Source organism: Schlesneria sphaerica, from assembly GCF_044336245.1.
Lineage (GTDB): Bacteria > Planctomycetota > Planctomycetia > Planctomycetales > Planctomycetaceae > Schlesneria > Schlesneria sphaerica.
In genome coordinates this window covers 4,348,281-4,809,653 of record NZ_CP172346.1, presented here as the reverse complement: position 1 = coordinate 4,809,653, position 461,373 = coordinate 4,348,281, and the positions used below count along the sequence as shown (strand labels likewise).

The following is a 461,373-nucleotide window of genomic DNA, read 5'->3' as shown; positions in this document are numbered from 1 at the left end:
GATGAGGATCAACGCGCCCAGCCCTATGCAGCAAGGGCCTTCCAGCGCCGTCCACCACACGGGCATCCCTTCGGCCCAGTCGATCCCCATGACGATGCCCCCTTGCACCATCATCAGCCACGCAATCAAGGCGATGATGCGCGAACAGGCCTGAACGTCCGCGGCCAGATACCACAGCAGCAGCCCATAGCCGACATACCATAACGATGTGGATCGAGCGAGGTAGCCCGCAATGGGGTCGCTGGGAAAGTCTCCCATTCCCAGCGACTGATGACTGGCGTTAATCCAGCTTCGCGGCGCGACAACGGCGAGAAACGCGAACAGGTCGAGCACACCGATGGCTCGCAGCGTTGCAACCAGGTATCGACTTCGATTCGCCAAATGCAGAATCCCATTCGAAATTCAGTTTGCTTCCGAGTCACGGGCAACGGATCGACCTGCAGCGCCGCCAGACCTGTTACATCTGATCCGCGACACCGATGCCCAACAGGTCAAGCCCCTGCTTGAGAACCCGGGCCGTCGCGTCGCACAAGAGAAGTCGACTGGTGCGCAGCTCGGCCGGCTCGGCACTCAGCACAGGACACTCGTTATAGAACGACGCGAAGCAGTTCGCCGTGTCGTACAGGTACTGTGTCAGCAGGTTAGGACGGTAGTCGACCGCCACATCGGCCACCGCGTTGGCAAAGCGATTGAGCTGCAGAGCGAGCGCCCGTTCTGCGGCAGTCCCCAGAATGACCGGGTGGCCCCCCTGCCGTAAGGCCGACACATCCACTTCACCTTTCCGCAGAATCCCGCAGACGCGTGCGTAAGCGTACTGGTTATACGTGGCGGTATCCCCCGTGGTGGCCAGCATCTTTTCCCAACTGAAGACGTAGTCACTGTCACGGTTGTGATGCAGGTCGACGTAGATGATCGCTCCCATCCCGACAAGCACCGCGACATTCGCCCGTTCTGCCTCAGACAAGTGTGCACTGTTCTCATCAACGATCTTGCGAGCGTTCTGGATCGCCTCGTCCAGGAGACTTTCCAGTCCAATCGTATCGCCAGAGCGGGTTTTGTACGGACGGCGGTCTTCACCCAGCACCGTACCAAAGCTGACATGCCGGAACTCGGTCTTGTCGTAGCCCATCTTCTTCGCGGTCGCGAACAGCAACTGGAAATGCTCGCTCTGGCGTGAATCCACGACATACAGACAGGCATCGGCGGCCAGGGTATCGACACGGTAGCGGATTGTTGCCAGATCGCTGGTCGCGTAGGTAAACGCACCATCCGCCTTCTGAACAATAAACGGAGCCTCATTGCCGTCGACAAAGACGCACGTTGCCCCCTCACTGACGACGGCAAGATTCGCTCGCTTCAGTTCCTCAACAATCCCCGCCAGCATCGGGTTGTACCAGCTTTCACCCAGGGCCATATCAAAGGTGATACCAAACCGCTGATACATCACTTCCAGGGCGGCCATGCACTTGGGGACGAATTCATCCCAGAGCTGTTTATTCTCGGGATCGCCTGCATGCAGCTTCGCGGTTTCCCGCCGTGCCAGTTCGCCAATCTTCGGATGGGCATCCGCAAGTGACTTCAGTCGCTCATCCGCCGCAACAGCGCTGATCTTCTTTTCTGTCGAAGCGATTTCGGCTTTGAGGTCATTCAGCTCTTGCTCGGATCTCTTGGCGTACCGGGCCGCATCTTTGTCTGCAGGATTGGCCGCAGCAGCCTGACGAGTCGTCGTGACTGCGGCTTCTTTCACGGGCACGTCGGCGACCAGTTTCGGCAGATTCGCCACCATTTCGTGATAGTCGGAGAGCTGATTGACCAGACGGTAGAGCCGGGCCAGTTCCGGCACGGCATCACGCTGGTAGGCGGCATCGTCACGGAAGTTCTTGTATCCGTAAATAATCATCCCGAACTGGGTCCCCCAGTCCCCGACGTGGTTGTCTGAGAGGACGCGGTGCCCCAGGAATCGCAATACTCGGCAGAGAGCATTCCCGATCACCGTGCTTCGCAGGTGGCCGACATGCATCGGCTTCGCGACGTTGGGAGACGAATAATCGACGATCATCGTGCGCGGGCTCGTCGTCGCTGCCACACCCAGCCGATCGTCGCTGGCCAGTCTGGCCGTCTCTTCAGCCAGCCGTTCGGTCTTCAGACGGAAGTTGATGAATCCGGGTCCGGCAATCTCGGGAGGCTCGCAAAGATCCAGTACGTCCAGTTTTTCGACTAAAGCCGCAGCGACATCGCGAGGAGGCCGCTTCAGTTGCTTCGCCAGGGGCATCGCGCAATTTGCCTGAAAGTCCCCAAACTTCACGTCCTGAGAAGGCTTCAGCATCTCGACATACGATTCGGGCGAATCGGTCAATGACGCCAGGGAAGCCCGCAGGCGAGACCGCAACTCTGACAGAAAATCCATGAACAAAACCCATTGAAAGCCGGTGACCACATCCCATTGCCACAGAGCGCGCGTGGCTGAAGCGCCAAATTCTAGCGGCGATGATCGGCCGATACACCTGTCCGCCCTTCCGGAAGAGGGGTCCGTGGACTGGAGCGAGTCCCGTCACAACGGCCGGAACCTTTGTGGCTCCTGCGGGAATTGTCGAAAGGGGACTCTCTCCAGCCAGAACCAGCCACCGAGGCGCGGCTGATCGATTCATCGGTGCCCGATCGCATCAGCACTCTTCGATCGCCGCAGCGATGGGTTCGCTGGCATCGACGGTCGCTTCCGCTGCTGCTCCGAGGCTGATCGTCTCCGCCAACCCGGGGGTGACCTCCAGCGACCGGATTCGCCCCGCCAGCCAGAGACTGATCAACGTCGAGCCGGCAGCAATCCAGCCGACGAGACCAAACCGTTCCAGCAGTCCGTTTTCTGACTCCGAAATAATGATCCCACCGACGTAGGCCCCCATCCCGCTCGCAATGTGCTGCACGGAAGAGTTGGCACTGAGGAAGCCGCCACGGCGATGACGCTCGACACTGCTGGTAATCATGGTCATGGCGGCAATCATCCGCCCCACGTTACTCACCATGAGACTCCCAAACACGACGACCGCCACCGAAACAGCGACATGGGGAAGGTGCGTGATCGCCAGTAACAGCAATGCAGAAATCGGACTGATTGTCCTGAACACCGTCAGTGCTCCCCAGTGATCGGTCAGCTTGCCGATGGCCGACGCGGTGAACAGAGTCAGTCCACCACCTACCACATAGATCAACGGAAGCTGTTGCTCCGTCAGCCCCACGTTGGAAACGAAATAGGTGCTGACGTAGGGGAAGACAGTAAAGCTTCCCATCATCAGGGCCACGGTCAACGCAAAAGCATTCAGATGACTGGCGAACGAGAACGTTTCGGTCAGCGAACGAAGCGGGTGGGCATGCACCTGGTGGACGTGCCCATCCAGTCGCGGCATCGCAAACGGTGCCAGAAACAGAATGGGAACCCCCGCGATGACCAGAGCAATGAACGGAACCTGCCAACCATAGTTCGTGCCGAGAAACAGCCCGAGCGGCACGCCGGCGACGGAGGCCAGCGCAAACCCGGTCATGAGTGAGCCCGTCGCCCGGCCCCGCCGTTCCTCAGGAACGACGTCACCGATAATCGTCATCGCCATCCCTCCCAGCACACCGCCGAAGGCACCGGTGGCAATGCGAGCCGCGACAAGCGTGTGATAAGTCGGCGAAATGGCGCAAAGCAGGGTCCCCAGCAAAAACCCGGAATAAAGCACGAGAAATGAGGTCCGGCGGGGAAAGCGATCCACGATCGAAGAGGCGACGAGGCCCGACAGTCCTGCCGCAAAGGTATATGACGATACGATCAACCCGAATTCGGCCGGACCGATCTGGAGAGTTCGCATCAATTGGGGCCCCAGCGGCATCACGATCATGAAGTCGACGATCGTGGTGAACTGGACCGCCGCCAGGATCAGGAGAATCAACCGCTCTCGGCGCACAGCGGCCCGAGAATCCCCATCCGATATCCCAGCCATTTGCTCTCCCTCTTCCCGCTTCACAAAGATCCATCCTCACAACCACAGCTCAGGTGACGGGACGCCGCTGGAGTGTAGAAGGTTCGGAAGTGTCCAGCATTGCGAAACTCTTTCAACTTCGAAAGAAATAGCGAAGCCAGAAACAGGTGTCGAAAACTCACCCAAAGCTATGGACTACGCGGGTTTGTTACGCCCATCGGGGAGATTACTCAGGAAGGTGACAGTTGCACAGGCGCATTTGGACAAACGAATCCACGACGGCCGTTTTGAGCAGAGTCCTCTCCCGGCCGGACTGCCCGCTCGACCGGACTCCATCGACAGCCGCCACTTCGTTTATCGAGACTCGTCAATGCGATAGAGGTGCGTGGCGGTCCGAATATACAACGAGTCACCTGCGACGGCCGGGGTCGCCATCAGTTCTTCATGATCCATCACATTGACCGCCAGCTTAGAGAACTGACGACCGACTTCGATCACCGTCGTGACTGAGTTTTCGTCGAAGAAGTAGACCCGTCCTCGGGCGTAGAGGGGCGAGGCGGAAAACTTACCGCTGATCCGTTCCTGCCAGACCACCTTTCCGGAGGTCGCTTCCAGGCATGTGGCAACTCCGTCCGAACTGATCAGGTACAGCAGGTCATCTACCAGCAGCGGCGAGGGGCGCGACGGCATAGTCTTGGTGTGCTTCCAGGCGATGTGGGTCTCCGTGATATCCCCTGCCCCTCCCAGCTTCACCGCCCAGAGTTCGGGGTTGATGTAGGCGTTGATCAGGTAGACCATCCCGTGCCCGTAGACAGGTCGAGGAGCGATCGACCAGCCACCGTAGGTCACCTTCCAGAGTTCCTTTCCAGTACCGATGTCATAAGCCATCGTCCCCCGCGCTCCCACGCTGACCAGTTGCCGCTGCCCCTCTGATTCAACGACGATCGGAGTTCCGTAGCACTTGCGCAGGTCAGGTCGAACATCCTGAAAGTCGGCGGAGCGATCCGTCTTCCAGACGGTGCTTCCAGTGAACTTGTCGAGAGCTACGACATACTGCACATCCCGGCCGTCGACATTGAAGATCAGCAGATTATCGACCAGCATGGGCGAGCTGCCCGCTCCTTCGTGGTGATCACAGTTCAAATCCCGCCGCGTCCAGAGGACTTCGCCCGATTCCGTTTGAATGCAAGCAGTACCATAGGTGCCGAAATGCACATAGACTCGCCCCTCCTCAATGACCGACGTCGGCGAGGCGTAGCTGTTCATGGCAGCAATGGGCTGCGGGGTTTCGACATCGAATAAGTGCAAGTCGTGAATGACCCGACCGGACGCACGATCGACACAGACTGCATAGCACTTGTGCCCATCCGCCGTAGCCGTAGTCAACCAGATCTGATCCTTCCAGACGACGGGTGAAGACCAGCCGCGATCATGGATCGGCGTTTTCCAGACAACATTCTGCTGGCCGTCCCAAGTCAGAGCCAATTTCTGTGAGTCGCTGTGACCATCTCCCAACGGCCCGCGAAACTGCGGCCAGTTGTCCGCCCCCTGCGAAATCGATGAAGAAAGCAGGAACACGAACATCGCAAACAATCGACGCATCGTTGGCTTCTCCGGTCTTGGAGTCAAAACTTTCCATTGCGTTGCCGCGGTGGCGGGGCAGGCGGCGCGATATCAAATGTGAAGAGTCGGGGGACCTGTAACAGCAGCGTCGCATTCACACGGTCAATCTCGTCGCAGGGCCGTTTCGCCAACCAAATTAACAGTCCCTGAGCGTTGTGCAACTCGCCGTCTAATTCCTGCCCCCGCGGATCTTTCACAATGATGTAGGGAAACCGGTCCCCGGCCCCTGTCACTGAAAGTACGAAATGTGGTCGTGGAAGAGTTAAATTCAAACTGACTTTGACGGGGGACTGAAGTGGTCGACTGACGGGACCGTTATTCAGTGTCCCACCGGCAGCGAACGATTGCGGCCCGGCCGGGGCTACTAGAAACGTCCCTTCCAATGCTCCCTTCGTCATGTGTTTCAGTTTCCACGGCAGGGTGAAGGGAAAAGGTGCCTCCCCCGGTCCCTGGTAGGAATAAGACCCAGCGCGGCCAGCCCCCATTAGCTTCACGACCAGCGTTGAATCACCGTCTGTTTCCGTCAATTCAATTCTTGAATCAGAACTGGTGCTGCTCTTCCCGTTGAACGAAATCCCAGGAATTTCTACGACGTCTGCGGACGCGAGAGTGGCAGGATTACGGCAGATCAGGGAAAGCCCCAGTCTCCAGGTCTCGTTGAATGGCGAAATCGTGCAGTGTTGCAGTGGTGCGACAACACCGATGTTCGATTCGACGTACGCCTCGGCTTGGCTGACGACCAGCACCGACTCCAGTAAAGGTGCCCCACCTGTATAAGGGATCCAGTCGTTCGATACCCTTCCATCCACGGTCACGGTGTATTCCGGATCCACCTTGAGAGCATCGCCGGGCCACGAATTGGTAAATTCCTGGTCCGGCCATTCCGCTTTCACCCGAAACAATTCAACGGTCATATTGCCGTCTTGTTCTTTCGCTGGCAGTTGGCGGGGACTCCAGCTCTGCAATCGGTCCTTGGGAACAGTATAGAAAATCTGCGAGCTTCCGAGCGTGCTCTTGTTACTGTTTAAAAGATCAACTTTCAGCGTCCCGGAGGATGACGGCATTTCCACGGCAAAACATGGCGGCAGGTCCAATGGTCTAAAGCCGGCAGGCAGGCGTCCGGAAGAACCGTGCATATGAGTTAAGTCACCAGCCGTCCGCCACCCTCGTTCGTCAGTCAGAATCATCCAGAAGGGAGTTGCCTCTGATACCTGGCGTGACCAATCAAAAGTGTGCCAGAAAAGGATCATTGGCAAGGTTGTGCGAGACACAATATTGCGATTCGACACAGCAATTTGTCGATTAACCCGCGTCAGCCACTTATTGGCCCAGATTTCGGCCGACGTCAAGCCCCACGGTGCTTTGTAGTAGGAATGTTCTTTACCGACTGTCGTCTTGTGAATTGTAAACTGACTTCCCTCGGGAAGTCTGATTATGGCGAGCGGCCTTTCCCACATCATCTCTCTTCCGAGCAGCAGCAGACAGCCGCACCCGACGATCAGGAAAATTCGCTTTCGCCAACGGCGCCGAGTTCCTGAAGCGACTCCAGTTCCGTCATCCGTCATTGAGAATCCTTTCTTCTCGCCGTTGCGCCTCGGCCGGCCAGACACAGGGGAGATCCATTCGAATGACCCGAAGAGAGTGATTAACCAGCGTTACTTCGACTGCGGTGAGATTCCGTTTCGATGACTAATGGCCACAACTAATCCCAAGCGTGATCCGCACCTGGTAGAACACCACGGACGGCATATCGCTGAACTCACTCAAATTGACGTCCTTGCCTCTGCGGACGGGGTGGAACAGCCGGGGGGGCCACTTCGAAGGTAAAGTATCGAGCGTCCTGCAGAACGACCGTGGCATCGATCCGATCAATTTCGGGATAGGGGAGCTTCGCCACCCAAATGAGCAGGCCCTGGATGTGATAGAGATCCCCTTCCAACTCTTGACCGTTGCTTGATTTGATCATCACGCAGGGTGACCGTACTCCCATGTCCGTTACTGACATGACCAGATGGGGACACTGCGCTGTCAGATTGAGATTCACGGTCACGGGATTAAGAGAAGACCACGCGGAAACGGTACCGGGTGCCCGTGGGACGAAGGTTGACTGGATCGTGCCGTCGAGTCGGTTTCGTGTCAAAAGCGATAAAGGTACCGTGTTGGGGTATGCAGTAATTGCTTCGCTCTCCGCAGCGTAAACAAAGGAACCATCCCTCCCGGCACCGAGAAATTTCAGACTCGGGGTGCCAGCAGGTGGAGGATCGGTTGATTCTGCAATTGCAGCAATTCCCCCTTCGATTGAAATGTCTGAAAACACCTGAACGTACGCAGAGTCATCTTTTCCGGGATTGCGACAAACCAGCGGAAGACGCAACTTCCAGGCGGACTGATAGGGCGAAACAGTGCACGAGTCCAAGGGGGCCACTCCCCCCAGGACCGATTCAACCGACGCGACAAGCGGCTTTCCCGCGTACCCGGACTCCAGCGTAGAAAGCTTTGTGGTGACGTACGTCCAATCCCTGGACTCAACGCCATTCACCTTGACGACGATTTCAGGAGTCACCGTCAGACTGTCGCCAAACCAGAGATCATTTTCGTCGCCAGACCAGTCGGCTTTCAGTCCTACCAGGGTGACAGTCAGATCCACGTCTTCCGCGACCGCGGGTAATGCCCTCGTCGTTCGAGGCTCGTAGAACTCTGCGGGGACGGAATAGGCGAGTGAAGTACTGCCAAGAGTTCTTCCTGTCGAATTCAATAGCTCCAGTTTCACCTGAGGACCTGTGACAGGAGCTTCCATTGCAAATTGATAAGGCTCCACCCGCTGGTGAGATGACACGGACGCAGTTTCCGGCTGATTGCGTAAATATTCGAAACCAGACAGGTTCACAGACGTCCGCCAGCCATTCTGGTCCGACAAGATCGCCCACGCGGGAGTCGCATCCGAGTCGTCTGCAGCCCAGTCGAATTCATGCCAGACACAGACGGTGGTTGACTGACTGTGAACGGTCACGCCACGTTGATTTACCGGCAAAATTTCTCGACCGATGCGTGCCAACCATCCGTTTAAACGGACCTCTAACGAAGTCAGACCACTTGCAGCAGTCGAGTTGTAAGAGTGCAACGTCCCAACCGTTAGTTTGTGAATGCGGAAAGCCTTCCCATCGGGAAGGTCAACCTTCCCGATGATGGCTTCGCTGGATGGCCACATGCCGAACCACAGCAGAAGCCCGCCCATCGCGACGAGCAAGATCCAGCGTTTCCGGAAGCGGCGTTCCGACGGGGCCTTTTCCGAACCCATATTTTCGTCGTCGCTAGCCATCGAGACTCCTTCCCCGACTTTGTCACGCCGCTGCTAACGTGCAAGAACTGACCCGCATGATCCATCGTGCAGTCGATATCAACGTTACCTTGAATCATGCCACCTGGCAATGACACGCCGTCTTTAGTCTTTTCACACACCATCTCATCGCTGCGAGTGCCACTGGTTCCATTTCCGCCCCGAGTGTCATTTTCTGCAAACAGACTATTCCAATTCTGTCTTATTTCAGATATTTTGTCTCTACCCATTCCGGGCAGATCGTTCTACTCGATTCGCCTCACTCACCTCTCAGGAGCTCTTATCATGTTTCGCTCCGCTGGCATTCGCCCTCCGCAGACCGTGACACAGTATTGCTTTGCAGGCATCGCGATGGGTGCCATCTGGCTGGCCGAAAGTGCGGTTGTCGCCTGGTACTGCCAACCTACTGAAGCACAGATTGCGCAGGGACGGGCACTCTTTGAACACAAATGGACCGAGAACGACCCCCTGTCGGGACAGGGGGACGGATTGGGGCCCGTTTTTAACGCCACGTCGTGCGTCGAATGCCACTTTCAGGGAACGGTCGGAGGAGCGGGTCCTAACAAGCTCAACGTCAAAACCTTCGAAATCCTGCCGACGAAGAAGGAACCACTCCCTCTGTCAGGCGTCGTACATGCCTCAGCCGTTCGCCCCGATCTGCTGGAATCCGCCTCCACAGTGCGTCGCCACAATCCCATCGTCAAAAATGGCATGAAGGTGATCGGCGGCTGTCGGATCGACATTGTTGATTTCGATCCAATTCACTACGACACCAGTAATACGCCCGCGTTATTCGGAGCCGGGCAGATTGACAAGATTCGAGAAGTCGCCATTCGCGGGCAATCGCTGCGTCGATCCGTGACCAGTTTGACTCGGGAATTTGATCTCGACTTCAAATCAACCCCGACGGGTCGTGTGCGGATCCTTCCTGACGGGCGGATCGGAAAGTTCGGCTGGAAAGCCCAGTTTGCCACACTGAAGGAATTCGTCGCGGCCGCCTGTGCGGGAGAACTGGGGCTCTCGAACCATCTCCGGAAGCAACACGTGGCGCAGGAGTATCGCGAAGACACGGATGCCGAACTCGATATGACCCGCCAGCAGTTCGCGGCCCTTGTGGCCTACGTCGAAACAATCCCTGCACCTCGACGGGAACGACCGGGCGATGTGACGCAGACGACGGTTGTTGAAAGGGGTGAAGCCCTGTTTTCGTCAGTGGGTTGCGCCGACTGTCACATCCCCGATCTGGATGGCATCCAGGGGATTTACAGTGACTTCAGCCTGCACAGCCTGACAGACGAAGCGAATGACGGTTACTCCAAAGTCCCCGATGTTCCATTGCCCGACGATCATCCGAAACTCAACGAATGGAAGACGCCGGCCCTGTGGGGTGTCGCCGACTCGGCCCCGTATTTTCACGACGGAGGCTCGCCTGATCTGCCGAGTGCGATTGAGCGGCATGGCGGAGCAGCACGCCATGTTCGCGAGAAATATCGCGCACTGCCTCAACCCGATCAGCAGGCACTTGTCTCATTCCTGAAGACGCTCAGGGCTCCTCTTCCCTGATCCATTCCAGCGATGGCGGCCGCACGTTGTCGATCGGACAACCCTTTCTGCGGGATTGCGGCGTGCGGTCGATATCAGCCTGACGTGAATATCCAGACGTGAATACGAAGCGAAGGAAATGCCGGAGCTCCCGCGGTTCCGTTCGAATCACCTCCCCCGCAAAGTCGGGGCGAGGTGATTTCGTCCTGGAAGAGGCTGTCAGTTGCCGGAAATGAGACGTGATGCTCGGCACCGGCCGGAACGGACTCAGTTCAATTCACTTGCTGGCAGCCTGCCCACGCTGTCTCGCTCAGAGGTTATCTCGCTTGATCAGATCAGGGCCATCCCCCAGCACCTTCTCATAGCTTCCAGTCGATGACTTCTGATACTTGGTGAAACCGAGTTTTTCCAGGTTTCGGTTGCTGATGTCCCCTTTGATGGGGCCGCCCATCGGCCGAGGCACGCTGGCGGCCGAGATGATCCGTTCCACGGGCTGCCCCGTCTCCGGATGCGTAGTCAGCGCGGGCTCACCGATTTTCTGAAGAACTTCGAAGACCTGGCCATGCGAGCCATCGTCATTCACTACAGCATACTCATACAGCGGCATTTCTCTTCCTTGGGTTCATCGTTCGCAAGTCAAAACAGGATCGACCGTATCAAAGGTTGAGCGACGAATCTCGATCAGGGGTCTGACCGGAACGGTCGAGTTCCATCTGGTCTACTCAACCGAAACGCGTCTTCTGCAGTCTGACAGAGGACGCGCTGTGCATGTCGAACGCGTTGCACAGCGGTCCCGCCGGTCAGCAGAGGAATTATTTGGTACCAGGAGCAGCGGGCTTCTTGACGATCGTCGGTGGGATTTTGGCCCCCTCGGGATAAAACTTCATGGAAAGGGAGTTCACGCAGTGACGAGTATTCTTCTTCGTCATCCCTTCACCGAGAAAGACGTGTCCCAGATGTCCGCCGCAGTTTTTGCAGAGGATTTCGGTCCGATCTCCATCGGCATCCAGCACCCGCTTAACGGCTTTGGGAATCTCATCATCGAAACTGGGCCAGCCGCAGTGGCTCTCAAACTTGTCTTTGGAATGATAGAGCGGTGCATTGCAGCGGCGGCAGACGTAGGTGCCGGGATCCTTTTTGTCCGTGTACTCGCCCGTAAAAGCGCGCTCGGTCCCTTTTCTCAGGATGATCCGTTGCTCTTCCCGCGTGAGCAGGTTGTATTCGGTTTGAACTTTTGGTTCTTCAGCGGTTTCGTCGTCCTGGTTTGCGTCCACAGTCTTAACCTTCTTTTCGGGCGTGGCGGAAGAAGTCGCTGAACCGGATTCCGCCCCTTTTTCGGGCGGAGCTCCGTTCACATTGTATCCCACACTCAACAGCCCGATGACGACCGCGACAAGCCCCACGGCCTGCACGAACTTCTGACTTCGCATTGGCATCGAAATGACTCCCTCTCCAGAACATACCACTCGATCCTCCAACTCGACAGGAGAACTCTTTTCAGAATCCCCCTCTCACCACACGACCGATCATCGATCCCGGGCGAGCCACCCTCCAGTTGGCGTCATTCGTTCCGTCTCGTGAATGATCCACCTGCCGCGATCACCTGGAAGTGTGATTCTCTGGTGAACCCTTCCGGCGTTCCGCAGCAGGGGACTGACACTTCTTCATTGCCCTCTATTCACAGCCCTCTTTCACTGACCTCTTTCACTGACCTCTTTCACTGACCTCTTTCACTGACCTCTGACATATCAGGATAATTCTACTCGATCCTTCCCTCATTGAATTGTATTCGAGTCCCTTTTTGTGGAAATGCATGTTCGACAGGTCTTCCCACATTTCCCCTGACGAAGAGGATTCCTCGCGTGCTCGTGTCGATGATGTCCATTCTACCGATTCACGTCACATCCCTTGTAGAAAGGGGTCCTTCTCCACCTCCCGGCAGCCCGCCCGATCACAACAAATCAACTCAACCCATTTACGCACAACAGGTTGCGTGACCGCTACACCAAACCCCGAACACCTGTAACCGTCACATTCCCACAACCGTTTCGGGCATACGCCCTTGCCGATTGTGCGAGGCTCAGGAACACTTCTCCGCCAGCCGCCCCTGACCGCCTCGCTAACGCGAAGTCCCCTGCACGAGACTGATCCATGCCCCGATTTGCGATCCTGATCCACGATCATCCGTTCCTGCACTGGGATTTTCTGCTGGAAGGGGACGAGGAGTGTCGGACGTGGAGGTTGCTGTCACCCCCGGATGGATCCTCTGATGAGATCCCGGCGGAAGCCCTGCCCGCCCATCGGCTGCTCTATCTGGACTACGAAGGTCCGGTGAGTGGTGGACGAGGGACGGTCACCCTCTGGGACCGGGGCGTGTTCACTTGGCAGATCAATGAGCCAGACCACTGTGAAGTATGCCTGTCTGGCCACAGGTGCCGGGGTCTCGTTCGTCTGGAAAAAAAAGAGGGCGACTCGTGGAGCGTGATTTTTGACCAGGAAATTGACGGGCTGCGACACTAACCGCCCGCACGTCGCCGTCTGTCTCATTCCCCTTCCATAAGCGGCAAATGCGAGTGGAAATCGGGGGATCGGGCGATTTCCCGCAGTCATCAGCAAGCGTTGCTGGTTTGGGAATCACCCACCGCATATGTTATGTAGAGAGTCGCCTGTCAGTCGCGGTCGCGGAATCCCACGCACCCGTTCGCCTTTCGTCAACCGGACGGCGGGGCGATCACGGCGTTCACCGGGCGCGTCGTCAGGAAAAATCACAAGCCTCAGCGTGCGATCCGCTCGCCCCGTCCACAACCAGAATCAGCCCTCATGCCGAAGTTGCCGCCTGATATCCGAATGATGATCGATCAACTCTGCCAGAAGGGGGATAAGTTCGCGCAGATCGATCAACTTCATGACGCCCTCGATCAATACGAGGCGGCCTGGGAGCTGCTGCCAAACCCCAAGCAGCAGTGGCCGGCGGCCACGTGGATCCTGATGGCGGCTGGCGACATCTATTTCGCACACCGGCATTTCGGACCGGCGAGAGACGCACTTCAAGAAGCCCTCGACGCACCGGGGGGAGAAGACAACGAATTTCTCTGGCTGCGGCTGGGCCAGAGCCTGTTCGAGCTGGGCGACCTGAACGGTGCCGCGGCGGCTCTGGAGACAGCGTGGCGTCTGAACGGTGAAGAACTGTTCGTCGACGAAGACCCCAAATACCTCACTTTTCTGAAAACGCAACTGGGACATCTCAGAAGTCAGTCGGGGCCAAAATCGAGTCGATTCAACCGGCCATTACAGTAAATTGCCAATTGACGACGTGAAGCAGGCGCGGCTACAAGTCTGTCAGATCTGTTGCTGATTTCATCCTAGTCTGCATGCCTCATGATCGCCCGCGGTGAGGTCTGCCGAGTTCCAGAAGAAACGATTCGTCATGTCCACGGAAGAGAATTCCTCCTCAACGACGCCGACCAATTTTATTCGCGACCTGATCGATGCCGACAACGCGTCAGGACGGTTCGGCGGACGAGTCCATACCCGCTTTCCTCCCGAGCCGAACGGTTATCTGCATATCGGCCACGCCAAATCCATCTGTCTGAATTTCGGGCTGGCCATCAAGTACGGCGGTCAGTGCAACCTTCGTTTCGATGACACTAATCCCACGAAGGAAGATGTCGAGTACGTCGAATCGATTCAGGACGACGTTCGCTGGCTCGGTTTTCAGTGGGACAACCTGTTCTACGCCTCCGATTACTTCGAAACGATCTACCAGTACGCCGAAAAACTGATCGAGAAGGGCCTCGCCTACGTCGACAGTTGCTCGACCGAAGAAATTCGCCAGATGCGCGGCTCGCTGACGCAGCCGGGAACGCCCGGGCCGTACCGTGATCGGACCGTGGAGGAAAACCTGGACCTGTTCCGACGGATGCGAGCGGGCGAATTTCCGGACGGAGCACATGTGCTGCGAGCCAAAATCGACCTGGCGCACACGAACCTCAATATGCGGGACCCCCTGCTCTACCGGATTCGGCACGCCGAACACCATCGGACCGGGAAGGCGTGGTGCATCTATCCGTTGTACGACTTCACCCACGGCTACAGTGATTCGCTGGAGCAGATCACCCACTCGATCTGCACGCTGGAATTCGAGAACCATCGTCCGCTGTACGACTGGCTGATTGATGTGCTGGACCTGTACCACCCACAGCAGATCGAGTTTGCCCGACTCAACCTGACTCACATGATGATGAGTAAGCGGAAGCTGCTGGAACTCGTCGAAACCAATGCGGTTTCCGGCTGGGACGATCCCCGCATGCCGACCATCGCGGGGATTCGCCGACGGGGCTACACCCCCGCCGCCATGCGGGCCTTCTGCGAAGAAATCGGGGTGACCAAGTTCAACGGCCTGACCGAGATCGTCGTCCTCGAAAACGCCGTCCGGGCGGATTTGAACAAGACATCCAACCGCGTCATGGCGGTTATCAATCCGCTGAAAGTCGTCATCGATAACTATCCGGATGACCTAGTTGAAGAAATGGAAGCGATCAACAACCCGGAAGATCCTTCCGCTGGAAGTCGCCTGGTGCCGTTCTCGAAGACGCTCTACATCGAGCGGGACGACTTCATGGAAGACCCGCCGAAGCAGTTTTTCCGGTTGTCACCCGGCCGCGAAGTTCGATTGCGCTGGGGCTATCTTGTCACCTGCACGAGTGTGGTGAAAGATCCCGCCACGGGCGAGGTCACCGAAGTTCACTGCACCTACGACCCAGCCACCCGCGGAGGGAACGCGCCGGACAACCGCAAGGTGAAATCGACCATTCACTGGGTCTCTGCAGCGCACGCGGTGAGCGCCGAAGTCCGGCTTTACGACCACTTGTTCTCGATTGCGAATGTTGCCGACATCCCCGAGGACGAAGACTGGAAGGACTACCTCAACCCCAAATCGCTGGTGGTCGTTCCTGATGCCAAGCTGGAACGTTCCCTCGCAACGGCGAAACCCCTCGACCGGTGCCAGTTCGAGCGGATCGGCTACTTCTGTGTCGACAAGGAATCGACGCCGGACAAACTGATCTTCAACCGCACGGTCACCCTGAAAGACGACTGGGCCAAGATCCAGAAGAAGCAGGGTAAATGAAGTTTCAGCCCCAAGGCTGAACTTCCGATTCGATTTCAACGGGGAGTGGCGGTGGAAGACAATTCTTCCCGCCACTCCCTTTCTTTACGCGTCGATTGCATGGCAATACATCAGGCTCCGCGGCATTCCAGTAACCTGATAAACAAGCCACCATCGACGCGGAGATTCCTGAAGCAGGAACTTCGACGGCAACACCGGCACGGCGTGTCCTGTCGCGGCCCACTCAGCTGAGTCGATTGTCGATTCGATCCCGCCAGTCACTGCTCTCAGCCACGGAAGAACAGGAACGTGACGGCGACAAAAATGGGAATCAGGATCCCGCCTGAATACAGCATGTATCCGAAGAAGCTGGGCATTCTCACGTTATTTTCTTCGGCAATCGCTTTTACCATGAAGTTAGGGCCGTTACCGATATAGGTATTCGCTCCCATAAAGACCGCACCACACGAAATCGCTGCCAGAATCTTTGCCGTCTCAGCCGCTTCCGGCAGATTCAGGAAGTGGTACAGATAACGTCCCTGCTCGGCATCGACGCCATACATCCCGCAGGCGGTCACCGCAAAGGTCAGATAGGTTGGTGCATTGTCCAGGAAGCTCGACAACGCACCTGTCGCCCAGAAGAACTCGGCAGGGGAATCGACGCCTAATGTCTTCCCTTTGACATTTAATATTGCCAATGCAGGAATCATCGTAATGAAGATCCCCGCGAACACGACGGCGACTTCAATGATAGGTCCCAGACCGAACCGATTCTTCTCGCGAGTGGCCGACGAAGTCATCAAATAGCAAAGTAAGGTGGTCAGAGTCATGAGAATCTCTTGCACGCCAAACGGCCAGCCGTCACCGCTTCCCGGCAGGAACTTCTCGAAGAACTCTTTCCCATAGCCCTGACCCGAACAGAAGATGATCGCGACGATTGCCGCGAGCCCCAGGAAGTTATGGGCTCCTTCAATACCGAACGGCTCTTTCTCAACGGGCGTCTCTAAATCTGCCTGCTGTTCCGGTGAAGGGGCTTCGAGTCGAATCGCAATGGAGTCCCATAAAAAGAAGATGACAAGCAGCACCGCATTCACAAAGGCCCACTCCGGTAACAGTCGGAACGTCCAGGTGAAAGGGACGCCTTTGAGGAACCCGAGAAACAGCGGAGGGTCACCCAGAGGAGTCAGCAAGCCGCCGCAGTTGGAGACAACGAAGATGAAGAACACGACAATATGAGTGACGCGGGTCCGTCGCTCATTCGCTCGCAGCAAGGGACGAATCAGCAGCATCGAAGCCCCGGTCGTTCCCACAAAACTGGCGATCACCGCCCCCAGTCCCAGGAACAACGTGTTCACGAAAGGAGCCCCTTTCAGGGATCCCTTCACATAGACGCCGCCGCTGATCACAAACAGCGCCCCCAGCAGAACCAGGAATGAGAGATATTCCTTACCCGAATGCTCCATCGCCTCAAGACCGCTATGACCGAACGTCATCAGGTAGGCGATCACCGGCAATCCCAGGACGGCAACAATGATTCCCTTGTTTCGATTGTGTTCCCACCAATGAGGATTCATGAGCGGGAACAAGGCAATACATAACAGCAATAATGCGAATGGCGCGACCGCTGCCACATTCATCAGTTCGCCCAGCTTTTGAGGTGGGTGATCACCCGCCGGGGTTTCGGCCGCCAGGGCGGAACTGAAGCTCATGGAAAGAACCAGCAACAGAGTGATCAGGAATCTCATGGGCGGTGAATTCATTAAAGTGCACGAAAGAATCAGTCGGTATTCCGGCGAGCGCATCACATTCAATCCGAAGACTTCGCTCGTGTCGAGTCCGGTTAGCCGCGCCTCGAGAGGATATGAAGAGAAGACCTCGCTCGGGGGGCTCCACGGGTCAGCCCGACCCCCGAAGGCCCCCGCATAATTGAAAATCGTCAGGAGCAAGGAACGAGGATTGTTGGTAACTTAGCTGCCCGCCAATAGCGTGGATGGAACTGTCTGCCACGAACTGACCACAGACGAAAGAATTCATTCTTCATGAAAAAGCGATCCTGTCCGACGCCTGAAGCGCGAGTTCGATTTGGCTTGGGCGTCGTTGATATCACCCCTCCGATCGGAATCTATCATCGGATGTTCGGAGCGGCAGCACATGATCGCGCCACCGGAATCCATCGCCCGCTGCAGGCTGACGTCATCGCCATCGGTGGAGTCGATCAGGGTCGTCCCGATTTTATCCGCGTCGTCCTCGATCACTGTGGCTTCGTCGGCAGACAGCACCGGGAGTTCATTCGCCGTGTCAGCGAGGCGGCGAATCTTCCTGCCGAACAGGTCGTCGTGGGTTACTCGCACACCCACTCCGGCGGCTGGTACATGCCCGACCGCTTCGGCCTGGAAGGGGGTGAACTCATTCCCGCCTACCTGAGTAATATCGGCGATCAGTTGGCAGCAGCAACCCGATCAGCAATCGCGGACATGAAAGTCAGTCATCTCTCGTACGCAACCTCACGCTGCACGCTCGCGGCCAATCGGGACTACTGGGACGAAGACTTTGGCCGCTTTGTCTGTGGTTACAATCCCGAGGGAGTCGCTGACGACACGGTGACCGTTGCTCGGATTTCGACTGACGAAGGCTCGCTTCGCGCGGTGCTGGTTCACTATGCCTGTCACCCGACGACGCTCGGCTGGGAAAACAGCCTGATCAGCCCGGACTACGTTGGAGCCTTACGCGAAACCGTCAGCCAGGCGACCGGCGTCCCCTGCGTCTACTGGCAAGGGGCCTTGGGAGACCTTGGGCCGCGTGTCGGTTTCGTTGGTGACGTCTCGGTCGCAGACCGAAACGGCCGATTACTGGGATTTGCCGCATTGTCCGCCCTGGAGTCCCTGGGACCTTGTGAAACGGAGTTCCAGTACGCAGGCCCCGTCATCTCGGGAGCCACTCTCGGGACGTGGAAATATGCCCCCACAGACCCGTCACGCCGCGAGCGCCAGGCCCGTGTGAGCGGTACTCGTCTTGCCATTCCGTTTCCACTGAAACCGCACGACGACCCGGAAACGCTAGAGCGGGAACGGGTGAAAATGGAGGACCTCGCTGCACAGGCCCACCAACGAGGTGACGTGGTCGCCGCACGCGACTGTCGAGCTAAAGCGGAACGTGCCAAGCGAGCTCTTGGACGGTTGGCCAATCTTCCTCCCGGCGATACCTATCCTCTTTCGGTATCAGTCCATGTCGTCGGTGAATCGGTCTGGATCACTTCGGGAGGCGAACCGTATCAGGTGCTGGCGAAAGAATTGAGAACCCGCTTTCCCCACCTGACCGTCCTGTACTCTCCTCTGGCGGATGGGGTGGAAGTGGGATACCTGCTGCCGGAAGGGGAATATGGAAAAGGGCTCTATCAGGAAGAGCCGACAATCCTCCCTCGGGGCAGTCTCGAAGTCCTCCGCGACACACTCATTCAAAAGGTCGAGAAGTTGCTCGAAGAGAGTTCCCCTCAGACCTCCTGTGCAAAGCCCTGACGTCACCGAAATAATCGGCCGTGACAATCGGGTTCGAGTCCCCGGTGCCGTCATGGAGTCACTGGCGCAGTCGCGTCCGTGGCTGCAGACGGCAGGACCGAAGTCGTTCTTCGGAAAGCCGGAGGCCGATTCGCTGAGCTGAACCACGTCAGCGAATGCACGATGACAATCTTACAGACCACGCGGGATGACGAATCCGTATTCCGCCCAGTGTCGCGGAAGTGGGGCCTCCAGACGAATGTCGTCATAGCGAACGGGGTGCTTCAGAACGAGGCGCCACGCGTGCAACCCGATGGGCGAGACCTGGGGGTTGTAGTCTCGACCAGCCTCGTCAGTCAGCACCGCACCGTATTGTTTGTCTCCCACAATGGGCCACCCGCGTGAGCCAAACTGGACGCGGATCTGATGCATCCGGCCCGTGTGCAGTTCGATCTGCACCAGGGCCCGCTTTCCCTTGACGGCGATGACTTCATAGTCCAGCACCGCCTGCTTGCTCCCCTCTGTCCCTCTTGAGACGACCGAGACGTGTGCCGCCGTGGCATCTTTTAATAACCAGTCGGTCAAAGTTCCTTCCGTTGGCAAAGGAACCGACTCGACGACGGCGAGATACGTTTTACGGATGGATCGATTTCGAAACTGCTCCGCCAATCGGTCGGCCGCTTTGGAGTTTTTCGCGAACACAACCACTCCCGAGACAGGCCTGTCCAGCCGGTGCGGAACCCCCAGATACACGTTTCCCGGTTTGTGATGCTGCTCCTTCAGATACTGCTTGACCAGCCCTTCCAGGGATGCCTGGGCATGCGGTACCCCCTGCGTGAGCAATCCTGAGGGTTTATTCAGCGCAATCAGAGGACCATCTTCGCGCAGAATCTCGAGCCTGGGGACACGTGCGCCACTGCCAGAATCAGATGAGGGGAGATCAGAGGACATCAGTGGCACCTTGCAGACGAGTTCAGGGGTAAGACGCTTTTCCCGCTGAGTTCGTCAAAATCGGATGGAGATCACAGGAATCGGTCGTCGCAAATAATCGGCAGAGTGTATGTGACCCGTTGCCGAAGACAACTCCACTTGCCGAAGACAACGCCATGGGGTGACGTCACCAATTCGTATGGTCATCGGGGTCGAATCCTGAGACGATAAATCGAGCAGGACGTTTTCCGCCCTCAACACCGACTCCATCGAGACAATCTCTGTTGCTTTTCAAACGGGATTTACGGAGATTCTCGGAGTCCGGTTTGAATTGACCATTCACCAATTTGCAGCCCACGAGCTTGAAGGAAGGCGTTTGTGAACCTGAAAGAGTACATTCGGAACGTGCCAGATTTTCCTAAGCCCGGAATCATGTTCCGCGACATTACCCCCCTTCTTTCGGCACCGGCTGCGTTTCAGTATGCCATCAAGCAATTTGCTGACAAATTCCGCGAGGCGAAGCCCACCGCAATTCTGGCGGCCGAGTCGCGAGGTTTCATCTTCGCCGCACCGCTCGCCGTAGAACTGGGAGCCGCATTCGTCCCCGTCCGGAAACCGGGCAAACTTCCGTTTAAGACCCGCAAGTTTCAATACGATCTGGAATACGGCAGCGACTCGCTCGAAATGCACGTAGATGCCATCGAACCCGGTAGCCGCGTTCTGCTGGTCGACGATCTGCTTGCCACCGGTGGTACGATCGAAGCCTGTGTCCGTCTGGCCGAAGAAAGCAAAGCCTCTGTGATTGGCTGCGCGTTTCTCATCGAACTGACATTCCTGAATGGTCGCGACAAGCTGAAAAACCAGGATGTCTTCAGTCTGCTGAAGTACGATGGCGAACTCTGATCATCAGGCCCGCGATTACAGGAACGGAGTCGGGTGACAGGATTTTCGAATCGGCAGGCAAGTTGACCCGTTCGCGGAATGAAACCTGAAGACCCTTCTCGATGTTTAATCACCCGACCCGGGCCATGGGGCCAGTCGATTACTCTTCGTCGGAGACGAACATGCCACCCCTCACCACGGCGCGCAACGGATTCTGGCTGACCGCGAAGGTGCCTGGGTGGCTCTCTGCCCTGCGATCGCGCTTCATCACGCTGAGCCTGTTCCTGGGGACGCTGATTCCCGTTAATCACGCCTGGGCACAGGTTCGTGAGAAGGGACTGCGGCCAAACCCTCCCGCCTCCGTCACCTCCCGCTTACCGGCTCCCAAAAAGCCCGCTCCGAAAAACACCATCGTTGAGATGGAGCTATTACAGGACGCAGACGGCGGGGGATTACACGCGCAGAAGTGGCTGAAAGTTCTTGAGCCGCTCGACGTTTCTCTGAGGGTGCATCGCCCGATTGGTGCGGACAAACCGGAAATCAAGGAACGGGAAGTCGGGAACACGCGTTACGTCACGGCCATCGGGACACTCGATCGATCAGGAAACATCTTCTTTCCCGATCGATCATTCTCGCTCAGTGAAACAACCAAACTGGCCGAATGGATTCAGGAACTCCGTACCTACGGCATGAAGGGAACTCCTGTCGGACAACCCCTCTGGGGATTGTCTGAAGAACAGTTCGCCAAGCTGTACGACAAACTCGTCAAGCCAATCGATTTCAATACAGAGGAGATGCTGCTGAAGGATCTGATTTCGAAGCTGCCGCTCCCACCAGACGTTCCCGTACGCTGGAGTTCCGACGCCAAAGAACGGCTCGAACGACGGGGCGCACAAGCCCAGGCGCGGCACGAATTGAACGGTTTCAGCACAGGTCTTGTGCTTGCCGTGGCACTGAACGAAAACGGACTCGGCTATCGCCCCAATCGGACATCCGCGGGATCGATCGAATTACTGATCGAGACACGCGACACCAAATCCGATCAATGGCCGATTGGCTGGCCGGTGAAGCAGCAAATCTTCAAAGCCGTTCCCAAACTCTTCGAGATGGCTCCGATCGAGTTGTCGGATGTGGAGTTGGCAGATGTGATCGGCGCGATCTCTGACCTTTCCGAGACCCCCATCCTGATCGACTACGCCGAGCTGGAATCCAGACAGATCGATCTGGAAAAAATCAAAGTTTCGTTCCCGCGAAAGATGACCAGTTGGGGGCTTGCGCTGCGGCAGGTGGTCGTTCCACAACGTCTGACACGTGAGTTCTGGCAGGACGAAGCGGGCCGCGTGTTTGTCTGGATTACGACCACGCGTGCAGGTCGCGCAAGGGACGAGCGATGAACGGACGACTCGGCTTCAAGAACCTCGGACTGGGTGTCGGACTCAGGACGGTCCATTTCGACCATATCCTGACGGAAGAGCCCCAGGTCGACTGGTTCGAAGTCATTTCTGAAAACTTCATGGACTCGCAGGGGCGACCTCGTTATGTGCTTGAGCAGATTGCCGAACGTTACCCGGTTGTCATGCACGGAGTCTCGCTGTCGATTGGAAGCACGGATCCCCTGAACTTTGATTATCTGGATCGCTTGAAGCGACTGGCTGCGGACGTACAGCCTCACTGGATTTCGGATCACCTCTGCTGGACCGGAGTGGCGGGAATCAACACCCATGACCTTCTGCCCTTGCCCTACACGGAAGCGTCACTTCGGCACGTGGTTGAGCGAATCCGGATCGTGCAGGACGTGCTGGAGCGACCGCTGATTCTCGAGAATCCCAGCAGCTATGTCACGTTTGCCGCGTCGACACTGCGCGAGTCCGAGTTTATCGCTCGCATGGCAGAGGAATCGGGATGTGGCCTGCTGCTCGATGTCAACAATGTTTTCGTCTCATCACAAAATCATGACTTCGATCCGTTCGAATATCTGAATGAGATTCCCTGCGAGCGCGTGGTTCAAATGCATCTGGCGGGGCATACCAACTGCGGTACGCATCTGATCGACACCCACGACGGCCCGGTTATCGACCCCGTGTGGGAACTGTTTCGTCGGGCGTACACCGCCACGGGAGGTGTCGCTACGCTGCTGGAATGGGACGCGCAGATCCCCCCCTTCCCTGTCGTGCATCAGGAAGTTTTGAAAGCAAAGCAGATCTTGTCCTCTTCGCCAGCGAAAGACGGCGGAAAAAATTCATTCGATCATGCGGGTGAGCAGCCGACTTCTGCTCATGAGACGGTGCCCCATCCGGCCCTCGTCGTCGTTGCGGAAACCGACTAAACTCGACGAGGTCCCCCGCGGGAGAGACGGGCGATTGCAGGACCTGCCAGCACGATCCCCCGGTGGGTGCAACCCCTGATTGTGCAGACTGCAGCGGCCAACTGCAGCCCCCTGCACTCATCCCGCGTAGGGCATTTGAACGATTAAGATGCCGTCCTCTTCGACGTTACCCCATTTGATCGAATGTTGGAGTTCGTGAATGAGTTTCCATGGAAGTCCAGGCCCGGTTCAGTTTCCTCAGACTCGCATGCGACGCCCGCGCCGATTTGACTGGTCCCGCCGAATGGTGCGAGAGAACCAGGTCACCGTCGATGACCTGATCTGGCCCGTCTTTGTTCAGTCGGGAAAAAATCAGCGTACGCCCATCGCATCCATGCCGGGTGTCGAACGGCTGTCGATCGACCTTCTCGTCGATGCGGTCTCTCGCGCAGCAGACCTGGGAATTCCCGCCATCGCACTCTTCCCTGCGACCGAGCCCGAACTCAAAAATGAAGAAGCGACCGAAGCGGTCAATCCCGACAATCTCGTCTGCCGCGCAGTCCGCGCCATCAAAGAGCGAAACCTGAATCTGGGCATCATCTGCGACGTGGCGCTCGATCCTTATACGTCACATGGTCAGGACGGTCTGGTGCGAGATGGCTATGTCGTCAACGACGAGACTCTGGAGATGCTTTGCCGGCAGGCGACCGTTCAAGCACAGGCTGGCTGCGATACTATCGCCCCGTCGGACATGATGGATGGCCGCATCGGTGCCGTTCGAAAAGCACTCGACAAGGCTGGCTTTGATCACGTGCAGATCATGGCTTATGCGGCAAAGTATGCCTCAGCATTTTACGGCCCGTTCCGCGACGCCGTCGGCTCAGCGACCAGCCTGGGACAGGGAGACAAGCGAACGTATCAGATGGATCCTGCCAACGGCGATGAAGCACTTCGGGAAGTGGCACTCGACATCTCGGAAGGCGCCGACATGGTGATGGTGAAGCCGGGGATGCCGTATCTGGATATCGTTCAACGGATCAAAGCCAGCTTTGGTGTCCCCACGTTTGCATATCAGGTGAGCGGCGAATATGCGATGATTGCGGCGGCTTCACAGAACGGCTGGCTCGATCGCTCGAAGGCCATGCTGGAAAGCCTGCTGGCGTTCAAACGCGCCGGAGCGGACGGAGTGCTGACGTATTTCGCCGTCGAAGTCGCGGAGGGACTGAGGTCCCCGTCAAGGTCATAATCAGAACCTGTATGACAGGAAGGTAGCGGCGACACATCCGGGGCGGGATCAGGGTTTTCTCGCTTCTCACATCTGGTATGTTCTCGCGATGACAATACACACCGACAGGAGTTTGAACAGCATGATGCGAGTGGCGGTTATTGGGGCCAGGGGGCAATTAGGAAGCGATCTGGTTGCTCGCCTGGGAGCGCAAGCGATCCCGCTGGGGCACGCCGATATCGACATCTCGGATGCGGCGAGCGTCACCAGCGTCCTGGACCGCGAACGTCCCAACGCTGTGATCAACTGCGCGGCTTACAACTTCGTCGACAAGGCAGAAACCGAACGGGAAGCGGCCATGTTGACCAACCGTCGCGGCCCCGGACTGCTCGCCGACTATTGCCGTGAGCACGACCTGAAACTGGTCCATGTCGGAACTGACTATGTCTATGACGGCCGCACGGGGAACCGCCCCTGGAAAGAAGAAGACGAGCCGCTGCCGATCAGCACCTATGCCGCCAGCAAATATGCAGGCGAACAGCTTGTCAGAGCACACTGCCCCCGGCACTTCGTCGTCAGGACCTGCGGTCTTTACGGGCGAAACGCCATGCACGGCAAAGGGAACTTCGTCGAAACGATGCTGCGACTGGGACGGGAACGTCCCGAGTTGAAAGTGGTCGAAGACCAGCGCTGCACCCCGACCGCAACCGCCAATCTCGCTTCCGCCATCCTTGACCTGGTCAAAACAGAAGAGTACGGCCTTTATCACGCGACGAATGCAGGGAGTTGCTCATGGTACGAATTTGCCAAAGAGATCATGCGACAATCGCACCTTCCGACGAACGTCATTCCGATTACCACGGCAGAGTACGGTGCACGGGCACGACGTCCCCACTACAGCGTACTGGATTGCTCAAAACTGGAGCGGGTCCTGGGCTGGAACATGCCTACATGGCAGGAAGCATTAGCCACCTATCTCATCGAGCGTCAACGCCCCATCTGACATAATCAGAACAGTCGCTGCATCAGAAATCTTCCTTCAACTCGAATGCAAAGGCTCCAGTTTCGGCAAATCTTACCTAAGCCAATCAAGCAGCTCGCGCTGTCAGGTCGATAGTCGTGGTCATCCTCCGATCACTCACTCTCTACTGGCCTACCTGACAGGAGCTTTATCTGATGTTCGCCCTGACGGAATCCGATCGCACCAACTTTTCGAACGTCCGCCTGATCGAACAAGCCGTCACCCGCATGAAACAAACTGTCGCACAGCAGTTTGAACGGGAATCCCAGATGCAGCGGCTGTTTACGACCAGCCACGAGCGCTGGATGTCGCAGTACGATCAACTCCGCAGCCGCATCGAGACGCTCGAAGCACGCCTGGCTCCCTGGATGACAGAACGAGTCGAAGGACCGCGGCTGGCCGTGGTCGATCACGAGGAAGTCGGTGAACAACGGGAAGATGCCGCCTGAGAGGCGCGCTGATCAGCAGTGTGGCTGGTCATCCCGTTCCGGGAGGATACACTACACGGTATGTCGTGTGTGACGAGTTTCCCAATCGTGCGGCCCATGCGGGTCGTCGGCTCGTCCACATCAGCATCCTGCCCAGGAGTACCTCCCGATGAGACTGCTCGCCCTGACGTTTTTTGCCGCTGTCGCTGTCGCAATGACTTCGGCCCCGGCCCAGGCCGAAGAAAAGGGTTCTAAAGTGCTCAACCACAAGATGAAGTCGATCGACGGCAAAGAAGTCAACCTTGCTGAAAAGTACAAGGGGAAAGTTCTGCTGGTCGTTAACGTCGCCAGTGCCTGTGGTGCCACTCCTCAGTACAAGCAACTCGAAGCCCTCCAAGACAAATACCACGAAAAGGGTTTGGAAGTTGTCGGCTTCCCCTGCAACCAGTTCGGCGCTCAGGAACCGGGGACGGAAGAAGAGATCGTCAAATTCTGTAAGTCGAAGTATGACGTCTCGTTCGACCTCTTTTCCAAGATTGACGTGAACGGCGAAGACGCCGCACCGCTCTACAAGCAACTGACCGCCAAAGATGGTCCGATCAAGTGGAACTTCGAAAAGTTCGTCATCGGCCGCAATGGTGAGATCGTTGCGCGGTTCCCCACCGCCACCAAGCCAGACGCTCCCGAAGTGGTCAAAACCCTGGAAGCGGAACTCGCGAAAGCCGCCAAGTAGTTCTGAAATAACGCTGGCTTTGGCCCTCCCTCGGTCGGGTAAGTATCCACCCGGCAACTGACCCGAGACCCGCAGGCCGGACTGAAAACTTTCTGCAGAACCCCTGTCACAGTCTGTGTCAGGGGTTCTGTCATTGATGACGTCCTGCAAATAATACCGCAGACTTTCGCTCTTCCCGTCCGCTGAGAGAGAGACGCCGGAGGATCCGCAAAACCCACCTGGGATCCCCTCATCGACGCCCCCCCACGATGAGCATAACCACGATGAGCATAACCACGATGAGCATAACAAAGGTGCAAACACCGGGTTCGGGGAATTCGAGCACTTGGCAGCCGGCGCTTTACACCCGAGAATGGTTTTGTCGGGCGAAGGATTGTCGACCAACGAAGGGACAACGCTTATGGACGCTATTCAGACGGTGCTGCGGCGGCTGGGACTGAATCAAAACCTGTCCGCCATCGGGATCGGCAACTGCAATCGTGCCGGATCTGCAGGCCCTGTCTCGAGCCGCTCTCCCATTGATGGAACAATCCTGGGAACTCTGCAGGCCGCTTCCGCCGATGACGTGACCCCGGTTCTCGAGGCCGCCACGGATGCGTTCCGCCGCTGGCGAGTGATCCCCGCCCCTTCCAGGGGCGAGTTCGTTCGTCGTGTCGGAAATCGATTTCGCGAACTGAAACCCGATGTCGCTGCCGTGATCACCTGGGAAGCAGGAAAGATCACTCAGGAAGCCCTGGGCGAGGTGCAGGAAGTCATTGATATCTGCGATTTTGCCGTAGGACTGAGTCGTCAGCTCTATGGCCTGACAATCGCCAGCGAACGTCCCCTGCACCGACTCGCCGAGCAATGGCATCCCTTGGGGCCTGTCGGTGTGATCACCGCATTCAACTTCCCGATGGCCGTCTGGGCCTGGAACGCGGCACTCGCCTGGGTCTGTGGTGATCCCGTCATCTGGAAACCCTCGGAAAAGACGCCCCTGTGTGCGCTCGCCTGTCAGGCAGTTGTCGCTTCGGTACTTCAGGAAATGTCAGACATCCCCCCTGCGGTCTCTTCCGTCATCGTGGGAATGAGAGACGTCGGCGAGCGACTGGCGGACGCTCCTGAGATCCCACTGGTGTCGGCGACTGGTTCTACGGCGATGGGGCGTGCTGTCGCGCAGCGGGTGGCGGCGAGGCTGGGCCGCTCATTGCTGGAACTGGGGGGGAACAACGGGATGATCGTCACCCCCAGCGCCGATCTGGAGCTGACGCTTCGTGCAATTGTCTTTTCTGCCGTCGGAACCTGTGGACAACGCTGCACGACGCTGCGGAGATTGATTGTCCATGAGGACCTCGCTGACAAAGTCATTGACCGTCTGGTCCCCATTTACGACCGTCTTCCGATTGGAAATCCCGCCCAGCCTGGCACACTCGTCGGCCCCCTGATCGACGAAGCAGCGTGGCACGCGATGGAAGCCGCACTCCAACGAGCTTCCGCCGAACGAGCGACTGTGCATGGGGGACGGCGCCTGAAAGAGAATGTTCCTCAGGGGGGAACTTACGTGCAACCTGCGATTGCCAGCTTCCCTTTCCGGGGTTCCGCGGCGACTTCACTCCCCGGCACGCCGACCGGAAGTATCGTTCACGAAGAAACGTTTGCTCCCATCCTTTACGTGCAACGATATCGGACCTTTGACGAGGCAATCGAGCTTCATAACAGCGTTCCCCAGGGCTTGGCCTCGTCCATCATGACAACGGACATGCGCGAGGCGGAAGCCTTCTGTTCGGCCGCCGGATCTGATTGTGGAATCGTCAACGTCAATGTCGGCCCCAGTGGGGCGGAAATTGGCGGAGCCTTTGGAGGCGAGAAAGCAACGGGTGGCGGGCGCGAGTCCGGATCCGATAGTTGGAAAAACTACATGCGCCGGGCGACCAACACGATTAACTACTCAACACAGCTCCCACTTGCTCAGGGCATTCAGTTCGACGTATGAGACCCACGCGTCACGGAATCAGCCCGCGGGGACTGCGAGAGAACCGAAATGAAAAATGCCCCTGATGGTCTCAAGAGGACCACCAGGGGCATCTCAATTTTATTGGAATCGAGCGACGCTAGTTCCCGGCGAGCGCCGTGACCAGTCGATCAATCTCTTCCTTCGTTCGCGACTCGGTGACTGCGACCAGCAGACAGTTGTCACGATCTGCCTCGGGAATCCAGTCCAGGCCTGAAATCCGACTCAGCGCTGGACCGATATCAATGTTCGCGCTGGCGGCCTTACGAATTGCCACGTCGGCGCTGTGCTTATACTTCAGCACAAATTCCTTGAAGAATGGCCGACCAAACAGCAACTCGCATCCGTCGATCACCTTAAGCCGATCGGCCGCATAGTGAGCTTTGCGACAACTGAGTTCTGCGACTTCCTTCAAACCGTGCGGCCCGAGCAACGAGAGATAGACCGTCGCTCGCAATGCCATGAGTCCCTGGTTCGTGCAGATGTTGCTCATCGCACCGGCGCGGCGGATGTGCTGCTCACGAGCCTGCAGATTCAGGAAGAAGCACCGCTTGCCAGTTCGATCAACGGTCTGTCCGATCAATCGTCCCGGCATCTTCCGGACGAACTGCTGACGACAGGCCAGAATTCCCAGGAAGGGCCCCCCAAACTGCAGCGGGATTCCGAGCGACTGGCCTTCGGCGACCGCGATGTCGGCTCCCACATCTCCGGGACGCTTCAGAATTCCCAAACTGAGAGGGTCGAACGAAACCACGAACAGGGCGCCTGACTGGTGAGCCAGCTTCCCGACAGCTTCCAGATCTTCAAGGCAGCCAAAGAAGTTCGGCTGCTGAATGATGACGCAGGCCGTCTGGTCGTTGATTTCTTTTTCCAACTGATCCAGATCGACAGAGCCGCCCGGTGTCGGAACGACCACCAGTTCGGTCGTCTTGTTGACAAGGTACGTCTTCAGCGTTTCGACGTATTCCGGATTCAAAGATCCGGCGACGACGATTCGCCCGGTTCGATTCGTGCATCGCATCGCCATCAGGGCCGCTTCGGCAACGCCGCTTCCACCGTCGTAGAGACTGGAGTTCGCAACGTCCAAGCCGGTCAACTGAGCGATCATTGACTGGAATTCGAAGAACGCCTGTAGCGTTCCCTGACTCGCTTCCGCCTGGTAGGGCGTGTAAGCCGTATAGAACTCCCCTCGTGACGCGATTTCATCGACGACACTCGGGATGTAGTGATCGTACGCGCCACCACCCATGAAGCAGGCCCGCGCTGAAGCGCCGATATTACGCGATGCCAACCGGGCGAGATGCTGTTCCAGCTCCAGTTCCGTCAGGGCAGGCGGCAGGTTCAGCGGACCGCGAAGCTGCAGCTCTGCGGGAATTTGATCGATCAGAGTCTGCAGGGAATCAACACCGATCCGATCGAGCATCTGCTGTTGCTCGTCGGGTGTACAAAACAGGTAAGACACTTAAAAAACCTTTGGAAATGGTCAATGACCCGATTGCTCGCAGTGTGACTTGTATTGAGACTGATCGAGCAACGACGCCAGCTCTGCGGGATTTGCGACTTTTGCCTTGATCATCCAGCCTTCTTCGAACGGGCTGTTGGTCAGCAGATCCAACTCGGCAGAGAGCGCCTTGCCGTCGGCACCAGTCCGTTCGGTCAGCCGCTCGTTCGTTGCAATCACTTCCCCCGTCACGGGAGAATAAAGGTCACTCACCGCCTTGACGCTTTCGACTTCGCCGAACGGCTGTCCCTGAACCAGCTTCTTGCCGACCGCAGGAAGATCAGCAAAGACCAGGTCGCTCAGAAGCTGGGCAGCAAAGTCGGTGATACCGATCGTAGCGATATCACCTTCGATCGCGACCCATTCGTGAGTCGTGGAATACTTCAATTGTTCGGGACTCATTCAGCAAAGACTCCGTTCGCATCAGCGAAAGTTTTGTTGGTACTGTTTGGTAATGAATTGATCAACGCGATGCCGCCGGGGTCGACGAACACTTCACGCCTATTCTGATTTGCGAGAGCTCAGATCGCAATCCGGACCGCACCCTAGCTACATGGTGTACAGTCCGCCGCAGGAAGATCGTCCGGTGTTTCCAGGTCAGCAATCTTGCCGATGCGGCGGGCGTGTCGCCCCCCTTCAAACTCTGTGCCGAGCCAGATCTCGATCATCCGGGATGTCAGTCGTTCCCCCAACAGATCGGCCGACAGGCACAGGACATTTGCGTCGTTATGACGACGACTCATCTCGGCGGTCAATTCGTCATGACACAAAGCGGCCCGCACGCGGGGAAACTTGTTGGCGACGATGCTCATCCCGATTCCACTGCCGCAGATGAGAATCGCTCGATCAGCTTCGTTGTCGGAAACGGCGCGGGCACCCTGAGCCCCAAAGTCCGGATAATCCACGATATCCGCGTTCACCGGCCCCATATCGATCGTCTCATGGCCCAGCTCGGCGACCTGGGCAAGAATCCTGCCCTTCACCTGAAAGCCACGATGATCACTGGCGACAACAATTTTCATAAAGAGCGACTCGAATCTCTGGACGGTCGGGAATTCAGGATGCTTCACTGCGACCGAATCATAACAAAAATCTCGGCCCGCGAAGAGTTTACGATCTGAGAGGGACGAGCTGCGAAATTAACATTTTCAGATTTTTCTCGATGCTCTCCTTGCATTCCGCGTAGTCACGCGGACCACCACCATAAGGGTCGGCAATGTCGCCCTGCTCTGACGAAAGCAGTCGAACTCGGTCAGCCAGATCCGGATACAGGTTCAAAATGGATTGACGATGGCCGCGAGTCATCGTCAGGACATGATCGGCGTGTAGCAGAAGTCGTTCCGTGAGTGGCTGGCTTTCGTGATTTCGAAGGTCAATTCCGTCTTCCGCCAGCACATTGACCGCCTCGCGACTGGCCGGCGAACCGCTTCCCGCCGACATTCCCGCTGACAGAACATTAAATCCCAGGTCGATCAATTCTTCGTCCTGACACTTTAATTGTTTGGCCAGCAGTCGGCGAAATAAGGCTTCCGCCATAGGGCTTCGACAGGTATTTCCGGTGCAGATGAAGAGGTAAACCTCACTGCAAAGCCGCTTGAGGGTACATTCCGAAACGACCCCCTGCTCTGAGACGTTCCATTCCTTTTCCGACACGTTCACGACGGTGGAAGGGTCGCCGTATCGACAGGGGCCGTCATCAATAATCATCGATACCCGATCGCCATACCGCGCAGCGACTTCTGCTGCGTTTCTTGGCATGGGACCGTGAAGGGCCGAGACTTCCGAGCTGGCAATCAGCGGGGTCGGGCAAAGCCGAAGTGTATCAATTAACAGGGGATGAGCCGAAACTCGAAACCGAATGCCTTTGTCGTCGGCAAGCAGCGCACGCCGCGCATGTTCCGCCAGATCGTTAAACAAGCCGCTCACCAGCGACTGATTCAGCCCGAGTGTCAGCGGCCCCGGCCAGCCCCGCCGCGCGAGCTTATCGGCATTCGCAGGCAACTTGGGGACATAGTCCCACAACTCGAAATGAGACTTGAGCAGCAACGTGCGAGGAGCTGGTGACTCGAGAGAAACAAGTTTTTCGACACCCTCGGGGCTCTGCGGATTCGCGACAATCAGATAAACTGTCTCGGTCGGGAACGCGACAAGATCACCTTCTGCCAGGCGATGACACGCCCGGTGGATGGCGTCACGGGGATCGTCGCTTCGGCGAATTTCGACAATTTGCGACATCAAGGGGTTTCCAGAGTCGATGAGTTTCTTCGTCACGACGTTCGTGATGCAAACCAGGATGCAACCAATGCGGTGCTCATGACGATCACCCCAGACGCCAGCGGGCGGCTTCACTCAGACAGCAGTTTATCCAGTAAACGTCTTGGGATCAACCAACCGAGCCCTTCTGATAGTGACAAGTCGTTCACTCACCGCACCTTACGAATATTGAATTCGACAACTTCCGGACGAAAAAACGGACCTTTGCGACCGGGGTGAGCCTGCCACTTCTCACTCCTCCGGGAACACTAAATCGGATTTCCATGAACAGCGATTCCCCTGCATCGGCTCACCTTGTCGGCATTTGCGGAAGCGGCATGCGCGCATTGGCGGAAGTTCTGATGGATCAGGGTTGGTCGCTGTCCGGGTCTGACTTACAACCTGCCCCCCCCGCGATCCAGAAGTTAATGAACCGAGGCCTGTTGTTTCGCCACGGGCACGCAGCTCAGAATATTCCGCCCCGGACTGCCCAACTTGTCTACAGCCCGGCAATCCGTCCCGATAACGTCGAACGAAAAGAGGCGGAACGGCGAGGAATTCCCCAGCGATCGTACAGTCAGGGGGTGAGCCAACTGGCCCGGACTGGAGCAGCCGTCTGCATCGCCGGAACGCACGGGAAAAGCACATCCACAGCCATGACGGCAAAAATTCTGGAGAGGGCGAACCGCCTCTCGGGTGTTGTCCTCGGCGCGGAAATGTGCGATTCAGGCCGCAGTGGCTGGACCGGCCGGGGAGATTTGTTCGTCGCCGAAAGCTGCGAATTTCAGCAGAGCTTTCTCGACTTTCACCCCAGATACAACGTCATCCTGTCCGTCGAGCCTGACCACTTCGACTGTTACCCGACCCTGCCAGCCCTTGAAACCGCCTTCACCCGGTTTGCCTCGCAAACCTGCAGTGACGGTGTGCTGTTGTTTAATGCGGACTCAGAAACCTCCACCTCTGTCGCCAGGCACGCTTCGACATCCGCCCGGCGGACGTCGTTCGGGACTTCGCTCGCTGCTGACTGGCGGGCGACGGACATCACCCCGACCTCGGTGGGAACAGAATTTCAGCTCTTACATCACGGTCATCCCATCAGTCGGATCAATCTGCCCCTGCACGGCCTTCATAACGTCGGGAATGCGCTGGCTGCCGCCGCGATCACGGCCGAAATCGGCGTTTCCGTGGAAACGATTCAGCAGGGACTGACTGATTTCCCCGGTATACGGCGTCGGCTGGAGCGCGTGGGGGAATGCCGCGGAGCACGGCTGTTTGATGACTACGCCCATCACCCCACGGCGGTCAAAATCACCCTGCAAACCCTGCGCGACATCGCAGGGGGTGCCCGCCTGTGGTGCGTGTTTCAACCACATCAGGTTCTGCGGACAGTCACGTTGATGAACGAGTTTGCCGCAAGTTTCGCCATGGCCGACGAAGTGATCATCGCCCCTGTGTATGCGGCGAGGGAATCCGTGAATCAGGAACCTCACGCCATCGCCGGGCAGCTTGCAGAACGGATCTCAGCCAATGGCGTGAAGGCCAGGTTCTATCCGTCGCTTGACCAGATCGTGAACACATTAGAGGATGCAATGCGCCCCGGAGATTTCATCGTGACCATGGGGGCTGGCGACATCGACCGGATACATTATGAGTTCACTCGACGCGTTCAATGAAATTCTGCAACGGGACGAACCGTTGGCACCCTACACCTGGTTGCGACTTGGGGGTCCCGCCCAATATCTGGTCACACCCCGATCTGTGGAGGAGTTAAAGCAATTCGTGACTGTCTGTCATGAAGAACAGATCCCCATCCACATTCTGGGGGGCGGATCGAATCTGCTCGTCAAAGATGAAGGGGTCAGTGGAGCCGTCATTCGACTGACCTCCCCGGTCTTTGCAGAAGTGCATATCGAAGGAAACAAGGTACGGGCCGGCTCCGGTGCGCTCCTTTCACGCGTGATTTCGGAGACAGTCCGTGCCGGCCTGTCAGGTTTCGAGAATCTGGCGGGGATCCCCGGAACGATCGGCGGCGCCTTGTGCGGAAACTCCGGGGGCCGACAGGGAGAAATCTCGCAACTGGTCACCCGCGTGACGGGCCTGACCTCCCTGGGCGAAGTCGTCGTCCGCAGTCAGGATGAACTCTCGTTCGATTATCGACAAAGCAACCTGAATGAACTTCTGATTCTCGAAGGAGAGTTTGAGCTTCGCTCCGACGATCCTGAAGCCATCTCACAGAAGCTCAAGATGAACTGGATTGCCAAAAAAGCTGTTCAGCCACTCAGCTCGCAGTCTGCGGGCTGCATCTTCAAGAACCCTCGCGGTCAGCGGGCCGGTATGCTGATCGAGCAGGCGGGACTGAAAGGGACGCGGATTGGCGGTGCCGAGATCAGCGAACGTCACGCCAACTTCATCGTGACGTACCCCGGTGCCAAGTCCAGCGACGTGTTACGTTTGATCGACCTGGTCCGATCGAAGATTTCCGAGCAGTTCGGAGTCCATCTAGAGCCGGAAATCAAAATCTGGTAGCGTTCGCGCGCGTCGAGAGCTGGATTCAGACGCGGGATGCCGTTCGCGCCTTTTGCGGCTTCGGTCGTCGGATCTTGTGATATTAACCGTGTGAGCCGCTTTCGGCGGGAGAGCCTTCCTGTCGTCGAACTGGGTGCGCGCTAGTTGATTCATTGGGCCAGTTTGTCTTCCTCAAAGACGAATTCATCGGATAGGTGATGGGACAATCCTTGTCCCGTAGTCTTCCGCGACAAGGATTGTCGCGGATTTGCCGTTCGAGACTGAAAACACAATCGCAAGGATGCGGTCTATGTCTCCCAAAACAACTCCACTGCGTGTCGCTGTCCTCGCTGGCGGGGATTCGGAAGAGCGGGAAATCAGCCTGAAAAGCGGTCAGGCAGTCGCCGACGCCCTGACCGAGACCGGGCATCAGGTGCTGCAGCTTGATCCCGCCATCGTCGATGTGGCAGGGATCGACTGGTCGCAGTTTGATGTCGCCTTCGTGGCTCTGCACGGCTCTTTCGGTGAGGACGGTCAAGTCCAGCATATTCTCGACGAAGCGGGTGTTCGCTATACCGGAAGCGGCGCCGTGGCATCGCGACTGGCATTCAGCAAGTCAGCAGCAAAAGAGCAGTTTGAACTGTTCGGTGTCCCCACCCCCGCTTTTACAACCATTCACTACAACGATGATCTCAACGAGATTCGCAAAAAAGCAGAGGAAATCGGATACCCTCTCGTCGTGAAACCCGACACCCAGGGCTCCAGCCTCGGCGTCAGCATCGTTCGAAATCCGGCTCAACTGACAGGGGCTCTCCGGACGTGTTTTCAATTCGATTCCGTCGGCATTATCGAAGCGATGATCGAAGGGACCGAATGGACCGTGGGACTGATCGACCTGCAAGTCTTGCCCGCCATCAAGATCGAAACCGATCGCCCTTTCTACGACTGGCAGGCGAAGTACGAGGATAATCAGACGCGGTACGTCTTCGACTCGGGAGTTCCCGCAGACGTGGTCGAGTCACTGGAACGAGTGGCCTGGAATGCCTGCTCGGCCATTGGGACGAGTGGTCTGGCGCGAGTCGATCTACGACTCGACGCACAGAATCAGGCGTGGGTTCTGGAAATCAACACGATCCCTGGATTCACGGATCACAGCCTGCTCCCGAAAGCGGCGGCCAGAGTCGGCATCGATTTTCCGGTACTCTGTGACCGAATTGTCCGCTCGTGCCTGCGAAAGTCGATCACCGCTCACAGGCACGAGGTTCAGCTTCGCCCTCATGTTCTGCTGACCCCACGTGAGCGAGCACACCACTAAGCGTTCAGATTAAGCGTTCAGATCACAATTAGCATTCAGATCACAACCGCACCGGAATCAGACCGGTGCGGTTGTGATCATTCTGGTTCAGAGTGAAACGCAGCATCGCAGCCGTCCCGCTGGAAGGACCGGCTGAATGGGGGAATCGCATCCGATGTCCCATCGTGGTCGCCCCTATCGGAGTGGTCGCCCCTCTGCAGTGACAAAAAAACCACCGCCGGTCACGAAAGGTGAAGAGGATCTGTGAGGGCGATCCCCTGTCCACGATGCACTTCGGGCATGAGGCCGCTATGCCGCTCGGGCATGCGAAATGTCATTCGTGAGACGCTCATCAGACCCCTTCTCACTCGTGCGCCCCGAAGCGGCGGTGATCTCGCTCAGAAGCCGTCCCACGAGATAGCCCGACACACCGATGCAGACGAGAGGAGAGATCCAGATCGCTCGATCGCGCGGCGTAAACAGCACACCGAGTTCGTAGTTGGACAAGGTGAGAACCACTGCGGCAATCATCCATGCGGTGGCTCGCCTGTCCTTCCGGACCAGAGCGGCTTCCGCGAGCAATGCGCCGTAAACGGGTCCCACCATCGTGTAGGTATTCCCCTCGGTACGGGAGTTAAACAGCATCAGGTAACAGGCCGTAAACGAAAAGAGATACAAGGCTGCGCGCTGTGGCGACAAATGTCGTGCCGCCTGCCAGCAGGCCAGCAGTGTCGAAGCAGCCGCAACGAGCCGGATTCCTGTTCGAAGTGGGGATGGCAGGTCCACACCCGCAACCTGCAGCATGCCGAAGAACTGGGCCCAGTATCCCGTTTCCCCCACCTTGAACGTCACATCGAGATTCTGCACGCACGCTTGATATTGCGAGATCACATAGTCGGGCCGCTGAGTTGCGAAAGGGACCAGCCCGACGATGATCAGGCCGATCACCAGACGCCACGACGTTTTTGGATAGACCACTGCGGCCAGCATGATCATAACGAGCGCCAAGGGTTTGAAGGCGAAGGCCAGTGACAGCAACGCCGTGGCGCGCCACCACCGCTGTTCGCTCAAGTCCGCAGCGGCGTAGATCATCAACCCGGTAATCAACAGTGTCGACTGGCCATTACGGGCGCAACCCCAGGCGAGCACGACAGAGGCAGCTGTGGCCATCAAAAACCAGCGACCGTCGCCCCCCAGGAGCTTCGTCATCCGACTCAAGCTTCCCGCGAGCACAGCGATCATGCACATCCGCCAGACAAGCTCGCTGGCCGTGTGCGGCAGAAAGGCCCAGGGTGCATACGTCAGCGCCGCCTGAGGCAGGTACAGGAACCCGTGCCCTTGCATGTTGTATAAGGGTTCGCCGGCAAACCAGTGGACGACGGCGGACTGATATGCGGCCGTCACCGACCGTTCCTGACCATTGCGAATCGACAGTCCCACAACGGAGCAGACAATCACGGTCAGCGTCAACCAGAGCCACCAGCCGGCTCGACGATATTGCGGCGACGAAGTCGTTTCGACCGACATGAGCTTCTTCCCTGAATTTCGCGCGGTGACCAGCCAGGCCCTTCTCCAAAGGGCTTCCCAGCGGGATGCAGCCCGGAGAATACGCGGCTTTTCGAAAATCGGTCAATGTCAGTCCCTCATCACGTGATTTCCCGCTCGTTTGTCTCAAATTACCCATCACTTCGCCCCGTTCCGATCGGAGATGAACCGGGTGACAGCGAGGGGTGTCCCTTCCGAACACCTCCACGGCGAGTAGGGTTAACGGCAGTCGGACGAACTGCTAACTTGTGGAAGCGCAAAACGTGATACTTTCCCGGAGCGACCCGAAAGGACTCGATGCCAGCATCTGAAACGCCGCCCATCTACATCCCCGCCCCACCGCGTAAGCGAGGCCTGCAGCGGGTGCTCTCGATCATTGCCATCGTCGTCTGCTGCAGTTTTTTTGCTTGCGCCGGATGTTGTTTTTTGGGTTTGCTGTTCTTCGGCCCCAACGTCGTCGACACCCCTGCTGGTGCCGAGGAAGCCGCCTCGCAGATCGTCGACTGGACGCTACCCGATCAATTCGTCGGGAAAACCGGCAGCACCATCGACAACGCCCTCCTCCGCATGGATGTCGCGAAGTTCGTGCATCAGGAAGGTCGTGGCGTGATGGTGGTCGGTCAGTTGTACTTCAAGCTGATGCCCTATCAGGGACAGTATGAACAGCTTCAAGACGTCCTGGAAAAGATGATCCCTGAACTTCGCAAGCTCGATCTGACAGAACAGACGACTCGGACCGTTGTCATCCGGAACAGCAATGCCACTTTCTACATCGAACGAGGAGAAGACCGGGCCTCGACGACTCGCTACCGCCGCGTGACGGGCCATTTCCGCGGCAAACGAGACCGAGCGGTCGTCATTCTGGAAGTCGAAGAAGCCTTTATGACCGACGAAGAACTCGAAAAGTTCATCGATTCAATCAAGTAGCCCGGAAACCGAGATAGCATCGCCAGCGCCGCTCTCACAGCCTGGGACGCGTGGCGACGCTGCCGCTGAACTGATTGAACATCACGCGGACGTGCCCCGTGATCACTCTGACCGTTGATGAAGAAGCGGGACTGGGTCGCAGGGCTGAGATTTCGTAGCAGCCACCCCAATGCAGACTTCGTTCCTGCATGCGGAGTTTGAGCTGCAAGATATTGGCAATTCAGCTTGCCGTGGCCTCGCCGATTCGGCTGATCTAACGACGAACACTCATCCCGCAAGAGCAGGATGAGTGTTCTGAATCGGGCGTTCGCCAGAGGCCCCGGATAACAAGGACCTGCTGGCAACGCATACCGCATCGAATTGAAAGAGCGATCCCCGGTCCCGACGGGATCCTGGGATCGCCGACGATCAGTATGCGCGGGGTCTGACGCGTCCCTGAACGCGACCGGGCAAGCCCATCAGCCGCAGGAACCCTTCGGCGTCGTTCTGGTTGTACGAACCACCCGCTTCCATGCTGGCAATCTTGTCGTCGTAAAGACTGTTCGGGCTGGTTCGACTCGTGACGGTGATATTTCCTTTGTACAGCCGCAGACCGACTTCACCCGTCACCACGGACTGGGTCTGCTTGTTGAACGCCATCAGGGCATCCATTTTCGCCGTGTACCAGAAACCGTAGTAGACCATCTCGGCCACTTCGGGCGACAGGCGATCACGCAGGTGCAGCAGGTCCCGGTCGAGCGTCAATTGCTCAACGTAGCGATGGGCTTCGTAGAGCAACGTCATTCCGGGGGCTTCGTACACACCGCGGCTCTTCATCCCGACAAACCGGTTCTCGATCATGTCGAGCCGCCCGATTCCGTTGCGGCCACCGATCTTGTTCAGCTCGAGCACCATCGTCAGCGGGCTGACCTTCTTGCCGTTCAAGGTCACGGGGACGCCCTGTTCAAATCCGATCGTCACTTCTTCGCTCTTATCAGGAGCTTCCTGCGGTGACACGGTCATGCCGTAGTCAGGAACATCGACTCCGGTCACCTTCGGATCTTCCAGAACACCCGCTTCATAACTGATGTGCAGGCAGTTTTCGTCCGAGCTGTACGGCTTGGCGACCGAAGCTTTGACCGGAATCCCCTTTTCCTGGCAGAACGCGATCATCTCAGTCCGGCCGGGGAACTTGTTACGATACTTATCAATTCGCCAGGGAGCGATGATTTTCACGCCTGGCTCGAGTGCTTCCGCCGCCAACTGGAAGCGACACTGATCGTTCCCTTTTCCCGTGGCACCGTGAGCGTAAGCTTCGGCCCCGACTTCACGAGCAACCTGCAGGCAGATCTTGGAAATCAGCGGACGGGCGATCGATGTCCCCAGCAAGTACACCCCTTCGTATTTGGCCTGCCACTGCATGACCGGGAAGGCGAAATCGCGGCAGAGTTCTTCCTGAACGTCGACAATTCGAGCGGACTTGGCGCCGCAGGCATACGCTTTTTTCAGCACCGCGTCACGATCTTCACCCGGTTGTCCCAGATCGACATAGACGCAGTGAACGTCATAGCCTTCGTCCTGCAACCAGCCGAGAATCACCGATGTATCCAAACCGCCTGAATAGGCGAGTACGCAACTCGACATAACCAAGGTTCCAAAAAAGTGAATGAGTCAAACTGCGACAAGCGCCGCCCAACCTGGCCAGCCAGCGGCCCGGCTTTCACTGCCACTCCCTCTGTGGGCAATCGGCTCCCATCAGGGGCAATCACGCGGAAGGAAAAGCGATTCAAGCCGCAGCAAGGCCGACACGCTCTCGTCGCCGGCAGGTCCGTGATCGCCTCGCCTGCTTGAATCTGAACGTCGCGAGGACTTGTGCGCTGTCAGCAGTGTAATCGATCACGCTGCACAGTGGCAGCGTAATCGCCGCAGCGCGTCATGACCGCCCCGGGTGACAGTTTGACGTTTTCCCCCTGTCTGTTTATGATTCCCGCTCGTCAAGACTGAGCTGCCTGCAATTGCCCGATTGCTTCACAAGGCGATTTTGATGCCTCTCCCACCGGTAATTCGACTTCGATGTGCTTCTCAGGCGTTCATCGCCGGGATGATTGTCGTATCGATTATTGGAGACCTGTAACAGGCCTTTGGGTGTTCTTGCGAATACAACACTAGTAAAACACTAGCCCTCAGGTCAGACCTGAGGGCTTTTTTCTTGATGTGATACTGAAAGCAGACCTATGTCGAGAATCCAGATCTACGATACGACGTTACGCGACGGCAGCCAGGGCGAAGGTGTCAACTTCTCGCTTCAGGACAAACTGCTGATCACACAAAAACTCGACGAGGTCGGCATCGACTTTATTGAAGGGGGATATCCTCTTTCGAATCCCAAGGATGCGGAATACTTTCACCGCGTGCGGGACCTGACACTGAAGCACGCGAAAATCGTTGCATTCGGAATGACCCGACGGCGAGGTTGCGCAGCGGAAGACGACATCGGCATGATCGCCCTGCGCGACGCCAGATCCCCTGTCGTCACGATTGTCGGCAAGACCTGGGACCTGCATGTCCGCGAGGTGCTCAACATCGACGAGGCGGAAAATCTGGCCATGATCCGCGATTCGATCGCCTTCCTCAAAGCCGAAGGCCGCCAGGTCTTTTATGACGCTGAACACTTTTTCGATGGATTCCGTGCCAACCCTGACTTCGCACTCAGGACCGTTTCGGCCGCACAGGAAGCCGGGGCCGACACGATTGTCCTTTGCGACACGAATGGGGGTCGCCTGCCCGAAGAAATTGCAGCCGCCGTCGATGCCGTCCGGAAAGTTCTCAAGGTCCCCGTCGGGATTCATTGCCACAACGACTGTGAACTGGCCGTCGCCAATTCACTCGCCGCTGTCGATCACGGTGCCGTCCAGGTCCAGGGGACCATCAATGGGATTGGTGAACGTTGCGGCAATGTCGACTTGATCAGCGTCGTCGGCAATCTGGGCCTGAAAAAGGGATACGACGTCCTGCTCGAAGGGGGCATGATCCACCTGACCGAGCTTTCACGGTACGTTTACGAAATTGCGAATATGAACTTCAGGTCGGGGCAGGCGTTTGTCGGCTCAAGCGCCTTCGCACACAAGGGAGGGATGCACGTCCATGCCGTCAATCGACTGGCCTCCAGTTACGAACATATCCCGCCGGAAACCGTCGGCAACCAGCGGCGGGTTCTAGTCAGTGAACTCTCGGGGCGTTCAAACATCATCGCCAAGACGACGAAGTTTGAAATCGAGAATGACAAGGAACTGATGGCGCGGATTCTCGAACGCGTTGTGGACCTCGAGAATGAGGGATACCAGTTCGAAGCGGCCGAAGCCTCATTCGACCTGCTGGTCCGCAAAGAAGCGGGAGTCTACGAACCGAAGTTTCAGCCATTGCAGTATCGTGTCAATGTCGAAACGACGGCAGGCCGGGGAACGATTACCGAGGCCACGATCAAACTGCGAGTCAATTCCCGTACCGAGCACGTGGTCGCAGAAGGGGACGGTCCTGTAAACGCCCTCGACACGGCTCTGCGTAAGGCCCTCTCCGCCGCCTATCCGAACCTCGCCCAGATGCAGCTTGTCGACTACAAGGTCCGCGTCATTAACTCCACCGAAGGAACTGCCGCGAGAGTTCGTGTCGTGATCGAAAGTCGAGACCACACCGATGTCTGGAGCACCGTCGGGGTCAGCGAAAACGTGATCGAAGCGAGCTGGCTGGCTCTGATCGATAGTGTGGAATACAAGCTTTACAAGGATGCAGAAGCGAAAGCCGAGTGAATTTCCAACGTCAACTTCAAGCGAAGCGGGCCTGCCCACACATCCCATTAAGCAGGACCGAATCCCTGATTGGTAATCGGTTGAAGCAGCGGCCTGTTTCGCTCGCCACGGGTCGTTGCCTCAAGCACGAGCTGGACGGGAGATAACCGATTCCCGACGACTGTGATCATCGACATTCCGGAGTTGGTTCGAAGGCAAGCACGCGTCTTCTGCCAATGACTCAGCAAATGATTTATCATCCGTCAGCCAGACAATCCGATTGTCCGTCGATGACCCCGACAGATCTGTGATACGCAGCATCTAACAACAATCTCTCCTCATACTCATACGGCACCGTAAGTATCTATGACGACTGAAATCCCCAAACAATACGAACCTGCTGCCGCAGAAGCCAAATGGACTCCCTTCTGGGAAGAGCGTGGCGATTGTGATGCCAATCCGCCACTGCCGGGTGATCCCACCCCCAAACCGCCCCATGTCATCATGATCCCGCTGCCGAACGTGACCGGCGCACTTCACATGGGTCACGCGTTGAACGGCACGCTGCAGGACCTGCTGACCCGTTGGCGCCGCATGCAGGGCTACGAAGCCCTCTGGATGCCGGGGACCGATCACGCGGGGATCGCCACGCAATCCGTCGTCGAAAAGCGAATGCTGGAAGAAGAGGGCCTGACACGACACGACATCGGCCGCGAGGCCCTCGTGAAGCGTATCTGGAACTGGAAGGATTCCTACGAAAAGCGAATCCTCAGCCAGTTGAAAAGCCTGGGAGCCAGTTGCGACTGGCGGCGCGTTCGGTTCACGCTGGACGAAGTCTGCTCGCGTGCCGTGCGGCAGACCTTCTTCAAAATGTTCAAAGATGGCTTGATCTACCGTGGAAAGCGTCTCGTCAACTGGGACACGTATCTGCAGACTGCCGTCGCGGATGATGAAGTCTACGACGAAGAAATTGACGGGCATTTCTGGACGATGAACTACCCTGTCGTCGACGAAGCCGGTCAGCCAACGGGCGAACGAATCTCGTTCAGTACGACGCGGCCGGAAACCATGCTGGGCGATACGGCGGTTTGCGTGCATCCGACTGACGAGCGATACACGCATCTCATCGGCAAACGGGTGCGCATTCCGCTGAACGGACGCCTGATTCCCATCGTCGCCGACGGGTTGCTGGCCGACAAAACGCTGGGGACCGGTTGCGTCAAAGTGACCCCCGCCCACGACCCCAACGACTATGCCTGCTGGTCGCGTAACAAAGACGCCATGGGCGAGCCAATTAATATCTTGAACCCCGACGGAACCCTCAATGAGCAGGGAGGAATCTGGCAGGGGCAGGACCGACTTGCAGCTCGACAGGCTGTGGTCGCCGAAATGGAAAAGCTCGGCCACTTCGAAAAGGTCGAGGATCGCAAGATTCCGATGAAGCACAGCGATCGCTCGAAGACCCCCATCGAACCGTATCTTTCTGAACAATGGTTCGTGAAGATGGACACCCTGGCGCAGGCTGCCATCGATGTGGTGAATCAGAACCGGGTGACGTTCTACCCTGAACGCTATCGTACGTCGTACCTGGACTGGCTCGCCGAAAAGCGTGACTGGTGCATCAGCCGCCAACTCTGGTGGGGACATCGGATTCCCATCTGGTCGAAAACCTACTCGAAAGACGAGTTCGAAAAGGCTTTCCCGGAAGGTTATCGATTTGATTCGGAACTGGAGCAGGCCCCGTGGTTCCACGGAGCGGTTTCGTTCGATGACGCGAACTACGCCATCCGAGTCTGTTTCGACGAAGGGCACCGCGACATCGAGCAACGTTTCGAACAGGACGGGTTCGCGCAGGAAGAAGACGTCCTCGACACGTGGTTCAGTTCAGCGCTGTGGCCCCACGCAACGCTTGGCTGGCCCGACAGAGAGCACAATCCCCCGCTGATTGGCGAGTCGCCACAGCCTGCCTCAGGCCGGAACGAAGTCCTTCCGTACTTCTACCCCGGCAGCGTACTCGTCACCTCCCGCGACATCATCACGTTGTGGGTGGCGAGGATGGTGCTGACCGGGCTTTACAACATGGGCGACATCCCCTTCAGGCATGTCTGCATCCATCCAAAAATTCAGGATGGTTTCGGGCAGACCATGTCCAAATCCAAGGGGAACGGCGTCGATCCGCTCGAACTCATCGAGAAGTACGGCTGTGACGGAATGCGGTTCACAATCGCCTCGTTCGCGGGCGAGACCCAGGATGTGCGACTGCCGGTGGGATACGAGTGCCCCCACTGCCAGGGAGTAATTCCTCAGGAACAGCACCATCTGAAATTCAAACCGGGTAAGCCCCGCATCAAGTGCGTGAAATGCAAGAAAGAATCACAGTATGCCACACCGAACTACGTTCCCGATGAAGGGGAACCGGTCGCACGCATCGTGATCGAACGGTTTGAATACGGCCGTAACTTCTGCAACAAGCTGTGGAACGCCGCTCGATTCGCCATGCTGAATCTGGAGGGCTACGTCGCTGGCGTGGTTGACCTTTCCACTCCCGACGCAGCGCTCGCGAACGATTCTCCAGAAGCGGAAAATGGCCTGGCGATCGAAGACCGCTGGATCCTGTCCCGACTGGCAACGGTCACAGACGAACTGACATCACTGCTCAGCGTCTACAAGTTCGACGCAGCAACACGCTCTCTGCGAGATTTCGTGTGGAACGAGTTCTGTGACTGGTACCTTGAGATGATCAAGCCACGTCTGAGAGACGAACAGCGCAAGCCGACCGCACAACGTGTCCTCGTGGCCGTCCTCGATACGACACTCCGACTGCTGCATCCGTTTACCCCCTTTATCACAGAAGAACTCTGGCAGCGACTGCGTGAGATCGCCCCGACGCGCGGACTTCCTGTCCCCGCCCCCGCATCCGAAGCGATCATCGTCGCCCCGTGGCCGACCGGTCTGGAAGCTCTCCGCGATCCGATTCTTGAATCCCGCTTCCAACGGCTGCAGGAACTGATTATTGCCGTCCGTAACGTCCGCGGAACGTACAACATCAGCCCGGCGATTGCGGTGTCAATTTCCGTTCGCTGTTCCCAGGAAATTGCTCGCGATCTCGCCCAGGTGAAACCTCAGTTCGAAATGCTGGCCAAGGCGACACTCACCGCGGCGGGCCCCGAGGTGACTCGCCCCAACGCCAGCGCCAGCTTCTCCCTGGGGGATGCAGACGGATACCTGCCCCTGGAAGGACTGGTCGACCTTCAGGCCGAGGTCGCCCGCCTCGGCAAGGAAGCAGACAAGTTGCGGGGCTTTATTTCTGGACACCAGAAGAAATTAAGCAACGCCAGCTTCGTCGACCGAGCTCCCGCAGAGGTCGTGAATGAGGTTCGCGAGACGCTCGCAGGACTGCAGAAACAGCTCCGGAGCCTCGAAGAAGCAATTCAGCAACTCTCTGCTTCGAACTAGAGAGACAAACTGGCGCGGGACCGGGGGGAGGCCCCGGTCCCTGCAGCCGGCGTTAATTTCATCAACACTTGAGGGCTGCGCGCTAAACTTGCAGACTTCCAATTCTGAAATAATCCTGAATTCAGGTTTTCGGCCGCGGAATTGCATCTCTTACCTGCGCGTCAACGTGGGTGAACAACACCACTTAGGAAAACTCTATCAACTTTGCTCGATCCAACTTCCTGCGGTCCGGGACCGTCAGGGAAATGGAAAAATCTCAATATCAGTCCTTGCATGGCAGAGTCCAGACCGTAAGATAGTCAAGTACATTTGGCGACATTTTCCCGCGGCGGGAGGTCGCATTTGGCCGTCATAGGACTTGATAAAGAGTTGCCGAGCCTCCGCAGGAAACTTGTTACTGAGTAAGCTGGTGTGACCGGACTAACGGTGTTCGGGAACACTGGTTTTTTTTTTGCACGCTTGAACCAATTGTCATTGTGTACACGACGGCGAATTCTTGAGTAGGGGCGGATCGGTCGCAGCCGATCATGACAGGGGTTTTCACAAGATGGCAATGTTGATCACAGGATTGGGAACAGCGGTACCCGCAGGTAGTGTCACGCAGACACTGGCATACGATGTCATGCATCAGTTGTGCTGTGACTCCGACGAACACCGCCGCGTCATGCAGATGATTTACCAGGGTGCCGGCGTCAATGAACGAGGCACCGTGCTGCTGCAAGAGCCGAACGGAGTGCCAACGGACTCTGAGGGCTTCTTCTGGCCTCGCAGCAACGAAGAGGACCGCGGCCCGACAACTCAGGCCCGTATGGAGAAGTACGAAGAGCATTCTCTCGAACTGGCCCTGGAATCATGTGAAGCGGCCCTCGCCCACGCAGACCAGGACGTTTCCGAAATCACCCATCTGGTGACGGTTTCCTGCAGTGGCTTCAGCGCTCCCGGATTCGATATCGGCCTGATTCAGAAACTCGGTCTTTCCCCTGACACCGCACGCACGCACGTCGGATTCATGGGCTGCCACGGCTCATTCAACGCACTGCGCGTCGCAAAAGGATTCATCGAAGCAGACCCGAATGCCGTCGTGCTGGTTTGCTCGGTCGAACTTTGCAGCCTGCACCACCACTACGGCTGGTCGACTGAGAAAGTCATCGCAAACGCTTTGTTCGCAGACGGTTCAGCAGCCGTTGTCTGCCGCTCAGCCGCAACCAACAATATCCCCATCCAGTCGAAATTCAAACTCATCCGTAACGGTTCCCACCTGCTCGCAGGAACGACGGGAGCGATGAGCTGGCGGATCGGTGATCACGGCTTTGAAATGACCTTGTCCCAGAAGGTCCCGGCCCTGATCGAAAAGAATCTCGGCCCCTGGATGCAGAGCTTCCTCGCGAAAGAAGGCCTGACCATTCAGGACGTCGCAGGATGGGCCATCCATCCCGGTGGTCCCCGAATTCTCGACGCCTGCCTGGCCGCCCTGTCACTCTCCAGCGAGGACGTTGCTCCCGCACGAGAGATCCTGGCGCAGTACGGCAACATGTCCTCCGCAACGGTCCTCTTCCTGCTCAACCGTCTTCAGGAAGAACCACGACGCGGCCCCGTCGTTGCCCTCGGCTTCGGCCCCGGCCTGACAATCGAAGCCATGATTCTCAATTCGGAAATCTGACGCAGCGAGTCAGCCAGGAGCGAAGCAACCGCTTCTCACGCTAATCACGACAAGCAATCAGCCGGTTGGGCAAGTACCAACCGGCTGATTTCGTTTCTTCAGTGCTGCCTGATCAGGATGCCTGCAGCCAGCGCACCGGCATCCGTTTGCTGAGGCGATCGGTCTGAACGATACCCCCGAGGTCCCCCGTGCGGGGGAAAGCCGGGTCCCAGGTGTCCACCTGCGGGCGGGAGCGTGACTGCAAAAATTCGGCCAAGCAAAACTACTTCGCGGCAATCTTCCAGAGCGTCTGGTCGCTGCGGATGTAGAGTGCACCGTTGCTCACGGCAGGTGTACAAAGAAACCGTTCGCCATTGAGATCACCTGTTGAAACCAGCTCTCCGCGAGACTCATCCAGTTTCACGCAGTGCCCTTCCCCCTTCTCATTGAAGATAAACAGGTGCCCTCCCGCAGCAACAGCGGAACCGCTAAACGGTCCGGGAATACGAAGTTGCCACTTGGTGTCGCCCGTCTTCAGATCAGCCGCCAGCAGTACCCCGGCATTATTGATCGAATACAATCGACCGTTGTAAACGAGGGGACTTCCGGTCCCGGGGCCCAGCTTTGGTGCTCGCCATAACTGTTCAACACTGGCACTGTCCGTTGGCGGCTTGAGTGCCGTGATCCCGTGCGAGACGGCATAGACAATTCCGTCGGCGACCACGGATGAGGGAATTGTCGATGCCCCGTCGGTGTATTTCCAGACGACCTCCCCCGTCATCGGCTTGATCGCGGCGATTCCCTCGGAAGACTGCAGCAGCGCAAGATCCTCGGTCCCCCCAAACCGTTTTGGCCAGAGAACAGCAGAGGACCAGTTCGCCTTCTTCGGACGGACTGAAGTCCAGCGAGAAACCCCGTTGGTCACATCGATTCCGGTCGCCAGCGACTCACTATCGTTTTCGATTTGCGCAATCACGGTGGTACCAACGACGATGGGTGACGAAGCCATCCCCAGACTGTTTGAAGCGTTGGGATGATCGTAGGTCAAACCACGAAACCACTGCAAATTGCCATCCAGATCCAGACAGGCGAGGTCATTGCTGGAGAATAATGCGAAGACGCGCTGACCGTCACTCGCAGGAGTGGATGACGCCACACTCGATGTCGGATAAGTCGTGGTACGCCCCGTCGCTGAAAACTGCCGCTCCCAAAGCAGCTTGCCCTCCTGTGCCGAGAAGCAGAGCACATGCAGACGGTCCTGGCGGAATCCACTCGCACAGGTCAGAAAAACCTTGTCTCCCACGACGATTGGTGACGAAAGTCCCCGGCCGGGAAGTGTCGCCTTCCACGCGATGTTTTCGGTCGCTGAGAAGTTCGTAGGGGGCGCAATATCGTCACCCAGACCATTCGATTCATTCCCGCGAAACTGACGCCAGTCTCCTGCCTGACAAAGTGTCCCCAATCCCAGCCAAACGCACAGAAAAACTCCGTATCGCATCTCGATTTCCCTTTGGAAGAACTTGCGAGGCTGCACCTGGGTGCTTCGTTCAAGGCCCGACCGGGGACCACATCCTGAAAGTTTACGACAGACGGACTCAACCCGGATCGCACACTGCTGCTGTGGACAAAAATCGTCGCTGCAGAAACGGTGACGGCCCCCTGCCAGCGAACTGGAATACCGTCATTACACTATGATCGGTTAACGGGCGAAACTCAATCATCGGGGATCCCTGATGATTCGCTCCTCCACCCCTGTCGCGCTGACATCGCTCGTCAGCGGGAGGCTTCGTCCAGCACATCTTTAGCCACGTAGATGGGAAGATGAGGCTCGAAATGAACTGCGAGAGCGACCGCATCACTCGGGCGACTGTCAATCTCAACCAGTTCCCCGTCCTGCCGGATTCGGATCGAAGCGAAATAGGTGTGCTCTTCGAGTTTGTGGATCAGCACATCCTGCGCTTCACCCCCCAGCGCCTCGATCGTGTTTTTCAACAGATCGTGTGTCAGCGGTCGCTGAGGTTCTTCCCCCTGAACGCATCGATCGATACTCGTCGCCTCGAAGAGTCCGATCAGAATCGGAAACTCCCGGTCCCCTTCGACTTCGCGCAGAAAGATGACCTGCTGGTCATTGATCTCACTGATGATGATGCGGGCCAATTCCATCTGCACAAGCACAAGTAGGACTCCCAATTGAATTGCGACGCGACCCTGCGGCCCGGTCGTCAAAGTTGCTCACCGGTCAGACCCAGACAACTCCGCTCGGAAGAAGGTCAATCAAGTCGACAGTGGTGCCCTAAGTATATTCGTACGACGGCCAAATGAAACTCGTTCTGACTCGTCAGCATCGTACGGCAAGCGGGATGGGAAACGCCAGCATCTCTTCAGTGCCCCTCGCCCCAGGAGAACGATCCGGGCGGACGGATCAAACCGAGCAGGGGCGCATCAATCACGCAAGAACCGGCGAATGGCCTGGTTGACCGCGACCGGGTTTTCCATGGGTGCCATATGTCCGGCATCCGGAATCTGTTCATAGCGCGCATTCGGAAGGGCCTCCGCCACGCTCTTCATCTCGGCGGCGGGAGTAATCAAGTCCTGCTCCCCGACAATGACCAGAGTTGGCAGATGCAAATTGGGAAGCATCCCTGTCATGTCCTCACGAATCGCCATCCCCCGGTGTGCCGCCGCGATCGCCACGGGCGAGGTCGCCATGACGGTACTGCGAACTTCGTCCACCAGAGCCGGTCGCTGCTGAGCCGACTGCGGCGCAAACAACTTTGGCATCATCGCCCAGACCACCGGCTCAGGTCCTTGCTTCGTCACAATATCGGCCATTTTCAAGCGGTTTGCAGCCGCTTCCGGAGCGTCGGCAGCGGCGCGCGTATCACACAGGATAAGCCGACTGAGCCACCGTGGATGCCGCAGCGCAAATTGAAAAGCGATGTATCCCCCCATGGAAAGGCCGCAAAACGTGATTGGCCGGTCGGCGTTCAATCCTTCGAGCAGGTCCGCCAGGTCATCCGCGAACTGAGCCATCGAAACAGAATACAGGTGCCCATCACTTCCCCCGAAACCACGCAGATCCGGAGCGATGACACGATGAGTCTTCGAAAACTCGTCGATCTGAGCCTTCCACATGGTGTGATCCAGAGGAAACCCGTGGACCAGTAGCAGCACCGGCCCCGTCCCTTCGTCCGACACGCGATAGCGGACACCCGCAACGTCGATTGTTCTCAACATGGTTCGAATTCCGACAACAATACCGTGAAGTGATCGACCAGCAGGCACCCCTTGCGGGTCGACTTGCCTCTTCCGCAAAGCACGACCGAACGTGCATAACCCGTTCCGGGAATCGCCCTGATACCGCCCAGGTCTCTGAGACTTATCAAACGACGGGCCGCAGGGCGCAACACGTATCGAGCGAGGCCAGATACCGGTAACGCCCCGTCACCACGACGAAGCGATCTTCGCCCTGCTAAGGCTTTTCACTCAAATCACATTGACACAGAAACTGACCACACCCGGGACAGCCCGAACCATATTTCTTGCGCACAGCGGCATCCAGATCCACCCCGGCGACGTTGGCAATCGTCGCCAGCCACGCCAGAACATCGGCGAATTCCAGAGCCAGTTCCTCGGGGGTCCCCTCACGCAAGGCAGAGGCGAGTTCCCCCACCTCTTCCATCAACCACATAAACGTGCCGTCGACGCCCCGAGCCTCATCCTTCGATCCATACATCTTCTGGATCAGGGACTGAAGGTCCCGTAGCGTCAGTGGAGCTGCCTCTGTCATCCCTTAACCCCGCTTTTCCGTAGCGTGCATCAAGCCGCGCATATAGCCGTAAGCGAACAGTCGCCCCAGCATGGTGTATCCCGGTTCCCCGTCATCTTCTCCGTAACATTGAGGGACATGATCCGGACGAATGGGGCCCGAGAAACCGATCTCCTGATAGGCCCGCATGGCCTCGGCCATATCCGTCGGACCGTTGTCATGAAACGTTTCCGTGAACGATTCCCGGTTTCCTTTCACGTCGCGAAAGTGGACGTATTGAATATGGGAACCGAGTCGGCGAATCGTGGCGGGAATATCGACCCCCATCGCGGCAAAGGTCCCCTGGCAGAAACAGATTGCATTCGAGGGACTCGGCACCAGGTCCACCAGACGTTCGAAATTTTCGACCGAATTCATGATTCGCCCCTTCCCCAGAAGTTCGGGAAGCGGGGGATCATCGGGATGCATACACATCGTCACCCCCGCCGCTTCCGCTGCGGGAACCAGCACGGTCAGGAAGTGCTTCAGGTTCTGCCACAACTGTTCGGTCGTGATCGGTTCGCTCGTGATGGTCGAGGCACTGGCGCTCAGTGACATCGCGCGGTGTACATCCTCAAGGTGAAAGCCGGTCACCTTCGCCCCGCCTCGTTCCGGCGCATCAAGAACCGTGCGGACCCAGTCAGTCCCTGCCATAAAGTTGTAACAGAGCCAGCGGATCCCCACCTTCTGCATATTCGACATCAGTTGTTTCATGGCAGCGACTTCGGTGCCGTCGTCCTGTCCAATCTTCAACTTCTCGATCGGAAGATACCCTTCGATCGCTGCCAGGTTCATACCGAAATATTCGATTCGGTCACGCAGTCGCAGAAGCTCATCCAGATCGGTCCCGGGATACCGAGCCACCACGTCGGTGACGCCGCACTGAGCGGCCAGAGTCAGATTTTCATCCGACATGGGAGTCAAGACTGTTGCCAGTCGCATCATTTCTTCGGGTCCTCAACGATGTTTCTGTGAACTTCCGGCGAAGAGACGGGATCGAACAGCGGGGAACGCCAGAGACCTGTCTTCCGCGCCCAGAACTTGCCGAGGACGCTCAGGGTCGCGAACCCGTATGTCACACTACGGCGGAAGTTGATGCTGGAAGCCTCATCAAAGTAGCGAACAGGGACAGGAATATCTCCCAGCTTGAATCCGAAATGGACCGCCTGAGCCAGAAATTCGCTGTCGAAGACAAAATCGTTCGAGTTGGTCTCGTACGGAATCGTCTCGAGCACTTCGCGACGATAGGCTCGAAATCCGCTGTGGAAATCCCCCAGATTCTGTCCCAGAGCGATGTTCTCAACCAGCGTCAAACACCGGTTGGCAATGTACTTCCACGGAGGCATCCCCCCCGACAAGGCCTCGCGCCGTGTCCGGATTCGCGACCCCATGATGAAGTCACAGATCCCCAACCGGATGAACTCGATCGCTGCAGGAATCACACGACTGTCGTATTGATAGTCAGGGTGAATCATCACGACGTAGTCAGCACCGTTGTCGAGAGCTCGTCGGTAACAAGTCTTCTGGTTGCCACCGTAACCCAGGTTCTTCTCATGGCGGATGACGGTCAGCCCCAGCCGCTCGGCAATCTCGACGGTGTTATCCGAACTGCAATCGTCAACGAGAATGATCTCATCAACAGACCCGGGCGGAATATCAGCAACCGTCCGCTCCAAAGTCCGCGCCGCATTGTAAGCGGGCATCACTGCAATCGTCTTTCCGGGCTTCTGAACAGTGAAAGGCAACGACTTCGACAAAGCTCAACTTCCCGGAAAGAACCGCGTTTAAACCTGATCCAGATATCACCCAAGCAACCACTTGAGCAAGATTATGGCATTATGAGCCCGCCAGACGCCACGGTCGACCGCCAGGAGTCACCGATTTCGGTGTCCAGCAGGCAAGAAATGCAACCCGACATCGAAATGGGTACAGCCCCGCTGTTCCGGCTGTGCTCTTCATCTTTCTCTCAAACTGAACGGCGTCGATGGGATCAGAAATCCGAGGAACGTTTTGAGCATTTCTCTAAGTAAGTGGAAAAGGAACCGAGGTCTTACTACGAACCACAACGTATTCTAAAACACAACACACCGCAGCGAATTGACTCATTTCGAAACCAATGTAAAACAATCATCCAGTAAAATGCGCCTCAAGAGCTGATTGCGACTCCTAGCGCGCAAGCAAAAATGCTCGTGACTCCAGGCCCCTTTCAGAAAGACTCTTTCATGAAGCTCCTGCCTCGATCCAGCTATCTCCTTGCGGCCGTGACGCTCCTCGGACTTTTCGGCGGGCAGTCTGCCTCGGCAGGAATCTTCACGATTGACTTCGACAACCTTCCGACGCTCGGCCCCACCACACAGCAGCAGTCGCTTGCGGACGCCAACGGAGGGAGCAGCACAATCGATGGTGTCACTTTCGCGAGCAACTTCGGCGTGGCGGGAAGCGAGTACCGGGTCGGCGGTGCGGCGCCGAACCCAACCTTCGGAATTCCACACTCCGGAGACTACTTCCTCATCAACGGCAACACCCCCAACAACGACCTCCTCATCAGCACCACCAGCGTCCTGCTTGAGGCCTGGTTTGGCCGCGTTGAGTACTATGGCTACGGAGGGGGTGCCATCTCGGTTACCGTGACCGCATTCGGCGCGGGGGGCGATCTGGGTTCTGAATCGATCAACCTTCCCGATACCAACCCGTACACAGGCAATCTGCCAGCCCCCAACGACGGCATCGGCAACGGGCTTGCCGACCCCATGCTACGACTCGACACGAGCAGCTTCCTCAGCCTGGTCGGCATCACGGGCTATCGCATCAGTCGCGTAGACCCCGAGCCCTTGAATGGAAACTGGGCCGCCGACGACTTCACCTTCTCAACCACGTCAGCCGTCCCCGAACCCAGCACATTGACCGGCTTCGGCATCGGACTCGTCGCGCTGGGGTATTACCGCCGACGCAGCCTTACCCGTTAAACCACGCAGGGCCGGCAATCACCCCGCTCGTCGCACGGCATCTCTGACCAGAGCCGCGCGAGCGGGGCACTTCCGGGGAGAGACACTGAAAAGCGTGGAAACGGGCTCCTGAACGAGCCCCACCGGGAGCAGATGATTGACGTTGCCGCTGCCGGAGTGGGCGTCAGCTTGGCCTGCCCAAGCGAGTCAGCAGCTCTGCGACAACTTCCGACTGCTGTGAAGAAATGTCATTGATGTCCCACAAGTCTTCAGGCTTAACATACAGCGCGACGCGCGAAGAGGCACCTTCCGCGACAGATTCATTACCCTGCTCATCACCCTGCTGACCAACATGCCGCTGAGAAATGCAGAGCCATTCTGGTGTTCTCACCGCGACCAAGTCGGCGCCGTCTCCATATGCCAGATCTTCACGAGGTGGAACCTCATCCAGCACCTCACGCAACCAACTTTGCCCGGCGAGCTGAATCGAGGAAGGATCCTGGGGAACCTGAAACCAGTCGAGCAGTGTCGGCATCAGATCGCAGGTTTGCACCAGCCGATCTGATCGAACGCAGATCAGATCACCGAACCGGGGATCCCGCTGCACACGTAGAACGAGAGGGGTCCGCGCAACCTGATCGCCGAGCACCTCTGCCAGCGACTGCGATGCATTCGCGCGGGATGCGCGAACGGGCTTCCAGATGGCCCCCTTCGCAGCCATGACAATCACAAGCATCGGCTCGCTCGAAGCCTGCTCATCGAGATGCTTCAGCAGCTCACCCAGCCAATGATCCATCAGCGAGACGGATCCCGCGTAGACGGCCGGGTGACACGCGCGCTCGGCATCCGTCAGCTCCGCCGTCTGCTGCCCTCGTTCGTCGAAGTCTTCGAAATACAGGGCATCAAACCCTTCGGGTGGTGCACCGGGCCCGGGCGCGTGCAGCCACAGCAACTCATGAGCGTGCGCATCCTCGCCATCTGCTCTCTCTGTGATTGCCTGCTTCACAACTTCGGCAAACGGTGTCTGGTCGGGCTTCGCATCGAAGCCTTCGCGGCCATCGACGTGCTGCATCCCGTCAAACTGAAAGTGACGCTGCCAATCCTGCACCGCCCCGGCGGCAATTAGACGCGAGCGAATCCCGTTCGCTCGCAGCAGAGCCCCCAGGCAGGGCGAGGGACTGACGTCATTCGCCCGCATCGCGGGTCGACCGGTGGCCCAGGCGAGGCCTGCGAGAGAGCTCACGGTATCGACGAAGTGATTGTCGAAAACAGCCCCTGTCGCGGCGAGTCGATCCCAGTTCGGCGTCTCGATCCACTCGTTACCAAAGCACCCCAACGAGGTGGCGGCCAGTGAGTCAAAGGAAACGATGACAGCCTGCATCGCGACGATACGTCCCTTCGGACGAGAAGGAAATCCAAGGAAAGAGACCACCGTGCGAATCATCAGCGACTGATGAACTCACAACGCTGATCCACTTCCCCCCGATTCCGTTTTATAGGTTCAAGGCGACCGCAGTGCTCGACGCCACTGAGGGCTGACCAGGATCCGTTCAATTTGCATTTCGTGAAGTTGATCGAACCAGGTCCCATCGAATTCGAAAACTTCGTACATTCGTTGTGACTGGTCGAAGCGAGGATCTGTCGTGCCTCCTCCTTCATCCATCCCTGCAAACTGACTGGGTACAATTAAAACCCAGGTTCGGTCTCCGGCTCGCTCCCAGGTAGGTTTCGTCCAACGAAAACCGACGTCCTGCAAATCTGCCTGTAACATGCAACGGCCTCCTTGCCAGTCAACACGGTTCCATCCGCCTCGCGGATTATTCAATGGCCTGTGCAGTTGGTCAAGCGACTGTCGACAAGTTATTATCGAGATTCCTCTGTAGTCCTTCCTCATTCAACCTCGTTACGTTGGGATTAAGTCATGATCCCGCTGCCATTACTCCCTCCGGAATCGTGCGAGGGATGCGGGTTGTGCTGTGAAGGGATTGGATCGCCGGTCGTTCTCTATGCCTCTCGTCCGGGGCTTCCCTCCCCCCATCCATTTCGACCACCCAACCTCCCCGCGCCTCTCATCGACGAAATCAACGAACACTTTGCAGGGCTGACCCGTGGCCAGGAGCCGCAGTCGAGGTGCCTCTGGTTCGACCCCATTCAGCGCGCCTGCTCGCACTATGAATACCGACCTCAAATCTGTCGGGACTATGAACTGGGTGGTCGTGCCTGCCTGCAGCGGCGACGCGATGAACTGATGTCGGCTCAAGGAAAAGACGATTAGGGGCCGTCAATTCTCGGTGGTCGGCGACGCTCTTTGACGAGGGATCGATCCCTTTTCGCTGCGACGCGTCGGCGTTTGGACGCCTTTGTCGGTTTCACCGGCCGACGGGGCTTGGGGGCGATGGCGATGGAAGCCAGCAGTGCGTGCAGCTTCTCCAGACAGTCGGCGACATTCTTCGGCTGATCGCGGTAACGCTCACTGCTGAGAATGAAATCCCCTTCGGTGGTCAGCCTGCTGCGGTAAGCGGCGATAAACCGTTCGCGCACATCAGCGGGCAACGATTCTGAACACTGAAAGCTCCATCGCATGATCACTTTGGAGTTCACTTTGTTGACGTTCTGTCCTCCGGGCCCCGAACTGCGCGCCGTCGACCACGAGAACTCGCGGCACGAAACGCGAATTCGAGGACTTACATCGAGAACATCAGCATCGGAAGGAAACATGGTGATTCGATTATACGCGATACCGCCGACGGAAGCGGAACATTTTTCAGCTTCGACGAGCGCCTGCGCCCGCACTTGGGGCAGACCTGAGCTGTTCACCTGTGGCAGTCCGCCATGCGCCAACGCGACGGAGGGAATGCAATACTCCTGCGCGCGAAGGCACAAGAGACATCGCGAACGGGATTGTCCCCGCCTGCAGGCGGTCGCCTTGTCACTCTCCCATCCGTCGGGACCGGGATGAGACACCCGCACGCGGATTTGGTTCGCGGCTTCAGGTGCTTCTTTGCGCACTCACTTCCGGGCCGAGCCAGAGTTTACGCCGCGATCGTCGAGCGGGTGATTTCGGAATGGACCCCTTCGATCTGATCGGCAGTGATCTGCTGCATCTGGTTGGCATACCCGACCAGCAACGCAAAATCGCAAAGGCGGTTAATCCGTCGGGGAATTCCCCCTGTGAGCTCAAAAATGCATCTCAGTGCCGAATCATCAAAGATCGGTTCTTCCCGTCCGACGGCCTGAAGCCGGCGCAGGATATACTGGGTCGTTTCCTCTTCCGACAGTGCCTGCAGCAGACAATGAAATGCGATCCGTTCCGAAATCTGATTGGACATCTGCAGTGTCCCGATCAGTTCGGGCTGCCCCGACAGGATGAGCGAGAAATTCGATCGACCCGGTTGCTGGAAGTTCATCAACTGATGCAATGTCTGGAACACGCGGCGATCTTCGATCAGATGAGCGTCATCGATCATGATCACGGGAGAGCGTCCCGCTTCCGTCAGTTCCTGCAGTCGACGCCCGAATGAACGCAGCAGGACATCCAGTCCGGGTATACCCATGGATGTGCTGAGTTCGGCACCACCAAGCTCATGAGTGATCATTGCCACCAGTTCATGGGGTGCCAACTGCGGGTACACGACCTGAACCACTGGAACGCCGCTGGGAACCTGCTGGCGAACCAGCTCCAGTACGTGCGTCTTGCCCGTGCCACTCGCACCGACCAGAGCGGCAGCCCCTTTGCCATGCTCGGTCAGATAGTTTAGCTTCACAATCGCTTCTTTATGAAGCCGACCGGCGTAGAAGGACTCGGACCTTCGGTCATGATCGAAGGGAGCGTTTTCGAGGTTCCAGTATCGTTCGTACATTGCGGCGTCCTTGCCTCTCCGTTTGCGGTCGTGTCGTCACCGCTGGACCGAAGCATCGGGCTTATCCGCGATCTGCTCGGGCACAGTTGAGTCGCTGTTGGATTCCATGGGCTCGATTTTACCGGTCAGCCACACTCCCGAAAAGCTCCGTTTTTGAACATTGGAACCGGAGCTCTCGGCCGTCTCTTGACCGCTCTCCCGCTTTGCACCGCCACGACTCGGCTTTTTGGAGCTGGCGAGCTGCACCTCAAAACGTTTGGGATTGTTGAACCCCGGGCTGCCAAAGTTCATGTCGTCCAGATCGGCAATCGAGTCATTACTCTCGACCAGGGCGGCAGCAGACCAGAGATGCGTCGCCCCCCAGGCACCTGCAACAAACACCACCAGGCCAACGATACCCATCGCGACCCGCCACGGACGTTTTCCTTTTTTGCGGTGACTGGATGACCGCACTGCCGGAATGTCCGATTTGGACGACTTGGACACTGGCATGCGGATCGTGGTCTGATCTGATTCGCTCATGGCGGCCCCAGTTTTACACCGACGAGAGTCTCGTCACCTGAACCACCCGTTTCCATTCCGAAGTGGCATGCAAAGGCGCACGGACGAACCGCTCGCGGATCGCTCAAGTCAGGTATCGTCCGCAACCGTCGTCAACTTGAAACAACTTCACCGTCTGGATCCGGTCGTGGTCCCGACTTCACTCCCCGACTTCACTCGCGACGTGCAGAGAAGTGCGGATGGGATCGCACTCGACCTGACTCGGATCGACCTTCATTTCTGGAAAATGATCTTTCAGCCGTTTCGCAAGTGCTTCCATCGAAAAGCGTTCTGTCGCATAGTGTCCGGGCAGAATCATCCCGACTCCCAGATCACGCGCCTCCAGGCACGAATGGAAGCGGGCTTCCCCGGTGAGAAACGCCTGGCATCCGACTCGGTGAGCGTCCCGCAGGAATTCGCCCGCAGCACCACAAGCAATTCCCAGACGGGTGATCTGCATTCCGGGATCGCCCACGAACTGAATCTCTGGCTGCTTCAGTCGCTGGGCGAGAAGACGCGTCAACTGTCCCAGTGTGACGGGTTCTGGGAAGGTTCCATACCGCCCCGCCCCCGTTCCATCAGGAACCGGTTTGAGCGGAAAGACATCCACAGCCGGCTCTTCATACGGATGAGCTTTTCGCAAGGCGGCCAAGACCCTGTCCAATTCATTCGCGCGACAGACAACCTCGACACGGGTTTCTTCGACCTGTTCCAGCTGACCCGATTTCCCTATGGCAGGATTGGTTGAATCCAGCCCAAAAAATGTCCCGGTCCCCTGCAGATTAAAACTGCACTGCTGGTAGTTCCCAATCACACCCGCCCCGGCGTTCCACAGCGCCTGACGGACTGGTTCGACATCCGAAGGGGGCACGAACGTCACGACCTTGACCTGTTCAGGTCCGGTACGGGGACGCAGCGGTGCAATCTGAGTCAGTTCCAGTAACTCGGCGAGCTGCTGATTGATACCGGTCGTCGCATTATCCCAGGCGGTGTGGGGTGAATAGACGGCGATCCCATTCTGCAGCAGCGTCAGCAGCAACCGTCCCTCGGGCCTGGCCATCGTGATTTGCTTCACCGGCTTGAACATGATGGGATGATGCGTCACCACCAGTTGAGCCCCCGCACTGACCGCCTCGTCCGCGACATCATGGGTGAGTGTCAAACAGGTGATCGCACGGCTGACGGGTTGAGACTCATCACCAAGCAGCAGCCCGACATTGTCCCACTCTTCCGCCAATGACAGGGGCGCGATCTGCTTCAACACTTTGCAGACATCGTGAACAGTCGTCATCGAATTCCTCTATCAATCCCTTCAAACAGTCCCGGGGTGTTCCAGGCAGAACAACCCCGCCGTCGCAAACCCTGTCAACGCGAAAGCCAGCCACCGTCGATGGCGACGGTGCTTCCGTGCATGTAGTTCGAGGCGTCGGATGCGAGAAACACGCAGAGCCCTGCCAATTCATCGGGCTGCCCCCACCGCCCTGCCGGAATACGGTCAAGAATTTGCGGGCCGCGAATCGGATCGTCCTGCAGGACGTGAGAGAGTGTCGTCTCAAAGTATCCGGGACAGATGCAATTGACGTTAATCCCCTGCCGTGACCACGAGTTGGCCAGAGACTTGGTCAGCCCGGCCAGAGCATGCTTGGCCGCGGCATAGGCTGGAATGTTCAGACCTCCCTGAAAAGTCATGACAGAGCCGATGTTGATGATCTTTCCCCGGCCCCGGGCCAGCATCGGCTTGGAGGCTTGCTGTGCCAGATCGAATGAGGCATGAAGATGCACTTCCAGAAGCTGGTGCCATTCGGAAAGTGGATACTCTTCGGGGGGGTGTCGGTGTGAGTTTCCAGCGTTATTGACGAGAATATCGAGTCGTCCCGTTTTTTCGATGATTCGGTCAATCAGCCCCACTCGATCGGCAGGCTGCCCAAGATCCGCGGGAACTGACCAGAACTGTCGCCCCGCATCGCGAACCAGCTTTTCTGTCTCGGGCAGTTCACCGGATCGGCTAACGCCGACGATGTCGGCCCCCGCTTCTGCGAGCCCCAGCGCCATCGCCTGTCCCAGCCCCCTGCTGGCTCCCGTGACCAGTGCGACTCGCCCATCCAGTTTGAATAAATCGAGGATCATTGGTGTCTCAGTTCCTGAAAAGTCTGGCTCAATCGCGTTATGTCGTCTGACCGAGAGACTGCGGCTGACTGGTTCCACGCGGGAACTGCCCGCAACAGGTCCGGACTGTAACGATTGCGACGTCGTTATACAGCGCCCGCTGAGACATCAGCCGCTTTGCGGCGAATCGAACTTTCCCAGATCGAAGCAATTATCCCATACACCAGCACAATCCCCGCCTCCATCGCAAAGACAGGGAGGGTGAGATCCTGATTCATCTGCTCCGGTGCCTGATTCATGTGCGTCAGCCCCCATGCAAAACCAAGGATAAATCCTGACACCAGAGTCAGCGGCAGCGCCGTGAGCAAGAAGCCACCTAACCATCGATATTGCGGATGAACCACCCCCTTCTTGCCCAGCCCTTTTCCCCGCACGAGAAAGAGAATTCCAACAACGAATATGGCAACCTGAGCACCCAGAAGCATGTCAGACCTTTCGTTTCGAGCCCGATTTCCTGAGCCGGGATGAGATGAGCCAGCACTCCGCCAGAACTGTACGAGTGTGCGGCGACAGCAGTGCCCCGTCAATTGAGCCACATCCAACCAGGCCTGCCGGCGGGAATCGCGTTCCCGCCATAACCTGGTTGGAGCGACTGAAAGAATCGGTGCGATCGACAGGTTCAGCATGCGACGCCTGTCCGCCGGTCACTTGCGTCCCCACGGCCTTGCAAGTCAGGAACGACGGGTCAGCACTCCGTCGCCGTGCCGATGAATGTGATGCCGTATCTCTCTACCCCGTTCGGCGGTACATTATCATTCGGAAGCAGAAGCATGATCGCTTTTTGGAACTGGGGCCGGAAAAGGAAAACTCGCATGTCAACGACCGAAAACAGCACCGACATCGACGGTGTTTCGCGTCGTGATTTCCTGCGCGCAGGAGGATTGGGTGTGGTCGGGCTCTCAGGCGCTTCACTGGCCGCCTCTTTCACCGCCGCTTCCAACCGCCGGGCCATCCTGATCATGATGACCGGCGGAGTCAGCCAACTCGAGACATTCGATCCCAAGCCCGAAGCCCCTGCGTCCGTCCGGGGACCGTTTAAATCAATCGAAACAGCAGTGCCGGGTCTTCGTTTTAGTGAATCCCTGCCAGGATTGGCCCAGCGTGCCAACCGCCTGACGGTCATTCGATCACTGACTCACGACGCCGCCCCCATTCACGAGACGGGGATGCAGATTCTGCAGACGGGCCGCCTGTCGATGAACGGCCTCGTGTTTCCTCACTGGGGAAGTCTCGTCGCAAGTCGAATTCCAGGTCGTAACGGTGTTTCAACGAACGTCATCCTGCCGGGCCTGATCTCCGAAACGGGTGTGTCGGCTTACCGGGGCCAACAGTCAGGAATCCTGGGGACGGAATGGGAACCGGATCTCGTCACCAGTGACCCGGCCGATGAACCCGAGTCGATCCGCCGGATGTACGGCCATTCCGAGTTCGGCAATCTGCTGCTGAAAGCCCGGCAGCAGATTGAACAGGGAACCCGCTGCGTCACCGTGAATCTGTTTGATTCGCTCAAAGACCGAATCACATGGGACTGCCATGGTGACAAACGCTGCAGCCCGGCGACTTTGTTCGACTATCAGGCCAAACTTTGTCCCGAGTTCGATCAGGCGATGTCAGGCCTGCTGGACGACCTGGCGCAGCGAGGTCTCCTGGATGACACCCTCGTCATCGCCACGGGTGAGTTCGGTCGAACGCCTTACGTGAACGAAAACATGGGTCGCGACCACTGGACCGGTTGCTGGTCGGGAATCGTGGCTGGTGGAAAGGTCTCTGGCGGAAAAGTAATCGGTAGCAGCAATGCATCTGCTGCCGAACCGACCGAACGTCCCGTCGACCCCGGCGAGTTAACGGCTACGTTGCTGCAATGGTGTGGAGTCGACGGAATGTCGCATCACTTCCAGGCGGGTGGCCAGGAACTGCATCTGGTTCCCCACGCCCCCCTGACTGAGCTTTGGAACTAAATTCTCGTTGCCGCTCATGGGGCTTCATTTCTCATCCCGAGAGATCAGCCCTGCCGGCCCGCAGAGTTCCCCCTTCAGCCCTATTCATCAAAGAACGGAAACAACTGCTTCAATTCCGCCGCAGTCGGTTTTCGCCCGTACTCACACAGTTCAAACGTCTCGGCGTACTTGACCGCTTTACCCTTCTCTTCTCCATAAAGCTGAACCAGCACATCACGGTATCGATCGGCCTCTCGAGTCTGGCGATCGTGCCAGCGTTGTTTGAGCCAACCTTTCCGGCCGGCAACGTCATTGGCAGGAGGAACTGACCGAACGAACTCTTCACTGCCGCTGGCTCCTCCTTCGTAGACCTGTGACTCCAGTTCATGCAGCGAGTCAATCTTCAGACTGAAAACATCATCGATGGCCACCGCAACGTCGGGCCGAAACGGGTATGGCTTTTGAAAGCCGTCACTGGAATAAAGGAAAACGGGGTTCTTCGTCAGATGGGGCGTGTCAGGACAGAAAAAGGGAACAGTGACCATGAAGGCGGCATCCTGAACGAGAATTCCGACATAACGATGGTCAGGGTGGTAGTCCCACGGCCGATGCGAAATGACAATATCCGCCTTCCATTCGCGAATGATCCGGGTGATCAGACGGCGGTTCTCAAGAGTCGGCTCGAGTTCCCCATCGTGAATATCCAAAACCTGTGAAGTGACGCCAAGCTTCTTCGCAGCAGCAGCGGACTCGGCAGCACGGCGCAGTGCCAGCGGCCCCCCGGCCATCTGCCAGTGCCCGATGTCTCCGTTGGTGACAGAGCAGAGCTTCACATGATGACCTGACTTAGCCCACTTCGCCGCCGTTCCCCCTGTCTTGAACTCGGCATCGTCAGGGTGCGCACCGAAGACCACGATCCGCAGCTTGCCATCTTCGGGGGGCAAACCACGCTCGCCGCCGAATGATGCCGATACGAAGCAAAGGACAATCCCGAGCAGCATTGCGAGACGACCTGAGCGCGATGGAGGAAACGTGGAATACTGCTTAGCCATCAGAGTTCTCCCAGATGCGAAGTGCGAGTGCAGGGTTTCGTCATTCCCGGTTTCGTCGAGAGACCGCAAAAATCAGCGTGCCAGTCATGCGGTGAAAACGTGAGATTGCGGCTGTCACGCAGCGTCAGGTGACCACGGCGTTATCGTAGACTTGTGATTCCCTGACGGGATCTCGAATTTCGCCCACAAGCCGCTTCTCAACCCGTTCATCACCTTGTTGATCATCGGAAACCTTGAAAAGGCATTTCTAAGTGCCCGACCACGCTTTGACATCGTCCACGAGAGGGACGCCGCGCTGCTCATCCGTCTGGCCCTTGTCCCTTTGCGTCAAGGCGATGATCGCTTCGACGAGCATCGCCAACGCCAGGAAGAGCAGCAGCGTGGAAATACCGAGCAGGATATAAGTCGTCTGTTGAGGAGCCTGGGGACCGCTGAGTTGCCGCACGTATGCGTAGATCATACGTCCCAGCGCCCAGATGCTCATCGTATACATGAACACGGTTGGCAGTCCGACGGCAAACAGTACCCAGATCTCCCGCCGCGTCCGCCACAGCCACACCGTCACGCCGAGCAGTGACAGCGCCGCCAGCAACTGGTTACTGGCTCCAAACAAGGACCAGAAGATGCGCCACAGCGGTGCCGGTTTACCGTCCATTCCGTGGATGGTCTGCATGACGAAAAAGGCGGGGACCCCTGCCGTCAGAAGCGTACCCAACCAGCGGCCCTTTGCATCGTGCCAGCCAGTCAGCTCTTGAATAATGTACCGCCCCAGTCGAGTGCAGACATCGAGCGTGTCATAGACGAAGGTCGTAAACGCCATCAGTGCGAACGAGACGGTTAATTGACTCGAAAGATGGAAACCGGACCAACCCGTACGCCGCACGAATTCAGAAAATTGTTCCAGCAGGGCCCCGATCCCCTGGGCGTAAATCAGGTTTGGCTGCGGATTTTTCAGCAGCGACGCATCGCGTGAAAGAATCATGACACAACTGAGCGACACGATCGCCACCATCGCTTCCAGCAACATCGCACCATAGCCAATCAGTTTGGCATCGGTTTCGTATCTCAATTGTTTCGATGTCGTCCCCGAGGCAATTAGGGAGTGGAAACCAGAACAGGCGCCGCACGCGATCGTGATGAACAGGACGGGAAACAGGGTCTGCCCGTCAGGCGTGGTCCATGAGTTAAACATGGGATATTCGACCTTCGCCCCGCCGAACAGTAGTCCAATCGCTCCCGCCGCCAGCGCGACGTAGAGGAAATAGCCTCCCAGGTGTCCACGCGGTTGCAGCAGCAGCCACATGGGCACCACCGAGGCAATACAGCAGTAGACCAGCAGCAGAATATCCCACGTCTTGTGCGCCATCCGATCGTCGGCAGTGGGGACAAAGATACGCAGGATGTCCGTCATACTGACAGGCAGGTATTGTCCGGCCCAGATTGATACACCGACGAGCGGCAGAAAGATCAGCGTCGCCCAGCCAACCGAAAGCTTGGCATAGCGCATCAAAATCCCCATCACGATGGGAAGTGCCAGATACATTAATGACGACGAGGCGATCCCGGCTCCGGTAACCACATCTCCGTTCTCCAGCGTCTGTTCACCTATGAATGACGCCGCAGTGATGTCGGTGAAGGCGATAATGATGTAAACGAGCGCCAGCCAGACAAAACTGAGGAACAGCAGGAACGCGCGACGACTCATGTGGTCCCGCACTACTTCAGCAATGGATCTCGCCTTGTGGCGAATCGACGCGACCAGCGACGTGATGTCGTGCACACCGCCGATGAAGATCGAACCGACCAGAATCCAGATCAGTGCCGGCAGCCAGCCGAACCAGACTCCTGCCAGAATCGGTCCCACAATCGGCCCCGCGGCAGCGATGGCCGAAAAGTGTTGACTGAGCAGTTCATTCGGAGCCAGCGGCGCGTAGTCCAGATCGTCCTGCAGCTCGTACGCTGGCGTCGTGGCTTTGGGATCCAGTCGCAGCCACCGAACCAGGATGGGGCCGTAGGTCCAGTAAGCGAGTGAAAGAATCGCTGCACAAGCCAACACGATTACGAGCATACTCACGTCGTTGTCTCCACTTGTCACACGCAACCGCGTCTCAATCCCCACGACAGGATTGGCACCGGACTTCCTGTTATCCCTGTCGTGCAGTTTCTACCGAACTCAACCGTTACCGTGTTGCGAAATCTCTGGCCGTCACTCAGCCATCGCCCCATCCCGGCGGCGAATGAAAATCATCACTGCAATGCGCATGTGACAAAAGTCATTTCAAGCCAGTCCGTTCCGCAGTCCCGACGAAAACCGAGCGGTGAATTTCGAACAGTCAAGTAGATTAACACGACACGCGCCCACTCGCATCCGATTTTCACAGTTCGCCTTACGAGAAAATTGCCGCTGCTGTTCCCACCATCTCTACACTTCATTCACCGCCAGTTTCCTCCGGACCTGGTTCATTCGTGGGCCCAATTCATCAACCCCGGCTTACACGACAGCGGACGTTTGGTAGACTATCAGCCACAGTCCTGGTGGATTTGGAGAGCGATGGCATGAGATACGGTTTACTCGTCGGTTTGTTAGCGGTCGTGCTTCCTGCAGCCGGTGTAGCAGGGTCAGAAGAAATCCGTGACGAACGGGCGTTGGGTGAGTTCTTCGAGAAGTCGATTCGCCCACTTTTTGCCAAGCACTGTTACGACTGCCACTCGGTCGACACGGCAGCCGACAATGGCGAGTTGGCGCTGGACGGGCGTGTTGGCCTGACGGCGGGGGGCTCACGAGGTCTGCTTTTCGTTCCGGGCAAACCTGAAGAGAGTCTCCTGGTCACCGCACTCCGCTATTCCGATCCCCAGCTGCGAATGCCGCCCGAAGGAAAAATCTCGAGTGAAGAGATCGATCAGGTCGTCAAGTGGATCCAGATGGGGGCCTATATCCCTGACTACGGTTCTGCGGTCGCCATGAAAGAGAAACAGATTGATTGGGAGTCCGCGCGCAGCTTCTGGGCATTCCAGCCATTGTCGCGGCAGACTGCTCCTGCAATCGATTCGACCACCGACCTGCATCAGCCGATTGATGCATTCATCCGTTCCAGCCTGGCCTCGCAAAATCTGCAACCCAGCCCGGAAGCCGACAAACGGACCTTGATCCGCCGTCTCTGGTTCGATCTGCTCGGACTTCCCCCCACGCCGGAAGACGTTGCCGAGTTCGTTGCTGATGACCGTGTCGACGCGTACGAACGTCTCGTCGACCGCTTGCTGGCGTCGCCTCACTTCGGAGAACGCTGGGCACGTTACTGGCTGGATCTGGCCCGTTACACGGATGTTACCCCCTCGTGGCTGAAGAATGCCGACCAGGCGTGGCTCTATCGCGACTGGGTCGTTCAGGCACTCAACGCGGATCTTCCCTACGATCAGTTCGTCAAGCAGCAACTCGCCGCAGACCTGTATGAAGAAACTCCTCCTGAGGACTATGCTGCACTCGGTCTGCTCGGACTCAGCCCGACCTACTGGAAAGAACTGCAACTCGCCCCGGGAGTCATCGAAGTCATCGTTGCCGACGAATGGGACGAGCGGATTGATGCCGTGACTCGTACATTCCTGGGCCTGACTGTGGCCTGTGCCCGTTGTCACGATCATAAATTCGACCCAATCTCAGCTCGCGACTACTACGCCCTCGCCGGAGTCTTCGCCAGCACGCAACTGACAGATCGCCCCTTGCTCCCTTCACCCTTTGCGGAACAGGTGATCGCCGCCCGTGTCAAAGTGGGTGAACTGGAAGATCGCTTGAAAGCCGTCAAAGATAAGGAATCAGAGGAAGCGAAAAATCTGACCGCCGAAATCGAAGCGATCAGAAAATCAACGCCCCAATTCGACGCCCGCATGGCGCATACGGTTGAAGAGGCCAGCCTGTATGTCATGCCCGACGGACCGGACCGAACGAAGCTGGATGTCCGGAAAGGGCAACCTCGCGACCTGCCCGTATTCCGCCGGGGCAATCCCGGAAATCCCGGCGAGATCGTCCCCCGGCGCTTCCTGGAAGTCCTTTCCCCTTCCACCCCCACCCCATTCGTCAAAGGGAGCGGGCGACGTGAATTCGCCGAAGCATTGTTTCACGAATCACAGGCACTGACGGCTCGCGTCATCACAAACCGTCTCTGGGCACACCACTTCGGACGTGGGATCGTTAAGACCCCCAGCGACTTTGGTACGCAGGGAGAACGCCCTTCACACCCGGAACTTCTGGAATGGTTAGCAACTCATCTCGCCAGCGATGTCACTCCACCTACTTCACGTAACTGGTCGATGAAGCGTCTGCATCGAACGATGATCACCTCCACCACCTATCGCCAGGCCAGCGAAGCTCGGAGTAACCCTCAGGGGGCAGAGGCGATCGCGCTGTCCGTCCAGCTTGACCCCGAGAACCACTTCCTGGCGAGAATGAGCCGTCGAAGGCTGGACATCGAACCGTGGCGAGACGAAATCCTGGCGGTCGCGGATAATCTCGACAATACCCTGGGAGGGCCTGCCGTCGAACTGGACCTGCCAACAAACCGCCGACGGACGCTCTATGGGAAAGTCGGCCGGGATGAACAGCATGATATGCTGCGACTCTACGATTTCCCTCCTCCGACCTCGCACAGTCCCTCGCGCGATGCCACGACGACCCCACTGCAGCAACTCTTCGTCCTGAACAGTGAATTCATCGAGACGCAAGCGGTGAAGCTCAGCGCGAAGCTGCACGAAGGTCACCCCGCAGGGACGACGCGAGACAGGATCATCGCCTGCTACGAACAACTGTTTCAGCGCAAACCGAGCGATGAAGAAATCCGCATCGGCGAGAACTTTCTTCGCCCCGCCGCGAATTCCCCCGTTCCGGAATCAGGTCGTTGGCCAGTCTACATCCAGTCGCTGTTTGGCTTGAACGAGCTGATGTTCATCGACTGACACTCGCGGGTCATTCAAACGGGCACTGCGGTCCTGGGACCTCAGTGCCCGTTTTCCATTATCTCTTTAACACTGATACGTCACCGGGTCGGGGTCGCCGGACTACGAGTTCGACACGAGCCATTCCTGCAGAGCGGCCTGCAATTGCACTAGCGCCTGCTGAGCCGTCGACTTTGCTTCGACCAGCGGCATGTCGGCGGGAGTATTCGCGAACAGATAGAACTTGATCTTGGGTTCTGTCCCGGAAGGTCGCCCCGCCAGCGAGACCTGACAGGGACCGAGCTTCCCTTCGAGAATCAGTAAGTCTCCCGAAGGCTGCGGCAACTCGGAAAGGAGGGTGTTCGCGGGAAGTGATTTGATCACGTGTCGCTTGTAGTCGCGCACCGACTGAAACTCGAGCTGCCCCAGAGTCGCCGGTGTCTGCTCGCGCAGCGCCTGCATCATCCGCGCGATCTGATCACTCCCTTCGGCACCGGGACAGACCTGAACGAACTGAGTTTCATGGAAGTACCCGTGCTTTTGGTACAGTTCGTCGAGTCGCTCAACGAGAGTTTTACCAGCCGCCTCAAGTTCACTGGCCAGTTCCGCGCCGAACAACGCAGCGACACAGGCGTCCTTATCACGACAATACTCGCCGGCCAGATAGCCGACGGATTCCTCGGCCGCAAACACGAACTCAGCCGGCCCGTTTTCATCGATCGTGGCGGCAATGTGCTTGAAGCCCACGAGCAAATCGCGGAAGACGCGGACACCGTAGGATTGTCCAATCGTCGCCAGCATCGGGGTCGTCACCAGCGTCTCAACAAGATAGTGCTTTGGTGACAAAGTGCCGTTCGCGGCTCGCTTGCTCAAGACAAAATCTGCCAGCAAGGCCCCCAGTTGATTTCCCGTCAGACAGACGAACTGATCTCCCGCAGTCCGTACGGCGACAGCCAGGCGGTCCGCGTCAGGATCTGACGCCATCACCAGCGCATGCCCATGCTGTTTTGCATAGTCGATCGCGGGCTGAAGCGCCTGGGAACGCTCTGGGTTCGGTAAATGGTCGGGGACGTTAGGAAAACTGCCGTCCTGTGCCCGCTGCGGTTCGTACAGTTCGATGTTCGTAAAACCGGTCTGAATCAACGACCGATAGATCGATGACTCGCCAACACCGTGCATCGGTGAATACAGAATACGAATCTGCCGCGCCTGCGACAGACTCAGCGCACACACGGCGTTGATGTAGTCCCGATCGACATCGAGACCACTTTGAGGAGAAAGGATAACAATCTTCCCTTCCTTCACAGCCGTATCAAAGTCGATCGAAGGGATCTCTTCTGTCGCATCGACACAATTGATGATCCCCTTATCGTGTGGAGGAAGCACCTGCCCACCTGTGCTCCAGTACGCTTTAAAGCCATTGTCGGCAGGGGGATTGTGGGAAGCCGAAATCATGACTCCCGTATCACATTTCAGATGCCGCACAGCAAACGACAGCTCAGGTGTGGCTCGTGGTTCCGGGAAGAAGTAAACCTGAATGCCATGCGCGGCAAGAATCGAGGCAGTCAGCCGTGCGAACTCGGTCGACCGATGCCGTGTGTCGCGAGCAATCACGGCCCGCAGCGGAACATCGCCGGGGGCGCCCTGCCCTTCAGGTCGAGCGCTCTTCTTGACATAGACGGCCAGTCCGTTCGCAGACTCGGCAATGGTGCGAGCGTTGATCGTAGCCGATCCAAATTCGCTCATGGGACCGCGACGTCCCCCCGTGCCAAACGGAATCCGCTCCCAGAACAGGTTATTGAGAACGTCGAATGCTTCACGCTCGACGAGTTCGAGCAGCTGACTTCGATATTCCGAATAGTAAGATTCCGTCAACCAGCGATCGAGATTTTGCCCGGTTGCAGGGGTGAGTTTTTCACTTTGAACTGCAGCTTTGACCACCTGTCGGGCAGCCTCACATCGGCGATTCACGTCAATTGACATCTGATGCTTCCTGTATTAATGATGTCCGCGCGATGAGGTTCGGTACTGGACCTCAGTTTGATGGCGAAAATCAACGGCGGAATATAGCAAGTCAGGCACGAGAGGAAACCTGCGGTGCAGTTTTCCCGCAGCTGACATGTCGAGAACGAAATACGATCCGTTCGAATTTCGAAGCCTCACCGACCCGGCCATGAAATGCTCTGCAGCAGCCCGCTGAATCAAGCACATTTTGCAGGAACGACGAAAATGTTACATGCAGTGATCATGGCCGGAGGATCCGGCACGCGATTCTGGCCCCAAAGCCGCCGACAGTTACCCAAGCAGTTCCTGCGGATGACGGGAGATCAAACGCTGATCCAGCAGGCCACAGGTCGCTGCCAACCCGTGATCTCACCCGAGCGAACCTGGATCGTCACCGGGGCCGCCCATGCGGTGGAAACCGCCCGGCAATTGCCACAGGTCCCCTCGAATCAGATTCTCGTCGAACCGTGCGGCCGTAACACCGCCCCCTGCATCGGCCTGGCAGCCATCGCAATGCTGGCTGCTGATCCGGATGCCATCATGCTGGTGACTCCCGCCGACCACGTCATCAGCCCCAACGAAAAATTCCAGCAAGCCGTCCAGCAGGCCGTGGAACTGATTGAACAAAATCCCTCCACACTCGTCCTGTTCGGTATCGAGCCTACCTATCCGTCCACGGGATTCGGATACATCCAGCGCGGGGAACGTCTCACCGCGACTTCCCCGGCGTTCCATGTGAAGAGCTTCCACGAGAAGCCCAACCTTCTGACGGCCGCTCAGTTCATGGCGACCAGCGAGTACTACTGGAACTGCGGCATCTTTGTCTGGCGTGCTCAGGCGATTCTGGATGCACTCAAGGAATTTGCCCCGGAAATCGCTGCCTGCCTGGAACGAATCCAGCCCGGAATCGGCAGCGACGAACTGCACCAGCTTCTAGAAACCGAATTCCCCCAGATGCCGTCGATCTCAATCGACTACGCAGTCCTCGAGAAAGCGGCCGGACAGGTCTGCGTACTCGAAGCGCCGTTCCAATGGGATGACGTCGGAAGCTGGCAGGCCTTGCCCCGTCTGCTCGGGGCCGACCAGAACGGAAATACGCTCGACGGAGTCGCCTGTGCCGTCGATACCAAAGGCTGCATCGTGCGCACAGACAATGATCACCTGATCGCGACAATTGGTGTGTCAGATCTGATCATCGTTCACACCCCGACCGCAACGCTTGTCGCAGATAAGCGGGACGAAAACGCCATCAAGATCCTGCTGGCGGAAGTCGAAAAGCGAGGCCTGGAACGCTTCCTCTGATCGACACCGGCTCGATCACAAGCGGATCAATTGCCACGTCGCGTGAACACTGAAACGGCAGTCACGCGACGTGGCACGATCCCCGTGCACGGCGCGCAGACCGTGTTTGATCGAGACGAACTTTGATCGAGACGAACATAGTCACGACATCATTGCCCCGGCTCGCACGGCGAACTGCCGGACCAGCCCCGTAAACTGATCTCCCCGATCAGCGAAATTACGGAACCAGTCATAGCTGGCGCAACCCGGGGAAAGTAGCACGATATCCCCCGGCGCGGACTGCCCCACGGCCCACTCAAAGGCCGCTTCGAGGGAGGACTGCGGTTCTGAAACGATGCACATCGTTGAGGGGACCGCGTTCAACAGGCTATTTAATGGCGCCGCCGTCTGTCCCATCAGAGAGACGGCTTTCGCCCGGGCGGCAATCGCCGCCGACATCCCGCTCAAGTCGACCTGCTTGTCGTATCCTCCCGCCAGCAGCACGATCGGCTCATCAAACGCCCGCAGCGCCACCTCGGTCGACTCGGGCGTTGTGGCAAGCGAGTCATTATAGAATTTGCGGCCTTCCACTTCGGCAATCAGTTGCAGGCGATGCGGCAGTGGTTTGTACGAGGAAATCCCTTCCCGGACACTCGTCTCGTTCGCCCCCATCGTGATCGCGGCAGTGATCGCGGCTAACGCATTCGCCACGTTGTGGTCTCCGGGCAGTGTCAACCACTCCCTCAGGGGCCAGCGCATCACAGAATTGCCCGAACGAACGACTGCCATCGGATGCTCATAATAGATCGCGGGCGAATCCCCCTGTTGCAGGCTGAACTCCCGGCGAATACCCCGCGTGCCCCACTGTTTGACGTCCAGGTCATCCCCATTCACGACTGCGACATCACTCTCACCTTGCCAGCGGAGCATTGTCTGCTTTGCAGAGCGGTAGTGATCGAGTCCGGGATGCCAGTCCAGATGGTTCGGAGCAAAATTTGTAATCACCGCCACATGGGGACTCACCTGCAACCGGTCCAGATCGGTCAGTTGAAAGCTGCTGAGCTCCAGTACAACCAGATCTGTTGGCTGGATCTGGTCGACCAGGGGCAGCAGACTCTTGCCGATATTCCCTCCCAGCCAGACTCGACGGCCGGACCGAGAAGACAGCGACTTTTCCAGAATCGCGTAAATCAGTGCCGTCGTCGTCGACTTTCCATTGCTGCCGGTTACGGCAATGACAGGTGCTCGGTTCCATTTCCAGAACAGATTCATCTCACTTGTCAGCGGAACTCCGGCACCCAGGGCCGCGTTGAGATAGGGACAGTCGCGTTTGACGGCTGGATTCACCACCACCAGATCGGCAGAGGTGAAGTCGTCTTCGCGATGCTGCCCCAGGACCAGTCGCTCGGGAGGGGTGTCCTTCAGTTCGTTTAATGCCTCGGCGAGAGTGTCGGCGGAACGACGATCCGTCACTGTGACTGATGCGCCACGTGAGACAAGAAAGCGAACCGCGCCGATGCCCCCGCCAAACGAGCCGAGACCCATGACGAGAACTCGCCGACCCCGGTAATCGTCAAAGGGGTGATCTGGAATCATGGGGACCGTGCCGACTGGACGTTCAGCAGCGTTGCTGCATCACGAAAATCCTTCAGGACGATGTCAGCCAGATGGGCGTAATCGGGGATTTCCTGCGGAGCGAACAACACACTCCGCATTCCGGCTCGACGCCCCGCTTCGATGTCGAAAAGGTAATCACCCACCATCACGATCTGCGTGACGGGGATCCCCCATTTCCGGGCGATCATGATCGGCCCTGCAGGATCAGGCTTGGGTGGAGCATCCTCACGCGTTACGACCTGTGAGAAGGTGAGATTCCACCGCCCCAGAGTCCGTTCGGCCGCCTCGCGCGAATTTCGCGTCAGCACGGCTGAGGGGATGCCCAGGTCGCGAATCTGGGCCAGGAACTGTGTCACGCCCGAAAAGAGGATCGCCTCATCCGCCCCTCGCAGCTCGTGGGCTCTCATGATGGCCACCATGCGGTCGCGCTGCGGACCTGCCGGAGTCTGTTCCAACCCTTCCAGAATGGGCATCCCCTGCGGCAAACCCATCTCGAGACGCATCGCATCGAAATCGAGTCGCGAATCGACCAGGGTCCCATCCAGATCGAAAATCACACCACGTACTTCAGTCATCGGAACGATCAAGCCCCTTTCGAAAACTCCGTCATCGCCGTAAAGGACCCGATCCGGATCGACTCACGACTGGCAAAGGGCTCACCAAACTTGCGACTGATGGACCAACCCCAGTAACGGGCACGATCTCGGATATCATCCAGCGGCGAAGGAAACTCCTGACTGCGACCAGCAAAGAACTGACTTTCGTAACAACGAACCGAGGCCATTTTCTCGTCGATCGCATCACTGATATCAAAGACAAACGCAGGCTGAGGATGAATTCGCAAGTGAATACTGAAGTAGTAAAGGATCTGCGGTGGGTGAAATGGTTCACCGGGCATGTCCGTGCGCGATAGCTTCGACCAGAACCGGGCTGCTTCGATCAGACTGGTCGCCGCGACGTGATCGGGATGACTGTCTTCCCAGTAAGGGGCGAGCAGGATCCGGGGTCGCACCTGTCGAAAGACACTTGCCAGTTTTCGACGGGCCGCCAACGTCGGTTCCAGCGAGCGGTTCGCCAGCCCCAGATTGTGCCTCCAATCCAGTTGCAGAATTTTTGTCGCCGCAGCAGTCTCTCGAGCACGAATCTCGGGCGAGCCGAAGGGGGTTGGTTCCCCATTGGTCAGATCCAGAACCCCGACACGCAGCCCCTGGCGACGACACTGGATCAAGGTCCCCCCCACGCTGATCTCAGCGTCATCGGGGTGCGGTGCAATCGCCAGAATGTCCAGCGGCGAGTCCAGTTGTTCCATAAGAAGTCGTCTCGACACAAGGAGAGGATTCTGGGATAAGCCGCGCGAGGTTTCTCCCAAACTCACGCTCGCCCAATTTACGTCCAAGCTTAACTCCGCAACCCCGTGGAGCCTAGTCATGCTGCGCCCCCGTCATTCGCTTGTCCTGCTGGTCGCCGGAATCAGCAGCCTGTCCGCCGGCTGTGCCTCAGTCGGAATCAAAAACGGCATCCCTTACTTCGCCAAGCACGAGCAGTGGGAACCGGAGACGGAAGAAGAAGACAAATGGGCATCAGTGGGAAAGATCGGACGGGGCAACCGACCCCTGGAAGACGAGCGAGATCCCGTTAAAGGGATGATCATGTCCAAACAGGCTCAAGACATCGAACGAAACCTGGGGTATAAGTGACCCTCGCCATCCGGGGCAATTCTTGCAATGTTTGAGAGGTCGGCCCACATTCGATTGAGTCGCTCCACGCAGACCAAATCGGCGGGGCGTCACCTCACAGGCGGGCTCACGCCGCACCTCCGCGCGTGCGACAGCCGCCCAAGACTCAAATCCCGAAAAAGCCTGCGACAAAATTCTTACAAAAGAGAAATATTAAACACTCTTGAAGTGTACGTTTGAACGCAACCCGCAACTTGGCGAGAGATTGTTGGGAACGTGTTCGAAAATCAAATCCCCAAATGACCAGTACCCCTGAAGCATTTATCTTAGCTCACCGCCACAGCGGGTTTCTCTAAGCAACGCATTTTCCGCATTCTTCAAGAAATCCAACAGCCCAGCTTACATTTCTGAGGAAATTGAGAAATCGCGTGGTATGAACAATCCTGAATTCGTGAACCCCCGCGCGAAAGCCATTCACTTTGAGGCTGGTAATGTAAAAATGGTAGCTACAATACAAGCGGTTGGCATTTTTCAACGCCCCGGCCAAGCGACTTGGCCAGTTGACGTTCAGTTTTGGAAGTAAAATTCTCCACGGTGTGGAGATTGGAGTGCCATCTTGCATGCCAGACCGGGGACTGGCATGATGTTCAAGTACCGGTTGCGACAGTGAATTACGAGGAGATTCGATCAGACCTGAGATCGACTTCCCTCTTAACCTCATCCAAACTCCCTGGGGACCAGGGAACGAGTCGGTCCGATTTTATCAGGCAGGCGGTTAGAAAAAGAGCAAAGCTTTGTTGCGGCTACGAGAGAACCCTGGTTGTTTTAAACCAACTCAGGCGCGCGTCGGATTCACCCTTATTGAGCTGTTGGTCGTGATTGCGATCATTTCCTTGCTGGTCAGTTTGTTGCTGCCGGCTGTTCAGCAGGCACGCGAAGCCGCAAATCGGATCCGCTGTCAGAATAACCTGAAGCAGCTTGGCCTCGCAATCCACAATTATCACGACACTCACAGCACCTTTCCTATCGGTGGGTTCGTGCAGCCACGGATCATGTCCAGCGGAGCACAATTTCCGCAGGCCGGCCCGTCGTTTTTTGTGGGCCTGCTTCCTCACCTCGATCAACAGGTCTTGTATAGCAAGCTCAACCTCTCCGCACCTGGAAGTGGCGATGTCTCGCTGGGACCAAACGGTCCGGCCGTCCGGGGTGCTTACATCCCAGCGTATCGCTGCCCCAGCTCCACTCTTGCCGAATTCTATCCTGTCGTTGCGATTCCCGTCCTCATGCCCTCGTATGTCGGCATTTCCGGGGCGACTGCGACTTCCCCAGGCAATCCTGATTTCCCGGAAACACGTGTGAAAAATTTCGCCGTGTGCTCTGGTGTGGTCGGCCAGATGTCCTGGGGGGGAGTCCTGCTCGCGAATGAAGTTAGGTCGATGCGCGATGTCCAGGACGGTAGCAGCAGCACCATTGTGATTGCTGAGTCCTCGGCACCCGTGACTGACGCCACCGGCCGAAAGCTCCGCATGGACGGCGGTTATCCAGTCAGTTGGTTGCGCAGCACCGACAGTTTTGGGACAGGCGCAAGCTACCAGAACCCCAACTCAAGGTTAGCTACCCGATGCTACAACCTGACCACGGTTCGTCACCCGGTCGGTATGCGTGAAGCCCCTGTTGAGGGAAGTGCATGCCAGGCGGGCACTCCGAATCGTCCGATCAACTCAGAACATGCTGGTGGCGCCGGAGCGCTTCAGTGTGATGGGTCAGTCAGGTTTCTGAGCAGCAGTATGGATATGTACCTGCTCAAGGCCCTGGCGACGCGGGACGACGGAGCCGCGATCAGTCTCGACTGACCACGGACAAGTCGCTCTCGCGAGTTTTGCTGCGTGTCGAATGGTTTCGAGTCACAAAGTATTGAAGGAGTAAGTACTGTGCGGCATTTTCTACTCAGCTTGGCGATTTGCCTCAGTTCAAGTGTCAGCCTGATGGCGGAGGAATTACGTTACTGTCTTTACTGGCCAGTCTACATCGATGGCGGGACGGCCCTTTATGTATCAGACATGATTGACATTTCGAACGCCTACCCCTGCAGCGACGCCTACTTCTGCTACTACTGGGCTGACTCTGACGATCCAAACGTGCCGGAAAACTGCCCTAACTGCGTCCACACACTGTTCGCCCGAGCAGCAAATGTCAGCTCCAAGGACCAGCCTGCGAAGAATGATCCTTTTGCCGGGCTCCGGAAGCCTTTTTCAAGCAAATCGGAATTTGCCCAACTGGTCCCCACGAAATGGCAGCGAATCGATGCCGATGCCGAAGGAACCTATACATGGAATCCCCGTGATGGTGTGACCTGCCAGAACAGTCGCGTAGTGACTGTGAAAACCGAATTGGGTGAGAAGGTTCAGGTCAAAATCTTTGACCTCAAGTTCAGCCCAGGCCGCGCAGGTGTCATCCAAAGTTCCGCTCCGTCCAAGACAGCCAAACTTGGTTATGAGATCACTGATGCATCGCAATCCAATGTTTCGACTTACGTACCTAAGAAGATGCCGAACGTCGATTCGGCCTACCAGGGCGTGATCAATGTCGATGGCGCTAATTACACTATCATTTCAAAAGCACCACTGTTCCGCGAATAAGACACTCAGTCTTGCTGTTCGGAACAGCGGAAGTCTCAACTGCCGCTGACATCAGAAACTCCCTCACTTCGCCCGTGAGGGAGTTTTCTTTTGGTAAGACATAAAATCAGCAGCGGATCGATGCGGTCGTGCACTCCGAACAGTTCTGACCCCGGTCCACCCTTCCGTGAAGTACTCGATCTGAACCTTGGAATGCGAAGTTGCTTCTGACGCTTCAGACAATGGACCGTTTCGAATAATGCGTGTCCTCGACTCAAGATCGCCGAGCGAGGCCCGTTTTCCCTGAAGCGTACCAGCTGCTGCGGGACGAGTCGCCGTCCACTCCCACAGGCCCGAGTGAACACCGGAAATTCTGGCATTTTCCAGCCGCCCGTCACGGTCCGCAGCCGCCTCCAGGGCCGCAAGTTCCGCAGCAAACGGCACTCGCTTCCCCGTCCGTTCTGCATGTGAAAGAGCCTCGTCATACCTGACTGAAGCCAAGGGCGGCATATCCGATACCTTGGCCCTGTTTGGCGAGAACTGCTCAATCAAATCCACCTGGACTTCGTTCAGGTCAGCGTAAAACGCGGGAACGACCACCATGTCAGGGGCCGTATTCGTATCCGGAGACATCAGCACGGGCGACTCAACCAGCGAGTCTTCCACGTAGAACATCGGGGTAGTCGTGTCCGCCGGAGGAATCACGATCCTCGGCAGCACCACCCGGCCAGAACTGTCTTTCTTCCAGAAGTTATGGTTACGAGCAAACGAGGCCCCTTCTTCGGCTTCAGGAACGCGCCGGAACACTTCGTGGAATCGAGCCGTGCCGTCGCGACCTCCGCTTCCATTCAACACAGCGACGATGAAGTAGTCACCTGGTGGCAATTTGGCGCGAAGCGGAGTGACACCGCGTAAATTGTGGATCTTTTCAGGGTCTGGCTCACCCGTAACGGGGTCAAGTTCGACCGCAGTGATGGAGCAGCCGGGTGGATCTGTCTGAAAGACAACTTGTTGTCGGAACGGGGCAGGCAACGATGCCCACCAGAAGGTGGCAATCACCCCGACTCCCGCAATCATGCCTAGCCACCAGTGGCGTGCGCGGTGATAGTGCTTCGTCAGCCGTTTGGTCATATGGTAATGCCATGGCCGCGTCACCCCCTGAATCACCTCACCATCCAGATATCGTTCGAGATCGTTTTGCAGATCCCGCGCATGAGCATATCGGTCTTCGGGAGACTTCTTCAGACACTTTAGGCAGATATCTGCCAGGTCGGGGGGAATCCTGGGATTGATCGCCCTGGGATGCACAGGCTCTTCATGAAGAACCTGCGAAATCACCATCAACTCTTCGCCACGGAACGGCAACTGTCCCGTCAGCAGTTCGTAAAGAATGACCCCGAGGGAGTAAATGTCACTGCGACGATCCACCGCGTCATGGTCCGCACGCGCCTGCTCGGGCGACATATATTCAATCGTGCCCATGACTTTGCCAGGCGTTGCCAGTGCATCGTCACCGAATTCATGCTTCGCGAGACCAAAATCGGCAATCAGCGGTTCCCCCGCCAGATTCATCAGCACATTCGACGGCTTCAAATCGCGGTGGATCACGCCATTGGTATGAGCGAACTGGACGGCATTCGCGAGCTTCTTCACCAATTGGGCAGCCGAGATGGGGTCAACGACGCGATCGCGACGCCATTCTTTCAGATTACAGCCCTCAATGTAGTGCGTTACAATGGCAAACGCGTCTTCATCAATATCGTAAACTTCGACGATATTGGGATGATGCAGTTTCGCATTGGTCTGGGCCTCATGCATGATGGCAGAGAAGTTTCGCGTTGCCGCAGCGCCTTTGTTGGCCAGCTTGACGGCGACTTCTCGTGTCAACTTGAGATCATAAGCTTTCCAGACCGTTCCAAAGCCCCCCTCTCCGGCTTTCTTGATCAACTGGAAACGCTTCAGTTGTGGCAAGACTTTCGAGTCAGTTTCTGCATCGGGATTCATCTTAGTTTTGGTGAGCCCCGCCCCTCCCTTTCCCTCGACCAGTTCTTCATAGAGTGGCTGCAACACGTCGATCGATTCAGGGAAACGCTCGAAGTAGGCCGAGAAATCGGCCGTTCCGCAATGGCGCGCGTACTGGTACTCGATTTCAACAAGCTTGCGCAGCAGGGGACGTCGCTCTGCCGTCTTGATACGATCGAGGTAGTCTTCGATCTTCGGATTGGCGTTGCTCCAGACTCGCGCATCAAACTCATCGCAGATTTTCGCAACCAGATCGTGGGGTGAATAGATCTGCGTCTCTTTATCGGTTAAGACAGTTTTACTCACGTGGAGCTTGCGCGACATGACTCTTCCAATCGGGGACAGCCCCACCACCAGACTCGGGGCACTTTTCGATCCGGACAGTTTCGGCGTTTAACTGGTTCATTGTGGGGTTCTCGCGGCCTGTTCCGCAAGTCGCCACCACATCAAATCGGTCAAATCAGATACTAGAGAGTGCGTCAAACCGAAAAACAGGCTTGACAAATCAGACGTTTCGTCTGTTAATAGTTATTGCCTTCTCCGCTCCCGCAACAAATGTGCAAAATCACGTCGAATCCCTGGGGCGGCCGAGTCATCTGATCACTCGCATGTACAGAATTCACAACACGATTTACAGCCTCGAGATCCGTTTGATCGACCCGTCAACCGTTCTATTTGAGACGTCCTCTCCATAGCCCACAGCCAATGAGAGTGCCTGACCATGATCCTCAAGAACTGCATCCGCCCCGGGTCGCACTCTCACCCCTTGAGGATGTCCGAAGCAGCATCCGTGCCCCCCTTGAAGCAGCTCCGCGGTGCCACGGCTTGCCCCCTCTCTGGCGCCCTGTGGGGGATCCTTTTCCTCGGCGCTCTGATTCTATCACGTCCGGTCAAGGCCGACGACGCGCAGCACCTGGCAGACCTGATTGATCGCCGCATCGAAGCTCGCTGGGAATCAGATGGGGTGACCCCTGCACCGATTGCGGACGACGCAGAATACCTGCGCCGGGTATATCTGCACATCGGCGGGACGATCCCCACCGTGGCACAGACTCGCCGTTTTCTCGCCAGTGAGTCTCCCCAAAACCGCCGACTCGAGGTCGAAGATCTGCTGGAAGGTCCGCAATATATCACGAACTTCAGCAACTTCTGGACACGGGTCCTGATGCCCGAATCCGGAACGGACATTCAGAACAGGGCTCAGCGGCCCGGTTTTCAGGCCTGGCTCCGTCAGCATCTGGCGCGAAACACCCACTACAACGCAATCGTCTACGAACTCCTGACGACTCCACTCGCGGGAGATCGTTCCATGAATGTCGCGATGCAATCGACCGGGCCACTTACCCCCATTGCCTTTTTTACCACCAAGCAGATCAAACCAGAGAATCTGGCTGCCGCCACTTCGCGGATGTTCATGGGGATTCGGATCGAATGTGCTCAATGTCACAATCATCCCCACGACGACTGGAAACAAGAGCAATTCTGGGGCTATGCCGCGTTCTTTGCCGGGATCGAACGCACCAGCCGGGACGAGAACGCCCTCGGTCAGGTCAAAGAAGTCTTCGATCGGCGCGAATTGACGATTCCCGAACAGGAAACCGTTGTCCAGGCGATGTATCTCGACGGAAGCCAGCCCCAATGGCGATCAAAGGTCAGCTCCCGTCGGACACTCGCCGACTGGCTCACAACCAAACAAAATCCTTACTTCTCAAAAGCCGTGGTGAACCGGCTGTGGGGACACTTCTTCGGCGTCGGAATTGTTGATCCCATCGATGATTTCGGCGGACCGAATCAGCCCAGCCATCCCGAACTGCTCGAAGCGCTCGCCTTGGATTTTGCCGAACATGATTTTGATTTGAAGTACTTTATCCGGGGCCTGACGGCGTCGAAGACCTACCAGCGATCAAGCCGGATGACACATGCATCACAAGGCGAACCACAGCAGTTCGCAAGGATGACGGTTCAGGGACTGACGGGTGAGCAGCTATTTGATTCCATGGCTGTCGCGGTCGGATATCTCGAACCCTTCCAGCCGATACAGCCATTTCAGCTCGATCGCCCCGGACCTCGAACGGAATTTCTGGAACTGTTCGATTCGAACAGTGATTCCCCGACCGAGCGTCAGACATCAATCCTGCAGGCACTGGCAATGATGAACGGTCAGTTTTCGACCTCTGTCACCAGCCTGGAACAAAGTTCGACACTATCCGCCGTTGCGGAATTTCCCTGGATGAAGACAGCGGACCGGATTGATGCCCTGTATCTGGCCACCCTGACTCGCAAACCGCGACCTGAAGAACGAGAGCGATTAACTCAATACGTCGACTCTGGCGGCCCTGCGGAAAATCCCAAGCAGGCTCTGGCCGACGTCTTCTGGGCCCTGCTGAACAGCTCGGAATTTCTCTTCAACCACTAATGACGTCAGTCTTATCGAGCCAACCCGGAATCAGAAGGCGGAAAGGAACGATGGCCTGAAACTGTGCTCTGGTGTCACGCAGTCTCATGTCCTTCGGTCTCTTGCAAGCCGCCACCGCGAAACATCCCAACCTCAGACCGGAGCATGACCATGGCTGCTGAGTCTTCCCTTTCCCGTCGCGACATGATGAAACGGCTGTCCGCCTATGGAGCCTTCGGCGCTTCCATGTCGGGCTGGCTTCCCGCATTCGCGAACAACACCGCCGGTCAAACAACGGAACGTCAGCGATCCGTGATCCTGTTGTGGATGACTGGTGGCCCCCCCCAGACAGACACGTTCGACATGAAACCGGGCCACGCGAACGGAGGACAATTCAAACCGATCGAGACCTCGGTTCCTGGGGTTCAGATCTGCGAGCATCTTCCGCAAGTCGCGCGGCTGATGCAGTACTGTGCCCCCATCCGTTCGATGAGCACCAAGGAAGGAGACCACACGCGGGCCACCTACCTGCTCCGTACCGGCAATCTGCCGCAAGGTCCCATTGATTATCCCACGCTTGGATCGCTCTTCAGCAAGGAACTGGGGCAAGAAGACTCGGATCTCCCGAATTTTGTCGCGGTCGCACCCTACACACAGTTCAGCCCGGCAGCCTACGGGCCAGGGTTTCTCGGTCCCAAGTTCGCCCCCCTCATCGTGGGCGATGCCAACCCGCTCGGGAACGCGAACCAGATGAACTACGACCGGTCACTGGCCGTCAAGAACCTGTCGCTACCCCAGGGAATCGACATCGCACGGGCGGATGCACGGTTATCTCTCCTGGCGGACATGGAAATGGACTTTGCAAGTACCCGGCCGGGACTCACGGCCGAAAGCCACCAATCAGCCTACTCCGCAGCGGTTCGTATGATGCGTTCAGAAGCGGTTAAAGCCTTTAATCTCGATGACGAAAACGCGAAGCTTCGTGACGCCTACGGCCGTAATCAGTTCGGCCAGGCCTGCCTGCTTGCGCGAAGACTCGTGGAACGAGGCGTCCCGTTCGTGGAGGTTTCGCTAAATGGCCTGGGTAATGGCCAGTCATTCGCGTGGGACACTCACTTGCAAAACTTCACATCCGTCAAGGGTCTGCTGGAGGCCCTGGACCCCGCCTGGGCGACGCTGATGACCGACCTGAAGGATCGCGGGCTCCTTGATTCAACCATGATTGTGTGGATGGGAGAATTCGGACGCACCCCCCGCATCAATGAACAGGCGGGTCGCGATCACTTCCCCAATGCCTGGTCGACCGTGCTCTGCGGTGGAGGGATACGGGGTGGACAAGTTGTCGGGAAAACGAGCGAGGATGGAATGAAGGTCGAAGAGCGTCCCGTTTCCGTCCAGGATCTTTTCGCGACTCTGTGCAAAGGGCTGGGGCTGGATTCGATGAAGCAGAACATCTCGAACGTGGGTCGCCCCATTCGACTTGCAGATCCGACTGCCAAACCGATCGAAGAAATCGTCGGCTGAACCACCCTGCAAGACGGCTGAAATGGAATCGCCTTTCGGGTGAAGTTGCAGCGAGACCGCACTTCGAAAACTCATCTGACCGCACCAACCCCAACATCAGAAGTGCCTCGGTGTCATTATGAAACGGCTATTCTGCCTGCTGAATCTCCTGGCGATGCCGCTCTGGGCCAGTGACGCCCCCGATGAAGCCGCCTACACGGTCTACCTGGGTGAGAACGGTGTGCTCGTCCTCAAACTGATCATCGAGGTCGAAGGATCGACACCCCGCGGTGCGTTCGAGCATTACATTGATCATCTGATGAAATCGCTGGACAGCAACGGTGACGGCACGATCACTACGGAGGAAGCGAACGGTAAATACCTGACGGACAACGACGCTCGACAAGCTCAATTGACGCCCTCGAGTGAAACCGTCGCCCGGAATCTCGTTCCTGATACCAGCCCTGCCGACGGCAAGATTTCCCGTCAGGAGTTTCTCGCGTACTATCGACGCATCGGCCTGAATCCCTTCGTCGCCTTTTTCCAGCCGAATGCAGAACCGCAGAATGGGAATCGGCAACCACGTCGAGGGACAAGTACGTCGGAGACCTCACTTTTTCTGCAACTGGACACGAATCGCGATGGCAAGCTCTCGGCCGATGAGTTGACCGGCGCGCTGCAGACACTACGAAAACTCGACCTGGATCATGACGAAACCATCAGCGCTGCGGAACTCAATCCCCTCACCGATACGGTCGTCAACCAGCAGCGACTCCCGCAGACTCAGGATCGAATGGGGTCGACGAGCCCTTTCCTGGGTGCGGGCTTCGATGAATCCCTGCAGAAGCAAGTCCGTCGCCTGATCGAGAAATATGACACGACCGACCCACTCAAGTCGGGATTACCTGGTTCCAGGGTCCGCAATCAGAAACTCAGTCCCCAGGAAATCGGGCTGTCACAAACCGCGTTCACCCGCTACGACGGCGATGGGGACGGCCAGCTTGACTTTGATGAACTCCGTCAGTTTCTGACACACCCGGAACCAACGATCATCATCACATTCAATCTAGGCGAAGATAGCCCCTTAAGCACTCATACAGTGACGGACGAACTTCAGGATAAAGTCAAAATCAGCCCTGACGGCTCTGCCAATATTAACTTGGGAAGCACCCAACTATGCCTGGTCAAGAACAACGTTTCGCGGGTGCCATCGGCGGACCAATTTCTGAAGCCCCAGTTCATGGCAGCGGATGCGGATGCAAACGGGTACCTGGAGAAAAGCGAGGCCGATCGTGCCTTCTTCTTCGGCGCAACATTCCAGGACCTGGATGCGGACAAGAATGAAAAGCTATTCCTTGAAGAAGTCGTCGCCTACTTTCAGCTCCGATTCGGCGTTGCCCGCAGCCGCGTCGTCCTGAATATCAATGAGCAGGGCCGCACCTTGTTCGAGATCCTGGATACAGATCGAGACCGTCGTCTCTCGTTCCGTGAACTGAAGTCGGCGGCAGAGAAACTCGCCCTCTGGGACAAAGACGGAGATGGTCTCTTATCCGACTCAGAAGTCCCGCTGCAGTATCGTCTGATTGTGGCACAAGGGACGCTTCCCGCCCTGGAAGGCAACGTCGATCGCGGTAACCAGACAGGAACGCTGGCAGAACGGGCCACGGGACCGCTCTGGTTTCGTAAAATGGACAAAAACCGCGACGGTGAAGTATCACAACGTGAGTTCCTGGGCGATCTCTCGCTTTTTGAGCAATTCGACCAGAACAAGGACCAGTACATCGACGTAACAGAAGCCCTTTCCGCTCCCGTTGAATCGTTAAAGTGACCGCAATCCAGGTCCCCGCTCATCGTGTCGACGGCCAGAGCAATGTCCTGAGAGGCTTCAGCCGTATTGCGACATCCCTTCTCACATGTCGACCTGCTTCACAGGTGAGTACGGTCCGCCGATCGATCTCGCGCACAGCTCTCTAAATCACGTTGCCGCTTAGGTACCGATGTGACGAGCCCCTCATCGCGGGGCTCGTCCTCCGCAATGTAGAGCTTTTCTCAAATGACAATTCACCCGCGTGGCCGACAGAGCCAATGCGTGTATGGTGCACTAACATCTCTGGGGAAATCGAAGTATAAGATCGAATGTAGCATTACTATGGAAACAGAGAGACGGAAATCAATTGACGACTCTCTCCGCGCCGCGCATGAGGTCGACCGAGGTTTACGATTGACGTTTGAGTACTAATCCGCATTCGCGGATACGACCACCCGCTTACACGACGAATCGCGAAAACTGCGAGTTCGTTATTCTCGCCGGGGAAAACACATGAATTCGCTCAATGACGAGGCGACCCGTTTGGAAGAGGATGATTTTATCCCACGAACGGCAGGTCCACCCCTCTATCGGCGTCAAGATTACGTCGGAGCAACTCGACACGCCCTCATCTTTGCCATCGACGGATTTATTCTTCAACTGATATGCCTGATCTTACTTGACATTGACGCGGCGATTTTCAACTCGTCTAAGACGGCTCCCGCAAACGCATATAACGTGGTGGGACTGAGTGCCTGTCTCGTCGTCTGCTGGTTTTATCTCGCGGTTCTTAAACCCTCGCGATTCCGTTCGCCTGGTTACTGGATCACAGACGCCCGGATCGTGACGATTCATGGCCAGCCCCCCTCTCCCTGGCGGATGACCAAACGGCTAATCTGGTCCGTGCTCAGCATTTGCTGCTACTACCCGGTCAGCATCGTCACCGACCTCCTGTGGACGGCTGTTGAGGACGAACGGCAGATGCTCCGGGATCTGGTATTCGAGACTCGACTCATTCGCAACAAGGCCGTCCCCACGGGAACCGGCAGAATCTCGCGCCGATTCGTGACCGCGATGGGAATCGTGATCTCTTACCCATGCGTCTGCGAAAGAGTAAAAGCTCCGCCCAAAACCTGACCCAGCAAGCGAAATCCTCATTCCTGAAATCTGTAGGCCTGATCAACCGGCAAGTCGTAGCGAAAGGGATTGATCCGGGCAGAGACCTTGCCATTTGCATTGAATGGTCGAGCCTGACATCTTGCGGTGTGGTCCTCGTGACGATGCCTGCCTGATCAGTTTGCCGTGCAAATTGATTGGGAAGTCGGGACAATCACGTTAAAGTCATTTCAGATTCCCGCGTCACGAACGGTCACTGGAAAAGTTTTCCAGGGGATTCCAAAACAGGCGGGATCGTTTCACATCTCACGAAGGGGCAGCATGTTCGATACCTTGAAGCAGGCTGTGTTCGCCAGTATCGGTTTGGCAGATTTGACACGAGAGAAAGTGGAAGGAGTCGTTGCGGAGGTTGCGCGACGGGCAAAACTATCCGAGGCAGACGCTGCGGAATTTCAAGCGGAACTGAACGAACGCGTCGAGAAGGCACGAGCGGAACTCGGTGCGGAGATCGATCGCAGGATCGATCAGGCATTCATTCAGTTAGGACTTCTGAAAGCGAACGTAAAGCACGAAGCGGAAAGTGTCGGCAGTACCGTCCAGAAGCTGACAGATCAAAGCCTCGATGCTGTCCTCTCAAGAGCGGGAGTGGCGCGTCAGGAGGACATCGATTCTCTCACACAGCGGATTGAACTGCTGGAAAAGAAACTGGCCGAAAAGACGTCCTGAGAGTCCGTTCCGCGAACACCTTGCCGAACCTCTTTCGAGAAACAAATTGCACGCGTAGTCTGACTGCCAGACTACGCGTGCTTGCTTCACGGACCGGTGGACCTGTTTTGCGATGAAACGAAGGCCATCCTCGTTCAGCAGAAACTCAATCTTCGAGTTTGACAAAGGCGACTGCATTGTTGTTGTTCATGGGAATAATGAGCTGCTTCTGCTTTGAATCGTAGCCCATCGAAGCTGCACTGGGGATCCCTGCGGCAATCAGCTTGGCAGGCTGGCCGGAACGAATTTCCGAGATGCTTCCGAAGCGGACGCTGCTGACATACTTCGTCCCATCCGGAAGGATAACCAGCCCATCGTTGCCTCCTTCCGCCGAGTGTTCGGTGCGGATCAACCTGGCTGATGCCGGATCAAACGTCAGCACGGCACTGTTTCCCACGTTCACGACAACAACGTAACCGTCCTGATCAATCGCCACGCCGTTGGGACTGACCAGGGGTTCGCCTTCCACAAACGTCGTCACCACACCGTCGCGGGTGATTTTATAGACACGGCTTTCTGGCCGGGTGTTCGAAACGAAGATGGTCCCCTCTTTGGTCACAGCAATCCCGTTAAGAAACGTAGCCCCTTCGACGGGATAGGCACGGCCCGGCTTCCCCGTCGCCAGATCAAACGTGCGCACGACATCAATGTCTGCGGCGTAAAGGACTCCGTTCTGGATGGCACTGCCGAGCGGATGATTGAGCGTCAGTCCGTCGCGAGTGGCACCGATCCACTTGGCCGTGTGGACGGACCCATCCGGGTTCAGCAGCGAGACGTACCCGTCGTTGGGTTCCTGAGCCTGAGGGACACCTGCGTTCATGACCACAATCAGATTTCGACCGGGATCATACGTGCAACTTTCCGCAAAGCGAAAACTTCCGTAGACTTTGACGTTGCTGGTCATCTTTACAAATTGACCAGCTTCATTGACGGAACCCAGGGGCTGGCCCGCCTGAAACTCGTTGGAAGCCCCAGCGGGTGCTTGTGCAAAAGCACCACACGTGGCCAGCATCCATACACACGCAGACAATGCGAAAGTAACCTTCATGCATACGACTCCTCAGTTGATGTCACTCATCAGCAGAAATTCGACCAGCCCATTAGGCCCCGAGGCCCTGGACGAGTAAACTCGACACCGTGACGGACAGCTTACCGCATCACCCCCGCACGTGAAGGAACATTCCGACAAACGTCGGAACGTTCGGCGATGATGAAAATGCCTCCCCTTTTCGCAGCGGAACTCTCGTTGAACCGTTGGGGTTCTTCGGATTCCCGTTGCAGCGATCGATTGAACAGGAAATTGATGAAATGCCAAGTCTACGCTGGTTGAGCATCGCGCTCCTCTCCCTGCTGGTCCTCCAGCCCTCTCTCACATCGGCCGCCGATGCCCGGGCGGAAGGGGTGGTAGTCCCCAAGGAGACGATTCAACTCTTCCCCTGCAAAGAGCTGACGAAGGACTGGTACACGTGGCTGACAGACGACCTTCATGAAGACCCGCGAGGCGTATTCACGCTTCAGCCCGACGGAACCCTTCGGATTTCCGGAGACGGCTACGGCGGCGTGATCACACGAAAAGAATATGCCGACTACCACCTGGTGCTCGAATACCGCTGGGGAACGAAGACTTGGCAGAATCGCGTCAAAGCGGCTCGTGACGGCGGCCTGCTGCTCCACTGCAAAGGACCTGACGGCAACTTTGGCGGCAGTGGGGACAAGCCCGGCCCGTGGATGACGTCCGTCGAATGCCAGATCATCGAAGGGGGCGTCGGCGATATCCTGGTCCTCCAGGGAAAAGACGAAAATGGAAAGCTCATCGAAGCCAGCGCATCGGCCACGGTCTCGTACGATCGCGATGGCGAACCGGTCTGGGATCCAAAGGGAGAGAAGAAGAAATTCACTTCCGGCCGCATCAACTGGTTTGGCCGTGATCCAGACTGGAAAGACGTCGTCGGATTCCGCGGAGCCAAAGACCCGGACAGCCCCGGACAGGAATGGACCACCCTCGAATGCTTTGTCAAAGGGGACAAACTGGTCTACCGCGTCAATGGTGTCATCGTGAACCGGGCCGAAGATGTCTACCCCACCAACGGCAAGCTGCTGCTCCAGACCGAAGGAGCCGAGATGTATGTTCGTCGCCTGGAACTGCGCCCGCTGCCGAAGCAGATTCCCTGAGCTAAACAACCTCAACTGAGAAGCAACTTCTCAAGAGAGATCCCGTTTGCTGCCCAACCTGGCGGTAGACGGGATTTTTTTGTGCAGTGCGTCACACCGGTTCTCGCAAGGTAACGCGGCCTGATTGAGGCCCCGCGCAGATGAACCAGAATTTCACCCGGGTGCAAGCATCCGCTCGAGTCAATCAGAGCGTCGTCGTCTCACACAAGTATAAGAAGAGTGCCCCGCCCCAGGTCTCCGATGAGGTCACGTTGCGATCCCTCCAGCAGTTCGGTCCGATCTCCTGGCCGATACGATTTGCCCCAAGAGAATTCTCACAGCCAGGATGCGCCTTTTCTCTATCGCCCCTCCCCCTTCCTGATTACTCTATCTTGACCCTTGCATTCTAGAAGCTGAAGACAGAAGGATGGAATTCATGCTGACATATCCCTCTCGCTGGGTTGCGCTGATCGCTCTGATCGGAGCACTGGCCGGAACGGCTTCTGCCCAGGAATCCGAACTCGCGAAGTACTACGGATTTCGGCCGCTGGAAGTTTTCAAACTGGCTGAGAGATCGGGAAATCTGCTGACTGGCGATCTCAATCATGACGGTCTGACAGACATGATTCTCGTTGACAACAGCCATAGTCGTCTCGACCTGTTGCTGCAGCGCGGCAAGCAACCTGCAACCAAAGAGACCCGGGCCGGTCGGGATGATGTCAATCTGATCGACAACGACTGGCGGTATGAACACAAGAAGCTTCCCGTTGATCACGATGTCGCGGCTTTGACTTTGGGTGATTTCAACGGGGATGGGCGAGTCGACATCGTCTATTTCGGATTGCCCGATCAACTCGTGATCCGCTATCAGCCTGTCACCGGTGATTGGACCGAGAAAAAGCAGCAGCGAATTCCCGACGTGGCTCCCACGCAATGGTTCTTGACGGCGGGTGACCTGGATGCGAATGGCCTGGATGATCTGGTGATCCTGGGGAAGCATGAAACGATCCTTCTCTACCAGAATGAAAAAGGAACGCTCAGCGCACCCAAGCGGCTGATGAATACGTCCGACAAGCTGGGTCTGGCTCAAATCGCAGACCTGGACGGTGACGGACGCCTCGACTTGTGCTACCTCGCCGGAGATGGCTTAAACCGCGTCCTCGGCGCGCGACTGCAACAGTCGAACGGTCAGCTTGGACCGGAATATGTATTCGATCTCGAACGCCCCCGCGCCGTGTCACTTCGCGATGTCGACGGAAAGCCGGGACACGAGATCCTGACGATCGATTCCCGAACCGGGCGGCTGAAGCTGCTGAATGTCGAACAGAAAAAGCTGTCGGAAAATGAACTGCCCGAACGGTTGATTCAATTCGGTTTCGGCAAGCTTGGTTCCGGCAACAACCGTGACCTGGCGATCGGCGACTTCAACGGGGATGGGCTGAGCGACCTGGTGGTAACCGATCCTGATGCCTCGCGCGTGCTCCTGTTTACGCAGCACAAAGGACAGGGACTGGACATGGGAACCCCCTACTCCAGCTTGACCGGCACTGATCAGATCCGTGCGGCAGATCTGGATGGAGACGGCACCGCCGATCTGGTCGTTCATAGTAACACAGAAAAAACACTGGGCGTCAGCCAGTTTGCCGAAGATCGACTGACGTTTCCTCAGTCCATTCCCACCGAGGCGGATCCCTCCGTTATCGAACTCGTCGACCTGGATGGGGACGGCAAAGTGGAAGTCATCTTCATCGCCAAAACCAAGAAGGACCGAACCACCGAGTACTCACTTCAGGCGATGAAGCGTCTGGGGAAAGACGAATGGCAGGCCGTGAAATTTGGCGACAAGACCTCGTTCCCGCTCGACCTGAAGGGGACGCCCGAGCGACTGTTGCTGGCGGATGTTTTTGGAGACGAACGCCCCGAATTCCTCATCCTGCAAGGTTCCAAGCCGCCTCAGTTGTTCGGCTTCACCACTGAGGGAATTCCGATTGAACTCGTCACGACCGGCAATCTGGGTGCGGGAACCGTCGCAGCAGGGGCTGTCAGCCTTTGCTCGCTGGGCGGGAAAAAGGGCCTGCTGGTCACGCAGGAAAACTTCGCCCGGCATATGGTTCTCAGCCCGCAGAAGCGTTGGGAAGTGGCAGATCAGTTCAACGTGACGGAATCCAATGCCCGGATGGTGGCCGGAGCCATCGTTGACTTGAACGGGGAAGGTGAACCCGAAATCGCACTGGTCGATGGCGGACTGCGCAAGCTGAGAATCCTCAAGAAGGCCGAATCCGGATACGAGCCCTGGAAGGAAATTGATATCGGCGAGTTTCCTTTGAAGTCGTTGAAGGTCGCCGATTTGAATGGCGACAAGCATGACGATCTGGTCCTGTTCGGGACTGACAAATTCGCCGTGCTGTTCGCTGGGGGAACCTCCCCCGCGCTGAAAGAACTGGCCGCATTCGAAAGTCAGCTCGACAAGGTCTTCCCTACCGACGTGGTCGCGGGAGACCTGAATGGTGACGGACACATCGACCTGGCCATGACCGACACCCGCAGTCATTTCATCGAGATCATCCAGTATCGGCCCGAAACAGGTCTCCAGCACGCCCTCTATTTCCGGGTGTACGAACAGAAGTCATTTCGGGGCGATGACGACGCCAAGGACGCAGAACCCCGCGAAGCGATGATTGCCGATGTCACCGGGGATGGCCTTCCCGATCTGATCCTCCTGGCGCACGACAGGTTGCTCGTCTACCCTCAGGATGACGGCAGATCCCAGGTTACCACGCCCGCCAAATAACGCCTTGCGGCAGATCACAGCGTCGACTGCGGCGTCCCGTTTTGGATTGTACGGCCCAGCAAAGCTACGATCGCTACAACAAGAATAATATTCACCATCTAAACCGCATTTTCACACGTCCGGATTGACGTATCGTCGCTTGTGGCGTGGAAAATACAGGAGCGTTATATTCGATCTTTCGCCCGGTCAGTTCATGACGACTTCCTTCACAACGAGGAGCTTTCCAATGAGCGACAGTATTCATGATGAAGATGAAGCCACGGCTGGCGACTCTGTAGTGAAAACACGTGAACTAAAAGACCCAAATATCCTCAAGGTCTACCAGACCGGTGAGTTGACGGTCGTGGGCTTCGGGGGACAAGACGTTCCCGACGAAGTCTGTATCGCCGCCTATCGCGAACAGCTCTTTAAGCTGGTGGAAGAGTCCCAGTGTAAGGTGCTGGCATTTGATCTGACTGGAGTCACGCTCGTCCCCAGCGGAATGCTGGGGGTGTTGATGTCGCTGCGGAACAGAGTCGGTCGGGTCGAACTGTACAACCCATCGGACGACGTCCGCGAGGTCCTGCGTATGACGCGGCTGGAAACGTTGTTTGATATCAAACAGGTTGATCTGTAGTGCGTCCAGATCGGCACCGTTCCACCAATCCGACTTCGCGTTCTTGAGAGCTCATCAAGACTCAAAAACCGTCAACATCATCGAAGCTGAGTACGGGAGCACGGATCGACCAGCTCGGTCAGGATATCACGGGGGGCATCGACCGGCTTGATTACCTCTGCTGAAAACTCAGATTGGCAATCTGATTCCCTTCTTCTGTAACAACTGATTGATCTGCACAATCCGGCAGGGAAGAAGTTAATCAAAAAAATCCGATGCTTCTTTCCAAGCCTTGTCCAACGAAGTCAATCAGAGGAGCCATAAGAACAGCACCGTGTCGGACATCCGGGAAGATTGTGGATAGAATCAGTAATGCACTTTTCGAGCCTTCAGAACTTTCAGAACTACCTGCTGAAAACCAAACTGGTTGACCCGACGCAACTGCAACAGTGTATGGTTCGCTTGCAGTCGCGCGGACAAAGCATTGACGGCCTGATCCGGGAACTGGAAGCCGCCCATGCGCTGACACCTTACCAGGTCGCAAAGCTGCTGAAGCGCGACCTCGAAGGACTCTTACTGGGCAAGTTCAAACTGCTCTATCGCAACGCATCAGGCAGCTTCGCGAGGGTATTTCGCGGATGCAATGTCGAAGACGGACAAATGGTGGGAATCAAGGTCCTCCGGTCCCGCTGGGCCGAAGACCCCAAGAAGGTGACGTTGTTCAAACGGGAAGGGGAACTGGGCAAGCGACTGAAGCATAAGAACATTGTTCCCATCTTCGACGTCGGATCCGATGGAAATCAGCACTTTCTGACGATGGAGTTCGTGGAAGGTGGCAACTTCCGTGAATTGCTCAAAGCTCGCTCGAAATTCTCTCCGGAAGAAGCAACTCGCTACGCACTCGATATCGCTGAAGGACTCGACTACGCGGCGGGATTCGGAATCACACACCGAGATCTGAAGCTGACGAACGTCCTGCTGAGCGCTCAAGGGGTTGCCAAGCTCGTCGACTTCGGACTGGCCGGACAAGATGCCTCCCTCCAGTCTTTCGAGGACGAAGTCGATCGCGCGATCGAGTATGCCACGCTCGAACGTGGAAGCGGAGCACCGGATAACGATCCCCGCAGCGATCTCTATTTCCTGGGTGCGATGTATTACGAATTACTGACGGGGACGGCCCCCTACCCTCCCACCAAGAATAAGGATGAACGTCGCCAGTTCAGCCGCTATCGGGATGTTCAGTCAATTCAGGAAGTGGATCCATCACTCCCTTCCAGCATTGTTCGCATTGTGGACAAACTGATGCAGATCAGTCCTTCACAGCGGTATCAGACCCCCGCCGCCGTTGCTGTCGATCTGCGACTGGCGCTCTCCGAACTCAACCCTGCCGCCTACGAAGCCCCTGCCCCTCCTGCTCCACCCAAACCGGTTGCTCCCGCCGTCCTTTGCGTTGAGGACCGACCGCGGCAGCAGGACTCGCTACGGCAGTACTTTTCCAAACACGGCTACCGCGTGCTGCTTCTGCGTGACTTCGACCGGGCCTTGAACCGCCTCCGCGCCGATCCTCCCAAGGGCCTGGTGTTGATGGGCGAGTCCCTGGGCCCCGATATTGCTGCCTGTTATGACAAGGCAATCGCCACCTGCAAAACGTCTGGGACTGCGATTGCGCTGGTCCTGTCTAAAGGCCAGGTCAGCATGAAAGACAGCCTCGCCGAGACGGAATGCTCACGCGTGCTGTCTGAACAACCCGTCACGCTGCGAAGCATTCGTAAGGCACTGGAAGACGTCTGGAACGTCTCGGCTGATCAGAAAAAAGAATAAGTCTGAGCGACATCGCACAGCCATGCCGTATTGCGACGGGCGTCGCCCGGACATGAACTTGCCTGGACGATCAAACCTCAATAAAAAGCATCGACGGTCCCGGCAAGGACACCGTCGATGCTCTAGCGAAAGCACTCACCGAGATCCCCGTGTCGTGTGCCGAACACCGGGATCTCTTCCATTCCACTACACTGTTTCGATGCGGATCGAGACTTTGACATCTCCCACCGTCACGGGCGAAACCTCGGCGGGAAGGGTTTCCGTCCGATCGAGGCTGTCCGCCAGCGTCTCTCCGCGAATCAGATCACCCCACTCAACCAGAGCCTCGGCGACCTGTTGGTCGTCGCTGGCGTACTGCACGCGGATACGACTTTCGATTTCGAGATTCGCATCTTTGCGCAGTTGCTGTACCTGACGAATGAAGTCGCGAGCCATCCCCTCTCGGATCAGGGCCGGTGTCAATTCGGTCGACAGGGCGAGCTGGATTCCACGGTCATCGGCACACACCCATCCGGTGGCCTGCTCGGTCCCGACCTGAACGTCTTCCGGGTTGAGCGTGATTTCATGCCCATCGAGTGTCAACGTAATTGTCTGCCCCGAGCGAAGCGGAGCCAGAGTCTCGGAATCGACCGTTGGCAGTTTCTCCTTCAGGAAGTTCAGCAACTTGCCGTAGCGTGGCCCCAGCGTCTTCAGGTTGACCTTGTAAACGTACTTAACGATGTCAGCCAGCGATTCACAGATCGAGACCACCTTCACGTTCAGCTCATCACGAATCAGATCCGTCAGTCGCTTGATCGCTTCCTGTTGATCAGGACTACTGGTCGAGACGCGCAGTTCCTGAAGCGGTTGCCGAACTCGCTGATCGGCCTCGTCACGCAGTTTGTGTCCGAGTCGCACCACAGTCTGCGCGGCCGCCATCCGCTTATTCAGCTCCAGATCCAGCTTGGAAGCGTCCTGTTGAGGATACTCGCACAAGTGTACCGAATCAGGGACCGACGAACTCGTTGCACCGTCCCCATTCGAGACACCTGCCAGGTTCTGGTACATCCGTTCGGACAAGAACGGAATCAGCGGGGCCAGCAGCTTGGTCAGTGTCGTCAGCACTTCATACAGCGTCTGGTAGGCGGCGAGTTTGTCGTTGTCTCCTGCGTCTTTCGACCGCCAGAAACGACGTCGGTTCAAGCGGATATACCACGACGAAAGATCGTCGATGAATGCCGCCGCCTGTCGTGCCGCTTCGGGGGTGTTGTAGTCTTCCAGTGCGGCTCGCATCCCGCCAATCAGGGCCTGCAGGTTCGACAAGAGCCAGCGATCGATTTCCGGCCGCTCGCTAACAGGGACAAGAGGGGCCTGTGGATTGAACTCGTCCAGCCGGGCATAGTTCACGAAAAATGCGTAGCTGTTCCACAGTGGGATCAGCACCATTCGCCGCGTCTCATCCGCGGGAGCACTCGTGACGAGATGCGTTTTGACACCGTCAATGGTCACATCCGTAGTCCCCACGGGCGTTTCCAGCGTCACAGGCTGATCGGGATGCCTTGTTCCGAACCGCAGATCGGAAGCGGGATTCTGCGCCAGATACATCCAGCGCATGGTATCAACGCCAATCTGCTCGGCCGCTTCCTCGAACCAGATCGCGGTTCCGTCCGACTTGTGCATCGGTTTGCCCGCTTCGTTCATGACCAGCCGGTGCCCCAGCAGGGTCTTGAACGGCCGCTTCTCTTCCGGATCCTGCGTACGATCCCAGTTCATCATCGTTCCCATGGAAAGGAGCGAATAGAACCAGTTACGGAACTGGCCGGGGAAGCATTCTGTCACAAAGTCAGCGGGGTACCACTTCCGCCAGTACTCGGGATGAGTGTTGAAACCCAACGTACTGAACGACACGATTCCCGCGTCCAGCCAGGGATTCCCCACGTCCGGAATTCGTGACAACGTCGCGCCGGTTTTCTGGCTACGGATTTTGACCAGGTCGATCCACGGCTTGTGCGGGGTGTGCCCCTCGAATTCGTCCCAGCCTTCGACGGCGCGCTCTTTCAGCTCTGCCAGGGATCCAATGACTTCGAAATCAGTTGGATCTTCGGGATTGATCCAGATCGGCAGCGCCAGACCCCAGAACCGCTTCTTGGAAATCATCCAGTCGCGCATGTTCGTGAGCCATTCACGTTCACGCTCGCCCCCCTGGATACTGTCGGGAAGCCAGCGGATCTTGTCCGTGACCTGCATGATCTCGTCACGCCAGTCCATATCAATGAACCACTCATCGACCAGACGAAACACCAGTTCATCACCGGTTCGCCAGCAGAACGGATAAATGTGCGGATACTTTTCGTCCGCAACCAGCAAGTGCCTTTCTTTCAATCGCGTCAGTACCAGATCAATCGTGGCGGGATCGGTCGCTTCGCGTCCGGTGTACTCGCCAAAGCCTTCGATAAAGCGACCGTCTTCGCCCAGGGGCGCAATCCCGACGAGTCCCGTCGCCACGCCGAGCTGATGGTCGACATCACCGCAACCGGGAGCGATATGAACAATGCCTGTTCCCTCACCCGCGACAACGTTTGCATTCCCCTTGAAGTCGCGTCCGCCATCGATGACTCGGTGACAGATGACGCCCGACTTATCGGCCAGCTTAGGATCGAACGGGACACCCCCCGAGGCGGACTGCGCAGGGAGATCATCGAACGGACCGGCATATTGCCAGCCGATCATCTCCGCCCCCTTGATCGTCCCTTCGATCTCGTACCCGCCGATCTCTTTGAAGAACTGACCGATCGTCTTGAGCTTGGGAACTCCCTGCGGCCACGTCCACTCGGGTCGTCCGAAACCTTCCTTGAACTCTTTCGCCAGACGCTGGAAATCGAGGTTATCCTTGGCGAAGTAGTAAATTCCGCCGTCCCGTTTGGATCGCAGCTTCACGTAGTCCAGATCGGGATTCACGGCCGCCGCGACATTGCTGGTCAACGTCCAGGGGGTCGTCGTCCAGATCAGCAGGTATTCCTGGTCTTTTTCGCCCACTGCGGGAGCCGCCCCGTTGCGCAGCACCGGGAACCGGACGAAGCAACTGCGATGGACCGTCAGCTTGCGGCCGTCGGCGACTTCCATCTGGCTGTAGGCACTACCGCCCCGACCAGACCAGGGCATCACATCGTGTCCGCGATAGACCTTACCACGTTCGAAACATTTCTTGAGGAACGTCCAGATCGTCTCATTATTCTCGGTTGAGAACGTGAAGTAGCTCCCCCCCCAGTCGGGATTTCCCAGTTTGGCAACAATCGCCTCGGCGTGATCCTTGATGACGGCAGCCGGCTGTTTTGGCGGAGTGAACTCCACCACCTGGTCCGTACCGATCGCTTCGGCCAGTTTTCGTAACTGGTCAGGATCGTCCCATTCCATCCAGTAACCAAGGCGGATTGATTGCTCGGTCTGGATCGCGGCGTACTTCAGGACCCGCTGCTTACAGGCCTGCACGAACTTATCAATTCCGAACGATTCGATCTGGCTTTTCGCGCCGAGACCCAGCTGCTTCTCCACTTCGACTTCGACCCAGAGTCCCTGACAGTCGAAACCGTTCTGGTAGCGCAGATCACGGCCGTTCATCGCCCAGTAACGCTGAAACGTGTCTTTATATGTTCGTCCCCAGGCGTGGTGCACACCCATGGGGTTATTGGCAGTGATCGGCCCATCCAGAAAGCTCCAGGGAGTTTTGCCGGCGATCTGGCGTCTCAATCTGGCGAAAATCGATCGTTCGTTCCAAAGCTTGAGAACTTCATGCTCACCTCGAACAAACTCCGCGTCGCCTACTTTTTGAAACATGATCTTCAAAATCCTTTGCCGTCACAAAAAACCGATAACCAGGATGATCGGTCTGGAACCAGAGTTGTATCCGCACCACGACCGCTTCACAAAGTCAGCCGAATCCGGACCGATCGCGGAAAATCGGAAAAATGCGGCTCCCTAGCCCATTTCCGCCTCCAACCGTCGCAATGGCCGACAGTTCCCAGCGTGAGAATTTTCTGCGAAGGGCATCTCTTGCCGGGCCAGACTGGGATCGACCTTCTACCTGCATCCCGCCTGTCACATCTTCATGCGACGGAAATCCGACGGGGAAACTCCCTCTTTCCGTTTGAATGCGGCACTGAAGTAATCAACGGTCGAATATCCACAACGTCGGGCGACATCCGCGATCGGAAGTTCGCTCTCGGCGAGCATTCGACGGGCTCGTTCCATCCGGATTCGGGTGATCTCGTGATGGGGACTGCGGCCAATAAATTCACGAAATGCCGTCTCCAGAGCGGTTCGTGACATGGGTACCAGTTTCAGCACATCCTCGACGTTAATACCATCACAGGCATGCTGCTGGATAAAGCGGAAGGCGAGACCCACGAAGGGATCCGCTCCCGCTGCGCTGTTGGTCGAGCGACGGGATTCGATCCCCAGTGGTTCCACCCGAACGGGCTTTGACGATCCGTTTTTCCCGGACATCAACTGGCTCAGAATCTCGGCAGACTCGTAACCGATTTTCTCGGTGTTGGTCGAGACGCTCGTCAACGTGGGATAGCTCAACTCACACAGCAATTCGTCATTGTTCACCCCGATCACGGCAACCTGATTGGGAACGGAAAGCCCTGCTGCATGGCAGCATCGGAGCAGCAGATTTCCGCAGACGTCGTTGGCCGACATGATGGCCACAGGATGGGGAAGACTGGTGATCCAATCCTGAATCCGCTGTAACTCCGCTTCATCCCCGGCTTTCTCGGGATGAGTCAAAAACGTGCCGCAATAGGCGAGGTCTTTCTCGGCAATCAGTTTTTGAAAGCAGGTCTCACGCTGGCAGCTCCAGGCGCGTCGAACTGGTCCGAAAAAGGCGAAGTGGGTATGGCCATTGTTACGAAACTCCTGGACCACCAGTCGAACCACCGACTCATGATTGATCGTGACCCAGGGGACCTGAGGGTCAAAATTGGTGCCGCTGACATTTACGAAGGGGAGTGACGACGCCTTGATTCGCTGATGGATGTCCCCACACTCGATTCGCGCAATCACACCATCGTAGGAGGACAGATCGTCCAGCAGCGGCAGCAGGTCGGACGAACGGCCTTCCCGAAGCGTCATCATCCAGTGTCCGTGCGACTGACTGTATGAGGTCACCCCCCGAATCAGCTTCAATGTAAATGCAGTGGGCGCTTCAATTAAGAGAAGCACTCGACGAAGAACTCTTTGATTGGCCATAACACCAGGTCACGAGGACGGAGAGCCAGCGCACGATCCAAACGTCAAAGCCGATCGTTCCCAACGCCGCAAGCCCCGGAGTCGAATTTGAAAGCAGCCAGAAACGCCCGAGCGATTCACTCCGAACTTTGGTCCGCGGCAAATACTCACGTCCTGAGACTTCAGGACATGAACATCAGAAACAACCCGGCAGCAGCAATACCCGCACCGGAAACCCGTGCCATGTTTGCCACAAGCGTGTTCTGACTTTGCTTAAAAACAACTCCGATTGCCAACCCGACTGCATGAAGTGCGGCCGACCCAGCGACAAAACCGACCATGTAATCCATATCTTGCCCAGTCACAAATTTCCCTTCTCCATGGGCAATCCCGTGAAAAGCACCAAAAAAGGCGAACACGGCAAACAGATACACGTGCGGAGGAACCCGTCTGAATGCGAGTGCCATTCCCATACAAATGAGTGAGACGCAAATCGCCGCCTGCGCGCCCGGTGAAAGATGAAACAACGATCCGAGCAACCCTCCCAGCGAAACACCGCCGAGAAAACTCAACGGTCCCCAGAATAGCGCCCGTCCTCCAACCTGAACGGAGAGGACACCGACTGCCACCATCGCCAGCATGTGGTCAATCCCTGTAAACGGATGGACCGCTCCGGACCAGAAACCATGATCGGGAACCGTTTGTGAGAAGCTTTGAAAATTCGTGTGACTGTGGTGGGGATGAGCCTGAACTGGTGTCGCGTACATCGCCAGCAACAACGCGAGTGCAAAAATTCTCAAACGGCAAAACATGGCGGGCCCCTGGAAAGCGACTATGAACTCATGCAAATTGCGGCCTCAGCTCGATTCCTTGACGCAAACTTGCGTCAAAATGCGGTTATGAGGCGGCATTCCAGCTAGATTGTGCCAAAGATTATTGCCGTTTCAACAGTTGATGCGGCATTGTGAAAAAACACAAATGATTCTGCAAAAAATCACATTCAATGTGTCATACGGCCGCGGTAACGTACTACGCGCCTGGCTAACCCGATGGCAGACGCTTCGGTCGATGTCAATGAAACCAAATCCGTGAGTTGCGACGTGGCTGCCGGTTTTTCACCGATGTAATTTGAGCAATAAATGGATGCCTTATGGCGACACTCGTTAGATAGATCACACCAATCGAATTCACATTCGCATAGCATCAGCAAGGTTGCCATGAGTCCACGCCAGCAGGCCGGAAAATCGATAAAATCAGGATTTACCCTGATTGAGTTGTTAGTCGTCATCGCCATTATCGCCGTGCTGATCGCTCTGCTGCTTCCCGCAGTGCAGCAGGCTCGTGAAGCGGCTCGTCGGGCTCAGTGCAAGAACAATCTGAAGCAGATCGGCCTGGCCCTGCATAACTATGAATCGACATGGAAGGTCTTCCCAACCCATTCGCTGCAGCCGTATGCCGGTCCCCACTGGAAGGACCGCCGCTATAGCTGGTATACCGCGATTCTCCCGCACATCGATCAGGCGAACGTCTACAACTTGTACAATGTCAGCCTCGATTGGCATGACGATGACAATATTCTTGCAGTGGAGTCGAACATTCCCGCGTTTCGCTGCCCCTCTGCGATGACTCGGACCGGGTTTGAATGGACATCGCTGATCTATTACCCGGATGCCAGCCCAACTGCGACCTTCGCCACATCCCCGCGCAATTTTTATTACGGAGGGGTCACCGACTACGCCAACATTGCAGGTGTCAGCTCGGCTCTGAACAACACACTGAATCCCAAGTTTTCCGACAATACCAACCTTGGAGTTCTCCGCAGGGATGTCTCACCACTTTCCTCGGTCACGGATGGGCTCTCCAATACCGTCATGGTCTCGGAATGCGGTAGTCGTCCTCAGCTTTACCAGAAAGGTGTCCTGGTACCAGAGGGGTCGCCAAAAACGTGGGGGACCACCGCCACCAAACCTTTCCCCACGGGGGGAGTTTGGGCCAGCCATAACAAAGGCTTCCTGATCGATGGCGCCCAACCTAACGGTTACACCAATTCGCTCGGTCCTTGCGCAATTAACTGTTCCAATGACAGTGAGATCTACTCATTCCATACCGGGATAGCCAATGCGCTCATGGGAGATGGCTCTGTCCGCAGTCTGGGTGCATCGACCTCGCTACCGATGCTCATTAGTCTGATCACCAGCAACGGTGGAGAAGTCATCTCAGAATTCTAAGGATGACGCTGGGGGGTTCGTTTTCAGGAATTCTGGAAAAATATGTTCGACACGATTCAGGCCGTTATCTACCAGTTCTCGAACTTCTTACTCTGGCCATGCTGCGTTCTGTTAATCCTCGGGGTGATTCACACGCTGTTTCTGTTCGGCGGGTTTGTCGTCGAAGGTCTGCAGCGGCGAGGTGCAGCGAAAGCCCTGTCAGACCCGCTCGAGCCTCCTCCCGTGATGAAACGACGCACCGGGATTGCCCAATACATTCGGCAGCGAAACAGCGACCCTGATTGCTCGGCCTGGCTGGCCCTGGACCGAACCGAATCCGCCTTGGCGGCAACCGTCGACAAGGCTCGCTTCTGGATCCGCGTCGGCCCAGCCCTCGGTCTTGCCGGTACGCTGATCCCGCTCGGTCCGGCACTGATGGCCCTGGCAGAGAATAATCTCAAGGCGCTCTCGGCCGGGTTGATTCTGGCGTTCGGAACAACAGTACTGGGGCTCTTTTCGGGTTCACTCGGTTGGATTATTTCCAGCGCGCAGGAACGCTGGTATCGCCTCGATCTGGCCGAGATCCGCCATGCTTTGGAGCAACACGATGCGTAGAAATTCCCGCTCGGGACTGGGACTGCTGCGAGGTGGCGGCGAAGATGACCCGCTGGCGGGGGTCGCCAATCTGTTCGACACCGGAATCGTATTCGCCCTGGGTTTTCTGGTCGCACTGATCAGCGCTCTCAACCTGCTCGCCATGTTCGATCCCGACAGTAAGGTCACCATCACCACTGAACAGGCGGATGGAAGCCTTGAGGTGGTCGTGAAGGATGGCCAGAAAACGACTGTCAGACGAGTGACGAAACAAGTCGGCTCCGGTGACGGAACCCGCCTCGGTGTTGCCTATCGCCTGGCGGATGGCACAGTGATTTACGTACCCGAGAGTAAAGAGTGAGCGACGCCCCCTCAGACGGAAAGCCTTTTGACCGCTCGTGGACTCAGTTCGCTGCCGGTGGCTTTCTGGTAACGCTGTTCCTGAGTGCCGGAATCTGGTTCGGGCTGGAAGTCCGTTCGCGGCCTGCACCCCGCTCGGTTTCCATCCTCATCATCTGTTCTGACCCGGCAGTGGAAAGCCTCAACCGGGGAATCGACCGTCTGCTCTCCAGCGATCCTGGTCTGGCCCGCGAAGTCAGTTTTCAAGTTCGCTCGCCGGGGAACACTGTCGCCGACGCGGAAGTTCCTCAAACCGATCTGCTGCTGGTGGAATTACTCGAAGCGAAGTGGGTCACGGCCAACGAGCCGATCATTCAGGAATCGCACGCGCGGACGCGGCTGGCTTTTGGTCCCAGCGGTCCAGCCATCAACGAAAGTACGCTGACGCAGTTCGGTCTGAAGCAGGACGATCTCGTCGAACCCTACTGGTCAGAAGGGGGACCATCCGACGTTGAGCAAATGCTGCGGCTGGTTCTCAAGCGGTATGCGGGCTATCTCGATCTGGAAGTGGCTCCTCCGGTGAAACGGCCGGAGCAAGGCTATGTCGCCTGGATCGAGGGGGAACCTCGACTGGTCGAAACATGGTCCGAGTGGCAGGTGCTCACGAAGTTCGACCCCACCCGGCCATCTGTCGCCATTCTCGACTTTGCCACGCGAGCCCGTCGTGAAGTCCTGGCCGTTCCGAAAGCGATCGCCGATGCGTGCCAGCAGCAGGGAATTCAGCCGGTCGTCTGTTTTGGTCAACCTGCCAGCAAGGCCATTCGACAGCTCTTGCTCGACGAAGCGGGCAAACCTCGAATTGATGCCATCATCTCGTTGCATCTGAAGTTCACCGATAAAGAGGCCGAGGCGACCCTGTCGCAACTGGATGTCCCGATCATCAACGCGATCCGCATCTATGGCCGAACGGTCGACGAGTGGCGTGACAGCTCGCAAGGTCTGACCACAGGGGAAGTCGCGTGGCAACTAGCCGTCCCGGAACTGCTCGGTCTGGCGCCACACAATGTCGTCGCCGGACTTGAGCCGACTCGCAGTGGGGTCGAGGCCCAGCCGATTGCCGAACGTGTCACTCGTGTGGCAGCGCGCGCCCGGGCTCTCAGCGAATTGCGTCGGACGCCACCCGCTGAGAGCCGCGTTGCTCTGATGTACTGGAACTACCCGCCGGGCAAGCAGAACGTCGGAGCCAGTTACCTGAATGTTGTCCGTAGCATTCCAGTCATGCTGCAGTCGATGCGGGATGCCGGCTATCAAGTCGAGAACTTTTCCGACGCCGTTGAGATCGAAAAACGGGTCGTTGATCGGGGACGTAATATCGCGCGCTGGGCACCGGGTGAACTTGAACGGCTCATCGACGCAGGTGGTGTGGTGACGATCCCTGTCTCAACCTATCAGACCTGGTTCGACGCGTTGCCACGCCGCTTTCGTGACGACGTGACCAAGCATTGGGGACGCCCCGAAACAGCCGACATCATGACCACCCGGCTCGGTGGTGAACTTCATCTGGTGCTGCCGACGATTGAACTGGGAAACATTGTTCTGCTGGTTCAGCCTGACCGGGGTCGAACACAGGACCTCGCCGCACTCTACCAGACGCAGGACCTGCCACCCCACCACCAGTACATCGCGGCGTACTTGTGGTTGCAGAAGGAATTCAAAGCGCATGCCGTCATTCATACCGGCACTCATGGAACGCACGAGTGGCTGAGCGGTAAGGAATCAGGTCTGGCCGGATTCGACGCGGGAGAAGTCCTCGCGGGGGATTTGCCAATCCTCTATCCCTACATCATGGACGACATCGGGGAAGGAATCGTGGCCAAGCGACGAGGTGCCGCGACCATTATTGATCATCTGACCCCTGCCTTGGGGACAAGTTCCCTTCCCCCGGAACTGCAGTCACTTAAGGAACTCATTCAACGCTGGCGAGATGCGCGCGCAACCGGTGGCGAAACGGTCGCTCAGGCGCAAGCCAGCATCGACGCTGAAGTCGTCCTCCGCGGGCTCGATAAGGATCTTGCCGATCGCGGGTGGAGCGAAGCGGATCGCAGTCATCCCGACGCAGAACGGCGCATCAGCACGCTGGAGGATTATCTGGAACAGATTCAGGCCCAGAGCATTCCTTTCGGCATGCACACGTTCGGGGTTTCTCCCATCGACGAGCGGTTGAATGGATTTGTCGATCTGATCCGTGAAGCACACGACGAGAAAACGGCCTCCACGGGCCGACAAAACCTGACCGACAGCGGCCCTGCCGAGCTGGCCGCCCTGCTCCATGGACTGGGCGGGGGATACATCCGCCCCGGTCCCGGTAACGACCCCGTCCGCAATCCCGCAGCCCTGCCCACCGGACGGGATTTCTACGCATTTGACCCTCGGACCATTCCCGCAGTCACGGCAGAAACGCTGGGAAATCAGCTCGCCGCCAGACTCGTCGATGAATTTCATTCCAGCGAAGGTCAGTGGCCGAAGAAGTTTGCGCTGCAGGTCTGGGGGGTCGAAACCATCCGCCATGCCGGCGTTCAGGAAGCCCAGGCTCTGGCGTTGGTGGGTGTGCGGGCCAAACGGGACAAGCAGGGACGAGTTTCCGGTCTGGAACTGATTCCCCGCGAAGAACTCGGGCGTCCGCGTGTCGATGTCGTCATGCACGGAACCAGCCTCTATCGCGACACGTTTCCCGTGCTGGTGGAACTGTTTGATCAAGCCGTGCAACTGGCGGCAGATTCCCCCGAGACCGACAACCCGATCCGCGCACACATCGAACAACTGACCGCCGAACTCGTAGCAGGTGGGATGAGCGGTGACGAAGCCCGAACCAGAGCCCGCATTCGCTTCTTCGCAGAACCGAGCGGCATGCATGACAGCAAGCTGGCCGCAATGGCATCCGCCAGCGGTTCGTGGGACACGGAAGACCAAGTTGCCGACAACTACATCCGGCGGATGGGGCATGGCTACGGACAAGGGACTTGGGGGCAGAGTATGGAGACCGAGTTTCGTGCCGCACTGGCCGGCACGCAGCGGATCGTCCATACACGTTCAAGCAAACTCTATGCGACACTGGATAACGATGACTATTTCGGCTACGGCGGCAGTATCGCGCTGGGGGTCCGCCGAGTCGATGGCGGCAAGAGTCCCCCGATGCTGGTGACGGATCTGAGGACACCCGGTCGGGAACGACATGAACCGATTGAACGCTTTCTCGGACAGGAATTTCGCTCGCGTTTGCTGAACCCCGAGTACATCAAAGGGATGCAGCAGGAAGGATACGCCGGGGCACGCGAAGTCTGGAAAAGTACGGAATACCTGTGGGGCTGGCAGGTAGTCTACCCCGAGACAGTCGGGCCGCAGAAGTGGCAGGAACTGCACGAAGTCTGGCTGAAAGATCGCTACGATCTCAAACTCGAAGACTTCTTTCACGCTCACAATCCCCATGCCCGCGAGGGGATGGCGGGACGCTTACTGGAAGTTGTTCGCAAGGGATACTGGGATCCCGACCAGAAAACACGTGAGGAACTGGCCGAAATCTATGTCACCAGTGTCGTCGAAAATGGCGTCGCCTGTGACACGCTCACCTGCGACAACCCCGAACTTCAGACGTTCACAAAGGGGATCGCGGAGACTGCCGACGGACTTGATCCGGAACTGATCGCTCAATGGTTGCGTCAGGTCGAAACGGCGACCGGGAAACAACTCGAACAGCGACTGACAGAACGGCAAACCGACAAAGCCGCCTGGCACGACCCGGCCAACCGCGACAAGTCCAATGACGGCAGCTCACCCGAGAACTCACAGGTGAGCGGCTATCTGATGGAAGAGACGCAGTCTGAAATCCAGATCCAGAGTGATCCTTCCCCTGTGCCAGCTACCCCCTGGGCGCTGATTCTCTCGCTCACCCTGTCCCCCGTCATGACAGGGGCCGTCGCGCGGCTGAAGCGGGCCGGCTGAAACTCCCGCATCCCGAAAGTGGATCCGTGAAATGACGGGACTCAGTGCATTGAATGCGTGCAATAAACGGCTGCAGGGGCTCGCGTCCCTGTTGAACGGCACTCGCGGCTTCCTCAATCCTGCCTCGATGCGATAAGTGCCGAAATCGGCGGACGAGACTGCTGCTCACGAATCCTGATTGTCCGTCATTTTCCAAACCACCGGGAAAGCGTCACAATCGGACGCCGGCTCGCAAGCAGACCGTGAATCGAGCCGTCAGGCTCTTTCGCTTCTTCCGCACAAAGGCCCTGTCATGTCTGCAACGCTGAAAGAACGGATTGCTCAAGTCGTCGTGCAAGCGGGCGATGACGACGGTTGTTCGTCCATCCCCTCCGAACTGATCGCTGCCGCGGCGAAGCTCGCGATGCAATTGACGCCAGAAGACCTCAGTCGATTTCCCGAGTGGTGGTATCCCCCTCTCTCTGCCAAATCCGCTGGCGCACTCAAGTGGAAGGAGGGCTGGGAGCGGTTGTGGTTCGAGGCACTCGTCGAGATCCTCTATCAATCCGGTGAATCTGGACTACCAGTGCTATTCGAATTCCTCGATCGCGATCTGAAGACCTACCACGGGATGGTCGTCGTACGCCTGCTGCGGTTTGCCGCGAATGGCACGAGAAAGAAAGAAATTCTCGATCGACTCAAAACCCGGCTTCCCGCACTCAACCACCCGGCCGGCACGGAATCTGTCGATGAAGTCATGCTCTGGGCGTCGTACGGCGATTCACGGCTGACTAAACTTCTCCGTTCGATGTCGAAACTCAGCCTCAAGGGAATTGGCCAGGTCACCGTCGGGTCAGCGATGAAAGAATGGGTCGAATCCCGTTCACCCTGACTTGGAGAGAGCAGCAGACCTTTGACGGATGTACTGTGCTTCACGGCAGAACCAACGCGACAGCGGTACCAAAACGATCCTTTCCTCACCCGCAATCAGAACGTCTGGTCTCCAGGTTTTGTCCACGATCGCAATTTTCCACTTCTGAACGATGGTAACTTTCAGCAATGACCGACATGGCAGAAAAGGGCATTCGTGCTGCCCAGTTGGGGATCCTCATTAATACGCTGCTCGCCATGGCGAAACTGCTGGCGGGCGTGATCGGTAACTCCTACGCCCTGATTGCAGACGCGGTCGAATCGGGCAGTGATGTCTTTTCATCGATCATTGTGATGAGCGGATTAAAGATCGCCCGGCGTGATCCCACGGACGAATTTCCGTTCGGTTTCGGACGTGCGGAAACGCTGGCGACGGCTGTGGTGGCTCTCATGTTGATCGGTACCGCGATTGGGATTGCGATTGAAGCAGTGCGGGAAATCCGTACGCCGCACCACATGCCAGCCCCCTGGACTCTATTCGTCCTGGCCGTCGTGGTGACAGTCAAATGGCTGGTCTCCCGGCGGGTCCACGCGGTGGGTGTCGAAACAGGAAGCGGAGCCATCGAGGCGGATGCCTGGCACCACCTGAGTGACGCCATCACATCCACGGCGGCGTTCTTTGGTATTTCAATCGCCTTATTGGGTGGACCCGGTTGGGAACACGCCGATGACTGGGCGGCCCTGCTCGCCACATCCGTCATTGCGTTCAATGGCGTCCGAATTCTTCGTTCGGCTCTGCGTGACCTGATGGACGCGTCCCCTGGCGACGAGATCGTCCAGTCGGTTCGAACGGTGTCAGAGCGGGTGCCGGAGGTGCTGGCGATCGAGAAACTGCTGGTTCGCCGTTCGGGAATGTTCTATCTGGTCGATATCCACGTGCAGGCAGCCCCCTCCATGCCCCTGAGCAATGCCCATAGCCTGGGAGGACGAGTGAAGGCCGAAATCCTGCAGGCCCTCCCCCAGGTTCGCCATGTGCTGGTGCATATGGAACCCTTCACCAGTCCCGGTTAGCCAAAAACGGGGAACCGGCGCGCGGCGTTTGTCACTGCCGAACGGAACTCGTTCGTACATACTGACCAGGATCGCTTCCTCCTTATTCACATCACGCCCCGGCCACCTTTCTTCCCGGCGGCTCGGCCGTTCCGCCCTCTTGTGCAGGAACCTGGTGACCACTCGCAGGGCGGAAGTGAGAAACGGCATGATTCGGCGGCCGTTCGGGGTGGTGGATAAAGCCAGTTTACTTTTGCTTACAGATTCGTTTGACTTGGTACATCTTTTGTCTTGTTCGTCATCCCATCTATGCTCATCTCCTGAAGGAATGCTGACGATGCGCGGTTCATTTTTACTTACCGTTCTCTCTGCCTGCTTAACGGCAGGACTGGCTGGTTGCGGAAAAATTCCCACCTGGGGAGAACTCACCGGCCAGCAGCAACCCCAGGCCGCCCCTACCACCTCGGTCCAGCCCGCTCCACCCGTGATCCCGGTTCAGCCAGCACCGCAGGAACCAAGCCCTGACGAAATCATCGCGAAGTTCTATGCCCTGCAGCCCACCGAGGTGACGGATGCCGCGATTACTCAGCTCACGTCGCTGAAAGAGGGAACCGACCGCATCACCGAGATCAATGCGGACAACAGCGCGGTCACCAAGAATGCCTTCGGGGCGATTGAGCGCCTGACGAATCTGCGACAATTACGACTCAACCGGACTCAGATCGATGACGAAGTTTGCCAGAAACTGGGGAACCTGTCGTCACTGGAAGTGCTGGCACTGGCGGATACCCGTGTCACCGACGTCGGCGTGGCCGCTCTTTCTGGACTACAGAACCTCAAGCATCTGGAACTGACCCGCTGTGCCCTTTCGATGAACGGGTTTCGGGCGATCGGGAATCTCCCTTCGCTGAAGGCCATCCATATCGACTCAACGAATCTGAACGACGCGGCGCTGGATCTGGTCTGCAACGCGAAAACGCTGACGGAACTGACACTGTCACGCAACGCCATTACCGACTACGGCCTGATGTCGCTCAGTAAGGTTGAACCGCTGGAATACCTGGAGATTGGGCATACGCGGATTACCTGTGAAGCGCTTTCCAAAGTCACCAAAGGGGGCGGGTTGAAGAATCTGCTGTATCTGGGCGTCTATGCCTGCCCGATCACCGAGAAAGGGGCTGTCGCGATCGGCTCCATCAAATCGCTTGAGCGGCTGAATATCGGGGAAATGCCTCACATGAACGACATCGGGTTCGCGACAATCACGCGAGGGATGAAGAACCTGAAATACATCAACCTTTCACGCTGTTCCGGCATCGATGGTTCCGGTTTCAAAGTTCTGCAGGGCTCGAAATCGATGGAGGTCCTGTTGATCGACCAGTGCCCGAAGATTGGCGATCCCGCCATCAAGATTCTGAAGACGATGAAGAATCTCAAGCAAATCAGCGTGGGGGCGACGGCGATCACCCCTCGCGGAATCGAAGAACTGAAATCCGCCCTGCCCGACCTCAGGGTCAATTGATCTCTTTGCAAGCGCCTCTCCTGTCAGAAGCCGCTGCGGCCGCAGATGAGGACCTGGAGACCTGACTTCCGTGTTGCCCCCGCAGCAGGGAAGCTTTCTTTGCAGTTAAGAATCAGCGCAAGCCGTCGCCGTGCGGGTTCGGTGAACTTTCCCTATCGGATTCTGAAAGAAGTACGATAATGGAAAACAACCCTGTGTATTTTTCCTATTCCCGAGGTTGCATCGTCGGTTTCTGGAGCGCTGTCGGTCGAGGAACGCTCCCAGCCCTCCGCAACCCGTTCTCCTTTTAACTGGCTCAGGCACTGCATGTCCCAATTGCCCCGAATGATTCGCGTTCGACAGACGTTTGATGCCCGCCGTGTAGAAGATGTTACGACGGAAGTCACCCGTCAGCTCCTGACGCTCAAACTACATGAGCGAATCCGTCCGGATCAGACGGTGGCCGTCACCGCGGGGAGTCGCGGTATCGCTCACATCGGCACGATGACCCGGGCCGTGATCGACCATTTGAAGAGCATCGGGGCCCGACCCTTCATCGTTCCCGCGATGGGAAGTCACGGCGGGGGGACTGCTGCCGGGCAGGCCCAGTTGCTTGAGCACTACGGCATCACGCCCGAACTGATGGGCTGCGAGATTCGCGCGTCGATGGAAACCATCATCGTCGACAAGACCCCGCAGGGAATTCCTGTCCACTTTGACAAACACGCTTCCCAGGCCGATCACGTCTTGATTGTCGGCCGGGTGAAACCGCACACCGGGTTTGTCGGTGAGGTCGAGTCGGGCCTGCACAAGATGATGCTGATCGGTCTGGGGAAGCACGAAGGGGCCAAGATCTACCATCGAGCGATCGCCGATTACAGCTTCATGGAAATTATCACTGCCGTCGCCGCGTCAGTGATTTCCAAGTGTCGCGTCGTCGGTGGGCTGGCCATCGTCGAAAATGCCTACGACGAAACGGCACTGATCGAAGCCGTTCCACCGTCGAAGTTCCTCGAGCGTGAGAAGGAACTGCTCAAGCTCGCGACTCAGTGGCTTCCGCGACTCCCGTTCCCGACGACTGATCTGCTCATCATCGATCGTATCGGCAAGAATATCAGCGGAACCGGACTGGATACGAACGTCGTCGGACGCAAGTTCAACGACCATGCCGGAACCGACCGTGACACCGTCCGCTGCAAACGGATCTTCGTCCGGGGACTGACCGAAGAGACCCATGGGAACGCAACAGGCATCGGCCTGTCAGAATTCACCAACCAGCGCACGGCGGATGCGATTGACCGAAAGATTACCGCGATCAACTGTGTCACCGGCCTGCATCCGACAGCCGCCATGATTCCGATCGCGTACGAGACCGACCGTGAGGTGGTTGAACAGGCGCTGCACACGTGCGGTCTGGTAGAACCCCCGGATGCAAAGATCGTTCAGATTCAGGATACGCTGCACCTGGCCGAAGTCCTTGTCAGTGAGGCCTACCTCCCCGAGATTTCCCGTCGCCCGGACCTTGAACAGATGAGCGAACCGCAGGAAATGGCATTCGATGCCGCTGGCAACCTACTTCCGGTAAATGAACGTGTCTGAAATTTATCTCGACAACAATGCGACGACACAGCCCTTGCCCGAGGTGGTCGAGACGGTCGCGCGGCACTTGCGCGAAACGTACGGCAACCCCAGCAGTCGACACAGCCTCGGCCGCAAGGCACGTCGTGTCCTGGAAGACAGCCGCGAACAGATTGCTTCGATCCTGGGTGCACGCCCGGATGAACTGCTCTTCACCAGCGGAGGAACCGAAGCCAACAATCTGGCCGTGTTCGGACTGACGTCCCATGGATCAGGAACGATTTTGATCTCGCCGGGCGAACATCCCTCCAATCTCGAAGCCTGTCGGCTGCGGGAACGTCAGGGCTGGCAGATCAGACCGCTTGCGGTCGAACGCTCGGGGCTCTTCTCAACCGCGAGCCTGCAATCGACGATCGCGGATTCAACCCATGTCCGACTGGCTGCCGTCATCCTCGCTCATAACGAGACCGGAGTCATTCAGCAGGTGGAACCACTTCTCCAGGGGGCCGCGCAACAAGGCTTTGCGGTTCACCTGGATGGGGTCCAGGCGGTGGGCAAGCTGCCCGTCAACTTCCGCCAACTCGGCGCAACAACCCTCAGTTTCGGAGCGCACAAGTTTCACGGACCACGAGGAGTCGGGGGACTGCTGATTCGTGAGGGAGTCCGTCTGACCCCCGGATTCGCGATGGGGGGCCGTCAGGAATCCGGACGTCGGGCGGGAACGGAACCTGTCGCGTTAATCGCGGGAATGGCGAAGGCGCTGGAACTGTGGAATCAGGAGTGCCAGGAACGAACAGCGTACGTCCGCAATCTGCGGGACACACTGCAATCCCGTCTGCTGGAACTGGCCGCTCCGGCCGTCGTCAACGGATTGGAGGCAGAACGGTTGCCCAACACGCTGAATATCTCGTTCCCCGGCGTTGACGGCGAAGCATTGCTCGTGGCACTCGACCTGGAGGGAATCGCGTGCTCGCTGGGGAGTGCCTGCGCCAGCGGTTCCATCGAACCGACGCCGGTCCTCGTGGCCATGGGATTGGAACCCGATCTCTACCGATCCGCGGTGCGACTGACACTTAGCCGCCTCAACACGTTCGACGAAATCGAAGCGGCCGCGAATAAGATCGCGGAAGTGGTGAAGTACCTGCGCTGACCGGCCAAAGCGAATCGGCCGGTCCTGATTCAGCGATCTGAAACAGAACCGGCCGCAAGATTGTCTGTGCCTGCCTCGGCGCACCCGGGAGGCCTGACGGAAGCCACGCGATGCACCTGACTGGTTGCAGGATCGCGATACCCTTATGTCGCGTGCGTCGGGATCTTCGCTTTGGCGGCCCAGCGATCAAACATCTGAACGTCACGTTGCAGGTACTCAAGTGTCTGGAACTCGGATGCCAGTTCGCTGACGACCAGCTTGCTGAAGCCATGGGCGTTCAGTCGCGAGATCACTTCAAACGCAAGTTCTTCATTGAAATGAATCGGCTGGTGCTCGTCCTGCCCCGGCGTGTATCCGGGCATGTGAACATGCTGAAGCTTGCTGGCGAAGCGGTTCAGAAAACGATCCACGTGCTCCAGCAAGGTCGAAAAGGGGGCGTCGTGCAAGGTGAACTTCCACAAGTGCTCGACATCCAGCGTCAGCCCGGGACTGCGCTCGGCCCATTGATCGAACTGATTGAGATCCAGCACGTGATTCTCAATCGCCAGGTCCAGATCGGGTGACAGATCGAGCAGCGCCTTGGCGTACCGGTCGAACATCGGCTGGTGGATGATGATCGCCGTCGCATTCAATCGCTGGTAGAGATTCACCGTCGCCTGCAGCGTCTCGGCTGAGAGGGGACCGCTGTTGGGGAAATGCAGTGCGTAGCGAAAGGGGTACTCGCGGGCCACCTGGGAGATCTCATCCGCTTGGGCGAGGACTGCGGAGTCGAGCCAGAATTCAGCCGCTTTGAACCCCGATGCGAGGGTCGTTTCAAAGGCCGATCGGATCGGGATAAACTTCGTCGCCAATGTCGGCATTGGGATTCCAGATAATGGAGGAATAATAGGGGGAATATCGTGCGGCAGGGTGACAAAGCAAGGTAAACAGACTGGCCCATGATGACCGTCATGAAGAGTCTACTTTAACATAATGAGGCCATCAGGCAGAAGGAGCAGGACCGAAGTCTGCCCCCCTGTCTTGTGCCGGGAACCCGAACCTCCACCTTCGTACAGCAGCGGGTGAGATTCGGAAAACCGAGCCCCCATCCGGCCAAATTTTCTTCCGCAATTCGACTAGCGTCCAACTTTGACATCGGCTATTTTGCGACCCCGCGCATGCATTCTGTAGGGGAAGTGTGCGGCCCCAGCAATCAGTAGGACAAGGAGGTCCGCATGAGCTCAGGGAATACGTCGAAAACAGATTCGCGTCGGCCGCAATGCGACGTTCAGATTCGTTGGATGATCCGTCGGGACATGCCCGAAGTTCTGGATATTGAACGACTGAGCTTTGAATTTGCCTGGAGCGAAGAAGATTTCCTGTGTTGTCTTCGCCAACGCAACTGCATCGGGATGGTTGCCGAACGGCAGGAACGCATCGTTGGCTTTATGATCTATGAACTGCTGAAGTCGCAGCTTCACGTCCTCAATTTTGCCGTCGCCCCCTGGGCTCGCCGACAAGGAGTCGGGACGCAGATGGTCGCGAAGCTGGTGACGAAGCTGTCGCAGCAACGTCGGCAGGAAATCACGCTGGAAGTGCGTGAAACAAACCTCCCTGCTCAGTTGTTTTTCAAGAGACAGGGACTGTCGGCAAACTCAGTGCTTCGTGGTCACTACGAAGACACCGATGAGGATGCCTACGTGATGAACTATCAATTGTACCCCTGCGAAGACCAGATCATTCCCTTCACGCTGCGGAAACAGGCCTTCGGGTTTGACTCCGACGCGGAAGCAGCCTGATCACGCGAGAAGGGGATGACCACTGTCATCCCCTCTCTCCACAATCGCCTCAACGCCCCTTCGATCCGCCACGGAAGTGCGGACGAAATTCGGGGCGTTGTGTCGTTTCTACGCCCTCAACTCTACGCCCTGCACCTTCGCCGGCCAGACCCATAGCCGACCAGTGCTACCGTCCGCAGGGGAGCAGGCCCATCGTTTCAGGGAACCCGGCCATCAGGTTGAAGTTCTGGATCGCAACGCCCGAGGCCCCTTTGATGAGGTTGTCGAGACAGGCAACGATGATGACTCGCCCCTTTGTGACGCGGACCGTGATATCGCAGAAATTCGTGTACGCGCTATCTTTCGTGGCAGGAAGATGGTCGACGACACGAATGAAGGGTTTGCCCGCATAGAACTTGCGGTACTCGTTCAACAATTCTTCCTGCGTGACGGGTCGCGTCGGTGTCGCGTAGATCGTCGCCAGGATCCCTCGATCCATCGGGACCAGATGGGGAGTAAACAGTACCTCGACACTCTTGCCCGAAGCGTCCGACAGAACCTGTTCGATTTCTGGCATGTGCCGATGCGTCCCCACGGCGTATGCCGAGAAGCTCTCATTGCACTCGGCAAACAGGGTATTCAGCTTGGGCGTCCGGCCAGCCCCACTGACGCCGCTTTTGGCATCGATGATGATACCGGTCGGCTCGACGAATCCGCCGCAGATGGCCGGAGCCAGCCCGAGAATCGACGTGCTGGTGTAACACCCGGGATTAGCGACCAGGACGGCCGACTTGATCCGGTCTGCAAACAGTTCGGGCAGTCCATAGGGAGTCGTCCCCAGTCGCGTCGGGTCGGTATGCACATGGCCATACCACTTTGCATAGACCGCCGGGTCGGTCAGTCGATAATCGGCACTCAGGTCGATCACCCGACACCCCGCCGCGACGTACTCGGGCACCACCGCCATGCTGGCAACGTGAGGCAGTGCACAGAACACGTACTTGGCCCGCTCGGCCACTTCCGCAGGCTTCAGGTCTTCGCAGCAGATATCCACTCGCCCGGTAAGACTGGGGTGCACCGTGGAGACATGGGGCGAGCCTTCTTGACGGGAGGTCAACGCCGTCAACTTCACTTCGGGGTGATTGACCAAAATCTTAATCAGTTCGAGGGCGGTGTAGCCGGTCGCCCCGAGGATGCCGACATTGATCATCTGAGAACAGTCCTTTTTGGAAATGAATACTGCGAGCGGTCGAGAGGGCTGATTCTGGCGGACACTCTGCCGTGAGGCAAGGTTCGATCCCGGCCACTACGATTCGACCCACCCCCTCACAGCGGTTCTCATTCCTTTTCGACCGTAATAAACAGCGGAGGACTCGAATACGTCGCTTTCATCACGAAGTTCAGCGAGAAGTTGGCCATGATGGCCGTCACCTGACGCTCCACCGGCGGGGCCGTTTTCTCTGCCTTGAGCGTGATGAACCCGTCACAGTCGGCTCCCGTCAGCAACAGCTTGCTCTGGCTGTCGTCCATCACCACCCCTTCCGGCAAACTGTTGGCGTAAACCTGTTCGAGATGCCGGTTCATGAAATCGAGAGTCACATTGGCATTAACGTCCTTGGCTCTGACCAGGGTGACCGCAATTTTCCTGGATGCACCCGGCTTCAGACGAATTTCCGTCTCGCTCAGATTTACCGCCAGCAGATCGGAACTGGCTCCGACCGCAACCGTATGATTTGTAACGGGATAGTGACCACGGCCACCCCCCGGAGAGTAGTACTCCTGATACGGGACCGCCACCGCAGTCAGTTCCAGTGCAGCAGGAGATGCCTCGGGTGCGCCCGCGGGGGCCGCAGACGGCGCGGGGAGAGGATGCGTCGCGGTCCCCCAGATGCGAACATCGCTCGCTGCGAGTTTCAGCTCTGCAGGAGCGTAAAGAACGATGCATCCATCGAGTCCCTTCCCCGCCAGGATCCGTCCGCAGGTAGCGACGACTCCTTCGGGAAGCCCCTCGATATGCAGTTGAATTTCTCCCGTGAATCCGTGCTTACGAACGGCCCTGACGAAGATCGCTCCGTACGTCCCGGGGGTCAACTGCGTCTTGTCCGTATCGATTTCCAGTTCAAAGCTGGGGAGTGTCCGGGTGATCTGCAGGGCGTATTCGTACCCCGCCCCCCCTCGCAGCAGACCGTCGCGAATCTCCACGAAGTACTTCCCTGTGGCGGGTGCTTCCCACCCTTCCAGCCGCGTGTCGGCGAAGACGAGTCTGCCGAATCGACCATCATCGTCTTCCCGCAGCGGTTGCCCCTGCTCGTTCAGGATTCTGATGAATGAATCGAGATTCGACATCTGGCGACGGGAGATCACTTCGAACGAAAACCGTTCTCCCTGCGTGGCCGTGAAGGCGTAACAGTCCAGGTCGGAAGTCGCTTCGATCCGTCCCGCGATGACTTGGGGAACTTCCACAGGAACCGCGGTCGCCGGTGAATCATTGTCCCCTGCCGGTTCCACCAGAATGGGCAAATCGGTCACGACAAATCCCACCGGGTTGGAAACCTGATTCGGCAACTGAACAGGGAGTGAAGCAATCCCCACTGCCGTCGTTGACGGAACTTCGACCCGGCCACGGAAATCATCCGGAAGATTCACGCCGCTTAACTCCACATCGGTCGCGACCCCGGCCTTCACCGCGTTCGGAAATGCGCCTCCTACATGGGCTCGTGAACTGGCTTCGATACAGTACGACCAATCTTCATTCCCCTGATAACGAACATCGCGGATTTCCAGCAGATATTCGCCCGACTGCGAGAACCGGTGCGTCAGAAACGGATCGGCAAAAAAGCCGTTATCCGACATGGCCAGGACCGCTCCCGTGGAATCCCGCAGGAACAGGATGGGGTCGGCGTGGACCTGTAAATCGTGGATCTTGTCCTGGAGCCGTTGGCAACGGACCTGAAAGTGGATGGTCTGCCCCGCCTCGGCCGAGAACTTCCAGAAGTCGGCATCCTCGGCTTTTTCAATCAGTCCGCATAGCGTCGCAGGCAATTTCACTGACTGGGCTTTATCAGCGGTGTTGTTGTCGGGGACTTCCGCGACAACCGGATCTGCGACGACGACCAGTTGCCCCACAGTACTGGCCCCGTTGGGCGTAGCGAGACGGAACTCGCGCACTCCCGGTAGTGCGTCGGCTGCGACAGTGAAGCGGACCTTCAGGCGATTGACCTCTTTCTGCTTCTCACCGGGATTCAGTGGCGGCAGTTCGGGAGCCACGATCTCTGCGGTGACGCCCGTCCCTCCGACGGTGCACTGGAACGCCCCCAGCATGGTATAGCGGGCGTGAACCTCGCATTCCGTCGTTGTCCCCACCTGCACACCCACGGGATGAAGACTCATCACCATCGGATAGCCGGTCTGAGCCACGACGACCGCCCCGGTGCTGAGGCAGAAACCCAGAGCCAGCGTAAAATGGGTCACCCCCTGCCACAGGAATCCGCGTAACCGGGAACTGACCCGAACAGGATTGAAACTGGCGCTGAACCGAAGTCGCATGTTGACCCTTTGCGCTGACATCGACAAACTTTGACGCGTGTGCAGGATATCAATTTTGGGTTACGAAAAACCAGACGACAACAGTGCCGGGGCAATCACCGCCCCTTTCACAGGCTTGAGTTTTCGCAGCGAATCCGTCAAATCTCGGTCATGAAGCCTCTCGACGTCTTGCAGCAGTATTTCGGTTATGACTCGTTCCGCCCCTTGCAGGAAATGGTGATTCACCACGTCCTGAGCCACCAGCATGCCCTGGTGATGATGCCGACCGGGGGTGGCAAATCATTGTGCTATCAGATTCCCGCGCTGATTCCGCCTTCCCCCGAAACGAGTGGTCCGACACGGACACCCCTGACACTCGTCCTGTCACCGCTGATTGCGTTGATGAAGGACCAGGTCGATTCACTGCGGAACCGTGGAATCTCCGCCACCTATATCAACTCGTCGCTCAATCGGCAGGAACGCGAACGGCGCTACAAGGGGGTCGCAAAAGGAGATTACCAACTGCTGTACGTCACGCCCGAGCGATTTCGAAAAGAGGAGTTCCTGCAGGCGCTCCAGCAACGCCGGGTCCATTTGCTGGCCGTGGATGAAGCCCATTGCATCAGTGAATGGGGACACGATTTCCGTCCCGACTACACCCGGTTGGCCGAGTTCCGCGAGCGACTCGGGAATCCGACGACGATCGCCCTGACGGCAACCGCAACTCCGGAAGTGCAGCAGGATATCGTCCGGCAACTCGGCCTTTCGCCCGACGAAATCAAAACCTTCGACGCCGGAATTGAGCGTCCTAACCTGACCCTCGCGGTGAACGAGGTTTGGGGCGAAGACGAAAAAATCGACCGGATCCTGCACATTCGGCAGCAACATTCTCATACCCCCGGCAGCGGGATCATCTATTTCACCCTGATCCGGTCACTGGAACGCTTCAGTGAACGCCTGCAATCGCTCAAGGTCCCGCACGTCTGCTACCACGGCGATCTGGAACGGAACTACCGTCGCAAGATTCAGAACGAGTTCATGGAGGGGCGTTGTCCCCTGGTTCTCGCCACACCCGCCTTCGGCATGGGGATCGACAAAAACGATATTCGGTTTGTCATTCACGCCGAGGTTCCCGGCTCGATGGAGGCCTGGTATCAGGAAATTGGACGGGCTGGACGTGACGGTCTGCCGGCAGACTGCGTCCTGCTTTACGAAGAATCCGATCTGCTGACACAGATGGAGTTTCTTCGATGGAGCAATCCGGACGCCGAGTTCTATCAGCGAGTGTACGATCTGCTGGTCCACAACGAAGAACAAATCTCGGCGTTTGGTCTGGAATGGATGCGGGAAAAGCTGCATGCCCGACAGAAACATGACCACCGGCTGGAAACAGTCCTCGGCATGCTCGAACGGTACGGCGTCATTGAAGGGACCTGGGATCCGATGCAGATCACCGTTCTCGGTCCGCTGGCTCCGGAGTTACGCGACGAACAGCGGCTGGCCGACAAACTCCGTCGCGACCAGCAGAAGCTGCTCGCGCTGGTCCAGTTCATCCGCAGCGAGGGGGACCGGAAGTCGTACCTCAACGACTACTTCGGAATCACCCCTCACGACTGACAGCAGCCGGGTGCAGGCAGCGCAGATAAAGCGTTCGTGCTTCACGCTGAGTTCCTGCTTCACGACTGGACCCCTGCACCAGGATCATTCAGCGGGCAGGAATCGACACGGCGTCGACGAATCGACCTGGATTGAGGAGCCCGTGCGGATCAAGCTGCTGCTTCAATCGCTGCATCAACCCCCAGCTCGGCTCGGGATCCCCGCACATCGGCATCCGATTTTTCCATTCCGGATCGCAGTGCAGGACAACCAGGTTCCCTCGGCCCGAACGGGCGAGCTGTCGCAGTTCGTTCAGAATGGTCATCGTCTTTTCAATCGATACGGCTTCATCGGGAAGCTGACCGACCACGATTCCATTGCCGGCGTGAACTTGAATAGCGACCCCCAGCTGGGTGGCCCGGCTGGCAAATTCCATCGCTTTCGAGGGGAGCAGATTCGCCTGGAAGGTGAGTGGATCGTCAGCACACGTCGGGAATTCCGTCAGTGCTTCCCACAGTCGCGCCGCGTCCGGTTCGTGAATCCGCTCTTCCGACTGGACATCCCCCTCGGCCAGTTCGCGATGAAGGGTCTCAAGCTGCCATTCGACTTCTTTCTTTGACCCTTCAACACCCAGACATAGAGTGACGGGAGCATGCTGGGCAGAAGTACGAGCAGCCGTACTGATCAGCCGTGTGGCGGGAGGATTCAACACATCGACGGCGACCGGACGGGCGTCCGATTTCAGCAGTCGCTGAAGAGCCAGCTCAACCCGCTCAAATGACTTGAAGCCGAAACAGGCCAAGGCGGTCGTCTCGGGCATGGGACGCAGTTTCAGCGTCACCTGGGTCACAATCCCTAACGTGCCGCGCGAACCGACCAGCAACTTGCAGATATCGTAGCCCGCCACGTTTTTGACAACCCGTCCGCCCGCTTTGAAAAGCTGGCCCGCAGCGTCCACGGCCGAAATACCGATGACATAGTCGCGGAATGTCCCATGTCCAAACCGGCGCGAGCCACTGGTATTCGTCGCGATTGCACCACCGAGCGTGGCCCGGGTCGGCTGCGCGATATCGATCGGAAGCCGCTGTCGTTCGGCCGCCAGCCGCGACTGGAGCTCATCAATCCGCATTCCGGCTTCAACCGTGATCGTCATATCACGGGCGGGGTAGTCGATCACGCGAGTCAGTTCGGCGAGCGAGACATTCAGATCCGCTGTCGCTGCCGCTCCGTAGTGCAGTGCCGTCCGCCCCCCCACGGGACAGATTGTTTTTCGAGGTCCCGCCACGTTTTCGGCCATGAATCGAGCGAGTTCCGCCTGTGTCGCAGGCACGAATTCTGCCGGAGTGGATGTCGTTGTCATATCCAGAAAAGCTCGAATAATAAAAGGAATAACAGCCGGAATGGGAACTGCTCAACTCGCAGGACCAGTCAGCCACCCCCCTGCATCAACGATGAAAGTCGCCATCACACGGGTCATTGTCACATTCAAGGGTGTCGGAGTTGAAGCGGAGCATAAAGTCGTACGTCCCGAAAGAAAAGGCGGCTGTGCGCCGGTTCCCCGGGCCGCTCGACTCCCCTGTGAGATTTGCACGGAATTTCATTGCCGTACCTCCCCCACTGACCAGATTGAAACCAGAGAGATTTTCGAGTCGATTGAAACGCGATCGAACACTCCTGAAGAAGGCTGAGAATGCTCGAAATCGATCCCCCAGACCTGGAACATCCTGCCCGGATTCCTGTGGAAACACTGCTACGGGACTGCGATGTCCGCCACGAACGGCGACGGGGCCCGGGAGGACAGCATCGGAACAAGACCGAATCCGCCGTGGTCATTCGACATCGGCCGACGGGAATTGAGGGCCAGGCGGCCGAACGACGAAGCCAGTTCGATAATCACCGCAATGCGGTCAAACGGCTGCGGCTGAATCTCGCTTTAGCCGTCCGAACCCATGCACTGGCGGAAGCTGCGCCGACGGAATTGTGGCGGTCACGGTGCGCCGGCGGACGAATTGGAATCAACGAAGAACACGAAGATTTTCCGCAGGTTCTGGCGGAAGCCCTGGACGTCCTCAACGCACGGAACAGCCATCTCCACGGTTCCGCCGAACAACTGGGGTGTACTCCGTCCCAATTGATTAAGCTGCTGAAGAAGGAGCCCCGCGCGTTCCTGTGGCTGAATGAGTCCCGCCGCAGGCATGGCCTGTCTCAGCTCGACTAGACGACACGGGCCAATCGCCCCCGCAACCCCCGGTCGTCCAGCAACCTGGTGTCCTGCCGAGTCCCCCAAGTTCTCGAGCCCCCCAGCCCGAGCCACCCGAGCCCCATCGTAAGAGGAACTCCGATTGACCCGTTAATCTAATTCTGTTAAGCCAAGTGTCTCGGTGAGGCAAGATGTGATGCGAAAATTTTCGAGTTCTGCGGTGTAACTTCATGATTGTCGAGCAGTACCAGTTGTTAATCGCCGACGACGATGACGCCTTTCGTAGCACTCTTTGCGAAATCTTCGAACCATTCTTTCGCCTGATCGAAGCAGAATCCGGGGAAGAAGCACTCGAACGAGCGGCCCACGAAAAAGTGCATCTGGCCCTCTTTGACATGCACATGCAATGTCTGACCGGACTGGAAGCACTGCGCCGCCTGAAAGAGATTCATACTCTCGCACCTTGTATCCTGATTACCGGCGACTACTCGGCGGAACTTTGTGATCACGCAGCAGAGGCACAGGCGTTCTCTGTCCTGAAAAAGCCGACGACGAAAAAAGAACTGGTCAGGACCGTGGCGACGGCAGTCGCAACCACCTACCACGATAACGAGCTGACCCATCAACTTCTGAGCACATGATGTCAGGCCTCGGTGAAATCCACTGAGAATCCGCCGGGCATCGGGTCCGATCCAGATGTTGAGTGAGCGATCTGGACAAGCTCTAACGACCTGTTGGTCGAATTCCGAAGGCCGCTGGAAATGTTTTAAGGAACTCATTGTTCCCGCATGCGGATCAGCTAGACTATTCGCGTGTCCGATGGATTGAGTTACTCCATATACTTCGGTCGGTTTCACTGGCTTGTTTCATGCGGTGACGTCATGCCCACACTGACACCGTTGCGGTTCGGCTATAACTTTGGCAATCACGAGCTGCCGCCTGAGTTCGCTTATCCACCCCTGATCGAAACCTGGTTAGGGGTCGATTTCGCACCGCCCGCCAGTTTTCTCGCTGTTTCCGCCGGGGAATGGCGTCAACGACTCGGACCGGAATGGCCCGCGGCCTGGCAATCGATCGGCCCTGCCGAGCGTCACGCCCCCGGCCGACCCGAAATCGAGCAGCAACTTCGGAATGTCATGGGCGACCGGGCGATCCGCTTCCATCAGAACGGATTCTGCTTCGGCTGGCTCGGCTACGAAGGGAACCTTTATGCGCGCTACGAAGCGATCCGTGACGGCTTCGTCGCAACACTCGACAGCGTTCAGGATGTCATGCCGAAACTGGGCCAGCCCCACCGCTGGAACGTGACTTACGTCAACCGGATTCCGCAAGGCTCTGTCTGGTCAAGTCCCGCAGACTGGTCATTCTTTCGCCTCTGGCAACCGAATCCCCTGAAGAAGCTGAAAATCGAGCCCGAAGGTTTCGTCGGCCAGTGGCAATTTCCTCTCGACGCGGAACGAGGGACCCTCTGCATCGAACTGACACACGAACCGATCGTCGACTCGGGATCCGAACTCGAATACCTCTGGTTAAGACTGACCGCATCCGGCGTGATCGAGTCACACGAAGCCGCCTTGTTCGATGGACTCGACTACGGCCGGGAAATCTGCGTTCGCGCCTTTAACGAACTCGTCACGACCGACGCGAAACAGTTCTGGGGCGAACGCGAACTTCCGACAAAACGAGACCTTCCTTCGAAGAAGTAACACGGGCAGGGTCTGTCGCGTTAATCCCTTCCTACGGGACCCGTCAGCGTGTCAGGCTGCGTCACGCGGACTTCGACTGCTGGCACCTGATCCATGGCCACCATGAATCCTTCGGGGTTTGCCTCTGGGACAGAACTGTCAGAGAGGCTGTGCCATTTTGGGGTGCGGAACAGCGCACTGCATGACCGAGGACGGTCATACAGTGGCATTCGGACTTGGATCCGTGACGGAACACTAGTCGCGCACGCTCAGACCTTTCAGGCCACAGGCCTTGCGGACGCGTTCGAGAACTTCTTTCCCCTTCGCGCGGGCTTTCTTGGCGCCAGCCCGCAGCACGTCTTCAACATAGTCCGGGTCAGCGACAAGCTCGGCCCGCTTCGTTCGTGCCGCACTGAAGTACTTCATCGATGCATCGAACACGGCTTGCTTCGCTTCACCATACCCCATGCCGCCAGCCCGGTATTTCTGAGCCAGCGCTGCCTGCTCTTCAGCAGTGGCGAAAAGCTGATAGAGCGCAAAGACGGAACAGTGATCGGGGTCTTTGGGAGCTTCGAGCGGAAGTGAGTCCGTTTTGATCGACATGATCTTTTTCCGCAGCGGCTTTTCGGCATCGAAGATCTCGATCGTGTTGCCGTAGCTTTTGGACATTTTTTCGCCGTCCGTTCCCGGCACTTTCGCCCCTTCCTTCAGGACGCGGGCTGTCGGCAGATGAAGCGTCTCGGCTCCATAGATGCTGTTGAATCGCTGAGCGATGTCACGCGTTACTTCGAGATGCTGGACCTGATCCGCCCCCACCGGCACCACGTCGCTGTCATATAGCAGAATGTCGGCGGCCATCAGAACGGGGTAGGTGAAAAGACCCGCGTCAGCCGCAATCCCTTTCGCGGCCTTGTCTTTGAACGAGGTGCATTTCTCCAGCAGGCTGAACTGAGTAATACTCATCAGCAGCCACATCAGTTCCGTCACTTCCGGAACATCGGATTGCCGAAAGAGCGACGCCTGGCTCGGATCGAGCCCCAGCGCCAGCAGGTCCAGGGCCGCATCATTCACGTTCTGCTCAAGCACCTTGGCGTCGCGGACGGTTGTCAACGCATGGAGGTCGGCAATGAAGTAGAACGACTGTTCGTTCCCCTGAAGCGCTATGTATTGCTGGATCGCGCCGAAATAGTTACCCCAATGAAATCGACCGGTCGGCTGGATACCTGACAAAACACGCATGAAACACCAGTTTGTTCGAAACGAAATTAACGACGATTTGATCGCGACACGGCTGCACAACCCCTGTGCCACGGCATGAAGATATCAAATTGCCGACCTGATTAGCCATCATCGTGAACCGGCAGCCACCCCGAATCACCCGATGCAGTCAGGGGAACGGCGCGATTCCCTGCCCGTCAGATTCCCGAACGTGCGTTCATGGTCGCACAGACGAGAACCCGACATCAGTCCGTCGAAGGGCAGCGAAATCGCTTCAGATCTTGAAGGCTCCCCTGCCCGGACGGGCTTCACCTCCCGCGGTCACAGTTGTTTGACATTTGGCAATCACGTAAAGTTCGCGCAAGGCTTCTGCGCCAGCCTGGGATGATGGACCGCCAATGGCGTGTGAGTTAAGGAACGACTGCATGACTGTTTTGTTGCGCCACCAAGCGCTGCTCGCCCTGATGGCGGTCGTGATCTTCTTCACCAATCTCGGCAGTTACGCCCTCTTCAACGAAGACGAGCCCAAGAACGCCAGTTGCGGGGCTGAAATGTTTCGGCGTGGGGATGTCATCGTCCCGACCTTTAACGAAGCATTGCGAACCGACAAGCCAATCCTGATCTACTGGCTGATGCTGACTTCGTACAAGTTCTTCGGGATCTCCGAATTTTCGGCCCGATTCGCATCGGCCCTGTTGTCGGTCGGTACAACACTTCTGACCTACCATCTGGGCCGCAAGCTCTACTCTGCCGAAATCGGAATTCTGGCCAGTTGCATTCTCTGCACCTGCCTGCTGTTCACGGCAGTCGGTCGTGCGGTTACTCCCGACGCGACATTGATTTTCTTTGTGACGCTCACCTTCACCTGCTATGTCTGGGTCGTCGCCCGGCAGCGCGGGGGCAACTTCAGCGGCGACAGTGCTGCGGAAACCGATTCCGAAGAAGACGCCGATGAGGCCCCATCCGAACTGAACCAGACAGCTCTCGCCGAGAGCGACTCGAACGCGGCCTCGACCGTACAGCAACCTGACACACTGCTGCCATCCGACTGGAAGTGGGCCGCCCCTCTGTTCGCAGCCATGGGTTTCGCCGTGCTCGCCAAGGGACCGGTGGGGGTTGTCCTTCCGAGTGGGATCCTGATCCTTTTTCTGCTGATTTCGTGGCGCGAACGGGATATCGAAAGTGAAGTCCTGACCGCTCCGACGGGCCCCTGGTGGAAACGCTGGTGGCGCATCGCCCTTCAGACATTGCGCCCCCGACAAATCCTGCAGACACTTCGTGGAATGCACTTCCTGATCGGGCTCGGCATCGTCATTGCCATCGCCTTACCCTGGTATCTGGTGGTCGGCTATAAAACGAACGGCGAGTGGTTACGGGGCTTCTTCCTCGATCACAACCTGAATCGGGCACTGACCGCGAAGGAAAACCACAATGGCTTTCCGTTCTATCAGTTGTATTACGTCGTCGCGATTCTGGTCTCGTGTTTCCCCTGGTCGGTCTTCCTCCCCGTAGCGGTCTTCCGCATGGGCGAACGGTTCATCGACGGTGCTCGCTGGCGCGACAGTGATCGTCTCGTCGCCTGCTGGGCCGGAACCTGGTTCATTTTCTTCTCACTCGCCAGCACCCGGCTCCCCAACTACCTGCTTCCCATGTATCCCGCCGTGGCTTTGATCCTCGGTCGGTACCTGCATGACTGGCGACGGGACGAGGTGGACGAAGGTGTCTATTCATTCAATCTCTGCTGCCGCGCCCTCGGACTGGTCGGCATTCTGATGGTCATCGGCGTCTACATCGCCGCCTATGTCCTGTTCTCCAGTGAACAGTGGCTGGCCCTGATTGGCCTGGTCCCGATTGCCGGTGCCTATATCGCGATGAAGTTCCTCGACCAGGAACTCCGTACCCGCGTCATCCAGACGCTAGTCGCTATGTCCATTCTGCTGGCGGTTCTCGTGGTCGGGGTCGCCCCGGTCCGCGTTAACAACTATCAGGACACTCCCAAATTCATCGCCGATGCCCGACGTCTCTCGAATGACGGTGAGGTTGAGATTGGCACCTTCCGTTACTTCCAGCCCAGCGTCGTCTACTACGCCGGTTATGCTGGAAAACGAGTCACCGTCTTACACACGCCGCGCGATGCCGCCGACTTTATCGCAGGGGGACCGCACCGATTCATCATTACCCCCGTCAGTAAGCACAATGAACTGCGGGATGAGCTTCCCGGAAATATCGCCGAACTCTCACGACACCGGAACTTTTTGCGGCGAACAGAACTGATTCTGCTCGGTCGACAATAAGCGGGCAGAGCGGGGTCGAAATGGGAACGACGGCAGGGTGCTCTCGCCAGTCGTCTCGGCTGCGCGCCCCGAAACCCGTCATTGGATCGGCCACGTTCAGAGCGGCGCTTCGGTCCACGTCCTGTGAACCAGGTCGAATCACGAGGTTGCGACTGATTCCTCCGCACCTTATCGTGAGTCCGGTCCCGATTTGCACAACCCCTCTCCCTGCTGGCATCGGAGCAACGGCATGTCGTCGCTCAATTTCACCGCCGAGATGGCTTCGTTCCCAACTCGTCCCGAACACTTCGTTGTTTACGCCGTCTGCACCTGCGTGTTTCTGGGCTCGATCTGGCTGCTGAACTCAGGCCAGTCTACAGGATCGCGGCTGGTACTGTGGGGAGTTCTGGTCACCGTCCTGTCATGCGGGTATGGACTGATCGGAATTCCGACGATGGTGCTCGCAATTCCGGGAATGCAGAAACTTGGTGTCCTGCTGGTGCTGGGAGGAATCGCTCATTCCCTGATCAGTTCTGTTCCCGCGAAACCGGTGAAGGAGGTCGACCATGACTGACCGGCAGCGACACATCGTTGTCCTGGTGATCAGCGTCATCGCTTACTTTGTAATCTATCCAGATGACATCACCCGCTTCACCGCGCCGGTCAGCGACGTTTTAACGCTGACGTTCTCAATCTCTCCCTGGATGTATGGACTGGCCGCGGTGGCCGTGATTATCTACGGCGCAATGAAGATCCACGGCCGAGCCTCGCTGGATCGATCGCAACGCCCTTTATCACACTGATTGAACCATGTCCCTGCTACTTGCGGATCTCGTCTGGCGCCCCATTACTGGAACACGCTGGGGGCTGGCCATTTCTGCCGCACACCTGCTCGCCGCCCTGCTCTGTTTCCGGGCCGCCACCGTACAGCCAGCCGTGCAACCGACCGCAGAGACGCCTGAAGGACCGGGCGATCAGAAGTCGACTCGTTCCCTCTACTGGATCGGGCTCGCATTGATCATGGTCCTGTTGAGCCTGAACAAGTTATTCGACCTGCAATCACTGATAACGATTTACGGGCGCGGGCTGGCGAAGGACCAGGGCTGGTACAGCGACCGAAGGACGCTGCAGGTTGCCCTCGTCGCCGGGGCGGCCGCCGTCAGTCTCGTCGGTTTGCTTGTCAGTCTGTATCTGCTCCGCGGGCATTGGCGGGAACGGACTCTGGCCCACTTCTCGCTCGCGTTCCTGCTGACACTCGTCACGATCCGCACGACCTCGTACGGGCCTCTCGATGCTTTTCTGTACGGTCTGCCGACAGTCGGTAACCGAATGAACGCGGGACTTGAGCTTGCCGGAGCCGTGCTGGTCAGCATCGGCGCACTACAAGCGCTTCAAAGCAGGAATAATAGTTCTGCCAGAAATCGCGCAGCGTGACATCGAGCGGGCGATCCTCCAGACCCGTACACCAAACAGCGCGGCTACCGTCATTCCCCAATGACCACAACGTCACAGAGCCTGATTAGAAGCAATGCCAGATCGGACGGAGGAAATGGCTCAGAAACGGGACGAGGAATCGTCACATTTCCTTAGTGTCGGCCGTGGAGAGCGTGCTGGGGCTATAGCACTTCAGCAGCACTTCGATCGCCTGAGAATCGGTAAGAGTTTCACTGGCGAAGATACGTATTCTTCCGTCAGCGTCCTCGGCCAGGACTCGCTCCAGGTAGACTTCTTCATCCCACTCGTCCAGCGAAAAGGGATTCTTGAACGGCATACGGACACACGTCGTCTCTGGAGATATCTGCATCCACTCACCATCAGCGTAACCGCCAACGAATAGTGTTCTCAACTCATCCACGTCGAATCTTCCTACCGCATCTCGCTAAGTGCAGCAGCTACACCGAATTCCGTTTATAGCTGTGTGCTAATCACTTGCTGAGTCATCCTGACAATTCTTCTGACAACGGAATTGTTATATCCGGAAACTCATTTTTAGCGACCATGTTTGTGCAAAAAGTTCGATTGTGGCTGACAAATAAATACAGCCGCTGAACGTCGTGGCAGAGTACATGCGACGAAAACCTGGGCAGCCTGCGCGCAACCCAGGCAGATTCTGCGTCGGAAACCAGACCATCCCCTGAACTTGCGATTCAGACAAGATTGGGGGCTTGTTCCTCCGCGGGGCTTTTCCTGATCAGCCGCTTTAACACGTGCCCCTGCCAGAGCCACAGCCCTGTCACGATCAGCGCCGGCAGAAAGAAATAGCGGACAGCGGGGGCCTGAGCGGGAATTTCTTCAAACGGACTGTAGACATACCCCATAATGGGAAAACTGAAGACGATGTGAGTCCATCGGAGAATTGATCGCTTGGTGCTGGCTTTCATTCGGTTTTCCGCAAGTCTTGAGTTATTTGAACTGAGTCCGCGTCGCCAGACAAATTTGGTCAACGCCTGGATTGCCGGAACTTCTTCTGACAAACTTCGTAAAAAATCAGGGGGCTCGCTCAGACGCGACTTTCGCTGAGCCCGCAAACCGACAGGGTGCCAGAACGAGGCACTTACGCGACATAAAGGAACTGCTTGCTAAGAGACGCGTGCCAGTAACGCAGCAAGCTGCTTCTCAAGCATTTTCGCCCAGCCATACTGCGCCCCTTCGAAAGCCCGATCCGCATACGGACGACTTAAATCGAAGCCGGAATGCTCGAAGTAGACCTGCGTCCCCTCGTTGAGTGACTCCAGTCGGAACGAGACGTGAGTATCCACAATGGGCTCACCAGCATTCCACGAAAATTTCAGCAGGTGCGGTGGCTCGCATTCCGTGACTTCGCACTCCACCACCAGGCCATCAAAGCCAATCTGCGGCTTGGGAGGGACATGGAACTGGAAACGGTGCCCGACACTCGGCTCGAAATTATTCGGATACATCCATTCGGCAAGAGCGGCACGGTCCGTGATCGCCTTCCAGACCCGCTCCCGCGACTGAGGGAAATAAAGTTCCCGTCGAATACTTTCCGTCACTGCTCAGTCCCCTTTCGCAAGATGCTTCTGAAGACGTTCCAGATGGTCGTCCCAGAATCGTTCGTAATAAGCGAGCCACTGCCGTGCTTCCTTCATCGGTTCCGCGTTGATCCGCACGAACTGAAACGAACCCCGTTTCTCACGACCAATCAGCCCGGCACGCTCTAAAACTTTCAAATGCTTCGAGACGGCCGCCAGCGACATCTGATACGGCAGCGCGATTTCGCTCACCGACATCTCCCGCTCGGCAACGTCCTGCAGAATCGACCGGCGCGTCGAGTCAGACAAAGCGTGGAACACACGATCCAGTCGCGAAGCACTGGCCGAAACGCGATCAACCACAGCGAGCCTCCTTACCAACAACACTCAACCACTTGGTTAAATGATATCGCCTATACCGCAAAGAGTCAACCATTTGGTTAAATCGCAGCCAAGTCATCGAACGGCTTCCCACCTCCACCCGGAGCGACACCCCCGGAACAGCGCAACGCCCCCGAACAATGCCGCAGGCCCCGATGTTCCGCGAACACCGGGGCCTGCAACAGAGAACGACTGTCATGGGAAATGGCATTACCAAAGCATCTTGCCGTGAAACAAACGAACCGGAAGACCGCCTTGATCAGTGCCGCACGAGATCGAAGCGATCGAGTTCCATCACTTTCACCCAGGCGGCCACAAAGTCATCGACGAACTTCTTTTCGGCGTCCGCACTGGCATAAACCTCAGCGAGGGCGCGCAACTCGGAGTTTGACCCGAAGACCAGATCGACACGAGTTCCATTCCACTTCAAGGCCCGCGACTTGCGATCGCGACCTTCGTACAGGTCCCCTGAAATCAGTTTCCATTCCGTCCCCATATCCAGCAGATTGACAAAGAAGTCATTCGTCAGAGCTCCAGGCCGCTCGGTCAACACCCCCGCCCGGGACTGGCCGACATTCGTCTCCAGCACGCGCATCCCGGCGACCAGGACTGCCATCTCCGGGGCCGTCAGAGTCAGTAGCTGAGCCTTGTCGACCAGCAACGCCTCGGCAGGAAGCGAATAGGCCCCCTTCAAGTAGTTACGGAAGCCGTCCGCAATCGGCTCCAGTGCCTCGAACGATTCAATATCGGTCTGCTCTTGCAGAGCGTCCATGCGCCCCGGCGTAAACGGAACGACAATCGTATGCCCTCCCTTTTTCGCCCCCTGCTCGATTCCGACTCCTCCCGTCAGCACGATCAGATCCGCCAGCGAGACCTTCTTCCCGTTGGGGGCCTGCTGATTAAAGGCGGACTGAATTTCCTCCAGCTTCTTCAGGACGACAGCCAGTTCGGCGGGTGAGTTCGCTTCCCAGTCCTTCTGGGGTGCCAGTCGAATCCGTGCACCGTTCGCACCGCCCCGCATGTCGGAGCCGCGGAATGTCGCAGCCGAAGCCCAGGCCGTCGACACCAACTGCGAAACCGTCAGCCCTGACGTCTGAATCTGCGCTTTGAGCGACGTGATATCCGCGGCATCGATCAGCGGATGATCGACGGCAGGGATCGGGTCCTGCCAGATCAGGTCTTCCTGAGGCACCTCGGGACCCAGATAGCGAATTTTCGGGCCCATATCGCGGTGTGTCAGCTTGAACCAGGCCCGTGCGAACGCGTCGGTAAACTCTCCGGGATTTGCAAGAAAACGGCGAGCAATCTTCTCATAGGCCGGATCGAATCGCAGCGCCAAGTCGGTCGTCAGCATTGTGGGCGAGATCCGCCGGGACGGATCATGCGCGTGCGGCACCGTCTCGGCACCGGCGTTATTTTTGGGACGCCACTGATGAGCCCCCGCCGGGCTCTTCGTCAGCTCCCACTCGAACTGAAAGAGATTCTCGAGGAAGTTGACGCTCCAGTGGGTCGGCGTGGTTGTCCAGGTCACCTCAAGTCCACTGGTGATCGCATCTTCCCCCTTGCCGGTGCGGAAGCTGTTCCTCCAGCCCAGCCCCTGCTCTTCAAGACCAGCCGCTTCAGGCTCGGGCCCCACGTGAGAAGCGGGTGCAGCCCCGTGCGTTTTCCCAAAACTATGACCGCCCGCTATCAAGGCCACCGTCTCTTCATCGTTCATCGCCATGCGCTTGAACGTCTCGCGGATATCAAACGCGGCCGCCAGGGGATCAGGATTGCCATCGGGGCCTTCGGGATTCACGTAAATCAATCCCATCTGGACGGCGGCGAGTGGATTCTCAAGCTGGCGGTCATGAACCTGACCATCAGCGTTGTCGTCCGATGACACCACGCCCCCCGGCTTCTCAACCCCTTCCGATCCTCGTGCGTACCGGACATCTCCCCCCAGCCACGTCTTTTCTGCGCCCCAGTAGACATCCTGATCGGGTTCCCAGACATCCTTGCGGCCTCCCCCGAATCCGAACGTCGGAAATCCCATCGTCTCCAGCGCCACGTTGCCGGTGAGAATGATCAGGTCGGCCCAGGAGATCTTCCGGCCGTACTTCTGCTTGACGGGCCAGATCAGCCGCCGCGCCTTGTCCAGGCTGACGTTATCGGGCCAGCTGTTGAGCGGGGCGAATCGCTGCTGTCCCCGTCCTGCTCCACCACGCCCGTCACCCGTGCGGTACGTCCCGGCACTGTGCCAGGCCATGCGGATGAACAACGGCCCGTAGTGGCCAAAGTCTGCCGGCCACCAATCCTGTGAATTGGTCATCACCTCGGCCAGATCCCGTTTCACCGCTGCCAGATCGAGACTGTTAAACTCCTCGGCATAGTCGAAGCCCTGTCCCATGGGATCGGACTTTGAGGAGTGCTGGCGCAGCAGGTCCAGCTTCAACTGGTTCGGCCACCAGTCGGAATTCGACGGCGCCGCCGCCACGGTATGCGTACGAACCGCGCCGGAAAACGGACATTTGCCGTTGTCGTCTGTCATCGGAGGCCCCCTCATTCAGAATTGATACGCGTGAGATGATTCAGCTCAGTGCCATCGCAACGTCGACTGGACTCACCGATACACTAGACCCCTCACGAAAACCGCCGTCAACCGCAACGCGCCCCACCCTCTTAGACAGACCCGAGCCGCGGACTATCTGTCTGAGCGAAAGGACTGGACAGAAACATCTTCGCGATTCGCCCTGACGGACAAACGCCGCATTCGAAACCTCGATTCACCCGCCGCCCTACTCACTCCACCGCAGCGATCACCGGCCATGGGCCTACTGCTCACCGGGGCTCTGCAGACGGTGGCGAGAAGATTGAGCCAGTACGAGCCAAGCTCCCCGCATCGGAGCTTAGACCAATGGGCGCTCTGCCGCTGACCGCCTCTTATGCACTGCCCCACTACAGATGCAAAAGCCCGACACCACTCCCGCTAGAGGGAGTTGGCACTGCTGCTGGGAGGAAACACAGATTCCGCCACGATTCGCGAACGAGACCCACGGCAGATCCGATTCGATCGGCACCGCAGAAAAAAAGCCTTGTCCACAAAAACTTGTGAACAAGGCTTTTCAGCGAGGTCGACGGGGCTCGAACCCGCAACCACCGGATCGACAGTCCAGAGATGTAGGCTCGGCAGTGCTACACCACTATGCCTTCAATCTAGTTGCGCCACAGCGGAATCCCTATTTTTTTACGGCGCGATCGCGGAGGGGGTAGCTGACGTTGGCATAGACCAGAAAGATGTCTTGCTTGGTCTTTCGTCGCAGGATATCGTTCACCTACCATGTTCAGCTCAGCACTAAAAATCTTGGTTTTCCTTTGTGGCGTGACGATCGCGCTACCGCAGTGCTGGTGTTGCGCACTCCTCGATCAAACGCTCCCAAGGGAGGCAGAAGGATCAAAATGGGATTGTGCACCTTGCGGTTCACATGGGTGTTGTCCCATGGACATCAACTCGTCGACTCAAGAGTCGGGAGACGCCCCAACGTTTCCGGCGCCGGATCAGCTGTGTCCGTGCGTTGAGCGGATGGTGACGCTAACGGACTATTTCGAGTCCCTCGCCTTTTCTTCGGTCTTTGTCCTGGCGCCGATCTATGTCTGGATCGAACGTCCAGCCCTGGACGGAAATCTGGAGTCGTTGTTTTCGAGCGACCCGTTCATCACTCAACCGAGCCGAAACGTACTTTACTGCCGTTGGCTTTGTTGACAGTCGTTGTTCAAATGCTGGATCCGCATTTCTTTGCGAATCCCCTTCTATTCGAGTCCGCTCCAGTTTCTGCGGTGCGGACGGCTTCAGTCTACGTAAAATTTCTCAATCAATAGAAGTGTTCCGGTTACGCGAGTTCTACAAGCGCGTCCACCGTGAATCATTGAGCAACAAAAGGAAACTGTAAGATGAAATTTGGAATTCTGTTTTCGTGTCTGTTCTGCCTGGTTGTTTGCGGGTCGGCTTGGGCTTTTAACGCTTCTAACCGTTTTGCAGAGGTTTCACCGTCGAATAATTTGGCGAATGGTGAAGTCCTGACCTGTTGCTCAATTGGGGCATGTTCCTCAACCGACGGTTGCTGCGAAGACGACGATTGCTGTGAAACCGGTGGTTGCTGCGAAGACGACGATTGCTGTGAAACCGGTGGTTGTTGCGAGCCAGGCGGTTGCTGTGAAACCAGTACATGCTGCGAGCCAGGCGGCGTGTGCGAACTCTTAGGGTGTTGCTCTGACGGCTGCATGAGTTCAAGGAAGGGACTAGCTGTCGCCGAAGAGTGATCCTCAATTTAAGCCCAGCCACTTTAGGTTGGTAACATTTACGGATCGAGACGGGGCGTCTGAGGAAACTCAGACGCCCTATTTCATGGGGTGGGAGGAAATGAGGACGCGTCAAAAGTTAAAGAAAGGGACTTCGCACTAGTGGCTGCCCCCAAAGGGGGCAGGAGACGAACGAGTCCAGGAAGGACCCGTTCGACTCAAAGCAGGGTCAGCAAAACTCGGAATTGTGATTCGTCTGTTCTCAGATCTGTGAACGCAATTAATCGGTTTCCGAGTTCCGATTTGAACCGTTCCAACCAATCCGGCAGATTGAGATTCAGGCCGACCTGACTGGGCGTTCCCGCCTTGTTCCATGACCTGGCCTTCATGCGGTTGATGGTCTCAGCTGGGTTGAGGTGGTTGATGTAGCGGCTGGTGATTGCCACGTTGCTGTGCCCCAGTTGCTGCTGAATGAGGTGGACGGGCACGCCCTCTGTTACGAGCTCGAAGGCCATCGTGTGACGCAGGCCGTGGAAATGGCATCGCTTATTCACGTTCGCGTGAGCGGCGAGCCTGGGCAGCAGCTCGCGCACGTAACGTGAATCCAGCCGTCCGCCGGTCTCTGTGCAGAACAAGGTTTCGGCCGCATCCAGGCCTGCCGCTTTGCGGGCGGTCATCCAGTTCGAGATGACAGCCCACGATTGCCGATCCATGCCCACGGTCCGGGCCTTGTTGCCTTTGCCATGCAAGACCCGGATGGCGTGGTTCGTTTCGTCCAGGTCTGCCGGCCGGATCGACAGAGCCTCGCCGATCCGCACGCCCGAGCGCCAGCCAACCACGATCAGAGCCCGGTTTCGCGTTCCCGTCAGCCCCTTATTGTTCGCCTCGAGAACGGCCTGCAGCTCGTCAGGCGTCAGGAACTGAGGAGGCAGCTTCTTTCCCCTGTTCCCCCCACCCTTCGAGCTCAACGGTTCATTCACAGCCAGCTCATTCGACCAGCCACGTTCCCTCGATGTCCGCAGGTGATCCAGGCCAGAGTGTCCAGCTCGTACCGGTCGCAGCCTTCGCACGTGACTGCCTTCGTCACGCGCGAGGCCTACAGGTCAGGGCCGCCGCGTAGCTGCTGCAATCACGAAGGTGACTGCGGGACTTCGCCGGGTTGCTCCACTCTTTTGACGTGACCCACGGGTCATGCAAAAGCCCGACAACACTCCCGCTAGAGGGAGAGGGAGCTATTGCGGGGAGGAAACGCCGATTGCCCCACGATCAGCCCCGCCACGGATCGCGGACACGAACGAGACCCACGGCCGATCCGATTCGAGCGGCACCGCATGAAAAAAGCCTTGTCCACAAAAACTTGTGAACAAGGCTTTTAAGCGAGGTCGACGGGGCTCGAACCCGCAACCACCGGATCGACAGTCCGGTACTCTAACCAATTGAGCTACGACCCCTCGCATTTCTGCAGCCCCCACACTGCGGTGCAGATGGGGAGGCCGATTCTATCATCCGTTTTCTGGTCGTCAAGTTGTCGAGGCTTCCAAATTTCTTTGGGACCAGTTCTGCTATGCCAACATTGTGTCGACCATCTGCCCGTCGTCTCTCCAGTTGGAAAGTCCTCGCATGGATACTTTGCTCAATCGTTTCCTCCGCTACGTCCAGATCGACACTCAGTCCGACGAGACCAGTAGCTCTTACCCCAGCACTGCCAAGCAGTTAAATCTCAGCAAGCTGCTTGCCGACGAGTGCCGCAAAATGGGACTGGCGGATGTCACCTGCGACGAATTCGGAATCGTCATGGCGTCTGTCCCCGCCACGGTCCCGCATGACGTTCCCGTCATTGCCTGGGTGGCTCACGTCGACACCTCGCCCGAATTTACGGCAGAAAATGTCAAACCTGTCCTCCACGAGAATTATCAGGGGGGCGATCTGGTCCTTCCCGGTGACCCCACCAAAGTCATCCGGGTGGACGAAAACCCGGATCTCACGAAGTGCCATGGTCACACATTGATCACCACTGATGGAACAACCCTGCTCGGAGCCGACGATAAATCGGGTGTCGCAGTCATTATGTCCGCCGCAGCCGAATTGCTGAAACAGGGATCAAAGCTCCCGCATGGCCTGGTACGACTCTGCTTCACCTGTGACGAAGAGATCGGGCGTGGGACCGACAAGGTCGATCTGAAAAAACTTGGCGCAGTAGTGGCTTATACGCTCGATGGCGCCGGGACCAACGAAATCGATACGGAAACCTTTTCCGCAGACGGGGCCGTCGTCACCGTCAAAGGTATCAACACGCACACCTCCGTCGCCAAAGGGGCCATGGTCAACGCCGTACGGATCCTCAGCCAGTTTCTTGCGCGTCTGCCCACCGCAACGCTCAGCCCCGAGACCACCGAGGGACGGCAGGGCTTCATCCATCCCTATCATATTGAAGGAAGTGTCGTGGAAGCTTCAGCACGCCTGATTCTGCGGGACTTTGAAGCGCCACAACTGGCCGAACAGGCCCGGCTGCTGGAGTCCATCGCGATTTCGCTGCGTGCGGAGCATCCCCGGGCCGAGATCACGATCGAAACTCGCCCCCAGTACCGCAACATGCGCGACAATCTGGCCAAAGAGCCGCGTGCGATTTCCAAGGCGATCGACGCCTTCCGCTCATTAGGCCGTGAGCCCCGAACGACGATCGTGCGCGGAGGAACCGATGGTTCCTTACTGACAGCCATGGGGTTACCCACCCCGAATCTGTCGACGGGCGAACACAATCCGCACTCACCACTGGAATGGACCAGCCTTCAGGAAATGCAGGCGGCAACAGAAGTCCTGGTCCAACTGGCTCAGGAATGGGCGAAGTAACGGGCAGAATCCAAATGGATTTGCTGCCCGCCGATGCGAGCAACTCGCGGCTGCGCCGTGAAATGAGCCCTGAAAGAGGACCAGCATCATGCAGAAGTGACCGAGGTAGCCTCTCTGCGAGGAACCTCGGTCACTCTGTATTGAGACCAGCATCGCCCTGATGAGCACCCTGTCGCATCGAGCTGGCCGCCCCTACCCAGTGCAAGACACGACGACACCGACGCGTGCTGCGACACCGGCGTGATGTCCGAGAACGGGGTCGGCAACCCGCTTGACCCCGTTCGAGGCTCACACTCTGCTCTCGCGGAAGACCGCTCAACCGGGGACACCCGCTCGTGGCCTCATGAGGCAGGCCCCCGCGACTGGCGAAGCAGTGGGAATTCGGCGTTGTTCGCGTTGGTTGACGAGGGCGCTTTCAGCGACCCCGGCCCCGGCCGCCACCCGTGTTGCCGCCACCACCGCCGAAGTTGCCACCGCCTCCCCCTCCGAAGTTACCCCCACCTCGTCCACCCTGGAACCCACCAGGGCCGCCGCCGCGCCCCCCCTGGAATCCACCACCCGGTCCGCCGCCGGGAAAGCCTCCCCCTTGAGGACCGCCACCGGGGAATGGTCCCCCACCGAATGGATTGCCTCCGCCAGACTGTCGTCCGCCGGGCTGGCGTCCGCCTCCCTGCGAACCCATGCGGCGCATCATGTCGGCATCAGGTGCGGGTGGTGCACCGTTTCCGGAACTTGTGGGGCGAGTGCGGGTGGCACTCACGTTGACCTTGGGCATGAGCGATGTCAGCGTCGACTGCACGACCATTGGATCGGCCGTCTTCAGCGGCACGACCCGGACCGTTCTTCTAGCTTCCTTGGCTCGTTCGTCAGTCGCCTGAACCAGAGCCTCGACGCGGCGGAACATGCTGTCATTGCAGGAAACGATCAGATGACTGGTCCGGCGATCCACGCCCAGTGACAGCTCCGGCCCCTGAGGCTTGCGCCCGGCCGTCGCATTCCGATTTCCGCCACCCATCATCGCCATAAACGGATTGAAACCGGGCCCCCCCTGCTGTTGTGGCTGTTCCGATGTCATCGAGTCCTTGAATACGCTCTCGATCATCTCGGCCACTTCGTCGATGTCGGCGTATTCCACCGGGATGGATCGTGGCAAACGGTCCCGCAAAGATTGAGGAAGCTCGCTGGCGTCGAGTAATTCCAGCATCGATTCCACATCCTGAATGACATCGGGTGGTCCCGTCACAAACAGAGCATTCGACCGAACGTCGGTGATGATCCGCAGATTCTGTGATCCCCCCAGCGTCTGGCCGAGTCCCGTCGCGTTCAGCATGCCGGAACCGAATCGAGACAACCCGCCCCCAAATCCGCCGAAGAAGTCGTTCGTCGGGGCGGGTGAAGAGACCGAACTTTGCGGAAACAACCGCTCGATCATCTGCGCCGTTTCCGTGGCATCCGCTGTCTTCAGATAGAAAACCGTCCACCGTGGCCGTGCGGGCGTACCATCAACCAGCGCGGTGATCAATTCTTCCAGTTCATCCAGCGTCTGACTGTCTGGCCCCGTCAGGATCAATTCATTTCCAAGAACGGTGACTCCGACCGGCTCATCCGGTTCCCCGAACTCGGATTGGTGATCCCGAATGTCCCGAGGGTTCGGCGGCTGCCGACGACTTCTTCTCCTTCCACGCACACCCGAATCGGGTTCGCCCTCCTCGTCGGCCGGCGCCATGTCCTCCCCATCCCCCTCATCGGGGGCCGAGGTTGTGGAGTCCTCGATCGGTGCCTCATCCTCTTCGGCGGAGGCGACTTGCGTTGCCGCCGTTTTGTGGACCACCTGCGCTGCAGGCACGACACGCACCTCATTCTGAGAGGCCGTCGGTCGTGGAATCAGTTGTGTTGTGGCGGGACGAACTCGCTGACGCGGAGCCGGTTCCTGGGCCTTTCCTGGAACTGCTTCAGACCGTTCTAGAGGATGTTGCGGGACCAGCTTCTGAGGTGGTGCCTCGGTCGAGCGCCCCGTATCCCGTGGAGGTCGGCGTGGCATCGGCTGATCGAATGCTTCCTCGTCCCGGAAGAAGGGAGGCGACCCAGGGACGCGGCGATCCCGAATGGGACTCGGTTGTGAAGGGACGACAACGCGGATCGGTGACCGACCCGCAGCGCCCCAGCTTCGCTGGACCATGTTCAGGATTTCAGCCGGATCATGATTTCGCAGATTCAGATGTCGCAGGTTCCCCCGATCGGCCCCTTTTGCGGAATCCTCTTCCTCTTCAAAATCCATCGTTTCCCCCATCCCGCGCAGCAGGTCCCTGACCTGCATCAACTGGTCTGCGGTGCCGCGAACCATGATTCGTCGACCGCTGGCATCGTGCTCGATCGAAGGAGGGCGAGCGGCATCATTCAGAAACAGGTTCCGCAGCGAATTTGCGACCTGGGCGGGATCGAGTTTCTTCAAGTTGATGACCGCGACCGAGCCACTCGCTTCACCCGAGAACTCTTTAATGTGACGTTCAACGGCGGCGTGTTCTTCCTTGGTCCCCAGAATGTGAACCTTGCCGGAACGGGAATCTTCACCGATCACAATTCCCGGCATGATATTATTCAATGTCTGGGCGACAGAGGACGAGTCGCCCCCTCGAACGGTGTACGATTTGACGAACGTGGGGTTCTCAGACTTTCCGAGTGCGTTCCCCGCCGCATCCACGTTTGTGTCCAGCGCCTTGATAACGTCTTCCACCACTTTCAACAAAGTCGAACTGGTCGCCACCAGCAGGTGATTCGTGCGAGGATCCGCCGTGACCTGAATTTTTCCCAGGTACTGCGAGGCCGACCCTCCGGCAGGTGCCGCAGGAGCTGGTGCCCCCCCGGGAGGCCCACCGGGGAACCCTCCCCCTGGAAAGCCGCCGCCCCCCGGGAACCCGCCACCGGGAAATCCACCACCCGGGAAGCCGCCCCCGCCTCGCTCGCGTCCACCGCCGAACCCGCCCCGGGCGGGTGCCGCCGCCGATGCCGAAGAAGTCACGGGAGGATTCAGCCCGAACAGACGACGCACCGTCCGTTCTGCCTCGGCCGCTGAAATGTGTTTCAACGCGATCGACTTGAAGGCGGTGTCTTTATTCCCGACCGGCGTTCCCGTTTTCAGCAGCATCTGAATCCGCTGAAGATTCCCCCCCGTATCGGTCAGCACGAGCGAGTTCGTCGACTTCAGGGCCACCGCCTTGCCGTAGGGTCCGAGCAGCTCTTTCACTTCTAAGACAACCAAGTCAGCGTCCGCAGTCCCCTCCAAAGGGAGGATCAGATTCAGCAGTTCGTTCTTGCCGCGAGAAAAAAGCTCATCCGTAGTGACGTTCGGAATCACATTGGGAGGAATCGGGCTATCCGTACTGAGACAGACAAGGAACCGATCCCGCCGAATCAGGATGTAACCCTTCTGCAGCAGGTATCCGTTCAGAATATCCAGCGCCTCGGTCATCGTGTGGCGTTTGTTGTCGTAATAACTGAAGGTTCCCGGAGGAACGTCGTTCAAGTCGAGCGTCAGATCGTTGGCGTCCGCAAACAGCTTGAGCACACTTTCCCAGGGAGCGTACCGGAACTCGAAGGACAGAAGAGCTTCTTCGTCACCCATCTCTCTCGGGGGTGTTGCTTCAGGAGACGTCCGCCGCGAATCGCCCGGCTTTCCCGGATCGGATTCCGCCTCCTCAGCGAAATCCGCCTGTGCTTCCAGTGCCTCCCTGGCGGCTTCCTTTTCTGCCGCTTCGTGTTGTGCGGCCTTCAAATCTGCTTCCGGTCCAAAAGAAATGACCGTTTTGGCTCCGGGGGGCGGTCCATTGTCGGGAACGGCAGCCTTCGCATTTGGCAGATCACTTTCGACGCTCGTCGAACCGCCCGAGGGGGCGCTGCTGTTTTCCGAGCCACCGCTGCCGGGAGCACCTCCGGGAATTCCGGCGGGTGGCGTGCCGGTGGCTTGCTCGACATGTTTCTGCCACGTCGCTTTCTGCTCATCGGTCAGCAGATTGAGCACTTTGTCTTCGTTGGCCTTTTTCGCCGCCTGAAACTCGGCAGTGCTCATCCCCCGATAGCTGCGTGTCGCGGCCTGGCGGATCTCGTCAATCTGGGATTGCTGCTCAGGAGTCAGCCCCAGTTTTTCCACCAGCTCTTTATTGCGGAGCGAATTGATCAAACTTGTGGAATCGTCACGCGACGAACGTGTCCGTTCGCCGCCACCGCGACTGGAACGCTGAGACCAGGCGGTCTCGGGAAACGCGACAGCGACGGCTACGACGGAATAGAGGGTCCATCGTAAATAGGGTGACATTCCTGAGTTTCGCATTCCGACTCCCAATCGTTGAACTCCGTCATCAACAGAACCTTCGCGTTGGCTATGAGAAATAACGGTTGGATTGTGTTGAAACATCGATATCCGTGATGCCGTCGTTACAATTGTTGCTATTGGGCGCAATGAGGCCCCACAGCAGGAAGGATAGAGCCCGGCAAACCGCGACGAGAACTAGATTTTTCGAATTCAGGTCGGTTTCATGTATTTGGACTGTAGAATTTTGCGTCCATGCGGAACGAACACACCCCCAGGTGACGCTGATACGTTTCGGCCCTTTCCTATCATCGTTTCCCGGTGCATACAGCAACCTGACGGAAATCGCGAAAAGTTCGGCAATTCAACGCGAGTTTGACGGAAAAAAAGAAACGGACCCCAAGCGTGATGAAGTTCGCAGGCAAGAACCAAGCGTTCTTCACAAAACATGTCAAGACCGAATCCTGAAAAGACGATTCAAATAGCTAGACGGTTTGCAGCAGTGCGAACGACCACACGACGGATGGCGATTGATCCGGAATGTGCGACTCGCACAGTGAAGACGTCTGGGGGGTAGGACAATCAGGGTTTTCTGAACACAGAGCTAAAGACTCTGCGAAGGCGAACACGTAATTCCCCGCCCTCCACGGGTATTTCGACCAAGGGATCGAGTCGAAATGCCCGCCGATGCCCGACGCGTAAAGACTTGTCGGATGGAACTATGAGTCTCGAATGAGTCGGGATGCATGGTTCTCTCCGAAAGACACCGACTCCGAGCAATCGGCGGTTTTCCTGCCGCTCGTAAAGCAAGCGGCGGAAAAACCTCGTCAACACGTTTGAGGGTGAAGATCCGGAGGGTCGCGACGCCCTTCTGTGTGAGCAAAATCTAGTGATTGGAGAGCCCGCGATGAGAACGATCTTCACTACTGGACAGGTAGCAAAGATCTGCAAGGTTGCACCCCGCACAGTGAGCAAATGGTTCGACTCCGGCCGTCTGCGCGGTTACCGCATTCCCGGATCACAGGACCGTCGCATCCCACGCGAGCACTTGATTCGGTTCCTTAAGGAACACGGGATGCCTTTGGGGGAACTGGAAGACGAAGCGATGGGCAAATTGCTCCTCGTCGGAGTCGACCAGAACGTCCGAGGACAGATTCTCGACCTGATGCCTCCCATGGATTACAAAATTGAATCCGCGGCGAGTGGCTTTGAAGCCGGCATTCAGGCCGAATCTCTGCATCCTGACTGCGTGGTAATCGACTTCGGCATGGGTCGACATGAAGCAACATTGATTGCGCAGAACCTGCGCAAAAACAATGAGTATGCTGACGCTGTACTGGTAGCGCTACTGAGCGATGACGACACGGCCAGCGGTTTTGACCGTACCCCGTTCAACGAGACGTTCCGGAAACCATTCGACTCAGCCCTGCTGGCCGAACGGATCCGCACCCTCGTCGGTCGGAAAAAACAATTGGCCTGAAGAACATAGATGAATCGTCCGGATAAGCATCTGTTGTGACCAGGGACGGGTCCACAGCAGATTCGCGTTACCCGACTGATGAGCGGCAGGAGTCGATGATCGACACCTGCCGCTTTTGTGCTTTTTCACCTCGGACTCACCTCGGACCAGTGTACTCGCCGCAGATCAAAGCCCCGCACAAGCCGTACGCGCCGCAGCGACATCGGCCTGCAACTGCTGAAGCAAGTCGTTCGCAGAAGCAAACTTGCAAATATCACGCAGTCGCGACACAAACGAAATCGCGATGCGGCGCCCGTACAGGTCACCACTGAAGTCGAGCAAATGGACCTCGATCTTCCGGGCCGCTTCGCCAAACGTCGGATTGGGGCCGATGTTGACCGCCGCCGCCCAGCTCGTGCCGTCGATCGTCGTGGTGGCCGCGTAGACCCCGTTTGCCGGGGCGAGGGTTTCCAGTTCAGCAAGATTGGCCGTCGGAAAACCGAGTGTCCGGCCCCGCTGTGCACCGGTCACAACGGTTCCCTCCATGCGGTAAAGATGCCCCAGCAGCCGCCCCGCTTCCGCGACATTTCCGTCGTTCACCAGACCTCGAATGACACTCGACGAAACCAGCTTGTCATTCACAATTTCCGGCTCAACGACTTCCAGAGTCAACTGGTGCCGGGAACAGAGCTGACGCAGAACATCGATATTCCCCTCACGATTGCGACCGAAATAGAAATTCGGCCCCTCGACCAGGCCGCACGCCTGGAGCTGTGTCTGGACAATCGAGTGAAAAAACTCTTCTGCGGTGAGCGTCAGGAATTGCCGGGTCGTCGGCAGCACGATGACCGTGTCCACCCCAAACTTCTGCAGCAGTTCCGCCCGGTACGACATCGAGGTCAGTCGTGGGGGTGCCGCTTCCGGACGTAACAGTTCGATCGGATGCGGATCAAACGTCAGCACCACGGCAGGAACGCCTGCAGCGCGGGCCTGACTGACGAGCGTCCGCAACATCAGTTGATGCCCGCGATGAACCCCGTCAAAGTTTCCTATGGAAACGATCCCTCCGCGATAACACTCGGGAGATTCAAACCCAAACAAAACGGTCATGAAACCGATTCTTCTTCGAAAAGTGCAATGCTGGCGGTAAAACCGTGAATGTAGTTTTTTCCGCCCACCGGTCCCAGCTCTCCCTGGGCAAAAAAACCGGCCAGTGGCAAAGGCCCCAGATGTCGCTGGATCAGTGTCGCGTCGTGATCTGGTGAAGAAAACATCCGCGAGCCACGCCCATTGCAACTGAACAGCAGGCTCGCCGCGGGGAGACGTGGGTGCGTCGACGAGTGTCTTTCCAGCAGACGAATCAGGTCGGCGTCCGCCGCCTCACCGTCCCGGATCTGGAACTGAACTGTCTGACCAACCCGAATCGGTCCACCCGCTTTCAAGGCACCCGACTTCTTGTCGACCCCCATCACGTTCAAGATCAGGAAGTCACCTCGGTGAAATGACTCCTGATACTCGTTGAGCGCGATCCCGATATGGACCCCTTCCTCGACCAGCGACTGATCTCGCGGCGGCAGCAGGTGGTACATTTCCTGCAGCCGCTGCATCGGCGCCACCCCGCCAAGTTCATACACGACATTTCGATCGGCCTTCGTCACAACGAATGGGGTCCCGATCGGCCGGCATCCCTGAGAAACGACAGAACGGACCTGAGGCCCCCCTCGCAGGACGACCCCGACCGCCCCCTGATCAATCTCGCGACCGTTCAGGAACAACCGATTCTCGGTCGGGTTGCCACCGCTCGCCTGCCCCCCGAACAGCGGGACATTCGGCAGTTCGTCCGCCAGCAGATCGATCACCGACTGCGGCATTGCGGAAAAGGGTTCGCTCAGCAGGAACACGGCACGCGTATCGTCGGTCCGGTCCCCCAGATCGTCGGGCAAACCGCTGCACATGATGCCGTCGGGCGTTTCGGCGAATTCCATCTGAAACGGGACAAGATCCGCACCCGGCAAGACGCCTGACCAAAGTGACAGGGCCGGTCCGTTTTCGTATTCGCGCGTACCATTGATAACGGTCTCGCCCGTACATCCCAGTAACAGCCCGCCGCCAATCCGATCGAGAATCGACTCGGCCAGCATGGGGAAATTCTTTGCATGGTGATGTGTCACAAACACGAACGTCAGGTCGGGTTTGCGACCCAATTCACCCGCCACCACATGCACGGTTTCTTGAATTGCCGCACTGAGGCTGGACTTTTCGGACACTGCACTTGCAAACGGCATTTCCTGATCCGATCCTTCGCTGAACTGCACTTCCTTCTGAATGGGCGAGGGCGACGTTACCGACACTAACGCGAACTCGCACCAACCTTCAAGCGACGCACCACCAAAGCCCCATCAGGACCAATCAGGCTTCGCTTGTGGAAGGCCTCAGAGCAACAGTTTCAGGAACTTTGCGGAAAACAACGCCCCCGTCCCTGCTGTCGCGTTGTGCACGACGGCGGTGGCCCATCCGAGGCCAAGTCCTTCCGTTGACCCGTCCTCGCGCCCGCCCCTTTTGGGGGTGAATCTGAGAGATGTTGGGTGTCGCCCCCCAGGGCGAGCATATTCGTCCCTTCCCCAGGAATGAAGTCAGTCGCCCGACTTTCACGCATTTTGTGCGGCGGAATCTTCGGCGGCGATTTTGGCACGGGCCTTCCACAACGACTCCAGAACTGCCTCGACATAGCGTTCTTCGGCGAAAGGACTGAGGAGATAACTTTTCAGAGCCACGATCGGCTCACCATATTCACTTTCGCAGTAGCAGTCGGTCAGCGAAATGACGACCCCTTCGCCGTTGAGCGCGTCTGCCTGGACAAGGTGATAAATGCGGCGATTGTATTCGTTGTGCGCCCGCAACTGGTCGCGGCAGGATTCGTCCTTCTGTTCCTCCTCGGTCACGCTGAACGTGTCGACACCATCCGGATAAACCCGGAACAACGTCACCGGACCGAAGTTCCCCCGGTTGACCACGGTCGTCGCTGCATGTCCTTCCAGGTGCTCCCGCAGTTCTTCCGCCATGGAAACCGCATGGCCCAGCAGCGACCGCAGACCGTCCTTACCAAACAGCCGCAGATTCGCCAGAGCGGCCATCGGCGGACTTCCACCCCGTGTCGTCTCAAGCGTGTACCGCCCGGGGTGATAGTGTCCGTCATGAAACAGGTAGGGGGTGTCAGACTGTTTCCGCGTGATCAATTCCAGATCGGCCGAATTCTTCACCAGAAACAGACTGGAGATGTAGGGGGTGAACCCCGTCTTGTGGAAGTCGATTCCGACTGAATCCGCCAGCGGAAGTTCCTGAATCCGCCGACGTGTCCCCGCCAGGGCCCGCACCGTTCGATGCCGAAAGCCCAGTGGATTGACCGAAAAATTGTAATCGTTGAACACCGACCAGGCCCAACCAATCACCGCATCGGCATGAATATGCGGGTGGTAGTCGAGTTGAAATTCCTTGACGAGACCTTCACGAATCTCGTGAAGAGCTTTCAGATCATCCAGACCAAAGTGGTCGGTCGTCCCCATTGTCGCGATGATCGCTGCAATTTTTCCTCCGCTGGCGAGGATCTCGCGAGCCTTGTCTTCCAGTAACTCAGGAAGGATCTCATTTTCCGCTGAACAGGGAATCTTGATCACACTCTCACGCCCCATCCCCAGCCAGTTCGCCACGGTGAGACAGGCATAGTGGGCTCGCTCTGAACAGATGATATAAGCTCGTTCGCGGATCCCCTGCTGGGCTGTCCCCGGACAGGCTTTTTCCAGACCAAGCTTGATCCCGTACAGGAGCGTTCCGGTCCCGCCAAAGGTGAACAGTCCGGCCGAGACAGCGGGGTCGTAACCAATCAGATCGGCCGTCATCGATGAGACCTCGACCTCCGCCACAGCGACCTGACGCGACGATTCTTCGCTCACCAGATTCGGGTTATAGATCGACGGCAACAGACCCCCGATGATACTGGCAATCGTGGGGGGCGGGATGACATTGATCTGAGCCCGCGGGTGGCCCCAGATGAACATGCCGGACAGGTGCTCGACGAGTGTCTGAGTGACCTGTTCCAGCGGCACCGGACCGTCAGCGACCCGCGACCGCTTGGCCTCGTCGTAGTCGAGAATCTCAGACTTGCCCAGTAACGGAGAAACCGATTTCATCTCATCCAGTTGATCCAGCGCCCTGAGGAACGAGAACACAAAATAGGCATCGTGGACCCGATCAGAAACGGGCTGGGGAAAAGCCTGCCGCAACGACGTGACCAGATCCAGATAGCTTGCTGTCATCAGTCTGTTTCCTGAAGAGGCTGGTTTGTCGTCGAATGAGCCAGACTCGAATTTCCACTTTTGTCCCGTCAGACACAGTTGGGCTGCCCGATGCGGGTGCATCGCGATGATGGGCGGGCCACATCGCCGGAAGGCCTGGCATGCCTTCGAATCATTCGAACTGCATGTGTGTAAACTCGTTCTGCTTCGAAGGATTTATATGATAGACACCCAGGGCTGCAAAGGATTGATCGTGCCTGCGTCGCCCCTGATGTAAAAGAGGCTTTGCGTCATCGCGAAGGGGGGACTTGGCCCGGCCGCTCCGATACGGGATAACACTGCCCAGCAAAGCATTCCTGCGACACGGCACCAGCGATCGTGCATGCCCTTCTCCTTTTGATTGAACGTCATCCACGCAAAGAGCCTCTGATATGCCGCGTCTGTTCTATGGAAACTTCGACTTCGAACATCGGCTGGCCGATCCGCGGCGGGAACCGACAAAACTTCTCAAGCGGCTGAACGCGGAGCTGGCGACCTCGTGGCTGGCCATTGCTGACGATGACGACATGATCTGGACCCCTGCTGCAATCGATGACGAGTTCTTCCGCCAGGCCCTCGCAGCGGGCTTGCCATGCGTTGTGCCCATAGAGAGCTGGGACCAGATCCCCCGTGGTGTGGAACTCGTCCCCTGGGGTTGGTCCCGCGATGCCCTTGCCCTGGTCGAACGACTTGAAGCGTCCGGAAAGGTCCCACCGCACGACGCTGTCCGTCAGGCAAACTCACGTGCCACGTCTCACCGTCTTGAACAGGACTGGAAGGTCGGTCTGCAGGGGGCACGACGCATCAGCAATCTGCACGAACTCGAAGACATCATCGGAACCAGCTCCGAACAGCCCTGGGTCATTAAATCGGAGTACGGGATGTCGGGCCGGGAACGGATCCGGGGACGCGGGGCACCGACGGAAGCCGACCTGCAATGGCTGCGGCGAAGACTGGGGCCGGGAAACTCGGTCTTCTATGAGCCCTGGGTCGAACGTGTCGCCGAAGTCGGCATCCAGATCGAGATCCCCCCGGCCGGATCCCCCCGTCTGGCAGGACTCGCCACCATGTTCACCGACGAACGGGGACAGTACGCCGGAAGCCTGATTCCATCACCCTCGCCGCAATCCGTCCCCGAAAACTCCGTGTGGCAGGAGGCGATCGAAGTCACCCTGAGCGCGGCGAACGAGCTTCAGTCGCTGGGTTATTTCGGTCCCGTGGGAATTGATGCCATGCAGTACCGAGACCGCGATAGTAGTCTGAAATTTCGCCCACTGCAGGACATCAATGCCCGCTGGACGATGGGGCGGCTGAGTCTGGGCTTTGGCAAATTACTCGCGCCGGACGAAGTGGGATTGTGGGTTCATGGTTCTCAAAGCATGCTCGACGCCGAAATCGCAGCCAGGAGTGGCCTGATCGGACAACGCTCGATCGCCACTTCTCCCGAAAACGTCGGCGGCACCCCGTGTTTCCACCACTCCCGACTCGTAATCGGGCAGCGGCTCATCTGAGCTCAGCAGCAAACCGACGATGTCTCGCCAACGTGGTGCGACGGAATGCATGATTCGTAGACTTACCAGTACCCTCACCCACCAGGGAGGCGGAACAAGAAATTCTCCACTTCGCCAACGCCAGCAATTCCGCCCGTGCCCGCGTGAGCAGTTGTGGGGCGCGTTGATGACACATTCCTCACCTGCAAAATCAGCCCACCTGCCCCTCAAGCACTTTCTTCAAGGACTGCAGATCGGCGGCGACCATGTCGGCATCTCTGGCAAACTGCTCGTCGGACATGCCGGGCTGTTGGAACAGTGTGAACATCACTTCGCTGCCGCCACCCTTGTCGACCACACGCATCGGATTGACGACGGCTTGACCGTCTGGCAATGTGACAATGTGATCCAGGATTCCCGCTTCATCGCGAGGAACAAAACGAATCTGCACCCAGCCCGTCGGCGTCTCCATTTCCCACTGCTCCCCTGACTTTCTGACCGACAGGCAGAACGACATCACCCAGCGGGGAAGATTCTCAGGATTCGAGGCGAACTCGTAGACGGCGTTCACGGGTCGGTGAATCGAGCAACGGATAATCCGGCAGTTCATCATGGGGCACCTCGTTCCGATTCCTTCACGGCCACTTCTAACAAGCACCTCAGCCAGCACCACGGCTCACGCGTTCAGCAGCGACGAACGACTCACCACCGAAATGAACCCAGGCCCGATCGTGGCACAGCTTACTCTACCGCCAGGCTTTTTCCGTGAGAACGTGACGAAGATGGGCTCAGCGAGCCGAAAGCCCCGTCCGGAGTTCCTGCGGCGCGACGTGATCTCTGTGGTCCATCCGTCCCTTTCCGGCGCTCCCGATCCCCCGAAAATCCGTCGCTGCGATGGCTGAAAAGGGAAGCCTGTTCGGCCTGCCGAACTCACTGAATCCATCCACGGACTCTGTTGAAACTCCTTGCATTAGGCTTACAGAAATGGCATAGTCAAAGACCATTCGCAATCTGGTTGTCGGTCGTTCTGGCGGGCGAACCTGCAGGCGAACTCACATCACTGGATTGGTTGTCTCAAGGTTAACATTATGCGTTCCAACCGCTTTTCGGTTTGGCATCAGGGCCTGTGCCTGATTGTCTCGTCCGGCTTGATTGGCTGCGGATCAGGAAACAACACCGCACCAACGACCTCTGTTGGTCCTGCCAACACCGCCCCGGTTGCAGGAGCGGTCCCCGGAATGCCCGGTGCTCCTGGAATGCCGGGAGCGGGACATGCTCCACCCGGAATGCCCGGCATGGGTCACGCCCCTCCGGGTGGGCCGTCGATGGCAGGGGGACCTCCGCAAGGTGGAGTTGGTAACCCAGCCATGATGGCTCAGATGGCCGGAAACGCAGCCCCCAACCCCGCTCAGGCGGCGGCTCATATGGCGAATCGTCCCGGCGGACCTGCGGCTGGTCCCAGTGGTGGTCCCTCAGCCACACCCGGGGTCGGAAGTGCCCCTGGAATGCCCGCCGGTGCCGCAGCGACCGCCCCCCCCGGGGCACCCGGCGCTTCGGGTGCTCCCGTGGGATACACTGGAAACCGCCCTGGACCTGGAGGACACGCCCCACCAGGAGGCCCCTCTGCAGGAGCGGCTCCCGGAATGCCACCCGGTGCTGCTGGCGCCCCCGTCGGCTACACCGGAAATATGCCAGGTCGCCCCGGCCCAGGGGGACATGCTCCCCCTGGTGCACCCGCCGGTGCCACCACTCCCGGGCTCCCCCCCGGTGCCGCAGCCACCGCTCCCGCCGGTGCTGCCGTTGGTTATGCAGGAGCCGGCCCTGGTGGCGCAGCTTCACTTCCGGGTGCTGGGCATGCACCTCCCGGCGCCGGTGCCGCCGTCGGGATGCCCCCCGGAGCCGGACCTGCGGGCGCAGCCGGATTCGCGGGTGCCCGGGGTCCTGCGGGTGCCCCCGGGATGATGCCGGGCGGAGCCGGACCGGCCGGAGCCATGCCCGGTGGTGCAGGAGGTGCCGGAGGGTCGGGAAGCAGTTTCCCGGAAGGAAGCATCGACGACACACTTCAGCGATTCTGCATGGCACTCGTGGACGGTGATACCGCCGCCGCGGGCGAATACGTCAGCTCGAAAGCGACCGGGATGGTTAGTCAGCTGCGGGACGGAAACCTCTCTGAAGAGAAAATCGAAGAGATTTCCGACGCACTGAACCCGCTCAGTGATCTGCAGCCGAACGCCAAGCAGAAGAACAATAAGCGAGTGCTGCGAAACAAGAAGAATCAGGTCCTTTCCTTCACACTCAAAAAGGACAAAGAGGACGAGACCTACCGGATCGTCGAATTCTCTGTCAGCAAACCAAAGAAGTAACATCCGGTGCTGACGTAAAGTCATTTGCCAGTCTTCTCAAGCTGCCCCCGGCCCAACCCCGGGGGCAACTTCGCGCGCCCGTAACGGATCTCAATCACAGTTAAGTGGCAGGCGCGACTGGCACTATGTACACTCCGCGCCAATCTGCGATCCGCCGAATTGACGGCACCGCAGGGGAACCAACCACGGATGGCTGGTCGACGAAATCGCGGTCCGACGCTCGCCACATGCGGTCAGTCACCGCATCCCATGATCTGCCACTCTCTTTTGTATTTAACAAGGATGTTCCATGCTCACGGTTCTGTTGCTGACAATTTCCAATGTGTTCATGACCTTTGCCTGGTATGGGCACCTGAAACACAAGGAATCACCGATTTTCGTCGCGATCATCGTCAGTTGGCTGATTGCCTTCTTCGAGTACTGTTTTCAAGTCCCCGCGAACCGCTGGGGTTCGTCACAGTTCACTCCTGTGCAACTGAAGATCATGCAGGAAGTCATCACGCTGGTTGTCTTCAGCATCTTCGCCGTCACCTATCTGAACCAGAAACTCGGCTGGAACCATCTTGTCGCGTTTCTGCTGATCGTCGGAGCCGTCTTCTTCGTGCGGATGGACAAAGTGACTGCAGAAGATCCCCCGAGCACGCTTCAAGCTGCGAAGATCGAACCACCGCACGAGTCCCCCTGAAGCCGCTCACGGCTGGCGTTGCGGACAAAGCATGTCACGTTCGCCAACACTTCTTCTCAGCCAGAGACCGGTTGATTGGACCGAGCCATCCTCACAGGTCACTCTGCGGGTCAGCCAGACGATCTCCGTGGAGGATGTTTCGCTGCCCGATCAGTATGCCCTGGATTGAGTAGCCAGAGCGAAGCGATGAACCTTGCAACGCGCCCATCGCCAGTTTTGCAAACGACGCTTCCTTAAGCAGGCGTGTCACTGCATCACGATTTGAGATTGAAACAAATCGGAAATATGACCGACGTCAAAATTGGCACCGAAGGAACGCATTGGTAGAATTTCATACGATGATTAATCGGTGCGGGTGTCCGGTGTGGATGGCGCGGACGGGTCGCATCACCGAATAGGCCTTTCCTGTGGGAATTCCCTTCGGTGGGACACGATGCGCGACGGAAAAACGTGCGACACCTGCACTGCGGACGTGGCGTATTAAAGCAAGGGTTACGAGTCTGGATCCTATTTGATCGCACGCCACCTGACTTAGCTTCGGACTCATACTCAGCGGGGCCGCTCATGTTACTGCCGATGATTCTGCTTTCTTTGATTGGATCGGGAGACTGGCCGAAATTCCGAGGTCCCAATGCGGACGCCCACGTCGTCGGGATGACGGTCCCGCTCGAATGGTCTGACACAAAGAACGTCGAATGGAAATCGGATCTGCCCGGTCTGGGATGGTCCTCCCCTGTCATCGTGGACGGCAGGATTTACCTGACGACGGCAGTGGTGAAAGACCCGGACATGTCGCTGCGCACGATGGCCATTGATGCCGCAGATGGAAAAGTGATCTGGGATCGGGAAGTCCGATCAGTGCCTCAGATCCCCTCCATTCATGTGAAAAACAGCCACGCCAGTCCCACCCCAATCGTGCACGAAGGAGCGGTCTTCGTCCATTTCGGTAACTACGGGATGGCCAGACTGAAAGCGGCGGATGGAACGATCGAATGGACCTGTTTCGACATCGATTACAACCCTGTCCACGGTTCCGGGGGCACACCTGTCCTTTGCCGTGGAAAGCTCGTCGTCTCGTGTGACGGCAGCAAGGACCCCTTCGTCATCGGGGTGGACGCGAACACCGGAAAGATCGCATGGCAGACCCCCAGATCCACGGTCGGAAGTCCATCCCACTCCTTCGGAACATCTACCGTCGCCGAAGTGGACGGAAAGTCCCAGGTGCTTTCTCCTGGTCCAGGAATGTTCGCGGCATACGACCCTGACACAGGTGCCGAATTATGGAAGATCCTGACCCCCGGCTGGTCCATCGTGCCCCAGCCCGCCGTCGGTTTCGGGATGGTGTTCTATAACCATGACTACGATCACCCGGAGGTCCTCGCTGTGAAACTCGGCGGCAAGGGGGACGTCACCGACAAGAGTATCGTCTGGCGGATGAAGCCGGGCGCACCCAGCACCCCGTCCCCTCTGCTCGTCGGTGAAGAACTTTACACCGTCTCGGACCGAGGCGTCGCCACCTGCGTCAACGCGAAAACAGGGGAACGCTACTGGACGGGTCGCTTGGGAGGAAACTATTCGTCTTCACCGGTCTACGTGAATGACCGGATTTTGTTCATGGACGAAGACGGGACCGCCACCTGGATCAAGCGCGGAACAGAGTTCGAAGTCCTCGGCCAGAACACAGTCCCCGGTCGGACGTTCGCAACCCCCGCCTTTTCAAAGGGGGCCATGTATCTTCGAACCGATACAGCGGTTTATAAGATCGCTGAGAAGTAAGGCAGGCCCTTAAACAATGCACCACCTTCCCCGTTGATGGCGTCTGGGGATTAACCAAGCGTGAACTCCCCAGACCGTCTCAGAACACGAATAGGAACTCGTTGGAATTGAGAATCGCTCGGCAGAATGATTCCAGGCCATGTTGCTGAATGAGCTCGATGGAGTCAGCCAGTTCTTCGCTGGAAGGTTCCCGCTGGTAGGCCAGCAGAAACGCCTGCCTGACCTGTGCGGTCGGGTCCTTGCTCATCTCGTTCGCTAACCGGTTCGAAAACTGCCGGGCCTGCTGAATGGCGAATCGGCTGTTCAGCAGGTTCAGTGCCTGCAGTGCTGTGATGGAAGAAGTCCGTTTCGGCGCGATCTGACCGGCATCGGGACAGTCGAACTGTCCAAAAACTTCATCGAGCTGCATTCGCGGCTTCGACTGATAGACCATTCTTCGCCACTCTGCCGGACCGAATTCCTGCTTCGTGTTGTAGACTTTGACGTAATTGGTATTGGCCTCGAACAGGTCAAACCCCGGACCGAACATGCGGTCGTCGAGATTACCGGCCGCCGCCAGAATCGCATCCCGCAGTGGTTCAGCTTCCAGTCGCCGCGGCGGATACCGCCACAGCAACCGGGTCGCGGCATCCGCCTGCAACCCTTCCGGACGCGCATGGCTCGATTGCCGATAGGTCGACGAGGTCAACATCTGTCGATGAATCCGCTTCGGCGAAGCCATCACCCGGGCCTCGCTGGCCATCCAGTCCAGTAACTGCGGGTGCGACGGAGACGTTCCGTTTCTCCCGAAATCGCTGGGAGTCTGCACCAGTCCCTGCCCGAAGTGATACTGCCAAAGTCTGTTGACCATCACACGCATCGTTAACGGGTGATCCGGATCATTGATCCAGTTCGCCAGAGCCCGTCGACGTTCCGGACTCGTCGCCTCTTCATTGAGTTGCCATTTCTTACCGAATGAGGCGAGCCCCGCAGGCTGCATCCGTTCCTTGGGCTGCATGGGATCACCTCGATGCAGCCGGTAGATCGGTTCTGGCGTAGTGAATTGACCAGCATAGGCGATCGGCCGAGCCGACAACTTCTGCAACCGGCTGCGTAGCGATTCCCCCTGCACCTGCAGCTTGCGAGCCAACTGAAACTCGGCCTCACTTAACGCGGGGTTCACATGCACCTTACCCGCGCCGTTGTCCGCCGGTATTCGGTCTTCCGATGAGGCGACCAGTTGCAGCGAGTCCCGCGCCATCCCGGCTTCGATCCGGTACTTCGACGGGATTCGGTCCTGAAACTGTCCATTCTCGGGCCGATCACGGCTCCACACGATCCGGTCGATGACGACCGGTTCCGGAAACTCCAGCATGACCCAGCCTTGCCCCGGTTCATTAGAAATCCAACTGGCCGAGTTCCCGTAGCGACCGTCGTTCACGTTGGCCAACCGGTGAATGTCGTAACCGGGCAGGCTTGATGAGGCGGTCGCAATCGTCCCAACGCTCGCCAGGGCGACATTATTCGAACCTGTCTGAGAACCGTTATCGGCTTCAAACACCTCAAGCTCGTCCAGACATGGCTCGCCACCGGTCGTGGCTTCGATCGTCAATTTTACGAACCGGGACCGGATGGGAGGAAAGCGTTCGCTGTTGGCTCGTCGCTGCACCGCAGACCGCAGGCGGGGCAACGAGGTATGAGCGAGCGGACTGTCTGTCATCGCTCGCTGAAAACAGACAACATCGGCCGTGACGTACGCCGATCCTTCCCCGCCGCGCAGCACCACCCGCGCCGTCGGAGTGAATTCATGGACGCCCGCGTCATAGAGTCCACTCCAGAGGGGCTGACTCTGTTCGCCCCCTGTTCCGTCAGCAAACTTCCGCTGATCGACGCGGGCAATCTCGGTCTGATCGTCCTTCGTCCCGAGATCTCCGTCCCGATCAAGCACGTACGTTGCATCGGCGGCGTGCGTGTTCCATCCACAACCCCAGGACAACCAGAGACGCCAGCGCCCACTCAGCCCGGGGTTCCACGTGAAGACATCCCGATTAGCGACCTGGTTCCAGTACGAATAACTGCGACCGAGGTTCGGGTACCGCTGCATGTCACCCGAATCGTTCAACTCACCGCGGGCCTTTCCGGCCCGGTAAGGCTCGGAACCAATCGGCGGGACGAGGACCGTGACGCTGGCGCCGGAACCCGTCGCGACGGCCAGATCATCCAGCAGCAGTGTGGAAACGGCTTCATGAGGGAACGACTGCTTGCCCTGCAATTGTGCAGAGTCATCTCCGATAAAAGCCAGCGGCTCAAACTGTCCGAGCTGGCGATCGAGATTCGCGAGTTCGCCACGAAGTTCCTCGATCAGTGGCTGCGGGTCCTCAAAACCGGGTGGAGTGTAGGGACGATTACCGTGGACCACACCGGCAAACACCCCCTTCATCGCATGGTAGTCACTGTGCGAGATCGGATCGAATTTGTGATTGTGACAGCGGGCACAACCGACCGTCAGTCCGAAAAAGGCACTGCCGGTCGTGCTGACCATATCGTGCAGTTCGTCAGCTCGCTGCTGAGAAGTCAGGGTCGGGTCCGGGCTCTTCACCTGATCCCACGCCCCCGCCACCAGGAAGCCGGTCGCTTCATGAATCCCGACCGTGTCACCCGCCAGTTGCTCGAACAGAAATTGATCGAACGGCTTATCTTCGTTGAACGCACGAATGACGTAGTCACGGTAGGGCCAGGCAGCGGGACGGGGCTGATTCGTTTCAAACCCGTTACTTTCGGCGAACTTGACTGTGTCGAGCCAGTGTCGGGCCCAGCGTTCCCCAAAATGGGGCGACGCCAGCAACCGGTCAATCAAACGTTCGAACGCGTCAGGACTCTGATCGCCAACAAAGTCCATCACCTCTGCAGGAGTCGGAGGCAGCCCGGTGATATCGAACGTGGCACGTCGAATGAACGTGATGCGGTCAGTATCAGGTGAAGGCTTCAGCCCGGGAGTGACGCTCTCAGACGGCGTGAGCGGGACCTGTTCCAGCTTCTGTGCGATGAACGCATCAACGGGACTTCGTGTCCAGTCCCTGTTCCCCGGAGCGACTTCCGGAATCTCAGGACGCACGACCGGCTGAAAGGACCAGTGAGGAGCGCTTTCCTGCTTTTTCCCCGGCTCATCAGGCCATTTGGCTCCCTGATCAATCCAGGCCCGCAGCAGGCTGACCTCATCCCGCGAGAGAGCCCGCTCCCCTTCCGGGGGCATTTCCATTCCTTCAACAGCCCCGGCGGTGAAGCGGACAAGGGGGCTCGCAGCACCGTCACCGGGGATGATCGCGGGAGCGAAACTTTCCCCCCCTTTCAGGGCCGCTCCCTTGTCGTCCAGCCGAAAGTCGCCCCGTTGCCGGTTCTCGCCATGACACTTCAGGCAATGCTCTTTGAACAGCGGCTGGATGTCTTTGACGAAATCGACGTCCCGCTTCACGGCGGGGGGAATCTTCGCGTTGTCCTCTCCCCGGACACTGTTCCAGGGCAACAGCAGGACCAGCGCGACCGGGAAGGTTCGCACCAGTATTCGTCGCACGTCGAGCGTGGCTTCTGCCGCACAGGGTTTGAATTTCAGATTCCGAACGCTCTTACTCTTCATTTCACCACCTCGAGACACGTCTCAGCGGATTGACTCCAGCCAGTTCAACATCTGTAGAGTCGTCTGTTGCCAGTCCGATTCGAAAAACAATTCGTGAATGTGATCAGGTAACAGGAGCAGTTGTTTGGGTTGGGACCGAGCGCGTTCAAACCACTTCGCCAATGCCTCTGGATCCGTGGTCCGATCGTTCCCCCCCTGCAGTGCCAGCAAGGGAAGGGAAACCCTGGCTGCATCCCGAATCGCTGCGTCCTTCGCCTTCTGCATAGCAAAAAACCAGCCCGCCGTCACGGTCTTATTGATCAAAGGATCGCTTCGACGCGCGGCAGCGAACTCAGAATCCGTTGTCATATTGGCGGGATCGATGCCATTGGAAAAGCGCAGCGTGGGCAGGAACCGGACGACCGCGCGCCCCAACAGCTCTGCGACGGGATTCACTCGCAACTTCAACCCCAGCAACGGCGACGAAAGAACCAGGGATGCAGGGGCCACCTTGCCCGTCTGAACGGCCCTCACCACGACCAGCCCACCCATGCTGTGCCCCAGCAGTGTGGGGGGTGATGCGGTAAGCCCCAGTCTTTCCCAGATCAAGACGATGTCATCGACATACTGATCAAAACTGGCAACATGAGTCCGTGTACCGCCGGAACCGCCGTGCCCCCGCAGGTCAGCCACGATCATGCTCCATCCCCGCTCGGTCAAACATTTGGCAACGTGCTCATGCCGCCCCCCATGCTCGCCGAGACCGTGCACCCAGTAAAGCACACGCCGGGGATCACGCTGGTCGGGAAGATAACTTCGAACGAAAAGCTCAACGGCATCTGTCGCCGTTACGACCTGCGTCTCCAGTCGCATCCATTTCCTTTCAATGTCGCCCCATCACAGACTAACGTCTTTCGAGGGACCAGGCCTTCACGAGTCGTCGCCAGATCTGAAACCGTAAATCATCCCCCACAGCCGGTCACTTTCACCCCGGTCGATGACCTCGATCGGCATCAATCCGTCAAAGGCGGAATTCGGCGTCTGTAGCCAGTCTCCCAGAGAGTCGGATTCTACGACCTTCGACAGGGCATTGGTCAATCGAGTCAACTCCGTCAACCGTCGAGAGACAACACTGGTCGGCAGACCTCCCTGCTCCAGCGTGGCCAGGGATCTGACCGAAATCGGTAACAGCCGGGCAAAGTCTTTCTGCCTCAGTTGCAGCTGTTTCCGTAAGTCGGCAACGCGGTTCCCAGCGAGGGCTCTTCCCGCCGGTCCCCCTTTCGCGTCCCGCTCTTTCACAGCTTTGGTCCTCGCAGTGGCCCTGCGACGGTTACTTGCCGACATTCGTATTTTCGTCCTCGTCTCAGATTCCCGTGAACACAGAATTCTGAAGCACACCTGTACTGTCCGAAAAAGAGTTCTCTTCAATCTTCATCGACCGAAGGATGCTCAGGTAAAGATTGGAAAGGGGAGTCTTGGGCTGATTCCAATGAGCACCATGTCTCAGCCCCATATTTGCGCCCCCTGCGACAAGAGTCGGCAGATTCAGCGGATTGTGCGTCGTGCTGGCGCCACTGCCGAACAGCACGATCGTATTGTCGAGCACGTTGCCGTTCACATCCTGGTACTGCCGCAACCGCTGCATGAAATACGCCAGTTGCTCACTCAGGAACAAGTCGTATCGTGCGAAGCTCATCTGCCCGTTCTTGTCCTCGGCATGTGACAAACTGTGGTGGGTCGCCTTGAGTCCCAGTTTCACAGGGAAGGTATCACTGACCCCCATCCCGTCTTCACGGTTCAGCATGAAGGCGACCGAACGAGTGATATCCGCGTCGAACGCCAGAGCGATCAGATCGAACATGTTGCGGTAATACTCACGCGGTTCCCCCTCGGACGTTGCGTCGAGATTCAGATGGGAGTAATCCTGCGGCTTGATCGGGATGTCGATCCACTTTTCGGACGCGACCAGTCTCGCCTCAATCTCATCGAGTGCCGTCAGGTACTGATCCATTTTTTCCCGGTCGGACTGGCCAAGTTGCTTGTTGAGCGTTTTCGCATTCTCAAGCACCGCATCCACCAGCTTGATCCGTCGCTGAAGCTGAGCACGTTGCGTGGCGAGCGACGCCCGGTCACCCCGAAACAGACGATCAAACACGCGACGCGGATTGTTCTCGGCCGGGATCGGTTTTCCTTCGAGGTTGTAGGAAATCGTGCCGGTCCGCGAGAGGAAGCCGACACCCGCATCAATCGACAGCACCAGCGACGGCTGACGACAGTACTGTTTCGTGTGCAGCGCAACGACCTGATCCAGCGCCACGGAGTTGTAGGTTCCCGGCTTTGGATTGTGCAGCGGCGCCCCGGTCAGCCACATGTCCGAACAGAGATGCGGGTCCGCCTTGGTTCCATTCGGATGGTACAGCCCGCTGATAAAGCTGAGCTGTTCGCGGAAGGGACGAAGCGGCTCCGTCGACTTTCCAAACTCGAAGTCGCGTCCTGTCTGTTTGGGAAACCAGCTCCACTCATCAATTCCGTGCGAGGGATTGGGAAGTGACATCCCGTTGGCGGTGTAGATGGCGCAAAACCGGCGAGGAATCTCCTGGGCCGCTTCCTTGCCCATCGCCTCCAGTAACGGAAGTGACAACGTCACTCCGGCAAGTCCCTTAAGCACCGCGCGACGATTCAGTTGTACTGCTGAGCCCATGTTCTGCATCCGGTTTTGTAAGGAGACTGCCAGCCTGTTGTTTTATTTTTTGAGAAACAGATCACTCTTCACGATCAGGCGGATCATATCGTGCATCCGATAGTCGTTGGACCTTAACTTTTTCCCATGTTCCCGAATCGATTCGGTTTCGTTGTACGTCAGACTGCGTCCCACGGCATAGCACGCCAGGTGCCGCATGAATCCAAAGGCAATCTGATCAATTCGGTCCGTTGCGAAATAGTCCTTGAGTCCATTCAGGTCAGACACTTCGGTCCCGTCAGGAAGTGTCGAACGGGGGTCACTTTTTCCCGAAGACTTGAGCAGGCCTGCGGCGTCAAACTGCTCAAAGGGGAATCCCCACGGATCGATCCCTTCGTGACACTTCGCACACCCCTGCTGGTTGCGATGCCGCTCCAGCTTCTCACGCAGCGTGAGCGGGCTCCCCTCGTCTTCCGGTAGTTGCGGAACATTCGGTGGTGGATCAGCCGGTGGTTCGCTGATGATCTTCCGCGCAACCCAGGCCCCTCGTTTGATCGGGTTCGACTCACGACCATTACTGAGTCCTGCCAGAATCCCCGCATTCGTCAGGACCCCTCCCAGATCCGTTCGTCCGTGCGGGACCGGGACAAACTGAAAACCGCTTTCTGTGGAACCACCCAGACCGTAATAGCTCGCCACGACTTCGTTCGCCACGATGAAATCCGACTTCACGAGCTGACGGAGCGGCAGATTATTCTCAATCAGATACGCCACAAATCGCACTGGCTCCTGCCTGAGGTGCGTCTTCACGTCCCGCGTTAATCGTGGAAACTGCTGCGAATCCACTGCCACCACATCCAGCTTGTCCAGGCTGAGCCACTGAGAAACAAACTCGCTGAGGAACTGCTCGAAGCGCGGATCACGGATCATCCGATCGAGCTGGTCATCGAGCAATCCCGGCAACGTCCCGTCCGCAGCCCGCTCCAGTAACTCCGCATCCGGAGCCGTGTTCCACAGGAAATACGAAAGCTTCGAGGCAAGCTCGTACGGATCCAGATCCTCTGGTTCGGGACTGGCACTGTTCTCGATCAGAAACAGGAACTGCGGCGACGTCAGGACGATCGTCAGCGCATCCTTGATGGACTGCCGCGCGTCCCCGGTCGCATCGAACGAACCCTGCCAGACGTTCAGGATCGCTGCTTCTTCTGCATGGGTCACAGGTCGCCGGAAGGCCTTCGTCGCGAATGAGCGAATCACCCCCCGGGCCTGATCCATCGGCGGGTCCAGAGTGTTCACAGATGAGAAGATCCGTTGATGAGTCGCAGGTGGCCAGCTTTCAAAATACGGACCTTCGAACTCGATCGACTTCACGAGCAACCGAGGCATGTCACGTCCGTCGGTGTACTCACTGCGCACGCCGATTTCGCGGATCCCTGCCAGATAGTTCACGTTATCTTTTTCGACATCGGGACTGGGAAAGTCGTTGATCGCCCCTTCGAAAACGTAGGTTTGAAGTTCATCGGACTGAACTCGCTGTGGTGCGCCGACAGACGTCAATGTGCTGCCGCAGTCACGGCGCAGACCAAGATAAACGCCGAGGGAAGGAGATCGGTTCTCAAACTGCGAGAAACGCCTGGTTCGCTCACCCTGATCGTCCAGTCGATTCCAGACCAGCCGCTTCAATCGCGCCGGATCCCGATACCGCGCGTTGATCTTCAACTCGCCCGCAGGAAGACGCGCCAGCAGAAATGCGGCAGCAACCTCGTCTGCGTTCCCGTCCCCCTTCAGGTCGATTTTCCGTTCGTCCAGGTGTCCCGCCACCTGCCGATCACCGAACTGCAGTTGTAATTCGCCCGCTGAGCCCCCTGGAGCACAGTAGACATCAAGTTGGTAGACTCCCGGCTCGGGGATGACAATCGTCGTTTCCGGTGACATCGAAACATCGGCGGTGACCGCGCTGGTCCCGGCCGGTTCAACAGGCGACCCCGCATCCAGCAGCAGGGCATCCCGATACCGTGCGGCACGGACCGTCAACCGAAAGTTACCGGAGTCAGGCAATTCCCGCAGTGAGATTTTGAAATTCGCCATCGGGCCATAGGTATTCGACTGGCCAAAGATTTCGGGACTGGGGATCGCAGGACGCAGAAGCAGCCCCTCGGGCACAGCCTGATGTGCCCGCCCTTTCGGATAACCCGGTGTCCCCCGGACGCAGGCGAAAACAGCGTGGTAGATGCTGTCAAATTTTCGCCATTCACGAATCGTGTCGTTACCGACGTAACCTTCAATAAAGTCGAATGTCGTCCGCATGGCGAAAGGCTCAAACACGAACGGCTTGGCCGGCGTTAGCTCTGTGACCGTGAAGTCTGCATTGTTCAGCAAGTCGCTGTTGGCCCCCAGTACAAGATTGTCAGGACAAGGGCTGGGATTGATCGCCGCCCCCAGATCCATGCGAAAGTTCTGAATCACGGGCGGTCTGTTTTCATCGACAATGCAAAGGTCGAGTCCCTTTTGTGCAATTTCGAAGTACGTTTCCACCTGCAAGGGAGACAACACCATCGTGTGACTCTGATTGGTGAAACCTTCCTTGGAAATCCCATCCGGGGGCAAGGAATCGGTCAGATCCTCCTGCAAACCCAGCAGGTCTTTGAGCGTGTTGCGATACTGCGAGACCGTCAACCGGCGAATGGAACCATTCTTCGCGATGTCGCGCGCCCGGGCCGCGGAAACGGCCGCATCAATCCATTTGCTGACGCTCCGCCGCTCCGTGTCGCTCAATTGAGGCTCGTCCGCAGGAGGCATCTCCTGATCGTCAATCAACTTTCGGATGGCGAGCCAGAACGGGATCTGTCGATCCTCGACTCCCCCCGTCAGGTGATCAACACGAACCCCCGATTTCATCGTCTCGGCATCGTGACAACGATAGCAGTATTTCTGCAGCAGCGGCTGGACCTGCTCCCGGAAAAGGACGTCCTCGTTCGACACGACCGTTGTCGCATCCCCGGACTTGTCGTCCCCCGTCGCCAGATCGCTCCAACCTAAGCATATGACTCCCAGCGCCAGAAACGACAGGAAAAGACTCGCGATGCAGGTCCGGGTAATTTTTACAGGCATGCGGTTTCCAGCAAATTGCGGATTGCTGAGGCAATTCAGGCGGGGATGAAGGCGGGAACGGTCCATTTCAAACGGCAAACACATCAGCGCCGACTGAAGTGTACGCTCAAAATGCGTTCATACGCAATCAACCATCGACCGCCCGGTAATGGGAAGCAAGAAGCCTACCGCTATTATTGGCCTGAGACGAGATTCAAAGTGGCGAGTTAGATCTTGAGGCGCGTCTCGAAGACAAATTCATATTGGCTATTAGTCTCTCTCCGCAATCGTTCAATCTGAAGCGATCGGTAGTCCAGCCTCCGAATTTGCACTTTCAGGTTCTTAACATCTTCGGCCAATCGAAATTCTCTTTGAGCAACGCCAATCTCGAGTCCGCGTCGTTCGAGATCAGGGAATCTTCATCAATGGATTCACTGAGGATCGACGCCAGACAGGGCTGAGCGGAACATCTATTTTGTTCTGCGGCCGGAAGAATCAGTTCGACTTGAGACGTTTCAGTTCGGCTTTCGTCCGCTCGATTTCTTCAGTGGCTTTGCGTTCAACTGGCTTGAGTCCTTCAAGCTCTCTCAGCTTCAACTCAAGTGTAATTGATCCACTGTCCAATTGCAGAAGATCCTCTTCCGCATTCTCCATCACTTCAAGCAGGAGGGACTCGTGTGTGGACAGTATTTCCAGCTTACGTGTCAAAAATTTCTGGGTCCTGGTTGCAGGCGGACTTAAAGGCTGCGGCGCATTCGGTTTTTCCTCGGCCCCAGGGGCTGTACTGGTCAGGCCCTTCAATCGCAATTCAACCTCTGATCGCTCCTCGCGAACTCGGGAAAGCTCTGATCTTAGCTCCGCATAGAGTTCGATTGTCTCCTGCTGCTCTGGACCCAACTTTCTGTTGCCGTCTGTCCCCAATTTCTTGAGGATGACCCCCAACTCTTCGCGTTTCCCGTCAATCTTGACTTTCACATCGTCCAGAATCGACTTGAGTTGTCCTAGTCGCCTGAGTTGCTCCTGACCACGACTTTCAGCACGCCGAGCGCGAGCATCGGGATCTGTCGCATCCGACGCGAAAACCATTGCACCAATGCCGAAGAGTGGAAACCACAAAATCGAATGGGCCAAAACAGTTCTTCGCATCGCGTTCATCCTTTACGAGTCTTCTAGAAACTGACACCCGCGTCGACGAGCGATCACGACACTTTACAACGCAAAGTGAGTTACGCCAAGCGCCGATGTCAACAAAAACCTGCTGACGCGGCCGCGCAGTCAGAACCGGATGCCGGACGATCCTGACCAGATTCGCGGTGCAGCGAGTGGCCTCTGGAGCCAGGTATGAAGGCGCCGACTCGGATCGATTGAGCAAACGTTCGAAGACTCTCGACATTCCTCAGGTGACCGGCGAGAATGCGGCTTGGTGGTCGGCCTGCCCGGCACACATTCATTGCTTCGGAGTTGCCAATATGAACAGATCACTGTGGATCCGGAACGCCCTCGTGGTGTTCGTGCTGTGTTGGCAGCCGCATCTGGCCATGGCACAGGGTCGTGATCCCGACTTATCCGGCCGTGCGGACGAACCTGCACCGGGTTCCCGCCGCCCGTTGACCGAAGAGGAAATGGTCCTCAAGCGGAAACGGGAACTGTTGCTCGATTTCGCAGACCCCACCAGTCTCGATCGGGGTGCCTCCGTTCATCCCCGGCTGATGGAAACCGTCAAAGACAACACGATCGGCGTTCGCTATGAAGAGCGGGAAGCCTACCTGCGAATTCTGAAACTCGCCTCCGAAGTTCCGCTCAGTCGGCAAGAGAGTCTGGCGGCCGAACTGCGCGCCGAACGACGCCTGCTGAACCCCAACTACTCGCGCCGAAAGGAATATGACTTTCCCCAGTTCGTCGACCTGTTCACGCATCCCGAAATTTATCGGGGACGCCCCGTCAGTCTGCATGGCGTCATGCGCAAGCTGACCAAGTTCGAACTGGGCAAAAACTCGCTGGGAATGGACGAAGCCTACGAAGGCTGGGTCTACACTGGGGATTCTCAGGGGAACCCGGCAGTCGTCATCTTTACTAACAAGCCGGAAGGCCTGCCCGTCAGTGGTGATATCCAGGAAGAGGTCGAATTCACCGGCTACTACTTCAAGATGTACGGCTACGATGCGCAAGACGTCACCCGTAAGGCCCCCCTGATCCTGGCGGGCGAAGTGAAGTGGCTACCCCGCCCCTACAAGCAGGTCTACCAGCCGTGGGGGTTAAAATGGTATGTGCTGACGACCCTCGTGTTTCTGTTTGGCGGTTACTTGATCTGGCAGACCAACCGACGGGAAATGCCGCCGCTGCCGCCGTCACAGATCGAACCTGATTTTTCGCAGTTCCCGCCGAGAGAATTTCCTGCCCCGGATCCGCTCGCGCCCCAGTCCCCCTCTGAAACCGAGGACGCCTGATTTGTCTCGTTATCGACCGCTCCCGGCTGCGCTCAATCGCCCCATTCGTCTCGCCGTCCTGATCTCGGGGGGCGGCACGACACTGGTCAATCTGGCCGAAAAGATCCGCAACGGAACTCTGAATGCTCAGATACCGCTGGTGGTCTCCAGCCGCGCGGACTGCGGAGGGATCCAGCGAGCGGCGGAATGGGACCTTCCCTGCGAAGTGATCCAGCGCAAAGCCTTCGCTTCGCTCGACGATTTCAGCAGCGCTATCTTTGACCATTGTCGCAAGGCAGATGTCGATCTCGTGATCTGCGGCGGATTTCTCGCATTACTGAAAGTCCCCGACGACTTTCACGGCCGGATCATGAATATCCACCCCTCCCTGATCCCCGCCTTCTGCGGCCAGGGATTCCACGGCACCAAAGTCCATCAGGCGGCATTGGATCGGGGCGCCAAGGTCAGCGGCTGCACGGTTCATTTCGTCGACGACGAATTTGATCACGGCCCGATTATCGTCCAGAAGACCGTCCCCGTTCTCGACGACGACTCCGCATCAACCCTCGCTGCCAGAGTCTTCGAGCAGGAGTGCGAGGCGTTACCGGAAGCAATCCGCCTGTTCGCCTCGGGCAAACTGGAAGTCGAAGGCTCACGCGTCCGGGTCCTGCCGTAGGACACACTTCCGGGGCTCCTGGAGTGAACGAATCAGGTCACCACAGCAGGGCCTCTGTGCCCAGGTATGCAGTGTGCCCGTATCCTCGTTTCTCTCCGTGTCCCTTGTTTCTCTAGGTAGCGCGGGTTGCCCGGTCCGCCGGGCTACCCGTGTGCGAAGCACAAGAGGTCTCCCCCCGAAACTCACAATTGCCCCACCAGAAGGCAACCTCCCCCCGAACAGGATTTCTCCAGATCGCATCCGGGTGATCGAGCACGAGGAACGGTGCCCCTCATCGGCGTGCCCAGACATGCAGTGTCCCGTGTCCGTGACCCCTGGTCGCTTTTCCCGGTGCTCTGTCCGACGATCCCCCTCGGGAACAGGGGGATTTTCGCTTCATGAACGACACTGAACGGCTGGAAAACAGTTCGAGATGGACACCCTGATCGCCCGAAAGGAGGCCGACGGGGACGTCGGCGATCCCGGGACCGCCGACGTCCCCGTCGGCACCCACGGATGTGGGTCTCCAACCCCACTCGAACGTCGAAGGGCCGGTCGTCGAGACACATGAACGAATGTGCGACGAGTTTCTGGCAACGCGAAACATCTGCCGTTGCGCCGACATTCATGGCTTTGCCAACAGGCTCGCAGGATCCGACGCAGTGACTCCTTCAGGAGAATCCGTGCAGACTGAAGCGATTTCCTGACAGACTGCAAAACCGCCACCTCAACCAGAACAACCCCTAAAGCCAACCCATTCCCCTGCCGATAACATGACTGGAGGATTGCCTTGCCCAAGAAGCTGACTGCGCGATCGGCACTCCCCAAAATTCTCGAGGACCACTTCTAAGCTGAGAATGGTTGTGCAGCTTCTTGCCTCTCTTCTCGCTCGATGCAGCCGGCCGCAACAGATCGTCCAGATCGTCATTCTGCTGCTGTGGGCGTCTCTCCCCTCCCTGGTCCTCGCCGAGTCGGTCGCCCCAACGACGAACTTCACCGCAAAGACCAAGCCGGCCGAGACGCAACCAGCCGAATCTCGCTCAGCAGAATCCCCTGTGGAAGTGCCCATCAACACGCCCATGGGCGCGTCCCCTCTGTTCACGCTGGAGGACCCGTTAGAGTCGGCCCCCGCCCCGCTCATGACGCCCGAGACGGTCGGTTCGCCAGACCGGCATTTTCCGCAGGAAGAACCGAGCTTCCTTGAGAGACACTCCGAATCCGCGATTCCTCTGCAGGCGGTGTTCGACGAGGGATTCGGACTTAAGTCATTTGATGACCAGTTCCAGTTGCGGATTCGGACGCTGACTCAGATCGACGGAAAGGTTTTCACCCCCGGTGATCAGGAGCCCGCCCGGAGTGGGATCTATATCCCCCGCTTTCGAATTTACTTTGAAGGGCAACTGACGGACCTGTTCGAGTACGAACTCTCTCTGCAGCGCAGCGTCGAAGGAACGTTTGATGTCCTCGACGCGAACGTCAACTTCGTGCAGTCAGAAGCGTTTCAAGTTCGGGTCGGCCGTGCGCTCGTCCCGTACAGCTATGCGTGGTACGACCACCTGGAACAATACTATATCACCCCGGAACGGGGACTCTTTGCCCTGAATTATGGACTCGCTCGCCAGGCGGGCGTCTTCGCGCATGGCAAGGTCCTGGAAAAACAGCTCGGCTATGCGGTAGGTGCCACATTCGGACAGCTTTCCGGACTCGCCGACACCAATACCACCCGCGATGGCGTGGGCTATCTGAATGTTAAGCCGTTCCTGCATTCGGACCGCTTCTCGTGGCTTCGTTTTCTGAACGTCGGTGGATCACTCGCCATCGGTCAGCAGGCTTACGAATCGGCTCCTTTGCCACTGCGGACATCGATCCAGACCTCCGAAAACGATGAAGCAGCACAGGCGGCTTCGGCGATCCTGCTGGAATATGAGGAAGGGGTCGTCGCAAAAGGGGAACGGGTCCAGGGGGCGCTCCATGCCGCTTTGTACTCCGGCCCGGTCTCGATCGAAGCCGAGTGTTATGCCGCCCGGTTCGGCATGGCGGCTCATTCCGGCGGCCCTGTCGTCGGTGTCCCCATCTTCGGCTATGACGTCACCCTGGCGAGTTTTCTCACCGGAGAACGAATCGAAAAGCGAGAGACCGTCGCACCGCTCCGCCCAATCACCCGCTCCGGAACTGGCCATGGAGCGGTCGAAGTGTTCGGCCGGTATTCGAACCTGAAACTCGGCCAGCAGGTCTTTTCCGCCGACCTCGCCAACCCGAACGACTGGACAAACAACGCCGGAATCACCGACATCGGATTCAACTGGTACCTCAATCGTTACGTCCGCATGACGTTCGACTGGCAGCATTCCATGTTCGCCTCGCCCGTGCTGCTCAATAAAGAGAAAGACCTGCGGTCGAAAACCGACGACCTGTTCTGGATCCGCTGTCAGCTCTACTTCTAAACCGCCACCTAAAGCAGTACCGTCGCCCCGCCCTTCCCCTGAAGTGGCGACGAGGTTCAAACAGGGCATTCCAGCTTCAATTCGCGGGGAAGTCCGAGCCCAAACGTTTGGAAGTTTGGGCTCGCCAGAGTGCAGCCTCTTGCTGACACTACTCAAGCGGTCCCCCTGACGAACCAGGATTAATTCAACTCGGGGCGATGGCAAGTCCGTTCCGCGCTCCCTCAGGGTAGAACGGGTTGCCCGGTCCGCCGGGCTACCCGTGTGCGAAGCACAAGAGGCTTCCACCCGGAACTCACAAATGTCCCGCCAGACGACAACTTGCCCCGCGATCAAGACCTCTCCAGCTCGCATCCGGCCGATCAAGCCAGGGGGGGGGGCCCTCGTCGGAGCAACATATTTCAGGAGGTCTGTTGAATTGAATAGCCAGTCCGAGACCTGCGTCACTGCGAAGATCCCCTTGATGACAAAGAACTTAGGAACCACTCCGCAATGTTCGAGCGGTGGATCGGGCTGGCCAACGGGCCAGCCCCTGGCCAGCCGGTGGCCAGTCCCATGTAGTTCAGAAATCAAGAGTTGTGTCGTTTCGAGGGGCTGGCCCGGCTGGCCAGAAGATTCCGGGCAGGAAGAAGAAGACCATCTGCCACACGGCGAAGCAACAGTGCGCATCCCAAGATTGAATCATGCCAGTAGAGTTTGACCAACAACCGATGATCACGGGTGAACGATGATCACAGGTGAAGAGGAGCAACTTTTCCGGCTGGGTCTTCGGGGGGAGCAGAACTTTGAGGAAATCTTTCAAATAGGGTCATCTTTCACGCGTCATTCGGTCGACTGGATGCGCGGGGGATGGTGTGTACCTCGCCATCTTCGGTGCTCGCAACAGGTAGAGGCGGCACAACTGACGGAAATGACAGAACTCAATAACTGATTTTGACAGATTTTGATTGATAGCCGTCAGACCGAAAGATAGAATAGGAAAACTACATGTCCTTGTGAGGGAAACAACCAACGTTTTTCAAGGAAGAGACCATTGGTTATGATCCTCGATCAACGACGTGGCGAAATACTTCAACTTATTGAACAGCAAGGATTTGTGTCTTTACACGAGCTTGTCAACAAGCTCGGCGCAAGTGAATCTACTGTTCGACGGGATTTGGAGTATCTTGACGGAATCGGTCAGATTCGACGAACGCGGGGGGGTGCCGCCTATACGGGTGAGTCACTGACACCGTTCGAAGAACGGCGAAGTCGGGAAACGACGGAAAAAGAAAAGATTGGGAAGGCTGTTGCGGACCTGATCCAGCCGGGTGAGACGATCTTGCTGGATGGGGGAACCACAACGCTGGAAGTGGCTAGGTCGCTGGTCGGCAAACGGTTGCAAGTTGTCACGAACTCGCTGCCGATTGCCAATCTATTAGCGCAGCAGTCGAGTGTCGAATTGATTCTGATCGGTGGATACCTCTATCCGCGTACCGGGGTGGCTCTCGGGCCGCTGGCAGAAGCCTCCTTGGGAGAATTGAACGTCCCTCGCGTGATCATGAGTGCCGGCGGCATCACAGAAAAGGGTCTGTTCAACAGCAACTCGCTGCTGGTTGAGTGCGAGCGGCGAATGATCAAGGCGGCCAAAGAAGTTTGGGTGGTAGCAGACAGCAGCAAGTTTGGTCGGTCGGCCCTGACCTTCCTGTGTGAACTGTCCAGCGTAACGCGAATGATTGTCGATTCAGGTTTGAGTGACGCCTGGCGACGGGTGGTGGAATCAGCGGGCGTTGAGTTGACGGTCATCGACGTATAGGTCAACGGAGAATTTTGCATGGCGACGAATTTGAGTCGGGCGGACATTGAGCAAGTCGTTCGTTCCGTACTTGAGAAGCAGTTGGGCGGATCCTCTTCGGCGAAACCGGTTTCTGCCCCTGCACGGAACCCGCTGCTGGTCAACATTTCGGCCCGGCACGTTCACCTCTCACAAGAACATGTCGAGATCCTCTACGGCCCCGGGGCTCAACTCGAGCCGATGAAGTGGCTGTACCAGGATGGTTTTTTTGCCGCGAAGCAGACCGTGATGGTGGTGGGACCGCGCAAGCGAATGCTGCCGGATGTCCGTGTGCTGGGCCCCTGCCGCCCTTCACAGGTCGAACTGGCCTTCACCGATTCGATTTCTCTGGGAATTGATGCTCCGGTCCGCATCAGTGGCGACCACCACAATACACCCGGTTGCGTGCTGGTCGGTCCTGTCGGCGTCGTGGAACTGAAAGCGGGCGTCATCCGCGCCATGCGGCACGTCCATATGGGCCCTGCTGACATGGAGTATTACGGCGTCAAGAATGGCGACATGATGCACCTGCGAGTCGTCTCGCCCGGTTGCACCACGACACTCGAGGAACTCGTCGTCCGTGGCGATCCCAAAGTCAAACTCGAAGTCCACCTCGACACCGACGAGGGGAACGCAGTCAACCTCACCGCGGCAACCTCAGTGGAACTGATCAAGCCGCACTCCTGTGCGTGTCAGACCCACTAATCCTTGAACTTGTGATTTGTTTCTCTCCCTGAACTGCAAAGGTTATTGACGATGGCTAAGCCAATGGAAGCGCTGGGAATGTTGGAATGCAAAGGTCTCGTCTGCTTGATTGAAGGCGTCGATGCGATGCTGAAATCCGCAAACGTGCAAATGGTCGGCTGGGAAAAGGTCGGCAGCGGGCTGGTCACGGCGTTCGTCGTCGGTGACGTCGCCGCTGTCAAAGCCGCGATTGACGCCGGTGCCAGCGCTGCCAGCAAGATCGGCGAAGTCGTCAGCGTCCAGGTCATTCCTCGTCCTCACGAAGAACTGGCCGGGGTTCTGCCCAAGTCCAAGACAACCACCGCTGACTCAGCGAGCTGAAGCATGGCGAAAGCTGCTTCCGCCAAGTCATCGGCCCGTTCGTCTCGACGGACGGTCAGGTCCAACTCTGCCGCGCTGGCGATGCCGCCAGCTTCGGTTTCCGCTACTCCTCTTCCGCAGAACGGTAAGCCTTCCATGAACGAAGCAATTGGTTTGATTGAAACTAAGGGACTCGTCGCCCAGATCGAAGCTGCGGACGCGATGCTCAAGGCCGCCAACGTGACGCTGGTCAAGCAGATCCAGATCGGCGGGGCCTACATTACGACCGTGATCCGTGGCGATGTCGGTTCGGTTCGTGCCGCTGTCGACGCTGGTTCGGCTGCCGCCTCGAAGATTGGCGAACTCGTCAGCGCCCACATCATCGCCCGGCCGGAAAAAAGTCTGATGGACGCGTTTGTCTAACGCTCCCGGGACGACGGCCTACGATCGGTGGCGCTTCACGACTGACCTCAGGCAACGGACGAAACGGATGCGTTTGACCGCCTTCGATTCCACGTTGCCCGGTTCAGTGCCCCGACGCCACCTGTCTCCATCGAACAGGTTTTCTGCAGGTTCACTGCATCGACAAGGGTTTTCATGAAAGTACTCGTCGCGAATCTGGGTTCGACCAGCTTCAAGTACCGGCTGTATGATCTGCCGAGTGAAGTTCAACTGGCACGTGGAGGCATTGATCGAATCGGTCAATCGGCCAGCGCCTGCTTTGTCGAAATCAACGGCAAGAAACGGGAATCGACGCTTCCCGTCGCTGACCATGCGGCCGCCGTGGGGATGTGTCTGGACCAGTTGACCGACCCGGAACATGGATGCCTGAAATCCGTGAGCGAAGTGGCGGCGATCGGCTTCAAGGCGGTCTTTGCCGGCAACCTCAGCGGCGTGCGTGTTGTCGATGACGCACTTCTGCAGAAGATGGAAGACCTGTCCGATATCGCTCCCGCGCACAATCCGATGTACGCGAAAGCGATGCGTCAGTTGCGGTCAGCCTTCCCGAACATTCCCCTCGTCGCTGCACTCGAAACCGCGTTCCACGACACGATTCCGGACGCGAACCGGCTCTACGCCATTCCTTACGAATGGTCTCAGGATTACGAGATTCGCCGCTGGGGCTATCATGGCGCCAGCCATCGCTATCTCAACACCCGCATGGTCCAGTTACTGGGCCGTAGCGACCTGAAGATCATCACCTGCCACCTCGGCGGCAGTAACTCTCTGTGCGCGGCTCGCGACGGCAAGTCGCTGGCAACCAGCATGGGAATGAGTCCTCAAACCGGCCTGCTGCACAACAACCGCGTCGGCGATTTCGATCCGTTCGCCCTGCCCATCCTGCTTCGCAAGACGGGCAAGACGCTTGAACAGATTCTGGAAGACCTGTCGAGCAAAGGGGGCATGCTGGGCCTCAGCGGGATCAGCCAGGATGCCCGAGACATTGAAGAAGCGGCCGCGAAAGGACACGCCCGGGCTCAACTGGCACTCGACGTCTTCATCGCGTCGATCCGGCAATACCTGGGTTCCTACCTGACCGTGCTGGGTGGCGCCGACGCAATCGTCTTTAGCGCGGGGATTGGCGAAAACTCGTCGATCATCCGGGCCGGTGTCTGCAAAAACATGGAATGGGCGGGGATCGAACTGGATACCGCCAAAAATGACTCACTGCCACGCGGAAGCGAAAGCCGTATCTCGACGGACAGCAGCCGGGTGCAGGTATGGGTCGTCCCCACGAATGAAGAAATTGTGGTCGCTCGACAAACGGTCGAGGCCATCAGTGCCAAAGGATAAGGACTTCCGACAGGACAAAGAGATCAAACCGGAAGAGCACGTCACCTGACTTCCCTTCCGACGTGATCTCTTCGCAGAAGACCAAATCCGTGAAGAGTCATCATGAAAGTTTGACCCGATCGACGACATTCCCTTCCTTCATGTGACCGTTACCCCGATGGTCGCAGGAAGGAAACTGGCTGCGGATGGACCTGGCAAAGTCAGTCAAAAGTAGGACGAATCATGTTTCTCGCACGTGTGACAGGCAGTGTGGTTTCGACGCAGAAGGTTGACGCCATGGTCGGCCAGAAACTGCTGGTCGTTGAACCCCTGCGCGTGAATGAGAAGGACCAGTCGGGACTAGTCTCCACCGGCCGCACCTTCATCTGTGTCGACACCGTCGGCGCGGGAGAAGGCGAAGTGGTCCTGATCGTCCAGGGCTCCAGTGCCCGCTTTACTCCTCAGACGAAGCCATTGCCCATCGATTGTGCCATCATCGGACTCATTGACTCAGTTCACTTGGGAGCCAAATCGATCTACGACGCCAAAGGGGAAGCTGCTCAGGAAAACTAGCCTTCGCAATGATCGATTCCAGCCGCTGCGAGGCAGCCGCAAGGGCTGCTATCCAAACCGTGAAATTTGCCGAGCTCCCGAAGACAACGCCCGCCGACAACACCGAAATTTGTTTGTGACAACGTTCTAAATTTTCATAGTACATCACCGCGACCTTCCAGCGGTTCCTGCACGAAAAACGAGACGAGACTATGCAAGCTAACGCAGAAACGATTCGCAACGTCGTTCAAGAAGTCCTGGCTCAACTGGGGAAAGCCCCCAAGCAATCCACCCCTTACCGCGACGGCGACCTGGGGGTCTTTCAGACGGTTGATCAGGCCGTTGCAGCGGCGACCGATGGCTTCAAGAAGCTGAGCGCCGCCCCGATTGCGGCTCGCAAGACCGTCATTGAAATCGTCCGCAGCATGTGTGACGAGCAAGCCGAGGAACTCGGCCGCCTCGAATTCGAAGAGACGAAGATTGGTCGTCTCGATCATAAGATCGAAAAGCTGAAGATCATCAAGCTGGTTCCCGGCGTGGAATTTCTGCGGACCGATGCACTCAGCGGGGACCACGGTCTCTCACTGACCGAGTACGCCCCCTTCGGCGTCATTGGTGCCATCACGCCCGTCACGCACTCATTGCCGACACTTGCTGGCAACATCGTCAACATGATCGCTGGCGGGAACACGATGGTCGTGAACCCTCACCCCGGTGGTGCTCGCATCGCCTGTGAAGGGGTTCGCCGCTTTAACAAGGCCATCTACAAAGCGACCGGCCTCGAAAATCTGGTGACGATTATCGAGAAGCCCACACTGGAAACTGCCGGGGCCATTTTCGGTCATCGCGGCGTTCGCCTGCTCTGCGTGACCGGTGGTCCTGCCGTCGCTCGTGCCGCTCTGGAAAGCCGTAAGAAAGCCATCGTCGCCGGCCCCGGTAACCCACCCGTCGTCGTGGACGAAACCGCCTGCCTCGAGAACACTGCGGCTTCGATCGTCAAAGGTGCTTCATACGACAACAACCTGTTGTGCATCGGTGAGAAGGAAGTCTTCGCCGTCGATCAGATTTTTGATTCCCTGCTCGACACGATGACCCGACATGGCGGATATCGCCTCAACAGTTCACAGATCGAAGAATTGACCAAGCTGGCGTTTACGCCGCCGACCAAGCCCGGGGATCACTTCCACCTGAACCGTGACCTGGTGGGGCTGGATGCGTCGAAACTGGCAGAACTGATTGGTGTCCGTGTTCCCGCAGGAACTCAGTTGCTGTTCGGCGAAACCGATACTTCGAACGCCTTTGTTCCTGAAGAACAGATGATGCCGTTCCTGCCATTCGTTCGCTGCCGCAACTTCTCGCACGGTGTCGAACTGGCTCTGGAATTCGAACACGGCTACCGGCACACCAGCCTGATTCACACCCGCAACGTCCGTCACATGACTCAGATGGGTCGTGAAATGGATACCACACTGTTCGTCAAGAACGGTCCTTCGATGGCGGGCCTGGGACTGGGTGGCGAAGGCTACCTGAGCTTCAGCATTGCGACCCCGACCGGTGAAGGGGTCACCAACCCGATGACCTTCACACGACAGCGTCGTTGTGTGCTGGTCGACGATCTGCGTGTGATCTAAGGATCGGAAATTATGCAGTTGGGAAAAGTGATTGGCCGGGCAACATCGACAGTCAAGCACCCCACGCTGAAGGGTTGGCGGATGCTGCTGATACAACCACTCGGCCCGAACGGAACTCCGGATGGGGCGCCGCAACTCGTGATCGACAATCAGGGTGGCGGCAAGGGTGATACGGTAATCATCTCCTCCGACGGCAAGACGGCGAAAGAAATGGTAGGAGCGGACACCACACCCGCTCGATGGCATGTTTTAGGTATTGTCGACTGACGTCGCGAACAGCAGGACTCGTCACAGGTCTCAGCAGTCACAAGGACCTGAGATCGGTCCCCTGTGGTTCTGAGACCACAGAGATAGTACTGCGACGTTCGTGAGTCTGACTTGCAACATTGGACAGAACTGTGAATCAGGCCCTTATTGACGAGATCGTGTCGGGCGTGCTGGCTCAGCTCAAACCAGCACCAGCACCCTCACGTCCCCTCAATTCGGGGACGACTCAGACAAATGCGGCCTCCGCCCCTGCACCACTCGCAGCTCGCAGTGTCGCAACTTCGTCAACGGCAGCTCCTGTGGTTTCCCCGGCTCCAGCGTCGACGCCCCTTCCTGCAGTGGCACTTTCCTCTCCGGTCCCAGCTCCCGCCGCAACACCAGCGTCGAAGCCGATCGTGGTCGAACTGACAGTGCCGGTCATTACCGCCGACATTCTTGAGCAGTCGGTTCGGGCTGGTCAGTCGGTCCGCTTCGGCCGCAGTTCAATCATCACCCCTGCTGCACGTGACTGGCTGAACTCAAAGCGAACCTCCTGGTCACGACAGGATAAGAATTCCGCATCCGCAAACGGCGGTGCACCAATCAAGTGGCAGGTAATTCTGCAAACGATGACCCCGACCGTGCGGTCTCTGCAGGAAGGCCTGCGTCGGATGACTGACGGCTGGAAGATCGAGGTGGTGGGACAGCCGCTGGAAGCAGCGGACCTGGCAACGAGCCTGGTCAGCACGGCGGAATGCGATGGCGTCGTCATCTTCACCGAACAGGCCGAGTTGATCGTCTGCAAGGCGAACCGGAACGATCGCGTCCGCGCTGCGGTGATGCAGAACACGAAGCAGTGGGAACAGGTGATGCGAACATTGAGTGCCAATGTCGTCTGCATCAGTCCCGTCGGAAAGACATTCGTTGAACTGAGAAACCTGCTGAAGGATTGTGCCACCACACGGCCACGGCCTCCGGCAGGATTATGAATTCAGGGCTCTTGCCCCCTCTCAGACGGACTCGAAATCGAGTCGCCTGGGCGGCGGAACAAGAGTCGAAAGGGAAACAATGCGAGTCGGCGAGGTGATCGGTAAGGTGACGCTCTCCAAATGCAACCCGATGGTGTCGGGCGGCACGTGGCTCGTCGTCGTACCACTGAATGCCGCTGGCCTGGCGGGTGATCCGAATGGTCGCGACGAAGCCTTGATCGTCTATGACGAACTCGGTGCCTCACCCGGAGCCAAAATCGGATTCAGTGAAGGAGGAGAGGCGGCAAACCCGTTCGCTCCGAATTACAAGCCACTCGATGCGTACAACGCCTGTATTCTTGACACGATTGAAGTGAATTAGCCAGACATCGCAGTGAAAAGGAACTGTAGCCAATGACCAGCCAATGGAATTCCGGAATCAATGACCGGAAGCTCAAAGAAGAGATCTGTGAGATCGGACGCCGTGTCTACAACAAGGGATTCGCGGCGGCGAACGACGGCAATATCTCGATCCGTGTCGGCGAGAACGAAGTCCTTTGCTCACCCACGATGATCTGCAAAGGCTTCATGACTCCTGAAGACATCTGCGCGGTCGATATGGAAGGTGTGCAGATCGCGGGCAAGCGAAAGCGAACCAGCGAAGTTCTGCTGCACCTGGCGATCATGAAGCACCGCCCTGACGTCAAGGCTGTCGTTCACTGCCATCCACCTCATGCCACGGCCTTCGCTGTCGCTCGCGAACCGATTCCGCAGTGTATTCTGCCCGAAATCGAAGTCTTCATGGGCGAAGTCCCCATCGCTCCTTACGAGACTCCGGGTGGTCACGCGTTTGCAAACACGGTCGTCCCGTTCCTGGGTAACGGCACCAACACGATCATCCTGACGAACCACGGCACCGTGACGTTCGGGAAGACGCTGGAAGATGCCTACTGGAAGACGGAAATCCTCGACGCCTACTGTCGAATTCTGTTGCTGTCGAAACAACTCGGTAAGGTCACCTACCTGAACGAGCGGGAATCCGTCGAGCTTCTCGACCTCAAGAAGAAACTCGGCTTCGACGATCCACGGTTCCATGTCGAGAACTGCGACCTGTGCGGTAACACAGCGTTCCGCGAAGGCTACAAAGAGAACAAACTCGAGCCCATCGCCTTCGAGCCACCTCCACAATACAAAGGCTATCTGGAGCGACAGAAGGAAGCGTCGTCAGCCCCGCAGCCGAAGGCCTCAAGCAGCGCCGACATCGATACCGAATCGCTGATCAAGCTGATCACCGAACAAGTCGTTTCGGCTCTCAACAAGTAATTTTGACTTTTGACAGGCGCCGCGACCCCCTCGCTGGCGTCTGTCCTTGCTGGCAGCAGCCGAAGTCAAGTCCCCACCCGACGGAGCGGCGGGGGGTTCTCAGTCAGTCAGGATACTGGTGACTCACGTCACCTCTAATGAGAGAAATCCAATGAAAGTCAGCATCATCGGCGGTGGCGGTCTGGTCGGTTCCTGTGCCGGATTCGCTCTTCAGGCAGGCAAGATCGTACGCCACATTCACCTGGTCGATGTGAACCAGGAAGCTTGCGAAGGTCAGGCTCTCGACCTGCTGCATGGTGCCAGCATTCTGGCCGATCAGAAGATTACCTCAGGCGACATGAAGTCTTGCTCTGACAGCGACTGCATCGTGATCACGGCCGGACTTCGCCGCAAGCCGGAAGAAAGCCGACTGGACCTGATCAATCGCAACGTCGCCCTGTTCCGAGGCATTCTGGGCGAGCTGAAGTCGAGCGGTCTGCGGAAAGACGCCATCATCTTCGTCGTCTCGAATCCTGTGGACGTGCTGACCTATCTGGCGATCAAGGAACTGGGTCTGCCCGCATCGCAGGTCATCGGCCTGGGAACGGTGCTCGATACCACCCGACTCCGCAGCATGCTGGCCCAGCGGCTGGACGTACCACCAACACAGGTCGACGTGACGATCTACGGGGAACATGGCGACAGCATGGTTCCCATCTGGTCGGCCGCCCAGATTGCCGGTCTGCCCCTCGAAAAGTACCCCGGTGTCAACAATCAGTTGATCGCCGAAGTCGAGAAAAAGACCCGCGGCAGTGGTGCCGAAGTGATCAAGAAGAAAGGGGGAGCCGGCTTCGCAGTCGGCGTTTCGATCGCCGACGTTGTCCACGCGATCGCTTTGGATCAGCGCCGCATTCTGCCTGTTTCCTCGCTGCAATCGGGGGCATTCGGACTGCGGGACGTGGCGATCTCGGTTCCGACCGTCGTCGGCCGCAAGGGTGTTCTAGGAGTGATCGAAGTCGAACTTTGGCCAAAAGAAAAGATGGCTCTCCAAAAATCAGGCAACGTTCTGCGTGAAACGATCGATAAAGTCCTGTAAAAAGGAAGCCGCATTCAGGAGCATGCTGATGCTGGTGAGTCATTGAGAACCATATCGCTGACGACATCGTCGGCTTGAGGCCAACGATCGTGGTATTGTTTCGAACCTTTCGCCGAAATCGATCAACCGTCGGACGGGACGAGCAGATCGTCTTGTACCCGTCCTTCGGTTCACGGACCGAAGATGGAAAAGGATGGACACTGCTGATTCAGGGCAGTGTCTTTGATCCCCGGATCTCCTGGATTCATCGTTCTCCCGTCATGAGCCTGATCAAACGGGCCATGCGTTTTGATCGATCGGCGGAAGACTTCTTTCGTCAGCGAATGCGACAGTTTCTGATGCCGGGACTGCGCGGTCGTGCGGTCACGATCGCGATTGGTGATCGCGAATTTCAGGTCGCTGAATCCGACTACATGGGATTGTTCCGCGGAACAGTCGAACTGGATGACGAGAGTGTTTCGAAACTGATTGAGCCGATCGAGTTTGGCGGTCGTTCGATCGGCTGCCAGGTGGTGCTGGCTCGAACTGACCAGCGCAAGTTTTCGGGTCGCCTTCAATTGATCGAGCCCACTGGCGTTTCCATCATTTCCGATGTCGACGACACGATCAAACACAGCAATGTCAGTAATCGACGTGACTTGTTCCGCAATACGTTCACGCGGCGTTTCGTCCCCGTGACCGGGATGCCTGAACTCTATCGCGACTGTGCGATTGCCGGTGCCGCATTCCATTTTGTCTCGGGCAGTCCTTGGCAACTTTACGAACCGCTGCATGAGTTCTGTCGTGCCGAGGGTTACCCGTTTGGCTCGTTCCATCTGAAGCGGTTCCGTTTCCGGGAAGCCGCTCGCAAGCTGAGGCGATCACCGCAGAAAGCGTACAAGCAATTGGCCATTGAACCAATTCTGCGGGCCTTCCCCAAGCGGCACTTCGTCCTGATTGGGGACTCGGGTGAACAGGATGCCGACATCTACGGTCACTTTTTAAGAGAGCTTCCCGACCAGATCGTGGGTGTCTTTATCCGTGCGATTCGAGGCGAGTCACGTAATACCGAACGAATCCAGGCAGCCTTCGAAGGGACCGACCCGACGAAATGGACACTCTATACAGAACCGGCAGAGATCCAGACAAAAGTTGCTCAACTCGTCGCACGTGTCAGTAGCTGACAACCCGCCAATCAGCGGCGCAGCGAATGGACAACATGGAATCATCCGGCCGTGCGGACCCCGTTCAGTCACTCCCTGTTGATCGAAGACTCTTGAAACCGCATCAATTTACGATAGGTGACGTATTCATCCTGATGGGGAACAATTACCACCAGAATCCATTCATCAGGATCGGTACAGTCCATTAACGCAAGGTCGTCGCAGTACGCTCCCCCCTTGGGAGCCGTCTGTTTGACGAGCGAGAATGCCCCTCTCTGAACCGGGGCGACAGACGCGTAATACATCCAGCGAAAGAGATCAGCTTCGTTTATCATCTGAATTCGCTGGTTATAGTCATCGTACCCCGATGCCTGCATCGAATAGAATTGACGCTGAGCCGGAGCATCACTCTCGCGGGTTGAACGCCATCCAGGTGCTCGGTCCGACGCCCAGCCACCATGGCCAGTAAAGCAGGCAACCAGAGCATCCTTTCCAAACGTCTCGTGAACGCGTGCGAGTAGCTCTCCGGGAACTTCATGGGCAAGGATTCTCACGGCATCGCTTTTTTTCAGATCGAACTGGCTCCAGTCCACATCAGGTGCCGTTGCCAGTTGAGAGAGCGACATGATTCGATTGATCTGCGGAGTCCATTTCGAGAGGTTCTGGACGGTTGAGGATTGTGTGGGAATCCGTCCCTGGAACTGCGACGTCAGTCGCTCGGCAGTGACTGAACCGCTGATCCCCCCCCCACTGGGAACCAGCGTCATTTGACCGTTGATTGACGTGTAGACGAAACCGGGTGGAATGCCGGCAATGTCATTCATACTGGAATTTGTCTTAAGAGGTGTCAGCAATCCCTTCTCGACCTCCGTGGTGACCTGATGAGTTGAGGCCACAAAGAGCAACTCGAACCGGTTCGTACGAACAATGTCGTTGCGAGGCCCGATGTCATGAACAACGAGTGCCCGGCGCGCTTCCGACGTGCTCATGTAACTGTTCGAGATCAGCACAGTCAGGGCAGTGACCGCCAGTGTCGTGACAGGAAACGTCAGCCAGGTGAACTTGCGTGCTTTCAGCCATCCCAGAACGTAGTAGTCACCGGGACCAATGATCAGGATGAACGTCGTCAGAATGAGGGCGAGCAGTGGCAACGGAACCATCCGTACGCCATCAGGCAATAACCGATCGAGCAACTCGAACGTATGGAGCGGGTGGCGGTTCAACATCCCCAGGGAAAAGTTCCATGGGTCCGGATTAGGACGCACCACCTGTGTGGGTTGACCGTCAAGCCCCACCACGTGTTCCATCACGAGAAGTTGATGATGGGGCTCAGAGCGCCATTTCCAAAGGGGTCCGGCAATCTTCCGCCAGTCCTCGATGGAAAGGGTGATGGGACGTTCGGGATCCTCGGTACGGATCACAACATTCCCTAGACCACTCTTCAAAGATATCGCGACCTGATCCGGCGGAACCGTATCTTGAGGAATCTTGCCCCTGCTGTCAGGGAGGAAAACCAGGCCCTTGGAATCGTCACGAATCAGGTCTTGCAGAAACTGAAGATGATAGGGCTCCAGAACGCCGTTCGGTTCCAGATACAGGCTCCCACCTGCACGAACCCAGGCCAGTAGACCCTCCAGTTGCGCCTTCCGCAGATGCCGGAACTCCTCACGCATCAGCAGAACAAGATCGTAGTTGCAATACGATATGGGTTCAGCAGGAAAATCGACGGGGTCAACGGATGCAAAAATGGTCTGCACGCCGTCGGGCTCTTCGACCTGTCCCGTGCTATTCACCGGCATGGGAACAAGAGATTCGAATTTGAGACGCTCCATCAGCTTCTCACGTTCAGGGGTCCGTTTACGTGCAATGCGTGATTCGCCGACGAGAATGTTGAACACGCATTTCATCGCAAACGGGACGCGAAGAATCTGCTGCCCGAGGTCGCCTGAATACTTATCACCTTCAAACGAAATATCGACGAGAAGCCGATCGACAGGTTGTGGACTGTCGATCGCGGGAAGCAAAACTCGTATTCGTTGTTCGGGACCGTTCAGCGTCAGAACTTCGGTTTCCAGCGATGCGAACTGATATCCTTCTGAATGGACTTGGAAGCGCAATTTGCCCGTCAGCAAACCAGCCCCCGGGATTTTGACATCCCACCACGTGAGAATCGGCCGCCCTAACACAACCGAGGGCTGCATATTGGAAGCCTCAATGGAGATCGGCTTCTGCTGACCGAATGCCGTAGACGTGATCGACAAGCACGACAGCAGCGTCAGCCAAATCACTATCGCGAGGGACTTTGAAGCAAGCTGCTGCATGACGGAAGTCACCATGTGGCCCTCTTTCCAAGCCGGGTACTGCCCAAGATCATTTCCCTTCCCCCTGAGCAGAGTTTTGATGATGGATTTGTCGATCCGTGTACATCGCGATTTGGCTTCCCAGCAATTCCTACCTGGAGAGCGCAGAGAACCCCGCAGATCCCGCGCAGAGAAGCGAGGTCCCACCGCGATGGTCGCTCAGGTGGGAACTCCGGAGGGACGTTTCTGGAAGTACCACCATTCGACCAGCAGGAAACATAGCCCCCCCAGTGCGAACCATCTCCACAGGGGTTGGTCTGTCTTCAACACCGTAGCCGCCGCGTGGACGGGGACTTCAGGAAACTTCAGCACATCGACTGTGCTTAGTCCGGTTTCACTGGAGGACAGCAGGCTAACCCCCAGTTTCAGGGGCGTTTCCGCTCCCGTCATTTCGTATGTTCCCACATACGGCGCCCCGAGCCCGGAGACAAAGCCATTCTTGTCGCTCGTGGCCGACTCCGTATATCCGTTCGGTCCGGTGACTTGAACCGCCGTATCCGGGGTAATCCGCTGCGGGGGGAGCGTTCCTGTCCCGTGTGCCTTCGCGTCCAACAGTCCGGCCCGTTGTGCAGCGATCTGGATGACGTTCTGGACAAGGATCGGGAATCCCACTCGATACACCAGCGACGATCGATCGGTGTGAAAGAGAAAGTGATAGTCGAGACGGCCATCCCTGTCCCGCTCCAGAATCAACGGGCCGGAACGGGACTGCGCCAGGATTTCGTAACCAGCCACTTCGAAGTCACGCTCTCCGACACCTTTCTCCAGTTTGGGGTCGTCTGCAATCTGCACATCGAGCAGTTGCACGTGCTGCAGCAGCGGCGCGGTCCGCCGCCAATCAACGACTTCGGACTGACCCGAGACCAGTTCCACCAGCTTTGAAAGTTCGTCCGGGACAAAGCCGACATGAAAAGTGACCCGCGACTCGGGACCAATTTCGATCGGCCCTTCCGCGAACTTCACATCAACGGCTTTCGGCTCATCCGAGTCCCCGGGGAACAGCAGAATGTCGGGAAGGTTTTCCAATGCGTTGCGGTAGGTTTCCATTGAACGGGGACAGAAGACGGTGAGCTGTCGCGGCGCAGGAAGTTCCAAGTACGCCACATTGTCCGTGGTCATCGAGTCGAATCCGTCCGGTTTGATCCGCAGTTCCAGGGATGCAGCAATCGTGGTAGGGACCTTAAACACCAGCCGCTCTGCCCGTCCCCCGTCGATGCTCACTGACTCTTGCTTGATCGACTGTCCGTTCTGGAGCAGTTCGTATTCACACAACGATCGCGCGGTTGGTGGCCCGTTTCTGGAATCGTCTTTCTGCTGGGTTGCTTCGATCCGCGCGAACACGTCCCAACCCGTTCTTGATCGCCGGGCATTGAAATCAACGATCCCGATATTGGCTCCCCCCGGCCCCAGTTTTTGAAAGTTCAGTTTGAACGGAAGCTCGAATTCGATGTCTGCTGGGACATTTCCATCAGAAATCAGGACCACCGTTTCGATCGGCTGGACGCGAGACATGGCCTGCGCCAACCTCAATCCATCCTCCAGGCGACTGGGGACCTGTGTGACATCTAATTGTGCCAGAGCATCCTTGAGCACCCGTTTGTTGTCCGTGAAGTCCGTCAGTTTCCGGGCCGTTGAATTGACCGAGATCAGGCAGAGACGCTGGTCCGCCAGCAAGTCATCAATCAGCTTCGAGACCTTTTCCTTGGCATCGTCGAGTCTCGATTTGCCATTGGGGCCATCCAGCGCAGCCATACTGGCTGAGTTATCGATCAGCACGGGCAGGAACCGGGCTTGTTCTGCTCCTCGTGAAAGATAGGGCTGCATCGCCCCGATAATCAGCGAACAGAGCAGCAGAATCTGGAACAACAGCAACAGATTGCGTTTGAACTTCTGGAAGGGTGAGTTCACCCGCTGATCATTAACAACCTGACGCCACAACGCGAGCGAGGGAACGTCAAAGCGAGGGCGTCTCAACTTGAGGAAATAGAAGATAACCAGCGGCACCAGCAGCAGGAACCACCATGCATTCATCAGTGCGGAAAAGCCGGGCCAGCTCATATCGCAACGCCTCTTTCCAACCGACGGAATTCTTCACGACCGCATCGCCACGCCATTACTGCACCCATCCTTTTCGCTTCAAGGTGTCGAACAGCATGGTTTCCAGCGGCAGCCCCGAATCGAGACAGAGAAATCGACCGCTGCGTTGCCGACACAGCGTTGCCAGGTGTTCCTGCAGACCTGCCAGATGTTCGTGATAGAAACCAATCAGGTCCCCCACGGACGAGACATCCAGCGTCATCCCGTTCTCGGAATCGACGAACCTCAAATCGCCCGTCAGTTCGGGGTTCAATTCCAGCGAACACAAAAGCTGAATACCAAACACTTCCAACCCGGCACTGAAGAGCTGGTTCATGGGGCGTTCCATCGCGCCGAAGGTGAGGAAGTCAGACAGAATCACACATACACCACGACCCCGGTGCTGCTTCAGAACCGCTTCGACCGCTTCATCGATCGGGAAATCGCCCCCGGGCGGCAGGTCCTCAAGAAACGAGAAGATCCGTTTCATGCTCATCCTGCCCGAACAGGGAGGCAGGATCTGCGGAGTCTGACCGGCGTGCTGGCAGGCAAAGACACTGACCTTTTCCAGATTCATGAGACCCATGATGGCGAAGCACGCGGCAAGCTGTTTCGCCTTCTCGAACTTCTCGCCGAATCGCATCGACGCAGAGGCGTCGACCAGCACGACGACGTGCATCTCTTCTTCGTGACGATAGAGTTTGACGTAGGGCCGATTGAGTCGTGAGAAGATGTTCCAGTCGACATACCGCATGTCGTCGCCGGCGGAGTAATCCCGGTAGTCGTTGAACTCGGTGCTGGTCCCCCCCTTGCCGGCCAGATGTTCGCCGCGGCTGCGGTTGGTTCGACGTCGCATCGGCAACAAACGCATCCGCTCCACCCGAGACAAGGTCGAGTTGTCGAGCAGCGCGGTGAATTGCTTCCTGGCTTCCATGAATTTCCTGTCAGTCCGAACGAAGGGCTTCTGCGGAACCGTTACCCGGCATTCCTGCCGGACGAGCTCTTTAAAGCAATGTCGAAGTGATCACATGGTCTCGGCGAGTGAGTTAATGCATTCCTGCACGACCTCGTTCACATCGAGATTTTCTGCCTGGCCATCGTAGTTGAGCAGCATCCGGTGCCCCAGCACTTCCGCCGCGAAGTGGCGGATATCCTCGAAGGCGACGTGGACTCGTCCTTCCGCAAGGGCACGGACGCGGGCCGCGCGAATCAGTGCCTGTGCCGCCCGTGGACTGGCTCCCCACTTGATGAACTGCCTTACCCGCTGCGGTGCAAAGTCGGTAATCGGATGGGTGGCCAGCACGAGCCGAACTGCGTAGTCACGCAGAGCATCCGTCACCACGACCTTATCGAGGATCTTGCGCAAGGCCATGATGCGATCCGAATCGAGCAACTTGGGGATCTCGACGGGCGTTTTGAGGATCGTACGGCTTACCACCTCATTCAGTTCCTCCCGGTTCAGAAAAGGAACTACGACCTTAAACATGAATCGATCGAGTTGTGCTTCAGGAAGTGGATAGGTCCCTTCCTGCTCGATCGGGTTCTGCGTCGCCAGAACAAAGAAGGGTTCTTTCAACTGATAGATGTTCCCGGCCGTCGTGACGGAATGTTCCTGCATCGTCTCGAGCAAGGCGGACTGCGTCTTGGGAGATGCACGGTTGATTTCATCAGCCAGCAGCAGTTGCGTGAAAATCGGACCCTTACGGAATTCAAAGCGGTACTGGCCGTTCTCGTCACTGGACATGACGTTCGTTCCGACGATGTCCGCGGGCATCAGGTCGGGAGTAAACTGGATGCGACGGAACTCCAGGTCCAATACTCGTGACAGTGCTTTCACGAGTTCGGTTTTACCCAGTCCCGGCACACCTTCCAGCAAGACGTTACCGCCGCACATGATTGCCGTGAGAGCCGCTTCGACCGTTCGCGACTGACCAACGATGACTTTTCCAATCGCCTCTCGCGCGTCCGAGAACTGGCGTTTGAAATGAGCGGCTTCCGCCTCCAGAGAAACCAGATCACTAACTTCAGCAGCACTCATCTTTGAAACCTTCTGGTATTAAAAATGTGTTTTGAACTATTTTTCTTCGTCGCGTTTGCGTTTCATCGCCAGCAGGCGTTCGGTTGTTGAGACCGCAGGTCGGTCGGAGGTTTCGGCCGGTGCATCCGGCGGTTTCGGACTGCCCGCATTTGGCGGAGTGGCGGGCTTTTGCGAAGGACGAGGGAGAACTGTGCCTGCGGTGGGGGGTGGGAGTGGACGTTCTTCGCGGCGCGACTTGAGTGCCGCCGTCGCCGACTCCTTCGCCTGCAGCAACGCTCCCATCGTCGCCGTTGATGCTGTACGGCGACCGAATCCCAGAGCGGCTTTGATTGCCCCTAGATCAAGCTGGATCCGCCGCATCGCCACATCGAGTGGCACGAGGATGGCCAGTGCAATCAGAAACCAGTCAAAGATGGGTTTTGTACTGCGTTTCGCCGCACGACCATGACGGTAAATATCGTCCTTTTCGGGATCACCCGACAAGACTCGGCCATTCGTTCGATCAGCCACTTCCTGAAGTGTCTGACGATTCGATCGGAAGCGGAGGTATTCGGGTGAGTAGGGAACGATGAATCCACCAAATGCGACGTCCTTGCGTTCACCCGCCGTCCCCTGCCCGATCGCGTGATAACGACCATGCCCCCAGAGCGGGACAGTCGCCTGATAACGGCGAGGGGCAACCTGCTTGAGCGTGACAATCTCGGACTTCTCATTCGGACCAGCCAGCTTCGCGGTGACTTCCAGAAAGCCTTCTTCGGGATGGAAATCTTCCACCACGATGACGGCATCGCCTCCAGACGTATGCGTCGACATCCGCAGGTGACCATCCTTTTTCACACGGCTCACGTCTGTCAGCAGTTGTTTGACGAACGGCTGAAAACGATCCCATTTCTGCCAGTGCTCGCCCCAGTTGGTACTGAAATCGGATGTGAACGCAGCAGTCTTCCCCAGTCCGTGCTGCCAGACTGACAGAACCGGGTCTTGTGAATCGGCGTCATCCGCATCTGGAGGGGCCGTAAGGATCGTCATCGCGGGATGACCTTTGGCCGTCGTAATCACATAGCCTTTCAGTTCCGGCAGCCCATCGATTCCTTTCAGGATGGGAGACGGAAAGGCGACTTCCGGGGTAAAGACCTTGTTCTGCAGCATGCTCCGTTTGAGCGTCTTCGATTCCTTGATGAAAATTGCGGGAAGCTGGTTGGGATCTTCCGGAAAGTAGTATCTCCCTCCGGTCACTTCAGCGACGGATTGCATTTTCGAAATTTCCAGACCACCGTGCGGGAAGATCGCCACCATCGAGACACTGATTTTTTTGTCGATAAATTCCTTAATGAGAGCCGGAGTCGGTGGCTGGGGATCGCCGTCGGAGAGAATGATCATGTGGCGAGTCGCCGCATCAACCTTCAGCAACCCTTTCAGGCCGATCTGCATGGTGTTCTGAAAACTGGGCATATCGCCGATGGTGGCGCCGTTGATGATCGGTACGAGCTGCTCATAGTTCGCCGCGGGTGTCGGTTCGAACAACCACTTCTCGCCGGTTTCCGTATATGCAAGCACCCCCACTTCGTCCTGGGCACCCAGCACTTTGATCGCCTGTTTGGTGATCCGCTTGCCCCAGGTGTTCCCTTCAGGGAACTCACACGAATGCAAGATGATTGCGAGTGCCCCTTTGGGGAGCACCTTCTTCTGTGAGACATCCATAGTCACGGGCAGAATTTCTTCAATCACTGTTCGGTGGTAACCGCCCGGCCCGAAGCTGTTTGCCCCTCCGACCATGACGAAGCCCGCACCCAGGTTGTAGACGGCGTCGCGAACTGCCTGAAGCTGCTGAACGTCGAACTCGTCGTGCGGGACATTGACGAAGATGATGCAGTCGTAGGGCATCAGCGACGTTGCATCACGGGGCATGTCCACACCGTCAATCCGTTCAACCACTCGTTCACCATCGCGGATCGCTTTTTCCAGCAGTTCCCAGTCCCGGCGATCTCCCGATCCGTCTGTGACCAGAAGAACTTTTCCTTCCCCTTCGACGAAGACGTAATTCAGGACCGTGTTGTTCTGAGGAAGACTGTCCTGCGCCTTGGGAACTTCAATACTGGCCGTGTATTCGTAGTAGCCTGCCGTTCTGAGCGTAATCGGAACGGTGTAACGATTAGTCCCTTCCTTATACTCGACCTCCTGCTCGGCAATGACGTTTCCGTTTTCACGCAGAACCAGCTTCCCTTTGCCATCGTTGAGCGACTTGACCAGCATCCCGGCTTCGTACGTCTCGCCCAGTTTGACCCCTTGAGGCAAGTCCAGTCGTTCCAGCCAGACCTCGTTGCTGTAGGAGTAATCGATGGGAAGAACATCAACGACGACGCCACGCCCTTTCAAATCGTCCAGAATACGGGAGAGGTTCCCCTCCGTCTGAACTCCGTCACTGATCAGGACCACTTTGCCCTGATAGTCTTCCGGCAGGAGCGCCCCGGCATAGGACAAGGTCTGCTCGATGTTGGTCGCACCACGATCGACTTGCGAATTGAACGCTTCGAAGGGGAAGCTCATGCTGGGTGAAAGCTCACACGCTGGCGTCTTGCCAAAGATGATGAGGCCCGCTTGATCCGACTTCCCTTTAGGTCGCTGGTTTTGCACTGTTTGAACGACGTAGTTCAGCGCGTCGTCGGGGCTGTAGATGGAGTCGCTCACGTCCAGAGCGAAGACGATCGACATGACGTCCATTGTCTTAACGGACCGTGGCTCTGCCAGCACCATGGACAATAAACCGAGCAGCGTGAGCCGCGTTAACAGAGCAACAGTCGCACGCCCGCGGGGAAGCCCGGCATATCCCGCCACGTGCATCCACCAGATCCACGGAGCAAAGACAATCAGCCCCAGCATCAGGGGGCGAGCGAACATCAGGTAGTGCCCGTACTCCAGTCCGAAACAGGCAACTCCGAAGACGATCAGAAAGACGATGAGCGGCCAGATATCCCGCCAGCGGATCGCCCGCCGAGACATTGGAAAGAAGCTGGTGAAGATCCGGCGCAGTTTATTCATCATCTCAAAGGTCCAACTCCACGATCCGTCGATTGCCGGTATCGCAAACGTAGATTCTGCCCCGCCGGTCGATGCTGATACCCCAAGGGGTTGAGAACTGTGCTTCCTGCTGACCGGGGCCCGATCGTCCGTAACGACCTAACAAACGACCGGACCGGCTAAACTTGGAAACACGCCCTGCTCCATATTCCACGACCAACAGATCCCCCTTCTGGTCCACGGCGATGTCATAGGGATAATGAACTTCAGCTATTCTGTCTGAATCTGCCAGAATTGCAACCGGATTCCCTTCGTCCGTGTAAACCTGAATCCGATTATTGAACGCGTCAACGATATAGAGGTGGTGATCATACCAGACAATTCCGCTCGGTCGCTGAAACTGCCCCAGCCCGGTTCCCGGCCCTCCGAACTGCAGGAGAAACGTTCCGTCAGGACGAAACTTCTGGACCCGGTCGTTCTGCCCGTACTCACAAACATAAAGGTTTTCGTCGGGGTCCTGAGTGATCGAAACAGGATACACAAAATCGCCCGGTTCGCTCCCTCGCTGTCCGAACATTCCAGTCACTTCGCCCTCATGATCGAAGAGCACGATTCGATGATAGTGCGTATCGGCCACGGCGATGCGCCCATCCTTGAGGACGCAGATCCCTTCGGCCTTACCAATCGCGTACTCCGGCATCCACCATTGTCGCTGGAGATCCCCCTCGCCATCGAACACCAGTACGCGCCCCGCATTATCGAGCACCAGATATTCGTCCTGCGGAGAAACGGTCATCCCTCGTGGAGCGGGAACCCGCGCACCGTCAGGGGGCATCTGCCAGGTTGACTCGGCTTTCACCGGCAAGATCGGCGACGTATCAAACAGACAACCAGGCAAGAACAGCAGCAGTAACAGAACCTGCAACAGTTGCAGAACCACTCGCTGCCCCGGTTGAATGTCGGTACTTCCCTGAAACCGCACGACAAAAGGGTGCACAGTCCCCGATCGCTCGTCCCGGATGTCGACCTCTGTGGAAGCACCCGCAAACCGCGATCGCTCGACAATCAACGCACTGTCGTCGTGAGGTTGAACCGTGATCCGTTCGGGCCGAATGCAGACGTGCAGCGAGCGTTCCGTTTCCCCCTCAGTCTGCCGTGGTCCCTCGCAGTTCAGCCATCGTTGCGAGTCTTCCGACGCGAGCCAGTTGCAGGGCCCCAGCAGTTCGGCCAATTCTCGAGTAGGTGGCTTGTGATAGAGCGACATCACGTCACCCGCATAAGTGACGACTCCTTTTCCCAGGCAAATCACGTGCTGGGCCTCGCGCAGGACCACATCCGGCAGGTGTGTCGCCAGCACCAGCGACGTCCCTCGTCCCTGGCAATGTTCGCGGATTGCGTCCCAGTAGCGGCCACACCGAGCGGAGTCTACGTGAGCCAACGGTTCGTCCATCACGAGAACCTTTGCCTCGGACGCCAGACCGCGCGCCACATTGAGTCGTGACCGCTCCCCTTGCGAGAGCGATCCGGGAGTCGCATCACTTTGCTCTGTTAAATCAAACCGGGCGAGCAGTTCGTCTGCTCGTCGCGAGGGGTCCCGTTGCGTGGCTGGCATCACGGTCAGCAGGTGATCTCGCGCACTCAGATGAGGCCACAAGCCATGATTGGCGGGTACCCAGAAGAGGGGAAGTTCTGCCGCGGGAACGTCCGCCTGAAAAAGCACCTTCCCGGAAGAGGGTGTCTCAAACCCGACAAGAAGGTTCAGAAGCGACGTCTTGCCCACCCCTGAATGCCCCAGCACAGCCGTGATTCCTTCCGGAATCGCTAGCGAGACACGGTCCAGTCGCGGAGACCGACGCCCTGATAGCGATACTGTCTCAAGGGACCATAACACGGCGGATCCTGGCGGAAATCGGTTAGACATGACCACAAAAAAGACGGAATGACATAATCCTAACCAGCACTTCCCGGGAAAGCCAATCGCATTCCGCGGATTTTTGCCGACACGACCGAAAGAGAGCATCTACTCGCATCGCCACCGCTGCTGGTCAAGGCAGGAAGAAGAACAGAATCGCCAGGATCAGATAGACCGAAAGCAACTGCACTCCTTCGAGCCAATTGCATTCACCATCACCACTGATCACCGATACGATCCAGACGGCGAGTGTCACGGCGACGATCTCGGGCATGGAGAATTCCAGATTCATCGGCTTCGCAAAAAAGTACGAAGCAAACACCAGCACGGGCGTGACGAAGAGCGCGATCTGAATACTGGCACCAACGGCAATCCCCAGGCTCAGGTCCATATTGTTCTTGAAGGCGGCCAGGATGGCCGTCGAATGTTCTGCGGCGTTGCCGATGATCGCCACGATGATGACCCCGACAAAGACCTCGGTCACTCCCCACGATTCGCGTGCCGCTTCAACCGAGCCAACCAGAAACTCGCTCATGATCGCCACGAACAGTGTGGAAACCGCCAGCACGGCGATCGACTTGCGCAGCGACCACGGCTTTTCTGACTCTTCATTCGCTGCTTCATCACCGTGGTGCTCGGGCGAAAAGAGCCCGCGGTGCGTGACCAGCAGAAAGACCAGCCATAAAATGTAGGTGAGCGCCAACACAGACGCGATCGCCAGAGACAACTTTTGCTCTGCCTCAGGGGTCCAGCCGCCGGGATGCTGGGCAGCGGCGATGTGAAAGACCGACGGTATGATCAGACCGATGGCCGCCAGTGCGAGCGACGTCGTCGAGATGCGCGCCCCTGCACGGTTAAACGTCTGTCGTTCGTAACGTAAGCCCCCCGCCAGCGTCGCCGCCCCGAGAACGAGCAGAATGTTGCCGATAATCGATCCCGTGATCGACGCTTTCACGACATCGATATAGCCCTTCGAGAGGGCGATCAAAGCGATAATCAGTTCCGCCGCGTTGCCGAATGTAGCATTCAATAGCCCCCCCACGCCGTGTCCGGCGCGATGACTTAAATGCTCTGTCGCGCGCCCCATCCAGCCTGCCAGAGGAATAATGGCGACGCACGTCACCACAAACAGCAGCGTCTCGTTCTTGAGCGAAGGGACGAACCGAAGCAAGAAGGCGATCGGCACCGCCAGCAGCATCCCGTCGAGGGCGTGCATTTCCAGAAAGGTTGTCCAGCGGTTCGGCTTTTGTTCGATCTGTAAATCCGTCACGGGTCGTTGACTCCAGACTGGAAGGTCTCACTTCAGACGGTTCAGAACCACTTGCTACGACGAAAATAATAAATCATTCCCAGGGGAATGACCGCGCAACTGACCAGCATGAAGTTCATCATCGAATTCGACTTCGTCGGCAGCCCCTCAAAATTCTGCCCCCAGAAGCCGGTAATGAAAGAAAGCGGCATGAAGATCGCGCTCAACAGCGTCAACCGTTTCATGATCTCATTCGTCCGCTGCGACGCAGACCAGAGATACGCATCGAGCGCGTTTCCCAGCAGATCGCGTGTCCCTTCCACCCGTTCATGGATGCGCAGGACATGGTCATACACGTCACGGAAATAGAGCGCCGTGGACGAGCCAATGCGACCGTCACCCCGCTTCGCGAGCAGCGCAAACACATCCCGCTGGGGGGACAGAACCTTCCGCAATTCCACCAGCAGCCGTTTCAGGCGAAAGATGTCAGCCATTTCCACTTTGTGACTCCCCCCCAGCACCTGATCCTCCACCTCTTCCACCTGGGCCGCCACATCATCCAGCAACGGAAAAAAACCGTCGACAATCGCATCGGCGACGAGATAGCTGACGAAATCGGCCCCTCGTTTGAAGAGCGCCCCATCCCCTTTCAGTCGGCACCAGACTGTTTCCAGGGGTGCGATATGCTCGACATGGACCGTAACGATGTAGTCTCTGTTCAGAAATGTGTGCAGTTCCAGGGTATCCAGCGGCTCTGAAATCGAATCCGTCAGACGAAAGCCATGGGTAACAAGAAACAGATAATCGCCGTACTCCTCCATTTTCGGCCGCTGATCGAAATGGGAACAGTCTTCGATGGTGAGTGGATGGAAGTGGAAACGCTGTGCGAGCACCCCGAGCTGCGCTTCATCCTGCTTTTCCAGATCGATCCAGCGCAAGACACCGGGCGGAGGGGGACCGACCTTGTCGATCCCTTCGGTGACCGATACCTGTCCCTCCGCTGTGACTTCGAGCACACGAAACATTCGGGAACTCTCTTCTTTCGGTGGCGTGATTCACCGCAACCAACGGATGACTTTCCGTCCGGGGCCTGCGGGTTCGAACGGGACGATCAGGCTGCTGGAATTCATACCGTCTGGCCATATCGATTACCACCGGGACCGACACAGATCATCACCGCGGATCCGTATGACTTCCATCGGGGGCCCTGGAACGAGCGGATCCTCAGGGAAACGATTGGACTCAGCAGGCTACTTCCCCTCTTGTCTCCAGGCTTTCATCAGCTCGATATTCTTTCGCAGGAGTTGTCGCTGAGGGGTCTCCCGGGCTCCCTCCCCGCCCAGGTAACTCGCCATATCGCTGTCGTACATCGCTTCGGTTTCGGGCGTACGTCCGAGATCATTTGTCCCGGTCATCCAGAGTTCCAGTCGCAGTCTGAGATCCGTCAGTGTTTGAGCGTAAGCAGGATCGTCCGCCAGATTGCGGAGTTCATGGGGATCTGCAGCCAGATCATAAAGTTCTTCAGCAGGCCTGGTGGGGGCGAACAGCAGCGATTCTGTCAGCGCATCGAGTTGCTGGTTTTCGTGCAGTTCGCGCAACTTCTGGACAATCGGCTTGTTGTCCTTATACCGGTTCGGCTGCAGATGAGGCCGCTGCGGCAGGAAGTTGCGGATGTACTTGAACCGCTCCGTTCTCACTGCCCGTATGTGATCGACAGTTTCGTCACAGCGATCTCGCGCACTGAAGACGGCCTGACGCGGAGCATAGTTCTTCGCAAGAAGATCCTTCGACTGCATTGTCGCGGGGATCGCAAGTCCGGCAAGAGCGAGGGAAGTGGCGACGAGATCGATGTGCTCTACCAGGTCTTCTCGCACTTTGCCCTTCTCGATGCCAGGCCCCCGGATGACCAGAGGGACGTGAATCCCTTCGTCGTAGAGGAACTGCTTACCTCGCGCATGACTGATACCGTGATCTGTCATAAAGAAGATGATTGTATTGTCGAGCAGCCCCTCGCGCGTCAGTCGCTCAATCACCTGACCGACCTGCTTATCCGTATGCCGGCAGGCATCCAGATACTGTGCCCAATCATCAAGGAGAACCTGATCACGAGGATAATAAGGTGGCAGTTTGACAGCCTGCGGGGATGTCAAACTGCCCAGTTCCTGCTGTGCGATTTCGTTCCAGCGTTGATTATGACGAAGCTTGCCACCCTGCAGTTGAATCTGAGCGAAGAACGGCTGCCCCTTGGCACGGCCGCTCCAGTCGTTTCCGTTGTAAATTCCCCGATCCCACTCGAAGTTGTAGTCCGTCTTGCCAAGTCCCTGGTCTTTTTGCGGCCAACTGCTGATCGTCGTGAAATAACCCGCTCGCTGAAAGATCAGCGGTGCTGGCTCAACGCCTGCAGGGAGAAGAATCTTCTCGACCCCTCGGCCGCTGCGGTGATGGTGCGCTCCGATCGATGTCTGATACATGCCGGTAATCAAGGCCGAGCGACACGGAGAACAGACGGGGGCGGTCACGAAGCAGCGTTCGAACTTGGTCCCCTGCGAAACCAGGCGGTCAACATGAGGTGTCTCGATCAGTTTCTCGCCAAACGAGGAAAAGTTTGCCGACATGTCGTCGACAATAATCCAGACAATGTTCGGGCGAGGATCCGGTTCCGCATCGGCGGCGTGCAGCCAACCCGGGTTTAAGAACAGGACAGTCAGACACATCATCGCCGACAAGATCGACTTCATCTAATCGCCCTTCTTTACAGTTCCGCCTTATGTCGTCGTTGTTGCCCAGTTCGGATCCCATAGATCGCTTGGATCCCGCAGATTAGATCCTTTGCGAGACCAACGGGTCACCCTGTGCAAAAAGCAGACCGTCGCTGTCAGGATGTCACATCGAGTGGATTGGCAATCCAGGCAACCTCAAGTTCCTTCGCTCCCGACTCGCACGATATTCGCCGAGCACCCCGGAAGGCAACGCAGCCCGCAGGAGCCGCGCACGCATCCATCGCTGGAAAACCAGTTCGTCTGGGCGGTAGGACTCCACCCAGCGTCATGCCTCAACAAATACTTCAACTGACGTGTCGATTGAGATACTCTGTCGTGGCCTGTTGTGACTCTTATTCGAGTCGGTCAGAACCGCGTGCCTTCAGCCGAGATTCGCACTCATGCAACGACGTACTTTCCTTCAGTCGGTCGCACTGTCATCCCTTCCCCTCTTGAGCGGTTCGCTGGCGAACTCGTGCAAGGCGGAAGAGAAAGAACAGCGATTCGGTGATCTGCTGATCCGGCCCCAATCCACGGATCAGCTCGACATTCTCTTCACCCCCAGCAGACCACGGACCGTCCGACTGCTCCAACTGGCAGACACGCATTTCCATCCCGGCGACGGAACCAACAAGGCAACGGAGGAATTGCTGCGGGGACTGGTCGACCGCGTAAAGCCCGACTTCATCATTCACACCGGCGACTTCGTCAACAACGATTCATCGAAACCGGTGGAATGGACCGGGATGGACATTCTCAACGGCCTGCAGGTTCCCTGGACCCTCTGCTTTGGAAACCATGACTACCCGGTCAAACAGGCAGAAGGCTCCCTTCCGCTCGACGAAATCCGGCAGAGAATGGAACGGGGATTTCAGGGCTACCACGACGCAGCCACCGGACGCCATTACTGCTACCGCTACGACATCATGGACAAGGACAACCCTCAACCGCGAGCGTCCCTGTTCTTCTTTCAGGTCGGCTACGCACCCGGTGATCGCCGGATCTCTGACCCGCAGCTGGCGTGGTTCCGAGCTCAGCTGGAACGAGACGCCCAGCGACAGGTCAAATCTCCGATCACGGTCTTCGTTCATATTCCGTTGAAGGAGTATCACGACTTGTTCGAGTCGGGACAGGCAGAGGGGGACAAGGCAGAGAAGGTTTGCTTCGACAGTGACACCGGCCAGTCCTTTCAGGACTTTTCGGCCTCAGGCCGGGTGGTGGGGGTCTTCTGCGGCCATGACCACGTCAACAATTATCATGGCAAATGGGAGGGTATCGAATTGGCTTACGGACGTGTCAGCGGTTGGGGCGGTTATGGCCCCCCCGCCTGGAAACGGGGAGGCCGGCTGATCGAACTCGACCTTCAGTCGCCAGAACCCCGCCCGCAGCATACCGAAGTATTCTGATCGTCAGGCGGACCGGCGCAGCGCACGCTTACGCACGTGTGCTGCGTCTGTTCGGTGTTCACCTCCCGTGTTCACCTCCCGTGTTCACCTCCCGTGGTCACCTCCCGTGGTCACCTCCCGTGGTCACCTCCCGTGGTCACCTCCCGTGGTCACCTCCCGCACCCGATGTCGCGGGAGTCTGTCCGCTACGATCGAAACAGTCGCATGATGCCGATCGCCAGACACAGCAAGGCGATCGGCATCCCGAAGAATGCGAACGCTTCGGCAGACAGCGCCGCTGACCGTCCGAAGTGCATGAAGTTATAAAGCCTTACCAGGCCCGAGGGCATTCCGGTCGGAGCGAGTAGATACGCGGTCGACAGGTCGAGATAGGCCCAATAGCACAGCAGGCCAATCGCCAGCAAACGGGGTTGATCACGCAGTCGGAACGCTAAACTTCCCGCCAGTCTCGTCGGACGTGGAATCTCGGCCTGAGCTGCCGCAAGGGACTCCATGGATTCTTTCGTTCGCCCCGCTCCGTTCGTCAACAGGCTCGCAAGGTAAAGCCCCTCACCCGACTGAGTCGCTTCCAGCCAGAGTCGCACCAGTACCGCTCGAGGGAACAACCACACCGTCACAGCGATCACCCAGGGAATCGGCGTATCATAGAACGGGCGAAACCAGGGCTGCTGAAACAAGCGCGAGACCGCAAGACTCAGCAGCAGCGAACCCGCCAGCCCCGGCAACAGCACCCCCTGCAATCCGATCCGAACGAACCGCGACCCCTGTTGTGAACGCAGAAACCGGCCACTCATCCCCCAGGTCGCTAATCCTGCAGTCAGGCTGATCGCCACCGCGATCACAACTTCATGACTCAGTCCCAGCAACTGCGTGCGCTGGACCAGCATCAGTCTTAACCCGCTCAGCAGATTTGATCCCAGAAAAATGAGGGGAATCAGACAGCCTCCCGTCAGTGCCACAGCAAGATAGAGCCATGCCATTCCGTGGTTCCGGGCCGAGAGACGTAACTCGTGATTCGCTTCCACGTGGGGTGTCTGCCGGTAGACGGCCCAGTTCACGATTCCCAGAACAAGCGGCAATTGCATCACGACGGGCCAGGACGAATGAGCCAGCATCTCGTTTCGGTCGAGTCCGACGCGCTGGGCAGCGATGAACCAGTCCGTCCAACTCGCCGTCTGCAGCAGCGCCGCCAGTTCAAACTCCTGGAACGCAACCAGGGCCATGAGCCCCAAGGCGGGCAGAACTCGCCGCACCGGGTCGTTCCAGATGCAGGCGAGCAGACGTGCCAGCTCTCTCAGCGAGAACCCGCTCTGTCGAACGAGCATCCATCGGCAATAAAGGGCCGAAGCACTGGCCAGTCCCGGGGGTGAGGCAAGCAGCGTCACCACGCCGATCGGAACAATCCGCAGCAGCAACAGCACCGTACAAAGCCATTCCGCCACGCGCGACGACGAGAGTGCCGGCCCCCGGTACGTGTAACCCACCAGCAGTTCCGGAAAGAGAAATGGTGCGAGCAACAGGCCGAAAGCCAGGGGCCGCCACCGATCCGACACCTGACGCAGCCAGCGTTCAACGCCGATGCAGATGGGCCATGCACACAAGCAAAGCACGCATGTCCGAACCAGTGTCCACCAGCAGGCCCACCCGAGACTCATGCAGCACCCTGTTTCACTTCAGGTACTCCGCTTTCAACCACTCAAGACATTCCCGTCGGGCGGGAAGCAGGCCTCGCAGATCGACCCCGTCGCGAGCCCACTCCGTCAACTTCTGCACCTCTGCGGGAATCAGTTCGGCATTTACTTCGCCCAGAGGAATCTGCCGTGCTTTTGATTTGGCGAGTGCCAATTCGGTTTCGGCAGACGCCAGAAAATCAACCAGTCGCTGCGCGGCGGTCAGCCGGCGGGTTCCTTTAATGATTCCGACCGTGTTCGGAATACAGACCGTGCGGTACTGTGTCGCCGTCGGCGAATTCTCGGCAGGAACGGCCTGGTGATCCGATTGAGGCGGGACGGCAGAGATGCGAACGGGAAGCATCTCGACGGGTAACCCGTCATCCAGCGCCACGAACACGTCATCGGTGTCTGTTAATCCGGCATCGCAAGTCCCTCGGGCGACGATGTCTTTGACAGCCGCATTCCCATCGACTTCGCGCAGGCCCCGCATCCGCAAATCACGGTGCCAGTCTTTGAGACGTTCGCCCCCCCACAAGTGCCAGAGTACGGTGTAATGAGTGAGCGTCGTACCGAACAGCGGCTTCGCCATCGCGACGCGAGCCGGTTCCAGCCCCAGCAGCGTACTGAAGGTCTCTTCTGATGAGGCGACCTGACTCGTGTTGAAGATGATGACACGCAATCGGGCAGCGAATCCGACCCAATAACCCTCAGGGTCGCGAAACTGCTCGGGAATACGGCTCCACGCGGCCCCTCGATGAGCCTCAAGCAAGCCCTGCTGCTGCAACTCGACCATCCCCAGCAGTTCGTTGTTCCAGAAAACATCGCAGCGAGGCTGCGCCGCTTCCTGGACAATCAGATTGATTAACCCGAGCGATTTTGTCGCTTCTGTGTCATATCGCGTCTGAACTTGAATTCCTGTCTGGCGGGAGAACTCGTTCAGAACATCTTCGGCAAAGATCCGGTCGTGGGCACAGTAGACGACCAGCGTGTCTGCGTCAGCCCCCGACCGTGGCAATACACCCAGCCAGACACCCGCCAGCAACAGGACCGCGAGCACGGGAAGCAAAACCGCTGAACGGTTCATTCGATTGACGACCATCGTAGTTCCACCAGAGGAATCAAGGGAATTTTGAACGGGTACGGTACGATGCCTGTCCGCCTTCGATCAACCGAACTCAGAAAGAGTTTCGCAGAGAATGTCCGACTTCGACGATTTCTTCGTCGCGTGTCAATGGCTCCGTCTCATCGGCGCAGATATTATCATGATTGGAACCCTCTGAACGAGGTCGTGTCGAAACCACCCATCTGTGAGGCGACGCTTGACGGACAATACTTCGGATTCCCCGCAGTCGCACAGACTCGCCGAGTCTGAGGGATCACTTGGCGCCGTGGCCCCTCCTTCCCGAATTCTGGTCGAAGCGATCAAACTGCAGAAGCAGTTCGGAACGCACGTTGCCGTCAAGGACGTCAGCTTCTCGATCCGGGGTGGGGAAGTCCTCGGACTGCTGGGTCCCAATGGAGCGGGCAAAAGCACGTCCATGATGATGATGGCGGGGCTGCTGACCCCGACCAGTGGCGAAGTCCGAATCAATGGAAAACACTTCGACGGGAAAGATCTTTCCCTGCGTCGGGTCTTTGGCCTGGTTCCCCAGGAATATGCCATCTATCAGGAACTCAGCGGTCTGGACAATTTGAAGTTCTTCGGAAATCTCTACGGAATTCGAGGCGAAGAACTGGACCAGCGCTGCAGCGAAGTTCTGGAAGAGATTGGTCTGACAGAGAGCGCTCGCCGGAAAGCGGGAAACTACTCTGGCGGCATGAAGCGCCGGCTCAATTTTGGCATCGCACTGATGCAGAGGCCGCAGATCCTGATCCTGGATGAACCGACTCTGGGGGTCGATCCCCAATCGCGTGCGCGACTGATGGACTGTATTCGTAAACAGACGGCCGCCGGCGTGGGCGTGATCTACGCCAGTCACTATATGGAAGAAGTCCAGTCGATTTGCGAACGGGTCGCGATCATCGATCAAGGGGTGGTGCTGGTGAACGACTCGATTCACAGCCTGCTGTCGGGGATGTCCGCCGATGTTTTCCTGTACGTGGATCGGACGGACGGGGTTGCTGCCGAACTCGGGGATTTAGCACGCGTGGGCGTCAGTAACGACAATGAACCCGCCGTCATTGTCTCGGGCGGGACATCTGTCGGGAACCTCGCAAAAACAAACGGACAAAATCCCACGGCCCGCGACGGAAGCCACCCGATGACCAACCCTCATTCACCCCATGACGAACACGATCTGGGAACACGGTTGCGCGCCACCCTGGACAAGCTCGAAAAATCAGGCGTTCAAGTCTTGCGGGTGGAAACTCAGCAATCGAATCTGGAAGGACTATTCCTCAAACTCACCGGGAAACGCCTGCGGGATTGACGGACCACGTCGTCGACAAAAAACTCACTAGATTCCGCAGCTTCGACAAGATCTTCCAGACCTTACCAAACGGCACGTCCAATCCGACAGTACACAGATAATCACAGCAACAGCGGGCAATTTTCGACGTTCAACCGAATATGCGATAGGTTCTAATGTATGGCTGCCTGGTATATCACCGCAAAAGATCTGTTTCTGCTCTCGCAGGACCGTCAAGCACTCGTGTTGCTGCTCGTACTGCCGTTGCTGTTTATTTCGATTGTCGGCATGTCAACCGGCCAGTTCCTCACCCGTGACGATAATACCGAACGTTTCCGGATCGCTCTGATCGATCGCAGTCAAAGCGAGACCTCGAAAGAACTGATCAGCAGCCTCGGTCAGCAACCCGAACTGTTGATTACTCCTGTCGACTCGGAAGAAGCGGCCACCGAACTCGCCCGCAGTGGCGATGCAATCATGCTGATGCAGATTGGACCACGGTTTGAGGAACTTGTTGACGAAGTGAGGATGACGGACATCTTCAATCCCAAGATCGGTCTGGCGGTCTCAGGAGTTTCGTCCCTCGACGTGACACTGGACGCAAAAGTATCGGCGGGGGGTGTCGGTAAGCTGCTGGAAGGAGTCGTCACATCACTGATCATCAAGTTCGTCGCTCCGATTGCTGCACGAAAGAATCCCGTGACCCGGGGTTGGGTCCGTACTGACGAAGAAGAAACAACGGAGCTTCAAACTGCGGCAAAGTTGTCCCTGCCGGATCAAACGGAAGAACCCAAGTCCAACGCGGTCTTCCTCTGGGTTGTTCCCGGTTTCACCGTGATGTTCGCATTTTTTCTGGTCAACATCATGGCGCGGTCATTCATGATCGAACGGGATCAGGGAACACTGCGGCGTCTGCTGATGGCCCCCATCGGCACCGCCTCGCTGCTGATCGGCAAAACGATTCCGTTCTACCTGACATCGATTCTGCAATGCGGACTGCTGTTCCTGTGTGGCCGACTCCTCTTCGGCATGCCCTGGGGATCACAGCCGGCTTACCTGATTCCGGTGATCCTCTGTACGTCCGCCGCCGCCGCGTCGCTAGGGCTGCTTCTGGCCACGCTGGTTCAGACGGATCAGCAGATTTCTTCTTATGGAACGACGCTGATTCTGGTACTGAGCAGCGTCAGTGGCTGCTTCTTCCCCAGAGAACTCTTTCCCAAGTTGATGAAGCAGATCAGCCTGATCACGCCGCACGCCTGGTCCCTGAAAGCCTTCGATGCGGTTCTGACCCAACCCGTTGTCGATCCACAACTGGTCGCCACCTGCTGTGGCATGCTGCTGTTCTTCGCTGCGATTTGTTTCACCACCGGCTGGTGGCGTTTCAGATCGACCGCACAGGGCTGACGGGCCGGTCGGGGTCCTTCCCCTGACAGGGCCGATCTCTGTCGCTGCGAACGTCACAAGGTCCAGAACGAGAGCAGTGTGTACTTCGCACGAGTCAGGTCGATCGCGAACAGATTTCACCACATCTGACCAGCGAGCCTCTTTCCCCTGCGACGCGTTGGAACGACCTGATTCGGGCAAAGTTTCCCTCTCCCTTCGCCTCACGCCTCTGGATCGTTACGTTAGCATGTCGTGAAGACAATCTCGAAAGTTCACCGTGACAGGCAGAAAAGAAGTCTCGGCGAACGGATGCCTACCATTGGTCGACAAGGATATCCCGATGAGTTCCTTGAGGCAGCGCTATTTACCCCTGTTTCTGCGAGTGACGGGATGGTGGTTGATCGCGACAGGGATCACCTCTGCCCAGGACCGGCCGGCCCCCGTCGATTCCGTGCAAGCAGTGACGCTGGGGCAGCTCGCTGCAGGAGAGACCGAGTTACTCGACCTGACTCATTCGCTGGACGAAAAAAGCCCCTTCTGGCCGGGGGATGACTACCAGCCCTTTGAACTGAAAACGATCGCCACCCTGGAGAAGAACGGGGTTTCCTCAAAAGCGTTCAGCATGCCCGAACATTTCGGCACGCACATTGACGCTCCGTGTCACTTCGAGCGAGGGCAATTGACCCTGGACGAAATTGCCAGCGAAGATTTATTCGCCCCCGGGGTCGTGGTGGATATTTCCCTGAAGGGAGAAAGCGACGCCGACTATCGGCTGACGGTTGCAGACCTGACGGACTGGGAAAGGACCCATGGCCCCATTCCCCGCCGGGCGATCGTACTGCTGAACACCGGATGGGCGCGCTTCTGGAAGAGCAATGTCCGTTATCGCAATCAGGATGCGCAGGGAAGAATGCACTTCCCCGGCTTTTCTGCGGAAGCAGCAAGCTGGCTCATCAAGGAACGCAACATTCGCGGGATTGGAATCGATACACTGAGCATCGATTATGGTCCGTCCAAAGACTTCACCGTGCATCATCAGATTAATGGTGCCGGTCGTTATGGACTCGAGAATGTTGCGAATCTCGATCAGCTTCCGGCAAGGAACTTTTTCCTGATCGTTGCGCCGATCAAGATTACATCAGGAACAGGAGGCCCCACACGGATGTTCGCCATTCAGCCTCGCACCAGCAAATAACGTTGCCTCCATCCGCGATCAGAGCTACGGGAGAAATCATGCGTCCAGGATTCCTGCTCACTGTCTGCACCGTCGTGCTCAGCTTCTTCTTCTGCCCTGCCAGCGAAGCTCAGGAACTGCGACTGGTCACATTCCAGTTGGACGTGACACCTCCGATCGGTTCACCGTTGTGCGAAGGCTTCATTCCCCCCGCCTCCAAAATTGATGATCCCCTCTCCGCTCGCGGCATCATCATCCTGGGCGTTGAGCAACCGATTGTCCTGTGTGCGGTCGACTTTGTCGGCATTGGTAATGGCGGGTACGACGCCTGGAAGGAAGCCCTCGCATCCGCGGCAGAGACGATTCCGTCCCGCGTCGCCGTGCATGTCCTGCATCAGCACGATGCCCCTGCGTGCGATCTCAGCGAAGCGGAACTTCTTGCTCCGTACGGCATCGAGAGTAAAGCCTTCGATGTTCCCTTTCTCAGGGATGTACTGAAGCGCCTGAAGCTCACGGTCAAAGCGGCATTGCCTTCCGCTCGCCCCTTCACGCATCTCGGGACAGGTCAGGCCACTGTGGACCGGGTTGCATCCAATCGACGCATTCTTGGTGAAGATGGCAAGGTGAAAATTGTCCGCTACAGCTCCACCGTCGATCCCGAAGCGATCGCGGCTCCCGAGGGGGTCATCGATCCCCAATTGAAACTGCTCAGCTTCTGGAATGGTGATACCCCTCTGGTCTCAATCACCTATTACGCGACGCACCCCCAAAGCCACTACGGCAAAGGTGCGGTCAGTGCCGACTTCGTCGGTCTGGCGCGAGCCGTTCGTGACCGGGCCGAACCCAAACTGTTCCACATGCACTTCAACGGAGCCGGCGGGAATCTTGCTGCGGGAAAATATAACAATGGCTCGCAAGAGGCCCGGATCGAACTGACAGAAAGACTTGCCGCCGGAATGGAACAAGCCTGGACCAGTACCACCCGCGTTCCGGTGGCTGCGAACGACATCGAATGGCGTGTCGAACCGGTTACCCTTCCGCTGCGGGAACCGCTGCAAAACCTGACAGCGCTTGAGGACATGCTCAAGAATGATAAAGCCCACCTGCTGGAACGGATTCGCGCTGCGAAAGACCTTGCCTATGCAAAACGCGTTCTGGCCAAACAGACAATCGAATTGAGCTCGCTGCGATTGGGACAGGCGGTCATCCTGAATCTGCCGGGAGAAATCTTCGTCGAATACCAGTTAGCCGCACAGAAAATGCGTCCTGATCGCTTCATTTGCACGGCTGGCTACGGCGACTGTGGCCCCGGCTATATTGGTACCGCGATTGCCTATTCGGAAGGGGGCTACGAGACCAGTTGGGTCTCCCGCACCGCACCCGAATCCGAAGAGATCCTCCTGGCGGCCATCGCCAGGCTGCTGAAATAGGGATCCGAAACAGAGAGATCGAGAGTCCTGTCTCCCCCGCCTCTCGATCACTCGTTGGCAGGAGGCTGAGAAAGCCCGTCATCGCAGCAGAAAACCCTCTTTTGCGCCGATTCTGCCGCAGTTGGGCTCGCTTCGCGGAATCTGGTTCTTTCCGAACTTCAGGGCGGATACGTGATATTGACCTGAAATCTGGAATCTGAGAGAAGCCTGTCCTCCCATTTTCCCATTTCCGTTTTTGTCAGACTTTTGAGTCCGCGCGACCTTTGCGCCAACTCAGCCAAGGATGGCACGCATGTCCCGAGCTGTTCGCTCCGTTGTGTGGTCAGTCGGTCTCGCCCTGAGCGTTGCCGGGGCTGGCTGCGCCCATATGATTGAGAACCGAGCCATCACGACGTTCGCCAAAAATCTCGAGGCACAAAACCTCGAAGGTTTGAAGGTCGCCTCGTCTGATGACTTCAATAAGCGAGCGCTGCGCACTGCGACGGCGTTGGAAGATATTAAGATCTTGCGCATCCCCGATGGCAAGACGTCGATCATGAACGTCGAAAAGGTTTCTGAAACCAAAAAGCGAGTCACCGTCCAGGTGGGCGAAGACAAGAAAGAAGTCTTCTACGAATTGACACTCGATGACTCGGGTAAGTGGGTCATCGATGACATCTACCTCAAGCAGAAGAAAAAAGGAATTGAAGCGTACAAGTCGGTGACCGAGCAGATGGACCTGCTGCTCACCGTACGCGAATTCCTGGATGCCTGGAACCATGGTGACCGCGAGCAGGTTCTCTCCGTCGCCACGCCGAAGCTGCGGACGGCACTCGAAGAACTGCCTCCTCCCTTCCTGGCCCAGGTGACACGTCAGGTCACGTCGAACAAACCAGCCAGTGGAAAATTCCGCCCGTCGGCATCAATGGACGAAAAACTGGCCGTCGTCAGACTTCCCCGGAAATCCGGAGAGACCGTGCTCTCGATGGAGCTGCGGAAAGGAAAATGGCAGGTCGCCGACATCGCCATTTTGTGTAAGGACGAAGAAGAAAAACTTCCCTCCGTGCTGAACCTCGCTCATGCCGTGAATCGGTGTGTCGGATTCCTCGCCGCATACCAGGCGGACGATAAAACCAGGCTGGAAACTCTCTGCGAAAACGACTTCTTCCAGGGAAGCTTGTCGTTCGCCGATCTGTCGCAGGCCCGGCTCCCCGATCCGCACTTGCCCGAACACGAACTTCAGGTCCGGCTGCGTGGTAACCGCGCCGACTTCACACTTCGCAGCGAAGCGGAGTTCATTCAGATCGACATGCAGCGTGAACCCGACATCACCTCGGATGCACTTCCCGCTTACGTTGTCTCTGACGTCACCATCTACGAAGTGGATACCAAGCAGGAAAAACGACTTTCCGCCCTGTTCACCGCTCAGGGGATGCTGGAAGTGTTCGTCGATGCTCTGTCCCATCGTAAACTCGATCAGATCAAGCACTGTTCCACTCGCGACTTCTCCAGCCGTGTCTGGGACAAAATGTCGGAAGCAACCGTCCCGTCGATGCCGCTCGAAGGATTCGATTCGCCTGAAGTTGAATACGTTTCCGCAACCTTCCAGGGAGCGCTCACGAAAATCGAAGTCCGCCAGGGTGGCCGCCCCTACACCTACCTGCTGCGAGACGAACGCGGAAAGTTCCTGGTGGACGACGTGCAGTGGCAGGTCACGGGGGTTCCCGCATCCGTGAAATCAACGCTGGAAATCCTGATTCCGATTCAAGACTTTGCTGCCGGAATCACACTCGGCCGCAACGCCGAGCAGCAGGAGCAGGCACTGGACTTGATCAGGGGCAACTGCACCAACGACTTCAACCGCATGGTCTGGAGTCAGTCGGACTTTGTGCCGAACTCGGGCATGTCAGCAGACACATTCCTTCAGGCCCCTGTCAAATCGATGGCGTTCGGCGACAAGGAAGTGGTTGTCAACTTTGGGGACCAGAAGTACGGAGCCAAGGTCACGCTGCGGCATGAGTACGATCGCTATATCGTGGACGACATCATGCTGATCGCGGGACCCGAAGAGTCGCAGCGTCTGGCATTGCGGCAAACGCTGCGAACACAACTGGCGAACGGCAAGGCCCGCGGCCCCCAGACGGTCGTACAGGCGAGCTTTTCTCCGAAAGAAGATCCGCAAGTCGAACGTGCTGTGCATCAGACGTCGGAAGAGACGGACGACATCAGTCCCGCCGCAGTCAATCCCCCTCGTGAACTCGAGCCTGAAGACGCCGAACCGCTCGATCCGTTCGCGGACGAATTCCAGCAGGAACCGTGAACGAACGCGACCTGGCGGATTCAGGATCACGTCCTGTCCGCCGGTTACACAGGTCGTCGTTTAGCGAGAATGCGGTCGAGCTGATTGGCAAATGCCTGCCGATCATTTCCCCCGAACGGGGCAGGACCGCCTCCCACAACTCCTTCACCTCGCAGGCCATCCAGCAGGTTTCGCATCGCCAGTCGCTCGCCAATATTCTCTTCCGTATAGAGATGGCCACGCGGGTCCAGAGCGGTTCCCCCTTTCTCGACGACGTACGCCGCGAGCGGGATGTCCGCCGTGATCACCAGATCACCCGGATTCAGTAGTTCAACAATCTGCTGATCCGCAACATTCAGTCCGGCGGGAACCGTCAATTGACTGATGAACTCCGAACGTGGAAGCCTCATTGGTTGATTCGCCACCACCGTCAGCGGAATCCGGATCCGATTCGCCGCACGGAACACAATTTCTTTGATGACTGCAGGGCAGGCATCGCCATCCACCCAGATTCGCATGACAGACCTTTCCAATTCGACCTGACCTATCCTGATGATCTCGCTGGCGGGTCAGGTTCCATTTCCAACCGGGGAGCGTAGATCATCCCCTCTGCGTCTTGCAGGGTGCCCGTTCGGAATTTTGGCCCCGAAACCCCGGCTGCACCCGTTCAGCGCAAGAATCGTCCCCCATTGAGGTCGATCACGCCACCTGTCATGAAGCTCGACGCATCCGACGCCAGGAACAGAACCGCCTGGGCAATTTCACTCGACTGAGAGTTCCGTCCCAGCGGTGTCTGCCGACGATAATCTTCCATCTTCTCTGGCGTCGTGAAGATTTCATGATGACGCGTTTCGACAACACCCGGCATGATGCAATTCGCTCGGACATCCGGAGCCAGCTCTCTCGACAACGTTCGCGTAAAGACCTGTAACGCACCTTTTGCCGCGGCGTATGGACCTGCACCCCCTGATCCCCCCGTCTGCACAGACAGGGAAAGGTTGTTAATAATACTTGCGTGTCCCGCACTTTTTCTCAGGTGCGGTATCGCACGGCGTGTGATCAGGAACGCGGAGTGGACATTGACCTGAAAAGCCTGCATCCAGAGATCGGTCGGACATTGCTCGATGGAAGATCGTGAGAGGGGATTACCGGCATTGTTGAACAGAATGTCCAGCCGACCGGTTTGCGATACGAAGTGATCCACCACGCGATTGGCGTCGACTTCCGACGTCAGGCCTCCCTGCAGCAACACGCCGCGACCACCGGCCTTTTCAATCTCGGCCAGTGTTTCATGAGCCCCTTTCGCATCGGTGTTGTAATGAATCCCGACCATCGCCCCCGCTTGTGCCAGTGTGATGGCGGCAGCCTGGCCGATGCCGCCCCCTGCTCCCGTCACCAAGGCAGCTCGGCCAGTCAGGTCAAATTGCGTCTGTTCAAATGAGGACAAGGTTTGGGCAACTTTCAATTTTGCGAAATGATTGGACCTGCGACACCGTTGCGAGCATGATACGACGTCTGCCTCGGCCCGTCCAAACTTGGCGGATGATGACCTGCACTCCCCGAGCGCACCGGACCAGGAAGCTCCATCCCGTCGCGGGGAGTTGGGGTGAGGTTCCTGCGGTGACCGCTACCAGAGACGGCCCACAGGGCTGAGGGAACCGGGGGGGAATGAGGATGGTTTCAGAACATGGACTGATTGGAGCGGGATCACTTCGTGACGCTAGCGGAACAGATTGAGATCGCCTGCCTGATGGAAGCCACCGCCCGCAAGCCTGGCAACGTCCATCCCGCGGCGGCATTCAGCGACCTGACCTACAACGATTTTGTTTGTGCGGCAAAAGCGGTAGCAGCACCGCTCGCCGCCCTGGCCCCCTCTTCTGCAGACACTACTGACGTCGGTCCGGGCGGGAGCGTTCGTACCTCATCCCCCGTTCCTCCTCGTTTGGGAGCAGCAATTTTCAACGCCGTCAGAGCCACGCGCGATGCGACGGGCACGAACGTGAACCTGGGAATCATCCTGCTGCTGGCTCCGCTCGTCGCCGTTCCCCACGACGTCCCACTGGAAGAGGGAATCGGCGCCGTCCTGGACGATACGACTACGGAAGATGCCGGGGAGGTCTACGCGGCGATCCGACTGGCTCTGCCGGGGGGAATGGGCGAAGCCTCGTCCCAGGACATTCGCGAGCAACCCACGGTCACGTTGCGGGAGGCAATGCACCTGGCCGTCGATCGAGACCGCATCGCAGAGCAGTACTGCACCAACTACCGGCTGGTGTTTGCAGCACGCCGAAAGCTGGCTGATCTGTTCTTAACCACGACCGACTGGGAACAGGCCGTCGTCCTGCTGCATGTCTGGATGATGGCCGAATGGCCCGACACGCTGATTGCCCGCAAATGTGGCTGGGACATCGCCCGGGAATCCGCCACGCGAGCCGCTGCCGTTCTGACCACTGCGGTCGGTTCGTCGCTTCCCGACCGGTCGCGGCTGGCAGAACTGGATTGCTGGCTGCGTGCCGATGGGCATCGCCGAAATCCGGGAACGACGGCCGATCTGGTGGCTGCGGCCTTGTTTGCCGCCGTGCGAGATGGTCTGATCCCATCTCCGCCCCGGTCCGCGATCACTGACCGGGCAAACCTGATTCTGACTGCTACTGCCGAGACGACGATATGACAACCGAGCGATATCACGTGCGTGTGACGAAAGACCACCTCGTCTTCAGTGCCGCGCACTTCATCACGTTCAACGGAAACATCTGCGAACGTCTGCATGGACACAACTGGCGAGTCGCCGTCGAAGTTGCCGGGCCACTGGACGAGAACCACTATGTGTTCGACTTTATCGCGCTGAGAGACGCCACACAGAAGCTGGTCAATGAGCTTGACCATCATGTTCTTTTACCGACGCAGCACGAGGCGATCCACGTCACGACCACCGATCGCGAGGTAACCGCGACCTTTGCGGAGCGCCGCTGGGTCTTCCCGCTGGAAGATTGTGTCCTGTTACCCGTCGCCAACACGACGGCCGAACTGATTGGGCACTGGCTGGCACTTCGGTTGAAGGAAGTCTTCCTGAATCACCCGGGAGGCAAGAATCTCGAAACTCTGAGAGTTGAGGTCGAAGAGAACTTCGGACAATGGGCCGTCTGCCAGATGGACCTCACCTCGCACTAGCCTCTCCCGCATTGACCCCGCCCGGTTAGACGGACGGCAACTGCCGCAAGCGCCCCGCAAACCCCCGAAAACCCCCGAAAAGTCGAACCGGGATCGTTCAGACAGACCTGACTCCGCCCCCAAGGACCTCCCTGGATCGACAATGAAGGCAATCGTCGTGCAACCACAACGTCGAATACCGCTCTGGATCACGCTCATCGGGGTCGCTCTTGCTGTGGCAATCGGTTGGTCTGTTTTCTTCTTAGAACCTCGCCAGCCGTGGAACGTGATCGTCATCACGCTCGACACAACCCGTGCCGATCATCTTGGCTGCTATGGTGCGGAAGACGTCCATACGCCGATGATCGATGAACTGGCCAGCCGAGGCGTCCTTTTCGAGCGAGCGTATGCCCCGGCCCCACTCACGCTGACCTCGCATTCCACCATGTTCACCGGGCTTCATCCTCCTGAACATGGCCTGATCACCAACGGAAAGGGCCGATTGCCGGACGAGATCGAGACCTTCGCGGAGGTGCTCTCTCGTGCGGGCTACGCCACCGGGGCCTTCGTTGCGTCATTCGTGCTCGACTCGCGTTTCGGCCTCAATCAGGGGTTTGAAACCTATGACGATGACCTGAGTGGTACCGTACGGCCGCATGACGTTCTGCACCGTGAGCGAAGTGGCTCTGTTGTCGTCGATTCGGCACTCAAGTGGCTGGCGAGCCACAAGCAGGAAAAATTTCACTGCTGGATCCACTTGTATGACCCACACTTCCCCTATCAGCCCCATGAAGTCCTGTTCGGCGACAAGTTCCAGGAACGACTCTACGATGGCGAAATTGGGTTCGTCGATCGACAGATTGCCAGGATCACGAAATTCCTGCGAGAGGAAAAACTGACTGACAACACCTGCATTGTGATCGTCGGTGACCACGGTGAAGGATTGAACGAACATCAGGAACCCACGCACGGCTATCTGCTGTATCGCTCCACGCTGCATGTCCCGCTGATCATCGTCCCTCCCCCCTCATCCCCGTTCCCCACCGCCCCCCCGCCTCCCGTTCGCGTCACACAGCCGGTCCCGCTGGTGGATCTGATGCCGACGATGCTCGATCTGTTACGACTTCCCATCCCTAAACCGCTCAGCGGCCAGAGTCTGGCGGGCCTGTGGCGCGGGGAACCGGTCAGTCCCCGAGACTGCTTTTCGATGACCGACGAGCCCTTCCTGGATAATGGCTGGGCTCCCCTGCGCAGTCTGACGACAAGCGAATGGAAGTACATCCGATCTCCCAAAGCAGAACTCTACAGGATCTCGGATGACCCGGACGAACTGACAAACCTGGCCGAGTCGCAGCCGGACATCGTGAATGATCTTGAACAGCGGCTGATGGCGATCGAAGACAGACTGCGAATACGCGAAGTGAACCCCGCCGAGCTTTCTGCGAAGGAACGGAAGACCCTGGCGAGCCTGGGCTATACCGGCGGCCTTTCCGGACGCACCTCCCACGGCCCCCCGTCAGAGATCGACGTGAAAGACATGTTGCCACTCTACAACCAGCTCTCCGAGGCGATTGAGTTGTTAGAACATGGTGACCTGAAAGCGGCCGAAACGTCACTTCGGCAGATCGTTGAGACGAACCCTCGTTACCTGAAAGCAATGGGAAACCTGGGTATCTGTCTGGCGCAGCAGCAGAAGTGGGATGAAGCGATCGAATGCTATCAGAATGTGCTGAAGATCGACCCTGATGACTTCAGTGCCCTGATGAATCTGGCGGCGGCCGACGCTGTTCACGGCCGAATTGATGAGGCCATCTCGAACTACCATCGGGCTCAGACAGCCGACCCCAAATCCCCGGCGCCCCCCTTTCACCTGGCCCAGCTCGCAGTCGAGAACGGAGGCTGGCCGCAGGCACTCGAACTGTTTGCCAAAGCGGTCAAACTTGACCCCGAATTTGACGAAGCCCATCGTGCGTGGGGCGATCTGCTGGTGGAACTGGGAGACCATGATGGAGCGGCCAAACATTACGATGCGGCCCTGGCGATCAATCCCGAATCGCTGACGGCCATCGTGAATCGAGGGATTCTGGATGCTCGCCGGGGTGAGACCGAAGCGGCCGAGCAGCAATTCCGCCGAGCTCTCGAATTGGCCCCCGACAACCTGCTCTGCCGACGAAACCTGGGACTGATTCATCAGCAGCGGGGACGAATGGCCGACGCCATCAACGAGTTCGAGCAGTCACTGAAGCTGGCACCTGACCATATTCCTACGCTGCTGTCGCTCGGCTGGATCCGAGCTTCGCACCCCGACTCGCAATGGAGAAATGCGGCCGAGGGACTCAAACTGGCAGAACAGGCATGCGCGGGTTCCCAGCGTCAATCCGCCGATTCCCTGGACCTGCTGGCTGCCGCTTACGCAGAATCGGAACGATTCGATGAAGCGGTCTCGGCAGCGACAGAAGCGTTAGAGAAAATTCCGCCTCAGCAACCAAGTCTGGGGGACGAGCTGAAAAGACGCCGGGAACTCTACCGCCAGAAGAAACCCTACCGCCAACCCGCTCCATGAAGGAATCGGGATGACGCCAATACCTGCCCCGCAGCAAAGAGTCGGGAACGAACGAGGGAGGGAGAGAAAATCAGATCCCCGCCAGAGGACGGTCGCGTTGGACGATGTCGTTGTTTACTGGACAGAAGCGATCTGACTCTCACCATTCGGTGAGAGTCAGATCCCAGGCAAGCCCGCTCGTACTTCAATCGCGCGGAAATCAACTACTTCGAGGCGTTGAGGTAGGCCAACAAGTCCGCCATCGCCGCGACATCGAGTTGCTTCTCCAGACCTTCCGGCATAAACGAAAGTCCCGTACTGACGATCTCTTCGATATCCACCCGCAGAATTGTCTCGGTGGTGTTATCCGACTTTCTGAGTGTCAGGCTGTTTGCCGTCTCGGCGGCGATCATACCGGTGACCGTACGACCACTTTCCAAAGCCACGACATACGTAAAGAACTGCGGCTTAACTTCGCGGTTCGGATCGAGAATATTCAGCATCACCGCCGCCATGCCCCGGTCTTTGATCGCATTCAGATCCGCCCCGATCGACTCGCCAACTCCCTCCAGCTTGTGGCAGGCCGCACAAGTCTTGCGGAACAGAGCGCGGCCTCGTTCGACGTCGCCCGCTTTTTCCAGTGATGACTGATAGGCGGCTACGACATCCGCACGGCGGTCGATCGTCGCCCCGGCGAACAGCTTTTCAGCTCGCTCACGAATTTTTGCATCCTGATGCTTCTTGAGCAGAGCGATCCTGGCGGGATCGAGTTCCGCGGTCGCAATCCGATTGTCACTGACGGCGTCCAGAAATTGTCCAATCCATTGAGGTCGCGAGAAGAGCGTTTCAACCGACGTGGCACGCAGCGGTGGTGTCTGAGATTTCCAGACATCGATCATCATGGCTGCGACGTTATCACTGTCATACCGTGAAAGCGTCTCCAGTGCAGCCGCCTGAATCGGCTGCGGCTCGCGAGGTGTAATCAAATTGGCAAGCGTGGCCTGAACGCGATCAAAGGGCATCACCCCCAGTGTTCGGATTGCGTTGACCCGTGCATCCGTGGCCTGAGATTCGTTCTGAGCGGTCGCCTCAGCCTCGTCCGCCATGGTGGCCAGGATGGAGTGAACTTTTCCACCCGCAGTTCCATCAAGTAGCTCTCCCAGCGAGGAGTGCTTGTTGACCACATTTCGCACAAGCTCAACCGCGAGAGAATGATCTGCCGGAGATTCGGATAACGAATTCAATTCTTTCAGGAACTGCGTCAGTTCCGTCTTGGAGTTGGCGGCCCCCATCTGCTCGGCGAGGATTACCAGCAGCTTTCGAATCTGTGGTTCCTGCCGGGTCTGCGGGTTCTTCAGCAACTGCGTGAAGAACTCGCCCCGACGATCCCCTACGGAACTGAGGATTGCGAGTTGCATCCACGCGTCTGCACCATCCTTAAGTGCCAGTTGACTCAGGGCTGTCGTCGCGGCCTGAGCGGGAAATGCCCCAAGTGTGAAGGCCGCCTGGTAACGAACGCTCAGTTCATTGTCCTGGGCAACCGCGACCACCGCTTCGGCGACATCGGGTCGATCAACGAACGATTCAGCCAGCCTGAGAGCGTGCTGCCGTGCACGAGGGTCGTCTGACCGCAGTTCAGAAATAACAAGCGACGGTTCTAGAGCCGACAATCCCTGAAGCGAGTACAGCGCCATAATCCGTGCGAGGGGTGATGACGACGACTTTGCCATGGCGTTCAGCGGTGCGATTGCAGCCGAGTCCTGACGTTCATAGATCAGTCGCGATGCCGTCAGCCTGTGCCACCCGTTCGTGTGTTCCAGCAATTTGACCAGTTCGACCGTCGGCAGATCGCCGAGACGAGCTACCGGCTTCGGCTGAAAACCATCCGGAGCGATCCGATAGATACGTCCCTGATTGGCTCCTGCACTCGTATCCATATGCTTCAGGATCTGGGGTGCGAGAAACGCCGCCCCTTCAATCAGCTGACGGTACATATCGATCACATACAGCGTCCCGTCGGGCGCGTTGGCAAACTGAACTGGTCGAAACCAGTTATCCGACGACGCGAGAAATTCAGCCTCGGCATCCGCGCGGTGTGCGGTCAGACCGACTCCGGCGGGTTCCAGTCGAGCTCGATAGACGAGGTTATTCGCGACTTCCCCTACGAAGACATTGTCCAGAAATTCATTCGGCCAGGCATCTCCCTGATAGGACGTGATGCCCGTTGCGCCGGTAAAGAATCCCGATGCGCTGCCACCCTCGTCAGAACCCGGGATGGCTCCCTGACTCCGCAAGCGGGTCCGCAGAATTCGCCATGGTTCGACGGGACTGATTCGCATCAGTTTCGTGAACTTCCCCTCGGGTGCGATATTGATCGCTGCAGCCGGAGCCTGCAGATAAGGATTACGCGACAGATATCGTCCGTCGTACATAATCATGTGCACCGGTTCGCTGTTGCCACAGACAAATCCCCGCAGTTGCCAGCGATCGAGACTCATCCCGTGCTGACCACCGCCGCTGGTTGCGGTAAGCGTCATCTGCCGTGGTTCCAGCAGCAGGTGCTGGCCGCGCACATTGATCGGCTTATCGATTTTCTGATCCGCCTGAGAAGGATCCGCTACGGCAACGATCTCGCCACCATCCAGTCCTGTCGGAATATGAAACCGATTATCGAAACGCCACTGAAAGGAGTTGAACATCCCTTCACCCGCTTTATCCTGCCCGAAGCCAGTGAACAGCCTCTGCTGAATATCTGCTATTCCGTCTCCATCGGTGTCCTTGCAGAACAGGATATCGGGTGCAACCCCCACCAGAATCCCCCCATTCCAGCACGCCACGGCCGTCGGATAGTCCAGGTCATCGACGTAAACGGTCGCCTGATCGAATCGACCGTCCCCGTCGGTATCGACCAGTCGCCGGATGGAGCCTTTTCCGTGGGGAGCAGGACTGGCGTACTGGTTGTACTCGGGCAACTCAACGACGAACGCCCGACCGTATTCGTCAAACGTCATTCCCATGGGCGATCGGATCAGCGGCTCCGCGGCAACAAGTTCAGCGTGGAAGCCCCCCTTCAACCGGATCGCCTTCAGAGATTCGTCGGGAGATTTACCGGGAATACTGGGAAGTTCTCCGCTGAAGTCCGATTCTTCCCCGCACAGAGGGTTAAAGCCCGCCAGTAGCGTCATTCCGGCCGTCAGCAAACAACGGACAAACCACTTCGGAGCGCATTGCATAGTTCGTTAATCCCGTACTTGTTCGACCAGTTTCTTAACCGAAGCGGCAATTCGATCTTCCACATCGCCTGCCCAGCGAAGGGCGGGACGACCGTACTCGTACAGACTGGATCCCCCTTCGTAACCCCCTTCTTCCCAGACCCGGCGCGAAGGGATGTACGAGATCATGTCGTCGGTATAACCACAGACCCACGTTCCGGGCCCGTACTCGTGCTTGAATCTCAGAGCATAGTCAACAACCGTCTCAGCCCCTTGACCGATCACCAGCATCTCTTTCCCTAATTGCCAGGCATGGACCGGGTACGGGTAGGAATTTGAGAAGGTTTCCCCTGCGTCAAGCTTGGCGAGCATTCGACGGGCCCACCGCGCTCGAATCTCGTGATTCTCGGCCGCGAACTTGTTGAGGTCTTCCCGGGTGACCGTCTTCAGATAGGGGAGCTCGACCAGTTCAAAGGCTGTCCGCAACCCTCCCGATACCGTCGTCAGCGGTTGCACGAGTGCCTCTTCCACGCCGACGGCCAGCATGTGACCATACTTTTCACAAAGCTGGACCGTACGTCGGGGCAAGGGGTTCTGATCCCCCCCGCACGTGTTGACGAACATGGCTGTCGTACCGGGATGATTCTTTTCAATCTCGACTTGTGCAAAGCCGGGATAGTCCCCGCACCAGGTCATGAAGCTGAGAGTCGTCGGATGGCAGGCATAGCCGAACAGCACGGCCTCCAGCATTCCATCGGGTCGCGTGACCGTGAGAATCGGGACCGAATGATCGACGGGCCCCAGCAGAGGGATCCCCTTTTCCAGCATATTGGCCACGTCGGCTTCACGATTGTTTCGGCGGTTCACGGCAAACGTCGCGTGCCCTTCCCCCATCTTCAGGGTTGCCGGAGCAAGGTTTGCCAGTGCTTCACCCACCAGATCCACCGTCGCGGTGACCATCTCGGCCGTGTACTCGTCAACAAGTTTGACCTGCTCAGGGTCGACGATGTAGTAATCAACAAGATCATCGCCCAGACGAGGCCCGCAATGATTGTGAGAGAAGGTGAACATGATCTGCTTACGATCAAGGTCATATTTCTCTTTGACCCGCTGGAACACGATATCACTCATGATTTTCGGCACCCCCTGAAAATCACTGGTAATCAGCACGGCACGATTCCCCTTCGTGTCTTCCAGTGCCACGGCCTTCATCCACAGATCGTGCAGCTTACCGTCAGGTGCACGTTTGGACCCGTACCCCGCCAGCCAGACCGCAGTCTTGGGAGTAATGACGGTCCGTGCGACCCCCGCCTTCCACTCGGTCGCGGCGGCGTCTCCCTTCGCACCTTCTGCTGCCGTGACGTCTGACCCAGCCATCGCGCTGATCGCCAGCAGGAAAATACCGAGAACGCAATTCATCAGCGCCCCCTGACAAACCTGAAACGTCGCTGTCCGAGATTGAGAGAATCCCCAAGATCTTCGATTACTCAGCATGTTTGTGTCCTGATCACAGTGAATCACTTTGTCGGGATGCATTCGGGCCGCAAGTCGCGTCCCATGGTCGACCACACCTGCCGGGTGGTGCTAATTGGCGAGGTGGAATTCGCTGGCAGTCATAAGAAACAGGGAGTGAGCAGTCAGGGACCAGTCGATCGTGAAACCCGTCATCGATTCCGGTCCAGCATAGTGCACTCATAGATCGCAACAATCAAGCAGCAGCAATTGACGAGAGCTACTCGGTTCCCGTGGGAACCTCGGCGACACTCCGCGCGACTCGCAACCCGACATAGTTTTTCGGGAAGCCGACGGGTTCGCCATTGCGAGCGGCGCAACGGGCCAGCAGCGGGCCGTTGAACCAGGACCCTCCGCGGATCACCCGGTGCGTCGCCGGAACGGACTCATCCGTCTCTTGCGACGTGCGGTAGGCCTCTTCGCTATAGGCATTGGAACAGAATTCCGCCACGTTTCCGTGAATATCGAACAAACCCAGGGGATTGGGTTTGCGCTCTCCCTTCTCGTGGGCACGTTGTCCCGAGTTGAGATAGCCCGTGACAGCGTATTCATCCAGGGCCGCATCGGTATCCCCAAAGCACCAGGCGGTTTCGGTACCGGCGCGGCAGGCATACTCCCACTCTTCTTCGGTCGGCAACCGATAGCCCGGCCCTCCGTTAATCGTCACCTTCGCTGAAGCAATCGCCAGCTTCGGTTCTTCGATGTTCTCGCGAGGATATTCCCGCAGTTCGATCTCCTCGAGCGTGTAGTAAGGGGGTAAACCCTCGACTCGACTGAGACCATTCAGATACTCGAGCGCTTCGTACCAGGAAAGAGATTCCACCGGGAACTGGCTGGTGTCGATGCCCTCGACTTCTTTCTTTCCGGTCCCTTCGGCACTAAACCAGCTGGGATTCTTTCCCATGACGGACCGGTACTGATCCTGAGTGACCTCGTACTTCCCCAGATAAAACGGAGCCTTAATCTCGACAATGTGGATGGGGTGCTCTTGTGGTTGCGACCGGTTATCACCTTCGGACGACCCCATCAGGAATTTTCCCGGCTGAATCAAAATCAGTTCCAGGTTACTGGAACTGGTTTCTGATGAGACGGCTGGTACGACCACTTCCAGTTCGGGCCGTGGTGTCACCGCGGCAGCGACGGAAGTCGCCTGGGAAGATGCCGGGGTCGACGCATCGCCGGAACCGCATCCTCCCGTTACAGAACAGGCCAAGAGCCACCCCATGCCCGCAGCGATGCGTATCCCGCAATCCCGCACAAAGCACCCCCTCTTCTCGGTGAAACTATTTATTGTTCAGCCGTATGTCGTAAATATTTTCACCAGAGAGAACTTCAAATTCCAATCCGCTCGTCTTGGAAGCGGTATACTTCTTCGGAACGAGACTCTTTCCCGGAACAATTTCTTCGGTACGGATCCCGGTCACGGATCCTCCGACCTCTTTCTCATCGGGGTCATCGTGATAGTCGATCGCGATCTTCTGCAGGCCGACCACGACGCGCGCTTTGTAATTCCCTTCTTCATCGATGTTTGCCGACGCAATCGGCCCTTCGACGTGGTCGAAGATCACACGTCCACCCGGAATCGGTTCGTCACCGATGCTGACCGTCCCCGCGATCGTCGCATATTCCCGTTTCGAACCGCCGCCACAACCGGATGTGATGAGTAGCGTCAGAACCATTCCTGCACAACAAATCTCACGCAAGCAGCGAGCGTTATACTGCCAAACGTCCAACATAGGTCAGAACCTCTCTTTCAATGACGGCGTGGTACATTGGCGGCGCAACGCAAAACGACGAGAAGTGCCGGCCTACAGGGCAAGCACTCCTCGCGACGTTGCGCCACAACGCGATCCACTGAAGACAAACCGAGTCACTGCAACACGCATCAGCAGGCGTTTTAGAACTCGCCCAGTGCGTTCCCGTCGGCCCGGTCGGCCAGATTCTTGTAGGTCGTCAGGTCGATCGAATCGCTGATAAAGCGGACTGACCCATCACACAAGAGCGTGTGCACACCACCGACGTGACCGCTTTTCAGAGCGGCTTTCGTGATCGTGTTGTGAACAGGGACCTCGGTCCATGCGTACTGTCGGTAAGCACGACTATTCGGTGGATAGGCAATCACGCGCAGTCCATATGCGTAGTCTCCACCCCTGCCGGTGCAGTTGTAGAAAGTATAGCCCATCGCCCAGGCATGGGTTGCGTCGTGATGACTCCCCAACGAACCATAATTCTGACCGGGGGCTTTGTGCGAGTACTCGCCGAATGCCATCGTGTTGGAACTACCGTCCGTGCAATCACGCAGAGAATATTTGATATTGAAGTTGAACATACCCCCGATCGACTTCTGCTCTTCATCCCGACCATTGCTGGGAGGGCAGCGGTGTGGATAGCGGTCCGAACCCATAATGGCCTCGTATTCCGCGATCCCCTGCTTGTTCAGTTCGGGCGTACCAGCCGAGTACATTGCACCGGGCGCATGAGTCGACGAAGGGCACAGAAACGCGGGAATCTTGGTCTGGATCGCGGCGGCGTGCACTGGGTCAGTGATCCCGCAGCAGAGCCATGTCGAGTGACTGAAGTTGAAGCGGTTGTAGATGTTCGCCAGATCCATATAGGGAAGGATCTCGACATGCACGGAATGGCCGGTGAGAGGATCATCCGCCTGAGTCGTGGTTTCGCCCATGGGGAAGCAGTCATGGGTATCGTGATAGTTATGAAGCGCCAGACCAATCTGCTTCATATTGTTCTTGCACTGCGTCCGGCGTGCGGCTTCACGAGCCTGCTGCACCGCGGGAAGCAGGAGCGCAATCAGAACGGCAATGATCGCGATCACGACCAGCAGTTCAATCAGCGTAAACCCTTGTAACGGGCGGCAGCCTTGTGGGCGCCTGAAGCAAGACCTGGAATCTTTCAGCAGCATGACAAATACCCCCGATTAAAACTGTGTAAAAAGAACACATCGTCGAAGCCTGTCAAAAACAGAGAAGGAGATTCTAGAATTGCATTCGGCGTGCCGGAAAACGATACTCCTCGCGATCAATCAAACTCAATAAACCTGCCGAGAGATTCCCGCATTCTCAAAGGGCTCTCACCGAAGAAAAGAGGCCTGAATACAGGAGATGCGACACCAGAAACCTTCTCGTTGCCTCTCTCATGGTTGTCGTTTTTTGTATACAAAGCAAGCAGATTAGCTGAAAAAAGAGGCGATCACATCAAATTTCTTTGATTCTTCTGAAGGCAATCACTTGTGGGTGACTGCAGCGACTTAAATGCATTTAAAACCAACAACCCCAGCCAATCAGTGCCCCATTTACAGGCAATGATTATTATAACTCCATAAACACTTCAGGAGTCGTCAGCATGCCCTGGTCCTCCTTATACCCAAAGCATTTCATTTGTCTCAGGGGGACGAGGACACTGACCGCTCTCGTCCTTCTTTCGTGCCTGATGACGCCCCCTTCCTGGGGACAGACATGGCCTGCACTACCCGAACGTAACGCTGCCGTGAACCTTCCCGCGCAGGAATGGCCTCTTCGCCCGGGACCACGCGAGGTGAAGGTGCTGGTCCATTATCCGCAGGGCGAACTTGCCCGCGTCGATGCCAGCACCGGACTGATGCTCACCCTTCACAACTGGGGAGGTGTCGACTGCGTCGGGACTGCCGCCCCTCAAGAACTCGCCGACCGGCTGAATGTCATCGCGCTGTGCGTGAACTCTCTGCAAAGCGGACCTCAGGACTCCATCCACGGGCCCGAGCCTTATGATTTCGGCTATCTGCAGGGACTCGACGCCTTACGTTCGCTCTGGTGGATCCGCGATCAACTGAAAGCCGCGAATCGCTCTTACGACGACAGCCGTATTTATTCCACGGGCGGATCAGGTGGGGGCAATGTGACGCTGATGGCCAACAAGCTGGCTCCACGCACATTCACCTGTCTCATCGATCTGTGCGGGATGAAGAAATTATCGAATGACATTGCGTTCAACATCAGCGGCGGGAGTGACCTCAACGCCCGCTGGTCCCCTGCGCCGGAACACCCCTACTATCTCCACCCGTGGGAACAGGAATTGCGCTTTGTAGGTTGCCCCGAGCACCTGTGGACAATGCGGAAAATGGATAGCACCTCGAAGATCATCGTCGTGCATGGTGTTGATGACACGACCTGCCCTTTCGAAGACGCCGTCGCAATGGTCAACGAGATGACACGAGCCCAACTGGATGTAGAGCCTCATTTCATCTCAAAAGCTGACCTGGACGGAAAGATCTTCACCTCGTCGGGGCACGCACTGGGAAATCGGACAGAAATTGTCTTTCGCGTCGCCGACAAGTATCTCAACCCGCAAAGCCATCAGTTGCTTCGCCGAACCACGCCACCTGACTTCGATCGGAAAGACGCGGTACGGTATCGAACGTCTGATGGTGAGGTCGTCATTTCCTATGCGCAGGGATTCCCCGTGGGGCGATTCGAACCCAAGGCGGCCCCTGTGCAATACCCCAATCACCAGCAGTTGACGACTTACATCGCACCCGACGGTGCTTCTCATCCGATCCAGACTCCCCAGGACTGGGACGCGCGGCGACGGCAGATTCAAGCTCAGTTCGAGCTGGCTGCGGGCCCTCTGCCCGGGCCGGATTTCCGAGTTCCCCTCGACGTCCAGATCCAGGAGACAACCCAACTCGGAACTGTCACACGTATCAAGCTGACCTACCAGTCCGATCCCTTTGATCGAGTCCCGGCATACCTGTTCCTGCCCGGGAACGGAGCAACAGAAAAATCCCCCGCCATGCTCTGCCTGCATCAGACGTTCCGGGGAGGGAAGGACGAACCAGGGGGCGTGGACGGGAGCCCTTCGCTCAATTATGCACTGGAGCTTGCCCGACGCGGCTACGTGACGCTGGCTCCCGACTACCCGTCGTTCGGAGAGCACCGCTACGAATTTGGTAAGCAATCGCCTTACGACAGCGGAACCATGAAAGCCATCTGGGATAACATTCGCGCCGTCGATCTGCTGGAGTCCCGTCCGGAAGTCGATCGCCAGCGCATCGGCACCATCGGACACTCCCTCGGCGGACACAACTCCCTGTTCACAGCCTTGTTCGAACCCCGACTGCAGGTGGTCGTGACCAGTTGCGGGTTCTGTCGGTTTCACAAGGACGATGTCCCCAGTTGGACCGGCCCCAATTACATGCCCCTGATCGCTTCGAAATTCGGAAACGACCCGAACCAGGTCCCGTTTGATTTCCCGGAATTGATCGCCGCGATCGCGCCTCGTGCCTGTTTCGTCAGCGCCGCCGAAAACGATGATGATTTTGATGCTAATGGCGTCCGCGAAACAATCGAGTTCGCCCGGCCCATTTTTGAACTGCATCAGGTCGCCGACCAACTCGTTGCGATTTATCCCCCGACGGAACATTCTTTCCCGGACAGCGCCCGGCGTTCCGCCTATGAATTTATCGATCAAGTTCTGCATCACACTCCCGCTGACCGCGACATTCCTCCCACGTCGAAATAACTCAGAAAGGCCTGGCTGATATGCTGCTTCGAAGTCTGATGCTGAGTGCATTCGTTGCCCTTCTCGCCAATCACGTCCCCCTGCTCGCTCAAGAGGTCGGTCCCGACTGGGTAAAAGTCACTCCTCACGCAGAGTGGAATGCACGCGACTCCAGCGGCGAACTGGTCTTTAAGGACCAACTCTGGCTGTTCGGGGGTTGGTTCAATTCTTTCCAGTCCCCGCCGCGGGATACGTGGAGTTCTTCCGACGGCAAGACCTGGAAGCTCGTTCAACAGGAAGCTCCGTGGAAATACAGCGACCTGCCGATGACTCTGACCTTCGCTGACCGAATGTGGTTCATGGGGGGCTGGACGAACGGCCGTCTGGAGGGTCACGGTGCCACCAACGAAGTCTGGTCAACCAACGATGGGACGAACTGGGAACTCACCTCGAAAGCAGGGTGGACTCCTCGTATCGCTTCCGCAGCCGTCACGTTCAAGGGCCGCATGTGGATCCTGGGAGGAACCGAGAATTACTACTTCGGCGATGACTCAAACCTGAAGAATGACGTCTGGTCGTCCGCCGATGGGAAGGAATGGACGTTGGAAACGGAACACGCCGGCTGGTCACCCCGCTCGTACCACCAGGCCGCCGTACTCAACGACAAGATCTATGTGTTCGGCGGAGGAAACTATGTCCCCAGCTATCACGCCCTGAATGATGTCTGGTCATCCCGTGATGGGAAGACGTGGGAACGCGAGACCGAACACGCTGGCTGGACACCCCGACTGTGGTTCTCGTCCGTCGTCTATCGCGACAGGATGTGGGTCCTGGGGGGCTGGTCGAATAACCCCTCGCGAAACTGGGGCGATGTCTGGCACTCCAGGGACGGTAAAAACTGGAAAGAACTGAAGTCGAATGTGATCTGGAAGGAACGGCACGAACATTCCACCTACGTTTTCAAGGATAAAATCTGGGTGGCGGGAGGACATGCAATGCCTCTCAGCAACGAAGTCTGGTCCCTTGAACTGCCAAAGGACTTTCAGGACTGATCCGCCGGGACTTGCCCGAGCCAGTCCAACGGAATCCTGGACGCATCCTGCTCGCGCCAGTTCTCTCTGATCGGTCTGTGAACGGAGGGAAACTTTCCTGTATGATTCAGAGGCCCTCGCACGTCGTTCCAGAGAGCGTCTTCATACAGGAATCAGTTCATCCTTCATGATGCAACGATTGCTAACTGCTGTTGTGGCCTGTCTGATTCTGCTGGCTCTCCCCCGACCGGCCGAGGCCTATGTCGGTCCCGGAGCGGGATTCGCGCTGGCAAGTTCCTTCTTCGCTGTATTTGCGGCCATGTTTTCGGCATTCGTCATGCTGTTTACATGGCCGTTTCGACTGCTGATCCGTCACTTCTTCCGCAAGCGCCCGCCGGGGAAAATGCGATTTCAGCGCGTTGTCATCCTAGGCCTCGACGGACTGGACCATGGCCTGACCACCCGGATGCTGGCGGAGAACAAACTGCCGAACCTGGCACGCCTGCGCGACCAGGGGGGATTCCAACGTCTGGGAAGCACCCTGCCCCCCATTTCCCCGGTCGCCTGGTCCTCGTTTCAAACGGGCGTCAATCCGGGCAAACATAACATCTTCGACTTCCTGGTTCCGGACGAACAAACCTACCGTCCCCGCATGAGTTCCGTCGAAATCCATCCTCCCCGGCCCCTGTTTCGACTGGGGAAATGGGCATTCCCCTTCTCTCGCCCGGATATCCGCCTGCTGCGCAAAAGCCGCCCGTTCTGGAGCGTGCTGAGTGAATATGGCATCTTCAATTGCATCATTCGGGTCCCCGTGAGTTTCCCTCCGGAAAAGCTGAACGGAGTCCAGTTATCCGCCATGTGCGTTCCCGACTTGCGAGGCACGCAGGGCGAGTTCACCCACTTTACCACCGGCCTGCCGGAACCCTTGGATGGAAACACCCCGCAGAGCGCCAACGGACCAAATCGGATTCGCCTGACTCGAGCCGGGAACATCATCACGGCCGAGCTGCCCGGCCCGCCACACCCGCGCGGCCCGGAACAGGGGGCACTGAAACTGCCGTTTCGCGTCACACTTCACGATGCAGAGACCGCGTACCTGAAAATTGGTCGGGAAAAGCGGCTTCTCAGACGGGGGGAATACACCGACTGGATCCCTCTGGAATTCAAAAGCGGGCTGTCGACGACGATCTCGGGTGTCTGCAAGTTTCTTCTGCTGGCGACGACCCCGGAAATCGAGCTGTATGTCACCCCGATTAATATCGCCCCCCAGCGACCCGCAATGCCGATCGGTTACCCTAAGGTCTACCCGGTTTATCTCGCAAAACGGCAAGGCCCGTATGCCACGTTGGGCCTGGCCGAAGATACCTGGGGGCTCAACGAAAGTGTGCTGAGCGACGACCAGTTCCATCAGCAGTGCCTGGAGACCGATCAGGAACGGGAGGCGATGTTTTTCGACGCATTGGACCAGGTTCCCCGAGGTCTTTGCGTTTGCGTCTTCGATGGGACCGACCGCATGCAGCACATGTTCTGGCGATATCACGACGACCAGCATCCGGCCCGTCCGGCAGAGGTTCCCCCTACTTACGAACAGGCGATTGAAAAGCTCTACGCGAGAATGGACGAACTGGTCGGCCGCACGATGGCGAAGTGCGCGCAGAAAGAGACGCTGCTGATGGTGCTGTCTGACCACGGCTTCAATTCGTTTCGCCGGGGGATCGACCTGAACCGCTGGCTCGAACTCGAAGGCTACCTGACCGTTAATGACGATCGACGTGACGAGGAATACCTTGCCGGGATCGACTGGTCCAGGACCCGTGCGTTTGCGATCGGCCTGACAGGCATCTTCCTTAATCTGAAGAGCCGATTCTCGCAGGGAATTATCGAAGACGAGGGTGAGGCGGATCGACTGCGAACCGAAATCACCGAGCGACTGAGTGCTCTCGTGGATCCCGAGAATGGCAGACCGCCGATCCGGCGAATCTACCAGGCACTGCAAGTCTATCACGGGCCCTACAAGTCGCAGGCCCCCGACTTAATCATCGGATATGAGGAAGGCTATCGGGTTTCGTGGGAGGCGGCCAACGGACAAACCAGCCGTGACGTATTTCACGCGAATACGCGGGCCTGGAGCGGCGACCACTGCGTGGATCCCACTGTCGTTCCGGGAGTCCTCTTCTGTAATCACTCACTCCTGACCGAGTCACCTCGATTGCTGGATATCGGCCCCACCGTGCTCGACCTGTTTGGCGTCCCGACCCCCGGGTATATGGATGGACAGGTCCTGTCGATCGGGGAACGCACCCCGAACGGGTCTCCCTCCACCGCTGCAACCTCCACCGCTGCAACCCCCGTGGAGGCAATCTAGTATGACGGACACGGGCCCCCGCAAACCAAGTCGACGTACCGTCCTGAAAACCGCCGCTGCGGCCACGCTGGGAGCGGCCAGCCTGGGGGCCGCCTCGTACTGGCTGGGAAGCGTCAGCCGCGTCTCACGGAGTGTCGGAAAGAAGGTGATCGTCATCGGGATCGACGGAATGGATCCCCGCCTGACCGCACAAATGATGAAAGAAGGCCAGCTCCCTCATCTGGCTCGAATGAGTTCCCGAGGTGGCTTCAGTAAGCTGGGAACCAGCGTTCCCCCTCAAAGTCCTGTCGCCTGGGCCAACTTCATCAATGGGGCCGGTCCCGGTTCCCACGGAATCTTCGACTTTATCCACCGGCATCCGCATGAGCAGTGCGCCCCCTACTATTCAGCCGCCGACACCGTTCCGGCAGTGGGTGGCTGGGAGGTGGGTGAGCACCAGTTGCAACTCGATTTCTGGCCGTTCCTGCACAAGCCGGCGGAAACCGTGCTGCAGCGACAGGGGACGCCCTTCTGGGATTACCTCGACAAGGCGGGAATCGCGACGACGTTTTACGACTTGCCGGCAAACTATCCCCCCAGCCCCTCACAGTATGGCCACCACCGCTGCCTGAGTGGTATGGGAACTCCCGACATGCTGGGGAGCTACGGGACTTACCAATACTTCAGTGAAGATGGTCCGCAGCGTCCTCTCGACGAGGCGGGGGGGAAGCGGTCGAAGCTCAGGTTCATCACCGACACCGCCAACTGCAAGCTCGTCGGTCCTGACAATACGTTGCTCAAACGCCCCCTGCCCGTCACGATCGAGTTCCAGGTCCATCGGGATCGTTCCGCCAATGCGGTCGTCATCGAAATTCAGGGACAGAAGATTCTGCTGAAACCGGGTCAGTGGAGTTCGTGGACGCGCGTCGATTTTCCGCTCGCCGGCCCCTCGTTCGTGCCGACTCAACACGCCAGTGGCATCTGTCGGTTCCTGCTGCTGGAGGCCACCCCCAACTGCCGGCTCTATGTTAGCCCGATCAACATTGATCCTGCGAATCCTGCCGTCAAAATTTCCGAACCGCCTGAGTTCATCAGTCAGGTCTCCAAAGACCTGGGGCTGTTCTACACGGCCGGTTTTCAGGAAGACCACAAAGCCCGCACGAACGGAGTGTTCCGCGATGACGAATTTCTGAAGCAGGCCAGCCTGGTCCTGGAAGAACGACTGGCGCTGCTGGAATACGCCGTCGAGAACTACGACGACGGACTGCTGTTTTTCTATTTCTCCAGCAGTGACTTGCAGTCCCACATGTTCTGGTGGGACTCCGACGAACGGCATCCGACTCGATCCGCCCCGGAAGCCCAGTCGATGTACGCTCATGTCAAACACCTCTACCGCAAACTCGACGAAGTGATTGGCGACCTGGAAGAGCGATACGGGGGCCGCGCCACCATCATGGTGATGAGCGACCATGGCTTTGCGAACTTCGGTCGTCAATTCAACTTGAACTCATGGCTGCGGGAGTTTGGATACCTCAATCCGGCCGAATGCACGTCCATCATGGAAGACGTCGACTGGTCGCAGACCCGCGCTTACGGACTCGGAATTAACGGACTGTATCTCAACCTGAAAGGACGGGAGCGTGACGGAATCGTGGAACCCGGCGAAGAGCGCGAGACCCTGCTGAAGGAACTGGTGACTCGCCTGGAAGCGGTCAAGGACTTCGACGGTACCCCGGTGATTCGGGGAGTCTACCGCAGCGATCAGATCTATTCGGGTGATGCGACGGCGATGGCACCGGACCTGATCATCGGCTATCACCGCGGCTATCGCGCGTCGTGGGACACGTGTTTGGGAGGCCTGACGAAGGATGTCCTGCTCGACAATGACTCCGCCTGGAGCGCCGACCACTGCACTGACGCTCTGGAAGTTCCCGGCTTACTCTGCTGTAACCAGACGATCCGCTCCGCAGACCCCTCGCTGATTGATCTGGCCCCCTCGATTCTGGAAGAATTCGGATTACCCACCCCCACCCCGATGACAGGACGCAGTATCTTCACTCGCTAAATCCCCCCCCTTTCACCGGAATACCGGACACAGGCGGCGAACTCGCGACAGACCGCAAGCGGCGACAGACCGGTCGATGACACCAGCAACCCATCACGGAGAGTTTCCCATGTCAAAAATCACACTCGACGCGCAATTACTTGACCGCGCCAAACAGGCTGCCGAAAAAGCGGGGTACAGCAGTGTGGAAGAGTTCATCGCGCACTGCATCGAAAATGAAATCAAACGGATGAAGGTCGAGTCTGCAGAGAACCAGGTTGCCAATCAGCTCCGCGGGCTGGGATACCTCAAGTGACCGACGCCGGACTGCAGGTCGTACTGAAACTGAACCAGATCGCAAACACCTGCGGTCAGGTGCTGCTTGCCCCTTTGCACGTGCTGTCCGAACTGACCGGGATGGTCCTTGTTTCCGTCGTATCAGGCCTGCTGCTACTGATTGCCTTCAAATACACATCGAATCAATCGGCGATCAAACGAGTGCGGGACGGTATCAAGGCTGACATGCTGGCGCTCTCTCTGTTCAAAGACAGCATGTTCGTCAGTCTGCGATCCCAGTTCAGAATCGTGCTGGGGGCCTTCAAGTTGATCGCGCTGTCGCTCGTCCCGATTCTCTGCATGGCTGTCCCGGTCACGCTGCTGCTGGGACAGCTATCACTCTGGTGGCAGCATCGCCCACTGCTCCGCGGAGAAGAAGCCGTTGTCACCTTGCGACTCAAGCCCCTGGCAAGCAGTGTCGATTCCAGGCCCCCCTGGCCGTCCGTCGAGTTCGACCCTGCCCCCGCAGCGGTCGTTACGGTGGGGCCTGTCCGGATCCCGAGTAAGCGAGAGATCTGCTGGAACGTCCAGGCGAATGCCGACGGCGATCATCCACTGCAGTTCCACGTCGATGGGCATATGTTTTCAAAAGAGATTGCCATCGGCGAAAGAGTCATGCGGGTGAGTCAGCAGCGGCCGCAACAAACGTGGATGGCGATGCTCACCCACCCGGCAGAAGCCCCCTTTGACGCCTCATCTCCCGTTCAGTCGATCGAAATTCAGTATCCGACGAGAACCTCCCGGGGTACGGGGGGACAACTCTGGCCGGTCTACTGGTTCATCGCCTCGTCCATCGTCGCCTTCTCCCTCCGCGGAGTTTTCCGAGTTCAAATGTAGTCGCCTGTCGTCGTCACCCATTATTTGTTATTTGCAGTCGCTCTCAGGAACACGTCTGTGAATCTGCCACAAGAGATTATTGTCGTATCCGGGCTTCCCCGTTCCGGCACCTCGCTGATGATGCAGATGTTGAGCCAAGGAGGAGTCGAGATCGTGACGGATCACCTGCGGTCCCCCGACCCCGACAACCCGCGGGGGTACTTCGAGTATGAAGCGGCGAAAGACATTGAAGACGATGCCTCGTGGCTTCCGACCGCACGGGGCAAAGCGGTCAAGATGATTTCCATGCTGCTGTATCACCTGCCCCCCACCGAACGGTACCGGGTTCTGTTCCTGGAACGTGACCTGGAAGAGGTCCTGCAGTCTCAGGAAACGATGCTGCGAAGGATGAATCGCCCTTCGGCCGCTCCCTCGGCTGAGATGCTCAGTGCCTACCAGACCCATCTGGAACGCCTGCACGAGTGGCTCGCGGGTCGGACCGAAATTTCGCTTCTGCGAGTCGGATACCGAAATTTGCTCAACGAGCCAGCCACCGAGGCACGACGGATTGCCCATTTTCTCGGCCGGAACCTGGATCTCGCGGCCATGACCACCGCGATCGATCCAGCTCTTTATCGCAACCGCAAACCCTGACTGAAACCCATCACCACAACACTTTTCACAGACAGCACTTACAGCTCTTTTCAGGGAACGGACTTACTCAACTTGGGCAGGGCAGCCGATAAAGACGTCATGACCGCCTCGGATCCGGCCCTGGTCTGGCTGATCTCGATTTGATCTTCTGTACACTTTCTCCACCCGCAAGCCTTCGCCTGAAAGTTCAATTTAACATGTTGCGAATTGGCGACAGGTCCTTTATGATGCTTGGCCCGTTCCGGCTCCTGGGCTGAACTGCCTGGATCGTCGTTCGCTCGACGCCGTATGCTTGTCGTACGCTCCGGATCTTTTTAACTCGAGATTGTTACATATGTTTGAAGGTATTGCACAAAGCCTGAAGTCTGCGCTCTCGGTCTTGGGACGCGGCGGTAAGCTGACCGAAGCGAATATTCGCGATGGGATGGCTCAGGTCCGAAAAGCGTTGCTCGAAGCAGACGTCCATTACGACGTCGCCACCAACTTCATTAAACGGTGTACCGAGCTCGCTGTTGGCGATGCAGTACTGAAATCTCTTCGTCCCGATCAACAGATTGTCGGGATTGTCCATCAGCAACTTGTCGAGCTGATGGGGCCCACGGATCATTCGCTGCATCTGCGTAAAGATTCGCTCGGCAAAATCATGATGTGCGGTCTGCAGGGAAGTGGTAAAACGACCACCTGCGGCAAACTGGCCCGCATGCTGAAGGAACAAGGCAAGCGACCGATGCTGGTTGCCGCCGACTTGCAGCGTCCCGCCGCTATCGAACAGCTCAAGATCATCGGCCAGCAACTGGGTGTGCCGGTCCACAGCGAAAATCCCGCTGAAACAACGCCTCTCAAAGTCTGTGCCAACGCCCTCACCGCTGCCAAAGGGGCCGGCGTTGACGTCATCATCTTCGATACCGCAGGCCGCTTGCACGTCGACCAGCAGCTCATGAAAGAGCTTGAGCAGATCGATCGCAAGGTCCAGCCAGATCAGATTTTGCTCGTCTGCGACGCCATGACTGGCCAGGACGCCGTCAACAGCGCCCGGGCTTTCAACGAAGCACTGGAACTCGACGGCGTGATTCTGACGAAGCTCGATGGCGATACCCGCGGGGGTGCCGCGATCAGCGTGAAGGAAGTTACCGGGGTCCCGATCAAGTTCATCGGGATGGGCGAACAGCTCGACAAGCTCGAACCGTTCCATCCGGATCGTATGGCTGGCCGAATTCTCGGGATGGGTGACATCGTCACTCTGTTCGAGAAGGCGGCAGAGCAGATGGACGAAGCCGAAGTGGCTCGCCAGCAGGCGAAAATGGCCGCCGGCAAGTTCACACTCGAAGACTTCCGCGATCAGATGAAGATGATCCGACGGATGGGCTCACTGAAGGATCTGATGAAGATGATCCCGGGGCTGGGCGGGCTGCTGGCTTCCAATCCGGATATCGATGCGGAAGGGGACATGAACCGCATCGAAGCGGTGATCAGCTCGATGACCCCCTACGAACGGACCCATCCTGACAAGATCGACCGCAGCCGCCGACACCGCATCGCACGCGGAGCCGGCACGGACCCGGCCGACGTCAATCGGATCCTCAAAGACTTCCACAACATGGCGAACATGGCCCAGAAGATGTCTGGCCTGGGATCGATGGATCGAATGAAGGCTGTTCGCGACCTGGCACAAGGAGGGATGGTGAATCCCGCCGGGGGACTGCGAGTCCCCAAAGAGCGATCCAAACGGGGTCCTGCAGATCAGGCACTGGCCGACGAAAAACGCAAAAAAGCGCGCAAAGAAGCCAAGAAACAGAAGAAGCGAAATCGGTAGGTGCAAGAGTCACGGCCACTCCGGCACGTGGGGTCCGCAGTTCGATCGCTGCGTTCCTGTTTCGGTGTGGAAGGGACGACGGAGATGTTGATGGGTACTGCTGCCAGCATCATCGACCTGAAATGAGCAGCAACACGGAATGAAAAACCTGGATCGTATGGATTGAAATCCCGGCAAGCCGGAACTTTAGTTCCTTCTCTGACTGTTCACATCCTCCTCGTGATTTTGTGGTCAGCCCGATGCGGTCGAACAGTTTTGAGCGATAACCAACTTAGAAATAAGGAGCATTGAGTGGCAGTTCGTATTCGAATGAAGAAGATTGGACGAAAGCACCGACCGTTCTACCGAATCTGCGTGATGGATTCTCGCGTTCATCGTGAAGGTAAAGCCATCGAAGAAGTGGGCTGGTACGACACCTCCGTCGCCGACAAGTCAAAGCGCGTCAAAGTCAACATGGAACGCGTTGAGTACTGGGTCTCGGTCGGCGCCAGCATGTCGGACCGCGTGGCCACGCTGGTCAAGAAGGTCAAGACGAACAGCTACACGACGGCTGCTGCTCCTGCTCCCATGCAGGCTCCCAAGGTCAAAGAAGCTCCTGCTCCCGCAGCAGCGGAAGCGACCGAAGGGGATGCAGCTCCAGCGGAAGCCGCTGCTGAGTAGTGAATCGTTGATGGTTGAATCCCCCGGCATGGCGGTCAGCTGATTTGCCACGCACTGAATCGATCTCAACACAGACTGTTCATGCGGAACGTCCGATGGTGATTTCGTACTTGTTATTTCTCACTTGGGTTAGCTGGCGGCATCATGCGATTCGATGTTTTGACTTTGTTTCCGGAACTGTTCCACAGTTACCTGCAACAAAGTCTGCTGAAGCTGGCCATTGAGAAATCTCTGGTTGACGTCCGACTGTGGAACATTCGGGACTGGACCAGGGACAAGCACAAATCGGTTGACGACACGCCCTATGGCGGCGGCCCGGGAATGCTGCTCGCCTGTCCCCCGGTTTTCGACTGCGTTGAGGCCGTCCAGGCAGACGCGGCCGGGCCGGGACAACTGGTGATGCTGACACCGCAAGGTCGGAAGCTTGACCAGACGCTGGTGAAAGAACTCTCGTCGTACTCACGATTGCTCCTGTTGTGTGGTCGGTACGAAGGGTTTGACGAACGCATTAGCCTGGGACTGAAGCCACTGGAAATCTCGGCGGGCGACTTCATCTGCAACGGCGGTGAAGTTCCTGCGATGCTCATCATCGATACGGTCATCCGACTGGTGCCCGGGGTCCTCGGCGACGAAACCAGCAGCAAATACGACTCGTTTGGAGAAAGTGGACTGCTCGAATACCCGCAATACACTCGACCTCGCGAATTTCGTGGGATGTCAGTTCCCGAAATTCTATTGAGCGGCAATCACCAGCGGATCGCGGAGTGGCGGCAGCAGCAAAGCCTCGAGAGAACACGTCGCAGACGGGGCGATTTAATCGACTGAGAATGTAAAATTTGACCAGAGCAATCGCTTCGAGCCGCCACTCGGCCGAACGTGAGCCAACGGCGAGATTGATCGCCATAGAAGATGGGAATGAATCATGATTAAAGAATTGATTAAACAGGTCGAAGAGCAGTACATCCGCAAAGAACCGCTCGTCTTCGAAATCGGTGACACGGTCGACGTCCACCAGCGAATTCTCGAAGGGGACAAAGAGCGAGTCCAGATTTTCAACGGCGTCGTGATCGCACGCCGCGGTGGCGGAACCCGCGAAAAGTTCACCGTCCGCCGAATCGTTTCCGGTGAAGGTGTGGAACGTACCTTCCCGCTCAATTCGCCCAAGATTGCGAAGATCGAAGTGAAGCGACACGGTAAAGTCCGTCGCGCGAAGCTGTTCTTCCTGCGTGACCGCGTTGGTAAGGCCACCAAGCTGGTCGAACGCGTTGACAAGGCTGAAAAGGACGCCGCTCGCGCCGCCAAGGCCCAGGCCAAGTCGGCCGCCGCCGCCAAGGCGAAGGAAACGACCTGATCTCATTCGATCAGGCTTTTCGTCAGCACATGATCTGGGAGGGTAAGACTTCCGACGAACTCGCTGCTGTGCGGTCTCGACCGCACGCCGGATTCGCTGAAAGTCTTGCCCTCCCATTTCGCATTTATCCTCCTCAAAGGGGGTGACGACGATGCTGGGCTGGTTTCGCCGCTACGTGAAAAAAAGCCTCGAGCCCCGTAAGCAGTTTGGTAATCAGGGCGAAGCCGAAGCAGCCCGCTTTCTGACGGGACTCGGCTACGAAGTCCTGCAGCGACAGCTCCGGGGGCGATTTGGGGAACTCGACCTGGTCGCGATCGACCGCGGGACAATCGTCTTCGTGGAAGTCAAAACCCGCTCTTCAACGGCGGCGGGGCACCCCACCGAATCGGTCAATCTGACCAAACAGCGCAAGATCACCCGCTCTGCACTCGCCTTTCTCAAACAGCGACGGTGGCTCAACAAAAGTGCCCGGTTCGACGTCGTCTCCATCATCTGGCCCGCGGACGACCAGCCACCCCAGATACAGCACTACATCAATGCATTTGAACCTGTAGGGTTCGGTCAGATGTATTCCTGAACTGCACTCACTCTGAAGCTCCCTGCTGAGCCTGCGAACGCAACCCCGCAGCAGACCTGCTCATTCCCGGAAGGCGCCTGGGATCCACGTCAGACGGGTGCGCGAAACAGCCCGAACGCACTCCCATTGCTCGTGCGTGCCCGACGCGGACCGCGAGCCAACCTTAAGTAATGTTCAGCTGAAGCCCCGTCAAATCGCCTTGGCGCGCCCCGTGCCTATGGATACGCTTTATTAAAGATTTTGATCACTCAAAACATCCTACCAGCAGCACAATAAACTTTGTTTATTTCGAGTCCAAAAATGCTTCCGAGTCGGCGAGTTCGTCGTGGTTTTACCCTTATCGAGTTACTGGTCGTGATCGCGATCATTGCCGTTCTGATTTCGCTGCTGCTGCCTGCAGTACAGCAGGCGCGCGAGGCCGCACGCCGGACTCAATGCAAGAACAACCTCAAGCAGATCGGGCTTGCGCTGCACAATTACGAAAGCTCGCACGCGATCTTTCCCCCGTCCTGCATCGTGAACCCGCACAACGACGGCACGGCCTACGGCGTCACCTATGGGGACGCCAGTCGCATCGGACCTCCGGGATTCGGCTGGGGGGTCTGTTTGCTTCCGGAGTTGGAACAGGCGAATCTGTATCACTCGTTCGACACGAATCTGCCCGTATGGGCACCTGCCAACGGGGCGGCCGCCAGGACAAAAGTCCCCGCTTTCCTCTGCCCTTCCGCGACGGGGGGGAGTGACGGATTCAACATTCAGAAAGAGGGTGTGGACAACCGGCACGGCGTAGCCATGACACGTGATGACGGCAGCACCATCTTCTTTGCGCACAGCCACTTCGTCACCAATGCCGGCATCAATCAACCCTGGGGCCGCTCGACGGCGTACTGCTACAACTACGACCTTCCCGAACCTGTCCCCGGGGCCCCCGACGGCAAGATTGATGGCCCCTTTTACCCGAACTCGCATACCCGTATCGCGGACGTCACCGACGGACTGTCCAATACCGTCTTCGTCGGTGAACGAAGTTCGTACCTGAGTAACAACACATGGGTCGGGATCGTCCCGAACGCCGTCGTCTCTCCCCGCACCGATATCCGACCGTGGCCCTCAGACAACAACGCGGCAGCGGACCTGGTCGGATGTCATAGCGGACCGGATGTGCATGACCACCCCCAGGTGGTGATCCACGCTCCCAATAATCCCTTTGGCCATACCGACGAAATGTGGGGGGAACACGGGCCCGGCTGCAATGTCTTGTTCGGCGACGGTTCGGTCCGGTTCTACACCGCCTTCACCGACGGCAATGTCTGGGTCGCCATCTCGACTCGTAACGGGGGAGAGGTGAACCATGGAGATCATTGAACGTATCGATCGCAACCGGCCAACCACAATAGCCTTGGCCATTTTCGGACTCGCCCTATCCGGAATCTTGATCCAGTACCTGCGGGCCCAACCTCAAATTGGCGAAGAGGAGCAGGTCATCACGACGGTCGATGCGCTCTTCACCGCACTGACGACGCGCGATCTGCAGCGGTTGGAAGACTGCGAATCACGTCTGCAGTCGTATCGAGAAAATGGCGAGTTGCCCGAGGTGGCCGCCGCCAAACTACAAAAAATCATCGGGCGTGCTCGCGAGGGTGAATGGGAGCCTTCCGCCAGAACGCTCTACGACTTCATTCTCGCACAACGTGGAGCCCCCTGACCGAGCCCTTTCGGGCAGAGTTCGGTCCATCCGCGCTATCGTCAGATGAGTGTGTCCCGCTGACAGGCCCCGTGCGCCCCGTCTGCTTCAGGGCTCACGCGAAGGATCAGCAGCCCTGGCACCGGGTGAGGTCAACGCCACTTCTCGGCGAGTTTATTCGCTGATATCGCTTTCAAACCCCTCAGATTCATTCTCAGGCTGTGGCTCGACGGGCTTCTTTTTTGGTTTGGATTTTGCTTTCGGGGCCTTATTCTGAGCGGGCACGGCAGCAGCGAGTTCCTCTTTTTTCTGGGCCCGGTAGGTCCATGGTTCAACGGGGGATTCATCAGCCCATAAGCCTCGATGGGCGTCTTGAGCGTCCTTTTGCAGCTCTTTCAGTTTCGTGTCAGGAGTCCCCTCCTCCACACACCAGGCCCAGCCTTCCTGCACCATTTCCGCATTGACGCTCGTTCCGTCGGTTTCTACCGTCACCAGGATTTTCTTGTCGCGGGGATCGCTTCCCACCTTCCTGATGACGAGATCTTTGCGAGCCAGAATTTCCTTCAACGCATTGTGCGCTTGCGTCGCGAAAGGTTGGCCACGTTCCGGAGCGTCGATTCCTGCCAGTCGCACACTGGTCAGCGTCTTACCATCCCGAATGAAAAACGTGTCTCCATCGATCACCCGGGTGACACTTCCTTTGATTTCTTCCGGCGATGTCGTCTCAGCGGCAACCAGTCCACACGAGAGACTCACGAAACTCAGGATGATCAAGCGGTGCATAGCGTTTCAATTCGTCAGAATTCGGAGATTGAAGCGAACTCCACAGAAACTCGTCCGCAGGCCGCTTCTGAAACGCTACCGGTTCAGCCTGCGCGGGTCAACGACCTGCTCGATCTGCCGCCGTAATGAATCCCAGAATGCGATTTCTCACATGTATCATGAAAACATTGTTGGCCACACCGGCAGGCCCGGCTTGAAGGGATCGTGGAATCACACCCCACTCGATCGCCCTCAATCGCCGCCCAGCGAAATGGTCTGCCACCCGGGGTATTCCGTCCCCTTTCCCGGCCACTGATTCCCTCCCCCCGACGAAGCGGTATACTTTGTGAATCAGGTCGCCTCGTCGTCTTCCACGGAAACTGTGCCACATGTCGCTGAAATCGGGCCAGAAGTTTTATCGAATCAGCCTCTGTGCGGTGGTCATCCTGTTATGGTCGCTGGGGACGTCTGCGGCCGCCGACAAACAGAAAATCCAGCAAGCGATCTCCAAAGCGCAGGCCTATCTGCTGCAGGGCCGCTTCTCTGGCGGAAGTGGTTCGATCGCCGCGGTGGCGTACATTAAATCCGGCGGCGATAAGAAATCCCCCAAGCTCCAGCCGATCATCGACGAGATTCTACGGAAGGCCCCCGTCGACAGCCGCTACCGCCCTACGTCTAACCATAACTATGAAGCCAGCGTTGACCTGATGCTGCTGGAGGCCATTGACCCTGAGGGCTACCGGATCCAGATTCAAATGATTGTGGACTATCTGCTGCAGTCGCAGCAGCCCAACGGGGCCTGGTTCTATGACCGTCAGATCGAAGCGGATTGCGGTGACACCAGCATCACTCAATATGCGATCATGGCTCTGTGGGCCGCGTCGCGCATGGGAATCGACGTTCCCACGGAGGTCTGGGAAAAGGCCGCTCGCTGGCACATTGACCGACAGCAGGCTGACGGAGGATTCGTCTATCACCCGTTCGATCGCAAGCTTTACCACGACCCCGAGCATCATCGGACGACCGATACCATGACCACGGCCGGAACGAGCAGCCTGCTGATCATCCGCCGAATGCTCTTTGACGATTTCGAACTCGACCCGGAAGTCCGTCCCCCGGACGCGACGAAACGGTTCGGCGTGCTCGAGCGATTCGTCGATGGCTCCCCACCAACGCCCAAAGGAGTGGTCAAGCGTGCTCCCACCATGAAGCCCGCCTCCATCGATAACAGCCTGAAAGAAAGCATTCGCTGGATGGGGGCTCACTTTGGAGAAAAGAACAGCAATCACGAACGATGGTTTGCTTACCACCTCTATTCCATCGAACGCGTCGCCGCACTGATGGACGTTGCCAAGTTCGGCAGCCACGACTGGTACGACGAGGGTGCCGACGAACTACTCAAGCGTCAGGCCGCCGACGGTAGCTGGACCGACCACTGTGGAGCCCAGGCGGCAACGGCGATGGGGTTGATGTTTCTTTCCAAGGCGACCACGACCATCGTGGCTCCGCGCAAGAAAACCGTGACAGTTGGTGGCGGGTTGCAGGCGGGGGGACGGGGCCTGCCCGATCAACTCGACGCAGTCACCATGAATGCCGGTGTCGTTTCCGCCCGAAAGATCGCCGGACCCGTCGACCAGCTACTGATCGAACTGGAAAAATCGTCGGACGCCAAAGTGGAAGATGTGCAAGCGGCGATTGTTGAGACAGTGCAGCTTTCCAACCCGGAAGAGTTAATCGGCCAGACCGAGCGACTGCTGAAGCTGACCTCTGACCCTCGTGTCGAAGTCCGAAGAACGGTCCTGTGGGCACTCGGACGATCGGGAAACTTCTCGGCCGCCAAACAACTCATCGCGGCCCTGACAGACCCGGAACCGACCGTGGTCCGCGAAGCCAGTCTCGCGCTGTGCGTTCTCACCCGCAGATTCGATGGGTGTGGCACAGCGGTCGATCCCTTAGACGACGATCAGATGGGGCTGAAAGAGGATTCCTCAGAACAGGAACGTAAGGCCGCGCTTGACGCCTGGAAGGCGGAAACATCACGGCGATGGACGGAGTGGTATGAAAAAAATCGACCGTACGACGAACGGGACGACCGCAAATATTTGAAGAAGAACAATCGATGACACGCTCATGCGTGGTGCCACGCTCGCAGGGTCCTGCACGGGAATTTCCCTTCCCTCCGAAGTGCTCTGCGATCAGACTCACCATCGTCAGGACTGCGGCCGTGTGAGCCACATCAAGTCGAAGCAATTGAATCGGTGAGACAATGCCAGCCAGATCGTCAATGACGCCCCCACCCGTGATGCGTGTGACCCTGTACGACTGGGTCAGCTCGTGGGCCATTGCCTTATTCATCGGCTTGCTGATGACGTGCGGGGCTGTCGTCACCGTATGGCTGACAACTCGCTTACCCAAGCCCCCGGAAGCAGTTCCTGTCGAACTGGTCGAACTGCCGGGGGGATTCGAAGACGGGTCTCCTGATGAGACACTTCGCGTCGATTCTCCCGATCCGGAAGTCCGCGACGCGGTCCCCGCAGACGCTGTCGCTGAACAGGTGGAAATTGCGGAAGCGATCGAAGCGGTCGTCGAAATGTCGGAAACCGCGACTCAACAGGTCCAGCAGCAGTTCGATACGGGGATTCAAAATACCGGCAAGGTGGGAAGCGCCAAAGGGACTGGCCGCAAAGCACTGGGAATGGGTCCCGGTACAGGAGGCCTGCCGCGAGAGCAACGCTGGTTCGTCAAGTTTGGTGAGCGTGCATCCCTCGATGAATACGCTAAGCAGCTCGACTTCTTCGGGATCGAACTCGGCGCGCTGCTGCCCGATGGTCGTCTGGCTTACATCTCGCATCTTCAGAAACCGATCCCTGACGTCCGGTACATCAACAGTGGTTCCGACGAAGCGCGGCTTTATATGACGTGGCAAGGGGGCGAACGTCGCGCATTGGACATTCAGCTCTTCGCCCGCGCCAACGTGAACGTCCGGGGAGATACCCTGATTTTCCATTTCTATCCGAAGGAAACAGAGAACACGCTTGCGCGACTGGAACTCGAATTTCGCAACCGCACCGTCAGGCAGATCCGCAGAACGTACTACATCGTCGAACCGGATGGCCCCGGCTACAGGTTCAACGTCTTTCGTCAGATTCTTTTCTGAGCAATGAAGAGGCAGTCATGAAAACGTGGAAATGGATCCGCAGCTTCGGCATCCGTGCCCTCCTCTTCATGGTGTTCAATACCATGCTCACGGGAGTTCCCATTCCACTCTGGAGCATTGAATACCTCGACCATCCCCAGAAACTCCACTCCGTCACCAGGACGCATCTGGTGCTGGAAGACGGTCAGCAAGTGACACTCCCTTACATCAAGGAATTGCCTGAGAATTCCTCTCTCTTCATGGCCGCCCTCTCCAACGGAGTGGAAACAAGCCCGGACGGAACGGCGTGGGGGCTGATCTGGTCTGATCGGCTCTGCGGCAATGATTTTGTTGTGTGGCGAAGACGTCGAGTCGACCTATGCCTGCTCGCCGCTACACTTCACCCTGAGGGAATCGATGCGACTCTTGTCAGCCCAGACGACATGGCCTTCATTCTCGAGACTTGCAGGATCAATACGAACTCGAATGGTGTCAGCCACCGAAGAAATCGCCTCGCCGGGTACGACTGGATCTACATGAGGCGCGTTGAAAAGGTTTTTCAGGAGACTCATGCAAAAATCGAGGTTAGACCCGGCAAAGCAGAGGAGGAAGCCGCAAAGCGCCCCCCTGGGTAAGCGATTAGTGAAGTCTTCTCCGCCCTGTTAAGGGCATAACAAAAGCTATTCAAAAGACACGCCACCGAATCCCACGAAACAGGACGTTCGGGGTGAAACACCCTGCTCCGGTTACGCAGACACGTAGCCAAAGTAGCCAGAGAACGTGTCGCCCTTAACAGGGCTGGCAACAAATAATATCACCGACCCAGGGCGGCGCTTGCGGCTCTCGCCCCGGCGCTCTGCCCTGGGCTGGCTTGTCGATGCCTTTCAGGCATAAGAATCAAACACGGAACCACTTTGTGTTCAGGCGTCTGACTCGAATCGATGTGAGGCGCTCAAAGCAAGTTGGGTCACGCTCGGATGATTCGATCTTTCGATCCCGAAATGCCTCCATTCGAGGACCATCGATAACCGAACAAGTCCATGAGTAACCCCATCTCCCCGGCCTGAAAGGCCATCAGAGATCAGCCAGGGCAGTGCGACGCGGCGAAGCCGCAAAGCGCCGCCTTGGGTAGGTGATGAGTGAAGTCTTCTCCGCCCTGTTAAGGGCACAACAAAAGCTATTCAAAAGACACGCCACCGAAACCCACGAAACAAGACGTTCGGGATGAAACACCCCGCTCCGGTTACGCAGACACGTAGCCAAAGAATGTGTCGCCCTTAACAGGGCTGGCAACAAATAATATCACCGACCCAGGGCGGCGCTTTGCGGCTTCGCCCCGGCGCTCTGCCCTGGGCTGGTTTGTGGATGCCTTTCAGGCATAAGATATCGGACACGGAACCGCATTGTGAATTCAGATACCCGATCGAGCGCAACAGGATATGCTGCGTCTCCCCGCCCCCGTGTCTCCTCGATCTCACTGAAACGCCCCGCCACTGCGACAACAAATCTTGACAACACCTTATCGCACAAGTAAAATAAAATGAAGTTAAGATTCGCGGAAGAAGGCTGAGACTGATCGAGAAATGAATCCCTTGTGAGGCCAGTAATGGCTCCGAGTGCGTTCGAACGGATCATTTGGGCCGGATTCGCGATCGGCTGATGAGACCACAGGAAACGGATCGTCGTTCAATTGGTTGCTGTGGTCTCAGGCGTCACACGACTTAGTGCGGGGATCCTGGCGGGCACTTGATCGACGGTTCTCAGGGCTCATTCCGATCACGAGCCCGATTCTGGATGTGAAGTGTGATTGAAGTTGCTCAACTTGTTCAATTTGAGCAACTTCAAAACATCACTGGAGTCTATCAAACAGGGATGTTGCTCAACTCGTTCAACTTGCTCAAGGTCAATTTTTTCCCCGAGACCGGCAGACCAGGGGGCCACCCCTTCAAAGTTTGAGCGTTCAACGGTGCGTAGCGGAGCAGGAAGACGACGTGCACGAAGCGCGACGGAGCTGGTGACCGAACCGAGCTGCCTCGGCTCGATATTTCCAAGACAGCATTGATCGTTTCTGGCTTCACCCATGTGGTGTGGGCATCAGCCGCCCGCACAGAACCGGTAGTAGATCTCGGCGGCGTGATCGAGTTGGGCGATTTCGATCCATTCGTCCTTGGTGTGCGCCTGCGCGATGTCACCGGGACCGAAGACGACGGCGGCGATCCCTTCCCGCGCGAATCGCGAGGCATGTGTTCCATACGGGACACCGAGCGCCTTACGAGGTCCCACCACACTCGTGATGACACGCATCAACTGTTCGGACAGGGCTCCGTTCAGATCATCCCCCAGCGATGGACTCGCGCAGTAGGGAGCTTCATGCGTCACTTCAAAATCGAGTTTGGACCGGAGGTAATCGGCCAGTTCATCAATCACCCCGAAACGATCTTCACCGGGAATCAACCGTCGGTCGACTTCGATATGACAGTGATCCGGGACGATGTTCACGCTGCTTCCGCCGTCGATTCGGCCCACGCTCAGTGTCGCGGGACCGCACAGGGGGTGTGCCGGACGTTGTGTGGGAAGTTTGGCGGCGAATTCCTCCAGGGCCAGCACAACCTTGGCCATCCGGTAAATCGCATTGATTCCTTCCTCGGGTCGCGAACTATGACAGGCTCGGCCGGCGGTGTGCAATTTCCAGCGTGTCGCGCCGCGATGAGCGACGACGATATCCAGTTGCGTTGGTTCCGCGACGATCGCCACGTCAGGCCGCGTCGGGCACAGCCGATAGGGGGGGACCGGTTCCGACCAGCTATCGGTCAGATGGTTAATCCCGATACTTGTGGCCTCTTCGTCACACGTCAGCGAGAGAACCACATTCGACATTCCGGCAGGCCGTTCCTTCGCCAGGCGGGTGAAGGCAGCCAGCATGGCGGCCATTCCCCCCTTCACATCGCAGGAACCGCGACCGTACAGCCGACCGTTTTGTTCCACTGGCTCGAACGGGGGGATCGTCATTCCATCGACAGGGACGGTGTCCTGATGTGCGTCCAGCAGAACAGTTTTCGTGGCCCCGGGAGCATCCAGCCGGGCCAGCACATTCGACCGGCCGGGAGCGATCTCGACCTGCTCGAACGGAACGTCAAGTCGCTTCAAATACTGCAACAGATACTCTGTCACACGCGTCTCGAAATACTCTGGACCACTCACGTCGCGTCCCATCGGGTTGACGCTGGGGATGGAAACCAGATCTTTGAGAATCGTTAAGGGAGCCGACATGGGTCACTACTGCTCACGGAAGGAATTGTCGAAAAATCTTACGCTACAGCAACATGTAGTCAGCCGTCAACATTCACAGAGACCCCCGTATTGCCGTTTACCGAAGGATTACAGATCTCGGTCGTAATTCCGTAAGGGATTTCTCCGAAAGGGCCTGATCGACCATCCACGCCCCTGCCGCTCGGCGTTTCCCCGCACCCTGATCGGGAGCGACTTTTCGGCCGGCACAGGGACCGGCCGTTGGACTGCACTGACAGTTAAACCACGCGTGATTGCGAAGCGTGATGAAACGAAGCGACTCCGGCAACGGGGGTCACCGGAGTCGCTTTCAGTTCCCATCCACGAGGAGTGCGATCAGGCCTTGGCGAGTGCCACGGTGACCGTCTTGGTTTCCGTATAGTGATCCAGCGCGGCTTCGCCGTTCTCACGCCCCTGGCCGGAGTTCTTGAATCCACCAAACGGAGTTGTCGTATCGACAATATGGTAGCAGTTGACCCAGACGGTTCCGGCCTTCACATGCTTGGCGTACCAGTGAGCCTTATCGATATTCTTCGTCCAGATCGCGGCCGCCAGCCCGTATTGAGTATTGTTTGCCCGCTCCAGCATTTCATCGGCATCCTTGAAGGAAAGGACGCTGACGACCGGGCCGAAGATCTCGTCCGTGGCAATCGCCATTTCGTCTTTGACATTGTCGAAAATCGTCGGCTCAACAAAGAAGCCCTTTCCGTCGTTGCCACGTTTCCCACCGGTGACGAGTTTGGCCCCCTGCTTCTGCCCCAGTTCCACATAGCCCAGGATCTTGTCGAGTTGCTCCTGCGAGACTTGAGGTCCTTGCTCGGTCTGCTCGTCCAACTGGTTCCCGATTCGGCGTTTCTTCGCCTTTTCAGCCAGCTTGGCGACGAACTCTTCGCGAATCGATTCTTCCACAAACAGGCGGCTGCCGGCAGTACAACATTGTCCTCCGTGGAAATAAATCGCGTGGAAGGAACCCGCCACAGCCTGATCGATATCACAGTCGGCGAAAATGACGTTGGGGCTCTTCCCACCCAGTTCAAACGTCGTCCGCTTCAGTGTTTCGGCGGCTCGCCTGGTGATCAGCTTGGCGGTATCGACGTGACCGGTGAAGGCAATCTTGTCGATGCCGGGGTGCGTCACCATCGCGTCGCCGGTGGTTTCCCCCATCCCGTTCAGCAGATTGATGACGCCCGGCGGGAACCCGGCTTCCAGTGCCAGTTCACACACACGCAGGATCGAAAGAGGCGTCTGCTCGGCCGCCTTCATCACAATCGTGTTGCCGCAGGCGAGTGCCGGTCCCCACTTCCAGGCGGCCATCAGCAGAGGAAAGTTCCACGGAATGATCTGGCCAACAACCCCGACTGGCTGACGCAGGGTGTACGAGAGAAAGTTGCCGCGAACGGGAACCGTCTTGCCTTCGATCTTGTCTGCCCAGCCGGCGTAGTAACGAATGGTATTGATCACGCCGTTCAGATCGCCGCGAGAATCGGTGATCGTCTTGCCGCAATTCAAGGCCTCGAGACGAGCCAGTTCCTCTGCGTTCGACTCGATCAGATCGGCCAGCTTGAACATCAGCTTGCCCCGGTCGCAGGCATCGATGCGACTCCAGGGACCCTTGTCGAGAGCTTTCCGAGCGGCCTTCACCGCCAGATCGACGTCATGAGGCGTCGCATGGGCAACCTGGGCAATCACCTCGCCTGTCGCAGGATTATACGTGTCGAACGTCCCACCATCAGAGGCATCGCACCATTCATTATTGATGAAAAGCTTTGTCTTTCCCGAAAACTTGGTCGCTGCCGGCGGAGCCGAAAGAGTTGCCGTCATGGTGATGACTTCCTTATTCCTGAATCAGGACTCGAGAGAGGGACAGGACACGTTCCAACATGGTAGCCCCCCAGTCCCGACCACTCAACCAGCCCCCTTCGTTATCCGAAGCCTACCGAAACGGACTGTTTCGGTGTCCCGCAGGCCGATGAGCGAGGAACAAATCAGCCAACTCCGGGGTGACTCTCGCCGATTGCAACTTTTTCAATCGTTTCTGCTTGTAACGCTTACAAACGGCGGGCATGCCAAAACCAAGCCGCCAGTCAGATGAGAGGGCGACCCCATTGAAAACCCCTTCTTTTCAGGGACTTCACGACAATTCGAAAAAAATCTTTCGACAGAATTCGCCTTTGGCACATAGCCTGCTTAAGGGGGAGATGGAGTGAACAATCACCCAAATGATTCACGCAATCATCCTTCGATGATTCGAGATTCATACATCCTGCCGGCCTGAGGGAGACAGGCCAAGCACCCGCCTACAACACACCTCGACTTTCCGCCTACACAGCCCGGTACGTTGCCCGCAACGTACCGGGTTCTCGCCTTTTATAGGCACCCATTTCTCTGATTCTGCCAGCGACGAACACCAGGCTCTACCACGCCATGAGCCCTTCGGTCGCACTGTTCATGGGGCTGAAGGAGCTGAGACCAAGGCGCGCGAACCCCCGTGTCCGACACAGCTCTCAGCTGCGCAGAACAGGCCAGGAGTTGTCATCCTGACGTATTGGAAAGAGTTCCTGCCGAGTCGAAACCTCAGGGGATGCGTCGCGAAAGCAGTTCGGTGAAGCGCTTGTACGCTTCATCCCACTGAGCCGTATGCTCTGGCTCGTAACGCTGCATGCTTGACGAGGCCCGGACGATATCGCGGATCTGAGACAATGACCCCACCGAACCGCTGGTACGAGCCTGCATGAGGACGTTCCCCAGAGCCGTCGCTTCGACAGGCCCCGTAATCACAGGGCGTCCCGTCGCATTCGCGGTAAATTGATTGAGCAGATCGTTCTGCGTTCCCCCGCCGACGATATGAATGACCTCGACCCGTTCGCCGGAAAGTTCTTCCAGCCAGCTCAAGACCAGACGGTACTTCAGAGCCAGACTCTCCAGAGCACAGCGGATCAGGCCCCCGTCCGTGTCGGGAATCTCCTGATTCGTCTTTCGACACCAGTCCCGAATCGCCTCGGGCATATCATGCGGAGCCAGGAAGGCGGATGAATCAGGATCAACGAACGCGCGGAAAGGTCGTGCATCGCTCGCCACTTGCGCCAGTAAGCCATAGTCGTAAGGGGACCCGTTACGCTCGAATGACTTGCGACACTCTTGCACCAGCCACAGCCCCATGATGTTCTTCAGCAGTCGGTACGTTCCATCGATACCCCCTTCATTGGTCACATTCAGTTCCAGTGCCCGCGGCGTGAGGACCGCATGAGGCAATTCCAGTCCCATCAGCGACCAGGTTCCCGAACTGATGTAGGCCCAGTTCGCCGAACCGGTTCGCTCTGTGGGAACAGCCGCGATCGCGGCCCCGGTATCATGCGTTGCGGGTGCGACAACCTCGAGGCGAGACAGTCCGGATCGTCGCGCAACATCCTCACGCAACCGCCCCAGCTTCGTCCCGGGGCTGACCACTTCCGGCAACATGTGAGTCGGCAAGCCGAGCTTCCGAAGCATATCGAGCGACCAGTTCTGATTGGTCGGATGATACATTTGCGACGTCGTTGCATTCGTGAATTCCACGACGCGACTTCCCGACAGCAGCCAGTGGAAGAAGTCGGGGATCATCAGGAATTTATCGGCCAGTTCCACCAGCGCCGGATTCGACTCATTCATCGCCAGCAATTGGTAAAGAGAGTTAATCTCCATGAACTGGAGACCTGTATTCGCAAAAATTTCCGGGCGAGGTACCCGCTGAAACGCATGTTCCATCACCCCACGCGTACGGGCATCGCGATAGTGGTACGGTTGGCCCAGCATCTCGCCCGTTTTCGACAAGAGCACAAAGTCGACCCCCCAGGTGTCGACCCCCACTGAGACAATGCTTTGTCCGAACCGCGCCGCGGCCTTCTGAAGCCCCACCTGAATTTGCGACCACAACCGCAGCAGGTCCCACCGCATGGTGTCAGCAAGATTGACAGGTCCATTGGAAAATCGGTGCAGTTCTTCCAGACGAATCCTCTGCCCATCGAACAAGCCGGCCATCACGCGACCGCTTTCAGCACCCAGATCGATTGCCAGATATACCTGTTCCGCCATCTCCGCTCTCTCCTGCCGAGTGATGCTCACTGACTGCTGTTTGTTGATGGATTCAATCGCGATTGCGTTCGACGCCAACGCCACACTGTGCCACGATTCGACTTAGGTAGATGCACAACGCACATCCTCTGTCGATGACGCTCGTTCGACGCTCACAAGCGCAGGAAACTCCTGCACGGTTCACAAGAAGCCGAATACCCGCGCGGCTGACGTGAAGTGAATGGATCTCTCCACGCTGGCCGAGCCCGCCATGATAGCGGTCCCTGCGCACGGGGGGGAGCGTCGTTCGACGATGCAAATCCTTCCCATCCGGTGAAGTCCACCCCTCCAGACCACCCAAACGGAAAATCCACACATCCCACGGAAACCAACCAACACGTGAACTTGACTCTATTTCGTAAAATCAGTCGCCAGTCTCCATGGAATCTATTGTAATGGTGTCAAAGACTGATTGACGGTGCGCGATTCTGCTCGGAATCCTGTTAACGCTGCGTTTTCAGGGACCGTTCCGTGGGAATCACCCTCTCGCGGGACAACCTCCTCCCTCCGATGGCGGCAGCGCTCAGTAATTCAGCCATTGGCTATACTCCTTCACCTCAATTCATCCACGCACGGGGCGCCGCAAACCCCACGTGGATTCGAAGAGTCACCATGCCCTCATTTGATCTCCCCTCGCTCTCGATCATCCAGGATGAGCCGCCAGAATCCTTTGAGATCGATCCGATCTGTGGAATGAAGGTCGATCCCAAGACGGCGATCTGGTGCGACCGGGATGGCCAGCGATGGTACTTCTGTGCCGAGTACTGCCGAACAAAGTTTCTCAACCCCACAACAGCACCGCAGGGGCCCCCTCCCCCGGGAACAAAATACTTCTGTCCGATGTGCCCCGAGGTAACGAGCGACCATCCCGCAAGTTGCCCCATCTGCGGCATGCCACTGGAACCTGATCTCACGACAGGAAACGGAGTAGGCGATGACGCCGGGCAGCAAGACCTGTGGCGTCGATTTATCGTCGCGCTCATTTGCACTGTCCCACTCTTTATCCTTGCGATGGGCCCCATGGTGGGCATCCCACTGGATCGGATGATCTCTCCATCCACGTCGGGAATCGTGCAACTGGTACTGACACTCCCTGTCGTGACCTGGTGCGGCTGGCCCTTCTGGATCATCGGTGCCAAGTCCCTTTTTACACGCCAGTGGAACATGTTCACCCTGATCCTGCTGGGAGTCGGCGCCGCCTTCGGCTTCAGTCTGGGAATGCTGCTCACCGGAGGTGACCATCATCACGGCTACTATTTCGAATCGGCGGCGGTCATCACAACTCTGGTCCTGCTTGGGCAGATTCTGGAAGGGAGCGCCCGGCGACGCACGGGAGAAGCCATCCGGGAACTGATGGAACTGGTTCCGCCGACTGCACACGTCATTCGCGACGGAATGGAATTGGACCTTCCCCTTGCCGAAGTCAGTATCCACGACCTGTTGAGAATCCGCCCCGGAGAACGAGTCCCCGTTGACGGGAAGATTGTGCCGCCCAACACAGAAAACGCCCATCAAGCCATACCTGCCCCCTCAGCGGCGGCGGTCTCACTCGTTGCTGCTGAGACGGTTCTCACAACCATCGATGAGTCAATGCTCACTGGGGAACCGACTCCGGCAGCAAAGCGGTTGGGCGATACCGTGGTCGGGGGGACGATGAACCAGACGGGTTCATTCCTGATGCAGGCCGAACGGGTCGGTCGATCCACGGTTCTCTCTCAAATCGTCGACATGGTGGCGAAAGCGCAGCGAAGCCGAGCTCCGGTGCAAAGCGTGGTCGACCGGGTCGCAGGCTGGTTTGTCCCGACCGTCGTCGTCGTCGCGCTGCTGACCTTCGCCGGATGGTTAGTTCTCGGCCCCGCACCGCGGTGGAACCACGCACTGACGAACGCCGTTGCCGTGCTGATTATCGCCTGCCCCTGTGCGCTGGGACTTGCCACCCCGATGGCGATTACGGTCGGAATGGGACGCGGGGCACGCGAAGGCATCCTGTTTCGAGACGCCGAATCGCTGGAGACGATGTCACGCATCCACCGCTTGTACATCGACAAAACGGGAACGTTGACGGAAGGCCGCCCCTCGGTCGCCGCTCTTTATCCGGCCCCCGGGATCTCAAACGACGAACTGTTGACCCTGGCCGCCTCGGTCGAGCAGTACAGTGAGCATCCCGTCGCTCATGCCATCATGCAGGCGGCAGAGGACGCCAATCTGAAACCCCTCCCGGTGACAGAGTTCCAGACGAACCCCGGATCCGGCGTCCGCGGAATGGTCGACGGCAAGACGATTGAGGTCGGATCGACAGGAATTTCTGCGCCCCGACGCACGGCCATGATGACTTCACAAGTGACTGCCGACGGAAAAGTCCTGGGCGAAATCGATTTTACGGACGCGGTTCGACAGTCGGCACGGCAGGGGATTGACGATCTGCGTTCCCGCAACGTCGACACCCACATCCTGACAGGTGACCATCCCGAGGTCGCGGCGGTGATCGCGGACGGATTGGGAATTCCTCGATCCGGAACATTCGCCAACCTGAAGCCGCAGGAAAAGCTGTCGCTGATCGAACAAGCCAGAAAAGAGGGGCTTTGTGTCGCGATGGCGGGGGACGGAATCAACGATGCCCCTGCACTGGCTGCCGCCAATGTCGGCGTCTCGCTTGGCACAGGAACCGATATCGCCAAACAATCCGCCAGTGTGATCCTCGTCAATCCCGACCTGCGAGGAATCGCGAAAGCCGTTGAGCTGGGACGCCACGTCTCGGCCAACATCCGGCAGAACCTGATCTTTGCCTTTGCCTACAATGCTCTGGGAATCCCGGTCGCTGCGGGAGTGCTTTACCCCCTCTGGGGAATCACATTGAATCCCATGTTCGCAGCGGCGGCAATGAGCCTCAGTTCCTTTTCAGTCATTGTCAACGCTCTGCGCCTGCGAAGCGTTCGCCTTGATTCCCCGGGAAGCGACCACTCCGCTTCCCGCCACTGATTCATAATGCCCGTTGATCATGCCAGGCATTCAGGACGCCATCGAAGTGACACACTACTCTGAAAGCACCGGTGACGTCGGATTGCCAATAAATGGCATCTGACACGGCACGAGATTTCCCACTGAGTTTCGCACTGGAAGTCGGTTTCTTTCACAGTGAGCAAAGCAAATCGAGACCCGCGATCGAGCGGCACGCCACTCAGTCGAAGCGTGCCGCGATTTCAGCCTGAAATGTCAGGAACGAACGGATCAGACATTTCCTGAACCGAGCGATTCCGAACGGGATTCGGGGTTCGCGGGCACAGACTTTCGCTTCGATTCGGGGACGAGTTTGTCGAGGATCCCGTTCACGAACGAGGCCGACTGCGCCGACCCAAAACTCTTAGCTAGCTCGAGCGCTTCGTCAATCACGACGGGATGGGGGGTGTCCGTATAGAGCAGTTCGAAGGCTCCCAGACGGATCGCGTTTCGATCCGTGGGCGGCATTCGGCTCAGCTTCCAGTTGGCAGCGACAGACTCAATTTTCTTGTCGATGGCTTTGAGTGACTCAACCGTCCCTGCAAAGAGACTCCAGGCAAAACGGCACAATTGCTCATTATTGTCCAGCAATTCCTGAATCTGATCGCGGATCATTCCGGCAGAAACGTCAGGATTCAGATCCTTCTGAAACAGCATTTGCAGAACGACTTCTCGGGCTTGATGACGGCGGGATGACATACGGATGCTCAAAGGGGTGCAAATGCGGGCTCAGCGAAACAGGGGTCCCATTATAGTGGACCGCCGCTGTCCGGCTGGAACTCTTTTCTTGAAATTAGGGTTTAGCAGGTCGATTCGAGAAATCTACAACCCCTGCGATTTCATCTGTGACAGCAAGTTCATCATTTCGATCGCGGCGAGCGAGGCTTCAATCCCCTTGTTGCCCGCCTTACCGCCCGCCCGATCCAGCGCTTGTTCCATCGACTGGCAGGTCAGAACGCCAAACGTAACGGGGACCCCGCTCGACAGCGAGGCCTGCATGATGGCCGACGCCATCGGGTGGTTAATGTATTCGTGGTGAGTCGTTTCCCCCTGGATGACGGCCCCCAGGCAGACGACCGCCGCAAACTGACCACTTTCTGCCAGCCGCTTTGCGGGCAACGGAATTTCAAATGAACCCGGGACCCGGACCACCGTAATCTGGTCGTCCGACAGACCGTGCCTTCGAAACGTATCGAGTGCACCCGACAACAGACGATCTGTTACCAGATCGTTGAAACGAGAAACAACGATTGCCACGCGGACGGGAGCCGCAAGCAGATTTCCTTCCAGAACAGACGGCATTCAATACTTTCAGAAGAAGAAAGACAGCTGACGAACTTGATCAACTCGACTTTTTACAGGATCACGTTCGTCACACGTGGTCAGTTTTCGGGTTTCGGCACCGTGGTTTCGGCACCGTGGTTTCAACTGGGGGCCTCCCCGGGCGGGCTTTGCCGGGAGTGCCGCAGCCTGGCAACCGAAACCGGCGGTCGCTTGCTGCGGGACTTGCCCCGGTTTCGGGACGCTCTCGGCGCCTAGTTCAGGTTCATTGTCATCAGGAATTCATCGTTGGACTTGGTCCTGCGCATCCGGCTGGTCAGCAGTTCCATCGCTTCGACTGGATTCATGTCATTCAGAATTCGCCTGAGCAGCCAGACACGACGCAGCTCTTCCTCCGACATCAGCAACTCTTCGCGACGTGTTCCTGAACGATTGACATCGATGGCAGGCCAGACTCGCTTCTCGACCATACGGCGGTCGAGATGAAGCTCTGTATTCCCTGTCCCTTTGAACTCTTCGAAGATCACATCATCCATCTTGCTCCCCGTGTCGACCAGAGCCGTGGCGACGATGGTGAGGCTACCCCCTTCTTCGACATTACGAGCAGCCCCGAAGAATCGCTTGGGATGCTGCAAGGCGTTCGCGTCGACCCCCCCGGTCAGGATCTTGCCCGAGTGTGGACATTCCGTGTTCCAGGCGCGCGCCAGTCGCGTGATCGAATCGAGGAAGATCACGACGTGCTGACCGTACTCGACCATCCGTTTGGCCTTCTCGATCACCATCTCGGACACTTGGATATGTCGGCTGGGAGGCTCATCAAAAGTACTGCTGATGACTTCGCAGTTCTTGCCTTTGACCTGCCGCTCCATGTCGGTCACTTCTTCAGGACGCTCGTCGATCAGCAGCACGATCACGTAGACGTCCGGATCGGAGCTCAGTACGGCTTTCGCCATTTTCTGAAGCAGGATGGTCTTACCCGCTTTCGGCGGGGAAACGATCAGACCTCGCTGTCCCATACCGATCGGCGAAATCATATCGACCACGCGGGTGCTGAGTTCATTGGGGTCGCTGCACAGCTTGAGTCGCCGCGTGGGGTGAAGCGGAGTCAGGTCGTCAAAGAAGACCTTTTCCGTAAGGAGGTTCGGGTCCTCATTATTGATGGCTTCGACACGCAGCAGGGCGAAGTATCGCTCATTCTCTTTCGGTGGGCGGATCTGCCCGGCGACCATCGCACCGTTGCGAAGCCCGAATCGACGGATCTGGCTGGGCGATACATAGATGTCGTCAGGACAAGGCAGATAGTGATAATCGGCCGCTCGCAGGAACCCGAAACCGTCTGGCAGGATCTCCAGCGTCCCCTCGCCAAACATCAGGCCATTCATCTTCGTCCGCTCTTTGAGGATCTTGAAGATGAGGTCCTGTTTCTTGAGTCCCGTGTATTCTGAAATGTTTTCGCGTTTCGCGAGAACAATCAGGTCTTTCATCGTCAGGCGCTGAAGTTCCGCAATATGAATATCAGACGAGCCCCGTTTGATCTCTTCATAACGCTCGTCCGCCACGAAGTGGTTCGCGTCATCATCCTCTTCCACATCGACAATTTTGGCTGGTGCCGCCGGAGCAGCAGGAGGTGTCTCGCGCGGCTCCCGCTGCAGAGCCGGCTCGCGAGAGACAGCCTCTCGTGAAATGGGCGTGTCGCGTCCCAGCGATGCCGACAACGGTCCCTCAGAAGGGACATCCCAACCGGCAGCAGGTGTTGCAGGAGTAGTACGAGGATACGAGGGGCGGGGTTTCATAGTCATTTTCGTTTTTGGAAACTAATTCGCAGCGGGATGTGAACGTAACGCGAGTTCGGTCGCAGAACCGTTTCGGCGGATAACGCTTTATGGGGGAGGCAAGACGTTCAATTTGTTCGGACAGGAGATTTCAAAGTCAAGACGTTAGTCAGAGATTTGCAATGAAAAGGGCCCGCACCAAGCACGACTGTTCGTACAGGTTTCCGCAAGGGGATATGGAATTCGCAGACGAGCAGTTCAGGAGGGTGTCAATCAGCAGTACAACTGTTGTGGCGATTTTACCAGCGGATTGCAACTCAAAAATCGACAGTTTTACCAGAATCTTTCATACCGATTGTCTGTATCCAAATCGATTTTTTCGATGAGATTGTTCTTGCCGTTTCACAACGTCAGAGATAGTCTGTCAGACGCTTTGTCTTTGAATCTTGCGACCCTAACCTTTCTGCGATTCTGAAGCCCCCTTCCGGGAGACGCATTGTGACTGAAGAACTTCGCTCCAAGCTTCAACCTGTACAGCGTCGACAGCTATTTCAATCCATGTCCACGTGGGTGATTACGGGCTTACTCTGCGGTGCAGCAATCGGTATCGGGTGCGCTCTGGCACGTCTTGCCGTTCACTGGCTCGACGGCAGCTGGATGGCAGCGGCCGCCCTGATCGCCGGACCCGCCCTGGCGGGTCTCGCAGCAATCGTTTTGCTGATGCCACGGCCTAACTGGGTCGCTGCGGCTCGCGCCGTCGATCACCACTACGGCCTGAAGGACCGCACCGAATCGGCTCTCGATTTTGCCAGCCGTCATATCCCCGCGGATAAACAGGCTTTCGCGGAATTGCAACTGGCCGATGCGATGCGCCACCTGGATACGGTTGAACCGGAAGTCGTCGCCCCGTTTAAAGCTCCCCGACTTCTGACCGGTGCCCTGGTCGCCACGGCGGCTGCCGTTATTTTTTCCCTGATCCCATTGAAACAGGAAGAACTCGTCGCAGGACCCACTGTTCCGGACGAGCAAATCGTGGCGGAAGCCCTGGCGATTGAAGAAAGCATCAAGGAACTTGAAGAGGAATTTCAGAACGATTCGGACCCCGGCCTGGAGCAACTTCTCAAGGAACTCAAGCAGAAGACGGAAGAACTCAAAGACCCCGGCGTTGACGTGAAAGAGGCTCTCGCCAAGATCTCCGAGATGCAAGCCGCCATCCAGTCCGCCCAAAGCCAGTCGAGCCTGGAACAAGTCGATCAGCAACTGCAGGAAGTGGGCGAGGCCATGGCTTCCGCCAAAGCACTGGAGGGTGCAGGCCAGGCGCTTGCCGAGGGGAAGTACGACAAGGCGATGAAAGAGCTGGCAGAACTGAGCGAACTGGAATTCGATCGCAACGAAGCCCGCACCACCGCTGAAAAACTGAAAAAGGCGGCCAAGCGTTCCAGTAACGGAGCCGATGGGGCCATCAGCGATGCGGCCAAAGATCTGGCTGATGGCATCGAAGAGGACGACGACGACAAAGCACTCGCCGGAGCCCGGAAGCTCGGTGAAAAAGCAGGCAAACAGGCACGCAAGAAGCGAATCAACGATCTCTTGAATGCAGAACTGGCCGAATTGAGCGATCGCAAATGTAACTGCCAGCAAAACAGTACTGCGAAAGGGAAGAAGAAGCAAAAATCAACCAGTTCCTCGTCCAACTGGGGAATGTCGGAAAGCGGCAACATTGATGGCGATGCCACGAGTCTGAATTCCGAAGTCAATCGTGAACAGGTCGCCGGGATGGCCGGTGAAGGTGATTCCGACTTCGAAACCAGTTCGTCGTCGGAAGGTCGCCAGGAAGCCCAGCGGGGATACAAAGACGTCTATCAGCAGTACAAAAAGATGAGCGAAGCCGTGCTCGAGAACGAACAAATTCCACTCGGCCACCGCCAGACAATCCGCCGCTACTTCGAATCGATTCGCCCACAGCAGAGCGAAGAGCCAGAGAAGAACTAGGGCTGCTTATCGAATGCGACCAAGGTCGCACCCGCCTTCGTAAGCCCCTTCACACGGGCCGCCTCGCAAATTCAAAACCTGCCGAGAAAACGCCCCTCACTGGCTCGTCCGGTGGGGGGTGAACTAATACGGAGCCTGTTCTTCAAAAGAAAAGCCACCGCAGGGAAGCATGTTCGAGCGGCAAGGCTCCGCGTGAGCAAAACTATCGTCCACTCTGCCCTTGAGGCTTTGACCACAGCCCGAGCCGCTGAAATCAAAAAGCCCCTGCTCAACTTTCAAAACGTGGCGTCTTCCGTTGGTGTCACGAGAAAGAACGGATCGACCTGCCGGGGTGCCGGCTGGATCATTTCTTCGGGAGAAGGGACAAATACGTGCTGTTCCCACTCTTCCAGCGGGACAGTCCAGGGTTCGCGTCTCAAAGGTTCAGTCAGCGGAAGAATCCACGGCTGAGGGAACCAGGTCCGCTCGACCCGGGCGTAGTCGAGGTCGGGATCCATCATCAGTTGAGGTCGGCGACCATTTAAAGAGACGAGCGCCAGAACCCGGATCTGAAGCGTCCCCTTTCCGTGGGCCCGAAAATGGTCCCGCAGAAAATGGACGAATGTCAGAATCATGTCGCTGTCTTTACTCATCCGACTCAACTGGCGGGACGTCAGGAACGTACGCAAATCAGCGACTCCCCCTTCCCCAGTGCGGGGATCGCGGATGTAAAACCGTAGTCCCACATCCTTCTCCCGCAGCATCATGTGCCAGGCAAAGTGGTGCCCCTCCTCAGACCAGGTAGCAGGCTGGGTATAGAAGAGACCCCGAAATGGAAAAAGCAACTGCCAGACAACATAGACACCCAATAGACCGAGCGTCATGTTCTGCCGGAAGGGGGAAACAGGCTGAAGAAGACCCGCCTCAGGCGTCAATCGGGATCGCAAAACGAAGCGCCGAGGCCAGTCGGGGGGGAAGAAGAGTAATGTTGCACCGATCATCAACCACGGGAAGATTCCGATCTCGAACAGGACCGAATTCATCAGATGGAATAGAACACCGACGGCGAGGGCGGTCCAGCGTGTCCGTTTCCACAGCAGCAACGGCACAATCAACAGATCCAGCAGCATTCCGCCCCATGCGAATGCGATCCCCGCATACTCGTGCGCCAGCGACGCGCCGACCCAGGGCAGGTCCGAGCGGCGTTTCAGCCACATGCCGAGGGGATACCCCTGCAGCCAGTCACTGTCCAGCTTCGCGAGACCTCCGTAAAAATACGGGATGCCGATCTGTAATCGAAGCAGCCAGAGTGTCCACGCGGAGACAACTTGAGACCGCAGTGAAGACCTTAACCAGGCATCGACTGACAGGGCATGATGGGCTGGCAAGAAGACCAGCAATCCACTGAGCAGCACAATCAGGTAGTAATGATTGAGGTAAAACGCCTTCTCGATCAAAAAAACATGCGCCATCCCCACCGCGAAGACCAGCGCAGACAAACGATAGAACGCCCCCAGCAGAATTCCCGTCGCCGCGACGCCCATCACGCCGAAATGCCAGTACATCCCTGACCCAGGCCAGGGATGTACCCAGCCAAACCCTGGATAGGTGAAATGCATCACCGGGCGAATATAGAGCTGATCGATCCAGCCACTCTTTATGGTCGACACCACATGGTAAACCATGATGGCACCGAACAGGATGCGGAAGTAGACCAGACTGGCGATGTCCACTGGAGCGAACAGCCACGCGCGGCAATCCTTGTTGCAGGATGATGCGTCAGCAGGCGGCACGTCACGGGGACAGTGGGTTTCGGCGATCGACATAGAAAAGCGAGCGTCTCAGGGGGACTTACCAACCTTGAATTTCAGGACACGCCCGACTGCCTGAAAGAACTGCGTCCAGGAACGATCTGGGTTCTCGATTCAGAACAGAACACTTTCTTATAAAGCATGATACGCTGCTATCGCGACTTCGATGTTTTCGATGGCGGCGGCGGGGTCAGCTCAAGCTCAAAGTAGTTGTCTCCAGGCCCCACAGTTTCTTCCAGCGGTGTCTTTCCGCACGCGAAACGATTGGTGTCTGTAATCGGAGCGTCATCATCTATGGGAGGAGGTGCAAATACGCTAATTGTGTGCGTACCTACGATGGCACCATCTCCTCTGCGGTAGGTCGTCAGTTCGAAGGACCCATCCTCCTGAATCAGGCCGGAAGCAGAGCGTCCCGTGTCGTGCGTTTTTTTCTCGCCCGTTCCGATGGGTGTGAAAACAACCATCCCCTCAGTCAGAGTCTGGCCTCCACAGGTTACCGTTCCACTGACACGCGCCACCTGAAATTCCTGCTTGCTACACCCTGCTCCGACGAGAGCGCCGATCGCCAGAAGTATGGCGGGGTGAATCGGTGATTGCATGACCGTAGCCTCTGCTTAAAAAACGTATTGGATCCGACATTTCAAAAGGCGGTCGTGGGCCCAGTGATGGACGTCAGCGCTTCGATGGGACCGCTTCCCCCGGACGGCTCCCCCTTCGGCACCAACTCTCTCATCAGTGATTCCACAGACGAAGAAGGTCGAAAGGCGTTGCCCGACTGAAACCAGTCAGGCAACGACACAACATCAATATTCCTCGAGTCACCGCCAGGGTGAGTTCAGCGGTTACCGGCGGATGGAACCTTGATTACTCGACACTGACAGGATTTCCGTCGGCTTTGTCACCCAGATAGCTGTAGGTCCTCATGTCGATATTGTCCGAGATAAACCGAACCGATCCATCAGCGAACAGGAAGGTAACCCCACCGGTGTGCAAGCTGGCAAAGCAATCGTCGAACTGGTTCAACGTATCGATCGGCAAAGCATTTCCACCGTTCGGAATGTGGTTCATGCCCGTTTCGGCGACAACGTTCTGATGCTGGTTGTTGGTTCCCAGCCAGATCGGGAAGTCACCGACGTTGGGGTGCGTCGGCCCGGAGATAGCGCGAGCAAACCGGGTATAACCTTCGCCAACAGCAAAGGTATTGCTGGTCCCGTCAAGAACGTCACGAATCTTCGTGGGGCTGTAGGTCGCTTTGATCTTCCCAAACATCCCGGTAATCGAACCACCGCCAGACCCCAAACACCCTTTGTAGTCGGAACGACCAAAGCCACCGAGTGATGCACCGCTGGGAGAACCAGCCCCGGGGCGGACGGGCGACCGGGTTATCATGCTGTTCGAAGGACACAGGAAGGCTGGCAAGACCACGTCTGTCACACCGGGAATCAGCGGCAATGAACGCTCGGTGTAGACAGAGTTATTCGTGATAATGCTGCCGTAGTTCGTGAAATTCAGCTGATTGTAGATATTGGCCTGATCAAGCCCCGGCAGCAGGAATGTTGCCCAGCCATAGTCCTGATCCCCGAAGACGGTCCCCGGGGGAAAGCAGTTGTGGACTTCGTGGTAGTTATGCAGAGCGATACCGATCTGCTTCAGATTATTGCGACACTGAGTTCGTCGGGCGGCCTCGCGCGCTTGCTGGACGGCAGGCAACAGCAGTGCAATTAACACGGCGATGATGGCGATCACAACCAGCAGCTCAATCAATGTGAATCCGAGACGCTTTCGACAAGTCTTCATGGGCGAAATCTCCAGTAGAGAGTCATGACTGCTCGAGGCAATCAAAAAGGAAAAGAAAGAGAAATGCACTGCGTTGGACTCAATTGAAGTCAGACGTACTGCACAGTGTGCGCGGTGACAATAATTACAAAAAGACTTTTTTGGTGTCTAGGATTCTGGACGGGGTTCGCCGACCACCAAATCCCTTTTAACACAAAATTAACTGAACGTTCACATAGTGCATACGGTGGGAGCGAATGCTTGTGACGATACCCCGCAAGAACAGAAAAACAACATTTTTATTACCTCTTTTCGAAGAAATTCTGCAAACTTGCGCGAATTGCTTCACCGGCAACCAGATACCGATTAGGTTGCTCAACACACCCCTACGAACTAAGGTGGAATCAGCTCGCAGAGTGATTTTCTGCGTCACGGCTGGCAATCTTTTGGTGGCATTTTCATAAAAAAGCCACATGTATTATTTCACCACCTTCTCAGAATGCGTGCGATTTCATCACATGGCATTCCACAACACGGCCGAATCTCGCAGCCAAACAGGACATCGCAGAATGCGTCAGCCAACCTGGTTTATGATCGCCACTTCATTGACACTGTGCCTCACGATCGGGTGCAGTCCGCAAGCATCGCCGGAGTCCACCGTGCTGACGGCACTCCAGGCGGACGGCAGCCTCAAGTCTGCCACCAACGCACAGGGGAACGTCATCTCGATCTCGTCCCGAGCGATTTCGAACGAATCCGCTCCCAAGCTCGAGTCCTTCCCTTCTCTTCAGATACTCGCACTTGCCGGCAGCCCGATCGGGGACGGGGGACTTGCATCCATTTCCCGCCTGTCGCATCTCGAATCACTCTCGCTGGAAAATTCCCAGGTGACAGACGCAGGACTGGCACACCTCAGCGGACTCAAGCAGTTAAGCGACCTGAATCTCTCTGGATGTCAGATCACTGACGCCGGCCTGATCCCCCTTTCGGAACTGACCGGACTGACGACGCTCAACCTGAACGAGACTCAGATCAGCGGCTCGGGACTTTCCCAATTAACCAAGCTGACTCACCTGGAAGCTCTCTATCTGCAGCGCACACCGCTCAACTTCGAGAATGCGGCCCCCTTAACCGGATTGCAGAACCTGAAAATTCTCCACATGGCAGGAACCAACACGGGCCGCGGAATCGAAAAAGCCATCACCGGACTTCCCAGTCTCGAGCGACTGTATATCAATGAGACACGGATCGCAGACGACGATATCCCTGCGCTGGCGACGGCACTGGCAGAGCACTGCCCGCGGCTGAAAGGCCTGTTCATTGAGCAGACATCCGTTTCAGACGACATTATCGACTCGCTGGCGCCGCTCAAAGACCTGCCCGACTTTGCATTGCTGCATGTTCAACGAACGCAGATCACGAAAGACGGTGTTGTACGATTGCGAAAACTGCTGCCAGAGGTCAATGTGATCAGTCATCATTAGAGCATTCGGCACACCCGCTCGCTGGCGTGCTGCGTTGGGTAGCGCGCCGTCGCGATCACGTTGCCTCTCATTCGGTGGCACCACAGATCGCCACGGGGCGACGTCGACGTTGCCGCACTTACTCGCAGTCAATTCAGCGCCTCATCGAATCGATCAGGCGAAACTATCCTCAACGGAGGTCTCATGGCGGAAGAACGCACGTCGCTCGACACGCGAGTCTACCAACATTTGCTCGGACAGATTTCTGCTCGCCAAGTCGAGTTGGGCAGCTTTCTGAAAGCAGGCAAACTGGCCGTCGAGATGAACGTCAGCCGCACCACGGTTCGCAAGGCCCTGTCTCGATTGATTGATGACGGCTGGGTGAAACAGACGCCGGCTGGACACACTTACGTCGCGAAATGGCCCCCGAAAGCCGCCGCTGCGGCCGTCGAAGTCATTGAGGTCGAACAACAGTCGCAGATCAAGTCGGTCTACTGGCTGATCTTCGACTGGATCCTGCAGGGAAATTGTCAGTTCGGCGCGGAAGTCAATCCACGCACCTTTGTCGACCTCTTCGGCGCCAGCATGGGAACGGTTCGTCATGCACTCGATGCACTGACCCGGGATGGAATTCTGATCAAGGCGCCACGGCGTGGCTGGCGCTATGGAACCCTCACCTGGCAGGACATCATCGATACGATTGAGATCCGGACGATGTTCGAGTCCGAAGTCCTCCGTCGCGCGGGCCATCAGATTCCTCAGGCTTCTCTCGAAGAACTCAAGGCCGAGACCGAGAACGTCCTGCAGTCCATCGACACCCTGTCCGAGAGAGATCGACGACAGGCTGACTACCATTTCCACACCACTCTGGTGGAACAAACCACCAGCCTTGTCCTCATCGGATTGGTCAAACCACTCATCCGGCGCAGTATGTATTGCAGCCTCACCTCTCCTTCCGACCGTCGCCATCAGGCCAAATCGTTTCGCGAGCATCTCGGAATCATTGATGCTTTGCAGAAGGGGGATGTGGCCTCCGCAGTGGACGTTTTTCAGGCTCACATGAGCCGCAGCCTGCTGGACGGACTACGGACGAAGCTGCCTCATCTGAATTCGAACGAAGGGATCGACCTCGCCCGCAACGAGCTTGCGAGCATGTTGACCCCTGCCGCAGAACCGCAGCCCTGACAATGCACTTGGTCGAGCAACCAGGAACCTGGCCCTTTCCGTAAAAAAGGAGCCTTCCAGGGCTCGACGCAGCACGAGTCCTTCCGCCATCCTGTTACTCCCCTGCACCTCAGCCTGATTCTGACCTCTGATCCCAACGGAAGCGTCGTACATGAAAGCCCTGCTCCGTAATGCTGCCGCAGTGTTTGTCGGATTGCTTGTCCTGTTCGTTCTGGTGACAGCCGTCGAAGTCGTCACCCTGGCCCTGCACCCCTATCCTGAAAACTTCACCCACACCATGGAAGAAGTCTGCCAGCACGTCGAGCGTTTCCCGGCGTGGATACTGGGTTTGGCGGCAGGCGCCTGGGCCATCTCCGCTTATCTCAGTACCTGGGCCACACGAAGAATGGGCAGTCCTTACTCCGCAGGTGTTGTGGGGGTATTACTGCTGGCAGCTCTCTTCGGTAACCTCGCCATGCTCCCCTATCCCGAATGGTTTAAGGCGACGGCCGGTATCGCGGTCTTCGTCGCGACCGCTTTCGCAATTTTCTCACGCACGAACAGAAGTTCCCCCGTCGTGGAAACCGCGCTGCCATGCGAGCAAACTCCGCCTGCCTGATGGCATCAACGGAGATCGGCCCCGTCGACAAATCATACTGCGACCACTGTCGCCCTCCCTCCTTGTCAGCACCGACGTCATTGCAACGGCCGCCGACAGCCGACCGTCTTTCGAGACGCGTGCCTGATCGGTAAGATCCGGGCTCCCTCGAAATCCAATTTGTACATGCTCAACCTGAGCATCACGAAGTCCCACCCTGGGTCACGCTGGATTGTTTTTCATTCAATGAAAGGGCTGCAGTCTCATGGTCAAGAGCGAACGTCGTGTCCCGTTTTTACGATGGGCGTCGTCCCTGATGCTGATGTTAGCGATCGTCGCTGATACGGTTTCCGGGCAGGATCTCAAAACGAAAAACGTGATTCTAATCACGACAGACGGACTTCGATGGCAGGAAGTCTTCACGGGAGCCGAAGAGGCCCTCATCAATAAGGAACATGGGGGAGTGACCGACGTCCAGAACATCAAATCGAAGTTCTGGAAAGAGACGCCAGAAGAGCGGCGTGCTGCCCTGTTGCCTTTTTTCTGGACCAAGATCGCCAAAGAGGGTCAACTTTACGGCAATCTTCCCGCAGGCAGTTCATCGCAAATCACCAACACGATGAAATTTTCGTACCCCGGCTACAACGAGATCCTGACGGGTTTCGCCGACCCCCGGATCGACAGCAATGCGAAAAAACCAAACGAAAATTTCACAGTGCTGGAATGGCTGCATCGCCAGCCCGAGTTTAACGGGAAAGTTGCCGCCTTCAGCGGTTGGGACGTCATTCCTTACATCATTAATCGCGAACGATGCGGCTTCCCCGTCATGGGAGGATGGGAGCGAGTTCCCGAAGAGAACCCCAGTTCTCAGCAGCAGATTCTGAACGAACTGATCGAAGACACAATCCATCGGCCCAACGCGGCTGAACTCAACGACACGTTCATCTTTCAGGCCGCCCGCGAGCACCTGAAACGGCACCAGCCGCGCGTCCTGTTCGTCAGCTTCCTCGAAACCGACCATTGGGGACATGCCGGTCGATACGATCACCTGCTGGAATCCGCACACGTCGTGGACGACTACGTCCGTCGACTGTGGGAACTGGTTCAGTCACTCGATCAATACCGTGACAAGACCACAATCATCCTGACGACCGACCACGGCCGCGGCTCAGGCCTCGAAAACTGGAAGCACCACGGGGCGAAATACGAAGGGGCGGAAGACATGTGGATGGCCTTCCTTGGCCCCGATACACCCCCACTGGGCGAACGCACCAAGTGTGACCGAGTGACCCAAAGTCAGGTTGCCGCGACACTGGCGGCGCTCCTGGGCAAAGACTATTGCGCCGCAGTCCCCAATGCAGGCAAGCCGGTCGCCGACGCACTGCCGAAAAAGCCATAAAAGAGTGAAGCGGAAACGGGACTCCGAGTCCCGCTTTGACCCGCAGACATTTAAGAAGGGCGTGTCGAACCTCGGCACGCCCTTCGTTCATTTCGCGATGCAATTCCAGTCTGCCGTGAGAATTGAACCTGCCGACGATCGCCCAACCCTGACCGTTCCGCCTGCCCGAGACCCGTTCGGGTTGGATGGCTGAGGAGGAGGCTGTTTGTCGATGGCCAATCGAGCGGATCAGTTCATGCTGAACACAGGAGGAAAGGTGCGTCCCGCGGAGCCGACTTGTCCTTCCAGCGCCTCCTGCAGCAGATCCATCAGCATCTCGCTGCGGGTATCGATATTCAGCTCTTCCTGAAACTGTTGAGAAATCTTGGCAGGGAGCGGTACGGATCCGAGCAGAACATCGGTCACGGTCCCCAGGGGCAGGTCCAGGAAATCATGAGCGAACAATTGGTTCAACTTGATCTTGGGAAAGAGTTGAGCGAAGGCGGTGACAAGGTGCTTGATGCGTTCCTGTCGGTCGTACGACAGGGATTCGTCCTGTGCTTCGAGGCAGATCTCCAGTTGCCCGACGCGGTAAGGGAGGTCCAGCTTTTCTTCCCGCAGGAGATTGGCCCGAGCAAGACCGCGCAGCACCAGGTAGTAGCGTCCGTCCGCCAGTTTCTCGTGAGCGATGATTTTTCCCAATCCGACCACGCGATGCACGGGAGCCACTTCCCCCTTCGCGACCCCTTCCCATCCCGGCCGCAGCAGGCTCATCGCGATGAGACGCTCGCCATCCAGCGTATCCGCCATCATCCGGCGATACCGGTCTTCAAAAATGTGAAGCGGAAGCAGAGCGTGGGGAAAAAGCACAATGTTGGGCAGCGGAAAAAGCGGCGCCCGTCCTGAGAAATTTTTCAAGGCAGTATCAAGTTCTGGCAAGTCGCTCATCCGATCGCTCCTTGCGAAACATACTCGATTTTGGGGACCAGTTCGTCGCGAATCGCGACCGTTGTCGGATAGGCTTCGGTGTTGTCGATCAACTCCTGAAAACAGGCGCGGAAGTCCTGCAGGAAGTTCGACAGCTTGATTCCCATGTACTCGTCGCCATAGGGATCCAGTTTGGTCGTCGCGGCGAAGAACAGCTTTTTCGCCCCGCCGAAGTTTTCGTTCCCGAAATGAAAAAGTGCGATGGAGGCCTGAATCAATCCCTGAATAAACTTTCGCTCGTCACCAACCGTTTCCGCCCACAATTCTTCGAGCACGTCATGACACTCAAAGAATTCCTCTTCATTGAAGAGGCGTACGCCTTCGCGATACTGTGCCGGAAGATCATCAATCACGGTCCTGATTCCCACCAAAAACAGCCTCGACAACAGAAACAACACAGCCAGTCTGACTCGTTAAGCGAACCTGTCAGCGGCAAAGTCGATCCAGTTTCAAATTTCTCAGGCTGAATTCTAGGCGCGTCACCTCGCCAATTTCCACGACGAACTTTCGCACGGCGGCATTTGTAGAGCGGTTTTCCATGACAAAAAGACTTTCCGGACAAATCACCCCTACTGAACAACGACGTGTCCAACAGATTATCCGGACGCTGGCCAAAACCTACCCCGTGGCACTTTGTGCGTTAAACCACGCCTCTCCCTTCCAGTTGCTGGTGGCCACGATCCTGTCGGCGCAGTGTACAGACGAGAGAGTTAACCTGGTGACACCCGGCCTGTTCGCCCGCTACCCGTCGGCCGAAGACCTGGCGCAGGCCCGCCAGGACGAACTTGAGGCTCTCATTCATTCGACGGGCTTCTACCGGAACAAGGCGAAAAACCTGATTGGAATGGCTCAGGCCGTGGTGGAAAATTACGGGGGTGAATTACCGCAGAGCCTGCCAGAACTGATCGCCCTGCCCGGAGTGGGCCGAAAAACGGCAAATGTCCTGTTGGGAACAGCGTTTGGAATTCCCAGCGGAATCGTGGTCGACACCCATGTGGCGAGAATCAGTTACCTGCTGGGACTGACCTCCAATAAAGGGGCCGAACAAATCGAACGGGATCTGATGGAATTCGTTCCGCAGAAAGAGTGGATCAACTTCTCGCATCGGCTGATCCATCACGGGCGACGAATCTGCATTGCCCGCCGACCGAAGTGTCTGGAGTGCCCGCTGTTGAAAAACTGTCCGCGGGTTGGCCTGCCTGAACTACCAGATTGACACGTTTCGTGAAGCGGGTAGAATCTGGCGTACCGCTCATCCCTCCTGCTCTCTCGCGGGCGAACCGAGTGGAAACACGTGATTGCAAATCGATTCCTGAGAGGATCGATTACGGAACGTGCCCGGTTCGTCATGATCGAACTCGAAGACTGTTTCCGATAATGAATTTCCACCCTGGAAATCACGGCAAAATGTTTCCGAGCGAGAAATAGCCCCTAAAAGTGCATACGTGATATTGTATTGCACATGCGGATACGCGAGATACGAGCTTTCTACCGCCTTCGCGGTGGCTCACCGATTAGACTGAATAAGGTCGTGCTTTTTCGAGGAGACTGATGATGGTGCCTACTCTTGCCTTACTGGGACCCGGAGAGATGATTTTCTTCGGAATTATCGTCCTGGTGCTGTTCGGTAGCCGCTTGCCGTCGGTGATGAAGTCGCTCGGCCAAAGCGTGACCTCCTTCAAAACCGGACTCAAGGATGATGAAGAGAACACCGAGAACCTCGACAACAAGAAGTAGGCCCGGTTTCATCCTCGTTCCAGACTTTTCTGTATTTGCGGCTTCGAGAAGAAGGAAAAACTGACATGTTTCCACTCGCATTCATTGGTAGCCTTGGTCCCGCTGAAATGTTGTTTGTGGGAGTGATCGCACTCCTGCTGTTCGGCAAGAAGCTGCCCGAAGTGGCACGCAGCCTGGGCAAGGGCGTTGTCGAGTTCAAGAAGGGGCTGCGCGGGATCGAAGACGATGTCGAAGCAAACCTCTACTCGAATCGCACCGATACCAGCAACATCACACGACCTGCTCCGCGTGACGAAAGCGTCGAAACGACTGCTCCGAAGTTTGAACCACCCAAGTCAGAACCCACAGGCAGCGAAGTCTAAGCTCTCCTGCCTCGCGTTCGACACCAATCTGCCGGCACCCACTGCGCTACGACCCATCACCAGCGTTCTGGCGATTTCGCAGAACACGTGGTAAAAGTCACAGGCCATCTGAGTGTGATGATTCATTGACGGGAGCTTCCGCATGGGACTGTTTGGCGGGAAAGACTGGAACGTAATCGCGATCATCTTCGAGAGCCGAGTGATGTATCGCGTGAATGGCCAGCGAGGCAAAGGAAGTGAAGCGACGAAGTGTCGTGACGGGGCGAAAAACCATGATCGCACCATCTACTGGGCCGTCTTCAATCAGAAGCGAGGCTTCATTGAAGGGGGCGGCGGTAATGGAGAACGGATGGTCTCGAGCGATGTGATCGCCAGACTTAAAAAAGAGTTCTCGACCAATCCGACTGTCACCGGAATTCTGGGGACCCTCGAACGAGGGGAATTGACGAAGGTGTCAAAGCCACTCGCCTTCACTGGCTACCCAAAACCCGAACAGGGCCCGCCGGACGAGTAACGACCGTCCCCTTCTTCCAACCTCTACATTCGAGAAAGTTGTTCGTGAATCGACCGTCACCGTCACACGCTGCATTGCCTGAACCGTCTGCAAAACTGATTGATGGCTGGCACTGCCTGCACATCTATTACCGCGTTGATCAGGCGGCCCTGCAAGGCCTTTCTGCCAGCGACATTGCTGAAGGGCGTGAGGCACTGGTCCACCTGCTGGACCCCGAACGTCCCGGTGCACCCGCTCGACTCCAGACTTCAGTTGTCTCAGGACACAAAGCCGATCTGGGCCTCATGATCATGGACGCAGATCCACTGCTGATCGACGGGGTCTGCCAAGGCGTGCGAGCATCGAAACTCGGTTCTGTCCTGCAGCCGACCTATTCGTTCGTGTCGATCACAGAAGTCTCGGAATATGTACCGACGGTCGAGCAATACGGAACCAAATTGCGACAAACCGAAGGGCTGTCGGTGGAAGATCCCGCCTATAACGCGAAGCTCAATGCTTACGCTCAGCGTTTGCCGATGATGAACAAGCAGCGCCTGTTCCCGGACTTCCCGGCCTGGCCCGTCACCTGCTTCTACCCGATGAACAAGATCCGCCACCCCTCCGCCAACTGGTATATGGAACCGTTCAGCAGCCGGTCGGCAATGATGTCGGAACATGCGACAAGCGGGATCAAGTTTGCCGGCCGCGTCAGCCAGCTCATCACAGCCTCAACCGGATTCGATGACTGGGAATGGGGTGTCACGCTGTGGGGACGAAATCCTGAGTACATCAAGGAGATCGTCTACACGATGCGATTCGACACCGCATCAGCCAAATACGCCGAGTTCGGTCCATTCTACATCAGCTACCTGAAGTCACCCGTCGATGCCCTGGAGCATCTGCAAATCTGAGATTTGGCTTGATGGGACGTGTCCTGAAGCGAGACTTTCATCGGCAGGATGAAAGCTGTATTCCTGCCGGAATCTCCCCAGTCCTTCCGGGACTCAGTGGACTCAGTGGACTCCGCGAATCGAAATCCCTGGCGAACGACCGGTAGCCCACCCTTACGGGCTACCGGAGTACCCGGTAGCTGAGATTCCGCATCCCAGCCACAATAAGAGTGGCCGTGTCCGCAATCCTCCGCAATTCATCTGGCACCTGCAGACGCCACGACGAGTCCTGTGATCGGCAATGCAGAAGACTCGTCCTGCCAGGCGTGACCACCCGCCCACCGTGGCAGAGGGGCGAGACTCGCCACTTGATTGCAGGGTTCCGCCCCAGCGACTCAGACGTCGATCGTGGCCGTTTCTTCTTCCGGCAGCCGGCTGGGATAACCGTACCGCTCGAAAGACGACTTCCAGCGGTTGTAAACCTTGCGCATCAGGTTCACATCCATATTGAACGAGTTCTTACGGTACCGGGTCAGTTCGGGTAACTGCTTTCTGATGGCCCCTTCGAGGTTGGGCCAACCATCCAGGTTCAACCCCTCGTAGACGCGCCGCATTTCGCCCAGAGGATCAACTTCCAGGTCCTCAAAACGCATCTCGTGGAGATTGCCGGGAGGAATGAGCTTTCGGCCCCGCTCGTAAGCGTCCATACAATGGACGTACAAATTCAGGGCATCTTCCTGCATTGCCTCATCCATCTTGATTTGGGCCAGGCCGTTCTCGGCAAAGAGCGTCCTGCGAAGATGCATACTGGAATTATAGACGGCGTACGGGTCTCGATAGATGTAGACGAACTTGGCGTCCGGGAACATTTCGAGCAGCACCGGGATGCGGAACGTATGCGTCGGCGACTTGAAGACAATCGGCTTGTTCTGCTTGATTGTCAGTTTCTTCATAAAGTAGAGGAACCGCTCCTTCCACCGCTCGAATTCTTCCTTGGGAAGATCATTCAACTCGAAGAAACGCTCATACTTTGACGGATTGTTCGGATGGGCCAGCATGAGGTAAGGCGACAGGCCCGACATCAGAACCAGCGCAACTTCGTCTTCCTGCGGCATATGGAAGCCCGCTTCGACGTTATCCATCGGGCGAGTCTTCGGAATCATACGACTGGTCAGAGACGTAACGACCCGTTCGGTCAGCAGAAAGTTTCCCGGAAACATCACCTCATACAGGTTGGGGAACGTGAACTGAGGATCCAGCGTCATCAGGTTATGCAGCAGCGTCGTCCCGCTTCGCCAGTGCCCCAGAATGAAAACGGGAGGGTGATCGATTGTCTGGCGTGCGATCTGGCGTCCGTAGATCGCTGATTCCAGCAGGTTGTTGCCCGAGTTGATGGCACTCAGGGCCGTGATGGAAATCAGCTTGTGAAGCCGACTCCAGTGCAAGGGAGGGCGTGAGGCCAGGACCTTCAGCCAATTGCCAAACGACGAACCGTGCCACATGCAGAAGAACCCCTGAGGTTCAAACTTGGCACCGGCATTCCCCACTTTCGGAGAGGGGGAAGGAGGCTGCAGTTTCGTTGGTTTGGTCACTCGGTCGTGTTCCGTCTGAACATCAGTACTGGCCAATGGTTCCGTGTAAGTTAGCACGGCATCTCCACGTTCGCGAGTAAAAAAATGTGCACCATCGCAGTTTGACTGTACGAGATTGCATTGGCCCTTGTGCGTAATCTAACTGTCGGCCAGTTGCGAGACATTCCTTGACATTCTTGTCTCGCACAGGAACAGGGAGCGGAGTCGATCTCGTTGTCGTCCGGTGGAACGGGAACTCCCATTGCGCTTCAGGTTCTCCCTGTCACCATACCCATCGTCCTGCGCGGGAAGAAGTTCCATCATCGGGTGCCCGTACCGACGACATACCCGCAGGCCTCTCGAAAGACGACTCAATCCTCTATTTCAATCCGCAGCCCCCGAGCCTGACCGAAAGAGCATTCGCCGGACGAAAAACCCCAATCCACAAACTCACCCAGAACGCCCCGTTTCAACACGGAGAGGGAAATTAAGCTCACCTGATTGCCCCGACCTGACGACTCCGAATGCCCCGCTTTCCTCGACGATATTTCTGACGGGACACAATTCGCGTCCCTGATCGAGCGAGCCGGATCGAACCCCCGCCCCGCGCTTCCTCTGCTCGACAGGGTCCCCGTCTTAGATCAGTCCCCTGCCTGAAAAGCCGCTCGGCGGGATCGACCGGGAAGTGATTCACGTGTTGACGGGAGCCTCCCAGCGGTATAATCGCGCGCCCCGTCCCAATCTGAGACCACACAATCACCTCATTCCAAAGCTCAGGTCTCTCATCTTCTGAAGGAAGAACATATGCGCTCTATCACATGCCTGACGTTCATTGCCTGTCAGTTAGTACTGGGAGTCTGTCGCGCTGAAGAGACAACAGCGAACATGGCCAATCGGACTCTGGCCGATATTCGCAAACGGGCACATGAGCAGGAGCATCAGGTGCTCAAGTCTCTCTCACGTCGAATCACACTCGACGTGAAAGACGAACCCCTGGTCGACGTCATTCGCCGAATTTCACGGCATCTCGATCGCGACATTCTCCTTCACAGCGAATCTCTCGCCGATGCCGGAATCGACGCCGACCAAAGCGTTGATCTTCACCTGGGAGAACTGACCACATGGCAAGCACTGCATTTCCTGCTGGAACCACTCGCGCTCAGTTGGACAGCCAAGGATGGTGTGATTGAAGTTTCCTCGAGAGATAAGATCGAGGAAACCCGAATTACACGCGTCTACGACGTTCGCCGTCTTTCAGGATTACTCGATCCGATCTCAAAGGAACTCCCCTGGAGAAATCGAGCCCGACACCGCGGTGTTGGAAACCCGGTCGCAGAGATGGGAGGCTTTGGTGGTGGAGCTATCGGGGGTGGTGGGGGCATGTTCAATATTCCCTCCGCAGCCATCCATTTCATCACGCTCGCCCAGGTGGGAATGGGCGGAGGAGTTACGAACGGAGCAAATTCCGGGATTTATGGCGTCGAAGATATCGTACCGATGAGTCCCCGGTCGGTTGAGTCGCTGCTGGCCAAGGTCATCAGCCAGTTTCCCGGTATGAAATGGGAGGACATCGACGGAGAAGGGGGAACGGTCGAAACCAGTCCCGGCTTCCTCATCGTGACTCAGCACTACCACGCTCAGTTCGTGATCGAAGCGTTTCTGAAGACACTGGAACAAAGTCTCGAAGGGTCAGTCGCCGGCCAGTCGATACCGATTCACCGATCCGGTTATCCAATTGAAGATGACAACTCCATCTTCGCGGCCCTCTCCAGACGACAGGTTCTGGAAATCGATCACAGTGATCTGAATTCCGTTCTCGAGATGATTACCCAGGAAGCGGGAATTCGTATTCGACTCGACCGGCCCGCCCTGGCAAACGAGGGGATTTCGGCCGATCAGGAAGTGAATATCATGCTCAACGATCTGCCACTGGGAATCGGACTGAGCAAGATCCTCGACCCACTTCGCCTTGCCTATTTCGTCGAGGAGGGGGTGGTTGTCATCAGCACAAAAGATGTGGCAGTGAATCACCTCACTCTGCGATTGCATGATATTTCAAACATTCCACCCGCCCTGCTCGTGGACTCCGAAAAAGGATTGGGGGCAATCCTCATCCACTCCACGACGGGGCGCTGGTACGAGACTTCAGGAGAGGGTGGTTTCGCCGCCCTCCTCTCGTCAAAACATCTTCTGGTGTCACAGACGCAAGACGTGCAAACCGAGATCGAACTCCTGGTGCGAAGCCTCAACGTCGGGGACCAGAATCCACCGAGTGAACCGGAACTATCCCTTCGGGTGTACACCACTGCCGATATGCAGACAGCCGATGACCTGGTCGATCTGCTGCCCCGGATTATCGGCAATACCTGGTCTGGAAACGGTGAGATCCATCGAACCGGTCGGTCGCTTCTGATTAAACAAACGACCTTGGCCCACGAAAAGATTCATACCATCATCCAGACGCTGAACCGTTCACAGGAGAGAACCCCGGCTTCCCGGTTCGGCCCCGTCACCGCACCCGCAGCGGTCGTTCGCCCCCCTGTACCGCCTTCCGCCAGCGGCGAGTAACTCTGTTGAGCAACAGTGCGATGTAAAAGTGACGGCGAACTGCAAACGTCGACAAGATGGCTTCTCGCCAGAAGCGGGTCAGTCACGAAATGGTTCCCGCGGTTATCGGTACTCGTCCACTGGTGAGAATCGGTAACCGCAGTCGACTCATCTCAACACCCAAACAGTTGGGAAGCAATTGTGACCGTCTGAAAATGACAGTCCACAATTTGACTGATGTCGGGACAGTAACCACCGGCCATGGAAATCGCGACAGGGACGGACCGCTCGCGGCAGGCCTCAAGCAGCATCCGGTCACGTTGACCCAGGCCGTCCAGTGACAACGCGAGTCGACCAAGTCGATCGCCGTGATAGGGATCCGCACCTGCCAGATAGATCGCCATGTCCGGCGCGAATTCCCTGAAAATGGTCTTCAGACCGTACTGCAGGGCTGCAAGATATTCAGCATCCTCCGTTCCGTCCGGAAGCCCGATATCCAGATCACTCACCTCTTTGGGCTGAGGATAATTCCGCTCACTATGGATTGAAAAGGCGTAGATCGTGGGATCATCCCGCACTAGTGAGGCCGTGCCGTTCCCTTGATGAACATCACAGTCAATCACCAGCACGTTCGAAACCAACCCGCTCGCCTGCAGTTCACGAGCTGCGACGACGCTATCATTAAACAGACAAAATCCTTCACAGCGGTCGCGGTAAGCATGATGAGTCCCTCCTGCGAGGTTTACAGCACACCCTTCGCTGAGCGCAGCGCGAGAGGCTTCGATTGTGGCTCCGGACGATCGGCGAGATCGCTCGACCAGTTCAGGCGACCAGGGGAAGCCCAGCCGTCTCAGATCCCGCTCGGTCAGCTCACCTGTCACGACGCGACGAAGGTATTCAGGAGAGTGAACTCGCAATAGCTGTTCGTCGGTTGCCGCAGCGGGCCGAATCAGCTGTGGGTGCGTGATCACTCCGCTCGTCATGATCCGTTCCCGCAGCAGAGTGTACTTCTGCATGGGAAACCGATGAGTCGGCGGCAACGGCAGAACAAACTCGTCCGTGTAATAGAATCGCATGAAGCCTGTTGCACCCGTCCCTTGCCCCTCAGACAGCCGCGTTTCACCTGCTCAGCGCTGCCTGAGTTTTGCCCCGATCACATCATGGATGTCAAACGAGACCCGTCGTACACTTTTGTAAATCTTGTTCGCCTCTCCGATGAATCACGTGCGCCGTGACGTTTCCGGCCTGGATCTGTCGGTAGCGGGAAGCCGCCAAACGATAAAATTCGAGCCGGGCCTGTCAGACCAGTTCGGGCATGGCCCTCCAGTTATCGACCAGATTGTGCGGTCGAGAGGACAGGTCGTGCAGGTGGATGGCCAGCGGATCGATGCCGAAGTGATGATACAGCGTGGCGTGCACTTCGCCGAAGTGAATCGGTCGATCCGCGATTTTGGCCCCGATACGGTCCGTGGCTCCGATGACTTGTCCCGTGCGGAAGCCACCGCCCGCAATCAAGCCGTTACCAACATCAGGCCAGTGATCCCGACCGGCTTCGGGATTGATTCGCGGCGTCCGTCCGAATTCACCCCAGGCCACCACGGCCACATCCTTATCCATTCCCCGTTCGTGCAGGTCGGTGATTAAGGCGTGCATTCCCTGATCGAACATGGGGAAGTGGGTATTCTTACATTCACTGAAATTGCTGGAATGGAAATCCCAGCGTCCGAAGTTCAGCGTCACCACGCGCGCTCCCGCTTCGACCAGCCGCCGCGCCATCAGGAAGTGTTCGAGATTTCGCGGAGCACCGTCGCCATAGTTATTGGGATCACCCTTTCCATAGCGAGCGATTACGGCAGGATCTTCCCGTGAGATATCGAGAGCCTCTGACAAACGACTCGACGTCAGGATTCCCATCGCCTGCTGGTTGAGAGCATCGAGACCGGTCATCATCCCTTTCGCATCCGCATCTCGACGGAACTGATCGAAGCTGGCGAGCAGTTGCTGACGATTCGCCAGCCGCGCCAGATCCATGCCGTTCAGCTTCATATCTTCGCGGGAAGGCCCTGACGGACGGAACGCACTGTGGGTCACACCCAGAAAGCCGGGGTGTCCGGGCGAGCCATAAGGAGGATGTCCGGCATTCGGCGAAAGGCCGAAGAACGGCGGTACGGACGGATTCACAGGCCCGAGTACTTTGGAGACCGTCGAACCGATGGAAGGCCAGCCCCCGGGCGGCTGATTCAGAACTGTCCGTCCGGTGTAGCAGATAAACGAATCATGATCGCCGCTGGGGGAACCATAGACCGACCGGAGCGGAACCAGTTTGTCCATGATCGTGGCGAGCTTCGGCAGGTGCTCGCAAATCTGAATTCCCGGAACATTCGTATCAATCGGCCGGAACTCTCCACGAATTTCCGCAGGAGCGTCCGGCTTCAGGTCGTACATGTCCTGGTGCGGCGGTGCCCCGACCATATAGATCATGATTACCGCTTTGTGCGATTTCGTGATCCCGGCAGCCTGTTCGGCTCGTAACAAACCGGGTAGCGAAAGTCCCCCCAGTCCCAGTGCGCCAATCCGCAGGGCATCGCGTCGAGTGACTCCGTCGCATAACCGATGGGCTTTTCCGGGAATCGTCAGCATGGAGAATCCTCTGGAGGTCTCGAGCACCCCTGCGGGGTGGATGGCAGTCGGGCAGGAATTCAGGCAGGACGGTCATGGCGATCCGAAAGCACTCGGGCACACGCGCAGGAACTTTCCGATCGGTGGATCGATCGTATACCAACATCGGCACAGCCGCCAAGCGACAATCAGTAGAAACGGCCGATTTGCGACTGCGGCAATCCGTAAGTCCCGACGGGCTTTACGTAATTCGCCTGCCGATGGTTTCCTGAAGAGAGGTGCTGTTCCAGAGAAAATCCGCTCTCGAACCAGAAATCACGATGGGGATCACTGGTGGGGCGATTCGGAAAAGTTGGTTTGGTTAGACCACGTGACTTCAGTTTTCAGGCCTTCACCCGATCAATCGGGCAGGCAGGCACAACCGCTACCAGAGTCCCCGAGTCCGTCAGCGACTGCAGCGACTGCAACAAAACCATTCCCTCGAAGTCACCGGAACTCTCTCGAAGGAATGGTCTGCCGTTAGTTTACTACTCTGACATACGACCATGACAAGTCAGTCCGTCCGGGCTTGTCATGGCGACGCCCGTTTTACTTCTTTTCCGCAATGTCGTAGCACATCAGCGTATTTTGCTCACGCAGATACAGCTTCCCATCCACAACGACGGGCTGTGCCCAGGACTCCCGCTCCTGATAGACAGGCATGAAGCTTCCTTTGAGCTTGTATTCGTTAGGCGTCGCTTCAATCAGAGCCACCTCACCACTTTGATAGCGGAAGATCAGATGGCCATCGACGGCGGTAATGGCGGCAGAACCCTGCCCTACGCCACGCAGTTTCCCGCCCCACTTCACGTCACCCGAAATCAAATCCACACAGATTGGGAAGCCATTATTGTGGCCGTTTCCAAAGTAAAGATGCTCACCCATCAGGACCATTCCGCCGTGATGATTTTGAAGTTGTTTCGCAGCGCGTGAGTACTGTTCGACAGCTTCCACACCATTCCCTGAACGTTTCAATTTCAACAGCGCCGATCCACCATCGTCGTACCCTGTTGAGCCGAACACGTAATCGCCCGAGACGATCGGAGTCGGAATGTCCGCCACACCGTTGGCGATCTTGTTGTAGCTCCACAGATGCTTCCCGTCGCTGGCACGAACACCGATCAAGCCACGGCCGATGAGCTGCACGTACTGCTTGACGCCAGCTCCGTTACTGATCGTCATGACCGAGTATCCCGCTCCGGGACTCCCTTTTTCGCCCGCGTCAGGAACGGCCGACCGCCAGACTTCCTTACCATTCACTTTGTTCAGACAGACAATCATGGCCTCTTCGCTGCCGGGCGTACACAAGACGTGTTTCCCGTCGACGAGCGGAGATTCAGAGAATCCCCAGCCGGACATCATCCGGCCGTTCCATTCCTTTTCAAAATTCTTACTCCAGACGACACTCCCGTCGGCCACCTTGAGGCACGAGATCTGGCCGTTCGATGTGATCACGTAGAGCCGATCTCCGTCAACAGTCGGAGTGCAGCGGGATCCGTCGTAGCCGTGCTTGGGGACCGAATCGGTCAGTGGAGCAGTCCAGGCCACCGCACGCGTTTTCAGGTCGACCGCGACGACAGCCTGAGAATCACCGATGTTCCCCGTGGTATAAAGCCGGTCACCGACGATGGAAACGCTGGCGTAACCCTGCCCCATCCCTTCCAACTGCCACAACAGTTCCGGCGGTGTCGCTTCCCAGTCTTTGGCGATCCCTTTGAAGGGGCTAATATTATCCCCTTTCTCTCCGCGCCATTGCGGCCAATCTTTTGAGGATTTGGGTTCCGCAGCATCACTCGCCGAGTGCAGCAGCCCACAAAAGACCAGTAAACTGAACGCGACGAGCAACCGGGGCATCAGATCTCTCCTGAAAAGCACAATGAATCCTGCATTCGAGCTTCAGCTCAATCAATTCGATGATGGAAACAACGTACCGCTGGTCATAGTCCAAAAACAGAATGAACACAACAACAGCGGAACGGACTTCCCTCGCGCGAAGCAGGCGAGAGCATCTTGCTGAACCTTTGATTGATCACCCAGGCGTGACACACGCAGGGCCGTAACGCCACCATCGAGGGGACCGAACTCACTCGTACCGCGCAGTGACTGAATGCTGCCTCAACGCTTTCGGCAGGTACGGACTCTTTTCAATTAGGCTCGGGGCTCGATCAGGACTCCATCATGAGTTGTCAGCCTGATGTTTGGCCGCTTTCAGATCGTCAATTAGCCATTTACGCAGAGACTCAGACTGCAGGCTTCTGAGGATGGCAGAAGGGTGATACGTTGCGAGAGTGTGTTCACACCACTCCGTTCGGACGAACTGGCCTCGCTGGCGGGTCACGCTGAATCCCGGGCCGATCAACGAATGAGCGGCGGTCGCACCCAGACAGACCAGGACTTTAGGTTTGATCAGCCTCAGTTCGGCATCGACCCACGGCCTGCAGGCGGAGGACTCACGCGCTGACGGCTTTTTGTGCAGACGTCTCTTCTCGGTCGGTTCAAACTTGAAATGCTTCACCGCGTTGGTGAGGTAGACTTCCGATCTGTCCATTCCCGCCTGCTGCAGAGCGTCGTCCAGTACATGCCCCGCTGGCCCCACGAAGGGCCGTCCGGCGAGGTCCTCCTGATCACCAGGCTGTTCGCCAACCAGTACGATACGGGCGTCAGCCGGCCCCTCTCCGAAGACTGTTTGAGTTGCCTCGCAGTACAAATCGCAGCCGCGACAGGTCTTGGCAGCCTCTCGCAATGACTTCAGCGTCTGGTGCGCAGGAAGATAGTCACGCGCGGATCGCGCATGGCCTTCCTGACGAGCGATCATCTCGGCGACTCGACGAGGGGCATCGTTCAGCAGGTCATCGATGATCGTCGCCTCGGGCAGCGTGGCCCAGTGTCGAACGGGCATTTCCCTGATCATGGTCTTCACCTTGATTCGCGCGGGATTGAAAATCGATCCGTAATACGTCAGCCACAAATCTTCCAGTTCATCCCCGTCCGGTGCGTGATCGCGCGAGCACCCCGGGCCATATCGCAGTTCTTTCTGGTCCCACGAGACAGACTCGTCCGGGGTCAGAATCGTCCAGTTCATCGCGGGAAATCTCCGCGAGAAAAAGGGCGAGACGAGTTGCACAACCCGATGGTCAGGCCGATGCCAGGCAACGAACTGCTCACCCTCTGGTGTCACCAGCTTTCGGAAGCGGACGAAGGCTTTCATCTTGTGCGAGTCACCGCGAACCGCTTTCTCCATCTGATGCAGCCGATGAACATCATCATCCGTGATCACTTCCATCAAGCGAGGCTCGTTCGTCGTCAGTCGCCAGAGCAGACGGTACAGCAGCTGAAAGCGATCCGTGTCCCGATGACAACTGACGGCATAGGCCAAATCGAGAAAGGCCTGCGGCACTTTATGTCCCCGCGCGGGCACTCGCACCAGAGCGCTCCACGACTGTTCCCCGGATGACTCGTCATCGAACAGGGTCGCCTCGACAGGACTGTCACGAAAAATGACCTGATCCGGCAGGACCTGAGCATTCAGTAATGCTCGGGAGCAACTTCTCCACTCTGCGAAACTCTGAACAACGAACGAGTACATTTAGAACTCACCATCCAACGCCGATTGCCCGGTATCAAACAGGAGTAGCTGCTTCTCCTGTGGCTTAAAACGGTCTTTCAGTCCCTGCGCATCCAGTTGCTTCAGTGCCGGATTGTGGTCGATGGTCTGTACGAACGGAGCGGTCCTGTTCCACGCGACTCGCAGCTTCTTCAGATCACTGACGCGAATCGCATGGTGCCTGCGGAGCCGCAGGATTCGATCCACGTTGCGAGCACCGATTCCGGGAATCCGCAGTAATATCTCCCGCTCTGCTCGGTTTACGTCGATCGGATACATTTCCCGGTGCGCGAGTGCCCACGCGAGCTTGGGATCGATCTCTAACGAGAGATTCCCGTCTGATTCCGCCACCAGCTCTGACGAACCAAACCCGTAGAACCGCATCAGCCAGTCGGCCTGGTAGAGTCGATGCTCCCGGACCAGGGGAGGACTCATCCCCGGCAACCGGGCGTCGGCGTGGGGGATCGGGCTATATGCCGAATAGTAAACTCGGCGGAGCTTCTGCTGGTTGTACAAACCTGACGCCGTTTTCAGGATTTCGAGATCCGGAGTCGCCGTGGCCCCGACAATCATTTGAGTGCTCTGCCCCGCAGGTGCAAAACGAGCCACCTTGAAGCCCGCCTGGCGATCAGACTGGTACTGATCCAAACGCTGCTTGATCGCATCCATCGCGTCGGTAATTTCAGGCGGTTTCTTCTCTGGAGCGAGGGCCTGCAGATCGGCGGGGGTCGGCAACTCGATATTCACACTTAAGCGGTCCGCCCAACGCCCCGCTTCTTCGAGCAGATTTTCCGACGCTCCCGGGATCGATTTCAGGTGAATGTATCCACCAAACTGATGCTCGACCCGGAGCGACTTGGCAACCAGCGCCAGTTGCTCCATCGTGTAATCCGGATTCTGGATAATCCCAGAACTCAGGAAGAGCCCTTCGATGTAATTCCGTTGATAGAATTCGATCGTCAGACGGACAATTTCGTCCACGGTAAAACGAGCCCGCCGCGTCTCGCTCGTCACCCGATTCACGCAGTACTGACAGTCGTAGATACAGTAATTGGTCAGCAGAATCTTCAGCAACGAGACACAGCGACCGTCCGGCGTATAGCTGTGACAAATCCCCATCCCCTCAGTGCTGCCCAGCCGACTTCCCGCGCGCATTCCCTTCGATCCACTGCTCGCGCAGGACGCATCATACTTGGCCGCATCAGCCAGGATCGAAAGTTTTTCCTGTATATCCATAAACCGATTAACCGCCAGAAACTCGCCGAATTAACAGGAAACAAACGCTCATTTTCGGGACACTTCTAGAGATTTCTGTGCGATCCCTCAAGGAGCAATTCATGATCCAAGACTGCACACCGGGACTGGAGCCAGCCTGAAAGCCACTGGCGCAAATGAGACTCATCCCCCCGGAAAAACTTTCCAAGGAGAAACTTTCTGCCAGCATTCGCCCGGTGGAACCGTATTTGCAAGCAACGGGTTAAACCTCAGAAGATGCATTTTCAGAATCGGACCATGGCGAACCTGATATCAGTGACCGATCGGGGTCTGTATTGTGAACAGGGCGATTTTTTCATCGACCCCTGGCAGCCCGTCGTGCGTGCAGTCATTACGCACGCGCACGGAGATCATGCTCGACCAGGGAGTGAGCGATACCTGACCACCTCTCAGGGACGCCAGGTCCTCCAAACCCGCATGCAGCCCGGCGCCCCCATCGACACCCTCGCTTATGGCGAAGAGCTCTCTGTGAATGGAGTCAAGCTCTCGCTTCATCCAGCGGGTCATATCCTGGGATCCGCTCAGGTGCGATTGGAATTTCAGGGACAAGTCTGGGTGGTATCGGGCGACTACAAGGTCACACCCGATTCCACCTGCGAGCCGTTTACTCCCGTACGCTGCCACACGTTTATTACCGAGTGCACGTTTGGACTGCCCATCTATCGCTGGCCAGCAGACAGCATCGTGACCGACGAATTGAATCAATGGTGGCGTACGAATCGTGACGAGGGACGGGCTTCCATGATCTTCGCGTATTCGCTCGGGAAAGCACAGCGCGTCGTCTCCTGTGTCGACCCGGCGATCGGCCCCATCTTCTGCCACGGCGCGGTTCAACGGGTGAACCGCGATTACATCGCCTCCGGAATCCCACTCCCTCCCACCACCTACGCGGGCGCCGCCTACGGGCGCAAGGACTGGAAAGGCGCCCTGATTCTCGCCCCACCGTCCGCGAATGGTACCCCCTGGATGAGGCGCTTTGGTGAGATTTCCACCGCGTTCGCCTCTGGCTGGATGCAGGTTCGGGGTGCTCGACGACGACGCGCGGTCAATCGAGGCTTCGTCATCTCGGACCACGCCGACTGGCCCGGACTGCTGGGAGCCATCCAAGCCACAGGTGCCGAACGAGTCCTCGCCACTCACGGCCGCACCGGGCCCATGGTGCAGTGGCTACGGGAAGCCGGATACGACGCCCTCTCGCTGCACACCGAATTCGTAGGGGAAAGGGACGATGTCGACATTGACGCCGTCGACATCGATAGTGCCGGGGACGAGGAGACCCAGACGTGAACGAGTTCGCGCAACTCTACCGGGCACTCGACGAGACGACAAAAACCAGCCGCAAGATTACGGCGATGCGAGAATACTTCTCCACCTGCACCGCCAGCGACGGCGCGTGGGCGATCTACTTCCTCAGTGGGCGACGCTTCAAACGCCTGATCTCGACCGGTCGACTGCGCGAGTGGTGTGCCAGCGCAAGCCAGGTCCCCGACTGGATGTTCGATGAATGCTATGGGGCCGTCGGCGATCTGGCAGAAACCATGGCCCTGCTCATGCCGGAAGAGTCTACCGGCTCGACAACCTCACTGACGGACTGGATCGAAAATCGCATTCGCCCCCTCAGCCAGATGTCCGACGCCGACTGCCGCGAAGCCATGATCACAGCCTGGGGGGACCTTTCCGCTTATGAACGGTTTGTCTTCAACAAACTCGTCACTGGAGGCTTTCGCGTTGGGGTCGCACAGCAGATGGTGATTCGTGCGCTGGCCGAAACCAGCGGAGTGGATGCGGCGGTCATCGCACACCGGCTCATGGGAACCTGGGAGCCCGTGCCCGACTTCTTCACATGGTTGCTGGCTCCTGACAGCGGAGAAAGCGATTCCAGTAAGCCCTACCCCTTCTGTCTGGCTCATCCCACCGACGGTGATGAAGCAACCTTGGGGAACATTGACGACTGGATCGTCGAATGGAAGTGGGATGGTATCCGCGGACAGGTAATTCGCCGGGGTGGCCAATCCTTCGTCTGGTCGCGAGGTGAAGAACCGATGCTGGAACGCTTTCCCGAACTGGTTCAGCCCGTCGCGGCGTTACCGGATGGAACAGTCCTGGATGGCGAAATTCTCGGCTGGAACGAGGGGGGAGTCCTGCCGTTCAGCGAGATGCAGCGACGGATTGGTCGTAAGACGATTGGAAAGAAGCTACTGGCCGAGGTTCCCGTCCGGTTTGTCGCCTTTGACCTGCTGGAAGAAAACGGGCAAGACCTCCGGAAGCTCCCACTTTCCGAACGCCGGCAGCGCCTCGACGCAATGATTGCGGCACAGCCATCGAACTCCTCCATCATGGCCTCACCACTCATCGAAAGTGATTCCTGGGAAGATCTGCGTCGTATCAGAGAGTCGAGTCGCGAAACCAAAGTCGAAGGGTTAATGCTCAAGCGAGCCAGTTCCGAGTACGGAGTCGGACGCGTAACGGGACTCTGGTGGAAATGGAAAATTGAGCCCTACACATGTGATGCCGTCCTGGTTTATGCGCAACGCGGTAACGGCCGGCGAGCCAGTCTGTATACCGATTATACCTTTGCCGCCTGGGACGGTGGCTCGCTGGTGCCCTTCGCCAAAGCCTATTCGGGACTGACGGATGCGGAAATTCGCGAAGTCGACCGCTACATCCGCGAACACACGCTTGAAAAGTTCGGTCCCGTTCGAGCGGTCACCGCGGAACTCGTCTTCGAACTGGCCTTTGAAGATATCCAGGTCTCGAAGCGTCACAAATCGGGTATCGCTGTCCGCTTTCCTCGCATCGCACGCTGGCGGCGAGACAAAAAACCTGAGCAGGCCGATTCAATCGAAACCATTCGGGGCATGATGCGACAAGCGACATCACCCGGCGGCTAGAACCCTCAACGAACATTCAACTTAACATTCAGCGAATTCCGCCATCGAAATTTCCCGCCCTTCTGCTAAGAGTCAACGGCCCTCTACCCTCTCTCTTCTTCGAGCCCAATAATGCCCTCGTCCGCAGACACTGATATACGCATTAAAGCGTAAGCAAAAAAACAAAAAGTTCTTGCAATGAAAGATGACCGCGGCAATGGTAATCATCTAGTTCATTGGACGAGCGAGTTAGCTTCAAACCCAAACGAAAATCACAGACCGACGAACAGCCACGCTGGTCGCCGCCGGTCGCTGAGAGATTCCTTTCTCTCGCCCTGCGTCAGACGACCTTTTGCGACTGTTTCTCGCCGCTTTCGTTCGCCGTGCGCATAAATACAGGAATATTTTTTGAACCCGTCCGACACATCTGGCGGTTCAATCTGCAAGTACGATGGTGACCACACTAGCGTTCGCGGCACTCCGTAAGCGAAGCTCCCGATGTAAGGTTTCCAGTACGTCGCGTCGCATCGTAAATTACAGCCACACAACAATCTTCCCCACTTGCGTACCGCTTCGAATTCGCTGTCCAGTCCGCCGTGAACACGACTGCAACAACCCTTGAGCAAACTTTAACGACTGTAATTTTCCGACCTTGAGATCCGCCCCGCTCCGTACTCCGTAGGCCAGGTGCCACGTGGGCCACGAATTAATTTGCTTGCGGAGGTTTCTACAGCACGATATTCTGATTGCTCAGTTCATAAAGCAGAGTATGACACTCTGTAACAACTCATAAGATGACTTGAGCGTCGCCGACGATCGGCAACGGAAGCACCTCGTTCTTGCACTAAGCCTTCGGACAGCCCTGTCCAATATTCCGGGATCTTACTGCGCATTCGCCCGCAATTTTTGGCCACACTCGAACCACTGCCCCCGCTCCAAGGAGCACTCTCGATGAGCTTGCTACAGAAAGTGCAAAACCGGCTTACCCGGCTTGCAGGATTCGGTGATTACTCGCCTTGCTCTTTCTACTCTCCCATCCCCTCAATCCAAGAAGTCCGCCGAGATGTCGATCGCATCTTCGATCGCTCGCTCCGCGAACTTGGGGGTGTCGACCTGAACGCATCAGGACAACTCGCCTTACTCAACGAACTGAAGCAGTTCTATGCCGAACAACCCTTTGCCGAAGAAGCACAACCCGAATTACGATACTTTTTCAATAATCCGTTCTACTCATATGCCGACGCCCTCTTCCTTTACAGCATGATTCGCCATGCCAGGCCGAAGCGAATTATCGAAGTCGGGTCGGGCTACTCCTCGTTCGTAATGCTCGACACCAACCAGCAATTTTTTGATAACTCAATCCGCATGACGTTCATCGATCCCTATCCGCAACGACTGCAGTCGCGGTTTAAAGAGGCGGATCACCGCGTCGCAGAGGTCATCCCCAAGCGGGTACAGGACGTCGAACTGAGCCGGTTTGATCAACTGGAGGCCAATGACATCCTGTTCATCGATTCGTCACATGTGGCCAAAGTGGGCAGTGACATCAATTTCATCCTGTTCGACATCCTTCCTCGCCTTCCGCCGGGGGTCTTCATCCACTTCCATGACATCCACTACCCATTTCAATACCCCGAGAAATGGGTTCTTAATCGACGCTGGTTCTGGAACGAAGCTTACATCCTGCGATCGTTTCTGCAGTACAACTCCGCCTTCAAGGTTCGTATCTGGAACCATTTCCTGGGCCTGTTTCACCCCGAGAAACTCGAGGAATTCATGCCTCTGAGCATGAAAAACATCGGGGGCAGCATCTGGCTGCAACGCGTGTAAAGACCAGCAGCAACGGGCGACAAACCAGCCAGTCAACCTCAGTCTCGCTACCTCGTGGCATCCTGGCGCTCACGAAACTCCCCGCCATCAGACAGAAACGGAGGTAGTGACTGCCGGCCGGCAGAGCAAGCACATTGATTCCGCGCACAAAGAGGTAAGCCGTGCGAAATGCGACTGCCGACGGCATGCCTCCACCCGGCGCGGCGATGATCACCACCTGACTCAAATCCGCCAGCCGATACGGTTCACGCGTAGACTTTGCAGTCAGTCCGCGCCAACCACAGAGCCCCCGAGCCGTAAACCCTGCCGAGAGGCAGATAAAGAAACCATCGCGAGAAACAAAAAGAGGGAAGGGACACCACTTCGGGCACCCTTCCCTCTTTGTTGCAACAGTGAGCCCGCTGGGACTCGAACCCAGGACCTACGGATTAAAAGTCCGTTGCTCTACCAACTGAGCTACGAGCTCAAATCTCACTGTAACACTGCAAAAACAGGCTTTTCTTGCAGTTCTCAATTTTGGTTGATAGTGTGTTCTACACCAGTTTCTACACCACAACCACATTTGATTGCAAGGCAACCGATGGCAAAACCGTTGGGACCGAAGCCAACAAAGCCCTACAAGGATTTTCCGTTATTCCCGCACGCTGCTGGCGTTTGGGCGAAAAAGATCAAAGGAAAGCTCTTTTATTTCGGACCATGGAGTGATCCAGACGGCGCACTCGCCAAATATAAACGAGAAGTGGACGACAGGCAAGCAGGTCGGGTACCTCGCCCGCATACACCCGACGGCTACACCCTGCTCTCCCTGGCGAACCAGTTCATGAAGGAAAAAAAGATCAAATCTGATGAGGGCGGATTGTCCCTACGGTTGATGCTCGACTACCAGAAGACTTGCGCCATGCTGCTGGAACACTTCGGACGAGACCGACTGGTAGACGACATTCGACCGGAAGACTTTAGAGACCTTCGAGCCAAGATCGGTACAGGCCCCAGGAAAAAACGCGGCACAGTGACGATTGCCAATATCATTCGAATCGTTCGGATTATCTTCAAATTCGCCAGTGACAATGAGGCGATTGACCGGCCAATCAATTTCGGAACCGCATTCAAGCTGCCAACCAAAACTGAAATGCGACGATCAAGGGCTTTGCGAGAGAAGCGGCTTTTCTCGGCTGATGAAATACGGCTTCTTCTGGCTGAAGCTGGCGTCAACATGCGGGCAATGATCCTCCTGGGGATCAACGCGGGCATGGGACCGACAGACATTTCTCAGCTACCAATAACGGCACTCGACCTAAAGAACGGGTGGCTGGAGTTCCCGAGGCCCAAAACCGCCGTCAATCGTCGGGCGAAGCTTTGGCCGGAAACAGTCGAAGCCCTGAAGGCGGTGATAGAGTCGAGGCCAGCCCCAAAGAATGAATCAGATTCGAACCTTGTATTCCTGACTCGCCACGGTCACCCCTGGGTCCGCTGCAAGGGGTGGACAACAATGGAAGAGGATCGCGAACACCTCCACTACACGTTCTCAGACGCTGTCGGGAAGGAGTTCAAGAAGGTTCTGCGCAGGGTGAAGCTGGAGCGGGACAACGCAAACTTCTACGGACTTCGGCACACATTCCTGACCGTCGCCGATGGAGCAAAGGACAAGCCTGCAACGGACATGGTGATGGGCCACGTCACACCCGGGATTGATACCGAGTATCGAGAACACATTGAGGACGCCCGGCTTCTGGCGGTGGTCAACCACGTTCACGCCTGGCTGTGGCCGAAGCCAGTGAAAAGGGCAGCGAAGAAGGTTTCGAAGAAGGCGAAAAGCAAAAATGAATGAAAATGATCTGACAGCCGAAGTGGCTGAATTCCTTGAAGCTTGCGAGAAAGAGGATAAGCAGCGCCTGCACTTCGAAGCTGAAATTTGTTCCGCTGCATTCGCGTCCAACATCTGGGGCATCGGGGATGATGACCGCCCTCGATACGACTGCGGAAACGGACAACTGAGTTTCAACCCGGCAGATGCAATTCCTCGCCTGCATCGCGAACTTGGAATTGACGATACTCTATCCGGGATGGATTGGCGGGACGTTGCCAACTGCGAATTCAATCTTGGGATCATTGACGGCGATGTGATGGATTCCAACATGGCGCACCGGATCGGCCGCTTGCTTCGATGGCGGATTAGCAAACGGAAACCCATTCAGCCAGTCGAGATAACGAAAACGGAGAAGAAGACGAAGTCAACTCCCAACGAACTCATGATAGCTGTATTTGCCGCTAATCCCGCGGCGGCGGAAGCATGGACAGCCCGCGAATGGGCGTCAAGGATCGGCTACTCAGCGGCTACGGTGACGGGAACGCAGGTATGGAAGCGACTGTCGCAACTGAGGCATTCAGCGAAGTTTGACCGACCGAAAGGCAATGATTTCGGGGAGTAGTTTGTTCAGACTGAACAAGCAAAATTTTTCTTGAGCCGTTTTCCACTTGGAAAACGGCTTTTTTCGTTTGTTCGGGGCTGAACAACGACCGGAACTGTAGAGGGCCACAACAAAACCAAACCGAAAGGAAGCCGATGAGCAAAAACCCAATGACGAATGTGAACGGCCTGCCGGAACTGATTGTGATCTGCCGGGCCGCCCACTTGATGCGGAACTTCGCGATGCGGGCCGAGGCGTTGCGGCGACTTCGGACTGAATTCGGGATCAAGCTTTCCTTCGTCCGATCCCCGAAGAATCTGGGGGTGACTTCATGCTGAGCACCCACTACACGCCCAAAGAAGTGGCTGCACGGTTCAGGTGCAAGGTTGAGAAAATTTTAGCTTGGATCGCAAGCAGAGAATTGATCGCGATTCAAGCCGGATCCAACCAGAACGGCGGCAAACCCCGCTGGCTGATCTCACCCGAAGCCCTGGAAGACTTCGAGCGGGCGCGAACAACCGTTCCAGCGCCGAAGCCAGTGCCAAGACGAAGGCGAAATCCCGCACCAGTGAAGTCTTATTTCTGAAATCTCACTATCAACCAGGACCCCCTAAATGCTGAAGAAACCCACAGCGATACCACTCAGTACACTGCCCCAACTGGCAACGACAGCAAATACGTGCCACCAACATTTTGAACGACTGGCGAGCGACGCCCTTGATTTTGCGTATCGTGCCGGGAAGGCACTGCAGGACGCCAAGAGAATGCTCCCTCATGGTGGCTTTGAAGTCTGGGTCCAAGAGAATGTTTCATTCTCGCCACGGACAGCACGGTCATATATGCGGATCGCAAGCAACTGGTCAACGATCAGAGCGAAAAGAGATCTGAATCCGTCACTCAGTCTTCGGGATGCTATCGGTTTATTGACGACTTCCAAACCCCAGGAACCGCAAAATGGCAACGCGCTGCCGTTTTGCTTGTCTACCCGAGCGACACTTAGAGCGCGAGAAGCTCGAATGGACGCCGATTTTGAGGCCGCTATGCGACACGCAGAATCAATAGGGATCGCGGATATAGATGGTGTAACAATCGCCTGAAGCAATCGTCCTGGCGGAAGCGATATCCCGCGCCCGTGAAGTCTTACTTCTGACACTTTTTTCTAAATCTAACACCTTTGCGGTTAGATTCGAACCAGGAGGTCTAGGCATCACTACATTCATCGGGGAAAAGGGGCCGTATGGACGCGTGCGGATTCTATTGTGTGTGAAGCAACACTAACGAAAGGAATGCTATGGGCACAGCAGCGATACCAACTGAAGGGAAGACGCTATTCACGATTGAGGAGTTAACCAGCCGGTGGTCACTGTCGAGATCAAAGATTTACGAGCTTCTTGATGATAACCGAATTGCGGCGGTCAAGATTGGTTCAGCGAGACGAGTTCACCTGAACGAGGTTCTCCGGTTTGAGGCAAGCCTTACCTGAGAACAATAAGGCAATCGGATGTTCCGGTTGCCAGCAGAGAGACAGGACGGCAAATAAGCCGTCCACATCGAAAGGAATCGAATGTACTTTGAACAGTTCCCGGGGATCACAATTCACCCACTGGCGAGCGACGAAACGAAAACGAAGGCCGCAGAGATCGCTGCCGACAGAAAGAAACGCGACGAGCGGAAGAAAAAGTGGTCTGCCTCTTTCGCCAAGGTGGAACAGACCGACGATGATGTCCTGGCAGCGAAAGTAAAAGCTGAATGGAAGTCCATTCAGAAAGACGACGAAGCCGAATTCACTTCATTTGCTAAATGGATTGAGTCGCACTGCATTCCAGAGCTTCAGGCCATCCACGAAGTGGAGTTCACTCGGCTGGCGGAGATTGAAGCGGCTGTTGTTGAAAAGCTCGTTTCGATCGGCTTTGCGAACTCACTTGAGGGCCGCGGGGCTTACCCGCGATCTGCAGTAAACCAGCATGTTACCGTTCGGGACCAAAAAGACTTGATCACTGAAATTGAGGGCTTCCAGAGCACTCTTCAAGAGCTTGTGAAGAGCTGCACTGCCGCCTCGCATCGTATCAATGAGCGGCTTGCAATTGCTCGCAAAAAAACGTTAGCGATGTTTTGATCTCTCACACAGCCAGCCGTTCTCGTGGGGGCGGGATCACTCGCCCCTTCTTCTAAAACAAACCTCGAAAAGCAATGGTAGTCCTTATGAAAAGATTTAGCCCTAGGGTGATGACTGAGATGCTGAACGATGCAGAACGTGCGGTTAGCCGGTCATCTTCGACGAATTTCGGAAGGGGTAAGGCCAGTCGCGTTCGTGTTGCACTGGACGCACTGAAGAAGCACCACGCGACGAAGCCCGCCCCAAACGCGGACGGGACGGTTGTGTTCAAGGCGGGCACCTGGAAACCATTCAGTGAAACTGAGTACCGGCTTGGAGCCCGTCTGTTCGAAGCTGTGTATGACTGCCCGGGACTAAGCACGGAGCCGAGCAAGCCGGAATCCGCACCCGCAGCCAATCCGAAGCCATCACAGCGTGGGGGCATCAATGGCCGATCGGAAGGTATGAATCGATTCGCTAATCAGATTGAAAAGCAACTCGATGCGTTGCGACGGCGATAAGAAGCGAAAAAGGCGGTTGTGGGGACCAATCCACAACCGCCCGTGTCTCGAATCCACACGAACTTCACTCGCATGGAAGCAACGATTATGACCCAAAACAACGTTATCGGCAAGACGAAAATTTCGCACGATGGGCAAGAATATTTGGATACCCGTAATCGTGCAGCACATCAGGCGGCGGCACTAAAGGCACGGGCTGCTGAGATCGAAGCGGGAGTGTCGATCTGCGATCAGGTGTATTGCCAGCTGCTAGCAAGCGATTGTGGTAATAACGCGTGGCTCGCTCTGAGTGTCGCGGTGAACAGCCTTCAGTCCAAGTTGGAGGCTTGACCCGATGGAACTGACCGACATTCAACGAACCCTGCAACTCTTCTCGACCGACGGCGGGTTAATAGAGATTCGGGCGATTGACTGCTGGGACTGGAAGCCCGATGTCCTATCCACGCAGAGCGGATATTTCGATGTCCAGCACTTAGCGGAGGCCAAACAAGCTGCCCTTCACCTGGAGACTTCGTTTCACGCGGCGGGCGTCTATATCACCCTGAATCCCACCTCACCTGACTTGCTGGCCCGGTCAGCCAATCGCGTGAAGAAGGCCCAGCGGGATGGCACGACGAAGGACGGAGAAATTGTTTCCCGTCGATGGATGCTGATCGACATTGACCCCGCGCGACCTGCCGGGGTGTCGTCGACCGATGCCGAACTTGCCGCCGCTCAAGCTCAGGCAACGGAGTGCCAAGGGTGGCTTCACGAGAACGGCTGGCCCTCGCCCGTAGTTGCGATGAGTGGAAACGGCTGGCACTTGCTCTACCGCGTGGATCTGCCCGCAGATGATAAGACGGTGGAAAACTGCCTGAAGGCCCTCGCGGCGAAGTTTTCCCAGGTCGACACATCGACGTTCAACGCTGCTCGAATCACGAAGCTGTATGGCACGATGGCCCGAAAGGGTGATTCCACCAACGACCGGCCGCATCGTCGAAGTAGACTGGTCGAGGTTCCCGACAATCTCCAAGTCGTTCACCCCGATTGCCTGGAATGGCTGGCCCGACAGGCCCCGCGGAAGCCCGGAACGAGCGGTCCCCAAGGTGGGGGGGATTCGGTCGACCTCGCCTCCTATCTTCGAAATCGTGGCGTGTCGGTCATCCGTGAGGATGACTGGAATGGATCACGGCGATTCTTTATTCGATGCCCAGGGATCGAATCCCATTCGTCGAAGAATGCGGATTCCGATTGCTCAATCTGGCAAGACGCGTCAGGCATGCTCGCGGGAAAATGTTTCCATGATAGCTGTGGTTTCAAATCTTGGAGCGATTTCACGGGATACTTTGGACAGGTGAAGCCCGAGGACTTCCCGAATCCCGTACCCGCCGTGGCCGGAGATATCCCGGCAGTTGATCCGATGGGGGAGGAACCAACCCCAGCCCCCACGGTCACTATTACAGCCGTGAATCGACCCGCGGTCAGGAAGACGCCGGTTGATCCCAACAAGATGACAGATGATTTTTATGAGATCCCAGGCGTGATCGGGGAGATGGTCAAGTTCCACAAGCTATTCGCCCCGCGCCCACAACCAGCACTCTCGTTGATCGCGTCCGAGGTTCTGGTTGGAGCCTTTTCAGGGCGCAAAATTCAAACCGAATCTGGACTTCGAACCAATATCTATGGCATTGGCCTGGCCCCGTCGGGAAGCGGAAAGGAACGGCCGAGGGCTGACAATATCGCTGCCGTCACCCAGGCGGGTTGCACTCAGTATCTTGGAGCCGAAAACCCATCATCGGACGTGGCGCTAATTGGAGAGCTGGAAGACCAGCCGAGTTTGCTTATGCAGATTGACGAAGTGGCAAAATTCTTCGCCACGACGCGGGGGCCGTCCGCGAACGTCAGTAGTCACCTGAAGGCCCTGAACACCAAATTCCTTGAACTGACGGGAGCAGCGCAAAATCCGGCTTGGGTTCCGAAGAGTTGGGCGGATCGAAGCAAGAAAAAAACGATCGCCTTTCCGCATCTCTGCATCTACGGGACATCGACGATCGAAGGCTTCTGGAATTGCGTTACGAATGCTGACGCGGCCGATGGGTTCCTGGCCCGAATGCTCGTTGTTGAAGCGGAGGAACACCATCCAAGGCTTCGTATGGTGAAAAGCAGTCCCGTTCCTCAAATGATCGTCGACATCCTCAAGGATTGGGACCGGTTTGTCGCGGGGAAAGGGGACATGAGCGACAAGGAACCGTCCGCCGTGATTGTCCCGAATGATCCCGACGCATTCGACCGCCTGTCTGATCACATGAACGCGATCGAGGACCAGTTGCCGAAAGACCCAAAAGAGCATCGCCCAATCTGGTCGCGATGTTCTGCATCCGCTCAGAAGCTGGCCCTGATCTTCGCTGCCAGTCGCGGGCCGTTCGGTATTCGAGTCACCCTGGCCGATGCAGAAGCGGCCATACGGCAGGCCAATTGGTCAACCCGCCTAATGATTAATCGAATTTTCTCCCAGGTCGCAGACAACGACGAAGATCGGAACAAAAAGAAACTGCTCAAGATCATTCGAGACCATGGACCAGCCCCGCTTTCAGTCATCACCCGGAAGACGCAGTTCCTCACCAAGTATGTCCGGGACGGAATGCTGAAGGATCTGGTTGCGGCAGAGCTGATAGAAGAGGCCACTTTACCCGCTTCAAAACGGGGTGGGCAAGATACCACCGTCTACAGTTCCATCGCTTGAAACGTCCCCTTGAAGTGACTTGTCGGGCGAGATGCTTCAGGGTGGAGTCAACAGTCACTCTTGAAGCGTCTTCCCCTTACGGCCACAAGGACTTAAGTAGTTGCTTCAATAATATATATGAATTGTATTTTCTCTCTTTTCCTCATGCTTTTCAGGTGTTTTAAGGGCACCCCCTTGAAATTGAAGCAACTGTCAGACGGAATGTCTGAAACACGGAAGGCAATGGTGGTGTAAATCACATCGCGTCTAAGCCACTGCCCTTCGTGCCCGATGACTGGCTCACGGAAGCACGGGGGACAGCGGCTAACGCGATCCTCGCGAAGAGAATCGAATGCTGATGGGGAAGCTGAATGGGTCCTCCCGACGAAATGGAAAAGTCTCCTCTTACTCTGTGCCATACTGACTAAACAAAGACACTTTTTCGCCAGTTTTTTTCGCCTTCTGCTGCATGAAAACACGGGGATTTCGCGCAAACAAAAAGTCTGTGTTTAGCCAGGACGGCCCATCGTAAGAGGAGCTTCACCCAAACCAGCAAGAGGACCCATGAACAACTGACACCTGATCGATTTCCGACCAACACGTCGTTGGTCAACCGAATGCCCGTCAGTGTTTGGCGGGCGAATTTTCTGAACTAGAAATTTTTGCAAGGACGCGCACATGCCAGCACTCAGAATCGACCTCGACGACCAAGCAACGGACGGCCTTGATGTGATCAATGCCAAGCTCGAAGAAATGGCGATCGCTTCACAGAACGCGGCCGATGGGGCCGACATTCTCACCGAAGCCCAGGAACGACAGGTTGTCGTCATCAATGAACAGAAGGATGGGCTTTCAGAACTGGGTCAAACCGGGCTCCGAGTCTTCGGGGATCTGTCAGTCGCCGCCATCAAGGGCTATACCGACATCAAGGTTGCCTCCCAGCAGGCATTCACCAGCATTGTCAACGGGACGATTTCGGCCGCCGCATCGGTTGCCAAATACGCCATCGTCACTTCTGGCGCGCTGAAGGGCATTAAGACGCTGTGGGGGCAAAACACCGAAGCGGTTCAGGTTCATGAAGAGATTGTTGGCAAAGCATACGAGGCCGAACACAATGCCCTTGGTGGCATCGCGAACGACCTTTTGTTCGTCGGTTCATCCGCGACGGCTGCGGGACTTGGTTTGGGTACTGTCGGCAAGGCTGCGGAAGTCGCTGGAAAGGCCGCCATCGGGCTGGGGACGGGACTTGGCCCCGTTCTGGTTGGGGCTGGCTTAGGGTTGAAGGGTTTCGAGGTTGCCCTAGATTCGACTGGCCGCAAGTTCAAGGAATTCGCCGAAGACACCAGCAAACAGACCAAGTCGCAGGCCGAGGCTTTTGATAAGTTCACGGCCAAGGCGAATGAACTCGGGGTCACCCTGGACGATCTGGTTCAGTCTGAAGGTATCACGGACGTCAACGCCCACCTTGAAAAAACCTTCGGGGTGAAGACGATCGAGGTTTATGAATCGAATCTCACCCGGTTCAACGAAGCGCTTCGCAGTCTTCAATCGGAACTCGTTCGCCCCATTGGTGACGTGGGGGGCGGGATTGTCGGGGCACTGTCGGCCGTCAATGAAGCTTGGAGCCCGATCCCCGACATCCTGAAGGAGTTCGACGCGTCGATGACGCGGACGACGAATATCAGCGTCGAGAACATGGGACTTCTGAAGTCCCTCGCCCAGCAAACTTCGGATTCCATCTCTGACGTTCTGGCCATCCTGACAGGTGACACGAAGACACTGACTGACGTCATTCGTTTGAACATGGATCAGTATTTGAAGTGGGATGGTGTCTTCAATGCCGATGCCAAGTATCGGTCGGCAGCAGAAGCCGCCCGTGAATTTGCAGCAGAGCAAAAGAGGGTTTCAGACGCACAAGCCGCTTCCGTGGATGACTTCGCCCGTATTCGCGTGATGAATGCCGAAATCACCAAATCCGATGCAGCCCGTGCGGAGGCCGCCCGCATCGCGTCCATTACGACGGTCGAGGGGATTCAGGCTGAGCTTCGCGCCTGGAATGAACGCCGGTCAAAACTGGCGAACGATAATCAGCTTGATGACTCGACAGCAAAGAAGATGCTTGCTGAGCGGGAAACGCTGGTCACTAAACTGGCAAATCTCGAAGCTGGCTTGCGCGAGAAGGCCCGAGCCCAGGAGGCGGAATTCGCCGCCCAGGTCAAAGCCCGAAGGCTTGAGGAAACGGATTGGGTTAACACCCAGGTGGCGAAGTCGAAAGAGTTGTACGAACTGGAGATGAAGCGCGTTCAAGCGAGATCAGGTTTTCAGAAGGATCTGAACTCCACGGCGCGGGATCAGGATTCACAATCCGGGATGGAAGGGGCCCGCGCACGGTTCGAAGCTGAAAGAGACGCGGCAATATCCCGAATGCGAGCCACAGGGGCGACTGAGATTCAGGTGAAGAGTCAAGTTGCCGAGATGGAGCAGAAATTCGCGGCGGCGGCCCACAATGTCAAACTCCAGCAGATTGCGGATGAGTTCAACGCTCGCCGGGCAGAACTCGAAAAAGAAGAACTGGAACTCGAACGCTCCGGCATCACGGGAATCGAGAAAGAGCGACGGCTGGCCAAGATCCGGCTGGATCTCGATAAAGCCCAGTTCGAGGCCCGCAAAAAGGGAATCGAAGAATCCGGCCGGGCAGAACGCGAGCAGGCGTCGTTGATTTCGCGGCAACGGCTCGCGGAACAGGAAGCCCTGTTCGCCGCTGAACAGGAACGGCGGGACAAAGCCAAAGCCGACCGGGATGAGGCACTGAAGAAGGCGTTCCCAACGCAAGACGTTCTCAATTCAACCGACCCCCGGAAGGTCCTCGAACAACTTCGAGCTGACCGGGCCCTGAAGGAGCAACAAGCCCAGGCAGAACGGGATTCCGCTCTTGGCCAGCAAGCAATGGCGGGGGACAAGGCTGCGATCGCCAAATGGAACAAAAATCAGCAGGCCGCCATTAACCGGGGCCGCAACTCCGCGAACCGCGACTTTGAGAATGGCAACGTCGGTGAAGCAGAGCTTCAGCAGGCGCAAGGAGAAGTAGCCCAGCAGAATCTAGCAGCCCTTCAGGCTCAGGGCCGGATCACCCAGGAAGTTGCTATCGGCTTAGCGGAAACCCTCAACGCCGTAACGTCCGAGGCAGCCAAAAACGCTGCACTTCAGCAGACGGTTGAACGGTTGGTTGTTGCTGCCAAGGGGATCAGTCAGAGTGCCAAACGTGCCAATGACAGTTACAGGTCACAGATGGGATCATTGAACTGACGGGACGGGATTTCAGGGGCTTGTCATTGTGGCGAGCCTCTTTTCCTTTGTGGGTTGGGTTTGCTGAGCAGGAGCCATGCGGAAATGGCCGTGAGTGGGAGGACGATTGACCAATAAGGTATTGAAACACATGACATCCGCATCGGTGGCGAGGTGCAATTGGTGGAGCAATACCAAAACCCCATCCGGGTAAAGTCGTTGTCGAATTTATCATCTTGCTCAACTGTAGCGATCCCACCATTACTGATTGATGCAGTCAGTTTTTGTGAGAAATCGATCGCGTTCACCATTCGAAGCATAGCGAGCGAATCGCTGTCTCTACTTGGTTCGCTCTGCCATTCTAAAGCTTCGTCCGAAAGCATTAATTCAGTTTCTGGCGAGATCTGTGTCAGCGAATGGAGTTCACCTTTAACTGATTCGAATAGGCGCCGAGAACTCGTCTGGGCGACTCCGAACCGATCAGTGGTACCCCAACTCCGAATCCACCCGGCAGTGAACAGACAGGCCAATACCAGCGCCACACACCCGAGCTTCCGTTTCCATCCAGTGAAGAACACCCACACGATTTCATTCCTTTGCCCGCGCCGTGATCAAACCTCGCCCGCAGTGTCACCCGCCCAGTCGATTGCGGCAAGAGATCCTGTCTGTTATCCATAATTCGATTCCGTGTCCCATAATTGCAGCGAATCGAAATGGCAAACCAGACCCCGACGTCATTTCTTTTTCGATGCGACCGCTGCATCCCCTGGAAGCCGATCGGATCGCTTCGAGCTTGCCCGCTAATCGACTGGCTCGCCCTGGCGGGATTGCTCCCATGCTGGGCCTGCTCTGAGCGGATCGTTCTTGACGCCCCCGCGCTGGACGATTCCCACGCCGGGCATTTCTTCATCTGCACCGGCTGCGGTCGGCACTGGTTGATTGAACGCGGCGGGAACCCCGAAACCCTGGTTCTGAGAATCAGCATTCCCGCCCCGGATTCCACACGATCCTGGCAGTGGTCACGTCGCCGGGAAGTGTCGGATGAGGCTTGGGAATCCTACGTTGGCGACATGCTCAAAATTGGCGAGGAGCCTTGCCCGCGTGAGAAATGGGAGAAACGGCAGTGATTGGCGGGAACTGGATTTGCTGCGCAAACCCCCAATGACAAACCGTATTGGATTGTGAGACAGGGGCAGCGGACATGAGCCAACAACACCCCTCCGGGATCGACCCGCCCGGAAGACGAACGCTCGTCGTTGATGATCACGTAGATTCAGCAAATGCACTTGGTATGCTGCTCAAAATGCACGGCCAAGACGTTCAAGTGGCTTACAGTGGACGAAAAGCCTTAGAGGTTACGCAGTCGTTTAGCCCTGAAGTCGCGATAATTGACCTGCAAATGCCCGGCATCAATGGTTTCGAATTGATCAGTCTGTTGCGACAGAAATCAGAGTTTCAAGAAATAATAATTGTTGCTGTCAGCGTATTGCCAGAAGAGGAAGCTCGAAAAAAGGCATTTGACGCCGGTTGCAACGTCGTTCTCTTGAAGCCACTCAGGCCGGAGTCGATTGAGATTCTGGTCAACATCTGATCATCGGTTTTGCTGAATTCGTCGAAACCGCTCCATCCGAGACAACCGCGAGTACCGGGCCGACTACGCCACCTTCGAGGAGTATTGCAAGAAGCGGTGGAATCGCTCGAAGGGACACGTGAACTTGCTAATCCAGTCCGTCGAGGTTGTGAACAACTTGGCATCCATTGGATGCCAAGTTGAATCCCTGCCAGTAAACGAGCGACAGGCGAGAGCGATCTCAAAAGCCACCGACACGCCAGAACAACAGGTCGAAGTCTGGAAAGCCGTTGTCGAATCGGGGAAGCCGATCACCGCTTCCACGGACGAACAAAGATAAGCGTCGTTCCGTTGAAATGCTGCTGAGTGACCCGGAATGGTCGCAGTGGTCCGCTTACAAGATCGCCGAAGCATGTTGCGTCGGACACAACCTAGTTAGCGTTATGAAAAAGGAGTACTCAGAGTACGCCTTTTCGGAGCAAAAGGAAGTTAAGTACGAAACTAAGACCGGCAAAGTAGCAACTATGCCAGTCAAGCCCCGCGAACCAAAGTTCGTAGAGCCCGCTCCTGAGCCGGAGCCGCGAAAGACGCCGCCCAGGACTCGCGAGCCGCCTAAGGGGCTTTCTTCTTGGCGGACTTCAGTTTCTGTGCCGCATTGAGCCTGCGCCTAATCTCAACAGGAGAATCAACCCCGGCGAGGTAAGCCCTGACCTGATCCCGTGCGTCCACTTCCGACTTCTCGGACCAACGGACCACTTCGGGGATGTGCTTGTTAAGCTGTGATGCACTCTGAAGCAGTACGTGAGGCGCGCCAGACTTTCTCATTGAGTCTGCGATGACGCGAAGTCGATCACAGACGGCAGTGAGTTCGCCGATGATCCGGTCAATGTCTTCGGGGGTGTGTTCCTGTCTGGCCATGCAGTATTTGAATCACGTTTCTCATTTGGCGTAAACCATGGTTATTTATTTGTCCAACAATTTGGCCAAAAGAGTAGCCAACTTGTTGACAGCCGATTTTGCCGACTGTAATCTTTCCCCTACCACAACACTGACAGCGTCGACAGCGACGCCGCACTTTTCAAAAATCTTGATGTTTCCAATCCCTCGCCGGGGCTCAGTGTTGTGGTGACCTGTCCTTGCGAGGGATTTTTCATTTCCTGACCCGGCAAGCCGTCACGCTGCCAAGTGGTCAACGTCGAAACTTCGCACCAGTCCTGAACGCTCTTCCGGGCTCCCGGTGCGCCCACAACCAAACGGAGTTTTCGCCCAATGCTCTGCGCTACCGGTACGCCCACACGTAACCCCGAGGCCCAACCCCTGGCTCGCGACGGACGCCCATCAAGCTTCATCCCTTCACCTGATGAGATCGCGGCCCATTGCCTCGTCATTCAGGGTGAATGGTCGGATGAGGAACGAATGCGACGGGAACGGGGTGAAATGGTCGGCAATTTCACCGGCAAGTCATCGAAGTCGAAGTAGCCCCGATCCCGCACAGGAATTAGCCGCCAACCCAGCAACTACCACGAAAAGTGAGTCCCAAATGACAGGCTACGTGATTCAATCCACCCCAGGAACGAAGGTTTTCAACACCCGCGAAGCAGAGCAAAAGGAGATCTGGCAAGAGTACGCCAAAACGAACGCTTTCGGGCTCGTGACGCTCGACGTCCTGAACTGGCAGCCGAAGAAACGAACGTCTTTCCCGCCCTCGCTCACCGACGATATGGAGGAAGCAATCGCGATCGAATTCGCGATCACCTTCAATCGATCCCAGCAAGCCAAGACGCGGGGCCGATGGGCAGTGGTCATGACGAACGGTCACATCCTGATTCTGACCGGTATCCCCGATGAGGACCGACCGAGCGACCCGACAGCATTTCCGCCATGCGTCCGTGTTGGCTACACACTCGAAGGGGCAGAATTCTTGATGAAGTCGGAGAACGAAGAGCGACACAGGGTCGCACACGTTCCCAGGTCGTGGACCGTTGCCGTTCGTCCACTGACAACAGACGGGATGGTGCCTCAATGCTGAAAACCAAACCCGTCTACGTTTCCTTCACGCCACCCCCCGCAAAACAGTACACACCCGAGAGCCCGCGAGCCGAACGGAAGCGGGAACTTCTGGCCGCTGATCCCACCTGTAAGGGTTGCGGGCTCCACCTGACGGACGTTTCGCTTCGAGACGATTCCGCCCATCTGGTTGGCGACACTCTCAGTTGCCAGAACTGCATCGGCAAAATCAAGAAGCGGAACGGGCTCGATATCGCTGAAATCCGTCCTGAACTGACTGCCCGGGGCCGGGCCCAGGTGAATCGCTTCCGCTACGAGAAGCAGCAGGACCAATTGAAAGCCCGGCTGATGGCCGAGAATCCCGCTTGCTGCCGGTGTGGCAAGTGGCTTGAGACGGCAATCACAGAGAACCAAGCCCATCTGATTGTCGACCGTCTGGCGTGCAGGGAATGCCGGAAACCCGTCCGTGAAACCATCAAGGCTGAAGCCAGCAACACGAAGGCAGGTGAAGTATGAGCCGAGGCGGGCACGGATCGAAGACAGTTACAGGGCTCAGGATCGCAAACGCTCTCACAGCCCAATGGCAACGACGGCAGAAGGCCCAGCGCGTCACCACGTCAACCATCTTCCCGCCGTCATTCATTGGCGGCATGGTCCGACGTTCAACCAACCGAACGGAATCAAAATGAAGCACCACGCAACTTCACCCAAGCACCGCGAGCCAAGACGGTTCACCGGCAAGCAACTGAAACGGATCGCGAAGAACCAACTGATGTTCGACAACCCGCACTGCACGACGTGCGAAATCCGCCTTGTGGAAAAATCCCAGCTGCCGAATTCGGCGTGCTGCTGCCGGAACAAGCTGTACTGCCCCAAGTGTGTGAATGCAGTTCGGCAGGGTGGATGGAAGCGGCTGGAACAGCCCGATAGGAGGATTGCACGATGAAGGGTAAGAAGGAGATCGCCAAGCGAAAGGCCAAAGCGGAATTGGAACGGCAGCAGGAAGCCGACTCCAAGGCCGAGGCTGAGCGCGAGATGTTCTGGAAGGATCTGATCCGGTGGGACCCTCGATGTTCACACTGCGGAAAGGAACTGACGACCCGCCGAAGTGAATCCGTACTCGTGATTGACCGGCTGTCGTGTCTCGACCACGTCGAGGCCGTGCGGACGGTTGCCATATCCGACAACGAGAAAGGGCTTGGAGCATGACGATTGAAGAAGTCGAAGCCAGCTTGGCCGAGCAGATCGAACGCCATCGGGTCTTGAAGCTAATCGTTCAGGCCCTGGAGGAACTGCGGGAGAACGACGAGGATGGGGCTGAATGGGTTTTGGATAAGCTGAATGAGTGATCAGATTGGCGGCAAAAGCCCTGTTTGCCATGTGGTGGACGGGGCTTTTTTAGTTTGAACCCCCTCGAAAAAAACCGGGTGTAGTCTACACCCGCAACGAGGGGTTTCGACCGATTTCGAGGGGTTTTCGCGAAATCGGGAGAAGTGGATTCGAGCCTATAAAACAGGGGATTTCTCGTGAAATCAGGCGAATCTCAAAGAGGGTGAGGAGCGATTAAAAGTCCGTTGCTCTACCAACTGAGCTACGAGCTCAAATCTCACTGCGATGTCAGTTGTATCGAGCAGGGACGAATCACGCTTCCGAAACGGTGCGAGAAAAAAGCCCAACCGAGTAGTTTTCGACCGATTGCTCGGACGGAAAAACTCCTTCGAACGCCGTCCACAAGGCCAACCAAACCAACGGGACGCTTTCTATGGCTCGAAGTCGCGGAATTCTCGTCGTTCGTACTGCTGCCGTCAAGTCTGGGCCGCGATCCCACAGACAAAGTGACCCGCCCCCGATTCTGCAATGGGATTAATCGTTGCAAACGCCGGAATCACCTCGCGTTAGCAGCGTGACGCTGACGCGGTTGAGGACAAAACGTGAGCTTGATAGCACCGATCTCCTTGCCGTTGAATTCGCTCCCTTGAATTGACGATCGCCCCTGCGGATCGCCACGATACACGGCGACACGTTCACCAAATTCACTTGCAAAAAACAGAGATCGAAGCAGATGCCAAAGAAAAAAGCGGGTAAGAAAGAAGCCGTCAGCAAAGTGCGGGCGTCAGAGAGAATCGTCATGCGAACCGGCGAAGCTCTGGTCGAAGCCGAACCAGCCTATTCGGCCGCAGAACCCGAAGTGGTGATCGGCGAACTCGATGGTCCCGTCGGTTATGCGATCGCCAACCTGATCGGCGATCAGACCAAAGGCCATTCCCGCGTATTCGCCATTCTGAACTGTGATGTTCAGGTACGACCTGTCACCTTGATGGTCAGCAAGGTCACCGTCAAAGACACCAAGTACACCAACATCCTGATGGGAACGGTCCAGGCGGGCATCGCCAACGGGGTTCTCGACGCCGTCCGGGCCGGCGATATTCCCAAGGAAAAGGCGAACGATCTCGGAATCATCATCTCTGTCTGGCTCGACCCCAGCGTGACGGAAGTCGAAGTGGATCACAACATCCTTTTCGAAACGAATCGGCAGGCGACTGCAAAGGCGATTCACAAAGCCATGCACAACGAACCCGGAATCGACTGGCTGCTGAAGAATCAGGCCAAGGTGACGCACTACTTCCATCAGCTCGGACTGGAACGGAAACTCGGCTGAAACCTGTCGCGCGGGCATTCTGCCCGCGTCCTTTTTATTTCCTCCACTTTTTTATCTCCTCCACTCTGGCGCCGGACTGCATCCATCATGACTCTGGGGAATCTGACAGACGGCGCCGGTCAGCTAAAAATGGCCGGTGACAAACTCACCGCCGCCTGGGACGCCGCACGCCAGGACTGGAACGACGTCGTGAGCCGCACGATGGAAGAAGAGCAACTCGCCCCGCTGCTCCAGCAGTTACGCAGCACTCTCGACGCAGTCACGCGGACCAGTACGGTCCTGGCAAAGGCGGTGCGAGAGTGCGAAGATGAGTGGCGGACCTGACGAAACAACGATTCTCCGTCTCTCCTTGAACCATTAGTGAACTTCCTTCATCCTATGCCTGTCATCGCATCTCTCGATGCCACGCATCGAGCTTTGGATGCCGATGCCGTTTCCGGTTGCAGCAAGGTTGATTGAAAATGGTTGAAGTCAGTCCGTTTCGTGGTTGGCGTTACGATGTCTCTCAGGTAGGTGACCTCTCGGATGTGGTAACACCACCCTATGATGTCATCGACAGCAAATTTCAGGATCAGCTCTACAAAAAGCACCCCTGCAACTTCATTCGACTGGAACTGAATCGCGTCGAGCCAGCGGATCCCGACCCCAACGCCCGGTACGATCGCGCTGCCGAGTTTATCAAGCACTGGATGATTGACGGGGTACTGCTGCAAGAGCAGGAAGACGCCATCTACGTCTACTCGCAGGAATTCAAGTGGGAAGGCAAGACGTTCGTCCGGGGCGGTTTTCTGGCGCGCGTCCGGCTGGAAGAGTTTGGAACCGGAAACGTTTATCCCCATGAACAGACTCTGTCGGGCCCCAAGCAGGACCGACTCAGCCTGATTCGTGCGACTCGGGCCAACCTCTCTCCGATTTTCGGACTCTATCCCGATGAAACAGGCTCACTGCAAAAGGGACTCGACGATGCCTGTATCAAGTTGACGCCGTCACTCGCCAAAGACCATCTCGGCGTCATCCACCGCGTGTGGGTCATCAAGGATCACGCGCTGATTGGAAAGGTCAAAGCCGAACTGCGTGACAAGCCAGTCTTTATCGCAGACGGGCATCACCGCTATGAAACCGCACTCAACTATCGCAAGGAACTGACCGCCGCCGGTGAGCTGACGGACGATCTTGCGGCCCCGAACTTCGTCCTGATGCAGCTCGTGGGAATGCAGGATCCTGGACTGCAGATTCTTCCTACGCACCGAATTGTCTCGGGACTGCCTGCCGACCTCACGTCGCAGCAAGTCGTGGATGCACTGAAATCCTGCTGCGAAATTGATGTCCTCGAACAGGGTGACAAAGGGGCGCAAGAGGCGTGGGAACTGATCGAAGCCGACGGGGGACAGGATGTCTTCGGCTTTGGCACCGCCGCCGATGGGAAATGGCTGTTCGTCCGAGTGACCGACCCCAGCCTTATGGAATCACTTGCCGCCGACCACAGCGAAGACTGGCAATCGCTGGGGGTCAGCCTGCTGCACAAACTGCTGCTGGAAGAGCTGCTGTTCAAGAAGCTCGGTGGCACTCCTCAATTCGAATACGTTCATCGACTGGAGGAAACAACGGCCGCGCTGAACGCGAAGACCCATCAGCTTGGATGCCTGGTTGCCCCCGCCTCCATTGAGCATGTTCAGACGATCGCGGCCAATCGAGAAACGATGCCGCCCAAGAGTACCTACTTCTACCCCAAGCTCCTGTCGGGGCTCGTCGTCCACTCACTCTCCTGACCCACGGGTGGCGCCCCACCACAGTGGGGCGCCACCGTCTCACTTCGATCTGTTCTGTGTCACGTGACTTTCCACCCCGCAACGGAAGAACCGAACATGGTGTCTGTCGTCCATCGTGCGTCATCGATCGCGTTTATCGCCATCCTTTCCTGCATCGGGTGGGCAACACATTCACTGCTCGCCGATGGTCCGGCCGACAACCAGGTGGATCAGGTCCGGCGGATTCCGAAGCTCGGTGTGGAAGTCCCCGAGGCAGACCGTCAGGAACTGACCGAAGGACTGACCTCACTGCAAGCCAAAATCGAGCGACTTAGCCAATCCGCCTCGCCGACAGTGAAGGGCTTGTTGCCGGACATTCTGATCTTCCATCGAGCCGTCGATCAGGCACTACGGTACCAGGAGTTTTTTGACGCCAAAGAGATCCCCGTCGGCAAGAGTCTCTTGCAACAGGGACATCAGCGAGCGGATCAGTTGCTGGCGGGCGAAGCCCCTTGGACCAGGCAGACCGGTTTAGTCGTGCGAGGATACATTTCCCGCATTGACCGCACGGTCCAGCCGTATGGGCTGGTTATTCCCGCGACTTACCAGTTCGACGGATTGGAAGCCCACCGTCTCGACTTCTGGTTTCACGGACGTGGCGAAGTTCTCAGCGAAGTCAATTTCCTCAACGACCGTTCGCGCAATGTGGGTCCCATTTCTCCCGAGAATACCATCGTTGCTCATCCGTATGGTCGCTATTGCAATGCGAACAAGCTGGCAGGGGAAATCGACACTCTGGAAGTGCTGGAAGCCGTCAAGCAGCAATATCGGATCGATCCCGATCGAATTGCCGTTCGCGGTTTTTCCATGGGAGGAGCAGCCTGCTGGCAATTCGCCGTCCACTATCCCGATCAATGGTTCGCGGCAAATCCCGGTGCCGGTTTTTCCGAGACACCCGAATTCCTGAAGTTCTTTCAGAAGGAAACCCTGAATCCCACTCCTTGCGAGCGGGCGCTCTGGCACATGTATGACTGCCCGGATGTGGCAGCCAACCTGGCTCATCTTCCGACCGTCGCTTACAGCGGTGACATGGATTCCCAGAAGCAGGCCGCCGACATCATGGAAGTGGCTTTTGAACGGGAAGGCATGAAGCTACTGCACATCATCGGCCCCATGACGGCCCACAGCATTCATCCGGAATCGGCCAAACAGATCGAAGCGAAACTCGCCGAGTGGGCTCGCAAGGGGATTGACCGCAAACCGTCACAAGTTCAGCTTGTCACCTACACCCTGAAATACAACCGGATGCACTGGTTGACCGTTGACGGACTGAATCAGCACTGGGAAGAAGCGCGCGTGGTTGTCAAACCGGTCGGCGACGAACTTCACATTACGGCCCGGAATGTCACGGCACTGACCGTGAACCCTCCGCAAGGTCATCCACGCAAGGTTCGGATCAATGACAGTGCTCCGTTCGACCTTCCCGCGACCGGCTCGTTGATTCACGATGGAACAAACTGGAAAGCAGGACAACCCAGTGGCCTTCGCAAGAAGCATGGACTGCAAGGTCCCATCGACGACGCGCTGATGGACTCATTCATCTTCGTCAAACCGAGTCAACCTTGCCGCAACCCGGCAGTGCAGCAATGGGTGGATGCCGAACTGGAACATGCTGTGACGCACTGGCGCAGGCAAATGCGTGGCGATGCCATCGTGAAACAGGACACCGAGATCACCGATCAGGATCTGGCCCAGTCGAACCTGATCCTGTGGGGTGACTCTCAAGCCAATCAGATTCTGTCTCGAATCGCCGGCAAATTGCCCATTCAATGGACCGACTCTGAAATTCGCGTGGGAGGACAGACATTCGATGCCGCGCACCATGCCCCCGTGCTCGTCTATCCGAACCCCTTGAACCCCGAAAAGTATGTGGTGCTGAACAGCAGCTTTACCTACCGGGAATACGACTATTTGAATAACGCACGTCAGGTTCCAAAGCTTCCCGACTGGGCCATCATCGACCTCCGCACCCCGCCCAGTCCCCGCTACCCGGGAAAAATCGTCGCGGCAGACTTCTTCGACGAAAAATGGGGACTCAAATCACGCCCTAGATAGGGTGACGCCGCCTAAAAGGGAGTTGGGCCTCTCTCCAGATGCCCAACCCCTCGGCGCAACACAGCACACGCAGGCCACTCCGCGTATCACCCCTGTTGATCATCGATGAAAGGTCATGATGACGGTGGCTGCGGCAAGATACAGCCGGGCGAGTCCATCGGGACTGTCACACGTGTGGAGTACGAATCGCCGCATCCCTGCTATGACAGCCCGTGTTTGTTGACGAGGTCCATCAGCGCGTACCAAAACTTGTTCATGTCGATCGGCCGGCCATTTCCGAGCATCACCGTCGTTAGCCCGGTCAGAATGTCGTGGTAGTAGTAGGTGCCGAAACCGCCCCAACCTCCCCCGTGTCCAAAGCCGTTCAATTGTTTTGGATTGTTGTAGTAAAGTTCCCACCCGTAGCCGTAGGGATTAGTTCGGCCATCTCGCGTACGTGAGGGAACGACCGCCAGCTTCGCCGTATCGGGCTTCATCAGTTTTTTGGCCCGAAGTGCCCTGTCCCAGGCCAGCATATCTTCCAGACTGCACCACACTGCGCCATCGCCGCAGGTGAGAAGTTTTTCCTGCCGGGCGGGTGGCACCCCCCAGAGTGGTTTCCACTCCCCCTCTTCCTGACCGTAGCCGATCGCATCCACACGGCCCGCGACGACAGGAACGCTTCCTGGCCCCTCGCTGACAAACGCGGTCTTCATTCCGGCAGGATCAAAGATCGCATCACGTAAATGCTGGCCGTAGGTGGTGCCGGTGACCCGGGCAATAATCTCGGCCAGCAGAAGATAGTTCGTGTTGTTATAGGCATACTTCTGACCGGTGGGAAAATCGAGTGGTACGTTCTGGCGTGCGAATTCTCCAACATAGTCAGAATTCAGCGTATAGTCAGGGTGCTTTGACAGAACATCCGGAATGTCCATGTAAGAGGCCAGTCCCGATGTGTGCTGTGCCAGATGCCGGATCTGGATCGGGTTCTTCTTGTCATACTCTGGCAACTCGGGAATATACTTCCTGACATCATCAGTGACCTTCAGTTGCTGACGGTCCTGCAGCATCAAAATTGCCGTTGCGGTGATCGACTTTGTGACCGACGCGAGCTCAAACATCGTGGCCGTCGTCACCGGCTGACGGTCCTTGATGGTTGCGAGTCCGACGCACCGCATGTACTCGGGCTGCCCGCTCTGATGGACGAGTACTGCCAGCCCAGGTCCTTCATTGTCGTAACCGAACGACTGGACGAGCCGGTCGAATGGAACATCCAACCTGCGCTCTGCAGCCTGCATCTCTCGAGGTCGCCCCACCAGACCGATGCATGAGGCAAACCCCAGCCGTTTCAACATTTCTCGACGTGAAGTGGCGACGTGCGACCCAAAGAGACTGATATTCATGTGGCACCTTGCAGAGGAGGTTCACCTCGGCTGGGAGAGCTTTCCAACCCGAATCGCGCACTCTCTCCAACCAGAATAACCACTAGCCATGCGTACACATTTAATGTGTCGCTGCTGCTTCAAAAACGCAAGTTCAGGCGTGGCGTGCACTGCCCCTCCGCCGACGTTCCGCCAACCTGTGTGCCCCCCGTCTCGTGAACCGGCTCACACAAAAACGGACTACCGTCTCGGCACTTCAATTGCAGAACTGGCGCACCGGGGGAAGGGACTCCCCCGCTCTCCACAAATAGAACCCGGCCATCCGTTCGTTGTTCGACGGGAAGGCCGCCATGCCACCAGGGAGACCCCAAGGGAGAAGTTGTGTGGTAATAAAACTGATGTCGCGAGAAGCCTGGAATTTACTCCGTCAAACCGCGAGTGACTGGAGCGAAGACAACGTCCCTCGACTGGGGGCGGCACTCTCTTTCTATACCGCCCTGTCGATCGCCCCACTGCTCGTCCTGTCCCTCCGTGTCGCAGCCTCCGTTTTCGGCGAAGAAGCGGCCCGTGGTGAAATCGAATCGCAGATTCAATCGATGATTGGTGAGCAGGGAGCCGAGGCGATCCAATCCATGCTGCAAAGTGCGAATCAGCCCGAGACCGGGACGTGGGCGACGATTCTGGGGCTCGTCACCCTGCTGTTCGGTGCCTCTGGCGTGTTCGGTCAACTGCAGGAGAGCCTGAATACCATCTGGGATGTGACCCCCAAACCGGGCCAGGGTCTCTGGTCTTTCATTCGGTACCGGTTTTTCAGCATGGCGATGGTGATGAGTTTCGCTTTCCTGCTGCTGGTCTCCTTAATTATCAGCGCGGGGTTGTCGTTTGCCGGAGGGTATCTTTTCAATTGGCTGAGTCAATTCGAGGGACTCACGCAGGCGGCAAACTTCGTCGCATCGCTTCTCGTATTCACGCTCTTGTTCGCGATGATGTTTAAATACGTGCCCGATGCCGAAATCAAATGGAAGGACGTCTGGCTGGGAGCTTTCATGACAGCCGTCCTTTTCAACATAGGCAAATTTGTCATCGGCCTTTATCTGGGTCGAACGACGTTCGCCTCGTCGTATGGAGTCGCGGGATCACTGATTGTCCTGCTGGTGTGGGTTTACTATTCGGCCCAGATCATCTTTTTCGGTGCCGAGTTCACCCAGGTCTACGCCAACCGATACGGAGGCAAGATTGTTCCGGCCGAGAATGCAGAACTTGTCCCAGACCAGAAGCATCCTCAGAATAACCACAAACCGGACTCACGTCGGAATTCGTCTCCAGCCTCTGCGAGAACATCCTGATGGCATCAAAACAGCGTGCTTCCGCGTGGGCTCCTTCAACGCCTTTCGAGTGCGTTGAAATCTACATTCCCAAGAAGATCGAGACACTCGCCAAACTCTACACCTTCCTGCAATCCAAGCTGATTGAGCGTAGCGCAAAAGCGCCCGCCGACGCCATCGACGGTTTCTCTCTTTACGAAGTCGATGGAGCCTTTGCCGGTCGCGAGATTTACCAGGAACGAACGATCGTCCTGCGTATTCTGTTTAAGCGAGATCAGTCACAGACCGAGAAATCGATCAGTAAGAAGATTCAACTTCTGGGGCGCGAAGTGGCCGCCAGTGTCGCCATGAAAGAGGAAGAACTCTGGATCTGTCATTTCCCGCAAGGTGTGATCATCTTTCGCCCACTGGACGAAACAGGGGCCTCAAACAAGGAATAAGGTTATCGGGGACCCGACTTGAGACGAAGCGAAAAAATCCTGCTGAGACCCCGGCCCACCCCCACTACCAACCCAACCAACAGCAGCATCTCCCCTCCCCCATTTCGACTTCCATTTCAGATCTGTTGTCGCCCTGCAATTCGCAGACACCTAACCCTGTAGCGGCCGCACTGAAATCAGAACCGCTGCTGGGTCAGGCTGTCGCTGTTCAGCTTCACTTCACGAGTGGTCAGGGCTTCAAGACCACCTTGATGCACCCGTCTTTCTTATCTCGGAACGTCTTGTAAGCTTCTGGAGCGTCCGCCAGGCTGACCCGATGAGTAATGATCCTCGACGGATCGATCAGCCCTGCCGCAATCTTCTCGAACAGCGGCTTCATATAACGCTGCATGTGCGTCTGGCCCGTTCTCATCGTGAGGCCTTTATTCATGAACGCGCCGAAGGGAAGTTTGTCCGGGTAGCCGGCATAGGCTCCGGGGACAGAGATCGTGCCACCTTTGCGACAGGCCATAATTGCTTCCTGCAACACATATCCCCGATCGGGCGTCACAGAGACAGTCGAGCGAACCTTGTCGTAGACCGCCCCTGCCATTCCTGCGGCGTGAGCCTCGCAACCGACGGCGTCGATGCACCGATCCGGGCCTCTTCCTTTGGTCATTTCATCCAGGCGCTCCAGCACGTTCTCCTTCTCGAAATTGATGGTCTCGGCCTTACCATATTTCTGCGCTAATTCGAGACGTTCTGGCACCCGATCGATCGCAATGACACGTTCGGCACCGAACAGCCAGGCGCTTTGAATCGAGAACTGGGCCACCGGACCGCAACCCCACACGGCAACGGTGTCGCCAGGTTCGATCTCGCAGTTTTCAGCCGCCATGTAACCCGTCGGAAAAATGTCTGATAAAAACAGGACCATCTCGTCAGGCAGGTCTGATTCGATCTTGAGAGGTCCGACATCCGCATACGGGACGCGCAGATACTCTGCCTGTCCCCCCGCAAATCCACCAAACAAGTGAGAGAATCCAAACAGCCCCGCCGGAGAATGCCCCATGGCCTTCTTCGCCATTTCCGCGTTCGGGTTGGAAACGTCGCAACACGAATAAAGTTGTTTCTGACAGAAGAAACAACTGCCGCACGAGATCGTGAACGGAATGACGACCCGATCACCCGCCTTGAGATTGCGGACCTCGCTTCCCACTTCTTCCACGATCCCCATCGGTTCATGTCCCAGCACATCGCCGCTCTTCATCGTCGGGACAAACCCGTTCAGCAGATGCAGGTCCGACCCGCAGATCCCGCTGGCCGTGATTCTGACGATCGCGTCGCGTGGATCTTCAATGCGGGGATCCGGAACCGTGTCGACGCGGACATCTCCGGTGCCATGCCAGCAGAGTGCTTTCATAGGTCAATCCTTTCTTTCGTGCATGTGAAGCGACCAGCCCTCATCCGATCGGGGACCGGTACACCGTTGAATTGAGATCCAGCCGGAAGTGCTCAAGCGCAGCAGAAATCGCTGCACAGCGTTTCTGTCAGTTAACCGCTCTCACGGCGCGGAGAGTGATCCCTCCCGAGCGGGAGTTATCTTCTGAGTTCCGTCCCGTTGAGCCGCGCGGCGGTCAGTTTTTCCGAGTCGTTTCCACTGCCAGCAAAAGAGCCCGATGCGGGGCCAGACGCGGCAAGCGGAAGACAACTCACCCGAAACAGTTGGCAAATGGGGTGCCGCAGCGTGACCACATCGTGAAACTTCCTGACGCGGAATCACGGGACGCTGGCGGGACAGACGTGGGCAATGGTAATCAGGCAACGTACCACTGGAACTGTATGTCTGCTTAGCGCCCGGGGCCCGCTCTGCCCACCCTTCCCAGAGGCTTCAACAAGTTCCCCGCCCCCTTCTTATCAAGAGCCTCCGCAGAGAAATTTGCCCTCTTTCGAAGGGGCAATGAGAACCTGAATTCGGGGTGAAGTTGAATCTCAGTCGCATTGATGCAATTCACAACCGCAGGATCAAGCTGCATACTGGCTCTTATCGACGGCTGTCGAATCCGGGCCATGCAGCCGTGTGTTTTGTCTGCAGTCTCTCTTCAAGGAGCTTTCAATGCGCCATGGAATGTTCTACTACTGCGCGGCTTTGATCTGGCTGTCTTCGGTGACCATCGGACAAGCGGCAGATTGGGGATTGAAGGAAGGGACACCCGACATCAAGTCCGCGGGAACCCTGGCCTTCGGTCCGGATGGAATCCTCTTCGTGGGCGACAGCAAAGGTGCTGCGATCTTTGCCATTGGCACCGGCGATACCAAAGGAGACCCCTCCAGTGCCAAGCCGCAGATCGCCGGTCTGAACAAGCAGATCGCTTCGCTTCTGGAATCGACCGTGGAAAACATCACCGTCAATGACCTCGCCACGAACCCACTGACCGGAACGGTCTATCTGTCGGTGACCAAGGGCAAAGGAGAACACGCCTCGCCTGCGATCGTCCGCATCGGCGAATCCAATCAGTTATCAGAGCTGTCGCTGAAGAAAGTCCCCTTCCAGAAAGCGGTCCTGCCAGACGCTCCTGAAGATAAAGAAGTGACGGTCAACGGCCGTACTCGTAACCCTCGCAATGACGCGATCACCGACCTGGCCTACGCCGAAGGGAAAGTCTTCGCTTCCGGATTGGCAGCCGGCGCATCCCCCTCAAGCGTTCATCAGATCCCCTTCCCGTTCGCCGATGGCCTGACCGGGACCAGTGTCGAGATCTACCACGGGGCTCACGGTCGGGTGGAAGACTATGCTGCCATCCGGACCTTCGTCCCCATGAACATTAACGGAGAGCCGAGTCTGCTGGCAGGATTCGTCTGCACGCCTCTGGTTCGTTTTCCGATCAACGACCTGAAGCCCGCCGAAAAAGCCCGTGGAACCACCGTGGCTGAACTCGGTAACAGAAATCAGCCGCTGGACATGATCGCCTACAAGCAGAATGGCCGTGACTACTTGCTGTTGTCCAACTCGGCACGGGGTGTGATGAAAATCAGCACCGAGAACATTGCCACGACGGAAGGGATCACCAGCCGTGTTGCTGACACCGCTGGTCAATCCTATGAGACAGTGAAGGAACTGAACGGTGTGGTCCAGCTCGATCGCCTCAACGAAGACAACGTCGTGGTCTTGATCCAGTCGACCGATGGATCGCAAGATCTGCGTACTGTTCCGCTTCCCTGAACTCTCATCACCACGGCTGCTCAACCCTTTTGAGCAGCCGCACGACAGTGAGGCGACGAGACCTGACCGACGATAACCCGGAAACCAGGACGAGTACTCCAGCTCCCTTCCGCGACGATTTCGAGTGCCCCCCGGTGCATCGAAGTCGTCGCCTGTTTCCGGGGGTTCTCCGGGACTGGGAGTCGCAGACGAAGCAGTTCCCTCGCTGCATCTTCGCCACTTAATGACGTCGTCGAATCACCAGGTTTGCCGTATCAGAGTCGACCGTTGCGGCAAACCTGCATTGGGGGATGCGTTCCCGCCCGCCTGAATTCCCACCGTTTGAACGCCTGCCCGACGGATTTGAAAACGTCACAGGGCAGGACGAGTACGACCCAGACCGCCACCCCGACTTCGACACACTCCCCCGCTACCACTTTCAGAGCCATCATGCGACGTAGTGGCCTCGTTCCCAAGCGAAGCATCACGAATGACGGATCCTCGGCTCACGGATCGCAGGATCCCGCTGTCATGCACGGAGATCAGGTCTTTCCTGAACCGGCGTTGCACGAACCCGAAGAGAACTGCACACGTGCCTATAATTAGAAAAATCCGAAAGATTCATCACTCGCGAACAAAGATCTTTCGAGACGGAAACAATTGAAACGATACGATTGATCGAACGCGACGTAACTTCGATCATATCGTGCGGTCCTGATGGATCGCTCGATATCTCCGCAATCCCCCGACCCACGAAGCCCACCATCGAACGAGTCGATGCCCTCGTCGTTCGGCTGCCTGACGGACTGCAGGCCAGCCCCCTGAGCAAAAGTTGAGGTAACTTGATGATCTCCAACCCGCCTGTCGTCAAGCCCCCACAGCTCTCAGACACCGTCAAAGACCGACCCGTCACATCATTTGACCGTTCTGGGGACTTGGACCCGGCGATTCCCTCGAAACCAGTACCTGAGTCGACTGGTCCCTACCCGCATGATCCAAGCCCCTCCCCGAGTGGATCCCGGGCCCGTTCCCTTTTCTGGACGATCTTCTGGATCTGTCTGATCGCAGGGTGTGCTGCTGCATGGCACTACCGCGACGTCGTTCAGCCCTGGGTCGCGGAAAATCTTGGGATTGGTCACTCGCCCCCGCCGAAGGCGCCTCCTCCACGGATCGTCCCTGTCGTCACTGCGCCCGTCGAAAAGAGCGATTTGAATGTTTATCTGAATGGGTTGGGTACGGTGACCGCATTTAAAACCGTCACCATTCGCAGCCGTGTCGAAGGGGAACTGGTCAACGTCGCCTTTACCGAAGGACAGATGGTCAAAGAAGGTGATTTGCTCGCCGAGATTGACCGCCGTCCCTTTGAAGTTCAACTGCAACAGGCAGAGGGACAGTTGGCTCGTGACCAGGCCACATTGAAGTCAGCCGACTTCACCTACAAGCGATACCAGGAACTGATTCAGTCTCGCTCGATCTCGCCACAGCAGATCGACGAACAACGAGCTCTGGTTCAGCAGACAGCGGGAGCGATCCAGTCCGATCTCGCAGCGGTCGAGAACGCCAAACTGCAACTGGATTATTGTCGTATCACAGCCCCGATCGGCGGCCGCATCGGACTCCGTCTGGTGGATCAGGGAAATATCGTACGGGCCAATGATCCCAGCGGACTCGCCGTCATTACGCAACTGCAACCGATCGCCCTGGTCTTCACGATTCCCCAGGACGACATCTTCCGCGTACAGAAGCCGCAAAGTGAAGGACGCACTCTGGTTGTTGACGCTTTCGACCGCGACTTCAAAGTGAAGCTGGCAACAGGCAAGTTGCTCGCCATCGATAACCAGGTCGATTCCACCACGGGAACTGTCCGCTTGAAGGCCGAATTCGACAACGAAGACGGGATGTTGTTTCCCAATCAGTTCGTGAATGCCCGCTTACTCGTCGACACCAGGCGGGATGCCGTCGTGGTTCCGACCGCCGCCGTCCAGCGCGGCCCCTCCTCCACCTTCGTCTATGTCGTCCAGCCGGACGATACGGTCGAACTGCGGAATGTGACTGTCTCGATGACAGAAGGAACACGGACGGCCGTCGAATCGGGATTGGAAGTCGGCGAAATCGTCGTCACCGAGGGTCTCGACAAGCTGCAACCCAAGACGAAGATCACCACCAGGGAAAAGGAGCAGGCACGTGAGAGCGGGAAACCGCCGCAAGAGGGACCAACTCCCCCAGGCCGCGAGCAATCCGCCGAGGGTCAGTCGACCGGAAAGCACGCCGATGCCAGCCCACGTGGTAAAAAGGAATCACGATGAATCCGTCCCGGCCCTTCATTCTGCGGCCGGTCGCTACGGTGCTGCTGATGGTCGCGATTCTCCTCGCCGGTCTCGTAGCCTATCGCGAACTTCCGGTCTCCGCGTTGCCTCAAGTCGACTATCCGACCATTCAAGTCGTCACCTTCTATCCGGGAGCCGGACCTGATGTGATGACATCGTCGGTGACTGCGCCGCTGGAACGTCAGTTCGGTCAGGTCCCCGGACTGACGCAGATGACATCGACCAGTTCCGAAGGCTGTTCGGTGATCACACTTCGTTTCGCGCTGGAACTGAACATCGATGTGGCAGCGCAGCAGGTCCAGGCGGCGATCAATGTCGCAACCACGTTCCTCCCCCGCGATCTGCCGAACCCGCCGATCTACACGAAGACGAACCCCGCTGACGCACCCATCCTGACACTCGCCCTGACATCCGAGACGCTTCCACTTTCCAAAGTGGAAGACTTGGCCGATACGCGGCTGGCCCAGAAGATCTCGCAGTTGTCCGGTGTGGGCATGGTGAGTATCAGCGGAGGACAGAAACCCGCCATCCGTATCCAGGCGAATCCCCGTGCCTTGTCAGCGCTCGGCATGAACATGGCCGACTTGAGAAGCGCTCTGGTCGCCGCCAACATCAATCAGGCGAAGGGAAGCTTCGACGGAACACGACAGGCCTATACGATCGGTGCCAATGACCAGTTGCTTTCCAGCGATCAATACCGGGAACTGATTATCGCTTATCGCGCCGGCGGTCCCGTCAAGCTGACCGATGTCGCCGAAGTGACAGACGGAATTGAGAACATCCGGCAGGCCGCCTGGATGAACGACACCCCTGCCGTCGTGCTGAATATCCAGCGACAACCGGGTGCGAACATCATCGACGTCGTCGACCGCGTGAAGGCACTGCTTCCGCAACTGGGGGACACTCTTCCCCCCTCGGTCAAAACACACATCCTGACCGACCGCACCGTCACGATCCGTGCCTCTGTCGAAGACGTCCAGCGAGAACTGATGATGACGATCGGACTGGTCGTCTTTGTGATCTTCGTCTTCCTGCGAAACGTCCCTGCCACGATTATCCCGAGCGTGGCCGTGCCGCTGTCACTCGTCGGCACCTTCGGCGTGATGTACCTGCTGAACTACAGCCTGAATAACCTGACGCTGATGGCGCTGACGATTTCCACCGGTTTCGTCGTTGATGACGCCATCGTGATGGTCGAGAACATCATCCGTTATATCGAAGAGGGCGAATCTCCACTGCAGGCGGCACTAAAGGGATCCGAACAGATCGGCTTCACGATTGTGTCGCTCAGCGTCTCGTTGATCGCCGTTCTGATTCCGCTGCTGTTCATGGGGGATATCGTCGGGCGACTGTTCCGCGAATTTGCCGTCACTCTCAGTGTGACCATTCTGATTTCGGCGGTCGTTTCGCTGACACTCACCCCGATGATGTGCGCAAAGCTGCTGCGTCACACTCCCCACGATCAGCACGGTCGCTTGTATCTGCTCTCTGAGGCGGCATTTGACGGCGTGGTCTGGTTCTATGGAAAAACGCTGAACGTCGTTTTGCGGCATCAGACACTCACGCAGTTTGTCTCGTTCGCGACGATCGTCGCCACGGTTTATCTCTATCTTCTGGTTCCCAAAGGCTTCTTTCCCGTGCAAGACACGGGGGTGATCCTCGGAATTTCCGAAGCACCGCAAAGCATTTCGTTCCAGGCCATGGCCCACCGGCAGCAGGAACTCAACCGTGCCATCCTGGAAGATCCGGCTGTTGAAAGTCTGTCCAGTTTTATCGGCATTGATGGGACGAATACGACCATCAACAGCGGACGAATTCAGATCAACCTGAAGCCACTGGAAGAGCGTAAGATCAGCGCGATGGAAGTCATTCAGCGTCTGCAGCCGAAGCTGGAATCCGTCACGGGAATCACGCTGTACATGCAGCCGATTCAGGACCTGACCGTGGAAACGCGAGTCAGCCGTACCCAGTATCAATACAGTCTCGAGGACCCCAGCCCGAAAGAGCTGGATGAATGGGCGCCGAAGTTTGTCGAGCGTCTGCAACAACTTCCCCAGCTTCGCGACGTCACGAGTGACCAGCAGAACGACGGCCTGCAGGCGAAGGTCGTCATCAACCGGGATACCGCGTCACGGCTGGGGATCACTCCTCAGATGATTGACGACGCCCTGTATGATGCGTTCGGTCAGCGTCAGATTTCGATCATGTTCACTCAACTGAACCAATACCGACTGATTCTGGAAGTCAAACCCGAGTACCGGAACGAACCACGAGACCTGAAAGAACTTTACTTGAGTTCGCCCGAAGGAGGGATGGTCCCGCTGGAAAGCTTCACGCGAATCGAAGAATCGACCACCCCGTTGACGATCAATCACCAGGGACAGTTTCCTGTGGTCACCGTCTCGTTCAATCTCGCCCCCGGCGTTTCCCTTGGCGATGCCGTGACGGCGATCGCTGAAGCCAAAAAGGACCTCGATCTTCCCCCCAGTATTGTCGCGGGCTTTCAGGGGACCGCCGAAGCGTTCCAGGCCTCAATTAAAAACACACCGATCCTCATTCTGGCCGCGCTCGTCACGGTCTATATCGTGCTCGGCGTTCTGTACGAAAGTTACATTCATCCCATCACCATTCTCTCGACGCTGCCCTCTGCAGGCGTGGGGGCACTGGTCGCCATGTTAATGAGCAAGACAGACCTCAGCGTCATCGCTCTCATCGGCATCATCCTGCTGATCGGCATCGTCAAAAAGAACGCGATCATGATGATCGACTTTGCTCTGGATGCGCAACGGGAACGGGGCATGTCTCCGCACGATGCCATTTACGAGGCGTGCCTGCTCCGTTTTCGCCCGATCATGATGACCACGATGGCAGCCCTGCTGGGGGCGGTTCCTCTCGCCATGGGGACCGGGGTCGGATCGGAATTGCGCCGTCCGCTGGGAATCACGATTATCGGCGGTCTGGTTTTCAGTCAGCTGCTCACGCTGTACACAACGCCGGTCATCTATTTGTGGTTCGACTGGCTGGCCACCCGGATCGGGTTCGGTTCATCCGCTGATAACATCGCCACGGAGGAAGGATGAGTCTCTCTTCGCCCTTCGTCCATAAGCCCGTGGGAACCACCCTGCTGACGGTGGCCATCGTCCTGTCCGGCGCCATCGGTTACTTCATGTTGCCGGTGTCGCCGTTACCGCAGATCGATTTTCCGACCATCTCCGTCAGTGCCGGTCTTCCGGGAGCCAGCCCCGAGACGATGGCCTCGGCGGTCGCAACGCCACTCGAACGGCAGTTCGGACGCATCGCGGGAATCACCGAAATGACGTCGGCCAGCTCGCTCGGGTCCACGTCCATCACGATGCAGTTCGATCTGGATCGGGACATCAACGCCGCCGCGCGCGATGTTCAGGCCGCGATCAACGCCGCGCGAGGCCAGCTTCCCGCCAACCTTCCGAACAATCCCTCGTATCGGAAGGTTAACCCGGCCGATGCGCCGATCATGATGCTCGCCCTGACATCGGATACCTACACCAAAGCCCAGATGTACGACGCCGCGTCGACCATCTTGCAGCAGCGACTTTCACAGGTTCCCGGTGTCGGTCAGGTGTTTGTCGGAGGAGGCTCTGCGCCTGCCGTACGGGTCGACTTGAACCCCACAGTCCTGAACCACTTTTCGATCGGATTGGAAGATGTGCGGGCGGCACTGAGTTCCGCCAACGCGAATCGTCCTAAAGGGTCGATCTCTGACGACCAGAGATCCTGGACCATCGCGGCGACGGATCAGTTGATGACGGCCAGCGAGTACGAGTCGCTGATGGTCACTTATCGAAACGGAGCCCCCGTTCGTCTGCGTGATGTCGCAAAGGTCTCTGATTCCGTTCAGGACATTCGGGCGTTTGGACTCTCCGACGATAAACGAGATGGGCAACCCAACGGCAAGCCCGCGATCACGATCATCATCTTCCGCCAGCCGGGCGGGAACATGATTGAGACCGTCGATCGAATTATCGACCTGCTGCCGCAGCTTAGCGCCCAGATCCCGGCAGATATGCAGCTTTCGATTGCGATGGACCGGACTGCCACCATCCGTGCGTCGCTGCACGATGTGCAGTTCACGCTGTTCATCTCAATCGCGCTGGTCATTCTGGTGGTCTTTATCTTCCTTCGCGATTTCCGTTCAACTCTGATCCCTGCCGTGGCAGTCCCGGTTTCACTCATCGGAACGTTTGGGGTGATGTATTTACTCGGATACAGTCTCGACAATCTCTCGCTGATGGCGCTGACCATCGCGACCGGCTTCGTCGTCGACGATGTGATCGTGGTAATTGAGAATATCTCGCGACACCTGGAAGAGGGCCTGTCTCCCCTGGAAGCCTCGTTACTCGGGGCGAAGGAAATCGGCTTCACCGTCTTGTCGATCAGCGTTTCCCTGATTGCGGTCTTTATCCCCATCCTTCTGATGAGCGGGATTATCGGCCGGCTGTTTCGCGAGTTTGCCGTCACCCTTTCTGTCGCGATCGCCATTTCGCTGGTGATCTCGCTGACGACGACGCCGATGATGTGCGCCTTCCTGCTGAAGCACAAAACCCGGCAGCAGCGAGGTCGACTCTACGCGTTCAGCGAAGCGATTTTCGACGGGATCCTCTACCTCTACAGAATCTCGCTGGCGTGGGTCCTGCGTCATCACCGATTGACGATGGCCGTCGCCATCTCAACGTTGGGTTTAACGGCGTACCTTTACATCGACGCTCAGAAGGGCTTTTTCCCTCAACAGGATACAGGCCGGCTGACTGGCATTCTGATCGCGGATCAGGACACATCGTTTCAGTCCATCTCGCGGCTCCTCAGTCAGTTCGTACAGACCGTCAGTGAGGACCCCGCTGTCGAAAGCCTTGTCTGCTACGCCGGCGGTCAGGGAAGCGCGTCGAACACCGGTCGTATGTTCGTAACACTCAAGTCGATCGACAAGAGAAAATTGAGTGCCGATGAAGTGATCAGCCGCATCCGCAAGAAGGCTGCAACAATCCCCGGGGCCACTCTGGTCCTGCAGTCGGTGCAGGATCTTCGCATTGGCGGTCGAACGAGCAGCGCGCTTTATCAGTACACGATTAAAGGGGACAGCCTGGAAGAGCTCAACACCTGGGGGGCCAAGCTGCTGCGGGAGATGCGAAACGTCAAAGGATTGGTGGACGTCACAAGCGACCAGCAGAACAAAGGACTGCAGACCCGTTTGAACATCGATCGCCCGACCGCGACACGGCTGGGAATCGACATGGCGACCATCGACAACACTCTGTACGACGCGTTCGGCCAGAGACAGGTTTCGACCATCTACCGGTCCATGAATCAGTACTATGTCGTCATGCAGGTGGAATCAGAATTTTCGCAAAGCCCTGACTCCCTCAAGCACATTTTTGTCAAAGGGGCCAACGACGCTCAGATTCCGCTGAGTTCGCTCTACCGACAGACATCCAGAAACTCGGCGTTGTCCGCCAACCATTCCGGCCAGTTCCCTTCCGTCACGATCTCGTTCAACCTCGCAAAAGACACCGCGCTGGGGGATGTTGTCCCTCGAATTGAGCAGGCGTTCCGCGAACTGGGAATTCCACAAAGTATTCAGGGTCAGTTCCAGGGAACGGCCCAGGCCTTCCAGGAATCGCAGCAGAATCAGGTGCTGCTGATCATCGCAGCAATTGTCTGCGTCTATATCGTTCTGGGTGTCCTCTACGAGAGTTACATTCACCCGATCACCATTCTCTCGACACTTCCTTCCGCAGGCGTGGGAGCTTTCCTGGCACTCAGGATCTGCGGGATGGAACTGAACGTCATGGGCATGATCGGCATCCTGCTGCTGATTGGAATCGTCAAGAAGAACGCCATCATGATGATCGACTTTGCGCTCGAACTCGAACGCAACTCGGGCAAGTCCTCTGAAGAGGCGATCTTCGAAGCCTGCCTGCTTCGTTTCCGCCCGATCACGATGACCACGCTGGCGGCACTGCTCGGTGGACTCCCTCTGGCCATGGGGACGGGCAACGGGGCAGAGCTGAGAAAACCTCTCGGCGTGGCGATCGTCGGAGGACTGATCTTCAGCCAGATGCTGACGCTCTACACAACGCCGGTCGTGTACCTCTATCTCGACTGGTTCTGCCACTGGTGGAACCGATTCCGCAAGCGAACGCCCGAAATCATCCCGGTCGATCGTCACCTCAATCCGTTGCCGTCCCCGCGGGAGCAGATCGCGGCGAATCAGTCACAGTTCTGACGAAGAAGTCGCTGACTGCCGTTCGGCCGTCGAAGGACGCGTCAGCGGCAGCAGAATCTGGACGATCAGAAACAGGACCAGCGGTGCAAAGATCAGCATTCGCAAGCCAATCAAAACCGATGAAGGGAGGGGGATCAGACTCGCAATCCCCAGGTAGCAGAGCGTCAACGGCAGCGTCGCAACCAGCAGTCCACAACCGAGCGCGGTCATCTGGGTTTTGAAGATAGCTCGCTCCGACATCGGCTCAAAATGCAGCTCGATCGTGCGGCGCCGCTTCACTGACCGATGAGTCGCATCGATCGTCTCGAACGTCTTGACCAGCTCCCCCCAGCAATCGTCATCCGCAGAGACCGTTTTCTCGCCCCCTGCCTCGTGAAGTGCCGTGCTGATCGCGGCCAGTGCCTGACGCGCCGTCTCAGGCTCATTTCCTTCGACGATCTCGCTCTCAATCTCACACCGCCACGATCCACTGGAGCCGCTACGTGACAGGCGGGCCGTCCCCCGTTCTCCCTTGACCGTCAGATTCCAGTCGTCCCTCCCGACAGTCGGTTGAATCTGCCAGTTGAACTCGGGCAGCGAGCCTCGTGACAAGACCACGTTCTGCATGAGAACCCCGGCGTCCGTCGTGCCGGACCGCAACGCCGTAATCTGGTTGTAGTCGCCCATCAGCCACCGCGCCAGATCCACATCGTGCAGCAAGCGGGCATCAATCTCCTGCTGAGGAATCGCCATCCCCTCCTGCGGCTGCGAAAGGGTGTGATGCAGTTGCAGAAACTGAATGCGTCCCAGCCTGCCCGTCTGGATTGCCGTCTTCAGGGCGATGACAGCGTTATCAAAGCGGTGCCAGAGCAGCGGGTACAGAAACACATGATTGTCGTCACGAATCAGACTCAGTTCATAGGCCAGAGTCGACCCTTGATCCGCTCGTGGAATAAAAACCAGCGGGACGTTCGCCGTGGCGAGTTGCTTTACCCCGTCCAGGACATGCTGTCCTGCACCGTCGACAATCACGGCGTCAATTTCTTTTGACACCAGCAGCTCTTCCCACGAATCACTGTGATTGACCTCTGGAAACAATGCCCCCTTCGTGGAGGGTGTTCCGACCGTAACGATGCGGGACAAACGGTGTCCATCGACACCCTTTCGCAACGCGTCGATCAGAGGGCTGGCGAAGGGGTGGTCGCACAGAACAGCAAACCGCATGAGGTCACTTCCTGAATCTGGTCAGCGTTTGGCAACGTCGAAACAGGACAAGGTTCGTTCGTTACGGATGTAGAACCGACCGTTTGCCAGGGCGGGCAGTGCTCGCGTTGTGCCGGACAGCAGTTCGGCCGACGCCAGTTCCTCGTATCCGGTCTTCGATAGTCGAACCAGTTTCAGGACCCCGTCCGTCTGCATTACCAGCAATTTGCCATCAGCAGCGATCAGCGTCGCGTAGCCAAATCCAGACTTTGACCAGTGTTCCTTGCGTGTAACGGGATCAAAACACTTCAGCGTAATTTCTCCGCCATCCTGCCGGCCATCAATTCCATAGATTGCCCCGTCAATGTGAATGGGCGTGGTGTACTGGCTGGAAAGAAGCTCATCGCTCCAGACGACTTCAACCCCCTTCGACTTCAGTTCCAGAAACTGAGCTCCGATCCCGTAGCTCGCGGTCAGCAGCGCGTGCTTTCCCGAGATCACAGGAAGTGCCCCATTCACCGTGGGGCCCCGCTGGCCGAAGGGAGTGCGGAATCGTTCTTCCCCTGTCTCGGGGTCGAGCGAAACCAGATTCAGTCGCGTGATACAAAGCAGGTGCGAAGTACCGTCGACGACGGCCAGAACCGGTGCCGAATAACTCGCCTGGTCGTTAATCGCCGTCCACAGGGTGGCTCCCGATTCTAAATCGAAAGCCACGACTCCGGCTCGCTTCTTATCACCACCAACAATCGCGAAGACCCGCTTGCCGACGACGAGCGGCGAAGAACCTGCACCGAAGTAGCCACCATTCGCGCCGAAGTCTTCGTGCGTCTGTCGTTCCCAACGCTTCTCACCCGTTTTCAGATCAACGCAGTAAAGCCCCCCTTGTGGCGAATAGGCCAGGACAGCATCCTGATCGATCGTCGGCATGGCGCGAGGACCGTTGTCCTCGACAATCTGAGGCCGAAATGTGGACGGAAAGCTCGTTGTCCATCGCGGCGTTCCCTCTGCGGCATCGAAGGCCGTCAGCTTGTCGTTTCCTTTCTCGCGATGAAACAGCACCACGGTCTCGCCACGGACTGAGACGCCGGCAAACCCCGCCCCGATCCGGGCCTCCCACAGTTGCGGGGGCTTTCCCCCCTGCCATTCGTCAGCGATTTGCTCGGCGTCAGCGATACCGTTCCGATGAGGTCCCAGAATCTGAGGCCAGTCGCCCGCATGGGCCAGCGACGTCCCGGACAGAATCAGACCGCACAGACACACCACCTGAAAGAATCGATTGAGCATAAGTCCATTCCTGACCAAATCGAAGACAAGCAGTCCATTACGGGAAGCCGAGCTCACCAGGAGACCCGGTGAGGATTCACATCACCGGGTCTCTCGATCCGTTATCAGCGGAGCGACTTGATCTGCAAATGACGGAACTCAACCCGGTCACCATGCCCCAGCAGTCCAATGTAGCCGCTGGCCCGTGCGAGACCCGGGTGGGCCTGCTTATCCAGCGTTCCGTCTTTCGTGACTGCGTCCAGATCAGCGTCAACGATCGTGACATCGTTCACAATGATCTTGATATGCCGACCCTTCAAAATCACCTGCTGTCGATTCCATTCACCGACCGGCTTCAACGAACCACGCTTCGCCGCGACAACGCCATAGACAGAACCGTGGTACTGATAGTTCTGCAGATCTTTGTACTTCTCGTCGGAATCGTCGAGGATCTGCAGCTCTGTCCCGTCCAGATGCAGAGCACCCTTCGCCAGTTCCGGGCACCGGATGCCCAAACCGTTGTTGGCTCCCTTCGTCAGTTTGAATTCAAACTTGATGTCAAAGTCCGAGTACTCTTTCTCTGTCAGCAGGTTACCACCACCGCCGGCCACGCAAACCAGATTGCCATTTTCCACGGCATAACTTTCGAGAGATCCCTTCCACCCTTTCAGAGTCTTACCGTCGAACAGCGAGGTATACCCGGCATCAGGAACGAAGGGCTTGTCTTCCGCCTGAAGGGAAGTTGCAGACAGACAAACGAGGGCCGCCACGGCACACAAAGAAATTCGAATCATTCAGAATAAACCTTGTTAAAAGAGTTGGTTTCACGTGCCGCCGATTGTAGTCGAAGGCCCGCGCTGCTGCACTTTCGTCGTCATTTTTGCAGCGAAGTTGAGTCTGCCTGACCCCTTGCAGGTCGAGTAATCCGCGCCGTCAGAAACCCTTCCTTCGTATCCCTGCAGCAATCTGTGCAGCCATGACCAAGACTGTTCCCTGTCGCCGCGTGGCCATTCCTCGGTCCCAATGTTACGCTACGAAATTGTTCAGTGCCCGTGAGCGATGGTGCGCAGGTCGGTTCTGATCCGGATCGGAGAGGAAAATGGTGCGCAAGCGATCGGGTCCCCCCGGGATCCAGCGCCGAAAATCGCCATCCGCGGGTCCGTTTTGAAACGCGCTCGTGCACTGTTTTGTCGTCATTGCGAATATCGGGAATCGCCACAATGTCGGATGCCACGTTCACTCAACTTCAAGACCAATGCCGTCAGGGGGGTGCTGCCGCCGTCTTCGAGCAACTCGCGCAGACCCTTCGCGACAAACGAGACTTTCACAAACTGTTTGATGCCCTCTGCCTGAAGAAGAAGTACGAGCTCGGCGCCCCACTGCATCGCCCGACCTCATTCGACGACGTCCCGGCTGAAAAGCGTGATGAGTTCGAAGCGGCCTACATCGCCGCCGCCCGCGAAGTGGCCAACCTGCTGCTGAAAGACAACAAGCTGGGCCAGTCATTCGTCTACTTCCACGCTCTCCGCGAAACACAGCCCTTGCGGGATGCCATCGAAGCGATTGAGCTGCCGCAGGAAACCTCCGAGCAATCCGAAGAGTTAATTGATCTGGCCTTCTACAAGCTGCTCCATCCCGTGAAAGGGATGCAGATCATGCTGAGGACCCATGGCACATGCAGTACGATTACATCCCTGGATCAGGCTTACATGAGCCTCACTCCTGAACAGCGATCTGCCTGTGCGGCCCTGCTGGTCAGAACACTGCACGCGGACCTGCTGCAATCCCTTCAGCGGGAAGTCCAGCAGAAAATCCCCGTCGCCGCACCGGTCACCACGCTGAAGGAACTGACCGCCGGACGGGAGTGGCTGTTCGCGGAGAACAATTACCACATCGACGTATCGCACCTGCACTCCACGGTCCGCTTTGCCCGATCCTTGTCACCGACTCACCCGGATCTGCCCCTCGCCCTGGACCTGGCCGAATACGGTGTCCAGCTCTCCCCTCAGTTCCAATATCCGGGCGAGCCACCCTTCACCGAGTTCTACGCGGCTCATATTCAGTTCTTTAAGTATCTGCTCAACGACAATCGCGACGAGGCACTCGCCTACTTCCAGCGTCAGCTTGAGAACGAGGCGGATAGCCCCAGCCAGGCCATGATCGCCTATGTCATGGTCGACCTGCTGGCACGCACAGAACAACTCGACAAGGCACTGCCGATCGCCGAGAAATATCTTGTGAGTGCAGACCACGATTTCGCCGCAGCCTTCGCCGAACTTTGCGAAAAAGCGGGGCGTTTTGATGTTCTCCTGCGCAACGCGGAACAGCGAAGTGATCTGGTCACCTACGCCGCAGCCCTCGTCCAGCAGAAGTAATACTCATTTCCCGGCCGTAATAACGATTCCCTGGCCAGGGCAGACTCCCGTAGCGGCACTGCGCGGAAAAGTGATACCCGTCCGCAACGCGCCGTCGGCAGATCCAATTGCCATGGATCTTGCCCGACGGCGGTTCCTTCACGGAAGCGCAGTCATCCAGCCACCTCGCGGGGCGCAGTATGCCCCGCGTGATGGGCCGACTCATTCCCTGTGCCTGTGCCTGCCGCCTGCCGCCTGCCGCAGTTGATTCCCACGCGTTATCGATGCGCAGCAACCTGAGATCGCCCTGCCGCCGCCTGCAGTTCCTGCGACTGACCCCAGAAGTACAGGATCACTCCGACGATGAAACCGACGACCGTCGCGGAAATCACCGCGAAAGGGCTCTGCGTGAAGGTCGAGTTCTCAGCGGCCGCCTGGGTGGTCAGCACCAGGCCAAACACGCTGATCGCTAAACCGACGGCGTCAGACGTAATTTCCTTAAAGCTGAAGCCCAATCGCGTCAACACGATCAGCTTTCCAAGGACAAGCTGAAGCGTGTAACTTACGACACCGCTCACCATCAGGGCAAAAGCCACCCAGTGGAAAGACCGGAAGGCCAGTTTCTCTGCCAGTGCATAAATCGGCTGCAGAATACCCGCAGAGACCGTCCGGGCGATCGGTTCCTGATCCACTTGCTTCGCCAGCTTGGCCACTTCCTCAGCCGTTTTTTCTTCCCAATCAGCCGCCGTTTCCTTCGCAGTCTCCAGAGGCGATTTGGAGTCCTGATCTTCTCGGGGCGACTCGGCCGCTTCCGCAGGAGCCCGATCCACGGGCGAAGACGAGTTCGAATCGTCCTGCGCCTGAGCGATACCAAGGCAACTGAAAACCAGGATCAATCGAAGTGCGAACGATACCATTTTTTGGATTCCCGAGTCGGCGAGCTGAGGATTAACGGCTTGGAGCATAACTCTCTGGCTCTGTTTTGGGTACATTTACTCCCCGAACGCCCGCCCTTAGAAAAGAAAATGCCCACATGCGACGCTGGACCACGATTTTAAGTTGTCTTTTGCTGGCGACACTGATTTCTGTCGTGACCGGCTGGCAACAAGTTCGACCGATGGCCGTGGCACAAGTCCCCCGGAACAACAAAAGCCAGAATGGGACAATCAGCGACAAAGGGGCCACGTCCCCTGTGGCCGACGCCGACTCGGTAGAGGACTATCCCGAGTTCCTGGTCGACGAAATCATTGTCCGCCTGACGACCGCAACAATGGATTTGATCGAACAGAAAAAGTCACGCACGACGAAAGAGCTGCGCCCCGAACTGGATCGAACCCACATCCCCCTGAATCTTCCCGCGCCAGCAACAACTCCCCTCAGTACCGTTGAGCTTTACCGACGTGCCACGCAAAGCGTGTTTCTTGTGGCGGGAATTACCCGGCCCACGGAAGAGGAAACGTCCTGGCAGACCTCCTTCTCAACCGCGTTCGCCGTTCATCCGGATGGAATCCTGGCGACAAGTGCGCATGTTTTCGATCATGAAGATCCGGACGACGCCGTCGTTGTGATGGACATCCACGGGACGATCTATCCTGTCCTGGAACTGCTCGCCGCAGATCGCGACACCGACACGTGCATCTTCCGTATTGAAAAGAAAAACCTGACGCCACTGCCACTGAAGTCGAAGACTCCTCCGGGAAGTGCCATTCGAGTCATCGGGCATCCCGGTGACAGCTTCTTCTACTTCTCCGCAGGCTACATCGCCAATTACGAGCGGGACGAGAATGAAATCCTCTGGATGAACGTCACCGCCGATTTCGGTCAGGGCTCCAGCGGCGGTCCCGTTATGGACGAGGCAGGGAATGTGGTTGGCCAGGTCAGCCGCACATTTACCCTTTACGCCGGGGGTGACACATCCACACGGGGAATTCGCCGAGCGCATCCTTCCCGGCAGAAGACTGAGACCGAAACAGCGCCAGGGGACGCAGATACCCCTGATCATCAGGAACAGCCCGACCGGGCCGACCCGCAGATGGTCTTCAAAGCCTGCACACCGGCAGCATCCATTCGCTCACTCACGAAATAAGCCGTGACCGGATGACGGGTCTCGCGCAAGTTCTGCACGAAAATCACATCGTCCGACCACGGCTCCGTACGGCAATATCATCGCCGAGTCATCCGCGGGTTATTTGCCCAGCGTTGTTTTGAACAGCGCCTGCATATCGGCCCAACTCTTCTCATCAGCGTCTTTGTTGTAACGCAAACCGTCCAGGTTGAACTTCTTCGCAGTTGCATCCGCCTCGGGAACCGTGAAGCTGTGTCGAGCCCCTTCATACGATTTGAAGGTGTATTTTCCACCGTTGGAATCGAGTGCGTTCTTGAAGTCGCGAATCGTTTCAGGCTTAATGAACGAGTCATCTGCTCCATGGCAGATCAACACGGCGGACTTGATCGACTTGACCTGTTCAGGAGTCGGCACCACCAGAGCACCATGAAAGCTGACAACGGCTTTCAGATCCGTTCCTGCGAAAGCCAACTGCTGAACGGTCGACCCACCCAGACAATAGCCAATCGCCGCCAGTTTGGTCTTGTCGACTTGCGGCTGGGACTTCAGCACTTCCAGGGCTTCCAGTCCTCGCTTCCGCCAGTCCTCGACGTTGGAACGGATTTGCCCGGCCATCGCCCCGGCGTCCTTGGGATGATCGACCAGTTTCCCTTCGCCGTACAAATCGGCCGCAAAGGCGACGTAACCCAGCTTCGCCAACTGCTCAGCCCGCCGCTTCGCATAGGCATCCAGCCCGAAGAACTCATGGAACACCAGCACACCCGGACGAGGCCCTTCAATGGCATCGTCCCACGCCAGAAATCCGTGGCAGTCTGTGTCGCCATGTTTGTAGGTGACCTTCTTAGTCTGAATCGCGGCATCCGCCGAAGCGGCCATTACCAGGAACCCCAAAACGATGATCAGTGAACGCGTCATGTTTTCTCCTTAAAGACTTGAACAGAGTCGATTTGCTCCTGCGGCGATCATAACTCACCCCTGCCAGGTTTTCATCCGCCTCGAACCATCGGAACAGCTCTCCCCCCCCCTTTCCTTCAGAGAGGTCGTCACCTTAGACTCAGTCGCATGGACCACGCGGCGGATCAACCTCGGATGCACAACGAACAGTTAACGGCAGCAGTCAAACAAGCGGCCCGTGAAGCCGGCTTCGATCTGGTCGGAATCGCCCCCGCGATCACTCCCCCGGGTTACGAGCGGCTGACGGAGTGGATCGAACAGGGATTCGCTGGCGAGATGGGCTACATCGCACGACGAGCACATGCCTACGAGCACCCTCGACACGTGATGCCAGACGTCCGCAGCATCGTGATGCTGGGCATCAACTACAACACCCTCGACGACAGGAAGCCTCAAGAACCACACCCGTCGGGACGGGCCTCGGCGCGCGTTGCGCGGTATGCCCACGGCACCGCAGACTACCATGACGCGCTACGAGAAAAACTGAAGCAACTGGCCGATCGCGTTCATCAACTGCGACCTGGCTCGCGAACACGTGGCGTCGTCGATACGGCCCCCCTGCTGGAACGGGATTTCGCCCGACTCGCCGGGCTGGGCTGGTTCGGCAAAAACACCATGCTGATCAACAGGAAAGCTGGAAGCTGGCTGCTGCTGGCGGCCCTGCTGACGGACTTCGAACTTGAACCCGACCGACCGCACGAAACGTCCCATTGTGGCACGTGCACCCGTTGTCTGGACGTCTGCCCGACGGATGCCTTCGTGGGGCCGCATGTGCTCGACGCACGGCGCTGCATTTCCTATCTCACAATCGAACTCCGCAGCCCGATCCCGACCGAGCTGCGCGATGGCGTGGGAGACTGGCTGTTCGGATGTGATTTGTGTCAGCAGGTCTGCCCCTGGAACCGTAAGTCACCACTAACGAGTGACCCGATCTTCCAGCCCCTGCCTGATCTGCAACCCGCCAGCGCACTCGACATTCTCAAGCTGAGTGAGGCAGAGTTCCAGACCCGTTTTCAAACGACGCCCCTTTCACGCCCCGGCTGGGATGGACTGCGACGCAATGCCGCGATCGTACTGGGCAACTCGGGCGACGCCTCCCTCATTCCCGAACTGACGGACTGCCTCAACGAAGCGTCCGCTCTGGTCCAGGAAGCCATTCAGTGGGCTCTGGAAAAACTGCAGAAGACCTCCTGCAGTTCCGCCACAGAAGATTAACTTCGTCACCATCAGGCCATATCAGGCCATGGATCTCAGTGCGGATGCGGGACAGATTGCACCCGTTCGCGGTGAGTCGCTTTGAGCCTCACTTTAAGAATCCAGTTTCAGTTGATTCCAGTCGACATCTCTCAGCCGAGCCGCCGCGGCGGCCTCCTTCAGCTTCCGGACAGTGAAATCCTTGTGGTTCGCGACGGCCTGTTCGCTGATTCCCAACTTCTCGGCGACCCTCTTGTTGGACCATCCGAGGACGAACAGGAGCTCGACGCACTCCAGTCTTTCAAACTCCCCCCGGCTTAACCAGGAATGGATCAGTCCTTTCAGACAGTCGGAAAGGACCCGCCGCTGAGCGACCGACCGTTCCTGAGACCGGGCCATGCTCGACACTTTTCGCCCTCGATCGGCCGGTTCATTCCCCGCTTGCGACTCGCTGCTGTGAATGAGAGGCAGCAGTGGCCGACGCCCGTTTCGCCGCAAGACATCGGTCAATTTATGAGCCGTAATCGAAAACAGAAACGCTTCCAGCGGCGTGGACTCATTGTAGTTGGGCAACGAGACCAGAAAGCCGAGAAACGCTTCCTGCACCACATCCTCGGCCGCCGTGTCGTCCTGCAAGCGACTGCGAACGAATGCCAGCAGTCGTCCCTCATAGCGGGCAATCAACTGTTCCCAGGCCGCAGCAGTCCCCTGCCGCACCTCCTGCACCAGACTGGCCTCATCATCCGACATCAGCACAATCCCCACCGCCCCGCAACACCACCCGCACCGATCATAGCGTCCGCATCAACCAGCCGTCCAAACCAACCCCCTCGCCCTCAGATTCATGCAATTCATCGGCCCTGAATCCCCACACGCCCCGTGAAATCAACGCCACTTCGGCCTTTGCCCCTGCAGCCCCGAATCTGGTACGCCTCAACAGCCCGCCACTCGGTATTACAGGAGACGGAACGCATAGAAATGGCATGTGGCCGCAATGTTCGGTGAAAGCACGGGCCACAACCCACACATCGCAATTGACGCGCTGGGGCTCAACCGTGGCCCATCATGCAGACTGCGTCCCCACATGACCAGAATGGAGCTGATGACCAGCTGCACAAGCCAGAGCCACTAAGTCGAAATCGGTGTGTCAACAGCAAATGCTGTGTCCCTGTTGTGTTCTTTTGAAACTCCTAAGAGTGATAATTCAGCAGATGATCTTTTGAGTTTTCGTTTGATTTGATATCTAGTTGGAACTATTCAACTGGATTTCATTGTGATTAAATACATCATGTTGCGACCCGTACTGTATTTCCTCCTGTGTGCCGTCGTGGGTTCTATTCCCGGTTGTTCATCTGTCAATTGGACTTATACACCCGGAGTGGGATGGTCGCCGGGAGTAAATGAAAATAAGTCTGACACCTTCGTTGACAAAGCGTGGAGAGCAGGCGGTGGATTCAACAACCCGAATCCTGAACGTATTCGAAAAGGGAAGCCGCCTCTCAACTTGGATGGTTCCGTTTACAAACCGTGATTGCTTCAGGCAGCGACTTCCACTATCTCATCAACCATGTGCTGGCAATTCCCAATTGTCGATGGGCGCTTGGGAAAACACAGAGGGACACAGCCAATACCGTTCGGCACGAGATTTGATACGGCTCGTCTGTTTTTTGGGTTCGTTCTTTTTGCGGCTGTTCACGCCCGGTCAATTCCGCGAAGCAAGGAGTTCGGCGCGACGCGAGACTACAAAGTTAGGGTTGTCGCTTTGTATGTTTATATAGGCTCGCACCCGTTCTCATTGCGGAATATAGTTCACGCGGAACGGATCTATTGTTAAAGACTCACGTCAGGAAATCGCAGTCTTAAGCTTATCGATGTGGCCTTGGATCTCATCGAATTCAACCCAGCCGATCAGGTAAAAGCACATCAGCTCAAACGTCCGCTTAGTTGGCATGCGTCCGGTATAAAGCAAGATCAAGAGGCATGCGATGAGTGCGGAATAGACCTGAATCTCGACACCTTGCTGTCGTGTGCTCAACAGGTGGCGGCAGCCGAGCAGGTGCTTGAACATGCGGAAGAAGAGTTCGATCGTCCAGCGAAGCTGATACATCTCTGCAATCAGTTCTGCGGGGACGTCCAGCAGATCCGTGGCGATTCTCAGGGTTCCATCGCTGCTGGGGGCTGTACTGGAGAACTTGCGTCCCCGGCGTCGACCGCGGCTGGTATGGGCGGGGCAGCGGACAGAGATTAGCCTCAGGGGATGATTGGTTCGAGTTTTCTTGTGTCGCAATTCGATGACTTGGTCAGCCTGAACTCCAGCAGCCGTCGCTTCGGGCGTGAGTGGCCGTTCCTCAATTGTCTCATACGCCAGCCTGTCACGGACTCGACAGAGATAACTGCTTCCAGCGTCATGGATCTTATTCCAGAGTCGGAACGTCATGTAACCACGATCGATAACATAGCAGTGGTCTGGTTCGATCGTCCGCTCCAGGACCTTCCGTTCGTCCGCATCTCCCGTGGGGTTGGCGGATGTGGCTTCAATCCGCTTCGGAAGACCACGCAGGATTTCAAAATGCGTATGCAGTCGATAGCCGCACGTCGGCTTCTCGGAACAGTTGGTGATCCAGGCGAGTCGGGCGATCCGTGCCAAGATGGGAATCACTGAACCATCCACAGCGACCAGGGTCTTACCCAGCCCTCGGAAGCGTTCCGGGGCAGGCGCGTCGGGCAACTGGTCGGCCAGCTCGCGAGCAATCTTTTTGAGCGGCTCAGGATCAAAGAGCTTCACCGACTCGGAGAGGGAGCCCAATGACGTTCGAGGAATCTTGAGTCTCTGCTGGACCTTCTTCAGTTGCGAAACCTGCTGCAGGCCACGCAGTGAGTCGACGATGGGGGAAAAGAACCATAACAGCACCAGCGTGCAATACTGGTCCATGTGTAGCTGCCGATTCCCTGCTGTATCCCGCGCAGTTCCAACCGCATGTAAACGCTACAGGAAGGGACGCAGCACACGAAAGTACTTCAGGCCATGAATATTCTTGGCCGAGATCTTTGGCGCTGGTTCGTCATTCGATTCGGGAGCTTGCTCTTTCGGCATCCGGGCACGCTGACATGGCAGATAAATTGACTAAATTACAAGCAAAACCGCCTCTCTGGCACCTTGTTGTTAGTATCGTGGCCATGCGCAAATGCCGTGCCGAACAGTATTGGGACACTGCACTTCTTGATACAAGACACAGAGGGAAGTCAGTGACAACATCCGCAGATGGCGGAGATCCCAAGAACAAAAATTTCATCTGCGAGAATCCGCGAAATCTGCGGACCAGACTCACTCAAAGTCATTCACATCGGTGAGACCGAGGCGCGGAGGGATCCGAGTATTCCCACGGTGCATGGTGTGGTTCGGCCAATTATACTGTAACGCCAAGGTAGGTAACCCAAGGCAGTTCCCTGTCTTCATGTGAAACGACCAGATAAAGCCGCTTCTTTCCGACTGTCCAGATGGCGTACCGTACAACCCCGTTGATCGGGATCGACTTATGTTCCTTGGAGCCAACCTCGGCCGGCGTACCGAACTTCACGCTGAGGGCTTTCTCGTAGAATGCCATGTTGGCTAGGAAGTCCGACTGCAATTGACCTTGTAATTCGTCGTCGTGCGCCTCGTCGTCGTCGTGCAGTTCACGATAGTCAACATCCTGGACCTTGCTGTTGCGGCTTTGCAGTAATGTGTCGGACTTCGCCAGTATCGACTTCGCCGACTGCTTCCGGATTGTCACCGGCGGTCGGGGCCGGAACTGATCTTCGTGAGTCAACCGGCAATCCCGGAATGGGATCTGCCTCGCCCCCAGGACAACAACGCCGTTGGGGGTGAGCGTCCCGAACTCGTGATTCGTTTCGCGGCAGAAATCCTCGAACATCTGTCGCGAGTTTCGCAGCCAGTTGACCCAACTGAAAATCAGAAGCCGTTCGCCACTCGGTGTGACGATTTGCCAGGCATTCCCGCATGGCACGTGCGCATCGTTGAATCGCGGCTTCCAATGTTTTTGACGGAATCGGCTACATAGGTCGAGACTGGTCTTGTCGGCCGGAAGGGCTTGAACGATGACAATCGGACTGGACTCATAAGCCTGAGCTGGAAGGCTCCGTTTGGACATCGTGCGCCGGCTCGGGACAATCTCAATCCACGGTAGCGTGAGCTTCGCCAGTATTTCATCGTGCGTGATGGCCATAATCACGACGAAGCCTCCTACGGACGAACGACTGCCATCACCCGGCACGCGCGGGAGATGCTCCATTTCAAACCCGCCCGACCGCGTGCTCGGTGTGCATGGCTTTGTTCGCCGGAATCTTCAAGGTCAACAAATATTTCATCGCTGATATTCAGGATTCTGAATCGTTCGTTCGACGGTTGCAATCGTATCTGGAACTAACGTCGGTAAGTCAATGATTTCTCCTCTGCGCGCCCTTTTTTCAATCATTGCGATCGGCAGAAGACACAGACACACTGCATAACTCGGTACACGCACACATCGCCACCCCTCAAGTCGATAACAACATCCGCAGATAGCGCAGATTCCAGGAACAAAAATTTCATCTGCGAAAATCCGCGAAATCCGCGGACCAAACTCACTCAAAGTCATTCAAACCGGTGAGACCGAGGCGCGGAGGGACCCGAGTATCTCCACAGGCTGAAGGGCCCATTGTGATTGCCGGCCACCTTGAAATTCAGGAACTCCCGTCGAGCTGCCCTGAAAGTGGATCGTCACGCGGCTTTAGCGCAATGGGTATGGTCTCTTCCGCGCAGCGGCCAACAACCGCATCCACCAGCCAATGTCCGACAACCTGAGGCGTATGAGTTCCAGCTTACGAGCATCGTTCTGGATGAAGACCGCGACGACGACAATAGCCCCGAATCGACTCCAGACGACGACTGACGCTCACCGTGCAAACGCCAGTAAGACACCTTCTCCCGACTCCGTGAACCAACCGGCGATATCTCGCCATCTCCAATCTCAATGCGTCACAAAACCCACTCAGACGAAAGCATGGCTCAAGATGCACTTCACCGGACGCTTACCCGCAACAACAGCATGCAACGACAACACATCTTGACGCCCGCTACAACAACAACTAAACTATCGTGCAGGCCCCTGAAGGTCGCTTTATGACAAGCACGCCCCCTGACTCCTCTTAGCTGAGAGAGCGTGCTCCTCCGAAGTACTCAAGGCACCTCACTCGATTGAAAAGATCCTTAACAACCCGCGACAGTCCTCCTTTCATACCGGACGACAAAGGCGGCTCGTGGATTGCCCCGGTGTGATCGTCTGATCGATGGCCACTGCACGGGAATTCTCGAAGAGAGAGTCTCTTTCTGATTCTGGTGCGGGACAGAACAAAAGCATGGCCGACGATGGCCACTCAGGGGCAGGTACGCTTGGATTTGCCAAGCAGCACGATCTTCATCGTGGGCACCAAATTTTTCCAAACCGCCTTTACGGAAAAGACTTATGCCTACATGAACCTCTTCTCGATTAGTTACTCAAGATGCTCAAGGTGCTCACGCTGAGCAACTAATCAAAGTGCCTGTAAAACAGGGGTTTGATCAATAAGGTGCTCAAGATGCTCAACGTCGTGCAGCGTGCACTTCGTTCTGGTGAATTTCGTCCCGAGCGGCATGGGACGGGATGAGGGCAAACCCGCGGAGCCCTCACCCAAGAGAGCACGAGATCGGGGACACCCGCGCGACCACCCGAGAAACCCCTGGCTGCGGCCACCTGCAGGCTTTTGGATCCTTGGCAGCTTCACTGGAAATTAGCGGGCCCTCTGGCAGAGCGCCCCTCAGCGGGGATCTGGTATTTCGGTGCTTCCCCGAAACATCGTGAGGATGTGGAGGCAGAGAAACACCTGTTCGTGTGGGACTGCTGCTCCCATGGAAACGAGTCGTGCGAATCGAGTGTGAGGTTCGCCGACAGTGACTGGACTTTCAACGAAAAATCCCCGGACGAGTGCTTCCCGGGGATTTTCCTTACGACAAGGGTTTCAGAGAAACCAGCTCCCTGAACCGATCAAGCCTGGGCCCGCTTGGCGGCAAGTCGCACGTAGGTGGGCAGTTCACCAATCAGTGGCTTCACATAGTCGATGAACGCGTCCGTGACGCCGAAGCCGTCAGCCGTAATGTATTCATCGGGCATGGGTCGCTCATGATTCGCAACTTCGCTCAGCGAAATCGTGCCGAAGTCGATTTCGTACTTTTCGCCGGGCTGGTTACGACGCTGCATCGTCACCATGACTCCGCCCGTCCCGTGCGTTGCCAGTTTGACGGCCTGTTGACCACAGGCATACGCTTCGTCGAAGTCGAGCTGGACACCACGGTCGGCGGCACACATCGGCAGCGATTCCGTAACCTGGAATTCACCTCGCCACCCGAACTCGTCCGCGATCATCCGATGCAGCATCATGGCCGCACTGGTTCCCCCCATCGCACCAAATTCGACGTTGCCGAACTTGTCTTTGGTCTGCGAAACGCTGACGGGAGAACCGTCCTTGTTGGTGATCCCCTCACCACAGACGATGCTGACGAACCCGTAGTTCTTGTGCGCGTCTGCGACGGCGGCGAGGAACTTATCCCGATCGAACGACCGTTCAGGCAGCAGCAGCAGGTGCGGAGGCAGATCGGCTGCACTACGGGCGTAGGCTGAGGCGGCAGGCAGCCAACCGGCACTCCGGCCAATCGACTGGAAGATAACGAACTGGTCAACCTTCTGCATGTCGCGAGCGAGGACACCGGCCTGCTGGACGCTGAGCGCAACGTAGCGTGCGGCACTGGGATAGCCCGGCGTGTGATCGGTTCCGTGCAGGTCGTTGTCGACCGTCTTGGGAACACCGACCCCGATCATCTCATGACCATTCTCATTGGCGTACTTCGTCACGCGATGGATGGTGTCCATCGTGTCGTTACCACCGATCATGAAGTAGTAGCGAATATCGTACTTTTTGAGTTGCTTCAGAACTTCGGGGAAATGCTCGTCTTTCAGTTTCAGACGGCTCGACCCCAGTGCGCTTCCGGGGGTGGAACGGAGACCGGAACGGACTTCTGGCGATTCACTTCCCAGATCGATCAGGTAGTCTCCCAAGACCCCTTCGATGCCATATCGCATCCCGAAGACGCGACCGATCCCGTTCTGGAGAGCGGCATCCACCACTCCGGCGAGTGATGAATTGATTACGGATGTCGGTCCACCAGACTGGCCGACAAGCACATTACCTTTCGACATAGAAAAACCCATACTCTCAAATGAAACAGAAACAATTTACGGATGCCGCCTGTCGGACGGCGTATTGCGAAAAGAGCCCGGCTTCGTTGGAAACCGGGCTCTCATACTGCATGCGGACTGCTATTTATTAGTAGCGTCGACCACCACCGCCGCCGCCGTAATCACTACGACCGCGGCCACCACCACCACCTTCTGCTTTGGGTCGAGCTTCATTAACGGTCATTGCTCGGCCGTCTTTTTCGACGCCATTCAGCGCGCCAATTGCGGCTTCTGCTTCGGACGAGTTGCTCATCTCAACGAATCCGAATCCCTTGGATCGACCTGTATCGCGATCCATGATCACTTGTGCAGACTGCACGGCACCGTGTGCCGAGAACAGCTGTTCCAACTGGCTGTCGGTAACTCCGTAGGACAAATTGCCGACGTACAGTTTCTTGCCCATGAAGGGGCCTCCTGAAAAAACCTCTAGCACTGCATCACTCGATGCAGCCACCCGCCACCGCAGCGGCGGGAAAGTTGCCGCAACTGCGCCGCAACCAAGCGCAGATCATACGCTGGTGTCTCCAGAACCACAATTCGACCAGCCTGCGATTATTGCATTTCGTATGATTATTGCCTTTGGAGTCTGCATTAAATTGGGACTCTGATCTTGACACTCGTGACGGGGCTCAGCAGGAAATGTCTCTGGAATCGAAGTAATGACGCCATTCGGATAGATTCTGTGACGCTCGCGTAAGATGATTGCACAAGCCATTTGCGTTCACACTGCGGACACCGAACCTGTTGAAACCTATGCAAGTTTTCTTCGAGCCCATCTGGTCCTGGCCACTGGTGATACTCACCAGCCTGGGACTGGTTGTACTCGTCTACGTGACTTACCAGGCGCAGCTGAAACGACTTCCGCGCCGGCAGGCTCAACTGCTGTTGACGCTGCGAATGCTCGCGGTCCTCGTCCTGACGTTTGCCATTTTCAGGCCAGCGATCCAGACTTCTGACACCGACGACAACCCCGTTCAGTTGCTCATTCTTGCTGACACCAGCCGCAGCATGAACACCTCAGACATGCCCGGGGGGACATCCCGCTTCAGCGCGGTCCGCGCTGACTTGTCCCGGTACGAGGCGAAATGGAAAGAACTCGGAAACCAGGTCACGGTTCGCCAGTTCGATTTTGATCGAGGACTCGCCCCCCACAATCCCGCTGCCACAGAAGGAACAGGTGATCAGACGGCGTTCGGGGCTGTCCTGGAGGATGTAATTCGGGAGACACGCGATCACCGTTCGCTGGGCCTTCTGCTACTGACCGATGGTGCTCAACGCGCAATTCCCCCATACGACGCTGACCCGCTGACCGCTGCCCGAAAGCTGGGGGACAGCCAGGTTCCGATCTATGCCGTCGTCTATGGAACGTCCTCACTTTCGACTGCGTCACTCGATCTGGCGGTCGAAGACCTGCGAATTGATCCCATCGTCTTCGAAAAGAAACTGGTTCCCATTTCCTGCAAGGTGCGGGCGATGGGCGCCCGAGGGAAAAAAATTCGAGTTCGGGTCCTGCTCGAAGACCGCACCGGAAAGCGGATGAATGAGTCGGGCGAATTCAAACCCGCCCCCGCAACATACCAGGCTCAGACCGTCAAGGAGTTCGAGGTTCAGGGGGATGCGGAAACGCTGGCCGTCGACCTTTCGTTCGTGCCACAAACCGCAGGCGAACTGAAAGTCGCCATCCAGGTGGAGTCGGACGAGACCGAACTGCTGACTCGCAACAATCGCCGGGAAACCATTGTCTCCGTCAAAAAGGGAGGCCTGAACGTTGCGTACTTCGATCAGTTGCGCCCCGAGCAGTCACGCATCCGCATGGTCAACGGAGCCGACAAAATCCAGTTGGAATTCCAGGAAGTCCGAGCGGGACGATCTGCCAGCCAGACGAAACTGGATCGATCCTGGTTCGAACCCGGCCGGTTCGATGTTTACCTGATCGGTGATGTGCGGGCAGAGTGGTTCGGCAACGAAATCCTCGAAAAACTCGCCGCACGAGTCGAGGATGGAGCCGGGCTGCTGATGATCGGAGGGCTGCAGAATTTTGCCACCGGCGGGTACGCGCTGACCCCCCTCGCGGACCTCCTGCCCGTCAAGATGGATGCCGCCGACTATCGCCCAATCGGGAAACTTAACCCGAATACTCAGTATATGGGCGACGTCAAACTGGTGCCGACGGAACGGGGATTAAAAGAGTTTGTGATGCAACTGGGAAGCAGCGACAAGAATCGATCGCTCTGGACGAACCTCCCGACACTGGAAGGGGCAACGCGACTTCGGCCCGTGAATGACCTCGTCCGAATCTGGGCCGAGACTGCGGACAAACAACCGCTGCTGCTGGTCAACGACGTCGGAAAGGCCCGCGTTGCGGCCTTCGGCGGAGACTCGACGTGGCTCTGGTGTCTCGACGGAAAAGCTGACTTACATCAACGGTTCTGGCGGCAGATGATTCTGTGGCTGGCAAAAAAAGAAGCCGACACCGACCAGCCCGTATGGGTGAATGTCGATCCCCGCAATTTTGCACCAGGATCAATCGCGTCCATCCTGTTTGGTGCACGAACCGCAGATGGACGGCCCGCGAAAGAGACTGGCTTCGAAATTGAAGTGACCAAACCCGACGGCCAGATCGAAAGGCCCAGTCCCAGACAATTAAACGATGAGCATTCCGCTGAATTCTCGGCCACGTCGGAACCGGGTGATTACTGGGTCCGCGTCTCTGCCCGCCGATCGGGGGACTCAATCCCCGAGATGGCCTACACCCGCTTCATTGTGGATGCACGCGATCTCGAACTTGACTATCCAAGCGCCGACCATGACTTTTTGAAGGAACTTGCCTCTGTCACGGGCGGGACGTCTCTCAAGCCAGAAGAGCTCGGAAGCCTCATCGAGCGACTGAAGCAAACGAAGTATGACGCTCTGACCCGAATTCAGATTACCACCCTGTGGGATAACTGGTGGCTGCTGCTGACCTTCGTGGGACTGATGAGCTGCGAATGGTTCCTGCGAAAGAAAGCCGGACTCGTTTGATGAACCAGGGACGCGATTAGCGAGTGGCGTCCGACGGTAGCACTTTCCGACCCTCACGAAGCTCATACCGGACCAGTTCGGCAGTGGAATGCGTCTGACGGTCAACCAGCTGATAACCCGCCTCACTTAACAGGAGATGCATCGCGGGCAGGGAATTCCGGCATAAATCCGTATCCGTCGCACAGGCGACCCAGACTGCCCGCGACTGATCGCCGTGCTGCCGAATCAGCGTCCGATAGTAATCGATTAACGGAGCTCCGCCGTTCCACAGGAAGGGTAATGCGTATCGGGGGTGGAACGACGGCAGGTAGAACTTACTCACACGACAGGCCACATAGTCCATGAAGAGAGGATCATTGAAAAACTGGGGAACAAGAAACCCCTCCATCAATCCGCTTTGAACGAATACCGGTTCACCGGGCTGCGCATCGCGTTCGATGGTGAGAGCGATCTCACGCCAGTGAAATCGCTCAACCCCCGATACGCGACCTGGCTGCCAGACGCGATGTGTTTCCAGACTCCATGCGGCAACTAAAAGTGCAACAGCGCCGACGGCCGCGCCGACCGGCGAATGATATCGGACGAGCAACAACGCCAGACAACACGCCCCGGGAACAGCGAACGCCACTCGGTAACGAGGATTGTTGAGACCTGGCATCCCCAGATGCGTGACCACGGCCATCATGACTAGAGGAGCCAGCCCCCACACGAGCAGCACAACCAATGCGTGGCGGGAGTTAACTTCGTACGGCTTTGAGAGTGACCGCCCCGTGACCAGCTTCGCCATGACCAGCCCCACAACCAGGCCCACAACCCAGATCGGGCCAAACAATTCCCACAGGGGTGTCGGCTGTTGCCCGAATCCGAAAGCAGAATTCCACTCCGCCATCCGAATCACCGAGGGAACTAGAGGCACGCCAAACGCCACGACGATCAGAACCCCCGCAGCCAGATGCATCAGCGGGGGGCGACTTGCCGTGGAGCCGATTCGAAACAAGCCCAATAGAACGACAAGCTGAACAGCCAAAACCGGGGCCGTGAGATAATGAGTCCACAACAGGGCACCACCAATCAGACCCCAGAGGATCGCGTAACTCCAGCGGGAAGGAGATTTCAGCCACCTGACTGTGACGAGAAAACTCACGGCCGAAAGCAGGATCATCAGCCCGTAACAGCGTCCAATTCGAACCTCGTCCATTGCCTCGGGATGCCACGCCAGGATCAGGCAAGAGATCCCCCCTACCATACTTCCGCCCAGATCTTTACCCAGGCGAAACATGACAGGAATCGCCAGCACATACGGGATTGCCGAGCCCAAACGGAGCATCAGCTCATTTCGCCCCCCAATCTGAATGAGGCACCACTGAAACCAGGCAGACAACGGCGGAATCGCTGCCTCTGTGAGACTCCGTTCGAGAATCGTCGAAGGGACATCGGATTCGATCAGCCAATAAGAGCAGTGCTCGTCAAGAGTAAGCGGACCAGCACTGAGAAACGGAATCATCAGCGCAATGGCACTGAGAACGGCAACAGCGAGAAGAAGAATGCCCCATCGACTCTCAGCAGGTTTCGGCATCGGATCAACCAAGGTGGGGTCTCTTCAGGGCGACGGGACGGAAATCTTCAGTCAGGCACCACTGTCGGGTGTAACGAATCTCACCACAACACACTATTTGAGGGACTTGCCTTTTTTTCTGTTAACGCGTCCGCGTTCAAGTCGAGATGATCTTCTGAAACGAGCCCGAAACCCAAACCCTAGGCTGATTGACGCGATCGAAGCCGCTTCTCTTACGCCACAATCGTTCCCACGGAGCAGGTGTACACAATCAACCCAACCCCTACTGCCTGGAGGATGGATACAATAGAACATCGTTTCGACTTGCGCACCCGGGAACACCGGACACGCAACCACTGACAAAATAGAAATCCGGGATTAGCTCACCAGAGTCGGACATTCTGAACCACCAGGGGCAACCCCGTACGAGTGAGAAAACAATGAGCATTGAGTTCTCTGTGGCTGGGAAAAAACTGACAGCCCGTAGCGGCATCCTAGAACTCATGGATGACCTCGGTCGGGCAATGACCGAACATCCCGACATGCTCATGCTCGGGGGAGGAAACCCTGCCGCCGTTCCCTCGATTCAAAAAATCTGGAGGGACCGGATGCAAGATCTGGTCAATGAAGAACCCGCGTTCGACCGAATGCTGGGAAACTATGATCCTCCCCAGGGTAACCCCATTTTCCTCCGGGCGATGACGAAGCTCCTGCGACAGCAGTTCGGCTGGGAGATCGGCCCCGAAAATCTCGCCGTGACCAATGGCGGCCAAAGTGCCTTCTTCTTCCTCTTCAATCTGCTGGCGGGCCGGTTCGAGAACAACAAACACCGTAAAATCCTGCTCCCGCTGACACCGGAATATATAGGGTACGCGGATCAAGGGATCGATGAATCACTCTTCGTCGCCTGTAAACCCGAAATCAGCTGGCCCGACGGACCTGAATCCCGGATCTTCAAATATCGCATCGACTTCGCCGCGGTCGAAAAGCGACTGGCGGAACAGGACATCGCCGCAATCGCTGTTTCGCGTCCGACAAACCCCACCGGAAACGTGCTGACCGACGAGGAAATCCGGCGTTTGTCCGATCTGGCGGCTCGCCAAGGAATTCCGTTCATTATCGACAATGCATACGGAACTCCGTTCCCGGGAGTCATCTTTGCCGACGCAAGTCCGTTCTGGGCCCCGCATGTCATCCTGACGCTGAGTCTTTCCAAGCTGGGACTGCCCGGAACGAGAACCGCCATCGTAATTGGCCCGGAACGAATCACCAAAGCCGTCGCCGCGATGACCGCCATCGCCGGCCTGGCGAACGGCAATATTGGACAACAACTGGTGCTTCCGCTGATTGAGTCAGGAGAAATCCTGAACCTGGGTCCGCAGCACCTCATCCCCTTCTACTCCGAAAAAAGCCGACTTGCGCAGGGGTGGATTCGGGAGTTCTTCGAGGGAACGGGTGTTGACTGGGCTCTCCACACCAGCGAGGGGGCCTTCTTTCACTGGCTCTGGCTCCGCAACCTCAATTGCTCCACCAAAGAACTCTACTCCCGCCTGAAAGCTCGCAACGTACTAGTCGTCCCCGGGGAATATTTCTACTTCGGGCTGGAAGACGATTGGGCGCAACGTGAGCAATGTCTCAGACTTAACTTCTCGCAGCCTGCCGAAGTCGTGCGGGAAGGAATTCGCATTATCGCCGACGAAGCAGCAAAGTCGCTTCGCTAACCGCAAAGCCTAAAGCCCCGAGAACTTGCATTAAATGACGATTGACGACGGCGAAACCGCACGATAACAATGACACTTCAATTCTCGCTTACCCAAGCTTCGATCGAACCTGACCAAGCCATTCAGCAATTGTGAGACGTTTCCATGTCTGAAGATTATTTGAATAAACTCGTCGAAGATGGTGTCATCAGCGGGGACCAACTCGGCGAAGCCGAGGACATGGCAAACAGCATCGGAACTTCGGTTGCTGATGCGCTCGTCCGGCTAGGCTACGTCAGTAGCGGCGAAATGGGCCAGCTCCAGGCGGCCCAGTACGGACACGAATACGTCAACCTTGACGCAATGGAGATCCCCGCGAGTGTAATCGCGTTGATCCCTGAGTCAGTCGCCCGCGAGAATATTGTAATCCCATTGGGACTTGATGACGAACGCCTCCGAGTCGCAATGATGAACGCCAACGACTTGGATGTCATCGATAAGATTCGGTTCATGGTAAACCGCGACATCGAACCCGTCGGCGCCCCCCGCGAGTCTATCCAGAACGCGATCAACCGCTACTACGGCGGATCAGAAACGGAGTCCGTCGACTCCATGCTGACGGAATTCACCGAAACCGCCATCGACTTTACAGAGACCGAAAGTCCGCAGTCGAAACAAGATAAGGAAGAAGAGAACGCACCAGTCGTCCGCCTGTGTAACCTGATCATCTCTGAAGCGGTGAACATGCGGGCGAGCGATATTCACATTGAGCCATTCGAGGACCGAATTCGCGTCCGGTACCGGATCGACGGGGTGCTCGTGGAACGCGACAGCCCTCCCCGCCGACTCCTCGCAGCGCTCACATCTCGCTTTAAGATCATGGCCCGCATGGATATTGCGGAAAAACGCCGCCCTCAGGACGGCCGAATCAAGACCCGTGCCGGCGGAAAAGACTTCGACCTCCGCGTGAGTATCCTGCCAACCAACCATGGACAGGCAATCGTCATGCGTATTCTCGACCGCGATAACATCAAGGTCGGCATTCGCAGCCTGGGGTTCAGCGAAGATAACTACCGCCGCTTTCAGAATATCATCCGCCGCCCCAACGGAATCTTCCTCGTAACCGGCCCCACCGGCAGCGGCAAGACCACTACTCTTTATAGCGCCCTCGGAGAGCTGAACCGCCCCGACAGGAAGATCATCACGGCCGAAGACCCCGTGGAGTACTACCTCCCGGGCATCAACCAGGTCGAGGTCAAGCATGATATCGGACTGGATTTTTCGCGAATTATTCGTGCCATGCTGCGACAGGCCCCTAACGTCATTCTGGTGGGGGAAATTCGCGATACCGAGACGGCCGAGATGGCTATTCAGGCTTCGCTGACTGGACACTTGGTTTTCAGTACGCTACATACGAACGATGCGCCCAGTTCTATTACACGTCTGATTGACATGGGCGTCGAGCCGTTTCTGGTCGCATCCAGCGTGATGGCGATTATGGCACAGCGTTTGATCCGGGTGGTTTGCGCGAAATGCAAGGAGCCCTACACGCCCGAGCCGTCCGAAATCCAGCACTTTGGAATCACGCCAGACCAGCTCGAAGAGGCAACCTTCATGCGTGGAAAAGGCTGTAACAACTGCCAGCACACGGGTTACCGTGGTCGCAACGCCGTTTTCGAACTCATGCTCATGAACTCGACCTTGCGAGAAATGACCTTCAAGAGCGAGCCTGCTCAGTCCATTCGTCGCCAAGCGCGGCTGTTCGGCATGAAAACCCTCGTCGAAGATGCTTTGTCCCGCTCGCTGATGGGAAAGACGACTCTCGTCGAGGTGTACCGACTCGACAAAGGGGGCCACTAAACCCGGACAACTTTGAGAGTCCCCGAGCAACCAGCAACAATAGCCATGCCAGGAACGACACGGGAGCGACATTTCATCCCACAAGACAGCCGGAAATCACCTCCGACGTCGGCGGGCTCAAGTCACTCCTGCTCGCGATTGGCCATCACAGATCTGAGAACCGGACATTTCACCATCCGGTCAAAATACGACATCCCCAATTCGATTTGCGACTCCGTCGGCTTCCGACAAACCAGTGTCGCACTTTTGAGACAATACCGCTGAAGGAAGTCAATGGCAGCCACACTTCAGATCGACAAGATGCTCGAAACCGTTGTCCGTGAGCGTGCGAGCGATTTGCACATCACGACCGGGCAGCCTCCCGTATTGCGACTGGGCGGGCACATGGTGCGTCTGGAGACCAAGACCTTAACCCCGGAAGACACCGTCGGGTTGATGAAAAGTATCTGCCCTGAACGAAACCAGCAGGAACTCCAGGAAGTCGGGGGGACCGACTTTGGATTCGCGTTCGGCGACAAGGCCCGCTTTCGCGTTGCTGTCTTCAAGCAGCGCGGGCACATCGGCATGGTGCTGCGGCGAGTCCCCAACGAATTCCTGTCGTTCGAACAATTGGGACTCCCCCTCGTCATCCGCGACCTGATCATGCGTCCCAGAGGCCTCTTCCTGGTAACAGGCCCGACGGGTAGCGGCAAGACAACCAGTCTCGCCAGCATGATCAACTACATGAACGACACAGTCGACCATCACATCATCACCCTCGAAGACCCGATCGAGTACTACCACCAGCACAAAAAATCGACCATCAACCAGCGTGAGATCGGGGTGGATGTTCCCGACTTCCCCGAAGCACTGCGTCGCGCCCTGCGTATGGACCCTGACGTGATTCTCGTGGGTGAAATGCGAGACCTCGCCACAATCTCCTCCGCAATCACGGCGGCCGAAACAGGCCACGTGGTATTCGGTACCCTGCACACCACAGGGGCTCAGGGTACCGTGGACCGAATCATCGACGTCTTCCCGACGAACCAGCAGGAACAGATTCGAACCCAGCTTTCCGTGGCCATCATCGGGATCCTCTCACAGGCTCTTCTGTCGAGAAAACCCAAAGGGGTGGTCGCTGCCTACGAACTGCTTGTGGTAACGCCGGCAATCGCGAACCTGATTCGCGAAGCCAAAACCTACCGAATCAACTCTTCCATCCAGACCGGACGCAAGTTCGGTATGCAACTGCTGGACGACGCTTTGTTCAGCCTCTGGAAGAACAACATTTGTGAAGAAGACACGGTCATCATCCGGTCCAATCAACCGGGTGAACTCAAAGCCCGCATCGCGCGAGCGAAAAAAGGACTGCTTGACGAAGAAGAGGAAGAAGATGACGAAGACGGTGGCGGCAACGAGTAACCATTCACCGGTCACTCAATCGCCACCATACATCAGCAGGAACATCACAACTAAACCACAACCGCTTCCAATAAATCACGGTGAAAGTCACTGCCGACCTTGGCGCCCCAACTTGATCAAGATCGAACCGGGACGACACATCCAAACGGCTTTACCTAATCACCCGCGACGAGAGGATGCGATCCCCCCCCATTGACCGGGTCCTGGGGCACTAAGCCACTTGTTTAGTTATTGAAGTTAATCGATCAGGTTTTAAGTTCGCCTTTCAGCGAGATGGATAATGTCACATCGGCGGTTTGGACAGATTCTAGTTGATCTCGGGTACCTCACAGAAGATCAGTTGTGGGACGTACTCGAAGCGAAGAAGCAGGGTCAAGGCGAACTGACCGGCCAAATCGCAATCAGCATGGGCTTTGTAACAGAAGCTCAGGTCACCGAGGCGTTGGCCGAACAGTGGGGAATGCCGGTCGTCAATCTGGCCGAGACCACGATTCCTGCAAAGGCCCTGGAGCTTGTCCCGCAGACGATGGCCGATGTTTACAAGATCGTTCCCATCTCTCTAAAGGACAATGTCCTGACCGTGGCGATGGCAGACCCTCAGAACCTCGGCGCTCTCGATGACCTGAGAAGCATGCTGGGGGTCGAAGTTCGCGGAGCCGTCTCGAACGCGCGCGATGTCGATGCCGCTATTGCGCGACAGTATGCAGGGCGCGAAGAGAGCATTGAAGACATCATCTCCCAACTGGAGGAAGACGCCCCGTCGACCACTGATCGAGCCGGACGGGTTCACGATCTCTCGCCGGATGGCGATGAAGCCCCCATCCGCAAACTGCTGAACATGATCCTGCTGCTGGCGATCAAGGATCAGGCGAGCGATATCCACTTCGAGCCGTTTGAAGATGAATTCCGCGTTCGCATCAAAGCGGACGGAATGCTCTACGAACTGGTTCCGCCACCACGCCACCTGGCAAATGCAATCGTTTCTCGAATCAAAATCATGTCCGAACTGGACATCGCTGAACGACGACTCCCTCAGGACGGTCGCATCGAACTGAGCGTCGGGGGACACCAGGTCGACTTGCGGGTCAGCGTGCTGCCCACCCTGTTCGGCGAAGCGGTCGTTATGCGAGTGCTCGACCGAACCGTCGTGCAACTGGACCTGAATAAGATTGGAATGGACGCCAACACCCTCAGTCGATTCCGATCCGTCATCTCGCGACCAAACGGAATCGTGCTGGTGACAGGCCCGACGGGTAGTGGAAAAACCACCACGCTCTACTCGGCTCTGAATGAACTCAACGACATCGAAACCAAGATCATCACAACGGAAGACCCGATCGAATACGACATCGACGGACTGATTCAGGTCCCCGTTAATCCCGACATTCAAGTGACATTTGCCACGGTGCTTCGCGCCATCCTCCGGCACGATCCCGATACGATTCTCGTGGGCGAGATCCGTGACTTTGAAACGGCCGAAGTCGCTATCCAAAGCGCTCTTACCGGCCACCTTGTGTTCAGCACACTCCACACCAACGACGCTCCCAGTACGATCACCCGACTCCGTGACATGGGGATTGAACCGTTCCTTATCACGGCAACCGTGGAATCCGTGCTGGCTCAGCGACTGGTGCGAAAGATCTGTACTGAATGCCGTACACAGTTCGACCCGAGTGATGAACTGCTGATGGAATTGCAACTGCCGATCGCACAGGCTCGACAGTACAAGTTCTACTACGGCAAAGGATGCCAGCGATGCAACAACTCTGGCTACAAGGGACGATGCGGTATCTATGAATTGCTCGACGTCACCGACGACATTCGCGACCTCATTTCGTCTAACGCGAACGTGGACGAGATTCGGAATTTCGCCCGCGGCCAGGGCATGACAACGCTGCGCGAAGCAGGATTGAAGCTGATCTTCGACGGCGTCACCACGATTGACGAAGTCGTCCGCGAAACCGTGATGGAAGATGCAGGTTGAGAGCAGGCTATATAATTCAGACACTAACCACTAAACAGGCAACTTTTGTATTCCCTTCTCGCCGAGCTTCTCTGCTTTCGCGAAGGGACGCGAAGTAAGCGACCGTAGCAACGATCAAGGAAACGAACGCCGCCAACACCAGGGTCCAATCCTTAAGAGTTGATAGCGCAGAGCAAGGTCAAAGATGGCATGAGCCTCTTGTACACTGCATTCGATCAACAATAGCTCAGTCACAATCCCTCTTAAGCAGTCCTGTCTTATGGCTTTTCGACGATTATCGTTGCTTACTAGATTACCGGAAAATGGCACAGTTAATGTATTAACTCATTCCTCAGCCCGTCATGAAGCTGTCGAGGGCAGAGGTAGACAAAACAGGATGTGTGACAAAACAAAGAACGCTTGGGACTTCTGTTACAGAGTGAACTGCAACAGCGAATCAAACCACCACCAAGATTCTGGTCACTGGACTATTTAGCAACACTATTCTGCCTCAATGCGAGTGAAATTGATCGGAGACGGGCGATGCCGACATTCCAGTACGAAGCAATGGACAACACGGGCCTCGAGGTCAAGGACACGATCGACGCCGCCTCCGAACAAGAGGCCCAGTCGCGAATCCGTGAGAAAGGCTTTTTCGTAACGAAGATCACCGAGAAGGGTCGTGCGAAGAAGACTAAGGCGGAGTCCGGTAAGACTAAGGGGGATGGCAAGACTCAGGCGGACGCCAAGAAGAAGGCCCCTCCCAAGCGCAAGAAGGCGGGTGGGGGATTCTCGATTGGAGGCGTCAGCGGGAAAAAGCTGTGTACGTTCACGCGACAACTCTCGACGCTGCAGGACGCAGGACTTCCGATTCTCCGCAGCCTGCGAATTCTGGAAAACCAGGCACGCCCCGGACCACTCAAAGGCTCGCTCATCGGGGTCATTGATGACATCGAGTCAGGCAGCACGTTGTCGGAAGCGATGGCCAAGCAGCCGAAGGCGTTCGACAATCTGTACGTGAACATGGTGAAAGCCGGTGAAGCGGGGGGTGCTCTTGAAGTCATTCTCCAGCGACTGGCCGAGTTCAAGGAACGATCCGAAAGTCTGAAGCGAAAAGTCAAAGGGGCCATGATCTATCCGTGTGCGGTCATCACGGTCGCCACGCTGATCGTCGGCTTCATCATGTATTACATCATTCCGAAGTTTAAAAAGATCTTCGACGACTTCGGTACGGAGCTTCCCGGCATTACGGTGGTCCTGATCCAGTGCAGCGACAATGTCGTCAACTACTGGTACCTCGGCCCCGTCATCCCGTTTGCGTTATGGCTGATGATAAAAATCATCAAAAAGAACAAAACCGGGGCCTATATCGTCGACTGGGTCTCACTTCGAATACCGCTACTGGGGCTGATATTCCGTAAATCGATTATCGCCAGAACGTGTCGAACACTCGGCACACTGGTCGCTTCCGGGGTTCCGATCCTCGAGGCACTCGCCATCACAAGGGACACTGCCGGTAACGCGGTCTTCTACAAGGCCTATGAACATATCATCGCGGCGATTCGCGAAGGGGAATCGATGGCAGTGCCATTACGCGAAACCAGAACCGTAGACGAGATCGTGGTCAACATGGTCGACGTGGGTGAAGAAACGGGGGCACTCGACACCATGCTTTACAAGGTGTCCGATGTGTTCGACGAAGAGGTCGGCGTGCTGGTGGAAGGCTTGGTCAACCTGCTGGAACCACTGATGGTGGTGGTGCTGGGTCTGATCGTCGGCTTCATCGTCATCGCCCTCTTCATGCCCCTGATCAAGTTGCTCAACGACCTGTCGTAAGGTCAGACGAGACGAGGCCACCAGGCACAGCGATTTCCGGCCACCCGGCCTGAGTCGCTGTGCCAAAATCCTCTCTCCACTTCAATCTGCTGCGATGACCTGACTACTGACTCGACCGCATTTTCAATATCGCCAAATTCAAGTTAGGAACGAATCATGACAGGGCCTTCTCAGCACACGCCTGGCCTGCGGCGAAACGGATTCACATTGATCGAAGTCATGATCGTGATCGTGATCCTGGCAATCCTGACGGCACTTTTGCTGCCCGCCCTCAACGCCGCACGAAATCGGGTCATTATCGCCCAGGTCCGATCCGAAATTTCCAATCTTGAAAACGCGATTGGCGCCTTCAAGTCGCGATTCGGGATTGAACCCCCAAGTCGCATTACACTGTGGGAAGACCCCTCGACGAATAATGGCTGGAGTAGCGGATCGGCGAATCAGGCGGCAATCAACAGCTTGTCGATTCTGCGCCAGATGTGGCCCAACTTTGACCATACGAAGGCTCGCGATCTCGACAACGACGGAACAACGACAGGTGGCCCCTTCACTCTCACACAGGGGGAATGCCTCGTCTTTTTCCTGGGAGGGATGCCCAATGGCACGGTGGTCGGCGGCCAGAAACAGTTTGCCCCCTCAGGCTTTTCCAAGAACCCGGCAGATCCATTCTCACTGGGCGGGACACGTGAAGGACCATTTTTTGAATTCAACACCGGCCGTTTCACTGACTATGGCGTAGAGGGATTCCCGGAGTACAAAGACACCTTCCCCGCTCAGTCAAAGCCCTACTTGTACTTCAGTTCGTATGACGGGTCAGGTTATCGGGAACATCTCACTGGAATTTCGAATGAGTATGCCGACACCTACACCCAGGCGGCCGATATTCCCGTGCTGGCCTATCGGCAGGGTTCGTTATTGTCAGCCACCCCGTTCAAACAGAAGTCTTTCCAGATTATCTCACCAGGCCGCGATCAGAAGTACGGCCCGGGTGGACCTTACGTGTCCGGCAACACGGACCCCCTGCCTGCGTGGGACACCACCGCTTTGCCCAGTTGGGCCGGTTCCACATTGACGGTGACGACCTCCGATCGGGATGCCGAGCGAGACAACATTACCAACTTTTCAACAGGCGTGCTTGCCCAATAGCCTGAACCCAACCCTGTATTAAGTGAGCAACTTCCGATTGTGATCGGCCGAGAGGTGTAAGATGAAGACGACAACAGTGACACCAGCCACGAGACGCCACACCGCCCTGCGGTTCGGCTTCACGCTGGTCGAAATTTTGATCGTCATCATGATCATGGTCCTGCTGATGGCAATTGCCGCCGCTGCATTCGGCAATTTCATCGGGACGTCGAAAGAGAAGGCCACGCTCGCGACGATCGCCAAAATCGATAAGATCCTTCAGCAGCGAAGAGAAGCCTTCGACCGGATGGACTTTTCCGACGCGGCCCGGAGACTGCTAACCGTTGATTTGACGAATATCGGGCTCACCTCTCCTGAGAGCCAGATTCCTAACCGCCAGGTGGCGGAGATCATCGTTCGTAAGCAACGCTTTCAAATGGCTTTCCCCCAGCGTGTGGAAGAGCGTTCCGTTTTCAATGGCGTGAATTACTACTCCTACTTCACGGGGTTAGCGCAACGTCCTAATTATGAGAGTGCGGCACTCCTTTATCTCGCCATTACACAGGGCGAGTCATTCGGTGCCCCCACGGTGGACGACGATGCATTTTCTGCTGCGGAAGTCGCCTCAATTCCCATCGACATCGGCGGATCGACGATCGACTTGAAATATTTCATTGACGCCTGGGGCCAACCGCTCCGCTTCTATCGCTGGCCGACGAGTCTCATCAAACCGCAGGAAGGGGCAACCGCGAGTTCGTTCCGAGTCCAGGTGCCAACTCGAGAATTTTCCTCGATGCTGATTCCCTCACTGCCGGACTTTGACCAGGAATCACTACGAAGTTCACCCTCGATTGCCAACTTCGAACCGGCCTCGTTCGGCAAAGACGGCTCGGCAGGGGTCGCAGGTGCAGACGATGACAACAACGGTACGACCGATGATGTGACGGAAATGGGTTGGCCAGGTAGCGACGATCCGGAACCGTTGAACCGCGATCCGGATGATCCCTCGTTCCGATTTGCGGTTTATTTATTCGGAATGACTGCTGCCGAAAGAGCTACGTTCCGTGCGGGATTTCGACTTTACTTCCCGGAAGCCACTTACCACACGCCGTTGATTCTTTCGGCGGGCCCTGATCGGGCACTGGGCCTGCACGAACCCAACGATACGACATCCGTCACCCACCGGCTGGCTCGCCCCTTGTCGCTGACGGCACCAGACTCGATCGCTCCTCTGGTGGACAACATCACGAACCTCAATCAACGAACCAGGGGGAACTGATCCATGCGAAGTCACCCCAGCGTCGTCAAACCCGTTCGCCGATCCGGCTTCACCCTGGTGGAACTGTTGATAGTCGTCAGCATCATGCTGATTCTCGCGACCATCACCATTACGTCGATCAACTTTAATATGAGTCGCGACCGTGTGCGTGAGGCGGGCCGTCAACTCCAATCCTTTATCGCCGGGGCGCGCGATCGGGCCATTTTTGCCAAAGAAATCCGTGGAGTCCGCCTGATCCTCGATCCGCTCAATCGCCATACGGCCGTCGCGGTCCAGTATGTCGGTGCGGCCGAACGGTGGTCGGACGGGGAGATCCGGTTCGACGGCGCCGGAGATAAAATACAGTTCCTCATTGTCGACCCGATCCAGCTACAGAATCTGGGACTCCTCCATGTCGGGTCTCAGATTGAAATCCCTAAGAACAGTGGAAACTATTGCTCTATCGCCAGTCGAGTACTAACGGGAGGAGGGAATTGGATCCAGTTAAGCAAGTCCTTTCCCCAATATGCAGGGATGTCTGTCAGCTATGCACTTTTGATGCCCCCGACGCCGCTCCCTGGTTCGAATCCTGTCCCCTTGCCGACGGGCGTGGTCATTGATCTGGATGGATCCAGCGTGCCGTTTTCGTGGCGTCCGTCGCTGGCAAATACGGCACTCGGTTATTCCTCGAATATGGACATTCTATTCAATCCGCGCGGCGCCGTTGCTGGTGACGTGGCCGGGAATGGAATCCTGCATTTGCATCTGGCGGACTCGGCCGATGTGGTGTTGTGGCAGACAGTACCGGGACGGATTCAGAAGACCAACCCGAGCACAACCGAATGGTCCCCACCCATCGTTCCCGCCAACGGGACCGCGGGGACGCCGATTGTGACACGCGACCAGATTCTGGTGAGCCTCAATGGTCGTACCGGAAACGTGAGTGTGCATCACGTCAATCCGACCAACGTCAGCCCTGCGGATCAGGTTGCCGACGACCCCTATAGCTTTGCTGAGACGGGACAGGTGTCAAACTAATGAACCGTTACCCCTCCCATTCATGCTCGACTGTCGTGCGTCCGCGTAGCGGCGTGACGATCAGCGAAGTGCTGATTTCCATGGTCATTATGGCGGTGGGAGTCGTCTCGCTGGCCACGCTGTTTCCGATCTCGATTTTGCGAGCCATGCAGGCATCACAACTGACCAACTCGGCCATCGTCTGCAAAAACGCCCGTGCAAGACTCGTCTACGACGGGTCGATCATGAGCAACGCCACGATTTCCTTCCCGAATGTGGCCAGTCTCGACCCGACCAATGCCCCCGTGAGAGGGATCGTCGATCCGTTCGGCTCCCTCTCGCTGTACGGCTTACCCAATAACATCGCGGGTGTTCAGCGACGGTCCGGCGGACCTGTGACACTGGAGCATGCCGAAAGCGCCGCACTGCTTCCTGATAGCTGGTCTCTGGTACGGCAAGACACGGTCGCGGGGGGATACTCCAACGGTTCGTTCCTGGTGACACTCGCCTCCCCCGCCTCCAATTTTGCGGATATTGCCCCCCGGACCTTGACGGGCGCCGGAACCTCGCTCCCCCTTTACCGCATGGTCTTACTTGACCCCACAGGTCGGTATGCCGTTCGGCGAACGATCCGCGAAGTGGTGAGTGGAAATCAGATGAGCTGGCAGGACCCGAGTGGCGGCCCCGCCTATGACCTGCCATCCAATTTCATTCCAGCTAAAGCTCGAATTGAAGTGCGTGATAATCGCTATACATGGTTATTGACCGTACGGAAGCGACCCATGGACTCCTCGTTGACGAGCTGGAAGGCAGATGCCGATCTTGTCGTCTTCTTCAACCGTACTTTCGTTGCCGCAGATGAAGGGATTGACTCTGCTTCCGGAAATGCCCTGCATCAGATGTCCACCATCGGTGCCTCGGGTGGATTCGATGGTGCTCCCGGTATCGCCGGGGTCGATGATGATCTGGATGGAACACTGGATAACGCCAGCGAGCGGGGCTGGCCAGGATCGGATGATCTGCGTTCACTCTCCATCGGAACCCCCGCTCCTCTGTATCTGAAGAAGGGTGGCTTCATTTTCGAGCCGTCACAGGCCCGCTGGTACCGTGTCGTTGACCTCGATCTGACGAACGGGAGAGTTCTGCTCGACAAGGATCTGGTCGATCCACCGGCGAATCCTTTGGATGTGGTCGTGATGAAAAGCATCGTTAACGTCTACGAACTTGGGACCTTTACAGGTTCGCAATGACGCTCGTGTAACACATAGCTGCGAGCAATCGAATCGTCGGCGGTGACGGCTCCACATCATGTTTAAAGATAATGCCATGACACGTAATTCCAACATCCGCAACCCCGCACTGAAGCGCAGCCGTTTGGCTCGGGGTTCCCAGCCGACAGCGGGCGATCGCACTGCTCGCGGGTTTACGCTGGTTGAGATGCTGATCGCTGTCGGTCTGATTCTGCTGATCATGTCGATGTTCGCAACGATCTTCGAGATTGCCGCAGGGTCGTTGTCCAAGCAGAGAGGACTCGCGGAGAACGATCAAAAAGCCCGCATGCTCACATCGGTCATCCGTGGTGATCTGGAGAAGCGGACTTTCCGTGACATCATCCCCTTCACTCCAGGCCAGGATACTGGGGCACTGGGAGGTCTGCTGCTTCGCCGATCGGGGTACTGGTATTATGCCGAGAATGACCCGACCGATGAAACCGATGACGTGCTGCAGTTCACCACCAAGGTCACATTGAAATCGCAAAACTCGGACACCGCTCCGTTTCTGGGGGTGGCCGTCCCCTTCTCGGGTGCCACACGAACGATCGCGAGCCAGGATGACAGCGGCCTGCAGGGGATCTTTACCATTACGGGGAATGTCACAGGGTACTTCCCTTCCGGCGCACCATTTGGCCACATCTGGGTTTCCGGAAGTCGCAGCTCGAACGGCCTCCAGTCGAACGACGGTCGCTATCGCGTGACCAATATCTCGCTTCCAGGGGGAAATACACAGATCGAGGTGGACCGTCCTATTCTTCCGATGTCGACTCTGGGGACGATCTATCTGGCGGAAGACCAGCCGGAACTCGACGACGGCATCGCTGGAAACATGATGGGACAATCGGGTGCAGCCGAGATCTCGTATTTTCTGCGAGGGGGGAACCTCTATCGTCGGGTGCTGCTGATTCGGGACACCGACCCTTCCGACAGCCAACCCCGCGCCAACAATGGTGGCCCACTGATCTCAACTGGGAATCCTGACTACACCAGTGAATACCTGCCGAGCGGGGGATCGTTCTGGCGGGACCTTGATTACTCGGCCTTCAACTTCCGCGGCAATTCCACAGGCACCAACCTGATAGGAGGGGGAGTTCGTTTTCATAACGTGGGCGAATCCCTCAGCAACGATGCAAACGGGCCCAAGGAGGTGGCTTTCAGTACCCCGCTTCCTTTGCCAAACCCCCTTCAGCCACAAGACCAGTTCCGCATTCTCAGTCTGGGGATTCCACAGACACGGTTTGGACATGATCCGTGGACGGGGCTTCCTCGTGAATTCGCCATGGCTGGAACAGACGGCCAGCTTGGTACCGCCGACGATACGGGATTCATTGGTCGGTACACCACATCGGAATGTTCCGATTCGGCCTTCTACTACCCGGGGGCGATGACGACGATTCCGGACCGACAGAACCCCGCGCTCGACACGAATCCCATGTCCATGAATACCCCAGTCACACTCGACCTGAATGGAGCGGTGACCAACTATTCCAGCAGCCCCATCCAGCGTCGCGGTACGGACATCCTGATGGCCAACGCGTTGAGCTTTGACGTGAAAGTCTGGGACCCGGCCGCGAATGGTGGCTATGGTCAGTTCGTCGATCTGGGAGACAACACGATTACAGGTGGTTCGTTCATTCCTGGCAATTCACAAAACTTCTATTACTCGCCGTCGACGGCCGGAAACGGCAAATATCGTTATGACACCTGGCACCCCAGGGCAGAAATTGCGCAACCGGGCAGCCCCGCTAATCGTAATTCGAACCCACCTTTCGCCACCGCGGTAAGTGCGGTTCAAATTACGATTAATTACCGCGACATCGCCAGTGAGCAGATTCGCCAGGTCACGATCGTCCAATCGCTTGTGGACCCTTATTGACAGTTTCCTGACCAAGACACGTCAAATCTTTCAGCGTGCGGGCCGTGTTGCACACGGAACAATTGTGAGGTCTATCATGAATCGCATCTCCCTGAACACCAAGTCGCCACAACGGCATCGTCGTCGAGGTTCGACGATGATTGTCGTGCTGGCACTGCTGGGATTGCTGGCACTACTGGGCTTCACCTTCTTTACATTGGCCAATCAGGATCGCCAGGCAGCGGAATACTTCACAAGTGAAGCGCGCACTGTCGGTACGACCAGCCAGCCCGATGGGATTTTTGACTGGCCCCTGCGCCAATTGATCCTCGGCCCTGACGACAGCAACTACAACAGTATCCTGTGGGGCGGACGCTTCTCTCTGGTACCGGGTCTGCTGGGTCGCGACGGAATCCCCTTCAATGGGGAAGGTGTCAACCTTGCCATCGATGCGTCTGGCAACGCCACCGTCGATATGGACTTTGACGGAACCGGAGACAACCCGAACTTCCTCAACATTGTCGACTCGCCCGTCGCGAATAATGGACTGCTCTGGGGTACAGGGAAATCGCTGGCAACGCTTCCTGCACCGGACATCGATTACACATCGCCTGATATCAACAACATGGCACTCTCCTATGATGCCGTCGCGTATGACAATTTAAACGACCCCGCAACCTCAAAGCGGGTGATCATCCCCTCGTTCTTACGACCGCAATATCTGCGCAGCGCCGGAGCCGCAATTCAGGACTGGTATGACAATCCGACCGCAGTCCCCGCGTCCCGGAGTTTTCGACCACACTCTGACCATTACTACATCGACTCAAGTGGCAACTCGACCAATATCAAACGCTTCGTACTCCCTTCCGAAGCGGCAGGGTTGGGCCTGAGCACCGGGTTTTCGTTCCAGCCCCTGGATAGCTCTGGATCTCCGACGAACGGAGGACGGCTAGGTGTATGGACATCCCGCCCTCTGATCGAAGTTCACGCCCCGCACGAAGTGAACCTCGATGTCGACACGGACGGGGATGGGATCCGCGACGCCATCCTGCTGGACCTGGGATACGCTCCCGTTCGCCGGGGGGATGGGAAGCTAGTCATTCCTCTGTTTGCGTTTCAGGTGCGTGATCTGAATGGCTTGCTGAACCTGAACACGACCACTTCCACACTCACGAAAGAACTCATCCCCGCGGATCTGACAACGCAGGAGTTCGGTGCGGATGTGATGGGGGTGGGGCGATATCTTGGCAGTTCCAATCAGGGACACGCCGCCTCCGAAATCAATGCCGCTTACGGGATGACCACCGATCCAACAGATCCTCTGGCCGTCTCCGTCGCGGACACCCATCAGTACCGGTGCTTTCTGAAGTCGCTGGGTGCCGACCGAGCCCCGATGAATATGCGGGAAGTGGCGAATCTGGAATGGTTCTTCCTGAACTACGGACGCCCCCACTACAACGTCGAAATCGGTTTGTCTGCTTCGGCAACGGCAGCAGCCATGGCCCCGGCGATTGAATCGGTGACGCCCGGCTTGCTGGGGGACGTGGACGTATTACTGAATCTGATTGCCACGGGATCGGGATCACTGCCCCAAGCGGGCATGATCAACTTTAACGACAATCTCGACGCGTCCAACAATTATCCCTACTTGTGGACGAGCAATTCCGTCGTGCCGTATCTGGGTACTCCGCTCGACTTGATCGGTAACGGTAGCATTCTGCAATCCAACCTGGGAGGCCTTAACCCGCTGGGGAAGAAGCTGAACCTGATCGACCGCTCCATCCAGCCGGGAATTGGCCCCAATCGTTGGCTCGCCTTTCAGGGATATCACGCGAACGCGGACGTCAATCTGGCGAATTCGACGTTCGCCGGACAGTTGCTGCCTGTCGCTTCAACCAGAAATCAACTGACCGACGATGCGACAGAAATCATCGTCGATCCGGATGCCATCACCTATGCGAAGACCCCCGCCATCTCCGGCACCCAGACGGGGAGCGCCGTAAGTAGCGATGCGGCCTTCGGCGCGCTGGAGACCGCCTTTCTTCAGCAGTCAACCGCCGACGGGGCAACCGTCCGCTCGTCCTCGCGCATCTCCAGCCTGATCCCCATGAATTCGACTGCCAGTTCTTACGCGGCCCGAATTCGTTCGCAATACACGACCGTCAGTTCTGACCGTCGCGAATACAGCAAGCTCAACCCTGATCCGTCTGCGTCCACCGTGCAGATGCGAGCGTGGGAGAATAACTACATGAGTTCGGTCGGCCCCTTCCGAACCGTGGTCTGGTACCACCTGAGCGGAATTTCGCCCCTGAGCACCAAACAGTTCCGGCTGAGCGCCAACCAGTTGCTGGTGGATGGAACAGGAGAGGCGTTTTCCGCCGGGGCCCCCACCTCGCTGATGTTCCGTGATTTGACCGCACACCCCGCGAACGTCCCGAGCGCTGCCATTCCTACCGGACCGCTGCCGTATCCCGGCCCGACGATCGCTTCTCCATCGCAACAGGAGTACTTCGCTCGGCGAGACCGTCAGGCAATGGCCCGGGATATCTACACCTTGCTGTACCTTTACTGCGGTGGCTTGAACGTCGATCCGCTGACAACAGCCAACACGCCTCCCGGTGCTGTCTACACATCGCAGCAACTGAAAGAGATGGCGCAGTTCGCGGTGAACTATGTTGACGCGATGGATCGTGATAACGTGATCACCCGGTTTGAGTACGACACAGACCTGAGCGACGGCTGGGGCATGGATGATAATCCCTACACCACCGTCGAGCCGAACCGCAAGGAAGTCTGGGGTGTCGAAGCTCAGCAACTGACCATCAGCGAAGCGCTGGTGATCAAGACGAATCAATTGACCGGCAACAATCCGACAACCGCTTTCGATGACGGGACAGCCCGCTTCTTCACCTACATCGATCTGCAGAGCACGTCGCCCTACCCCATCGACTTCACCACGAACAATGCGTGGCAGATCCGTGTGCTCCCCGCGGGACCGGGAACCGGTTCCGCCGATGAGCGGCGCCTGACCCCGTTGATCGGCTCCATTCCTGCCGGAGGTGCATTCACGATCCTGAGTGCCGGTGATGGATCCACTCACGACACCTCAGGCAATCCGAGCAGTAACTTCGTCGTCAACGGCACGACGGTCGCCCCTGCTGCCACTCTCGCACCGACCAGTCGACTGGATCTGATCGTCGATCCACCGGCCAATTTTCGTTTGACCGATGGTGCTACGCCTCCTGTGGACAAACCAACGCGAGGAGAATTGCTCGGTCAGAACAACACGCCACCTGACCCCATGACCGACAGACTGCCTGTCGTTTTCCAATTGATGCGGCGAGCCAACCCCTATCGCCAGCCCCCCACGACACCGGCCGACGAAGCGGACAACCCCTGGATTGAAGTCGACCGGTTTCAGACCGGGAACATGCTGACTCCCGAAAGCGGTATCAAGATCTTTAATACGACCAATACGACGGATGCCACGACCGTCGTGCCACTGCTGCAGGCATTGAACAGCCGGTACCGACCAGAGCCGCTGGCCGCCGACAATGAGGTCGAATTCCCCATCAGCAATGAGTGGGGCAACACCACAACCGCCCCCCTGCGTAACTTCATCGGCACGGGAAAGTACAATCAAAGTAGTCCTCCACCGGTCCCACTGGTCTCACAATTCCACTTTGACCGACCGTTCGCATCGCTCGGCGAACTGCTGGAACTTCCTCTGGTGGGGCCCGGACTCTATGCCGCCAGCGACCTCTGGTACGACATGACAGAAACCTGGTACCTGACGCGCGCACTGGCTTACGCCAATCACAGCCCCGTCAACCAGCTCAACCTTTCGGGTACGAACCGAGCGTTAACGGCCAATACCAAGTTCATGCTGGCGGACTACCCGGATTCACTCGACTTGAACCCTCAGTTCGACAATCGGTGGTATCGTTTGCTCGAATTCCTGGAAGTCCCCTCCCCCATGCACCGTCATCCCGAACTGCGTGACTACTCGGTCAACCAGCTTGGGCTGCCGACGAACTTTGGGTGGCCGCGAGTCCATGGACAGCTCAACCTGAACATGGTTCGTCATTCGAACGTCCTGGCGGGACTGCTGGACGACAACCTCGTCTTGAACATCCTGCCCAATTCGATCCCCAGTCGTGACACATTAGACACGGTCGCATCGACCGGGACCACGCGCGACTGGTGGTACGAATTCCTGCGATCCCGGGATGGAATTTTCCTGCCGGGGATTACTCCGCCCCAGGCGAGTGCAGATCCCGTCACAGGACTGTTTATTCCCGGGTTGGCTGGATCACGGCCGTTCCGCAGTTTCAGCTTCACGGCGCGGGGCCAGACCAGCCAGCGTCAGGACACCTTATTCCGCATCCTGGACGGGGACGCCACCCTGCCCGACCCGCGCGGCTTATTCGAAGTCGGTCAACAGGCCGAACATATCGGTGGATCGGCGCCGCTGGACTCACTGGCGAAGAATCGCCTGTTGTCCAAGATCATGAATAACGTAACGACGCGATCCAACTCGTTCGGTGTCTTCATCGCCGTGCAATACTTTGAAGCGGTCGAGGAAACCTCGGGAGGCAATACGGCCATTCGCATCGGCGGACGTCTGGAAGATTCGCCAACGCAGCGGGCGTTTTTCGTCATCGATCGTACTGGCGCGGTGGAACAATGGAAAAATCTTGCCGCCCAGGGAATCACACCGATCAACAGCACCTTCAGCATTCTCCCGGACACATCAACATCAGGTATTCCCAACGGCATTAACTGGAAGCAACTGGTGCTCTACCGCCAAATCCTGAATTGATGTTGATCGTGAGGCACGCGGGCAGAACGCAGCAAAAGAAACACAAAGCAGCAAAACAAAACACACAGAGGAGACAGACGAAGCACAATCAAACACAGAACAAAATTCCGCAAAACTGACAGGTAACCACACAAGTCATTTACAGCAAGCAACTTAAAAAAACATTGGATCTGTGGCTTCCGATTTGCTAAGATGCCATTCGGTTGCGCGTTGCAGTCGAACGGCGAGTTCGACGGAAACAGGCACATATCTTTTCGATCGAACCCTTCTCAACTTTCAATTCCTTGGAGAATGCAAGATGACTCGCCTTCGCCTCAAAAAACAACGCCAGCCGCGACGCGGCTTCACGCTGATCGAACTTCTGGTGGTGATCTCCATCATCGCCGTACTGGCCTCCCTGATCGCACCCGCCGTGCAATCAGCTCGCCGTGCTGCACGCAGAATGGAATGCTCGAACAATCTCCGGCAAGTGGGGATTGCGATCATCAATTTTTCTTCGGGAAACAACGGTACTTTTCCCGCCCTTTCCTCGACAATTAGTGTTACCAATGGTAACGGCACTGGCACAATGGCTATTGGTTGGCCCATCCAGATTCTGCCACTCCTCGATAACGCAGCACTTCTCAAAAACATTAAGAATGATGCCTTCATCAATGCTGGTGTAGCGACAATCAACGGAGCCGATGCTACTGACACCATCGACGACACAGGCTGGATCCAGGTTTTCACTTGCCCGGACGACGTTGATTCGCACCGACGCCCAGGGGGACTGAGCTACGTCGTTAACGCTGGATTTATCTCAAGTGCCAACTTTGGTGTCGCTGAAGTTTTCACCAGCGACGCCACTGCCAGCGGATATCACCAAGTTGGGTCCATCAGCTGGGACGGTGACAGCAGCTTGTTTAGTCCAACTGATATTAAAACTCATTCAGGTACCGGAGTAATCTGGCGCTCGACGAGTGGCTTTCAGTCCTCGCTTGACTTCGTAGGCGCAGGTGATGGAACCTCGACAACCCTTCTTCTCTCCGAGAATATCCAAGCTGGAAACTGGTACGATATCGACGTTAATGCGCTCGGCTTCGGTCCACGAATTTACACCAATAGTAATCAGCCTACTTCAGACGAATTTGTATTCGTCGGTTCTGTCCCAACATTGAACACTGACGGAACCAATTTCGGGACTCCAGATGCCGCCACAAGACCTGATGGCTGGTTCATCAACCGAGATATCGCTGCTGCCCCCCTGTCTCGTCCTCGGCCCAGCTCCAATCATGCTGGCGGCGTGAACGCGATGATGTGCGATGGATCCGTTAAATTCATCAATGAAACGATTGATAAGAATGTGTATGCCAAACTCTGCACGTCAGATGGCGTAAATCGAGGGGAACGATCGCTGAATCAAGCGTCGTTCTGATCTTGCTGATCACTGGCTTGCATCTGTGCCCATCGAGCGATCTAAACTCGATGGGCATTTTTGTTTATCCGAAGCCGTATTCGATCTGTAACTCGCTCCATTCAACAATTTTCTAAGCTGCCCACGAACATAGGGCCACTCGTCCCGTTTCCACTGTTGGAATCGGGCCTCATCCAGATGGGAAGGCTGACGCCCTGCCGCGTAGGTTGTGTCCATCGGTGCGGATTCGTCCCATGTGTTGATGTGAGTCGTCAGCACGTCGCGGCAGTACCGACGTAATCCAAATTCCTTGGCGATCAACTGCCACGTGTTGTCGAAAAAACAGTGCCATAACCCCGGCAATGGCCACCAGCCGACAGCTCGCACGAGATCACCGCCGTAGGTCGCGAACGTGTGCAGCCATTCTTCTGGGCGATCCGTCATCTGCCGGTCGTTGCCGTGTGAGATTCCCCAGCGTCCCGCCGCTTCAATCAGTCGCACGTCAAACCCGGGTGTTTCGACGAACTCATCGTCACAGACCAGCGAATAGCAGTCTTCGGTGGGGTAGTCGCGGAACATTTTCGCCATCGCCCCGCACACGCCGAGATTCTGCGGCAGGACTTCGATGTTCCAGTTGTTCGGAAGTTCGATCTGTCTGTACGCGGCCTCGTCAGCAGTCCCGTTGACCACGAGTCTCCCCGGAGTCGAGAGCCCGCAGTTCATCATCGACCGGATCACGCGGCCACACTGCTCGGGACGCCCCATTGAGATCAGGAACCACATGCAGCGGTCCTCGCGTTTCGCCCCTGGGAACGCCAATCCTCAAGCCACATCTTCATCCGTTCCACTTCCCCGGTCTCGTACAGGTGACCACAGTTCTGGCCGAATAGAATCCCGATCTCGTTTCGGTCATAGTGCTGTCCCGGCCAGAGTTCCGCCCCCCAGTAGTCTCTGCGAATCGACGTCGCCTCTGGCTTCTTCAGAATATCCCCAGTGAACCAGTAGAAGCCGCCCGAATAGTACCAGCCGAACCTGTTCCCGCCCGGCCATCGGTTATCGACGCAAAACGGGCCTGCTACCGGAAACTGATCCAGCGTTGCGGAAACGTGCTCAGAATCGTCGAGGCAGATTTCGTAAAGCATCTCTGTCCAGTCCCGGCAGGTCAGCGGGTCGTCGTATTTGACCCCCTTCGCATGACCACGGAACGTGATCGAGCCGTCGCCGACGGGAAGCGTGTTCAGCAGCTTAACGAACGTCTGAGCCTCGCCCATGTTCGGATCGTTCGGAAACTCAATCCAGTTGTCGATCCTCACGCCGTCGAAGGCTCGCTGGACATCGACCAGAGCGTCGGCCTCGGGAGACGTGGCCACGCCGATTGAGCGAACCCCGTCGAATTGCTCGATCCGCTTCAGCAGTTGCTCGACGTTCCATCGCCAGACGCCGTTCCCCTTGCGTGGCCAGATGTGATAGATCAGGTTTCGGCGTGGCGGTGCTGAATCTGCTACGGCCTCGGTCAACTTGAACAGAACTTCGGCCAGTTGCCGTTCTGCTTCCTCAGGATGATCGGCTGTAATGCGATGAAAGCGGGCGAAGTTGAGTGATTCGACGCAAGGCCAGTTCAGCGAGGGGTGGAACAAGCAGATACAGGATTTCCCTTCACGAACCGCTTCGGGCATGACGACCTTGTACCACTGCTCCAGATCCGCATGGATCTTCATCCCGGCCATCGCCGCACAGACTCCCCGGTCTAGCCTCTGCTCATTCTGCCAGTGGCCGCGGTGCCAGCCACGCCGCTCCAATTCCACTGCGACGTCGATTGTGGATTCCAGAAAAATGGCAGGCACGGGACGAACTTCTCTTTTCCCCTCCACGATGGCCAGACGCTCGGGATCGGTAAAGTACGTCGCAGCGTTATTATTGCCACTAATGTTCGATGGACCGCTGTCCTGGCCCACCAGCCACCGGGAAGGACAGTAGACCTTAAGCCTTCCTGACTCGTGCAAGCGCCCCAGATGATGATCGATGTGTTCGTGTGGAGCAAAGGGGATCTGGTGGAGGTGCCTGTAGAGCAGCTCATAACCTCGGCGATGAACGGCAAAGGCGTGGGTCCGGTTCACATTGAAGGGGACGAAGACCGATTCGGTTACTTTGCCGGGTGGGTGAGCCGCTTCGTGCAGCAACTGTCCGCCGAGATAAAGCTGTTGCCAATCGCAGGGAAGTTCAGCCAGCACCCTGGGCAGTCTCTCGTCAAAATCAGGCCGGAAGATCGCGTCATCCTCGAACACAATGTAAGACTCGATGCCCGCGTTATAGCAATGTTCGAGAATCTGAAGGTGACTTCGGTAGCAGCCCCATGCACCGTTTCCTGCTGTCCACCAGTCTGGTGGCGTGACGGAATCCCCATGCAGGGCGTGCCAGACTTCTGCCTTCGGCAGGCAGCTCGGATAGCGTGCCTGGAACGCGTGCAGTCGGTCGGTTTTGAAGGGAAGATTAATCACAAAAGCGCGGTCAAACATGGGCGGTTCCCGAGAAAACGCAATTTCTATATAAGGGGTGACACACCGCGAGGCCCATAACGAGGCACCTTGCAACGGCTGGAGACACGTTGCCGCACGGAGCGATGTTGCGGGCCGCGGATGATCCTGATCGCCTGCGTCTCACATCTCACCCACGAACAGCGTCGAGGTCGACCAGGCCTGGCATTCCTTGATGAAGTCCCTTCCCCGCACATTCCATCCAGACAAGATCGAATGAAGTCCCTCACGGAAGCCGCGGGCTCATCTTCCTGTGAGGAGTGATCGAGCCGGGTCATGACTTCGCCGAGAACGGGACCGGGCCGGGCCTATCGCTAATGGGAGAACTCGTCATGTGCGAGCCGCAGGAGCCCCCCGTCTGGCATCGGATCACTTTTTCAGATCGTTAAGACTCTCGACGAAGAGTCGACAGGCCAGGTCGAGATCGGCCCTAGGAAAATTTTGAGCCGTTCGGTCGAGTTGCAGTTGATCACCATCCACTCGAAAGACCGCAATCAGCCATTTTCCTGCAAGCGTCGCTTCCGTCAGGCTATCGACGACGGGGGACGGCCAGCGACAGGGATCAGGGGAGGCGGCCGGCGGAGCGGCATGTTTTTCTTGTCGAGATTCATGGGTCTTCAGCTTCGACTGACGCACCTGGCGACTTGCGGATTGGCTGGCAGAGGTTTTTCTCATTTCCACTTCCCCAGCGGGCATGATTCGGACGCGAGGGCCAGTTTGTTCAAGAGCTGGTTCTCGGCAATACAGGGGCATCCACACAACTGGCAATGCTGATCCACCAGATGAGGGCAGCGCTGACAGATAGAAAGGCGCTCTTCGATGACCGTGTCTGCGGCACGCGAGAATCCCGTTGCGGCGTGCCGAGCCATTGCATTCGCAAAATTCCAACCGCGAATCCATACAGATGGATAGTGCATTCCATATTCGTGTTGGCGCACCCGAGCAGCGATAACTCTAGATCGAGCGGAGGGAAACTGCTTAACAACCTCAACGAGTTCTGACGCCAGTTCAATCCGGCCGAGTGAACGGCAGCAATCAGCTATATCTAGGGCACGCGACAATGAGTCAACAGTGTCGTTGCAGGGATTGGTACCACGAATTGCTATTGCAGTTTCTAACAGAGTCGAACAGTGGCTCACCAACTCACCTCCACATTGTAGGTTGGACATCCCGGGCCTGCTAAAGTGAGTTCCATTCCATTTGAAGGTGTGAAGGTGGAAGCCACGGAACTGCACCCCGGCGTCGAAGTGGCGACAGAGGCTAAGACCAAACACGAATTGCTTCTACACACAAAAGTTAGCGCTATCGTTCCGAAGAATGAATAACTCATCATCCATGAATCCGACCCAGAGTTATAGAGCAGGGTTCTGGAGGTAAATCCACCTGGAAACAGGGTTCCGGATACAATTTTAAAATTCACCGACGAGGTACCAATCGACGGGCAACCAGGGCAAAGGGCTCCACCTCCACCGTAACTGCTGCTCGACCCACTCGAGGAACCACAACACGGGCAGTTAGGGATAACGACGACATCACCTGGGTTTGGCATCAGCAGCATCCTCGGGCTTGGCCGTACGTGACAGACAACGATCCGCCTGAGCAACTCACACCGGTAACCACCGTGACACAACCGCAAGCACCGCTGCTGCTGCTCGATCCACTGACGTGACTGCTGGATCCGCTCGACGCGCTAGACCCACTGGACTGGCTACTCGCGGAACTGCTCGACGAATAGCAGACCGTCGCGGGTGCTCGCTCGTAGGTTCGTAAGAACAACGACCGCTTCGGGACCCCGCCGTTCTGGCTATGCCCCTGGGCGAAGAATCCCCTGGTCAGACTGTTCCGAGTCAGTACCCAGCTTCCCTCCGACGGCCCCCACTCTTCTCCCGGTGCGGGATCACTGACGGACGGGTCAATGCAGACATAGAGGAAGGGGTCATAAAAACCTAGTCCTCTGGCTCCGACACCAATCGCGGTGTTTCCGGTCACCATGACATTTCCCGGCTTGCCGCAGCCGTACTGATCAACGTGAGTCACCGTAATCGGTTCGCGACCACCGTCCGAACTGGTCGTCTCCACAGCAACGGCGACGACCACCGACCTTGCCGGAATGATCATTCCGGAATCGTTCTGAATCACGACGCTCATGACGGGCGATAGGGCGGTCATGTGTTGATACTTCCTGAAAACGCAGTTCGTCGAGTGATTTCATTTTTGACCGCGTTCAACTTGTCGGAGATTCCCTCTCGGGCAACCTGCTGACGCCGCTGCTCATGGTCGGGCGTGTACCAGCTATGTTCAGTCCCCCTGCTCGCGATGGTTGACGCACCCTGCCTGCTGATCGAGTAAGTGACCTGACAGATCGCTCCATCCAGATCAATGGGATAGAGTCCGATATAGGTGCGATGCTGGCTTGTCACCGTCGCGTACCTCCGAGCGAGGGCCTGAGCGGCAGATCGGCATTGCGTCTGCACCTCGTGGAAATTCGTTCGGTATCCCGTCGGAATACGTCCCTGATAGTCGACGATGACAGCAGGTCGAATGTCGTCCCGCATTACCGTTTGAGTGAATGATTCGTCGGTCCCCTCCCCGACCTGAAGCAGGTACTCGTAACGCTGTGGCTGCCATGTATGGGGGTTCCGAATCTGAAATGCCGACACGAACTGCAAGTCTGCCTCTTGCCATTCCAGCACGAACGGAACCAGCCCAATCACGCCCGTCAGCGGAGGGATCTGCCTCACCATTTTCGGACTGAGTGTCATGATCGAACGATCGGTATCGACGGGATCCAGGCCAAGGGAGAACGACATCCGCTGGTCGGCGATGGTGGTCGCGTCAACTGTCTGACTTTCGATACGCGTTCCATCGGCGTGATTGGCAAGCGGGCCCTCGGTCAGTTCACCAGAGAAGACTCCACAAATGTACGCAGGTTGCTGATGTGAGGTACCGGCAGAATCGGTCCAGGTTTCGACCAGTGAATTTGCGAGCATCATCTGCCGGCGCGTAACGACACTCGACCAGGTCGGTACCGGCATGCCCCATTCCCCGTGGCTATTGACGGCACAGCCGGGCTGATTTTCGAATTCAATCCGATAGCATCGAAACACAGTGTCGCGAGCCAATCCTTGAGGGTTCACAATCGACCCATCGGATAACGGGATCGCTTGCGAGTCGATCTGGCGAAACTCGCGCCAGTCATTCGCACCGAACCCGCCTGATGGCAGGCTGGGGAACGGAGCGTAAGAGAGTTCGCTTAAACGCTTCCAGGCTCGATCGACTTCCTTCCCAACGGCCCCCAGGGGCAACTTCATCTGGTAGCGAATCGGGGCCGTTACGATCTTGATGTAATCGGGAATTTCCTGCGGGTCGATCCCCTCTCCCACATCTTCAGCGGGGTAATCAGGAAGATCATCTCCCTCGCCCGTGACGACAATCTTCCAGCCCCCGACCGAACGGACGGGCACGATGCGGCAGCCGAGTTCGTGGCAGATTCGATCGAGTTCTTGAGCGGGACTGGCGTGGTCCCAATCAACCTCGAGGCGGATCTCGTTGGGCAGTGCCGAGACATCAAAGACCGTTTCCCCCAAGGCGGTAAAGCACATCGCAGCCAGTTCCTGTGGCGTTTTCTCATGCCCAGGCGGAACACGATTGTCGGGGAGCCGAAAATTGTAGCGGCCCGAGATCGAGCGATGAGCCCATTTCCAGCGAGAGTCGAGAAAGCGAACTTCAACAATCCGTCCTCCTCCCCCAACCTCGTACCGCACCGAATCGATATGAAGATCCTTCAGCGTGATCGCCTGGTCATTGTAAGTCAGCACGAGATCGCCATCCCGGGCGGGAAATCCGTATTGAGGAAAGACGGTCATTCTGCCGACCGAAGGCTGAGTCCCGCTGCAGTCGCAGAACTCAAAGCTTTCATAAGCAACAATCCCCGGATAAGAGGCTTCACCATGATTTGAAAGTGGCATTCGAGGCCCCCTCAGGTAAATAGCATCGTTGTGTTCGCACCATGTTCAACATGGACCGAAACCGCCCCGTGTGTATTCAACGACAGGGTCCCCGAATTGATCACCTTCTGATTGTCCCGGATGGTGACGTCCCGGGAAAAGACATTGATGGGATTTGTGACCGTTCTGGGGCGAGGATCCTGATCGACGTCCAGAACGGAGTTGCCATAAAGATTGATCGTTCCAATCGTCCCCGTCGTTGAAAGGACTACGGTCCCCGCGAATGCATTCAGCGTGGTCACCGTCGCGGCATCAGACAGGGTGATGACTCCTCCCATCAATTCCTGACGAACGGTTGAAACCGCTGCACGACAGACGACGTTGCCTCCGTTTTTCGTCAGCGTAGTGACATCGGCTCCCGTCCCGATCACAAGGTTGACATCGGACAACGGCTGCGACGTGTACGCAGTTCGTACGAGTGGCATCGTGGCGGTCTCGCCTTGAAAAAAGGCCAGACCAACGTCGCCACGATTCATGCTCAGTTCACTTGTCGCGTCCCCTCCTGTGATTAACACGACGGGTGTTTCCGGATCGATTCGCTGACCTGTATTACGCACACGAACGGTTGCAGGGTGGGAACCAAAAGCCAGATTGCAGCGTCCCACCTGGCCACTGTTCACCTCGACCGTTCCTCCTGCCAGCGTCAGGCTGGTCGTGCGATATTCGTGATAGGGCGCGCCGGAGTTGTCGCGATTCGTCATGGGCAGCCCGATTTGACCCGCATAGCCCGGATCGACTGCAACGGTGACTCCCTCGAGTGTGGTCCCCAGATTGTACTTGCAGGGGATGCTGCCGCTGTCGAAGACCAGCGTATCGAGATCTTCCGGCGTCGCTCCATCCGACCAGTTGAGAGGGTTAGCGAAGTCATTCGGGCCGGTCGCGGTCACAGTATTGACGATTGCGAACGTCGCATCTCCGGTCGTACCGACAGAGAGGACAGTGGGTCGCCCTGCCAGATCCTGAGTCAGGCGAATCGAAGTCAACGGCCCCGCCCCTGGAAGCCCTGTAGCCGTGAGTTCCTGGAATTCAGCAGGAGGGGGCGACGTCAGCGAATTCCAGGCAGCGACCAGCCCGCGAAGTACGGAATCGACGGTCTCGTCGATTCCTGCAACGTAGGTGATGTCCTTGGAATTGATCGTCGCCGTATAAGTTTGGCTGGCGATGGTCCCTGAAAGGGTGATCGTCCAGACATCCACCGTGGCGGGGGCGTTCCCAATCCAGCGTTTGATTGCCATCGAGAGTTATCCTCGTGAATGAACCTGTCCGTTGAACGGGGCAACAGATCGAAACTTGTAGACCCAGTTGACGGTGTATTCCGTCGGCACCCCGCGCTGCATCGGCGGACTGGACCATGTCACAATGCGAGAATGGGGATCCCCCATCAGGGCACCGGGAAACAGCATCGCTTCCGGCTGAGGCTGCGGAGTTCGTGTCGTCAATGAGCCTGATTGCGTGGCGTAGTAGAATGAATTCGTGGTCACGTTCTGAACGATGGGGAGTCCACTCACAGGAACACGGCCGACCTGCAGCGGTCCTCCCCGGTTATCCGAGAACGTCACCTGTTCTGAATACGCGAGCAGCGTGTCTGGCCCGGAAACGAAGGACTCCATCTGCAATCCGAATGTGTAATGGAGGTACGTGACCGTTTCCGAGCCAGAAAGTTCTCCATGAGAGACCGGGTTCGTCACGATGACTCCGCCAATCGCTTTCGAATTATCCAGCAGGAATGGCGTCTGATTTCCTTCAGGATCCAGGAGACCGGCTGACTGACCGTGGCGCGAATAGGCCTGCCGAATCTCGTCGAGCGCTGCCAGGACGAGACGCTGGGAGTTTGGTCCCTGCCTAACAATTTTCCCGCGCAGCTGCCACGACTCACGCAGAATGTTCTCCCGCTGTGTTTCAGAAAATCGGATCGTCCGCTGGATTCCCGCAAACGCGACCTCTGCATGAGGATGCGAGAATCCTCCGTAATAGAAGACTGTCATAGTTTCCTACTTCACCCAGAAGGTCAGGTTCTTGATCAGGGACTTGAGACGTTCTTCCTGAGCTCTACAAATCGAATCGAGCCGTGTTTCGATCTCATCCACGCCCGAGTTAAGTCCGATGCCAGCGACGTGTCCCCCGACCGCAAGGGGATCCTCAGCGATGGCATTCCTTTCCCTGCTCTGTCCTGGCGAGTTGTCAGACTCAGCAGTGACGTGAGGAATGCCCGAAGTCGTTCCCGTAGCGATCTGCCTCGCCGGGATCGGGCGAACGCCGAATCCCGCAGATGCAGTCGCCTCGGAAGTTGACTCGTCGTGAAGTCGATTCAGCGGCTTCAATGCAAAGGCCATGTCTCCATCGAACTCGGTGATCCGGGACAGTGCGGACGCGAGAGTTCCGTCAGGCTCCAAAACAGTAAACGGGTCTGCAGTTCTCGGGGGAGCCAGATTGGTTTGGGAAGGGCCTCCACCTCCATCGCTTTCGAACGAGCCTGTATTCACCGGCCGGGGGGTTCGCGTGAGGCTGAGTGAGTTGGATTTGCCAATGTCCCCGAATCCCTTCGATACGTCGAAATGACGCAATGTTCTGTTCCGAATAAGAGGCTGCGTCACCGTGTAAACTGGGCCGCGCCCCAGAGTAGTCTCCTCACCTCGATCGCTTAGGAACGAATCGCGTCTTGCGGTAACAACGGAAACGCTTTGCGTCCGGTCTGCCACGACAGGAGCATCTCGGCCAATAGCACCTGGGCTTGTGCGAGAATGTTGACGCGGGAGCACCCGCGAGCCAGCCCCGGCTGCACGGGGTACTGTCTCAGCCCCGTTTACCATTCCGCTGATCGGGGTGGGCTCTAAATTCTCTGTCAATGCGTGTGTTCCAACTGTCGCAGGATGCCCCGGGTCCAGCACGGAAGACTTCTGATGAGCGAACAGAGGACTCTGTCGCACCACAGGAACAAGCAACGGCGCTCGTGGAGAACTCGGTTCCATCGGGGAAGGAAGCGGGCGGCTGTTCACCTGAGATCCTTCGTCGATCAACCAATTTTCCATCGGGGATGCGACTTCCGGGGCGTCGGTGAAATCGAATAAACCGTCAAACGAATGCGACGACTGAGCCACACCAGGCCAGCTCTTCGCGCCGCCAGCATTGAGCGCAGCACCAACGGAGGGGACCAGGCTCCAGGGTCTACGCGACACACGAGCCCATCCCGATTGGGTGGAACGTTGCCGAATGCTCTCTATTCCGGATCGAGCGACACCAACCCCCTCGAGAGCCGATTGAATGATCATCCGTTGAACTACATCACGCATGTTTCCCGCACGGCTTTCAAGAGGGAGTTATGACGTTCGACTTCTCTCAGCTTTTCCACTGTGTCCAATACACCTTGAATCACAGCCGCGTTTCGGCGAACCACGGGATCATCGGGAAAGGAACCCGTAGAAACGCATTCGCAATAGTGCTGATAGCAGAGCTGGTTCTCAGCAGTCAGCGAGTTTGGCAGTTCTGGCGTCCCCTTGGGACAACCTCGCGCCGGATCTCGACACGCGGCGAGAAACGAAGGGCCCAGATGCTTCAGCCGCTCAACAGGCTGACCATCTCGACCTTGTTCCAGTTGCCACGTTGATTCGTTGACTACGTACTTTTCACAGACCTGGCAATTCATCCGGGCAATGCGGGGATATTTCCTCAGCAGAAACACCCCCTGCTTCAGTTTTTTAGCTGGTCATCCTCGCTCGGAGGTGGCACCTGATTTGGCCTCAGGTCGTTCGCCTGAACCCCGCGGATGATGTTGTAAAGCCTGCTGAACAAAAACGGCTGCATCCGTTCGCACGCTTCGGCCGACACACGAACAGGAGACTCCCCCTGGTCTCTGAGAGACCAGGCAATGACTCGATCCGCCACGAATTTACAGGCCAGTTGCTCTGCCCGAACGGCACACAGTGGATCGAAATCCTGGTTCCGAACGGCAATCCGGATCTCGGCATCGATCTTGACGACGTCAAGTCGAGTAGCAGGTCGGTAAGTGAAATCGAGTTCGCCATGCAGCGATTCGGCATCCGCCTCGTGGACGGACGGGGCGATATAGCCGTCTCTGGTATAACCATCGGGCACATACGAACACACAGGCTCTTCCTTTATGAAATCAGACGAGGACGGGAACGGTTTCGAGCGTCGTTCCGACTTTGTAGCAGTGATAATTCAATGGTAGTCTCAACTTGGTTCGCTTGCCGTTGTTCACCACGGATTCAGATTTCGCCACAATCGCACCGAACGAAAATGACATCGAGTGATCGCCGTTCGTGAACGCGATCGACGCGGCCAGGGGAGCTTCTGCGTCAGGACCTCCCGTCGCCAGAACGAGAAGCGGGTCTTCGGTCGCCGTGTACTTCGTCTGCACCCCCAGCGACACCGTGCGGTCGGTCGGCTCGAGGTCGGTGGCGACTTGCCCCTGCATGAATGTCGGTTCAATATGATTGTCGATGGTGAGTTCGAACTTATCGATTGAATACGTTGCTTCACCGATCGTGATCCCGCTTCCCATGTCGTAAAACATATAGGGCCGTGCGGTGATATCGGGAACTCCCGAGAGCGAACCTCCAGCGGACGTCGCACGGGTCTTGCCGACGAAATCGACGGTCAATTGAATCTTCTGCCCCGACGAGCCTGAGAAGGTTCCTTTTGTGAACCGGCCGACGAATGTGTCGGTTTTGGTACCGTTGTCGATGACAATCGTCACGTCCGCCAGTGCGTCCGTCAGGACGGTCTCTGTCGTCGAGTAACTGACGATCAAGGGAAGCAGAATCGCCACTTCCGCTGGCGTGGGCTCGAATTCCACTTGCCCCGAAACATGAATCAGGCCCTGGGCAACCCGTTCCAATACGCGAGAGCGGCTTCCCCGAAGTCCATCATCCTCACTCAACTCGATGACTTGCTTGATCGAGTGAGTCTTGAACTCCATGGGGTGCCCTGCAATCGTCATTCTCGATGCATAGGCCATTTGTTCTGTCATAGTAAAGCAATTCCTTATTCGGCCGTTACAGACGGTCTCGGGAGATAGTTGCAGACGATCCGTTGAGTAGTGTGATGCCGCTGATCAGATCCAGAGAGTCCTCGGATGGAGAGCCTGAACAGGCATCGTGCAGCAGCAGGTTAGGGGTCATGCACGAGGTTCTTGAAAGAACGCACGCACTACCATTCCACTGACAAAAGCGTTCCTGTCGAACCAGGCCTGCGGCTCGACCGTGTTCCCCGGTTCGACTGCCAGCTTGTAATTTTGACCGAGTTGATCGATCGACCGGTTGTTCAGGTTTCGCCGCAGTGTCTGTCGCCATCCCAGCCGTGTTTCCAGATTGTTCACAGAGGGCTTAGCGACAATCGAGACCAGAACTCCGTAGTACGCACCGTCGCGATCATTCAGTTCGTCATCGAGCGTCTCGGGGCCATAAGGAGAGATACTGATGAAAGGGAGTGCGACGGTTCCGTCGTGGTACGTCGCGACTTCTTGAATGAGAGTTCCCCCTGTCAGTCCCTCCAGCGGAAGACCGTCGATGATCTCTTTGATCGCCGTCATGGCATCAAAGTGGTTCGAGATTCCCGGCATCAGTTCAACTCCTTTCGAACAACGCACTCCCAGACAGTCCGCACGGACATGAGTCGTGCAGAGAGAACCCGGTAAGCAGTCCCCGCGACGACGATTCGGTCGCGAGGGCGGATTTCCCGTCCATTACCTGCCGGATTCAGTTCGTGATCGGGCACTTTGATCAGGGTCTCATCACCTTGAAGATTCAGGTTTCCGTAGTTGGAGAGGGTGACATCAAGTGACTTGAACCAGGCCTGAGCGACATTCGTGGTCACGGGCAGTGGGCCATCGGGAAGCAGCGTCACTTCAGCAGCAAACCGTCCGGGAACCAGATTCATCAGCGATCGTGCAATTGATTGGTTTAACAAAGGGACTCTCGTCTTTCTTGACCATACCGTCAGCCTGCTTGAGCAGGCGCAGAGGCGACTTGTCTAGATGAGGCGGCCAGCGTGGGCCGTTCAAACCGGAATCGATCGATAAGTTGCCAGGACCGATTCAATGCTTCCCAGCACCTGACGCGCGTCGTGAGAATCGAAATAGCTGACTCTGGCGTCTTCGTAGCTCATCGACGCCACTGCCCCCCCCATCGCAGCCATTGACGCCTGCTTCAGTACCAGAGCGTTCACGGCCATCGAAATCGCCGGAGGGATATCCAGATAGCCGGCGGTGTACCGGACCTTGATGTTGCCCCCGGCCGCACCGGGCAGCGTGCCGAGCACGCCATTCTGCCGGGACAGCGGCCTCAGCCAGTGAGCACCAATGCGTCTGAGAAAGCCCGCAGATCCATTTCCCTTTGCCCCTGACATCAGCGCGTAGTCGACACCGTTAACGAGATTCAGGGTAGGAGGAAAACTGTTTGGACCTGCACCGAAATTTCCCGACTCATCGACGCAGACCAGCGAGACCGCCGTCACCGGATACTGATTGAGCATCAGGACGGGCGTCCCGTTACCCGAGTAGTACTCGACATACTCTTGAGACTCGAGATCACGATTCAGTAGCTGCTTGACGTATGACGTCACGCCATCGATCAGGATTCGAAGTTGAGCGTCGCGACTGGTGTCTCCTTGCAGGATTCCTCCCTGTGCTTTCACCGATGCCAAAGTCGTTAGTGCCATATGAGACTCAATTCGTGTGAAAAACTTCCCCTCCGTGGAGCAGGAAGAGGTCAATCGAGCGGCCTTGCTGAGAGGCCGAATCCGGCCCCACAGCACTCAGATTGTTCTGCCGCTCGCGGTATTTCGAATCCGCCTTGTCATACGATTTCTGGCGGCATCGCTTCATCGAGATCGTCCTCGCCTTCAAGCGGTTCGCCACATTGGGCGGACGGCAGGACGGCCATCGCAACCGCCTGGGCGGCCGCTTCCCACGCGAGCCGTTTTTCGTGAGTCAAACCCGCCCAGGGAGGGAGTCGCCGGTGACCGGATTCCGTGTGGATTCGGACATATGACTGATATGCGGTGGAACCGAAGCTCATGAGACCTCACTTTCCAGACGTCATCTGTTTCAAGCGGTTTACGACGGTGGGGAACAGAGCGCGGGCCTGATTGACTTCGGGCTTACTCCAGCTGTAGGGCTCGTAGTAGTCCGCCCCCGGGTTCGCATCGAGATCGGCCAGGGCTTCCTGGACCTTCCTCAAGTCACCCCAGACGCGGGACATGAGATTGATCGGATGAGTCCGCTTCAGATTGGGGGCGAACGCGGGATCAAGTGGCGATTCGTCCGCAGACAGGTCTGCCCTGCCGGACTGAATCTCATACGCAGCCTCTAGAAAAACCATCGCATCGCGGAAGCAACTGATGGCCAGTTGTCGGGGACTCCCTCCCCCACTCACTGAGCGGGCCTTGAACAGTTCCAGCGCGACCATCGAGCGATTCAGACTTTCCGTATTCTTTTCTGTGACAGGCATCGCAAATCCTTTGACGAGACATGACTTTCAGACTCAGATCAAAAAGCGGTGGGTGAGCGGGCCACCGCAAGTCAGCAACCAAGTGCTACGAGAGTGCCGAGGTGAGTTCCGCCTGGGGGAATCTCACGCTATAGGCGATGTAGAATGCCGCCCCCAGTTGCGCGTTCGTCCCCGTGTCGGGGACCTGCACCTGCACGAAGCCGAAGCCATTGTTCAAATCGAGATCTGTTGGCGTGACATCGACCGCCATCAATGCCGGTGACGCGGCGCTGACCGGTGAATACGTATTCGCAGCCGACTGGGTCACAAGGGACCACTGCAGCGTCGCCCCGATGGCCCCAATCTTCGTTCGAACCCTGGTAAAGGACAACGGCTTCGCATTGGCACCCGTGTTGGATGTCGCCTGCCTGAGCGTGAACACAGGATCGTCACCCGCAGTCCCTGCAGCCTTATAAAGCACACACAGCAGCCGGCCGATGTTCCGCATCGAGACCCACTGACCGTTGTTCGCAGCAGTTTGCAAATCGACCGGAACAAAAGCGGGGACGATATCAGCAATTTCAAGAAACTCGTGGTTGAAGTCGGACATTGAAGCCTTTCCGTTCAGCGATGAGAAAGTGGAGGAAATCCGCTCATGAGCGAATTTCCGGATTGCCAACCAGAACCTGGCAAGACGTCCGCAGCGCAATTCCTTGCCGGGTTCCGGTCGGAGTCAGAAAGTGGTTGGAAGACTGAGACGAACGATCACCGTGCCGCGATACAGACGAAACTGGATTGCGTGTTCGTCCCCTTGAACGGGGTGATCGGACTGTTCTCCCACGGAGCGGCATTCATCCGCATGGTGAATCGCAGAGCCAACTGATCCGTCAGGAACTCAACGTGCATCGACACGGCTTGAGCGACCCCTCCCTTGCTGATCGACAGCACCTGACCAAGATCCGCCAGCGTGACGTCTCCCTGTGAACCAAGCGTTCCGGCGAACTCGATTGGCTTCAAAGGGCGACCGCCCAGGGACCCGTACGGCGAAGCGGACAACCCGGTCGGGGGCATATAGACAAGCTGTCCCGACGAAGTTCCGGTCGGCAGTGACAACTGCATCAATTGCTGCAGACAGTCCTGATTCAGGTACCAGTTCGCGTTCCCAAAGTTTGGGGCAAAGAAGCGGTTCTGCATCTTGATGATGTTTGCGGCGACGATCGTCGCAGGGGACTGTCCCCCCTCCGCAGCGATCGCGAGCAGACTTGGAGAGTTCAAAATCCCCAGCGGCTTTCCGATCCCATCGCCATTGAACAGCGCGTCGCCGATCATGAAGTTGAATTCTTCCGCCGCCTTGCGAGTCACGAACTGTTCCAACGCCTGAGCGCCGTCAGAGATCAGTTCATCGGTCAGATAGACCACCACAGCCAGCTTCTGAAGCTTCATCTGGACTTCACGCACAGTCGGCTTACTGGCCGTGATCGACTGTCCTTCGCCCGTCCAGTAGCCTCGAAGACCTCCATGACGACTCCCATTGGCACGAGAGGTTTCCGCGTTCGCCAGGAATGTCATGTTGTTGCCACCGACGGTGTAGTTGTCGGTCGACGCGAACAGGTCGTTGGCATACACGTGCTCGAAGATCTTGCTATTGAACTCGGGCATGACGGTAAAACCACCGTCTGAGCCGACCGTCTCGGACATCCCCTGGATCGCCTTAAAGTGCGATCGGCAGCGGTCGTGGAAGGCGGAACCCTGGTGCCCATCAAACCCGCTGCGGACGAAGTCCCCCAGTGACTTGAATTCGCCCCAGGGCTGGTACCCTCGTCGAATCAGACTCTTCATTGCCGTATGCGACTTCATACGGCGGCCTGCGCGCGGCCCGTCCAGATCTTCACGTCCGGTCACGATTGTGACGGACTCATCCGTATCAGACCATTCACCCGTGACACGCCCTTCCAGATCTCTGTGAATACCGCTGTAGTCTGGCTTCTCTGCAAGACTTTTGACAGTCCCTGTCAGCTCCGACACCTGCTTAGTCAACTCTTCAATCGTCGGCATAAATCTGCTCCTCAGATTACTACTCTTCACTATTCTTATCCGCCCGTCGTAATACGACCGGCACTATGCAACTGATCCTCTTCGCCACGTCAGCTAATTACTTCAGTTGGGCGACGGCTATTTGATTCCACCGCAGAGTCGAGTCAGCTCATCAATCGAACTCTGCAACGCCGCGAGCCTGGCGTTATCACCTTCGGTGTGATGAGCCTTCGATTGCGAGACAAGGCGGCTCATCTGCTTTGCGACCCCCGTCAGGGTCCGTCGCTGATGGGGCGTCAGATTTTTTGCTCCAATCAAACCCTTGAGGCGTGTTCCCAGACCAATCACCTGCAAGAACGGAACTCGTCCTGCGGCCAGAAACGCCTTCAAAGATTCGAGGTCCGAACCCTCATCCCTCTCACACTTGAGGGACGGCTGATCCGGGTAACTCGAAGCATGCAACCCTTCGAGTGCTGTGGCCTGCTCCTGGAGATTGACGAGGATGGCACTCAGTCCCTCCTTAACCGCAGGATTCTCCAACGGCAACATCGCGTCTTCGATACTCTGACAGACGCCTGCAATCGAGGCATAGGCCGCAGCGACAACGGACGAGCCGTAGGGCTGTGTCTCGTCCAATTCCTCGATGTCATCCAATTCTGACGACGAATTCTCAACCAGTTCTTCGCTCACTTTTTCCAATTCGAGAGGGACTGTCATGCATTTCTCCGTTGAAAAACCAATACCGAACTTCTTGACGGGGGGTGCCACAGCAATCAGCGACTTGAGAACGGAAGGTGTGATCGGTTGTCCGCCCAACCTGTTTCGATTCAGGGTCTTCGCAACAGCGTCGGGGTTAACGCCAATGGCGCACCAAGACCATTCTTCAAGCTCCCACTCCTCGACCACCAGCACGTCCCTGCCGTCCGGAGCAGCCCGGATGCGCGACCGAAGAGGCGTCTCGCGGACTGATGTTGCTCGGACGATTCCTTCGTCGATGAGTTCAAAAATCTGAGCGGCCTCCAAGGATTTTTGTGAGAACCAGGATGTCGCCTGCACTTGATCGTCGGTGACACTCACCGCCAGCTTTCCTTCTGGAGAAAGCGAAGTCCCGATCGGCTGAGCAATCCCTTCAAGTCCATGAGCCCACAGAACCACAGGATTCTTGGCGTAGTTTTCGAGTCGACATCCCCGCGGAATCAGTTGATCCCCAACACGATCAATCGCGTCAGTCGAAATAACAGCACGAGCAGACATCGCTGTGCGATCAACATAAGGTTGACTCAGACAGTCCAGTACGAGCGATTTGCTTTCGCTACTAATTTTAAAGTGACGTCCAGAAGCCCGCGTCTCTTTGTTACTAATGACATTCTCAATCACATTATCACCGCGAGTTATATTAAATGGTGTTGCTCTCATGAAGACTATTAAACAGATCGCCAGCTTAACTGCATAGACGGATGCAGGCCTTGTTTCCAATCCTTTGGAAGGCACTCAGTCTCCGCCGCTCCGGAACGCAAACGCTCAACTGAAGCACGTCAAACACCGATTCGAACGGCCGCCTTGATCAGAGCGAAAGACCACGGCGGAGCACATCAATCTGCGTCGCCTCAAATTAGCCATCTCGCCTTCGAGATTTCGGCAAATGCTGCGCAGGACAAAGGACTGACAGCTCGGAGCGCTGCTCCTCGCCGCTTAAGCCCTGCTGGGGCTTGGGAGAATCTCCCCTCACCGCTAGGATCATCGCGATGTCAGCCGATCTCTGTGAGAATCTCTTTCTTCCACCGAAACGGCTACGATTTCCACTACCGACAGAAAGAAGTTTCCGATGTCCAATCCGCCATATCCACAGAAATGGGAACTGGCATCACTTGCCCCCGTTCCTTCGACTCAGGAATTCCGCAAGCAGTTCGACGACTTTAAACAGCGACTGAAGGCTCTGGCGGAAGCGACGAATCAGCTACCTCCGGTGGACACCGACTCCCGCAATCTCGCGCGCTGGTCCCAACTGATTACCGAGTACGAGTTCGTCGATGCAACGGCAGTGGATCTGCGCTCACTTGCCGATTGTTATGCCGCAGCCGACGCTGAAAACAAGGCTTATCGTCAGTTGCAAGCCGAGCTTGCAGCCACCACGCCAGACCGTGAGCAGATTGCGACGAACATCGAATTTGCATTCCGGGATGCAACGGAAGCAGAGTTTGCCTCCTTTGTTTCTGCGGCCTCTGAGCTCAAGAAGAACGAATACTTCCTGGTAACACGCCGTAGAAACGCGAAGCTGCGACTCCCCAAATCACAGGAAATCCTCGCAGCAGAACTCGCCGTCGATGGACTGCATGGCTGGGGACGTCTGTATGATCGCATTTCATCATCACTGAAGGTTCAAGTACAGGAGAAAGGCCAGCTTGTCTCTCGTTCACCGGGACAAGTTCAGTTTGATTCGCCGCAAAGAACGATTCGCGAGAACAACTTCTTTGCACTCGATGCGGCGTGGGAAACGATCGCGGACTCTTGCGCAGATGCCATCAATCATATCGCCGGAACTCGCCTGACAACCTACCGTCATATTGGCCTCACCGACCACCTCGAGGCCCCGCTGCGGGTCAACCGTATGACGCGAGAGACACTCGACACAATGTGGTCCACGATCACTTCCAGCAAGCACGTCCTGAAGGGCTATCTCGCCAAGAAGGCCCAACTGCTGGGAATTGATCGCCTCGCCTGGTTCGACCAGTTTGCTCCCTTGCCACAATTGCCCGGAGCTGGAAACGTGGACGACATTCCCTACGACCAGGCATGCGAATGGATCATCGATGCGTTTGAATCCTTTAGTTCTGACCTGGGCGACTTCGCAAAAATGTCGCTCAGCGAAAACTGGGTGGAAGCCGAGAATCGGTCAGGAAAGCAGCAAGGAGGATTCTGCACAGGCTTCCCGACCAGAGGCCAGTCGCGAATCTTCATGACCTATACGAACAGTGCGGACAGCATGAGCACCCTGGCGCACGAGTTGGGCCATGCCTATCACTCGTGGGTTCTGAGAGAGGAACCCGTCTTCCTTCAGGATTACCCCATGAATCTTGCGGAAACGGCATCCACGTTTGCAGAAGCGGTTCTGGGAGAAAAGCGACTGGAGCGTGCGTCCTCTGATTACGAACGCCTGCAAATTCTCGACGGTATGCTGGGTGACGCCGTGGCATTTTTAATGAATATTCATGCCAGATTCCTGTTTGAAGATGAATTCCACAAACAGCGCGCGGGGGGTGAACTGACGGCCGATCAGCTGAACGCAATCATGCTGGCAGCCCAGAAAGCAGCCTACCTCGACGCCCTGTCCGATGATGGCTGGAATCCTCGATTCTGGGTCTCGAAACTGCATTTCTACATCACGTCGATTCCGTTCTATAATTTTCCATATACGTTCGGCTATTTGCTTTCACTCGGCGTCTATGCCATTGGCAAGGAAGCGGGTGGGAACTTCCCTGAGTCGTACCGCCGACTGCTGCTTGCCACTGGCTCACACGATGCGGAAGAGGCGGTCCTGTCCACCATGGGCTTTGACCTGAGAAAACCGGACTTCTGGCAGCGCAGCCTGAAAATCATTGCTGACCGTGTCGAGCAGTTCACGGAGCTCGCGGATCGAATTCTTTCGAAGACGAAGACGGTTTAGCCTATTTCCCGGGTCGGGAAATAGATCGGGACGAGCGGTTAACATTCCAGGGCTGCAGGCAGGAACACTGCCCGCAGCCCTCGTTTTTGATTTTGTTCGCCGTCAACCCGCTACAGGAACGAAGGCGAGAACCGTCCTCGCGTCAATCGTTCCCTGTGATTGAGAAGACCGACGGGTATTTACGCCAACCTACTTGCGCTCTTTTATGGCCTGCCATTTGGCAAGGCCTTCGTCGAGGAAACGAGCGAAATCCCCGTCGCGCTCCTCCAGACCCAGGTAGCTGGAAAGAAGCGTCTTCCCATCCGGAGTGACGACCGCATAGGCGGGAAGTGTGACATCGCCAAACCAGTTTTCCTGCAATGCGACATTGCGAGCGAGAAGCCGCTCTGCCTCTTGGGGATCTTCGATATCAGGTACTTTGTCCGTATAGACCTGAACCTGCACAAATTGCTCGAGCCGACGGTGATTCTTGGGACGTGCCATTCGAACTTCCATCAGTCGGCAGTTGACGCAGAACACCCCGGTAAAATCAACAAACAGAGGTCGATTCTGAGCAACCGCGCTCAGTACGGCTTTGTCGAAATCTTTCTCGTGCTCTTCACCTACAAGGCGTGCGGGAGCGAATGCCACCAACTGATTTACCACCCACGATTCTCGATCGGGCTGCATCACTCCGATCCCAAACAGTCCTCCGAGAACAAGGAATGCAATGGCAAGCAGCACCCGAACGGGAGACAAGGCCTGAACGATCGTGTCGTGAGATAACCTGAACTGCCCCAGCAGATAAAGTCCGGTGCACAGAGCAATGATTCCCCACAGCGTCATTACGTTTGTGAAATCAAACAACCAGGGAACCGAGTTCCACTGTTGATCCACGACGCTGATGTACTTGACTGCCACACCCAGTTCGACGAAGCCCATCACCACCTTGACCGCGTTCAGCCATCCACCACTTTTGGGCAGGGCCTTCAACGTCCCGGGCATCATCGCCAACGCGAAAAACGGTGCGGCGAACGTGGACCCGAATGCCAGCATCCCCAGAATCGGCCAGTAGTATTCTCCCTGGGCCGCAGCGGCCAGCAGCGAACCGACGAATGCGAAGGTACAACTGAATGATGTGAGAACGAACGTCAACGCCATAAAGATGACGCCGACAAACCCACCCGTCTGCTCACCGGTGGCAGTAAATGAAACCAACCAGGAAGGGACTTGAATTTCGAAAAGCCCCAGCATGTTCAGGGCGAAAGCGAAGAAGATTGAGGCGAGGAAAAAATTCAGAATCCAGTTGTTGGCAAGCTGATTGGGCTTGGTCGCACCGAAGATTGCGGCAATCCCCACACCGATGATCACGAACGAGGCAACAATCGCAGTCGAGAAAACCCAGGCCAGCACAACGGGGCGACCTCCACGACTTTCATTCTGCTTCAAAAAGAAACTGACCGTAATGGGGACCATCGGGAAAACACACGGCGTGAAGAGAGCGACGAGCGCGGCCCCTACTGCCGTCGCCAGAAATACCAGCAGCCCCTTATCCTGCGGTCGCGATGGATGGACTGAAACGCCTGCCTCGGGTTCAACAAAATACTCGATGTGTTCTGGAGGGATGACGTCATCGCTTGTCACCCCCAGGACGAACTCCTGACTGCGGGGAGGCAGACAGCTTTCCTTACACGTCTGGTAAACGATCGACGCTTCGACGCCGAACGCACGAGGCCGTGCGTCTGGCAAGACCTCAAATTCTCGAGTCCAAGTCACCCTGTCATGATAGACTTCCTGTCGCAATCCAAGCTCGGGAATCTCCTTGATTTCAGGAGGTCGACTCGGAACGAAACCTTCCCCTAAAGGCTTCATCCCATAGATCTTGTCGAGCGTAATCTCAGTTTTTGTTCCCCCTTCGCCTTCAAACGTCGAAGAGAAGATATGCCATTCGGGATCCAATGCTGCCGTGACCGACAGTCTTACAACTTTGCCACCTGATGATTTTGTCGGCGCTAATTGAAACCGGAACTCGACCGGATTGATTTTGCCCCGTTTCGGCTGGATCGTGATGTCATAGGGGACAGCAGGCATTTCGGTGGCTGCACTGGGACTCTCTTCCCCCAGTGACGCTCGCAGTTTCACAGGAGGTCGAATCGTGGTGCACCTACCACCGCTCCCCTCGCTGCAATACTGCCCCTGAATCTGAACTTCCACGGCAACGTTTTTAGGGTCGGCCGTTGGACTGATTCGAAATTTTTTCGTCCACGAAACTTCGCCGTAGAACTTTTCGATCTGCCGATTGAACAAGGGCTCGAACTTCGGTTCCGGCTTTCGGTCCGCTTGGAAATCACCGCCAATTGCTTCCAACCCCTCTGTGGAGGTGGGCGTGATCTGAGTGCGAGTTTCGATATCGACGGTCGTGGAGTAGATATAGGTTTGGGGGGGCAGCTTGACTGTGACTGTCAGGGAGACCTCGTCCCCCGGCTTTGCGGACGCGGGACTCAACTTCGCGCTGAATTCCGGTTTCCCCACGGGTTTAGAAACCAATGCCCCATCGAGGAGATCCTTAAATCCCGAAGGCTGAGCAACCGCAGAAGCTGCGATCAAGACCAAGGTGACCAGCGTCCAACAGGTACGGCTCACGAGACGAAACGAGGATCGACAGTCATGGAATAAATTCTTCATTAGATGCATCCTGCGTTGCTTCGTAGAGACCCGCTGTGGGCGCAATATCAACAGAGTCATTACGACTAAAAGTCAGCGACCGTTGGTTTGCATCTTAACGGTTGACGGCTGTTTTGCCCAACAGAAGTTGCCGGGCAGAGACCTGACGGGCTCAACACAGCCTGGCTAGTCCCCTGGACAGATAAAGCAACCCACCGAAGAGTGAGCACGTTTTAGGGGATTCAAGGTTCCCGACGGAACCCGGGGAATCGAAAGCAACCTCATCGCTTGAACGTCGATTGACCCCAAGTCACATGCAGAGTTCAGGGCCACCCAGGCGAAGAATTAAGGGCAACTCAAGCGTCGGTGGCACAACGAGATCAGGGAGCCGACAAGCATCAGCCCAAATCCAAACCAGTTCAAGGGAGACGGAAGCAGGCAAAACCCAATACCCCCGAGAATAGCTGCGGCCATAGACATTGACCCTGCAAGTCTCGGCAAGATGGAGGTCCTACTCAAAATGCGAAGGATGGCGACCAGGCTTGCCAGACAGACCAGCGCCCAGACGACACCCGCTACCCACTGCAGCGATTGACGGGAGTGAACCGCCAGCCCCAACTTGGCATCTCCACCCGATTTTGAGAAGACAAGCTTTCGTCCTGCAACTGGTAGATTGATGTCTAATGACAAACCTGCGCCTTGCCTGACTGCGGGCAACGCACTGCCGGGTTGATTCACGCCGTCCTGTCCCCCCTGCTTTCTCCCATCGATTGGCATTTGATTCGCCAGCCCCCAGGGTGGCATCTCCTCTGCAGCTTTGGGGGGTACGTCGCCCCCTATCGGCCTTCTACCAAAGAGACGTTGTTCGGGCTCGTTCCCTGTATCGCTATCGAACCGAGAAAGTCCGCCTCCCATCATTCCCGCTCCGCCAGGAAGAGGCTCACCGTCAGTCCCGGTGGCGCGATCGTAATTCCAGAGAGTCCTGTTCTCCCTGAATCCACCCATCATCCCCCCCTGTGGTGACGCCCCGCTGCCACTGAAATCGGATTGACCTGCTGGGGTCGCAGACTGCGGAAGAACGGATCCATTCGTCGGCCCCGTAATGGCGTTGGATGAAACCCCCGCCTGGGACTGCTGATTGGATTCCTGTGCTCGATTTTTCAGGACATGCGAATGGAGTTCAGTGATATTCGCTTCATTCGACATCCTTAATCGAGACCGAAGATCGCCTGCCTCTACGCCTTGAACAGGATGGCCGGCGCTTGATTTCTGACTGGCCTCAAGCGATTTGGAGTCCGCTACGCTCTCTCCTTTGACCGACAGGCCGAACGAGATGCGATCGTCTCCCAGCTGACTTCCATCCCCATGCCCAGAAATCGTATTCGAGAGAATCAACGCATTTTGCTGCCCATTAGCGATCGCGACCCCTTCAGCGAGCCCCTCTGCCTGGAAGGAATTTCCTCCCTTCTGAAGACCAGAATTCGCTGCGGCAGTGAAATAGGCGTCTGTCTTTTTTGCTTCTTCCGTTGCAAGTCGGTCAATCTCCGACAAACGCTTCAGCACATCCGCCTTGTTCCTGGAAAAGGAAGAGTCCCCCTCGGTATCGGTGTAACTACTGAGTGCTCGTCCCAGCACCTTCAGGTTATTTGCAGCGACACCAATCTGCCTCAGATTATCACGCGTCTGGACCCGACTATTACTTTCACGGATCTTCTCAAAGTATCCGAGCAACTCTCCTGCCTCCTGCAGAACAGCGTTTCCGTAGAGGTTTTCCGAATCATCGGAGACGTTCAGGTTATGCAGTAATGCTGAGGCGAGCGGCTTTGCCTCCAGGTCTTCCGGAAGGTACACCGTCCAACGGGTTCTTGCGACCGGGATTCCGAACTCAGGATCATCGTTCTGACTCAGGATTCTCGGCGCGGGTATCGAAAGTTCTTCGCGTGTTAAACGAGCCGCTTTCGGAAGCTCTTTCCCCAGGCTTCCTCGCCAGACGATCTTCACCGGAAACGAGAGGTCGACGGCACTCGTTTTCGGAAGCGCAATCAATTGGACGGACTCGCCCCTGAGTGAATCGAGCTTGGTCGTGACAGCGCGTGCCGGCTGTCCCGCTACGAAGACAGATAAGAGTTCTGTTCTTTCGGGTAGCACGATCGCGAGAAACTGACGGGTATGATTCTTCATCGTGTAAATCGCCTGGGCTCGATAAGTCCCGTCGCGACTGAGAACGGTCGTCAGGTCGGCCACATTGACCGATGCGGGAGCGATGACCTGCTGGGCGAAGCGGTTGAGGCCCCAACTGGGAGCGGTCTTCAGCTCTTTAACTCGAACCAGTTCAGTGGCTTGATTGATGAACTCCTGATTAACAACGACGGGAAGTTCATCTCGCTGAACAGGTTCGGTCAGCGAAGGGTTGAGTGACGACAGTTGACTGAGTGATGAATTGATCAACAAGACGTACTGTCGTTGCCGGTCAACGGGACGCTGGCTGTGCTCGAAGACCAGCGCTGGAGCCGACAGTTCACCCGTGACGGGCGGTAGAGTGGCCGTCGCCGTGATGAAGATGCTGCCGCTCTGAGGGGTTCGCAGATGGACGGTCCATCGTGTTGTCTTTTCTCCCGCGTCAGAGAATGTGGTGTCACGGACGTTGGGACCTTGAAACTCAAGTTTGCCAGCGAGCCAATCGGGGGTCGTCAGCGTGAGAGTGTCAACGCGTGAGGCATCGATCTGCCATTGCAGTGCAAGCAGATACACAACCGCGACATCCGTCACCGTCACCATCGTCAGGCCATTGGCAGTGATCTTCGGGACTGACTGGACTGTCGACAATGAAATGGGGGATGGTTGGGTGCTGGATGAGGTGAAGGCAAACTGAGCCGTCTTCCCCGGACGAACGGCTCGAAGTTCACCAGACACCGCCGATGCATCAGTTGAGCGCCAACCTTCAAGACTGTCGAGAGTCCCGGCAAAGCCCTCATCGAGCCACACCGCGACCGATGTATCCAGACGGGTCGGTTCTATTGGCTGTGGGAAGACAATCGAAGCAACCGCGACATCGTCACGCGGGACGAACCCTGTCATCACCAGTTCGACCCTTCCCAGCATGGGCTTGTTCAGTTCAATGGTGAGAGTCGCTTCCTCATCTTCCTTCGTCACGTAGTAGTCACGGAGTTCTGTCGCCTGCACGTCGAGCAGTACAAAGTTCTCGGGCAACGCTACAGAGAGCGAAGAGAGAGGTGCACCCGTCAGTTGATAAAGAAACCTGGTCGTCAAATGCTGTTTTCGCAGTGTGACTAACGCCCCTTGCTGAGATGTCACGTGCACCTGCGGTTCCTGGCGAGTCGCCCGCAGGACGAGTTGAAATGGTCGCTTCGAGAAGCGATAGGCTAACAGTGGCTGTGACTCGGGCCGTTTGACAGGGATCGGTGTCGAGAACTTGCCGCCATCGGTCTGAGTTAAAGCTTCAACCTGCTCGGCCCGGACCGTAAACTGCTCTCCCGCAAAAACGGCAATCTGCCCGATCTCGTTCGTGGCATCGCGTGGAACAACCTGCGGAACCGAGATGGAAACGGCAGCCACATCGACTTTGCGATTGAAAAATGTTTCGATCGAAACCTGCGTCTGATCCGTCACATTCCGACGAAAAATGACTCGTAACTTTCGATTGTCGCCATCGCCCTGAATCTCCCAGCCACCTACATCCGGTCCATTCACAGCCTGTAGCTTGAGAGACTCGGGCAAGTCGAAGGTGGTGTCGGCAATTCCCCCCTGGCGCACTCGAATTGCGAATCCGTAGCCGAGGTGAACTCCCGCATCCGAAATCGTCATCGCTTCGACCGAATCAACGTGGACGACAGCACTCGCTGTTCCCTGGGCCTGCTGAGGCTGCCACGAGATCGCGAGTTCCCCACCCTTATCGATCGGTAGCTCCATCACGTTCCGATCGTCTTGATTAACCAGACGGAAGATCGTGGAAGAACCGTTTACCCGGACCGAGAGATTCTCACCGGGAAGTTCGAACGCCAGCTTACCGGAAGGGACCGGAATCAGGGGCAGAACGAATGACCCGGTATTTCCCGAGATCTTTGCCGGAACTTCAAACACGAGGTCGACAACATGTAACCCCGGCTTGGGAATGGCCACTTTCAGCGCCCCCCCATCCGTAATGAGGGCCGTCGCTTGCCCGTCCAGCGTCGCCTCGACGGCCACAGTTTTGCCCAAAGGAAGATCAACGAGAAATTGGCCATCCACGAAGCTCTTAACCACATAGCGGGCCGTGACACGGGCCACCGACTCGGCGGACTGTTCTTCGTTCTGCACCACTTTCGCCGCATAAAGTGCTTCAATAACTGCCCCTGGCTGGGGTGCCGCATTCTTCAAAACCTGGTCAGGATTCGCCAATCGATAGAGCTGACGGAATTGTTCGTACGAAAGAAAGACTCGTTCTGAAGCAAGGGGTTCTGTTCCAGCGTCGAACGGAACAATCAGCGTCGCAGGGCTTGCTGGACTTGATACGTCATCCGCACGGACGGCGTCAGAAGCTCCCATCGTTAACAAAACGAGCGCCAGACCCGCCACAGAGCGTGGCAGCAATCGCGTCCTCAACCACCGGAGACTTCCGCATAAAATCCAGATCACAGCAGAAACAATCGAACCGATCACAAGACCGTCGATTGCCCCCTGCCAGCTCATTGGCGCCAGCGGAAGTGCGGCCAGAGGAAGCGCCAGACAGATCGCCAGAAGTCTCAACTTCAGGTTCAGCGACGTCCCGCGCAGGATCCACGCAGAGGTTGCCAGGAGCGCGACGAGAAAGAGACGGAACGAACCGAGAGAACGGCGATCAACATAGTCCACGATCAACGGGATTCCACTCAAAGCGGTTTCGGCACCGGTATACCGAAATGATTTCTGGTGACTTCCCGCAGGAGGAACAAAATCCATTGCCAGCGACAAAAGAGCGAAACGCGCCGTTCCCCGCGTCCCCGATGCCGTCGGAGTCTTGCTGGCAGCGGGAAGATTGCCATCTCTCTCAGGCTGCGGCGGACCAGCTTGAGAGAGTGCCGGAGCATGTTCCGGGGCAGCCTGAGGCGGAGCCGGCGGGAACTCGGCCGCATTAAACTGACGTTTAACATGCTCCGCTTCGTCATACATTCCAAGAAATGCGTCCTGAGGATGTACCACAGAATCGTCCATATGCCGCACGGGCTTGGGGACAAGCTTGTCACTTGCCAACTCAGACTTTTCTCCCGAGGTCAACTGAGGGATCCCGACACGGCTTCTTGCCCGAGACAGTGGCATTGCCAGTACCACGAAAAGGATCGCGCAGACGGTAACCAGTAAGCCCACTTTGGCGATTGTGGCGAGAAGCCCCTGCTTCTTCATTCCCGAGTTAATCAGTGCCACGATCCCGATCGTTAAAAGAACAATAAAAATGCGTATCCCCAGCCTGCCCGGCTCTGGCGCTTTCAGCTCAGAAGCCCAGTTCGCTAATAAGCTGGTCCTGTCGAGTGGCTGACTCGGTTCAAGAGGGCTTTTGCTCTCAATCACGCGTGTCTCTTGCGGGTAATAGAGTGTCCATTTCTGTTCCAGTACTTCGACGGACAGGGCTGTTCTTTGGCCGGATTCCACCGTCAGCAGCGGAGGATTCTGCGAAAGCTTTCCAGACCTTGAGTCCCCCCCCACGGCGGAACGATAGAAGAGCTGCAGAACGTGCTGTCGAGTTGCACCGGAGGCTGGAAGAGTCTTTGCTGCCAGAGAGGTCGCTGCGGTCAGGGGGATGAGATAGATATCACCACTGCGACGAACTTCAACAGGTTGGCCATCCAGCAGCGCAGCCCACAATTGGGTATCAATGGGTAGAGTGACGTGCAGCCCCTGAACTCCCACGACGTTCAAGTGAAACGTCGCGCGATGCTGTAGTTCGCCGGTTCCACCGAGAATTGTGGCAATGTCCAGTAACGGACAAATCGCCGTCATCACGGGAATTTTTTCAAATCGCTGCTCCGCCAAAGTCAGTAAGGCCCCTGGAACGGGCGATCGGTAAACTTCGACAATCCTCTCTCGGGGTTGATACTGCACCGGAGGAAGCACGAGCGGATCCACAACAGCAAGAGGTTGATTGTCAGAGTCCGTTGCTACCACCGACAGCCGTTGTTCACCACCTGCCTCAATCGCATAGAAGTGCGTCTGTCGCTCGGCATCAATAAACCGGAATTGGGGAAGAACAAACGACCTGGCATCTCCGCGGGGCAACTCAATATCACACTTGAGCACGGCTTGGCCGGTTAAGCGCTGGTCAAACTTAAGAAGCCAGACACGCTCATCATCCTGCGGAGGAAGCGAAGTCTGCTCGACGATGCGCGGCCCGGTACATTCAAACCGGAGCGTTGTCCCAGCACTCTCGGACACAGCCACTTTCAGGGTACGGACACCTCCCCCCTGAACCTCGACGAGACTCTGGATAAAGGCATGAAAAGTCTGTGGATCAATCCTTCCGAACGTCACAGTCTGCGTCGCAACTCTCGATGGACGGCGAGTGATCTTCAACTTTCCGGAAAAGCGTGTGTCCTGCGACTGAAATCGAAGTCGTTCGTATTCCTCTCGCAGCGGAACGGGATCCAGGCCATTGACCTCAGATGCCTCCAGTTCCAGATCCACATCACCGCGAACGACAAACGCCCCCTCAGAGAGACTGGACTGAGGAAGGTAGAGTTCAGGGAGGCTAATGGTGACCGGTTGTGCTTCAACGGGCCAGATTTCGGGCTCGTGGCGCAAAGACAACCGTATCTGACTGCTGCTGCCTGCGGCGACTGGGGGATCCAGCAGGATCCGTAGCTGGTTTGTCCCGACTTCATCGAGTGAATCCAACTGCCACTTCAGCGCCTGGTTCTCGCGAGTGACACTCAGGACCTGCCATTCCGCAGGGACCTGGATATCCAGTTCAAACAGGGGTGCAAACTGCGTCTGAACGGTCAAAGCGGCCTGCAGTTCAAGACCTGTTGCATTGACATCCAGAACTGTCGCCACCGCCGCCTGTACAGCTCGTTCCTTAGGTTGCGTCGACATCTGCAGCAGGAAATCAGGTTCCCAGATATCGAAACGAAGCGTCTCTGCGGATGTTGTCCCCGGCGTGTCGACAGAAGAACTTTCCGAAGCAGTCGTCCGCCTGATTCCCGCAGTTGCTTCCACGCGAACGCGCACTCCCGTCGGATGTTGTATACGGAGATGTCCGACGTGGGAGCTGACGTTGTCGATCCGCAGTGACGGAACCATCCACGAATCACCGGGGTCGGCAGCCATCACACCCTTGAAGGAAATCTTGCGGCTCCCTTCGAACGCCTGGCCGAATGTCAGTGTCAGATTGGTCCGCTGAGCGTCCTCAGGATCATCGAGCAGCTCCCAGTCCTCCAGGCCAGTGGCGCTGACATCCGAAATTTCGAGCCTGCGAGGAACAGAGAACGACAGTCTCTCGACCGGCTTTCCAAAAATCTGGAGCGAAGTCAGGGCGTGCCAGGTCACCTCACCCGGAGTCACATGCAGGCCGTAGCCCGTCGAAGCGAACATCAGTGAATCAGCCGCATTTTCGGTCGCTCGATCTGTGATCCTCAACTGCAATCCGGCCGTTCCGCCAACCGGAATTTGATACTCCGCAGCCACATCCAGAGGTGCGGGACGCTCGAGCTGAATGTTACCAATGAAAAGTCTTTTTCCGGCAGGAAGCGTCAGCGTAAAGGCTCCACCAGGAGCCTGAAGCAGCGGAAACGCGGCAATCTGGTCACTGCCAAGTGACGACAGTTCGGTGACCATTTGCAGTTTGACAGAGTGCTTTCCCCGTGTATCGGTGAACAGGGAAATCGAGCCGTCTGAGTTGCGACCAATCATTGCAGGCACATCGTCCACGAGTGCCTGCTCGAGTGAAAGTCGCTGAAAAGCAAATCGCGATTCGATCCAGTCATTCTCAAACTGCATCAGGTCTGCGGTGACAGTGATGAGTAACTGGTCACCAGAGATCTGCGCTTTATAGTCCGCTGACGTCAAGATCAGGGAGGTTGCCGCCGGCACGGCATTCTTCTCTGAATTGGCTCGAGCCTGGGTCAGCAATACGTCAAACTTTGCACGGGGAAGGATCACCCCCTGCTTATCCCGCTCGATAATGACATCCAGATCCTCGACGGGAACGTAGATACGACGAGCCTCATTCAGGTCAGAGACCAGATCGCCTGACTGTGCCTCAAGAAGCAACGGTGAGGAAACGACTAGCAGCAGCACCAGCAAAAGCCGACGATCAGCGTTTAACATTGTGAATCACCTCGTAACCGAGGAATGGAATACTTGTGTGTGGATCACGATCTCAATCGCGCCGATCTGTTGCTGGCCCATGCCCTGCTCGCCCCCGTGATGGGGCATTCCTGGAGACTGACTATGTCGCGGAGGCCGTGGGCTGTGGTTCCAACGGGGGAGTTAAAGGCGGTTTGCGAACTTCGACACGCGTCCCACGGAAGAGACTGTGAATCAGCCAGATCGCAACCGCAGCGATGAGGCCGTACGCAGAGACCTGCAACCCGTGAAAGACGAGATCGTGATCTTTGAGTGCGTAAGCACAAGCCGCAAAGGCCCCCAGGATCAGCAGCGTGATCTTGTTGTCCCACGATGTGTTTCGCAGAACCAAAGCAATCGCGGCCAGAGCCCCGCTGACGACGAAGGTGTAAAAGGGAAGATGCCACCATGAGACCTCGATCTGGCGGGTTCCCCCCAGGTTCATGTACTGGAACCATTTTCCTTCGGTCGGGAAATCAAAGATTCCCCCCGTATCGTGTCCGATCCATTGATCCAGATCCTTTTCACCAAACACGGCACTCTTTCTGCCGAAGAAGAATTGGCCCAATTGTGTTCTCGTCTGAACACTGAAGTTCTGCTGAACCCGGCCTCCGTCCCTGGTCGTAGGGTTACCGATCAACGAGTATTCGGGGGGTACCCAGACCTTGACGTACAGTTGCTGCACCGCCACGTTCGCGTTCGACGCTCCACCAATGAGAGGCAGGCGGGCAACCAGTTTCCCCCCCGCGTTCTGCAGTGGGGTCGGTCGAAATGCATGGCGGAAGATGACCGAAAGCGTGAACGATTCGTCGGAAGGCTTCGTTCTCGCAACGTTGACGTAATAAGACTCCCAACCCTTGTCCGCGGGCAGTTCCGCCTTTTCCAGCACCGCAGGTTTGCGATCAACAAGAACCCCTAACGTTTCCACGTTTTCGGGCAGGTCCAGCCGCAGACGCTGACGCTCACTCGATTTCAAAACGTACCGACACCGGTTCGTCCCGACTCCGGCTCGATCCAGCACGATCTCAACAAGTGCTTTGCTGACGACTGTCTCGACCACGTCCTGCACGTCGTACCGACTTGCGACAACATCAAGCTTTGCTGGTTGTTTGAAATACCGGTACGCGACAAATCCGTCCTGCGGGGAATGCTCAAGTTCCCGAACATCGATCGGCTCTACATCTCCCCCCGTTGCAGTGGCCTGCACGGACAAGGCCCTTTCTTTGACGACCGTCATTTCTCCGACGATTCGCGAAACTGACACATCCCGCTTACCCTGAGGAGTGTCATCCGAGTCGAACGGATCCAGCACTCGAATGGGTTCGATTGTCGTCGATTCCTGTCCCGCCCCTTCGCCAGAATTGGGAACGAGGTCGTATTTGACTTCGAATGGTTGCGAGCCCACTACGTCGCGCTGCATGACGACGGTCCAGGTGACCCAGCCATCTTCGGCTTCCGCCGCCCTTGTCTGCTGCTTGATCGCCGGTGCGGCGCCACCTGCCGTAGAAGCAATTTGCAGTTTGTCAGCAATCGCTTCTGGAACCGCGAAGCGAAACGTATCGACACCGGCATACTCGACGAAGTAATTCAATAACGTGCTTACCTGAACCTGATGTTGTTTGACGTCGGCGCGGGTAACAATCACTGCGGTCAGACGAGTTGGCTTCTGAACTGTCTGAATCGGAATCTCCGCCGGCCGCCGGTTATAGATCCACGAGGAAACGAGTCTCGCATTGGGCAATGACTCTGGCCGGGGCGACGGATCGGGTTGAACGTTTACAAGACGTTCCACATCCGAGATGACATCGATGGCTTCGGGCGCATAAATCAGAACTCGGCCCACCTCAACCTCGACCTTTTCCGGCTCGAGAAGTGGTGCAACCTGATCTTCTTCCTGCCCCGTCGCGTCCCATTCACGCACGGCCGTCACCGTGAGGGTGATTGTTCCCTGAGTCTTTTCCCGCAACCCGACCGTCAGCACTGACTTATCAGGCGAAACATCAAACTGCTTCATCTGATCGCAGATGACATTTTCGATCGTCAGACCTTCCGGAAGTTTGAAATTCAGTTCGAAGACCCCGGCCCGGTCGATCGAGTAATTAAGGATCGATTTCAGTCGCAACTGGTCGTCACGGAAGACGAGCTGTGACTGATGATCAACGACCATCCGCGGTTCGACCGGCTTCGCCAGCACGCGTAAGCGAAACTGGGGGCTGTAGTATTTGTAGTAGAGCGAGCCTGGATGCCTGAGCTTCTGATCAATGTCATTTTCGTCAACACGCAGCAATCCTCGCTGCTCTTCGACAGTGAGCGTGAGGTCGCTGGACGACTTCACCGAGATTGCTCCGCTTTCGCGGATGACGTCCAGCGCGTGAATTCCGTATGCGGTCGCTCCATCCTGACCGGCAATATCTAAAGCGTCGTCGGGCAATGCGCGTTCAGTGTGAATCTCGAGAACAATCTTCCCTTCCGCACGGCTGAGCAATTCCACGCTGACGATCTGACGATCGTCCTCTTCGCTCGCATTCCATTCCTTCACACGGGCATCTGAGGTGATGTCGAGTACTCGATGGCCTTTGGGAACGACCAGCTTCAACTTGTCGAGTTGGCCACGCAGGACCTCGTAGGTCAGCCACGCATCCGTATGCACCAGGCCGTCGGCCACGGTAACCTGAGTCAGATTGGTGGCACTGGCGAGAAGTTCCATCTCTGGCTTGGTTCCAATTCGGGGATGCCAGCGCACAGAAATTTTGTCAGTGGAACCGACGGACGCCTTAATACCAGACTGCTTTTCCGCGAGCTCCATGGGCTGTGTGGCCAGGCGGGGCTTCAATTCAAATGCCTGATCTGCCTCTGGAACAAGCAGTTCAAATTCGGTGATGCCGACGGGAGGAACTTCCAGCTCAATACTCTTGCCTTCAGGGGCCGATCGAACTCGAGCAGTCAGCTCAAGCTCGACCTTGTGCTCTCCCGCTGTCGGAAACAAGAGAGAATAAGTCCCATTTCCCGTCCCGCGAAGCAGGACCTTTCCGGAATCGGAGGTCAACTTCCCAATTGCGGCTTCTCCAAACCTGACCGGAACTTCCGCCCACCCCTTCTCCAACACCTGCACCTTGAACACTGCCGAGATCTGGGCGACATCCTTTTCAACGGTCGCCGAGTAGCTGGCGGACGAGATTACCGCTGCGACAGGAGCCTGCTCAGCCTTTCGCAGTCCGTCGCCAAACGCTTTTTCCCACATGCGGATGTAGTCGGCGTACGGAATCAGAACCGACCCTTCGGGCTTTTCCAGGACCGACTTCAAGCTCTTAAATGGCATATAGATCAGACGTTCTGGCGATTTCTCTTTCTCAGTAGCGGGACTTCCAGCATTTTGAGCCGACGCGGGTGCGATACCTGAGAACCAGACGCACAGTGTTATTACCAGATGTAAATACCGTGTCGTTTGCATGAGCCTGTCCTTGCGTTCCCTGGGGCGCGAGCTGCTATGCAGCACCGTCAATTTAGGTAACGCCCCATTACCAGGGTAAGTTCAGCAGAAGGGGAGAATGATGTCGAGTCTGCGGATTCGGAAAAGCAGCCAAAATGCACTCTGAACAACGATCAGTCAATTCAGTTCGTTCCTGCAATGCTCTTCGACGTTCGCGACAACGATAAAACTCCCGCCTTTTATCCACATGAATCAGAATGCAACAGCAATCACCTGGCTTGCATCAGTTCGATCGTCTCGTGCAGAAACGCCGCTTGCGTCACAATGGACAGCCCCAGCGGCGTGTGAAGCGTGCGTTCTTCAAAAGGGAGTACTGAACGATCCGTCTGCCTGTGCATGCCATGGACGACCCCCACGACCAGGGGTCGGTTGTCGACAACCATCACCACGGGCGCCCCGCTGTCACCACCGAAAGCCTGATAATCGACGAGCAGAGTCTTCGCCGATTTAACAGGACTGAGCGGATGTGAGGCAATGGAGCCCCGACGCAGGACTGGCCAGCCCGCCTCATTCGCCTCCAGTTTCGCCGGGAAACAGGGAATCCACGTTTCTGCAGCGACGCGCACGGTCCGATCGTGGACTCGCGAGGCATCGGCAATCTGTTCGAGGGAAAACGGCTTCGCATAGACTCCTTCGGGCAAGTCAAACTGCAAGGTGGCAATATCCACGTCGGGGTGGCGAGTCCAAAGCGGCTCTCCCTGGTTCCGAATGGCCAGGCGATGGGGACTTCGCAAATAGGAATCTTCCTGGGCTTTTGTCCGCAACATAATCTGGCATTCGTTGCCCGACATCTGCTCGAAGACATGAGCCGCCGTTGCAAGAATCACTCGCCGGGGCCGATCAGGGTCTGTGTCACTTGAGGCAATCAGAAAGCCGGTCCCGGAATGATCGTCGTCGGTGACCCGAAAGGTTGCTTCCAGCAACTCTTCAATCGGCTCCGTGGCGTCAGCTCTGTACGCGAACGAGACCAGGAGCAGTACCACGAGCCGTCGTGCCATCCGTGCAGCCATCGTCAGAACCTCCACTTCCTGGAAGGAGCGTCTGCCAGCGTCATAGAGACGCCTCCGAACGTGTACTCACATTACTTTTATGAGACAGGATTATTCAAGTGACACCCGTTGGGATTGTGAACTTGCTCCATGACAAGTGGCTCTTTACCCCATTCTCCCTCCCCTCACCGGCCATGACGATCAAGAAATGTGACCGGCAGGGCCGATGCGATCACTTGCATCGACTCTGCAACTTGTGATAGCGTCGAAGGTTGGTCTGATAAGCCTTCACGTTCGTGTCGAAACACGCGACAGCAACTCGCATTTCCTGTTAGATTTGGTACTGCCATTTCACGGAACGGGTGTCGCAAAGGATGCGGATTGACCGGCCTTTCGCAAACGTTTGTCCTTCTGAGAAAGAATCACCAGGTACTATGCATAACGTCACTCTCATCCCAGGCGATGGTGTCGGTCCAGAAATTGCCGAAGCGACTCGCAAGTGTGTGGAAGCCACAGGCGTCAAGATCAACTGGGACGTGCAAGACTGTGGTATTGAAGTTATTGAAAAGGTCGGAAAAGTACCCGACTCGGTTCTCGCCTCAATTCGCAAGAATAAAGTCGCCCTGAAGGCGCCGATCACCACCCCCATCGGCAAGGGATTCCGTTCGGTTAACGTCTTCCTGCGTCAGGAACTGGGCCTGTTCGCCTGCCTGCGCCCCTGTAAAAGCTTCCCCGGTGTTCGCACCTACTTCAGTGATTCGAATGTCGACCTCGTCGTGGTCCGGGAAAACACCGAAGACCTTTACGCCGGCGTCGAATTTCAGTCTGGCCTTCCTGCTACCGCTGAATTGATTCAGGCAATCAACAAGGCCACGACGGGCCGCAAGATCAGCACCGGACTGGACACCACCGGTGTGAGCATCAAGCCGATCTCGGTCGAAGGCACCCGGAACATCTCGAAGTTCGCTTTCGACTACGCTGTCAAGCACAACCGCAAATCGGTCACCTCGGTTTGCAAAGCGAACATTATGAAGTTCACCGATGGCCTCTGGTACGATGAATCTCGTGCCGTTGCCGCATCGTTCAACGCCAAGTTCGAACAGCCAGAACTGAAGTCGAAGAGCGACCCAACCCTCGATGGCAAGGTTCCAGACGGTAGCAAGGTTACCTACATGGAGCGCCTGATCGACAACATGTGTATGCAGCTCGTGCAGAAGCCCGAACTCTACGACGTCATTCTGCTTCCCAACCTGTACGGCGACATCCTCAGCGACCTGTGTGCTGGTCTCGTCGGCGGTCTCGGCGTTGCCCCGGGTGCCAACTACGGTGCAGATGCGGCTATCTTCGAAGCAACCCACGGCAGTGCTCCCAAGTACAAGGGCCAGAACAAGGTCAATCCAACCGCCTTGATTTTGTCCGCCAAACTGATGCTCGATCACCTCGGAGAAACCAAGGCTGCCGACCGACTCGAAAAAGCCGTCGCCCAGGTCATCGCCGAAGGCAAGGACGTCACCTACGACCTCAAGGCAAGCCGGACCGATCCTACCGCCGTTGGCACCAGCCAGATGGCCGATGCGATCTGCCGGAAGATCGCTGAATTGGCCTGACAGGACGCACCCGTCAGTCCAGAATATTGAGTGTCACTGGCGTGCGATTTCGCACGCCAGTGCTCTTTCTGGCTCATCACAGGATCCTTAGCTGGCAGGATTCGAGAATTTTCATGGATGAAGCCGCGCTGCACGAATTGCTCTCCGGCCGCCGTGCTGGCCCTGGCGCCTCCCTCCTTCGGGGTGGATTAACACTCGCTTCATCGGCGTACTCCGCAGTGATGACCCTGCGTAATACAGCGTACGACCAAGGCTGGCTCAAGACCCATCGCGTCTCTGTCCCGGTCATCAGTCTGGGCAATATCACCACAGGCGGAACGGGAAAGACCCCCACCGCAGCCTGGCTTGCGAATTGGCTGCGTGCCTGCGGTCGTCGCCCGGGATTGCTCAGCCGTGGGTATCGTGCACTCAGCCCCACCGACCAAAGCAACACAGGCGAGCAGCCCCAGTGCGGGAATGATGAGAAACTTGTCCTCGACCGCCTTTGCCCGGAAGTCCCTCACCTACAGCAGAAGGACCGTGTGGGATCCGCCAGGCGAGCCGTTCAGGAATTCGGCTGTGACGTCCTCTTGCTTGACGACGGATTCCAGCACCGGCGGCTCGATCGCGACCTGGACCTCGTCCTCATCGATGCCCTGCAGCCTTGGGGCTACGGATATCCGTTACCCCGTGGACTCCTGCGAGAACGGCAAACCGGCTTATCACGAGCGGATTTGATCCTGATTACCAGAGCGAATCAGTGTTCGAAACACGATCTCGCAACTCTTCGATCCGAACTGCAGCGCCTGTGCCCCGGTACTGCTTGCATCGATCTGGCCTTCAAGCCAACGCAAGCGGTGGATCTCCACTGGCAGGCCCATCCGTTGAGCACACTTAAGGACAAGAACTGCATCGCATTTTGCGGGATTGGCAACCCCAAAGGGTTCGAGCAGACAGTCTCGTCGATTGAAACGAACTGCAAACAGTTCCGTCACTTCGCAGACCACCACCACTACTCGCGAAACGACCACCTTGAACTCGAACAACTGGCGGCCACTGTCGGTGCAGATGTCGTGCTGACGACGCAGAAAGACCTTGTGAAGATTGCTGCGGACCAGTGGAAGGGCCCTCCATTACTTGCCATCGAAATCGGACTTGAGTTTCTTGCTGGCCAGGACCTTCTGGAAACGCGATTGCGGCAAATCCTCCCCTCGACTTAATGATCGCAACCCCGAAGAGTGTCTAGGTAAAACCTTCGGATACACGTACAATCGGGAACACCGGTTTGATTTCAATTGCCCTACGAGGAGCCACACCATGTTGTCACAACTCAGTCGTCGCGATTGCCTGAAATGGGGAAGCACCGGCATCGGCCTGTACCTGATTGGACCCAACTCTCCGCAGTGGCTTGCGGCACAGCAGGCCCCTCCTGACCACCAGTTGATCGTCAGGACGGAAACGCCCCTCAATGCAGAGCCTTCACTGGATAAATTGCTCGAACACTGGATCACCCCGACAGCGGCCTTCTTCATCCGCAACCACGGGACTGCCCCCAAAATCGATGCGAAGGGATACAAACTGACCATCGACGGTCTGGTTGAGAAGCCTCTCACCCTCGGACTGTCAGAACTGACTGAACAATTCGGACTGCACTCGGTCACAGCGACACTGACTTGCTCGGGGAATCGGAGAACCGAGTTCAATCGAGTCAAGAAGGTTCCTGGCGTACAGTGGGATGCTGGTGCCATCGGCAACGCCGAATGGCGCGGATCACGCTTGTCAGACGTACTGAAAAAAGCAGGAATCAAGCCCGGAGCCAAACACGTCTGGTTCGAAGGCCTGGACGAGATTACCGAGAAGGGAGAGACCTTCCCATTCGGTGGCTCGATTCCTCTCGAGAAAGCTCTGGCAGACACACCCGCAGCTCCAGGCTGCCTGCTGGCCACAATGATGAACGGAAAGCCTCTCACCACCGAACACGGCTACCCGCTTCGCACAATTGTTCCGGGCTTTATTGGCGCCCGTAGCGTCAAATGGCTCTCCAAAATCACCGTTAGCGATCAGCCTTCGCCCAACCACTATCTGGCCCACGCGTACAAGGTGATCACGGAAGACACCCCCGCAGCAGTCGACGCGGCGCCTCCGATCTACGAATACCCGCTGAACTCGATCATCTGCTCTCCCGCGCCGAACGCGATGGTTTCCGGAGAGCGTCTGACCGTTCGCGGCGTTGCACTATCCAGCGGCCGTACCGGCACCCGGATTAAGACGGTTGAAGTTTCGGCAGACGGCGGTAACACCTGGCAGTCGACCAGGATCACCTCGCCCATCCGTGACTTCTGCTGGCTGCACTGGTCCGTCGAAGTTCCTCTGACCCCACAGACGCAAAGCCTCCTCGTTCGTGCGGTGACGACTGACGACGAATCACAACCGCAGGAGACTCCCTGGAACATGAAAGGTTATCAGTACAACGGTTGGCACAAGGTCGACCTCAAAGTGAGCTGACCTGCAGTTGGCTACCCTCGCTTGGGTTGCTGACTCAGCCCCGCCGCATCGTTCCCATACCGATGTCGCGGGGCTGTGTTCATTTCCGGGCAGCTAAGCCCACTGATCAACCCGAAAGACATTCTCACCCACGCGACCAGACTACGCGTCACTCAACGCAAACGTTCGTCGGAACCATCGCTGAAACCGGGCCAGCAGCGGCTGCGGTTCAATCTGGATGCGGGCGCGACTCACCATTCCGGGCAGGGGTAGATTCTCTTGTTTGGGCAATTGAACTCGAGCCTGATACCACGTCCCGTAGGGCCTGATCGTTCCGCTGGATGCTAGACGAGTCGGCAGGTTCGCCCGCTGGACGAGATTTTGCGGAACACGGTCAAGATCCAGTTCCGCCAACTCCGTGATTTCCCCGTTGAGTGTTGCTGCCGGCGATGACGCTGACTCGATTCGCACTTGCTGCCCCACGCGTACGAAGGGAAAGTCTTCCTGACTGACCAGCAGCATCGCCACCAGGTCCGTACGGTCCCCGATCAGACAGACAGTCGTTCCCGCTCGTAAAAAACAGTGACGATTGCGATCATCAAGGGGAGAACCAGACCAGAAAGGGAGGGCATCGGAGGTTACTCGAGGTGCCGGGGAGGGTGCTATCACAGACCCCGCTCGCGGTGCACGAAGGACAAGTCGCTCAGCATCCTTCGTTCTGCGATCGTACTGCTGTTTCAGATCCTGATAGGCTTCGCGAACGATCGGAATTTGAGCGGCAATGGTCGCATCCTGGACTCGACGGCGTTCCAGTTGTTCCAGTCGGACTCGACATTCCTCGCTCTCACCATGTAGTCGTGCGAGCTCTCGTTCCAACCTCGGGTCAACCAGCCGCGCGACCTCCTGCCCCGTCCCAACCTCTGTACCGACGGCGATGCTGTCTACCAGAGTTCCTTCCGCCGTGACGTAAACCCGCGCTGCGTCATTCATTTCACAGGAAGCGAACGAATTGATCCACGCAGGCAGGGGCATCAGAAGCAGCCAGGCGAAAGCCAGGGCCGTCGCACCGGTCCTGGCAACAAAACGTCCCCAATGAACTCGGACCCGTTGCGCCGGTTGCTGAATCCATCGCAGCAACTGAAGTGGGGGCAAAAGAAACGCCATGCCCAGCATCAGTCCCCCAAGCACGTGCACCACGGGGGCGAGCCCGTGTGGTTTTAACCAACTCTGTAGAAACCAGAGAATCGAAAACGTCAGAAAGAGGCGGTAAGCAATCGATGCCGCTCCATAAATGAATAGCCCCCACTCCTGCGCAGTCGATGCATTCCGTGGAGGGTGATCACAGAGTCCCAAGTACCAGTTTCCTAAACGACGGCGAACCGTTTCGGCCGCTCGCTGGTAGAGATTCGGGAATTCCAGCAGGTCGGAGAGTATGAAATAGCCATCGTACCTCAAGAGTGGATTGCCATTGAACAAGAGGGTACTGATACCGCATACAAACATCAGATTTAAGCAAATGGAGTGAAACAATCCCGGCTCGCTCAGCCACCACAAGAATGTGCACATTGCCGCGATCGTGGCCTCAATCGCAATTCCTGCCCCACTGACCGCGGCTCGCTGCCAGCGGCTTTGCAGCATCCAGCTATCAGTCACGTTGCAATACAGGCACGGTGTGAACACGAGCAACATAAAGCCCATTTCATGACATTCGCCGCCGAACTTCTTGCAGACCAATCCGTGACCAAATTCATGCAGCACCTTCACACAGCCAAGCAAGCCTGCCATCAACAGCAAATTTCCTGAACTCAGCCAAGCCCTCGCCTCGGGCAATCTTTCCGAGACCTGTTCATGCCGAATGACCAAGAGCAGGATTGCAGCCGCAATCAAAATCCCTGCCGGAACCATCGTCCAGCACGATATGAGCCAGCCAAAGCGAGCAACCAGCCAGCCCAGAAGCCTGTCGGGGTCAAATCCACGAAATCGAAGTGAGAGTACATTCGCAAGACCCGACCACCGCCGAGAGCTTTCGATGCGTGCATTTCGTGCTGCCAGCGAACGACCATATCCCGGCTGTTGAGCGACCAGCAGTCCCTGTTGCACGAGTTGTGCGATAAACCTCACCAGTTCCTCCGGCGAGAGTGTTTGCGGCCGGAACTGCTGATGAAATGATTCACAGAGTTCGAGGGTTGAGACGGGATGAAGAAGCTGATTCAGGACAAACGCTTCCTCATCCCGCAGTTCATAGTAAGAGAGCGAAACAGGATCCTTCACGTCATGGACGCGAACACCATTCCGGGTCGAGATCTTGCTCTGGAGGTCTTTTCGACTGCGCCAGGGAATTGCTGCTTTAAGGTCCACGCTTCACCAAGCTTGTGTCGACGCATCCACATTATCGATATCATCTAAGGAATGCTTTATCAGATCATCGCCAGCAAACAAAGTGCGAACTGCTCGCGATTGCGTTGAACTGATATCCGCTTGCGAAATCGATTCAGGAAGCGGATGTCAACTACTCAAGTGGCCCCATTCCCTCAGATACGATTCTGTCGCAGTACTTCCTCGGGTAGGATCTGCGCGGAATTCGTTACCAACCGATCCTTCAGTGGTCACTTCGCCCCATGTCCGACTCTTTCGCATTTCACAGTATTGTGGAGCTCGGCGTTCGCTTGAGGACCAGACAAACGTCAGCCATAGAGCTGGCCGAGTTTTATCTCGATCGCCTGAAGCAATTCGGACCGCGCTATAACGCCATCGTACGAGTGACGTCTGAGCTCGCCCTGGCACAGGCTCGACAGGCCGATGCAGAAATGCAGGCCGGTTATGACCGGGGTCCACTGCACGGCATCCCCTTTGGTGTTAAAGATCTTCTGGCAACGAAGGGAATACCCACAACGTGGGGGGCAGCTCCTCTGCAGGACCAGGTATTCGACGAAGACGCCACAGTCATCGTCCGGCTGAGAGAAGCCGGCGCAGTGCTGTGCGCCAAGTTGGCGATGGTCGAACTGGCGGGGGGATTCGGCTACAAGCAGGCAGACGCCACATTCTCAGGTCCGGGCCTGAACCCATGGGACAAATCACGGTGGGCGGGAGGATCCTCCTCGGGTTCCGCTTCAGCAGTAGGTGCCGGACTGGTCCCCTTTGCGATCGGCTCAGAAACTCTCGGGTCCATCGTGACTCCCGCATGCTATTGTGGTGTGACGGGCTTAAGACCCACTTATGGACGCGTCAGCCGCCACGGAGCCATGGCACTTAGTTGGACCCTCGACAAGTTGGGGCCGCTTTGCCGCACTTCGGAAGATTGTGGTCTGGTTCTAGACGCGATTGCCGGTGCAGACCCGTTAGACGACACTTGCATAGTCTCTTCGTGGACCTTCGAGCATCCTCAGGTCAAACGCTCATTTCGCTTTGCCGTGCTGGACGTCGATCCCGGCGAAGTCCAGCCAGAAGTATTCCAGAACTATGAACAATCACTGAAGGTCCTGGAAAAGCTCGGCTCGGTCGAGACAATTGAACTTCCCGATCTCCCCTACTCGATCGTCGCAAGCACGATTATTTCGAGTGAGATGTCTGCAGCGTTTGAAACCTTCATGGCCGAGGGAGGATCGTGGGAACTCACCGCGCCGGAAGATCGCTGGGGCGGCTTTTCTAACCTGTTTATCCCTGCAAAAGACTACATCAATGCAATGAGGATTCGACGGCAGATCCAGCGGGAGATCAATGGGGTCCTGGCAAATTATGATGCGATCGTCACCCCCACGCTGAACACGGAAGCAGGCCCGATCATTCAGCGTTTTACTGAATGGTCGCGTGGGTTCGTCTGCTCCGAACTGGGGAGTGCCGCGAACTTATGTGGTCTACCAGCCCTGACTCTCCCCAACGGATTTGGGAAGGACGGTTTGCCCACGGGAATTGAGTTCACGGGTCGGGCTCTCGATGAGAATACGATCCTGTCAATCGGCTGCGCCTATCAGGAAGCAACCGACTGGCACAAGAATTTTCCCAGCATCGCTGAATGAAGGGGGGTTAGCGAGAGCCTCGCAGCCGCGGATCAGAAGCGTCGCGAAGTGCTTCTCCCATCAGGTTATAAGCCGTGATGGTGAGGAAAATCGCCAGACCCGGAAAGTGAATGAGCCACGGAGCATGCTGCAGGGAATCACGACCATCTGCCAGCAATCCCCCCCAGGACGGCGTTGGCTTGGAAATCCCCAAGCCCAGAAATGACAAACCACTTTCTGTCAGGATTGCACCAGCAATTCCGAACGTGGCAGAGACCAGTACGGGTGCCATGGCGTTGGGTAAGACATGGCGGAAGATAATTCTCATCGGCGTATAGCCTAGTGCGCGGCCAGCGACCACGAACTCCTGATCGACCAGTCGCAGAAACTCACCGCGCACCAGCCGCGCAATACCCGTCCAACCGGTCAATCCAATAACGATCATGATGTTGACGATGTTCTGACCGACCAGAGCCACGATCGTCAGAATCAGGAAGAACGTGGGGAAGCAGATCATGACCTCAATGATGCGGGAGATCAGAAGATCACACCATCCACGGTAGTACCCCGCCAGGGCACCGACGATGATTCCAATTGTCACGTAGATAGCGACGGCCACCAGTCCGACGGAAAGACTGACTCGACCTCCCCAGATCATTCTGCAAAGCACGTCACGACCGGATGCATCGGTACCAAGCCAGTGCGGTCCACTCCATTGCGAGGCCAGCTTGATCGAAGCGGCGTCTTTCCCCGGCGGACACCACTTAGCAGGGTACCACGCCGGTGCGGCTGATTTTCCGGCCAGGTCATATTCATCGATGCCATAGGCAATTGGAGGCCACATGACAGATTCGTAGACCACAGGTGCTTTGGCAGCATCGGGATCCGCGGCCAGAACTCCCGATTTATACTCAGTCCGATCAACGCGATAAGGAACCTGCCACCACCACAACATCCCCGCAATGAGAGGTAACCCCATTACGAGAAAGGAATACACCCTCCGACGAATATGATCATTCTCGACTGGAACCAGCCTGCGGAGCAGCCAGATCCACAAGGGCGTGAGTAGAAACAGGATATTCGCAACCTGAAAGCCAACATCTGCGGCGTTGAGCGAGGCAAACACAGGCCAGTGTGACTTCGAGACAAGTGTGACGCTGCTGGCGTCGAAGCTGGAACGAAGTTCTCGCTGCAGTTGTCTAAGAGCATCACTTCTCCCCTCCATGCCGGACGAGCGAAGGATATTGAGGATCTTGTTCTCAAGCTCGCTGAGCTCAGCCGACTTTTCCGGAGACAGAGCACTTTCCATGAGATCCATCTGCAGGGCGATCGTCTTGATCGTCGCATCAGGAATCGAAAGAGCCGAATCTTTCGCCAGGGCTTCAATCTGCTGCGACATGGCACCACGAAGTGTCCTCGCCGCTTCCTGATATTCGAACCGATTAATCCCGACGTAAAAAATCGGTCGGGCGTTCGCCAGGAAAGGAGCAAAAACACTGGTCGTAATTAATGCCAGAACGAGTGCTGCGGCGGCCACTGCGAGTCGACGTTTCTTAAATTCGTTCCAGATCAATGCCCACTGGCTTTTGCTCTGAACCGTCGCTGCATTCGATATCTTCGATTGAGTAGCTGTCACAAATGCCCTTCCCGCTCCATCCCTGCTCGACACTCGTTTTCATGGCTCGTGCATCTCAAAAGAGAGTTCTCCACGAGATTCTGAACAACCCTGCTCACGTCCGGTTCGGTGCCTCACCCCAACGCCACTGGAAAGGGCTGAAAACACAGTCTTCTCCCGATGGGTCGGTTCCGAGCATAATTGCGCAAGGCAATTTAGCAAAGCGACACTTTGAATCGAGCGCCCCTCATCCTTCCACACTGGAGAGTGGAATTCAGGACGCGGCCCTGATTCTGGCAAGTAAGACAACCGCGTCAGCGTCGATCGCCTCCTGCCGTCCAATCGGCCCCACCCTCTCGCCCGTTTTGGCTTTCACGTTAACCTGAGTGGCATCGATCTTCATCAGTTCAGCGATGCGGGCGGCGATCGCCTTTTTGTAGCTCGACAGCTTCGGACGCTCCGCGTGAATCGTGCAGTCGACGTTGCCGATCTCCCAGCCTCGCTCGCGGACAGCCGCTACGGCTTGCTCCAGAAAAATGGCCGAATCCGCGTTGGTCCATTGGGCATCTGTATTGGGAAACCATTCACCGATATCCCCCAGGCCGACGGCCCCCAGCACAGCATCTGTCAGCGCGTGCAGTAGCACATCAGCGTCGCTGTGTCCGTCCAGGCCAAACTCGTAGTCAATTACGACTCCGCCAAGAATCAATCGACGACCAGGAACGAGTCGGTGCCTGTCGTGTCCCAGCCCCACTCGAAATCCACAATCAAACATCCTGTTACTCTCGTTTTAAATCCAGTTCGCTGAAATCGTTCTAGCAAACGGAAGAATGAGCGAAGCGGATCGAAAAGAAAAGCCTCGCTGCCTCGATGCTCGCTGCCCCGGCCAAGAACTCAAATTGACACGTTTGGCCAAACCGGGGTAGATTCCCGCTGCTCCCTCCTTTCATACATCAAATCGAAGAAAAGCAATCCTTTTCACGGACTTGCACGTGTCCCGGTACATCCTGCCATTCGCGAGGACCAATCGACTACCTTTTCTGGTGGTGACAGTCAGCGTCTTTGCATTTTTAGGATGTTCGATCTTCCCGACCGGTTCGACTTCGACCCAGTTTTCGTCCGGACGACCGATTCTTCCTCCGATTCAGGCTGCGCCTGACACCATACTGCTCGAAGTTTTCTTCATTGAACGCCCGCAGGAAGATCCGCTCCTCTCCACAAGCCTCTGGAAAGATGTGGATCAGATTGGAGCCGTGCCAACGACTGAAACTCGGCAAATTCTGCGTGAAAATGGTTTTCGTGTCGGAAATGCGAGTTCACACCCTCCGGCCTCAGTCCAGAAGTTACTGGGTATGGTCGCGGAAATCCCCCTGAACTCGTCCGAGAATTCGGGGCCGCTGTTGGGTCGACACCAGTTCCTGGCCCCCGGCGTCGAAACGGAAATCCCCACCGGCATCATTCATGACGAATGTGAGTTCCTGTTTCACGAGGCGGGAGGAAAAAAGTCCGCCTCCTACGAGAATGTCAACTGCGTTCTTCGCATGAAGGCCAATCGACTGCAGGAAGGCTGGATCAGAATCGACTTCCAGCCCGAAATTCATCATGGCGAAAACCAGCTTCGACGCACAGCTGCCGGGGAAGCCTGGTCACTCAAAATGAGTCAAAAAATCGACGTGCGCGTGGCTCAACGATTTAGTATGACCTTGAATGTGGGAGAACTGGCGCTGATTACGGCGATCCCTCACGAAGAGGGAACCTTAGGCGATCGATTCTTCTGCCGTGATGATCAAGGAACAAAAAAACAACGCGTTCTCTGTATACGCGTTGTGGAGGCCGGAAGCCCTGCTGCCGCTTTAGCAAGATGAATTAGCCCCGGCGCAGCGGGCAGTGACTGCCATCGAACTAAGGCTCGAATCGCCTGATCGCCTTTTCTGTAACGTCATTCCGATTGGCTTGACGGGTCAGCGCCGTCGTCATCCGCTCGAGACTTTCGCTTGCGAAAACAGAACCATGACATGCTGTCTGGTTTTGGTCGCGACAGATGGTTAGGATCTTGGTCGCAACTTCGACCGACTGATTTCTGTCCGAATTCACTTGGGTCTCTTAGCAGGTTGACCTCTCCCATGACGTTTGATTCGCCAGGTTCCCTGTTCTGGTTTGGACTCGCTGTTCCAATCGTCGTCTTCTACATTCTCAAAATTCGATTACGGCGACAGCCGGTTTCCACGATCCTGTTCTGGAATCAAGTTCTTAATGAGCAGAACCCACGGTCGATCTGGCAACGGCTTAAGCACCTCGTCTCGCTCTTGCTGCAACTCGCGATGCTATCATTGCTGGTTCTGGCCTTAGCTGACCCGTATTTCTTCTGGGAGGTTCGATCTGCACGGCGTATCGTGCTGGTCGTTGATAATTCGGCCAGCATGAACGCAACGGACGTCAAACCGTCCCGTCTGAGCGAAGCTCGTCGCCACGCGCGACTGTTGGTATCAGGAATGCGGCACCGCGACGAAGTGGCGCTCGTCGCTGCGGGGACTCAACCACAGGTCATCGTCGGATTCACTGGCCGACAACGGACATTGACGGACGCGATCAATTCGCTGCCGGCGACCGACGGTCCTACGCGCGTCGCTGAAGCAATTTCTCTTGCGCAACGCCTGCTTGGCGAGCGACCTGATGGAAAGCAGGCCGAAGTCATCGTCCTGACAGACGGTTGCTTCGAAGGGGCCGAAACGCGGATGAGTGATCAAGTCCAGACCAACGACACATCCGAAAAGGCGCCTCTCCCCGTCGCTTCGGCGAATGGGGACGCTCCTGCAGTTCAGGCCCCGAATGACATCGGCGGACCGGGAAAGCTTACCTTACAAATCATCGGCGAGCGTTCAGGCAATGTCGGTATCACCCAGTTTCAAGTTCGGCGAAGTCTGGTCGATCCCCTGGGATATGAAATTCTCGCCGAAGTCTCCAATGTGTCAGATGATCCTGTGGAGTGTCGCTTCGAGATTGATCTGCTCATACCCGGCACGGGGACCACAGAACCGATCGATGTCGTACCCCTGAAGCTGGAGCCAGGTGCAAAATGGACCCAGGTCTTTGATAAAGCTTCTGCCAACGGCGGCCATCTGGTCGCGAACATCAAGCACGATGACGCACTGGCCGCAGACAACACTGCCTGGGCGGTCCTGCCACGTCGCGAAATTCAGTCTGTCATTCTCGTCACGACAGGCAATCTCTTTCTGCAGAAAGTCTTCGAAGCGAATCCCCTGGTCAAATTGACCGTCGTTGATCAACCCCCTGCCAGCGTTCCCCTGGAATCTGTAGTCGTCTACCACCGCGGTCTCCCTGCGACACTCCCTGCAGGAAATGTCTTTATCATCGATCCCGCAAATTCCAGTGACCTCTTTACAGTCGGCGAACAACTTGAAAGCGCGATCGTAACAAAGCAGGACAAGGACTCGCCGCTAATGGCGCACGTCAGCCTCGACAACGTCGTCATGCCCGAAGCTCGTAAAATCACGCCAACAGAACCTGAGCAAGTGCAGATTCTCGCAACAGCGATCACAGGGGACCCGCTCTTTTTTGCTATCAACCGCCCCGAAGGGAAGGTCCTGGTCCTGACAGTAAATCTCGACAAAGGGGATCTTCCATTGAGGACAGCTTTTCCCATTTCCGTGGGGAACGCCCTGCATTGGTTCGCGGGAAACAAGAGCGACCTGCGTGAGTCTCTTGCGGCAGGTTCCATCGCGACGGTGACGATCAGCGATTTCCTGACCCCACCCAAGGGTCAGGAACTGACTCTGGTGAGCCCCACTGGTCAGAGGAAACCGCTGACCTTGAGTGCGGACAAGGCCACGGTTGGCCCACTGGATCAATGCGGAATCTGGCAAGTTTCGGATGTCGTCCCAACCTCCCTGACCGCAACGACGCAAGTCGCACAAGAGGCCCCGCCGCCGCCACTGCTCGAGATCGCATGCAATCTCGCCAGCTCTGCAGAGTCTGATCTGCGTCCCACAGAGGACCTTCTGCTGAAGAGAAGCTCTCCGTCCCCGGTCCTCGCGGGACTGGGATCGCGTCCGGTCTGGTTCTGGCTGCTCTTGATCGCGCTGGCACTGACCACCATCGAATGGTGCCTCTATCAACGGCGTGTCATCAGTTAAGAACGAGAACGTCAATTGATCGTCCTCGACTGCGGGACAATCGCAATGGAAACGAGATCCCTGATGATTGATTCCTTTTCATTCGAAGTGCCTCATCCCTGGTGGCTGGCCTCGCTCATTCTGATCGTACCCCTGCTCGCCTACTACTACTGGCGTTCGTTATCTGATTTTCCCTTGCGACAACGTGTCATCTCGTTAGCCACGCGGACAGCCATCACGATCCTGCTGGCATTTGCACTTGCCGGACTGGCTCTGCTACGTCCGACTCAGCAAAAGTTCGTCATTTTTGCGATCGACCAAAGCCTGAGCGTCGATTCAGCCAATGACGAGCAACTCCGTGGAGATGGTTCGAAACCTTCTGCAAAATCGTCCCAGGTTGACGAGTATCTGGATCGCGTTTTTTCCCAATCAACCAATCCCGGCGACCATAAAGTCATGTACCTGCCGTTCGCTGCTCAAGCGGGGACGCTGACAACCGAACGACCAAAGTCTTCAACAGAACAGCCTTCGACGAGCCCAGCAGCCGGGTCATCTACCCCCGCACTGCCCCCCGCTCTGGATCGAAACGCCACGGACATCGCGGCCGCCATTCGATCTGCGGCGGGAGCGATGCCGCCCGACTATGTACCGAGAATTGTGCTTCTCACGGACGGCAATCAGACAGCCGGCGACGTACTTCAAGCAGCGCTCGGCACTGCTTCACTCGTCACGACGGATCGAAAAACGATGTCCGGAAACATCACACCGGGATCTGCTCGAGACGTACAACTCATTCCAATCGACACAGTTCCGTTGAAAGTACGGGATGAAAACGAAGTACAGGTCGCCGCAGTCGATGTGCCTGCTCAAGTGCGCGAAGGTGAGCCGTTCTACGTCGAAGTCGTCATCAATTCGAACCATGAAGATGAAGGGTTGGTCGAGGTCTTTCGGGGTGCCCACAAGGTGCTGAGTGAGACGCGAAAACTGAAGGCAGGCGAAAACCGGTTTCGCTTTCAGCAGTCGATCACGGGTGAACGGCTGGCCCAGTACACCGTCAAAGTCGGCGGACTGTCACAAGATACGTTGCTCGACAACAACACCGAGTCGGGTCTGGTGTTTACCACCGGCAAACCTCGTGTCCTGCTGATTGAAAGCGAACCCAAACTGGCACAGCAACTTGTCTGGGCTCTCCAGCAGGAGGAAATCGAATGCGACGTTCGGCCTGTCGAAGGAATGCCCGAGTCACTGGCGGACCTTCAGAATTATGAACTGCTGGTCCTGTCCAACATCCCCGCTACCAGCCTGTCACAGCGGCAAATGGAACTCGCCCGGACCTATGTTCAGGATCTGGGAGGTGGCTTCATGATGCTGGGGGGCGACCAGTCGTTCGGCTTGGGAGGTTACTACAAAACAGTTCTCGAAGAGATCCTGCCCGTTCGATCCGACTTTGAAAAGGAAAAAGAGAAACCCTCCCTGGGAATGGTCCTCGTCATCGACAAATCCGGCTCAATGGGGGGAGAAAAGATCGAGATGGCCAAAGAGGCGGCCAAGAGTGCTGCCGAATTGCTGGGCCCCCGGGACCAGCTCGGGGTCATCGCCTTTGACGGAGATTTCTATTGGGTGAGTGAACTCCAATCCGCAGGTAACAAAGGCCGCATCATTGATGACATCAGCCGCATCGAAGCGGGTGGCGGAACCACGATGTATCCCGCCATGGAAGAAGCCTACAACTCTCTCCAAGCGGCCACCGCAAAGCTCAAGCACGTCATCGTGCTGACAGACGGAATCTCTTCTCCTGGGGACTTCGAAGGGATTGCCCAGAGTATGGCTTCTTCCCGTATCACATGTTCGACGGTCGCCGTGGGTGAAGGGTGTGATTCGAAGCTGCTGGAAGAGATCGCGAGGATCGGCCAGGGACGTTACTTTGAGGCCATGGAGGCCAGCACACTTCCCCAGATTTTTGCTAAAGAAACCATGACCGCCAGCAAATCGGCGATCAATGAACAGCCGTTCGTTCCGCAACTGCTTCGACCGACGCCTGTCCTCGCCGACATCGACTTTGAAACAGCCCCGTTTCTGCTTGGGTACGTTGTCACCAGACCTAAGGCCACCTGCGAATTTATCCTGGCGACAGAATCGGGAGACCCGCTGCTGGCATGGTGGCGATACGGACTGGGAACCACTGTCGCGTTTACTTCTGATGCGAAAAGTCGCTGGGGAGCAGAATGGCTCACATGGCCAGGTTTCAGCAAATTCTGGGCTCAAGTAGTTCGCCAGTCGATGCGTAAAAATGACGTGAAAGGGGTCGTCGTCGACGTGAAGCAGGAACGTCGTCGGGCCACGGTCAGCCTCGACGCGATTGACCCTTCCGGCCGATTCTTGAATCGAGCGGAAACGGAAGTCACGGTGATCGACCCTCAGTTGGGCCAGCACAAGCTCGAAATGAAACAAACCAGCCCCGGTCGCTACGTTGCCGAGTTTGATACCCCGTTGTCCGGGGCGTATCACCTGAACATGACCCAGAAGACATCGGGGGGAACACTGCTGCATCAGCAGACACGGGGCCTGATTGTGGGCTATCCTGACGAACTCAGGCTCCACCCCACGAATGAAGACCTGTTAAAGACCCTTGCCAGTACATCAGGCGGCCGATTTTCGCCCGCCCCTGACGAGATCTTTCCCACAGACACGGGAGACCGACAGAGTGAAGGCCAGCCAGTAGTGCGCCCGCGAACGGTCCAGAGAACCACTCCGCTTTGGCCGCCACTGGTGACAATCGCCTCTCTTCTGTTCTTGCTGGATGTCGCATTGAGAAGGATCGACTTCAGTCTCTGGTGGCCCTGGCGGGGCCGATTTCGCTGAAGCAGGCCGTTTCCACGTCCCCCATTCAGAGGCCGGAGATTGGCCGTCTTCCGCCGCTCAAAGATCGGATAGGGAAGAATCCGGAATCTCACCGTCCCCGAGCGACTGTCGTAGCCCATCAAGAATGGGCGACTCGTTCCGGCATGCGGGAAGATTCTGTCCGTGCGATACGGGCTCGATGAGAACTCCGGGTGGAGCGTAAACACGGCATCGCTTTCCCTTTCCAAAAACGTGCTCGACACGAATTTGCTTATCGTCAACAATAATGGTAAATGCCGCTCCTTTAACGGTTCGTTCCGGCATAAATGGCGATCTTTCTTGTGTGAGGGATTGAAAGGGATGATCGAGAGACACGGCGAGTTCGACTGAGATGAAAATTCAGAAACCCGGTTACATTTCTTGAATCTCATAGACTGTTGAGACCAGCTCCATGTGGTACTTCCTTCCCTTGGCGGAAAAAGTAAACGAACAGGGGATGAAATCTTCTCCCCCCAGTGCGGCGTTGATCTGCGACTTTATCAACCGCCCGTCATCATTCGCCGCATTGTCCACCAGCCAATCGGCCAGTTCCTGCTGGTACCGTTGCAGCCGTTTCCATTCCCGAGCTCCCAACTCCCAGTCAGCTCGCTGTTTTGCCACCTGACGTTCGAGCTGCTGACAACGATTCTCCATTTCGCCGGTCGCCTGGAAATGGAGGTCTCTTTCGCTGGAATCGAGAGCCGACATAGTGCACCCTGCAGATTAACCGAATCATATTGCGTCGCAGCCACAGCAACACAACCTCACGACAAGATACCGACAAAGATTTATGACGTCAAGAATGCAGTTGTGATTTTCTTTTGACGGACTTACGTTTTTGCTTTACCGATGACAAAAGGTAATGACGCGTCAAGCGTTAGGTTTTCATTTCATTTTTCAGGAGAGATTTGCGTGCCATTGAAATACGAATCCAAAAGCGCAGAAATGGTGGCCAGCACGGCAGAGTCACTGAAGAAGGCGACGGAACAACTGACCCAGGTTGCGATGGAAATGCAGCAGCACAAGCTGACCCATGCTCTCTTTCCCTGGACGCAGCGACAATGGGATTGCCTGGATGTCATCATTACCATGGCCAATCAGTGTGTCGCCGTCCTGCCGGCCCAGATTGTTGCAAAGAATCAAGGTCGACCTTCTCAGTATGAAATTATGCAGAAGCGTTCCAAACGCGATGTCGCTGCACGGAAGGCTCGGATGGCAGCAACGACTTCAGCCACGGATGCTACACCCAAGAAGCGAGGTCGCCCGGTCAAGAAGAAGGCCTGACGCCTGCGCACAGCGGGGTTTCGACAGTTCGATCCAAGATTGTCCGAGAGTCGTAACGCTTGAAGGATGCGATGTCGCGTGCCAGAAACTTTTCGCCGATGGCGACTACTCATTTCTTCGAGTCGATGCCAACGTCGACAGAGAGGGATTTGCTGTCACTGACGCCGTTCCTGTACGATGTTTCCGGGGTTTCAGTCAACCAATCCTAGAGCGGAGGGCGTCATGAGCAGTGTACCAGTCGCACTCAGCGGGACAGGCGAAATTCCGATCCCCGTGGACGTCCGTGAGACCGAAGGTGTGCGACGAATCTTGTTTTTTGACGGCGTGTGTGGCCTGTGCAACTGGTCCATCGACTTCGTCATGAAACGTGATTATCGGAAGCAGTTCCAGTTTGCCCCGCTGCAAGGTGATACCGCGAAGTCACTGTTATCCCCAGCAGATGTCAACAACCTCGACACCATGGTGCTGTGGGTCGCAGGGCGTACCTACAGGAAATCGGCGGCGGTGATCAGAATACTCTGGCAACTGGGGCCCGGTTGGCGCGTTCTGGGGGTACTGCTGTGGCTCATTCCGCTTCCTCTGCGGAATCTTGGATACACGATCGTCGCAAAGAATCGATATCGCGTGTTTGGTAAGAAAGAGTCGTGTCGCCTGCCAACCCCCGAAGAACGAACTCGCTTTCTTCCTTAGTCCCCAGAGAAAAGGAAGAGTGCTCATCTGACGCAGCAGCTCGAGCGGCTGAATGCGTGTGATTTCGACAACGGCCGCAAGAATTTGCCCGCAAAGCTTTTGACGGAAGATTCCAGAATGCACGAGTCCCGGGACGCCGCTGCACTGTCGGGCGCCCTGGGACTTCGAGACCGTCAACAACTTCGTTCAGACGTCCAGGTCTTTCACGTCGAGTGCATGCTTTTCGATGAATTCGCGGCGCGGCTCAACGGCATCGCCCATTAATACCCGAAACATCTCGTCCGCAGCGGCAGCGTCAACCATCGTGACCTTTAACAGCGTTCTTGCGGCGGGGTCCATCGTGGTATCCCACAACTCTTCAGCGTCCATTTCACCCAGTCCCTTAAAGCGGGTGACCTTCATTCCTCGCTCGCCCAGATCCCGAAGCTCACGCAGCAATTCCCGGAGGCTGGTCAGGCGTACGGTATGGTCTTCCTGCTGGATTCGGAACGGATAGAAGGTTTCACCGTCTTTGGCCCCAGGGGGATAAAGATCGGGTAGACGAATTCCATAACCTTTCAGCTCACGCAGCGCATCGTTGATCGTTCGCATCTCGTGCAGATCGACAATCTGAAGCAAACCATCTTTCGCAGCTCCCGGTGTGGCGGGTGCCACGTTTTTGCTCGGAGCAGGCGTACCGTTGGCTTCACCGGCAATCTCCAGCTCCTGCCCCCGCTTCTTCTCTTCCTCCTGGACGAATTGTTCGACCTCATCCCGCGTATGGAACCACTGTTCTCGCTTACCCAGAAAGACTCGATACTGCGGCAATGGCTTTTCAGGGTCAGGCGATTGCTGGTGTAGATATTTCAGAGTGAGTCCGCGACGTTCCAGAAGCTCGATTGGCTCTTCGATCCGGCCGAGCAGGGTGACGATTCGCCGGAGATGATCTCCTTCGATTTCGACTCCGTCAGAGAAGACAACCCGACTTCCATTCAGCCCCAACTCCATCAGCTCAGACACCATCTTTTCGTGCGTTTGCACGTAGCGGCTCTTGTTCCGCTGAGTGACTTTGTAGAGTGGGGGCTGGGCGATGTAGATACACCCATTCTCCACAAGGGGCTTCATGTGACGGAACATGAACGTCAGCAACAGAGTGCGAATATGGCTTCCGTCGATATCGGCATCGGTCATGAGAATGATTTTGCCGTAGCGCCGCTTGGTCACATCCTCAAACTCTGCCATCGGTGGAATACCGATCGCCTTAAACAGATTCGAGATTTCCGCGTTATCCAGGATCTTGATCAGTTGAGCTTTCTCAACGTTCAGGATCTTTCCTCGTAGCGGAAGGATCGCCTGGACGTTCGAATCACGTCCGGTATCGGCCGAACCACCGGCCGAGTCCCCTTCCACGAGGTACAGCTCGGTGATATCGAGCTCGCGACTGCGACAGTCACGCAGTTTTTCGGGTAGTCCACCCGAGGTGAGAGCCCCTTTCCGCCGCACCATTTCGCGAGACTTGCGAGCCGCTTCGCGCGCTTCCGCAGCCATCAGCCCTTTCTGCGCGATGCGTTTGGCGATGTTCGGGTTCTCTTCCATGAACTTGGTCAATTGCTCGAAGACGATCGAGTTGACAATCCCTTCGACGGAGGCGTTGACCAGCTTTTCCTTGGTCTGCCCCTGAAACTGGGGATCAGGAACGCGAACAGCCACAACCGCCACAAGACCTTCACGGAAGTCGTCACCTGAAGGAACGATTTCTTCAAACAGCTTTTCGCGTTTTCCGTAGTTGTTGATTGCGCGCGTCACTGCGGCCCGGAAACCACTGAGGTGCGTCCCCCCGAGGAAGTTATTGACGCAGTTTCCGAACGTCCGGACGTTCTCATTGAAGCCATCGTTGTGCTGGATTGTGACAGCGACTTCAATGCCGTCCTGCAGTCCATTGATACGGATAATCGGATCGTACAGGGGCGTTTCTGTCCGATTCAGCCAGCGAACAAATTCCACAATTCCATCGGGGTAACAGAATTCATCCTGCTCCCCCGATCGTTCATCCAGAATTCGAATGCGGACCCCGGCATTCAAAAACGCCAATTCCTGCAATCGCTTGGCGAGGGGCTCAAAGTTGTACCGAGTGTCCGGAAAGATGTCGGGATCGGCCTTAAAGGTGATCTTGGTCCCCGTCGTATCACTCTTGCCCAGCTTCTTGAGCTCAGTTGTCGGCTTACCTCGAGCAAAATCCATCGTCCAGACATGACCCTCGCGGCGAACTTCCGCTTCAAGCCATTCGGCAAGCGCATTCACCGCCTTGATACCGACTCCGTGAAGCCCCCCGGTACCGACCTTGTAACCACCGTCGCGGTTGAACTTTCCACCAGCGTGAATGTTGGTCAGCACGACCTCGAGGGCCGATTTATTGTCTTCTTCCGGCATCGGACCGACAGGAATCCCGCGGCCGTCGTCAGAAACTGAAACGCTTCCGTCTGCATGAATCACCACGGAGAGGTGAGTCGCATGTCCGTTCGCACATTCATCAATGCAGTTATCTACCAGTTCATAGACGAGATGATGCAAACCCAGCGTTGTCGTGTCACCGATGTACATCGCAGGACGGTGCCGAATCCCCTCAAGCCCCTTCAGCGCCTGAAGATGTTCAGGACCGTATTCACTGCTGGCTGAAACAGACCCGGTTGCCGCGGATTGCGAAACGTCGGAGGACTCATTCATCGGTGGATTATTCGGGTCAGACAAAACAGTTCTCCATCTCAAAATTGAATGCTGATGCAGGATTGATTCGTGCGAAAAGCAATTCGGTTCAAATCAGGTTCCGCTCAGCTTGAATTTCAATGTTCGAATGTTCAAATGCGGGTAGCGCTGCCTGATGACTTGCAGCAGTTCAGGCCCCTGAAACGAGGCAAGCTCACTCAGCAGTGGCGCGTTGTCGACCGCGACCGTCAACGTCCCCCGACTCAACTTCGCCGGGCGAGTTTGAGCAGCCAGATCGGGCCCAGCCACCTGCTTCCATGCGGCCTCAAGCTCGTTTTCGCTGCGAACTCTCGCAAAACCACGAAGGGCAATGAGTTCGCTGAGGGCGATGGATAAAGGAAGTGGATCACGAGCGGCCATGCGTGCGATCTTGCGTTTCAGGTGAACTTTTAATTGTACAGCTCGAACAATTCGAACTACCGTCAGGTGCTGCGTCCCTGCTGAGACACCTCAGGCTGGTTTAGCGATCCCGTGCCAGCGGCATCACAACGTAGGTGTAGTTATCGTCGGTCACCAGCGCGGCCCGGTCGTCATGACTGATCAGTTTCAAATGAAACTGCGAACTGGAATCGAGAACTTTCAGGAAATCGGCCACGTAACGAGGGTCGAATGTGATCGTCAGTTCTGGCCCGTCATAAGCGATCGGCATTTCAATTTTCGACTGCCCAATGTCCGCAGCCTGACTGTTCAACCGCAACGTACCCGCTCCGAACTCGAAGTCGACACCGCGACTTTCCTCGCTCGTTACGATCATCGCCTGTCGCACTGCCGAGTAGAACGGTGCCACGACCAGGTCAATCGTCGAGTTGTAAGTATCTGGTACCACTTTGCGGTAATCGGGGAACCGCCCCTGAACCAACTGACTGGTAATGGTGGTCCCGCCACATCGAACCACGATGTCGTTCTGGTGCAAGGCGATGTGAACTTCTCCCGATCCATCGCCGAGACTTTTCTCTATCAATCCCATGGCCTTGGACGGGACAACGGGGGGAGTGGCCGGAAGCTCTGGACGTCCCACCATACTGGATGCCGCGCTCACAACCGCCAGCCGCCGACTGTCAGTGGCGGCCAGAGTCAGTTGCTCAGCTCCCAGTTCCGTCTGGATCCCGCCCAGTGCATAGCGAGTGCTCTCACTGTCCGTCGCGAAGATCGTTCGACGAATCATCATGCGAAGAGCCATTGCTGGCACGACAAAGTAGTCTGATTCTTCAAACGCAGCGACAGGAGGGAAATCAGCAGGATCTTCCGCAGAAAGCCTAAACTCGCTGTAACCGCACCGAATCCACGTCGCATCGCCAGTGACTTCGAGTTTAACAACATCGTCACTCAGCTCGCGCAGCACTGACAGCACCCGCGACGTCGGCAGCAGCGCCTCTCCACGCGAGTCTGACTCGACATCAGGAACCTCGCAGCGAATTCCGATTTCACTGTCACTTCCGATCAGCACGGCTTTGCCGCCACCCACCTGAATCTTGACGTTCTTAAGGATATCTTTGGTGGTGCGAGACGGAACCACGCCAGAAACCGTTTGAAATGCGGCTGTTAAGGAGTTTCGCTGGCACGTCAGATGCATAGTGGACACATATTTTAAAAGGACGATTGACGAGTCGGAAACGAAGGCCGCCTGACTCGATTTCTGTTTACAAAACGCCGACATTCGCCGGGCTGTAAAGTATAACAGAAACACGGATTATCCGCACGCGAATTAACCGTTCTGGCCCCTCTTTCCCGCCCAGATTTCCACCTGTGCGGAAGTGACAAAAACCGGCCGCCAGCGCCGATGAAAATGCCTCGACGACTTAAACCGGCGCTCCCCACCCTGGGTCGCCGAACCGTGACTTCCTTTTTTCCGGGCGACCAGCGCGAACGTACTCTCTCACCTCCGCCGCCGCGCCGAATTACGGGAACACATCCGTCTGGAGTGATTTCAACACGACCGACCGCAGCGACTCAATCTGCCCGCACAGTGCGCGACAACCGGTCACCGTAACCGGCTGCACGATAGGCCTGTTCCGTGCGACCAAATGCTTCCGACTCCGCATCGATCAAAGTGGCGTGGCGGGGAGCGAGCAATCCAATGGCGTCCGGCACATCAAGCACCCGCAGCACATTAAGCAGTGCTGGCCCCTGACGGTGCGATGCAGGAGGGTCCACGACCAGGACTTCGCTGATACAGGACTCGAGTAGTGCGGCATACACCCCCAACACCCCCGCCGTACCGCGTCCTGCAACACCAATCGTCAATTCATTACCGTCAGCCTCGTGCAACCAGCGAGCGACAGACTGAATGTCATAGACGCGACCTGCGTCGACCGTGCGACCAACCAGAGCGTGGGCTCGCTCAACATAGCTGGGGGGATTTTTTCGTGTCCATGCCAGCGATTGCCCTGCACCTCTGGGACTGATAACAACAACGGACTGATTTGCCAGGTCCGTCGCTGCAACCCAGGCCGGAAGCGTTCCTTCGAGATCCTCCGTATCCAGTACCACAAGCCAGATTCGTTCCCGATGTTCCGGCGATCGGGGTCGCGCTTGTTTCGCTTCGTGCCGGGCAGCAATCACCAGTATGTCGTCTTCAGTCCCCAGAATCATTTGACCATCAGGTCTCGTTTCCCTCACGACGGCAGCAGGAACTTGCTCGGGCCACTCACGAAAGACACGCTCCTGCAGGCCGTCTCGCAAATTGCTGGACCACGCCAGGAACTCGTCCCTGCTGGTCGGAGGGACGGGGTTTGCCCGGGGAACGAAGGTTTCATCGATCACCGCATTAAGGCGATCAGAAGGCAAATCACTGTCCTCAGGGAAGACTCGCAGAAGTTTCCCCTCGATTGCAGCCAGCTTCGGCTCGTCAACATCGGCATTGTCATTCTTCAAATGTCGATTGATCCAGCGATAGGCCATCAGCCTCAGTTCCTGATTGTCCAGATGTCCTCCTGGCGTGACGCCCACATCAAACAGTTCCCCCTTGGACTTTTCATACCACCCATAGATCTGAGCGAGGCGTTCACGAATTCGCTCATTACCGGGCATCGGGAAAATCGGGTCATACCCCGAGTTCTCAAACAACATGGGACGCGGCGCAATCAAGGCCGCCAGGGTCGTCCATTCCCATCTGTAAGTGTTGTACATGAACATGCAGTCGCAGTGACCGTCGCAGACCTTTTCGCTGACATAGGTTTGCAGATCGCTCAACCCGCTGACCGGCACGCAGACTTTCACCCGGTCGTCTGCTGCGGTAATCCATAGCGTAGCAGCCCCCCCACCGCTGCGTCCGGTGACGGCCAGCTTATCGGCGTCGACATCCGCTCGCGAAGTGAGGTAGTCCAGTGCTCGAATGCCGTTCCAGCACTCCACTCCTGCGGGAGTATACCCAGCAGAATGCCACCACCAACGTTGCTCACGGTACGTTCCATGGTGAAGCCCAGCGATCTCGCCCAACTGCAGCGTGTCGATCATCAGACAGATGTAGCCATGTGAGGCGAACCACCGCCCATGGTGCTGGTAGCCGGTCTTGTTGCCATCGCGACCCCGATTGGCGTGCCCGCAGACGTACAGGACAGCAGGAAGCTTCCCCTCGACCTTGGCGGGTCGATACAGATTCCCCGTTACGTACAGGCCGGGACTGCTCTGAAAATGAAGCTTCTCAACATGGACATCATCCAGCTCCAAGGTCCCCGTCACCGTGGCATTGAGCGGGGTTCGCTCGGGAAGCGGCCACAACCCAAGCATATCGAGATACCGACGTTTCAATTCGTCGCGTTGAGCTTCCCATTCTTCCCGGGACTGGGCTCCTTCCAGGACGCGGCTGCTCAGCCGGGCCGTCTCAAGGATCAGGTGACTTTCCATCATCGCATCACCGGGCTTGGCAGAGGGCGTCTCCTGCGCCCATAACCCTATTGATGACAGCGCCACGATGCAAACGACACTCAAATTCCGAGACATACGGCATCGCCCTTTCGTCAGTAGTTCACTACGACTTGCGTCCCACCCATCTGCTCAAGGGCCGCGACGTCCGTTCTACCGACCCTCGCCCCCAAGTTCCACTGTCACTCAATTCATGGCCGGCCATGATCACAGGCATTCCCTCGACAAGCGAGGGTCTCTGCCAGAGAACAATCACGCGACGTGGTAGAACCACGTGGGCAGCCTCTATTGCGCGAGGGCCCCCCACGAAGAGAAACCTTTTCGGGCCAGTGCCGGGGGAGCGATGGTCAGACCGCTCTACAATGAGTCATCTGAGTCCAGCAGGTTATAGCGTTTCGGACGATCGGAATCGTCATCCTCGAGCTCCACTCCTCCAAGGCGACCATCTGTCAGATCCATGCCAAAGCCAGCTTTTTCCAGCAGACTCTGCGAGAAAAGCTGTCGAACAATGGGAGGGGGCGCATCGCTGGCAGGGACGTACTCAACCTTGTAGTGATGTTTATGGAGCGTCAGTGTGCTTCCCGGCATCAAGACGTCAAAAAGACAGCGTTCGCCGTCGACCGAAGTGCCGTTTGTGCTGTTCAGGTCCTCGACATGCCAATACCCGTCTTTCAAGATCAGCTTGCAGTGACGTGAAGAGATCGAGGGAAGCCGAATCGGGATATCACAACCTCGCCCCCGTCCAATCGTCATCTCCGGTGAAGTGAGCACGATGGGGTCACCTCCCTCTTCCGGAATGAGCCTCCCCAGTTCGACCGGAGGAAGTGGACGCGGGCCGGGCTCCGCTATGTGAGCAGGAACCGGCGCAGGAGCGGCGGTCACAACTTCGGCATCAGGCATTACGGGCGAAGGCGAAACATTCGAGACGGGTTCTGAAGAAACAACATTCTCTGATGGCAGGTTCGTATCTTGCTGGTCTTCCGGACGCGATAGATTGAGGAATGCCAGCGCGATTTCATCATCGGCGCTTAGACTTGAAGCCCGGGTTTTTGAGAGCTTTCTCCGAGTCGACTTTTTTTCTGATGACTTGGCAGATGGATTCGTCCTGGAATGCTTCGCAGCCTGATAGTCAACGACCAGTTTTTGACGGCCGAGCGTCAGGACATCTCGAGGAGAAATTCGCTGTTCCGTGATGCGACGACCATTGATGGATGTACCATTCCGGCTGTCCAGATCCAGCACCCACCAGGAACCGTCCTTAAATTCCAACCGACAGTGATGGCCGGATACCGAGGAACAGGCAATCGGAATATCGCAATCCGACTTACGCCCCAGCAGCAGACTTGGCTTCAGCAACGGAATCGACGCTCCGCCGTCACTTGGCAACAGTTTCCCCAGCACTCTTCAGATCTCCTCCATCCGTTGTCCAAGCACAGGAGTTTGGACTGAGCGGCGCACATCTGCCAGTGCCCGCGATTGCCGCCTTATTCGCATGAGATACTTCCCTCACGCGTCATGTCATCCAGGATGGAATGCGCTCACCCGATGCACGGCGTTCCTGCTTTGATGCTGGCCGGTGGCAAACAAGACAGTCGCAATCAAAGCCAGCACCCTTTCGCGATTGTGTCCTGCCCGAACAGTTCTATCAACCGACTCTCCCATGTTTAGCCAGTTTACACCGCATGTTCAGTGGGGTTACAAGAACATTTACGACAGATCAGTGAATTTCCCCGTCTAATTCAACCGGCAAACCTGTTCCATCGACCAAAAACCGGAACTTTCATACAGAACAATCACCATACGTTCACTTTCCGATGGCACTTTCCGGTTGAAAGTCTCCTTGAACAAACCCCTGCAAAAGTTCACACACTCTGCCAAGCTCTCGCTCAAACTCGACAAAGCAGATGTGCGCCATTTCAATCTCGCCCTGCTTACCCAGAGATTCCAGCCGTTCTGCCAGACAGCGACAGCCCTGCGCACCAATTGCCCCCACAGCCCCCTTCAGCGTATGTCCCAATTGCTGTACAGAGGTTGCATCACCGGAGGCCAGCGCAGCGGCCAGTCGCAGTTTCAGCGAATCGACCTCCTCCAGAAGAGCACCGGCTACGACCTTCAGCAGCTCGCAATCCCCATCAACAGCGGAAAGCGCCTCGGACCAGTCGATGAGGGTTGTGATGTTCGCATCGGTTTTCGCCTCATCATCATCCGAAAAATTCCTCGAGAGAATCTCGTCGAGTTCGTGGGTCCGAATCGGCTTGGAAAGGTAATCGTCCATGCCGCTCTCGAGACAGCGTTCGCGATCCCCCTTCATCGCGTGGGCGGTCATGGCAACGACAATCAGCGGATTCCGGTTGAGAGGATGCAACTTCTCGCGACCTTCAAGCTTGCGAATCACGCGCGTCGCCTCCAGTCCGTCCATGACGGGCATCTGGACATCCATCAGAACCAGATCGAATCCTTCCGACTGCAGAATATCAATCGCTTCTTCACCATGATTCGCGACCGAAACGATGTGGCCCCGTTTCCGAAGAAGTCCACAGGCAAGTACCTGGTTCGGGTATGAATCTTCCGCCAGCAGAATACGCAAAGGTCGAACTGCGGAGGGCGCCGCGTGCGTGCGGACCGGTTGATCATTTTCAGGCCGGACAGTTCCGAGCGCCATCGCAATCGATTGTACGAGTTCGGATTGCTTGATCGGCTTTCGCAAATGCGAGACCACATTCAGCTTTTGACACCGATCCCGGTCGCCGAGGCGGTCGCCGGAAGTGAGCACGATGACCGCCAGATCCCGCAACACTTCATTCTTGCGGACGTGATCAACGAGAGTAAACCCGTCGATATCAGGCATATTGACATCTGTCAGCAGCAATGAAAATGGCTCACCCGACTCTTGAGCGGAGAGCAGCATCTCGATCGCCTGCGCTGCGTTACCGGCTGATTGTGGCTCCAGTTTGTGGTTTTCCAGAATCTCGGTGAGAATTAGCCGGTTTGTCGCGTTGTCATCCACGACAAGAACACGAAGTCCTTCAAGCTGAGCCACCGCCAGCCCGATATGACTTCCCGCCGTTTCGACCCCGACATCAAATTGAGTGGTGAAGTAGAATGTGCTTCCTTGCCCTGGGTTGCTTTCGACCCAGATCGATCCCCCCATTAAATCAACCAGACGTGAGGTGATTGTCAGCCCCAGCCCGGTTCCTCCGTAGCGGCGCGTCGTCGAGGTATCGGCCTGCTCAAATGCCTGAAAGATGCGGTCCATCTGATCTCGGGAGATTCCGATTCCCGTATCGCGAACCAGAAACAACAGTTCAACTTTTCCTTCGATGTGGGACTGGCAACTGACGTCAAGAATCACTTCTCCTTTCTCGGTGAACTTGACCGCATTTCCCACCAGGTTCATGACGATTTGCCGCAGTCGACCGGGGTCACCGACCAGAACGCATGGGACGTCGCTTGCAACATGGACCGCGAGTTCCAGATCTTTGTGCGACGCACGAACGGCGAGGGTCTTCATCGTATCGCCCAGCAGCTCACGCAGAGCGAACTCGGTACGATCCAGGTTGAACTTGCCAGACTCGATCTTTGAGAAATCGAGAATGTCATTGATGAGTCCCAGGAGAGCTTCCCCTGATTCGTGAACCATCTTGACGTACTCGCGCTGCGTTCGATCCAGCGGGGTATCCATCAGCAGCTCGGTCATGCCCAGGACGGCATTCATCGGAGTGCGAATCTCGTGGCTCATATTGGCCAGAAAATCACTTTTGGCACGGCTCGCGGATTCGGCCGCCTCTTTGGCTTCTTTCAAGGCGAGTTCCGTGAGTCTCTTCTCAGTGACATCTTCGGAAATCCCCAACAGGAAGCGAGGTTTCCCCTCTGAGTCCATGACCGGAATCTTTTTCGTACGCAGAATCCGCCGCCCGTGATTTGGCGTATCCAGAGTCTCTTCGGGAATTTCGACCATGACGCCGTTGGCCAATACGGCACGATCCTTTTGAGTGAAGAATTCCGCCAGTTCCTTCGGGAAAAGATCGAAGTCACATTTCCCCAGAACATCTTCACGAGACAGGCCGACGAGTTCTTCACTGGCGCGATTGAATTTTACAAATCGCAGCTCTTCCGCCTCTTTGACAAACAGCATGATGGGGACATTGTCAACGATCGAGTCGAGAAACCCATGAGCTTCAATGAGCTGGTTTTCCGTTGCCTGTCGATCCGTGATGTCCCAGAACATCCCCTGGACGCCGACGATTGCACCCTGGCTATCACGAATGGGGGCTTTCAGTACCTGGATGTGAATTCGCTTTCCGTCGCTGGCGGAGATTTCTTCCACGGCCTCCAGCAATTCCCCGGTCTCTATGACGTGCATGTCGTCGCTGCGATACTTCTCGGCCAGGTCAGCAGGAAAGACCTCAAAATCGTTCTTTCCCTGTATCTGAGGCAGTGTCACCCCCAGCGCATCGCACATCCGCTGGTTCACGAACAGAATCCGAAATTGCCTGTCCTTCTGGAAAATACAAAGGGGCAAACTTTCCACCAGGGAGTGATAGAGCGATTCCGCAGAATGCTGTGTCAGCTCTGAAGCCACAATCATCACCTCAATCTTGCCCGTCATTTCACCGAAGAACACTCAAGCTGCGAGAGCTGGAACCGAATAGGCCAATGACTGGATTCGATTGCCACGCGCAAAATCGAACTCCCCCGGTTTCTTGTCAGCTCTGCACCTTCAGCATTGTGACCTCTCCAACGTATCTGTCCGCCCTCTGTACGCCGCAATCTGCAAATCCGCAAACTCGTTTCTCACCAGTCTACTCAAGTGAATCAAGTCCGACTGCCATCACGGACCAGGATACACCCAATGACGTGAAGACATTTGTCCTCTTGATTCACGTTCCGCTTGGGCCATGGTAACCTGACACTCCCGCCGTTCGCTCAGACGGCAACGAGCCGGACACTTTAACTCGGCTTGTGACTGCCGCGGGTCTCGCATTAGGATGTTGAGTACCCCGCTGATGTTATTTCCTCCCGGCCGAGGTTGATCGAATGCCCGCTGAACCGACAGAGAAAACGATTCTGATTATCGATGACGATCGTGAGATTGCGTCGATGCTGCACGGAGTCCTCACGGGAAATGGATATCGTGTTTTTCTCGCGCCGAACGGAATCGAAGGTCAGCGACAGATCGAATCTCTCAACCCTGACCTCGTCATCACGGATATGATGATGCCACGAATGGGAGGTTTCCCTGTCCTCGAATTCCTCAAGACTCTAACGGCTCCCCCGGCAGTGATCATGATCACTGCCAACGAAGGGGGCCGACACAAAGCCTATGCAGAGATGCTGGGTGTGGCGGACTACTTGCGCAAGCCTTTCCCCATGGAAGTGCTGCTGGAATCAGTTCGCAAGATCTTTGACGCACGAGCGGCCGCAGCCGAACGAGAGAAACCATCCCCGTTGAAACGAGCCAGTCGTAAGAAATCAGCCAAACCCGATACCGATGGAGAATCGTCAAGCGACGAATAGCGGTGACCGAAGTTGCGCATCGAGGGGAGTCGACCAACAGTTTCGGGCAACTGCCGACATTCGGTCACGACACCAGGTAATGAGAAATGTTTCGCACGGGACACTAAGACTTCTCGACAAGTCCACTTTGACCGCGTGACGAAATAGGGCCTTTCGGAACAGAACGGCGGCCTCGGGCCCTTCAGCAGAACCCAGCTAGCGGTCAGGCTGACATTGAAATTTCGGCTGGCATTCACAGCAGGTAAAGACCTGACTCTGTGAATGAAAAACCTCGCTCCACACGTCAGCTCTCACAGCTTCAACCCCTAATCAGGATGTTTCGTCCTGGTTGACTGCGGGCTTCCTCTGCCCCACCCTTCTCGGCCGGTGTCCGCGAAGGCGGTGAAGCGAGGGGATTCTGGGAGCGATGAAAAGAAGCCGCGATGATCAAAAGAACATCGCGGCTTCAATCTGTTCGGTGCGACATCGGGATTGCGACGGTGGAGTCGCAGGCGAATAGGGTGGAATCCAGTAGTGTCTAGCACTCACTGTTGAATCGATTCAAACCCTCGCAAAAGGTTTGGCACCTCCGACGGAATCGTATGATGTCCACCGAACGAAGGGGTTATAGGAGCGACTCGATTCTACGACAAGACCGAGATCTCACGGAAATGAGATTCGTGCGTCTGGAAATACTGATGTCGACCTGATCGCAAAAAATAAAATATGATTCCGCCAGCAACTTGTCTCATTCCTTCTAGCTACTGGTCGTGAATCATGGATGAACACACGGCACCGGCCCCTTTGCCCCACGTTGATCATACGCCGACGCGAGCACCCCGCCGAAAACGGAACCCGTGGCTGAAAATCGGCGGCTGCATGCTGCTGCTGCTCTGCGCCGTTGTCTGGTTTGCCCCGTCGATCATTGCGACGACCGTCCTGGGAAAAGGTGTTCCCAAGGCCTTTACACCTGGATTTCAGGGGCAGATCACCTTTGGTGGAATCTCGCTAGGGTGGTTCTCGCCAGTTGTCATCAAGGACCTGAAGGTCGACGACGAACAGGGGCAGCCATTGGTGGTGGCCCAGCAGATTTCAACGTCCAACACCCTCTGGCAGTTGGCAACGAATTCCAGCGATCTGGGAACACTTACCATCCAGGATCCGGTCGTTCACGTTTCCCTACGGAACGAAGGTTCAAATATCGAAGACCAACTCGCTCAATTCACCAGCGGTGAGAGCACAACATCCACCACACCTGCCCCCGATATCACAGTCGAAATTGAGAACGCACGAATCGTCCTTGAGAACAAAGATTCGAACCAGCAATCAACATTCGACCAGATCAGCGTACGTGCCGTGACCCGACAAGGTGCAGTGGACGAGGTCGACCTGTCGATCGGAATTCCCACGGCAACCCTCGCCAAGGCACCCCCACACGAATCGGACATCACCGACTGGCTGATTGCCCATTACGGCAGTCCCTCCCTCACGACGGACTCCAGTGTTCAGGAAACTTCGGCAGTAAAAACGGCGGTGCTCCGCGCATCGCAATGGAACACGGCCCGACTGGCTCCGGGAATTGCTCGCTTCCTACCGGGTGCGCAAGTCGGCGGTGAGCTGAACGCAGATGCTTCAATCAAGCTCTCGCCCAATTCCAATGGATACGATTTTGACTGGAATGGAACAGTCTCGATTGAGAAGCTGATTGTCGCCGGGATCCAGGCATTGCAGCAGGATCGCCTGGCACTTGACCGGCTCGAACTCTCCGGCCGAGCTGCAACGATGCAGGGCCGACTGGCAATGAACAATTTGAAACTTGTCGCCGATGTCGGAGAATTCTCCGCGACGGGTGATATCCCACTTGAAGGCAGTTCTCACAAATCCTCAATCGAACTCGTTCAGTCTCTGCTGAGTGACGAAGATTACCACATCGCCGGCAATGTCAACCTCAAGAAATTGGCGGCGATGCTGCCGCAGACACTGCGAATTCGCGATGGCATCGAGATCACAGGGGGCGATGTCAAAATTGAGCTCGTCGGGGCAGATTCCGATGGTGTTCGCCATTGGTCAGGCGCGGCTGGCATCGTAGGCCTGACAGCGGTCAATCAAGGACAGACGATCCCCTGGAACAAACCTCTTATTGTGAAGATGAATGCTCACCGGAAAAGTGAAGCTGTCGTTGTGGACCTGTTGGAGTGCAAGTCCGACTTCCTTCAAGTGAAGGGAAGCGGAACCCTGGAAGATGCTCGCTTTACAGCGACGGGCGACCTGACGCGGCTGCTTGAGAACCTGGAGCAGTTTGTCGACCTTGGCATCCAGCAGATGGCGGGTGAAATGTCGATTGACGGTGAACTGCGCCGCACGGATGAAAATCACGTCGGGCTATCTTCCCGCATCCTGCTCGACAATTTCGTCTTCGCCGTCTCGAAGGATCAGGTTTGGCGGGAAAATCACCTCGAGCTTTCTGTCGTCGCCGACGGCTTGGCAAGCCCCGAATCCGGGTTAACACGAATCGACAAAGGTGAAGTGCATCTGACGAGTGGTTCTGATGCATTCGACGCACGGCTCAAAAAACCAGTGGACCTGACTTCAAAGTCTCCGAGTTATGATGCGACTGCATCAGTTAAGGGAAATCTGGCGAGCTGGCAAAACCGCCTGCGGCCATTCGTCGCTGTTGATGACTGGAAGCTGGCGGGAACGCTCGACCTGCAAACGACGGTTGCTGCCACCCCCGAAAAGATCGATGTGAGTCGTCTCACACTCGGGATGCAGAAGTTCGAGGCGGCGGGCCCCGACTGGGTCATTCAAGAGCCCGAACTGAAACTGGCCACAGCGGGTCAATGGGCCGTGGCTTCCCAGAGATGGACCTCACCAAAAACGTCGCTGGCTGGAAGTTCGCTGTCGGTGGAAATTGATGGCCTGGATTGTGCCCTCGGCCCGCAGGGACTGACTCGCCTGGTAGGAACAGCGACCTATCAAGCAGACTTGAAACAGATCACTCACTGGAAAAATCTCGCACTGGAGAATCCTGAGTACTACTTGATTGGTTCGCTGAGTGGTAAAGCCGATCTCCAGCAGAACGAGGGTGCCATCACCGCCAACCTCGTTACGCAAATCGACAAGCTGGTCGTCGCAGGATTGAGCACTCCACCAGGTGGCCCCCCCGCATGGGTCGCACTCTGGAAAGAACCTCAGCTCAAAGCGGCGGCTCGAGGCACCTACAATGTCGCTGCTGACAAGTTGGTTCTCGAATCGTCAACCCTTGATGTCGATGGAGTTTCTGTCAGTGCGAACGGCAAGTTAGACGCATGCCTGACCACACAGTCGATCGATCTGAGCGGCGAACTGGGCTATGACTGGGAACGCTTGGTGAGACGATTTGGTGAGCAACTCGGTAAAAACATCCAGCTCACTGGCAAGGACCGTCGTCCCTTCTCCATCAAAGGATCGCTCGCCAGCGCGTCGCCCCCCCCGGCAACAACACCTCCAGGCAAGACGAAAGCCTCGACAGTTTCGTTTCGCCCCGGTTCGAACGCTGCGGGACCTGCACCGTTGCCCGGTACAAGTAGCTTGTCAGACCTGACCGCTCAGGCGGGTGTGGGATGGTCAACGGCCAACGTCTATGGAATCGTCGCCGGCCCCGGTGACGTTTCCATGAAAATGGAACAGGGCATCTGCCAATTCGCTCCACTCGATCTGGTGGTCAACGAAGGCAAGCTGCATCTTACCCCCACGGTACACCTCGAAACGAATCCGATGCTGCTCACCCTGCCGAAGGAAAAGGTGATCGATCAGATTCGGCTGTCACCTGAGTTGTGCCATGGATGGTTGAAGTTCGTCGTTCCAACTCTGGCAGACAGCGCAGAAGTCGAAGGAAAGCTTTCACTGGATGTGGCCGGAGCTTCCTTGCCGCTGCTTGATCCGGCTACCGGCAGCATTGCGGGGTCCCTCGCCGTGCACACAGCTCAGGTCCGTCCGGGTCCATTGGCACTTCAGATTGTGGGAGCCATCGACCAGATCCAGGCTCTTCTGCTGCGTCGTCAGGCAGGGGAACTGAGTAAGGAACGGGTCTGGTTGCAGATGCCAGAACAGCAGATTCCGTTCAAGTTGGAACAGGGGCGAGTTTACCACGAAGGCATGACCTTCATGGTAAAGAACGTCTCGGTTAAGACGAGGGGCTCGGTCGGGACCGATGAGACAATTCAACTTGTTGCCGAGATCGCAATCCGGGATGAATGGCTGGGCGACAACAAGATTTTTGCGGGCCTGAAAGGACAGTCCGTTCAGATTCCAATCAATGGGACACTGACGCGTCCTCAACTGGATTCGCGTGTTCTGGGGAATCTGACGAAGCAATTCGGCAATTCCGCATTGGAAGGATTGATTCAGGATAAGGTTGGCGACAAACTCGACGACGCCGTGAAAAATGGCCTCGACAAACTCTTCCGCAACAAAAAATAATCCGACACTCCGTCGGACGTTAGAACCAGAGAAATGCAGCAATGAAGCTTGGACTGATCAACTCAGCGTGGGCTCAGGCGGGACGTGAAACCGCCTGGGGAATTGAACAAACCAAAAAGCTGGGCTTTGATACGATCGATATCTTCGCCGATCCGCTCGACATCGATGTGCGGGAACGTCAACTGATCCGACGCGAGTGCGATCGTCACGGCTTGCCGATCGTCTCGATCTGCTGCGTCGCAACCGGGCTTATCGATTTCAATCCAAGTGTGCAGCGGTTTCACGTTGACCGCGTGGCGAAGTACCTTGATCTCGCTTACGAATTCTCCGCAAGCAACGTGTTGCTGGTTCTGGGCGAGTACATCTGGAATCGCGAAGTCATTCCGGCAGAAGAGCAATGGGGTTTCGCAGTCGAGAACTGCCAGCGCCTGGGTGATTACGCAGCGGAACTCGGCCTGAAAATCGCCTTGGAACTCGAACCGTTCCCACTCTCGCTTCTCAACAACATCGACAACATGGTCCGTTTCATTGACGATGTGGATCATGATGCGGTGCGAGCCAACATCGATATCTCGCACCTTGTCCTGGCGAATGTTCCCTCAACAGACATCGGAAAGCTTGCCGGCAAAGCGATTCATGTCCACATCTCTGACTGCGACGGCAAAGTGCATGGAGACCTCCCTCCCGGTCGCGGTGTCGTTCAGTTTGAGCCCTACCTCAAAGAAATTGCGAAGCTCAAAATCGATGGCGCGGTCTCGATCGAACTCGAATACAGCCCCGAGCCCGATCAGATCGAAGCGTGGGTGGAAGAAGCGTATCGAGAAACTCGGAAGCTGATGTCTTCCGCCGGACTGCGATCGTAGTGTGACTCATTCCGGGCAAAGTGCGTGTTTGGCTGCGATTCGAACTGACAAACACGCACTGTCATTATGAGCAGGCCTCGAAAGCGAAGGAGTCCTGCCAGGAAGCACGGACACTTCGCCCTACGGCAATGCGGAAAGTGGGATCATATGCTGGCGATCAGGAAGTGTACTGGCGGAAGGGCATTCATCGTTGCCCTCCGCACATCCTGCCACCCCTTCAGTCGACGAATTCAGTCAACGAACAGGAATTCGTTCGCGTTGAGGAGAGCGTGGCAGAAGTCCACGAGAGCTTCGTGCTCGGTATTTCGCCCCGGGGTCTCTCCTATTGTCGGCTCAGCAGCGTCCGTCACCAGTTGATACTGGTCGGCAATGAACTTGAGGGCCGAACGAACTTCACTTTCTGTCGGAGTGCGGCTGAATGCGATCTGCCAGGCTCGTTCGACCGTCGCCGCCGGGTCAGCCGAAGTGGCTTCCAAGCGTGCTCGAGATGCCAGCTGTCGCGCCGCGTTAAGAATGATTCGGTCATTGAGGAGCATTAAAGCTTGTGGAGCAATCGTCGTCTTGGTTCGACAACCGCAGGCTTCGTGCATATCCGGAAAATCGAATGCAGCCATCATCGGGTACGGGAGGTTCCGTTTTGCGAACAGATAAACGGAACGCCGCACCTGCTGGGCCGGCTCGCTCACTTTCCATTCCAGGCTGGTGAAGTTCGGAGGAAGCTCCGGTCGGGTGCCCGGTCCGTACATGGAATCGTTGAGCTGTCCCGAAGCGACCAGCCACGCATCACGGATTCGCTCGGAGGAAAGCCTGTGACGAGGAAACGCCGAATAAGGTGAGGCGACTTCGTGAGACTCCTTGATTCCAGACTGCGAGTCCGAATCTGATTTCAGCGAGGAAGCCTGACGGTAAGTCGCCGATGAAACGATCCGTCGGTGAAGCGGCTTGGAATGGAACCCCTGCCGAATCGATTCGCTCGCCAACCAGTCCAACAGGTCCTGATGCACTGGCGCAGGCGTCTGCGTACCGAAGTCGTTGGCGTTAGCAATCAACCCCTGTCCGAAATGCCCCTGCCACAGCCGATTCACCCAGACGCGGTGCGTCAATGGGTGATCCGCAGATACGAGCCAGCGAGCCAACTCGGAGCGGCGTCCTGACGTTCGATTGGTAGGGGGCGCGATGGAAGGAGCAGCGGCCGTTTTTTCGGTTCTTAATACGACGGGAAAATGAGGCTCCAGTTGCTCTCGCGGTTGATCATAGCTCCCCGATTCCATCCGGAAGGTTGCAGGAGGAATCGACGTCAGCTCTGCAACAGCCATCAGATTGGATTCACGAGGCGGCCGCGGCTGCCTTTGCCTGGCCGTAGCGAGACTCGCCAGCACCTGTTCCCGGCGTTCCCGTGCCGCTTCGTCGAGATGTTTCGGAATGTCTTCTTCCTTCACACCCATTTGCCTCGCGCTCCAGAACGCCAGTTGCCTCTGCATCGTCGTTCTGTCTTCCAGCGGAGTATCCAATGCCTCGAGCACTTCGGCAGGAAACTTCATTCGCCGCTCACCTTGCAGCTTCACGCGCGCTGGTTGCTCGAGGAGAGCCAGTTCCCGACGCAGTTCTGCCGTCTCTGCCAGCCAGGCGCTTTCCTCCTGACGATATGCGGCCAGTTGATCCCGTGTTCCGAGCGGAACCTGATCTTCCAGCACAATTCCAGAAAAGAAGGCCTGCAATTGATAGAAGTCGGTCTGAAGCAGCGGGTCAAACTTGTGATCGTGACACTGCGCACATCCAATCGATAACCCCAGAAACACAGCTCCGACATTCCCGGTCAAGTCGTCCAGCGCCGTCTGTCGAGCCAACAGAATGTCCGAGGCGTTACTTTCATCCGGCCACATGCGACAGTAGCCAGTCGCTGCGAGGGATTCTGTGTCATCCGGAAACAGCTCGTCCCCGGCCAGTTGGTCCATCACAAACCGGTCAAAGGGCAGATCGCGGTTGTACGAGCGAATGACATAATCCCTGTACGTATAAGCGTAAGGACGGAGAGGATCCTCCCGGAACCCCGCAGTCTCCGCAAAGCGAACGACATCCAGCCAGTTCCGGCCCCATGTCTCGCCGTAGTGCGGGTGACTCAAAAGCCGATCGACGACTCGTTCGAATGCGTCAGGAGAATCGTCCGCCAGAAATGCGGCCACGTCTTCTGGAGAGGGGGGAAGACCGACAAGATCAAACGTGACTCGGCGCAGCAAGGTCGCGCGATCTGCCGGCTCAGAAAGATGCTGCCCCTGAGACTCGAGCGAAGCAGCAATGAAAGCATCGATTTCATTTTCGAGCTTCGAGACCCTCTTCACCGCATGATCAGGAGCGGTGTGTCGTCCTACTGGCTGGAACGCCCAGTGGCGGGATCTCGCCGCCGTTTCCGGCGTCGCATCGGCACATACTCCAAGTCTGTTGGGCAGGACAAGTACGGCGTTTAAGAGCAAAAGCTGAAAACAAGTACCGCGGAAGTGGCGGCTCGCTGTGTGACGGAGTGATCCGAACCAGAAACCGACATGAATGCGAAGGCCAGCCATCAGCCTGCGCGGCAGGTAACATTGCATGAAGATCATTCTCCCGCAGAGGATGCTCAATGTTCACTCTGTATCCGGCAATGGTTAGTCGGACCGCTCCTTGTCACTATATCGGCCTGAATCGCCCACGAGAACCATTGAGTCCGCTGATACAAAAAAAGCTCCAGCGCGACACCGTGCATACAACCGCTACAAACCCACAGCGGCGGTAGTACCATGAAAACAAAGAACAGAACACGACCTGCTGCGGGGGTGCTCAGTGAGTAACACGATCGCAATCGGCACTTGCATTGATGGTTGCTCAACGCTCCCTCATCCCGGCCTTCCGTCCTGGGGGCGTCGTAGCGATCGAGAAGTGGTCGCTCTTGCGTCATCGGTGGCCAACCGCCGCGGTGCGACAACACGAACTACTTGCGAGCCGGGTGTCGTTCTGCGATCTTCTGCAGCCTGACATTTCCACTGAAAGCTCGTCCCTAAGGGTATCCTCATGCGTCTCGCCAAGCTGCGTCTGGCTGATGGTTCCACTCGAGTTGCGATGGTCGAAGATGACGGACAGTTCCGGCTGCTGGACTTGACTCAAGTCGACCATGCCCGCACCTTAATGGACATCGTGAACTCTCCCGACCCGATCGGTCTGGCTCGATTCCTGATCGACCCCAAGGCGCCGCTGCTCGATCCACGACTCGTGACCATTGCCGCGCCGATTGACCGACAGGAAGTCTGGGCCGCTGGCGTGACGTACAAACGGAGCCAGGTTGCTCGAATGCAGGAGTCGGAGACGGGTGCGTCTCACTATGACCGCGTCTACACCGCACCACGTCCCGAGATCTTCTTCAAATCCACCCCGAACCGAGTCTCCGGGCCAGGCGAGCCATTGCGAGTGCGTGCCGACAGTAACTGGAGTGTCCCTGAACCGGAATTGGCGCTGGTGATTTCGCCTGCCAAACGGCTCGTTGGATTCACCGTCGGAAACGACATGTCCGCACGAGACATCGAGGGAGAGAATCCTCTCTATCTCCCCCAGGCCAAAGTTTACAATCAGTGTTGCGGCCTCGGCCCCTTCATCCTCATCCCCGAGAAGCCACTCGATCGGACCGCAACAAAGATTCGACTGACCATAGAGCGCGATGGCAGCACCGTGTTCAGCGGCGAAACCGACTTGGGACAGATGAAACGGGAGTTCGACGAACTGGTCGATTGGCTGACACGCGAGAATGACCTCGCCACCGGTGCTTTCCTGCTGACAGGTACCGGAATCGTCCCGCCCGATAATTTCACGCTCCTCAATGGTGATACGTCGAGCATTGAAATTCTGGGAATTGGGACGCTCACCAACCCCATCGTAAAAGCAAGCTGAACCCTGAGGGATGGCTTCTGGGGCCGGTTCCCTGGCCCCAGAATGCCATCTTCTTGCGCATCTCCATATCAGTGCCGACTTTTCCGAGGAAGAAAGGGAGCTTCCCGCTTCCTCGTCGTAGCCCCCTGTCCCCATGTCTGAGCGACGACGGCCACATTGATCAATCGGCTCGTTTCATGAGGACAGCCATAGCCCAATGAAGATAAAATCGGCACACCTTCCACGGTAGCGAGATCTTCAGCGGGTTGATCTGCACGCTACGGAGTACTCACGCGGGTGAGTTACTCCAATGCAGAAGACTCTCTATTCCAAATTCCAATTCATCTGCCGACGACCGCCTGTATTCAGTTTGAGACGGGAAACACCATGCTGCTTGTTGAAACTCAATCGGGTGTCACGAGATTGACCCTGAATCGCCCCGAGCGACGTAACGCACTCTCAGAGGCCATGCTGACTGAACTTGGCCAGGCGTTGACCCAGATTGCCAGCGACCCTCAAACACGAGTCGTCGTTCTTGCTGCCGCGGGGCCTGTTTTTTGTTCAGGTCATGATCTGGGAGAGATGGTCGGGCGATCCGAAAGTGAGTACGGAGCCTTGTTCGCACGCTGCTCGAGTGTGATGCAACAAATCCGACGACTTCCCCAGCCCGTGATCGCACAGGTCCAGGGACTTGCGACTGCTGCCGGCTGCCAGCTCGTCGCGGCTTGCGATCTCGCGGTGGCCGCAGCGGAAGCCAAATTTGCCACCCCGGGCGTCAAGATCGGACTGTTCTGCTCGACCCCGATGGTGCCCCTTGTACGAGCCGTTCCGGCCAAAGTTGCAATGGAGATGCTGCTCACAGGAATTCCCATCAGCGCCGATCGAGCGCTCGAAGTCGGGCTCGTGAACCGGGTCGTGCCTGCCGCGGAACTCGACACCACAGTCAAGGAGTTGACCGACGCGATGGTCGCCAGCAGCCCCATGACCCTCCAACTTGGCAAGCGTGCGTTTTATGATCAACTGAATCTGGACGAATCCACGGCGTACGACCGAGCGACTAACATCATGACAGATAACGCGTTAAAGCATGACGCCCAAGAGGGAATCTCGGCGTTTCTGCAAAAACGCGTCCCTCAGTGGAAAGGTGAGTGATCCTCTCGAGCCACATTGCGTTTCTTACTTGGACGCATTCATTCCAGGGCTCGGAGCCGAATCGATTGGCACAACCCCATCCCTACCAATAGAAACCCTTTCCTTCGCTGCGTTTATGTCCGAGCCCTCAAACCGAAGGAAGAAGATTCTCGGGTTTACGAGAACCTTGCACTCGTTGCGGAACGGTATTTTCTGTGTTCCGCTTTTGTGTTAGTGGTTTGTATCAGGAGATAGCAGGGATGGAGTCACCCGATCGCAACGCACCCAACAATGACGACGACGCGACTGAGAAAGCGGATTTTCAGGTCACAGAGCCGTCGGGATTCCGTGTCTGGCTTTGGAAACAGGCACGGAAAATCGTGGTGTTCGTCCTGGGGTCGACCGTCTTGTTGATCGGCATCGCGATGATCGTGTTTCCTGGCCCCGCAGTGCTGGTGATTCCGCTTGGCCTGGCGATTCTCGCCACTGAATTCGTCTGGGCTCGCGATTGGCTGGAGTATGCCAAGCGACACCTGCACTACCTCTCATCGCAGGTGCAAAGCAGAACAAAGAAGGAACCGACGGACAGTTCTGCCTAGACATCGGGATCACCCGCCGGGCGTAAACCTCACCGACTGAGGCAATTGTGCAAGGCACGACGGGCCCGCTGACGGTCAGGCCCCTGAAGTGCTGCCCGAGCTCGCAAAACCACTGCGGTTGTCGAGCCGCCTGGTCCCTGCACTTCCCTTGGGCGCTTGAGCTTGTGGGGGCAATTTGCGCTCCCCGATTCAGAGAACCGCCGCAGTAGAATGCATCAGAAATTGCGCACGGAAATCGAGTCATTGAAATGGCCGGTAGTTTTATTCCAATCGGGGGTCTAAACTAGACAACGCAAGCTCCTGACCAGAAACTCAACTACTGAATTTCGATCGATCTCACAGATTTAACAAGGCATTCCGCATGTCGGGGAAGGAAGGTACTCAGGTCGATCTCTCCGGGATCTCGATCCGCGTACTGATTGTCGATGATGACGAGGCTCACGCTCAAGCGGTCGCGGAGAGCCTGCAACGGGTGGGGTACGATTGTACTGTCGCTGCTTCTGGTAAACGGGCGGTCGCGCTGATCGAGAGCCAGACTTATGACGTCATCGTCACCGATCTGATGATGGATGAAATCGATGGTCTCGAAGTTCTCCGCAAGTCCAAAGAAGAGCTCCCCGACGCGGAAGTCATTCTGCTGACAGGCCACGCGTCCATCAAGACAGCAGTCGCCGCCGGCCAGCACGGTGTCCATACCTACCTCACCAAGCCCCTGGACATCACCGAACTGCGACATGCGGTCGAGAAGGCATCCAGCCGGGTGCGACTCCTGCGGAGCAATGCGGAACTCAGCCGCAGACTCGACGAAAAATTTGGCTATGAAGGGGTCATTGGCAACAGCCCGGCCATGCAGCGGGTCATGGAAAAGCTGCGCAGCGTCGCCTCCACCGACAGCACGGTCCTGATTCTGGGCGAAAGCGGAACGGGCAAGGAACTGGCCGCACGGGCCCTGCACCAGAATAGCGAACGCAAGAATAAACCCTTTGTCCCCCTGAACATTTCCGCCCTGCCGGAAAGCCTGCTCGAAGGAGAACTGTTCGGACACGAGCAGGGAGCTTTCACTGGCGCGGTGGGAAAACGAATTGGAAAATTCGAATACGCCAACGGAGGAACGCTCTTCCTCGACGAAGTCGGTGAAATGCCGATGGCGACCCAGATCAAGCTGCTGCGAGTTCTGGAAGACCGTAAAGTGTCACGCATTGGCGCCAATGAAGAGATGGACGTCAACGTTCGTGTCGTTGCCGCCACCAACGCCGACATGCAGGAAGGGATCCGAAAAGGGACCTTCCGCAAAGACCTCTACTTCCGGTTGGCAGTCGTCACGATCGAGCTTCCACCACTACGTGAGCGTCGCAGCGATATACCGCTGCTGGTTGATTACTTCCTTAAACAACTCTCGGCGCGTCATCATCGCCCGTTGCCGATCGTCACGCGTCAGGCCCAACAGGCATTGATCGCTTACGAATGGCCCGGCAACGTTCGCGAACTTCGAAATGCGCTCGAAGGGATGATCATTCTGGACAAGGATGGACGTCTTGATATCGACGACCTTCCCCCCGACATTGCCCCACTCGGATTAAATGCGGAAAATCAGGATGGACAGGGGCATGTCCACGGTGCGGATTCCCTGATCGGCCGCCCCTTTACCGAGGTCGAAAAGTACTACATCCAGTGTGCATTGGAACTGACAGGGGGAAAACGCGAAGAGGCGGCGCATATGCTGGGCATCGGTGAACGCACGATGTATCGGAAGATAAAAGAGTTTGACATCAAAGGATGAGCCACCTAACTGGAACGGAGTTTGTTGACGTGCCGTCAGCCACACTCGACCTCGCGACGCAGCTGTTTACCCAATCACAACTCGAACAATTTCGACGAGATGGATTTATCGTCGTGCGCGGATTGGCGGCGGCAGACGATGTCGCTGCAATGCGTCGTGTGACAGACTATGGCCTCAGGGAAAGCGTTGAGCCGATCGAGTACGAGGCGGATCTGCACTACCCTGGCGCCCCCGAATCACGGGAGGCGGAAGGAGGCCGGACGGTTCGACGTCTCAAGCAGGCACACAGCCGCAGCTTTCTGTTCACGGAATGGATGATTCGACCTGAAGTGCTGGGACGACTCAAACAGCTACTCGGTCCCCGAGTCGTCTGTCCTCTCGCACATCACAACTGCATCATGACCAAGCAACCCCAGTTCAGCAGCGAGACGGGCTGGCACCAGGATATCCGCTACTGGTCGTTTCAACGTCCAGAGCTCATCAATACATGGATCGCGCTGGGAACAGAGCAACCTGAGAATGGCTGCCTGCAGGTCATTCCCCATTCACATACACTGACGCTCGATCGCCGCCGCCTGGATGAAGAACTCTTTTTCCGAAGCGACCTTGAAGAGAATGCAGACCTGATCAGCACGAAGCAGTTCGTCTCACTCGACCCCGGCGACGTCCTCTTTTTCCACTGCCGGACGCTTCACGCCGCCAGCCGGAATTCGTCCAATCAGACAAAGTATTCGGTCGTCTTCACATTTCGATCAGCGGACAACCCTCCGCTTCCCGGCAGTCGATCTGCCAACCTTCCCGAATTGCTGCTACCGTAGGACGACGTCGGTCGCTCGTCCCATTTGGTCGTCTGACGGAAAACTTGCCGCGAGGTTGAGAGCACCATGCAAAAACCAGCGTCCTCTGTTTCACGAAGGCTTACCTGTCATTGAGAGCCACGACAATGAGGCGTCGGCTGAAGGAGTTGGCTGAAGAATGACGAACTTCTGGATCGGGGTTTTGCGGATCGCCTTTCTGTGCCTCGTGGTGCTCATTCCATCGACAGCCGTCTTCGCGGAAGAACCCACCGCTGCGGTAGCACGCCCACCCGTCCCCACAATCGATGTCCGACAGATGTTCGCCGACGGCGGCGCGATTGGTTACATCATCGTGGCTCTCAGCCTCGCCATGCTGGCGCTGATCTTCGAACACTTGCTGACGATTCGTCGGCGGACACTCATGCCCGAGGGGCTGAGCGAGGATATTCAGAAGCTGATTGCCCAAGGTCAGATTAAAGTCGCTGAGGAGCGGAGTGTCGCCAGCCATAGCTTTCTGGGGTACCTACTCGCCGCAGGACTGAGGGAAATTGAACTCGGTTATTCAGCAGTCGAGAAAGCCATGGAGGACGCCGCCGCCCAGCAGGCCGCGCGGCTGATGCGGAAAATTGAGTACCTCTCCATGATCAGCACCGTTGCTCCGATGCTCGGCCTGATGGGAACCGTCTGGGGAATGATCCTGGCGTTCATGGAGTTCGAACGCAAAGCGAATCCGCAGGTCAGTGAACTGGCACCTGGGATTTACAAGGCCCTGGTGACCACGCTGTTCGGATTGATTGTCGCGATTCCCGCCATCGCCGCTTTTGGTTTTTTCCGCAACCGAATCGACGAACTGGTGGCTCAGACGGCACTGACAGTCGAGCAAGTTTTTGCCGATTTCAAGCGATCATCCGCAAGACGGCGCGACGAACGGAGGACGAGCGCGGCAGCCGACCCCGCAAGTGCGACACCAGCTCGGCGGGAGACTCGTGGATGAGAATCCCCTCGCGGACGCAAGATCGGGGCTTCACATTCAACATTACACCACTGATCGATGTCGTGTTCCTGTTGATCATCTTTTTCCTTGTCGCGAGTCATTTCATTCGAAATGAACATCTGGAACGGATTGATCTTCCACTGGCATCACAAGGAAAAGACGAAGCCGAATCGCCAAGTCGCCTGGTGGTTACCGTCACACCTACGGGCCTGTTGTTCATGGGAACAACTCCCATTCTTGAAGCAGAAGTCGAACAGCGTCTGCAGCAACTGATCGCCAGGCATGGGGCGACCGCCACGGAACTACGCATCCGGGCTGACCGAACGGTTCCCTACAGTAAAGTCGAACCGCTGCTCCTCACTGCCGCACGCAACAACGTCACCCGGGTTCGATTCTCTGTCCTGACAGAATGACACAACCAGCCAGAACCGTTCATCGAGAGCAGGCGGGCGAAAGGGTTCTTTGCCAAAATTGCGGGTAAATAACCGCACTTCACTCGCCGTGTTCCACGGAATACACTCCTGGCTCCATTAACTGATCGATTAATCTGAAAGGAATCTGCCTTGCGCTGGTCACAAACATTTATCCCGACGATGAAGGAAATCCCGTCGGACGCCGAGGTCCCCAGTCATCAGCTGATGCTACGTGCGGGACTGATCCGACAACTGATGGCGGGAGCCTATACGTACCTACCGCTGGGTGTCCGCGCCCTGAAAAAGGCTGAAGCGATCGTCCGGGAAGAAATGGACGCGGCGGGAGCGCTGGAAATCCTCATGCCGGCACTGCAACCGATTGACCTGTTCGAAAGAACCGGCCGCAAGGAAGCTTTCGGCAACGTGCTGATCAACTTCAACGTCCGGCGAGGTGATCGGAACGTCCATATGGCACTTGGTCCGACTCATGAAGAAGTCGTGACCGATTTGATGTCACGCCACCTCAGCAGCCACCGCCAGATGCCGCTGACGGTCTATCAGATTCAGACGAAGTTCCGAAACGAAGAGCGTCCCCGCTTTGGAATCCTGCGAACCAGCGAATTCCTGATGAAGGATGCTTACAGCTTCCACTCATCGATTGAGTCGCTTAACGAAGTTTACCAGAAGATGTACCGCGCATATTGCCGGATCTTCGCCCGCTGTGGACTCGATTACATCCCAGTTGAAGCCGAAAGCGGTCCGATTGGTGGCGATGCTTCGCATGAATTCATGATCCCGGCCTCTAACGGTGAAGACCAGATCGTTTTCTGCAAGAAAACCAATTACGCGGCCAATCTGGAACGGGCAGAAACCGGTCGCAAGCCACCCGAGATCACTACGTCACCCGACGCCAAGCCATTAACAAAGCTTCACACACCCGATGTCGGCAGCATCGAGTCGCTGTGCAAGTTTCTCAAGTGCAAACCAGAGAAGACGATCAAAACGCTCGTCTACCTTGCGGATGGCAAGCCTGTCGCGGTCCTTCTGCGAGGCGATCATGAAGCAAATGAGGGAAAGATCCGGCGCGCACTGGCCGCCGCGACACTGGAACTCGCAGACCCTGACACGATCGCGCAAGTGACTGGTGCTCCGGTTGGATTTGCCGGGCCCGTCGGCATTAAATGCCCTGTCTATGCCGACCACGACGTACCTCTCGTCGTCAATGCCATCGTCGGGGCAAACGAAGGGGACCATCACCTGGTCAACGTCAACGTCGCGCGTGACTACCAACTAACGACGACGTTTGATCTTCGTAATGCGGCTGCAGGGGATCCCAGTCCGCGGGGTGAAGGAACGCTCGAACTGGTGCATGGAATCGAAGTCGGACACGTCTTCAAACTCGGCACCAAGTACAGTGTCTCCATGGGTGCCCTATACGATGACGAAACCGAGAATCGCCAGCCCATCATCATGGGGTGCTATGGAATTGGCGTGAACCGGATTCTCGCGGGCCTGGCGGAGACAAAGCACGACGAGCAAGGCCTGATCTGGCCACTTTCGATTGCTCCATACGAAGTCATTCTCAGCGTGATCGGCGCAAATGAACCTGAGACGTTTGCAGCCGCCGAAAAGATGTACGCCGAACTCCGGTCTCAAGGGGTCGACGTCCTCTTCGATGATCGCGATCTGCGCCCCGGTGTGAAGTTCAAGGATGCGGACTTGATTGGTATCCCTCTGCGTGTGAACTTTGGCGGCAAAGGCCTCAAGGAAGGGATCGTTGAACTCAAGTGGAGAAACGCTGCCGAGTCTGAACGGGTACCACTCACAGATGCCGTAAAGGCTGTCGTCGATCAGATTGCTGCTAAGCGGAAAGCCGAATTGGCAGCCCTGCCAAACTAGCTATTCCTTCCGCAGCAACGAAAACGGGAGTGTCGGCAGATTGCCGACACTCCCGGACGGAAACGGAAGATCCCCACCGCCTGGCGAGCAAATGAAGCTGCCAGGCGGGTTCTGTTCTACCTAGTTCTGATCGTCGCTCGTGCGGCGACCAGACGATTTCGATACATGAAAAATCGGCGCAATAATCAACTTTGCACCAACCGGAACATCATCCGGCATGTCCAGGGCGGCAGCGGTCTCGTCGGCCAGTTGGATTTGGCCATCGTGTCGATAGCAGTTGCTGAGTGCCAGAAGAGCACGCTGATTGAACGGCGACGGGAACATTTGCGCCGCCCGGTTCAACGGTTCGATGGCATCAGCATATTTTTCTTGAGCTTGCAGAGCCTCGCCCCGAAACAACTCGGCGATTGGTGCGAACGGGCCAGGGTCCGTCACAGTATTCAATTCAGCCAGAGCGTAATTCGGGAGGCCCAGTTCAAGATATCCCTCGGCAGCCGCAAGCCGCCGAACCACAATTTGAGGACTCAAACTGTTCACAGTTCCAGCATCTTCAGTTGTCATCACAGCCTCCGTCCCATTGGGTAGAAGACCAAAATTCCAGTGCAGCAAGTTGTCCGCCAACATGGCGACAGCGTTTTATAGATGCACCCAGCGTGCCAAAAGTTTCAGCACTTCTTCAAAAATCGTCATAACCAACGATAGACGCCAAATAAGACTCGTCAAGTGCGCCAAGGTTCGTTTTCTACATTGTCAAATTGACAAAACTGTCGCAGGAAAATGTTCCAGAAAGCTACCCTTAGAATCACATCAACCACACTTTGAATGATTGTGGCAGCAGCTTACGCGGACGTTGGCAAACACCGGGTCCGTACAGGAATGAATACAGTGCCCGCAAATTGGGAGAGGGTTGCCGCCATCCAGGGCAAATCGGACTTGGATTGGAGTTCAGACTGACGATTGTGCTGCTGCGGGACGTTCGGTTCAGGTTCTGACGGGGATATCACTGATGAATAAACCGAGAAATCATCGCCCATGAAGCGGCTGAACCTTTACCCAGACCGCTCAACAACGCATCGAATTTCTCACTTGTCAGCTCTGGCTCTCTATGCCAAACTCATTTTGTCACATGTTGATCAGAACAAAGGGTGCGACTTATGCGGGGTTTTCTCACAACGGCCGTCGCGGGAATCGCCTGCATGATGGGGGGGCTCTGTTGGGGCCAGGGAATCGTCAGTCAATTGCCAGCCGATGGCACCTGGGTCCGGTATGAAGGGGTCTATTCTCAAATCGAGTTCCGTCCCGAAACTGCGGCCGGAAAGCTCGAAATCGAGCCCTGGATTGAACATGTTACAATCAAATCCGTCGGCGAGGAGAGGGCAGAGTACCGGGGCGAATCCGTCCCCTGCCGCTGGGTCGAAATTAAGATCGAAAGAGGGCGTGAACGGGACGGAAAGGTCGATACCGGGCTGACCGGCCTTGAGATCTATAAAGTCCTGATCCCCGAAATGGCGGTCGTGGCGGACAGCGTGGACGATCAAGGCGTCCCGATTAGCTTTCTGCCCCTCGTCAAGGGTTTCCGCAAAGTCGGTAAGTCTGAACCCAAGCCGTTGACCGAACCGGCATTACAGCTTTACCCGCTGGGCATCCTGATTGGCTACTATCGCGAACTTGAAGTCGTCGCGGAAGACGTCGATGCGGAAGTCGGAATTGGCTCCTTCAAAACAACCCAGTTCCAGGGTGAGATCACGATTGAGCGTGCGATCAGCCGTACCATTCAGGAATCGACGATCTGGAAAAGCCCGGAAGCTCCGTTTGGCGTTGCCCGCTGGGCTACGAAGCTCACCCGTGAAGTCAAAGATGGTCAGGCACCTCGAAGCGACTTCAAACCTGTATCACAGGTGACCGTTGAGATGCGAGCGAAGGAAACCGGACAGGACGCCAAGAGCGACCTGAATCTCCCGTAACGACGCCACTGTGATGAATGAGCATTGGTGACAGACCTCTCTGCTTCTGACGGCCGAGGCGAATGTGAACCAGAAATCGCTGGCCATACTTTTTGTGACGGTTACTCTGTTCTCACTGCGAGGACAGAGTCCAGCGGACGAACCAGCGACGCCCGTCGCTATAGACTCAGTCACGAATAGCCCGATCGATTTCGTTCGCGATGTTCAACCTCTGTTGGAAAAGTCCTGCATCCGGTGTCACGGGCCCGATAAACAAAAAGGGGGCCTTCGACTGGATGTCCGCGAATCGGCTTTCACCCAGGGAGAAGCCTTTGCTCCCAATATCATTGCAGGAAAGAGCGACGAAAGCCCTTTAATCTCCTTTGTCACTGGGACCGGCGACCTGACGATGCCCCCCGACGGAGAGTGGCTTTCGGCCATCGAGATCGCCACGTTGAAAAGCTGGATCGATCAGGGAGCAAACTGGCCGGACTCTGCCGCCGGACGTCTCGCGAACAAATCTGATCTGTGGTCTCTCAAGGCACTCATCTCTCCGCCGGTCCCTCTGCGTGACCAAGGGGCCAAGAGCGGATCTAACGCCATCGACTCGTTCATCCAGCAGAAGCGGACGGAGCTCAAACTTCCTTCGAATCCTGAGGCAGACCGCCGAACGTTGATTCGCCGTGTCTATCTGACTCTCACGGGACTTCCTCCCGAACCTGCCGAAGTCGATCAATTCGTCTCCGACACTGATCCCAAAGCCTACGAAACATTGGTCGATCGATTGCTGGACTCTCCTCGCTACGGCGAGCGTTGGGCTCGCCACTGGCTGGACGCAGTGCACTTTGCCGAAACACACGGCAACGACCAAGACCGTATCCGCGAACATGCCTGGCCGTACCGTGACTATCTGATTCAGGCATTCAACGACGACAAACCCTATTCTCAGTTTGTGCAGGAGCAAATCGCGGGGGATGCATTGTTTCCCGACGACCCGCGGAAGACTGCCGCCCTGGGATTCCTGGCGGCAGGCCCTTGGGACGAAAGTTCTCTGCGCGACATCCGCGAGGACACCCTCGACCGGCAAATCGCCCGCTATCTCGACCGGGACGATATGCTGGCCAATGTCATCAACAATTTCTGCAGCCTGACTGTCCAATGCGCGCGCTGTCACGACCACAAATTCGACCCGATCACCCAGCACGACTACTACGCGTTGCAAGCCGTGTTTTCCGGGGTTGAACGTGCCAATCGGCAATATGATCTCGATCCTGCTGTCCATCAGCAACGAAAGTCGCTGACCCGCACAAAACGCGAACTGGAACAGCGATCTGCCGAACAACTCGCCCGTCTGAAGACGCCAGAGGTTCAGCAGGAAGTCGCAGCATGGGAGGCAGGTCTCCAATCTCGCGAAGCCCGTTGGGTGGTTGTGGAGGGCGAATCGTTCACGTCATCTGACGGAGCCTCCTTATCAAGACAGGGGGACGGTTCAATCCTCTCCAGTGGCCCTCGCCCCGACAAAGACACTGTTACCGTCGTCTGGACCCCCTCCAGCATTGCTGGATCAACGGAGAGTCCGCCCCTACTGGAAGTGGATTCACATCATGTTGACAGCAGCACAAACAAGTTCGCATCACTTCAACGGATCACCGCCATCCGGCTCGAAGTTCTGACGGACGACAGCCTGCCGCATACAGGCCCCGGTCGCCAGGACAACGGCAATCTACATCTGTCGGAGTTCGAGCTGTTCGTCGATGACCAGCCCGTCCCATTGATCAATCCCTCGGCCGATTTCAATCAGCAGGATTGGGACATCTCGAAAGCGATTGACCAGAATGAATCGACCGCCTGGGGGATTCACCCCAGACAAGGCTCGCCACATCACGCGGTCTTCGAACTCAGAACCCCGATCGAAGTGCACAAGCCTGACAATTTCGGCCCCATCAAGTTTGAGTCACTACCGTCTGATCAGCCTCTCGCCACCCCCACATCGCTCCGATTTGTTCTCAAGCAACGACATGGAATGGGCCATTTAATTGGACGCTTCCGCTTGCTCGTTACCGACGCTTCTCCGCCCGTTCGAGCGTCCGAGTTCCCGATTGAGATCACAACCATACTCTCCATTTCCAACGACCAGCGGAGTGAAGCCCAGCGAACGGAGCTCGCGCTATATCAGCAGCTCGAACTGGTGAATCGCAGTCTCGCCGCCCTTCCCTCGCCTCATTTCATTTATGCGGCCGCAGCCGATTTTGAGCCGGACGGAGCACTTCGACCTCCGCCGGGTCCCAGGCCTGTCCACGTCTTACACCGCGGGGATATTCGTCACCCCCGCGCTGAAGCGCTGCCGGGGGGACTTTCGTGTCTCACGGGACTCACGTCTCGATTCGAGCTTGCTGAAAACGCCCCTGAATCCGCACGACGAGCCGCTCTCGCGAATTGGATTGTCTCCCGGGAGAATGTCCTTACCTGGCGATCGATCGTTAATCGTGTCTGGCACCATCATTTCGGACGAGGGCTCGTCCCCACGCTCAATGACTTCGGGCATATGGGAGAGCGGCCCTCTCATCCCGAGTTACTCGACTGGCTGGCCATTCAATTCCGGGACAGAGGACAGTCGCTCAAGCAACTGCACCGCATGATCCTGACCAGCCAGACATACCGGCAAAGTTCTGCAGTTACACTGCCCACCGCACAGGATGCCGATGTTGATGTCGATCGAGCGGACATTGCCACCACCATCGATGCCGACAACCGGTTCCTCTGGAGGATGAACCGCACTCGACTCGACGCGGAATCACTCAGAGACTCAATCCTTGCGATCTCGGGACGGCTGGACCTGCGGATGGGGGGCCCGTCCGATCGCCATTTCGACCTTCAACCAGGAATCCATGTCACCCCTCATGTCGACTACGTGAAGTTTGATCCTGCGAGTGATCAAGGACGGCGACGAAGCATCTACCGCTTTCTCTTCCGAACACTGCCTGATCCTTTTATGGAATCGCTGGACTGTCCCTCGGGTGACCAGATCACCCCCGCAAGAACGACCAGCGTCACGATTCAGCAGGCGTTATCCCTTTGGAATGACCCCTTCGTCACACGTCATTGCGAATTCATGGAAGCACGGATCAATGACCTTGTGTCAAAGCAATTCCCTCTTGAAGCCGATGCCGACAAACGCGTCGATGCCTGCATCCCACTGGCGTTTCGCATGATTCTCCTGCGACGCCCGACTGAAGCTGAGACGAAAGATGTCGCCGTCTACATTCGAAAACACGGCGTCGCCAATCTCTGCCGGCTGCTGATCAACTCCAACGAATTCATGTTCGTCGACTGAGCCTGCAATCGCATGCCATTGGAGGCCGTCAAACGACAAGGGGCTGGCTACAGCAGCCTTGAATCAGGCCTGATTAAAAGCGGCAGCGGCCGTTTCCGCATCGTCGAAAAGGGGCCACAACCGATCGAGGTGTGTCACTTCAAGAACCTCGCGACAGTAAGGCTGTAATCCGGCCAGTCCAAACTTGGCAGCAGGCTTTCGATTGAGCTGTTTCCAGACGCGGAAGAGTGACTCAATGAACGACGATCCAAAAAACTCCGTTGCGTGCAGGTCCAGCACGAGCAAAGGATGAGTCACCGATTCTACGATCTGCAACAGCTTCTTGCCGATTTCGACGACGTTCACTTCATCGAGATGCTTGAGGTCTTCACCGAAGACGATGATCGTCACTTTGCCATCTCGATATTCCGTCAGAGGCCCATTAGTTTGCATGATCGTCTTCCTGGTCACTCCTCACACACGCGTATCAGTATTCTTGTCCGTTCATCGAAACATCATACCAAAAACTGACGAGAACTTCTTTCAGGAGCATTCAACGTCACGACTGGTACAATTCGCGAGAGAGTTCCTCCATGCCACACAAAACGCGTGCCTAACACGATTATTTTTTTGAGCATTCAATTTCCGGAACGCGATCGCCGATAACTTTGGGTGTCGGGCAGATTCGGGCCGACTTGACGATCCATTTGACGGATCCCAACAGAAATTCAGCAGCAAGTGTTTACGAACCCGTTTCGTGACGCCTTACGCCGGGAAAGATGACGTTCCCCCAGACCTCCCGTTCGTCCGGAACTCTGTTTCCGCACGCATCAATTTAGGGGAATGCAATGTCTCGTCGATCACAGTACCGGTTGAATCGTTTGGCATGCGTCAGTTATGATCCTATCCAGCCGATTATCAGTTTTCCTGTCTTGCGGATTCGCTTTAATCGGCTCATCAAGGAGGGACAGACTAACATGGACGTCTCAGGAGTCGGATCAGCTTCCGGAGCGACACCCGCTCGTGCGGTAGCTCCTATCACCAATGTTCCACAGCCCACATCAGCGTCGCCTGTGCTGGCGCCGCAAGATGAACTTGAAATCTCCTCGGCGGGTAAAATGTTGGATCGACTCAGCGAAAGCCCAGAGATCCGGGCACAACGTTTAGCGCAAATCCAGGAAGCGATCGAAAACGGTGCCTATGACACCGATGAAAAACTGGAAGCCGCGTTGTCAAAGATGTTTGATTCTCTCGGTCTCGACCTTGACGAGTGACACCTCTTCAGCCACTGGCTGAATCGCCCCCTTCGGGCGTTCGGTATCGCATTAGTCATTGATCTTGAAGAGAGGTCGATACAAAATAGAAATAGTGCGCTACTGAATTATCTCGTGTGAGATGGGAGAGTGTTTCGTGTCGGATCTGGCCACGATGAACGTGACCGTTGCCCCGGTTGATAAGTTCCGTGAATTCCTTTTGACAAAGAAAATGCGGCTGACCCCCGAACGGGAAGCTGTTGTGACCGCGATCTACTCCACGCACGACCATTTCGATGCCGATCAGTGGATTGACAGCCTTGCTGGCCGTAAAGGATCCATGCAAGCCAGCCGCAGCACCGTCTACCGGACATTGAATCTTTTACAAGAGGCAGGTCTGATCCGAAAGGTGGCTCGCGCCAACGATCGGGAAGTTTACGAACACGACTACGGCTACCCGCAACACGATCACCTCATCTGCAAAAAGTGCGGTGAGATGATCGAGTTTCCGAACGAGATGATCTCTGACGTACTCGAGACCGTGGCCGCCACGCATGGTTTTCGCATGTCAGGACACCGCCTCGAAGTCGACGGCATCTGCGCCACCTGCTCCCGTCCACCTCAGCGATCCCATCGCAGGCTGGACATGATCTAGATTGCTATTTTTACAATCTTGCTCTGCTCTGCAGGGTCTCGAGTGACCGCCAAACGAACAGCGGGGTCGATCTTACTCGCGTTTGTCATCCCGCCTGGCAGCGAAAGTGACGCAGCCGAGATTCACCAGCCCTCATCGACGCAAGTCGATGAGGGCTGTTTGCTGGAATCAACGCCACACGCCTACTGCGTCACGGACGGCTCTTTCCTTTCCCGCAGGCTCCACCATGCGGATTTGGGTAACATTCCGATCCCGATGATCACCAGGTTGAAGAGAATAAACAGCCCGAGGTTGCGGATCGTTCCCTGCTTGAATCCATAGGAATGCAGACCCGCTCCCAAAGCGTTGACCCCCCACCATGACCAGCTCACAAAGATGTTGCCGGCAACGGCAAGCACAGCCAGACCACGTTCCTTCACCATCCCGCCCCAGCGAGCGTGCAGAGCAATCGCATTCCATAGCACGATGATCAGAGCGGCATTTTCTTTGGGATCCCATCCCCAGAAGCGTCCCCACGAGTCATCGGCCCAGAGACCTCCGAGCACCGTACCAACGAAACTGAAGAAGATCGAGAAGCACAGCGTTCCGTAGATCATCCGGTGAATGTCGCGGCCTTCTTTGGCTGACAGCGACGGTGTGCAGACACCGCGAATGATGTAGGCAATCGCGAAAAGCCCCGCCAGATACGTCGTCGCATAGCCAAGTGTGATACAGGTCACGTGCGTTGCAAGCCAGAACTGCGTATCGAGCACCGCCTGCAACACAGTAAACGTATCACCGTCGGAAGCAAGACCGTCTGCAATCAACAATGTCGCGTACCCGGCCGCGGCAGCGACGAGATTACCAATCCCGATACGGTAGATCAGTTCGAAGATCAGCCCCATCACAACGCATCCCCAGCCGATGAAGACGGCCGAAGAATAGAGATTGGTCACAGGCGGCCGACCCGAAATAATCAGTCGAGCAACGATGGCCGCAGTGTGCACCACCAGCGTCACCAGCAGTACATAGAAGGCAGCCCGGTTAAAGCCTCGTGGCCAGAACAACCAGCCGAGTGCGCTCAGCACGAACGCCAAAATGTAGATTCGACTGGCGTGCGTGAATGGCTGAGCGTAATTGAAGTACGACTCCAGTCGAATGATCGAAGGATTCACGTCGCTGGGACGGTCCTTCGACACCAGTTCGAGCACCCGATCCACAGCCTGATTGAACATGGCTGGCTTCTCATCGGAATACGCCTTAAGAACCTGCTCCCAGGCGGCGACCACCTGATCTTCTTCACCGTTCTTTTTCATCCGGTTAGGAATATCGAGCAACCAGGCGCGTGACAGAATATGCCAATTGTCGTCGGCATCCTTCGGCCAGACAGAGAACACGGGCTGACCTTCTTCTTCCAGTGCCTCTGCAAACTGGCTGACCATCTGGAATGACCTGAGGACTTCCTGCTGTGTTTCACCACGAATGCGGTGCTGCAGCCCGAATGCAAATACCAGGTTATCGAACGTGGAAACCTTCTCAGCCAGTTCCAGGATCTTCTTCTGGTAAACGCTGATCTCCTTGCGTTCCTTGGCCTGGCTTCGAGCCAGCCGGACCTGCTTTTCAAACTCTTCGCCGTTCTTGCGAATGTCGCTGCGAGAGTACCGCATGCCTTCGCGTTTCTTGACACCAATCGTTTCCTGGACTTCCAGATTCTCGACACGGAAGATCTCGCGCTCATCGGCGACCTTGGCTTCCGAGATGACTTCCAGCAGCCATTGAATGGCGGGAATTCGTTGCTTGGCACCTTCCTCACCGACGGTCACACGGGTTCGCCCCGAAATTGCCAGCAGCGCAGACGTCGCAGCCGTATCGAGCGGCTTCGTACGCCCCTCTGACAACACAGGGATCTGCCCGAACCGATACAAATCCATCGAAAGTGTTTTTGGCTTCGGCGGTGCAGCCACGCTGCCGAAATAGGTGATTGCGCAGATTGCCAGAGCAGAAGCAAACAACCACGACGCCCATTCTTTCGGTGCATCCGCCTGAGGACTTTCCGGCTGAGCGGAAACGGGAAGCGTCGGTTTCATCCCCAGCTTGCTGGCCAGCCGCGCTGCGCGCTCAGCCTCTTCCGCAGACAAGTTGACCGATTCACCTCGGGTGAGGAAGTTGATCAGCAATGTCATGAAATGGGTCAGCATTCCGATTCCGACGAGCATGCAGCCGACGTAGGGCATCATCCAGCCCGTATTGGCCACCACCGAGAGAGTGGCATGCTCAATGCCCGAACTTGGCTCGCGGAAGTAACCACTCTGATAGAAGGTCTCATCCGCAAACCGCAGAGGATTGTTCATCCAGATCGTTTTGACCTCGTCCACGTTGCGATCTGAATCCTGGATATGGACGGTTGATGCGTAGCTGCGGGGCGTATTGGTGCCGAGGTAGTCTTTCTTGCTGACGTCCTTGAGCTCGAAGACGTAGCTTTTGTAGTAGCGTTTGGGACGAAGAGCGATCTGGTAAACCTTATCCCCGACGCGGACCTCATCGACTTCATCACTCATCGACAACGTCCAACTGACCAGATAGGTCCCCAGCGGTGTTCCGTCCGCCTTCGATTCCAGGGTCACGTACGCGGCGGGCGAATCGACTTTGCTGTCACTATCGGTTCCGGTGCTTGCCCTGATTTCGTCAGCCATCCAGACCAGCCCCGCGCCGGCCGTGGCGGGGTTTTTGTCCTTGGACGTGACACCACGAATCCTCGCGTTTTTCAGATATCCTGACACGGTCATCCGGAACGGCAAATCGGGGTGGTCGATTGGCTTGGTGTCCAGAACAAGTGATTTCGGAATCGCGATGACCTTATCCGCTTGCGGATCGGTGACATCGCTGACGGCAAGTTCGATCGTACGAATATCGTGTACGTAGTTTGTCCGCTCCCCTTCAACCAGATTCATCTGGGTTTCAACGGCCGTCAGTGCCACGTGCAATTCGTAGAACATCATGAGACCGATACCGCCATGCAGTAGCACGATCCCGGCCCGTTTGCCGAAGACCGCCCAGCAGCCCCCGAGCAGAGCCAGCGACGCAACGGTCCCCTGAGTCAATTGCCACAGAATTCGGAGCGATGCATCCGTCGGCCGCCCTGCTTGACCGCGTGAAATGAACCAGAACATCAGCACCAGCAGGCCGATCCCCGTCCCCCCTGTCGTGACACGCAGGAACATCTGGCGACTCCAGACATCGCTGGCTTTTGACAACGGTTGTTGAAGCAGCATCCAGAATCCAAATCCCGCCGCGATCGCGGCCAGGCCCAGGAACCCCTGATACCCGATCCATTGCGTCGAGTAAGGAACTAAAGGCTCACCCTGGATACCTCGGGAATTTCCACCGGCCGCGACGATCGCCCAGGTAACCAGACAACCCAGCGCGATACTGACCAGCCCTGCAAACAGCCGCTGCCCCCGGGCGACGGCTTTGAACCGCACCAGATGTGCGGAAAGCAAGTTGATGGCTAACAGCAGACCGAGCAACTTTCCGCCGGGGAAGTAGATTCCGCCAGGAACAATCCAGGGATCTTCCGAAAAGAAGGATGCGGGGAAAAAGACCTGAAACGGCACCCAGGCAAACCAGCACCGGAAGTAAAGTCCGATGACTTCCCAGATATCCATATCAACCTGAGCGAACGTCCCCGCCAGGATGAGAAAAATGGATAAGGCGAACAGCACGACCGTCAACTTCAATGACGCCGCAGGCTCCAGAACCGTTTTGATTCCACGCCACAGCGCACTGCCAGTTGCTACCGAGCTCGATTTTTCACCGGTCAGCGTTCCATCTGTTGCCATTAAACACCTCGCCGTCAGCTACAGGACCATCTCGATCGAAGTCCGCAGTTAGTTATTGCAGTCACTCGTTTCGAGGTTTTCGAAACGAGCATTAATCACAACTTGAGTCCACTTACCGCTGCGTCATTGCCCCGGTCCCGCAGACCAGAGGCTTCACGATCCACTTTTCAAATTGAGAGACTTCAGGAATTCCTCGAATCGAATCCGTTCCCGTTCGACGAGCGGTGCATCACCCATCAGCTTGATGAACCACATCTGTCCCTGCTCTTCGACGATTACACCGAAAATCGACCGGTCCCCCTCGGTCATCTCGTACAGGCTTCCTTTGAGCCCCCCGACGCTTACCTGACGTGCTGATTGCGCCAGCTCCTCTTCTGTCAGCGGCCCCAGCCCAACCTGACCACGCCACCGGTTCACATTCAGCAGCGGATTTCCACCCGCACGCGTGACTGTCACCGAGGCCTTCTGCTCGCCATCGGCAACCTGCAGCGAGACGACCGCAAACGCTGCAGGAGGTCCTTCAGTCCATCCTTCGGGTTTGTCGAACGGAAGCGACGGCTTGTCAGCCCCCCCTTCCGTGGCCGCGGGTTGGTTACGTGCCGTCTGGGCAGGAGGCAGACTCATACTCGCCGGCTTTGGTTGCGGGCGACCGACGATGTTGAGCCAGTAAGCGACTCCATCGCCGACGGGCAGCTTTTCGGCCTGCTGATCCAGATCCTCACTCTCAATCGGAGGAAGCGATAACTGGCCTCGCCAGCGGTTGATATTCATGACCACCTGGTCTGTCACTGGAAGATCCTGCCGGGAAGCAAATTTCGTCACCGACATCTCGATCGGTGGTTCTCCGCTCAGCAGAATCGTCGCATGTCGCATCTCGTTCCCGGGCTGCTGGCGCCAACCTTCGGGAAGGGTCCACTGCAGATCGTCGGCAGGCCCGAACTTTAATCCCTTGAAGAACTCTCGAAGCTCGCTCTCCCGTGCCGCAATCGCGTCCATGTTTCCCTGCAGTTTGAAGAACCACAGCAGAGAGCTTCGCGGAATGACGAGACCAATCATCCGCTCGGGCTTGGGATGCGTCCGCTCATACTCTGCGAGAAACTCGGACGATTGCAGGGTTTCATGTTTGGGAACCGTATACTCCGAGATCGTCTCTGACTGTTCGCAACCTGTCAGAAACAGAAAGCTCAGGGCACAGATGCCCACCATCCCGCTCCACAACTCTCCCCGAGTTGCCGACGTTTTCAGGCGGCATCCGTCAGGAGCGACGCCAAGGCCTGCCGCAAGGGATCTCGAACTTGCCCAACAAACCGGAAGCGTTTCGGCCAGTCGCGAAACAAATACGGACGTTGATTTGATCACGTCAAACAGGTGAAGGTGGGACACAGCGATCCTCTGTCATGCGAGCGAGGTACGAACTGTTCTCGTACCGATGGGTTGATCAAGTCAGGCGGGCAAACGGGGCGGGACCATTCGGCGGCTCCGGTTTATTATAACCTTACAACTGGCAGAAAGCACCACAGTGCCCCGCCGCGACAGCCGGATGCGACAAAACGTCATCCCTCGCCCCTCGGAGGGACCCGCGATTTCAAACAGGCGAATCCGCCCGACACACAGGGATTTCATGCCTGCGACCGGAACAGCTCTCCCGCTTTGATAATTCCCCCCTGCATCACGGCAATAAACCGCTTCCGGTCTTCGAGAAGCGAAATATTGCCAATCACATCGCCATCCACGATCAGGACATCGGCCAGTTTGCCCGCTTCCAGCGTGCCCAGTTCGTGTTCGCGGCCCAGGATTTCCGCACCCGTCTTCGTGGCGCACGTCAGCACTTCGAGGGGTGTCAGACCAACGTAGTTGACGAAAAAGGACAGTTCACGGGCGTACTGGCCATGTGGGTTCCAACCAAAACCGTAATCCCCCCCCATCCCCAGGCGGCCCCCTGCCCTCAGGATGCGCCGGGCACTCTCCGCCCCACCCTCCAGGGTCTCCTGGTGACCGTCGATTACTCGTTGCGACAGGCCAAATTCCGGTCCACGTTCGATGCTGGCCAGCTCAAAGTACAAGGCGGGCACGACAGGGGTGTTTCGTTCCAGAATCATCTCGAGCGCCTCATCGTCGACGAAGGTGCCGTGTTCGAGAGTGTCGTAACCCGCTCGCAGGGCATTCTTAATCCCCTCGGTCGCGCGACAATGTCCCGTCACTTTGAGGCCATGGTTATGAGCCGTCGCGACAACAGCGTGCATCTCTTCGAATGTCATACATAACGTGTGATGATCATTGACATCCGGTGAGGCGGCGTCGCCGGTCGGGTAGGTCTTCACCCACTCCACACCATCTTTCACGAGTTTTCGCACGGCAGCACGCGCCTCATCCGGCCCATTCACCAGCAGCACCAGCCCATCCATACCGATCTTGCGATAGTCGGGGTTCCAATCCATCAGCCCCCCGACACCACAAATTTCCCGACCACTGGCGGCCAGTCGGGGCCCCGGCACCAGATCGCACTCCAGGGCCTTTTTCAGCCAGACGTCGATATTGAACAGACTGCCACCGCTACGTGCCGAGGTGTAGCCACACTCCAGAGCCAGCTTGGCATTGCTCGCCGCCAGCAGCGTCACATATTCAACGGGATACTTGATATCGAGGTCTTCCAGTGCCTCGACGTTGAAGTACGTCGGATGGAAGTGTGCTTCGATCAGACCGGGAAGAATCGTGCCTCCTCGTGCATCAATCACGGTCGCGTCCGGCTCAACCTCGGGGGCCTGCGCAACGGGTCCTGCGTAGGCAATTTTCCCATCGCGGATCACGATCGTGGCGTCCTTTATCGGCGCAGCGCCGGTTCCGATGACCGCGGTCCCGTTGGAAATGACAGTACAGCCGGTGGCGGTCTTCATAGATGCAGTCCCTCAAAAACACCTGCGAGGCGTCGAAAAACGGGTGTCGTACTTTAGGAGAATGAGAGCCTTTGGTAAGAAAGACTCGATCGCCGATCATAGCATATTAACAAGAACTGTCCGAACGTGGTTGCCAGCCTCAACCTGCATGAACTATAAGATCAATCCCATTTCCCGGCACACCCTTCAGTCAAGTCTGCAAGTGGAGATATCACATTGGATTTTGGTGACCTGGTAAGCGCAATTCGGATTGTCGAGCTGACCGTGAAACAGCGGCCTGCCGCCATTCGAGCGCTCGTCCAGGCCGCCAACTGGGAAGATGAAGGGATCGCGCCGGACACCGTTCTCCAGGCTATCGAAGAACGAGAAGCGGCCGCACAAACTCTTGTTTCCAGCGACTTTGCCCTTCCACATGCCTTTGTCGACTGGGATGGTGATTTCCGAGTCGTGCTCGGCCGCAGCCGTACCGGTATCGATTATGGTGTCCCGAGCGGCCAAAGCGTCAAACTGGTGGTCCTGCTGGTCATCGGACGGAAACTGCTGCAAACGCACGTCGAGGTGCTGGCCGGTCTCGCCGAACTGCTGAAGCTGCCTGAGTTCCGGCAGCAGTTGATCGAAGCCAAAGACACGCGCACGATTGACGCGTTGCTACTGGCCAAAGCGGGGGTTCAACCCGACCAGCGCCCCGCCCGACTGCCGGGCATTCCGCGAC

The 461,373-nt window shown here is 56.9% G+C and carries 342 protein-coding genes, 2 tRNA genes and 1 pseudogene (2 of these 345 running past the window's edge); 189 read left to right on the top strand and 156 right to left on the bottom strand.

Annotation, left to right across the window (positions count from 1 at the left end; genetic code table 11):
* From ACGY09_RS17530 to ACGY09_RS17505, 6 genes are all read right to left on the bottom strand, one after another.
* On the bottom strand, positions 1 to 381 hold the 5' portion of the coding sequence (locus ACGY09_RS17530) for a hypothetical protein (RefSeq protein WP_397568736.1). The gene continues 66 nt to the left of window position 1, outside the view; the window shows 381 of its 447 coding nt (coding positions 1-381); its start codon is at positions 379 to 381; its stop codon lies off the left edge, out of view.
* A 76-nt stretch (positions 382 to 457) separates the two neighbouring features.
* Positions 458 to 2,407: an arginine--tRNA ligase gene (gene argS / locus ACGY09_RS17525; RefSeq protein ID WP_397568735.1), complete on the bottom strand. Its 1,950-nt coding sequence runs from the start codon at positions 2,405 to 2,407 to the stop codon at positions 458 to 460.
* 256 nt (positions 2,408 to 2,663) lie between these two features.
* Positions 2,664 to 3,977 (bottom strand): MFS transporter, encoded by a 1,314-nt coding sequence (locus ACGY09_RS17520; protein WP_397568734.1) that lies wholly within the window; start codon positions 3,975 to 3,977, stop codon positions 2,664 to 2,666.
* A gap of 333 nt (positions 3,978 to 4,310) precedes the next feature.
* Complete coding sequence (locus ACGY09_RS17515) at positions 4,311 to 5,558, bottom strand: PQQ-binding-like beta-propeller repeat protein (protein ID WP_397568733.1); 1,248 nt, start codon at positions 5,556 to 5,558, stop codon at positions 4,311 to 4,313.
* Positions 5,559 to 5,581: 23 nt separating this feature from the next.
* A complete protein-coding gene (locus tag ACGY09_RS17510) occupies positions 5,582 to 7,144 on the bottom strand; it encodes a hypothetical protein (protein ID WP_397568732.1) in 1,563 nt (520 codons plus the stop codon).
* 194 nt (positions 7,145 to 7,338) lie between these two features.
* Entirely contained in the window at positions 7,339 to 8,898 is a 1,560-nt protein-coding gene (locus tag ACGY09_RS17505; protein ID WP_397568731.1) for a hypothetical protein, read from the bottom strand.
* A gap of 303 nt (positions 8,899 to 9,201) precedes the next feature.
* Here ACGY09_RS17505 and ACGY09_RS17500 point away from each other — a divergent pair, with 303 nt between their 5' ends.
* Entirely contained in the window at positions 9,202 to 10,479 is a 1,278-nt protein-coding gene (locus ACGY09_RS17500) for a di-heme oxidoredictase family protein (protein ID WP_397568730.1), read from the top strand.
* Positions 10,480 to 10,768: 289 nt separating this feature from the next.
* Here ACGY09_RS17500 and ACGY09_RS17495 read toward each other — a convergent pair whose 3' ends face one another.
* Together ACGY09_RS17495 and ACGY09_RS17490 are read right to left on the bottom strand one after the other, a co-directional pair.
* Positions 10,769 to 11,065, bottom strand: coding sequence for an FmdB family transcriptional regulator (locus ACGY09_RS17495; RefSeq protein ID WP_397568729.1), 297 nt, complete (start codon positions 11,063 to 11,065; stop codon positions 10,769 to 10,771).
* A gap of 205 nt (positions 11,066 to 11,270) precedes the next feature.
* On the bottom strand, positions 11,271 to 11,894 hold the full coding sequence (locus tag ACGY09_RS17490; RefSeq protein ID WP_397568728.1) for a methionine-R-sulfoxide reductase: 624 nt from the start codon (positions 11,892 to 11,894) through the stop codon (positions 11,271 to 11,273).
* A gap of 715 nt (positions 11,895 to 12,609) precedes the next feature.
* Here ACGY09_RS17490 and ACGY09_RS17485 point away from each other — a divergent pair.
* From ACGY09_RS17485 to ACGY09_RS17475, 3 genes are all read left to right on the top strand, one after another.
* Entirely contained in the window at positions 12,610 to 12,978 is a 369-nt protein-coding gene (locus ACGY09_RS17485) for a DNA polymerase ligase N-terminal domain-containing protein (protein ID WP_397568727.1), read from the top strand.
* A 300-nt stretch (positions 12,979 to 13,278) separates the two neighbouring features.
* The gene (locus ACGY09_RS17480; protein WP_397568726.1) at positions 13,279 to 13,755 is read left to right on the top strand and encodes a tol-pal system YbgF family protein; all 477 of its coding nucleotides are present in this window, start codon (positions 13,279 to 13,281) and stop codon (positions 13,753 to 13,755) included.
* A gap of 130 nt (positions 13,756 to 13,885) precedes the next feature.
* Positions 13,886 to 15,586 (top strand): glutamine--tRNA ligase/YqeY domain fusion protein, encoded by a 1,701-nt coding sequence (locus tag ACGY09_RS17475; protein ID WP_397568725.1) that lies wholly within the window; start codon positions 13,886 to 13,888, stop codon positions 15,584 to 15,586.
* 266 nt (positions 15,587 to 15,852) lie between these two features.
* On the opposite strand, the gene ACGY09_RS17470 is transcribed toward ACGY09_RS17475, so the two are convergent.
* Positions 15,853 to 17,310 (bottom strand): sodium:proton antiporter, encoded by a 1,458-nt coding sequence (locus tag ACGY09_RS17470; RefSeq protein WP_397568724.1) that lies wholly within the window; start codon positions 17,308 to 17,310, stop codon positions 15,853 to 15,855.
* A gap of 294 nt (positions 17,311 to 17,604) precedes the next feature.
* Here ACGY09_RS17470 and ACGY09_RS17465 point away from each other — a divergent pair, with 294 nt between their 5' ends.
* Entirely contained in the window at positions 17,605 to 19,080 is a 1,476-nt protein-coding gene (locus ACGY09_RS17465; RefSeq protein WP_397568723.1) for a neutral/alkaline non-lysosomal ceramidase N-terminal domain-containing protein, read from the top strand.
* A 171-nt stretch (positions 19,081 to 19,251) separates the two neighbouring features.
* On the opposite strand, the gene ACGY09_RS17460 is transcribed toward ACGY09_RS17465, so the two are convergent.
* On the bottom strand, positions 19,252 to 20,010 hold the full coding sequence (locus ACGY09_RS17460; protein ID WP_397568722.1) for an RluA family pseudouridine synthase: 759 nt from the start codon (positions 20,008 to 20,010) through the stop codon (positions 19,252 to 19,254).
* Between the two features lie 357 nt (positions 20,011 to 20,367).
* Here ACGY09_RS17460 and ACGY09_RS17455 point away from each other — a divergent pair, with 357 nt between their 5' ends.
* The 8 genes from ACGY09_RS17455 (at position 20,368) to ACGY09_RS17420 (ending at position 28,555) form a co-directional block, all read left to right on the top strand.
* Positions 20,368 to 20,892 carry an adenine phosphoribosyltransferase gene (locus ACGY09_RS17455; RefSeq protein WP_397568721.1) on the top strand — a complete coding sequence of 175 codons (525 nt, stop codon included), beginning with the start codon at positions 20,368 to 20,370 and terminating at the stop codon, positions 20,890 to 20,892.
* A 161-nt stretch (positions 20,893 to 21,053) separates the two neighbouring features.
* Positions 21,054 to 22,265, top strand: coding sequence for a hypothetical protein (locus ACGY09_RS17450; protein ID WP_397568720.1), 1,212 nt, complete (start codon positions 21,054 to 21,056; stop codon positions 22,263 to 22,265).
* On the top strand, positions 22,262 to 23,197 hold the full coding sequence (locus ACGY09_RS17445) for a DUF692 domain-containing protein (protein WP_397568719.1): 936 nt from the start codon (positions 22,262 to 22,264) through the stop codon (positions 23,195 to 23,197). The genes ACGY09_RS17450 and ACGY09_RS17445 overlap by 4 nt, the downstream gene beginning before the upstream one ends.
* Positions 23,198 to 23,396: 199 nt before the next feature.
* A complete protein-coding gene (hemB, locus tag ACGY09_RS17440) occupies positions 23,397 to 24,422 on the top strand; it encodes a porphobilinogen synthase (RefSeq protein ID WP_397568718.1) in 1,026 nt (341 codons plus the stop codon).
* Positions 24,423 to 24,543: 121 nt separating this feature from the next.
* A complete protein-coding gene (gene rfbD / locus ACGY09_RS17435; RefSeq protein WP_397568717.1) occupies positions 24,544 to 25,404 on the top strand; it encodes a dTDP-4-dehydrorhamnose reductase in 861 nt (286 codons plus the stop codon).
* A 173-nt stretch (positions 25,405 to 25,577) separates the two neighbouring features.
* Positions 25,578 to 25,871, top strand: coding sequence for a hypothetical protein (locus tag ACGY09_RS17430; RefSeq protein ID WP_397568716.1), 294 nt, complete (start codon positions 25,578 to 25,580; stop codon positions 25,869 to 25,871).
* 148 nt (positions 25,872 to 26,019) lie between these two features.
* The gene (locus ACGY09_RS17425) at positions 26,020 to 26,583 is read left to right on the top strand and encodes a glutathione peroxidase (RefSeq protein ID WP_373653708.1); all 564 of its coding nucleotides are present in this window, start codon (positions 26,020 to 26,022) and stop codon (positions 26,581 to 26,583) included.
* A gap of 400 nt (positions 26,584 to 26,983) precedes the next feature.
* Positions 26,984 to 28,555: an aldehyde dehydrogenase family protein gene (locus ACGY09_RS17420; RefSeq protein ID WP_397568715.1), complete on the top strand. Its 1,572-nt coding sequence runs from the start codon at positions 26,984 to 26,986 to the stop codon at positions 28,553 to 28,555.
* A 118-nt stretch (positions 28,556 to 28,673) separates the two neighbouring features.
* On the opposite strand, the gene gcvPA is transcribed toward ACGY09_RS17420, so the two are convergent.
* From gcvPA to ACGY09_RS17400, 4 genes are all read right to left on the bottom strand, one after another.
* A complete protein-coding gene (gene gcvPA / locus ACGY09_RS17415; protein ID WP_373653710.1) occupies positions 28,674 to 30,035 on the bottom strand; it encodes an aminomethyl-transferring glycine dehydrogenase subunit GcvPA in 1,362 nt (453 codons plus the stop codon).
* Positions 30,036 to 30,056: 21 nt separating this feature from the next.
* Positions 30,057 to 30,476: a glycine cleavage system protein GcvH gene (gene gcvH / locus ACGY09_RS17410; protein WP_373653711.1), complete on the bottom strand. Its 420-nt coding sequence runs from the start codon at positions 30,474 to 30,476 to the stop codon at positions 30,057 to 30,059.
* Positions 30,477 to 30,619: 143 nt separating this feature from the next.
* Positions 30,620 to 31,096, bottom strand: a complete 477-nt coding sequence (gene rpiB / locus ACGY09_RS17405; protein WP_397568714.1) for a ribose 5-phosphate isomerase B — start codon at positions 31,094 to 31,096, stop codon at positions 30,620 to 30,622.
* Between the two features lie 88 nt (positions 31,097 to 31,184).
* The gene (locus ACGY09_RS17400) at positions 31,185 to 32,309 is read right to left on the bottom strand and encodes a Sua5/YciO/YrdC/YwlC family protein (protein WP_397568713.1); all 1,125 of its coding nucleotides are present in this window, start codon (positions 32,307 to 32,309) and stop codon (positions 31,185 to 31,187) included.
* Positions 32,310 to 32,611: 302 nt separating this feature from the next.
* Here ACGY09_RS17400 and murC point away from each other — a divergent pair, with 302 nt between their 5' ends.
* The 3 genes from murC (at position 32,612) to ACGY09_RS17385 (ending at position 36,147) form a co-directional block, all read left to right on the top strand.
* Positions 32,612 to 34,000, top strand: coding sequence for a UDP-N-acetylmuramate--L-alanine ligase (gene murC, locus ACGY09_RS17395; protein ID WP_397568712.1), 1,389 nt, complete (start codon positions 32,612 to 32,614; stop codon positions 33,998 to 34,000).
* Positions 33,975 to 34,853 (top strand): UDP-N-acetylmuramate dehydrogenase, encoded by an 879-nt coding sequence (gene murB, locus ACGY09_RS17390; RefSeq protein WP_397568711.1) that lies wholly within the window; start codon positions 33,975 to 33,977, stop codon positions 34,851 to 34,853. Before murC ends, murB begins: the two co-directional genes overlap by 26 nt.
* A gap of 289 nt (positions 34,854 to 35,142) precedes the next feature.
* Positions 35,143 to 36,147 (top strand): D-alanine--D-alanine ligase, encoded by a 1,005-nt coding sequence (locus tag ACGY09_RS17385; RefSeq protein ID WP_397568710.1) that lies wholly within the window; start codon positions 35,143 to 35,145, stop codon positions 36,145 to 36,147.
* 288 nt (positions 36,148 to 36,435) lie between these two features.
* Here ACGY09_RS17385 and ACGY09_RS17380 read toward each other — a convergent pair whose 3' ends face one another.
* On the bottom strand, positions 36,436 to 37,653 hold the full coding sequence (locus ACGY09_RS17380) for a glycosyltransferase family 87 protein (protein WP_397568709.1): 1,218 nt from the start codon (positions 37,651 to 37,653) through the stop codon (positions 36,436 to 36,438).
* A 315-nt stretch (positions 37,654 to 37,968) separates the two neighbouring features.
* Between ACGY09_RS17380 and ACGY09_RS17375 the strand changes: the two genes are divergently transcribed.
* On the top strand, positions 37,969 to 38,598 hold the full coding sequence (locus tag ACGY09_RS17375; RefSeq protein ID WP_397568708.1) for a hypothetical protein: 630 nt from the start codon (positions 37,969 to 37,971) through the stop codon (positions 38,596 to 38,598).
* A gap of 408 nt (positions 38,599 to 39,006) precedes the next feature.
* On the opposite strand, the gene ACGY09_RS17370 is transcribed toward ACGY09_RS17375, so the two are convergent.
* Positions 39,007 to 40,221 (bottom strand): argininosuccinate synthase, encoded by a 1,215-nt coding sequence (locus ACGY09_RS17370; protein WP_397568707.1) that lies wholly within the window; start codon positions 40,219 to 40,221, stop codon positions 39,007 to 39,009.
* 590 nt (positions 40,222 to 40,811) lie between these two features.
* Between ACGY09_RS17370 and cimA the strand changes: the two genes are divergently transcribed.
* Positions 40,812 to 42,383, top strand: a complete 1,572-nt coding sequence (cimA, locus tag ACGY09_RS17365; RefSeq protein WP_397568706.1) for a citramalate synthase — start codon at positions 40,812 to 40,814, stop codon at positions 42,381 to 42,383.
* 47 nt (positions 42,384 to 42,430) lie between these two features.
* On the opposite strand, the gene ACGY09_RS17360 is transcribed toward cimA, so the two are convergent.
* Positions 42,431 to 42,553 (bottom strand): hypothetical protein, encoded by a 123-nt coding sequence (locus ACGY09_RS17360; RefSeq protein ID WP_373653721.1) that lies wholly within the window; start codon positions 42,551 to 42,553, stop codon positions 42,431 to 42,433.
* A 175-nt stretch (positions 42,554 to 42,728) separates the two neighbouring features.
* On the opposite strand from ACGY09_RS17360, the gene ACGY09_RS17355 reads away from it, so the two are divergent.
* Complete coding sequence (locus ACGY09_RS17355; protein WP_397568705.1) at positions 42,729 to 45,818, top strand: valine--tRNA ligase; 3,090 nt, start codon at positions 42,729 to 42,731, stop codon at positions 45,816 to 45,818.
* A gap of 547 nt (positions 45,819 to 46,365) precedes the next feature.
* Positions 46,366 to 47,478, top strand: a complete 1,113-nt coding sequence (locus ACGY09_RS17350) for a type III polyketide synthase (protein ID WP_373653723.1) — start codon at positions 46,366 to 46,368, stop codon at positions 47,476 to 47,478.
* Between the two features lie 262 nt (positions 47,479 to 47,740).
* Here the strand turns inward: ACGY09_RS17350 and ACGY09_RS17345 are convergent, their stop codons facing one another.
* The 6 genes from ACGY09_RS17345 to ACGY09_RS17320 all read right to left on the bottom strand — a co-directional run bounded on the left by ACGY09_RS17345 (position 47,741) and on the right by ACGY09_RS17320 (position 52,968).
* Positions 47,741 to 48,955 (bottom strand): PQQ-binding-like beta-propeller repeat protein, encoded by a 1,215-nt coding sequence (locus ACGY09_RS17345; protein WP_397568704.1) that lies wholly within the window; start codon positions 48,953 to 48,955, stop codon positions 47,741 to 47,743.
* A gap of 275 nt (positions 48,956 to 49,230) precedes the next feature.
* Positions 49,231 to 49,632 carry a bifunctional nuclease family protein gene (locus tag ACGY09_RS17340; RefSeq protein ID WP_373653725.1) on the bottom strand — a complete coding sequence of 134 codons (402 nt, stop codon included), beginning with the start codon at positions 49,630 to 49,632 and terminating at the stop codon, positions 49,231 to 49,233.
* Positions 49,633 to 49,899: 267 nt separating this feature from the next.
* Complete coding sequence (locus tag ACGY09_RS17335) at positions 49,900 to 50,694, bottom strand: alpha/beta fold hydrolase (protein ID WP_373653726.1); 795 nt, start codon at positions 50,692 to 50,694, stop codon at positions 49,900 to 49,902.
* A 235-nt stretch (positions 50,695 to 50,929) separates the two neighbouring features.
* Positions 50,930 to 51,247: a MazG nucleotide pyrophosphohydrolase domain-containing protein gene (locus ACGY09_RS17330; RefSeq protein WP_373653727.1), complete on the bottom strand. Its 318-nt coding sequence runs from the start codon at positions 51,245 to 51,247 to the stop codon at positions 50,930 to 50,932.
* A gap of 3 nt (positions 51,248 to 51,250) precedes the next feature.
* Complete coding sequence (locus ACGY09_RS17325; protein ID WP_373653728.1) at positions 51,251 to 52,210, bottom strand: mannonate dehydratase; 960 nt, start codon at positions 52,208 to 52,210, stop codon at positions 51,251 to 51,253.
* Complete coding sequence (locus ACGY09_RS17320) at positions 52,207 to 52,968, bottom strand: glycosyltransferase family 2 protein (protein WP_373653825.1); 762 nt, start codon at positions 52,966 to 52,968, stop codon at positions 52,207 to 52,209. Before ACGY09_RS17320 ends, ACGY09_RS17325 begins: the two co-directional genes overlap by 4 nt.
* Before the next feature lie 519 nt (positions 52,969 to 53,487).
* On the opposite strand from ACGY09_RS17320, the gene ACGY09_RS17315 reads away from it, so the two are divergent.
* Complete coding sequence (locus ACGY09_RS17315; protein WP_373653729.1) at positions 53,488 to 54,231, top strand: PEP-CTERM sorting domain-containing protein; 744 nt, start codon at positions 53,488 to 53,490, stop codon at positions 54,229 to 54,231.
* 163 nt (positions 54,232 to 54,394) lie between these two features.
* Here ACGY09_RS17315 and ACGY09_RS17310 read toward each other — a convergent pair whose 3' ends face one another.
* Positions 54,395 to 55,642: a sulfatase-like hydrolase/transferase gene (locus ACGY09_RS17310; RefSeq protein WP_397568703.1), complete on the bottom strand. Its 1,248-nt coding sequence runs from the start codon at positions 55,640 to 55,642 to the stop codon at positions 54,395 to 54,397.
* 69 nt (positions 55,643 to 55,711) lie between these two features.
* A complete protein-coding gene (locus tag ACGY09_RS17305; protein ID WP_373653731.1) occupies positions 55,712 to 55,981 on the bottom strand; it encodes a hypothetical protein in 270 nt (89 codons plus the stop codon).
* Between the two features lie 150 nt (positions 55,982 to 56,131).
* On the opposite strand from ACGY09_RS17305, the gene ACGY09_RS17300 reads away from it, so the two are divergent.
* Positions 56,132 to 56,485 carry a YkgJ family cysteine cluster protein gene (locus ACGY09_RS17300; protein ID WP_397568702.1) on the top strand — a complete coding sequence of 118 codons (354 nt, stop codon included), beginning with the start codon at positions 56,132 to 56,134 and terminating at the stop codon, positions 56,483 to 56,485.
* On the opposite strand, the gene arfB is transcribed toward ACGY09_RS17300, so the two are convergent.
* The 6 genes from arfB to ACGY09_RS17270 all read right to left on the bottom strand — a co-directional run bounded on the left by arfB (position 56,482) and on the right by ACGY09_RS17270 (position 61,201).
* Positions 56,482 to 56,928, bottom strand: a complete 447-nt coding sequence (gene arfB / locus ACGY09_RS17295; RefSeq protein ID WP_373653733.1) for an alternative ribosome rescue aminoacyl-tRNA hydrolase ArfB — start codon at positions 56,926 to 56,928, stop codon at positions 56,482 to 56,484. The genes ACGY09_RS17300 and arfB overlap by 4 nt on opposite strands.
* A gap of 314 nt (positions 56,929 to 57,242) precedes the next feature.
* Positions 57,243 to 58,070: an ExeA family protein gene (locus ACGY09_RS17290; protein ID WP_373653734.1), complete on the bottom strand. Its 828-nt coding sequence runs from the start codon at positions 58,068 to 58,070 to the stop codon at positions 57,243 to 57,245.
* Between the two features lie 36 nt (positions 58,071 to 58,106).
* The gene (locus tag ACGY09_RS17285) at positions 58,107 to 58,592 is read right to left on the bottom strand and encodes a hypothetical protein (protein WP_397568701.1); all 486 of its coding nucleotides are present in this window, start codon (positions 58,590 to 58,592) and stop codon (positions 58,107 to 58,109) included.
* A gap of 178 nt (positions 58,593 to 58,770) precedes the next feature.
* Positions 58,771 to 59,901 (bottom strand): Nif3-like dinuclear metal center hexameric protein, encoded by a 1,131-nt coding sequence (locus ACGY09_RS17280; RefSeq protein WP_397568700.1) that lies wholly within the window; start codon positions 59,899 to 59,901, stop codon positions 58,771 to 58,773.
* A 74-nt stretch (positions 59,902 to 59,975) separates the two neighbouring features.
* Positions 59,976 to 60,737: an SDR family oxidoreductase gene (locus ACGY09_RS17275; protein ID WP_397568699.1), complete on the bottom strand. Its 762-nt coding sequence runs from the start codon at positions 60,735 to 60,737 to the stop codon at positions 59,976 to 59,978.
* A 125-nt stretch (positions 60,738 to 60,862) separates the two neighbouring features.
* Positions 60,863 to 61,201 (bottom strand): hypothetical protein, encoded by a 339-nt coding sequence (locus ACGY09_RS17270; RefSeq protein ID WP_397568698.1) that lies wholly within the window; start codon positions 61,199 to 61,201, stop codon positions 60,863 to 60,865.
* A gap of 387 nt (positions 61,202 to 61,588) precedes the next feature.
* Between ACGY09_RS17270 and ACGY09_RS17265 the strand changes: the two genes are divergently transcribed.
* A complete protein-coding gene (locus ACGY09_RS17265; RefSeq protein WP_397568697.1) occupies positions 61,589 to 62,734 on the top strand; it encodes a DUF1501 domain-containing protein in 1,146 nt (381 codons plus the stop codon).
* A gap of 80 nt (positions 62,735 to 62,814) precedes the next feature.
* On the opposite strand, the gene ACGY09_RS17260 is transcribed toward ACGY09_RS17265, so the two are convergent.
* Together ACGY09_RS17260 and ACGY09_RS17255 are read right to left on the bottom strand one after the other, a co-directional pair.
* Positions 62,815 to 63,765 (bottom strand): PIG-L deacetylase family protein, encoded by a 951-nt coding sequence (locus ACGY09_RS17260; protein WP_397568696.1) that lies wholly within the window; start codon positions 63,763 to 63,765, stop codon positions 62,815 to 62,817.
* A 247-nt stretch (positions 63,766 to 64,012) separates the two neighbouring features.
* Positions 64,013 to 65,833 carry a carbon starvation protein A gene (locus ACGY09_RS17255; protein ID WP_397571884.1) on the bottom strand — a complete coding sequence of 607 codons (1,821 nt, stop codon included), beginning with the start codon at positions 65,831 to 65,833 and terminating at the stop codon, positions 64,013 to 64,015.
* 488 nt (positions 65,834 to 66,321) lie between these two features.
* On the opposite strand from ACGY09_RS17255, the gene ACGY09_RS17250 reads away from it, so the two are divergent.
* Positions 66,322 to 68,712, top strand: a complete 2,391-nt coding sequence (locus ACGY09_RS17250) for a PSD1 and planctomycete cytochrome C domain-containing protein (RefSeq protein ID WP_397568695.1) — start codon at positions 66,322 to 66,324, stop codon at positions 68,710 to 68,712.
* A gap of 102 nt (positions 68,713 to 68,814) precedes the next feature.
* Here the strand turns inward: ACGY09_RS17250 and ACGY09_RS17245 are convergent, their stop codons facing one another.
* Positions 68,815 to 70,674 (bottom strand): phospho-sugar mutase, encoded by a 1,860-nt coding sequence (locus ACGY09_RS17245; protein ID WP_397568694.1) that lies wholly within the window; start codon positions 70,672 to 70,674, stop codon positions 68,815 to 68,817.
* 246 nt (positions 70,675 to 70,920) lie between these two features.
* Here ACGY09_RS17245 and ACGY09_RS17240 point away from each other — a divergent pair, with 246 nt between their 5' ends.
* Entirely contained in the window at positions 70,921 to 71,997 is a 1,077-nt protein-coding gene (locus tag ACGY09_RS17240) for a mannose-1-phosphate guanylyltransferase (protein ID WP_397568693.1), read from the top strand.
* Between the two features lie 141 nt (positions 71,998 to 72,138).
* Here ACGY09_RS17240 and murD read toward each other — a convergent pair whose 3' ends face one another.
* From murD to bshB1, 3 genes are read right to left on the bottom strand one after another with little or no spacing between them, the layout of a single operon-like run.
* Positions 72,139 to 73,572, bottom strand: a complete 1,434-nt coding sequence (gene murD, locus ACGY09_RS17235; RefSeq protein WP_397568692.1) for a UDP-N-acetylmuramoyl-L-alanine--D-glutamate ligase — start codon at positions 73,570 to 73,572, stop codon at positions 72,139 to 72,141.
* Positions 73,569 to 74,168, bottom strand: coding sequence for an HAD family hydrolase (locus ACGY09_RS17230; RefSeq protein WP_397568691.1), 600 nt, complete (start codon positions 74,166 to 74,168; stop codon positions 73,569 to 73,571). The genes murD and ACGY09_RS17230 overlap by 4 nt, the downstream gene beginning before the upstream one ends.
* 8 nt (positions 74,169 to 74,176) lie before the next feature.
* Positions 74,177 to 74,902 (bottom strand): bacillithiol biosynthesis deacetylase BshB1, encoded by a 726-nt coding sequence (gene bshB1, locus ACGY09_RS17225; RefSeq protein ID WP_373653827.1) that lies wholly within the window; start codon positions 74,900 to 74,902, stop codon positions 74,177 to 74,179.
* A gap of 118 nt (positions 74,903 to 75,020) precedes the next feature.
* Between bshB1 and ACGY09_RS17220 the strand changes: the two genes are divergently transcribed.
* The 3 genes from ACGY09_RS17220 (at position 75,021) to ACGY09_RS17210 (ending at position 77,908) form a co-directional block, all read left to right on the top strand.
* Entirely contained in the window at positions 75,021 to 75,290 is a 270-nt protein-coding gene (locus ACGY09_RS17220) for a hypothetical protein (protein ID WP_373653746.1), read from the top strand.
* Between the two features lie 773 nt (positions 75,291 to 76,063).
* Positions 76,064 to 77,122: a DUF1559 domain-containing protein gene (locus tag ACGY09_RS17215; RefSeq protein ID WP_397568690.1), complete on the top strand. Its 1,059-nt coding sequence runs from the start codon at positions 76,064 to 76,066 to the stop codon at positions 77,120 to 77,122.
* 78 nt (positions 77,123 to 77,200) lie between these two features.
* The gene (locus ACGY09_RS17210; RefSeq protein WP_397568689.1) at positions 77,201 to 77,908 is read left to right on the top strand and encodes a hypothetical protein; all 708 of its coding nucleotides are present in this window, start codon (positions 77,201 to 77,203) and stop codon (positions 77,906 to 77,908) included.
* Between the two features lie 63 nt (positions 77,909 to 77,971).
* Here ACGY09_RS17210 and ACGY09_RS17205 read toward each other — a convergent pair whose 3' ends face one another.
* Positions 77,972 to 80,233, bottom strand: a complete 2,262-nt coding sequence (locus tag ACGY09_RS17205; protein WP_397568688.1) for a serine/threonine-protein kinase — start codon at positions 80,231 to 80,233, stop codon at positions 77,972 to 77,974.
* A 466-nt stretch (positions 80,234 to 80,699) separates the two neighbouring features.
* Here ACGY09_RS17205 and ACGY09_RS17200 point away from each other — a divergent pair, with 466 nt between their 5' ends.
* From ACGY09_RS17200 to ACGY09_RS17180, 5 genes are all read left to right on the top strand, one after another.
* Positions 80,700 to 82,325 (top strand): DUF1549 and DUF1553 domain-containing protein, encoded by a 1,626-nt coding sequence (locus ACGY09_RS17200; protein ID WP_397568687.1) that lies wholly within the window; start codon positions 80,700 to 80,702, stop codon positions 82,323 to 82,325.
* A gap of 144 nt (positions 82,326 to 82,469) precedes the next feature.
* Positions 82,470 to 83,828, top strand: a complete 1,359-nt coding sequence (locus ACGY09_RS17195; RefSeq protein WP_397568686.1) for a DUF1501 domain-containing protein — start codon at positions 82,470 to 82,472, stop codon at positions 83,826 to 83,828.
* Positions 83,829 to 83,946: 118 nt separating this feature from the next.
* Complete coding sequence (locus ACGY09_RS17190; RefSeq protein WP_397568685.1) at positions 83,947 to 85,635, top strand: hypothetical protein; 1,689 nt, start codon at positions 83,947 to 83,949, stop codon at positions 85,633 to 85,635.
* Positions 85,636 to 86,127: 492 nt separating this feature from the next.
* Positions 86,128 to 86,751: an RDD family protein gene (locus ACGY09_RS17185; protein ID WP_397568684.1), complete on the top strand. Its 624-nt coding sequence runs from the start codon at positions 86,128 to 86,130 to the stop codon at positions 86,749 to 86,751.
* Between the two features lie 300 nt (positions 86,752 to 87,051).
* On the top strand, positions 87,052 to 87,456 hold the full coding sequence (locus ACGY09_RS17180) for a phasin family protein (protein ID WP_397568683.1): 405 nt from the start codon (positions 87,052 to 87,054) through the stop codon (positions 87,454 to 87,456).
* A 145-nt stretch (positions 87,457 to 87,601) separates the two neighbouring features.
* On the opposite strand, the gene ACGY09_RS17175 is transcribed toward ACGY09_RS17180, so the two are convergent.
* On the bottom strand, positions 87,602 to 88,543 hold the full coding sequence (locus ACGY09_RS17175) for an SMP-30/gluconolactonase/LRE family protein (RefSeq protein ID WP_397568682.1): 942 nt from the start codon (positions 88,541 to 88,543) through the stop codon (positions 87,602 to 87,604).
* Positions 88,544 to 88,803: 260 nt separating this feature from the next.
* Here ACGY09_RS17175 and ACGY09_RS17170 point away from each other — a divergent pair, with 260 nt between their 5' ends.
* From ACGY09_RS17170 to ACGY09_RS17155, 4 genes are all read left to right on the top strand, one after another.
* Entirely contained in the window at positions 88,804 to 89,667 is an 864-nt protein-coding gene (locus ACGY09_RS17170) for a DUF1080 domain-containing protein (protein ID WP_373653756.1), read from the top strand.
* Positions 89,668 to 90,082: 415 nt separating this feature from the next.
* Positions 90,083 to 92,437 (top strand): FG-GAP repeat domain-containing protein, encoded by a 2,355-nt coding sequence (locus tag ACGY09_RS17165; RefSeq protein WP_373653757.1) that lies wholly within the window; start codon positions 90,083 to 90,085, stop codon positions 92,435 to 92,437.
* Between the two features lie 226 nt (positions 92,438 to 92,663).
* The gene (locus ACGY09_RS17160; RefSeq protein ID WP_373653758.1) at positions 92,664 to 93,053 is read left to right on the top strand and encodes an STAS domain-containing protein; all 390 of its coding nucleotides are present in this window, start codon (positions 92,664 to 92,666) and stop codon (positions 93,051 to 93,053) included.
* Between the two features lie 351 nt (positions 93,054 to 93,404).
* Complete coding sequence (locus tag ACGY09_RS17155; RefSeq protein WP_373653759.1) at positions 93,405 to 94,853, top strand: protein kinase; 1,449 nt, start codon at positions 93,405 to 93,407, stop codon at positions 94,851 to 94,853.
* Positions 94,854 to 95,039: 186 nt separating this feature from the next.
* Here the strand turns inward: ACGY09_RS17155 and ACGY09_RS17150 are convergent, their stop codons facing one another.
* The 3 genes from ACGY09_RS17150 to ACGY09_RS17140 form a co-directional block, all read right to left on the bottom strand.
* The gene (locus ACGY09_RS17150; RefSeq protein ID WP_397568681.1) at positions 95,040 to 98,666 is read right to left on the bottom strand and encodes a class I tRNA ligase family protein; all 3,627 of its coding nucleotides are present in this window, start codon (positions 98,664 to 98,666) and stop codon (positions 95,040 to 95,042) included.
* 261 nt (positions 98,667 to 98,927) lie between these two features.
* The gene (locus tag ACGY09_RS17145) at positions 98,928 to 99,968 is read right to left on the bottom strand and encodes a XylR family transcriptional regulator (RefSeq protein WP_397568680.1); all 1,041 of its coding nucleotides are present in this window, start codon (positions 99,966 to 99,968) and stop codon (positions 98,928 to 98,930) included.
* 275 nt (positions 99,969 to 100,243) lie between these two features.
* Positions 100,244 to 100,873, bottom strand: coding sequence for a HupE/UreJ family protein (locus tag ACGY09_RS17140; RefSeq protein WP_397568679.1), 630 nt, complete (start codon positions 100,871 to 100,873; stop codon positions 100,244 to 100,246).
* 405 nt (positions 100,874 to 101,278) lie between these two features.
* On the opposite strand from ACGY09_RS17140, the gene ACGY09_RS17135 reads away from it, so the two are divergent.
* The 9 genes from ACGY09_RS17135 (at position 101,279) to ACGY09_RS17095 (ending at position 113,328) form a co-directional block, all read left to right on the top strand.
* On the top strand, positions 101,279 to 102,289 hold the full coding sequence (locus ACGY09_RS17135; RefSeq protein ID WP_397568678.1) for a DUF1559 domain-containing protein: 1,011 nt from the start codon (positions 101,279 to 101,281) through the stop codon (positions 102,287 to 102,289).
* A gap of 42 nt (positions 102,290 to 102,331) precedes the next feature.
* On the top strand, positions 102,332 to 102,883 hold the full coding sequence (locus tag ACGY09_RS17130; RefSeq protein ID WP_373653763.1) for a MotA/TolQ/ExbB proton channel family protein: 552 nt from the start codon (positions 102,332 to 102,334) through the stop codon (positions 102,881 to 102,883).
* A complete protein-coding gene (locus tag ACGY09_RS17125) occupies positions 102,876 to 103,223 on the top strand; it encodes a DUF2149 domain-containing protein (protein ID WP_373653764.1) in 348 nt (115 codons plus the stop codon). Before ACGY09_RS17130 ends, ACGY09_RS17125 begins: the two co-directional genes overlap by 8 nt.
* Positions 103,220 to 107,200 (top strand): cobaltochelatase subunit CobN, encoded by a 3,981-nt coding sequence (locus tag ACGY09_RS17120; protein ID WP_397568677.1) that lies wholly within the window; start codon positions 103,220 to 103,222, stop codon positions 107,198 to 107,200. Before ACGY09_RS17125 ends, ACGY09_RS17120 begins: the two co-directional genes overlap by 4 nt.
* Before the next feature lie 292 nt (positions 107,201 to 107,492).
* The gene (locus ACGY09_RS17115) at positions 107,493 to 108,071 is read left to right on the top strand and encodes a hypothetical protein (RefSeq protein ID WP_397568676.1); all 579 of its coding nucleotides are present in this window, start codon (positions 107,493 to 107,495) and stop codon (positions 108,069 to 108,071) included.
* Positions 108,072 to 108,238: 167 nt separating this feature from the next.
* Positions 108,239 to 109,120: a cation diffusion facilitator family transporter gene (locus ACGY09_RS17110; protein WP_373653767.1), complete on the top strand. Its 882-nt coding sequence runs from the start codon at positions 108,239 to 108,241 to the stop codon at positions 109,118 to 109,120.
* A gap of 316 nt (positions 109,121 to 109,436) precedes the next feature.
* Entirely contained in the window at positions 109,437 to 110,621 is a 1,185-nt protein-coding gene (locus tag ACGY09_RS17105) for a hypothetical protein (RefSeq protein ID WP_397568675.1), read from the top strand.
* 306 nt (positions 110,622 to 110,927) lie between these two features.
* Positions 110,928 to 112,199, top strand: a complete 1,272-nt coding sequence (locus ACGY09_RS17100; protein WP_373653769.1) for a lactate racemase domain-containing protein — start codon at positions 110,928 to 110,930, stop codon at positions 112,197 to 112,199.
* A complete protein-coding gene (locus ACGY09_RS17095) occupies positions 112,186 to 113,328 on the top strand; it encodes a cysteine desulfurase family protein (RefSeq protein ID WP_397568674.1) in 1,143 nt (380 codons plus the stop codon). Before ACGY09_RS17100 ends, ACGY09_RS17095 begins: the two co-directional genes overlap by 14 nt.
* Before the next feature lie 143 nt (positions 113,329 to 113,471).
* Here ACGY09_RS17095 and ACGY09_RS17090 read toward each other — a convergent pair whose 3' ends face one another.
* On the bottom strand, positions 113,472 to 114,188 hold the full coding sequence (locus ACGY09_RS17090) for a hypothetical protein (protein ID WP_373653771.1): 717 nt from the start codon (positions 114,186 to 114,188) through the stop codon (positions 113,472 to 113,474).
* 354 nt (positions 114,189 to 114,542) lie between these two features.
* Between ACGY09_RS17090 and rimI the strand changes: the two genes are divergently transcribed.
* Positions 114,543 to 115,106: a ribosomal protein S18-alanine N-acetyltransferase gene (gene rimI, locus ACGY09_RS17085; RefSeq protein ID WP_373653772.1), complete on the top strand. Its 564-nt coding sequence runs from the start codon at positions 114,543 to 114,545 to the stop codon at positions 115,104 to 115,106.
* Between the two features lie 166 nt (positions 115,107 to 115,272).
* On the opposite strand, the gene argC is transcribed toward rimI, so the two are convergent.
* Positions 115,273 to 116,295: an N-acetyl-gamma-glutamyl-phosphate reductase gene (argC, locus tag ACGY09_RS17080; RefSeq protein ID WP_373653773.1), complete on the bottom strand. Its 1,023-nt coding sequence runs from the start codon at positions 116,293 to 116,295 to the stop codon at positions 115,273 to 115,275.
* A gap of 128 nt (positions 116,296 to 116,423) precedes the next feature.
* Positions 116,424 to 118,631, bottom strand: a complete 2,208-nt coding sequence (locus tag ACGY09_RS17075; protein ID WP_373653774.1) for a hypothetical protein — start codon at positions 118,629 to 118,631, stop codon at positions 116,424 to 116,426.
* A gap of 150 nt (positions 118,632 to 118,781) precedes the next feature.
* On the opposite strand from ACGY09_RS17075, the gene ACGY09_RS17070 reads away from it, so the two are divergent.
* Positions 118,782 to 120,227 (top strand): ATP-dependent DNA helicase RecQ, encoded by a 1,446-nt coding sequence (locus ACGY09_RS17070; protein WP_373653775.1) that lies wholly within the window; start codon positions 118,782 to 118,784, stop codon positions 120,225 to 120,227.
* Between the two features lie 88 nt (positions 120,228 to 120,315).
* On the opposite strand, the gene ACGY09_RS17065 is transcribed toward ACGY09_RS17070, so the two are convergent.
* Positions 120,316 to 121,566: an FAD-binding oxidoreductase gene (locus ACGY09_RS17065; protein ID WP_373648983.1), complete on the bottom strand. Its 1,251-nt coding sequence runs from the start codon at positions 121,564 to 121,566 to the stop codon at positions 120,316 to 120,318.
* A 330-nt stretch (positions 121,567 to 121,896) separates the two neighbouring features.
* Between ACGY09_RS17065 and ACGY09_RS17060 the strand changes: the two genes are divergently transcribed.
* The 3 genes from ACGY09_RS17060 (at position 121,897) to ACGY09_RS17050 (ending at position 124,112) form a co-directional block, all read left to right on the top strand.
* Positions 121,897 to 122,424: a peptide chain release factor family protein gene (locus tag ACGY09_RS17060; RefSeq protein ID WP_397568673.1), complete on the top strand. Its 528-nt coding sequence runs from the start codon at positions 121,897 to 121,899 to the stop codon at positions 122,422 to 122,424.
* Between the two features lie 212 nt (positions 122,425 to 122,636).
* A complete protein-coding gene (locus ACGY09_RS17055; RefSeq protein ID WP_373648985.1) occupies positions 122,637 to 123,047 on the top strand; it encodes a response regulator in 411 nt (136 codons plus the stop codon).
* 240 nt (positions 123,048 to 123,287) lie between these two features.
* Complete coding sequence (locus ACGY09_RS17050) at positions 123,288 to 124,112, top strand: hypothetical protein (RefSeq protein ID WP_397568672.1); 825 nt, start codon at positions 123,288 to 123,290, stop codon at positions 124,110 to 124,112.
* 234 nt (positions 124,113 to 124,346) lie between these two features.
* On the opposite strand, the gene trpS is transcribed toward ACGY09_RS17050, so the two are convergent.
* The gene (gene trpS / locus ACGY09_RS17045) at positions 124,347 to 125,330 is read right to left on the bottom strand and encodes a tryptophan--tRNA ligase (protein WP_373648987.1); all 984 of its coding nucleotides are present in this window, start codon (positions 125,328 to 125,330) and stop codon (positions 124,347 to 124,349) included.
* 404 nt (positions 125,331 to 125,734) lie between these two features.
* Here trpS and ACGY09_RS17040 point away from each other — a divergent pair, with 404 nt between their 5' ends.
* The 4 genes from ACGY09_RS17040 to ACGY09_RS17025 all read left to right on the top strand — a co-directional run bounded on the left by ACGY09_RS17040 (position 125,735) and on the right by ACGY09_RS17025 (position 129,016).
* Positions 125,735 to 127,603: an ArnT family glycosyltransferase gene (locus ACGY09_RS17040; protein ID WP_397568671.1), complete on the top strand. Its 1,869-nt coding sequence runs from the start codon at positions 125,735 to 125,737 to the stop codon at positions 127,601 to 127,603.
* A gap of 229 nt (positions 127,604 to 127,832) precedes the next feature.
* The gene (locus ACGY09_RS17035; RefSeq protein ID WP_397568670.1) at positions 127,833 to 128,156 is read left to right on the top strand and encodes a hypothetical protein; all 324 of its coding nucleotides are present in this window, start codon (positions 127,833 to 127,835) and stop codon (positions 128,154 to 128,156) included.
* Complete coding sequence (locus ACGY09_RS17030) at positions 128,149 to 128,385, top strand: hypothetical protein (RefSeq protein ID WP_397568669.1); 237 nt, start codon at positions 128,149 to 128,151, stop codon at positions 128,383 to 128,385. Before ACGY09_RS17035 ends, ACGY09_RS17030 begins: the two co-directional genes overlap by 8 nt.
* Positions 128,386 to 128,392: 7 nt before the next feature.
* Positions 128,393 to 129,016, top strand: a complete 624-nt coding sequence (locus ACGY09_RS17025) for a hypothetical protein (RefSeq protein ID WP_397568668.1) — start codon at positions 128,393 to 128,395, stop codon at positions 129,014 to 129,016.
* Positions 129,017 to 129,158: 142 nt separating this feature from the next.
* Here the strand turns inward: ACGY09_RS17025 and ACGY09_RS17020 are convergent, their stop codons facing one another.
* The 7 genes from ACGY09_RS17020 to ACGY09_RS16990 form a co-directional block, all read right to left on the bottom strand.
* A complete protein-coding gene (locus tag ACGY09_RS17020) occupies positions 129,159 to 129,437 on the bottom strand; it encodes a hypothetical protein (protein ID WP_373648992.1) in 279 nt (92 codons plus the stop codon).
* 292 nt (positions 129,438 to 129,729) lie between these two features.
* Positions 129,730 to 129,963 carry a hypothetical protein gene (locus ACGY09_RS17015; protein WP_397568667.1) on the bottom strand — a complete coding sequence of 78 codons (234 nt, stop codon included), beginning with the start codon at positions 129,961 to 129,963 and terminating at the stop codon, positions 129,730 to 129,732.
* 198 nt (positions 129,964 to 130,161) lie between these two features.
* Positions 130,162 to 130,596: an SRPBCC domain-containing protein gene (locus ACGY09_RS17010; RefSeq protein WP_397568666.1), complete on the bottom strand. Its 435-nt coding sequence runs from the start codon at positions 130,594 to 130,596 to the stop codon at positions 130,162 to 130,164.
* A gap of 3 nt (positions 130,597 to 130,599) precedes the next feature.
* On the bottom strand, positions 130,600 to 130,938 hold the full coding sequence (locus ACGY09_RS17005; RefSeq protein ID WP_397568665.1) for an ArsR/SmtB family transcription factor: 339 nt from the start codon (positions 130,936 to 130,938) through the stop codon (positions 130,600 to 130,602).
* 277 nt (positions 130,939 to 131,215) lie between these two features.
* On the bottom strand, positions 131,216 to 133,486 hold the full coding sequence (katG, locus tag ACGY09_RS17000) for a catalase/peroxidase HPI (protein WP_397568664.1): 2,271 nt from the start codon (positions 133,484 to 133,486) through the stop codon (positions 131,216 to 131,218).
* 1,966 nt (positions 133,487 to 135,452) lie between these two features.
* A complete protein-coding gene (locus ACGY09_RS16995) occupies positions 135,453 to 136,214 on the bottom strand; it encodes a tyrosine-type recombinase/integrase (RefSeq protein WP_397568663.1) in 762 nt (253 codons plus the stop codon).
* A gap of 397 nt (positions 136,215 to 136,611) precedes the next feature.
* A tRNA-Asp gene (locus tag ACGY09_RS16990) sits at positions 136,612 to 136,685 on the bottom strand.
* A gap of 169 nt (positions 136,686 to 136,854) precedes the next feature.
* On the opposite strand from ACGY09_RS16990, the gene pepT reads away from it, so the two are divergent.
* The gene (pepT, locus tag ACGY09_RS16985; protein ID WP_397568662.1) at positions 136,855 to 138,084 is read left to right on the top strand and encodes a peptidase T; all 1,230 of its coding nucleotides are present in this window, start codon (positions 136,855 to 136,857) and stop codon (positions 138,082 to 138,084) included.
* Positions 138,085 to 138,499: 415 nt separating this feature from the next.
* Here the strand turns inward: pepT and ACGY09_RS16980 are convergent, their stop codons facing one another.
* The gene (locus ACGY09_RS16980; protein ID WP_397568661.1) at positions 138,500 to 142,396 is read right to left on the bottom strand and encodes a secretin N-terminal domain-containing protein; all 3,897 of its coding nucleotides are present in this window, start codon (positions 142,394 to 142,396) and stop codon (positions 138,500 to 138,502) included.
* A 901-nt stretch (positions 142,397 to 143,297) separates the two neighbouring features.
* Between ACGY09_RS16980 and ACGY09_RS16975 the strand changes: the two genes are divergently transcribed.
* A complete protein-coding gene (locus ACGY09_RS16975) occupies positions 143,298 to 143,870 on the top strand; it encodes a helix-turn-helix domain-containing protein (protein WP_373649043.1) in 573 nt (190 codons plus the stop codon).
* 165 nt (positions 143,871 to 144,035) lie between these two features.
* Here ACGY09_RS16975 and ACGY09_RS16970 read toward each other — a convergent pair whose 3' ends face one another.
* The 3 genes from ACGY09_RS16970 to ACGY09_RS16960 all read right to left on the bottom strand — a co-directional run bounded on the left by ACGY09_RS16970 (position 144,036) and on the right by ACGY09_RS16960 (position 148,162).
* Positions 144,036 to 144,959, bottom strand: coding sequence for a bifunctional riboflavin kinase/FAD synthetase (locus ACGY09_RS16970; RefSeq protein WP_373649044.1), 924 nt, complete (start codon positions 144,957 to 144,959; stop codon positions 144,036 to 144,038).
* Positions 144,956 to 146,134, bottom strand: coding sequence for an FIST N-terminal domain-containing protein (locus ACGY09_RS16965; protein ID WP_373649045.1), 1,179 nt, complete (start codon positions 146,132 to 146,134; stop codon positions 144,956 to 144,958). Before ACGY09_RS16965 ends, ACGY09_RS16970 begins: the two co-directional genes overlap by 4 nt.
* A gap of 363 nt (positions 146,135 to 146,497) precedes the next feature.
* The gene (locus tag ACGY09_RS16960; protein ID WP_397568660.1) at positions 146,498 to 148,162 is read right to left on the bottom strand and encodes a pyridoxal phosphate-dependent decarboxylase family protein; all 1,665 of its coding nucleotides are present in this window, start codon (positions 148,160 to 148,162) and stop codon (positions 146,498 to 146,500) included.
* Between the two features lie 410 nt (positions 148,163 to 148,572).
* Here ACGY09_RS16960 and ACGY09_RS16955 point away from each other — a divergent pair, with 410 nt between their 5' ends.
* Complete coding sequence (locus ACGY09_RS16955) at positions 148,573 to 149,691, top strand: hypothetical protein (RefSeq protein ID WP_397568659.1); 1,119 nt, start codon at positions 148,573 to 148,575, stop codon at positions 149,689 to 149,691.
* Positions 149,692 to 149,881: 190 nt separating this feature from the next.
* Here the strand turns inward: ACGY09_RS16955 and ACGY09_RS16950 are convergent, their stop codons facing one another.
* Positions 149,882 to 150,283, bottom strand: coding sequence for an SRPBCC family protein (locus ACGY09_RS16950; RefSeq protein ID WP_397568658.1), 402 nt, complete (start codon positions 150,281 to 150,283; stop codon positions 149,882 to 149,884).
* Positions 150,284 to 150,758: 475 nt separating this feature from the next.
* On the opposite strand from ACGY09_RS16950, the gene ACGY09_RS16945 reads away from it, so the two are divergent.
* The 3 genes from ACGY09_RS16945 (at position 150,759) to ACGY09_RS16935 (ending at position 154,494) form a co-directional block, all read left to right on the top strand.
* Positions 150,759 to 152,033: a hypothetical protein gene (locus ACGY09_RS16945; protein WP_397568657.1), complete on the top strand. Its 1,275-nt coding sequence runs from the start codon at positions 150,759 to 150,761 to the stop codon at positions 152,031 to 152,033.
* 289 nt (positions 152,034 to 152,322) lie between these two features.
* Positions 152,323 to 152,718: a DMT family protein gene (locus ACGY09_RS16940; protein WP_397568656.1), complete on the top strand. Its 396-nt coding sequence runs from the start codon at positions 152,323 to 152,325 to the stop codon at positions 152,716 to 152,718.
* A gap of 564 nt (positions 152,719 to 153,282) precedes the next feature.
* A complete protein-coding gene (locus ACGY09_RS16935; RefSeq protein ID WP_397568655.1) occupies positions 153,283 to 154,494 on the top strand; it encodes a PQQ-binding-like beta-propeller repeat protein in 1,212 nt (403 codons plus the stop codon).
* Positions 154,495 to 154,573: 79 nt separating this feature from the next.
* On the opposite strand, the gene ACGY09_RS16930 is transcribed toward ACGY09_RS16935, so the two are convergent.
* The 6 genes from ACGY09_RS16930 to ACGY09_RS16905 all read right to left on the bottom strand — a co-directional run bounded on the left by ACGY09_RS16930 (position 154,574) and on the right by ACGY09_RS16905 (position 165,002).
* Positions 154,574 to 158,107, bottom strand: coding sequence for a PSD1 and planctomycete cytochrome C domain-containing protein (locus ACGY09_RS16930; protein ID WP_397568654.1), 3,534 nt, complete (start codon positions 158,105 to 158,107; stop codon positions 154,574 to 154,576).
* 21 nt (positions 158,108 to 158,128) lie between these two features.
* Positions 158,129 to 158,959, bottom strand: coding sequence for a lysophospholipase (locus tag ACGY09_RS16925; protein WP_397568653.1), 831 nt, complete (start codon positions 158,957 to 158,959; stop codon positions 158,129 to 158,131).
* A 57-nt stretch (positions 158,960 to 159,016) separates the two neighbouring features.
* Entirely contained in the window at positions 159,017 to 159,430 is a 414-nt protein-coding gene (locus tag ACGY09_RS16920) for a hypothetical protein (RefSeq protein WP_397568652.1), read from the bottom strand.
* A gap of 19 nt (positions 159,431 to 159,449) precedes the next feature.
* A complete protein-coding gene (locus tag ACGY09_RS16915) occupies positions 159,450 to 160,787 on the bottom strand; it encodes a DUF1552 domain-containing protein (protein WP_397568651.1) in 1,338 nt (445 codons plus the stop codon).
* Between the two features lie 42 nt (positions 160,788 to 160,829).
* The gene (locus ACGY09_RS16910) at positions 160,830 to 163,877 is read right to left on the bottom strand and encodes a DUF1592 domain-containing protein (RefSeq protein WP_397568650.1); all 3,048 of its coding nucleotides are present in this window, start codon (positions 163,875 to 163,877) and stop codon (positions 160,830 to 160,832) included.
* Between the two features lie 474 nt (positions 163,878 to 164,351).
* A complete protein-coding gene (locus ACGY09_RS16905; RefSeq protein WP_397568649.1) occupies positions 164,352 to 165,002 on the bottom strand; it encodes a hypothetical protein in 651 nt (216 codons plus the stop codon).
* A 323-nt stretch (positions 165,003 to 165,325) separates the two neighbouring features.
* On the opposite strand from ACGY09_RS16905, the gene ACGY09_RS16900 reads away from it, so the two are divergent.
* The 16 genes from ACGY09_RS16900 to ACGY09_RS16825 all read left to right on the top strand — a co-directional run bounded on the left by ACGY09_RS16900 (position 165,326) and on the right by ACGY09_RS16825 (position 180,966).
* Positions 165,326 to 166,303, top strand: a complete 978-nt coding sequence (locus ACGY09_RS16900; protein ID WP_397568648.1) for a hypothetical protein — start codon at positions 165,326 to 165,328, stop codon at positions 166,301 to 166,303.
* Between the two features lies 1 nt (position 166,304).
* Entirely contained in the window at positions 166,305 to 166,958 is a 654-nt protein-coding gene (purN, locus tag ACGY09_RS16895) for a phosphoribosylglycinamide formyltransferase (protein ID WP_397568647.1), read from the top strand.
* An 836-nt stretch (positions 166,959 to 167,794) separates the two neighbouring features.
* A complete protein-coding gene (locus tag ACGY09_RS16890) occupies positions 167,795 to 169,381 on the top strand; it encodes an OprO/OprP family phosphate-selective porin (protein ID WP_397568646.1) in 1,587 nt (528 codons plus the stop codon).
* 1,036 nt (positions 169,382 to 170,417) lie between these two features.
* The gene (locus ACGY09_RS16885) at positions 170,418 to 171,173 is read left to right on the top strand and encodes a DeoR/GlpR family DNA-binding transcription regulator (RefSeq protein ID WP_375314983.1); all 756 of its coding nucleotides are present in this window, start codon (positions 170,418 to 170,420) and stop codon (positions 171,171 to 171,173) included.
* Positions 171,174 to 171,191: 18 nt separating this feature from the next.
* A complete protein-coding gene (pduL, locus tag ACGY09_RS16880; protein ID WP_397568645.1) occupies positions 171,192 to 171,896 on the top strand; it encodes a phosphate propanoyltransferase in 705 nt (234 codons plus the stop codon).
* A gap of 51 nt (positions 171,897 to 171,947) precedes the next feature.
* Positions 171,948 to 172,256, top strand: a complete 309-nt coding sequence (locus ACGY09_RS16875; RefSeq protein WP_373649064.1) for a BMC domain-containing protein — start codon at positions 171,948 to 171,950, stop codon at positions 172,254 to 172,256.
* Positions 172,257 to 172,391: 135 nt separating this feature from the next.
* Positions 172,392 to 172,658, top strand: coding sequence for a BMC domain-containing protein (locus ACGY09_RS16870; protein ID WP_373653829.1), 267 nt, complete (start codon positions 172,392 to 172,394; stop codon positions 172,656 to 172,658).
* Between the two features lie 174 nt (positions 172,659 to 172,832).
* A complete protein-coding gene (locus ACGY09_RS16865; protein ID WP_397568644.1) occupies positions 172,833 to 174,029 on the top strand; it encodes an acetate/propionate family kinase in 1,197 nt (398 codons plus the stop codon).
* Positions 174,030 to 174,251: 222 nt separating this feature from the next.
* Positions 174,252 to 174,581 (top strand): EutN/CcmL family microcompartment protein, encoded by a 330-nt coding sequence (locus ACGY09_RS16860; protein ID WP_397568643.1) that lies wholly within the window; start codon positions 174,252 to 174,254, stop codon positions 174,579 to 174,581.
* Positions 174,582 to 174,772: 191 nt separating this feature from the next.
* The gene (locus ACGY09_RS16855; protein ID WP_373649067.1) at positions 174,773 to 176,191 is read left to right on the top strand and encodes an aldehyde dehydrogenase family protein; all 1,419 of its coding nucleotides are present in this window, start codon (positions 174,773 to 174,775) and stop codon (positions 176,189 to 176,191) included.
* Between the two features lie 12 nt (positions 176,192 to 176,203).
* Positions 176,204 to 176,458: a EutN/CcmL family microcompartment protein gene (locus tag ACGY09_RS16850; protein WP_397568642.1), complete on the top strand. Its 255-nt coding sequence runs from the start codon at positions 176,204 to 176,206 to the stop codon at positions 176,456 to 176,458.
* 131 nt (positions 176,459 to 176,589) lie between these two features.
* Entirely contained in the window at positions 176,590 to 177,426 is an 837-nt protein-coding gene (locus ACGY09_RS16845; RefSeq protein WP_397568641.1) for a hypothetical protein, read from the top strand.
* A 79-nt stretch (positions 177,427 to 177,505) separates the two neighbouring features.
* A complete protein-coding gene (locus tag ACGY09_RS16840) occupies positions 177,506 to 177,787 on the top strand; it encodes a EutN/CcmL family microcompartment protein (protein ID WP_373649070.1) in 282 nt (93 codons plus the stop codon).
* Between the two features lie 32 nt (positions 177,788 to 177,819).
* On the top strand, positions 177,820 to 178,728 hold the full coding sequence (locus ACGY09_RS16835; protein ID WP_373649071.1) for a class II aldolase/adducin family protein: 909 nt from the start codon (positions 177,820 to 177,822) through the stop codon (positions 178,726 to 178,728).
* 151 nt (positions 178,729 to 178,879) lie between these two features.
* Positions 178,880 to 179,803, top strand: coding sequence for a malate dehydrogenase (locus ACGY09_RS16830; RefSeq protein WP_373649072.1), 924 nt, complete (start codon positions 178,880 to 178,882; stop codon positions 179,801 to 179,803).
* A 95-nt stretch (positions 179,804 to 179,898) separates the two neighbouring features.
* A complete protein-coding gene (locus tag ACGY09_RS16825) occupies positions 179,899 to 180,966 on the top strand; it encodes a phosphatidate phosphatase App1 family protein (protein ID WP_397568640.1) in 1,068 nt (355 codons plus the stop codon).
* A 68-nt stretch (positions 180,967 to 181,034) separates the two neighbouring features.
* Here ACGY09_RS16825 and ACGY09_RS16820 read toward each other — a convergent pair whose 3' ends face one another.
* The 9 genes from ACGY09_RS16820 to ACGY09_RS16780 all read right to left on the bottom strand — a co-directional run bounded on the left by ACGY09_RS16820 (position 181,035) and on the right by ACGY09_RS16780 (position 196,336).
* Positions 181,035 to 183,281 (bottom strand): hypothetical protein, encoded by a 2,247-nt coding sequence (locus ACGY09_RS16820; protein WP_397568639.1) that lies wholly within the window; start codon positions 183,279 to 183,281, stop codon positions 181,035 to 181,037.
* A 183-nt stretch (positions 183,282 to 183,464) separates the two neighbouring features.
* Positions 183,465 to 185,363, bottom strand: coding sequence for a VWA domain-containing protein (locus tag ACGY09_RS16815; RefSeq protein WP_397568638.1), 1,899 nt, complete (start codon positions 185,361 to 185,363; stop codon positions 183,465 to 183,467).
* Positions 185,364 to 185,418: 55 nt separating this feature from the next.
* The gene (locus ACGY09_RS16810; protein WP_397568637.1) at positions 185,419 to 186,315 is read right to left on the bottom strand and encodes a DUF58 domain-containing protein; all 897 of its coding nucleotides are present in this window, start codon (positions 186,313 to 186,315) and stop codon (positions 185,419 to 185,421) included.
* 90 nt (positions 186,316 to 186,405) lie between these two features.
* Positions 186,406 to 187,419 (bottom strand): AAA family ATPase, encoded by a 1,014-nt coding sequence (locus tag ACGY09_RS16805; RefSeq protein WP_397568636.1) that lies wholly within the window; start codon positions 187,417 to 187,419, stop codon positions 186,406 to 186,408.
* Between the two features lie 36 nt (positions 187,420 to 187,455).
* Positions 187,456 to 190,461 (bottom strand): VWA domain-containing protein, encoded by a 3,006-nt coding sequence (locus ACGY09_RS16800; protein ID WP_397568635.1) that lies wholly within the window; start codon positions 190,459 to 190,461, stop codon positions 187,456 to 187,458.
* A gap of 1 nt (position 190,462) precedes the next feature.
* Positions 190,463 to 192,328, bottom strand: a complete 1,866-nt coding sequence (locus ACGY09_RS16795; RefSeq protein WP_397568634.1) for an ATP-binding cassette domain-containing protein — start codon at positions 192,326 to 192,328, stop codon at positions 190,463 to 190,465.
* Between the two features lie 154 nt (positions 192,329 to 192,482).
* Positions 192,483 to 193,619, bottom strand: a complete 1,137-nt coding sequence (cax, locus tag ACGY09_RS16790; protein ID WP_397568633.1) for a calcium/proton exchanger — start codon at positions 193,617 to 193,619, stop codon at positions 192,483 to 192,485.
* Between the two features lie 41 nt (positions 193,620 to 193,660).
* Positions 193,661 to 194,623, bottom strand: a complete 963-nt coding sequence (gene corA, locus ACGY09_RS16785) for a magnesium/cobalt transporter CorA (protein WP_397568632.1) — start codon at positions 194,621 to 194,623, stop codon at positions 193,661 to 193,663.
* Positions 194,624 to 194,848: 225 nt separating this feature from the next.
* The gene (locus ACGY09_RS16780; RefSeq protein ID WP_397568631.1) at positions 194,849 to 196,336 is read right to left on the bottom strand and encodes a sulfatase; all 1,488 of its coding nucleotides are present in this window, start codon (positions 196,334 to 196,336) and stop codon (positions 194,849 to 194,851) included.
* Positions 196,337 to 196,758: 422 nt separating this feature from the next.
* Between ACGY09_RS16780 and ACGY09_RS16775 the strand changes: the two genes are divergently transcribed.
* Positions 196,759 to 197,763, top strand: a complete 1,005-nt coding sequence (locus ACGY09_RS16775; protein WP_397568630.1) for a metallophosphoesterase — start codon at positions 196,759 to 196,761, stop codon at positions 197,761 to 197,763.
* 185 nt (positions 197,764 to 197,948) lie between these two features.
* On the opposite strand, the gene ACGY09_RS16770 is transcribed toward ACGY09_RS16775, so the two are convergent.
* Together ACGY09_RS16770 and ACGY09_RS16765 are read right to left on the bottom strand one after the other, a co-directional pair.
* A complete protein-coding gene (locus tag ACGY09_RS16770; protein WP_397568629.1) occupies positions 197,949 to 199,418 on the bottom strand; it encodes a hypothetical protein in 1,470 nt (489 codons plus the stop codon).
* A gap of 13 nt (positions 199,419 to 199,431) precedes the next feature.
* Positions 199,432 to 200,535, bottom strand: coding sequence for a substrate-binding domain-containing protein (locus ACGY09_RS16765; protein WP_397568628.1), 1,104 nt, complete (start codon positions 200,533 to 200,535; stop codon positions 199,432 to 199,434).
* A gap of 289 nt (positions 200,536 to 200,824) precedes the next feature.
* On the opposite strand from ACGY09_RS16765, the gene ACGY09_RS16760 reads away from it, so the two are divergent.
* From ACGY09_RS16760 to ACGY09_RS16740, 5 genes are all read left to right on the top strand, one after another.
* A complete protein-coding gene (locus ACGY09_RS16760; protein WP_373649086.1) occupies positions 200,825 to 201,865 on the top strand; it encodes an ABC transporter ATP-binding protein in 1,041 nt (346 codons plus the stop codon).
* Positions 201,866 to 202,024: 159 nt separating this feature from the next.
* The gene (locus ACGY09_RS16755) at positions 202,025 to 203,248 is read left to right on the top strand and encodes an ABC transporter permease (protein ID WP_373649087.1); all 1,224 of its coding nucleotides are present in this window, start codon (positions 202,025 to 202,027) and stop codon (positions 203,246 to 203,248) included.
* Between the two features lie 319 nt (positions 203,249 to 203,567).
* Positions 203,568 to 204,422 carry a cyclase family protein gene (locus tag ACGY09_RS16750; protein ID WP_397568627.1) on the top strand — a complete coding sequence of 285 codons (855 nt, stop codon included), beginning with the start codon at positions 203,568 to 203,570 and terminating at the stop codon, positions 204,420 to 204,422.
* 38 nt (positions 204,423 to 204,460) lie between these two features.
* Positions 204,461 to 205,831: a hypothetical protein gene (locus tag ACGY09_RS16745; RefSeq protein WP_397568626.1), complete on the top strand. Its 1,371-nt coding sequence runs from the start codon at positions 204,461 to 204,463 to the stop codon at positions 205,829 to 205,831.
* A gap of 292 nt (positions 205,832 to 206,123) precedes the next feature.
* Positions 206,124 to 208,130: a hypothetical protein gene (locus tag ACGY09_RS16740; RefSeq protein WP_397568625.1), complete on the top strand. Its 2,007-nt coding sequence runs from the start codon at positions 206,124 to 206,126 to the stop codon at positions 208,128 to 208,130.
* A 44-nt stretch (positions 208,131 to 208,174) separates the two neighbouring features.
* On the opposite strand, the gene ACGY09_RS16735 is transcribed toward ACGY09_RS16740, so the two are convergent.
* On the bottom strand, positions 208,175 to 208,627 hold the full coding sequence (locus ACGY09_RS16735) for a YaiI/YqxD family protein (RefSeq protein ID WP_373649091.1): 453 nt from the start codon (positions 208,625 to 208,627) through the stop codon (positions 208,175 to 208,177).
* Between the two features lie 149 nt (positions 208,628 to 208,776).
* Complete coding sequence (locus ACGY09_RS16730) at positions 208,777 to 209,556, bottom strand: SDR family NAD(P)-dependent oxidoreductase (protein ID WP_397568624.1); 780 nt, start codon at positions 209,554 to 209,556, stop codon at positions 208,777 to 208,779.
* A 267-nt stretch (positions 209,557 to 209,823) separates the two neighbouring features.
* Between ACGY09_RS16730 and ACGY09_RS16725 the strand changes: the two genes are divergently transcribed.
* From ACGY09_RS16725 to ACGY09_RS16715, 3 genes are all read left to right on the top strand, one after another.
* Positions 209,824 to 210,780, top strand: coding sequence for a triphosphoribosyl-dephospho-CoA synthase (locus ACGY09_RS16725; protein ID WP_397568623.1), 957 nt, complete (start codon positions 209,824 to 209,826; stop codon positions 210,778 to 210,780).
* Positions 210,777 to 211,280, top strand: coding sequence for a 6-pyruvoyl tetrahydropterin synthase family protein (locus ACGY09_RS16720; RefSeq protein ID WP_373649094.1), 504 nt, complete (start codon positions 210,777 to 210,779; stop codon positions 211,278 to 211,280). Before ACGY09_RS16725 ends, ACGY09_RS16720 begins: the two co-directional genes overlap by 4 nt.
* 142 nt (positions 211,281 to 211,422) lie before the next feature.
* The gene (locus tag ACGY09_RS16715; RefSeq protein ID WP_397568622.1) at positions 211,423 to 213,822 is read left to right on the top strand and encodes a sulfatase-like hydrolase/transferase; all 2,400 of its coding nucleotides are present in this window, start codon (positions 211,423 to 211,425) and stop codon (positions 213,820 to 213,822) included.
* A gap of 203 nt (positions 213,823 to 214,025) precedes the next feature.
* On the opposite strand, the gene ACGY09_RS16710 is transcribed toward ACGY09_RS16715, so the two are convergent.
* The 5 genes from ACGY09_RS16710 to ACGY09_RS16690 all read right to left on the bottom strand — a co-directional run bounded on the left by ACGY09_RS16710 (position 214,026) and on the right by ACGY09_RS16690 (position 221,445).
* A complete protein-coding gene (locus ACGY09_RS16710) occupies positions 214,026 to 217,034 on the bottom strand; it encodes a PVC-type heme-binding CxxCH protein (RefSeq protein ID WP_397568621.1) in 3,009 nt (1,002 codons plus the stop codon).
* 6 nt (positions 217,035 to 217,040) lie between these two features.
* Positions 217,041 to 218,432, bottom strand: a complete 1,392-nt coding sequence (locus tag ACGY09_RS16705; protein ID WP_397568620.1) for a neutral/alkaline non-lysosomal ceramidase N-terminal domain-containing protein — start codon at positions 218,430 to 218,432, stop codon at positions 217,041 to 217,043.
* Between the two features lie 313 nt (positions 218,433 to 218,745).
* Positions 218,746 to 219,738 carry a formylglycine-generating enzyme family protein gene (locus ACGY09_RS16700; RefSeq protein ID WP_397568619.1) on the bottom strand — a complete coding sequence of 331 codons (993 nt, stop codon included), beginning with the start codon at positions 219,736 to 219,738 and terminating at the stop codon, positions 218,746 to 218,748.
* A 70-nt stretch (positions 219,739 to 219,808) separates the two neighbouring features.
* Entirely contained in the window at positions 219,809 to 220,261 is a 453-nt protein-coding gene (locus ACGY09_RS16695; RefSeq protein ID WP_397568618.1) for a hypothetical protein, read from the bottom strand.
* 161 nt (positions 220,262 to 220,422) lie between these two features.
* Complete coding sequence (locus tag ACGY09_RS16690; protein WP_397568617.1) at positions 220,423 to 221,445, bottom strand: DUF1559 domain-containing protein; 1,023 nt, start codon at positions 221,443 to 221,445, stop codon at positions 220,423 to 220,425.
* A gap of 440 nt (positions 221,446 to 221,885) precedes the next feature.
* Between ACGY09_RS16690 and ACGY09_RS16685 the strand changes: the two genes are divergently transcribed.
* From ACGY09_RS16685 to ACGY09_RS16620, 14 genes are all read left to right on the top strand, one after another.
* A complete protein-coding gene (locus ACGY09_RS16685; RefSeq protein ID WP_397568616.1) occupies positions 221,886 to 224,039 on the top strand; it encodes an alpha/beta hydrolase family protein in 2,154 nt (717 codons plus the stop codon).
* A gap of 20 nt (positions 224,040 to 224,059) precedes the next feature.
* Positions 224,060 to 225,070, top strand: coding sequence for a galactose oxidase (locus ACGY09_RS16680; protein ID WP_397568615.1), 1,011 nt, complete (start codon positions 224,060 to 224,062; stop codon positions 225,068 to 225,070).
* Positions 225,071 to 225,236: 166 nt separating this feature from the next.
* Positions 225,237 to 227,414 (top strand): alkaline phosphatase family protein, encoded by a 2,178-nt coding sequence (locus ACGY09_RS16675; protein ID WP_397568614.1) that lies wholly within the window; start codon positions 225,237 to 225,239, stop codon positions 227,412 to 227,414.
* A gap of 1 nt (position 227,415) precedes the next feature.
* Positions 227,416 to 229,458, top strand: a complete 2,043-nt coding sequence (locus ACGY09_RS16670; protein ID WP_373649104.1) for an alkaline phosphatase family protein — start codon at positions 227,416 to 227,418, stop codon at positions 229,456 to 229,458.
* A gap of 109 nt (positions 229,459 to 229,567) precedes the next feature.
* On the top strand, positions 229,568 to 229,753 hold the full coding sequence (locus ACGY09_RS16665) for a hypothetical protein (protein WP_373649105.1): 186 nt from the start codon (positions 229,568 to 229,570) through the stop codon (positions 229,751 to 229,753).
* Positions 229,750 to 230,610 carry a hypothetical protein gene (locus ACGY09_RS16660; protein ID WP_397568613.1) on the top strand — a complete coding sequence of 287 codons (861 nt, stop codon included), beginning with the start codon at positions 229,750 to 229,752 and terminating at the stop codon, positions 230,608 to 230,610. The genes ACGY09_RS16665 and ACGY09_RS16660 overlap by 4 nt, the downstream gene beginning before the upstream one ends.
* A 57-nt stretch (positions 230,611 to 230,667) precedes the next feature.
* Positions 230,668 to 231,243: a sulfotransferase domain-containing protein gene (locus tag ACGY09_RS16655; RefSeq protein ID WP_397568612.1), complete on the top strand. Its 576-nt coding sequence runs from the start codon at positions 230,668 to 230,670 to the stop codon at positions 231,241 to 231,243.
* Positions 231,244 to 231,577: 334 nt separating this feature from the next.
* Positions 231,578 to 233,056 carry a signal recognition particle protein gene (gene ffh, locus ACGY09_RS16650; RefSeq protein WP_373649108.1) on the top strand — a complete coding sequence of 493 codons (1,479 nt, stop codon included), beginning with the start codon at positions 231,578 to 231,580 and terminating at the stop codon, positions 233,054 to 233,056.
* A gap of 291 nt (positions 233,057 to 233,347) precedes the next feature.
* Entirely contained in the window at positions 233,348 to 233,716 is a 369-nt protein-coding gene (rpsP, locus tag ACGY09_RS16645) for a 30S ribosomal protein S16 (protein ID WP_373649109.1), read from the top strand.
* 144 nt (positions 233,717 to 233,860) lie between these two features.
* Positions 233,861 to 234,541, top strand: coding sequence for a tRNA (guanosine(37)-N1)-methyltransferase TrmD (trmD, locus tag ACGY09_RS16640; protein ID WP_373649110.1), 681 nt, complete (start codon positions 233,861 to 233,863; stop codon positions 234,539 to 234,541).
* A 97-nt stretch (positions 234,542 to 234,638) separates the two neighbouring features.
* Positions 234,639 to 235,067 carry a 50S ribosomal protein L19 gene (gene rplS, locus ACGY09_RS16635; RefSeq protein ID WP_373649111.1) on the top strand — a complete coding sequence of 143 codons (429 nt, stop codon included), beginning with the start codon at positions 234,639 to 234,641 and terminating at the stop codon, positions 235,065 to 235,067.
* Between the two features lie 151 nt (positions 235,068 to 235,218).
* Positions 235,219 to 235,644 (top strand): YraN family protein, encoded by a 426-nt coding sequence (locus tag ACGY09_RS16630; protein ID WP_373649112.1) that lies wholly within the window; start codon positions 235,219 to 235,221, stop codon positions 235,642 to 235,644.
* A 300-nt stretch (positions 235,645 to 235,944) separates the two neighbouring features.
* Positions 235,945 to 237,009 (top strand): DUF1559 domain-containing protein, encoded by a 1,065-nt coding sequence (locus ACGY09_RS16625; RefSeq protein WP_397568611.1) that lies wholly within the window; start codon positions 235,945 to 235,947, stop codon positions 237,007 to 237,009.
* Entirely contained in the window at positions 236,996 to 237,349 is a 354-nt protein-coding gene (locus tag ACGY09_RS16620; protein ID WP_397568610.1) for a hypothetical protein, read from the top strand. Before ACGY09_RS16625 ends, ACGY09_RS16620 begins: the two co-directional genes overlap by 14 nt.
* 153 nt (positions 237,350 to 237,502) lie before the next feature.
* Here the strand turns inward: ACGY09_RS16620 and ACGY09_RS16615 are convergent, their stop codons facing one another.
* Entirely contained in the window at positions 237,503 to 238,111 is a 609-nt protein-coding gene (locus ACGY09_RS16615; RefSeq protein WP_373649115.1) for a thermonuclease family protein, read from the bottom strand.
* 368 nt (positions 238,112 to 238,479) lie between these two features.
* Here ACGY09_RS16615 and ACGY09_RS16610 point away from each other — a divergent pair, with 368 nt between their 5' ends.
* The 3 genes from ACGY09_RS16610 (at position 238,480) to ACGY09_RS16600 (ending at position 241,861) form a co-directional block, all read left to right on the top strand.
* On the top strand, positions 238,480 to 240,213 hold the full coding sequence (locus ACGY09_RS16610) for a HEAT repeat domain-containing protein (RefSeq protein ID WP_397568609.1): 1,734 nt from the start codon (positions 238,480 to 238,482) through the stop codon (positions 240,211 to 240,213).
* 161 nt (positions 240,214 to 240,374) lie between these two features.
* A complete protein-coding gene (locus ACGY09_RS16605; RefSeq protein WP_373649117.1) occupies positions 240,375 to 241,247 on the top strand; it encodes a hypothetical protein in 873 nt (290 codons plus the stop codon).
* A gap of 17 nt (positions 241,248 to 241,264) precedes the next feature.
* The gene (locus tag ACGY09_RS16600) at positions 241,265 to 241,861 is read left to right on the top strand and encodes a hypothetical protein (protein WP_397568608.1); all 597 of its coding nucleotides are present in this window, start codon (positions 241,265 to 241,267) and stop codon (positions 241,859 to 241,861) included.
* A gap of 1,459 nt (positions 241,862 to 243,320) precedes the next feature.
* Here the strand turns inward: ACGY09_RS16600 and ACGY09_RS16595 are convergent.
* The 3 genes from ACGY09_RS16595 to ACGY09_RS16585 form a co-directional block, all read right to left on the bottom strand.
* Entirely contained in the window at positions 243,321 to 244,496 is a 1,176-nt protein-coding gene (locus tag ACGY09_RS16595; RefSeq protein ID WP_397568607.1) for a M20 family metallopeptidase, read from the bottom strand.
* 354 nt (positions 244,497 to 244,850) lie between these two features.
* On the bottom strand, positions 244,851 to 246,335 hold the full coding sequence (locus ACGY09_RS16590) for an aldehyde dehydrogenase family protein (protein ID WP_397568606.1): 1,485 nt from the start codon (positions 246,333 to 246,335) through the stop codon (positions 244,851 to 244,853).
* A gap of 753 nt (positions 246,336 to 247,088) precedes the next feature.
* A complete protein-coding gene (locus ACGY09_RS16585; RefSeq protein ID WP_397568605.1) occupies positions 247,089 to 248,585 on the bottom strand; it encodes a rhamnulokinase family protein in 1,497 nt (498 codons plus the stop codon).
* A gap of 651 nt (positions 248,586 to 249,236) precedes the next feature.
* Between ACGY09_RS16585 and ACGY09_RS16580 the strand changes: the two genes are divergently transcribed.
* Entirely contained in the window at positions 249,237 to 251,603 is a 2,367-nt protein-coding gene (locus tag ACGY09_RS16580) for a heavy metal translocating P-type ATPase (protein WP_397568604.1), read from the top strand.
* A 249-nt stretch (positions 251,604 to 251,852) separates the two neighbouring features.
* Here ACGY09_RS16580 and nusB read toward each other — a convergent pair whose 3' ends face one another.
* The 3 genes from nusB to rho all read right to left on the bottom strand — a co-directional run bounded on the left by nusB (position 251,853) and on the right by rho (position 254,701).
* Positions 251,853 to 252,320: a transcription antitermination factor NusB gene (gene nusB / locus ACGY09_RS16575; protein ID WP_375314935.1), complete on the bottom strand. Its 468-nt coding sequence runs from the start codon at positions 252,318 to 252,320 to the stop codon at positions 251,853 to 251,855.
* A 123-nt stretch (positions 252,321 to 252,443) separates the two neighbouring features.
* On the bottom strand, positions 252,444 to 252,923 hold the full coding sequence (gene ribE / locus ACGY09_RS16570; protein ID WP_373649124.1) for a 6,7-dimethyl-8-ribityllumazine synthase: 480 nt from the start codon (positions 252,921 to 252,923) through the stop codon (positions 252,444 to 252,446).
* 233 nt (positions 252,924 to 253,156) lie between these two features.
* Complete coding sequence (gene rho, locus ACGY09_RS16565) at positions 253,157 to 254,701, bottom strand: transcription termination factor Rho (RefSeq protein ID WP_397568603.1); 1,545 nt, start codon at positions 254,699 to 254,701, stop codon at positions 253,157 to 253,159.
* Positions 254,702 to 255,172: 471 nt separating this feature from the next.
* On the opposite strand from rho, the gene ACGY09_RS16560 reads away from it, so the two are divergent.
* On the top strand, positions 255,173 to 256,666 hold the full coding sequence (locus ACGY09_RS16560; protein WP_397568602.1) for a hypothetical protein: 1,494 nt from the start codon (positions 255,173 to 255,175) through the stop codon (positions 256,664 to 256,666).
* 275 nt (positions 256,667 to 256,941) lie between these two features.
* Here the strand turns inward: ACGY09_RS16560 and ACGY09_RS16555 are convergent, their stop codons facing one another.
* The 3 genes from ACGY09_RS16555 to ACGY09_RS16545 all read right to left on the bottom strand — a co-directional run bounded on the left by ACGY09_RS16555 (position 256,942) and on the right by ACGY09_RS16545 (position 260,253).
* Positions 256,942 to 258,471: an HTTM domain-containing protein gene (locus ACGY09_RS16555; protein ID WP_397568601.1), complete on the bottom strand. Its 1,530-nt coding sequence runs from the start codon at positions 258,469 to 258,471 to the stop codon at positions 256,942 to 256,944.
* A 137-nt stretch (positions 258,472 to 258,608) separates the two neighbouring features.
* Positions 258,609 to 259,055 (bottom strand): hypothetical protein, encoded by a 447-nt coding sequence (locus ACGY09_RS16550; protein WP_397568600.1) that lies wholly within the window; start codon positions 259,053 to 259,055, stop codon positions 258,609 to 258,611.
* Positions 259,056 to 259,320: 265 nt separating this feature from the next.
* Positions 259,321 to 260,253, bottom strand: a complete 933-nt coding sequence (locus tag ACGY09_RS16545; RefSeq protein ID WP_373649129.1) for a DUF1559 domain-containing protein — start codon at positions 260,251 to 260,253, stop codon at positions 259,321 to 259,323.
* Positions 260,254 to 260,801: 548 nt separating this feature from the next.
* Here ACGY09_RS16545 and ACGY09_RS16540 point away from each other — a divergent pair.
* The 4 genes from ACGY09_RS16540 to ACGY09_RS16525 all read left to right on the top strand — a co-directional run bounded on the left by ACGY09_RS16540 (position 260,802) and on the right by ACGY09_RS16525 (position 264,856).
* A complete protein-coding gene (locus ACGY09_RS16540; RefSeq protein WP_397568599.1) occupies positions 260,802 to 261,716 on the top strand; it encodes a leucine-rich repeat domain-containing protein in 915 nt (304 codons plus the stop codon).
* Positions 261,717 to 261,899: 183 nt separating this feature from the next.
* Positions 261,900 to 262,880 carry a GntR family transcriptional regulator gene (locus tag ACGY09_RS16535; RefSeq protein ID WP_397568598.1) on the top strand — a complete coding sequence of 327 codons (981 nt, stop codon included), beginning with the start codon at positions 261,900 to 261,902 and terminating at the stop codon, positions 262,878 to 262,880.
* Between the two features lie 151 nt (positions 262,881 to 263,031).
* Positions 263,032 to 263,478: a hypothetical protein gene (locus ACGY09_RS16530; protein WP_397568597.1), complete on the top strand. Its 447-nt coding sequence runs from the start codon at positions 263,032 to 263,034 to the stop codon at positions 263,476 to 263,478.
* A 244-nt stretch (positions 263,479 to 263,722) separates the two neighbouring features.
* On the top strand, positions 263,723 to 264,856 hold the full coding sequence (locus ACGY09_RS16525) for an alkaline phosphatase family protein (protein ID WP_397568596.1): 1,134 nt from the start codon (positions 263,723 to 263,725) through the stop codon (positions 264,854 to 264,856).
* A 228-nt stretch (positions 264,857 to 265,084) separates the two neighbouring features.
* Here the strand turns inward: ACGY09_RS16525 and ACGY09_RS16520 are convergent, their stop codons facing one another.
* Together ACGY09_RS16520 and ACGY09_RS16515 are read right to left on the bottom strand one after the other, a co-directional pair.
* Positions 265,085 to 265,783, bottom strand: coding sequence for an LON peptidase substrate-binding domain-containing protein (locus tag ACGY09_RS16520; RefSeq protein ID WP_397568595.1), 699 nt, complete (start codon positions 265,781 to 265,783; stop codon positions 265,085 to 265,087).
* The gene (locus tag ACGY09_RS16515; RefSeq protein ID WP_373649135.1) at positions 265,780 to 266,175 is read right to left on the bottom strand and encodes a DUF309 domain-containing protein; all 396 of its coding nucleotides are present in this window, start codon (positions 266,173 to 266,175) and stop codon (positions 265,780 to 265,782) included. The genes ACGY09_RS16520 and ACGY09_RS16515 overlap by 4 nt, the downstream gene beginning before the upstream one ends.
* Before the next feature lie 185 nt (positions 266,176 to 266,360).
* On the opposite strand from ACGY09_RS16515, the gene nth reads away from it, so the two are divergent.
* The 5 genes from nth to hemQ all read left to right on the top strand — a co-directional run bounded on the left by nth (position 266,361) and on the right by hemQ (position 269,325).
* Complete coding sequence (gene nth, locus ACGY09_RS16510; protein ID WP_397568594.1) at positions 266,361 to 267,038, top strand: endonuclease III; 678 nt, start codon at positions 266,361 to 266,363, stop codon at positions 267,036 to 267,038.
* Positions 267,039 to 267,373: 335 nt separating this feature from the next.
* Positions 267,374 to 267,559, top strand: a complete 186-nt coding sequence (locus ACGY09_RS16505; RefSeq protein WP_373649137.1) for a twin-arginine translocase TatA/TatE family subunit — start codon at positions 267,374 to 267,376, stop codon at positions 267,557 to 267,559.
* Positions 267,560 to 267,624: 65 nt separating this feature from the next.
* The gene (locus tag ACGY09_RS16500; RefSeq protein ID WP_373649138.1) at positions 267,625 to 267,921 is read left to right on the top strand and encodes a twin-arginine translocase TatA/TatE family subunit; all 297 of its coding nucleotides are present in this window, start codon (positions 267,625 to 267,627) and stop codon (positions 267,919 to 267,921) included.
* 142 nt (positions 267,922 to 268,063) lie between these two features.
* Positions 268,064 to 268,435: a hypothetical protein gene (locus ACGY09_RS16495; protein WP_373649139.1), complete on the top strand. Its 372-nt coding sequence runs from the start codon at positions 268,064 to 268,066 to the stop codon at positions 268,433 to 268,435.
* A gap of 44 nt (positions 268,436 to 268,479) precedes the next feature.
* Positions 268,480 to 269,325, top strand: coding sequence for a hydrogen peroxide-dependent heme synthase (gene hemQ, locus ACGY09_RS16490; RefSeq protein WP_397568593.1), 846 nt, complete (start codon positions 268,480 to 268,482; stop codon positions 269,323 to 269,325).
* 374 nt (positions 269,326 to 269,699) lie between these two features.
* Here hemQ and ACGY09_RS16485 read toward each other — a convergent pair whose 3' ends face one another.
* Positions 269,700 to 270,896, bottom strand: a complete 1,197-nt coding sequence (locus tag ACGY09_RS16485; RefSeq protein WP_397568592.1) for a sulfotransferase family protein — start codon at positions 270,894 to 270,896, stop codon at positions 269,700 to 269,702.
* A gap of 783 nt (positions 270,897 to 271,679) precedes the next feature.
* On the opposite strand from ACGY09_RS16485, the gene ACGY09_RS16480 reads away from it, so the two are divergent.
* Complete coding sequence (locus ACGY09_RS16480; protein WP_397568591.1) at positions 271,680 to 273,443, top strand: hypothetical protein; 1,764 nt, start codon at positions 271,680 to 271,682, stop codon at positions 273,441 to 273,443.
* 152 nt (positions 273,444 to 273,595) lie between these two features.
* Here the strand turns inward: ACGY09_RS16480 and ACGY09_RS16475 are convergent, their stop codons facing one another.
* The 5 genes from ACGY09_RS16475 to ACGY09_RS16455 all read right to left on the bottom strand — a co-directional run bounded on the left by ACGY09_RS16475 (position 273,596) and on the right by ACGY09_RS16455 (position 280,920).
* Positions 273,596 to 274,498 (bottom strand): histone deacetylase, encoded by a 903-nt coding sequence (locus ACGY09_RS16475; protein WP_397568590.1) that lies wholly within the window; start codon positions 274,496 to 274,498, stop codon positions 273,596 to 273,598.
* 223 nt (positions 274,499 to 274,721) lie between these two features.
* A complete protein-coding gene (locus ACGY09_RS16470; RefSeq protein WP_397568589.1) occupies positions 274,722 to 276,062 on the bottom strand; it encodes a DUF1501 domain-containing protein in 1,341 nt (446 codons plus the stop codon).
* Between the two features lie 567 nt (positions 276,063 to 276,629).
* A complete protein-coding gene (locus tag ACGY09_RS16465) occupies positions 276,630 to 277,934 on the bottom strand; it encodes a PQQ-binding-like beta-propeller repeat protein (RefSeq protein WP_397568588.1) in 1,305 nt (434 codons plus the stop codon).
* A 322-nt stretch (positions 277,935 to 278,256) separates the two neighbouring features.
* Entirely contained in the window at positions 278,257 to 279,666 is a 1,410-nt protein-coding gene (locus ACGY09_RS16460) for a UdgX family uracil-DNA binding protein (RefSeq protein ID WP_397568587.1), read from the bottom strand.
* On the bottom strand, positions 279,667 to 280,920 hold the full coding sequence (locus ACGY09_RS16455; protein ID WP_397568586.1) for a putative DNA modification/repair radical SAM protein: 1,254 nt from the start codon (positions 280,918 to 280,920) through the stop codon (positions 279,667 to 279,669). It abuts the gene before it with no gap.
* A 276-nt stretch (positions 280,921 to 281,196) separates the two neighbouring features.
* Between ACGY09_RS16455 and ACGY09_RS16450 the strand changes: the two genes are divergently transcribed.
* From ACGY09_RS16450 to ACGY09_RS16440, 3 genes are all read left to right on the top strand, one after another.
* Entirely contained in the window at positions 281,197 to 282,246 is a 1,050-nt protein-coding gene (locus ACGY09_RS16450) for a ligase-associated DNA damage response exonuclease (RefSeq protein ID WP_397568585.1), read from the top strand.
* Positions 282,243 to 283,850 (top strand): ATP-dependent DNA ligase, encoded by a 1,608-nt coding sequence (locus ACGY09_RS16445; protein ID WP_397568584.1) that lies wholly within the window; start codon positions 282,243 to 282,245, stop codon positions 283,848 to 283,850. The genes ACGY09_RS16450 and ACGY09_RS16445 overlap by 4 nt, the downstream gene beginning before the upstream one ends.
* A gap of 930 nt (positions 283,851 to 284,780) precedes the next feature.
* Positions 284,781 to 285,659 (top strand): class I SAM-dependent methyltransferase, encoded by an 879-nt coding sequence (locus ACGY09_RS16440; protein WP_373649150.1) that lies wholly within the window; start codon positions 284,781 to 284,783, stop codon positions 285,657 to 285,659.
* Between the two features lie 393 nt (positions 285,660 to 286,052).
* Here the strand turns inward: ACGY09_RS16440 and ACGY09_RS16435 are convergent.
* A tRNA-Lys gene (locus ACGY09_RS16435) sits at positions 286,053 to 286,125 on the bottom strand.
* On the opposite strand from ACGY09_RS16435, the gene ACGY09_RS16430 reads away from it, so the two are divergent.
* The 13 genes from ACGY09_RS16430 to ACGY09_RS16370 all read left to right on the top strand — a co-directional run bounded on the left by ACGY09_RS16430 (position 286,099) and on the right by ACGY09_RS16370 (position 298,260).
* Positions 286,099 to 287,487 carry a tyrosine-type recombinase/integrase gene (locus tag ACGY09_RS16430; RefSeq protein ID WP_397568583.1) on the top strand — a complete coding sequence of 463 codons (1,389 nt, stop codon included), beginning with the start codon at positions 286,099 to 286,101 and terminating at the stop codon, positions 287,485 to 287,487. The two genes, ACGY09_RS16435 and ACGY09_RS16430, sit on opposite strands and share 27 nt — an antisense overlap.
* Positions 287,480 to 288,088 carry a hypothetical protein gene (locus tag ACGY09_RS16425; protein WP_397568582.1) on the top strand — a complete coding sequence of 203 codons (609 nt, stop codon included), beginning with the start codon at positions 287,480 to 287,482 and terminating at the stop codon, positions 288,086 to 288,088. The genes ACGY09_RS16430 and ACGY09_RS16425 overlap by 8 nt, the downstream gene beginning before the upstream one ends.
* A 134-nt stretch (positions 288,089 to 288,222) precedes the next feature.
* Positions 288,223 to 288,405, top strand: coding sequence for a hypothetical protein (locus ACGY09_RS16420; RefSeq protein WP_397568581.1), 183 nt, complete (start codon positions 288,223 to 288,225; stop codon positions 288,403 to 288,405).
* Positions 288,399 to 288,653: a helix-turn-helix domain-containing protein gene (locus ACGY09_RS16415; RefSeq protein ID WP_397568580.1), complete on the top strand. Its 255-nt coding sequence runs from the start codon at positions 288,399 to 288,401 to the stop codon at positions 288,651 to 288,653. Before ACGY09_RS16420 ends, ACGY09_RS16415 begins: the two co-directional genes overlap by 7 nt.
* Before the next feature lie 28 nt (positions 288,654 to 288,681).
* The gene (locus tag ACGY09_RS16410) at positions 288,682 to 289,164 is read left to right on the top strand and encodes a DUF3102 domain-containing protein (protein ID WP_397568579.1); all 483 of its coding nucleotides are present in this window, start codon (positions 288,682 to 288,684) and stop codon (positions 289,162 to 289,164) included.
* Between the two features lie 194 nt (positions 289,165 to 289,358).
* Entirely contained in the window at positions 289,359 to 289,550 is a 192-nt protein-coding gene (locus ACGY09_RS16405) for an excisionase family DNA-binding protein (protein ID WP_397568578.1), read from the top strand.
* Positions 289,551 to 289,631: 81 nt separating this feature from the next.
* A complete protein-coding gene (locus ACGY09_RS16400; RefSeq protein WP_397568577.1) occupies positions 289,632 to 290,183 on the top strand; it encodes a hypothetical protein in 552 nt (183 codons plus the stop codon).
* Positions 290,184 to 290,302: 119 nt separating this feature from the next.
* Positions 290,303 to 290,683 carry a hypothetical protein gene (locus tag ACGY09_RS16395; RefSeq protein WP_397568576.1) on the top strand — a complete coding sequence of 127 codons (381 nt, stop codon included), beginning with the start codon at positions 290,303 to 290,305 and terminating at the stop codon, positions 290,681 to 290,683.
* A 72-nt stretch (positions 290,684 to 290,755) separates the two neighbouring features.
* Entirely contained in the window at positions 290,756 to 291,013 is a 258-nt protein-coding gene (locus ACGY09_RS16390; RefSeq protein WP_397568575.1) for a hypothetical protein, read from the top strand.
* 4 nt (positions 291,014 to 291,017) lie between these two features.
* Positions 291,018 to 293,405, top strand: a complete 2,388-nt coding sequence (locus ACGY09_RS16385) for a DUF3987 domain-containing protein (protein ID WP_397568574.1) — start codon at positions 291,018 to 291,020, stop codon at positions 293,403 to 293,405.
* Positions 293,406 to 294,062: 657 nt separating this feature from the next.
* Entirely contained in the window at positions 294,063 to 296,690 is a 2,628-nt protein-coding gene (locus tag ACGY09_RS16380; protein WP_397568573.1) for a hypothetical protein, read from the top strand.
* Between the two features lie 692 nt (positions 296,691 to 297,382).
* Positions 297,383 to 297,796, top strand: a complete 414-nt coding sequence (locus tag ACGY09_RS16375) for a hypothetical protein (RefSeq protein ID WP_397568572.1) — start codon at positions 297,383 to 297,385, stop codon at positions 297,794 to 297,796.
* Between the two features lie 74 nt (positions 297,797 to 297,870).
* Positions 297,871 to 298,260: a response regulator gene (locus ACGY09_RS16370; protein ID WP_397568571.1), complete on the top strand. Its 390-nt coding sequence runs from the start codon at positions 297,871 to 297,873 to the stop codon at positions 298,258 to 298,260.
* Positions 298,261 to 298,851: 591 nt separating this feature from the next.
* On the opposite strand, the gene ACGY09_RS16365 is transcribed toward ACGY09_RS16370, so the two are convergent.
* Positions 298,852 to 299,157 (bottom strand): hypothetical protein, encoded by a 306-nt coding sequence (locus tag ACGY09_RS16365; protein WP_397568570.1) that lies wholly within the window; start codon positions 299,155 to 299,157, stop codon positions 298,852 to 298,854.
* A gap of 351 nt (positions 299,158 to 299,508) precedes the next feature.
* Between ACGY09_RS16365 and ACGY09_RS16360 the strand changes: the two genes are divergently transcribed.
* The 9 genes from ACGY09_RS16360 (at position 299,509) to ACGY09_RS16320 (ending at position 306,768) form a co-directional block, all read left to right on the top strand.
* Complete coding sequence (locus tag ACGY09_RS16360) at positions 299,509 to 299,718, top strand: hypothetical protein (protein WP_397568569.1); 210 nt, start codon at positions 299,509 to 299,511, stop codon at positions 299,716 to 299,718.
* Between the two features lie 61 nt (positions 299,719 to 299,779).
* Positions 299,780 to 300,268 carry a hypothetical protein gene (locus ACGY09_RS16355; protein ID WP_397568568.1) on the top strand — a complete coding sequence of 163 codons (489 nt, stop codon included), beginning with the start codon at positions 299,780 to 299,782 and terminating at the stop codon, positions 300,266 to 300,268.
* Complete coding sequence (locus ACGY09_RS16350; protein WP_397568567.1) at positions 300,262 to 300,762, top strand: hypothetical protein; 501 nt, start codon at positions 300,262 to 300,264, stop codon at positions 300,760 to 300,762. Before ACGY09_RS16355 ends, ACGY09_RS16350 begins: the two co-directional genes overlap by 7 nt.
* 426 nt (positions 300,763 to 301,188) lie before the next feature.
* Positions 301,189 to 301,455, top strand: a complete 267-nt coding sequence (locus ACGY09_RS16345; RefSeq protein WP_397568566.1) for a hypothetical protein — start codon at positions 301,189 to 301,191, stop codon at positions 301,453 to 301,455.
* Positions 301,452 to 301,595 (top strand): hypothetical protein, encoded by a 144-nt coding sequence (locus ACGY09_RS16340; protein WP_397568565.1) that lies wholly within the window; start codon positions 301,452 to 301,454, stop codon positions 301,593 to 301,595. The genes ACGY09_RS16345 and ACGY09_RS16340 overlap by 4 nt, the downstream gene beginning before the upstream one ends.
* A 713-nt stretch (positions 301,596 to 302,308) precedes the next feature.
* On the top strand, positions 302,309 to 302,905 hold the full coding sequence (fae, locus tag ACGY09_RS16335) for a formaldehyde-activating enzyme (protein WP_373649151.1): 597 nt from the start codon (positions 302,309 to 302,311) through the stop codon (positions 302,903 to 302,905).
* Positions 302,906 to 302,992: 87 nt separating this feature from the next.
* Complete coding sequence (locus ACGY09_RS16330; RefSeq protein ID WP_397568564.1) at positions 302,993 to 303,229, top strand: hypothetical protein; 237 nt, start codon at positions 302,993 to 302,995, stop codon at positions 303,227 to 303,229.
* Between the two features lie 137 nt (positions 303,230 to 303,366).
* The gene (locus ACGY09_RS16325; protein WP_397568563.1) at positions 303,367 to 304,674 is read left to right on the top strand and encodes a DUF1015 domain-containing protein; all 1,308 of its coding nucleotides are present in this window, start codon (positions 303,367 to 303,369) and stop codon (positions 304,672 to 304,674) included.
* 96 nt (positions 304,675 to 304,770) lie between these two features.
* Entirely contained in the window at positions 304,771 to 306,768 is a 1,998-nt protein-coding gene (locus tag ACGY09_RS16320) for a prolyl oligopeptidase family serine peptidase (RefSeq protein WP_397568562.1), read from the top strand.
* Positions 306,769 to 306,968: 200 nt separating this feature from the next.
* On the opposite strand, the gene ACGY09_RS16315 is transcribed toward ACGY09_RS16320, so the two are convergent.
* The gene (locus ACGY09_RS16315; RefSeq protein WP_397568561.1) at positions 306,969 to 308,150 is read right to left on the bottom strand and encodes a serine hydrolase domain-containing protein; all 1,182 of its coding nucleotides are present in this window, start codon (positions 308,148 to 308,150) and stop codon (positions 306,969 to 306,971) included.
* 362 nt (positions 308,151 to 308,512) lie between these two features.
* Between ACGY09_RS16315 and ACGY09_RS16310 the strand changes: the two genes are divergently transcribed.
* Together ACGY09_RS16310 and ACGY09_RS16305 are read left to right on the top strand one after the other, a co-directional pair.
* A complete protein-coding gene (locus ACGY09_RS16310) occupies positions 308,513 to 309,475 on the top strand; it encodes a YihY/virulence factor BrkB family protein (RefSeq protein ID WP_397568560.1) in 963 nt (320 codons plus the stop codon).
* Entirely contained in the window at positions 309,475 to 309,894 is a 420-nt protein-coding gene (locus tag ACGY09_RS16305) for a hypothetical protein (protein WP_373649157.1), read from the top strand. The genes ACGY09_RS16310 and ACGY09_RS16305 overlap by 1 nt, the downstream gene beginning before the upstream one ends.
* A 229-nt stretch (positions 309,895 to 310,123) precedes the next feature.
* Here the strand turns inward: ACGY09_RS16305 and ACGY09_RS16300 are convergent, their stop codons facing one another.
* Positions 310,124 to 311,296, bottom strand: a complete 1,173-nt coding sequence (locus ACGY09_RS16300; RefSeq protein WP_373649158.1) for a zinc-dependent alcohol dehydrogenase — start codon at positions 311,294 to 311,296, stop codon at positions 310,124 to 310,126.
* Between the two features lie 693 nt (positions 311,297 to 311,989).
* Here ACGY09_RS16300 and ACGY09_RS16295 point away from each other — a divergent pair.
* From ACGY09_RS16295 to ACGY09_RS16275, 5 genes are all read left to right on the top strand, one after another.
* Positions 311,990 to 313,096: a hypothetical protein gene (locus ACGY09_RS16295; RefSeq protein WP_373649159.1), complete on the top strand. Its 1,107-nt coding sequence runs from the start codon at positions 311,990 to 311,992 to the stop codon at positions 313,094 to 313,096.
* Positions 313,097 to 313,525: 429 nt separating this feature from the next.
* The gene (locus ACGY09_RS16290; protein WP_373649160.1) at positions 313,526 to 313,681 is read left to right on the top strand and encodes a hypothetical protein; all 156 of its coding nucleotides are present in this window, start codon (positions 313,526 to 313,528) and stop codon (positions 313,679 to 313,681) included.
* Between the two features lie 239 nt (positions 313,682 to 313,920).
* Complete coding sequence (locus ACGY09_RS16285) at positions 313,921 to 315,381, top strand: MdtA/MuxA family multidrug efflux RND transporter periplasmic adaptor subunit (protein WP_373649161.1); 1,461 nt, start codon at positions 313,921 to 313,923, stop codon at positions 315,379 to 315,381.
* On the top strand, positions 315,378 to 318,482 hold the full coding sequence (locus ACGY09_RS16280; protein ID WP_373649162.1) for a multidrug efflux RND transporter permease subunit: 3,105 nt from the start codon (positions 315,378 to 315,380) through the stop codon (positions 318,480 to 318,482). Before ACGY09_RS16285 ends, ACGY09_RS16280 begins: the two co-directional genes overlap by 4 nt.
* Positions 318,479 to 321,661, top strand: coding sequence for a multidrug efflux RND transporter permease subunit (locus ACGY09_RS16275; RefSeq protein WP_373649163.1), 3,183 nt, complete (start codon positions 318,479 to 318,481; stop codon positions 321,659 to 321,661). Before ACGY09_RS16280 ends, ACGY09_RS16275 begins: the two co-directional genes overlap by 4 nt.
* Here the strand turns inward: ACGY09_RS16275 and ACGY09_RS16270 are convergent.
* The 3 genes from ACGY09_RS16270 to ACGY09_RS16260 all read right to left on the bottom strand — a co-directional run bounded on the left by ACGY09_RS16270 (position 321,650) and on the right by ACGY09_RS16260 (position 324,900).
* Positions 321,650 to 322,864 (bottom strand): hypothetical protein, encoded by a 1,215-nt coding sequence (locus tag ACGY09_RS16270; RefSeq protein ID WP_397568559.1) that lies wholly within the window; start codon positions 322,862 to 322,864, stop codon positions 321,650 to 321,652. The two genes, ACGY09_RS16275 and ACGY09_RS16270, sit on opposite strands and share 12 nt — an antisense overlap.
* A 21-nt stretch (positions 322,865 to 322,885) precedes the next feature.
* Positions 322,886 to 324,127, bottom strand: coding sequence for a PQQ-binding-like beta-propeller repeat protein (locus tag ACGY09_RS16265; RefSeq protein WP_397568558.1), 1,242 nt, complete (start codon positions 324,125 to 324,127; stop codon positions 322,886 to 322,888).
* A gap of 104 nt (positions 324,128 to 324,231) precedes the next feature.
* Positions 324,232 to 324,900, bottom strand: a complete 669-nt coding sequence (locus ACGY09_RS16260; protein ID WP_373649166.1) for a DUF1080 domain-containing protein — start codon at positions 324,898 to 324,900, stop codon at positions 324,232 to 324,234.
* Between the two features lie 426 nt (positions 324,901 to 325,326).
* Here ACGY09_RS16260 and ACGY09_RS16255 point away from each other — a divergent pair, with 426 nt between their 5' ends.
* On the top strand, positions 325,327 to 326,481 hold the full coding sequence (locus ACGY09_RS16255) for a hypothetical protein (RefSeq protein WP_397568557.1): 1,155 nt from the start codon (positions 325,327 to 325,329) through the stop codon (positions 326,479 to 326,481).
* 257 nt (positions 326,482 to 326,738) lie between these two features.
* On the opposite strand, the gene ACGY09_RS16250 is transcribed toward ACGY09_RS16255, so the two are convergent.
* Positions 326,739 to 327,377 (bottom strand): hypothetical protein, encoded by a 639-nt coding sequence (locus ACGY09_RS16250; protein ID WP_397568556.1) that lies wholly within the window; start codon positions 327,375 to 327,377, stop codon positions 326,739 to 326,741.
* A gap of 116 nt (positions 327,378 to 327,493) precedes the next feature.
* Here ACGY09_RS16250 and ACGY09_RS16245 point away from each other — a divergent pair, with 116 nt between their 5' ends.
* Positions 327,494 to 328,546 (top strand): trypsin-like peptidase domain-containing protein, encoded by a 1,053-nt coding sequence (locus tag ACGY09_RS16245; RefSeq protein WP_397568555.1) that lies wholly within the window; start codon positions 327,494 to 327,496, stop codon positions 328,544 to 328,546.
* Positions 328,547 to 328,645: 99 nt separating this feature from the next.
* On the opposite strand, the gene ACGY09_RS16240 is transcribed toward ACGY09_RS16245, so the two are convergent.
* Positions 328,646 to 329,440, bottom strand: a complete 795-nt coding sequence (locus ACGY09_RS16240) for a dienelactone hydrolase family protein (protein WP_397568554.1) — start codon at positions 329,438 to 329,440, stop codon at positions 328,646 to 328,648.
* A gap of 174 nt (positions 329,441 to 329,614) precedes the next feature.
* On the opposite strand from ACGY09_RS16240, the gene queG reads away from it, so the two are divergent.
* Positions 329,615 to 330,694, top strand: a complete 1,080-nt coding sequence (gene queG, locus ACGY09_RS16235; RefSeq protein ID WP_397568553.1) for a tRNA epoxyqueuosine(34) reductase QueG — start codon at positions 329,615 to 329,617, stop codon at positions 330,692 to 330,694.
* A 93-nt stretch (positions 330,695 to 330,787) separates the two neighbouring features.
* Here the strand turns inward: queG and ACGY09_RS16230 are convergent, their stop codons facing one another.
* The 5 genes and pseudogenes from ACGY09_RS16230 to ACGY09_RS16210 all read right to left on the bottom strand — a co-directional run bounded on the left by ACGY09_RS16230 (position 330,788) and on the right by ACGY09_RS16210 (position 338,386).
* On the bottom strand, positions 330,788 to 331,423 hold the full coding sequence (locus ACGY09_RS16230) for an RNA polymerase sigma factor (protein ID WP_397568552.1): 636 nt from the start codon (positions 331,421 to 331,423) through the stop codon (positions 330,788 to 330,790).
* 1,093 nt (positions 331,424 to 332,516) lie between these two features.
* Positions 332,517 to 333,629: pseudogene (locus ACGY09_RS16225) on the bottom strand (IS4 family transposase); the annotation flags it as partial.
* Positions 333,630 to 334,080: 451 nt separating this feature from the next.
* Positions 334,081 to 334,965 (bottom strand): hypothetical protein, encoded by an 885-nt coding sequence (locus tag ACGY09_RS16220; RefSeq protein ID WP_397568551.1) that lies wholly within the window; start codon positions 334,963 to 334,965, stop codon positions 334,081 to 334,083.
* 1,770 nt (positions 334,966 to 336,735) lie between these two features.
* The gene (locus tag ACGY09_RS16215) at positions 336,736 to 337,944 is read right to left on the bottom strand and encodes a diphosphate--fructose-6-phosphate 1-phosphotransferase (RefSeq protein WP_397568550.1); all 1,209 of its coding nucleotides are present in this window, start codon (positions 337,942 to 337,944) and stop codon (positions 336,736 to 336,738) included.
* Positions 337,945 to 338,071: 127 nt separating this feature from the next.
* Positions 338,072 to 338,386 carry an RNA recognition motif domain-containing protein gene (locus ACGY09_RS16210; protein ID WP_373649186.1) on the bottom strand — a complete coding sequence of 105 codons (315 nt, stop codon included), beginning with the start codon at positions 338,384 to 338,386 and terminating at the stop codon, positions 338,072 to 338,074.
* A 350-nt stretch (positions 338,387 to 338,736) separates the two neighbouring features.
* On the opposite strand from ACGY09_RS16210, the gene ACGY09_RS16205 reads away from it, so the two are divergent.
* Positions 338,737 to 341,004, top strand: coding sequence for a hypothetical protein (locus ACGY09_RS16205; protein WP_397568549.1), 2,268 nt, complete (start codon positions 338,737 to 338,739; stop codon positions 341,002 to 341,004).
* A gap of 16 nt (positions 341,005 to 341,020) precedes the next feature.
* Here ACGY09_RS16205 and ACGY09_RS16200 read toward each other — a convergent pair whose 3' ends face one another.
* Positions 341,021 to 342,580, bottom strand: a complete 1,560-nt coding sequence (locus tag ACGY09_RS16200) for a glycosyltransferase family 39 protein (RefSeq protein ID WP_397568548.1) — start codon at positions 342,578 to 342,580, stop codon at positions 341,021 to 341,023.
* Between the two features lie 419 nt (positions 342,581 to 342,999).
* On the opposite strand from ACGY09_RS16200, the gene ACGY09_RS16195 reads away from it, so the two are divergent.
* The 12 genes from ACGY09_RS16195 to ACGY09_RS16140 all read left to right on the top strand — a co-directional run bounded on the left by ACGY09_RS16195 (position 343,000) and on the right by ACGY09_RS16140 (position 364,084).
* Positions 343,000 to 344,280 carry a valine--pyruvate transaminase gene (locus ACGY09_RS16195; protein ID WP_397568547.1) on the top strand — a complete coding sequence of 427 codons (1,281 nt, stop codon included), beginning with the start codon at positions 343,000 to 343,002 and terminating at the stop codon, positions 344,278 to 344,280.
* Positions 344,281 to 344,424: 144 nt separating this feature from the next.
* Positions 344,425 to 346,119, top strand: coding sequence for a GspE/PulE family protein (locus ACGY09_RS16190; RefSeq protein WP_373649190.1), 1,695 nt, complete (start codon positions 344,425 to 344,427; stop codon positions 346,117 to 346,119).
* 273 nt (positions 346,120 to 346,392) lie between these two features.
* Positions 346,393 to 347,520: a type IV pilus twitching motility protein PilT gene (locus ACGY09_RS16185; protein ID WP_373649191.1), complete on the top strand. Its 1,128-nt coding sequence runs from the start codon at positions 346,393 to 346,395 to the stop codon at positions 347,518 to 347,520.
* Positions 347,521 to 347,800: 280 nt separating this feature from the next.
* The gene (locus ACGY09_RS16180) at positions 347,801 to 349,504 is read left to right on the top strand and encodes a GspE/PulE family protein (protein WP_397568546.1); all 1,704 of its coding nucleotides are present in this window, start codon (positions 347,801 to 347,803) and stop codon (positions 349,502 to 349,504) included.
* Positions 349,505 to 350,026: 522 nt separating this feature from the next.
* On the top strand, positions 350,027 to 351,319 hold the full coding sequence (locus tag ACGY09_RS16175; protein ID WP_373649193.1) for a type II secretion system F family protein: 1,293 nt from the start codon (positions 350,027 to 350,029) through the stop codon (positions 351,317 to 351,319).
* A 156-nt stretch (positions 351,320 to 351,475) separates the two neighbouring features.
* A complete protein-coding gene (locus ACGY09_RS16170; RefSeq protein WP_397568545.1) occupies positions 351,476 to 352,465 on the top strand; it encodes a type II secretion system protein in 990 nt (329 codons plus the stop codon).
* Between the two features lie 61 nt (positions 352,466 to 352,526).
* The gene (locus ACGY09_RS16165) at positions 352,527 to 353,723 is read left to right on the top strand and encodes a type II secretion system protein (RefSeq protein ID WP_397568544.1); all 1,197 of its coding nucleotides are present in this window, start codon (positions 352,527 to 352,529) and stop codon (positions 353,721 to 353,723) included.
* Between the two features lie 3 nt (positions 353,724 to 353,726).
* A complete protein-coding gene (locus tag ACGY09_RS16160; protein WP_397568543.1) occupies positions 353,727 to 354,740 on the top strand; it encodes a Tfp pilus assembly protein FimT/FimU in 1,014 nt (337 codons plus the stop codon).
* Entirely contained in the window at positions 354,740 to 355,969 is a 1,230-nt protein-coding gene (locus ACGY09_RS16155) for a hypothetical protein (RefSeq protein WP_397568542.1), read from the top strand. The genes ACGY09_RS16160 and ACGY09_RS16155 overlap by 1 nt, the downstream gene beginning before the upstream one ends.
* Before the next feature lie 76 nt (positions 355,970 to 356,045).
* Positions 356,046 to 357,869 (top strand): type II secretion system protein J, encoded by a 1,824-nt coding sequence (locus ACGY09_RS16150; RefSeq protein WP_397568541.1) that lies wholly within the window; start codon positions 356,046 to 356,048, stop codon positions 357,867 to 357,869.
* A 76-nt stretch (positions 357,870 to 357,945) separates the two neighbouring features.
* Complete coding sequence (locus tag ACGY09_RS16145) at positions 357,946 to 362,670, top strand: hypothetical protein (protein ID WP_397568540.1); 4,725 nt, start codon at positions 357,946 to 357,948, stop codon at positions 362,668 to 362,670.
* 298 nt (positions 362,671 to 362,968) lie between these two features.
* On the top strand, positions 362,969 to 364,084 hold the full coding sequence (locus ACGY09_RS16140) for a DUF1559 domain-containing protein (protein ID WP_397568539.1): 1,116 nt from the start codon (positions 362,969 to 362,971) through the stop codon (positions 364,082 to 364,084).
* A 9-nt stretch (positions 364,085 to 364,093) separates the two neighbouring features.
* Here the strand turns inward: ACGY09_RS16140 and ACGY09_RS16135 are convergent, their stop codons facing one another.
* The 20 genes from ACGY09_RS16135 to ACGY09_RS16040 all read right to left on the bottom strand — a co-directional run bounded on the left by ACGY09_RS16135 (position 364,094) and on the right by ACGY09_RS16040 (position 381,340).
* Positions 364,094 to 364,846 (bottom strand): hypothetical protein, encoded by a 753-nt coding sequence (locus tag ACGY09_RS16135; RefSeq protein WP_397568538.1) that lies wholly within the window; start codon positions 364,844 to 364,846, stop codon positions 364,094 to 364,096.
* Complete coding sequence (locus ACGY09_RS16130; protein ID WP_397568537.1) at positions 364,834 to 366,579, bottom strand: glycosyltransferase family 25 protein; 1,746 nt, start codon at positions 366,577 to 366,579, stop codon at positions 364,834 to 364,836. Before ACGY09_RS16130 ends, ACGY09_RS16135 begins: the two co-directional genes overlap by 13 nt.
* A gap of 387 nt (positions 366,580 to 366,966) precedes the next feature.
* Positions 366,967 to 367,272: a hypothetical protein gene (locus ACGY09_RS16125; protein ID WP_397568536.1), complete on the bottom strand. Its 306-nt coding sequence runs from the start codon at positions 367,270 to 367,272 to the stop codon at positions 366,967 to 366,969.
* Entirely contained in the window at positions 367,269 to 367,514 is a 246-nt protein-coding gene (locus ACGY09_RS16120) for a DUF6171 family protein (protein WP_397568535.1), read from the bottom strand. Before ACGY09_RS16120 ends, ACGY09_RS16125 begins: the two co-directional genes overlap by 4 nt.
* Positions 367,515 to 368,145: 631 nt before the next feature.
* The gene (locus ACGY09_RS16115) at positions 368,146 to 368,766 is read right to left on the bottom strand and encodes a hypothetical protein (protein WP_373649204.1); all 621 of its coding nucleotides are present in this window, start codon (positions 368,764 to 368,766) and stop codon (positions 368,146 to 368,148) included.
* Positions 368,763 to 370,565, bottom strand: coding sequence for a hypothetical protein (locus ACGY09_RS16110; RefSeq protein ID WP_397568534.1), 1,803 nt, complete (start codon positions 370,563 to 370,565; stop codon positions 368,763 to 368,765). Before ACGY09_RS16110 ends, ACGY09_RS16115 begins: the two co-directional genes overlap by 4 nt.
* A gap of 11 nt (positions 370,566 to 370,576) precedes the next feature.
* The gene (locus tag ACGY09_RS16105; protein ID WP_397568533.1) at positions 370,577 to 371,839 is read right to left on the bottom strand and encodes a hypothetical protein; all 1,263 of its coding nucleotides are present in this window, start codon (positions 371,837 to 371,839) and stop codon (positions 370,577 to 370,579) included.
* A gap of 6 nt (positions 371,840 to 371,845) precedes the next feature.
* On the bottom strand, positions 371,846 to 372,589 hold the full coding sequence (locus ACGY09_RS16100; protein WP_397568532.1) for a hypothetical protein: 744 nt from the start codon (positions 372,587 to 372,589) through the stop codon (positions 371,846 to 371,848).
* 6 nt (positions 372,590 to 372,595) lie between these two features.
* Positions 372,596 to 373,168 carry a hypothetical protein gene (locus ACGY09_RS16095; protein WP_397568531.1) on the bottom strand — a complete coding sequence of 191 codons (573 nt, stop codon included), beginning with the start codon at positions 373,166 to 373,168 and terminating at the stop codon, positions 372,596 to 372,598.
* Positions 373,169 to 373,881: 713 nt separating this feature from the next.
* Entirely contained in the window at positions 373,882 to 374,283 is a 402-nt protein-coding gene (locus tag ACGY09_RS16090) for a hypothetical protein (RefSeq protein ID WP_397568530.1), read from the bottom strand.
* Positions 374,284 to 374,291: 8 nt separating this feature from the next.
* Positions 374,292 to 374,708, bottom strand: coding sequence for a hypothetical protein (locus ACGY09_RS16085; protein WP_397568529.1), 417 nt, complete (start codon positions 374,706 to 374,708; stop codon positions 374,292 to 374,294).
* A 19-nt stretch (positions 374,709 to 374,727) separates the two neighbouring features.
* Positions 374,728 to 375,594, bottom strand: a complete 867-nt coding sequence (locus tag ACGY09_RS16080) for a phage tail tube protein (RefSeq protein WP_397568528.1) — start codon at positions 375,592 to 375,594, stop codon at positions 374,728 to 374,730.
* A 147-nt stretch (positions 375,595 to 375,741) separates the two neighbouring features.
* Positions 375,742 to 376,185: a hypothetical protein gene (locus tag ACGY09_RS16075; protein WP_373649212.1), complete on the bottom strand. Its 444-nt coding sequence runs from the start codon at positions 376,183 to 376,185 to the stop codon at positions 375,742 to 375,744.
* Positions 376,185 to 376,502, bottom strand: coding sequence for a hypothetical protein (locus tag ACGY09_RS16070; protein WP_397568527.1), 318 nt, complete (start codon positions 376,500 to 376,502; stop codon positions 376,185 to 376,187). Before ACGY09_RS16070 ends, ACGY09_RS16075 begins: the two co-directional genes overlap by 1 nt.
* A gap of 120 nt (positions 376,503 to 376,622) precedes the next feature.
* Positions 376,623 to 377,282: a hypothetical protein gene (locus ACGY09_RS16065; protein WP_397568526.1), complete on the bottom strand. Its 660-nt coding sequence runs from the start codon at positions 377,280 to 377,282 to the stop codon at positions 376,623 to 376,625.
* Between the two features lie 137 nt (positions 377,283 to 377,419).
* Positions 377,420 to 377,641: a hypothetical protein gene (locus ACGY09_RS16060; protein ID WP_397568525.1), complete on the bottom strand. Its 222-nt coding sequence runs from the start codon at positions 377,639 to 377,641 to the stop codon at positions 377,420 to 377,422.
* 6 nt (positions 377,642 to 377,647) lie between these two features.
* Positions 377,648 to 378,073 (bottom strand): hypothetical protein, encoded by a 426-nt coding sequence (locus tag ACGY09_RS16055; RefSeq protein WP_397568524.1) that lies wholly within the window; start codon positions 378,071 to 378,073, stop codon positions 377,648 to 377,650.
* A gap of 85 nt (positions 378,074 to 378,158) precedes the next feature.
* On the bottom strand, positions 378,159 to 378,662 hold the full coding sequence (locus ACGY09_RS16050) for a hypothetical protein (RefSeq protein WP_397568523.1): 504 nt from the start codon (positions 378,660 to 378,662) through the stop codon (positions 378,159 to 378,161).
* 155 nt (positions 378,663 to 378,817) lie between these two features.
* Complete coding sequence (locus tag ACGY09_RS16045) at positions 378,818 to 380,107, bottom strand: phage major capsid protein (protein WP_397568522.1); 1,290 nt, start codon at positions 380,105 to 380,107, stop codon at positions 378,818 to 378,820.
* 117 nt (positions 380,108 to 380,224) lie between these two features.
* Positions 380,225 to 381,340, bottom strand: a complete 1,116-nt coding sequence (locus ACGY09_RS16040) for a hypothetical protein (RefSeq protein WP_397568521.1) — start codon at positions 381,338 to 381,340, stop codon at positions 380,225 to 380,227.
* 571 nt (positions 381,341 to 381,911) lie between these two features.
* Here ACGY09_RS16040 and ACGY09_RS16035 point away from each other — a divergent pair.
* Positions 381,912 to 383,750: a M3 family oligoendopeptidase gene (locus ACGY09_RS16035; RefSeq protein WP_397568520.1), complete on the top strand. Its 1,839-nt coding sequence runs from the start codon at positions 381,912 to 381,914 to the stop codon at positions 383,748 to 383,750.
* Positions 383,751 to 383,939: 189 nt separating this feature from the next.
* Here the strand turns inward: ACGY09_RS16035 and ACGY09_RS16030 are convergent, their stop codons facing one another.
* The 4 genes from ACGY09_RS16030 to ACGY09_RS16015 form a co-directional block, all read right to left on the bottom strand.
* On the bottom strand, positions 383,940 to 386,414 hold the full coding sequence (locus tag ACGY09_RS16030) for a protein-disulfide reductase DsbD family protein (protein WP_397568519.1): 2,475 nt from the start codon (positions 386,412 to 386,414) through the stop codon (positions 383,940 to 383,942).
* A gap of 324 nt (positions 386,415 to 386,738) precedes the next feature.
* Entirely contained in the window at positions 386,739 to 394,688 is a 7,950-nt protein-coding gene (locus ACGY09_RS16025) for a hypothetical protein (RefSeq protein WP_397568518.1), read from the bottom strand.
* 121 nt (positions 394,689 to 394,809) lie between these two features.
* Complete coding sequence (locus ACGY09_RS16020; RefSeq protein ID WP_397568517.1) at positions 394,810 to 398,157, bottom strand: hypothetical protein; 3,348 nt, start codon at positions 398,155 to 398,157, stop codon at positions 394,810 to 394,812.
* 248 nt (positions 398,158 to 398,405) lie between these two features.
* Positions 398,406 to 399,206, bottom strand: coding sequence for a serine protease (locus ACGY09_RS16015; RefSeq protein WP_373649226.1), 801 nt, complete (start codon positions 399,204 to 399,206; stop codon positions 398,406 to 398,408).
* A 413-nt stretch (positions 399,207 to 399,619) separates the two neighbouring features.
* Between ACGY09_RS16015 and ACGY09_RS16010 the strand changes: the two genes are divergently transcribed.
* The 3 genes from ACGY09_RS16010 to ACGY09_RS16000 all read left to right on the top strand — a co-directional run bounded on the left by ACGY09_RS16010 (position 399,620) and on the right by ACGY09_RS16000 (position 403,276).
* Complete coding sequence (locus ACGY09_RS16010; RefSeq protein ID WP_373649227.1) at positions 399,620 to 400,792, top strand: isocitrate/isopropylmalate dehydrogenase family protein; 1,173 nt, start codon at positions 399,620 to 399,622, stop codon at positions 400,790 to 400,792.
* Positions 400,793 to 400,905: 113 nt separating this feature from the next.
* Positions 400,906 to 401,991, top strand: coding sequence for a tetraacyldisaccharide 4'-kinase (gene lpxK / locus ACGY09_RS16005; RefSeq protein ID WP_397568516.1), 1,086 nt, complete (start codon positions 400,906 to 400,908; stop codon positions 401,989 to 401,991).
* Between the two features lie 97 nt (positions 401,992 to 402,088).
* Positions 402,089 to 403,276 carry a molybdopterin-dependent oxidoreductase gene (locus ACGY09_RS16000; RefSeq protein ID WP_397568515.1) on the top strand — a complete coding sequence of 396 codons (1,188 nt, stop codon included), beginning with the start codon at positions 402,089 to 402,091 and terminating at the stop codon, positions 403,274 to 403,276.
* Positions 403,277 to 403,417: 141 nt separating this feature from the next.
* Here ACGY09_RS16000 and ACGY09_RS15995 read toward each other — a convergent pair whose 3' ends face one another.
* Positions 403,418 to 405,613 carry a hypothetical protein gene (locus ACGY09_RS15995; RefSeq protein ID WP_397568514.1) on the bottom strand — a complete coding sequence of 732 codons (2,196 nt, stop codon included), beginning with the start codon at positions 405,611 to 405,613 and terminating at the stop codon, positions 403,418 to 403,420.
* Between the two features lie 308 nt (positions 405,614 to 405,921).
* Between ACGY09_RS15995 and ACGY09_RS15990 the strand changes: the two genes are divergently transcribed.
* Positions 405,922 to 407,271: an amidase gene (locus ACGY09_RS15990; protein ID WP_397568513.1), complete on the top strand. Its 1,350-nt coding sequence runs from the start codon at positions 405,922 to 405,924 to the stop codon at positions 407,269 to 407,271.
* Positions 407,272 to 407,278: 7 nt separating this feature from the next.
* On the opposite strand, the gene ACGY09_RS15985 is transcribed toward ACGY09_RS15990, so the two are convergent.
* Both ACGY09_RS15985 and ispF read right to left on the bottom strand, forming a co-directional pair.
* Positions 407,279 to 408,886: an ABC transporter permease gene (locus tag ACGY09_RS15985; protein WP_373649232.1), complete on the bottom strand. Its 1,608-nt coding sequence runs from the start codon at positions 408,884 to 408,886 to the stop codon at positions 407,279 to 407,281.
* A gap of 253 nt (positions 408,887 to 409,139) precedes the next feature.
* Positions 409,140 to 409,640 (bottom strand): 2-C-methyl-D-erythritol 2,4-cyclodiphosphate synthase, encoded by a 501-nt coding sequence (gene ispF, locus ACGY09_RS15980; protein ID WP_397568512.1) that lies wholly within the window; start codon positions 409,638 to 409,640, stop codon positions 409,140 to 409,142.
* Between the two features lie 217 nt (positions 409,641 to 409,857).
* Here ispF and ACGY09_RS15975 point away from each other — a divergent pair, with 217 nt between their 5' ends.
* From ACGY09_RS15975 to ACGY09_RS15965, 3 genes are all read left to right on the top strand, one after another.
* Positions 409,858 to 410,730 (top strand): hypothetical protein, encoded by an 873-nt coding sequence (locus ACGY09_RS15975; RefSeq protein WP_397568511.1) that lies wholly within the window; start codon positions 409,858 to 409,860, stop codon positions 410,728 to 410,730.
* A 258-nt stretch (positions 410,731 to 410,988) separates the two neighbouring features.
* Entirely contained in the window at positions 410,989 to 413,019 is a 2,031-nt protein-coding gene (locus ACGY09_RS15970; RefSeq protein ID WP_397568510.1) for a BatA and WFA domain-containing protein, read from the top strand.
* Between the two features lie 63 nt (positions 413,020 to 413,082).
* Positions 413,083 to 415,860, top strand: coding sequence for a VWA domain-containing protein (locus tag ACGY09_RS15965; RefSeq protein ID WP_397568509.1), 2,778 nt, complete (start codon positions 413,083 to 413,085; stop codon positions 415,858 to 415,860).
* A 390-nt stretch (positions 415,861 to 416,250) separates the two neighbouring features.
* On the opposite strand, the gene ACGY09_RS15960 is transcribed toward ACGY09_RS15965, so the two are convergent.
* Complete coding sequence (locus ACGY09_RS15960) at positions 416,251 to 416,586, bottom strand: hypothetical protein (protein ID WP_397568508.1); 336 nt, start codon at positions 416,584 to 416,586, stop codon at positions 416,251 to 416,253.
* Between the two features lie 204 nt (positions 416,587 to 416,790).
* Here ACGY09_RS15960 and ACGY09_RS15955 point away from each other — a divergent pair, with 204 nt between their 5' ends.
* Positions 416,791 to 417,162 (top strand): hypothetical protein, encoded by a 372-nt coding sequence (locus ACGY09_RS15955; RefSeq protein ID WP_373649239.1) that lies wholly within the window; start codon positions 416,791 to 416,793, stop codon positions 417,160 to 417,162.
* A 222-nt stretch (positions 417,163 to 417,384) separates the two neighbouring features.
* A complete protein-coding gene (locus tag ACGY09_RS15950) occupies positions 417,385 to 417,852 on the top strand; it encodes a thiol-disulfide oxidoreductase DCC family protein (RefSeq protein WP_397568507.1) in 468 nt (155 codons plus the stop codon).
* A 186-nt stretch (positions 417,853 to 418,038) separates the two neighbouring features.
* Here ACGY09_RS15950 and ACGY09_RS15945 read toward each other — a convergent pair whose 3' ends face one another.
* The 6 genes from ACGY09_RS15945 to ACGY09_RS15920 all read right to left on the bottom strand — a co-directional run bounded on the left by ACGY09_RS15945 (position 418,039) and on the right by ACGY09_RS15920 (position 429,046).
* Complete coding sequence (locus ACGY09_RS15945; protein ID WP_397568506.1) at positions 418,039 to 420,579, bottom strand: DNA gyrase subunit B; 2,541 nt, start codon at positions 420,577 to 420,579, stop codon at positions 418,039 to 418,041.
* Between the two features lie 69 nt (positions 420,580 to 420,648).
* A complete protein-coding gene (locus ACGY09_RS15940; RefSeq protein WP_397568505.1) occupies positions 420,649 to 420,954 on the bottom strand; it encodes a DUF721 domain-containing protein in 306 nt (101 codons plus the stop codon).
* A 100-nt stretch (positions 420,955 to 421,054) separates the two neighbouring features.
* Positions 421,055 to 422,167, bottom strand: coding sequence for a DNA polymerase III subunit beta (gene dnaN, locus ACGY09_RS15935; RefSeq protein WP_375314938.1), 1,113 nt, complete (start codon positions 422,165 to 422,167; stop codon positions 421,055 to 421,057).
* A 377-nt stretch (positions 422,168 to 422,544) separates the two neighbouring features.
* Positions 422,545 to 424,536, bottom strand: a complete 1,992-nt coding sequence (locus ACGY09_RS15930) for an alpha/beta hydrolase family protein (protein ID WP_397568504.1) — start codon at positions 424,534 to 424,536, stop codon at positions 422,545 to 422,547.
* Between the two features lie 279 nt (positions 424,537 to 424,815).
* The gene (locus tag ACGY09_RS15925) at positions 424,816 to 425,859 is read right to left on the bottom strand and encodes an FHA domain-containing protein (RefSeq protein ID WP_397568503.1); all 1,044 of its coding nucleotides are present in this window, start codon (positions 425,857 to 425,859) and stop codon (positions 424,816 to 424,818) included.
* Between the two features lie 403 nt (positions 425,860 to 426,262).
* Positions 426,263 to 429,046, bottom strand: coding sequence for a response regulator (locus ACGY09_RS15920; RefSeq protein ID WP_397568502.1), 2,784 nt, complete (start codon positions 429,044 to 429,046; stop codon positions 426,263 to 426,265).
* A 449-nt stretch (positions 429,047 to 429,495) separates the two neighbouring features.
* Between ACGY09_RS15920 and ACGY09_RS15915 the strand changes: the two genes are divergently transcribed.
* From ACGY09_RS15915 to ACGY09_RS15905, 3 genes are all read left to right on the top strand, one after another.
* The gene (locus ACGY09_RS15915) at positions 429,496 to 429,975 is read left to right on the top strand and encodes a response regulator transcription factor (RefSeq protein WP_373649247.1); all 480 of its coding nucleotides are present in this window, start codon (positions 429,496 to 429,498) and stop codon (positions 429,973 to 429,975) included.
* A gap of 756 nt (positions 429,976 to 430,731) precedes the next feature.
* Positions 430,732 to 434,415 carry a hypothetical protein gene (locus tag ACGY09_RS15910; RefSeq protein WP_397568501.1) on the top strand — a complete coding sequence of 1,228 codons (3,684 nt, stop codon included), beginning with the start codon at positions 430,732 to 430,734 and terminating at the stop codon, positions 434,413 to 434,415.
* A 41-nt stretch (positions 434,416 to 434,456) separates the two neighbouring features.
* Positions 434,457 to 435,278, top strand: coding sequence for a sugar phosphate isomerase/epimerase family protein (locus ACGY09_RS15905; protein WP_397568500.1), 822 nt, complete (start codon positions 434,457 to 434,459; stop codon positions 435,276 to 435,278).
* 230 nt (positions 435,279 to 435,508) lie between these two features.
* On the opposite strand, the gene ACGY09_RS15900 is transcribed toward ACGY09_RS15905, so the two are convergent.
* Complete coding sequence (locus ACGY09_RS15900; RefSeq protein ID WP_397568499.1) at positions 435,509 to 437,866, bottom strand: DUF1549 and DUF1553 domain-containing protein; 2,358 nt, start codon at positions 437,864 to 437,866, stop codon at positions 435,509 to 435,511.
* Positions 437,867 to 438,323: 457 nt separating this feature from the next.
* Here ACGY09_RS15900 and ACGY09_RS15895 point away from each other — a divergent pair, with 457 nt between their 5' ends.
* The 8 genes from ACGY09_RS15895 (at position 438,324) to ACGY09_RS15860 (ending at position 446,785) form a co-directional block, all read left to right on the top strand.
* Positions 438,324 to 439,193, top strand: coding sequence for a fumarylacetoacetate hydrolase family protein (locus ACGY09_RS15895; protein WP_373649251.1), 870 nt, complete (start codon positions 438,324 to 438,326; stop codon positions 439,191 to 439,193).
* 366 nt (positions 439,194 to 439,559) lie between these two features.
* Entirely contained in the window at positions 439,560 to 440,324 is a 765-nt protein-coding gene (locus ACGY09_RS15890) for an enoyl-CoA hydratase (RefSeq protein WP_373649252.1), read from the top strand.
* Positions 440,325 to 440,563: 239 nt separating this feature from the next.
* Positions 440,564 to 440,902 carry a PGPGW domain-containing protein gene (locus ACGY09_RS15885; protein ID WP_397568498.1) on the top strand — a complete coding sequence of 113 codons (339 nt, stop codon included), beginning with the start codon at positions 440,564 to 440,566 and terminating at the stop codon, positions 440,900 to 440,902.
* Positions 440,903 to 441,263: 361 nt separating this feature from the next.
* Positions 441,264 to 442,682, top strand: coding sequence for a sigma-54-dependent transcriptional regulator (locus tag ACGY09_RS15880; protein WP_373649254.1), 1,419 nt, complete (start codon positions 441,264 to 441,266; stop codon positions 442,680 to 442,682).
* 29 nt (positions 442,683 to 442,711) lie between these two features.
* Positions 442,712 to 443,500, top strand: a complete 789-nt coding sequence (locus tag ACGY09_RS15875; RefSeq protein WP_397568497.1) for a phytanoyl-CoA dioxygenase family protein — start codon at positions 442,712 to 442,714, stop codon at positions 443,498 to 443,500.
* A 157-nt stretch (positions 443,501 to 443,657) separates the two neighbouring features.
* Positions 443,658 to 444,473, top strand: a complete 816-nt coding sequence (locus ACGY09_RS15870; protein WP_397568496.1) for a MotA/TolQ/ExbB proton channel family protein — start codon at positions 443,658 to 443,660, stop codon at positions 444,471 to 444,473.
* Positions 444,470 to 444,886 carry an ExbD/TolR family protein gene (locus ACGY09_RS15865; RefSeq protein ID WP_397568495.1) on the top strand — a complete coding sequence of 139 codons (417 nt, stop codon included), beginning with the start codon at positions 444,470 to 444,472 and terminating at the stop codon, positions 444,884 to 444,886. The genes ACGY09_RS15870 and ACGY09_RS15865 overlap by 4 nt, the downstream gene beginning before the upstream one ends.
* Before the next feature lie 150 nt (positions 444,887 to 445,036).
* On the top strand, positions 445,037 to 446,785 hold the full coding sequence (locus ACGY09_RS15860; RefSeq protein ID WP_397568494.1) for a proline--tRNA ligase: 1,749 nt from the start codon (positions 445,037 to 445,039) through the stop codon (positions 446,783 to 446,785).
* 120 nt (positions 446,786 to 446,905) lie between these two features.
* Here the strand turns inward: ACGY09_RS15860 and ACGY09_RS15855 are convergent, their stop codons facing one another.
* Complete coding sequence (locus ACGY09_RS15855; RefSeq protein WP_373649259.1) at positions 446,906 to 447,346, bottom strand: tetratricopeptide repeat protein; 441 nt, start codon at positions 447,344 to 447,346, stop codon at positions 446,906 to 446,908.
* A 593-nt stretch (positions 447,347 to 447,939) separates the two neighbouring features.
* On the opposite strand from ACGY09_RS15855, the gene ACGY09_RS15850 reads away from it, so the two are divergent.
* Positions 447,940 to 448,749: a hypothetical protein gene (locus ACGY09_RS15850; RefSeq protein WP_397568493.1), complete on the top strand. Its 810-nt coding sequence runs from the start codon at positions 447,940 to 447,942 to the stop codon at positions 448,747 to 448,749.
* A gap of 64 nt (positions 448,750 to 448,813) precedes the next feature.
* Complete coding sequence (locus ACGY09_RS15845) at positions 448,814 to 452,062, top strand: PSD1 and planctomycete cytochrome C domain-containing protein (RefSeq protein ID WP_397568492.1); 3,249 nt, start codon at positions 448,814 to 448,816, stop codon at positions 452,060 to 452,062.
* Positions 452,063 to 452,125: 63 nt separating this feature from the next.
* On the opposite strand, the gene ACGY09_RS15840 is transcribed toward ACGY09_RS15845, so the two are convergent.
* On the bottom strand, positions 452,126 to 452,494 hold the full coding sequence (locus ACGY09_RS15840; protein ID WP_373649263.1) for an STAS domain-containing protein: 369 nt from the start codon (positions 452,492 to 452,494) through the stop codon (positions 452,126 to 452,128).
* 419 nt (positions 452,495 to 452,913) lie between these two features.
* Here ACGY09_RS15840 and ACGY09_RS15835 point away from each other — a divergent pair, with 419 nt between their 5' ends.
* Both ACGY09_RS15835 and ACGY09_RS15830 read left to right on the top strand, forming a co-directional pair.
* On the top strand, positions 452,914 to 453,315 hold the full coding sequence (locus ACGY09_RS15835) for a flagellar biosynthesis anti-sigma factor FlgM (protein WP_373649264.1): 402 nt from the start codon (positions 452,914 to 452,916) through the stop codon (positions 453,313 to 453,315).
* Positions 453,316 to 453,451: 136 nt separating this feature from the next.
* Positions 453,452 to 453,949 (top strand): Fur family transcriptional regulator, encoded by a 498-nt coding sequence (locus ACGY09_RS15830; protein WP_373649265.1) that lies wholly within the window; start codon positions 453,452 to 453,454, stop codon positions 453,947 to 453,949.
* Between the two features lie 182 nt (positions 453,950 to 454,131).
* On the opposite strand, the gene ccsA is transcribed toward ACGY09_RS15830, so the two are convergent.
* From ccsA to ACGY09_RS15815, 3 genes are all read right to left on the bottom strand, one after another.
* Complete coding sequence (gene ccsA, locus ACGY09_RS15825; protein WP_397568491.1) at positions 454,132 to 457,767, bottom strand: cytochrome c biogenesis protein CcsA; 3,636 nt, start codon at positions 457,765 to 457,767, stop codon at positions 454,132 to 454,134.
* 153 nt (positions 457,768 to 457,920) lie between these two features.
* The gene (locus tag ACGY09_RS15820; protein WP_397568490.1) at positions 457,921 to 458,973 is read right to left on the bottom strand and encodes a hypothetical protein; all 1,053 of its coding nucleotides are present in this window, start codon (positions 458,971 to 458,973) and stop codon (positions 457,921 to 457,923) included.
* 413 nt (positions 458,974 to 459,386) lie between these two features.
* Positions 459,387 to 460,661 carry an amidohydrolase family protein gene (locus tag ACGY09_RS15815; RefSeq protein WP_397568489.1) on the bottom strand — a complete coding sequence of 425 codons (1,275 nt, stop codon included), beginning with the start codon at positions 460,659 to 460,661 and terminating at the stop codon, positions 459,387 to 459,389.
* 216 nt (positions 460,662 to 460,877) lie between these two features.
* On the opposite strand from ACGY09_RS15815, the gene ACGY09_RS15810 reads away from it, so the two are divergent.
* A protein-coding gene (locus tag ACGY09_RS15810) for a diadenylate cyclase (RefSeq protein ID WP_373649270.1) crosses the window boundary here: on the top strand, positions 460,878 to 461,373 show its 5' end (the start). Its footprint extends 866 nt past the window's final position; 496 of the gene's 1,362 nt are visible here — the first part of the coding sequence; its start codon is at positions 460,878 to 460,880; the stop codon falls past the right edge of the window.

What these genes read in the sequence shown, in the direction of transcription:
- ACGY09_RS16050 (WP_397568523.1), bottom strand. Translation starts at nt 378,662, where the DNA reads ATGTCCGACTTCAACCACGAGTTTCTTGAAATTGCTGATATCGTCCCC.
- ACGY09_RS16025 (WP_397568518.1), bottom strand. Translation starts at nt 394,688, where the DNA reads ATGTTAAACGCTGATCGTCGGCTTTTGCTGGTGCTGCTGCTAGTCGTT.
- ACGY09_RS17275 (WP_397568699.1), bottom strand. Translation starts at nt 60,737, where the DNA reads ATGATCCTCGATTTATTCAAACTGGATGGGCGAGTCGCACTGGTCACG.
- ACGY09_RS15950 (WP_397568507.1), top strand. Translation starts at nt 417,385, where the DNA reads ATGAGCAGTGTACCAGTCGCACTCAGCGGGACAGGCGAAATTCCGATC.
- ACGY09_RS16195 (WP_397568547.1), top strand. Translation starts at nt 343,000, where the DNA reads ATGAGCATTGAGTTCTCTGTGGCTGGGAAAAAACTGACAGCCCGTAGC.
- ACGY09_RS17170 (WP_373653756.1), top strand. Translation starts at nt 88,804, where the DNA reads ATGCCAAGTCTACGCTGGTTGAGCATCGCGCTCCTCTCCCTGCTGGTC.
- ACGY09_RS16155 (WP_397568542.1), top strand. Translation starts at nt 354,740, where the DNA reads ATGAACCGTTACCCCTCCCATTCATGCTCGACTGTCGTGCGTCCGCGT.
- ACGY09_RS17260 (WP_397568696.1), bottom strand. Translation starts at nt 63,765, where the DNA reads ATGGCTAAGCAGTATTCCACGTTTCCTCCATCGCGCTCAGGTCGTCTC.
- ACGY09_RS16000 (WP_397568515.1), top strand. Translation starts at nt 402,089, where the DNA reads ATGTTGTCACAACTCAGTCGTCGCGATTGCCTGAAATGGGGAAGCACC.
- ACGY09_RS16455 (WP_397568586.1), bottom strand. Translation starts at nt 280,920, where the DNA reads ATGGATATACAGGAAAAACTTTCGATCCTGGCTGATGCGGCCAAGTAT.
- ACGY09_RS16370 (WP_397568571.1), top strand. Translation starts at nt 297,871, where the DNA reads ATGAGCCAACAACACCCCTCCGGGATCGACCCGCCCGGAAGACGAACG.
- ACGY09_RS17265 (WP_397568697.1), top strand. Translation starts at nt 61,589, where the DNA reads ATGTCAACGACCGAAAACAGCACCGACATCGACGGTGTTTCGCGTCGT.
- ACGY09_RS17425 (WP_373653708.1), top strand. Translation starts at nt 26,020, where the DNA reads ATGAGACTGCTCGCCCTGACGTTTTTTGCCGCTGTCGCTGTCGCAATG.
- ACGY09_RS16040 (WP_397568521.1), bottom strand. Translation starts at nt 381,340, where the DNA reads ATGTCTGCTCGTGCTGTTATTTCGACTGACGCGATTGATCGTGTTGGG.
- ACGY09_RS16375 (WP_397568572.1), top strand. Translation starts at nt 297,383, where the DNA reads ATGGCAAACCAGACCCCGACGTCATTTCTTTTTCGATGCGACCGCTGC.
- ACGY09_RS17240 (WP_397568693.1), top strand. Translation starts at nt 70,921, where the DNA reads ATGTTACATGCAGTGATCATGGCCGGAGGATCCGGCACGCGATTCTGG.
- ACGY09_RS17355 (WP_397568705.1), top strand. Translation starts at nt 42,729, where the DNA reads ATGACGACTGAAATCCCCAAACAATACGAACCTGCTGCCGCAGAAGCC.
- ACGY09_RS16830 (WP_373649072.1), top strand. Translation starts at nt 178,880, where the DNA reads ATGAAAGTCAGCATCATCGGCGGTGGCGGTCTGGTCGGTTCCTGTGCC.
- ACGY09_RS17140 (WP_397568679.1), bottom strand. Translation starts at nt 100,873, where the DNA reads ATGTTTTGCCGTTTGAGAATTTTTGCACTCGCGTTGTTGCTGGCGATG.
- murB (WP_397568711.1), top strand. Translation starts at nt 33,975, where the DNA reads ATGAGTTCACTCGACGCGTTCAATGAAATTCTGCAACGGGACGAACCG.
- ACGY09_RS16130 (WP_397568537.1), bottom strand. Translation starts at nt 366,579, where the DNA reads ATGTTTGACCGCGCTTTTGTGATTAATCTTCCCTTCAAAACCGACCGA.
- ACGY09_RS16500 (WP_373649138.1), top strand. Translation starts at nt 267,625, where the DNA reads ATGTTTCCACTCGCATTCATTGGTAGCCTTGGTCCCGCTGAAATGTTG.
- ACGY09_RS15820 (WP_397568490.1), bottom strand. Translation starts at nt 458,973, where the DNA reads ATGGTGGGCATCTGTGCCCTGAGCTTTCTGTTTCTGACAGGTTGCGAA.
- ACGY09_RS16295 (WP_373649159.1), top strand. Translation starts at nt 311,990, where the DNA reads ATGCGCCATGGAATGTTCTACTACTGCGCGGCTTTGATCTGGCTGTCT.
- ACGY09_RS16185 (WP_373649191.1), top strand. Translation starts at nt 346,393, where the DNA reads ATGGCAGCCACACTTCAGATCGACAAGATGCTCGAAACCGTTGTCCGT.
- ACGY09_RS16505 (WP_373649137.1), top strand. Translation starts at nt 267,374, where the DNA reads ATGATGGTGCCTACTCTTGCCTTACTGGGACCCGGAGAGATGATTTTC.
- ACGY09_RS15895 (WP_373649251.1), top strand. Translation starts at nt 438,324, where the DNA reads ATGCGTCTCGCCAAGCTGCGTCTGGCTGATGGTTCCACTCGAGTTGCG.
- ACGY09_RS16110 (WP_397568534.1), bottom strand. Translation starts at nt 370,565, where the DNA reads ATGCCACTTTCAAATCATGGTGAAGCCTCTTATCCGGGGATTGTTGCT.
- ACGY09_RS16180 (WP_397568546.1), top strand. Translation starts at nt 347,801, where the DNA reads ATGTCACATCGGCGGTTTGGACAGATTCTAGTTGATCTCGGGTACCTC.
- ACGY09_RS15920 (WP_397568502.1), bottom strand. Translation starts at nt 429,046, where the DNA reads ATGATTGTGGCTTCAGAGCTGACACAGCATTCTGCGGAATCGCTCTAT.
- ACGY09_RS16610 (WP_397568609.1), top strand. Translation starts at nt 238,480, where the DNA reads ATGTCGCTGAAATCGGGCCAGAAGTTTTATCGAATCAGCCTCTGTGCG.
- ACGY09_RS16875 (WP_373649064.1), top strand. Translation starts at nt 171,948, where the DNA reads ATGGCTAAGCCAATGGAAGCGCTGGGAATGTTGGAATGCAAAGGTCTC.
- ACGY09_RS16870 (WP_373653829.1), top strand. Translation starts at nt 172,392, where the DNA reads ATGAACGAAGCAATTGGTTTGATTGAAACTAAGGGACTCGTCGCCCAG.
- ACGY09_RS15890 (WP_373649252.1), top strand. Translation starts at nt 439,560, where the DNA reads ATGCTGCTTGTTGAAACTCAATCGGGTGTCACGAGATTGACCCTGAAT.
- ACGY09_RS16260 (WP_373649166.1), bottom strand. Translation starts at nt 324,900, where the DNA reads ATGATTCGAATTTCTTTGTGTGCCGTGGCGGCCCTCGTTTGTCTGTCT.
- ACGY09_RS16340 (WP_397568565.1), top strand. Translation starts at nt 301,452, where the DNA reads ATGACGATTGAAGAAGTCGAAGCCAGCTTGGCCGAGCAGATCGAACGC.
- ACGY09_RS17475 (WP_397568725.1), top strand. Translation starts at nt 13,886, where the DNA reads ATGTCCACGGAAGAGAATTCCTCCTCAACGACGCCGACCAATTTTATT.
- ACGY09_RS17070 (WP_373653775.1), top strand. Translation starts at nt 118,782, where the DNA reads ATGAAGCCTCTCGACGTCTTGCAGCAGTATTTCGGTTATGACTCGTTC.
- ACGY09_RS16600 (WP_397568608.1), top strand. Translation starts at nt 241,265, where the DNA reads ATGAAAACGTGGAAATGGATCCGCAGCTTCGGCATCCGTGCCCTCCTC.
- ACGY09_RS17495 (WP_397568729.1), bottom strand. Translation starts at nt 11,065, where the DNA reads ATGCCGCTGTATGAGTATGCTGTAGTGAATGACGATGGCTCGCATGGC.
- ACGY09_RS16065 (WP_397568526.1), bottom strand. Translation starts at nt 377,282, where the DNA reads ATGGCACTAACGACTTTGGCATCGGTGAAAGCACAGGGAGGAATCCTG.
- ACGY09_RS17285 (WP_397568701.1), bottom strand. Translation starts at nt 58,592, where the DNA reads ATGAGCGAATCAGATCAGACCACGATCCGCATGCCAGTGTCCAAGTCG.
- ACGY09_RS16855 (WP_373649067.1), top strand. Translation starts at nt 174,773, where the DNA reads ATGCAAGCTAACGCAGAAACGATTCGCAACGTCGTTCAAGAAGTCCTG.
- ACGY09_RS16440 (WP_373649150.1), top strand. Translation starts at nt 284,781, where the DNA reads ATGAGCTTGCTACAGAAAGTGCAAAACCGGCTTACCCGGCTTGCAGGA.
- ACGY09_RS16840 (WP_373649070.1), top strand. Translation starts at nt 177,506, where the DNA reads ATGCGAGTCGGCGAGGTGATCGGTAAGGTGACGCTCTCCAAATGCAAC.
- ACGY09_RS16410 (WP_397568579.1), top strand. Translation starts at nt 288,682, where the DNA reads ATGCTGAAGAAACCCACAGCGATACCACTCAGTACACTGCCCCAACTG.
- arfB (WP_373653733.1), bottom strand. Translation starts at nt 56,928, where the DNA reads ATGTTTCCTTCCGATGCTGATGTTCTCGATGTAAGTCCTCGAATTCGC.
- ACGY09_RS16920 (WP_397568652.1), bottom strand. Translation starts at nt 159,430, where the DNA reads ATGTCGGCAAGTAACCGTCGCAGGGCCACTGCGAGGACCAAAGCTGTG.
- ACGY09_RS16220 (WP_397568551.1), bottom strand. Translation starts at nt 334,965, where the DNA reads ATGGAGCATCTCCCGCGCGTGCCGGGTGATGGCAGTCGTTCGTCCGTA.
- ACGY09_RS17130 (WP_373653763.1), top strand. Translation starts at nt 102,332, where the DNA reads ATGTTCGACACGATTCAGGCCGTTATCTACCAGTTCTCGAACTTCTTA.
- ACGY09_RS17165 (WP_373653757.1), top strand. Translation starts at nt 90,083, where the DNA reads ATGCTGACATATCCCTCTCGCTGGGTTGCGCTGATCGCTCTGATCGGA.
- ACGY09_RS16545 (WP_373649129.1), bottom strand. Translation starts at nt 260,253, where the DNA reads ATGAAGACTTGTCGAAAGCGTCTCGGATTCACATTGATTGAGCTGCTG.
- ACGY09_RS16775 (WP_397568630.1), top strand. Translation starts at nt 196,759, where the DNA reads ATGCAACGACGTACTTTCCTTCAGTCGGTCGCACTGTCATCCCTTCCC.
- ACGY09_RS16055 (WP_397568524.1), bottom strand. Translation starts at nt 378,073, where the DNA reads ATGCCTGTCACAGAAAAGAATACGGAAAGTCTGAATCGCTCGATGGTC.
- hemB (WP_397568718.1), top strand. Translation starts at nt 23,397, where the DNA reads ATGAGTTTCCATGGAAGTCCAGGCCCGGTTCAGTTTCCTCAGACTCGC.
- ACGY09_RS16800 (WP_397568635.1), bottom strand. Translation starts at nt 190,461, where the DNA reads ATGATGAATAAACTGCGCCGGATCTTCACCAGCTTCTTTCCAATGTCT.
- ACGY09_RS16710 (WP_397568621.1), bottom strand. Translation starts at nt 217,034, where the DNA reads ATGCAATGCGCTCCGAAGTGGTTTGTCCGTTGTTTGCTGACGGCCGGA.
- ACGY09_RS17515 (WP_397568733.1), bottom strand. Translation starts at nt 5,558, where the DNA reads ATGCGTCGATTGTTTGCGATGTTCGTGTTCCTGCTTTCTTCATCGATT.
- ACGY09_RS16460 (WP_397568587.1), bottom strand. Translation starts at nt 279,666, where the DNA reads ATGTACTCGTTCGTTGTTCAGAGTTTCGCAGAGTGGAGAAGTTGCTCC.
- ACGY09_RS16020 (WP_397568517.1), bottom strand. Translation starts at nt 398,157, where the DNA reads ATGCAAACGACACGGTATTTACATCTGGTAATAACACTGTGCGTCTGG.
- ACGY09_RS16805 (WP_397568636.1), bottom strand. Translation starts at nt 187,419, where the DNA reads ATGAGTGCTGCTGAAGTTAGTGATCTGGTTTCTCTGGAGGCGGAAGCC.
- ACGY09_RS16125 (WP_397568536.1), bottom strand. Translation starts at nt 367,272, where the DNA reads ATGAGAAAAACCTCTGCCAGCCAATCCGCAAGTCGCCAGGTGCGTCAG.
- ACGY09_RS17445 (WP_397568719.1), top strand. Translation starts at nt 22,262, where the DNA reads ATGAACGGACGACTCGGCTTCAAGAACCTCGGACTGGGTGTCGGACTC.
- ACGY09_RS16735 (WP_373649091.1), bottom strand. Translation starts at nt 208,627, where the DNA reads ATGCGAATCTGGGTGGATGGCGATGCCTGCCCTGCAGTCATCAAAGAA.
- ACGY09_RS16405 (WP_397568578.1), top strand. Translation starts at nt 289,359, where the DNA reads ATGGGCACAGCAGCGATACCAACTGAAGGGAAGACGCTATTCACGATT.
- ACGY09_RS16150 (WP_397568541.1), top strand. Translation starts at nt 356,046, where the DNA reads ATGACACGTAATTCCAACATCCGCAACCCCGCACTGAAGCGCAGCCGT.
- ACGY09_RS16215 (WP_397568550.1), bottom strand. Translation starts at nt 337,944, where the DNA reads ATGTCGAAAGGTAATGTGCTTGTCGGCCAGTCTGGTGGACCGACATCC.
- ACGY09_RS16675 (WP_397568614.1), top strand. Translation starts at nt 225,237, where the DNA reads ATGATGCAACGATTGCTAACTGCTGTTGTGGCCTGTCTGATTCTGCTG.
- rimI (WP_373653772.1), top strand. Translation starts at nt 114,543, where the DNA reads ATGAGCTCAGGGAATACGTCGAAAACAGATTCGCGTCGGCCGCAATGC.
- ACGY09_RS16385 (WP_397568574.1), top strand. Translation starts at nt 291,018, where the DNA reads ATGGAACTGACCGACATTCAACGAACCCTGCAACTCTTCTCGACCGAC.
- ACGY09_RS16550 (WP_397568600.1), bottom strand. Translation starts at nt 259,055, where the DNA reads ATGCAATCACCGATTCACCCCGCCATACTTCTGGCGATCGGCGCTCTC.
- ACGY09_RS16030 (WP_397568519.1), bottom strand. Translation starts at nt 386,414, where the DNA reads ATGAAGAATTTATTCCATGACTGTCGATCCTCGTTTCGTCTCGTGAGC.
- ACGY09_RS17485 (WP_397568727.1), top strand. Translation starts at nt 12,610, where the DNA reads ATGCCCCGATTTGCGATCCTGATCCACGATCATCCGTTCCTGCACTGG.
- ACGY09_RS16100 (WP_397568532.1), bottom strand. Translation starts at nt 372,589, where the DNA reads ATGACAGTCTTCTATTACGGAGGATTCTCGCATCCTCATGCAGAGGTC.
- ACGY09_RS16255 (WP_397568557.1), top strand. Translation starts at nt 325,327, where the DNA reads ATGTCGGATGCCACGTTCACTCAACTTCAAGACCAATGCCGTCAGGGG.
- rplS (WP_373649111.1), top strand. Translation starts at nt 234,639, where the DNA reads ATGATTAAAGAATTGATTAAACAGGTCGAAGAGCAGTACATCCGCAAA.
- ACGY09_RS17375 (WP_397568708.1), top strand. Translation starts at nt 37,969, where the DNA reads ATGCCAGCATCTGAAACGCCGCCCATCTACATCCCCGCCCCACCGCGT.
- ACGY09_RS16780 (WP_397568631.1), bottom strand. Translation starts at nt 196,336, where the DNA reads ATGAAGTCGATCTTGTCGGCGATGATGTGTCTGACTGTCCTGTTCTTA.
- ACGY09_RS16540 (WP_397568599.1), top strand. Translation starts at nt 260,802, where the DNA reads ATGCGTCAGCCAACCTGGTTTATGATCGCCACTTCATTGACACTGTGC.
- ACGY09_RS17060 (WP_397568673.1), top strand. Translation starts at nt 121,897, where the DNA reads ATGCTCGAAATCGATCCCCCAGACCTGGAACATCCTGCCCGGATTCCT.
- ACGY09_RS16740 (WP_397568625.1), top strand. Translation starts at nt 206,124, where the DNA reads ATGTCCCGAGCTGTTCGCTCCGTTGTGTGGTCAGTCGGTCTCGCCCTG.
- ACGY09_RS16230 (WP_397568552.1), bottom strand. Translation starts at nt 331,423, where the DNA reads ATGTCGGATGATGAGGCCAGTCTGGTGCAGGAGGTGCGGCAGGGGACT.
- ACGY09_RS16175 (WP_373649193.1), top strand. Translation starts at nt 350,027, where the DNA reads ATGCCGACATTCCAGTACGAAGCAATGGACAACACGGGCCTCGAGGTC.
- ACGY09_RS16290 (WP_373649160.1), top strand. Translation starts at nt 313,526, where the DNA reads ATGCGACGTAGTGGCCTCGTTCCCAAGCGAAGCATCACGAATGACGGA.
- ACGY09_RS17125 (WP_373653764.1), top strand. Translation starts at nt 102,876, where the DNA reads ATGCGTAGAAATTCCCGCTCGGGACTGGGACTGCTGCGAGGTGGCGGC.
- ACGY09_RS15815 (WP_397568489.1), bottom strand. Translation starts at nt 460,661, where the DNA reads ATGAAGACCGCCACCGGCTGTACTGTCATTTCCAACGGGACCGCGGTC.
- ispF (WP_397568512.1), bottom strand. Translation starts at nt 409,640, where the DNA reads ATGTTTGATTGTGGATTTCGAGTGGGGCTGGGACACGACAGGCACCGA.
- ACGY09_RS17190 (WP_397568685.1), top strand. Translation starts at nt 83,947, where the DNA reads ATGAAACGGCTATTCTGCCTGCTGAATCTCCTGGCGATGCCGCTCTGG.
- ACGY09_RS17420 (WP_397568715.1), top strand. Translation starts at nt 26,984, where the DNA reads ATGGACGCTATTCAGACGGTGCTGCGGCGGCTGGGACTGAATCAAAAC.
- ACGY09_RS16325 (WP_397568563.1), top strand. Translation starts at nt 303,367, where the DNA reads ATGGTTGAAGTCAGTCCGTTTCGTGGTTGGCGTTACGATGTCTCTCAG.
- corA (WP_397568632.1), bottom strand. Translation starts at nt 194,623, where the DNA reads ATGTTTCGTGTGCTCGAAGTCACAGCGGAGGGACAGGTATCGGTCACC.
- ACGY09_RS17110 (WP_373653767.1), top strand. Translation starts at nt 108,239, where the DNA reads ATGACCGACATGGCAGAAAAGGGCATTCGTGCTGCCCAGTTGGGGATC.
- ACGY09_RS17300 (WP_397568702.1), top strand. Translation starts at nt 56,132, where the DNA reads ATGATCCCGCTGCCATTACTCCCTCCGGAATCGTGCGAGGGATGCGGG.
- ACGY09_RS16945 (WP_397568657.1), top strand. Translation starts at nt 150,759, where the DNA reads ATGCGTTCCAACCGCTTTTCGGTTTGGCATCAGGGCCTGTGCCTGATT.
- ACGY09_RS16470 (WP_397568589.1), bottom strand. Translation starts at nt 276,062, where the DNA reads ATGCTGACGATTCCCGGAAAAGCCCATCGGTTATGCGACGGAGTCACT.
- ACGY09_RS17465 (WP_397568723.1), top strand. Translation starts at nt 17,605, where the DNA reads ATGAAAAAGCGATCCTGTCCGACGCCTGAAGCGCGAGTTCGATTTGGC.
- ACGY09_RS16475 (WP_397568590.1), bottom strand. Translation starts at nt 274,498, where the DNA reads ATGCGATTCTATTACACGGACGAGTTTGTTCTGCCGTTGCCGCCGACT.
- ACGY09_RS16925 (WP_397568653.1), bottom strand. Translation starts at nt 158,959, where the DNA reads ATGCGACTGGAGACGCAGGTCGTAACGGCGACAGATGCCGTTGAGCTT.
- bshB1 (WP_373653827.1), bottom strand. Translation starts at nt 74,902, where the DNA reads ATGGAACAACTGGACTCGCCGCTGGACATTCTGGCGATTGCACCGCAC.
- ACGY09_RS16210 (WP_373649186.1), bottom strand. Translation starts at nt 338,386, where the DNA reads ATGGGCAAGAAACTGTACGTCGGCAATTTGTCCTACGGAGTTACCGAC.
- ACGY09_RS17065 (WP_373648983.1), bottom strand. Translation starts at nt 121,566, where the DNA reads ATGACAACGACATCCACTCCGGCAGAATTCGTGCCTGCGACACAGGCG.
- ACGY09_RS15850 (WP_397568493.1), top strand. Translation starts at nt 447,940, where the DNA reads ATGCGGGGTTTTCTCACAACGGCCGTCGCGGGAATCGCCTGCATGATG.
- ACGY09_RS17470 (WP_397568724.1), bottom strand. Translation starts at nt 17,310, where the DNA reads ATGAGATTCCTGATCACTCTGTTGCTGGTTCTTTCCATGAGCTTCAGT.
- ACGY09_RS17115 (WP_397568676.1), top strand. Translation starts at nt 107,493, where the DNA reads ATGTCTGCAACGCTGAAAGAACGGATTGCTCAAGTCGTCGTGCAAGCG.
- ACGY09_RS16160 (WP_397568543.1), top strand. Translation starts at nt 353,727, where the DNA reads ATGCGAAGTCACCCCAGCGTCGTCAAACCCGTTCGCCGATCCGGCTTC.
- ACGY09_RS17160 (WP_373653758.1), top strand. Translation starts at nt 92,664, where the DNA reads ATGAGCGACAGTATTCATGATGAAGATGAAGCCACGGCTGGCGACTCT.
- ACGY09_RS15840 (WP_373649263.1), bottom strand. Translation starts at nt 452,494, where the DNA reads ATGCAAACTAATGGGCCTCTGACGGAATATCGAGATGGCAAAGTGACG.
- ACGY09_RS16010 (WP_373649227.1), top strand. Translation starts at nt 399,620, where the DNA reads ATGCATAACGTCACTCTCATCCCAGGCGATGGTGTCGGTCCAGAAATT.
- ACGY09_RS16420 (WP_397568581.1), top strand. Translation starts at nt 288,223, where the DNA reads ATGAGCAAAAACCCAATGACGAATGTGAACGGCCTGCCGGAACTGATT.
- ACGY09_RS17385 (WP_397568710.1), top strand. Translation starts at nt 35,143, where the DNA reads ATGTCTCCCAAAACAACTCCACTGCGTGTCGCTGTCCTCGCTGGCGGG.
- ACGY09_RS16415 (WP_397568580.1), top strand. Translation starts at nt 288,399, where the DNA reads ATGCTGAGCACCCACTACACGCCCAAAGAAGTGGCTGCACGGTTCAGG.
- ACGY09_RS16970 (WP_373649044.1), bottom strand. Translation starts at nt 144,959, where the DNA reads ATGACCGTTTTGTTTGGGTTTGAATCTCCCGAGTGTTATCGCGGAGGG.
- ACGY09_RS16965 (WP_373649045.1), bottom strand. Translation starts at nt 146,134, where the DNA reads ATGCCGTTTGCAAGTGCAGTGTCCGAAAAGTCCAGCCTCAGTGCGGCA.
- ACGY09_RS17345 (WP_397568704.1), bottom strand. Translation starts at nt 48,955, where the DNA reads ATGCGATACGGAGTTTTTCTGTGCGTTTGGCTGGGATTGGGGACACTT.
- ACGY09_RS16320 (WP_397568562.1), top strand. Translation starts at nt 304,771, where the DNA reads ATGGTGTCTGTCGTCCATCGTGCGTCATCGATCGCGTTTATCGCCATC.
- ACGY09_RS17360 (WP_373653721.1), bottom strand. Translation starts at nt 42,553, where the DNA reads ATGATCACAGTCGTCGGGAATCGGTTATCTCCCGTCCAGCTCGTGCTT.
- ACGY09_RS16135 (WP_397568538.1), bottom strand. Translation starts at nt 364,846, where the DNA reads ATGTGGTTCCTGATCTCAATGGGGCGTCCCGAGCAGTGTGGCCGCGTG.
- ACGY09_RS16630 (WP_373649112.1), top strand. Translation starts at nt 235,219, where the DNA reads ATGCTGGGCTGGTTTCGCCGCTACGTGAAAAAAAGCCTCGAGCCCCGT.
- rpiB (WP_397568714.1), bottom strand. Translation starts at nt 31,096, where the DNA reads ATGAAAATTGTTGTCGCCAGTGATCATCGTGGCTTTCAGGTGAAGGGC.
- ACGY09_RS16885 (WP_375314983.1), top strand. Translation starts at nt 170,418, where the DNA reads ATGATCCTCGATCAACGACGTGGCGAAATACTTCAACTTATTGAACAG.
- ACGY09_RS16900 (WP_397568648.1), top strand. Translation starts at nt 165,326, where the DNA reads ATGAACAGATCACTGTGGATCCGGAACGCCCTCGTGGTGTTCGTGCTG.
- ACGY09_RS17510 (WP_397568732.1), bottom strand. Translation starts at nt 7,144, where the DNA reads ATGACGGATGACGGAACTGGAGTCGCTTCAGGAACTCGGCGCCGTTGG.
- ACGY09_RS17175 (WP_397568682.1), bottom strand. Translation starts at nt 88,543, where the DNA reads ATGAAGGTTACTTTCGCATTGTCTGCGTGTGTATGGATGCTGGCCACG.
- ACGY09_RS15865 (WP_397568495.1), top strand. Translation starts at nt 444,470, where the DNA reads ATGAGAATCCCCTCGCGGACGCAAGATCGGGGCTTCACATTCAACATT.
- ACGY09_RS15930 (WP_397568504.1), bottom strand. Translation starts at nt 424,536, where the DNA reads ATGTCTCGGAATTTGAGTGTCGTTTGCATCGTGGCGCTGTCATCAATA.
- ACGY09_RS16205 (WP_397568549.1), top strand. Translation starts at nt 338,737, where the DNA reads ATGCAAGTTTTCTTCGAGCCCATCTGGTCCTGGCCACTGGTGATACTC.
- ACGY09_RS16350 (WP_397568567.1), top strand. Translation starts at nt 300,262, where the DNA reads ATGCTGAAAACCAAACCCGTCTACGTTTCCTTCACGCCACCCCCCGCA.
- ACGY09_RS17400 (WP_397568713.1), bottom strand. Translation starts at nt 32,309, where the DNA reads ATGTCGCAAATTGTCGAAATTCGCCGAAGCGACGATCCCCGTGACGCC.
- ACGY09_RS17185 (WP_397568684.1), top strand. Translation starts at nt 86,128, where the DNA reads ATGAATTCGCTCAATGACGAGGCGACCCGTTTGGAAGAGGATGATTTT.
- ACGY09_RS15915 (WP_373649247.1), top strand. Translation starts at nt 429,496, where the DNA reads ATGCCCGCTGAACCGACAGAGAAAACGATTCTGATTATCGATGACGAT.
- ACGY09_RS17490 (WP_397568728.1), bottom strand. Translation starts at nt 11,894, where the DNA reads ATGCCAATGCGAAGTCAGAAGTTCGTGCAGGCCGTGGGGCTTGTCGCG.
- ACGY09_RS16705 (WP_397568620.1), bottom strand. Translation starts at nt 218,432, where the DNA reads ATGAATTGCGTTCTCGGTATTTTCCTGCTGGCGATCAGCGCGATGGCT.
- ribE (WP_373649124.1), bottom strand. Translation starts at nt 252,923, where the DNA reads ATGCCGTCTGTTCTGGAAGGAAATCTGCTTGCGGCTCCCGTCCGCGTG.
- rho (WP_397568603.1), bottom strand. Translation starts at nt 254,701, where the DNA reads ATGACTATGAAACCCCGCCCCTCGTATCCTCGTACTACTCCTGCAACA.
- ACGY09_RS16315 (WP_397568561.1), bottom strand. Translation starts at nt 308,150, where the DNA reads ATGAATATCAGTCTCTTTGGGTCGCACGTCGCCACTTCACGTCGAGAA.
- ACGY09_RS16480 (WP_397568591.1), top strand. Translation starts at nt 271,680, where the DNA reads ATGCGCTCTATCACATGCCTGACGTTCATTGCCTGTCAGTTAGTACTG.
- ACGY09_RS15905 (WP_397568500.1), top strand. Translation starts at nt 434,457, where the DNA reads ATGAAGCTTGGACTGATCAACTCAGCGTGGGCTCAGGCGGGACGTGAA.
- ACGY09_RS16495 (WP_373649139.1), top strand. Translation starts at nt 268,064, where the DNA reads ATGGGACTGTTTGGCGGGAAAGACTGGAACGTAATCGCGATCATCTTC.
- ACGY09_RS16120 (WP_397568535.1), bottom strand. Translation starts at nt 367,514, where the DNA reads ATGCACTATCCATCTGTATGGATTCGCGGTTGGAATTTTGCGAATGCA.
- ACGY09_RS16165 (WP_397568544.1), top strand. Translation starts at nt 352,527, where the DNA reads ATGAAGACGACAACAGTGACACCAGCCACGAGACGCCACACCGCCCTG.
- ACGY09_RS17025 (WP_397568668.1), top strand. Translation starts at nt 128,393, where the DNA reads ATGTCCCTGCTACTTGCGGATCTCGTCTGGCGCCCCATTACTGGAACA.
- ACGY09_RS15970 (WP_397568510.1), top strand. Translation starts at nt 410,989, where the DNA reads ATGACGTTTGATTCGCCAGGTTCCCTGTTCTGGTTTGGACTCGCTGTT.
- ACGY09_RS16935 (WP_397568655.1), top strand. Translation starts at nt 153,283, where the DNA reads ATGTTACTGCCGATGATTCTGCTTTCTTTGATTGGATCGGGAGACTGG.
- ACGY09_RS16425 (WP_397568582.1), top strand. Translation starts at nt 287,480, where the DNA reads ATGAATGAAAATGATCTGACAGCCGAAGTGGCTGAATTCCTTGAAGCT.
- dnaN (WP_375314938.1), bottom strand. Translation starts at nt 422,167, where the DNA reads ATGCATCTGACGTGCCAGCGAAACTCCTTAACAGCCGCATTTCAAACG.
- ACGY09_RS16465 (WP_397568588.1), bottom strand. Translation starts at nt 277,934, where the DNA reads ATGCCCCGGTTGCTCGTCGCGTTCAGTTTACTGGTCTTTTGTGGGCTG.
- ACGY09_RS16605 (WP_373649117.1), top strand. Translation starts at nt 240,375, where the DNA reads ATGACGCCCCCACCCGTGATGCGTGTGACCCTGTACGACTGGGTCAGC.
- ACGY09_RS16595 (WP_397568607.1), bottom strand. Translation starts at nt 244,496, where the DNA reads ATGTCGGCTCCCTTAACGATTCTCAAAGATCTGGTTTCCATCCCCAGC.
- ACGY09_RS16245 (WP_397568555.1), top strand. Translation starts at nt 327,494, where the DNA reads ATGCGACGCTGGACCACGATTTTAAGTTGTCTTTTGCTGGCGACACTG.
- ACGY09_RS17280 (WP_397568700.1), bottom strand. Translation starts at nt 59,901, where the DNA reads ATGACGACTGTTCACGATGTCTGCAAAGTGTTGAAGCAGATCGCGCCC.
- ACGY09_RS17205 (WP_397568688.1), bottom strand. Translation starts at nt 80,233, where the DNA reads ATGTCGCGCAAGCTCCACGTGAGTAAAACTGTCTTAACCGATAAAGAG.
- ffh (WP_373649108.1), top strand. Translation starts at nt 231,578, where the DNA reads ATGTTTGAAGGTATTGCACAAAGCCTGAAGTCTGCGCTCTCGGTCTTG.
- ACGY09_RS16250 (WP_397568556.1), bottom strand. Translation starts at nt 327,377, where the DNA reads ATGGTATCGTTCGCACTTCGATTGATCCTGGTTTTCAGTTGCCTTGGT.
- ACGY09_RS16070 (WP_397568527.1), bottom strand. Translation starts at nt 376,502, where the DNA reads ATGAATCTGGTTCCCGGACGGTTTGCTGCTGAAGTGACGCTGCTTCCC.
- ACGY09_RS16590 (WP_397568606.1), bottom strand. Translation starts at nt 246,335, where the DNA reads ATGACGGCAACTCTTTCGGCTCCGCCGGCAGCGACCAAGTTTTCGGGA.
- ACGY09_RS17075 (WP_373653774.1), bottom strand. Translation starts at nt 118,631, where the DNA reads ATGCGACTTCGGTTCAGCGCCAGTTTCAATCCTGTTCGGGTCAGTTCC.
- trmD (WP_373649110.1), top strand. Translation starts at nt 233,861, where the DNA reads ATGCGATTCGATGTTTTGACTTTGTTTCCGGAACTGTTCCACAGTTAC.
- ACGY09_RS16015 (WP_373649226.1), bottom strand. Translation starts at nt 399,206, where the DNA reads ATGGCTGCACGGATGGCACGACGGCTCGTGGTACTGCTCCTGGTCTCG.
- ACGY09_RS16450 (WP_397568585.1), top strand. Translation starts at nt 281,197, where the DNA reads ATGGCGAACCTGATATCAGTGACCGATCGGGGTCTGTATTGTGAACAG.
- ACGY09_RS17505 (WP_397568731.1), bottom strand. Translation starts at nt 8,898, where the DNA reads ATGGCTAGCGACGACGAAAATATGGGTTCGGAAAAGGCCCCGTCGGAA.
- ACGY09_RS16860 (WP_397568643.1), top strand. Translation starts at nt 174,252, where the DNA reads ATGTTTCTCGCACGTGTGACAGGCAGTGTGGTTTCGACGCAGAAGGTT.
- ACGY09_RS16305 (WP_373649157.1), top strand. Translation starts at nt 309,475, where the DNA reads ATGGCATCAAAACAGCGTGCTTCCGCGTGGGCTCCTTCAACGCCTTTC.
- ACGY09_RS16270 (WP_397568559.1), bottom strand. Translation starts at nt 322,864, where the DNA reads ATGCGGTTTGCTGTTCTGTGCGACCACCCCTTCGCCAGCCCTCTGATC.
- ACGY09_RS16190 (WP_373649190.1), top strand. Translation starts at nt 344,425, where the DNA reads ATGTCTGAAGATTATTTGAATAAACTCGTCGAAGATGGTGTCATCAGC.
- ACGY09_RS17100 (WP_373653769.1), top strand. Translation starts at nt 110,928, where the DNA reads ATGTCCCAATTGCCCCGAATGATTCGCGTTCGACAGACGTTTGATGCC.
- ACGY09_RS17450 (WP_397568720.1), top strand. Translation starts at nt 21,054, where the DNA reads ATGCCACCCCTCACCACGGCGCGCAACGGATTCTGGCTGACCGCGAAG.
- ACGY09_RS17320 (WP_373653825.1), bottom strand. Translation starts at nt 52,968, where the DNA reads ATGCCCGCTTACAATGCGGCGCGGACTTTGGAGCGGACGGTTGCTGAT.
- ACGY09_RS16670 (WP_373649104.1), top strand. Translation starts at nt 227,416, where the DNA reads ATGACGGACACGGGCCCCCGCAAACCAAGTCGACGTACCGTCCTGAAA.
- ACGY09_RS16555 (WP_397568601.1), bottom strand. Translation starts at nt 258,471, where the DNA reads ATGTCGATCGCCGAAACCCACTGTCCCCGTGACGTGCCGCCTGCTGAC.
- ACGY09_RS17500 (WP_397568730.1), top strand. Translation starts at nt 9,202, where the DNA reads ATGTTTCGCTCCGCTGGCATTCGCCCTCCGCAGACCGTGACACAGTAT.
- ACGY09_RS16330 (WP_397568564.1), top strand. Translation starts at nt 302,993, where the DNA reads ATGACTCTGGGGAATCTGACAGACGGCGCCGGTCAGCTAAAAATGGCC.
- ACGY09_RS17330 (WP_373653727.1), bottom strand. Translation starts at nt 51,247, where the DNA reads ATGACAGAGGCAGCTCCACTGACGCTACGGGACCTTCAGTCCCTGATC.
- ACGY09_RS16355 (WP_397568568.1), top strand. Translation starts at nt 299,780, where the DNA reads ATGACAGGCTACGTGATTCAATCCACCCCAGGAACGAAGGTTTTCAAC.
- ACGY09_RS17270 (WP_397568698.1), bottom strand. Translation starts at nt 61,201, where the DNA reads ATGCTTCTGGGTGCTCAGGTTGCCATATTCGTTGTTGGAATTCTCTTT.
- ACGY09_RS17050 (WP_397568672.1), top strand. Translation starts at nt 123,288, where the DNA reads ATGCCCACACTGACACCGTTGCGGTTCGGCTATAACTTTGGCAATCAC.
- ACGY09_RS16115 (WP_373649204.1), bottom strand. Translation starts at nt 368,766, where the DNA reads ATGACCGCCCTATCGCCCGTCATGAGCGTCGTGATTCAGAACGATTCC.
- ACGY09_RS15940 (WP_397568505.1), bottom strand. Translation starts at nt 420,954, where the DNA reads ATGGCCGCTCGTGATCCACTTCCTTTATCCATCGCCCTCAGCGAACTC.
- ACGY09_RS16720 (WP_373649094.1), top strand. Translation starts at nt 210,777, where the DNA reads ATGACAACCGAGCGATATCACGTGCGTGTGACGAAAGACCACCTCGTC.
- ACGY09_RS17480 (WP_397568726.1), top strand. Translation starts at nt 13,279, where the DNA reads ATGCCGAAGTTGCCGCCTGATATCCGAATGATGATCGATCAACTCTGC.
- ACGY09_RS17015 (WP_397568667.1), bottom strand. Translation starts at nt 129,963, where the DNA reads ATGAAAGCCAGCACCAAGCGATCAATTCTCCGATGGACTCACATCGTC.
- ACGY09_RS16715 (WP_397568622.1), top strand. Translation starts at nt 211,423, where the DNA reads ATGAAGGCAATCGTCGTGCAACCACAACGTCGAATACCGCTCTGGATC.
- ACGY09_RS16080 (WP_397568528.1), bottom strand. Translation starts at nt 375,594, where the DNA reads ATGACAGAACAAATGGCCTATGCATCGAGAATGACGATTGCAGGGCAC.
- fae (WP_373649151.1), top strand. Translation starts at nt 302,309, where the DNA reads ATGCCAAAGAAAAAAGCGGGTAAGAAAGAAGCCGTCAGCAAAGTGCGG.
- ACGY09_RS16585 (WP_397568605.1), bottom strand. Translation starts at nt 248,585, where the DNA reads ATGGCGGAACAGGTATATCTGGCAATCGATCTGGGTGCTGAAAGCGGT.
- ACGY09_RS16300 (WP_373649158.1), bottom strand. Translation starts at nt 311,296, where the DNA reads ATGAAAGCACTCTGCTGGCATGGCACCGGAGATGTCCGCGTCGACACG.
- ACGY09_RS16390 (WP_397568575.1), top strand. Translation starts at nt 290,756, where the DNA reads ATGGAAGCAACGATTATGACCCAAAACAACGTTATCGGCAAGACGAAA.
- katG (WP_397568664.1), bottom strand. Translation starts at nt 133,486, where the DNA reads ATGACAGACGACAACGGCAAATGTCCGTTTTCCGGCGCGGTTCGTACG.
- ACGY09_RS16850 (WP_397568642.1), top strand. Translation starts at nt 176,204, where the DNA reads ATGCAGTTGGGAAAAGTGATTGGCCGGGCAACATCGACAGTCAAGCAC.
- argS (WP_397568735.1), bottom strand. Translation starts at nt 2,407, where the DNA reads ATGGATTTTCTGTCAGAGTTGCGGTCTCGCCTGCGGGCTTCCCTGGCG.
- ACGY09_RS17335 (WP_373653726.1), bottom strand. Translation starts at nt 50,694, where the DNA reads ATGTTGAGAACAATCGACGTTGCGGGTGTCCGCTATCGCGTGTCGGAC.
- ACGY09_RS16960 (WP_397568660.1), bottom strand. Translation starts at nt 148,162, where the DNA reads ATGACAGCAAGCTATCTGGATCTGGTCACGTCGTTGCGGCAGGCTTTT.
- lpxK (WP_397568516.1), top strand. Translation starts at nt 400,906, where the DNA reads ATGGATGAAGCCGCGCTGCACGAATTGCTCTCCGGCCGCCGTGCTGGC.
- ACGY09_RS16380 (WP_397568573.1), top strand. Translation starts at nt 294,063, where the DNA reads ATGCCAGCACTCAGAATCGACCTCGACGACCAAGCAACGGACGGCCTT.
- ACGY09_RS17290 (WP_373653734.1), bottom strand. Translation starts at nt 58,070, where the DNA reads ATGTACGAACGATACTGGAACCTCGAAAACGCTCCCTTCGATCATGAC.
- ACGY09_RS16285 (WP_373649161.1), top strand. Translation starts at nt 313,921, where the DNA reads ATGATCTCCAACCCGCCTGTCGTCAAGCCCCCACAGCTCTCAGACACC.
- ACGY09_RS16820 (WP_397568639.1), bottom strand. Translation starts at nt 183,281, where the DNA reads ATGGTGACTTCCGTCATGCAGCAGCTTGCTTCAAAGTCCCTCGCGATA.
- pepT (WP_397568662.1), top strand. Translation starts at nt 136,855, where the DNA reads ATGGATACTTTGCTCAATCGTTTCCTCCGCTACGTCCAGATCGACACT.
- ACGY09_RS17245 (WP_397568694.1), bottom strand. Translation starts at nt 70,674, where the DNA reads ATGTCAATTGACGTGAATCGCCGATGTGAGGCTGCCCGACAGGTGGTC.
- ACGY09_RS16265 (WP_397568558.1), bottom strand. Translation starts at nt 324,127, where the DNA reads ATGCTCAATCGATTCTTTCAGGTGGTGTGTCTGTGCGGTCTGATTCTG.
- murD (WP_397568692.1), bottom strand. Translation starts at nt 73,572, where the DNA reads ATGATTCCAGATCACCCCTTTGACGATTACCGGGGTCGGCGAGTTCTC.
- ACGY09_RS16140 (WP_397568539.1), top strand. Translation starts at nt 362,969, where the DNA reads ATGACTCGCCTTCGCCTCAAAAAACAACGCCAGCCGCGACGCGGCTTC.
- ACGY09_RS16045 (WP_397568522.1), bottom strand. Translation starts at nt 380,107, where the DNA reads ATGCCGACGATTGAAGAGTTGACTAAGCAGGTGTCGGAGCTGACAGGG.
- ACGY09_RS16975 (WP_373649043.1), top strand. Translation starts at nt 143,298, where the DNA reads ATGAGAACGATCTTCACTACTGGACAGGTAGCAAAGATCTGCAAGGTT.
- ACGY09_RS17325 (WP_373653728.1), bottom strand. Translation starts at nt 52,210, where the DNA reads ATGATGCGACTGGCAACAGTCTTGACTCCCATGTCGGATGAAAATCTG.
- ACGY09_RS16035 (WP_397568520.1), top strand. Translation starts at nt 381,912, where the DNA reads ATGTCCAATCCGCCATATCCACAGAAATGGGAACTGGCATCACTTGCC.
- ACGY09_RS17220 (WP_373653746.1), top strand. Translation starts at nt 75,021, where the DNA reads ATGCTGCGCCCCCGTCATTCGCTTGTCCTGCTGGTCGCCGGAATCAGC.
- ACGY09_RS17105 (WP_397568675.1), top strand. Translation starts at nt 109,437, where the DNA reads ATGCGCGGTTCATTTTTACTTACCGTTCTCTCTGCCTGCTTAACGGCA.
- ACGY09_RS16275 (WP_373649163.1), top strand. Translation starts at nt 318,479, where the DNA reads ATGAGTCTCTCTTCGCCCTTCGTCCATAAGCCCGTGGGAACCACCCTG.
- ACGY09_RS17150 (WP_397568681.1), bottom strand. Translation starts at nt 98,666, where the DNA reads ATGTTTCAAAAAGTAGGCGACGCGGAGTTTGTTCGAGGTGAGCATGAA.
- ACGY09_RS15880 (WP_373649254.1), top strand. Translation starts at nt 441,264, where the DNA reads ATGTCGGGGAAGGAAGGTACTCAGGTCGATCTCTCCGGGATCTCGATC.
- ACGY09_RS16145 (WP_397568540.1), top strand. Translation starts at nt 357,946, where the DNA reads ATGAATCGCATCTCCCTGAACACCAAGTCGCCACAACGGCATCGTCGT.
- ACGY09_RS17040 (WP_397568671.1), top strand. Translation starts at nt 125,735, where the DNA reads ATGACTGTTTTGTTGCGCCACCAAGCGCTGCTCGCCCTGATGGCGGTC.
- ACGY09_RS16240 (WP_397568554.1), bottom strand. Translation starts at nt 329,440, where the DNA reads ATGACGCGTTCACTGATCATCGTTTTGGGGTTCCTGGTAATGGCCGCT.
- ACGY09_RS15910 (WP_397568501.1), top strand. Translation starts at nt 430,732, where the DNA reads ATGGATGAACACACGGCACCGGCCCCTTTGCCCCACGTTGATCATACG.
- ACGY09_RS16360 (WP_397568569.1), top strand. Translation starts at nt 299,509, where the DNA reads ATGCTCTGCGCTACCGGTACGCCCACACGTAACCCCGAGGCCCAACCC.
- ACGY09_RS16815 (WP_397568638.1), bottom strand. Translation starts at nt 185,363, where the DNA reads ATGAGCTGGCCCGGCTTTTCCGCACTGATGAATGCATGGTGGTTCCTG.
- trpS (WP_373648987.1), bottom strand. Translation starts at nt 125,330, where the DNA reads ATGCGTGTTTTGTCAGGTATCCAGCCGACCGGTCGATTTCATTGGGGT.
- ACGY09_RS16680 (WP_397568615.1), top strand. Translation starts at nt 224,060, where the DNA reads ATGCTGCTTCGAAGTCTGATGCTGAGTGCATTCGTTGCCCTTCTCGCC.
- ACGY09_RS16170 (WP_397568545.1), top strand. Translation starts at nt 351,476, where the DNA reads ATGACAGGGCCTTCTCAGCACACGCCTGGCCTGCGGCGAAACGGATTC.
- ACGY09_RS16535 (WP_397568598.1), top strand. Translation starts at nt 261,900, where the DNA reads ATGGCGGAAGAACGCACGTCGCTCGACACGCGAGTCTACCAACATTTG.
- ACGY09_RS16690 (WP_397568617.1), bottom strand. Translation starts at nt 221,445, where the DNA reads ATGCTGCTGAAAGATTCCAGGTCTTGCTTCAGGCGCCCACAAGGCTGC.
- ACGY09_RS17460 (WP_397568722.1), bottom strand. Translation starts at nt 20,010, where the DNA reads ATGTCCTCTGATCTCCCCTCATCTGATTCTGGCAGTGGCGCACGTGTC.
- ACGY09_RS17315 (WP_373653729.1), top strand. Translation starts at nt 53,488, where the DNA reads ATGAAGCTCCTGCCTCGATCCAGCTATCTCCTTGCGGCCGTGACGCTC.
- ACGY09_RS16345 (WP_397568566.1), top strand. Translation starts at nt 301,189, where the DNA reads ATGAAGGGTAAGAAGGAGATCGCCAAGCGAAAGGCCAAAGCGGAATTG.
- ACGY09_RS17155 (WP_373653759.1), top strand. Translation starts at nt 93,405, where the DNA reads ATGCACTTTTCGAGCCTTCAGAACTTTCAGAACTACCTGCTGAAAACC.
- ACGY09_RS15900 (WP_397568499.1), bottom strand. Translation starts at nt 437,866, where the DNA reads ATGCAATGTTACCTGCCGCGCAGGCTGATGGCTGGCCTTCGCATTCAT.
- ccsA (WP_397568491.1), bottom strand. Translation starts at nt 457,767, where the DNA reads ATGGCAACAGATGGAACGCTGACCGGTGAAAAATCGAGCTCGGTAGCA.
- nth (WP_397568594.1), top strand. Translation starts at nt 266,361, where the DNA reads ATGACAAAAAGACTTTCCGGACAAATCACCCCTACTGAACAACGACGT.
- ACGY09_RS16580 (WP_397568604.1), top strand. Translation starts at nt 249,237, where the DNA reads ATGCCCTCATTTGATCTCCCCTCGCTCTCGATCATCCAGGATGAGCCG.
- ACGY09_RS16665 (WP_373649105.1), top strand. Translation starts at nt 229,568, where the DNA reads ATGTCAAAAATCACACTCGACGCGCAATTACTTGACCGCGCCAAACAG.
- ACGY09_RS16915 (WP_397568651.1), bottom strand. Translation starts at nt 160,787, where the DNA reads ATGGGCTCAGCAGTACAACTGAATCGTCGCGCGGTGCTTAAGGGACTT.
- ACGY09_RS16930 (WP_397568654.1), bottom strand. Translation starts at nt 158,107, where the DNA reads ATGAAGAGTAAGAGCGTTCGGAATCTGAAATTCAAACCCTGTGCGGCA.
- ACGY09_RS16980 (WP_397568661.1), bottom strand. Translation starts at nt 142,396, where the DNA reads ATGTCACCCTATTTACGATGGACCCTCTATTCCGTCGTAGCCGTCGCT.
- ACGY09_RS16905 (WP_397568649.1), bottom strand. Translation starts at nt 165,002, where the DNA reads ATGCGAAGAACTGTTTTGGCCCATTCGATTTTGTGGTTTCCACTCTTC.
- queG (WP_397568553.1), top strand. Translation starts at nt 329,615, where the DNA reads ATGCACAACGAACAGTTAACGGCAGCAGTCAAACAAGCGGCCCGTGAA.
- rfbD (WP_397568717.1), top strand. Translation starts at nt 24,544, where the DNA reads ATGATGCGAGTGGCGGTTATTGGGGCCAGGGGGCAATTAGGAAGCGAT.
- ACGY09_RS16060 (WP_397568525.1), bottom strand. Translation starts at nt 377,641, where the DNA reads ATGAGCTTCGGTTCCACCGCATATCAGTCATATGTCCGAATCCACACG.
- ACGY09_RS17255 (WP_397571884.1), bottom strand. Translation starts at nt 65,833, where the DNA reads ATGCTCGTAATCGTGTTGGCTTGTGCAGCGATTCTTTCACTCGCTTAC.
- ACGY09_RS17370 (WP_397568707.1), bottom strand. Translation starts at nt 40,221, where the DNA reads ATGTCGAGTTGCGTACTCGCCTATTCAGGCGGTTTGGATACATCGGTG.
- ACGY09_RS16750 (WP_397568627.1), top strand. Translation starts at nt 203,568, where the DNA reads ATGAGTTCCTTGAGGCAGCGCTATTTACCCCTGTTTCTGCGAGTGACG.
- pduL (WP_397568645.1), top strand. Translation starts at nt 171,192, where the DNA reads ATGGCGACGAATTTGAGTCGGGCGGACATTGAGCAAGTCGTTCGTTCC.
- ACGY09_RS17195 (WP_397568686.1), top strand. Translation starts at nt 82,470, where the DNA reads ATGACCATGGCTGCTGAGTCTTCCCTTTCCCGTCGCGACATGATGAAA.
- ACGY09_RS17350 (WP_373653723.1), top strand. Translation starts at nt 46,366, where the DNA reads ATGGCAATGTTGATCACAGGATTGGGAACAGCGGTACCCGCAGGTAGT.
- argC (WP_373653773.1), bottom strand. Translation starts at nt 116,295, where the DNA reads ATGATCAATGTCGGCATCCTCGGGGCGACCGGCTACACCGCCCTCGAA.
- ACGY09_RS16810 (WP_397568637.1), bottom strand. Translation starts at nt 186,315, where the DNA reads ATGGAAGCCAGGAAGCAATTCACCGCGCTGCTCGACAACTCGACCTTG.
- ACGY09_RS16620 (WP_397568610.1), top strand. Translation starts at nt 236,996, where the DNA reads ATGGAGATCATTGAACGTATCGATCGCAACCGGCCAACCACAATAGCC.
- ACGY09_RS15960 (WP_397568508.1), bottom strand. Translation starts at nt 416,586, where the DNA reads ATGTCGGCTCTCGATTCCAGCGAAAGAGACCTCCATTTCCAGGCGACC.
- ACGY09_RS17095 (WP_397568674.1), top strand. Translation starts at nt 112,186, where the DNA reads ATGAACGTGTCTGAAATTTATCTCGACAACAATGCGACGACACAGCCC.
- ACGY09_RS16280 (WP_373649162.1), top strand. Translation starts at nt 315,378, where the DNA reads ATGAATCCGTCCCGGCCCTTCATTCTGCGGCCGGTCGCTACGGTGCTG.
- ACGY09_RS17250 (WP_397568695.1), top strand. Translation starts at nt 66,322, where the DNA reads ATGAGATACGGTTTACTCGTCGGTTTGTTAGCGGTCGTGCTTCCTGCA.
- nusB (WP_375314935.1), bottom strand. Translation starts at nt 252,320, where the DNA reads ATGTCATCCCGCCGTCATCAAGCCCGAGAAGTCGTTCTGCAAATGCTG.
- ACGY09_RS17055 (WP_373648985.1), top strand. Translation starts at nt 122,637, where the DNA reads ATGATTGTCGAGCAGTACCAGTTGTTAATCGCCGACGACGATGACGCC.
- ACGY09_RS16890 (WP_397568646.1), top strand. Translation starts at nt 167,795, where the DNA reads ATGGTTGTGCAGCTTCTTGCCTCTCTTCTCGCTCGATGCAGCCGGCCG.
- ACGY09_RS16200 (WP_397568548.1), bottom strand. Translation starts at nt 342,580, where the DNA reads ATGCCGAAACCTGCTGAGAGTCGATGGGGCATTCTTCTTCTCGCTGTT.
- ACGY09_RS17305 (WP_373653731.1), bottom strand. Translation starts at nt 55,981, where the DNA reads ATGTTACAGGCAGATTTGCAGGACGTCGGTTTTCGTTGGACGAAACCT.
- ACGY09_RS17135 (WP_397568678.1), top strand. Translation starts at nt 101,279, where the DNA reads ATGAGTCCACGCCAGCAGGCCGGAAAATCGATAAAATCAGGATTTACC.
- ACGY09_RS17380 (WP_397568709.1), bottom strand. Translation starts at nt 37,653, where the DNA reads ATGTCGGTCGAAACGACTTCGTCGCCGCAATATCGTCGAGCCGGCTGG.
- ACGY09_RS16745 (WP_397568626.1), top strand. Translation starts at nt 204,461, where the DNA reads ATGCGTCCAGGATTCCTGCTCACTGTCTGCACCGTCGTGCTCAGCTTC.
- ACGY09_RS15870 (WP_397568496.1), top strand. Translation starts at nt 443,658, where the DNA reads ATGACGAACTTCTGGATCGGGGTTTTGCGGATCGCCTTTCTGTGCCTC.
- ACGY09_RS17180 (WP_397568683.1), top strand. Translation starts at nt 87,052, where the DNA reads ATGTTCGATACCTTGAAGCAGGCTGTGTTCGCCAGTATCGGTTTGGCA.
- ACGY09_RS16365 (WP_397568570.1), bottom strand. Translation starts at nt 299,157, where the DNA reads ATGGCCAGACAGGAACACACCCCCGAAGACATTGACCGGATCATCGGC.
- ACGY09_RS16105 (WP_397568533.1), bottom strand. Translation starts at nt 371,839, where the DNA reads ATGGCAATCAAACGCTGGATTGGGAACGCCCCCGCCACGGTGGATGTC.
- ACGY09_RS16955 (WP_397568659.1), top strand. Translation starts at nt 148,573, where the DNA reads ATGCCGCGTCTGTTCTATGGAAACTTCGACTTCGAACATCGGCTGGCC.
- ACGY09_RS17430 (WP_397568716.1), top strand. Translation starts at nt 25,578, where the DNA reads ATGTTCGCCCTGACGGAATCCGATCGCACCAACTTTTCGAACGTCCGC.
- ACGY09_RS16910 (WP_397568650.1), bottom strand. Translation starts at nt 163,877, where the DNA reads ATGCCTGTAAAAATTACCCGGACCTGCATCGCGAGTCTTTTCCTGTCG.
- ACGY09_RS16525 (WP_397568596.1), top strand. Translation starts at nt 263,723, where the DNA reads ATGGTCAAGAGCGAACGTCGTGTCCCGTTTTTACGATGGGCGTCGTCC.
- ACGY09_RS16075 (WP_373649212.1), bottom strand. Translation starts at nt 376,185, where the DNA reads ATGCCGGGAATCTCGAACCACTTTGATGCCATGACGGCGATCAAAGAG.
- gcvH (WP_373653711.1), bottom strand. Translation starts at nt 30,476, where the DNA reads ATGAGTCCCGAACAATTGAAGTATTCCACGACTCACGAATGGGTCGCG.
- ACGY09_RS16520 (WP_397568595.1), bottom strand. Translation starts at nt 265,783, where the DNA reads ATGAGCGACTTGCCAGAACTTGATACTGCCTTGAAAAATTTCTCAGGA.
- ACGY09_RS16400 (WP_397568577.1), top strand. Translation starts at nt 289,632, where the DNA reads ATGTACTTTGAACAGTTCCCGGGGATCACAATTCACCCACTGGCGAGC.
- ACGY09_RS16530 (WP_397568597.1), top strand. Translation starts at nt 263,032, where the DNA reads ATGAAAGCCCTGCTCCGTAATGCTGCCGCAGTGTTTGTCGGATTGCTT.
- ACGY09_RS16940 (WP_397568656.1), top strand. Translation starts at nt 152,323, where the DNA reads ATGCTCACGGTTCTGTTGCTGACAATTTCCAATGTGTTCATGACCTTT.
- ACGY09_RS17035 (WP_397568670.1), top strand. Translation starts at nt 127,833, where the DNA reads ATGTCGTCGCTCAATTTCACCGCCGAGATGGCTTCGTTCCCAACTCGT.
- ACGY09_RS16625 (WP_397568611.1), top strand. Translation starts at nt 235,945, where the DNA reads ATGCTTCCGAGTCGGCGAGTTCGTCGTGGTTTTACCCTTATCGAGTTA.
- ACGY09_RS16755 (WP_373649087.1), top strand. Translation starts at nt 202,025, where the DNA reads ATGGCTGCCTGGTATATCACCGCAAAAGATCTGTTTCTGCTCTCGCAG.
- murC (WP_397568712.1), top strand. Translation starts at nt 32,612, where the DNA reads ATGAACAGCGATTCCCCTGCATCGGCTCACCTTGTCGGCATTTGCGGA.
- ACGY09_RS16770 (WP_397568629.1), bottom strand. Translation starts at nt 199,418, where the DNA reads ATGAGTCTCGGGTGGGCCTGCTGGTGGACACTGGTTCGGACATGCGTG.
- ACGY09_RS16865 (WP_397568644.1), top strand. Translation starts at nt 172,833, where the DNA reads ATGAAAGTACTCGTCGCGAATCTGGGTTCGACCAGCTTCAAGTACCGG.
- ACGY09_RS16685 (WP_397568616.1), top strand. Translation starts at nt 221,886, where the DNA reads ATGCCCTGGTCCTCCTTATACCCAAAGCATTTCATTTGTCTCAGGGGG.
- ACGY09_RS16695 (WP_397568618.1), bottom strand. Translation starts at nt 220,261, where the DNA reads ATGTTGGACGTTTGGCAGTATAACGCTCGCTGCTTGCGTGAGATTTGT.
- ACGY09_RS16765 (WP_397568628.1), bottom strand. Translation starts at nt 200,535, where the DNA reads ATGGTCGTCAATCGAATGAACCGTTCAGCGGTTTTGCTTCCCGTGCTC.
- ACGY09_RS17090 (WP_373653771.1), bottom strand. Translation starts at nt 114,188, where the DNA reads ATGCCGACATTGGCGACGAAGTTTATCCCGATCCGATCGGCCTTTGAA.
- ACGY09_RS15855 (WP_373649259.1), bottom strand. Translation starts at nt 447,346, where the DNA reads ATGACAACTGAAGATGCTGGAACTGTGAACAGTTTGAGTCCTCAAATT.
- ACGY09_RS16395 (WP_397568576.1), top strand. Translation starts at nt 290,303, where the DNA reads ATGCTGAACGATGCAGAACGTGCGGTTAGCCGGTCATCTTCGACGAAT.
- cimA (WP_397568706.1), top strand. Translation starts at nt 40,812, where the DNA reads ATGTCGAGAATCCAGATCTACGATACGACGTTACGCGACGGCAGCCAG.
- ACGY09_RS17520 (WP_397568734.1), bottom strand. Translation starts at nt 3,977, where the DNA reads ATGGCTGGGATATCGGATGGGGATTCTCGGGCCGCTGTGCGCCGAGAG.
- ACGY09_RS17030 (WP_397568669.1), top strand. Translation starts at nt 128,149, where the DNA reads ATGACTGACCGGCAGCGACACATCGTTGTCCTGGTGATCAGCGTCATC.
- ACGY09_RS15965 (WP_397568509.1), top strand. Translation starts at nt 413,083, where the DNA reads ATGATTGATTCCTTTTCATTCGAAGTGCCTCATCCCTGGTGGCTGGCC.
- ACGY09_RS16835 (WP_373649071.1), top strand. Translation starts at nt 177,820, where the DNA reads ATGACCAGCCAATGGAATTCCGGAATCAATGACCGGAAGCTCAAAGAA.
- ACGY09_RS16615 (WP_373649115.1), bottom strand. Translation starts at nt 238,111, where the DNA reads ATGCACCGCTTGATCATCCTGAGTTTCGTGAGTCTCTCGTGTGGACTG.
- ACGY09_RS17230 (WP_397568691.1), bottom strand. Translation starts at nt 74,168, where the DNA reads ATGACTGAAGTACGTGGTGTGATTTTCGATCTGGATGGGACCCTGGTC.
- ACGY09_RS17145 (WP_397568680.1), bottom strand. Translation starts at nt 99,968, where the DNA reads ATGATGACGCTTCGGGAAGGCCGTTCGTCCGACCTGCTGCCGCTGCTG.
- ACGY09_RS15885 (WP_397568498.1), top strand. Translation starts at nt 440,564, where the DNA reads ATGGAGTCACCCGATCGCAACGCACCCAACAATGACGACGACGCGACT.
- ACGY09_RS16950 (WP_397568658.1), bottom strand. Translation starts at nt 150,283, where the DNA reads ATGATGAACTGCCGGATTATCCGTTGCTCGATTCACCGACCCGTGAAC.